Here is a 450661-nt window from a genome sequence, read left to right on the forward strand (position 1 = left end):
CTTCGACCGGCAGCCGTGGCGGGCCGGGTCGGCCTGGAAGCTCGGCAGGTCGATGATCGTCATGTCCGGGACGTAGGCCGCGATCTCGGCGCGCGGCGGCCGGATCAGCAGGTTGCGGATGAAGAGCGAATGCCAGGCGAATTCCGAGAACACCCGCGCCTTCACCCGGTGCGCCGGGTCGGCGCCGCCGTAGAGGTCCTGCGCGAACAGCTCGCGGCCTTCGGCGTGGGCCTGGAAGTCGGCGAGCAGGGCGCCAAACTGGTCGGGCGTGATCGCGCCGTTGTTCTCCCACCAGATCTCGTTCTCGGTGCTCGCGTCGCGCACCACGAACTTGTCCTTGGGCGAGCGCCCGGTATGGCTGCCGGTGGTGGCCACCAGCGCGCCGCCGCGCGCCAGGCGGCTCTCGCCGCGGGCGAGGGATTCCTCGTAGAGGCGCGGGGCCTCGAGGTTCCAGTGCACGGCCTTCAGGTTGCGCAGGCCGATCGCCTCCGCGCCGTGGGCCGCGTTATGATCGCCGATGTTGCTCAAGGTCTCTCTCCCGGGCCCCTGCTCGCGCCGTGTCGCTGCTCCGGGCGCGCCAGGCGCCGGATCATGGGAGCGTCCGTGCGGTCGTACAGGACCGCCGCACGCAGGTTCGCCGCTCCCGGCTCGTCTTGGATAGGCGGCAAGCTTTCGCCGTCAACTTGGACGAAGGGCGGTGGGGGGACAGACGAGGGCCGCTTGTCAGGGGGCCGGAAACCGTTCACCCGAGCGCATCGCATCGCCGCCGCGTGGGACCCCACGCCGCCTTCATCCCGGCCGCGTTCGGCGGTATCGCATGGGCGCCCCCGCCCCGACCCGGCCCCGCCCAGGAAAACGAACCGTTCATGCCGCAAGCCGTCGCCGGCCCCGAGATCGAGCGCCTGATCCAGCTGCTCGCGCGGATGCCGGGCCTAGGGCCCCGCTCCGCCCGGCGGGCGGCCCTGCAGCTCATCAAGAAGCGGGACACGCTGCTCGCGCCGCTGGCCGACGCCATGCGGGTCGCGGTCGAGCGCATCGTCGTCTGCCGCGAATGCGGAAACGTCGACACCTGCGATCCGTGCACGATCTGCAGCGACCCGTCGCGCGATCCGACGCTGCTGGTCGTGGTCGAGGACGTGTCCGATCTCTGGGCGCTGGAACGCTCGGGCGCGGTGCAGGCGCGCTACCACGTGCTCGGCGGCGTGCTCTCGGCCCTCGACGGGGTCCGGCCCGAGCACCTCAACATCGCCAGCCTCGTGGAGCGGGCGGCCCGGCCGGAGGTGAAGGAGATCATCATCGCGCTGAACGCCACGGTCGACGGGCAGACCACGGCCCACTACGTCACCGACGCGATCAAGGACCTCGGCCTGACGGTGACGCGGCTCGCCCACGGCGTGCCGGTCGGCGGCGAGCTCGACTATCTCGACGAGGGCACGCTGACGGCGGCGATCCGCAGCCGCACGGCGTTCTAGGACCTGCCGCGGCGGCGGCGGCGCGGGCATTTGACCGCCCTCCCCCCGCATCCTATTCCGGCGACACGCCCGCCCCGCCACCTGCCCCGTCACCCGGTCGAGCCATGACGATCCGTCCCCTCGTGATCCTGCCCGATGCGCGCCTGCGCCTGCCGTCGGAGCCGGTCGGCCCCGTGACGAAGGAGATCCGCACCCTCGCCGACGACATGCTCGAGACGATGTACGACGCGCCCGGCGTCGGCCTCGCGGCGATCCAGATCGGCGTGACGAAGCGGATGGTGACCATCGACACCTCCAAGGAGGAGGGCGTGCGCAACCCGCAGATCTTCCTCGATCCCGAGATCGTCTGGGCCTCCGAGGAGACGCGGGTCTACGACGAGGGGTGCCTCTCGATCCCGGAGGTCTACGGCGAGGTCACGCGGCCGGACAAGGTGCGGGTGCGGTTCCGCGACCTCGACGGGGCGGTGCAGGAGATCGAGGCGTCCGGCCTGCTCGCCACCTGCATCCAGCACGAGATCGACCACCTCAACGGCGTGCTGTTCATCGATCACCTGTCGAAGCTCAAGCGCGACCGGATCGTGAAGAAGTTCACCAAGGCGGCCAAGCGCGACGCGGCCTGATCGGACACCGGACATGCGCGTCGTCTTCATGGGCACCCCGGATTTCGCGGTGCCGACGCTCGCGCGTCTTTCCGAGGACGGCCACGCCATCGCGGCGGTCTACACCCGCGCGCCGGCGAAGGCCGGGCGCGGCATGGCGCTGCGCCCCTCCCCCGTCCATGCGCTCGCGGACCGGCTCGGCCTGCCGGTCCTGACCCCGTCGACCCTCAAGGACGCCGAGGCCGCCGAGACCTTCGCGCGCCACCGGGCCGACGTCGCCGTCGTCGTCGCCTACGGCATGCTTCTGCCGCAGGCGATCCTCGACGCGCCGCGCCACGGCTGCCTCAACCTGCACGGCTCGCTGCTGCCGCGCTGGCGCGGGGCGGCGCCGATCCACCGCGCGGTGATGGCGGGCGACGGGATGAGCGGCGTCGGCGTGATGCGGATGGAAGCCGGCCTCGACACCGGGCCGGTGGCGCTGGAAGCCCGCATCCCGATCCGCCCCGGCATGACCACGGGCGACCTGCACGACGCGCTGATGCCGGCGGGCGCCGACCTGATGGCGCAAGCTCTGCAGGAGCTCGACGCCGGCACCCTGACCTTCCGGCCGCAGGACGAGGACGGCGTGCTCTACGCCAGGAAGATCACCAACGACGAGGCGCGGATCGACTGGGCCCGGGATGCCGCCGCGGTCGCGGCGCAGATCAACGGGCTGAGCCCGTTCCCGGGCGCTTACTTCGAGGTGGACCTCGGGAAGGGCGCCGAGCGGGTGAAGGTGCTGCGGGCTCTGCCCGCCACCGGATCGGGCGTCGCCGGAACGCTCCTCGACGCCGACGCCACGGTCGCCTGCGGCTCGGGCGCCGTGCGGATCCTGGAGGTCCGACGCGCCGGAAAGAGCGGCAGCGCCAGCGGCGCGGAGTTCCTGCGCGGGGCGCGGGTGATTGCCGGCGCGCGTTTCGGATGAGGGAAATCGACAACCGCCCGTTCCCTCCCCCTTCTGCGGGGGAAGGTACCCTGCGCCGCAGGGGGGGAGGGAAAGGCGCGTCCTCCGCTCACCCGCAGAGACGACCCTGATGCCGCGCTACAAGCTCGTCATCGAGTACGACGGCGCGCCCTTCCGTGGTTGGCAGCGGCAGGCCGACGCGCCGAGCGTGCAGGGCGCGATCGAGACGGCGGTGACGCGGTTCTCGGGCGAGACGCAGGGGCTGACCTGCGCCGGGCGCACCGATTCCGGCGTGCACGCGACGCATCAGGTCGCCCATCTCGATCTCGCCAAGGCGTGGCGGACGGACGTGGTGCGCGACGCGCTGAACGCGCATCTACGCCGGGTGCCGGTCTCGATCCTCTCGGCGGAGATCGTCCCCCCCGACTTCAACGCGCGGCATTGGGCGATCCGGCGGCACTATCGCTACCGCATCCTCGACCGGCGCAGCCCGCCGACCTTCACCGGCGGCCAGGTCTGGCACGTGCCCTGGGCGCTCGATGCGGCGGCGATGCACGCGGCCGGGCAGAGCCTGCTCGGCCTGCACGACTTCACCGCCTTCCGCGCCGCCGAGTGCCAGGCCAACAGCCCGGTGCGCACCCTCGACCGCCTCGATGTCACCCGCCGTGCGATGGGATCGATGGAGGAGATCGTGGTCGAGACCCACGCCCGCTCCTTCCTGCACCATCAGGTCCGCAGCATGGTCGGCACGCTGATGCTCGCCGGAAGCGGACGCCTCGATGCGGCCGGCGTCGCCGACATCCTGGCCTCGCGCGACCGCAGCCGCTGCGGCCCGATGGCGCCCGCCTGCGGGCTGTGCTTCGTCGGCGTGGATTATCCCGCCGAGGGCCCACCCGTCTGGCCCGACGCCGGGAAGTAGGCGTCGAGCATCCGGCCGTAGATCGCCGTCAGGCGGTCGAGGTCGGCGACCGGCACGCACTCGTCGACCTGATGCATGGTCTCGCCGACGAGGCCGAACTCGATGACCGGGCAGAAATCCTTGATGAAGCGCGCGTCCGAGGTGCCGCCGGTGGTCGAGAGCTTCGGGCGCAGCCCGGTCTCGGCCTCGATCGCGTCGGAGACGAGCGCGACGAAGGCGTCGGGCTGGGTCAGGAAGGCCGGAGAGTTCGAGGGCGCGAGGTCGAGGGCGTAGCGGACCGTGCCGCCGGCGGCCGCGTCGAGGCGGCGGCGGATCTCGGCGGCGAGCGTCTGCGCGTCCCATCCCTCGTTGAAGCGGATGTTGAACACCGCCCGCGCGTCGGCCGGGATGACGTTGGTCGCGGGGTTGCCGACGTCGATCGTCGTGAACTCGAGGTTCGAGGCGTCGAAATGCGCGGTGCCGCCGTCGAGCGGGTCCGCGGCCAGCGCCGAGGCGAGGCGCAGCATGCCCGGGATCGGGTTCTCGGCCCGGTGCGGGTAGGCGACGTGGCCCTGCCGCCCGTGGACGGTGAGCTTGCCGGTGAGCGAGCCGCGCCGCCCGATCTTGATCATCTCGCCCAGGGTGCTCGGGTTCGTCGGCTCGCCGAGCAGGCAATGGTCGAAGCGCTCGCCCCGGGCCTTCGCCCAGTCGAGCAGCTTGACGGTCCCGTTGACCGCCGGTCCCTCCTCGTCGCCGGTGATCAGGAAGGCGATCGAGCCGTGAAGACCCGAGCCGCGCGCCTGCAGGAACCGGAGTGTGGCGGCGAGCATGCAGGCGATGCCGCCCTTCATGTCCACGGCGCCGCGCCCGTAGAGAACGCCGTCGGCGACCGCGCCCGCGAACGGGCCGCTCCGCCACGCGGCGGCGTCTCCCGGCGGCACCACGTCGGTATGGCCGGCAAACAGCAGGCAGGGCGCGCCGGTGCCGATCCGGGCATAGAGGTTCTCGACGTCCGGCGTGCCGGACTCGGAAAAGACCGGGCGCGAGACGGCAAACCCGGCCGCGGTGAGGATCCGGTCGAGCAGCGCGAGCGCCCCGCCCTCCTCCGGGGTCACCGAGGGGCAGCGCAGCAGCGCCTGCGCCAGGTCGAGCGGGCTCGCCTCGGCGCTCACGCCGACACCTCAACGATCACCGAGGCCTCGCCCGTGGAGCTACCGTGACGGTGTGGATCCGTCGGCGCGATGGGGGAGGACGGCGGCTGCATCTTCAACCCTTCTTGAGAAACCGAGCTTACGACAACCCGGAGCAGGAACAGGCACCGCACCGCAAGGGCCGCGGCAGGATAGGAGCATCGCGGCATGGTTGCGAAGGCGTGGTCCGAGCTCGCCGCTTCCCGCAACCATCTCAGTCTGATGGAGCCTCCGCCGGAGAAGCGATCGGGCGGGGGCCGCCACACGGTGATGATCCCGGCGACGATCACCTGTCCCGACGGGACGACCCATGCCTGCGTGATCCGCGACATGTCGGTCGCGGGCGCGAAGCTCGCGATCTCGCGCCGCCATCGCCTGCCGCCGGGCTTCGCCCTCACCGTGCCCGGGTACGACCATGCCTATCCGGTCGCACGCAAGTGGCAGCGCGGAGACTTCGCCGGCGTGGTGCTGACGCTTCCAAAGCCCGACGGCGAGCCGCATCCGGAGTGATGCGCGGCTGCGCGAGGCGACCGCCGCCTCGCGCTCCGAGACCCGCGCGCGGCGGCTACTTCAGCACCGCCACCTGTGCGTCGCCGAGGCGACGCGTGACGCTGACGGTGACGTCGCTGCCGTGGCGTTGGAACCGCAGGTCGACCCGCGAATCGCCCAGGCGCACGTTGTAGAGCGAGACCCCGTCGAGGAACGCCGGCAGGATCGGGTTGCGCAGGCGGACGCGGTTGCGCGCGTGGTCGAGCTCCAGCCCGAGGCAGGCCGAGAGGAAGGCGAACGGCGCCGCCGCGGCCCAGGCCTGCGGGCTGCACGCCACCGGGTAGGAGACCGGCCCGCGCTGGCGCCGGCGCATGAAGCCGCAGAACAGCTCCGGCAACCGCTTCTGGTCCTGGTACAAGGCGGTCTCGAACATGCCCTGGAAGATGCGCGCGGCCTCGTGCTTCAGGTCGTAGCGGGCGAGCCCCATCGCGATGATCGCGTTGTCGTGCGGCCAGATCGAGCCGTTGTGGTACGACATCGGGTTGTAGCGCGCCTCGCCGCGGGCGATCGTGCGCACGCCCCAGCCGTTGAAGCCGTCCTTCGACAGCAGCGTCGCCGCCACCTGCGCCGCCCGCTCGGGCTTGGCGATGCCGGTGAACAGGGCGTGGCCCGCATTGGACGAGCGCACGGCGCATTGGCGCTTCTCGCCGTCGAGCGCCAGCGCGTAGGTGCCGATCTCGGCGTTCCAGAACGCGGCGTCGAACTTTTCGCGCAGGTCGTTCGCCTCGAGCGTCAGGCTCTCGGCCATGGCGTCGTGACCGAGCATCGCAGCGAGCTTGGCCATGCCGTTCTTGGCGGCGTAGACGTAGCCCTGGACCTCGCACAGCGCGATCGGGCCCTTGGCCAGGTGCCCGTCGGTGTGGAAGATCGAATCGTGGCTGTCCTTCCAGCCCTGGTTCTCCAGCCCCTTGTCGGTGTCGCGGGCGTACTCGACGAAGCCGTCGCCGTCGCGGTCGCCGTACTCGTTCATCCAGGCCAGCGCGAGCTCGAGCGCGGGCCAGATCCGGGTGATGGTCTCGCGGTCGCCGGTGACGGCGTAATAGTCCCAGGCCAACATCACGAAGAGCGGCGTGCCGTCGATGGTGCCGTAATAGTGCCGGAACGGCACCTCGCCGAGCATCGCCATCTCGCCGCGGCGGGTCTCGTGCAGCACCTTGCCAGGCTGCGCGTCGGCGGCCGGATCGACGGTCTTGGCCTGCGTCACCGCGAGGTAGCGCAGCACGCCCTTGGCGAACTTCGGATCGATCCACAGCGCCATCATCGCGGTGATGATGCCGTCGCGCCCGAACACCGTGGAGTACCAGGGGATGCCGGCGAACGGGTAGATGCCCTCGGGCGTCCGGCTCGCCAGCATGTAGAGGTCGGCGGTGGCGCGGCAGGCGGCCTCGTTGAATTGGTCGTTCGACGAGATGATCGTGGTGATGCCGGCGGTCAGCTCGCGCAGGTCGCGCCGCGCGTCGCGGTAGGCGCGGGCGAAGACCATGCCTTCGTAGAGGCCCTTCGGCGGCCGCACCGCGGTGCTGCCCGAGGCGAGCGAGAGCGCGGCGGCGGCATCCTCGCCGGTCTTCTCGGCGGACGGCGCGCTGGTGAAGGCGCGATGCGCCTCGCACACCACGCGGACGAACAGCGAGGCGCGGCCCTCGGGCGCCAGCGTCACCTCGAAGACGGCACGGCCGGGCTCGAGCAGCTTCGGCTTGGGCCCGAAATGCAGGGCGGTGGTGCGCACGATCTCGTCGAGGCCGACGTAGCGGAACTGCACCTCCTGGTCGCTCGCGACCTGCACCGCGCGCTTGCCGCGGCTGGTGCGCGCCGTGCCGCGGACCTCGAACAGGTCGCGGTAATCGGCATCGAACGTCACCTCGATGCGCAGGGTGCGCTGGCGGGAATCGTAGGAGCGCAGGCCGATCCGGTCGTAGCAGGCGCCGCGGAACAGAAATTTCGTGCGCTCGATCGCGATGATCTCGCGCGCCAGCGTAATCTCGTCGCCGCCGTCGAGGCGGATGTCGGGGGTCGTCATGTCGACCGAGAGCGCGCCGTTGTCGTCCTGCATCACCGAGGACAGCATCAGCGGGCGCTGGCCCTCGATGGTGAAGTGCAGGCGCGACAGGTAGCGCGTATCCTGAAAGTACAGGCCTTCCGGGCCGGGCTGCACGCCGATGTCGCCGAACGAATCCAGCACGGCGAAGGCCTCGCCGAACTTGAGCGAGCGCAGCGGCCGGTCCACCAGCGAGGTCTGCGCCTCGATGTGGTACTGCGGAAGGAGCTCGTCGGCATCCTGGAAGCCGCGCGGAATCTTCTGCTGCGCCTCGCTGCCGGGCTGTGCCTTTGCCGTCATCGTGTCCGCCATGCGTGACCTGCTCCGCGCATCCTGGAATGCGAATCGAAAGGGCCGCCGGATCGCGCCTTTGCGATGCGGCGGCCCTGGTGACCGTCTGATTGAGCCGTTTGTACGACGGGGCGAGGACGGAGAAAACCCTGCCCGCGCCGCTGACGGCCCTTGGGCGGCCCTTGCAAGCCGAGTGCCGGATGCGGCGGCGGGCGAGGCCCGCCGCGACCGGATCAGGCCGGCATCGCGGCGATCGAGATCGCCGGGCGGGCCGAGCCGTTCATCTCGCCGTAATGCGGGGCGAAGGCGGAGGCGGTCGGCAGGGCGATCACCGAATCGCGGGCGGCGAGCAGTTCCTCGTAGGCCGCGACGTACTTCTTGACCATGCACTCGGCGGTGAACGCGCTCTCGAAGTGGCGGCGGACGCCGGCGCGGCTCATGGTCTTGACCTTGGCCACCGCGGCGACCGCGTCGTCCATCGTCTCGCACAGCACGCCGCTGACGCCGTCGGCGATCACCTCCGGCACGGAGCCGTTGCGGAAGGCGATCACCGGGGTACCGGCCGACATCGCCTCGATCATCACCAGGCCGAAGGGCTCCGGCCAGTCGATCGGGAAGGCGAGCGCCAGGGCGTTGCCGAGGAATTCCTTCTTCTGCTCCTCGTTGATCTCGCCGATATACTCGATCAGCGGGTGGTGGATCATCGGCTCGATGACCTCGTCCCAGTAATCCTGATCGGCCTTGTCGACCTTGGCGGCGATCTTCAGCGGCGTGCCGGAGCGGATCGCCATCTCGATGGCGCGGTCCGGGCGCTTCTCCGGCGAGATGCGGCCGAGGAAGGCGAGGTAGCCGCCCTTGGCCTCGGGGGAATACGGGCAGTTCTGGGCCGGCAGGCCGTGATGGATCGTCGACAGCCAGTTGACGTTCGGCGGCATCGGCTCGCGCTGGTTGTCGGAGATCGACACCAGCGGCATCCCGGTGAAGGTCTTGTAGACGGGCATGAAGTCCGGCACGTCGAGGCGGCCGTGCATCGTGGTGATGCACTTGTGGTTCAGATCCTCGAACATGGGATACTGAAGCAGATCGATGTGAAAATGCAGGATGTCGAACTCGTGCGCCCGACGATGAACCTGGTGCAGCATCGCGAGATGGCTCGCGGTATGATCGCGATAGCCCAGAAGACGCAGACCTTCGGGCGTGCAGGCCGCGAGCTTGGCGGACGTCTCGGAATCGCCGCTCGCGAACAAGGTGACGTCGTGGCCCTGGCGGACCAGTTCTTCGGTGATCCAGCTGACGACGCGCTCTGTGCCGCCGTAGAACTTGGGCGGTACGGCTTCCGAGAGCGGGGCGATCTGGGCAATGCGCACGAAAGGTCTCCTGAGTAGCCTGCGTTTCGGGGATCTAACCCGACCCGGGCTGAGTGGGACATGAACGAAACCCACGGCCAAGGTTATGGTTCCTTGTGCGGTGCAAAGGCAGCGCTTCGTCGTCATCGCCGGGACTTGTCCCCGGTATCCTCGACGACCGGTCGCGCGCCCTCGGCTCGCGAGGATCCGGTACTGAGGTGAGCGTTTCGAGCGCAGGACGAAAGGCCGGCGACACGCGGGCTTCGAACGCGGTCGACGGCCTCCTCCTGCAGCGAAGCCGACGATCGGGCGCCTCTCTCACGCGACCGAGCCGGAGGCGAGCGCAGCGGGCTCCGGGTGCTGCGGGCCGACGGGACGGACCCGTTGGGGCGCCGGGCATTGAAGCGGCGCGCGGTTTCTGCCATAAGCCGCCCCGCGTGGAACCGCCCGGCCGGTTAGGGCTGCCGTGGCGGTTCATGCTGCTCCACCAGAAGCATCCATCGAGCGCACCCCTCCGGCCATCGTCGGACGGCTGGGGTTTCGCGCAGCGGAGAGCCAAATGCCCAAGCTGAAGACCAAATCGGGCGCCAAGAAGCGCTTCAAGATCACCGGGACCGGCAAGGTCATGTACGCCCAGGCCGGCAAGCGCCACGGGATGATCAAGCGGACGACGAAGCAGATCCGCAACCTGCGCGGCACCACCACCCTGTTCGAGGGCGATGCCGCCAACGTGAAGAAGTACTTCCTGCCCAACAGCCGGTAAGCCCTTCACGACCGCCGAGACTGCTTTTTTCGATCCAGGAGATACACCATGGCCCGCGTCAAACGCGGCGTGACCAGTCACGCCAAGCACAAGAAAGTCCTCAAGGCCGCCCGTGGCTATTACGGCCGGCGCAAGAACACGATCCGCATCGCCAAGCAGGCGGTCGAGAAGGGCATGCAGTATGCCTACCGCGACCGCAAGAACAAGAAGCGCACGTTCCGCGCCCTCTGGATCCAGCGCCTGAACGCTGCCGTCCGCGAGCACGGCCTGACCTATTCGCGCTTCATCGACGGCCTGGCGAAGTCCGGCATCGCGGTCGACCGCAAGGCGCTGTCCGACCTCGCGATCCACGAGCCGGCGAGCTTCGCCGTCGTGGTCGAGAAGGCCAAGGCCGCCCTGCCCGCTCAGTCCGCCAAGGCCGCCTGAGCCTCATCCGAGCGACGAACCGGCGAAAGGCGCGGGGCTCCCTCGGGGAGCGCCGCGCCTTCGTCATGTTCGCACACCCTGTGACCACGAGCCTGCGCGCCGACGGCGCCGGGCGGTGAACCGCACGCGATGGGACAGCGATGACCGATCTCGACACCCTCGAACGCGACCTGCTCGCCCAGGTCGCGGCCGCCGCCGACGAGGCGTCGCTCGAGGCCCTGCGCGTCGCGGCGCTCGGCAAGAAGGGCAGCGTCTCCGAGTTGCTGAAGACGCTGGGCGCGATGAGCCCGGAGGAGCGCAAGCAGCGCGGCCCGCTCATCAACGGCCTGCGCGACCGGGTGCAGGGCGCGATCGCCCAGCGCCGCGACGCGCTCGCCGAGGCGGCCCTCGAAGCGCGGCTCGCGGCCGAGCGCATCGACGTGACCCTGCCGCTGCGCGAGGCGCCCGAGTCCCGCGGCCGCATCCACCCGATCAGCCAGGTCATCGACGAGATCACCGCGATCTTCGCCGACATGGGGTTCTCGGTCGCCGAAGGCCCGGACATCGAGACCGACGAGCTGAACTTCACCGCGCTGAACTTCCCGCCCGGGCATCCGGCGCGGGAGATGCACGACACCTTCTTCCTGGCGCCCGACGCCGAGGGCAAGCGCAAGGTGCTGCGCACACACACCTCGCCGGTCCAGATCCGCACCATGCGGTCGCAGACGCCGCCGATCCGGGTGATCATCCCGGGCCGGACCTACCGGCACGATTCCGACCAGACCCACACGCCGATGTTCCATCAGGTCGAGGGGCTGGTGATCGACAAGGCGGCCAATATCGCCAACCTGAAATGGGTGCTCGAGGCGTTCTGCAAGGCGTTCTTCGAGGTCGACGCGGTCAAGATGCGCTTCCGACCCTCGTTCTTCCCCTTCACCGAGCCCTCGGCGGAGGTCGATATCCAGTGCTCGCGCAAGGGCGGCGAGATCCGCTTCGGCGAGGGCACCGACTGGCTCGAGATCCTCGGCTGCGGCATGGTGCACCCGAACGTGCTGCGGAATTGCGGCCTCGACCCGAGCGAGGTCCAGGGCTTCGCCTTCGGCGTCGGCATCGACCGCATCGCGATGCTCAAGTACGGCATGCCGGACCTGCGGCCGTTCTTCGAGGCCGACCTGCGCTGGATCGAGCATTACGGCTTCCGCCCGCTCGACGTGCCGAGCCTGATCGGCGGCCTGACGGGGTGACAACGCACGAGGTCGAAGCGATGACCGAACAGGAATTGACGACGCTCGCCAACGACATCCTTCGCGACGTTCTGGCGCCGCACGGCTTCGAGCACGCGGACATGATCGCCGGGTCCGATCACGACGGAGAACCGTCGCTCGTGGTGATCGCGCATTTCAAGTCGGATGCGGGCGTCACCGACGGTGCCGTATCGACGAAGGCCCTATCGCGGCTCCGGCAGGGATTGCTGGATCGCGGAGAAACCCGTTTTCCCTACATCCGCTACGACTATCCCGGAGACGAAGTCCTCGGCGACGATGTTTCCGACGAGGACCACCACGACGTCGGGATTGCCGGCAAAGGTGCGCCGGACCGACTGCCGGGACACGGCTGATGCCGCGGCTGGGCAACCCGATCGTCTACGATCTGTTGGACGTCGCTTTCGGGCTTGCCGAGACGCGCGGTCGGCCCAACCTGCGCAAGGCTGCGCATCGGCGAGCGGTCAGCAGTGCCTACTACGCCGTGTTCCATGCGTTGTGCTTCGTCTGCGCGAGCGAGCTGCTCGGGTGGACGCAGCCGAACACCTTGGTGGAGCCCGTCTACCGCCTGCTCGACCACGGTGCTGCCAAGCAGCGCCTGAAAGGCCGAGGCGCCTTGGCAATCGGCCCGCAGATCGTCGATATCGGCAACAATTTCATCGACCTACAGGAAGCGCGAAACCTCGCCGATTATAGTCCGCCCGGACTCCTGGTCCGTCACGACGAGACGCTGCGATTGATCGCTCTCGCCGCTCAGACCGTCACGCTCATCGAGCAATTGCCCACATCCGATCGCAAGCAGCTTGCGGTTCTCCTCATCGCGAAGCCCCGCCTGGCTTGAGCGGAAGCATTCAAACATGAAATTTACCCTCTCCTGGCTCAAGGACCACCTCGACACCGAGGCGTCCCTCGACGTGATCGCCGAGACGCTCACCCGCATCGGGCTCGAGGTCGAGGGCATCGAGGACAAGGCGGCGGCGCTGAAGCCCTACGTGGTGGCGAAGATCCTCACCGCCGAGCAGCATCCCAACGCCGACCGGCTCAGGGTCTGCAGCGTCGACGCCGGGGACGGGCAGCCGCTCCAGGTGGTCTGCGGCGCGCCGAACGCGCGCGCCGGCCTGCTCAGCGTGTTCGCGCCGCCGGGCACCTACGTGCCGGGCAAGAACATGACCCTCTCGGTGGGCAACATCCGCGGCGTCGAGAGCCGCGGCATGCTGTGCTCGGGGGCCGAGCTCGGCCTCGGGGACGACCACGACGGCATCCTCGAGCTGCCGGCCGACGCGCCGGTGGGCACGCCCTACGCGCTGTGGGCCGGGCTCGACGATCCGGTGATCGAGATCAACCTGACGCCGAACCGCCCGGATTGCGCCTCGGTCCACGGCATCGCCCGCGACCTCGCCGCCACCGGCATCGGTACCCTGAAGCCCCTGGCCGAGCCGCGGATCCGCGGCGAAGACCCCTGCCCGGTCGCCGTCGCCCTCGACATTCCCGAGGCGGCGCGCGACCTCGCCCCGCACTTCGCCCTCCGCCGCGTGCGCGGCGTGCGCAACGGGTCCTCGCCGGACTGGATGCAGGCGCGGCTGCGTGCGATCGGCCTTCGCCCGATCAACGCGCTGGTCGACATCACCAACTACATGACCTTCGACCAGGGCCGGCCGCTGCACGTGTTCGACGCCGCCAAGGTGGCCGGCGGCCTGACCGTCCGGCTCGCCCGCGAGGGCGAGACCCTGAAGGGCCTCGATGGGCGCGAGCACACGCTCGGCGGCGAGATGGTCGTCATCGCCGACGACAACGGCGTCGAATCCATCGCCGGCATCATCGGCGGGGCGGCCTCGGGCTGCGACGCCTCCACCACCGACGTGCTGATCGAATCGGCGCTGTGGAACCCGGCCAACATCGCGCAGACCGGACGGCGGCTCGGCGTGATCACCGATGCGCGCTACCGCTTCGAGCGCGGCGTCGACCCGGCCTCGACGCTGCCCGGGCTCGACCGCGCGACGCAGCTCGTCCTCGACCTCTGCGGCGGGATCCCGTCCGAGGCGACGATCGCCGGCGCGATGCCCGAGACCGACCGCGTCGTCGACTTCCCCTGGACCGAAGTGCGGCGTCTGGCCGGGATCGAGCTGTCCCGCGCCGAGATGACCGTCACGTTGGAGGCGCTCGGCTTCCAGGTCTCCGGCACCGGCGACCGGGCGAAGGTGCTGCCGCCGTCGTGGCGGCCCGACATCGAGGGCGAGGCCGACCTCGTCGAGGAGATCATCCGCATCGCGGGCCTCGACCGGATCGAGCCGAAGCCGCTGGCGCCGCTGGCCGGCCTCGCGCGCCCGACGCTGACGCTGATCCAGAAGCGCACCCGCCGCGCCAAGCGCGCGCTGGCGAGCCGCGGCCTGATGGAAGCGGTGACGTGGTCGTTCATCCCGCACGACGACGCGGTGCTGTTCGGCGGCGGCGGCACCGACCTGGTGCTGGCCAACCCGATCGCCTCGGAACTCTCCGACATGCGGCCGAGCCTGGTGCCGGGCCTGCTGCGCGCGGCGCAGCGCAACGCCGACCGCGGCTATCCCGATGCCGCCCTGTTCGAGGTCGGGCAGTGCTTCGCCGACGACACGCCGGAGGGACAGACCATCCGCGCCGCGGCCGTGCGCCGGGGAACGGCCAACCTCGCGGGCGGCGGGCGCCACTGGGACGGCACCGCGCCGACCGTGGACGCCTTCCAGGCCAAGGCCGACGCGATGGCGATGCTGGCCGCCCTCGGCGTTCCGACGGGCGGGCTCCAGGTCGTGGCGGGCGGCCCGGACTGGCTGCATCCCGGCCGCTCGGGCACGCTCCAGTTCGGCCCGAAGAACCCGGTCGGCTTCTTCGGCGAGGTGCATCCGCGGGTGATGAAGGCGCTCGATCTCAAGGGCACCCTGGTGGCGTTCGAGATCGTCCTCGACGCGATCCCGGCCCCGAAGCTGAAGCCGACCAAGACCAAGGGCGCGGCGACGCTCTCGGACTTCCAGCCGCTGTCGCGCGACTTCGCCTTCGTCGTCGGCCGCGACGTCGCCGCCGGCGAGATCGTCAAGGCGGCGGCCGGCGCCGAGCGCAAGCTCGTCACCGGCGTCGACGTGTTCGACGTCTACGAGGGCACCGGCATCCCGGACGGCTCGAAATCGGTGGCGATCGCGGTGCGGCTGCAGCCGCTGGAGCGGACGCTGACCGATGCGGAGATCGAGGCGGTGAGCGCCCGGATCGTCGCCGAGGTCGGCCGCAAGACCGGCGCGACGTTGCGCGGCTGAACCCCGCGCCCCGACGACCATACCGGCGCGCGACCTGCACGCGACGCGATCGGCACGCAACGAGGGCGACCCGACCATGACCGACGCCGAAGCGCTCCGCCAGGCACTGTCCCTTGCCGAGACCCTGCCCGAGCCGCTGCTGCGTCGCGCCCTGGCCGAGCCGGATCTCGTCGCGGACGAGACCCTTCGCCTCCTCTCGGTGGCGGCCGAGGGCGCCGAGCTGACGCCGGAGCAGGAGAACCTGCTGTTCTGGGGGCTGCATGTGCTCGCCCATGCCCGCGATCCGCGGCTGCTCGCTCCGCTCCTGCGCTTCCTGCTCCAGGACGAGGAGAGCGTGGACGCGGTGCTCGGCGACGCCGTCACCACGACGCTCGCCCGCATGATCGCGAGCCTGTTCGACGGGCGGACCGACGGGATCTTCGCGCTGATCCTCGACAGCACGGTCGACGATGCGGTGCGCCAGGCGCTGCTGTCCGCCTGCGTCTTCCTGGCGATCGAGGGTCGGATTCCGCGCCAGACCCTGCGCGACCTGCTGGTCCGCTTCGACGACGCGAAGGCCGCCGTCGAGGAGACGGTCGGCTGGATCGCCTGGGAGGAGGCGATCGCCTATCTCGGCCTGCGCGAGCTCGCCCCGCGGGCCGAGGCGGCCCGGCGCGACAAGCGCATCACCGACGAGTTCAGCGATGCCGCGTGGTTCAAGGAGACCCTGCGCGAGGCCGAGCGCAAGCCCAACGACCGGTCGCGCCTCGACGCGTGGAACCACGGCTACCTCGACGACCCGATCGTTCAGCTCGCCTGGACCAAGGCCGGCTACGGCCTGCCGACGGTCAACCCGTTCAAGGACGTCGGCCGCAACGATCCCTGCCCGTGCGGCAGCGGCAAGAAGTTCAAGAAGTGCTGCCTCGGCAAGGTGGATGCCGAAGCGGAATGGACCCCGCCATCAGGCTTGTGACGGCACCGCGCCGCTGAGCGGGTTCGCCTCGTCCCAGGCGTAGCCCAAGGTCTCGAACCGCATCGCGCGGGCATCGACCATCAGCAGCCGCCCGACCAGCGGCTCGCCGAAGCCGGTCACCGCGCGGATCACCTCCATCGCCATCAGCGAGCCCATCACGCCGGCGAGCGCCCCGAGCACGCCGGCTTCCGCGCAGGGCGGCACGGTGCCGGGCGGCGGCGGGTTCGGGAACAGGCAGCGGTAGGTCGGGTTCGGGGCGCCGTCCGGCCCGGTCTCGTGGGCGCGGATCGTCGTCAGCGTGCCGTCGAAACGGCCGAGGGCGGCGGTGACCAAGGGGCGGCGCGCCCGGTAGCAGGCGTCGGACACGGCGTAGCGGGTCGCGAAGTTGTCCGAGCCGTCGGCGACGACGTCGTACGCGGCGGCTAAGGCTTCGGCGGATGCGGCATCGATCCGGATCGGATGGGCGACCACCGTCACGTTCGGGTTGAGGCGGGCGACGGCGTCCGCGGCGCTCTCGACCTTCGGGCGGCCGAGATCTGGTGTGCCGTGGATGATCTGGCGCTGCAGGTTCGAGAGCGAGACCGTGTCGTCGTCGATGATGCCGATCGTGCCGATGCCGGCGGCGGCCAGGTACTGGATCAGCGGGGCGCCGAGCCCGCCGGCACCGATCACGAGCACGCGCGCCGCCTTCAGCCTGCCCTGCCCGGGGCCGCCGATCTCCGGCAGCACGAGGTGGCGGGCGTAGCGTTCGATCTCGTCGGATGTCAGGGCCATGCGCAGCAGATAATCCGCGCGACCGGCCGGTGAAAGCGCGACGGCCCGTGAAAGGCGCATGGTCTGGGAATGGCGACGCGCGACCGCATCATGAAAAACGCCGCCTCGCGGAGCGAGACGGCGTTTTGGAATTCCACGGGCCTCGGCGGAGCGATCAGCGCGGCGCCAGGATCATGATCATCTGGCGGCCTTCGAGCATCGGCTCGCTTTCCACCTTGGCGATCTCGGCGGTCTCGGTCTTCACCCGCTCGAGCAGGCGCAGGCCGATATCCTGGTGCGCCATCTCGCGGCCGCGGAAGCGCAGGGTCACCTTGACCTTGTCGCCCTCCTCGAAGAAGCGCTGCACCGACTTCATCTTGGTGTCGTAGTCGTGCTTGTCGATGCCGGGGCGGAGCTTGATCTCCTTGACCTCGACCGTCTTCTGCCGCTTGCGGGCCTCGTTCTGCTTCTTCTGTTCGTTGAAGCGGAAGCGGCCATAATCGAGCAGCTTGCAGACGGGAGGAACGGAGTTCGGTGCGATCTCGACGAGGTCGAGGCCGGCCTCTTCGGCCAGGGCCAGAGCATCGAAGAAGGCGACGACGCCCCGGTTCTGGCCGGTGTCGTCGATGAGCTGCACTTCGCGCACGCCGCGGATATCCCGGTTGGCGCGAGGCCCGTCCTTCTGCGGGGCCGGCATGGCTCTCATGGGTCTACGAATGGCGGTGTTCTCCTGATGCAACGACGAAACGGCGGCCCCTGGCATCCCGTTCCAGGCTGCCCAGACCACCGATCGCTCCGGCCTATCCCGGACAGCTTACCTTGGCCGAACCGTGCGGCAAGTCAACACATGCCGCCGTTTCAACGCAAAACCATACCGGCTCCCGCGATGCGAAAACCTTTTCCCCGATGTGAAGCCTGCAGGCCAAAAGAACAAGCCCCCATCGCGACGCGGGGTCAGGCGGGCTCCGATCGGCCGAGCAGCTTGGCGTAGATCGCCAGCGTGTCGCCGACCATGCGCTCCAGGGAGAAGTTCGCCTCCACATGGGCGCGCTCGCGGCGGGCCAGCGCGTCGCGCGCGCTGGCGCCGAGCGACAGCGCCTCCGTGAGTGCCGCCGCGAGCGCCGCCGCATCGCCGGCGGGAACGCGCCAGCCGGTGCGCTGGCCGGCCGACACTTCGGGCGGGCTCAAAACGGTTTCGGGGACCGCGCCGAGATCGGACACCACCACCGGCGTGCCGAGCGCCTGGGCCTCGACGGCGGAACGGCCGAACGCCTCCGGCTCGACGGAGGGCACCGCGACGACCGAGGCGGCCCGGAAGGCCGCCGGCATGTCGGTGCAATGCCCGACGCGGCGGACGACGCCCTCGAGCCCGCGCGCCACGACCAGCGCGTCGAGCTCGCGCTCGTAGGCGACCCTGCCCTGGGAGTCGCCCGCGAGCACGATGGCGAAATCGGCGACGCCCTGCGCGCGCATCAGCGCCGCCGCCTCGATCAGGATGCGCTGACCCTTCCACGCGGTGAGGCGGGCCGCCAGTAGGACGACGCGCTCGTGCGGGGCGACGCCCCAAACGCGGCGCAACGCCTCGACCCGCGCGGCGCCGACCGAGACGGGAGTGAAGGCGGAGAGGTCGGTTCCGCGGTGGATCACCTGAACCCGGTCGCCCGCCTGCTCGGCATGCAGGCGACGGATCAGGTCGGCGGTGTAGTGCGAGTTGGCGATCACCACGTCGCCGCGCGCCATCACCGAGTTGTACAGCACCTTCACGCCGGTACGGCCGGAATAGCTGCCGTGATAGGTCGTGACGAAGGGCAGCTTCAGCCGTCGCGCGGCGCCGAGCGCGACCCAGGCCGGGGCGCGGGACCGCGCATGGATGATCTGCACGCCCTCGCGCCGGCACAGGCGCGCCAGGCGGCCGACGTTGAGGGCCATATGAACGGGGTTTTTCGACGCCGCCGGGAACGGCAGGCAGATGCCGCCCTTGGCCTGAAGCTCGCCGACGAGGCGCCCGCCTTCCGTCGCGACCAGCGCACGCGCACCCGCCGCCGCGAGGCCGGCCGCGATGTCGACGGTGGTGCGCTCGGCACCGCCGGCGTCGAGCTCGGGAATGATCTGGAGGACGCAGGCACCGGCCAGCGGCGACGCGTCGCCGGGGAAGCCGACCGACGGACGGGAATCGCCGTTCATCGGCGGCTGCGCGGCGAGAGGGCGTAGGCGGGCCGCGGCCGCAGGGAAGCGTTCATTGTCATAGGATCACGGGTACGCTTTACGGTCTGGTAAACGGCGGCTGAAGACGCGGCGTTCAGGTCGGGAACGCGCGGGCCGGGCGAATCGGGAGAGCGGGATGCGGGACGGGACGACGTTGGAGCACGTCGACGTCGGCGAAGGAGCGGACCGACGCCGGATCGCCGTGCGCGTGCGCGACGGGGCGGGTCCGGCGATCGTCTGGCTCGGAGGCTTCCGCTCGGACATGGGCGCCACCAAGGCGATGGCGGTCGACGCCTGGGCCGCCGCCGAGGGGCGGCGCTTCGTGCGGTTCGATTATTCCGGCCACGGCGAATCCGAGGGCGAGTTCTCGGCCTGCACGATCTCGACCTGGCTCGCCGACGCCGAGGGCGTGCTCGCCGCGCACGCGCCGGAAGCGCCGGTGCTGATCGGATCCTCGATGGGCGGATGGATCGCCTGCCTCGCGGCGCGAAACCTCGCGGCGCGCGGGGCGTCGGCGCCGACCGGCCTCGTGCTGATCGCGCCGGCCCTCGACTTCACCGAGGATCTGATGTGGGATCGGTTCCCGCCGGAGGTGCGCAGCACGCTGGAGCAGGACGGCGTCTGGCTGCGCCAGAGCGCCTACGCGCCCGAGCCCGACGCGATCACCATGGCGCTGATCGAGGATGGCCGGCGCAACCGCCTGCTGACCGGCGCCCTCGACCTGCGCTGCCCGGTCCACATCCTCCAGGGGATGAACGATCCGGACGTGCCGCACGCCCACGCCTTCCGCATCCTGGACCGGCTGCCGGCGGCGGGCACGGTCCTCACGCTGATCGCGGACGGCGACCACCGCCTGTCGCGGCCGCAGGATATCGCGCGGCTGCTCTCGGCGGTGGCGGAGATGGCGAGACCGGCTAGTGCAGGCTGACCGGGAAGAGGTCGTGCTCGGCGGCGTTGGCGAGGATCACCTCGCGCGAGTCCGCGAGCAGTATCGGCGCGCCGCTGGCCGACAGGAGCGCGAACAGGTCGAGGCCGGGCGTCAGCTGCGGCGCCTGCGGGAACAGCCGCATCACCTCGTCGGAGCGGATCGAGCGGACGTAGGCGATGTGCCCTTCGCCCAGGGCCGCGAGGTCGGCAGCGTTGAATTCGGCCGGATCGAGGTCGGCGGCCGTCAGCGGGGAGGTGTTGAGGTCGGTCATGTCGTGCCCTCCTTTCGAGGCAGAGCAATCGGCCCGGAAACGATCCCGTCTTGATCGAACCGATCCGGCGATCGTGGGCCTGATCCTGATGTGGGGTGCTTTTCCCGCGGATCAATCGCGCTCGAGGATGGCGATGCGGCGCACCACCCGCTCGGGCTCGGGCCGCGCCAGATCGATCGAGAGCAGCCCGTTCGACAGGTCGGCGCCGAGCACCTCCATCCCGTCGGCCAGCAGGAACGCACGCTGGAACTGCCGCGCCGCGATGCCGCGGTGGAGGAACAGCCGCTCCTTGTCGTCGACCTGACGGCCGCGGACGATCAGCTGGTTCTCCTCCAGCATCACGTCGAGCTGGTCGCGCGTGAAGCCGGCCACCGCCAGGGTGATCCGCAGGCGGTCCGGCTCCCGATCGGTGCGGGCCAGACGCTCGATGTTGTAGGGCGGGTAGCCGTCGTTGGCGGCCTTGGAGACCCGGTCGAGGGCCTGCTCGATCTCGTCGAACCCGAGCAGGAACGGGTGTCCGAACGGAGATGGACGGGTCATCGGCGGCAACACCCCCTGTGGAGGCCCCGTGCCCGAATGCCGGTGGGCGCCTCGTCGCGGGGCCCGCTGGCGGCAGCGCCCCTTCCGGCCCAGCGGCCCGGCACGCCAAGATATGGACGAGGCGACCCTGCCCATCAAGGGACGCCGCGCCGCGCCGAAGGCGGGACGCACGGGCAGAAGCGGCAACGGACGGCGGGATCTTTCGGCAACAGACGACGGCCGAGAACAGGGATGTATTCGTAACAGTTTGGAACGGCTCTGATTTTCGGCCGTGCCCTTGATCCTTGCCCTCCACCTCGGATACTTCCGCCCCGCAGGCACATTGCGGTCCGTTTCAGCGTGACGAAGCGGTGCGGCAGGCACTTTCCGGAGGCCGAATGTCCGCACCGATCCTGTCGAAGCATGCGCCGATGCCGCGGGTGGCGGAGGTCTGCGGCGACGACGCGGAGGTGCTGGCGCTCTCGGTCGCCCGGTTCGTGGCCGCGGGCTACATGACGCGGGACATCGCGTGCTGGGATGCGGCGTTCGACGGTGCGGAGACGCTCCTCGGCGCCGAGGCCGGCGGCCGCTTCGTCTCCGGGATCGTCGGGGTCGTCCGCGCGCTGCGCGCCGAGCGGGCCGATGACGGGCCGTTCATGCCGGCGACCTGCTGCCGGCTGACCGGGCACGAATGCGCGCTGGTCGGCCTGATCGGGCGCGGCCGGCGCAGGCTCTGGGGCGAGGTCGAGCGCGGCGCGGCCGCGATCACCGGCCGGCCCGAAGCGCCGCGCCTCGTCGCCGCGCTGCGTGCGGCGGTCGGGCCGATCGACGAGGCCGCGGGGCGTCTCGGAGCCTCGAAGCGCCGGCCGGACGGTGCGGCCCTGCACTGACCGGACGGAGCCGGACCCGACCGGATCCTTCCGGGGCGAACGAGATCGATGCGGCGCAGGGCGCCGGGAGACCGCCGCGGGGCGGAGGATGGAAAGCGAGTCGATGGCTGAACAGATGCTCGGGCGAGGCGTCCCGCTCTACCGGCGCCGGATCGGGCGCCTCGCGCTCGACACGGCGGCCAGTGCCGGGCTGTCGCTCGTGCTGGCGGCCTCGCTCGTCGTGTCGGCGACGGCGCAGGACGCCGGATCCGCCGACAAGGCCGCGCCGATCAAGCTCCAGCTCAACCGGCTCGAGCCCGCCGACGATTCGTGCCGCGCTACCATCGTCGTCGACAACAGCCGTGGGACGGCCCTGAAATCCTACAAGCTCGACCTGTTCGCCTTCGACACCGACGGGATCGCGCAGAAGCGGGTCGCCGCCGAGCTCGGCCCGATCCCTGCCCGCAAGACCACCGTCAAGATCTTCAACTTCCCCGGGATCGCGTGCCCGAAGCTGAGCCGCGTGCTGCTCAGCGACGTGCTCGCCTGCGAGGGCGGGGACGCCACCCGCGAATCCTGCCTGGAGCGCACCGAGACCGAGACCAAGGCGAACGTCCCGTTCGATCGCTGAGCCGACCTCGCCGGCGGGCACGCCGGCGAGACCTCGTGAGAACCGACCCGCCCGACGGCCTCGCGCCGCCGGGCGGCCCGCGGCCGTTGCCGCATCCGAATGACACCCGAGGGAACCCGCAATGGATCCGACTTCCGCCCCGATCGACGCCGGTCACGACTTCTCGTTCGTGGGCCTGTTCCTGCAGGCCGACCCGATCGTGAAGGGGGTGATGATCCTGCTGGTGGTCGCCTCCCTCGCCTGCTGGACCGTGGTGTTCGAGAAGATCGTCCGGCTCGCAGCCGCCCGGCGGCAGGCCAAGGCGTTCGATGCGCTGGTGCGCTCGGGCGGCAACCTCGAGACCGGGATGAAGGGCATCGCCGGCCACGTGGTGAAGGCGGCCCTCGACGCCTGGCGCGACCAGGACGCCTCGGAGACCCGCGCCGAGCGGCGCGACCGCATCGAGCGGGCCATGCGCGCCGCGCTGACGCTGGAGGTCAAGCGCCTGCAGAACGGCCTCGCGCTCCTGGCGACCTCCGGCTCGACGGCGCCGTTCGTCGGCCTGTTCGGCACGGTCTGGGGCATCATGAACTCGTTCTCGTCGATCGCCCGCAGCCAGGACACCTCGCTCGCGGTGGTGGCGCCGGGCATCGCCGAGGCGCTGTTCGCCACCGCGATCGGCCTCGTCGTCGCGATCCCGGCGGTGATGGCCTACAACAAGCTCGCCAACGACGTCGGGCGGATCCAGAGCACCTTCGTCTCCGGCATCGGCGTGCTCAGCAACCGTCTCGCCCGCGACCGCGGCGTCCAGCACCGCGCCGCCGCCGAGTAGCGCCCCCCGGCGATCTCACTTTGCGCGAGCCCGGCCCCGCGAAGGGCGGCCGGGCCTTCCATTCCCGCAGCGGCCGCCCTCGAGGGCCGGGCCGCCGATCCCGGAGGACGCCGCATGGCGATGGGTTCGATCCGCGCGAGCGGTTCCGACGATGACGATCTCGACACCGCACCGATGTCGGAGATCAACGTGACGCCGATGGTTGACGTCATGCTGGTGCTGCTGATCATCTTCATGGTCGCGGCGCCGCTGATGACGACGGGCGTGCCGGTGCAGCTGCCGAAGACCTCGGCCGCCAAGGTCGCGCAGTCGCAGAAGCCGGTCGAGGTGACGATCGACAAGGACGGCAAGCCGTCGATCGCCAAGGAGATCTTCACGAACGAGACGCTGATGCCGCGCCTCCGCGCCATGGCGGCCGAGAACAAGGACCAGGTGATGCTGGTCCGCGGCGACAAGGACGTGCCCTACGGCAAGATCATGGAAGTGATGGGCCTCGTCGGGCAGGCGGGCTTCACCAAGGTCTCGCTGATCGCCCAGTCGCCCGGCGGTGCCGCGCCCGGCGCGGCTCCGGCGGCGGCCGCAGGTGGGGCGGCCAACGGGGCGGCTCGGTAAGCCATGTCCGTCATCGCCGACACCGGGGCTCCCGAACCCCGCACGTCCGGGCTCGTGCCCGCCTTCCTCGTCGCGCTCGTGCTGCATCTCGGCGCGCTGGCCGGCCTCGCCCTGTTCAAGCTGACCCCGCCGGCTCCCCCCGGCGAGCAGCAGATCTCGATCGACCTCGCCCCGCTGATGACCGACGCGGACACGCAGGCGCCGAGCGAGACGCAGGCGAGCGAAGCCGCTCCGCCGGAAACCAAGCCGGTCGAGGACCCGGCCGAGGCGGAGCCGACCAAGCCGCCGCCGGAGGTGGCCGAAGCGAAGCCCGACGAGGCCGTGGTCGCGCCGCCGCCGCCCGCGTCCGTCGCGGAGGTCCCGCCCGACGCCGTCGCGGTCGAGCCCGAGAGCCAGATCATCACCTCCCAGGCCGAGCAGGCCGAGCCGCTGGCGCCCCCGCCGCCGGTGGTCGCGCAGGCGCCGGAGCCCGAGAAGCCGGCCGAGCCCCAAAAGCCGAAGGTCGACCTCGCCAAGCTCAAGGCCGAGCGCGAGGCGAAGCTCCGGGCGCAGAAGCGCCGGGAAGAGCTCGAGGAGGCCCGCCGCGAGGCCATCGAGGAGCGCAAGGAGGCGGTCCGCGAGGCGAAGGCCAAGGCCGCTCGCGAGGCCAAGGCGAAGCAGGCCCAGGCCCAGGCCCAGGCCCGCGCGGGCGCGGAGAGCCGGAGTTCCGCATCGTCCTCACGCGAGAACGCGTCGGGCCGGGCCTCGGCCGGGAGCGATCCGAGCGCCATGCGGCAATGGACCGGGGCGATCAGCTCGGCGATCCATGGCCGGATGAACCCGGGTGCCGCGAGCGGCACGGCCGGCGGCACGGCGATGGTGCGCTTCACCGTGCTGCGGTCCGGCCAGGTGACGAGCGCCGGCCTGGCGCGCAGCAGCGGCGTCAGCCAGATCGACAGCGCGGCGCTCGGCGCCGTGCGCGGGAGCCTGCCGGCGGCGCCCGCCGGCGTGACCCAGTCGAGCCTGTCGGTGACGATCCCGCTCAATTATCGCGTGCGCTGAACCGACGTCCGAGCCGCCGGCGGAAGGTGCCGCCGGCGGTCATACGTTCGTTCGTCGAAGGTTAGGCTACGGCTGCACGGGAAAAGTCGCCGTGACTTGCCTTCGACCAGGCCGCGGCATTCGCCATCGGGGCCTCCGGCGTGCTACACAATCACTCGTTCCGCACGCCGCGACGGGTTCGCGGTGGATCGGCGGAGACGATGCGAACCGGCCGCCCACCTGTCCTCGGGTTGCGCCGAGCCTGCCCATCCCGACGCAACGGCGCGCTCCTGCGGAGCGTGGAGCGCCCTTGTCGTGACGGGACCCGGACGGGACGAAAGGAATATGATGAGCGACGAGATCGATACGGGCGCGGACGCCGAGGACGAAGTCCGGACGCCGGAAGAGGAAGCCAAGCACAAGGCCGAGGAGCGGGCCGAGCGCGCGGAACGGGCCGAGCGCATGCAGCGCGAGGGCGCCCAGGCCATGGCGGAGCACATCGCCTCGATCAAGGCCGTCGACGAGCGCACGGTCCGCCTGCGGGCGCTGCGGCTCGCCAAGGAGGCCGCCGACGCGCAGGCCAAGGCCGCCGAGGTGAAGCCGCTGACGAAGGCGGCCGCCGCGAAGGCCAAGGCGGCGGAGAAGGCCGCAGACAAGGCGGCCGACAAGGCCGTCGCCGAGAAGGCGGCCGCGAAGAAGAGTGCGGCCAAAGCCGCCAAGAAGGCCTGAGGCGCGACCATGGCCTTCGACCGCACGCGCCGCATCACCGATCCGCGTCAGGCGGCCGAGGCCGCCTTCAAGGCGGCCACCACCGCCAAGCCCGCCCCGGCGGCCGCACCGCCGGCCCCGCGCCAGCCGCAGGCCGCCCCGGGCGCGCGGGAATCGGTGACGCTCCGCCTCGACAGCGCCGTGCTCGCGCATTTCCAGAAGGACGGCCCGGGCTGGCAGGACCGCCTCAACGACGCGCTCAAGGCGCTCGTCGCCGGCTGACGCGCCACGCCGTCAGGTCGAGCCGCGCCGGATGCGGTTCACCGCACGGTCGAGGGCGCCGAGGAACTCGGACCGGTCGCGCGCCGAGAACGGGCGCGGCCCGCCGGTGATCGCGCCGGCCTCGCGCAGGTCCTGCATCAGGTTGCGCGTCGCCAGCGCCATGCCGATCGACGCGTCCGAGAACGGCTTGCCGTTCGGCCCGATCACCGTCGCGCCCGCCTTCACGCAGCGGCTGGCCAGCGGCACATCGGCCGTGACGACGATGCTGCCCGGCCCGGCACGTTCGGCGATCCAGTCGTCGGCGGCATCCATCGCGTCGCCGACCACCACGCGCTCGATCCAGGGCTCGCGCGGCACGTTCAGGAAGCTGTTGGCGACGACGTAGACGTGCAGCCCGTAGCGGGCGGCGACGCGATAGGTCTCGTCCTTCACCGGGCAGGCGTCGGCGTCGACGTAGATCGCCGTCGAGCCGATCATGACGGCCGCCTCGCGGCGGCGCGCCGCTCCGCCGTCGCTCTCGGCCGACGGGCCTTCGGCACCAGGCGCGCCGAGAATCCCGCGACCATCAGGAGCACGCCAAGGGCGAACTGCGCTTTCGAGATCTCGCCGCCGATCGACAGCACGATCGCCCGGCCGACCACGACGATGCCGGCGAGCGGCAGGCCGTAGCGCAGCAGCATGCGCAGGGCGGTGAGCCAGCGTCCGCTCATCGCGCGACCCGAAGCGCCGGCCGCTCCGCCTGGATCGGCTGGGGCATCTCGGGGGCCGGCCGCTCCAAGGTCGCCACCGAGAGCGGCTGGCCGCGCCCGCGCAGGGCGTGGGCTCCGAGGGACCGCGCCGCGATCCCGGGCGGCAACCCGCCGAGGCGGGTGAGCAGGTCCTGCGAGATGAGGATGTTCACGCCGAGCGGCCGGCACAGCGCCTCGATCCGCGAGGTGACGTTCACCGCGTCTCCAAAATAGGCGATCTTGTGCCGGTCGACGCCGACTTCCGCCGTGACCACCGATCCGCCGTGCAGGGCCGCGCGCAGCCGCGGCACCGTGCCGAAGCGCGCGGTCCACGCCGGCGCATCCGCCTCGATTCGGTCGAGCACGTCGAACACGCAGGCGACGCAGCGCGCATCCTTGAGGCCGCGCGCCATCGGCCAGGTGATCATGGCGAGGTCGCCGATGTAATCGTCGGTGGAGCCGGCGTTGCGCCGCACCGGCTCGGCCAGCGTCGCGAAGATCGCGCCGAGATATTCCTGCGCCCGGAGGTCGCCGTGGGTCTCGGCGAAGGCGGTGGAGCCGACCACGTCGAAGAACAGGAAGATGCGCTCCTCCCGCACCGGCTTGTGGTAGCGCCCGACGAGAAAGTTCACGAACACCTCGCCGCCGATCAGGTCGCGCATCCGCACGACGAAGACTAGCAGCGCCGAGACCGCGAGCGAGTAGGCCAGCACCCGCGGCGTGATCCGGACCGCCGCCGACAGGCTGTCGGCGGTGAGCCCGAGCGACCAGACCACGAGGCCGCCGAGTGCGCAGCCGAGCGCGATCATCAGCACGTAGAGCAGCTCGGCCGAGGGCACGTACAGCATCGCCGGGAGGCGGCGCAGGCGCGTCTGAAGCCCGGAGAGAATTAGCCCGCGATCGAACGACAGCACCGTCACGCCGACGGCGAGACCGTAGATCAGGCCGGCGGCGAGCGAGGTGCCGCCGACGAACAGGAGGTTGTAGAGAAGGCCGGCCCCGCCCGATGCGACGACGATCAGGGCCCAGAACCAGCGATGCTGCGGCAGCATTCAGCGATCCGCCTGGGCGGGGAGCGGGACGGGAGGCGGACAGGCAGCGTGCACGAAACCGATCCTGAAGCGTTCTCGAACCGGAGAAGGACGTAGCCCGCGGGACGGCGCCCCGTTTCGGAAACGGGACATCGTCCAAAGTCTAGGTCCGGACCCCGTGCCGAGCCATTGCTCAACGTCCCATGATGGCGCGATTAAGGCGCGGGCGCCATCCGTTCGCCGATCGGGCGGCCGCGCCGCAGACATCGGACCTTCGGGGCGCGCCGCGCGCCCTAGCGAGACAGGATCCACGCGATGCACGCCAGACCCTTCGGCTCGACCGGCCTCAACGTCCCGGTCATCGGGCAGGGCACGTGGCACATCGATGCCACGGCCCGCGACGGCGCGGTCGCCGCCCTGCGGGCGGGCATCGATGCCGGCATGACCCACATCGACACGGCCGAGATGTACGGCGACGGCGAGGCCATCGTCGGCGAGGCGATCCGCGGCGTGCGCGAAGAGGTCTTCCTCGTCTCCAAGGTGGTTCCGGGCAACGCGACGCGGCGCGGGGTGGCGCGGGCCTGCGAGCAGTCGCTGCGGCGGCTCGGGACAGACCGGCTCGACGCCTACCTGCTGCACTGGCCCGGCAGCCATCCGCTGGAGGAGACCATCGCCGGGTTCGAGGACCTGCGGCAGGCGGGCAAGATCCTGGCCTGGGGCCTGAGCAACTTCGACGTCGACGACCTCGACCGGGCGCTGCGCATCGCCGGCCCCTACCGCATCGCCTGCAACCAAGTGCTGTACCATCTCGGCGAGCGGGCGATCGAGCACGCGGTGCTGCCGTGGTGCGCCGCGAACGGGGTCGCGCTCGTCGGCTACTCGCCCTTCGGCAGCGGCGACTTCCCGAACCCGTCGAGCGCCGGCGGCCGCGTGCTCGCCGGCATCGCCGCGGCGCACGGGACGACGCCCTACGCCGTGGCCTTGGCGTTCCTGACGCGGATCGAGAACACCTTCACCATCCCGAAGACCGGCCGCGCATCGCGGGCGATCGAGAATGCGGGCGCGGCGAAGCTTCATCTCAACGCGGCCGAGATCGCGATGATCGAGGCGCAGTTTCCGCGCGGGCCACGGCCGCGAACCCTGCCGATGCTGTGAATCGCGTGCGGTCGGCGCCGCCCTGTCGCGATACCGTCAGCGATCCCGGGCTATCGGTCGTCCTGGGCACGGGCGGGGAGCTCTCGGAGACGATGATGGCGAAGCGGTCGATCGCGCGTCGATGCCTGGCCGCCATGCTGGCCGGTGGTGCGGCCGTCGCCGCCGGCAGCGTCGCGGCCGCGCCGCTGGCCGGACCCTACGGCGAGACGCTGACGATCGACGACAAGGGCATCACGCTGCGCTTCCCGGACGACGCGGCCCAGCTTCGGATCGGCGGCAAGCTGCAGCTCGATTTCGGGGCGGCCGGCATCCGCCAGCCGGGGTTTGCCGAGCCGTTCTCCGACAACGTCGGCGTCCGGCGCTCGTGGATCGAGAGCTACCTGACGCTCGGCAAATCCATCGAGATCGCGTTCCAGTACGATTTCGCCGACCCGATGCGGCCGATCAACGATGCGGCGATCGCCTGGAAAGGCATCCCGGATATGATCCTCACGGTCGGCAACATGAAGGAGCCGTTCAGCCTCGATCAGCTGATCAGCGACAACAACACCGTCTTCACCGAACGCTCGCTCGCCGACGCGTTCGCGCCGGCCCGCAACTTCGGCTTCGCGATCGGCCGGAGCGGGGCGGACTGGAGCGTCGTCACCAGCGTCTTCGGCGGCAACGCCAACACCGGCATCCGCAGCGAGGGCGTGGCCTCGACCACCCGCGCCACCTTCGCGCCCATCCACACCGACGACGCGGTGCTGCATCTCGGCATCGCCGGGAGCTATCGCAGGCTGCCGCGGGACGAGACGCCGCTCGCCCTGTCGAGCCGCTCCGAAGCCTTCCTGTTCGCCCGCCCGTTCGTGAACACCGGCGACATCCGCGATGCAGCGAGCATCGGCCGGATCGGGCTGGAGGCGGCCTACCGCACCGGACCGCTGCTGATCCAGGCCGAGTACATCCGCACCGAGGTGTCGCGCTTCGACGGGGCGCGATCGGTCGCGTTCCAGGGCGGCTACGTCGAGGCGAGCTACGTGCTCAACGGCGCCGGCCGCGCCTACGCCGTGACGCCGAAATACGGCACGACCTACGCGATCTTCGAGGGCGTCAAGGTCGGCGAGGACGCGCGGGTGAGCCGCGGCGGGATCGGCGTGTTCGAGGTCGCCGCCCGCGTCAGTGCGATCGACCTCGACGACGGCACGGTCCGCGGCGGGATCGAGCGCGACGTCAGCGTCGGGGTGAACTGGTACCCGGACCGCAACGTGCGGATCATGGCCGACTACGTCCGCTCGCGGACCGCGCCGTCGGCGCTCCAGGGCGGCCGCGCCGTCGATGCCGACGTCTTCATCGGGCGGTTCCAGCTGTACTGGTGACGCCGACGCCGCGCGGCCGGTGCACGCGCTCAGCCGGCGAAGAACGCGCCGATGCTGTCGACCATGTAGGCGATCGCGTCCGGCGAGATCCCGGGATAGACGCCGATCCAGAAGGTGTCGTTCATCACCCGATCGCTCGCCGAAAGGTCCCCCACCGTCCTGAAGCGCCGCTCCAGCATGTAGGGCTGGCGGGTGAGGTTGCCGCCGAACAGCAGCCGCGTGCCGATCCGGTGACAGTTGAGGTGCTTCAAGAGGTCGTTGCGCCGGCCGCTCTCGCGCAGCGTCAGGGGGAAGCCGAACCAGGACGGCTCGCTCAGCGGCGTCGCCTCGGGGAGGATCAATCGGTCCTCGAACCGGCGCAGGCCGTCCCTCAGCAGCGCGTAGTTGCGCTTGCGCAGCGCGATGAAGCCGTCGAGCCGGTCGAGCTGGGCGACCCCGACCGCGGCCTGCATGTCGGTGATCTTCAGATTGTAGCCGAGATGCGAGTACGTGTATTTGTGATCGTAGCCGTGCGGCAGGTCGCCGAGCTTCCAGTCGAAGCGCTTCTTGCAGGTGTCGTCCTGGCCCGGCGCGCAGTAGCAATCCCGGCCCCAGTCGCGCAGGGATTCCAGCGCGCGCTTGAGCCGGCTCGACCCGGCGAAGACCGCCCCGCCCTCCCCCATGGTGATGTGGTGGGCCGGATAGAAGCTGAGCGTGCCGACATCGCCGAAGGTGCCGACCATGCGGCCGTCATAGGTGGCCCCGAGCGCGTCGCAGCAATCCTCGACGAGGAACAGGTCGTGCGCCTTGGCGAAGGCCGTGACGGCGCCGAGGTCGAACGGGTTGCCGAGCGTGTGGGCGACGACGATCGCCCGCGTCCGCGGCGAGAGCGCAGCCTCGAGCGCGCGGACATCGAGATTGTAGGTCGGGATCTCGACGTCGAGGAAGACCGGGACGAGGCCGTTCTGCAGGATCGGGTTGACGGTGGTCGGAAAGCCGGTGGCGCAGGTGATCACCTCGTCGCCGGGCACGAGCCGCCGGTCGCCGAGCAGATGCGAGGTCAGCGCGGTCACCGCGAGGAGGTTGGCCGAGGAGCCGGAATTGCAGGTCAGGCAGTAGCGGGCGCCGATGAAGCGCGCGAGGCGCCCCTCGAACGCCGCGTTGAAGCGGCCGGTGGTCAGCCAGAATTCGAGCGCGGAATCGACGAGCAGCCGCATCTCCGGGGCGCCGTAGACGCGGCCCGAGACCGGAACCGGCGATGCGCCGGCCTCGAACGGGCGCGGTGCATGGGCCTTCGACGCGTAGAGATCGACGAGGCGCAGGATCTCGTCGCGGATCCGGTCCGCGCTGGCCGTGGCGTCGAGAGTGGGCGCTTCCGTCCCGTCACCGTCCGCCATGCACCGACATTCCCCATTCCTGTCGCACGGGCGGCTGTTCGAGGCCCCTGCATCGCGCGAGAGCCGCGCGCGAGCTATCGTCCGGTATGGTTAACGGAATGGAAACGCCCTGACACTACGGGGTACCGTCGAACCGGTGCGGGCAGGGTGGGAGCACGGCACTCATGAAGGTCGTCATTTTGGCCGGCGGCCGCGGCACACGGCTCGGCGAGGAGACCATGATCCGGCCCAAGCCAATGGTCGAGCTCGGCAACAAGCCGATCCTTTGGCACATCATGAAGTACTACTCGTCCTTCGGGCTGACGGAATTCGTGATCTGCCTCGGGTATAAGGGGTACATGATCAAGGAGTTCTTCTCGAACTATTTCCTGCACACGTCCGACGTGACGATCAACCTGAAGAACAATTCGACCGTGGTCCACAACAGCGTCGCCGAGCCCTGGCAGATCACGCTGGTCGAGACCGGCGAATCGACGATGACCGGCGGCCGCCTGCGCCGCGTGCGCAACTACGTCGGCGACGAGGACTTCTGCATGACCTACGGCGACGGGCTGTCGGACGTCGATCTCGACGCGCTGCTCGCCTTCCATCGCGCGCACGGGAAGCGCGCGACGGTGACGGCCGTGTCGCCGGCGGCACGCTTCGGGGCCATGGCGCTCGACGGCGAGCGCGTGGCGGTGTTCCAGGAGAAGCCGGCCGAGACGAACGACTTCATCAACGGCGGCTTCTTCGTGCTGTCGCCGCAGGTGCTCGACCTCGTCGAGGGCGACGACGTGATGTGGGAGCAGGAACCGATGGAGGCGCTTGCCGCGCAGGGCGAGCTCGCCGCGTTCCGGCACCACGGCTTCTGGCATCCGATGGACATGCTGCGCGACAAGATCCATCTCGACGGGCTCTGGGCCGACGGCACCGCGCCGTGGAAGCGGTGGTGATCGCCGGCGCCCTGCCGAGCCCCGCCTTCTGGCGCGGGCGCCGCGTGCTGCTGACCGGCCATACCGGCTTCAAGGGCACGTGGCTCGCGCACTGGCTCGGCGCTCTCGGCGCCGTCGTGACGGGCTTCTCGCGCGATCGCCTCGAAGGCCGGAGCCTGTTTCGAGACGCCGGGCTCGGCGACGGCCTCCTCGACCGCAGGGGCGACGTGCGCGACCTCGCGGCGGTCCAGGCCGTGATGGCGGAGGCGGAGCCGGAGATCGTCCTCCATCTCGCCGCGCAATCCCTGGTGCGGCGCTCCTACGCGGATCCGGTCGAGACCTACGCGACCAACGTCATGGGCACGGTGAACGTGCTTGAAGCGGCTCGCCTACTCGGGAACGGCTGCCTCGTCCTCGTGGTCACCAGCGACAAGTGCTACGAGAACCGCGAATGGCCGTGGGGCTACCGGGAGAACGAGGCGCTCGGCGGCCACGATCCCTACAGCGCGAGCAAGGCCTGCGCCGAGCACGTCGCCTCCGCCTACGCCCGGTCGTACGGACCCGGGGCCGGCCTGCGCACCCTGACCGCGCGTGCCGGCAACGTCTTCGGCGGCGGCGACTGGGCGCCGGACCGGTTGATCCCGGATCTGGTGCGGGGCTTCCGCGATGCGCGGTCTGTGGCGATCCGGAACCCGGATGCGGTCCGTCCGTGGCAGCACGTGCTGGAACCGCTCTGCGGCTACCTGGTGCTGTGCGAGCGCGCCCACGACGCGCCGGACCTGCTCGGCCAGGGCTGGAACTTCGGCCCGACGGCGGGAGGCGAGGTGTCGGTCCGCCACGTCGCCGATGCGGTCGCCAGGCTGTGGGCGGCCGACGCGCGCTGGCACGAAGCCGGTGTGCCGGGGCAGCTCCACGAAGCCGGATTGCTGCGCCTGGATTCGACGCGGGCCCATCGCATCCTGGGCTGGCATCCGCGCTGGAGCCTGGAGCAGGGCCTGGCGGCGAGCGTCGCGCTGTATCGCTCGGACCTGACCGGCGCGCCGCTGCGCCGGCTCCTGTCGAGCCAGATCGCGCGCTACACGGGGATGCCGACATGAAGATCGCGAAAAGCTGCGTCTGCTGCGATGGGACGGCGCTGCGCCGCGTCCCGGCGGTGCTGATGCCGTTCCTCGCCCATCGGATCTTCGGCTGGGACAGCGTCGAGATCATGCCGGACTGGGCGATGCGCGACCTGACGCTCGGTCGCGCCTACAGCGTCTGCAACACGCTGGCCTGCGAGGGCTGCGGCCTGCTCTTCCTCGACATGCGCTTCGACGACGCGGAGATGGCCGCGCTCTATGCCGATTATCGCGGCCCCGCCTATCGTGCCCAGCGCGAGCGCTTCGAGCCGGGATACGGCGCCCGCAACGACATCCTGCTGAGCGGCAACGCTTACGGGCCGACGATCGAAGCCTTCCTCGCGCCCTTCGTCGGCGCCTCGCCCCGTGTTCTGGACTGGGGCGGCGATACCGGCGTCAACACGCCTTCCAGAGGCAAGGCCTCGGCCCACCACATCTACGACATCTCGGACAGACCCGTCGTCGCCGGAGCCGAGAGGGTCAGCTCAGATCGCGCACGGAACGGTGAATACGATCTCGTCGTATCGAGTCATGTTCTCGAGCATGTCCCCTTCCCGCTCGATCAGCTGCAACAGATCGTTGACGCCATGACGCCGAAATCGGTTTTCTATCTCGAGATCCCGCACGAGGACATCGTTCGCGACATCGCGGAGCTTCCCCAGCGCGCAGCGGCGAAACGACATTGGCACGAGCACATCAATTTCTTCAGCGTGTCGTCGGTCGAGGCGATGTTCAGGAGGGTCGGCCTGACAGCATTGAAGCAGGAATCCCATCCGCTTCGTGCAGGCGGAAAAGATTTTCACGGGCTTTCGATCGTCGCTCGTTTGACCGCATGACTGCGGTTCTCGACACCCCGCCGATTTTCAGGGCGGACACATCGACCGAGGTCAGGCGTCCGCACGACGATGGCCATCCTAGCCCACTGTCATGCTAGAGCTGCTTCGAGAGGAGCTGTCGCAGGCAGTCGAAGGTCCGACGCGCGCGGCCGAGCGAGACCCAATTCATGTCCCAATCCCAGACGCCGCATGCCGCCTCCCGGATCCCGGAGCGCCTGTTCATCTTCGAGCTGGCCAACAACCACATGGGCGACGTCGAGCATGGGCTCCGCATCATCGATGAATTCGCAGCCCTGGCCCGCGGCTACGATTTCGCCTTCGCGATCAAGCTCCAGTTCCGCGAGCTCGACACCTTCATCCACCCGGATTTTCAGGGCCGGACCGACATCAAGTACATCAAGCGGTTCTCCGAAACCCGCCTGGACCGCGCGCAGACGCGCCGCCTGGTCGCGCGGATCAAGGAGTACGGGCTGATCGCCATGTGCACGCCCTTCGACGAGGCCTCCGTCGATCGCATCGTCGCGGACGGCTTCGACATCCTGAAGATCGCGAGCTGCTCGTTCACCGACTGGCCGCTGATCGAGGCGATCGGGCGGACCGATCTGCCCGTCGTCGGCTCGACCGCCGGGATCGAGCTGCTCGACATCGACAACATCGTGTCCTTCATGCGCCACCGCGAGCGCGATTTCGCGCTGATGACCTGCGTCGCGCAGTATCCGACGCCCGCAAGCGACCTGCAGCTCAACCAGATCGATCTCCTGCGCGCGCGCTATCCCCACCTGCGCATCGGATACTCGACGCACGAGGACCCGAACGAGACGCTGCCCGTCGCGATGGCGATCGCGAAGGGCGCCACGCTGTTCGAGAAGCATGTCGGCGTCCCGACCGAAACCTACGCGCTCAACGCCTACTCCGCATCGCCCGCCCAGGCGCGGGCCTGGCTGGATTCGGCCCGGAAGGCCTATGCCTGCGCCGGGGTGACGGGAGAGCGGGTCGAGCCGTCGCGGGAGGAACGCGACGCCCTGCGCGACCTGCGCCGGGGCGTGTTCGCGAAGCGACCGATCGCCAAGGGACAGCGGCTCAAGGCCGAGGACGTGTTCTTCGCGATCCCCGCGCAGCCGGGCCAGGTCACCGCCAACGACTGGTCGAAGTACACGCACTACACCGCGACCGACGACATCCCCGCCGCGGCCCCGGTCACGTCCGCCGCCACGCGGCGGGAGGAGGTCCGGGCACGGATCCTGTCGATCGTCGAGCGCGTGAAGGCCCTGCTCAGCGAGAGCCGCGGGGTGGTGCCGGGCGAGGCCGAGCTCGAGATCTCGCACCATTACGGTCTCGACCGGTTCGATCGGGTCGGCATCACGATGGTGACCGTGGTCAACCGCGGCTATTGCAAGAAGCTCATCGTCGTCCTGCCGGGGCAGTCGCATCCCGAGCAGTACCACGCGCGCAAGGAGGAGACCTTCCACATGCTGCACGGCGATCTCGTCCTGCGGCTCGACGGCGAGGATCAGGTCTGCCGGCGGGGCTCGGTGGTGACGATCACGCCGGGCACGCGGCACGCCTTCGAGAGCCGGACCGGGGCGGTGTTCGAGGAGATCTCCTCCACCCACGCGATCGACGACTCGTTCTACACCGATCCGGCGATCGGGCAGAACCCGGATCGCAAGACCTTCCTGCGCTACTGGCTCGCCTGACCGACGCCCCCGGCCGATCTCCGAGCCTGCCGCACCACCGAGAGACCCACCCGCGATGACCACCCATCTCCGGCGCCTGGCCGATTACGTCGCGGAGTTCGTGGCCGCCCAAGGGGTCGGCTGCGTCTTCCTCGTGCCCGGCGGCGGCGCGATGTACCTCGTCGATGCCGTCGGCGCCTGCCCCGCCCTGACCTACGTCCCGAACCATCACGAGCAGGCCTCGGCCATCGCGGCCGAAGCCTATGCGCGGGTGAACGGGCGCCTCGGCTGCGCCCTGGTGACGACGGGCCCGGGGTCGACGAACGCCATCACCGGATGCGCCGGCGCCTGGATCGAGTCCGTGCCGCTGCTGATCATCTCGGGCCAGGTGAAGCGCGACGACCTCATCGGCACGAGCGGCGTTCGGCAGATGGGGCCGCAGGAGGTCGACATCGTCTCGATCGTGCGGCCGATCACCAAATACGCCGCGACGGTGATGGAGCCGGCGGCGATCCGCCGGCATCTCGAGGAGGCGGTGCACCGCGCGACGACGGGGCGGCGCGGGCCGGTCTGGCTCGACATTCCGCTGGACGTGCAGAACGCGACGATCGACGTCGCCGCGCTCGCCGGCTTCGCGCCGCCGTCGCCCGACGCGAGCACCGGCCCGACCGAGGCGCAGCTGGATGCCGTAATGGGCATGGTGGCGCGGGCGGAGCGGCCGATCATCCTGGCGGGGCACGGCATCCGCTTGGCGGAGGCGGCGGGCGCGTTCCGCGAGCTCTACGAGACGTTGCAGATCCCGGTGGTGACGACGTGGAACGCCGCCGACCTGATCCCGGCGGCCCATCCCCTGAGCGTCGGCAAGCCCGGCACGGTGGCGCTGCGCGCGCCGAACTTCGCGGTCCAGAACGCCGACCTCGTGATCGCGATCGGCGCGCGCCTCGACAACGTCGTCACCGCGCACAACCCGGCCAAGTTCGGTCGCCACGCGCAGAAGGTCGTCGTCGACGTCGATGCCGCCGAGCTGGCCAAGTTCTCGGAGAATGCCGGCTTCTCCTTGAGGATCGAGGCCGACGCGCGCAACTTCATCGGACGGCTCCTGCCGCGGGCGCGCGAGGCCGCGCCGGTCGACCGGTCCGGCTGGCTCGCGCGCTGCGCCGACTGGAAGCGGCGCTATCCGATCAACGACGGCGCGCCCTTCCCGACAGAAGGGCCGATCGGCCATTTCCACCTGACCCAGATGCTGTCCGAGGAACTGCCGGAGGACGGCCTGATCGTCACCGGAAGCTCCGGCCTGGCGGTCGAGTTCTTCCACACCGGCTTCCAGAACAAGCCGGGCCAGCGGGTGTTCCTGACCTCGGGTCTCGGCGCGATGGGCTACGGCCTGCCGGCGATGATCGGCGCCTACATGGCGTCCGACCGCCGGCCCTTCGTCGGGATCGAGAGCGACGGCTCGCTGATGATGAACGTGCAGGAACTGCAGACGATTGCCAGCCTCGGGATGCCGGTTCGGATGTTCGTGTTCAACAACAACGGCTACGCCTCGATCCGCACGACGCAGCGTACCTACTTCGAGGGCCGCTACGTCGGCAGCGGGCCGCAGGCCAAGCTCGACTTCCCCGATCTCGTCGCGCTGGCCAAGACCTTCGGCTGGGACGCGTTCGCGATCTCGGACGTCGCCGACCTTCGCGACGGCATCCGGCGCGCGCTCGATCACCCGGGGCCGCTCCTCGTCGACGTGCGCGTGATCGAGACCGAGGCGCTGTTCCCGAAATCGGCGGCCCTGCCCCAGGCCGACGGATCGATGCGCTCGATGCCGCTGGAGGACATGTCGCCGCTGCTGCCGCGCGACGAGTTCCGCGCCAACATGATCGTTCCCCTCGATCCGGCCTCGGAGACCGTGCCCGAGTACCTGATCGTCCGGCACCGATCGACAGATCGAACCGACTGACGATTCTCGCCCGCGATAAGGCACTAAGACAATGGGAACGCACACAAAGCCCGTTTTCATCGTGGGCAGCGGCCGGAGCGGCACGCGGACGATGTTTCGGATGCTCACGGGCGCCGAAGGGCTCGAGATCCACCACGAATATCTTTGCAACGCCATCCAGCGGATCGCGGCCCGATACTACATGGGATTGACGTCCGAGGACGAGGCCAAACGACTGATCGCTCCCCTGCACGGCGCGGCGATACACTACGCGTCGGACGCCGTCTGGGCCGATTCATCCAACAAGTTGTCGTGGTTGATACGACCCCTCGGCGAGATGTTCCCGACCGCGAAATTCCTGGCCATCGTCCGCGATGGGCGAAAGGTCACAAGCTCGTTCTACTACAAGCTTCGGGAAGAAATGTACGACGACGATAGCGTCGAGATTCTCAGGACCTGGTTGAGAGACCAAGTGAGCCTTCCGGAACCGCCGCCCGAGAAGCGCTACTGGTGGAATATTCCACGTTCCGATCAGTTTTTAGGAAGCGCTTTTCCGAATTTCGACCGTCTTCGACGCGTTGCTTGGCATTGGGCCGAGAATTGTCGCGAGATCACCGAACGTTTTGCGGAATTGCCGGATGATCGCGTCAAACTCGTTCGACTGGAGGAGCTCACACGTGACGAAGAGCTTCTTAAACGGACGATCGATTTCATCGGCATCGACTACGATCCCGTCTATTACGACTATCTTCAGACTCCGCGAAATGTATTCGTTCCCATCGATTTCCAGCTGACCCGTGATCAGGAGGCCGCCTTTCAAGAGATCGCCGGGCCGATGATGACGCGCATGGGATACGTCGGAGAGAAAGCCTATCATGTCTCCTACTAGTCTCTCCTGCGACGCATGCGCGGCGCCTCTGACATCGGCCCTCTATAGCCCTCTTCATTCACGCCGCGGCGTGGCGGTATTCGTCTGTTCGCAATGCGGCCTCACGCAAAGCGGTTTCCAGCCCTACGCCCGCGACCGCCGCCAGACTTTGAGCGCGGATGCAGATTGGGGCAACGTGCGCCATGGCAAAGGGCTTCGTTTTCAAGCCGTCCGCGGTTTGGTGGAGGGCCTGGACTTGTCTCGAGTCTCCGACATCCTCGATGTCGGATCGAACCGTGGCGATTTCGTCCGTTGGGTTCAGCAACGACATCCACATGCGGCGATCTGGGCGGTCGAGCCCGACGAACGGATTATCGATTATCGGCATTCACCGGGCGTCAATTACCGGAAGGGCAAGCTGGAGGACTCCGACCTCCCGCAAGAAAAATTCGGGTTCGTCTACAATTGCCAAACATTGGAGCATTCGAATTCTGCGGTAGCAATGCTGCAGACGATCTGGCGCGCCATGCGCCCAGGCGCTCTCATGCTGTTGGACGTGCCGAACATCAGTTCGATCGGGCACTCGGATATCGTCGAGGAATTTTTCATCGACAAGCACGTGTTTCATTTCGATCCGTCGAGCCTCCGACGGCTTGTCGAGGCTGCCGGCTTCGAGATCGTGTCTCCGAGGGGTGGCGAAGATCCATTCAACATCACGCTTCTCGCCCGCAAGATCGAGATGATGCCCGAACCCTCCGGCTACGGACAGGGGACACCTCCGCTCGACAATGCGGCGCTGATCCGAGCATACGCGGATACGCTGCACCGGAATCGCGAACGCCTCGCGAGGCTCGTCGAGACGAAGCTGCGCCCCTTGGCGAAACGGCAAAGAGTCGCATACTGGGGTGCAGGTCGGATCTTCGATGCTCTCGTCAAGTATGGTGGCCTCACCTCGTCGGATCTTCATCTTCTGGTCGACAAGTATCTGGCCGGATTGATGCCAGAAACGCATGGGATCCCGATCCAACGACCGGAGACGCTTCGATTGCATGAACCGCAGGTCGTGATCGTGCTGGCGCGTTCAGGGGAGAGCGCCATCGCCTCGCGCGCCTATGCGATGGGCATACGCCACGTGTTGAAGTTCAGTGAGCTTCTGGAGCAAGTGACCGACATCGCGGTCACGCCAGCGGCCATAGATCTCTAATCGGGATGCTCGATCGCATCGGACCCATGCACCACCTGCCCAGAGCGGACATCGACGAAGTCTTGCGGAGGAATTCCGTCGATTGGTCTCGCCTCGTCGATGCGCGCATGTTCATCACCGGGGGGACCGGGTTCTTCGGTCGTTGGCTGATCGCGGTTCTCTCGGCGGCCGATGCCGCCTTCGCGCTGAATTTGAAGATCACCCTTCTCACCCGAAACGTCGCATCGGCGCAGCGCCGTATCCCAGGGCATGAGAAAGTGTCTTGGCTTGAGGGCGATGTACGCAGCTTTCCTCTTCCGCCAGGGCAATTCGACTATCTCATCCACGCGGCGACCGATTCCAGCCAGGCGGGACAACGCGATCCAGACGGCCTGACTGCGCAGGTCGTGAATGGAACGCGGAGGGTGATCGACTTTGCACGGCAGGCCGGCGTTCATCGGTGTCTCTATGTGAGTTCCGGTGCCGTCTACGGTCGTCAGCCTTCGCAGCTCGAAGCGATGGCGGAGACGTGCCCCTGCCGCCCGTCGACCGGCGCCTCCGCAGTCTACGGGCAGGCCAAGCTCGCCGCCGAGGACCTGATGCTGGCGGCCGGGCGGCATCACGATCTCAATGCGGTCGTCGCACGCCCGTTCGCCTGCGTCGGCCCTGGCTTGCCGCTGGACACGCATTTCGCCATCGGCAACTTCATCCGGGACGCCCTGCGCGGCGGCGATGTCGTCGTCGCGAGCGATGGCCGGCCGTTACGATCCTACCTGTATGCGGCAGATCTCGCGGACTGGCTGCTCACCTTGCTGGTGCGTGGCGATGCCGGACAGGTCTACAACGTCGGCTCGGATCGGGCGATCAGTATCGCCGACCTCGCAGGCCTCGTGTCGTCCCTGGTCTCGCCAACGGGCCGGATCGTCATCGAAAGCCCGGTGGTGGGCGGCTCGAGCGCGCATCGGTACATACCGTCGATCGAGAAGGCCCGACTCGGCCTGGGCCTCGATGCCTGGACGTCCCTCGAGAGCGCGATCTGCAAGACCGTCGATGATGCGCGTCTGCGGGGCGCATTCTGAACGCCTCACGCATCGTGGACATCCAGAAGGAACTTTCGGAAGAAGGGTTCTGGCACAAGGCGGTGAGGCGCCGATCGCATGTCGCGTTCGCCGTTTCGATCGCGTGCGGTGGGACCTAGCCCGAGGGACGCTCCTGAGGCGCGGCCCAGCGCCGCCACATCTGGCGGAACGCACCTTCGACATCGGCGGCCAAGGTCGCATGGCTCATGTGCGGACTGCGGGCCAAGCGGCCGCGCAGGTCTCGGCGCACCGCTCGGAGCCGGTCCGGGTCCAGTGCCAGCGTGGCTGCGATGTCGATGTACGCCGCGGTGCTGCGACCTGAGAGTTCCGGCAGGCCGAGGATGGCCAGGGCAGAGCATCCCATCCGGGACACGACGTGCTCGCCTTCGAGGGCGATGAACGGCACGCCCATCCATAGCGCGTCGAAGCTCGTCGTTCCTCCATTGTAGGGAAACGGATCGAGGGCGATGTCGATCCGATTGTAGAGGACGTAGCGATTGCTGGGCGAGCGATGGATCAGGATCACGCGGTCGAGCGGGAGACCGAGGCGCTGCAGCCTCGCCCTCACCTGCGCACCGACATCCGGATCATCGACGTCGGCAATCTCCAGCAGCAGCCTCGATCCCGGAACCCGCAGGAGAATGTCGCGCCAGGCCACGAGCGCCGGGTCGCTCACCTTGGTGTAGCGGTTCACGCATCCGAAGGTGATGTAGCCGGCGTCTTCAGAAGGCGGACGACCTGAAAGCGGCAGGTCGGCCGCGGGAGCCTGATAGCAGGCCACCACGTGAGGCAGGCGCCAGAGCGTCTCGACGCTGACATCATCGCCGGTCCCGTCCGGCTCGATGAAGATATCCGTGAACCGATAATCGATCGCCGCCATGCCGGTCGTTCCGGGATAGCCGATCCAGCCGACCTGGATCGGGGCGGGCTTGCGGGCGAAGACGAGGATGCGGTTCTCGGCCGTGTGGCCGGACAGGTCGACGAGGATGTCGATCGCCTCCGCCTCGATCAGGTCGGCCGCCTCGTCGTCGGTGAGGCCGCACAGGCAGTGCCAGTGGGCGAAGCTCGCCTTGAGGCGCTCCGTCGCCGCATCCTCGTTCACCGTGTTGGAGAAGGCGAAGGTCTCGATCCGCGTCGTATCGAACCGGTGCAGCGCAGGCTCGAAGAAGTAGTTGACCGCGTGCTCGCGGAAATCGCCCGAGACGAAACCGACCCGCAGGCGGCGCTCGGGATCGCGATCGTTCGCGAAGGGGCGGCGGCGCAGCAGCGGATCCGCGAACCGATGGCCGAAGGCCTGGGCGTCGGCGAAGCGTTCCTCGGCGGTATAGTCGGCGGAGTACAGCTTGGTGAACAGGCGGTTGCTGTGGACGAAGGATAGGCTCGGGTCGATCCGCAGCGCCTCGTCGTAGGCGGCGATAGCCTCGTCGAGCAGGCCCATGTCCATCAGGGCGCTTCCGCGGTTGCTGTGGGCTTGCGCGAAGTCGGGGCAAAGCCGAAGCGCCTCGTCGAAGCGGTCGATCGCGTCGCGGAGGCGGCCCTGCTTGCGCAGGGCGACCCCGAAGTTGCTGAAGGTGTTCGGGTTGTTCGGATCGATCTCGATCGATCGGTCGAAGCAGGCATTCGCCTCGCCGTAGCGTCCCTGGCGCGCGAGGATCGTGCCGAGGTTGCCCTTGATCACCGGCGCGTCGTCGTCGAGGGAGACGGCGATCTGCAGGAGGTCAACGGCGAGGGTCAGGCGGTTCGTCTGCGCGGCGATGCTGCCGGCCATGTGGAGCGCTTCGACGTGGCCCTCGTCGAGCATCACGATCATGTCGATCAGCGGCTCGGCGTCCTTGAACAGCCGGTCCTCGTAATGCTGGTGCGCTTCGGTGAACAGGTTGGCGATCAGCGCCGTCAGCGTCGCCTGGGTCTCGGCATCGGCGAAGCGCTTCTCGCGGAAGCGCTCGAGCACGGAGCGGGCGTCGCCGACCCGGCGGGCGCCGAGCAGGGCGGTGGCGAGCGAGAGCCAGTAATGCGGCTGGTCCGGTCCGGCTTTCAGGGCCGCCGCGAAATGCGGCACCGCCAGCGCGACGCGATCGGTCTGGCTCGCGATGATGCCGAGCTTGTAGTTGGCTTCGGCGTTCTGCGGGTCGGCATCCAGCACCCGGCGATACTGCCGCTCGGCCGCCGTGAGCCGTCCGGCGCGCTGCTGGAGCGAGGCATCCTTCAGCAGCCTCGCGGTCGTGGATCGTCGCTGGGACGCGACCGGCAGGTCGCGATGATTCGTGCGTAGGGCCATGATGCCTCCCCCGCGCGACTGTCGCGTTGCGATGGTTAACGAACCGTTCCGGCTTCGCCCCCGATCGCCGCCGGGCCTCATGCATGAAAAAAGGCCGGGGCGATGCCCCGGCCTCGCTCCGAACGCGCGTGGGCGCAGCCTACCGCAGGAGCTGGAGGATGCCCTGCTGCGCTGTGTTGGCCAGCGAGAGGGCCGAGATGCCGAGCGACTGGCGGGTCGACAGGGCCTGGGAGTTCGCGGCCTCCTCGTTGAGGTCGGCATCGGTGAGCTTGGAGGCGCCGGTGTCGAGCACGTTCTGGAGGTTCTTGGTGAAGTCCTGACGGTTCTGCACCACCGACAGGTTCGAGCCGAAGGTCGAGGCCTGCGAGCGCAGGGTCGAGGACGCGTTCGTCAGGCTGGTGAGCGTGGTCTTCACGTCGTCGTCGATCAGGAAGTTGCCCTGACCGTTCGAGGACGCGCCGGAGTTGCCGGTGATCTGCGTCAAGAGCAGGCCGCCCGAGGTGGCGTCGACGCCCTGGACGTCGAGGTTCGAGGTGTCCTTCTCGTTGAAGGCGATGTGCAGCTTGTTCGTGGCCGCGCTGCTCGACAGCAAGTTGGTGCCGTTGAAGCTGGCATCCTTGGCGAGCTGGTCGATCTGCGTCAGCAGGCTGTTGTATTGCTTGGCGAGCGCAGCCCGCTCCTTGACGCCGGTCACCGTGAGATCCGAGCTCTGCCCGACGGTGGAGACGGCGCCGTATTGCGGGCCCGAGTTGGCGACGCCGCTGGTGAAGCCGAGGTTGGTCTGGTCGGCCGCCGCCGAGAACTCGATGTCGGCGCTGCCGCTGAGGACGATCTTCGTGCCAGCGGTATCCTTGCTGAAGGCGTTGCCCGCCCCCTTGGCGCTGACGGCGGCGTTCAGCGCGGTGATCGCCGCATCGATGGTGCCGCTGGCGGGGATCGTCGCGGAGACGGCCGTGCCGTTCACCTCGAGGTTGATCGTCGTGGACGAAGCCGAGACCGAGTAGGGATTCTTGGCCGTTCCGCTGGTGTTGAGCTGCGTGGCGAGCGCCTGGTTGGCGGTCGACTTGGCCGAGTCCACGAGCTTCTGGATCGAGGTCAGGCCCTGGTTGGCCGCCTGGATCGTCTGCACGCCGTTCGAGATGCTGTCGAGCAGGGTGCCGAGGTCCGAGGAGCGGTTCGACAGGCTCTGCGCGGTGAAGAAATTGACCGGATTGTCGAGGGCCGAGGAGACCTTCTTGCCGGTGGAGAGACGGTTCTGCGTCGTCGACGAGAGCGCCGCCGTATCCTGCAGCGAGAGCAGGTTCTGGCGCGTGGCGGCAGAGAGCGTGACTTCCGAGGACATGGGACGATCCGTCTTGCTTAGGCGATGTTAGGGTTAACTAAGCACGCCGTTTCTTGCATTCCGGTTAACGAAATCTGGCATCTGAGCCGGACGCGCGCACGATTAGGAAGGATCGACGATCGAAGACGCATCGCGGACGGAAAATGAAAAGCGGCCGGGGCGATGCCCCGGCCGCTTCGTCGCGTCTTGATGGTGGGCGGTGCTTAGCGGAGGAGCTGAAGCACGCCCTGCTGGGCCTGGTTGGCCAGCGAGAGGGCCGAGATGCCGAGCGACTGGCGGGTCGACAGCGCCTGGGAGTTCGCGGCCTCCTCGTTGAGGTCGGCATCGGTGAGCTTGGAGGCGCCGGTGTCGAGCACGTTCTGGAGGTTCTTGGTGAAGTCCTGGCGGTTCTGCACCACCGACAGGTTCGAGCCGAAGGTCGAGGCCTGCGAGCGCAGGGTCGAGGACGCGCTCGTCAGGCTGCCGAGCGTCGCCGTGACGTCGCTGTCGAGCAGGAAGTTGCCCTGACCGTTCGAGGACGCGCCGGAGTTGCCGGTGATCTGCGTCAAGAGCAGGCCGCCCGAGGTGGCGTCGACGCCCTGGACGTCGAGGTTCGAGGTGTCCTTCTCGTTGAACGAGATGTGCAGCTTGTTCGTGGCCGCGCTGCTCGACAGCAGGTTGGTGCCGTTGAAGCTCGAGTCCTTCGCGAGCTGGTCGATCTGCGTCAGCAGGCTGTTGTACTGTTTGGCCAGAGCGGTCCGCTCCTTGACGCCGGTCACCGTGAGATCCGAGCTCTGCCCGACGGTGGAGACGGCGCCGTATTGCGGGCCCGAGTTGGCGACGCCGCTGGCGAAGCCGAGGTTGGTCTGGTCGGCCGCCGCCGAGAACTCGATGTCGGCGCTGCCGTTGAGGACGATCTTCGTGCCCGTGGAGTCCTTGCTGAAGGCGTTGCCCGCCCCCTTGGTGTTGACGGCGGCGTTCAGCGCGGTGATCGCCGCATCGATGGTGCCGCTGGCGGGGATCGTCGCGGTGGCGGCCGTGCCGTTCACCTCGAGGTTGATCGTCGTGGACGAAGCCGAGACCGAGTACTGGTTCTTCGCCGTTCCGCTGGTGGTGATCTGCGTCGCGAGCGCCTGGTTGGCGGTCGACTTGGCCGAGTCCACGAGCTTCTGGATCGAGGTCAGGCCCTGGTTGGCCGCCTGGATCGTCTGCACACCGTTGGAGATGCTGTCGAGCAGGGTGCCGAGGTCCGAGGAGCGGTTCGACAGGCTCTGCGCGGTGAAGAAGTTGACCGGGTTGTCGAGGGCCGAGGAGACCTTCTTGCCGGTGGAGAGGCGGTTCTGGGTGGTCGAGGACAAGGACGCCGTATCCTGCAGCGAAAGCAGGTTCTGGCGGGTAGCAGCGGTGAGAGAGACGCCGGACATGAGGTGAGATCCATATTTGATCAGAAGACCGGCTTTCTGCCGGCCTCACGAAGAAACATGTCGCCACCTACCGACGCGTTAAATCGACCGGTCGAATCCGGCATATCGCGGGTGTGCAGGGCGTATTGCGCCCGATTACGCGATGAGAGTTCAAACAACATTAACAGATCGTGTCGATGGTCGTGGCGTCTCTAGAATGGAGTTGCCGGCATGGCCCTACGCATCGAGCTGAAGCCCGCGGAGCGACTGATCATCAACGGAGCGCTGATCCGCAACGGCGATCGGCGGTCGGTCTTCCTCGTCGAGACCCAGTGCAAGTTCCTGCGCGAGAGCGAGATCATCCGCGAGGCGGACGCCGACACGCCGTGCAAGAAGCTCTGCGTGACCCTGCAGGTGATCTATCTCGCCGACGATCCGGCGGAGGCGGAGAACCTGTTCGTGATGCAGTCGACCGAGATCCTGAAGACGATCCCGGGCGCGGCCCCGTATCTCGTGGCGATCCACGACGCGGTCGCGGCCAAGCAGTACCACCTGGCGATCAAGACCGGGCGGAAGCTCATCGCCTACGAGGAGGAGCTGGCCGCCTGAGGGCGTCCGCCCGAGCGAGGCGTCGCGCAGCGCGACGCCTCGGGGGCCAGGTCCGCCGCGCGACGCGGGCGCCGGCCGGGCCGTCCGCTCACGTCACTCGCCGATGCCGAACAGCTTCTCGATGAAGTTGCGGTCGTCCGAGTCGCGGGCCGCCGGACGGCGGGCCGCATTCGGGCGGGGCGCCGGCGCCGGGGGCTCGCCGAAGATCTGGCCGAGGATGTTGCCCGGGCTCGGCGCGCTCGCCACCGAGGCAGTCGTTTCGGGCGCCTTGCGCCAGCGGTTGAGGCCGGGCAACGGCACCGGCGTCTGGCCCTTCAGCGCGACGCTCATGTAGGACTTCCAGATCTCGACCGGCAGGTTGCCGCCGGACGCCTTCTTGGTCGGCTCGCCGTCGTCGTTGCCGAGCCAGATCCCGGTGACGAGGCTGCCGGAATAGCCGATGAACCAGGCATCGCGGAAATCCTGGCTGGTGCCGGTCTTGCCGGCGAGGTCCCAGCCCGGGATGTCGCCCTTCTTGGCGGTGCCGATCACGAAGGTCTCGTGCATCATCGCGTTCATCATGCCGACGGCGTTCGGATCGATGACCCGGCCGAGGCCGCCCTCCCCGCGCTTGTACAGCACCTTGCCGTCGGCAGCCTTCACGCCGGCGACGACGTAGGGGATCACGCCGGTGCCGCCGTTGGCGAAGGCGCTGTAGGCGCCGACCATCTCCAGCGGCGTCACCTCGGAGGTGCCGAGCGCGATCGAGCCGTTGGCCTGCAGCGCCGAGGTGATGCCGAGGCGCTGCGCGGTCTGCACCACCGCCTTGGCGCCGACCTCCTGGCCGAGGCGCACCGCGACGGTGTTGAGCGACAGGGCGAGCGCGGTCCGCAGCGTGACCGGGCCCTCGTACTGGTGCGAGTAGTTCTCCGGCTGCCAGTTGCCGATCTTGATCGGCGCGTCCTCCTTCACCGTGTCCGGCGTCGCGCCGCGCTCGACCGCGGCGAGGTAGACGAACGGCTTGAACGAGGAGCCGGGCTGGCGCTTGGCGGTGGTGGCCCGGTTGAACTGGCTCTGCGCGTAGTCGCGCCCGCCGATCAGCGCGCGGATCGCGCCGTCCGGCCGCATCGAGACCAGCGCGCCCTGGCCGACGTTGTAGCGGCCGCCCTTGGCGTTCAGCTCGTCGACGAGCGCCTTCTCGGCGGTCGCCTGAAGGTTGGTGTCGACCGTAGTCTGCACGACGATGTCGCCCTCGATCGTGCCGACGAAGTCGTCGAGCACGTCCATCACGAGGTCGGCGACGTAGTTCGCCGAGCCGCCGCCGCGGGTGCTCGCCGGCCGGGCCGGCTGGGCGAGCGCCACCTTCGCGTCCTGGGCGGTGATGAAGCCGAGCTCCTGCATGGCCGCGACCACCTGGGCGGCGCGCGCCTGGGCCGCCGGCAGGTTGCGGTTCGGCGCCAGCCGCGAGGGCGCCTGGACGAGGCCGCCGAGCATCGCGGCTTCCGCGACGCTGACGGTCTTGGCCGGCTTGCCGAAGTAGCGCTGCGCCGCCGCCTCGACGCCGTAGGCGCCGGCGCCGAAGTAGACCCGGTTCAGGTAGAGCTCGAGCAGCTCGTCCTTGCTGTACTTGTGCTCGAGCCACAGGGCGAGGATCGCCTCCTGGATCTTGCGCGAGGCCGACCGCTCGGGCGTCAGGAACAGGTTCTTGGCGAGCTGCTGCGTCAGGGTCGAGCCGCCCTGGGCGACGCCGCGGCGCGTCAGGTTCTGGCCGATGGCGCGCAGGATGCCGACCGGGTCGACGCCGAAATGGCTGTAAAAGCGCCGGTCCTCGATCGCCACGAAGGCGCGCGGCAGGTAGCTCGGCAGCTCCTTGATGCCGACGACGCGACCGCCGGTCTCGCCGCGGTTGGCGAGCAGCGAGCCGTCGGAAGCGAGAATCGCGATGTTCGGCGGGCGCTTGGGCACCGCGAGCTGGTCGATCGGCGGAAGCTGGGAGGCATGGTAGGCGATCAGGCCGGCGATCCCGACCACCGCCCACAGGCCGAGCACCCAGCCGGCGTAGACCACACGCCCGAGCAGCGAGCGCCGCCGGACCTTCTTCGACGAAGCGCCACGCCGCGCGCCGCCCTTGGCGGCCGGCTTCGCCCGGCGGCTGCCCGCGTCCTCGCTGTCTCGGCTTCTGCTGGCCACGCCGCCTCCCGGGCGATCGGCCCGCGACAGGCGAAGGTCCGCGCCGCCCCGACCCGCGCCGCGCCCCTCGGGCACGTCGAAGTTCGGTTCGCCCCGGCCGTCCCGTCCGCGTCCGTTCGCCATGCGTCCCGTCTGTCCTGAGGCCCGTCCGAGATGCCCTGCGAAGGCGGTGCGGCGGCGATCGTCGGAGGCCCGGTTCCGCACGGTAAATGCGGCGGGTTTAAGGGATGTTAACCGCCGATTTTCAGAACCCGTTGACGATCAGGGACTTGGCGTTCGCGCTCCGCGATGCGGCCCAGCGTCGCCGAGTTCATGGGGTTTTTGGCGCCGGACGCGGCTTTTGCTAAGCGATTGCGCGCAAGATGCGCTCCGCCTTCGACCTTGGGGTGATGCCATGAGCGACAATCGACGCAGCACCCCGCGCAAGGACGCCTTCCAGGTCGCGAGCCTGATCGCGGACGAATGCGGGGAGCCCTGCGAATGCCTGGTCTGGGACGTCTCCGAGACCGGCGCGCAGATCGAGGTCGCGGCCGAGATCGTCGCCCCCGATCGGTTCACGCTGCGGGTGACCGCTTACGAGCCGCCGCGGCGCTGTCGCGTCGTCCGGCGCGAGGGCCGGCGGCTGGGAGTACGGTTCGAAGGCTGAGACGGACCGCGAAACCGGCGCGCGCCGGCTCAGGCCGGCTGCAGCGCCGGAGCGGGGTCCTGCCGGGCCCTCGCGATGCGGAACGCCTTCGGGCGGGCGAACAGGAAGCGGAGGGCGGTGCCGCGCACCGCGCGCTCGAGCGCCAGCGGCACGATCACGGCGACGACCATCACCGTCAGGCTGGCGAGGCCGACATCGTCGATCAGCCCGACCTTGACCAGCAGCGTCCGCGTGACCGCCATCGGCAGGAAGAACGCGAGGTAGATCACGATCGAGCGTTGCCCGCAGGCGCGCAACGCCGCGGTGACCGGCCCCCCGGCCGACGTCAGCAGGGCGGCGCCGGCGACGATGGCGAGCGCGCCGGCGCCGCCGAGGATCAGGCTGACCAGCGGCAGGCTGGCGAGCGTCGGGTACCCCGGCAGCTGCGAGGGCGTGAAGGCGAGCCACGCCTCGATCCCCGCCCAGAGCATCAGCCCGGCACAGGCCGCCCCCGGGTGGCGCGCGACCCGGTCGGCCAAGGCGAAGATGCGCCCGGCGAACAGGTATCCGGCCACGAAGTAGACGTAGCGGGCGCAGAATTCCTCCGCGAGATAGGAAGGGGTCGCGATCGGCACGACCTGCAGCAGGGCGGCGCCGGCCAGGAGCACCGCCGCCGGCACGCGGCGCAGCAGCTTGGTCACCACCGAGAACACCGCGAGCAGGTAGATGAACCACAGCGTCGCGTACGGCTCGATCAGCGTGTGGACGAGATGGGCCGCGAAGGCGCCGGGCCCGGCCTCGCCGACGATCGCCGGATACTTCGCGAGCGACTGGACGACGACCCAGAGGCCGTAGAAGTAGGCGAAGTGGACGACACGCCGGTCGGCGAACAAGCGCCAGTCGCGGTCGATCACCCGGCCGACGAACAGGCCCGACAGCAGGAAGAAGTCCGGGATCCGGAACGGCTTCGCGAAGCTCACCACCGTGTGGAGGAAACCCTCGCCGTCCATCGCCTCGCCGGTGCCGAGGGTGGAATGCATCATCACCACGAGGAGGATGCAGATGCCCTTGGCGACGTCGACCCAGGCGAGACGCATCGCATCCCCCGGCCCCGCCGTGCCCGCCGCCCCCGCCATCACCGCCTCCGCCCGGTCGCCCCGTCGGCGCAACCCTTGGGCGGGATGCGTAAAGGCCGCCTGAGCCCCGCAGCGCCATCGCGCGGCATGGCGAACGCGGGGTGAATCCGCTCCGGGGCCCGGCGTCAGCTCTTGCGCTTGGCCGAGCGACGGTCCCGCGTCATCCGCGTGGCAGCGTGGAAGTCGTCGGGCTTTGTCCGCACCCAGGCGATGAAGCGCGCGATCTCCGGCTCGGCGCGGAGCGCGCTGACGTCGGCGAGGCGCCGGGCGAGCTCGGCTTCGCTGTGCCGGGCATGGATCGCCGAGTGGCAGACCTGGTGCAGCCGCACGGTGGTGCCGTGGGTGCCGCCCTTCAGCTTCGGCACGAGGTGATGCAGGCTCGAGCGGGCGCGGGGCGGGATCGGGCGCTCGCAGAGCGGGCAGATCACCGGCTCGGGGCTGCGCGCCTGCGTCTCGGGATCGTCCTCGCGCCAGCGCCGCTCGCGTCGCCCCACCGCCTCGCCTCCGTTCGCATCGGGTCCGACCGGCGATATGGGATTGCGGGAAAACCGCGGCGCGGCGTCAAGGCGTCGCTGCGGCGAGCGCCGGGCAGCCCGGCCGGACGCGGTCGCCGAACAGGGTTTCGGCCAGGCGATCGCGGGTTCCGAGCACCGAGACGTGGTCGCCGGCGACCGCCTCGAAGCGGGCGCTCGCGCCCGCCGCGATGGCGAGGCGGCGCCCGAGCTTCACCGGCACGACGCCGTCCGCCGTGCCGTGGACGATCAGCACCGGCCCGCCGGCCCGCGCGATGCGCGCATCGGAGCGCCAGGTATCGCGCAGGAGGAATGTCGGCGCGTAGGGGAAGGCGAGGCGCACGATGCCGGGCAGCGAATCGAACGGCGCCTCGAGGTAGAGCCCGAGATGCGGCACCCGCTCCGCCACGGCGACCGCGACCGCGGCGCCGAGGGAATGACCGTGCAGCATGATGGGCGCGCCGGGCGCCCGCCGCGCGGCCTCGGCGACGGCCGCGAGCCCGTCGGCGATCAGCCCCTCCTCCGTCGGCGTGCCGGTCGATCCGGGAAAGCCGCGATAGGCGATCGCCAGCACGCCCCATCCGGCGCCGGACCAGGGCGCGGCGGCGAAGCGCACGGCCGCGGTCTCGGGGCGCGAGCCGTTGCCGTGGAAGCTGACCACGACGCCGCAGCCGGGGCGCGGCGCCCGCCACAGGGCATGCAGGCGCTCGTCGTCGGCGGTGACGAGCGAGATCGCTTCGGTGCCCGGCGGCACCGGCAGGCGTGCGCGCGGGCCGGCGATGAAGGCGCCCGGGTAGATGAGGTTGCGCTGGAAGACGGCCAGCGCGGCGATGGGGCCGCCGAAGACGATGGCGGCCGCCGCCAGGACGAGCAGGATGCGCATGGGTCTCCGCCGGGTCTCGCGGGCGGACCCTAACCGTTCCGCGGCGACGCCGGCAGCCGTCCGTCCCGGCATGGTCTGCCGCACGCATTGACAAAGTCCGGCGGCACGCGGAGATTCGAACCATTCCGAGGGGGGCCCCGCAACCGGGGGCTGAGAGTGGACGCGACGTCCTGACCCTTGAACCTGATCCGGCTCGTACCGGCGGAGGGACGGGAACCTGCGGCGCCGATCCCGGCGTCTGCCGCTTCATCGCATCTCCATCGACGCGTGCCGGGTCGCCCCAAAGCCGGGAGACCCACTCGATGAACGCGCCCGTCCTGTCCAAAGACGTCAAGGGAAGTCCCGAGACCGTGACCACGGGTCCGGTGACCGGCTCGCGCAAGGTCTACGCGAGCGTGGCCGGCCGGGAGGACATCCGGGTGCCGTTCCGCGAGATCGTGCTGACCGACCCGAACGAGCCGGCGGTGCGGGTCTATGACCCGTCCGGCCCCTACACCGAGACCGACGCCCGCATCGACCTCGCCAAGGGCCTGCCGACCCTGCGCGACCCGTGGATCGCCAAGCGCGACTACGCCGCCGTGCAGCCGCGCATCGTGAAGCCCGAGGACAACGGCTTCGTGCCGGCCGACAAGCTGGTGGCCCCCTGCCCCGCCGAGCGGACGATCCGCAAGGCCGGCCCGGGCCAGATGGTGACGCAGTACGAGTTCGCCCGCGCCGGGATCGTCACCGAGGAGATGATCTTCGTCGCCCACCGCGAGAACCTGTGCCGCGAGCAGATGCTCGACCGGGCGCACGCGGCGCTCGCCGATGGCGAGAGCTTCGGCGCCTCGGTGCCGCCGTTCATCACGCCCGAGTTCGTGCGCGACGAGGTCGCCCGCGGCCGGGCGATCATCCCGGCCAACATCAACCACACCGAGCTGGAGCCGATGGCGATCGGCCGGAACTTCCTGGTGAAGATCAACGCCAACATCGGCAACTCGGCCGTCACCTCGTCGGCGGCGGAAGAGGTGGAGAAGCTGGTCTGGTCGATCCGCTGGGGCGCCGACACGGTGATGGACCTGTCGACCGGCCGCAACATCCACAACATCCGCTCGTGGATCATCCGCAACTCGCCGGTTCCGATCGGCACGGTGCCGATCTACCAGGCGCTCGAGAAGGTCGGCGGCGATCCGCTCAAGCTCGACTGGGAGGTGTTCAAGGACACGCTCATCGAGCAGGCCGAGCAGGGCATCGACTACTTCACGATCCATGCCGGCGTCCGCCTCGCCCACGTGCCGCTCACCGCGCGGCGCGTCACCGGCATCGTGTCGCGCGGCGGCTCGATCATGGCGCGCTGGTGCCTGGCCGGGCACCGCGAATCGTTCCTCTACGAGCGCTTCGAGGAGATCTGCGACATCTGCCGCGCCTACGACGTCTCGTTCTCGCTCGGCGACGGCCTCCGCCCCGGCTCGATCGCCGACGCGAACGACGCAGCGCAGTTCGCCGAGCTCGAGACGCTGGGCGAGCTGACCAAGATCGCCTGGAACAAGGGCTGCCAGACGATGATCGAGGGGCCGGGCCACGTGCCGATGCACAAGGTCAAGGTCAACATGGAGAAGCAGCTCGCCGAGTGCGGCGAGGCGCCGTTCTACACTCTCGGCCCGCTGACCACCGACATCGCGCCGGGCTACGACCACATCACCTCCGGCATCGGCGCGGCGATGATCGGCTGGTTCGGCTGCGCGATGCTCTGCTACGTCACGCCCAAGGAGCATCTCGGGCTGCCCAACCGCGACGACGTGAAGACCGGCGTCATCACCTACAAGATCGCCGCCCACGCCGCGGATCTGGCCAAGGGCCACCCGGCGGCGCAGCTGCGCGACGACGCCCTGTCGAAGGCCCGCTTCGACTTCCGGTGGGAGGACCAGTTCAACCTCGGCCTCGACCCGGACACGGCGCGCGCCTACCACGACGAGACCCTGCCCAAGGACGCCCACAAGGTCGCGCATTTCTGCTCGATGTGCGGGCCGAAGTTCTGCTCGATGAAGATCACGCAGGACCTGCGCGCCGAGGTGCTGGCGATGGAGGCCGCCGGCGAGGTGCTCAACACAGCGCCGATCCTCACCAGCGCCGAGCGCGAGGCCGGGATGGCGGAGAAGTCGCGCGAGTTCCTGGCCGAGGGCGGCAAGCTCTACGTCGACGCCGCCGAGTGACGGCGCCACACTGGGACGCATGACCGAGCGCTCCGCCCCCGCCCGCCGACAGGCGCGCGGGGGCGGATCGCTTCCAAGGCCTCGCATCCGCTCGACCGGGCCCCGGGAACGCGGCGCATGCCGGGGCGAACCGTTAAAATTCGATCCGCGTCGTTGCCTGATTCTTCAGGATGATCCCGCTCAGTCGGGTACCGGGGCGAAGTCTTAAGATACGATTCACGCGCCGCACGGCTTCTGGTCTCATGCCGCAACGGGACCCGTAGAGGTGCGCGATGAGTACCTTCGAAGTGACACCCCCGACGCCGACGCGCCTGAGCGCACCGCCCGTCGTCCAGCCTGCCAGACTCATCGAGGCGGCGGCTCCGGTGGCGCTCGATCCGGCCGTTCGCGTCGACATCGGCAGAAGCGATCGCAGCGGCGCTGCGGTCTCCGATGACGGACGGTCGCGCGGCGACGCCGCGTCGGATCGGACCAACGACGAGCGGCGCATCACCATCGACCGGGATACGAAGAGCGTCGTGTATCAGGTGCTCGACCCCGGCACCGGTGCGGTGCTGGTCCAGCTTCCGGACGTGTCGGTGCTGCGGTCGCGCGCCTACGCCGAGGCTCAGGCGGAGCGCAGGACGGCCGATAAGCCCGTCGATCGCGAAGCGTGAGCGGTGCCTCCGCCGGTCGTGACGCCGAGCGGAACGAAAGGGCCGGGGCTGTGCGCCTCGGCCCTTTTTTGCGTTGCTATGCCTTTCGAGACCGGGTCGCCGAAGCCGAGGCGACGGGACGCGCCGCGTCCCGTGCCCGGTCGCGTCCGCCGGTCCGGCGCGGCCTACGAGGAGCGCAGGCCGGCGGCGATCTGCTGGTTGATGTTGATCAGCGCCGAGAGCTTGTCGGCGCCCGGCTCGATCAGCGTGTCGATGATCCGCCGGAACACGAAGACCGAGAGCTGGCCGATGTTGTTCTTGATCGCGATCGGAAGCGGGCTCTCGGGCGCCGTCGCGGCGCCCGCCAGGAGCGTCCAGACCTTCTGATTGAAGTTCAGCGCCTTGTTCAGGTTGGCGGACTGGTTGGTCCAGTCGTCCTTGACCATCTGAAGCTGCTGGGCCGCCTTGATCAGCACGGCGGCTTCCGCCTCGCGCGGGCTGAGGACGCTGTTCGCGGTTCTCGTGTAGGCGTTGGCGGCGAAACTCATCGGTCTGACGCTCCACCCGCAGGCCGGCGGGCACGGGGTGGGGTTATGGCAGCGCGCGCCTTAACATAGGGTAAGCGCCGCGGACGAGAATTGCATCGGCCGCCCGAGCGATTGTTCAAGCACAGCGTCGGCCGGACGGCGCCGCAGCGGAACGATCGACTGTATTCGATCGTCCCTATCATGATCCAGCCTAAGGATCACGCAGCCCGCTTCTTGCCCTTCTTCTCGCGCCCCTGCCCCGGCGCGCTCTTGCCGGCGCGGGAGCGGTCGAGGACGAACTTCGCGTAGTCGTCCATGTCGCCGGGAAACGGCTTCACGGTGTTGTCAGCCGCGAGCCAGAGGCGGTCGGCCACGAGCTCCATCAGCGAGCGGTCGTGGGTGATGAGGATGACGGCGCCCTCGTAGTCGTTCAGCGCGTCGAGCAGCGCCCGGCGACTGTCGATGTCCAAGTGGTTGGTGGGCTCGTCGAGGATCAGCAGGTGGGGCGCCCGCATCGCCACGAGGTTCAGCAGCAGCCGCGCCCGCTCGCCGCCCGACAGCGCATCGACCGTCGTCTCCTGCTTCTCGTAGGCGAGGCCGAAGCTCGCAAGCTTGCCTCGGCGGGCCGACTCGCCGTCCTCGGGCCGCTCGCGGCGGATGATGGCCAGCGGCGTATCCTTCGGGTCCATCGCCTCGATCTGGTGTTGGTGGAACCAGCCGACCTGCACCCGCCCTTCGCGCGTCATCCGCCCCGAGCGGATGTCGAGCGCGCCGGCCGCCATCTTCGCGAAGGTCGACTTGCCGGCGCCGTTGACGCCGAGCAGGCCGATGCGATCGTCGATGTCGAGCGTCAGGTTCAGGCCGCGCAGGATCGCGGGATCGTCGCCGTAGCCGACCTCGACGTCGGTGAGGTGCATCAGCGGCGGCGCCAGCGGGCGCTTCGGCGACGGCAGATGGAACGGCGCGACGTGCTCCTCGATCGTGGTGGCGATCGGCTCGAGCTTGGCCAGGCGCTTGACCCGCGACTGCGCCTGCGCGGCCTTCGAGGCTTTGGCCTTGAAGCGGTCGATGAAGCTCTGCAGGTGGGCGCGCTCGGCGTCCTGCTTGGCCTTGGCTGAGAGCTGGAGCCTCGCCTTCTCGGCGCGGCGCCGCTCGAAGTCGTCGTAGCCGCCGGTGTAGAGCTCGAGCTGCCCGTTGGCGACGTGCAGGATCGCGTCGACGGAGTTGTTCAGCAGCTCGCGGTCGTGGCTGATGATCAGCGCCGAGTGCGGGTAGCGCTTGAGCCGCGCCTCGAGCCAGAGCGCGCCTTCGAGGTCGAGATAGTTCGTCGGCTCGTCGAGCAGCAGCATCTCGGGGGCGGCGAACAGGGCGGCGGCGAGCGCCACCCGCATCCGCCAGCCGCCGGAGAACTCCGACATCGGCCGCTCGAGGTCGGCCACCGAGAAGCCGAGGCCGGCCAGGATCTCGCCGGCGCGGGCGGGCGCCCGGTCGGCGTCGATCTCGATCAGCCGGCCGTAGATCTCGCCCATGCGCTCGGGCTCGGCGGTCTCCAGCTCGGCATAGAGGCCGTCGCGCTCGACGTCGGCCGCGAGGATCGTGTCGATCAGGCTGACCGGCGTCGCCGGGTGCTCCTGGTCGACCGAGCCGATGCGCGCCGTCTTCGGCAGGAACACCGTTCCGGAATCCGGCTGGAACGCACCGAGGATGATCTTGAACAGCGTCGACTTGCCGACGCCGTTGCGGCCGACGATGCCGACCTTGGCCCCCGGCGGGATCGCCACGCTGGCCTTCGTGAAGAAGCGCCGCCCCCACATGTTGAAGGTGAGGTCTTCGATCTGCAGCATGATGGGGGGTCACGGGCCGGGAGCGGGGGCGCTCCCCCACTCCCTACCGCACTGCAGCACGATGTGCGAGCGCGCCGAGGCCTACCGGGTCGCCGCGCTGGCGATCGCCTTGGTCAGCGGCGCGGCCGGCACGGTGCTCTCCCAGAACCGCCCGGTCTTGGCGCGCTCGAAGCCGGCCTCGTAGAGGTTGCGCATGTAGGTGGTGTCGAAGCCGTCCGGCGTCGTCAGCTTGGGGCCGTCCTCGGGAATGTAGGTGAGGTTGAAGCCGACGCCGTTCTCGCGGGCAAAGGCGTAGGTCGCCGCCAGCGTCTGGCGGCTGCGGGCGCGGCTCGCCGTGGTGAACGAGCGCCCGACGATCGCCAGGGTGTTGTTCTGCGCCACGTCGAACTCGGGCTCGAGGCGGCCGTTGATGATCACGTAGATCCGGCCCTTCTGACCAGTCGCGAGGCGCTTGTCGCGCAGCAGCAGTGCCTGCGGCAGGGTGAAGACCGGCGTCACCACCGAGCCGTCGACGTGCAGCTCCTGGAAGGCGCGTCCCTCGGCCTGCACGTCGATGAGCTGGGGCGGGAACACCGCCGGGATGCTGGCCGAGGCGGTGAGAACGTCGCGGAACAGGTCGAGCGCGTTGGGCGCGCCGCTCGCGGCGATGGCGCCCATGTTCCAGATCGTGGCGCGCTGGCTGTCGAGGTTCGTCGTCACCACCAGCAGGCGTCGGCCCTTGGCGTGCTCGGCGGCGATGGCGGCGAGCAGGTCGGTGTTGACGTAGCGCCCGACGAGGTTGCGCAGGCGGCCGTCGCCGAACAGGCCGGAGCCGAACAGCACGTTCACGACGCTCGGGCTCTGCACCAGGGTGCTGGCGATGCCGCTGGTGTAGATGTCGGTGAGGTAGGAATCGTAGGACGAGCCGAGGAAGGCGAACGGCGCGATCAGCGACCCGGTGCTGACGCCGGAGACGAGCGAGAATTCCGGCCGCGTGCCCGAGGCCGACCAGCCGTTCAGCACGCCCGCGCCGTAGGCGCCGTCGCCGCCGCCGCCGGACAGGGCGAGGTAGCTGAAGCCCTGGCGCTTGTTCTGCGGCGTCGACGCCATCTCGGTGAAGGTCTCGACCGAGGCGTCCGAGAACACGCGGGCGCCGGGAATGCCCGGCACGCCCGCGACCGCCGCCTCGGCGGCGGTGTACGGGATCCTCGGCACCGAGGAGCAGGCGGCAAGCTGGGCCGCAACAGCGAGGGCGAGGCACCCGCGCAGCCAACCGTATCGACGCGACATCGTCAAAAAATCCCACGCCCGATCCGGGCCGTCACGGCATGCGAACGAGCTTGACCATACTAGCGTTCCGGCCGGGCGACCGCAACGCGGCCTTGCCGCCGGCGGTGATGCGGCCGGGTCACACCCGGCGCACGGGAACCGCGGTCGTCGCCGCCCGGACAATGGGCGGTGGACAGCCACGGCTCCGCTTCCGCCGGCCTTGCATCGGCGGAGAACGGTCCTGTAGGTTGCCCTCGTCGCCGGATGCCTCAGGGGGGGTATGGCGGCTATGACCAGCGGCGCGCACGACGGGCTTCGGACCGGCCTCGTCCCGACTTTCGGGACCAGCCGGTCAGCGGGGACAGGTCGCGCCCGATCCGCGCCTTGACTGCGGGGGACCGGGGCAGTCCGCGGGTCTAGATCGGGAGGGGCGAGACCATGGACACAATCTTGAGTTGGACGGACGAGCGCGTGACGCTGCTGCGCCAGCTGTGGGAAGACGGCCAGAGCGCGAGCAAGATCGCGGCGCAGCTCGGCGGCGTCACCCGCAACGCGGTGATCGGCAAGGTGCACCGGCTCGGCCTCTCGGGCCGCGTGATCAAGCCGGCCGAGGACGTCGCGGCCGCCCGGCGCAAGCCGGCGCAGGAAGTCGAGATCGAGACGGCGATCGCGGTGGTCGAGGCCGAGGCTCCCGAGCCGGTGGCGATCCTCGCGCACCGGCCCGCGCCGGACTTTCCGGTTCCGGCCGCCGCGCCCGAGCCGGTGGCGCTCGCCGCCTCGCAGCGCGTGACGATCATGGATCTGCGCGAATCGATGTGCCGCTGGCCCATCGGCGACCCGACCACGCCGGAATTCGGGTTCTGCGGCGCCCGCTCGATCACCGGGCTGCCCTATTGCACGCATCACGCCCAGATCGCCTACCAGCCGGCGGCCGAGCGCAAGCGCGACCGCCGCGTGGCCGGCTTCCGCTAAGGCTTTCAAGGGCCGAGCAGGTCGATCAGGTAGGGGATCAGCGGTTCGTCGGCCGGCGGCATCGCGAGCTCGCGCAGGTCGCGCGGGCGCACCCACTTGATCGCCTGGCCCTCGAGCGGGCGCGGCGTGCCGTTCCAGCGCCGGCAGACGTAGAGCGGCATCAGCAGGTGGAAGTCCGGATAGGCGTGGCTCGCGAAGGTGAGCGGCGCCAGGCACGGCTCCTCCACCCGGATGTCGATCTCCTCGGCCAGCTCGCGGATCAGCGTCGCCTCGGGGCGCTCGCCCGCCTCCACCTTGCCGCCGGGAAACTCCCACAGGCCGGCCAGCTGCTTGCCGGGCGGCCGCTCGCTCACCAGCACGCGGCCGTCGTGATCGACCAAGGCCACGGCGACCACGAGCAGCAGGCGCACCGGCGCCGTCATGGCGCCGCTCATCGCTCGATCGCGAAGGTGGCGGTGACCTCGGCCGAGCTGCCGATCGTCCCGGCCTCGATCGGCACCCGCTTAGGTGCCGCGGCGGCGCGGCTCGCCTGCATCGCCATCGGGACGGCGGTGCGGCTCGTGGAGAGCGAGCACAAGCCTCCCAGATGCGCGCCGACGGCTTCGGCGAGGGACGCGGCCTGCGTGCGGGCGTTCCTGGCGGCCTCGACCTGCAGGGCCGCCTCGACCCGGTCGGGATCGGTCAGACCGAAGCCGATGGAGTCGATCCGGTTGGCGCCTGCCTCCAGCGCCCGCCGCAGCAGGTCGCCGAGACGGCCCATGTCGGCGAGGCGCACGGTCACGCGGTTCGACGCCCGGTAGCCGTCGGGCTCGTCCTGACTGGTGCCGTTCGGCCTAGTGACGGTGCGCGTGGCCGGCTCAAGCACCACCGCGGCGGTCCCGACGTCGCCGGCCGGAATGCCGAGATCGCGTCCGAGGGCGACGATGCCCGCGACCCCCTTCGAGGTCACGTCCAGGGCCGCCGCGGCGTTGCCCGCCCGGGCCTCGACGCCGATCGTCACCTCGGCGAAGTCGGGGGCCTGTATCGCGTGCGCCCGCCCGGTCACGCTGATGCCGCGGCGGCAGGCCTCGTCTTCGGCGCGCGCCGGCAACGACGCGACGACGGGCAGGATCACGGCGGCCCAGGCCAGAAGCGCGCGGTCGCGGCCCTTCACGAGCGGTAATCCCCGTTGATCTCGATGTAGCCCTTGGTCAGGTCGCAGGTCCAGACCCGCGCCATGCCCGTTCCGAGCCCGAGATCGACGCGGACGGTGACGTCGGATTCGCGCATCACGGCGCTCGCGGCATCCTCGCTGTAATCCGGGTCGCGGGCGCCGGCCACCGCCACGCGCACGTCGCCGAACCAGATCGCGAGGCGGTCGCGGTCGGCGGGCTCGCCGGCCTTGCCGACGGCCATCACCACGCGGCCCCAATTGGCGTCCTCGCCCGCGACCGCCGTCTTCACCAGCGGCGAGTTGGCGATCGACATCGCGATGCGATGGGCGGAGGCGTCGCTCTCGGCACCGCCGACCTCGACGGTGACGAACTTGCGGGCGCCCTCGCCGTCCTTGGCCACGAGCTGCGCCAGCTCGATCAGGAGGTCGTTTAGCGCCGCGCGGAAGCCCGCGAGCCGCGGGTCGGCGGCGTCCGCGACCGGCGCGGTCGCCGCCTTGCCGGTGGCGAACAGCATCAGCGTGTCGGAGGTCGAGGTGTCGCCGTCGACCGTCACGCAGTTGAAGCTCTTGCCCGTGCCTTCCGCCAGCATCGCCTGCAGCACCGGCTGCGGCAGCGCCGCGTCGGTGAAGACGAAGGCCAGCATCGTCGCCATGTCCGGCGCGATCATCCCGGCGCCCTTGGCGATGCCGTTGATCGTGACCGCGACCCCGTCGATCTCGGCGGTCCGCGTCGCGCATTTCGGGAAGGTGTCGGTGGTCATGATCGCGCGGGCGGCGGCCTCCCAGGCCTCGGCGCCCGGCACCAAGCGCCCGGCGCAATCGGCGAGCACGCCCTCGAACTTGGTGGCGTCCAGCGGCTCGCCGATGACGCCGGTGGAGGCGATGAACACCTCGGTCTCGGCGCAGCCGGCCGCAGCGGCCGCGATCCGTGCCGTGAGCGCGACCGCATCCCGGCCGCGCGATCCCGTGAACGCATTGGCGTTTCCGGAGTTCACGACCAGCACGCGCGCCGCGCCACCGGCGAGCGCCTCGCGGCACCAGTCGACCGGCGCCGACGGGCAGCGCGACCGGGTGAACACGCCGGCGGCGGCGGTGCCGGCGTCGAGGCCGACATAGAGCACGTCGGTGCGGCCGGAATAGCGGATCCCGGCCTGCGCGGTGGCGAGGGCGACGCCGCGGATCGGGGGCAGCGCCGGCGTCGAGGCCGGCGCGAGGGGGGAGACGGGGGGCGATTTTGCGGACGACATCGAAACCATCTCCGTGCGCTCGCGGCGTCGCCCGCGACGCGGCCCTGTTGCCCCGCCAGCCCGGCCTCGGTCAACCGCCTGCCCGATCCCGGCGCATGCCTGCTTCCTGGGCGGGTGCGCTCAGAAATACGGCGCAAACGCGGCGTGGGGCTTGCGCGACCGCTGCTTCCCGGCCTAGCATGCTGCGATGCAACGCGAACGCCGAGTCGAACGCGGAATGCCGCAACCCACCAGCGGAACGACGCTCGTGAGCCCGACCCAGCCCACAGGGGGCTGCTACGGGATCCAGGTTCTCGTCGCCGGCCGGCAGAAGCGCTGGCGTGACGAGGTCTCCAATCAGGTCCGCCGCGCGGGCTTCCAGGCGACGGCCTGCGACAGCGGCGTCGACGCCCTCACCGTCCTCGTCCTCGGCCTTCCGGTCGACGTGCTGGTCGCCGATGTCGGGCTCGAAGGCGCGCTCTGCTGCTCGCGGCTCGCTGTCGAGGCCCGCGCCCTGCGCCCGGGCCTGCGCATCGTCCTGGCCAGCGATCTCTACGAGGAGATGTCGGGCGATGCCTCGCACCTCCTCCCCGACGCTATCCTGATCCCGCGCGACCTGCGCAACGGCTCCGTCGCGAGCACCGTGCGCGAAGCCCTGGCGAACCGGCCCGCCTGACGCGCCGTCACGGCCACAGCACGTAGGCGATCAGCGCGAGGTTGCTCCAGCCGTGGAGCGCGATGCACGGCCAGAGCCGGCCGGTGCGCCAGCGCAGCCAGCCCAGCATCAGCGCCAGCGGCGCCAGCGAGACCGGGCGGGCGAATCCCCAGGCCGAGACGTGCGCCATCGCGAACAGCAAAGCCGTGACGAGGATCGTCGCGGCCGGCGGCAGGAAGCGGCGGGCGGCGGCGAAGCCCTCCCCGCGCATCAGCATCTCCTCGGCGGCGGGCGCCAGCACCACGACGTAGCCGAGCCACGCCGCCACGGCGGCCGGGCTCAGCATCGGCGACAGGCGAACGCCGTTGCCGAAGGCCGCGCCGAACGCCTCCGCGGTGCCGGTGACCCAGGCGATGTGCACGGCCGGCCACAGCAGCAGGATCAGCAGCAGCGTGCGCGGCCGCATCCCGTTCGGCCGCTCGCGATCGAGGGCGAGCCTTCTGCGCCACCCGGTGCCGTCGCGGCGCAGGGCGACCGCGACGACGAGGCCGGCGAGGAAGACCTGCCGCAGCACGTCGACGGCGAGCTCGCGGCGGGCGAGCTCGGTGGCGCCGAGATAGGGCCGCCGCGCCGCGTCGAGGAACGGATCGATCCCGGCGAGCAGGTCGGCGCCGACCCGGACTGCGGCCAGCGCCATCAGGCTCGCCGCCGCGAGGTAGAGCAGGAGCATCCCGGCCAGCACGACCAGGTTCACGCCGAGGCGGCCGGCCGAGACCCATCGGCGGTCCGGTTCGGACGGTGCGGCGGCTTCGATGGGCGGGACACCATGATCGGGCTTCAAAACCGTGGCGATCCCCACTATGTTCTTCTCACCGGTCGAAAGGCCGGAACGGCGACGAACGGTCTTCGCGACGCGCCGGTCACTTCGAACCTATCGGATCCGTTCCGTTCGCCGTAGCCCCCCGCCCTCGGACACGATGGCGCTGCCGGGCGGGACGGCCGGACGGGTCCGCCGGCGCGGTGGTCGGCAGCCTGACGCGGTTCCGCGCGTCGGCCGCTCGATACCCGGCCTCCGGCGACGGAAGCCGCCTTCCTTCCTCATCCGATTTGGTGCGCGTCCCGCGCGACAGGTCGTCGGGCAGACCGCACAGAGCGACCGCAGATGGCAGACGACCTGATCCGCTACGATCTCCTGGTTCAGGACGCCCTCCGCGGCGTCGTGCGCAAGGTGCTCACCGACGCCGCCCGCGAGGGCTTGGCGGGGGAGCACCACTTCTACGTCTCCTTCCGCACCGAAGCCCCGGGCGTGCGGATGTCCCAGGCCCTGCGCGAGAAGTACCCGCAGGACATGACGATCGTCCTGCAGCACCAGTTCTGGGACCTCGGCGTCACCGAGCACAGCTTCGAGGTCGGGCTGTCCTTCTCCGGCGTTCCCGAGCGGCTGCTGGTGCCGTTTGATGCGCTGTCGGGGTTCTTCGATCCGTCCGTGCAGTTCGGCCTGAAGTTCGACCTCAACGAGACGGCGGAGGCCTCCGGCGAGGAGCCCGCGCCGAGCAACGCGAAGGCCGGCCCGCGCGGCGCGGCCTCCGAGCCGACCGAGATGAAGCCCAAATCGGTGACGCCCGGCACCGGCCTGGCGGCGATCGGCAGCACCGCGCCGAAGACCATCCCCGCCCTCCCCGCCGCGCAGAACGGCGGCAAGGCGGACGAGAAGGAGCCGCGCGTCGCGGCCAAGGCGGCGAAGAAGGACGCCGACGGCAACGAGGCCAGCGCCGAGGTCGTCAGCCTCGACGCGTTCCGAAAGAAGAGCTGAGGCTCAACGCTTCGCCAGTCAGCCCTCGTCCCGAGGTCTCCGCGCGATCGGGCGTCGGACGGGGCGTCGGGACGATCGCGCGGCCTCCGGCGGGCGCCTTCGAGGCTTCCGCGTCCCCAAGGCCTCTCGGGATGCGGACCCGAACGGCCGGCCCCACGACCACGAAAAAAGGCCGGGGCCTGCTCGGCCCCGGCCTTTCCTCAGAGCGGCGACATCGATCCTTCGACCGACGTCCCGTTTTGTTGGTCGGAGTAGCAGGACTTGAACCTGCGACCCCCTGTCCCCCAGACAGGTGCGCTACCGGGCTGCGCTATACTCCGTCACGTCCGCTCTCGCGTCGGCATGCCGTTGGGCCGCCGACACCCCGAAGGGTCCGCGGGTCTTAGCTTTCCGCTCCGGGGCACGCAAGCCCCGTTCCGGCGCTTCGCCGAAACAGGGTGGGGTGTCGCACCGATCCCGACGCCCCTTGCGCGAGGCGGGCCGGATCGGACACGAGACCGCGTGCGGTCTGGCGCAGCGAGGCGGGCGGTGGCGGTCTATTTCACGAGCGATACGCATTTCGGCGACCCGCGCATCCTGCGGCTCGACCGCCGGCCGTTTCCCGACCTCGCCGCGCACGATGCCGCGCTGATCGCGACGTGGAATCGCGTCGTCGCGCCCGACGACACCGTCTGGCATCTCGGAGACTTCGCCCTCGGGCCGCCGCGGGAGCGGGTCCACGCGATCCTCGCCGGCCTGAACGGAGAGAAGCACCTGATCGTCGGCAACAACGACGGGCCCGATACGCTCGATGCGCCGGGTTGGACCTCGATCGCGCATTATGCCGAGATCGCGGTGGACGGCCGCGGCCTGGTGCTGTGCCACTACGCCTTCCGCACCTGGAACGGCATCGGCCGCGGCGTTCTCAATCTGCACGGCCATTCGCACGGGCAGCTCCGTACCGCGCCCAAGCAGTACGACGTCGGCGTCGACGCGCAGGGCTTCGCGCCGGTCGACCTCGCCGCGATCCTGGTTTCGCGCCGCGGCCGCAGCGCAGCGAAAGCGGAACCATCGGCCTAGCTCCGCCGTTGAGCGCACGTAACCGGGGGTTGAACGACACCGGTCGAATACTTTGCCTCTTCCAGCGTACCGCTCGCGTGATTGTCTTCACGGTGGCCCATGACCCGAACCAAGACCACGATACTGGCCGCGTTCGGCCTCGTTCTCTGCCTCGGCCCGGCATTCGCCGCGCCCTCCTGCTTCGAAGGCCGCGCCAAGGTCGATGAGGCGTCCGCCCTCCGCTACCAGGCCCGTCAGGAAGCCCGCCTCGGCAACCACGATCGGGTCTGCGACACCCTCGACGAGATTGGGGACCGCTACAACGAGGCCCGCGATGCCTTCGAGGATTGCGGTGCCGGCGTCGTCGCGATCGATCTTCGCACCGAGCTGCGAAACCTTCGCATCGCCAAGCAAGTCAACCGCTGCGACTAACCGGGTGCGCGTTCGCACCGCAAAGCTTCTCCGTTCCGAGCATCGTCCCATCGAACGCGACGCAGCACGTCGCCGACAAGGCCAGCCGTCATGACCACCGAAACCCAGACCTTCACCGCCGCCACCGGCCCGTCCTTCGCCGCCGCCCTGTGCGGCTTCCTCAGCACCACGGCGGCCACGACGATCCTGATGTTCCTGTTGAGCAGCGTCTGAGCCGAGGCTCGCTAGCGAATGCGCACCGTCGGCCATCGCCGTTGGGTCAGGGCGCGACCGACCAGAACCGGCGCTTGTTGAACAGCATGTCCTGCGTTCCGATCGTCGGCCCCACCGCGGGCGGCGGCGGGCAGATCGGCTCCGGCCGCTGAGGGGCCGCCATCAGCGTGATCGGCGCGGCCGGAAACAGGCCGAGCCGCTGCTGGATCTCCGGGTTCCGCGCCGCCGCGATCGCCGCGATGCCGACGATCAGCGCCCCGGCCACGGCTCCCAGAACGAAGTTCATCATCCCATCAGCTTTCAGCGGTCAGGCCGGCCTGCCGCCCACGGCTCGCGTGTGATCGTGCAAGCCGGCGGCATTGCGGCGGACGACCCCAGCCCTCGATAGCGGCGAACGGTTTATGAGCCCCTGGTATCGGGGCGGGATCCCGGCAGCGACCGTCGGGCCTCTTCCGTCCGGCCCTGGGCCGCGCCATATTTGGCACATGGCAATTCCCAAGAAGCCCCGGCACGTCTCAGCGACCGGGAAGGCCGACCGGCCGGACGTGCAGCCGCTCGACCCGTTTCTGGCGCAGCTGCTGAGCCCCGCCCTCGCCCGCACGCCGCAGGTCAAATCCGAGCGGCCGGCCGAGCTGCCGCGGCCGGGCCAGCGCAAGCCGGCGAAGGCCAAGGCGAAACCGACGGCCAAAGGCGCGACGACCGAGCCCGCCGGCTTCGGCGAGGCGCCGCAGCGCGGCTTCACCGTCGCACCGGGCGCCGAGGTCGATCCGGCGCTGGCCCAGGCCCTCGGGATGACCCCACCCGAGGACGGCCCCGCCCCCGAGGGCGAGCCGGACCAGGCCCCGCTCGCCGCCGACGGCGTCTCCGCCACGGTCGACGCCCTGCAACGCCTGCTCGAGGAGGGAAACCCGCTGTTCCGCGACGGGCAGACCTGGGTGCCGCATCGGCCGGACCGCCCGGCGAAGTCCGAGGGCGGCAAGCCGTTCCGCCTCGAATCCGAGTTCACGCCGGCCGGCGACCAGCCCACCGCCATCGCCGAGCTGGTCAAGGGCGTGAATGCGGCCGAGCGCGACCAGGTGCTGCTCGGCGTCACCGGCTCGGGCAAGACCTTCACGATGGCCAAGATCATCGAGGAGACGCAGCGCCCGGCCCTGATCCTGGCGCCGAACAAGACCCTGGCGGCGCAGCTCTACGGCGAGTTCAAGAGCTTCTTTCCCGACAACGCGGTCGAGTATTTCGTCTCGTATTACGACTACTACCAGCCCGAGGCCTACGTGCCGCGCTCGGACACCTTCATCGAGAAGGAATCCTCGATCAACGAGCAGATCGACCGGATGCGGCACTCGGCGACCCGCGCCCTGCTGGAGCGCGACGACGTCATCATCATCGCCTCGGTCTCGTGCATCTACGGCATCGGCTCGGTCGAGACCTACACCGCGATGTCGTTCACGGTGACGCTCGGCGAGAAGATCGAGCAGCGCCAGCTCGTCGCCGACCTGGTGGCGCTGCAGTACAAGCGCATCCAGGCGGACTTCGCCCGCGGCACCTTCCGGGTGCGCGGCGACGTGATCGAGCTGTGGCCGGCCCACTTGGAGGACCGCGGCTGGCGCATCGGCCTGTTCGGCGACGAGATCGAGAGCATCGTCGAGTTCGATCCGCTGACCGGCAAGAAGATCAACGAGCTGAAGTTCGTGAAGGTCTACGCCAACTCGCACTACGTCACGCCGCGGCCGACGCTGCAGCAGGCGATCAAGGGGATCAAGCACGAGCTCAACGGCCGCGTCGAGGAGCTGACCCGGATGGGCCGGCTGATCGAGGCCCAGCGGATCGAGCAGCGCTGCACCTTCGACATCGAGATGATCGAGGCGACGGGCGCCTGCAACGGCATCGAGAACTATTCGCGCTACCTCACCGGCCGCAAGCCGGGCGAGCCGCCGCCGACGCTGTTCGAGTACCTGCCCGACAACGCGCTGGTCTTCACCGACGAGAGCCACGTCACGGTTCCGCAGATCGGCGGCATGTACCGGGGCGACTTCCGGCGGAAGGCGACGCTCGCGGAGTACGGCTTCCGCCTGCCCTCCTGCCTCGACAACCGCCCGCTGCGCTTCGAGGAATGGGACGCGATGCGGCCGCAGACGGTCAACGTCTCGGCCACCCCCGGCAAGTGGGAGATGGAGCAGACCGGCGGCGTCTTCGCCGAGCAGGTGATCCGCCCGACCGGCCTCGTCGACCCGGTGATCGAGATCCGCCCGGCCCGCTCCCAGGTCGACGACCTGCTCGGCGAGGTCCGCGAGGTGGCGCAGGCCGGCTACCGCACCCTGGTCACCACCCTGACCAAGCGCATGGCCGAGGACCTGACCGAGTACCTGCACGAGAACTCGGTGCGCGTGCGCTACATGCACTCCGACATCGACACCTTGGAGCGCATCGAGATCATCCGCGACCTGCGGCTCGGCGCCTTCGACGTGCTGATCGGCATCAACCTGCTGCGCGAGGGCCTCGACATCCCGGAATGCGCGCTGGTCGCGATCCTCGACGCCGACAAGGAGGGCTTCCTGCGCTCCGAGACCTCGCTGGTCCAGACCATCGGCCGCGCCGCCCGCAACGCCGACGCGCGCTGCATCCTCTACGCCGACCAGATCACCGGCTCGATGGAGCGGGCGATGGCGGAGACCGAGCGCCGGCGCCAGAAGCAGCTCGCCTACAATCTCGAGCACGGCATCACCCCGCAGAGCGTCAAGCGCGGGATCAGCGACATCCTCAGTAGCGTGTTCGAGCGCGATCACGTCCAGGTCGATACCGGAATGGCGGAGATCACCGTCGGCCACAACCTCAAGGCGGTGATGTCCGATCTCGAGAAGCGGATGCGCACCGCCGCCGCCGATCTCGACTTCGAGGAAGCCGCGCGCCTGCGCGACGAGCTGAAGCGGCTCCAGGCGACCGAGCTGATGATCTCCGACGACCCGATGGCGCGCCAGGCCGACGTCGAGCGCGATGCCGGCAAGTACGGCCGCAAGGCCCCGCGCGGCTCGGGCACGCGGATCTCGAAGCCGACCCTCGACAACATGGGACCGGGCACCGACCGCGAGTTGCCGGCGAGCGCCGTCGCCTGGGTGGAGCGGCCGAAGCCACGCTCGACGCAAGGGCTCGGCGGCCAGAAGCCGAAATACAAGGGCGGCGGCGGCCGGCGCTGAGATCGGCCTCCTGCGTCGGACGGTTGCCGCGAGCGGGATCACGTCCCGCGCAGGGCGGCAGCGTCTGCTCGGCCGCCGCGGCTCGCTCCCCGTCATCCCATCTCGTCCCGAAACTCCTGCGCGCAAGCGATCGCCGCGCCGAATGCGGACGGTCGGGCGCGCGCTGAGCCCAGGCGAAGAAAAGCAACTCTCGGTTGTAACTTCAAACCCTCGTTAAGCATTCCCGCTCAGATTGCATGAGCCATGCAATGGATCTCGTGCGTTGTGTTCTCGGCACGATGCAGCCTCCCGGCGTGGTTCCCTGTCGGAGTGCCCCCATGTCTCGTCGCCAGAACCGCGCCTCCGCGCGCACGTCCACCCCTGCGCCACGTCGCGAAGCGGCCCGCTCGCGCAGCACGATCGCGATCCCGCTGCTCGGAGGCGTTCTGCTCCTCGGCACTTCGGGCCTGGCCGAGGCCCAGGTCCTGCGCGGGGCGCTCGATACGGTGACCACGGCCGTGAACAGCACCGCCGGAAGCCTGGCGACGGTCGATGCGACCCTCGGCGGCGGCAACCTCGCGACCGTCGGCGCGACGGTCGGCGGCGGATCGGTCGCGAATGTCGGTGCAACCGTCGGTGGCGGATCGGTCGCGGATGTCGGGGCCACCGTCGGCGGCGGCACCGTCGCCAACGTCGGAGCGACGGTCGGCGGCGGATCAGTCGCGACGGTCGGTGCCACGGTCGGCGGCGGCACCGTCGCCAATGTCGGCGCCACGGTCGGCGGCGGCACCGTCGCCAATGTCGGCGCCACGGTCGGCGGCGGCACCGTCGCCAATGTCGGCGCCACGGTCGGCGGCGGCACGATCGCCGGGGTCGGCGCCACGGTCGGCGGCGGCACGATCGCCGGGGTCGGCGCGACCGTCGGCGGCGGCACCGTCGCCAATGTCGGCGCCACGGTCGGCGGCGGCACCGTCGCCAATGTCGGCGCCACGGTCGGCGGCGGCACGATCGCCGGGGTCGGCGCGACCGTCGGCGGTGGCACCGTCGCCAATGTTGGCGCCACGGTCGGCGGCGGCACGATCGGATCCGTCGGCGTGTCGGTCGGCGGCGGAACCGGGACCACCGCCGGCACCGGAACCGGAACCGGCACGACGGGCGGCACCGCCTGCAATCCCTGCACGGGCGGCGGAGCCGGACCCGGCGGCGGCGGCAGCACGGTGTACGATCCGGCCCGCATCGCGGCGATCGAGCTGCGGCTGTCGAACGCCGAGAACCTGCCGATTCGCGGCAACAACGTCAGCCAGTTCCCGCTCCCGGTCGCCGGCGGCGCTGACGCGCTCGCGGCCGGCTACGGCGCCACGGCGGGCGGCGTGAGCGCGACGGCCCTCGGGACCGAGGCGAACGCGGCCGGCGACGGGTCCATCGCGATCGGCCGCAGCGCCTCGGCGACGCAGGCCAACACCATCGCGATCGGTCCCGGCGCGCAGACCACCCGCACGAACCAGGTCGCGATCGGCAACGGCTCGAACACCTATACGCTCGGCGGGATCACGTCGGCGCAGAGCGCCGCGGCCCAGAACGGCGCGACGCAGTTCGTGACCACCGACGCGGCGGGCAACCTCGCGACCTCCGGCTACGGCCCGAGCACCATCGCCGGCCTCGGCTCCCGCCTCGACTCGGCGGAAGGGCGGATCGGCGGCGTCGAGTCCCGTGTCGGCGCGCTGGAATCGCGCACGAACGCCCTGTCGCAATACACCACCGAGACCCGGCGCGAGGCACGCCAGGGCGTCGCCACGGCGCTGGCGATGCCGACCGCGTCGATGCCCTCGGCACCCGGCCGCACCACCTGGGTCCTCAACAGCGCGACCTATCGCGGCGAGTGGGCCGGCGGCGCGGCACTCTCGCACCGCCTGCCGACCGCCGTGCCGCTGGCGATCAACGTCGGCTACGCCTATGGCGGCGACGGCGGCCACGGGGTGCGGGCCGGGCTCGGCGGCGAGTTCTGAGCGCGCCTCCCGCCCGGCTCGGGCCGGGCGGGCTCGGGCCATCGCGTTGGTCCTGAGGCAGCCGACACGGCAGGCCAGGCCTTTGGGTGACGGGCGTGCCCGCCATCCAGGGGTCGTCTTCGTCGGACCCCCATGCGATCGGGCGATGGGGCTCGTCTCCCGCATCGACCTGCGGACGGGTCGAATGTCGCCGAGCGGGGCGGCTCGTTCGCCGAACCCGACCCGTCAGCTCGGCGCGCCAAAGGCGAGCCCGGAATCCCGAACCGCCGAAACGAACCGAAAGGGCGTCGACGGTCGATTCAGACAGCATCGCTGGCGGTTCTGGGTTCCGGGCTCCGCTGCGCGGCCCCGGACTGACGGGTCGGGTTTCAGGACGGTCGCGGTCAGGTCGTCGAACCGTGCTTCGCCGTTCGGGCACGTCGCCCCCCCGCGACGCCCTCACCGCGCCCCGCGATGAAGGTCCCCGTCGATCAGCAGCGCGCTCTTGCCGTCGAGGCGGGTGCGGTAGACCTGCAGATTCTCCATCACCCGCTGGACGTAGTTGCGGGTCTCGGTGAACGGGATGCGCTCGACCCAGTCGATCGCGTCGACCTCGCCCTTGCGCGGATCGCCGTAGGCGTCGATCCACTTCTTCACGTTGCCGCCGCCGGCGTTGTAGGAGGCGAAGGCGAGGATGTAGGAGCCGCGCCAATCCTCCATCAGCTCGCCGAGATGGGCCTGGCCGAGGCGCGCGCTGTAGATCGCGTCGGTGCCGAGCCGGTCCGGGTCGTAGGCGGCCGAGACGCGTCGCGCGGTGCGCTGGGCGGTGGCCGGCATCATCTGCATCAGGCCACGCGCGCCGACGCCGGACTGCGCCCGCGGGTCGAACTGGCTTTCCTGACGCGCGATCGCGAAGACCATCGCCTTCTCGACCAGCGGCACCGAGCCGAACGCCTCGTAGGTCGGGATGCCGATGGTGGGGTAGGCGTGCGCGTCGAGCGGCAGGCCGCGCTGCACCGCGAGCTTGCCGACGGCGACGAGGGCGCGGGCGTCCTTCATCTCGACGGCGAGGTCGCCGAGGGCCTGCACCTCGCGCGCATCGGTGAGGCGCTGCGCGGTGTCGATGTAGAGCGGAAGCGCCAGCTCCTTCAGCGAGGCGGCCCCGAGCAGGCGCAGGGCACGGATGCAGAGGCGGTCGTCGAAGGCGGCGCGCGCCGGGCCGTCGAGGTCGGCGGGCGCGCGCAGCGCGAGGCTGGTCTGGCCGAGCTTGGCCCGGGCGAGCTGCCCGTAATAGGCGATCGGCTGCAGCGCCGCGGTCTCGTAGAACCCCTTAGCCGCATCGGCCTGCCCGAGGGCTTCGGCCGCCCGGCCCTGCCAGTAGGCGGCGCGGGCGATCGAGATCGGCGTCTCGGCGATGCCGGCGGCGAGCGCGAAGTGGCGGGACGCGGCCTCCGGGTCGCTGCCGAAGCGGAGCGCGATCCAGCCGGCGTGGAACTCGGCCTCGATCCGCTTCTCGACCGTGCGGGCCGGGTTGGCGCTCGCCACCGCGTAGGCGGTCCTGGCGTCGCCGAGGTCGATCAGCTTGCGCGCGACGATGCGGCGCTCGACCCACCATTCGTCGCCGTCGACGAGCACGTCCGAGTTGCTCGGCGCGGTCGCCAGCACGGCCGCCGCCTCGGCCGGCTTGTCGGCCCGGCGCAGGAACTGCGCCCGCGACAGGATGTAGGAGCTGTCGCTGCGCAGCGACGGCGGCACCGCCGCAAGCGCGGACGCGGCCCCGGAGCTCTTGTCCTCGACGGCGCGGCGCGCCCGCACCAGGCTGGCATAGGCGCCGCCGGCATAGGTCGCAGCCCGGCCGGCCGCCTCCCAGTCTTCCTTCAGGAGCGCACGCTCCATGCGGTAGCGGTGATCGATCCGGGTGAGCACGCCCGGGAAGGCGTCGGCGACCCTGGCCTCGAGCGAGCGGCCGAAGGTCTCGGAGCGCCACAGGTCGCGGACGAGGTCGGCGGCGTCCGCATCAAGCCCGTCCGCCTTGAACGCCAGCGCCAGGGCGAACTTGCCCGGCGCGCTCGCCGGCCGGGTCGCACCGAAATAGGCGCGCACCGTCGCCGGATTCCTGCGCTCGGTGAGCAACGCCTCCTCGGCGCGGCGGCGGAGCAGCGGCCCCGCCGGCCAGTCCGGGTTGGCGCGGGTGAAGGCGACGGTGCGCTCGAAGCCGATGCCGGCGCCGGCGCGGATCGCGACCCATTCGAGCAGCGCCCGCGCCGCCGGATCGGAGAAGCCGTCGCGCAGGCGGTCGCCGTCGGCGACCTTGCCCTTGCGGTAGAAGTCGATCGCCTGGCGCAGCTGGGCGACGTCGGTGTCGCCGACGCGGGCGATCGGGCCGAGGCCCGGCACCTCCGGCACGGGGGCGGCCGGCGTCACGGCGGCGTCGGGCAGCGGGAAGGCGACGGGCGCGTCCGGGTCGGCCGAGGCGTAGGCGGCGGCGCCCGCCGGGAGCGCCTGCCCGGGCGGAAGCGGCTTGGCGGCCCCGGCATCGCCGGCGGCCTTCGGATCGAGCTTGAGCGCGTCGGCGGCGACCGGATCGATCGCGGTCCTGGCACCCTCGACCTGGCTGGCCGGCGCCGTGGCGTCGCTCGCCGGCGGCGTCGGCTGCGAGGCGGGCGGGGCCTGGACCCGCGGCAGGTCGACCGCCGGCGCGGCCAGCGCCACGCCCGCGGTCAGCGCGAGGCCGAGGGCAACGATCTGCGAGCGTGTGAGGGACGCCATGGATGCGGTCACTCTCTGCGATCCGGTTTCGACGGATGCCGGCAAAGGACAGCCTCGGCGCCGAGCGTTAAGAACGCATTAACCGCGTGCGCGAAGGGTTTGCGCGGGGGTGGCGGAAGCCCTATGTCTGCGCCGCCCGCAGCGCGGCGCCGGACCACCGGCCCAGGCCGGAGCGGGCAACGAGACCGGCTGGGACGCCCGAGATGACCGAGACCACTGCGCGCCGCCTTCGGGGCTCCATGACCGCCCTGGTGACGCCGTTCCGCGACGGCGCCTTCGACGAGGCGGCGTTCCGAAAGTTCGTGGCCTGGCAGATCGAGCAGGGCAGCCACGGCCTGGTGCCGACCGGCACCACCGGCGAGAGCCCGACGCTGACGCACAGCGAGCACGACCGCGTGGTCGAGGCCTGCATCGACGAGGCCGGCGGCCGCGTGCCGGTGATCGCCGGCGCCGGATCGAACTCCACGGCCGAGGCGGTCGAGCGGGCGCAGCACGCCGAGAAGGCGGGCGCCGACGCGGTGCTCGTGGTCACGCCGTACTACAACAAGCCGACGCAGAGCGGGCTCTACGCCCACTTCAAGGCCGTCAACGACGCGGTCGGCATTCCGATCATCATCTACAACATCCCTCCGCGCTCCGTCGTCGACATGAGCGTCGAGACGATGGCGCGCCTGTTCGAGCTCAAGAACATCGCCGGGGTGAAGGACGCGACCGCCAAGATCGATCGCGTCAGCCTCCAGCGGCAGGCCATGGGCGAGGGTTTCATCCAGCTTTCGGGCGAAGATGCGACCGCGCTCGGCTACAACGCCCATGGCGGCCACGGCTGCATCTCGGTGGTGTCGAACGTGGCGCCGCGGCTCTGCGCCGACCTCCAGGAGGCGACGCTGTCGGGCGACTTCGCCAAGGCGCTGCAGCTGCAGGACCGGCTGCTGCCGCTCCAGGTCGGGCTGTTCGCCGAATCCAACCCCTCGCCGGTGAAGTACGCCCTGGAACGCCTCGGCCACATGAGCGCCGACGTGCGCCTGCCGCTCGTGCCGGTCTCGGACGCGACCAAGGCGATCGTCGACGCCGCCCTGCGCCATGCCGGCCTCCTGGCCGGCTGACGCCAGGCACCGAAGAGACCGATGGCTCCCAAACCCGAACCGAACCGCCGCATCGTCGCCGACAACCGCGCCGCGCGCTTCCACTACGCGATCGAGGACACCCTGGAGGCCGGCATCTCGCTGACCGGAACCGAGGTGAAATCGCTGCGCAGCGGGCGCGCGACCATCGGCGAGGCCTATGCCGGCCCGTCGGGCGGCGACCTGATGCTGTTCAACGCCTACATCCCGGAATACGTCCAGGCGAGCCGCTTCAACCACGAGACCAAGCGCCCGCGGCGCCTGCTGATGCACCGCCGCCAGATCGACAAGTGGATCGGCGCGACGCAGCGCCAGGGCTACACGGTGGTGCCGCTGAAGATCTACTTCAACGAGAAGGGCCGCGCGAAGGTCGAGCTCGGCCTCGGCAAGGGCAAGCAGGCCCACGACAAGCGCGAGGCCGCCAAGGAGCGCGACTGGCAGCGCGACCGCGCCCGGATCATGCGCGACCGGGGGTAGTTCCCGGACGGCCGCGCGAGACGGCGCGACGATGCCCGGGCCGGGCTGCGAGAGTCAGAGGGCACGCCTTCCCTCCCCCCTCTGCGGGGGAGGGAAGCGACGCGCGGATGTTCGTTCAAGAAAGCAGATTTCGAGGCTGGAACGAGAGAGGGCGTGCGCGATGCCCCATCTCGTTGAATCGCCTGCTCGAACCGGAGCCGCGCCATGGACCCGAACCTCGCCCTGCCCGCCGACCTTCCCGCCCCGATCGACGACGGTGCGGCGGCGCACCTGACCGGGATGAGGCTGCCGGACGTGTCGCTCGCGGCGACCGACGGCACCCGCGTCTCGCTGGCGAAGCTCGCCGGGCGGACGGTGGTCTTCGCCTATCCGCGCACCGGCGAGCCGGGACAGCCGAACCTGGTGGCGGACTGGGACGCGATTCCCAGTGCACGCGGCTGCACGCCGCAAGCGTGCGGCTTCCGCGATCTCCATGACGACCTGAAGGCCCGCGGCGTCGCGCAGGTGCGCGGGCTCTCGACGCAGACGGGCGCCTACCAGCGCGAGGCGGCGACGCGCCTGCAGCTGCCGTTTACCTTGCTGTCGGACGCCTCGCGCGCCTTCGCGATGGCAGCGCGGCTGCCGACCTTTGAGGCGGCCGGTACCATCCTGCTGTGCAGGCTCAGCCTCGTCGTCGACGACGGCGTCGTGACGAAGGTGTTCTACCCGGTGTTCCCACCCGATCGCAGCGCGGCCGACATCCTGGCCTGGCTCGATGGGGAGGGAACCGCGAAGGCCTAATCCTCGGCGGGGGCGTCCGGCGCTCCGTTCGCGCCCTGACGGATGCCGTAGCGGCTTTCCAGGCCCGGGTTGGCGCGGGCGGGCCGCTCGGCATAGTCGCGCGTCCGGTCGCCGGCCGGGCGAGCCTGCCGCTCGCTGGGGTCTCGCCCGACCTTGCCGATCAGCTGCACGAGGTCGACGAACTCGTCGGCCTGGCGGCGCAGGTCGTCGGAGATCATCGCCGGCTGGGTCTGGATGGTGGAGACCACCGTGACCTTCACGCCGCGGCGCTGCATCGCCTCGACCAGCGAGCGGAAATCGCCATCGCCGGAGAACAGCACCATGTGGTCGATGTACTGGCTCAGCTCGAGCGCATCGATCGCAAGCTCGATGTCCATGTTGCCCTTGACCTTGCGGCGGCCGAGCGAGTCGGTGAACTCCTTGGCGGGCTTGGTGACGACGCGGTAGCCGTTGTAGTCGAGCCAGTCGATCAGCGGACGGATCGAGGAATACTCCTGATCCTCGATCATCGCGGTGTAGTAGAACGCCCGAATCATGTTGTCGCGGGACTGGAATTCTTTCAGAAGCCGCTTGTAGTCGATGTCGAAGCCGAGGGCCTTCGTCGTCGCGTAGAGGTTGGCGCCGTCGATGAACAGGGCGCTGCGCTGTAGTGCACTCATGGCACGATCCATTTCTAAAATATAACCAAAACAATCATGGCACGTACCGCCCGCGGAAAAGCAGGTGGACGACACGCATCAAGGTTACGGGTGCAAAGTCGGCCCAACGGAGGACAGTGGACGCTGCTTGTTCCAAAAATCGCCGGCGACGGTGCGCAATAGTGACCGTACGGCATGTGTGAAGCGCACGATGGAATGTGTCAACCTTCGACGGAAAACGTCCTTTCGACGATCGGTCGACACAACCTCGTCGATCTTTTTCTCATTCGTTCCGCAACAACAGCGAAACATCTGCTGCCGGGACGATCAAACGCGCGTGAGCCCGTCGGCCGGCGCTCAGGCCTTCGGCATGGCGCGGCTGCCCGGCTTCACCGGCGGCAATGCGGCCAGCTCGGGCGGCAGCGCGTCGGGGGGATAGGCCGGGATGTCGAGGGTGACGAGCGAGAGCAAAGGCAGGCCGATCTCACCGCGGCCGCCCGAGCGGTCGATCAGGCAGGCGGCGCCGACGATCTCGCCGGGCTCGCTTTGCAGCGAGGCGAGGCATTCGCGCGCGGACAGCCCGGTCGTGACGATGTCCTCGACGATCACCGCGCGCTGGCCGGCCGGGATGCTGAAGCCGCGCCGGAGGGTGAACGGGCCGCCGGGATCGCGCTCGACGAAGATCGCCCGCGCCCCGAGGTGCCGCGCGGTCTCGTAGCCGGGCACGATGCCGCCGATCGCCGGCGAGACGACGATGTCGATTGGGCCGAAGCGCGCCGTGATCACGGCGGCGAGCGCCCTGCACAGGCGCTCGGTGCGCGGCGGCTCGGAGAAGATCGCCATCTTCTGCAGGAAGACCGCCGAGCGCAGGCCGGAGCTCAGGATGAAGTGGCCTTCGAGCAGCGCGCCCGCATCGCGGAACTCCGCGAGAACCTCATCCGGACTCATGCGCACGGCTCCTCGCGGGGTGATGGCGAACGCTGCGCTTGTGGCAGCGGGAGCAGGTGGAGGCAAGCGGAAGGGGAAGCGTCGCGGCGCGCCGCGTCTCGGCCGCTCGACCCTGGTTTCCGGCTCCGCGCCGTCGTTCCCGAGTGCAGAAGGCGAAGCCGGCATCCGGAGCCGCGGGTGCCGGTCGAGACGGCGGCCATGGGCGGATCCAGCGTCCGGGCTGCGCTGTGCGGCTTCGGGATGAAGGCCGTGCGTCGATTGCGGGCGCGCCTCGTCCGCCGAGGCAGAAGCACGGATCGGAGGATGTTGCGCCGCCTACCCGTTCACCCGGTCGACCCGGCTCACCGTCCGCTTGCCGCGCAGCTCCGCGATGATCGCGTTCAGATGCTGCAGGTCCCAGACCGAGAGGTCGATCACGATGTCGGTGAAGTCCTGGGTGCGGCGCTTCATCGAGAGGTTGTCGATGTTGCCGTCGTGGTCGGCGATCACCTGTGCGATCTGCGCCAGCACGCCGGGCTCATTGATCGATTGCGTGGCGAGCCGCGCGGGGAAGCGCTCGGTGGCGTCCGCCTCGATGTCCCAGCGCACGTCGAGCCAGCGCTCGGGCTCGTTGTCGAACGCGGCCAGGGCCGCCGACTGGATCGGGTAGATCGTCACGCCGACGCCGGGCGTCAGGATGCCGACGATGCGGTCGCCGGGCACCGCGCCGCCGTCCGGGGCGAAGCTCACCGGCAGGTCGCCGGCGAGGCCGCGGATCGGGATCGCGTCGGTTCCGTCCGCCGCGCCGCCGCCCGGGAAGGTCAGGCGCATGGTCTGGTCCTTCGACCGGATCAGGCGGCCGGCGCCGTTGACCACCGGTTGCGGCACCCCGGCCGGGCCCGATTTCCGCTCGTCCTTGTAGTCTGGGTAGACGCCGCGCACGACGTCGCCCGAGAACATCTCGCCGCGCCCCACCGCCGCGAACACGTCCTCGGCCGAGGCGCGGGCGAGGCGCGGGAGCGCGCCGCGCAGCTTGTCGTCGGTGAAGCTCTTGCCCGCGCGCTCGAACGCCCGATCGAGGATCTGGCGCCCGAGGCCGGCATATTGCCGACGCACCGCCGAGCGGGTCGCGCGCCGGATCGCGGCGCGGGCCTTGCCGGTGACGACGAGCGATTCCCAGGCGGCCGGCGGCGCGGCGCCGTCCGAGCGCGAGATCTCGACCTCGTCGCCGTTGGCGAGCTCGTGCAGCAGCGGCGCCATCCGGCCGTTGATCTTGGCGCCGACCGCCGAGTTGCCGACGTCGGTGTGCACCGCGTAGGCGAAGTCAATCGGCGTGGCGCCGCGTGGCAGGGCGATGAGCCGGCCCTTCGGCGTGAAGCAGAACACCTGGTCCTGGAACAGCTCGAGCTTGGTGTGCTCGAGGAACTCCTCGGGGCTGTCGCCCTCGGCCAGCAGCTCGATCGTGCGGCGCAGCCACTGGTAGGCGCCGCTCTCGGCCGCCAGCCGCGGGGCGACGCCGCCCTCCGGCTCACGACCGGCCGGCAGCTTGCCGGCCTCCTTGTAATGCGCGTGCGCGGCGATGCCGTACTCGGCGATGTCGTCCATCGCCCGGGTGCGGATCTGCAGCTCGACGCGCTGGCTCTTCGGGCCGATCACCGTGGTGTGGATCGAGCGGTAGTCGTTCTGCTTCGGCGTCGAGATGTAGTCCTTGTAGCGCCCCGGCACCATCGGCCAGGTGGTGTGGACGACGCCGAGCGCCGCGTAGCAATCGTCCAGCGTCTCGACGACGACGCGGAAGCCGAACACGTCCGAGAGCTGCTCGAAGGCGACGGACTTGCGCTCCATCTTCGACCAGATCGAGAACGGCCGCTTCTGGCGGCCGGTGACGGCGGCCTCGATCCCGCGGGCGGAGAGTTTTGCGGTGAGGTCGCGCTCGATGGTGTCGACCAGGCTCTCGGTCTTCGCGGTGAGGTCGGAGAGCCGCCGCGTGACGGTGGCGTAGATCTCCGGCTTGAGGTTGCGGAAGGACAGGTCCTCCAGCTCCTCGCGCAGCTCCTGCATGCCCATGCGGCCGGCCAGCGGCGCGTAGATGTCCAGCGTCTCCTGGGCGATCCGCTCGCGCTTGTCGGCGCGCATGTGCTGGAGCGTGCGCATGTTGTGCAGGCGGTCGGCGAGCTTGACCAGCAGCACGCGCACGTCCGCCGCCACGGCGAGCAGCAGCTTGCGGAAGTTCTCGCCCTGCGCCGCGCGCTTCGAGACGAGGTCGAGGCGCTTGAGCTTGGTCAGGCCGTCGACCAGCGCGCCGATCTCGGGGCTGAACAGCTCGCGGATCTCGTCGAGCGTCGCCGCCGTATCCTCGACGGTGTCGTGCAGCACCGCCGCGACGATGGTCGCGTCGTCCAGGCGCAAGTCCGTGAGGATCGCGGCGACCTCGAGGGGATGGGCGAAGAACGGGTCGCCGGACGCCCGCTTCTGCGTGCCGTGCGCGCGCATGGCGTAGACGTAGGCACGGTTGAGCAGCGCCTCGTTCGTCGCGGGGTTGTAGCGCTTCACCCGCTCGACGAGTTCGTACTGGCGCATCATCCGCCGGGAGACCCTTTCCGATCGCGAGGAGGCGCAAGTCTCACGCAAGCCGCGGCCGCGCGCCAGCCCCGAATGCGTCGCAGCCCGAGAAAGCCGGGGCGGCGCGCAAGCAAAAGGCCCGGCGTCTCCGCCGGGCCCGTGAAAGTCCGAAGTCCGGCGACGACGCCGAAGGCTACTCGCCCTCGTCGTCGGTCTCGACGGGCGGCGCCAGGTTCTCGAGGCCGCGGAGCAGATCCTCCTCGCTCATGCGGTCGAACTGCGGCGCGGAATCGTCGCTCGCGGCGGTCGGCGAGACGGCGGCGGCGGTGGGCGAGCTCGACAGCAGCGGCACGGCCTCGGCCTCCGGCTCGTCGACCTCGACGTACTTCTGCATCGAGTGGATCAGCTGTTCCTTGAGGTCGTCGGCGGTGATGGTCTCGTCGCCGATCTCGCGGAGCGCCACGACCGGGTTCTTGTCGCGGTCGCGGTCCACGGTGAGCGGCGCGCCGGCGGCGAGGAGACGCGCGCGATGGCTCGCGAGCAGGACCAGCTCGAACCGGTTCTCGACCTTCTCGATGCAATCTTCGACGGTGACGCGAGCCATGCGCGGCGGCTCCTTCCAGCGGATACGGGGATGTCGGGCGGTGCCGGCTCATACACCGGTTGCGGTTTGGCAACAAGCACAGCGGTTTATTGCGTCGTGCATCCCGCGAGACCGTGCCGCCGACGGTGCGAATCGCCGAGCCGCGACGGCCCGGGGCGCAGGCCCCGTTTGTGCGCTGCATTGTTGACACCCGCGGCGGGTGGTGCGACTGCGCCGCCCTTTCCGACAATGGGTTAGGCGACGGAGCGACCGTGCGGGCACTCATCTTTCCGGGCCAGGGCAGCCAGGCCGTCGGCATGGGCAAGGCGCTGGCCGAGGCCTTCCCGCAGGCGCGCGCCGTGTTCGCCGAGGTCGACGACGCTCTGGGCCAGCCGCTCTCCCGCGTGATGTTCGAGGGCCCGCTCGACGCGCTGACGCTGACCGCCAACGCGCAGCCGGCGCTGATGGCCGCGAGCCTCGCGGTGCTGCGGGTGCTGGAGGCCGAGCGCGGGCTCGATCTCGCGCGCGACGTCGCCTTCGTCGCCGGGCATTCGCTCGGGGAATATTCCGCCCTCGCCGCCGCCGGCAGCCTCACGATCGCCGACACCGCGCGGCTGCTGCGCATCCGCGGCGAGGCGATGCAGGCGGCGGTCGCCCCCGGCGACGGCGCCATGGCGGCGCTGATCGGCGCCGAGGTCGAGACCGCCGCGGCGATCGCGGCGGAGGCCGCCGAGGGCGCGGTCTGCGACGTCGCCAACGACAACGGCGCCGGCCAGGTCGTTCTCTCGGGCGACCGGGCCGCGGTCGAGCGCGCCGTGGCGCTCGCGCAGGCGCGCGGGATCAAGCGCGCGGTGATGCTCAACGTCTCGGCGCCGTTCCACTGCCGCCTGATGCAGCCCGCCGCCGAGGCGATGCGGGCGGCGCTCGACGCGGTCACGCTCAACCCGCCGGCCGTGCCGCTCTACGCCAACGTGCTCGCGGCGCCGGTCTCGGATCCGGATGCGATTCGCCGAAACCTCGTGGCGCAGGTGACCGGAACCGTGCGCTGGCGCGAGAGCATCGCGGCCATGGCGGCGGCGGGCGTCGACGCGTTCTCCGAGATCGGCTCCGGCAAGGTTCTGTCGGGCCTCGTCAAGCGCATCGCGGCCGGTGCCGCGGCGGTGCCGGTCGGCACGCCGGACGACGTCGCCGCGTTCTCCGTGGCGTGATCGAGGCCCGCGCGCGCCTTCCTTCTCCCCTCTGCGGGAGAAGGTGGCCCGCGAAGCGGGTCGGATGCGGGGAGCGACGCCTCCGGATACGGCGCTCCCCTCCCCCGCCCCCCGCTGACGCAGGGGCCACCCTCCCCCGCAGAGGGGCGGGAGACGCGCGGAGCCGATACCAAGACTTCGACACCCACAGATGAGGTGATCCCCATGTTCGATCTCACCGGCAAGAAAGCCCTCGTCACCGGCGCCACCGGCGGACTCGGCGGCGCCATCGCGCGGGCGCTGCATGCGCAGGGGGCCGCGGTGGCCCTGTCGGGCACCCGCGCCGAGGCGCTGGAGGCGCTGGCGGGCGAGCTCGGCGCGCGCGCGCACGTGCTGCCGACGAACCTGTCCGACACGGCCGCCGTCGAGGCGCTGGTGCCGGCGGCGGAGGCCGCGCTCGGCGGGCTCGACATCCTGGTCAACAACGCCGGCATCACCCGGGACAACATCTTCGTGCGGATGAAGGACGAGGAGTGGGACCAGGTCATCGCCGTCAACCTCACCGCCGCGTTCCGCCTGTCGCGGGCGGCGGTGCGGGGGATGATGCGGCGGCGGGCCGGGCGCATCGTCAACATCGGCTCGGTGGTCGGCACCACCGGCAACCCCGGCCAGGGCAACTACGCGGCGGCCAAGGCCGGGCTCGTCGGGCTGACCAAGGCGCTGGCGGCGGAGGTCGCCTCGCGCAACGTCACCGTGAACTGCGTCAGCCCCGGCTTCATCGCCTCGCCGATGACCGACGTGCTCAACGAGAAGCAGCGCGAGGGCATCCTCGGCCGGGTGCCGGCCGGGCGCCTCGGCGAGGGTGCGGAGGTGGCCGCCGCCGTGGTCTACCTCGCCTCGGCGGAAGCGGCCTACGTCACCGGCCAGACGCTGCACGTCAACGGCGGCATGGCGATGGTGTGACGCCGGGGCGCGCGGCCCGGCCATCCCGCGGAAAACGCGGCGGAATCGGCGCCCGGAGCACACCGATGAACGGTTCGTGAACCGGGCCTCGCCAGCGCCGAAACCCTGTGTTAACACCCCGGCTGCCGTGCAAGGGGTTGACGGTTCGGCGGGTTCCGAGTCCAAGGCCAACAGGATTTCAGGACCCAGCGCGTTCGGTCACCAGCCGCTCGAAACAGGACCGGCCCGAAGCAAGGGCCACGGCGGCAACGGCGCCATTCCTTTCACCCACGTAACGTGAAGACCGAGGACCAGCAACGATGAGCGATATCGCTGAGCGCGTGAAGAAGATCGTCGTCGAGCACCTGGGCGTCGAGCCCGAGAAGGTGGTCGAGGGCGCCAACTTCATCGACGACCTCGGTGCCGACAGCCTCGACACCGTCGAGCTCGTGATGGCGTTCGAGGAAGAGTTCAACGTCGAGATTCCGGACGACGCCGCCGAGACCATCCAGACGGTCGGCGATGCGGTGAAGTTCCTGGAGAAGAACTCGGCCGCCTGATCGGCCAAAACGTCCTTCGGGTCGACGCGGCGCGGGCGGGGTGGAAACACCCGACGCGCCGCTGTCGTTGTTCAAGCGGAACGGGTTCGGGATAGCGCGATGCGGCGGGTGGTGGTTACGGGTCTGGGGATGGTCACGCCGCTCGGCAGCGGAGTCGAGCACACCTGGAGCCGGCTGATCGCCGGCGACAGCGGCGCGGGGCCGATCACCACCTTCGAGACCTCGGACCTCGCCTGCCGCATCGCCTGCACCGTGCCGCTCGGCGACGGCAGCGACGGCACCTTTGATCCCGACGCGTGGATGGAGCCGAAGGAGCAGCGCAAGGTCGACCCGTTCATCGTCTTCGCGATGGCCGCCGCGGGCCAGGCGCTCGACGATGCCGGCTGGCACCCGACGAGCTACGAGGACCAGTGCGCCACCGGCGTGATGATCGGCTCCGGCATCGGCGGCATCGGCGGCATCTACGACGCCTCGGTGACCCTGAAGGACAAGGGCCCGCGGCGGATCTCGCCGTTCTTCATCCCCGGCCGCATCATCAACATGGCCTCGGGCCAGGTCTCGATCGCGCACGGCCTCAAGGGCCCGAACAGCGCCGTCGTCACCGCCTGCTCCACCGGCACGCACGCGATCGGCGACGCGGCCCGCCTGATCATGCTGGGCGACGCCGACGTGATGGTCGCGGGCGGCGCCGAATCGCCGGTCGACCGGCTGTCGATCGCGGGCTTCGCCGCCTGCCGGGCGCTGTCCACCGGCTTCAACGACACGCCGACCAAGGCCTCGCGCCCCTACGACAAGGCCCGCGACGGCTTCGTGATGGGCGAAGGCGCCGGCGTGGTGGTGCTCGAGGAGTACGAGCACGCCAAGGCCCGCGGCGCCAAGATCTACGCCGAGGTGGTCGGCTACGGCATGTCGGGCGACGCCTACCACATCACCTCTCCCTCGCCGGACGGCGACGGCGCCTTCCGCTGCATGACGGCGGCCGTGAAGCGCGCCGGCATCGACCCGGGCGCGATCGACTACATCAACGCCCACGGCACCTCGACGCCGATGGGCGACGAGCTCGAGCTGCGCGCCGTCGAGCGCCTGCTCGGCGCCTCGGCCCAGGGCGTCGCGATGTCCTCGACCAAATCCGCCGTCGGCCACCTCCTCGGCGCCGCCGGCGCGATCGAGGCGATCTTCTCGATCCTGTCCATCCGCGACGGCGTCATCCCCCCGACCCTCAACCTCGACGACCCGAGCGTCGAGACCGCCCTCGACCTCGTGCCGCACGAGGCCAAGCGCCGGCGGGTCGACATCGCGCTGTCGAACTCGTTCGGGTTTGGCGGGACGAATGCTAGCTTGGTGGTACGGCGCATCGATTAAATCTTCTTTCTTTAGAAAAGACGCATTTATTACTCTCGTGTTCTTGCAATATATCAATCTAGGCATCCGACTTACAACAGAAAGCGGGCTGTCTAGGAAACTGATCGATTACGGCCGTTGGGCAGCGTGCTTGCTCTTAGGTTGCGTCCGTGCATCATAGCGCCTCTTTGTCAGCGGTATGAGTGTTGCGGGGTTCAACGAGTGGCGAAGCGTATCAGTAGAAAACTAGAGCTTTTCACTACGCATGCTCATGGCATGCCGACCCCGGACTATAATACGATTTTTGCTCAGTTCGCTTCGATATCGAGAGATCGTCGTATATCGAACGTGAATGGTATATACATAGGATTTCCGTACGTTGAAAAAATAGAAAATGGCTATTTTATTCAAGCAATGGAGGGCGACCCCGAGGCGCTTCAATTAATATTTGATTTATCGACAGGGGAAGCGAAAGAAAGCAACCTAGGGTCGGAGGAGATATATGGGCAAGCAACACACTTTGTAGTTATGCCAAACTCTCGATCCGCAGCAATAGAATATGTCCGACGGGGTGCAAAAGCATTATTTATTGGCCCGTCGATCGCAGATTCTTCGGAGGAATTTACCAGAATACAAAAGCTTATAAGTGGAATTTTTGCCTAAAATTGAGCGCGAATTTTTAGAAGAAATAAATTCGTTTGAAAGAATAAGGATCGCTAGTATCAGAGTAACAAAACCCAACGCGAGCTGGACGGATCACTACAGCGACTTGTCTGATTTAATGGACGCATCTGATGGCGATAAAGCGTCTCTAGATATAAGAGCAGCTCGAGGCGAGTCGTTACGTAAGAATAACGGAATAGTGAAAGTAATAAAAGATATTGCTGAAGATAGATACCCGTATATCGAAGAAGCAGCAGTCACGGGTACTCGTCAAAATGAAATTGCAGAAACGACTGTGCGATCGAAATCACATGTGGTCCACTCTCGCGTTATAGTCGAGGCCGATAACACCGGCGCCGCCTATGACACGAGCATAAGAAAGAAGTTGCTTGAATTTCTGCTATCTTGGACTTCAGTATGATCGAGACAGTATGGGGGTTTCTGAAGCGCGGCGTCCGACCAAATTTACGCCGGATCGTAGCTACAACACACCCGTACCTCAGCGGTATCTTGGCATTGGCGATTTGCAAAAATTGGGTTGGAACTGATAGACCAATCAAAATTTCAGATCTATCTTCAGTATTTGTTACCTATGATACAGTAGTTTTTGGATTTACAGCTACCGCAATAGCTCTTGCTATAGCAATACCAAGCACCAAATTTATCGAATTCCTCAGCAGTACAAAAGACGGGAGGACACCATTTCGAGATTTTTTGTTCATTTTAGCGTGGAACGGATTTATTCGTATCTGGGCATTCTTCCTTTTGATACCACCTATAACACTTGGGAATGATTGGATAATTAGTTCCACACAAGATCCAGTTAGGCAGATATACATATTTTGCATGATTTGGATTCAAATATACGCTTGTTTTCAATTCCTCGTCACAACTATTGGTGCTTTCGAACTTGGTGACCTTTACGCAAATTATGTTTCGAAAAACCGAACCTAAGCATAAAGTCACTATGCTGTACATTTAATGCGTTAAAATGTTTTTATCACGTCTTACCACCCCCGCCGCTCCCCCGCATCCGGCACCCGCCCCTGCGGCGTGAGCCCGTGCACCACCTCCGGCAGCACTTGAGACAGCTGCGACAGCAGCGAGTCCCGGTCCATCCCGGTCTGGCTCTGGAGCGCGCCGAGGGTGTCGGGGCCGAGCGCGCGGGCGAGGTCGTGAGGCTCAATGCTGCGGTTGCTGCCGTGGCCGATCCACGAGTCGATCACGTCGCCGAGGCCGCCCTGGCGGAAGCGGTCGACGAGACCGTCGAGCCCGCCGGTCTCGCCCGATGTTTCATGTGAAACATTTCCTGATTGAGGAACGTTGGCTCGGTCGCCGGGACCGTCGAGCATGCCGGAGAGATCGCTGAAATCGCCGGGCGGCAGCGGGGCGTCGCGGCGGCCACCGTCCTGGTCGAAGCCGCCGATGTCGCCGGGATCCTGGGCGGCATCGTCGGCGGAGTGGCCCGGATCGCGGCCGTAGGGACCGGCGCCGCCGGAGCGTTCGGTGTCCGGGCCGGGCTCCGGCCGGCGCTGGCCGCCGCCGAACACGTCGCCGAGGGCGCCGCCCAACCCGCCGCTCGCGCCCTTGGCGAGCAGCAGCATCAGCAGCGCCTTCACGATCGGCGACATCGCGCCGCCGGCCGCGCCGCCTGGGTTGCCGCCGCGTCCGCCGCCGAGCACCTGCCCGAGCACGCCGCCGATCACCGAATCGAGCAGACCCATGGTGGTTTCCTTCAATCAGGGTGGACGGAGCGCACGAAAAAGCCCCCGCCGATCAACGGCGAGGGCCGGGCCGAGGTTGCGTCGCGCCTAGCGGGCGGAGCGCGTCGCGTCGGGCAGGTGCTCTTTCGGGTTCACCCGCGCGGCGCCGACGGTGCCCGTGTCCATCACGTCGGTGCCGGGCGCGAGGGCGCGGGCCGAGGGGACGGTCCCGTTCGGCCGCCCTTCGGCGTCCGGCAGGGTCGCGGCGGTGGGCTGGTCGATGCGGCTGGCCGCCGACTGCGCGCGCGCCGGCTCGACGAAGTCGCCGAGCATTGCGAGCGCGCCGGAGCCGGCGAGGCCGGCGGCGAGGAGCGCGGTGGCGGCGAGGCCGGCGCGCGGGCGCAAGGTGAGGCGACGGCGGGCGGAGCGATCGAGTCTCATGGTTTGGGGTCCGTTGCGTGTCTCCGGTGAGCCCGAAGGCTCTTTCTGGAGGGGCAACGCCGGACCGGGGCGCCTCGGTTCCGCGCCGGCTTCAGGTTGTGGGGGGCTCGCTCGGTCGCACCCCCGCGAGGCGCCGGGCGAGCCCGCCGAGCGCGCAGCCGGCGAGGTAGGGCGCCAGCATCGCGACCGCGCTCTCGAGCCAGAACCCGGCGACGCCGGGCACGATCCCCGCGAGGGCGATGCCGGCCAGCACCAGGGTCGCGATCCCGAGCGCGGCGGGAATCGCAGGGCCGGAAGGCAACCCGGCGAGCCGGCCGACGCCGAGCCCGAGCATCAGGGCGGCGAGCGATCCCGGCCACAGGCCGGCGAGGAGAAGCATCACGGGCGAACGGCCTCTTGACGGTCAGGGCAGCACGGCGAAGGCGATGCCCGGCCGGTCCGAGGGTTTGTCCGCGATGCTGAGCTGCTCGACGCCGGCGCCGGCCTGGAGCAGGTACTCGACGACCACCCCGGCGCGCAGCCGCGCCAGGTCGGGCTCGGGCGCTTCGGTCGCCTCCCTGGGCTTCGCGTCCTTCGGCTTGGCATCCCTCGGCTTGGCATCCTTGGCAGGCTTGGCATCCTTGGACGCCGGCGCGGCCTTCTTGTCCGATGCCTTGGCGTCGGGCTTCGTGGCATCGACCTTGGCCGGATCGGGCTTGGCCCCTGCCTGCGCCCCGGACGCGTCGGCGACCTTCGCCTCGGGCGGAGCGGGCGCGGGCTTGGCCGGATCGCCGTGGCCGGCGACCGCGATGCGCAGCGCGGGGCAGGTTTTGGCGAGGTCGGCGAGACGATCGAGCACCGGATAGAAGATCGGCGCGAGCGCGCCCGAGCCGGGCGGGAAGCGCAGGCTGGTTCCGCCGACGAGCGCCGTCGCCTCGGCGCGACAGGCCTCGGGATCGCGCGTCGGCACGGGGGTCTTCGGCACCACCGCGACGGTGGCGCTCCAGCCCGGCGGCATCGCGGCCGGCAGGGTCCGGGCGACCCGTCCCGCGGCCTCGCGATACAGGCTCTCGCCCGACAGCATCAGGGTGCGGTCGGCGACCGCGACCTCGCCGCTCGACAGGCTCGCCAGCACCGGCACCGCGGCGGACAGGGCGGCGGCGAGGTCCGGCGGCGCACCGTCGGCGATGCGGGTGCGGTCGAGGATGCGCTCGCGGAAGAAGCGCGGCTTCACCACCGCGAGCAGCCGGTCGCGCGCTTCCGTATCGGGGAGGTGGCCGGACAGGCTGACGCTGTCGGCCTCGCGCCGGATCGCGACGCGGTAGGGCGAGAGCGGCTTCACCGTGAGCGCCACCGCGCCGGCTCCGACCCCGGGAGGCCTGGCGTCGCGCATCACCGTCTCGATCTCCCCGACGGCCTGGCTGTCGACGGCGTCGCCCGCGACCGACACCCGGGCGCCGTCGAAGCGGGCGCCGCCGCTCTGCATCAGCCCGACGAGGCGGACCAGGAACCTGGCGAGCGCGTCCGGCTCGATGTCCTTGGCGAGGCCGCGGGCGGTGCGCATCCGGTCCTCGACCGCGACGCCGTCGGCGATCTCCGCGGCCAGCCGCCCGATCTCGGCCCGCGCCGCCTCCGAGACCACCGAGCCGGTGAGCACCACCCCGCCGCCGGGGTTTCGCGACACGGCCATGGTGAAGTCGTCGATCCGCGCCGGCAGGACGTCGACCCGGCCGAGCGTGTAGCCCGGCGGCGGCTCGGCGAGCGCGGCGCGCAGCGCGTCGTAGGCGGCGACGTCCACCGCCTCGCCCGAAACGGCGATCGCCATGTCCGTCACCGTGGCGATGGCGCCCGGCGCGAGGTTGCGCAGGCGCGCGACCGCGTAGGCCGCCGCCGCGGGGAAGTCGGGCGGCGCGCCGCGGGCGGCATGGGCCGCGTCGTCGATCGCCGTCTCGTCGGGGATCTCGGCGGCCAGGCGCGTCCGCAGGGCGGCGCGGCCGATCTCCGCCGGGCGGCTGCCGGAGAACGCGATGCGGTCGGGGGCGGTCCGGGTGGCGCTCCAGGCGAAGGGCGCGGCGGTCTCGATCAGCCCGATCTCGGGCACGATCCGGCGCGGCTCGGCCAGCGCCTCCAGCCGGGCGAGCGCCGCCGCGCGCGCGGCCGGCCCCGGCGCCTCGCCCTCGGCGACGATGTCGCGCCCGCGGACCGTGACGCGGAGCCAGGGCTCGGGCGATCCGGCCTCGGTAGCCTGCGCCACCGCCTCGCCGGCCTCGGCGATCCGCGCGCCGATCCCGGGCCCGGCGTACAGCGTGGTGCCGACCCAGATCAGCCCGACCACGGGCAAGCCGAGCAGCCAGCCCTTGGATCGCAGGCCGTCAAGCGATGCGGGCGGATGGCGAGACGGCACGGGCTACGATCCGATGATGGCGGGCGATCCTCGTCTCACAGAGCGCATGATCGGGCACGGGTCCCCTCCCCCGCGCGGGAGAGAGTGCTGCGCCGTGCTTCGAACACGCCGTCCGGTGCCGCCACCCGGAGATGTGTGAGTCCTGGAACTTCTGCACCGGAAACCTGAACCGCCATCGCGGCATCATGAAGGCCGGCGGACGCTCACCCTTCGCGCAGCATCTCCAGCTCGAGCCAGCGCTCCTCGGCGCCGGACAGCTCGACCTCGGCCTGGGCGAGCATCGCCGACGCCTTGTCGAAGCGGGCTGCGTCGCGGGCGTACAGGCCGGGATCGGCCAGCACCGTGCGCAGCTGCGCGATCGCGCCCTGCAGCTTCTCCATCCGCGCGGGCAGCGTCTTCAGCTCGTGCTGGTCCTTGAAGTTCAGCTTCGCCTTCGACGCGGGCGCCGCCTCGGCCCTTTCGCGAAGGTCCGCCTTTGCGCCGCTCTTGGCTTCGGCTTTTCCCTCTGCTTTTCCCTTGGCGCCGGCGCGCGCCTGCACGCCGATCCCGCGCTGGTTGACCATGTCGGAGTAGCCGCCGGCATACTCGACCCAGCGCCCCTCCCCTTCCGAGACCAGCACGCTGCCGACGACGCGGTCGAGGAAGTCGCGGTCGTGGCTCACCAGGATCAGGGTGCCGGAATAGTCGCCGAGCATCTCCTGCAGCAGGTCGAGGGTCTCCAGATCGAGGTCGTTGGTCGGCTCGTCGAGGACCAGAAGGTTGGCCGGCTGCGCCAGCGCGCGGGCGATCAGCAGCCGGTTGCGCTCGCCGCCGGAGAGCACCGACACCGGCGTGCGCGCCTGCTCGGGGGTGAACAGGAAGTCCTTCAGGTAGCCGACCACGTGGCGGCTGACGCCGTTGACGACGACGGAATCGCCGCTGCCGCCGGTCAGCACCTCGGTCACGGTCATGCTCGGCTCGAGCACCGCGCGGGCCTGGTCGAGCAGCATCATCTTCAGGTTGGTGCCCTGGCGGACGCTGCCGTCGTCGGGCTGCAGCTTGCCGGTGAGCAGGTTGATCAGCGTGGTCTTGCCGGCGCCGTTGGCGCCGACGATGCCGAGGCGGTCGCCGCGCATCACCCGCAGGGACAGGTCGGCGACGATCCGGCGCTCGCCGAAGCTCTTGCTCGCGTTCTTGGCCTCCATCACCAGCGTGCCCGAGGCCTCGGCCTCGCCGGCCTGCATCGTCACGGTGCCGACCGGGCGGCGGTCGTCGCGGCGCTCCTTGCGCAGCGCGTGCAGGTTGCCGAGGCGGCGCACGTTGCGCTTGCGCCGGGCGGTGACGCCGTAGCGGAGCCAGTGCTCCTCGTCGTTGATCTTACGCTCGAGCTTGTGCCGGTCGCGCTCCTCCTCCTCGAAGAACGCGTCGCGCCAGGCCTCGAAGCCGGAAAACCCCTGCTCGATCCGGCGGGTGACACCACGGTCGAGCCAGATCGTGGCGCGGGACAGGGCGGAGAGGAAGCGCCGGTCGTGGCTGATCAGCACCATCGCGGCGCGGGTGCCCTTCAGCTCGGCCTCGAGCCACTCGATCGCCGGCAGGTCGAGGTGGTTGGTCGGCTCGTCCAGCAGCAGCACGTCGGGCTCGGGCGCCAGCGCCTGGGCGAGCGCGACGCGGCGGCCCTCGCCGCCCGAGAGCCGCGTCGGGTCCTCGCTGCCGTCGAGGCCGAGGCTCTCGAGCAGGTAGCGGGCGCGGTGATGCGCGTCGCCGTCGCCGAGGCCCGCCTCGACGAAGTCGAGGGTGGTGGCGAAGCCGGAGAAATCCGGCTCCTGGGCGAGGTAGCGGATCGTTGTGCCGGGCTGGACGAAGCGGACGCCGCGATCCGGCTCGACGTGCCCGGCGGCGATCTTCATCAGCGTCGACTTGCCCGAGCCGTTGCGCCCGACGAGGCAGGTGCGCTCGCCGGGCGAGACGGAGAACCCCGCCCCCTCGATCAGCGGCGTGCCGCCGAAGGTGAGCGCGATGTCTTGAAGGGTCAGGAGCGGTGGGGCGGCCATGGCCGGGCTTATGGCAGCGCGGCCGCCTCACCACAAATGCCGATGCGCTCAGGCGACCGGGTCGGCGGGGCCGGTCGGCGTCGGCATGCCGGGCGTGGTCACGGGGACCTCGGCCGGGGTGATGCCGGGCGCCTCGCTCGGGGTTTCGCCGGGGATCTCCGGGCCGGGCGCAGGGCTCGGCACGGTCGGCGGGTCGTAGGGCGTGTCGGGGGCCGGCGTTGGGTTCGTCGGCACCTCGGGGATCGCGCCGGGATCGGCCATGGGAAACGCTCCTCGCTGGGGTCGCGGCGCGTCTTGGCGCGCGCCGCGTGACGAGCGTGAACGGCGCGGTCGCGCCGGGTGTTCCGGCGCTACTTCTTGGTCAGCAGCAGGTTGCCTTCCTTGCCGACCATCTTCTTCACCTTGTCGGCGAACAGCGCGAGCAGCAGCGGCAGGTGGCACTCGACGCGCACGCTCTCCTGGCCGACGTCGATCTGGCCGTTCATGTTTTGCTTCATCGCCGAAATCGCGAAGTCGAGCCGGTCGCCGGTCCAGGCGAGGTTCTCGATGGTGACGCCGCTCTTGGCGAGCAAGGCGCGCCCCTGCTCGACGCCGGTCTCGATGCGGCGGCGCGCCTCGTCGCGGCCGAGGTCGTGCGGGATGTCGACGATGAGGGGTTTTGCCATGGCTTTTCGCGCTGCGTCTCCGGTTCAAGCCCGGAGATGGGGCCGGCCGGGGTGCAGGGCAACGCCGGCCGGACTGCCCATCAGTTCACGACGTGCAGCGAGACGTAGGTGGTGCCGCCCATGCCGAGCGCCCGGGCCGAGCCGCGGGACAGATCGATGATGCGGCCATGGACGAACGGGCCGCGATCGTTGATCCGCACCACGACCGACCGGCCGGTGCGCCGGTTCTCGACGCGGACGCGGGTGCCGAAGGGCAGGCTGCGGTGGGCGGCGGTCATCCCGTTCGGGTTGAAGCGCTCGCCGCTCGCGGTGCGATGGCCGCTGCCGTACCAGGATGCGCCGCCGCTCTGGGCGGCGGCCGGCAAGGAGGCGGCGACGAGCGACAGGGCGGTTCCGAGGGTGACGGCGGCGTTTCTGGCGACGGGTCGGAAATGCATGCTTCGGTCCTTGACTGTTGACGAGGGCGGCGCCAATCGAGACCGAACGGGGCTGAAATGAGACCCCCACATTTTGGGCAGCCGGATCACATTCCGGCCGAATTTCGAAGTTGTCGTCCGCATTTGCTGCTACAAGCAACGCGCAAGCATTGAAGACTTGTCTTTTTCTCGGCGCGAATGCCCGATTACGGTGCGGTATAGTCTTCATGCCCCCGCACAGGGACGCAGGAAGAACCGCCGTCGAGGTCCGAGACGTGCGCTCAGCGAAACCCTGCTGCCCACCCTGCGACTGAGCTTGGCCGTAGCGTGGGGCCGAGCCGGGCTCGTGGGTGCGGCGCCGCGGGCGCCTGCCTGCACCGCCGGGTCGTTCCGGGTCCACGACCGTGTCGGCGCACGACCTGGTCGCCGCGAGGCGCTTGGAGCGATCCATCCGGACATGCGAGCGCGGAACGCGACAATCGCCGCATCGGGTGCGGTCGATGCGGTCCCGGCAAGGCAAATCGCCGTGATGGGAATGGTTAAGGCGACGTGAACGCGACAGGCCGCGACGATCCAGAAAGAGATCGAAAGCAACGCCAGCCCCAAACCGGGACATGAAGTTCCGCAAATCGGAAACGCGACCTTTACCTTAACGGGGCCATGGTCTGCCGGTCAGTCGCGTAACCGGTGTTTGCCATGGCTTCCCCGCGTACCGTGGTTGCCGACGCCGCCGCCCGGAAACATGTCTCGCGTACCGGGCGCGCTTCGTCGGCACCACGGATGGGTCTCGTACCCGCCGTCCAGCGCCTTCCCCTCGACGAGATCCTCGTCGGCGACTGCATCGCGGCGATGAACCGCCTGCCGGCGTCGTCGGTCGACTGCATCTTCGCCGACCCGCCCTACAACCTCCAGCTCGGCGACGCCTCGCTGATGCGGCCGGACCAGAGCCGGGTCGACGCCGTCGACGACGACTGGGACAAGTTCGCGAGCTTCGCCAGCTACGACAGCTTCACCCGCGACTGGCTCACCGCCTGCCGCCGGGTGATGAAGCCGAACGCCACGCTGTGGGTGATCGGGTCGTACCACAACATCTTCCGCGTCGGCAGCGTGCTGCAGGATCTTGGTTTCTGGATCCTCAACGACATCGTCTGGCGCAAGGCCAACCCGATGCCGAACTTCCGCGGCAAGCGCTTCACCAACGCGCACGAGACCCTGATCTGGGCCTCCCGCTCGGCCGAATCGAAGGGATACACCTTCCATTACGACGCGCTGAAGGGCGGCAACGAAGACCTTCAGATGCGCTCGGACTGGTTCATCCCGCTCTGCACCGGCGACGAGCGCCTGAAGGGCGCCGACGGCAGCAAGGTCCACCCGACCCAGAAGCCAGAGGCGCTGCTCGCCCGCACGCTGCTCTCGGCGACCAATCCCGGCGACGTGGTGCTCGACCCGTTCTTCGGCACCGGCACCACCGGCGCGGTGGCCAAGCTGCTCGGGCGTCGCTTCATCGGCTGCGAGCGCGAGGCGGTCTACGCCGACGCCGCGCGCCGGCGCATCGACGCGGTGGTGCCGCTGTCGCGGGCCGCGCTCCTCGTCGCGCCGACCAAGCGCGCCGAGCCGCGGGTGCCGTTCCTCGGCGTGGTCGAGGCCGGCCATCTTAAGGCCGGCGACGTGCTCACCGACGAGCGCCGCCGCTTCAAGGCGACGGTGCGGCCGGACGGCCAGCTCGACGTCGGCGTCGCCATCGGCTCGATCCACAAGGTCGGCGCCCTGGTCCAGGGGCTGCCCGCCTGCAACGGCTGGACGTTCTGGCACGCCGAGCGCGCCGGCAAGCTGGTGGTGATCGACACCTATCGCGCGAAGCTCCGCGCGGTGATGGGGGCGGCGGGCTAGAACCGCGCCCCCTCCCCCCCGACGGATCGCGGGCTTGCCCGAGATCCGCACCTCGTGTGCCCAAGTCGGGCAGGCCCGACTTAAGTGCGGCGGAGGGAATGCGTGCGCGCCGTCAGCGTTTCCGCGTCGCCTTCCGCGCCGGCTTGCGGGGGGGCGGCACCACCTCCGGCTCCCCTTCGAACATCTCATCCGTCGGCGCCAGCGGCTCGACGATGCGCGGCGTCGGCTTCGGCACCGGGCGGAAGCGCGGCGGGTCCGCGACCGTCTCGGGCGCTTCCCAGACCGCCAGCATCGGCATCGGCGGCGGATCGCGCTTCGGCCGGCCGCGGGGCTTCGCCTCGGATTCCGGCTTTGGATCGAAGGCGTGGGCCAGCACCTTCCTCATCACGCCGGGCAGCGGCTCCGCGTCGAGGTCGCGCCGCGGCGTGAAGCGCATCCCGGCCGGCGCCTGCGTCGACAGCGCGACGCGGGCGAGGAACACGGTCAGCTCCAGCGGGAAATGCGTGAAGCCGTGCCGCACAAGGCCCGGCAGCCGTTTCCAGCGCGCGTCGAGGGGCGCGTCGAGGAGCGCGCCTGCGGGGTCGTAGTCCGGTGCCCATGCGCTCATCGGCGGCTCGGCCATGCTGCCGAGCAGGCCTTCCGGCGGCCGGGTGCGCAGCAGGACGGCCTCGTCGCCGGAGCGGACGACGACGAAGGCCGCGCCGCGCCGCAGGGAGCCCTTCACGGCCTTGAGCTTGCGCGGGTAAGTCTCAGGGTTGCCTGCAGCGCGGGCGCGGCAGGGCGCCATCCACGGGCAGAGCGCGCAGGCCGGGCGCTTCGGCGTGCAGATGGTGGCGCCAAGATCCATCACGGCCTGCGCGAAATCGCCGGGCCGGTCGAGCGGCACCAGCCCTTGCGTCACGCGCCGGATCTCGGGCCGGGCGCCGGGCAGCGGCGCCTCGATCGCGTAGAGCCGCGTCATCACCCGCTCGACGTTGCCGTCGACCGCCGCTTCCGGGCGGTCGAAGGCGATCGCCGCGACCGCGCCGGCCGTGTAGGCGCCGATGCCGGGGAGCTTGCGCAGCCCGTCGAGGGTGTCGGGGAAGCGCCCGGCCGCGGCCACCGCCCTGGCGCAGGCGTGGAGGTTGCGCGCCCGGGAATAGTAGCCGAGCCCGGCCCAGGCCGACATCACCGCCTCCTCCGGCGCCGCGGCCAGGGCGTCGACGTCGGGGAAGCGGGCGAGGAAGGTCGCGAAGTAGGGCTTCACCGCCGCGATCGTGGTCTGCTGCAGCATCACCTCGGAGAGCCAGACCCGGTAGGGATCGGGCCGCTCGCCGGGCAGCGCCCGCCACGGCAGCACGCGGCGGTGCCGGTCGTACCAGACCAGCAGGTCGGCGGCCTTCGGAAAGGGTTCGGACGCGGGCATCGCCGGCAGGCATAGCGGCCCGGGCTCTCCGCCGAAAGCGCTCCCTTTGCCGCCGGCCTTGCGCTATCCTCGCGTCCGCAACCGGCGGGATGTCCCAAGAACATGGCGCGCGTCAAACCGCTGGCGGAACTGATCGAGGGCTGCATCGGCCCGGCCTTCGCGGCGCAGGGCTTCGCCTCGACCGACATCCTCGCCGCCTGGCCCGACATCGTCGGGGAGCGGCTGGCACGATTCTGCCGGCCCTCGAAGCTCGAATGGCCCAAGCGCAAGCGCCGGACGGACGACGCGCCCGATTCGGGGACGCTGGTGGTGCGGGTCGAGGGCGTGTTCGCGATCGAGCTGCAGCACCTCGCGCCGGTGGTGATCCAGCGCATCAACGCCCATTACGGCTGGGCCTGCGTCGGCCGGATCGTGCTGCAGCAGGACCGGGTCGGCCGCAGCGCCCGGCGCCCGCCGGAGGCGACCGTCGACCCGGCGCGGCGCGGCGAGATCGCGCAGGCGGTCTCGACGATCGAGCACGACGGCCTGCGCGACGCCCTCGACCGGCTCGGGCTCGCCGTCGTCGCGACGTCGGCGAAGCGCTAGGCGCCTTGCCACGATGCGCCCGCGCCGTTACCGCACTCTCAACAAGACGACAGGACGGAACGCGGAGGCAGCCACGGCCATGATCACCCGGCGCGACGCTTTGAAAGCCACGGGCCTCGCCATCGGCGCCGCCCTCATCCTCCCCAAGCTGTCGATGGCGGCGCTCGCCGAGAGCGTGCCGGTCGACGGCCTGATGCAGCCGGGCCCGCTCGGCGACGTCTGGCTCGGGCCGAAGGACGCGAAGGTGACGATCATCGAGTACGCCTCGATGACCTGCTCGCACTGCGCCGCCTTCCACAAGATGACCTATCCGACGCTCAAGGAGCGCTACATCGACACCGGCAAGGTCCGGTTCACGCTGCGCGAGTTTCCGCTCGATCCGCTCGCCACCGCCGCCTTCATGCTGGCGCGCTGCGACGGCGAGGCGAAGTACTACCCGATCACCGACCTGCTGTTCGACCAGCAGCCGGCCTGGGCCTTCACCCCGAAGCCGGTCGACGCCCTGGAGCAGATGCTCAAGCAGGCCGGGTTCTCGAAGGAGAAGTTCGAGGCCTGCCTCAAGGACCAGAAGCTCTACGCGGCGGTCAACGGCGTGAAGCAGCGCGGCCTCGAGACGTTCAAGGTCGATTCGACGCCGACCTTCTTCATCAACGGCGAGCGCTACACCGGCGAGATGACGGTCGACGGAATCGAGAAGATCATCAAGCCGATCCTCGGTGCGTGAGGGTTCCGGGCGGGTCTCGCGCGACGCTGCGCACGCGCACGGCCCCGAGCGTAATTTTCTCAACGCCTGGAATGCCTTAAGCTCGACCTTTCGAGCCTTGACACCCCGGGGCGCCGAAACTAAGGTGCGCCGCGCTCGAAGGAGGCAATCCGCCCGGTTCCGTTCCTCTCGCCGATGTGAGTTCTCGCTTTGAGCGGCAACGACGCAAGGGACGAGGGAGAGACCGGACGGCCCACGCCGCCCGACAGTGAACTCTCAGCGAGGCTCCGACGCCTCGAGACGCAGATCGAACGGAAGCGGCCCCCGGCCCCTCCCGCTCATTCGTCGCGTTCGGGTTCGTCCGGAAGTCCGTCCTCCCTCGGGCAGGCCATGACGCTCTCCACGGAGTTCGTCGCCGGCGTGATCGCGGGAGGGGTGCTCGGCTGGATCTTCGATCGGATGCTCGGGACGAAACCCTGGGGTCTGATCGTACTTCTGATGCTGGGCTTCGTCGCTGGCGTCTTCAACGTGATGCGGGCATCCGGCTTCGCCGGCGCCCGTTCCGGACGGGACACCCCGCGGGATCCGTGAGGGCGACCGGTGTTTTGTGACCATCGATCCGGTTCGGCCATGCGGGCCGCCGGCAACGAGACGTGAGGGCGGAAGACGGCATGGCGGCCAGCATCGACCCGGGGCACTCCGTCGCCTTGCGACCGGATCCGATCCATCAGTTCGAGCTCAAGTCGATCCTGCCCTTCGGGCATCTCGGCCATCAGGAACTCGCGTTCACCCAGTCGGCGCTCTACATGTTCGCCGCCGTCGGCGTCATCGCGCTCCTGACGATCGTCGCCACCTCCAGCCGCTCGGTCGTGCCGGGCCGGATGCAGTCGCTGGCCGAGATCTTCTACGAGTTCATCGCCGACACCCTGCACCAGGCCACCGGCGACGGCGGCAAGCGCTTCATGCCGCTGGTGTTCTCGCTGTTCATGTTCGTGCTGATCCTCAACCTGTTCGGCATGATCCCCTACGCCTTCGCGGTGACCAGCCACCTCGTCATCACCTTCGGCCTCGCCGCCCTGGTGATCTCGGTCGTGGTGATCTACGGCGTGATGAAGCACGGCGCGCACTTCTTCGGCCTGTTCGTGCCGCAGGGCGTGCCCAAGCCGCTGCTGGCCCTCCTCGTGCCGATCGAGGTGATCTCGTTCATCTCGCGGCCGATCAGCCTGTCGGTGCGTCTGTTCGCGAACGTGCTCGCCGGTCACATCGCGATGAAGATCTTCGCGTTCTTCGTCGTCGGGCTGCTTTCCGCAGGCGCATGGAGCGTGCTATCGCCCCTCCCGCTGTTCCTGACGATCGCGCTGACGGCTCTCGAATTCCTCGTTGCGGCGCTTCAGGCCTACGTCTTCGCGACGCTGACGGCGATCTACCTCAACGACGCGCTTCACCCCGGCCACTGAACAGGCCGGCTCCACCCGCGGCAAACGACGCACTCTCAAGACACTTCAGGAGTTTTTTATGGATCCCGTCGCTGCGAAGTACATCGGCGCCGGCCTCGCCTGCCTCGGCATGGCCGGCGCGGGCATCGGCCTCGGCAACCTGTTCGGCCAGTTCCTGGCAGGCGCCCTTCGCAACCCCTCGGCCGCCGACGGCCAGCGCGCCACGCTGCTCCTCGGCTTCGCGCTGACGGAAGCGCTCGGCATCTTCTCGCTGCTGATCGCCCTGCTCCTGCTGTTCGCCGTCTGATCGACGCCGACACCGCCGCCGCGCCGTTCGAGGTCGCGGCGGCCGATCACCAGTGAGCGCTCCGCCCCTCGCGCGAGCGCTCCATCGTCTTTCAAGGTCATACGGACGGGGCCATGGCGCAGCCGAATTCCCTCACCACACCGCCCGCCGGTTCCGACGTCCACATGGTCCCGGCCGGTGCCGCGGAGCCGGCGCACGCCGCCGCGTTCCCGCCCTTCGAGACCCACACCTTCCTGGCGCAGCTGATCTGGCTCGCCCTCGCCTTCGGCCTGCTCTACTGGCTGATGGCCAACATCGCGCTCCCGCGCATCCAGGGCATTCTCCACGACCGCTCCGCGCGCCTCGCCGCCGACCTCGACCAGGCGCAGGCGATGAAGACGGAAGCCGACGCCGCCGGCGAGGCCTACGCCAAATCGCTGCGCGACGCGCAGGGCAAGGCCCGCGAGATCGCGCAGGGCACCCGCACCGAGCTCGCCGCCGCCGCCGAGACCAAGCGCAAGGCGCTCGAGGCCGAGCTCAATCAGAAGATCGCAGCCTCCGAGGCGACGATCCAGAGCCGGACGCAGGAAGCCATGGGCAACGTCCGCGCCATCGCCAGCGAGACCGCCTCCGCGATCGTCGAGCGGCTGACGGGCCAGGCGCCGGACCAGGCCAGCCTCGACCGCGCCCTCGATTCCACCGCGACCGCGCACTGAGACGGAAGAACCGACCATGTTGATGACAGCGGAATTCTGGGTCGCGGTCGCCTTCCTCGTCTTCATGGCGATCGTCTGGAAGGTCGGCGGCTTCGGGATCGTGACCAAGGGCCTCGACGGCCGCGCCGTCCGCGTGCGCCACGAGCTCGACGAGGCCAAGCGCCTGCGCGAGGAGGCGGCCGCCGTGCTGGCCGACTACAAGCGCCGCCGCGCGGAAGCGGAGCGCGAAGCCGAGACCATCATCGCGAGCGCCCGCGACGAGGCCGAGCGTGCCGCCGCCGAGGGCCGCCAGCGCCTCGACGACTTCATCGCCCGCCGCACCAAGTCGGCCGAGACCAAGATCGCCCAGGCCGAGGCCAAGGCCCAGGCCGAGGTCCGTGCCGCAGCGGCCGACGCCGCGGTGAAGGTCTCCGAGACGATCCTGCGCGAGCGCATGCAGGGCGAGGCCGCCCAGGCGCTGGTGCGTTCGAGCCTCGGCGAGATCCGCACCCGCATGCGAGCCTGACCCTTCCGGGCAGGACCGACCGATCAAGCCGCCTCCGGGCGGCTTTTTCGTGCGCGTGCCTTCGCTCGCCTCGCTCACGTGCCGGAGACCGAAGCGGTCCATCGCCGATGATGGCGCTGGTGCCCTCTTCCACCCGGCGACTGCGTCGATCTATTTCGCAAGAATGTCGGGGAAGGCGTGCGCCTCCTCTCCTCCGCTTCAGGGGGGAAGGAGGGCACGGTGGGCGACGCTGCCCGAAAGATGGATCCGGTCCACGAAACGGGAGTGACGCGGATCGCCGCTCGCTCGATGTCGTCGCCTCGAGAATCGGAGCTGCAGGAGGTGCCATTCGACACCGCCCGCGTCGGCCACGCGGTGGTCGGCCTGCTGCTCAACCGACAGATGCTATAGGGCACACCGTCCTCGCCGTGCAGGGCGGGCCATCCTCCACGGACTGCGATGTCGCCGATCATCTCCATCGACAATCTGTCAAAGACCTACGCCTCGGGCCTGTCGGCGCTGAAGACCGTGAACCTCGCGATCGCGCGCGGCGAGATCTTCGCTCTGCTCGGGCCGAACGGCGCCGGCAAGTCGACCCTGATCAACATCGTCTGCGGCATCGTCACGCCGAGCACCGGCACCGTGACGGTCGACGGGCACGACATCGCCTCGGGCTATCGCGGCGCGCGCAAGGCGATCGGGCTTGTGCCGCAGGAACTCACCACCGACGCGTTCGAGAGCGTGTGGAACACGGTGAGCTTCACCCGCGGCCTGTTCGGCCTGAAGAAGGATCCCGGCCATATCGAGCGGGTGCTGCGCGACCTCTCCCTGTGGGAGAAGCGCGATTCACGGCTGATGACCCTGTCGGGCGGCATGAAGCGCCGGGTGCTCATCGCCAAGGCGCTGTCGCACGAGCCCAAGGTCCTGTTCCTCGACGAGCCCTCGGCGGGCGTCGACGTGGAGCTGCGCCAGGACATGTGGCGCATGGTGCGGCGCCTGCGCGAGCAGGGCGTCACCGTGATCCTGACCACGCACTACATCGAGGAGGCCGAGGAGATGGCCGACCGGATCGGCGTGATCCGCAAGGGCGAGATCATCCTCGTGGAGGAGAAGGCCGAGCTGATGCGCAAGCTCGGGCGCAAGCAGCTCACCCTCCAGTTGCTGGCCCCCCTCGCCGCGCTGCCGGCGGATCTCGCCGACCGCGGCCTAGAGCTCGGCCCGGGCGGGCAGGAGCTGGTCTACACCTACGATGCCAAGGGCGAGCGCACCGGCATCACCGGCCTGCTCACCGATCTCGGCGCGGCCGGCATCCGGTTCAGCGACCTGCGCACCAGCCAGTCGTCGCTCGAGGACATCTTCGTCGATCTCGTCAGGGAACGCGCATGACCGCGGCCGCGGCGAGGTCCGAACCATCCATCCCCCGGCTGCCGGCAGGCGCGAACGCGCGTCGCCGCCCGGGGCGTCGGCATCGAGAGGCAAACCGATGAACTGGCCGGCCATCCGCGCGATCTACCGGTTCGAGATGAGCCGCTTCTGGCGCACGGCGATGCAGAGTATCCTGGCGCCGGTGATCTCCACCTCGCTCTACTTCGTGGTGTTCGGCGCGGCGATCGGCTCGCGGATGAGCACCGTGGACGGCGTGCCCTACGGCCTGTTCATCGTGCCGGGACTTGTGATGCTCGCGCTGCTGACCCAGAGCATCGCCAACGCCTCGTTCGGCATCTACTTCCCGCGCTTCGCCGGCACGATCTACGAGATCCTCTCGGCGCCGATCTCGCCGGTCGAGGTGGTGCTCGGCTATGTCGGGGCGGCGGCCTCGAAGTCGATCCTGATCGGGCTGATCATCCTCGCGACCGCCGCGCTGTTCGTGCCGCTGCACATCGAGCACCCGGTATGGATGATGGCCTTCCTGGTGCTGACGGCGGTGACGTTCAGCCTGTTCGGCTTCGTCATCGGCCTGTGGGCCGACGGCTTCGAGAAGCTGCAGCTGGTGCCGCTCCTCGTCGTGACGCCGCTGACCTTCCTCGGCGGCAGCTTCTACGCGATCGAGATGCTGCCGCCGTTCTGGCGCACCGTCAGCCTGGCGAACCCGGTGGTCTACCTGATCAGCGGGTTTCGCTGGGCCTTCTTCGGCACGGCCGACGTCGCCATCGGCATCAGCCTGGCGATGACCGGCCTGTTCCTGGCGGTCTGCCTCGGACTCGTCGCCTGGATCTTCCGCACCGGCTACCGCCTCAAGAGCTGAGCCGCCGGCCCGGCTGCCTGGAGCCGTTCGAAAACGCATAAAGACATCTTTATGTCTTGATTGCTTCGTATCCGGCGCTCTGCTAGATGCCTCGGCGAGAGGCAACCCGCGACACGGAGCGAAGCGAAATGGCCCAGGATTACATCGTCAAGGACATCGGCCTGGCCGAGTACGGCCGCAAGGAGATCTCGATCGCCGAGACCGAGATGCCGGGCCTGATGGCCACCCGCGAGGAATACGGCCCGTCGCAGCCGCTCAAGGGCGCCAAGATCGCCGGCTCACTGCACATGACGATCCAGACCGCGGTGCTGATCGAGACGCTCAAGGCTCTCGGCGCCGACATCCGCTGGGTCTCGTGCAACATCTACTCGACCCAGGACCACGCCGCCGCGGCGATCGCCGCCGCCGGCATCCCGGTCTTCGCCATCAAGGGCGAGACCCTCGAGGAGTACTGGGACTACACCTCGAAGCTGTTCGACTGGCATGGCGGCGGAACGCCGAACATGATCCTCGACGACGGCGGCGACGCCACCATGTTCGTCCACCTGGGCCTGCGCGCCGAGAACGGCGACACCGCCTTCCTCGACAAGCCCGAGTCGGAGGAGGAGGAGATCTTCTTCGCGCTCCTGAAGAAGAAGCTCGCCGAGAGGCCGAAGGGCTGGTTCGCCGGTCTCGCCGACGCGATCAAGGGCGTCTCGGAGGAGACCACCACCGGCGTCCACCGCCTCTATAACCTCGCCAAGGAGGGCAAGCTGCTCTTCCCGGCGATCAACGTGAATGACGCGGTCACCAAGTCGAAGTTCGACAACCTCTACGGTTGCCGCGAGTCGCTGGTGGACGGCATCCGCCGCGGCACCGACGTGATGATGGCCGGCAAGGTCGCGATGGTCGCCGGCTTCGGCGACGTCGGCAAGGGTTCGGCCTCGTCGCTGCGCCATGCCGGCTGCCGCGTGCTGGTCTCGGAAGTCGATCCGATCTGCGCGCTCCAGGCTGCGATGGAAGGCTACGAGGTCGTGACGATGGAAGACGCGGCGCCCCGCGCCGACATCTTCGTCACCGCCACCGGCAACAAGGACATCATCACCCTCGACCACATGCGGGCGATGAAGGACCGGGCGATCGTCTGCAACATTGGCCACTTCGACAACGAGATCCAGGTCGCCGGCCTGAAGAACCTCAAGTGGTCGAACATCAAGCCGCAGGTCGACGAGATCACCTTCGCCGACGGCCACCGCATCATCCTGCTGTCGGAAGGCCGCCTGGTGAACCTCGGCAACGCCACCGGCCACCCGTCCTTCGTGATGTCGGCCTCGTTCACCAACCAGACGCTGGCCCAGATCGAGCTCTGGACCAACCCGGGCAAGTACGAGAAGCAGGTCTACACCCTGCCGAAGGCGCTCGACGAGAAGGTCGCGCTGCTCCACCTCGAGAAGATCGGCGTGAAGCTCTCGAAGCTCCGCCCCGACCAGGCCGCCTATATCGGCGTTTCCGAGAACGGCCCGTTCAAGCCCGACCACTACCGCTACTGAGACCCTCGGCGCGGAGACGCGCCGGGCAGGACCGATGCGAGACAGGAGGGCCCGGCGGTTGCGCCGGGCCCTCTTCGTTTGTCAAGGCACCACCGCCCGGCCGGACTGTGTCTTCTGTGTGTCGTTCGCACGCGACCTGCCGACCCACGGTTACGGCCAAGCTAATTCCGCTTCCGGCGCAAATCCCCGACGCGTTAGACTGCCCCCGGTTCGGCAGGTCGTCAGGTCGTCGCGTCTCCCCTCCCCCCGAAACGGGGCGCGGGGAACCGGCGCCGCATGCGCCACGCATTCGTTCGCGTCGGTCCGACCGGCGGTTTTGGGAGACGGGACGGATCATGGAGGTCGATCGGGCGGCACGGCGCATCGCCGGGGCCGGCGCTCTCTTCGCCACCGCGACCGGCCTCCCGGCTCCGTCCCTCGCGGCGGGCGCCGATTTTCCGGCCTGGGGATTCGGCTCGCACATGCACAACGTCGCGGCCGCCGCGATCTTCGGCGGCCTCGTCGCCTTCGCCACCATCGTCGCCCTGCTCTACCTGAGCGAGCGCTCGCGCTGGACCCGGCGGGAGCGCGAGCAGGCCGCGGCCCTCGACGCGCTCAGCGGCGCCCACGACCGCGCCGAGATGCTGCTCGCCGCCGAGCGCCAGATCATCGTGACCTGGGACGGGCGCAGCGAGCCGGTGGTCGAGGGCGACGTCGGGCTGGCCTTCGACGGCACGCGCCCCGCGATCGGCTCCGCCCGCCGCATCCTCGCCTTCGGCACGTGGCTGGTGCCGACCGACGCCGAGGCGATCGAGACCGCGGTCGAGGCCCTGCGCATCCGGGGCACGAGCTTCCGCACCACCCTGCGCAGCCAGTCAGGCCGCAGCATCGAGGCGCAGGGCCAAGCGGTGGCCGGGCGCGTCCTGCTGCGCCTGCGCGAGACCACCGAGGATCGCCGCCAGATCTCGGAGCTGCGCGAGACCCTCGAGGATGCCCGCCGCGGCCTGTCGGCGCTGGCCGGCCTGCTCGACGCGATCCCGCAGCCGGTCTGGCGGCGCAACCGCGAGGGCGGCCTCGCCTGGGTCAACACCGCCTACGTCGCCGCGGTCGAGGCGGCGAACCGCGAATCCGCGATCCAGGCCGGGATCGAGCTGCTCGACCGCCCGGCCCGCGAGATGATCGCCCGCGAGGACGGCCAGCGCCGCCCCGCCGGCCAGCGCGCCGCGTTGCGCCTGTCGGCGGTGGTGGCCGGCGGCCGCCGCATCCTCGACGTCACCGAGACCGCCCTGGAGGGCGGGCGGGTCGGGATCGCGGTCGACGTCTCCGAGCTCGAGAGCGTCCGCGCCGACCTGCAGCGCCAGATGGATGCGAACGTGCGCACCCTCGACCAGCTGCCGACCGCGGTGGCGATGTTCGATGCCGGGCAGCGCCTGATCTTCCACAACGCCGCCTACCGCCAGCTCTGGGAGCTCGACCAGGGCTTCCTCGACGGGCGCCCGCTCGACGGCGAGATCCTCGACCATCTCCGCGCCCAGCGGAAGCTGGAGGAGCATGCCGACTTCCGCAGCTGGAAGCAGGGCGTGCTCGCGGCCTACCGCTCGGCCGAGGCGAACCCCGCCTGGTGGTACCTGCCCGACGGCCGCACGCTGCGCGTGCTGGCCGAGCCGAACCCGCAGGGCGGCCTCACCTACCTGTTCGACGACGTCTCGGACCGGATGAAGCTCGAATCCCGCTACAACGCGCTGATGCGGGTGCAGGCCGAGACGCTGGACACCCTCAAGGAGCCCGTGGCGGTCTTCGGCGCCGACGGCCGCCTCACCTTCGCCAACCGCGCCTTCGCCACCGCTTGGCGCCTCGACCCCGAGACGCTGGAGGCGCGTCCGCACGTCGAGGCGGTGATCGAGGCGTGCCGCGTGCTGGCGCCGGCCGACGAGCCCTGGCTCGACATCCGCGACGCGGTGGTCGGGCTCGAGTCCCGCACCGGCCTCGCCTGCAAGCTCGAGATGGTCGACGGCACCGTGCTCGACTGCGCCGCCCAGCCCCTGCCCGAGGGCGCGACGCTGATCACCCTGATCGACGTGACCGCGAGCGTGAACGTCGAGCGGGCGCTGACCGAGAAGAACGACGCGCTGGAGAAGGCGGCGCAGCTGCGCGACACCTTCGTCCACCACGTCTCCTACGAGCTGCGCTCGCCGCTGACCAACATCATCGGCTTCACCCAGCTGCTCGGCGACGAGACGGTCGGCGCCCTCAACGCGCGCCAGCGCGAGTATTCCGAACACATCATGCGCTCGTCGGGGGCGCTGCTGGTGATCATCAACGACATCCTCGACCTCGCCTCGATCGATGCCGGCTCGCTCGAGCTCCAGCGCGAGACCGTCGACGTCCAGGCGACCGTCGAGGCGGCCCTACTCGGCATCGAGGACCGCCTCGCGGAATCCGACCTGAACCTCGTCCTCGACGTGCCCGACGACATCGGCAGCGTGTTCGTCGACGGCAAGCGCGTGCGCCAGATCCTGTTCAACCTGATGTCGAACGCGGTCGGCTTCTCCAGCGCGGGCCAGAGCATCACCGTTCGGGCGCGGCGGAATGCGGGCGACCTCGTGCTCAGCGTGCGCGACCAGGGCCGCGGCATGCCGCCGGAGATCGCCGCCCACGTGTTCGACCGCTTCGAGAGCCACACGCTGGGCACCCGCCACCGCGGCGTCGGCCTCGGCCTGTCGATCGTGCGCTCCTTCGTCGAGCTGCACGGCGGCCGGGTGTCGCTCGATTCGCGGCCCGGGGCCGGCACCTACGTCAGCTGCAGCTTCCCGATCGTCGCGCCGACGATGCCGTCGGCGCGCGACTCCGAGGCGGCCGAGTAGGCCGCTTTCCGTCAGCCGAGGGCCCGCGCCGCCTCGGCCACCGCCTGGACGCGGCCGTCCACCGTCCGCGAGGCTTCCGCGATCCCGTCCATGTTCAGCCGTACGCGCTGGACGCTCTCGGCCGCGTTCTGCATGTTGACCGACATGTCGCGCGTCACCGCCGCCTGCTGCGTCACCGCGGAGGAGACGCTGAGCGAGATGTGGCTGACCTGCCCGATCGTCTGCCCGACCAGCTCGATCGCCCGCACCGCCTCCGCGGTCGCCTCCTGGACCGCCGTGACCTGCTTGCCGATCTCCTCGGTCGCGCGCGAGGATTGCGTCGCCAGCGCCTTGACCTCGGCGGCGACGACGGCGAACCCGCGGCCGGCCTGCCCGGCGCGCGCGGCCTCGATCGTCGCGTTGAGCGCCAGCAGGTTGGTCTGGTCGGCGATAGTGCGGATCGTGGTGATCACGCTGCCGATCCGCTCGGCCGAGGCGGTGAGCCCGGAGATGATGGTGCGCGCCTCGTCGGAGCGGCCGACCGCCTCGTCGGAGGCCGTCTTGGCGTCGATCGCGTGCCGCGTCAGCTCCTCGATCGAGGTCGAGAACTCCTCGGCGCCGGCGGCGACCGCCTGGACGTTGCCGGAGGTCTCGGCGGCCGCGCGCGCGGTCTCCGTCGACTGCCGGCTCACCCCCGACATCTCCTGCATGATGTGGCCGAGGTCGACCTCGATCAGGCGCTGGCCTTCGGCGCGGCGGCGGCGCTCGTGCACCTGGGCGGTCACGTCGGTGGCGAACTTCACGACCGCGAAGGGGCGGCCGTCGCGATCGAGGATCGGGTTGTAGGCGCCGTGGATCCAGACCTCGTTGCCGCCCTTGCCCATCCGGCGGAACTCGCCCGCCTGGAAGGTGCCTCCGGCCAGCGCCTTCCAGAACGCGGCGTAGGCCGGGGAATCGGCCTCGGCCGCGTCGACGAAGATCCGATGGTTGCGGCCTTTGATCTCGTCGAGCCGGTAGCCCATCGTCGTGAGGAAGTTCGCGTTCGCGTCGGTGACGGTCCCGTCGAGGGTGAAGTGGATCACGGCCTGGGAGCGGTTGATCGCGTCGATCTGGCCCTGGCTGGTCGCGGCGGCCATGGTCTCGGCGGTGATGTCGGTGGCGAGCTTCACGATCTGCACCGGCTGGCCCCGCCGATCGAGCACGGGATTGTAGGATGCCTGCAGCCAGATCTCGCGACCGTCCTTCGCCACGCGCTTGAACGAGCGGGCCTGGGTCTCGCCGCGGGCCAGGGCTTCCCAGAAGGCGCGGTAGGCCGCGCTCTCGCGCTCGCTGCGCTCCATCAAGATCCCGTGATGCGCGCCTCGGATCTCGGAAAGCGTATACCCGAACAGGGTCAGGAAGTTCGCGTTCGCATCGATGATCCGCCCGTCGAGGCCGAAAACGATCCGCGCCTGAGACCGATCGATCGCATCGATCAGGGCGCTCATCTTCTGGTTGAACATCGTCATCGTCAGTACCCCGCGGCGCGCGACATGACTTTTAGCTTGGCAGGCGAGGCTTAAAATTTGATCCACCGCGACTTTTAGCAGGACACGACTTCGCGCTCGCGGCGCCCAATGACGAACTTCGGGACGCATCGAGGTCGTCGAGCACGCTGCGGTCTTTCTTGTCGGCAACACCTTCCGGTTGTTTCAGGCTGCAAGCTCAGCCGGAATATCGGAATCGGGTGTTCCGAACGCATCCGACCGATCGCGCGGCGCCGGCGAACGCCCTGCGCTCGGTCCGGCCGCAGCTTGACCGGGCCTCGTTCGGCCGCCACGACGCTGGCGATGCCCGAGCACGCGCAATCCGGCTGGACCGTCTTCCGCAACGGCGATTTCCGCCTGTTCGGGATCTCCCGTTTCCTGACCGGTCTCGCCTACCAGATGCAGGCCGTGGCCGTCGGCTGGTTCGTCTACGACCTGACCCGCTCGGCCTGGGCGCTCGGGCTCGTCGGCCTGGCGGGCTTCCTGCCGGCGATGCTCGCCGCGCTGATCACCGGGCACGTCGCCGACACCTACGACCGCCGCCTCGTGGCGGCGGCGGCCTTCGCGGTGCAGGCGGCGACGAGCGCGGCGCTTCTCGCCTATGCTTGGAGCGGCGCGAGCGCGGTGTGGCCGGTCTACGGGCTCGTCGTGCTGATCGGGACGGCCCGCGCCTTCGCCAACCCCGCCCTGCAGGCGCTGCTGCCGACGCTGGTGCCGCGCGACCTCTTCGGCGCCGCGATCGCCTGGAACGCCTCGCTCTGGCAGAGCGCGTCGGTGCTCGGGCCGGCTTTCGGGGGCTTCCTCTACGCGCTCGGGCCGATGGTCGTGTTCGGATCGGCGTCGGCCAGCTTCGCGCTGGCGGCGCTCGCGACCACGGCGATCCGCTATCGGCCGGCGGCGGTCACGGAGCGGCCGCCGGTGACCTGGGCGACGCTGTCGGCCGGGATCGGCTACATCCGCGCGCACCCGGTGGTGCTCGGCGCGATCAGCCTCGACCTGTTCGCGGTGCTGCTCGGGGGCGCCACCGCCCTGCTGCCGATCTTCGCCGCCGAAGTGCTGCATGTCGGCCCGCTCGGCCTCGGCGCGCTGCGCAGCATGCCGGCCGCCGGCGCCGTGCTGACAGCGATCGTGCTCGCCTACCGGCCGCTGCGGCGCCATGCGGGCGTGCGGATGCTGCGCGCCGTGGCGGTGTTCGGCCTCGCCATCATCGTGTTCGGGCTCTCGACCTCGCTGCCGCTGTCGATGGCCTGCCTGTTCATCACGGGCGCGGCCGACATGATCAGCGTCTACGTCCGCCAGACCTTCGTGCAGGGCGAGACGCCGGACGCGATGCGCGGCCGGGTCTCGGCCGTGAACACCGTCTTCATCGGCGCCTCGAACGAGCTCGGCGAGTTCGAGTCCGGCTCGGTCGCGGCACTCATCGGCGCGGTGCCGGCGGTGGTCGTCGGCGGCGCGGCGACGGTGCTCGTCGCGGTGCTGTGGGGCCGGATCTTCCCGGCCCTGCGGGCCCGCGACCGCCTGCTGCGCGAGGGGTGAGGCCGGCGACCGACGGCAAACGGCCAAGCTAACCCATTCCGGCCAGGATGCGCTGCTCTACGGACGGCCGCCCGGCTGGTCCGGGTTCGTGGAGGAAGAAGATTTTGCTCGTCCGTACCGTCGTTGCGTTCGCCCTCACCACCACCGCCGCGCTCGCCGCGCCGAACGCGTCGGCCGTGCCCGACCGCGCCGCGCTGAAGCAGAACTGCACCGGCGACTACCTCGCCCTGTGCAGCGAGTTCGCCCCGGACAGCCCCGAGGTGCATGCCTGCTTCAAGCAGAACCGCGCCAGCCTGTCGCCGAACTGCCAGGCCGCGATCGGCAGCTACACGAAAGCGCAGAAGCGGGGCTGAGGCGGACCCGTCGTGCGACCGTCGACGGATCGGGGTCCTGGAACGGACGACGCCCGTCACGTCGCGTCCTCGACGCTGCCGCGCGACCGATTATCCCTTCTGCATGCGTTCAGGCGCCGCGAAGGGATGATGGCAGGTTGATCAGGCATTCGGCCGTCGATCGAGCCCGTCGGACGGTGATCTGCGAACCGGTCGACCTCGCCTAGCGAGCGCCGCCGCTGACTTCCGATCCGGTCCCGTCGCGGCGGGATGCCGGCCAGGCCGAACGCGCCGCGCTGCGCGATCGCGCAGGGGCGCTTGCCCGGGACGCCCTCGCGACGGAGGGTCGGGGCGATGCGGTCGAGCCCGCCCGGTAGGTGGCCCCGGGGCCGAGGCCTACTTCCCCGAGAGCAGCGGCGACCAGGTCGGGTCCGAGGCGTAGGACGGCGTCGGGACCGGCGCCTCCACCTTGCCGGTGATGTCGACCATGTAGAGCTTGCCGCCGCCCTGGCCGCCGGGGTCGCGGAAGAACAGCACGTACTGCCCGTTCGGCGCGAAGGTCGGGCCCTCGTTGTGAAAGCCCTCGGTGAGCACGCGCTCGCCCGAGCCGTCGGGCTTCATCACGCAGATCGCGAAGCCGCCCTTGCGCTGGCGGGTGAAGGCGATCAGGTCCCCGCGCGGCGACCAAGCCGGCTGCGAGGCCGAGCCTTCGCCGAACGAGATCCGGTGCGGGTTCGAGCCGTCGGCGCCCATCACGTAGACCTGCTGCGAGCCGCCGCGGTCGGATTCGAACACGATCTGGCCGCCGTCCGGCGAGTAGGTCGGCGAGGTGTCGATGGCGTTGCCGTTGGTGATCGAATGCTGCGCCTTCGAGGCGATGTCTATGGTGACGATGTCGGCGTTGCCGCCCTGCTGCACGCTCATCACGAGGCGGCGGCCGTCGGGCGAGAAGCGCGGGCTCGCGCTCATCGAGTCGAAGTTGCCCATCGCCGTCCGGCTGCCGGTCTCGAGGTTGATCACCTGCACCCGCGGCTGGTGGCCGGTGGCCTGGGCCATGAAGGCGATGTCCTGCGTCGCGGGCGAGTAGCGCGGCGCGACGATGGCGTTCTCGCCGGTGGTGAGCGCGCGGACGTTGGCGCCGTCCTGGTCCATCACCATCAGGCGCTTGCGGCGGTTCTCCTTCGGGCCGGACTCGTCGACGAAGGCGATGCGGCTGTCGAACCACGGACCGAGGCCGGTGATCTTGGTGTAGACGCTGTCCGAGATCAGGTGGCCGGCGCGGCGCGCGTTGGCGGCGTCGGTGCCGTATTGCTGGCCGGTGATCTGCTGGCCGGAGGTGACGTCCCACAGGCGGAACTCGACCTTCAGCCGGCCGGAGCCGTCGCGCGAGACGCGGCCGGTGACGAGGCCCTGCACGCCCGCGGCGCGCCACTTCTCGAAGCCGGGGGCGGCATCGAAGTTCGGCGATTCCGGGAAGCGGCCCTTCTCCAGGGGCAGGAAGTAGCCCGAGCGGCGCAGATCGTTCGTTACCACGCTCGAGACGAGGCCGCCGAGGTTCGGGTCGCCCGAGAAGTCGGTCACCGCGATCGGCATCGGCTGGAACGCGCCGCCGCCGATGCGGAGCTGAAGCTGGGCCTGCGCCGGCGCGGCGAGGCCGAGCGTCGCCAGCAGCAGCAGCGCGAGGCCATAGAGGGCGGCGGGCACGTGCCGGGCCCGGGTGAGCGATCGATGCAGCATGGGTCTGGTCCGGGAGCGTTGGAACGGGTGCCGGCGAGGTCCTGGCGTCAGGTCGTCAAGGCGGCGTCGGCGGTCAGGTCGCGGTGAACTCGAACTCCGCGTTGATCGCCTTCCAGTCGTTGTAATAGGGCTGGTACTGCGCCGGGATCTTGTAGGGCGCGCAGCGGCGCACCGCACGCAACGCCGCCTGCGCGATCGACTGGTCGACCGAGCTCGATCCGCCGCGCATGATCCGCGGCTCGGTCGAGAGCGAGCCGTCGGCGTTCAGGCGGATGTCGAGCACCGGCAGCACCACCCCCTGGGCGGCGCCCGGAGGCGCCGAGTAGCAGCGCTCGATCTGCTGCTGCAGCATGCCGACGAGCGCGTCGCGCAGCGACGGCGACAGGCGCTGGGCGGTGCCGGTGGCGGCGCCGAGCGAGGCCGTGCGCTGGACCTCGTGGCCGGTGGCGCCGGTCGATTGCGACGGCGCCTTCGAGGCCAGGATCGACTTGATGTCGCCGGCATTGAACTTGGCGGCCAGCTCGGCCTGCTTGCGCGCCTTCGCCTCGGCGTCGGCCTTGGCCTTCGCGTCGGCGACCGCCTTCGCTTTCGCCTTGGCGGCGGCCTCGGCCTTCGCCGCGGCGGCGGCCTCCGCCTTCTCCTTGGCCTCCTCGGCCTTGGCCTCGGCGATCTCCTTCTGGCGCTCGGCCTCGGCTTCCGCCTTCGCCTTGGCTTCGGCCTTGGCGGCCGCCGCCTTCTCGGCGGCCTTCGCGGCTTCCTTGGCCGCGTCCGCCTTGGCCTTCGCTTCGGCCTTCGCCTTGGCTTCCGCGGCCGCCGCCTCGGCCTCCTCGCGCTCGACCAGCTTGGCGAGCTGCTCGCGCTTCACGGCTTCGGCCTTGGCGGCCTCGGCAGCGGCCTTCGCTTCGGCCTTCGCGGCGGCGGCCTTCTCCGCGGCCGCGGCCTTGGCCGCTTCCGCCTTGGCCTCGGCCTTGGCGGCTTCGGCCTTCTCGGCGTCTGCCTTCTCCTTGGCCATCTTGGCGGCCTTCGCCGTCTCGGCGGCGGGATCGGGCTCGTTGACGCGCAGCGGCATCTCGTCGGCGTTGGCGAGCTTCATGTCGCTGGTGCGCGTCGGCGCGGTCGGAGAATCCACCTTGGCGTTCTCCGGCTCCTTCTCCTCGAACTTCTCGGCCTTCTTGTCGGCCCGCGGCTTGGCGTCCGACAGCGGCTTCTCGGCGTTGCGCTCGCCCTTGGTCAGCTCCGAGAACTGGTTCTCGGTGATCACCTCGACGGGCACGCCCTCCTGCGCCTCGGGAAGCGCGGGCGCGGCGACGCTGAACAGGGCGAAGACCAGCAGCCCGACATGGGTGCCGGCCGAGACCCAGAAGCCCGGTTCGCTGCGGAAGGAGGGAAGCCTCACAGGTCTGCTACCGCTGCTCGGGCTCGGTGACGAGCGCCACCTTCTTGAAGCCGCCGCCGGTGACGATCGCCATCACCTGGGCGACGCGGCCGTAATCGACCCGCTTGTCGCCGCGCACGAAGACGCGCTCCTCGAAGCCGGACTTGGCCTCCTGGGTCAGCTTCGGGATGATGGTGTCGTCGGTCAGCTCGTCCTCGCCGAGGAAGACCTGTCCCGACTGGCGGATCGACAGCGTCACCGGCTTGGTGTCCGAGTTCAGCGGCGAGGCCTTGGATTGCGGCAGGTCGAGGGGCACGCCCACCGTCATCATGGGGGCCGCCACCATGAAGATGATCAGCAGCACCAGCACGACGTCAATGAACGGCGTCATGTTGATCTCGTTGATCGGGCCGCCGCCGCGGCGTCCCCGCCGCCGCCGCTTGCCGCCGCCCTGCGCGCCCGCCGCCATGCTCATGTGTCGATCCCTTCGCGGATTTCGGTCAGGCGGCGAGCGACAGGCGCTCGTCGATCTGGCGCGACAGGATGGCGGAGAACTCGTCGGCGAAGCCTTCCAGGCGCGACTGCTGCTTGGCGACCGTGGCCTGGAGCTTGTTGTAGGCGAGCACGGCGGGGATCGCCGCGAACAGGCCGATGGCGGTGGCGAACAGCGCCTCGGCGATGCCCGGCGCCACGACGGCGAGCGAGGTGTTCTTCGAGGCCGCGATCGAGGTGAAGGCGGTCATGATGCCCCAGACCGTGCCGAACAGGCCGATATAGGGGCCGGCCGAGCCGATCGAGGCGAGGAACAGCAACCGGCCCTCGAGGCGCTCGACCTCGCGCTGGATGGTCACGTCCAGCACCTTGTCGATGCGCTGCGACAGCGACTGGATCTGCCGGCCGGTGCCCTCGAACGAGCGCTTCCACTCGCGCATGGCGGCGACGAACAGCGCGGCGAGGCCGGTGGCCGGGCGGTCGTTGAACGACCGATACAGCTCCTCGAGGGACCGGCCGGACCAGAACGCGTCCTCGAACGCATCCATCTCGTCCTTGGTGCGCCGGAACAGCAGCGTCTTGTCGACGATGATCGCCCAGCACCAGATCGAGGAGCCGAGCAGCCCGATCATCACGAACTTGACGACGATGTGGGCCTGGAGGAACAGCCCGAGCAGCGTCATGTCGGCGACGGGCGCGGCCTGCATCGCATCTGCGGGGTTCATGGGCTTTGGTCCTCGGACGTCTCGACGGCGGCGGCGCGACGACCCGGCGGGCCAGCGCGCTCCATCCGAAATCATCGAGCGAATTCAAAGGGAATCGCGTTCGAATCTGTCGAAAGTAAGGGCCGGGTGCGGTGCACGCGGGGCGTCGCTTTCCCACCGCATAAGCGGGCGGGTTGGTTAAGGAAGGGTTGCCGGGGCCAGAGCGCGGCGCAGGGCGTCGGGCAGCCGGATCGCTCGGCCCGCGCGGACGCAGGCGACCACCACCTCGGCACGGACGAGGACCACGCCGTCCCGGCAGACCTCCTGGTGCAGGTGCATCGAGGCGCCGCGCAATTCGCGCGTGCTGGTGACGATGGAGAGCACGTCGTCCATCCGCGCCGGCTTCAGGTAGTCGATCTCCATGCGGCGCACGACGAAGACGAGGCCGTCCGCCTCCCGGTGCAGATCGGACTGGTCGCCCGCGAGCCCGCGCAGCAGCTCGGTGCGCCCGCGCTCCATGAAGCGCAGGTAGCTCGCGTGGTAGACGAAGCCCGAGAAGTCGGTGTCCTCGTAGTAGACGCGCACCGGCAGCGCGTGGGCATCGATCGATGACGTCACGGGTTCGATGTCCTTCTGCTGCCGCAGGGCGGTGCGGGACGGTGGCAAGGGCCGACGTCCCGTCGGGCACGGATCGGACGAGGGTCCGTCCCCACCCTCCCGTCATCGCGGGGCCGCGCGGCTCCGGGATGACGGGCAGACATGGCGACGGCATGGCGGGCGGAGGGAGAGGACGAGGCCCTCGCGAACGCGAAAGGGCCGCCCCTCCCAGGGCGGCCCTTCCGTCAGTGAATCCGTTTCGACGATGCCGAAGCGGGATCAGCCGCCGATGCGGTTGGCGAGCGAGGCCGAGTGGCCATGCTCGTTGGCGATGTAGGGCAGCGCCTCGTTTGCGAACTGGCGGCCGGCGGCGTTGTCGCCGTTGCGCGAGTAGGTCTCGTACAGCTCGAGGGTGCGGGCGTCCGAGCGGGCCTGCTGATCGATATAGGTGCGGTCGAAGTCACGGCCGTTGCGGGCCGACTTCAGGCGCTCGATCCGGTTCTGGCCGTTCGGGCCGATCGCGACGCGGCGGCCGGGCTCGGTCGGGCTGTTGTCGATGATGCCGACGCCGCCGAGGACGCCGCCGACGATGCTGGTGCCGAGGTTGGCGGCGATGGTCACCGGGGCGAGCACGAGGCCCACCGGGTTGTCGATGCGGGTGTCGAAGCCCTGGCGATCCGAGACGACGGTGCCGCCGGAGGACAGCGACGTGCCCTCGGGCAGAAGCGCCTTGGTAGTGGCCTCACGCTCGGTGATCACGCGGTTGGCGTAGTTCCGGACCTGCGGGTTGCGCGAACGCTCCAGGGCGATGCGGCTCGACTCGATGCTCACGGCATCCGAGCGAAGGGCCTCGGCGCGGAACTCGGGAGTGTCGGTGCCGGCGGCGCCGACGCCGCGCTCGAACGGCGAGACGCGGATGGGAAGGGCGTCCTGGGCGAAGGCGGGGGCGGTCAGCGCGGCGAGCGAGAGACCGAGAACGGCGAGGGTGGCGGTACGCTTCATAGGAGAACGATCCTTTGTGGTTCGCCGGTGCGTCGAGGCCCCGGTCGATTGCGGGCACAACGGGTCGGATCGCCGCTCGTTCCGCACGTGTGAACTACGTAGCCACGCTTCCGGCACATGCTGAGCCGACGAACCGAGACATCGCGGCGTTGTGAAGCGGTACGCGGAACATCGATTTTCTGATTATTCGCAAAGCATTGCTTGGTTTATGGCGGTGGCATGTGACAAGTTTCCGAACCGCGTCCTATGCCGACACGGCATAGCTGAACCGGTGGAACGGCATGCGTCGACGGCGCTGCGCCGCGGCGGAACTCGATGAAACGCGACTTCGTGTCCCGTCCTCGGACGGTCGCTTCGGCAATGCGACGGCACAGACTAGGTCTCGGGCTCGTCCTCGACGAAGAGGCCGATCTGCGTGATCGGATCGCGCTTGGGCATCGCGAAACCCATGTGCTTGAAGGCGTGCTGCGTCAGCACCCGCCCGCGCGGCGTACGCATCACGAAACCCTGCTGGATCAGGTAGGGCTCGATGATGTCCTCGATCGCGTCGCGGGGCTCCGACAGCGCGGCCGCGATCGTCTCGATCCCGACGGGGCCGCCGCCGAAGGATTTCGCGATCATCGTGAGGTACTTTCGGTCCATCACGTCGAGGCCGACGGGATCGACGTCGAGCAGCTTCAGCGCCCGGTCGGCGATCGCCCGCGTCACGGTCGGCGCCTCGGCGACGACGGCGAAGTCGCGCACCCGCCGCAGCAGGCGGCCGGCGATGCGCGGGGTCCCGCGGGCCCGCCGGGCGATCTCGTTCGCGCCGTCGTCGGACATGCCGAGCCCGAGCACCCGCGCGCCGCGGCTGACGATGAGCTGCAGCTCGTCGATGTCGTAGAATTCGAGCCGGATCGGGATGCCGAAGCGATCGCGCAGCGGCGTCGTCAGCAGGCCCGCGCGGGTGGTGGCGCCGACGAGCGTGAACTTCGGCAGCTCGATCTTGACCGAGCGCGCCGCCGGCCCCTCGCCGATGATCAGGTCGAGCTGATAATCCTCCATCGCCGGATAGAGGATCTCCTCCACCGCCGGGTTGAGGCGGTGGATCTCGTCGATGAAGAGCACGTCGCGCTCTTCGAGGTTGGTGAGCTGGGCCGCCAGATCCCCGGCCTTGGCGATCACCGGCCCGGAGGTCGAGCGGAAGTTCACGCCGAGCTCGCGCGCCACGATCTGCGCCAGGGTGGTCTTGCCGAGGCCCGGCGGCCCGACGAACAGGACGTGGTCGAGCGCCTGGCCGGTCATCTTCGCCGCCTGGATGAAGATCTCCATGTTGGCGCGCGCCGCCCGCTGCCCGATGAACTCGGACAGGCTCAGCGGACGGATGGTCTGATCGACGTCGTCGGCCCGCTTCTCCGGGTCGAGGATCGCGCTGGTCAGGGGTTTCGGCTTGCTCATGGAGCCTCGGCTGGGGATGCGATCCTCCTAACCCGCGCCCGCGGCGATGTCTAAGCGCGCCTCGCCGCCGTCGGATCGTCCGGCCGAGCCCGAAAAACAACCCTCGATTGTTTTTTCTTCGGCATGGTTGAGGTTGCGTTAATCGTTTCCCGGCCTCCTGGCCCCTGTCTTCACCGCCGCCCCGTGCCGTCGTTCCCGGCACCGGACCGACGACCGCGCCGTCGCGCGATCGCCGGATCGTCTCTTCGCGCCTTCGGATGGGCCGCATGCCGCACCTCGTATCCTGCCCGCCGCGCCGTCGCCTCCTCGCCACGACGGCGGTGCTGCCGCTGATCCTTGGGGCAGCGTCGATGGCGGCGCCCGATCCGGCCCGTGCGGCCTGCGTGGCGACCGCGACGGGCCTCGCCTGCGACGGGCCGGACGACGCGACGCTGGCGAGCCCGGTCGTCGGTCCCGGCGGCCTGTCGAAGGCCGGCACCGGCCGCGTCCTGCTCTCGGCCGCCAACACCTATGCCGGCGGCACCAGCCTCTCGGCCGGCACGCTCGCGACTTCCGCGCCCGGAACGCTCGGCGCGACCGACAGCGCCTTGCTGGTCTCGGGCGGGCGGCTCGACCTCGGCGGCACGACCCAGGCCGTCGGGCTGGTGCGGCTCACCGGCGGCACCATCGCCGACGGGACGCTGCGCGGCTCGGTCTACGACGTGCAGTCCGGCGGCATCGAGGCCGCGCTGACCGGCCCCGGGCCGCTGGTGAAGACCGGCGCCGGCACCGTGACGCTGTCCGGCGCCAACGACTTCTCCGGCGGCACCCGCGTCGATGGCGGCACGCTGCAGCTGACCGGGAGCGGTCGTCTCGGCGCGGCGGACGCGGCCCTCGTGGTCGGGGGCGGAACGCTCGATCTCGGCGGCACCGCCTCCAGCGCCGGCCCGGTGGTGCTCACCGCCGGCACGATCCGCAACGGCACGCTGCGCGGCGCGATCTACGGCCTGCAGAGCGGCACCGTGGACGCGGTGCTGTCGGGCCCCGGGACGCTCGCCAAGAGCGGCGACGGCACCGTCCTGCTGACCCAGGCCAACAGCTACGCCGGAACCACCTCGGTCACCAACGGGACCCTGCGCGCCGGCATCGCGGGCGCCCTCCCCGCGGGCAGCGCGCTCCTCGTCGCCGGTGCCGGGACCTTCGACCTCGCCGGCTACGACCAGAGCGTCGCCGCGCTGAACGGCGACGGTCGGGTCTCGCTGGGCGGAGCCACCCTCACCGCCGGCTCGAACGGCACCGACGCGCTGTTTTCCGGCACGATCGACGGCACCGGCACCATCGTGAAGACCGGCGCCGGCCGCCTCGACCTCACCGGCGACAGCCCGTTCGCCGGCGGCGTGACGGTGGCGGAAGGCCGCCTGCGGGTCGGCGGCGACCTCGGCGCGGCCGATGTCGGCGTCGCCTCCGGCGCGACGATCGAGGGCATCGGCACGCTCGGCGGCCTCAGCGTCCGCAGCGGCGGCCGTGCGGCGCCGGGCTACGACGGGATCGGCACGCTGTCGGCCAACGGCAACGTGCTGTTCGAGGCAGGCTCGATCTTCCAGGTGAAGGCGGATGCGGCCGGCAACAGCGACCGGATCGCGGCGGGCGGCGTCGCGACCCTGCGCGGCGGCCTCGTCGACGTGCAGGCGCAGTCAGGCGCCTACAGCGCCAACACCACCTACACGATCCTCACGGCAGCGGGCGGCGTGCAGGGGCAGTTCGCCGCCGTCACCTCCAACTTCGCCTTCCTGACGCCGTCGCTGACCTACGCGGACGACGCGGTGCAGCTGCACCTGACCCGCAACGACCTCGGCTTCGACACCGCCGGCGCGACGGTGAACGGCGTCGCCGCCGGCCGGCGCGCGCAGTCGCTCGGTGCCGGCCGGGCGGTCTACGACGCGGTCGGCCCGCTTTCCGCCGCGCAGGCCCGGCAGGCCTTCGACGCGCTCTCGGGCGAGGTCCACGCGAGCGCGGTCACCGCGCTCGTCGAGTCCGGCGGGCTGGTGCGCGAGGCGATCCTCGATCGGATGCGCTGGTCGGACGGCGCCGGCCTCACCTGCACGCCGGCCGCGCCCGGCCTGCCGGCAGAGCGCGCACCGATCGCCCGGGTGCCGCTGAACTCCGTGCCCGAATGCGGCACGGGCCTCGGCCCCGGCGGCCTCGACCAGCGGATCGTCGGCTTGTGGGGCCAGGGCTTCGGCAGCTTCGGGCGCACCGGCTCGGACGGCAACGCCGCCGCCCTCCAGCGCAACACCGGCGGCCTCGTGATCGGCGGCGACGTCGCCGCGAGCGACCTGATCCGCGTCGGCGCCGCCGCCGGCTACACCGACACCGCCCTCGACATCCCGCTGCGCATGTCGAGCGGCAACGTCCAGACCGGGTTCGGGTCGGTCTATGCCGGCATCGGCCTCGGCGCGCTCGACCTGCGGATCGGCGGCCTCTACGGCGTCAGCGACACCGAGACCCGGCGCGACATCGCGTTCGCCGGCTTTCGCGACAGCGCCCGCGCCGCCTACGGCGGCAGCGTCGCGCAGGGCTTCGGCGAGGTCGGCTACCGCATGGACCTCGCCGGCCTGACGCTGGAGCCCTTCGCCGGCGGTGCGGTGATCCGCGTCGGGCAGGACGCCTTTTCCGAGACCGGCGGCGCAGCGGCGCTCACCGGCGCGGCGCGCGACGCCACCGTGTCCACCGCGACCGCGGGCGTGCGGGCCGAGGCGCGGATCGATGGCTTCGTCGGCGGCCTGCCGATGCTGCTGCGCGGCCTCGTCGGGTATCGCGGCGCCTTCGGCGACGTCACCCCGAACGCGCTGCTTGCCTTCAATGCCGGTGGCGTCTCGGCGCTGACCCGCGGCGCGCCGGTCGACCGCAGCGCCGTGCTGCTCGAGACCGGGTTGAGCTGGATCGTCCTACCCTCGACCACCGTCGGCCTGTCCTATGCCGGGCAGATCGGCGCCCGCGCCCAGGACCACGGCGCCAAGGGCAACCTGACCTACCGCTTCTGACGCCGCCACCACGCGACGAGGGCGGCCCAGGTCCTCTCGATCCAGCGGGCGGCCTTCTCCAGCGGCACCTTCAGCCAGGGCACGTCCTGCGCCAGAAGCGCGAGGCCGAGCGGCAGCATCCACAGGCCGAGCACCGGCAGGATCGAGAAGATCCCGCCGAGGATGAGCAGCAGCGCGGCCCCCACCCGCAGCCACAGGCGCGACGGCTCGCGCAGCCAGTCGACGGCGCGCTGCAGCGGCGCGGGCAGCTTTTGGGAAAGGTGCGCGACGCGCTGGTCCCAATCGTCGGGTGTCGGGTTCATCCTCCAGGAACGCACCAGCGACGAAAACGTCGCCGGATTTTCTCGGTCCCGGTGTGCGGACGGGGCAGCGTCGGGCGCCGCTCAGTAGCCCAGCGCCAAGCCGGTGTTCCGGCGCGGGTCGTTCGCCCCGTAGAACCGGTTCGCCCCGACCGCCTTGCCGCCGAGCACCGGCGCGCCGATCAGGATCGCGGCGAGGTGGTTGGCCGGCTGCGGCCCGGCGAAATGGTGGCCCATGCCCTCGAGGATCCTGCGGGTGTCGGGCGAGAGCGCGAACCGCTCGACGTTGGTGACGTCGGGCAGCCACTGGTTGTGGATGCGGGGCGCGTCGGCCGCCTCCTGCACGTTCATGCCGTAATCGACGACGTTCAGGATGCTGTGCAGCACCACGGTGAGGATGCGGCTGCCGCCCGGCGTGCCGGTGACGAGGACGGGCTTGCCGTCCTTGGTCACGATAGTCGGGCTCATCGAGCTCAGCGGCGTCTTGCCCGGCGCGATGGCGTTGGCCTCGCCCTGCACCAACCCGTAGATGTTCGGGACCCCGACCTTGGCGGTGAAGTCGTCCATCTCGTCGTTGAGCAGCACGCCGGTGCCGGGCACGGTGATGCGCGCGCCGAACCAGTCGTTCAGGGTGTAGGTCACCGAGACCGCGTTGCCGGCGCCGTCGACGATGGAATAATGCGTCGTGTTGCTGCCCTCGTGCGGCGGCACCCCCGGCTTGAGCCGGCTCGACACGCCGGCCTTGCCCGGATCGATCGCGCCCCGGATGGTCGCCGCGTAGGCCTTGTCGGTCAGGCGCGCGGTCGGGTTGTCGACGAAGTCGGGATCGCCCAGGTAGCTGTTGCGGTCGACGTAGGCGTGCCGCATCGCCTCGATCTCGTAGTGGATCGCCTGCGCCGAACCCCAGCCGAGATCGCCGAGGGGGTAGCCTTCGAGGATGTTCAGCATCTCGCAGATGACGACGCCGCCGGAGCTCGGCGGCGGGGCCGAGATCACGCGGTAGCCGCGATAGTCGCACTCAACCGGCTTCAGCTGGCGGGTGCGGTAGCGGTCGAGGTCGGCCTGGACGATCAGGCCCTTGCCGGCCTGGCTGGACGCGACGATCGCGCTGCCGACCGGGCCGCCGTAGAAGCCGGCCGCGCCGTGCTCGGCGATCGTCCGGAGCGTTCCCGCAAGATCCTTCTGCACGAGCGTCCGGCCGGCCCGGAACGGCGCATCGCCGTCGACGAAGATCGCGGCGGAGGCCGGATCCCTGCGCAGGTCCGGGGTGGCGATGGCGAACATGTCGGCATCGCCCTGCTCGAGGACGAAACCGCCCTCGGCGTAGGCGATGGCCGGGGCGATCAGCTCGGCGCGGGCCATCGTCCCGTAGGTCTCGCGCGCCGTCTCCAGGCCGGAGACGGTGCCTGGCACCGCCACGGCGAGGGGGCCGCTGACGCTCAGGCCCTTGATGACGTTCCCGTCCCTGTCGAGGTACATGTCGCGGGTCGCGGCCAAGGGCGCCTTCTCGCGAAAATCGAGGAAGGTCCGGCGCCCGTCGGCGAGCTGGACGGTCATGAAGCCGCCGCCGCCGAGGTTGCCCGCGGCCGGGTAGACCACCGCCAGCGCGTAGCCGACGGCCACCGCCGCATCGACGGCATTGCCGCCGCGCTTCAGCACGTCGACGCCGACCTGGGTCGCGAGGTGCTGCGCGGTCACGACCATGCCGTGCTCGGCCACCGCGGGCGCGATCGAGGCCGCTCGGGCCGGCATCGCGAGGGCGAGGATCGCGAGCATCGCCGCGACGGCCCGGGCCGGCCTGCGGTGCGACCCAGCCGTCCGCGTCGGGCCAGGGCTGCCGTCCGTTCGATCCAGGCGCATCGTCGCTCCGAGGAAAGTTGGTGAGGCCGCGCTCGCGGCCCGGGCGGTGGAATGGGCCGCCAAGGTCGGCGCCGCGTCAACCGGCGCCGGGCGAAAATCGCGAAGGGCCGCCTCCCGCCCCGCAAGCCGCGTTCCGTGCCCGATCGCGGCGTGCGCCGACGGCGAAAAGCCCCGCCGGCTGGCCTCGGCCCCGGCCCTGCTGTTAAGAGGCCCCTCGACGGGCGGCCCGAAAGAGGCTCGGCCCGACGGAGGAACGATGCCTCGCTTTATTCTCCCCATCGCCGGAGCCGTGCTGATCGCCATGACCGCTGCCGCCAACGCCGACTACACCACCCTGCCCTCCGGCCTGAAGTATCAGGACGAAGTCGTCGGCACCGGGCCCGAGCCGAAGGCCGGCCAGAAGGTGACCGTGCAGTACACCGGCTGGCTCGACGACGCCGGCAAGAAGGGCAAGAAGTTCGATTCCTCGCGGGATCGCAACCAGCCCTTCACCTTCACCCTCGGCGCCGGCCAGGTCATCCAGGGCTGGGACCTCGGCGTCGCCACGATGAAGCAGGGCGGCAAGCGCACCCTGGTGATCCCGGCCGAGCTCGGCTACGGCGCCCGCGGCGCCGGCGGCATCATCCCGCCCGGCGCGACGCTGATCTTCGACGTCGAGCTTCTCGGCGCGAAGTAACGCGGACGGCTGCGCGAGCGGGAGTTCGAGACGATGCTGTTCGCGCAGCTTCCCGACGACCTGTTCCGGCCGCTGGCCTCGCCGAGCCGGGCCTTCAACGCCGCGCTGCTGCTGCACCTGCACCGCAAGGTGATGGGCACCAGCCCCGACCCGGTGCGCAAGGCGGAGCTGCTCGCCGCCATCGGCGACTTCTCCGCCGACTGGGCGCTCGACCAGCAATCCGACGACGAGCCGGTGCCGGTCGATCCGATCGAGCGGCGCTCGGCGCTGTTCCGGCGCTTCCTCGAGACCGGCTGGCTGATCGAGCGGCGCGAGCGATACGTGCCGGTGGTCGATTTCGACCCCGAGGCGCGGCTGCTGCTCGAGGAGCTGTCGCGGATGGAGCGCGGCGAGACCCGCTCCTACGGTGCCGCGATCCTCGACGTGCTCGGAAGCCTGGAGAGCGCGATCGCCAACCCGGCCGACCGCTCCGAGGCGCTCGGCAATGCGGCCCGCGCGGCGCAGGCCTTCCTCGGGCACGTCCGCGGGCTGGCCGGCGCGATGCGCAAGATCGAGGAGCGCATTCTCCACGAGGAGGATATGCGCGCCGCCTTCCGCCTCTACTTCGAGGACTTCGTTGAGCGCCACCTGATCAGCGACTACCGGACGCTGCACACGCGCTACAACCCGTTCCGCTTCCGCTCGGCGATCGTGCGCGAGGCGGGCCGCGCGCTGCGCGATCCGCTGCTGATCCGCGCGCTCGCCGAGGCGATCCTGCGCGAGGGAAGGGCGGCGGAACTTCGCGTCGCCGAGCGCGGCGTGCGCGCCGACCTCACCCAGATCCTGTCGATCTTCGAAGGGCTCGACCGGCACCTCGACGCCGTCGACGACGTGGTCGCGCGGATGGAGCGCCGGATCGCGGCCGCCGTCCGCTACATGGACCGGCCGGATTCGGCCGGGATCGAGCGCACGGCGGCGGCCCTGCGCGCGGTCGGCGCCGCGGCGGTCGCACCGGACGTGGCACCGGCGATCTCGCTGCTGCGCCCGCCGATCGGGACGCCGCACCTCGCGATCCCGCGCGGGCGAAAAGTCCCGATCGAGACCGAGGCGCTGCCGGATTTCGAGATCGATCCCGCGATCGAGGCCTTCGTCGAGGCGAAGGCGGCCTATCGCCGCCGCACCACCGTAACGGCGGAGACGATGACCGCCTTCCTCGACCGCCACCTCGGGCCCGACGGCACCCTGCGGGGCTCGGCGATCGCGGTCGCCGACGTCGACGCCTTCGTCGTGTTCCAGCGCCTGCGCGAGATCGACGTGCTGTTCGAGGGCGCGCTCGGCACGCGCTACACGATCGCCCGCGTGGAGGGCCGGCTCGCGAACGGCTGGCTCGACTGCCCGGACTTCGTCATCCGCCGCATCTCGGGCGACCGGCATGCTTGAGCCGTTCCGCGCCATCGTCGACGGCGAGGAGCCGCCCCCACCCGGCGCCCGCGCGCCCGACGTGGAGGAGCTGACCCGCGCGCTCGCGGTGCTGCTGAAGGGCCAGGTGATCTACGCGAACACCCCCGGCATCGGCCGCAGCTACGAGCTCGCGCGCCACTACGCCCCGTTCTTAACCGACTACTTCGCCTGCCTCGGCTACGCGCTGACCGTGTCGCACCGCGACCAGATGGTCTCGCTCACGCTGGCCCAGGACGGCCCGCGTCACGACATCGTCGCCGAGCGCCTGCGCAAGGACGAGACCCTGGTGCTGCTGGCGCTCCGCCTGATCTACGAGGAAGGCTTGCGCGATCACCGCGTCTCCACCGACGGGCTCGTCGAGTGCACCACCGACGACGTCACCGAGCGCATCCGCACCGCCGCCCGCAGCGATCCGCCCGAGGAGACGCGGCTGATCGAGATCCTGCGCCTGATCGCCCGCCGCGGCGGGCTGCGGCTCGGCGAGCGCGACAGGGCTGAGCGCGTCACCCCGGTGAGCGTGCTGCCCGGCATCCTGGTGCTCGCCTCGGACGCGTGGCTCGACCGCCTGCGGGCGTGGTCCGAGGCGGCCGAGGGCTGAGTCAGGGCTTCGCCGCCCGTGGCGCGGGCAGCAGCGTGCGCAAAGCCTCGAAGTAGCGCCGACCGAGGATGCGCTGCGAGGCCGCGTCGAAATGGATCTTGTCGCCGGGGTTTCCGGTCAGCCCGTCGGCCGAGACGTCGACCGTCCGCGGCACCGTGTCGGCGAGGTGCGCGAGCGCGTCGAGGATCGCGGTCTGCGCGGGCGTCGGCTTCACCCATTCCGGCTCGAAGCGCCCCGTCACGAACGGCGCGTTCCGCGCGCCGCCGATGCGGGCGCGGAACGCGGCGACGGTGCGCGTGAGCCGCGCGGCGTAGTCCGAGCCGGACAGCGCGCCGACGTCGGCCTCGCCCTGGTGCCAGAGGATCGCGGCGAGGCAGGCGTTCGGCGCGGCGGCGAGCGCCGCGTTGGTGCGCATCACCGCAGCCTCGAACAGGTCGTCGCCGGGGTTCCAGCGGCCGTTGGCGAAGCCGGTGCCGCCGACGGCCGCGGGCACGAGCAGGATCCGGCGGCCCGGCGGCCGCGCGGCGATGTAGGCGCGGGCGAAGCTCAAGCCGAGGCCGACCCGCCCCGCGGCGGCCCCCGGATGCAGGAGCGGATCGATCGCGGCCACGATCCGGCCACGGCCGCCGGCCTGGCTCCACTGCCCGATGCGCGGATCGGGCGTCCCGTCGAGCGCGGCGTCGAAGCCCAGGCCGAACCCGACCATGTTCGACTGCCCGGCGAGCAGCACCACGTCGGTGCCCCGCCCCCGATCGGTCGGCCTGCAGACCCACGCCGTCGCGGGCGACGCCAGCGCGAGGCCGACGAGGGCCGAAACGCCGAGCCTCGTGGCCCGGCGAGGACCCGTGCGCTGCGTTCTCAAAATCATGGCTGCCGTGCCCGCGCCCCCGGGATCGCGGGGCTTCCGGCCCCCCTCTACACCGAAAACCCGCGGCGCCCCCGCCGTCCGTGCTCTGCGCGCCCTTGCGTCTGCCCGCGCGGTTGGCCAACTGGGCGCCCCCGCCTCACCCGGATCGGACCCGCCCCCGGTGTACCGCCTCACCGACATCGCCCTTTCGAACTGGTACCTCATCCGGCGCGAGCAGATCCGGATCCGGGGCGCGGCGGCGCTCGTCGGGCCGACGGGGGCCGGCAAGTCGACGATCTTCGATGCGGTCGGCACCGTGCTGGCCGGCAACAATGCCAGCCGGCTGGCGCTGAACGCCTCGGCCTCGGGCCGCAGCGCACGCACCGTGCGCGACTACTGCCTCGGCTGGATCAGCGACCCAGCCGAGGGCGGGCGCCCGACGCGCGAGGCCTGCGAGACCGTCATCGCCCTGGTGTTCGAGAACGCCGAGAGCGGGCGCACGGTCTCCTTCGGGCTGGCGCTCGCCGCGCGGGCGACCGACCAGAAGGAGGAGGTGCTCTCCCGCTTCATCGCCACCGGGCACCGCTTCGAGATCGGCGACTACCTGCGCACCAATGCCGAGGGCAGCTTCACCGCGCCGTGGACCGAGATCGCCAAGGACCTGCGGCTGCGGGCCGAGCGCTTCGAGGAGTTCCGCTCCTCCGGCGAGCGCTTCACGGCGGAAGTGCTGGCGACCCTGCGCGAGGGTGCGCCGGCGCCGGACCCGCGCCACTTCCTGCGCACCTTCTCGAACGCGGTTGCGTTCAAGCCGATCTTCGATTCGAGCGCCTTCGTGCGCAGCTTCGTCCTCGACCCCGAGCCGCTCGACGTCGCGCGCGTCCGGCAATCGGTCGAGAATTGGCGCCGGCTGCTGGAGACGATCGAGGAGCTGGAGGTCAAGCTCGCGCGGCTGAAGCGTCTCGCCGGGCGCTACGAATCCTGGGCCGATGCGGTGCTCGCCTCCGGCATCCACGAGGCCCGGGCGGCCAGCGCCGAGCTGCGCCGCCGCTGCCACGATCTCGTGGCGGTGCGGGCCAAGCTCCGCGCCGGCGCCGAGCCGCTGCGGATCGCCCGCGAGAGCGTCGCCACGAGCCGCGGCTTCGTGCGCGACATCGACGGGGAGATCGCCGAGAAGAAGGCCCTCGTCGTCGGCGGCGCCACGGACGGGCGCCTGGCCGCCTCGACCATCGGCCTGTCGATGCTGGAGCGCGACCGGCGGGACCTGGCGGCCCGGGTCGCCGACCTCGTCGGCCTCGTCGGGCAGATGGGCAAGCTCCAGGCGGTCGCGCCGGTGCTGCGCCAGGTGGCGCCGCAGGCCGCGCGGCTCGCCGAGGCCTGCGCCCGCTCGGGGCTGCGCCGCGAGGCCCCGCCGGAGGAGACCCTGCGCCACGACGGGCCCCTCCCCGACCTGATCGAGGGCCTGCTGCGGCTGCCCGAGTTCGACGAGGCCCTGGACCGGGCCGCCGAGGACACGGCGCTGAAGGCCCGCGCGCAGGAGAGCGAGGCCGAGCGCTCGGCCCCCGCCCCGGCCGCAGGGCACGGCGCGCGGCTCTCCTCCGACACGGTCGCCTTCCGCGCCGAGCTGGCCCGGCGCAACATCGATGCCGTGCCGGTCTGCGAGCTCGCGGAGATCGTCGATCCGCATTGGGGGCCGGCGCTCGAGGGCCTGCTCGGCCGGGCGCGCGAAGCCCTCGTGGTCGCGCCCGACCGGCTCGAGGAGGCGCTCGGCGTGCTCCAGGGCAACCGCGACCGCTTCAGCCGCTGCATCCTGGTGAAGACGACCGACACCGCCGGCCAGCGGGCGCGCCGCTTCGACGACGGCCCGCTCTCGGTGATCGAGACCGACGACCCGCACGCCGCCGCCTTCCTCGGCGTGCGGCTCGGCGGCTACGATCTCGCCCGCGACGACGCCGAGCTGCGCCGGATGAGCCGCGCCGTGGCGCCGAGCGGGCGCACCACCGCCGGCATGGCCTACTCGGTGACCCGCTCGGTCGACCTGCTGATGACGCGCGGCCAGCGCGGCCCCACCGCCGAAGGCCGGCACAACCACGAGGTCGCGGTGGCGGAGGCCAAGCGCCTGCGCGGCGAGGCCGTGGTCCTGCGCGAGGCCGCGCGGACGGCGGCGGCGATCCGCGCGCGCATCGCCCGCGGCGTCGAGGATTGCGACGCCCTGCGCGAGGAGATCGACGGGATCGAGGGCCGCAAGCGCACGCTCGCCACCGAGCGCGAGGCGATCGAGAAGCGCGACACCGCCGGCCTCGCCGAGGAGATCAAGGCGCTCACCGCCGAGCGCATCGCCTACCTGCGCGAGCTCTCCGAGGTGCTGGAGCCGAAGCTCGACGGCCTGCTCGCTGAGGAGGCCGGGCTCAAGGCGCGGCTCGGGGCCGGGCGCGAGGCGGCGCGTGCCGCCTTCGCCGCCCGCCGCAGCGCCCTGCATAGGCTCGCCAGCGGGGATTGCCTGCGCATCCGCATGGTGCGCGGGCAGGTGTTCTCGGCCGCCCCCGTCCACGCGATCCGCGCGGAATTGGCCGGGCTGGAGGCGAAGGCGATCTCGGCTGCGGCGTCGGCCGAGCGCAGCCTCGCGCAGGAGGCGGCCGAGAGCGCGCGCTCGCACGGCCGCGCGGCCGAGCGCGACCTCGCCGAGTATTGCGCCCAGTGGCGGATCGACAACCCGCTCGGCCGCGGCGACGGCAACCGCGGCGACCAGCCGGCGACCTTGGGCTATGCCTGGGTCCGGCGCGAGCACGACGAGGTCGAGGGGCACGAGCTGCGCCGCTACCGCGCCCAGGCCGAGCGGGCGACGGACGAGATGCGCCGCCTGATGACGGAGGACCTGCTGACGCGGCTCGCCGACAAGTTCGAGCGGGTGCGCGCGCGGCTCGACGCGCTCAACGAGCGGCTCTCGACCCAGCGCTTCACCGGCCAGACCTACGCCTTCGAGGCCGTGGTCGACCGCCGCTACGCCGCCGTCCACGCGCTGGCGACCGAGGTGGCGCGCTCGCCCGACGCGGCCCAGGCGCTGCTGCCGGACGACGGCGAGGGCCCGATGGCCGCTGCGCTTGCCGAGGTCACCGCCCTGATCTCCGGTGCCGAGGACGCGGCACGCCTGGCCGACTACCGCAACTACTTCGTCTACGAGATCGGGATGCGGGACGGGGCGGGAAACCGCACCACGATGTCGAGCCGGGCGCTGCGCGGATCGGGCGGCGAGGCGCAGGCGCCGTTCTACGTGGCGATCGCGGCCTCGCTCGCCAGCGCCTACTATCCGGGCGACCGGCCAGGCGACGAGAATCCGGGCTTCGGCCTGTGCCTGCTCGACGAGGCGTTCTCGAAGCTCGACGTGCGCAACAGCCAGGCGCTGGTCGATCTCTACGCGGCGTGGGGGCTGCAGCTGCTCATCGCCGCCCCGGAGGACAAGCGCACCACGCTGACCGAGGTGATGGACACCATCGTCACCGTCTACAAGAGCCCGGATCTCGCCTCGGTGCGGATTGAGTCCGAGCACCCGCTGGAGGCGGCCAAGCGTGCGCTGCACGCGATCAATCCGGAGCGGTACGACGACGATCGCGATGCGGCCGAGTAGGCTGCGCGATCGCAATTAGGCACCGCCGGCGCGAGAACGATCGGGAGAACGTCCGGCCAGCGGTGCCAGCCAGACGAGAGGGGGGAACTCATCGAGCCGATTACATCCTAGGGTTTGCTCGGCCGATCGCCATTCACATTTGTGAAAGTGCCGACGACAAAACTCCGGCGCGTTGGACTTATGCACCGTCGCGCACCGTGGGCGGTCGGCAGCGCGACCGCGCCGCCGCATCGGGCCGGGCGCGGTCGCGTCGCGGAAGCGCCGCCCGTTCGGGGGGCCGGCGCGACGTCTCAGTTCAGGTAGGTGCGGATCCAGTTCGGGGACAGGATCTCGCCCTCGTCCGTGATGATCCAGGGCTGCTTGGCCGGGTCGGTCAGCGCGCCGGCGGCGGCGGCGATCGCCTCGCGCAGGGTGCCGTAGCGCTTGGGCTGCGCCAGCGGCGAGCTTGCCGGCAGGGTGCGCCAGATCGTCAGATCGGCGGGTCGTTCGAGGGCCTCGGTTTCCATCTCACTCTTTTCCTTCCGAAACGGTATCGTCCGTTCAGGCGTCCACGGCCGGCACCAGGGCTGGCCGATCAGGAACGCAGCGTATTTGCCCAGACATCGAAGCATCTCTAAGGCAGCTTCACGATCATTGCGGCACCCTCGTCAGGAACCGGTCATGATTGCGTCGCAAATCTCCCGCGCCGGATTGCCGACCACCGGTGGCAGATCGGGCGCGAACACCTCAGGACTTCGTTTCGTCTTGTCGAAATTGTGGTCTTGAGGAATGACCATTCCGTTAGCGTCTCCGCCGCAGCGCGACGGTGCGGCGCCGCACCTTGACCATTCCCGTGCGAGAACGTTGAAGCGGGCAGGCTGAATGCCACGTTAAGGGTCGACGGATCGCGGGTCGACCGCGTCGTCGTGCCCGTCGGTCGGAGATCGCGTCATCGTGCCGGATCGTTTCGCGCGCCTCGTGCTGGCCGCCATCCTGGTGCTGCTGGCGCTGTTCGTCGCACAGCCCTACGTCACCGCGTTCCTGTTCTCGCGGGAGGTCCCGCGCGCGGTGACCGCCCGCGGCGACCTCGCACCGGCGGAGGCGACCACCGTCGCGCTGTTCGAGCGGGCGAGCCCTTCGGTGGTGCACGTCTTCGCGCAAGGGGCGGTGCGTGGCGCCGACCTGATGAGCCTCGACGACGAATCCGAGCAGGGCCAGGAGGGCGGCCGGTCGGGCAACACCCAGACCGGGACCGGCTTCGTCTGGGATGCCGGCGGCCACGTCGTCACCAACAACCACGTCGTCCAGGCGGCGATCCAGTCGGGCGGGTCGATCTCGGTGCGCCTGTCCTCGGGCGAGGTGGTCGCGGCGACCTTGGTCGGCGCCGCGCCGGCCTACGACCTCGCGGTGCTGCGGCTCGGCCGGGTGGCGAAGGCGCCGCCGCCGCTCGCCATCGGCACCTCGGCTGACCTGAAGGTCGGGCAGTCCACCTTCGCCATCGGCAACCCGTTCGGGCTCGACCACACCCTCACCACCGGCGTGATCAGCGCGCTCCAGCGGCGCCTGCCGACGAGCGAGGGCCGCGAATTGTCCGGCGTGATCCAGACCGATGCGGCGATCAACCCCGGCAATTCCGGCGGGCCGCTGCTCGATTCCGCCGGCCAGCTGATCGGCGTCAACACCGCGATCTTCTCGCCGTCCGGGGCGAGCGCCGGCATCGGCTTCGCGGTGCCGGTGGACGTGGTCAACCGCGTGGTGCCCGATCTCATCCGCAACGGGCGCGTGCGCAACCCCGGCATCGGCATCATCGCCGGCCAGGAGGCGACCGCCGCCCGGCTCGGCATCGACGGCGTCGTGGTGCTCCGCGTCCTGCGCGGATCGCCGGCCGCCGGCGCGGGCCTGCGCGGGGTCGACGCGCAGACGGGGGCGATCGGCGACGTCGTCGTCGGCGTCGGCGACCGCCCGGTCCACCGCTTGGCCGACCTCACCGCGGCGCTCGAGGCGGCGGGTCTCGGCCAGCCGATCGACCTCGCGGTCGAGCGGGACGGGCGCACCCGCCGCGTGCGCATCACGACGGCGGACGTCGCGGAGAACCGGCCATGATCCCCACCCTCGCCGTGCTGATCGGCCTCGCCGCCGGTCTCTCGATCGTCGCTCCCCTCCCCGCGCGAGCCGCCGAGAAGCCGGCGCGCCCGCGGCTCTGTCCCGAGGACGCGCCGGAGGGCGTGCGCCTGCCGCCGCAGCCGGGCTGCGGATCGCGCGAGATCCCGGCGCCGCGGCGCGACTCCGGGTTCCACGAGATCCTTCCGGGCACGGGCATCCGCATCGGCGGGCGCGCGAGTTCCAGCTTCGACATGCGGCGCTAGGCCGATGCTGCTCGTCCTCGGCTTCGCGGCGTGTGTCGGCCTGTGGTGGCTCGGCCGGAACGGCGGCCGGCTCGGGCCCAGGCTCACCCCGCGGTCGATCCGGCGTGCCGGCGCCTGGATCGCGATCGGGCTCGCCGCCATCCTGCTGCTGCGCGGCCAGCTCGGCCCGGCCCTGGTCGTCGGGCTCGGCGGCGTCTGGCTGCTCGACGGGCCGGAGACGCTGGGTTCCCGGCTCAAGCGGCTGCTGGCGTCGATGAAGCCGTCGTCGAAACGGCACCGGACGGCGCGGGTGGATTTCGTCCTGCGCGACGACGGCAGCGTCGGCGACGGCATCCTGCGCGGCGGCCCGCTCGGCGGCCGGCGTCTCGAGAGCCTCGGGCTCGCCGACCTCCGCGCGGTGCTGGCGGTCTGCCGGGCGCAGGATCCCGCAGCGGTGGTGCCGCTAGAGACGTATCTCGACCGCCGGCACGCCGGCTGGCGTGTAGACGCTGAGCGCGATCGCGACGCGGGGCCGCGCCGTCCGGCGCAGCCAGGGACGATGACGCAGGACGAGGCCTATCAGATCCTGGGGCTTGAGCGCGGGGCGACCCCAGAGGCCGTCCGCACGGCTCACCGGACCTTGATGAAGCGCGCCCACCCCGACCAGGGGGGAAGCGCCGAAGGGGCGGCCCGCGTCAACGCGGCCCGCGACAGGCTGACGAACCGACATCGCTGAGACTCCACGCGCGTTGCCAGGGGTGCAGGACGACGTTCGCCGAGGGCGGCGTCCGCCGTCGGCGTCGATGGCGACCGGGGCGGCGAAGGCCGCCGGTCGCTGAATGCCACGGTCGAACTGACCGCGGCGCGACGTGAGGGGGATCAGCTGCGGGTGGCGAAGCAGCTGAAGCCGCTGCGCTTCAGGGCGGAGCAGGCATCCTGCGCCGCGTCCTGCTCCTGGAAGCCGGAGAAGCGTGCGCGGTAGAGGGTGGCGCCGCTGTGCTCGACCTTCACCGTGTAGGGCGCGGCCTTCGAGAGGCTGCCGCCGCCCTTCGCCTTGGCGTCGGCCAGCATCGCCTTGGCCTTGCCCTCGTCGTCCATGGCGCCGAGCTGGATCACCCAGGCCGTCGGCACGATCTTCGGGCCGGCGATGGGCTTCGGCGCCTCGGCGCGGGCGATCGGGCCGTCGGCCGACGCGATGCGCTGATCGGATTTGCGTGCGCCGCCCGGGAACGCGGCCTGTCCCGTCGCGGGTGCGGCGTAGGCCTGCGCCGCCTTCGGCAGGGGCTGCGCGCCGGCCTTGAAGGCGCCGGCGCTGCCGGGGGTCGCGGTCGAGCGCCGCGGCGCGATGTCGAGGGGCTGGCCGGCATCGGTCGAGTTCGTGGTCTCGACCTCGTCGTCCTCGGCCGAAGCCAGCTGCGTCCGGGTCCGCGAGACCGCGTCGGCGACGACCGCCGGCCGGGCGCGCTCGGCGACCTCGACGGTCGGCGGCGCCTGGCGGGCGCCGGCATAGGCACGCGGCAGGCTGGCGCGGACGAGGTCGGCCATGATCCGGTCGCGGCTGGCGCCCGACTTGCCGCCGAGCACGATCGCGACGATCTGGCGGTCGTCGGACTTGGCCGCCGTCATCAGGTTGAAGCCGGAATCGCGGGTGTAGCCGGTCTTGATGCCGTCGACGCCCTCGACGTTGCCGAGCAGGTGGTTGTGGTTGCCGATCGTCCGGCCGCGGAAGGCGAAGGACCGGGTCTGGAAGTAGCGGTAGTAGCGCGGGAAGCGGTCCTGGATCGCGCGGGCCAGCACGGTGAGGTCGCGGGCCGTCGTCACCTGCTCGGAATCGGGAAGGCCCGAGGCGTTGGCGTAGTGCGTGCGGCTCATGCCGAGCGCGTGCGCCTTGGCAGTCATCAGCTCGGCGAACCGCTCCTCGGAGCCGGCGATGTTCTCGCCGATGGCGCAGGCCACGTCGTTGGCCGACTTGGTGACGATCGCCTTGATCGCGTCCTCGACGGCGATGGTCTGCCCGGGCCGCAGGCCGAGCTTCGACGGCGCCTGGGCTGCGGCATGGGCCGAGATCGTCAGCTCGGAATCGAGGGCGAAGCGCCCCTTCTCCATCTGCTCGAACAGCATGTAGAGGGTCATCACCTTGGTGATCGAGGCCGGGTGCCGGATCGCGTCCTCGTTCACCGCGTGCAGCGTGCGGCCGGACTTCACGTCGACCACCATCGCGGCGTAGGGCGGATTGTAGCCGCCGCCGGGGCGGACGTGGCGCCCGTGGCGGCGCGCCTCGGCGGGAGACGCCAGCGCGGTCAGGACCGCGGCGGCGGCGAGCGCGGCCGAGATCGTGGGCACGGTCCGGGAGCGACGGGAAACGCTACGCATCACGACTCATTGCCCTCGACAGACCGGCCACGGCCAGTTTGCATCGCACCATTCAGCTCGGACATGCCCTGCGGCGTGGCCCGATCACGTCTGTCAAACACGCTACGGCGATGCAGTTACGGCGCGGTTAATGGAGCCGACGACATTCGACGCATCACTTTTGCATCGCAACACGGATTGACGGAGGATGCTGCAGTGCACAAATGTGACGGGCTGTAGTCGTTCGGGCCGGACGACGGCGGTACCCCGATTATTCGCGGGCGCGCGGTCGAGGCCGTGGCGCCGCAGGAGATCCTTCATGACCCCATCCTACGCCCCGGCCGCCGACGCGGTCCGCACCGGCCTCGACGGCGCGAAAGCCGGCGCCGCGGCGCTGAGCCAGAGCGTCGGCGCCGGCGCCCGCACCAGCCAGACCATCGGCATCGAGTGGATGGACTTCCTCAAGCAGGTCAGCGCCGAGGTCGCCGCGACCACGGAAAAGGTCGTGAAGGCCGGCAGCCCGGCCAAGGCGATCGAGATCCAGAGCGCGTTCGTGAAGACCTCCAGCGAGCTCTGGATGGCGCGCGCGGCGACCTTCCGCGACCTCTACGCCACGCTGGCCCAGGACATGACGAAGCCGTTCACGACGCTGGCCGGCCGGTCCGCCACGGCGGCGGCGGCGCGGACCGCCGCCTGATCCGTTTGCGGGTGCGGCGGCCCGCTCCCGGACAGTTGCGCGCAGACGACTGGCGAAACCGAATCCCGCCGCCTAGATTGGCTCAGACGCGGCCGGGCCCGTCGCAGCGACGCGACAAGCCCCGGCCGGCACGAAGGAGCCGGTTCCATCACGATGACAGACGTCCCGATGCGGGGCACCGCTCATCCCCACGACTCGACAGGCCGGCCTTCGCTCGAGGCGGTGCGATTTACGACGACCGCCTCGGACCCCGGGGACCCGGGCGGCGACGATCGCTCGAATACGGCGATCATCACCCGTACCAAGCCGAAGACCAAGCGGCCGAGCCTGTATCGGGTGCTTTTGCTCAACGACGACTACACGCCGCAGGATTTCGTCGTGCTGGTGGTCGAGCGTTTCTTCAACAAGACCCACGAAGACGCCTACCAGATCATGATGCACGTGCATCATAACGGCGTCGGAGAATGCGGGGTGTTCACCTACGAGGTCGCGGAGACCAAGGTGACGCAGGTCATGGACTTTGCGCGCAAACACCAACATCCTCTGCAGTGCGTTATGGAAAAAAAGTAGGCTCACGCAGCACAAAGGCTCGAGCATTGCCCAGCTTCTCACGCAGCCTTGAACAAGCTCTTCACCGCGCCCTGGCGCTGGCCGGCGAGCGCCGGCACGAATACGCCACGCTGGAGCATCTGCTCCTGGCGTTGGTCGACGATCAGGACGCCGCCGCCGTCATGCGGGCCTGCAACGTCGAGATCGACACGCTGAAGCGCAGCCTCGTCGAGTACGTCGACACCGAGCTTTCCAACCTCACCGGCGACGGACGCCAGGACGCCAAGCCCACGGCCGGCTTCCAGCGCGTGATCCAGCGCGCGGTGATCCACGTGCAGTCCTCGGGCCGCGAGGAGGTCACCGGCGCCAACGTGCTGGTGGCGATCTTCGCCGAGCGCGAGAGCCACGCCGCCTACTTCCTGCAGGAGCAGGACATGACCCGTTACGACGCGGTCAACTACATCAGCCACGGCATCGCCAAGCGCCCCGGCGCCTCCGAGGCGAAGCCGGTGCGCGGGGCCGACGACGAGGGCTCGAACGAGCGCCCGAGCGACGACGGCGAGAACCGTACGAAGAAGAAGGGCGACGCCCTCGACGCCTACTGCGTCAACCTCAACAAGAAGGCCCGCGACGGCAAGGTCGACCCGCTGATCGGCCGCGAGAGCGAGGTCCAGCGCACGATCCAGGTGCTGTGCCGCCGGCAGAAGAACAACCCGCTGCTGGTCGGCGATCCCGGCGTCGGCAAGACCGCGATCGCGGAAGGGCTCGCCCGCAAGATCGTGCAGAAGGAGGTGCCGGAGGTCCTGGCCGACGCCACCGTGTTCTCGCTCGACATGGGCACGCTGCTCGCCGGCACGCGCTACCGCGGCGACTTTGAGGAGCGCCTGAAGCAGGTGATGAAGGAGATCGAGGCGCACCCGAACGCGGTACTCTTCATCGACGAGATCCACACCGTGATCGGCGCCGGCGCCACCTCCGGCGGCGCGATGGACGCCTCGAACCTGCTCAAGCCCGCGCTCGCCGCCGGGACCCTGCGCTGCATCGGCTCGACCACCTACAAGGAGTACCGCCAATACTTCGAGAAGGATCGCGCCCTGGTGCGTCGATTCCAGAAGATCGACGTCGCCGAGCCGTCGATCCCGGACGCGATCGAGATCGTAAAGGGCCTGCGGCCCTATTACGAGGAGTTCCACAAGCTCAAGTTCACCACCGAGGCCGTGAAGGCCGCGGTCGAGCTGTCGGCACGCTACATCAACGACCGCAAGCTGCCCGACAAGGCGATCGACGTGATCGACGAGACCGGCGCGTCGCAGATGCTGGTGCCGGAGGCGCGCCGCAAGCGCGTGATCGGCATCAAGGAGATCGAGGCGACGATCGCCACGATGGCGCGCATCCCCCCGAAGACCGTGTCGAAGGACGACGCGGTGGTGCTCCAGCATCTCACCGAGAACCTGAAGCGCGTCGTCTACGGCCAGCCCAACGCCATCGATGCGTTGACCTCGGCGATCAAGCTGGCGCGCGCCGGCCTGCGCGACCCGGACAAGCCGATCGGCTCCTACCTGTTCGCGGGACCGACCGGCGTCGGCAAGACCGAGGCCGCCAAGCAGCTGGCGTCGTCGCTCGGCGTCGAGATGCTGCGGTTCGACATGTCGGAATACATGGAGCGCCACACGGTCTCGCGCCTGATCGGCGCACCGCCCGGCTATGTCGGCTTCGACCAGGGCGGCCTGCTCACCGACGGGATCGACCAGCACCCGCACTGCGTGCTGCTGCTCGACGAGATCGAGAAGGCGCATCCGGACCTGTTCAACATCCTGTTGCAGGTGATGGACCACGGCAAGCTCACCGACCACAACGGCAAGCAGGTCGATTTCCGCAACGTGATCATCATCATGACCACGAACGCGGGCGCGTCCGACCTCGCGAAGTCGGCCTACGGCTTCACCCAGGCCAAGCGCACGGGCGACGACGTGGAGGCGATCAACAAGCTGTTCGCGCCGGAATTCCGCAACCGGCTCGATGCCATCATCTCGTTCGGCCACCTGCCGAAGGAGGTCGTGGCCAAGGTCGTCGACAAGTTCGTGCTCCAGCTCGAGGCGCAGCTCGCCGATCGCAACGTCACGATCGAGCTGTCGGACGAGGCGCGCGCGTGGCTGGTCGAGCACGGCTACGACGATGCGATGGGCGCCCGCCCGATGGCGCGGCTGATCCAGTCGAGCATCAAGACGCAGCTCGCCGACGAGGTGCTGTTCGGTAAGCTGAAGAACGGCGGCGCGGTCCGCGTCATCGTGCGCAAGCCCGAGGATGCGGAGGCGAAGGCCGGCGGCAAGGAGACGCTGGGCTTCGAGTTCCCGGCCGGCCCCGTGGTGCCGAAGCCCGAGGCGGACGTGACCAACGTGGTCAAGAAGCACAAGCGCCCCAAGCCCCGGGCCGCGGCCCGCAAGAAGACGCCCAAGGACGACAAGGGCGGCAATTCGGGTGGCGGCGGCGTCCGCACGGTGCCGAAAGTCCCCCTCGTCCGGGCTTGACGCCGGAGCGACGTGAGCCCGATCGACCTGGCCCCGGAGCGCGCCTCGCGCTCCGGGGCCTTGCGCATGACGGCGAATACGGCTTTCAGGTTCGCGGACGATTGCACCATGGACGCGGCGGCCGACCGTCGCCGCGAAGGATCGAGCGGGCGTGACGATGAGCGAACTGCATGAGGGCCCCCTCCTGCCCGTCGATCAGCCCACTGCGGCGCCCGCCCGACCGAAGCCCGTCACCCGACGCGAGGAGCGCCGCCGCCGCCGGACCCGCCGCCGCCGCGGCGAGGAGATCCTGGCCTGGGTGCTGGTGCCGCTGATCTGCCTCGGGATCTACTGGGGCATCAATGCCGGCTTCGAGTTCATGGGAACCTCGCCGGGCCAGGTCTGGGACCAGCTGATGCAGGTCAAGGCGATGATGGAGAAGCGCGCCTGATCGCGTCGCTCCGGTCGCCGCACGCACTCGCGCGAACGGAGCCGTCATGTCCCTCACCCGTCGCGCCGCACTGATCGGCGCCCTCCTCGCGGCTCCGGTCGTGAGGGCGGCCGGTCGCGACGGTCCGGTGATCGTCGTCGGCGCCGGCGCGGCCGGGCTCGCGGCCGCCGACATCCTGCGGCAGGCCGGGCGTCCCTTCACCGTGATCGAGGCGCGCGACCGCATCGGCGGTCGCGCCCATACCGAGCTCGGGCTCGGGCCGGACTGTCCCTTCGATGCCGGTGCCGAGTACGTTCACTGGGCCGAGCGCAATCCCTGGCGCGCCGTCGCCGAACGCGAGAACGTGCGGATCGCCGGGCAGGAAGGCTGGGCGCGGATCCTGTTCGTCGACGGGCGCCCGGCGACCGTGACCGAGCGCAACCGACGCCGCGCCGCCTTCTCCGGCCTCGACGCCGCCCTGAAGCCGGTGGACGGCCCCGACCGGTCGCTCGCCGAAGCCGCCGCCGCGGCCGGGCCGGACATGGCGCAGGCGGCGGCGGGCCTTGCCCGGCTGTCGCTCGGCGAGGAGCCCGAGCGCGTCTCGGTGCTCGACTACGACCGGCTGTGGTCCGGCACCGATCTGTGGCTCGACGGCTACGGCAGCCTGGTCCGCCGCCGCTTCGCGACGATGCCGGTCTCCCTCGGCACGGCCGCGACCGCCATCGATTGGACCGGCGAGGGCGTGCGGGTGACGACGCCCGGCGGCACGCTCGACGCCGCGGCGGTGATCCTCACCGTTCCGGTCGGCGTGCTGGCCGCGGGCACGATCCGCTTCACGCCGGACCTGCCGGCCCCGACGCGGGATGCGCTCGGCGGCCTCGGCATGGGCGCCTACAGCAAGGTCGGCCTCCGGCTCGATCCCGCCCGGATCGACCTGAAGGCGGTGGGGGACGCAGTGTCCGTGGCGCACCGCGGCGACCAGGACCGGACGATCTACTTCGAGGTCTCGCCGTTCGACCGACCGCTCGCGGTGGCCAACATCGGCGGCGACGGATCCCGTGCCCTGTGCGAGCTCGGCGAAGCGGCGGCCGTCGCCGAGGTCACGGACCGGCTGGTGGCGATCCTCGGCACGCAGGCGCGCGGCGCCGTGACGGCAGGCAAGCTTGCCGGCTGGTGGACCGATCCGCATGCGCGCGGCAGCTACGCGATCGCCCATCCCGGCCATGCCGACGCCCGGACCGCCCTGCAGGCGGCGATCGGCGACCGCATCTTCCTCGCCGGCGAAGCCTATGCGGGCGGCGGCGCCATGACGGTCGGCGGCGCGACCCTCGACGGCGAACGCGCCGCGCGGGCCGTCCTGCGGATGCTGGGCTGAGGGGGATCGGACGCGGATCTTGCGTGCGGATCGGGGTGCAGGCCCTCTCCCCTGCGGGAGAGGGGGTCGTGACGTGCGACGCTCTCGCAAGAACCGTCGAGCCGCCCCCTATCCCAAGCGCAGGGCATGCACCGAGAACAACCTCTCGGGGTCGGTCCACACCGTGACCGGCGACCACCCGGCCTCCGCCGCCAAGGCGCGAAAACTGTCGAGCGTGTACTTGTAGCTGTTCTCGGTGTGGATCGTCTCGCCCTCGGCGAAGGCGAAGGCGTGTCCGGCCACCGTCACCGTCTGGTCGGCGCGGCTCACGAGATGCATCTCGATCCGCGAGGCCGCGCGGTTGAACACCGCCCGGTGCGCGAACGCGGCGGCGGCGAAGGTGCCGGACAGGTCGCGATCGATCCGGGTCAGCAGATTGAGGTTGAACGCAGCGGTCACGCCGGCCGCGTCATCGTAGGCCGCCTCGAGCACCGCGGCGTCCTTGACGAGGTCGACGCCGACGACGAGCGTCGCGCCCTCCCCCAGCACGTCGCCGAACTGGCGCAGCAGGCGGGCGGCCTCCGCGGGCTCGAAGTTGCCGATGGTCGAGCCCGGGAAGAACCCGGCGCGCGGGGCGTCGCCGAGGTCGTGCGGAAGGGCGAAGGGCTGGGTGAAGTCGGCGGCGATCGGCGCGATGCGCAGGGCGGGATGATCACCCTGGAGCGCGGCCGCCTCGCTGCGCAGGAACGTCTCCGACACGTCGACCGGGACGTAGGCCGCGAGGTCCGGCATGTGCCGGAGCAGGCGACGGACCTTCACGGTCGAGCCGCTGCCGAACTCCACCAGCGCGGCGCCGCGCGGCAGGGCGGCGGCGATCTCGGCGCCTCGCATGTCGAGGATGCCGAGCTCGGTCCGGGTCGGGTAGTATTCCGGCAGCCGCGTGATCTGCTCGAACAGGTCGGACCCGACGGCGTCGTAGAAGTACTTCGCCGGCAGGGTCTTCTGCGGCTTCGCGAACCCGGCCAGCACGTCTTCGAGGAACGCCCGGTCGTCGGGCAAGTGGGCGAGCGGCGTCGCGTCTGCGAAGACGGGCTTGATGGTCACGCGCGGTACTCCGGGATGCGACGTCAGGCGCGGGACTGCGCGAGGCGCAGGCCCGTGAATTGCCAGCGCTGATGCGGATAGAAGAAGTTGCGGTAGGGCAGCCGCGCATGACCCTCCGGCGTCGCCACCGACGAGCCGCGCAGCACGAACTGGTTCGACATGAACTTGCCGTTGTACTCGCCGAGTGCGCCCGGCAGCGGGCGATATCCCGGGTAGGCGGTGTAGGCGCTGCGGGTCCATTGCCAGACGAGGCCGAACGCGTCGTCGAGTCTGCCGTCGCGGGCGGCGACCTCCCATTCGAACTCGGTCGGCAGGTCGCGCCCGGCCCAGCGGGCGTAGGCATCCGCCTCGTAGTAGCTGACGTGGGTGACGGGCTGCGCCGGATCGATCGGGCGCCGGCCGCCGAGCGTCATGCAGGTCCAGCCCGGCTCGCCCGGCTGCCAGTAGCCCGGCGCCTCCCAGCCCTCGGCCTGCGCCGCGAGCCAGCCGTCGGACAACCACAGGTCGGGGCGGGAATAGCCGCCATCTTCCATGAAGCGCAGCCAGTCGCCGGTCGTGACGAGCGCCCGGTCGATCGACACGGGCAGGACCAGGCTGTCGTGCCGGGGATGCTCGTTGTCGAACGAGAACCCGTCGCCGGCATGGCCGACCTGATGGATGCCGTGGGCCAGGTCGATCGTGCCGGAACGATTGGCCGCCTTCGGAAAACGCCATTCGGCGTCGTAGACCGGATGCAGCGGGTTCTGCGCGAAGGCGTGCAGGATGTCGGTGATCAGCAGCTCCTGGTGCTGCTGCTCGTGAAACAGCCCGATCTCGAGGATCGGCAGGATCGCCTCGAGCGCGCCCGGCGCGGCCTGCGCCAGCAACGTCTCGACCGCGCGGTCGATGTGGGCGCGGTAGCCGGCGATCTCCTCGGTAGTCGGCCGGGTGATCAGCCCACGCATCACCCGCGGCTGACGTGGGCCGGCGGCGACGTAGTACGAGTTGAACAGGTAGTGCAGGCGCTCGTCGTGGATGCGGTAGCCCGGCAGGTGCTCGCGCAGCAGGAACTGCTCGAAGAACCATGTCGTGTGCGCGCGATGCCACTTGGTCGGGCTGGCATCGGCCATCGACTGGACCTGCTGATCCTCCGGCGACAGCGGCGTGGCACGGCGCTCGGTCTCGGCACGGACGAAGCGGAAAGCGGCGATCCAGGCGTCCCGGTCCACCGGCCGGGCGGAGACGGGCGGCGGCGGGAAGGCCTGAGCGGGCGCGTCCGTCTCGCGAAGTGTCGCCGTCGCAGCCATGCTGGTCCTCCCGTCGTCCGTTGATCCGCCGGTCGCGGTTGATGGAGATATGGCCGAAGGCGCAGCCGACAACGGCAGCGCGACGATTCAGTTCGCAATAGGCTCACCGATGCCGGCCGACGCGCCGCAAGTCTGTGTAGAGCAGGGCCGCTCGACGCGGTTGATCGATCCCCGAGCCTTTTTGCAGCCGCAGTGAGATGGCCTTAACCCTCTCGTCCAAGACTGCGGGGCTCTGATGCTGGGGTACGCGTTCTGATGCGGATCGATCTGATGGCCGGAGCGAGCCTGTCGGCGGCGGCTTTGCGCGCGGCGCCCGAGCCCACCATCCTGGTGTTCGACTCGGGCCTCGGCGGCCTGACGGTGCTGGAGCAGGTGCGCCGGGCCCGGCCCGACGCGCGCTACGTCTACGCCGCGGACGACGCGGCCTTCCCCTACGGCCGGCTCTCGGAATCGGTCCTGGTCCAGCGCGTGCTCGACGTGATGGCGCGCCTGATCGCGACGCACCGGCCCGACCTCGTCGTCATCGCCTGCAACACCGCCTCGACGCTGGTGCTGCCGGCCCTGCGCCAGCGCTTCCCGACGCCGTTCGTCGGCGTGGTGCCGCCGATCAAGCCGGCGGCCGAGACCAGCCGCTCACGCCTCGTCACGCTGCTGGCGACCCCCGGCACCGTCGCGCGCTCCTACACGCGCGACCTGATCATGACCTATGCCGAGGCCTGCTCGGTGACCTCGGTCGGCTCGGCGAACCTCGCCAACTACGCCGAGGCGGAACTCGCCGGCACGCCGGTGGACGACGCGGCGATCGCCGCCGAGATCGCACCGTGCTTCGTCACGGCCGAGGACGGCCGGCGCACCGACGTCGTCTGCCTCGCCTGCACCCATTACCCGCTGCTGCGCGCCCGCTTCGAGCGGCTCGCGCCTTGGCCCGTCACCTGGATCGATCCGGCGCCCGCCATCGCGCGCCGGGTGACGCAGCTTCTCGGCAGCACCCCGCGCGATGCGCGCTCGGACGAGGGCCCGGTGCTCGGCGCCTTCACCGGCGGCGCGACGCTCACGGATGCGCTGCGCGCCTCGCTCGACCGGCGCGGCATCCCGTCGATCGGCGTCGACCCAATACCGCTGACGCTGCAGTAGCGCCGCGCCGCCGCCTGGCCGGCGAGGCCGGCGGGGCGCGCAACCGCAAGTAATCCGTCGATCAGTGCTGCGCCGCCACGGCGCCGGGCCGCGGTCGCTCGGCGAGCGGTCGCCGGCGCAGCCCCGCCGCCTTGCAGGCCGCGAAGGCGAAGGCGGCGCCGAGCCCGAGCAGCGCGAGATCGAACCCGTAGAACGCCGCGTCGCCGGCCCGCAGGCTCGCGAGCAGGTGGCGCCCGGTGGCGAGCCCGCCGACGACCGGCACGGCGGCGAGCAGCGCGGCGGCGGTCGCGAGCATCGCGGTCCATCCGGTTCGCGGCGGCAGTGCCAGTGGCACCAGCGTGGCCAGGATCCAGGCGCCGAAGAAGACCGTCACCTCGGCCTCCTTGCGCTCCGCCATCCCGAGCGGGAGCAGGCGGTTGGCCAGGAAGTAGCCGGCGATGGCGATCGGCAGCCCGGCGATGGCGCCGACGTTGAGCGCCTGCACCAGCCGCATCCCGAGATGCGCCCGCGTCGCGGTGCCGGGCTTGGGCACCCGCGCCACCGTCCAGAGGATCAACCCGGTCGCCACCATGGCCGCGCCCATCACGCCGCTGAGGAAGAACAGCACGCGCAGGGCCGGCCCGGCGAAATGCGCCTCGTGCAGGCCGACCATCGCGGTGAAGGTGTTGGCGGCGGGCTTCATCGCGCCCAAGGTCTCGATCACCGCGCCGCTGGTGCCGTCGAACGCCACCTGCGGATGGCGGTGCCTCAGGCCATGCGGCTCCTCGAACACCGCCACGACCGTCGCGTTGGCGTCGCCCGGGTTCTGCACGGTGATCCGCTCCAGCGGCTCGGCGTTCATCGCGAGCGCGCGCTCGACCATCGGGCCGAACGGGGCGAGCGGCGCGGGGCGTCCGGCGGGCGGGCGGGCGGCGGTGATCTGGCCGGATTCGGCGAAGAAGGCCTGCGCGTCGCCGCGATAGGCGGTGGTGACGCCCCAGGGCATGTACATCAGCGCCAGCGTCACGATCCCCGTATAGGTGATCATCAGGTGGAACGGCAGCGCCAGCACCCCGGTCACGTTGTGCGCGTCGAGCCAGCCGCGCTGCGCCGACTTGGCGTGACGGCGGAAGGTGAACAGGTCGACGAAGATCCGCCGGTGGGTGACGATTCCGGAGACCAGCGCGACGAGCATGATCATCGCGCAGATTCCGACGATCCAGCGGCCCCAGAGCGGCGCCATGCTGAGCTCGAAGTGGAAGCGGTAGAGGAAGTCGCCGCCGCGGGTGTCGCGGACGGCGACCGCGGCGCCGGTCGCGGGATCGAGCATCGCCTGGCCCGGCGGGGTGCCGGGCTTGCGGCGCCAGAACAGGTCGAGGGTCGGCCGGTCCGGGCTCGGCAGGGTGATGAACCAGCTGCGCGCGCCCTTCGCCTGCGCCTCGAGATGGGCGCGGGCGAGGTCGGCGGCGTGCCCGAGGGCGGCCGGGCTCAGCGGAGCCCCGGCCCTCAGTTCCGGCCGCATCCATTGCGAGATCTCCGAGCGGTAGTAGCTCGCCGTGCCGGTGACGAAGACGGAGAACAGCACCCAGCCGACGACGAGGCCGGACCAGGCGTGCAGCCACGCCATCGATTGCCGGAAGCCGTTGCGCATGGTTTCGCGTCCTACCAGCGGTAGCGGAGCGTGGCGTAGACCGTGCGCGGCAGCCCGTAATAGCAGCTGGTGTAGCCGTTGCAGCCGCTGACGTAGGTGTCGTCGAGCAGGTTGTTGGCGTTCAGCTGCATCGAGAAGCCGGCCAATGTCGGGTCGAAGTTCTTCAAGTCGTAGGAGACCACGGCGTCGACCAGCACGCTTTCCGGCACCTTGAAGGTGTTGGCCGCGTCGCCCCAGGACGGGCCGAGATAGCGGACGCCGCCGCCGACCTCGAGGCCGAGCATCGGCCCGTCGAGGAAGCGGTAGGTCGCCAGAAGCGAGGCGGTCGAATCCGGCACCAGCACCGGGCGGCGCCCCTGCAGCGGCACCGTCTGGCCGGGCGCGAGGTCGTTGGCGGTCCGGCCGTCGTCGCGGACGTTGCGGATGTCGAGGAGCGAGAAGCCGCCGATCAGGGTCACGCCTTCGGTGAGGTTCGCCCGCGCCTCGAACTCGACGCCCTGCACGCCGACCTCGCCGGTCTGCAGCACGAAGCCGGTGGGGCGGCCGAGCGTGGTGTCGGCCGTCGTCCGGTTCGACTGGCGGATGTCGAAGAATGCGGCGGTGAGGAGGATGTCGGTGCCCGGCGGCTGGTACTTGATGCCGGCCTCGTACTGGTCGCTGAGTTGCGGGTCGGGCACGCGCCCGACGGTGCCGAAGGCGGTGTCGAACACCCGGCCGGCGACGATCGGCTCGAAGGCCTGGCTGTAGGACACGTACGGCGCGACGCCGGACTGGAACAGGTAGAGCAGGCTCGCCCGGCCCGTGAAGGCGTCGGAGGCCGCGTCCTGCAGCGTCAGCGTGCTTCCCGTCGCGGTGAACGACCGGGTCGGGCCGGTCTGGCGGGCGACGTCGTAGCGGCCGCCCAAGGTCAGGATCAGGCCGTCGACCTTCATCTGATCCTGGAAGTAGACGCCGGTCTGCTGCGCGTCGACGCGCGAGGTCGTGTTGATGGCCGGGAACGGGATGTTCATTTCGTAGTTCGGCGCGAGCGCGTTCAGGTCCGGCGCGTTCGGGAACGGCGTCCCGCTGGCGCGCGTGCTGAAGGTGCGGTGGTCGACGCCGAGGAGCGCCGTGTGGGCGATGGGGCCGGTGTCGAAGTTGGCCACGACGTTCGAATCCATCGTGTAGGCTTCGGCCGCGACGATGTTGCCGATGACGGCGCGCGGCAGCAGCGGGCCGGTGGCGAACGGGCCGTTGCGGGGGCTGAACGCGCTGTAGACGCTGCGGTAATCGCCCTGCGTCCGCAGGTAGCGCCCGGCCGAGTGGAAGCGCAGGTTCTCGTTGAAGCGGTGGTCGAAGAGGTACTCGATCGACGCTTGGGTCCGGTCCGAGCGCTCGATGTTGCGGTCGCCGTCGTAGAAGTTCACCGGCAGTCGCCCGATCACGCCGCTGCCGAAGTTGCGCGGAAACACGGTGCCCACCGCCGGGAAGCCGCCGTAGAAGCCGGAGAACGGATCGCGCTGGTAGTTGCCGATGATCGTCAGCTGGGTGTCGGTGGAGGGCCGCCAGGTGACGCTCGGGTTGATCAGGGCGCGCTCGACCCGCGTCGTGTCCACCGGGCCGTCCCCGTTCCAGCCCGCGCCGACGAGGCGGTAGGCGAACTGGTCGGCGAGCCAGGGCACCTCGGACTGGATCGGGCCGCCGACGTCGATGCCGCCGCGCACCTCGTTGAAGCCGCCGCCCTGGACGAAGACCTCGCCGTGGCGGACGAATTGCGGGACCTTCGAGACGAGGTTGACGATGCCGCCCGGCCCCGACTGCCCGTAGAGCACCGAGGCGGGCCCCTTGATCACGTCGACCCGCTCGAGACGGTAAGGATCGATCGTCGCGTTGGCGTCGCGGCTGGCGATCAGCGCCATGCCGTCGAGAAAGACCGGCGCGTTGAAGCCGCGGATCAGGAACTGCTCGAGCCGGGTCGAGCCGGCGCCGCCGCGCTGCTCGGTCGTGACGCCGGGCGTGTAGCGCAGGGCCTGGTTGATGGTGAGCGCGTTCTGATCCTCGATCTGCTTGCGCCCGATCACCGAGATCGACTGCGCCGTCTCCACGATCGGCGTGTCGGTCTTCGTGGCGACGGTGCTGCGGCTGGCGACGTAGCCGGGCACGGCACCGGACGCGCCGCCGGGACCGTAGAGCGATCCGCCGAGGCTGCGGCCGGCGCCCTCGCCGGTGACGCTCAGCTCGCCGAGCTCGATGTCGGTCGTCTGCGCGGGCTGGGCCGAGGCGGAGGACGCGACCGAAATCGCGCATGTCGTCGACAGAAGAGCGACGATCAGAGCGCTGCGGCACCGACGTGCGGACGCGGACCGCAGGACGGACGGACAGTAATTAATCATCTTGCCGACCCTAGACGCGACACGAAACAGCAGAGACCCGCCGCGTGGACTTGCGCATCACGGCGGCGTGATCGGGTTATCGGTAAGTTCGCGCGGCAACACAATTTCTATCTTATGGAAACATTCCAGGGTAACTTCGAAACGTTCCAGGCTAAAACGGGGTATCGGCCGGCGGACAGCCTGGCGCCCCCTAGGGGAACAGCCCGTTTCGGCACCGTTTCCATGGAAGAGACCAGCGGCACCGCACCACAACTCAGCGATGAAAACCGAGCGGCCGTTGTGACCGATCGGTAACACCCCACGTTTGCGACGCCGCGAAGGATCGTGTCAGGCCGGGACCGTCATCCGGCTCGGATCGACCCAGGCGCCGAGCGTCTCGGTCCGGTCCTGTGACAGGATCTCGGGGGGCACGTCGGAGACCGGCACCGCTTCGGGGCGTTCGGCGCCGAAGGCCGCGAGCGCCGCGCGGGTCTCCGGATCGTGGCAGGCGCGGTCGAACGCGGCGCGGTCGAGGCAGGCGAGGCGCCCCGCCTCGAAACGGGCATAGACCCGGCCCGAGCCGGCCTCGGCGAAGCGGACCGAGCGCAGCCGCCGGGCGCATTGGCGCAGGAAGCCGGTGTTCCGTTCCGGCGCCAGGGCTGCGGCGTCGGGATAGACCTCCGCCGGCGAGAGCGCGTCGATGTTGATCTTGGTGTAGCGCGCGATGTCGATGAGGCAGCCGGCATCGAGCACGGTGAGGTCGCCGTTCTCGCCGAAGGCGACCGTGCGCGGGCGCTCGCCCTGCGGCACGCTGTTGTCGAGGAACTCGTAATGCACCTGCTTGCCGGCCTTGGCCGCCCAGGTGAAGAACAGCTCCGGCATCCCGGTGAACGCCTCGACGTTGTGGGCGAGAAGATCGTCCACCGCCTTGTAGCGGCCGAAGATCCGCCCGCGGATCCAGGCGCGCTCGACGGTGGCGTCGGGCGGCGTGATCATGAACAGCATGAAGACGCGGTGGCCGAAGCGGGTCAGCAACTGGCTGCCGTCCTGCGTGCGCGAATCCGCGTTGAAACTGTCGAACCGGAACCGGTCGATCAGCAGATGCGACATCCGCCCCTCGCGGGCCTTGCGCGCCATGTAGCGATCGAGCTTGCGGTCGACGATCTCGACCTCGTGGCCCGTGAGCGTGCCGGCATAGCCGATCGCATCGCCGATCGAATCGTAGTCGAGCAGGAACTTGCGCCAGATGTCGGGGGTGATCACCGCGAAATCCGACCAGGATTCGCCGAGCCGCCGGGCCAGCGCCCGCTGGAGCGGACGCATCGTGCTCTTGCCCGAGGCGGAGGCGCCCTTGACGTTCATCACGATCGGCGCGGCCTGCGCACGGACCGGAACGTAGCCCTCCCGCGCCACGGCCTCGGCGAACCACGGCTCGATCAGGCAGCCGATCCGGCGGCTGCCCTCGTCGTTGGCGACGAGCGTCGTCGCGAGGTTCGCAAGCAGGGCGCGGTCGCCGACGAGCTTGCCGCGATGCCGGACGATCCCCGACGCGACCTTGTGCAGGGCGGCGCTCGCCGCAAGCTCGAGCGCGTTTTCGCTGGCCGCGGCGCGGACGCACCATGCGGCGCAATGGGCGAGCGCGCGCTCCTCCGGGGATCGCGCGTCGTCGGCGACGGGGGCCGGCGGCGCCGCGAGGCCGAGCACGTGCCGCCAGGTTCTCGGCGGAGGGGGCGGCGGCGCGGGCGGCGCGAAAGCCGCGTCGAGTTCCACGGCGATCCGGGCGCGCGCCTCGTCCGCCACGGCGCGAAGGGTCTCGGCGATCCGGTCCGCATGCGGCGCGATCGCGGTCGCGAGGATGTGGGCGACGATCGCGCGGAAGTTGACGCCGAGATCGCCGTAGGTCTCGCCGACGGGGACCGAGAGGTCGGCCATCACCCGGATCAGCAGCTCGTGCACGACGAGGCGATCCGGCCGGAAGGCGACGATCTCCGGCATCGGCAGGCCCGAGAAGGCGGAAAGCTCCATCGCCTCGGCGAGGGGCGTCGCGACGTTCTCGGGGCGGTACAGGGTCGTCAGCGGCAGGAAACGCCGCGGCAGCGTCGATTCGATGCCGGGATTCCACGGCCCGCGCCCGACGAGGCCGTCGTCCGGCAGGGCGTAGCCGGCCGGTGCCGCCGAAGCGCTCATCGCATCACGACGCGGGTCCGGCTCAGGCCGCCTCGGCCGGGGCCCGGAACAGGCTGGCGCAGCCGGAGCCGCGATGCATGCTCAGGATCGAGGCCCGGTCGATCTCGGGATGCGCCGCGAGCACGTGCCGGACGCAGTCCACGACCTTCTCGTACTGGGCCGCCTCGTAGTTCCGCTCGAGCGGACTGACGGCGATGTAGGTCTCGACCACCAGCACGCGCTCGGCGCGCTCCTGCGTGACCTCGACGGCGATCCAGGACGACTTGATGAGGCGGGAACTCGAAAGCATGGGCGTACCTCCGTTGGTCTTCGCTCGTTGATCGAGCGTCGTTTGACCGGGAGGATGAACCCGTATCCTGCCCGTGCCAAGTGCCTTGCTGGAAAGACAGGTGGGCGGCCGCGAACGTCGTCGGCCCGCGCGATGAATGCTGCAACGAGGGCCGCCAGATCAATCGAGCTCGCCGGCGGCCGAGATCGCCTGATCGAAGGCCGCCTGGTCGCCCAGCCATACGATCATCGACAACACGAGGCCGAGGCCGACGAGGTAGAGGATCGCGAACGCATCCCCGTTGCCCCGGCGCTTCGACAGCGCCAGCCAAGCGAACGGGAGCGATTGGATCGCCAAGGCGGCGGGAACATTCATCGTGTCGATCCGTCGAACGACGCAAGATGCCCTGCGCCGCCTGCGCCGACAACAACAATCGGCCCGCGCGAACGCGGAATTCGATCGGTTTCAGGATCGACATCTCGCAGTTGCACAAGTCGAGGCGGATCGTAAATTTGGTCGGCTCGCCCGATCGGTGGGCCCAGCATAGCGGAAATCGGGGCAACCGACGCCTTCGTTTGGCATATTGCATGCCATTCCATCTTCGGTCATCTTGCCGGCAACGGTCGACAAGGCCGACGTCGAGCAAGGCAACAGGGATGGAGCGTCGCAATGCCCCTCGGGCGTGATGAGGGCCTTCGGGCAGCCGCGGCCGGACCTGCGCGCTCGGACGCCCCGCACCGGGTCGGCGCATGCGTGACCCTGCGGCAAGCCGGGCTTGGCCGGCACCGGACTTTTATTGACTTGACGATGCGCGAGCGCACCCGCCAGGCATGAGGCCTGACGGGATCGCGGCGCGACACCTTCGAAGCCGGGCGGCATCGCCGGCATCCCGATCCACCGGACTCGAGAAGATCAGAGACAGACCATGAGCAAGGCCCTGGAAGGCGTCAAAATCCTGGACTTCACCCACGTCCAGTCCGGCCCGACCTGCACGCAGCTGCTCGCGTGGTTTGGCGCCGACGTGATCAAGGTCGAGCGTCCCGGCGCCGGCGACGCGACCCGCGCCCAGCTCCAGGACCTGCCCGACGTGGACAGCCTGTATTTCACCATGCTGAACCACAACAAGCGCTCGATCACGCTCGATTCGAAGACGCCGAAGGGCAAGGAGGTGCTCTGGCGCCTGGTGAAGGAGTGCGACGTGCTCGTCGAGAACTTCGCCCCCGGCGCGCTCGCCCGCATGGGCCTGACCTGGGAGAAGATCCACGAGGCCAACCCGCGCATGATCCTCGCCTCGGTCAAGGGCTTCGGGCCGGGCCGCTACGAGGAATGCAAGGTCTACGAGAACGTCGCGCAATGCGCCGGCGGCTCGGCCTCCACCACCGGCTTCCGCGACGGCATCCCGATGGTGACCGGCGCCCAGATCGGCGATTCCGGCACCGGCCTGCATCTCGCGCTGGGCATCGTCACCGCCCTGTTCCACCGCACCGTCACCGGGCTCGGGCAGAAGGTCGACTGCGCGATGCAGGACAGCGTGCTCAACCTGTGCCGGGTCAAGCTGCGCGACCAGCAGCGCCTCGATCACGGCCCGCTCACCGAGTACAGCCAGTTCGGCGAGGGCATCCCGTTCGGCGACTCGACCCCGCGCGCCGGCAACGATTCCGGCGGCGGCCAGCCCGGCCGCATCCTCAAGTGCAAGGGCTGGGAGCACGATCCCAACGCGTACCTGTACTTCATCACCCAGGCCGCGGTCTGGGCGCCGATCTGCGACATCATCGGAGAGCCGGGCTGGAAGACCGATCCGGACTACGCCACGCCCAAGGCGCGGCTGCCCCACCTGAACGAGATCTTCACGCGCATCGAAGCCTGGACGATGAAGCACGACAAGTTCGAGGCGATGGACATCCTCAACGAGTACGACATCCCCTGCGGCCCGATCCTGTCGATGAAGGAGATCGCCGCCGACGAGTCGCTGCGCAAGACCGGCACGATCGTCGAGGTCGAGCACCCGACGCGCGGCACCTACCTGACCGTCGGAAACCCGATCAAGCTGTCGGCGAGCCCGAGCGAGGTGACGCGCTCGCCGCTGCTGGGCGAGCACACCGACGAGATTCTGCGCAGCGTCCTCAAGTACACCGATGCCGAGGTCGATGAGATCGCCCATTCGGGCGCCGTCGGCCGGATCGAGAAGATCGCGGCGGAGTAGGCCCGCGGATCGCATCCGACCATCGCGGCGGAAGCGGGCCAACCCGCCTCCGCCCGTCATCCCCGGGGCTGCGTCGCAGAGCCCGGGATGACGGCGAGCATCCCGGGGCGGCCGAGGTCGCCCGTGCATCCGGCATCCTCCTGGACGAACGGGTCGAGGCGGACCATCCCACCGAAACGACGAGGATCCCATGCGCATCGCCTTCATCGGTCAGCAGGATTTCGGCAAGGCGGTGCTGGAGGCCTTCCTGAAGCGCGGCGACACGGTGGCCGGCGTGTTCTGCGCGCCCGAGAAGGAGGGCGCTAAGCCCGACGTGCTCAAGACCGCGGCGCTCGAGCAGGGGCTGCAGGTGTTCCAGTTCCCGAGCCTGAAGAGCGCCGAGGCGGAGGCCGCGATGCGCGGGCTCGACGCGGAGATTGGCGTCATGGCCTACGTGCTGCAGTTCGCGCCGCAGGACTTCGTCACCATCCCGAAGCACGGCACGATCCAGTACCATCCCTCGCTGCTGCCGCGGTATCGCGGGCCGTCCTCGATCAACTGGCCGATCGCGAAGGGCGACACGAAGACCGGGCTGACGATCTTCCGCCCGACCGACGGCCTCGACGAGGGCCCGATCCTCCTGCAGAAGACCTGCGACATCGGCGCCGACGACACCCTCGGCGACGTCTACTTCAACAGCCTTTTCCCGATGGGCGTCGCGGCGATGCTGGAGGCGGCCGACCTCGTCGTCGCCGGACGGCACATCGAGATCGACCAGGACGAGGATGCCGCGAGCTACGAGGGCTGGTTCCGCGCCCGCGAGGCGGCGATCAACTGGGGCGCCCACGCCAACCAGATCTACGACCTGATCCGCGCCGCCAACCCCGCGCCCGGCGCCTGGACCACGGTGAACGGCGCCAAGCTGCAGATCTTCGATGCCCGCCTGCACCCGGTGCGGACGCTCGGCGGCGTGAAGGGCAAGGTCGGCGAGGTGATCGCGATCGGCGACGACTCGATCCGCGTCACCGCGCAGGGCGGCCAGATCGAGATCTTCAAGGTGAAGCCCGAGGGCGGCAAAAAGGTCTCGGCGGTGGAGTTCGCGCAAGGCGGCGGCGTGAGCGTCGGCACGATCCTGGGCGGCTGAGCCTCGGAACGAGGACCCGAGCGCGCTGGCGATCGGCCGACGCGTCGATCGCGTCAGGCCGTCGGCCGAGGCCCGTAGCTCCTGAACTTCTCGATGTTGCGCGCGATCTCGTCGTCGGGCAGCACCACCGGCGTGCCGACCTGCAGCGCGATCGCGTATTGCCGACAAAGGGTCTCGATCTCGACCGCGAGCCACAACGCCTTGGCGAGGTCGGGGCCGGTGGCGATCATGCCGTGGTTGGCGAGCAGGCAGCCGTTGCGGTCCTCCAGCGCTTCGAGCGCTAGGCGTGAGAGCTCCTCGGTGCCGAAGGTGGCGTAGCCCGAGCAGCGGATCGTCGGACCGCCCACGGCAGCGATCATGTAATGCACCGCCGGGATCGTCTGGCGGCACATGGCGAAGGCGGTGCCGTGGTCGGGATGCGCGTGCACCACCGCGTTCACCGCCGGCTTGTACTGCAGGATGTCGCGATGGAAGCGCCATTCCGAGGACGGGCTCAGGGGATGGTCGAAGCTGCCGTCCATGCGGAGGAAGACCACGTCCTCCGGGGCCATCCGCCCGCTCGGGATGCCCGACGGCGTGATCAGCAGGCCGTTGCGCCAGCGCAGCGAGACGTTGCCCGAGGTTCCGCGGTTGAGGCCCTGCGCATCGAGGCCGCGCGCGGCCTCCACCACCGACGCCCGCGCCCTGGTCTCGTCGGCGTCCATCCGCAATCCTCCGGTTCCCCTCCCCCCGATATGCGCGAAGGCCCGGCACCGTAAAGACGGTGCCGGGCCTCGTCGCGTTCGGACCTGTCGGTGGGGTGGCGCCCTCAGGCGGCCACGACCCCGCGGGTGGTGGTGGTCTCGGGCGCGGCTAGCATCGCGTTGGCGACCACGCGCTTGCGCCAGGGCTTCAGCACCGCGATCGCGAGGATCGAGGCCAGGATGTTGGCGCCGGCGGCCATCAGGAACACGCCGTCCCAGCTGCCGGAGCTCTGCTGCAGGTAGTTCGCCGCCGGCACCAGCAGGGCCGCCGTGCCCTTGGCGGTATAGAGCAGGCCGGCATTGGTCGCCGCGAACTTCGAGCCGAAGGTGTCGGTGCAGGTCGAGGGGAAGAGCGAGTAGATCTCGCCCCAGGCGAAGAACACGAAGCCCGAGAGCAGCACGAACCACAGCGGATCGTGGCCCCAGAGGTAGAGCATGTAGATGCCGAACCCTTCCATTGCGAAGGCGATGAACATCGTGTTCTCGCGGCCGATCTTGTCCGAGACCCAGCCGAAGAACGGCCGCGTCAGCCCGTTGAGCACCCGGTCGATGGTCGCGGCGAAGGTGATCGCCACCATGGTCACGCCGAGGATCGTCACCGGGATCTTGTCGACGCCGATGTCGGCGGCGATCGGCTTCAGGTTGGCGGTGATCATCAGGCCGCCGGCGCCGACGATGACGAACATGAAGTACATCAGCCAGAAGATCGGTTGCCTCGCGACTTCGCCGGGCGCGTAGTTGCGCCGGGTCTGGATCACGTTGGCGTTCACGGCGGCCTCCGGCACCTGACCCTTCTTCGGCGAGACCAGGAAGAACGCCAGCAGGCAGACGACGAGGCCCTGGCCGAGACCGAACCACAGGAAGGCGGCCTGGAAACCGTTCTCGGCGATCATCCACTGGATCGGCGCCACGGTGAAGGCCGAGCCGGCGCCGAAGCCCGCGGCGGTGATGCCCGCGGCCAGGCCCCGCTTGTCTGGGAACCACTTGAGCGCGCTGCCGACGCAGGTGCCGTAGACCGCGCCCGCGCCGATGCCGGCGATGACCTGGCCGAGATAGAACATGTTGAGCGAGGTGGCGTAGGAGTTGATCACCCAGCCGATCCCGCAGAGCAGGCCGCCGAACAGCACGACCACGCGCGGGCCGTACTTGTCGACGAACCAGCCCTCGACCGGCACCAGCCAGGTCTCGAACAGCACGAACAGCGTGAACGCCCACTGGATGGCGGCGCGGTCGAAGCCGAACTTCTTCTGGATGTCGGGCACGAAGAACGTCCAGCCGTACTGGAGGTTCGCGATCATCACCATGCAGATCACGCCCAGCGCGAGCTGCATCCATCGATATCCGTCGGACACCCGTCCGATCGCCGGCCGTTCTTCGTGCATCATGTCATCCTCCCAGAGGTCTCGCGTAAGGCCGGTTGTCCGGCACGTGGCGTGTCGTCTGCGTTGACCGCAGCGTCGTCGTGTGGCGGCCGGCGTCCGAGCCGGCCGTCAGACGGCGCGCCATGGAACGCCGACGCCCTTCAATCCTCGATGTCGTCGCGCGAACACCGTCGTTCACGCGCGAACCGCAATGTCGGCATGATCCTGATGCCGCGTTCCGGCCTCCGATGCAGCTTCAATTGCACGGCTCATCTCGGAAAAACTTTTGGCACCGCAACAAGAAAAAGTCAGCGCCTCAGCCGGCCAATCTCTGGTCTACGGTATGCCAGAAATATCGTGCGTCATCCGCGCGGAACCTGTCAACGAGAGTGGAATAAAAATACATAAATTTCGCCGGGATTACCGAGAAGGATCGGACGTGCACGCGGTCGGGCGGTGCTTTGACGATCCTGACGCCGAGCCGCCTTGGTCCCGCCCACGACGCGCCGAGCGGTGCCTGTGTGGAGCGCACGGGTGCCATCTAGGCTGGCGCCGAGGTTTGGGTTACTTCGGCGGTCGGTCGCGCGTCGAACACAAACCGAAGAACGCGGACCGACGGGTACGGCATGTCGAACTCCGAGTCGCTCAGCATCAAGCCGATCGTGGTCAGTTCGAGCCTGCGGACCTTGGCCTACGAGGCGTTGAAGACGTTCATCACCAACATGGACATCTACGGGCGCCCGGACGAGGTCCGTCTCGACGAGCGCAAGCTGTCGCAGGATCTGGGCGTCAGCCGGACGCCGGTGCGCGAGGCGCTGACGGTGCTGGAGCAGGAGGGCTTCGTCCGCTCCGAGGCCCGGCGCGGCGTGTTCGTGATCAAGAAGACCAAGAAAGAGATCGTCGGGATGATCCATGCCTGGGCGGCGCTCGAGAGCATGGCCGCCCGGCTCGCCTGCACCCGCGCCTCGGACGCCGAGCTGCGCTCGCTGCGCGAGGCCTTCCCCGAATTCTACGACGGCCGCCCGGCCGAGCACATCGACGAGTACTCCGACGCCAACATCCGCTTCCATCAGAAGATCATCTCGCTCGGGCAATGCGCGATGATCTCGGAGCTGTCGAGCAACCTGCTGATGCACGTGCGCGGCATCCGCAACACCGCCCTGCGCCAGGGCGACCGGGCGGAGAAGTCGATTCGCGAGCACGTCGCGATCATCGACGCGCTGGAAGCGCGCGACGTCGAGCTCGCCGAGCGGCTGGTTCGCGACCACGGCATCGGCCTCGCCGACCACGTCGACGCCTACGGCGCCTATCTCGACTGACCTCAGGGATCGTTCGGAGGCTCCGAGCCGGATCGGCGGAACATATCGGCCGAGCCCGAGCGCATGCGTGATTCGCATATTTGGCATGTGGCGTTTGGTATACCAGAATGCAGCGCAGCATGAGATCTATTGCGTCGCAACACGCAACCGGATCCCGCCATGCTGACCTCGTTCCTCGCCGTCTTCGCCGCCCTCGCCAGCGTGCAGGTGCTGCTCGTCGTGAAGCTCGCCGATTTCCTCACCGACGGCGCCGAGGCGCGCGGCGCCCGCGCGATCGACGCCGACGTCCACGGCGCGACGGTCGCCTGAATCGACGACGGGCGCATCCCGTGCGCCGGCGACCTGCGCACTCTGCCCGCTCACGGACGAGGTGAACGCCGACGCCGAATCGGGCATTAGCGTGGCGTCGCCGAAATATCCGGAAACGGTTCACTCACGAAGTTCGGTTTATCGTCAACGAAGCGTTGACGACGACAACCGAGGATTTCCGGCATTGGCTCAGGGCGCCCAGTTCCCGGCCGCGGAGGACGCCTTCGTCCTCCTGATCACCGATCATGCCGACCTGCGGCGTCCGCTGGCGCGCGGGATCGATCTGGTGATGCCGTGCCGCACGGCGGCCGCCTGGCCGCTCGCCGGCGGACGCCCCGCCCTGGTGGTGCTCGATCTCGCACCGCCGATCGCCGACGCCATCCTCGCCGAGACTCCTTGGATCCCGACGCTGGTGCTGCGCCGCGGCGGCCCGCAGCGTCCCTCTTCCTCGCCGATCGTGAGAAGCCTGCCCGCGACGGCCGCGCGCGAGACGATCCTCGCCGGCGTCTTCGCGATGATCGAGGTCGGGGCGAACCGGACGCGGCGTCTCGAGGCGCGCAGCGCGACCGCCACCGGGATCGTCACGGAGATCTTCGATTCGGCGGCGCTCGGAGCCGGGTTCCAGCAGGCCGAGATCGACCGCGGCACAGACCTCGTCCTCGCGGCGGTGTCCGAGGCCGGGATCGGCGACTGGCTCGCCACCGTCTGGCGGCACGATGCCGGCGTCTACCAGCATACGCTCGGCGTGGCCGGCTACGCCGCGGCGTTCGGCGCGCTGGTCGGCCTGTCGCGTGCCGACCAGCATCGCCTCACCAAGGCCGCGCTGCTGCACGACATCGGCAAGGCGCGCATCCCGGTCGAGATCCTGAACAAGCCCGGCCGCCTGACGCCGGAGGAGATGCGCCTGATGCGGCGGCACCCGGAGATCGGCGCCGGGCTGCTGGTCGCGCAGGGTGGTTTCGAGCCGGAGATCGTCGAGGTGGTGCGCCACCATCACGAGAAGATGGACGGCACCGGTTATCCGGCCGGCCTGCAGGACAGCGCGATCACCGATCTCGTGCGCATCGTCGCGATCTGCGACGTGTTCTCGGCCCTGACCGAGCGCAGGACCTACCGCGATCCGATCGCGGCGCCCGAGGCGCTGGCGACGATGGACAGGATGAAGGGCCATCTCGACGGCGCGCTGATGCGGGCCTTCGCGCCCGTGGCGCTCGGCCGGGCGATGGCCGCCGCCTGATCAGGCCCGCCGGCGCCGCCGGCCGGAATCCCGCCGCGCCGCCATCAGGGCGAAGACGACGCCGAGGCCTCCGACCACCGCGTACAGCGCGACGAACGCCCGCCCGATCCCGTCGGTGCCGAACACCCGGTCGTTCAGGAGGCCGAGCAGCGCCGGCCCTGCGCCCAGAGCCACGAGGGTCACGAAGGCGATGAACACGCCGCTGACCCGGCCCCGCAACGCGACCGGCGTCAGGAACTGGATGCCGGCCAACCCCGGGGGGCTGCAGAAGCCGAGGGCGACGACGAGGGCGGCGAACCCCGCCAGGGACGGCCCGAGGCCCGGCGCCAGAGCCATCGTCGCGGTGGCGGGGAGCGCGAAGAGGAGGCCGAGGCCCAGCATCAGCGGCGCGGCCCGCGGATTGGTGCGCCGGACCCGGTCGAGCACGATCCCGCCGACGACGTGCCCGATCGGTGCGGTGACCAGAACCACGAGACCGAGGACCAGGCCGCTCTCGGCCGGCGTGACGCCGTGGGTGCGCACGTAGAAGGTCGGCGCCCAAGCCGTCAGCGTCTGGCCCATCAGGATCGCGGCGGTCGCCGCCGCGGCATGCGGCAGGTAGGCGCCGCGACGGCGGATCATCCATCCGACGACGCGCGACCATTTCGGGCGGGCGACCGGCACGGCCGGCTGCGAAGGTTCGGCGATGCGCCAGATGAGGGCCAACAGCACGAGGTTCGGCAGGGCCGCCAGCACGAACAGGGCCTGCCAGGGTGCCAGCGTGCCGAACCCGGGGATCGCGATCCCGGCGCGTCCCGAGAGCCAGCCGAGGGTCGCGCCGCCGACGAGGAAGGCGAGACTTCGCCCGAGCGTCCCGCCGGCGGTCAGGAGCGAGATGCCGCGCCCGAGCTGCGCGCGCTCGATCCTGACCGCCAGGAGGGACAGGGCCGCCGGGGTGATCCCCGACTGCCCGAGCCCGAGGAGCACGCGGCTCGCGAACAGCGCGGCGAAGGAACCGGACAGCCCGCAGGCGATCGTCGCGATCGTCCAGGTGAGGAGGGATGCCAGCAGCACCATCCGCCGGTGCCCGCGATCGGCGATCGCGCCGAACCCCGGCAGCGCCCCTGCGTAGAGCAGCGCGAAGGCAGAGCCCTGGAGCAGTCCGATCTCGGCGTCGCTCAGCATCAGGTCGTGCTTGAGCGGCGTGGCGATGACCGTGATCAGGAAGCGGTCGCTGAAGGCGAAGAGCTGCGTCGAGGCCAGGAGCAGCATCAGCGGCCGGCCCGAACGTCCTGCGCTGCGATCCGCGGTCGGCAAGGGGGCGGGCGAACGGACGGATCTGTGCGGGACGCCCGGATCAGTAGAGTTCACAAAGCCACGCGGCGAGCTGCGACCGGTCTTCGGCGATCCTCGCCCGGGAGGCGCGCGCCCGCTGCAGGTCGGCACGGAACTGGCCCGGCGGTTGCCCGAATGCCGCGTGAAACGCGCGGTTGCAATGACTTTCGCTGCCGAAGCCGCAGGCGAAGGCCAGGGCCGCGATCGAGCGGGTCTCGGTCGGCCGCCTCAGGCAGGCGCGCAGGCTCTCGAGCCGCCGAAGCCGCAGGACGTTCGCGACGCCGCCTTCGCCCGAGAACGAGCGATACAGGATGCTGCGGGAGACGCCGATCCCGCGCGCGATCGTCTCGGCGTCGAGGGCCGGGTCCGACAGGCGCGCGGCGATGAAGGCCTCGGCGCGCTCGCGCCTGAGACGCATCGACTGCTCGTCCATGTCCGCGTCGAGGCCGGCGACCGACCGGTCGCCCAGCGCCCCCGCCAGCAGCATCGCGAGCGCACGCCCCGCCCCGGCCGCGGCCTGCGGGTCGACCGCGGCACCCCTGCGCGCGAGCGAGACCATCAGGTCCGCGAGCAATCCGGCGGATGCTTCCGGAAGCACCGCGCCATGGAAGGCACGGAACGCGCGCAGCGGACCCTCGACCTGATCGCGCGCGAGCGCGATGGTGACGACGTGCGCGTGCTCGGCCCGGCTCGATTGCGGTCGCGTCGTATCGAACAGCAGGATCTCGCCCGGCGCGACCCGCCCCTCGTCGCCGGGCACACCGCCCCACAGCGTGCCGGCGAGCAGGAGATGGAGGTTGACGTGATCGAAGCCGTCGCGGCGCACCCGCGTCGCGTCGCGGCTGTGCACCAAGCCGTGCAGGAACCGATCGAACACCACCATGCGCGGGAAGCGATGGGCCTGGAAGCGGGCGTAGAACCGCTCGCCCGCCAAGGCCACGTTGGAGCCGTGGGCATAGAGATCGTGATAGGCGCCGAACCCGTCGGGGGCGTCAGGCTCCTGCGCAGCGAAGGTGAAGGATTGCAGCGTCACGGTTCGGCCGGCGATGACGTTCGACGCGCGGGCCGACTCCCTGTTCATTATTCATCGTGCGAAGGCGCATGCAAGCTGCGGCCGAGCCGCGGCCATGCGGGAACGAGGATCGATCGTCCCCGATCGACAGCGCCGAATACCGGGTGATCGCGTCCGTCACGGGCCGGCAAGGTGCCGAGCCGCCCGCGTCGCGCCGGCGCCGGCCTGCGGGACTCCACGCCGGCTGAGCCCCGGGGTGCGTTGGATCGGCGCATCGACGGCCACCGCCACGGTGCTAGCGTCGTCGCCGCGCGCCGTAGGGCAGCGGCTCTCGGAGGATCGCGATGACCGGCGTGTTCTTTCTGTACTTCACCGCGTGCATGGCGAGCGCTCCCGAGACCTGCGAGGCGCGCCGCATGCCGCTCGACGTCGCCACGCCGCGCGCCTGCCAGCACGTCGCGCAACCGCAGCTCGCCCGCTGGGTCGGCGAGCACCCGGAATACCGGATCACCGGCTGGCGCTGCGGGGCGCCGCTGCGCGATCCCGGCACACGGATCTGAGGCTGGGCGTGGCGTCGCGGGCACAGGCGTCCGCCCTTGCGTCGTGCGGGCGTCCGCGCGCCCCGGTTTCGCCGCATCGGCCGGGCCAAGGCGACGGCCCGTCCCGCCAGCGAACCCTTTTCCGATGACCCACCGCGCCAGCCGCCACCGCAACGCCTTCGCCGGCCTGGGCCTCCTCGCCCTCGCGCTCTCCGCCTGCGGGACGCCGACGATCCTCGAGAGTCCCGGCCCGGTGAGCCCCGTGATCCTCGATGAGACCGCTGCCGCCGCCGCGATCTCGCGCTACCGGGCGCAGCACGGGCTCGGACCGGTGACGGTCGACGCGGGGCTGGTCACGGCGGCGGCGTTCCAGGCCGGCAACAACGCCCGCACCGGCCAGCTCAGCCACGAGGCCGGCGGCAGCTTCACGTCGCGGATGGCGTCGGCCGGGCTCGGCCGCACCTGGTCGGCCGAGAACCTCAGTGCCGGCTCCGAGACCTTCGATCAGGTGCTGGCCCGCTGGAAGGCCTCGCCCGAGCACAACAAGAACATGCTGATCCCGCAGATCCGCCGGATCGGCATCGCCCGCGTCGACGCGCCCGGCACCCGCTATAAGCGCTTCTGGGCGCTCGTGATGGCCGGCGGCTGAGGCCGGATCACTCGCTCGTGTTCGGCTCGACGACGTTGCCGGTGCCGCCGTCGGCATCGTCGCGGCTGCTGCCGAACGGGTAGCCGGCATCCTGGCCGCAATAGAGCCGCCATCCGCCGCGGGAATTGACGACGATCGCCGTCGACCCGAACAGGCCGCCGCCGCCGGTGAAGACGTTGCCGGTGATCACGTTGTCCGACGGGCTCTGGTGGCGGACCGTGCCGCCCTCCCCGCAATTGCGGTAGAGCCGCACGCCGCCCTGCCCGTGCTGGGCGATGCGGTTTCCGGTGATGCGGTTGCGCGCCGAGCCGTCGACGGCGATGGCCTCGCGCCCGATCGCGACGTCGATGGTGTTGTCGGCGATCACGTTGTCTGCGCTCTCGGCGTCGAGGTAGATCGCGTCCGCGCCCGAGTTCCCGTTCAGGGTCGATCCCTGGAGGGTGAAACGGGTGACCCCGGGGGCGAGGTAGATCGGGATGTGCCCGAGCGCGGTGATCGTCGAATCGCGGATCGCGACCTCTGTCGGCGCGGCGGCCTGTGCCCGCTCGGTATGGCCGAGGCTGTGCGAGGACGCCTTCACCGCGAGCCCCTGGCCGTTGAGGCCCATGCCCCAGACGCGAATGTGGCCGAGGATGCGGCAGTTGCGCAGGGTCACGCCGCTCGGCCGCGACCAGATCCCCCCCGCTCCGGTCGGCGCGCGCGAGCGGATCTCGACCGCGAGCTCCGCGAGCGTCGGCGCCGGCTCGGCCCGGCCGATCGTCGCGCCGCCGCAGTCGATCTCGGTGCCCGAGGCCTCCGCCCCCTCGATCACGACCCGACGCAGGACGTGGTCGCCGGGGCTCAAGCCGATCGAGCACGCGAGGCTGACGGTCTCGTCGCCGGGGCTCGGAGGCGACAGCAGGCGGGCGCGCGTCGCGGCATCGCAGGGCCGGGCGGATGCAGGTTCGACGAGGGTGGGCGGGGCCGGCGGCAGGCTGACGATCATCGCCGGAAGATGACGGGCGACGACGGCATTTTCGGGATGAGGCCGCGCAGGTCCGAGATGCCGCCCCGGCGGTTCCGCTCGCGGGCGAAGGGTTCTAGACCTCCGGTGCGCCGAGGTCCGATCCGGCGCTGGAGCCGAAGGTTGGCAGACCCTGTCCCGAGCATGCCGAAGCAGACCGCGAAGCGGACGGTCGTGCGGCTGCGCCGCCGCAGGGTCGCGGGCGGGCGCGGGAGCCTCGGCCGGCCCGGCTCCGACCTGACGCGGCTGCCGGTGGCCCTCGACCCGCGGGGCCTGAGCCTCGTCGAGGGCGTGCGCGCGGCCTTCGCCTTCGCGATCGTGCTGCTGGCCAACGAATGGATTCAGTGGCCGCCGCTCCTGACGATGGCGCTCGCGGCCAACCTCACCTGCTTCTGCGACACCGGCGGCCCGATCCGCATCCGCCTGCGCGTGCTCACCGCCTTCTCGGTGCTCGGCGCCCTGATCTGGGGCGTGTTCGGGCTGATCCAGCCCTACGGCCCGCTCGTGGTCGTGCCGGCCGCCTGCGCGGTGATCTTCGCCTGCGCCTACGCCCGCGTCTGGAGCGTGCAGGCCCAGGCCGCGGGCAACGTGCTCGTGGTGGTGCTCTGCATCGCCATGGACCGGCCCTTGAGCCCGCAGGAAGCCGCGATCATCGCCGCGATGTTCCTCGCGGGCGGGCTGTGGGCGACCGTGCTGGCGCTGGTGCTGTGGCGGCTGCACCCCTACCGCGCGGCCCATCGCGCCATCGCCGAGGTCTGGCACGCGCTCGCGCGGCTGACCGGCGATCTCGAGAAGCTCGCGGCCGCGCCCGAGACGGTGGCCGCCGCCTTCGACGGCCATGCCCGCGCCCACCGCCGCGGCGTCCGCGCCGGCATCGAATCCGCACGTGCGCTCCTCCTCGACCTCGCGCGCTCCCGCGAGCGCGTCTCCGAGCGCACGGCGCAGGCGTTGCTGCGCCTGGAGACGGCCGAGCAGCTGTTCTCCGGCCTGATCGGCATCGCCGAGCTGATCGAGAGCGCGCCCGAGCCGCACCGGCGCGCCGCCGCCAAGCTGTTCCTGCGACGCCTGCGCCCGCTGCTGATCGCCATCGCCCGGGCGATCCGCGACGACGTCGACCTCGACCTGCCGCGCCTGGAGCCGGCGATCGCCCGCGCCACGGAAGGGCTGGAGGCGACGCCGATCCTCGCGCGCCTGGCCGAGCGCATCATCGAGCGCGTCCGGATCGGGGCCAAGCTCTCGACGCCGGAGGGCTACCGCCCCGGCGGGGCGCTCTCCGACGGCGGCAGCCTCGACTGGCGTGCGCGGTTCTTCGGGCCGCTGCGCACCAACTTCACCCTCGCCTCGGCCAACCTCCGCCACGCGGTGCGCGCCAGCGCGGTCTGCGCCCCGGCGCTCGCGGCGACGCTGATCTGGGCCGGCCCGTTCTCGCATTGGCTGGTGATGACCGTGGTCCTCACCATGCAGCCGTTCTACTCGGCGACGTGGCAGCGGGCGCTGGAGCGGATCGGCGGCACCGTGCTCGGCGGCCTCGTCGGCGCGCTGCTGGCGCAGATGGCGACGACGCCGCTGATGCAGATCGCGTTGATCCTGCCGTTGAGCATCGTCGGCTTCGCCGCGCGGCAGGTCAGCTACGGCGTCTTCGTCGCCTGCCTGACCCCGCTGATCGTGCTGCTGATCGAGGTGATCACGCCCGGCCATTCCTCCTGGGAGGTGGTCGGCATGCGTGCGCTGTTCACCATCCTCGGCGGGCTGATCGCCGTGGTCAGCTGCCTGCTGCTGTGGCCGATCTGGGAGCCGGACCAAGTCCGCAAGGAACTGCGCCGCGCGCTCGCGAGCCATGCCGCCTTCGCGGAAGCCGCCTTCGCGGAGACGCCGCTTTCGGAGCGCGAGGCGAAGCTCTCGACCTGTGCCCGGAGCGCCGGCCTCGCGCTCAACGACCTCGAAGCCGCCCTGTCGCGCGCCCTGCAGCAGCCGCGCGCCGGTCACCACCCGGAGGTCGAGGCGGCGATGGTCGCCGACGCCACGCTCCGGCGGATCAGCGCCCGTCTCACCGTGCTCCGCCATGCCGGCGCGCCGGCGGGCGCGGAGGACGGCCCGTGGAAGGCCTGGATCGCGGCGACGCTCGCGGCGCTGGCCGAGCACCGCTATCCGTTGCCGGACCGCCCCGATGAGGCGCGCAGCCCGCAGCTTCAGCGCCTCGTCGCCCAGGTCGACCTGCTCACCGGCACCCTGCGGCCGGGGCAGGTGCGGGAGACGCCGGTGGGCGCGGCCGCGTGACCCGCGCCCGACCGGCTCAGTTCAGCGCCTGCGGCTCGGCCTCCTGAAGGAAGGCTGCGACCTCGCGGAAGAACTGCATGCGGTTCTTCTCCATCATCACCGTATGCGTGCCCTCGCCGAGCTCGACGAAGCGCTTGTAGGGGGCGTTCGTCAGCTGGGTGAAGTATTCCTGCGCCTGGTAGCTCGGCAGGTCGGCGTCCCATTCCGCGTGGATGATCAGGGTCGGGACGCGGATTTCGCCCGGGTCGTAGAGCGGCTTTCCCGCCTGCCAGTAGGTCTGCGAGTCGGCGACGACGCCGTTCGGCGCGCGCAGCACCGGCGGCGACGAGGCCGCGCCGGCCGCGTCGGTGGCCCAGGTCGCATCCGCCCATTGCTCGAACCAGCCCGCCGGGATCAGGTCGGCGCGCTTGTCCCCGGCGACGCCCTTTAGCCAGCGGTCCCGGGCGCTGTCGCGGGTGACGGTGCGGTAGGCGCCGAGCGGCCCGGAGGTGCCGAGGTTCGGCGGCGCCTTGGCGATCCATTGCGGCGCGTAGAGCACGAGGCGGTTGACCCGGTCGTTGTGGGTCGTGGTGTAGAGCCCCATCGTCGAGGTGCCCCAGGACCATCCCATCAGGTCGAGTTTTTCGACGCCGCGCCGCTTCAGGATGAAGTCGACGGCGACGCCCACGGCCTTCGCCGCGTCGGCGGTGCGCATGAAGGGCGGGTTGTCCGCGGCCGGCCGGTCCATCTGCTTCGGGCGGCTCGAGAACCCGTAGCCGGGCAGGTCCACGAGGTAGACGTCGAAGCCGAGCCCGGCCAGGTAGTCCATCATCGACAGGCCGGCGAGCGGCAGGTCGAACGCCGTCGAGGCCGGGTAGGTCGCCCCATGGACGTAGAGCAGGATCCGGTCGGCGGCGAAGCGCGCCTGCCCCGCCGGGTGCTTGTTGCGGACGTAGAGCTCGATCCCGTCCTCGCCCGTCGGCACGCGGAACTCCTCGCGCGCGATGGCGGGTGCCGCCGGCTCGCGCGCCAAGGCCGGCGTCGCCGCCAGACCGAGGCCGAGGGCGGCGAGGCCGCGGAAGACGTCCCGGCGCGGCACGGCGCCGAGGTCCAGGTCCGCCGCGTTTCGGCCTTCGGCCGGCGGTTTCGGCTTCGATGGTGCGGGCATCGTTCTCTCCCATGCGGATCTGGCGTCCGATGCAGGAGATGAATCATTCCCGCGGCGCCCAGGCAACGGAGATCGCAGCGCAGCGCGGACGATCATCGGCGATCGTCGCCCGACGATCGGCCATCCCTATCGCGCTCACGGAAAAAACACGCTGCCGCGTCCGCGCGCATCGCGCCGTTTCCCGTATATCGGCGCGGGACATCGAGAGCGGACACGACCTTTGGAAGACGCGTTGATCCGGTGGCTGCAGTCCACCGCACATCTGAGGGCCGACGTCGCGGCCGTGATCGGCACCGTGCTGGCGCTCGGCGTCACCCTGCACGCGCTGCTGCGCAAGCGCCGGGTCAGCGTCGCGGTCGGCTGGATCGGGCTCGCCTGGCTGTCGCCGGTGTTCGGGACGTCCCTGTACCTGCTGTTCGGGATCAACCGGGTCGAGCGCCGCGCGCGCAAGTTCCAGTCGAAGCCCTCCGCGGCGCCCGGCGCGCCGAGCACCGAGGACGCCATCGTCCCCGAGGTGATGTGGCCGCTGGACAGGGCGGTGCGCCGCATCTCCGGCCTGCCGGCGCTGGCCGGCAACACGATCCGCCTGTTCCGCAACGGCGACGCGGCCTATCCGGCGATGCTGGCGGCGATCGGCGCGGCGCGAACCAGCATCGCCCTGTCCAGCTACATCTTCCGCGACGATCCCACCGGACGGACCTTCTGCGCGGCGTTGAAGGAAGCGCAGGACCGCGGCGTCGCGGTGCGGGTGATCATCGACGGCATCGGCGGCGGCTACTTCCGCGCCGCGGCCTTCCGGCGCCTGCGGGCCGCGGGCGTGCCGGCCGCCCTGTTCATGCATTCGGGCCTGCCCTGGCGCATGCCGTTCCTGAACCTGCGCACCCACAAGAAGCTGCTGATCCTCGACGGGCGCGAGGCCTTCACCGGCGGCCTCAACATCTCGCAGCCGAACCGCCTGCGGACGCGCCCGGACCACCCGATCCGCGACACCCATTTCCACGTCGCCGGCCCGGTGGTCGAGCAGCTGATGCTGGCCTTCTCGGCCGATTGGGCCTTCGCCGACGGCGGTGCGCTCGAAGGGCCGGACTGGTTCCCCGACCTCCAACCGGTCGGGGAATCGATCGCGCGGGTCGTCGTCTCCGGGCCCGACGCGGACGTGGAGAAGATCGAGTTCGTGATCCTGCAGGCCCTGGCCTGCGCGCGCAGCTCGGTCCGCGTCGTCACCCCCTACTTCCTGCCGGACGAGGTGGTGATGAACGCCCTCATCCTCGCCAGCCAGCGCGGGATCACGGTGGACATCGTCATCCCGCGGATCAGCGACCATCACTTCATCGATTGGGCGACGCGGGCGCACATCGCGCCGCTGCTGCGCAACGGCGTGCGGATCTGGCTCGACGAGCCGCCCTTCGACCATTCCAAGGCGACGGTGGTGGACGGGGCCTGGTGCTTCGTCGGCAGCGCGAACTGGGACATGCGCAGCTTCCGGCTGAACTTCGAGCTCAACGTCGAGATCCACGACGCGGATCTCGCCGCGCAGCTCGAGAGCTTCATCCGCGCCAAGATGGAGACGCCGCTGACCCTGGACGCGATCAACGCACGGGTCTTGCCCGTCCGTTTGCGCGACGCAGGCGTGCGACTGCTGCTGCCATACCTCTGAAGCGCAGGCGCGGCGCCTCGCCGGGCGGGGCCGGGCTGAGATGGACGACGATCGGGCGGTGGTCTGAGGGTCCGCGCGGCAGCACCGCGTGCTCGCGGCAGACGAGGCCGCGCACCAGGCAGCGGTCGAGGCGCAGCGGCACCATCTCGACCATCGCGTGCGTCGGCCGGCGCGGGCCGACGTCGCGGAATCCCGGCACCAGCGCCGGCCCGACGATGTTGTAGTCGCCGAGGATCGCCGAGCGCTCCGGCAGCATCCCGACGATCCGGCGCAGCTGGCGCCGGTTCAGCATCTGGCCGTGCGACAGGTGCACGTTGGCCACGCCGAAATCGCCGAAATCGAGCACCTGGCAGACCCGGTGCACGACCGCGCCGGACGGCAGCTTGACGACGGTCGGCGTCTTCGCCCACGGGGTCGGGCACCACATCGCCAGGCCGTGGATGCGCCCCGGCAGCGGCACCCAGGCATAGGATCCGCCGACGCGGTCGGTGATCCCGGCGATCTCGCGGGTCGCCTCCTGCATCAGCAGCAGGTCCGGCCGTTCCTGCTCGATCAGGGCGACGACGTCCTCGACCGCCGCGCCCGTGCGCCGCAGCAGGTTCCAGCTGACGACCTTGCGCGACACCGCCGCGGCATCCGCCTGGCGGATCGGCGCCGGCGCGACCGAGTCGAGGCCGAGGGACGCCGGGGAAACCTGGATCGTTGCCATGCGGGCCGTTCGTGCTCCTGACGGCGCTCGCCTGACAGCCCCGGGCAGGCGCGAGACCGGGACGGGGTGCGGGGGTATCACGCCCGCGTCCCAACGCGCGACCGATGATCCCGTTGCCCTGTTGACGCAACCACCCTCGACCCTTGAGCCTCGCGGCGCGAGCGCCCAGAACCCATCTCGATCCGTTCGGACCTGCCGCGGGGCAGCGCTCCGGATCCCGAGGACCCAGATCACGGGGACCATGACGCGTTTCACGTTCATCCACGCCGCCGACCTGCATCTCGGCAGCCCGCTCGCCGGGCTCTCGGCGCGGAACGCCGAGATCGCCCAGCGCTTCGCCTCCGCCGGCAGGCGCGCGTTCGAGGACCTGGTCGGCCATGCGATCGAGGCGCGCGTCGCGTTCCTGATCGTCGCCGGCGACGTCTACGACGGCGACTGGGCCGACCACTCGATCGGCCTGTTCTTCGCCCGCCAGGTCGCGCGGCTCGACCGGGCCGGCATCCCGGTGGTGCTGGTGCGCGGCAACCACGACGCCGAGAGCGTGATCACCAAGGCGATCACCCTGCCGGACGCGGTGCGCACCTTCTCGACAAAGAAGCCCGAGACCCTTCGCCTCGACCACCTGAAGGTCGCGCTTCACGGGCAGAGCTTTCCCAACCGGGCGGTCGACGAGAACCTGTCGCTGGCCTATCCGGCAGCCGTGCCGGGCTGGTTCAACGTCGGCGTGCTGCACACCTCCTGCACCGGGCACGCCCAGCACGCGACCTACGCGCCCTGCTCCGTCGCCGACCTGCGCGCGCGCGGATACGACTACTGGGCGCTCGGCCACATCCACGAATATGCCGAGCTGTCGCAGGATCCCTGGATCCTGTTCCCGGGCAACCTCCAGGGTCGCAGCATCCGTGAATGCGGCCCCAAGGGCGCCGTTGTGGTGGAGGTCGGCGACGGGCAGGTCACGGCGGTGCGCCGCCTGATCGTCGATCATGCGCGCTTCCACAGCCTCACGGTGGCGGTCGACGCGGCCGAGAGCGAGAGCGAGGCGGTGGCCCTGGTCGAGGCGGCTCTGCGCCCGCTGGCGGCCTTGGCCGAGGGCCGCCTGCTCGCAGTCCGCGTGCACCTCACCGGCGTCACCGCCGCCCACGACCGGCTCGCCGCCGACCGCGAGAACCTCACCGCCGAGATCCAGGCCGCCGCCGACCGCGTCCACGAGGACATCTGGCTGGAGAAGCTGAGGATCGACACCGCCCGCCCGAGCAGCGGCCCGCGGGAGAACGTCGTCGACGCCATCGACCCGGCGACGCTCCTCGCCAAGATCGACCACGACCCGGAGTTTCGCGCGCGCGCGACCGCCGCGCTCGCCGAGATCGCCGCCAAGATGCCGGCGACCGAGGACGGCGACCTCGCCGCCGACCTCGACACCCTTTGTGCCGAGGCCGAGGCGATGATCCTCGGCCGCCTGACCAAGCGCGCATGCTGAGCCGCGCGACTTCACCGGACGCTCGCCGAAGCCCGGCGGAGCGGAGACACCCATGCGCCTGCTGAGCCTCGACCTCGAACGCTACGGCCCCTTCACCGGCCGCCGGGTCGACTTCCGCGCCGATGCGCGCCTGCACGTCGTGCTCGGCGCCAACGAGGCCGGAAAATCCTCGGCGCTCGCCGCGGTGACCGACCTGCTCTTCGGCATCGGGACACGGACCGCCTACGCCTTCCTTCATGAGATGCCGCAGCTGCGGATCGGCGCCGAGATCTGCAGCGCCGACGGGCGGACGCTCTGCTTCCGCCGCCGCAAGGGCAACCGCAACACCCTGGTCGACGCCGACGACGCGCCCCTGCCGGAGACCGTGCTCGCGCCCTTCCTCGGCGGCTTGACCCGCGAGGTGTTCTGCCGCGCCTTCGGCCTCGACGCGAACAGCCTGCGCGAGGGTGCCAGGGAGATGCTGCTCGCCGAGGGCGAGCTCGGCGCCAGCCTGTTCGCGGCGGCCTCAGGCCTGCGCGGCTACAGCGACCTTCAGAAGAGCCTCGAGGCCGAGTCCGACCGGATCTACGGGCCGCGCAAGCGCCAGGACCGCAGCTTCTACCAGGCGTTCGACCGCTACGAGGACGCCCGGAAGGCGATCCGCGACACCGGCCTGCGCGCCGGAGACTGGCGCGACCTCAACGACAGCATCGCCACGGCCGGGAACGCGCTCGACGCGATCAAGGCCGAGCGGATGCGGATCGCGGCCGAGCAGGCGCGCCTCACCCGCCTCCGGCGCGTCGGCCCGCTGCTCGCCGAGATCGACGGGCTCGCAGCGCGGGACGACGCCGAACCGGGGCTGGTCGAGGTTCCCGACGCCTGGGTCGACCGCCTCGGAGAGGCCTGCGCCGCGTTGCGCGCCCGGCAGGCGGACGCCGTGCGCATCGATGCGGCGGCGGACGCGGCCCGGGCGGCCTTCGCCGCCGTCGCCGTCGATGCCGGGCTCGTCGGGCGTGCCGAGGAGATCCTGGAAGGTTTTCGCGGGATCGACCGCTTCGACAAGAACGGGGTCGACCTGCCCCGCATCCAGGGCGAGGCGGACCAATTCGACGCCGAGCTCGCCCGGCTCGCCGTGCGGGTCGGCCTCCCCGACGTGGAGGCGCTGACGCGGCGCCAGCCCTCGGACGCCGTCCGCGCCCGGGTCGAAACCCTGATCCGCGACGGCCAGGAGGACACCGCAGCGATCGCCCGGCTGGAGCGCGACCTCGCCGCGGCGCGTATTGAGCACGAGGGCCTGCTGCGCGACGTGGCCGAAGGCGGCACGCCGGTCGATCCGGCACCCTTCCGCGAGACGTTACGCCCGCTGGCGGCGATCCGCGGCGTGATCGCTGAGCGCGACGCCCTCGATGCCACGGTGCGGCGGGCCGAGCAGGTGCTGCGCGGGCAGGCGGCCCGTCTGTCGCCACCGGTGGCCGACGTCGCGGCCCTCGCCGCCGCGCCGCTGCCGACGGTCGAGACGGTGGCGCGCTTCCGGGCCTTGCTAGACGGCAAGGAGCGCGAGCGCGTGCTGGCGGTCGAGCGCCGCGACGCCGCCCGGCGCCAGGTCGCGACGCGGCGGGGGCGCCTGCGCGAGCGCGAGGCCGGCCGGCCGATCGCGACGCTCTCCGACCTGTCTGCGCTTCGGGCCGAGCGCGACGCCGCCTTCGCGCCGCTCCGCGAAGCCTTGAGCGAGGGGGTCCGGCGAGCGCCGGGGGATATCGCCGCCTACGAGCGCCTGGCGCAGGCCGCAGACCGGCTCGCCGACGATCTCGCCGCCGACGCCGCCCGCGTCGCGGAGCACGCCGCCGACCGGCTGCGCCTCGACGCCGAGCTCGCCGAGGCCGAGGCCGCCGACGAGATCCTGAGGGAGATCGAAGCCGAGGTCGCGGAAGGCCATGCCGCCTGGGTCGACCTGTGGCGCCCTGCCGGCATCGCGCCCTCGACCCCGGCGGAGATGACGGCGTGGCTCGGTGAGGCCGAGACCCTGATCGAGGGCAAGGGCGATCTCGACGAGCGGCACATCGATCGCGCGCTCCGCACCGAGCGGATCGAGGCGGCACGGGCGCCGTTGCTGGATCTTGCCGAAAGGATGGGACTGACCGACCTCGCCGGCCTCGACGTCGGCCTGATCCTCGGCCGCCTGGAAGAGCGCGTTGCGGCGATCGCGTCGCGATGGGAGGCGACCCGCGAGGCGAACGCGCGGATCGGCGCCGCCGCGATCGGCATCGCGCGGTCCACGACGGCGCTCGCCGACGCGAAGGCGAAGCAGGCGGCCTGGCGCAATGCCTGGGACGACGCGGTGCGGGCGATCGGGCTCGACGGCGCGGCCGGGACCGAGATGGCGACGAGCGCCCTCGCCGCCTGGCAGGCGGTGCCGAACGCGCTCGCCGAGCGCGAGAACCGCCGCGCGCGCGTCGCCGGCATCCGCCGTGACATGGAGGCCTACCACGCCGCCGTCACGCCGCTGATCGCGGCGCTCGCCCCCGACCTCGCCTACATCCAGCCGAGCGCCGCGATCCGCAGCCTGCAGACGCGGCTGCAGGAGGCGCAGGCGAGCGAGACCCGCCGGCGCGAGCTCGCGAAGCGGCGCGACGAGGCGGAGCGGGAGGCCGGAGCGGCGATGCGCGCGCGCGACGACGCGCTCGGCCATCTCGCGGGTCTTCTGGCCGACACGGTGCCGGACCTCGGCGCCGACGCGCAGGACGCGGTCGAGGCGCTGCACGGCCGCCTCGTCGCCCGGCGCGCGTTGCGGGCGGAAGCGCTCGCGCGGCGCGTCGAGCTGGCACGCGCCGCAGACGGCGTTTCCGAAGACGCGCTGCGTGCCGACCTCGCCGCCATCGACGCCGATGCGATCGAGGCGCGGCTGCGCAGCCTGGCGATGGAGGACGAGGACCTCGACCAGCGCGGCAAGACGGCCTTCGCCGAGCGCGATCGCAGCGAGCGACGGCGCGAGGCGCTGGAGGGCGGGACCGGGGCCGAGCTGGCATTGGCGCAGAAAAAGGCGGCCGAGGCCGAGCTTCACGCGAGCGCCCGGCAATGGGCCGTGCTCAAGCTCGCGAGCCTGATGCTCGGCACCGCCATCGCCCGCCAGCGGACGGGGCAGCAGGACCCGTTGCTGACCCGGGCCGGCGCGATCATGGCGGCCCTGACGGGGGGCGGGTTCTCCGGCCTCGCGCAGGATTACGACGAGGCCGACAAGGCGCTGATCGTCGCCCGCCGCGCCGGTGGCGAGACCGTCCACGTCCAGGGCCTCAGCGAGGGCACCCGCGACCAGCTCTACCTCGCGCTGCGGCTGGCCTACCTGGAGGACTACGCCGGCAAGTCCGAGCCGGCGCCCTTCATCGGCGACGACCTGTTCTCGACCTTCGACGACGCGCGGACCGGCCACGGCCTCGAAGCGCTCGCTGCGATCGGCGGCACCGTGCAGCCGATCCTGTTCACCCACCACCGCCACGTCGCCGACCTCGCGCAGGCGCGTCTCGGCTCGGCGGTGGACATCATCCCGCTCTAGAGCATCTTCCGTGATCCCTGGATCAGGGAAGATGCTCCATCTTATTGTGAGATCGCGTTTCCTTCACGCGAGCCGGGATCCACTTCGCATGAAAATGCTCTAGCCGGTCCGTAGCGCGTTTCGAGGTGGGCGAGGTAGGCCTCGGTTCCGAGCGGGCGGCCGGTCGCCTGCTCGAGCAGCGCATCGGTGGGCAGGCGGCTGCCTTGCTCGTGGACGTGGCGGCGCAGCCAGCCGCGCAGCGGCGCGAAATCGCCCGCGGCGAGGCCCGGCAGGATCCCCGGCTCGTCGCGCTTGGCCGCGGTGAAGAGCTGGGCGGCGGCCATCGCGCCGAGCGTGTAGGTCGGGAAGTAGCCCCAGGCGCCGCTCGGCCAGTGGATGTCCTGCAGACAGCCGAGGCGGTCGTTCGGAACTTCGAGCCCGAGCAGGCTGCGCATGCCGTCGTTGAACGCGCCCGGCAGGTCGGCCACTGCGAGGTCGCCGGCGATGAGGGCCGATTCGAGGTCGTAGCGGAGCAGGACGTGCGCCGGGTAGGTCGCCTCGTCGGCGTCGACCCGGATGAAGCCGGGCTCGACCCGGGTGTGCAGGCGGTGAAGGTTCTCGGGCGTGAAGGCGGCTCCGTCGCGCCCGAATTCCGTACGGACCAGGGGCGCCAGGAACGCGAAGAATTCTCGGCTGCGGCAGGCCTGCATCTCGACGATGAGCGATTGGCTCTCGTGCAGGCTCATGCCGCGGGCCTTGCCGACCGGCTGGTTGCGCCACGCGGCCGGACGGCCCTGCTCATAGAGCGCGTGGCCGGTCTCGTGCAGCACCCCCATCAGCGCACGCCCGAAATCGGCGGCGTCGTAGCGCGTGGTGATCCGCACGTCGTCGGTGGCGCCCCCGCAGAACGGGTGCAGACTGATGTCGAGGCGCCCGCGCGCGAAGTCGAAGCCGAGCGCACGCATCAAGGCCAGCCCGATCCGCCGCTGCGCCTCAACCGGGAACGGGCCGTCGAGCGGCAGCGGCGTGGGCTCGCGCGCCTGCCGCTCGCGTGCCTCGGCCACCAGCCCGGGAAGCCGGGTGCGCAGATCGGCGAAGAGCGGATCGATGGTCGCGCGCCGCATGCCCGGATCGTACTCGTCGAGCAGCGCGTCGTAGGTGCCGAGCCCGAGGGCCGCCCCCTTGATCGCCCCGATCTCGCGCTGGAGTCGCAGCACCTCGGCCAAGTGCGGCAGCAGCATCCTGAAATCCGACTGCGCGCGGGCCTCGCGCCAGACCATCTCCGCCTTCGAGATCGCCCGCGAGCTCGCCTCGACGAGGTCGCCCGGCACCGCCGCGGCATGGGCGTGGAGGCGGCGCATCTCGGCGAGATTCGCAGCCCGCCACGGGTCGAGGGCGGTCTCGTCGGCAGCCGACAGCGCGTCGGCGGTCTCGGGCGCCGTCAGGATCTCGTGGGCGATGCCGCGCAGGACCGCGAGCTGGTCGGCGCGGCCGTCGGCGGCACCGTCCGGCATCAGGGTCTGCGAGTCCCAGCCGAGGATGCCGGCGGCGGCGCCGATCGCGTCGAGGCGGGCGAAGCGGCGTTCGAGGCTGGAATAGACGTTCACGATGCGAAGGCCCCGCGGTGACGATCCGGCCGCGAACGGCCGGGATGGGTGCTCTCGTCATAGGCGGCCGTCGGCGCTGCGAACACCCCGACCGGGGCCGAAGACGCTCGTGAGCGCATATCGGCGAGCCCGGCCGCGCCTTCCGAGCCGAAAACCCCATATGGTCGCGATGCGCCGCAGGCGTCGCCGACACCGGAGCCGTTTCGTGGATCGCCGCGCCTTCGTCGCCGCAGCCCTGGCCTGCACCGGCCTCGTCGGAGGATCGGCGGCAAGCACCGCACCCGAACCTGCGGCGATCCCGGACGGTCGCCCGGTGCGGATCGCCATGCTGCTGTTTCCGGGCATGACGGCGCTCGATGTCGTCGGGCCGCAGGAGATCCTCGCGGGCCTCGCGCCGGGAAACCTGCATCTCGTGGCGCGGGCGGCAGGTCCCGTGGCGAGCGACACCGGGCTCGCCCTCCTCGCCACCGCCGACTTCGAGACCTGCCCGCGCGACCTCGACGTGCTGTTCGTTCCCGGCGGGGACGGCACGCCCGACCAGATGCGCGACGCTGCGACCCTCGCCTTCCTGCGCGATCGCGCCGACCGGGCCGCCTGGGTCGCCAGCGTCTGCACCGGGTCGCTGATCCTTGGAGCAGCGGGATTGCTCTCGGGGTACCGCGCGACCTCGCACTGGTGCGTGCGCGACACCGTGCTGCCGCTGCTCGGCGCGGTGCCGGTCGACGAACGCGTGGTGTTCGATCGCAACCGCGCCACCGCGGCCGGCATCTCGGCCGGGCTCGATTTCGCCCTGGCGCTCGCGGCCAAGCTCCGCGGCGAGGCCTATGCCCGCACCAGCCAGCTCGTGGCGGAATACGCGCCGCGCCCGCCCTTCGATGCCGGAAGCCCGTCCGCGGCCGGCCCCGCGATCACCCGCGCGGCGGACGCGATCCTCGCGCCGCTCGTTGCGGGCGCACTGGCTGCGAGCCGCAACCGGTGAACCGCCCCGCAGCGCACGCCTCCGTGAACGGGCGCGCCGGAACGGCAACCACGGGTAAGCATTCTGGCAGGTGAAGCCGTCGCGAGGCGACGGCCGCCATCCTGGACCACTACGCCGGACCTGCCATGATCCTCGGAATGCTCGTCTCGGCCGTCATCGCGGCGCTCGGCCTGCTCGTGGCGCTCGGCCGGATCGGCCATCCGATCGACGGGCAGGTGCTCACCAATTTCGGCTGGAGCGGCGTGATCATCGGCGTCGCGCTGTTCGGCTTCTTCGCCTACCTGATGCGCGGGCGCCGACGCCCGGTGGCGTGAGCCGTGACGGTGTCAGGCGATGCGGATCAGCGGCTCGCGACGCAGCGCCGGCGTCGCGCCGACCTCGACGCGCTGGCGCTCGCGGGCGATGTAGGCCGTCGGCATGATCGCCTGCATGTCCGCCTCGACCGCGCGCAGGGTCGCGTCGGAGTGGCATGGATGCAGGTGGATGATCGCCAGCGCCTTCACGCCGGCGGCCTGCGCCAGCTCGACGCCCTTCTGCCAGGTCGAGTGGCCCCAGCCGCGGCAGGTCGGGTATTCGCAGTCGGTGAACATGCCGTCGTAGACGATCAGGTCGGCATCCTCGACGAAGCGCATCAGGGCTGCGTCCGGCCAGGGATCGGTGTGCTCGATGTCGCTGATGATGCAGAGCCGTTTCCCGTCATGCTCGAACCGATAGCCGACAGAGCCCTGGGGATGGTTGAGCAGGATCGTGTCGACGGTCGCGCCGTCGGAGAAGGTCAGGGTCTCGCCGGCGCGGAAGCCGTGATGCTTGAGCGTGCAGGGCAGGACGTCGAGTGTAACCGGGAAGAGCGGCGGCGCGTATAACCGACCGAGCGTGTCCTCGGCCGACTGCCCGCCGAGGTTCCCGCACCAGGTGTGGACGGTCCGCTCGGGATCGAACACCGCCGGCTTGAAGAACGGCAGTCCGCCGGTGTGGTCGAGATGGAGATGGCTGAAGAGAAGATCGACGTCCTTCGGCAGGTCCTGCCGGTTGTGCTGGCCGCACGCGTAGAGGCCGGAGCCGGCATCGACGACGAACAGGCGCTCGCCGCAGCGCACCTCCATGCACGGGGTGTTGCCGCCGAACTCGGCGTATTCCGGGCCGCTCACCGGCGTCGAACCACGCACGCCCCAGAAGCGCAGCGTGAGACCGCCGTCCGATACTGGACTTCTCGACATCGTCATCACGGGTCGTTTTCGTTCGGATGGTCCGATCGCCTTCGATCTGGAACCGTTCTCCGCTTCGCCGTCAATGCGACCGAGGCGGTGGGCGGACGGTGGTTTTCTCATCGCCGCTCTCTGACAGAGGTTGAGATGGGTGGCCGTCGCACGCTGCGATGTGCGAGCCCGCACATGGGATAAGTCCCATCCACGCCTCGCGTTTCGGAGATCACGGGCGTTCGGCGAGGGCGAGCGGACCGGTCGGAGCCCGAACGGGCACCGTCGGATCGCCGGCGCCGGCCGCCCGGACGAGCCGCGGAAGCCGGTCCCGGTAGCGGGACTCGAGGCCGTCGAAGCGATCGGCCTCGCGCTCGTAGGACGGTACGAAGCCGGCCATATGGGTCGGGGACAGGGGCGAGCCCGGCGCCGCCCAGGCGGCCCAGGTCGCCTCGGGCACCGGTGGCGCGCGCCGACGGGCGGGGATGACGATCGTCTCCAACCCGGCATAGGCCAGCGCCTCGGGGCGGCTGACCTCGCCGAGCGACGTGCCCTTGGCGGCGAGTGCCGCCCAGAAAGCGTGTTGGCCGCCGTCGGAATAGCTGGTGCGGATCGCGGCCGCCCCATCGTCGACGAAGGCGGCGATGCGGGCCTCCTCCGCCGCCCGGCGGGTGACGACGGCGGCTTCCTTGGCCGGGTCCTTCGACGGCGCGAAGACGTAGCGGCCGCCCTCGACGCCGACCTGCAGCTCGTCGCCGGTCGCCTCGAACCGGTCCGCGCCCGCCTTGAGCTCGCGCCAGAACCCGATGTTCGGATCGGTGCGATAGCGCGCCATGTTCTCCGCGGTCATCCGGAACGGATAGGCCTGGAACTGGAACGCCACCTGGCCGCCCTTCAGCGCGTCGCGGGCGATCGCATAGATCTCGCCGACGGTGTGGTCCATCATCGCGAAGCAGCCCATCGACGAGCACACGCCGTGCACCATCACCGCCGAGCCGGTTCCGCCATGCGCCCGGTCGTAGGCGTTTGGGTAGCCGACGTCGAAGGACAGGTAGTAGTGCGAGTTCGGGTTCATCTGGCGCTGCGGCACCATGTAGAAGCCCTCCGGCGTCTGCCGGTCGCCGTTCTTGCGCTTGGGACCGAGCTGGCCGGACCACCGGCAGATCGGGAAGGTCTTGAGATAAACGAAGCGGCCGCCGGCGGCCTTCTTCCACACCTCGATCTCGGAATCCTTCTTATAGGCCCGGAACAGCACCGGCGCCTGCGGGCTCGTGCCCTTGGCCGCCATCAGCGCGAGGGTGGCGGCGGGGATCGGCGCCTCGGCCTTGGCGTTCTGCGCCGACGCGTCGCCCGCGAACAGCAGGGCGAGCACGACGGCGAAGCCGGTCGGGACCAGACCTTTCAGACGGTGGGCGGGAGGCATCGCGGGGCCGGGGCGGGAGGGTCGCGCGACGCCGCGGCCGACGCGGCCGCGCACGGGACGGGCACGCGGCCCGAACCTGTGCGGCCAATACGGCGTCCGTATGGCTTCATGCCGGCTCGAGCGCGCGGGCGGGCTTCGTCGGCACCGGAACCACGGTGCTGTTCTCCACGGCGATCACCGCATCGAACGGGTCGAGGACGTCGAGGTCGGCGGCGTCGGGGACGCAGACGATGAGGCCGCGGCCGGCCCGGGCCGCGCGCAGGCGGGTGATCCGCGCCGCGATCTCGGCGGGCTTGCGCTCGTCGAGCAGGATCGCGACGACCACGATGTCGGGCTGGCGGATCAGGCAGCGGGCGAGGTCGATCGCGATCCGGGTCTCGACCGGGATCGCGCCCTCGCCGAGCACCGAGCCGGTGCCCGCGCTTCCGGGCTCGACCCGGCTGTCGAGGCCGAGCCGATAGACCGAGGCTTCCAGGCCCTCCTCGGTCAGCACACGCCGGACGATCGCCCGCACCCGCGGCTCCGCCCCGGCCTCTCCGAGGCTGACGCGGCCGAACAGCAGGTTCTCCTCGACGCTGGCCGCCGGATTGATCCGCGTGGGATCGTGGAACTCGACCGCGGCGGCGAGGTGAGCCGGCAGCATCCGCGCGAAGGAGTGGCGGGCGGCGACGAGCCGCTCCTCGAACGCGGCGTCGATCAGCCCGAAGCGGTGGCGGGTTTCGCTGTAGCGCAGCGCCAACCCGATGAGCCGCTCGCGGTCGCGCTGGCCCGCCGGGCCGCGACGCAGCGCGACCGCATTCGGCTGGCGCACCACCAGATCCTCGAAGTAGCCGCGCTCGTCGGCCGGAAAGAGGGAGAACGCGTCGAACAGCGGATGGTCGTTGGGCAGATCGGCGAAGATCTCGACGGTGCTGCGCGCGACCGCGAGGCCGATCTCGGTGAGCGGGCGGACGAGGTCTTCCGCCTCCAGCACGGCGCGCATGTAGGGATGGCGAGCGAGGCGCTTGGGCGCGAAGGTCTGGCCCACGGGCTCGCCGAACAGGATGTTCTCGCCGACCGTGGCCTGATGGTTGTAGCGGGCGGGATCGAACGGCTCGACCAGGCGCTCCGCCCCTTCCGCCATCAGCATCGTCCGCATCGTGGCGCGGGCGGCCACCAGGGCGCGGGCGAAGTCGGGGGCGGCGACCGGATCGACCTGGGCGAGGAGGCCGCGGGAATAGGCGAAGGCATCGAGCCCGGTGATCCGCAGGATCTCGACGAAGGCGGGCTGATCGGGCGCGGCCGCGGGATCGGCGCCGTAGAGGATGTTGGCGCGGAGCGTCCCCTCGACCAGGATCGCCTCGCCGGCGGCGAACGCGATCCGGCGGGCGCGATCCGCGGCGTCGAACGCGCCGAGATCGTGCCCGGCATAGGTGACGTTGCCCGCCGTCGGCGCGACCTGGCCCGCGAGGATCGCCGCGAGCACCCGGGCGCCGCTGCCGCGGATGCCTGTGATCGCGACGTGCGAGGGCATCGCCAGCGTGAGGTCGACGCCCGAGAGCCGTTCGCCGGTCGCCGCGTCGTAGGCGCCGACGCCCCGCGCCGCGAGATCGCCGGCGCGGGGGACGGCGAGCCCGCCCTTGCGCCCGCGTCGCCCCTCCAGGGCCGCGATCGTGCGGGCGGTCTCGCGGAAAAGCGGCTTCAACCCCTCGCGCAGACGCCAGAGGTTGAGCGTCAGGGCGATCAGGATCGCCGCGATCGCGAAGGCGCCGGCCGCCGCGACCAGGGCGGCGGGGTCGACGTCGCGGGCGGGCGGCGCACCGTTGCCGCCGCCGCGCCATAGGGCGGCACCGGCGGCCATCGCCGGCAGGATGATGGCCAGCGCCAGCGAGGGCGCACGGGCATAGGCGAGCTTCGCCTCGGCGCGCGCCAGCGCCGCGCGGGTCGCCGCGGCCTTCTCGGCGATGCGCGCGCGCTCCAGGGTCGCCGAGCCGTGGATCCGCACCGCCGGCATGCGTCGGACCAGATCCCCGAGCGTCCGCTCCGCGAGTGCGCTCGAGCGCAGGCGCAGAGCGCTCCGCGACGCCGAGCGGCGAAGGATCAGCTCGCGCGCCATCGCGGCCGCGAACAGGCCGACCGCCGCGGCGGGCACCAGCCGCGGGGCGGCCAGGGCGGCGAAGCCCAGGGCGACGAGGATCGCGCCGAGCGCCATCGCCGGCACGAGGATGCCGATGGCGAGCAGGCCGTCGACCCGGCCGAGCGCCTGCCCGAGGAGGCCGGCGAGGCCGCGCGCCTCCTCGCGGGCACCCGGCGGCGCATCGAGGATCGCCGCGGTCGCGGCCTCGCGCATGCGCAGGACCGCACGGCTCTGGGCCGAGAAGCTCAGGGCGGCGACGAACCAGCCGAGGCCGGCGAGCGCCAATGCGCAGGCGGAGAGACCGAAGAAGGCCGCGCGTTCGAGGTCGAGCGGCGCCAGGCTCCAGCCCGGTACCAGGACGAAATCGTCGGCCGTGCGGGCGATGGCGACGCGCAGGAAGACCAGTGCCGTCGCCTCGTCGTGGCCCAGGGTGTGGACGAGGTCGCGCAGGCAGAGCAGGGCGAGGATGCAGAGCGGGCCGCCGAGGCCGAGCGCCAGCGCGACCGCGGCGAGGTGGCGCCCGCGCGCCGCGCGCCAGGCGAGAACGATCGGATCAGGCTCCATGGCCGCTCACGTGATCGAAGGCTTTCGCATCGGCCGGTCCCGGGCGGCCGCCGGATCGCACGCCGCCTCCCAGCGCATAGGCGCTCTTCGGTCCCGCGAAAAGCGCGCCACCACACGCCGCGCTCGCCGGCGGAAAACGCGGCCAATCGCCCCTGTCGCTCAGCTTGGAATTCTTCCATAGCGCGTGGCATCGGCCGGGCAAGAGCGAACCTCCGTCGCATTGCTTTGACGGTGCAGACCGGGTCAACCTTGCGGGACCGGGCTGCGGGCATGGCGAGGCAGGGTCGAACATCTTGGTGACGCTCTCCACCGACGACATGCGGCGGTCTCGGCGCCCGCGGGCCATCGCCTGATGGCGCAGCTGTTCTCGCCGGGCGCCGACGCGATCTACCGGCTCGCCCTGCTCACCGGCGTGGCGTGCCTTGCCGGCATTCCGATCGTCGCGGCGGGGATCGTGCGCTCGGATTACGTCACCGGCGTCGGGGTCGCCCCGGCCCAGCCGGTGCCGTTCAGCCACAAGCATCATTCCGGCGAGCTCGGGGTCGACTGCCGCTACTGCCACACGACGGTGGAGACCCAGGCGACCGCCGGCATTCCGCCGACCCACACCTGCATGACCTGCCATTCGCAGATCTGGACCGGGTCCGACATGCTGAAGCCGGTGCGCGACAGCTTTGCGCGCGACGAGCCGCTTCAATGGGTGCGCCTGAACAAGCTGCCGAGCTACGTCTACTACAACCACTCGGTCCATGTGACGAAGGGGATCGGCTGCTCGACCTGCCACGGCGACGTGACCAGCATGCAGATGACCTACCGCGCCAACGCCTTCGAGATGCAGTTCTGCCTCGACTGCCACCGCGATCCGGCGAAGTACGTCCGCCCGCAGGAGCAGGTCTGGAACATGACGTGGAAGCCGCCTGAGAACCAGGCGACCCTGGGGCCCGAGCTCGTCGCCAAGAACCACATCCGGGGGGGCGAGCGCCTCACCGAATGCGCGATCTGTCATCGCTGATGGGGACGGACCGCACATGACCGGGCATCACGACATCGGCGCGATCCGCGCGCGCCTGGCGTCCGGCGACGGGCCGGCCTTTTGGCGCAGCCTCGACGCGGTCGCCGACACGCCCGAGTTCCGAAGCTACCTGGAGGCCGAGTTTCCCGCCGCGGCGCGGCTCGCGGCCTCGCCGGAGCGGCGCGGCTTCCTGAAACTGATGGCCGCCTCGTTCGCGCTTGCCGGATTGTCCGCCTGCGACTCGAGCGACGGGCGGCACTACGAGCTGCCCTACGTCAACGCGCCCGAACGGGTCCTGCCCGGCGCGCCGCTCAGCTACGCCTCGTCGGCGCTGCTCGACGGGTTCGCCAACGGCATCCTGGTCACCACCCGGAACGGCCGCCCGCTGAAGATCGAGGGCAACCCCGACCATCCCTGGAGCCTGGGCGGCACCGACGTGCTGGCGCAGGCCTCGGTGCTCGGCCTCTACGATCCGTTCCGCTCGCAGGCGGTGCAGCATATCGGGCGGCCGAGTTCGTGGGCCGCCTTCCAGGGCGCGATGCTGGCGCAGATGCCGGCCTGGCAGGCGAAGGGCGGCGAAGGCCTCGCCCTGCTCACCGGACCGGTGACCTCGCCGTCGCTCGAGGCCGAGATCGCGCGGATGCGGAAGACCTATCCGGCGATGCGCTGGTACGTCAGCGCAGGCGTCGCGCGCGACGGCCTCTACGAAGGAGCCCGGCGCGCCTTCGGCCGGCCGGTCGAGACGCTTCCCGAGTTCGCCAAGGCGCGAACCATCGTGTCCCTCGACGGGGACATGCTCGACCTCGGCCCCGGGCAGGTCGGGCTGGCGCGGCGCTGGAGCGACGCGCGAAAGGCATCCTACGCGGCCGGCAACCTCCTCACCCTCCACGCCGCCGCGGCGACGCCGACGCTGACCAGCGCCAAGGCGGACTACGGGATCGCGGTCGCCGCCACGCGGATGGAAGCCCTGGCGCGGGACCTGCTGAGCCTCGCCGAGGGCGGAACGGCATCCTCCGCCGACGACGCGTCGGCGGCTTGGCTCGAGCGTGCGTCCGCTGCGCTGAACGCGGCCCGCGGCGCCGGCCTCGTCACCACCGGGCTCAGCGGCTCGCCGGCGTTGCATGCGCTCGTCCACCGGCTCAACGGCGCCTTGGGTAACGCCGGCACGACGGTGCGGCATACCGCACCGGCCCAGGCGATCGGCGCCGGGACGCTCCACGACCTCAGCACCGCCATGGTGGAGGGCTCGGTCGAGACCTTGATCGTGCTCGGCGTGAACCCGGTCTACGAGGCGCCGGGCGCCCTCGACTTCGCGCAGGCCATGGAGCGCGTGCCGCTGAAGATCCATGCCGGCCTCTACTACGACGAGACCGCGGCCCATTCCGATTGGCACCTGCCGCTGGCGCATCCGCTCGAATCCTGGGGCGATGCCCGCTCCCTCGACGGCACCGTCGGCCTGATCCAGCCGACCGTCGCGCCGCTCTACAACGGCCGCGCCGCCAACGAGCTGTTGGGATTCCTCGACCGGGGCACGATCGGCAACGGCCTCGATCTGCTGAAGCAGCGGATGCGCGGCGAATCCGAGACCGACGCCACGTTCCAGGCTCGCTTCGAGGAGGCCCTGCGCAGCGGCTTCCTGCCCGACAGCGCGGCCAAGCCCGAGACGGCGGTGCTGACTGAGGCCGCCTCGGCGCTGGCAAAGCCTCCGGAAGCGCCGCAGGAGACCATCGAGGTGGTGTTCCGCCCCGACCCCACCATCTGGGACGGGACGCTGGCCGATCTCGGCTGGCTGCAGGAACTGCCCAAGCCCCTGACGAAGATCGTTTGGGAAAACGTCGTCGGTGTCAGCCCGAAGCTCGCCGAGCGACGTGGGCTCGCCAACGGCGACATCGTGCGCATCGCCGCGGACGGGCGCGCGATCGAAGGTCCGGTCTGGATTACGCCCGGGCAGGCCGAGAACACGGTCAGCCTCGGGCTCGGCTACGGGCGCAACGTGCCCGACCACCTCGCGAAGGGCCTGGGATACGCCGCCAACGTGCTGCGGCCGGCGATGGACCCATGGCTGCTGAAGGGCGCGACGCTCGCCGCGACCGGCCAGCGCCGGATGCCCGCGACCACCCAGGATCTCGGCACGATGGAGGGGATGGATCTCGTCCGCGTCCAGCACCAGGGCGCGAAGCCGGTCGGCGATGCCAAGGCCTACGAGCTGGCCTCGTTCTACCCGAAGCCCGCAGCCGCAGAACGCGGCGCGGAGGCCGCCTGGGCCATGGCGATCGACCTCGATTCCTGCATCGGCTGCAACGCCTGCATCACCGCCTGCCAATCCGAGAACAACATCCCGGTCGTCGGGCGCGAGGAGGTCGAGCGCGGCCGATGGATGGGCTGGCTGCGGGTGGACCGCTACTTCTCCGGCACGCTCGATGCGCCCGAGACGCATTTCCAGCCCGTGCCGTGCATGCATTGCGAGAACGCACCCTGCGAGGTCGGCTGCCCGGTGGAGGCGACGCTGCACGACAGCGAGGGCCTGAACCTGCAGGTCTACAATCGCTGCGTCGGCACGCGGACGTGCCAGAGCTATTGCCCGTACAAGGTCCGGCGCTTCAACTATCTCGATTATACCGGCGACATGCCGGTGGTGGCGCAGCAGCAGCGCAATCCCGACGTGACGGTGCGCGCCCGCGGCGTGATGGAGAAGTGCACCTACTGCGTCCAGCGCATCGCCGCGGCCCGCATCGACTCGGCCAAGGACGCGCACGCGCCGATCCCGGACGGTGCCGTCGAGACCGCCTGCCAGGGCGCCTGCCCCACCCGCGCCATCACCTTCGGAAACCTCTCGGACCCCGGCAGCCGGATCGCCGCGGCGCGGGCGGACGGCCGCAACTACGCCCTGCTCGGCGAGCTGAACACGCGCCCGCGGACGACCTACCTCGCGAGCCTCGCGCCGCCGGCGAAGGAGGGCTGACGCCATGTCGGGAGCCACGCTCCAGCCACCATCCGGCACCGGCCTGATCGGCCCCGACGCGACGCTGCACGGCATCGGTCGCGCCGTCGCTTCGGTCCCGCTGACGCATCCGTTGAACCGCCGCTGGTGGATCGCCTTCGCCGGCGCGCTCGCCCTGCTCGGCCTGTTCGGCGGGGTGCTGTGCTACCTGCTCCTGACGGGCGTCGGCATCTGGGGCAACAACAACGCAGTCGTGTGGGCGCTCGACATCGCGAGCTACGATTGGTGGATCGGTGTCGCCAGCGGCAGCCTGCTCGTCTCCGCGGTGCTGCTCCTGCTCGGGGCGGAATGGCGCGGCGCCGTCAACCGGGTCGCCGAGACGGTCGCCCTGCTCTGCACCTGCGCCGCCGGCCTCTACCCGATCATCCATCTCGGCCGGCCGTGGTTCTTCTTCTGGAACCTGCCCTATCCGAACACCTACGACCTGTGGCCGCAGTTCCGATCGCCGCTCCTGTGGGACGCGATCGACATCGTGTCCTACCTCGTGGTCTGCGTCAGCCTCTGGTACATCGGGTTGCTGCCGGACCTCGCGTCGTTGCGCGACCGCGCCGTCGAGGATGCGCTGGCGCAGGAGAAGGCCCACGGCCGCCCCCGGAAGCGGTCGCTCCTGAAGGCGCAGGCCTACGGGATCGTCGCGTCGGGCTGGCGCGGATCGGCGGCGCATTGGCAGCTCTGGTCGCAGGCCTACCGCACCATCGCGCTGCTCGGCGTGCTGCTGGTGGTCTCGCTCCAGACCGGCGCCTCGGTGATGCTCGCGGGCTCGGTGATGCCGGGCTGGCACGACACGATCCTGCCGGTGACCTTCCTCGTCAACGCCGTGTTCTCGGGCGTCGGCGTCACCGCCGCGATCGTGGTGCTGATCCGCTCGGTCTACCGACTCGACGGGCTGATCTCGGCACGGCACCTCGAGATCCTCGCCCGGCTGATGCTCTGCCTCGGATGCGCCAGCCTGTACTGCTACGCCACCGAGTTCTTTTCGACGTTCCTGCACGGCGACCAGCAGGAACGCGACGTGCTGATCCGGCGGATGACGGGCGCCCATGCCTGGGCCTTCTGGACCGTCGTCGCGTGCCTGCTGATTCCGGCACAGGCGTTCTGGTCGGCCCGCCTGCGCCGGTCGCCGCTCGCGGTCGCGCTGATCGGCGTCCTGATCGCGATCGGCGCCTACGCCGACCACGTCATGGTCCTCGTGGTGACGCTGGCCCAGGATTTCCTGCCCTCCTCGCGGCTGGCCTACAGCGAGACGATCTGGGGCGTCGCCACCTTCGCCGGTTCCGTCGGCCTGTTCCTGACGCTGCTGCTGCTGTTCCTGCGCTATCTGCCGGCGGTCTCGATCACCGAGAGCCGTCGCCTGGCGCTCGCCGTCGTGCCGGCCGCGACCGCGGCCGAGCGGAGGGCGGTGAAGGAGGCCGAGGCGCGGCCGCTTGCCAGCGAGCGGGACGGGACGGAGGACGCGCCGCTCTGGGGCGTCAGCGCCGCCTTCGCCTCGGAAGCGGACCTCGCGGCCGCCGCCACCGCCCTGTCCGGCCGCAACGACGCCCACGTCCACCTGGACGCGCACGGCCCCGTGCCGATGCCGCGCGTGCTCCGCACCCTCGGGATCGCCGGGCGCTCGATCCGCGCCTACGCGATCCTCGGCGCGCTCGCGGGCGGCGCCGCCTTCTTCGGGATGTGCGTCTACGCGACGGCCTACGACTACGTGTTCCTGATCGGCGGGCGTCCGCGCTTCTCGTGGCCGTCCTTCGTGGTGCCGAGCCTGTCCTTCGCGATGATGAGCGGCACGATCGCGGTCCACCTTGCCTTGCTGATCCTGAACCGGTTGCCGCGCTTGAACCACCCGGCGTTCAACATCCCGGGGTTCCTGCGCGCGACGGACGACCGCTACTTCCTCTCGGCCGAAGCCCAGGGCGAGCGCTTCGACGCCGACCGCGTCGTGCGCAAGCTGGCGTCCCTGCCCGCGGAAGCCGGCCGCCCGCTCGACATCCGCCGGGTGCCGCGATGAGGCGTCTCCTGGCCCTGCTCGCCGTCCTGCCGCTCGCGGCCTGCGGCGAAGCCGACATGAGCGATCAGCCGCGTGCCAAGACCTGGGACAGGAACGGCTTCTTCCCGCAGGCGATGACGATGCGCCTTCCAATCGCCGGCACCGTGCCGCGGAACGATCCGGCCAGGCCGGCGGCGCAGCCGGCGAGCATCACCGAGACCCTGCTGGCGCGCGGGCGGGAGCGGTACGGCATCTACTGCGCCCCGTGCCACGGCGCCTCGGGCGACGGCCGCGGGATCATCGTCGCGCGCGGCTTTCCCTCGGCCGGTCAGCTCACCACCGAACGCCAGCGCACGGCGTCGGCCGACGACCTGTATCGTGCGATCTCGGAGGGGCACCGGGCGATGTACGGGATGGGCCAGATGATCCCCTCCGCGGATCGCTGGGCGATCATCGCCTATGTCCGCGCCCTGCAACGGAGCCAGGATACCGAGGTCGCGGGCCTGCCGCCCGAGGATCGGGCCAAGCTGGAGGCGTCGCGATGATGGCCGCTTACGCCTCTGCCGCACGGCGCCGTCCCGTCGCGGCGCTGCTCCTCGGCGCCGGAGCATCGATCCTCGCCGTGCTGGCGGGTGGCTGGCGCGGGGCGGCCACGTCCTATCTGGCGGCTTGGCTCGCACTGCTCGCCCTGCCGGTCGGCGCGCTTCCGATCGCCATCGCGCTCGAGCGGTTCGGCCTGCGCGAGCACGACCGCGGCGAGGGCGAGCTTTCCAAGTCCTTGCGTCGCCTCGTCGGGCTGATGCCGGTGGCAGCGATCCTGGGCGTGCCCGTCCTGTTCGGCATCGGGCAGATCTATCGATGGACCGACGCGCCGCCCGCGACGCCGCTGGCCGCTTTGTGGTTCACGGTGCCGCTCTTCGCCCTGCGGGTGATCGCGTACCTCGCCGCCTGGGTCTGGCTCGCCGCGCGGTTCGTGGTCCCGGGCGAAACCCGCGACGGACGCACGATCTCCGGGGTCGCGCTGCATGCCGTCGTCGGAACCCTGGCCGTCACCGACCTCGTGGGATCCCTGGACCATCGGCTCGGCTCCAGCCTCGAAGGTGTGCTCGTGCTGACGGCCTGGAGCAGCTTGGCCCTGGCCGCGGCGATCCTCCTGGCACCGGAGGAGCCGACGCCGATCGGGCGCGGGCGCGCGGTCCCCGGGCAGGACCGGCTTGTGCCGCTGGTGGTCCTGCTGAGCCTCTGGGCCTTCCTGCACTTCGTGCAGTTCCTGATCGTCTGGTCGGCGAACCTTCCTCAGGAAGTCTTGTGGTACTTCGCCCGCGGCGGCTGGCTCGGCCGTGCGTTCGCGAGCCTCGGCGGGGCCGTCGTCCTGCTCGGCGCGCTGGCGACGCTTCGGCCGGGGCGCCCGACGACGCGGGTCTTGGCGGTGCTAGTGCTCGCGCTCCACGCGGTCGAGATGTTCTGGTTCGTGACGCCCGCTCTGCGCGACCGCTTCGTGATCGGCTGGAGCGACGCCTTCGCCGCGATCGCCGTCTGCTGCCTGGCCGTGGCCCTGCTGCCGGTGGCGCAACGCCTGATGCCCGTTCTCTCGCCCCGGCGCCGGCGGAGCGCGGTCGCATGAGCACCGAGCGCACGCAGCACCGGTTCGGCTTCGTCTCGTCGATCATCTCCGGCTTGGCAATCTTGCGCCGCCGTCCTTCCTCGCCCGGGACGGCGAAGGCATCCGGCGAGGCCGGATCCTCGGACGGGCCGGGCTACGAAACCTCTGACGTCCATGTCGGCAACACGGCCCGCGTGATGGCCGGGCTGATGGTGACAGCGCTCGCCGTGATCGGAGCGATGATCTGGCTGAAGACGATGGTCTCGACCGATCAGCGCCAGGCCCTGCCGAGCCTGACCGCGCAGCAGACCGCGCGGCTCGTTCCCCCGCCACCGAACCTTCAGGCCGACCCCTACGCCGACCTCGCTGCCGAGCGTGCGGCCGAAGGCCGGCGGCTCGACGGCTACGCCTTCCTCGACGCCTCGCGGCAGCGCGCGCGCATCCCGATCGACCGTGCCATGGCGCTGACGGTCGGCCGAACGCTGGACCCGTGAGCCGATGACGCCGAAGCACGCAGCCCTCGAGCTCTGGCCGGCGGCGGCCTCCGCCGTCGCGGTCGAGACCGACTACCTGATCCTCGCCTTCACGGTGCTCACGCTGGTGCTCACCGTGCCGGTGTTCCTGGCGATCACCTGGTTCGCGATCCGGTACCGCGACGGCCAGGAGGCGAACCGCGACACCAGCGGCATCCGCTCGAACCTGATCGAGATCAGCTGGATGCTGATCCCGTTCCTGCTGACGCTGATCTTCTTCGTCTGGGGCGCGCGGCTCTTCGTGATCTCGAAGAACCCGCCGCCCGACGCGATGGTGATCGAGGCGATCGGTCGGCAATGGATGTGGAAGTTCCAGCACCCGACCGGCCAATCCGAGATCAACGACCTGCATGTGCCGATGGGCCAGCCGATCAAGCTGCGGATCATCAGCCAGGACGTGATCCATGCGCTCTACCTGCCGGCGCTCCGGGTGCAGATGGCGGCCTTGCCCGACCGCTACACCGAGCTGTGGTTCAAGGCCGACAAGCCCGGCACCTTCCACCTGTACTGCTCGGAATATTGCGGCACCGACCACTCGGCGATGGAGGGCAGCCTGACGATCCTCAGCCAGGGGGACTACCAGGACTGGCTCACCCATTCCGGGGCGCAGCAATCGAAGGTCGCGGCCGGCAAGGCGATCTACAATGCCTACGGCTGCGGAACCTGCCACGACGACGGTTCGACCGTGCAGGCGCCGAAGCTCGCCGGCCTCTACGGACGGGCGGTGCGACTGGCGGACGGGCGCACGATCACGGCCGACGAGGACTACCTTCGCGACAAGATCCGCAACCCCAACGGCAACCGGCTCGCCGAGGGCTACAAGCAGATCATGCCGAGCTTCGCCGGCGTGATCCCGGAGGACGACCTCGGCCGCCTGATCGACTTCCTGAAATCGAACACCCGCACCGTGGGCGACGCAGCGTCCGGAGAGGCCACGCGATGAGCGCATCGGGCACGATCGACAGCGGGATCGCGAACCGCGAGCCGCACGCGCCGGAGGCGACGCTCGATCGTCCGGCCGACTATCTCCACGCCCAATCGACCCTGCGCTCGTGGTTCCTCACCACCGACCACAAGCGCATCGCGATCCTCTACCTCGCCTCGATCACCGCGTTCTTCATCATCGGCGCCGTCGCCGCGGGCGTGGTGCGGCTGGCCCTCGTCGTGCCGAACGGCGCGGTGATGGCCAACGACACCTACAACAAGGCCTTCACCATCCACGGCGTGGTGATGGTGTGGTTCTTCCTGATCCCGTCGATCCCGGCGACCTTCGGCAACTTCCTGATCCCGCTGATGATCGGGGCGAAGGACCTCGCCTTCCCCAAGCTGAACCTCACGAGCTGGTACGTCTTCATGACGGGCGCGCTCTTCACGATGGTGTCGGTGGTGCTCGGCGGCATCGACACGGGCTGGACCTTCTACGCGCCGCTCTCCACCGCGTTCTCGAACGGCTGGGTCCTGCCGGCGCTGATCGGCGTGACGATCGTCGGGTTCTCGTCGATCCTGACGGGCCTGAACTTCGTCGTCACGATCCACACCATGCGCGCGCCCGGCATGACGTGGTTCAAGCTGCCGATCTTCGTCTGGACGCACTACGCCACCAGCCTGATCTTCCTGCTGGCGACGCCCGTGATCACCACGGCGCTGATCCTGCTGATCATGGAGCGCGCCTTCCACATCGGCGTGTTCGATCCGGCCTATGGCGGCGACCCGGTGCTGTTCCAGCACCTGTTCTGGTTCTACTCGCACCCAGCGGTGTACATCATGGTCCTGCCGGGGATGGGGGTGATCTCCGAGATCATCCCGGCCTTCGCCCAGAAGAAGCTCTTCGGCTACCGCTTCGTCGCCTACGCCGCGATCGGGCTCGCCTCGGTGACGTTCTTCGTCTGGGGCCACCATATGTTCATCAACGGGCAGAGCGATCTCGCCTCGCTCGCCTTCTCGGCGCTCTCCTTCGCGGTCGCCGTGCCCTCGGCGGTGAAGGTCTACAACTGGACCGCGACGATCCATAAGGGGAAGCTCCGCCTCGACACGCCGATGCTCTACGCGATGGGCTACATCGGCCTGTTCGTGCTCGGCGGCCTCACCGGCCTGTACCTGGCGACGCTGGCGATCAACCAGCACATCCACGCGACCTACTTCGTAGTCGCGCACTTCCACTACATCATGGTCGGCGGCACGGTGCTGGCCTTCCTCGGCGGGCTGCACTTCTGGTGGCCGAAGTTCACTGGCCGGATGTACAACGAGGCCTGGGGGCGAATCTCGGCGCTGCTGATCTTCCTCGGCTTCAACGTGACGTTCTTTCCGCAGTTCATCCTCGGCTACCTCGGCATGCCGCGACGCTACGCGACCTACCCGCCGGAATTCCAGCTTCTGAACGTCCTTTCCTCGGCCGGCGCGACGATCCTGGCGGCGGGCTACATCTTCCCGATGCTCTACCTCGTCTATTCCCTGTGGTTCGGCAGGAAGGCGCCCGCGAATCCCTGGGACGCCAAGGGGCTCGAGTGGGAGACGACCTCGCCGCCGCCGACGCTCAACTTCGCGTCGCCGCCCGAGGTGCCGCGGGTGCCGTACGACTACCCGATCCAGGAGCAGGAAACCAAGGCGCAGCATCGATGAGCCAAGAGCGATGAGCACGGGTCTCGCCGACGGCGTCGGCATCAAGCGCGCCCACCATTTCGAGACCGTGGCGCAGCAGCGCTATGCCGCCACGCTCGGGATCTGGGCGTGGCTGATCACCGAGCTCCTGCTCTTCGCGGCTCTGTTCCTGGTGGCGCTGATCGTGCGGATCCAGCACCCGGAGGCGACGCAGGAGGCGGCGCGCCACCTGAAGTTCTGGATCGGCGCCGTCAACACGGTGGTGCTGATCGTCTCCAGCCTCACCATGTCGATGGCGATCGAGTTCTCGCGCATCGGCTGGCAGCGGGCGATGGTGCGGGCGATGCTGGCGACCGCCGCTCTCGGCAGCCTGTTCCTCGTGCTGAAGGGCTACGAGTACTACGCCGACTACGAGGAGCACATGATGCCGTTCCTCGGCTCGCGCCCCTACGAGCTGTCGGCGAGCCCGGCCTCGCGCCTGTTCGTGAACCTCTACTACGTCGCGACGCTGTTGCACGGGCTGCACCTGCTGACCGGCATCTCGCTGCTGCTCGGCATGACCTGGATCGCGTCCAAGGCGGGGTTCCTGTCGCGGCACCAGAACTGGATCGAGATCTACGGCCTGTACTGGCACTTCATCGACTTGATCTGGATCATGGCCTTCCCGATCCTCTACGTCGTCAACCGGTAGCCCGATGCGCAGCCCGCTCGCGACCCTCTCCGACGCCGACCGCGCGCTCCTGAAGGATCGGCTGCGCAAGCCGGTTCTGACCTTCCTGGCGCTGATGGGCCTGCTCGCGGTCAACGTCACCCTCGGCGCGACGCTGCCGTTCGAGCAGGTCTGGGCGCTCGAGCTCGTCGTCGTCGCGGCGATGGCGCTCGTCGTCCTCCTCGTGTCGATGGAGGTGCTCCACGAGCCGCCGCTGGTGAAGCTGTTCTCGGGCCTCGGCTTCTTCTGGGTCGCGATCATGGTCGGCATGACGCTGACGGATTACCTCGGCCGCTGACGCGCGGTGCGGTTCACGGTTGTTCGCCGTCCGAAACGCACCTAAACCGAAGTGGACATCCGGGCGGCGGACGATCCGCGCCGAGGCCCCGCCCGATCAGGTAAGTTTCCGAGACGATGTGCGAACTGCTCGGCATGAGCGCGAACGTGCCCACCGATATCCGCTTCTCGTTCGCGGCGTTGGCGCGGCGCGGCGGCGAGACCGGTCCGCACGCGGACGGATGGGGCATCAGCTTCTACGAGGGCCGCGGCTGCCGCAGCTTCCACGAGCCCGAGCCGAGCGCGAAGTCGGAACTCGCCCGCCTGCTGCGCGACTACAAGATCAAGAGCCGCATCGTCATCGGGCACGTGCGCAAGGCCAATCGCGGCCGCGTCAGCCTCGAGAACACCCATCCGTTCTCGCGCGAGCTCTGGGGCCGGCGCTGGACCTTCGCGCATAACGGCCAGCTCAAGGGGGTGAAGAAGCTTCCGCTCGGCAGGTTCATGCCGATCGGGTCGACGGACAGCGAGTACGCCTTCTGCTGGATGCTCGGCCGCCTGCAGGGGCGCTTCTCGGCCCTGCCCAAGCCCGCGCTGCTCGACCGCGCGGTGGCCGACCTCTGCGCCGAGCTGCACGCGCTCGGCGTGTTCAACATGCTGCTCTCCGACAGCCGAACCCTCTACGCCCATTGCGGCAAGCGCCTGTGCTACCTCACCCGCCGGGCGCCCTTCGGCACGGCGACGCTGATCGACGAGGATTGGCGGGTGGACTTCGCCCAGGAGACCACCGAGCGCGACGTCGTGTCGGTGGTGGCGACGCAGGCGTTGACCCGCGACGAATGCTGGACCGACCTCGCGCGCGGTGACGTCATCACCCTGCGCGACGGCGCGATCCGCCTGCTGAAACCCGGCGCGCCGGCGGCGGCCCCCGTCGTCGTCGCGCCGAAGCCCTGTTGAGGCGAGGCGCGACGCACTTGGATGTGACGGTCGCGAAGGTGCAAGCGCGGCCGCGATAGGCTAAAGACACGGAACAACTCGAACGGCTCAGGCGCGAGCCGCACACGTTCCGCCTCGCGGCTTCGGACCACCCGCGAGCCCGCAGAAGACCGTAGATTGCGACGCATCATGACCCGCGACGAGACCGACACCCTTCCGAGCCAGTCTGGAAACGGCGACAAGGATGCGCGGCCGAACCTGTCGCACACCATCCGCTCCCATCTCGGCGACCATCTGCGCAGCGCCTACGACACGTTGGGCCAGACCGAGCTGCCGAGCCGTTTCGCCGAGCTGATCGCGAAGCTCGAGGCGGCGCTCAAGGCCCGCGGCGAGGCGATCGAGCCGGAGTTCCGCAACGGCCTGCTCGCGGCCGTGCCGAGCCTGCGCGCCTTCGCCCTGTCGCTGACCTCGAACCCGGCCCGCTCCGACGACCTCGTGCAGGATACGCTGATGAAGGGCTGGCAGCATCGCGCCCGCTTCCAGCCCGGCACCAACCTGAACGCGTGGCTGTTCACGATCCTGCGCAACATCTTCTACTCGGACCACCGCAAGCGGGTCCGCGAGGTCGAGGACCAGGACGGCTCCTACGCCGCGCGTCTGGCTACCGCCCCGCACCAGGGCGACCGTCTCGACGTCGAGGACCTGCAGACGGCGCTCGCCAAGCTCCCGCCCGACCAGCGCGAGGCGCTGGTGCTCGTCGGCGCCGAGGGCGTCTCCTACGAGGAGGCGGCGACCATCATGGGCTGCAAGGTCGGCACCGTGAAGAGCCGCGTCAGCCGGGCCCGGGGGCGGCTCGCCGAGCTGCTGGGCTACGACGAGGAAGACCTCGGCTCCGACCGGTTCATCCAGTCGGCGATGCCCAAGGACGCCTGAGAGAACGCCCGACGATCGGTCTTTTTTGACGCATCCGTTTCCGGGGGTCGTGCGTTACCGGCCCGACACTCGCACGGCGCCGGTTGGCGCGGCGAGCATCGGAAGACGGAGCTTTGCCATGCAGTTCAAGACCCTTCTGGCCGCCTCGGCCCTCGTTCTCGCCCTGCCGCTCGCCGCACAGGCGCAGGGCACCATCCGCGGTGCCGAGCGCGGCGCCGAGACCGGCTCCGACATCGGCGGCCCGATCGGCGGGATCGTCGGCGGCGCGGTGGGCGCGGCGACCGGCACCGTCGGCGGCATCCTCGGCGTCGACATGCAGCCGCGCTTCCGCAGCTACGTCCGCGAGCGCAACGTGCGCTCCTACGATTACGACGGCCGCGTCGCCGTCGGCACCACCCTGCCGGGCGACGGCGTGACCTACTACGACGTGCCCGACGAGTACCGCGTCCAGCCGGGCACCCGCTACACCGTGATCAACAACCGCCCGGTCCTCGTCGATCGCGGCCACCGCATCGTCGAAGTGATCGACTAGGCGTTTCATCGCCGCGCGACGTGCGAGGGCTCCGGGGCGACAGGCTCCGGGGCCCTTTTCCTTGGCACCACCGCACGCTCGGCCGCCCATGCAACGCTTCGCCGCATCGCCCGTTATGGCTCTGACGGCGAACGGGAATTCCCACCATGAACGACGACGCCATCGATCCGAAGGCCGGGCTTCCGGAGCCGGTCCGCGACCATCTCGGCCAGCAGCTGCGCTCGATGCTGTCGGTGGGCCAGGAGAAGCCGCGCTTCCTCGGCGACGATCCCGCGCCCGACGCCACCTTCGCGCCGCAGCTTCAGCGCCTGGAGACCCGGCTCAAGACCCACGAGGAGGGCACGGGCGCCGTCGAGCACGCCCTCGACCGCATCCTTGATGCCTTCGGCGTCACCCCCGACGACGGCAAGCCCGCCGGCACCAAGCCGACGGCCTGAGGGTCAGACCTTCGGGCGCGTCGCGAGCAGGTCGCGGATCTCGCCGAGGATCTTCACGTCGGCCGGCACCTCGGCGACGGCCTCGGGCTTGGCCTCCTCCTTGGTCACGAGCTTGTTCATCGCGCGGATGACCAGGAACAGCACGAAGGCGACGATCATGAAGTTGATCGCCACGGTGATGAACTGGCCGTAGCCGATCACCGCGCCCTGCTTCTTCGCCTCGGCATAGGCCGCGCCGGCCTGCACCTTCGACGACAGCGGCAGGTAGTAGTTCGAGAAGTCGAGCCCGCCGGTGATCGCGCCGATCATCGGCATGAACACGTCCTGCACCGCCGAGGTGACGATCGCCCCGAAGGCGGCGCCGATAATCACGCCGACGGCGAGATCGACCACGTTGCCGCGCAGCGCGAACTTCTTGAACTCTTCGAGCATGGCGGGTCCCCAGCCTTCAGGTGCCTCACGCTACGCGTGGCGGCGGGGGCCGCCAAGCGCACGCGGGCCGGCATCCACCGTCAGATCGCCGAGGCCGGGTCCTCGCCGGACTCGATGCGGGCCGCCGGCTCGAGCCGGGCGCGGCGGCGGTACTGCGCGGCGCCGATCGGCAGGCCGACGATGTAGGCGGCGCTGATCGCCACCAGCGATTCGAACGGGAACGAGATCAGCAGGCCGAAGGCGGCGACGCCCGCCAGGAAGATCGGCAGCACCCACCCGCGCGGCACGCGCTTGCCCATGGTCTTGCCCGAGAAGGTCGGCACGGTGGAGACCACCAGCAGGGCGATGCCGAGCACGTAGACCAGGATCGCCGGCGCCGCCCAGGCCTCGAAGCCGAAGCCGAGGAAGTGCAGGTAGAGCGGCAGCATCGCCGTCATCGCGCCGGCCGGGGCCGGCATGCCGACGAAGTAGTCCTTCTTCCATTCCGGGCGGTTCGGGTCGTCGAGCATCGCGTTGAAGCGGGCGAGGCGGAGCGCCATCGCGATGGCGAAGATCAAGGCCACGATCCAGCCGAGCGATTTCAGGTTGTGGAGCGCGAAGCCGTAGAGGATCAGCGCCGGCGCGCAGCCGAAGTTGACGAAGTCGGCCAGCGAATCGAGCTCGGCCCCGAAGCGCGAGGTGCCCTTCAGGAGCCGCGCCACGCGCCCGTCGATGCCGTCGAGCACGGCGGCCGCGATGATCGCGATCACCGCCGGCTCGAACTTGCCCTCGAAGGCCAGGCGGATCGCGGTCAGCCCGAGGCAGAGCGCCATCAGGGTGATCATGTTGGGCGCGATCATCCGGAACGGCACCGGCTTGAACCGGCGCGGCCGCGGCTCGTTCGCGTCCGGCTCGAAGGGCGGGAAGAGATCGTCCATCGCCCCCTCCCCTCAGATCCGGCGGAACGAACGCTCGGGCCCGCCGCCGAGGTCGGCGAGCACGGTCTCGCCGGCCACCGCCTTCTGGCCGAGGCCGACCAGCACGCGGGTGCCGACGGGCAGGTACACGTCGACCCGCGAGCCGAAGCGGATCAGCCCGAAGCGCTCGCCGACCGAGAGCTGGTCGCCGGCCGAGACGAAGCCGACGATGCGGCGCGCCACGAGGCCCGCGATCTGCACCACGCCGACCCGCACGGGCTGGCCGCCGTGCACGGTCTCCATCACCATCCCGTTGCGCTCGTTGTCCTCGCTCGCCTTGTCGAGCTCGGCGTTGAGGAACAGCCCCGGCGTGTAGTGAATCTGCCCGATCTTGCCCGTCACCGGCACGCGGTTCACGTGGCAGTCGAACACGTTCATGAACACCGAGACCCGGGTCATCGGCACCTGGGGCAGGTCGAGCTCGGGCGGCGGCAGCACGGTGGAGATCAAGTTCACCCGCCCGTCCGCCGGCGAGACCACGAGGCCCTCGGCCACCGGCGTCACCCGCTCCGGGTCGCGGAAGAAGTAGCAGACCCACAGGGTCAGGATCAGGAACACCCAGCCGAAGAACTGCGAGAAGGTGCCGGCCAGCACGGTGAGCACGATCCCGATCACGATGAAGGGGTAGCCCTCCTTGTGGATCGGGACGAGCGTCCGGCGGATCGTCAGGAGAAGGTCGTTCATGCGGTCTTTCGGAAGGGGCGCGCGAAGGGCGCGGGGCCAACGGGATTTTGACCCGCGCGATGGCAGCCCAGGGCGCGAAGGTCAACCGCCGGCGCCGTCGCGCGGGGGTCTGGCCGCCCCATCGGACCGACACCCGCCCCGTCATTCCGGGGCGCCGAAGGCGAGCCCGGAACCCAGAGCCGCCGACGCGAGCAAGGTCCGGCACCCTCGGCGCGTCTGGATTCTGGGCTCCGCTGCGCGGCCCCGGAATGACGGTCGTTGGCATCCGATCGTCCAGGCACGCCAAGACCACCCCGCGCGGAAAGCCTCCGCCGGCGGCATGGCCCCGACATCACGGACAGGAGACGCGGGACGCCGCGGAACCCTGGGATGATGCGCAATGAGCCGGTTCCCCGGCGCCCCGCGGTGCCGGGCCCCGAGAACGCGGGCACCCGGCGCCGATTTGTCGTCGCGGCTTTACGTACCGCACGGCCCCGCCGCCGCGGCCCGCGCGACGCGGGCCCCGGTCACGTATCCGGCCACGTAGGGCCGGGTCGCCCCGGCGACAGCCGGAACGGGCGATCCCCGCACCCTCCCTAACGTCGGGATGGGCTCAGGTCTCTTCTGAGAGCGCTCCGCTTGCGGGCGACAGCCTGCCGCTCGGAGCGCCCCGCGCCGCGCATTATGGACGCCGTATCGCGGCGGGTTGATCGACCCACTGCGCAGGACCGCCACGCTGCCGACCGCCCCGTCGATCACCGGGCCGGCTCCTGGGGCGGCCCCGGGACGAAACACAGCCCCGGCGCCGTGCAGCGCGTGATGGGGTTATAGGCATGGTTTAGGATTTTTGTCAAGCCAAAAGGTAATTCTGTCCGTGATAGGCTTGATTTGACTCAATGGGGGAACAGGCTATTTGAGCTACTTCAGCGATAATTAAGCACTCTTCAGGCACAAAAATAAGAGAATATTAAGCGTCTTTATAAATGGCTTCTCGAAGAGAAATTGGATCATTGTTAATTGGAGAGACGCGATGCGTGATCGCGATGTAAGGAAAGCTGCCTTACTCTGGCTCGAGCAAGCTCATGTGCACGAGATTGATACTCTCATAGTTCAAGAAATGGGCGTATGGTCCGGCTCAGTGAGGATCGACATTGCAGTAATAAATGGAGAACTTCAAGGCTTTGAACTCAAGAGCGCGCGAGATAATTTAGATCGACTACCGACGCAAGTCGAGATATACAGCCAAGTCTTTGATCGTATTACGCTTGTGGTGGCGGAATGTCACTTACAAAAAGCAAAGTCACTTTTACCAGCATGGTGGGGCATTTCAGTTGCGTACGAGAAAACAGGTGGTGATCTACGACTGAAGACAAAAAGAATAGCTCAAATAAATCCAGGAATTGCCCCCATTCAACTCGCACGCCTCCTTTGGAAGGACGAGATGATAAGCATCCTAGATAAGCACGGATTTGCGAGAGGCTATCGCTCGAAATCTTCAGAGCTACTAGCTGAGAGGCTTATATCCAATTTAAAGTTAGATTCGCTTCGCAATGAGGTTCGCGAAGCGCTTAAACGCAGACAGGGGTGGCTAAGGAATAACTTGTCGCGTCAAAACAACATGCCGATTGACGCCGATTTTGACCCAATGCGCTAATGTCTGTGGACTTTTCCCAGCACCAATCTGATCTATTTCATCATCCGCCCAACATCCAGAAATAAGGCCTCTATTTGCGTAATTTATAATGCTGTTGGCATGCCCCGTAAGCTGAACATCTTGCATCACGCTGTTGATACCTCGGGTCCTAACTCCCTTGCATATTAGAAATTCGCTTGCTAAATTATATCGAACATTAATTGGAAACCCGTAAGTCATTCCAGACGGTGGCTCGACGATTGGAGGAGTTGTATAATCACCAAAGTCTAATCTATAGGGAACGACAGCCTGTAAATTAAACCATAGTGAGTACTCGCTCCGAGTGATTAGATGCGGCCCTTGATTTATGGCAGCAAAATTAGGGGGCATGGAAGTTCCCGCGATAGTAACCGACCTCCAAGTCGCGCCTTGGTGCAGATTTGAAAAAGTATGCTGCACAGTAGACCCTAAACTCGCAACCGTACCGACGCTGTCCTGCAGATCTACAATAAGATCCGTTTCGGAGAGGGGATAATTCCAGCCGCCGACCCAAGAAGCTGCGCTGGAAAATTCATTCAAATCAATCCGTAGCGCAATACCCCTCCCTTGCGTCTGAACAATAGTGTGGACCGCTTGAGAATACCCTGCAGGAGAAGCAAGCGATATTGCCGGAATCAAATCCAACCCTTTCGCACTTGCATTAGCAGCAATCGCCAAAATCGGATGGTTTCCATTTATTGGGCTCGGAATGTTACTTGCATCGAGATATAAAGAACCGGTTCCCCATAAGCAATGATCCGATCAGTGAAATAATCCGCAGCCGGAACTGCTAAGTTATTTTTTGTTGCTTTTTTCTCCTTAAATTGCTCGCTCATCAAAATAATGAACGGAACGACACCGGCTTTCTGCGCCGGACTCAAAAAGGAAAGCCCCCCCTCTTCTCCTGTCTTCCATTTGAGTATCGGAATATAACGGAAAGTAGACATTTTCTGAGCCCGCCGATTCGTCCCCGCGATCGGGCAACTTAGAGTTATTTTTGCAAGCTTGTCCATAGACGCGTTAGCCATGAGCCCCTGCAGAGCCTAGCAGGTCTAAACCGAAAAACTGCTACTATTTGATTGTAATTACTGCCGATTTAAAGTATTATTCTATCTATGCCAGCAAAAGTACGCTTTTGAATCAGAATTAAAAATAATTGCTAGGCTGTAAGTTGATATAAATCTTGAGTTAATCGGCTCGTCCTTCATCAGGTCTGACTGCGGCCCAACTGGTACCCGCTCCGCCTCCTCCTCCGCTCGCCGATACGACGCCCAAGCTGTTTCTGCTACGCGCCAGCAATTCCGAAGAACGGCGTAGACCATATTCCGGTCAAGCAGCTTGGACTGTATGATAGATTCCGCCGACTCGATGCCTGGAGCCCGCACGAATGCGCATGCATCCCCTCGGCTTGCTGTGCCTCGCCGTCGTCGCTCTGTCCGCCGGGCCGGCCCACGCGAAGCGGTTGAGGCCCCGCGACCTGCTGGATCACGGCCAAGGCTGCTGGACGCGGGCATTCGCGCCGAACGCGTCCTTGGAATGGTGCTTCCGGCAGGGCGGCATCGTGGACGGCGGCGCCACCAAGGATGGCGAGGGATTCGAGGAGAAGGGGGTGTACCGGAGCTTTTCCGAGCATGTCGTCATCCTCGGCTTTCCGGGCAACGGATGGCCCGCCGAGAACTACGTCGAGGATTGCCGCTACCGCTTCGAGGACGATTTCCAAATTCTGGTGCTCGACGGCTGCAGCAGCGCCGGGCGGTGGCGCCGGCCCGCCTGGCAGCCCCTCACGCCTTGAGACGTCGGGGCGCGGCGGTCGCGGCCGGCTCCGCCCGCCGTGGTCTCACTCGACCAGCTGAGGCGCCCCGCGCGGAGCAACCCGCACCCGCTCCGCCTCCTCCTCCGCCCGGCGCAGGGCCGCCCGCGCGGCATCCGCCTCGCGCTGGCGGTTCCACAGGGCGGCGTAGACTCCGTCCTGGTCGAGCAGCGCGCCGTGGGTGCCGCGCTCGACGATGACGCCCTTGTCGAGCACCAGGATCTCGTCGGCGTTCACCACCGTCGAGAGGCGGTGGGCGATGACCAGGGTGGTGCGGCCCTTCGCGATGCGGTCGAGCGCGTCCTGGATCTGCGATTCGGTGAAGCTGTCCAGCGCCGAGGTCGCCTCGTCGAGGACGAGGATCGGCGGGCTCTTCAGGATGGTGCGGGCGATGGCGACGCGCTGCTTCTCGCCGCCCGAGAGCTTCAGGCCGCGCTCGCCCACCGGCGTGTCGTAGCCCTCCGGCAGGCCCTCGATGAAGCGGTCGATCTGGGCGAGGCGGGCGGCCTCGCGCATCTCGGCCTCGCTCGCCTCCCAGCGGCCGTAGCGGATGTTGTAGCCGATCGTGTCGTTGAACAGCACCGTGTCCTGCGGCACCATGCCGATGACGGCGCGCAGCGAATCCTGGCGCACCGCGGCGATGTCCTGCCCGTCGATGGCGATGCGGCCGCTCTGCGGCTCGTAGAACCGGAACAGCAGGCGCGAGAGCGTCGACTTGCCGGCGCCCGAGGGGCCGACGATCGCCACGGTCTTGCCCGAGGGCACCGTGAACGAGACGCCGCGCAGGATCGGCCGGTCCGGGTTGTAGGCGAAGTGCACGTTCTCGAAGCGCACCTCGGCCGGGCCGGCGACCAGCGCCGGGGCGTTCGGCCGGTCCGCGATCTCCGGGTTGCGGTGGAGGATGCGGAACATGTCGTCGATGTCGATCAGCGCCTGTTTGATCTCGCGGTAGATCATGCCCATGAAGTTCAGCGGCATCGAGAGCTGCACCAGCATGGTGTTGGCGAGCACGAAGCCGCCGATGGTGGTGCGCCCCGCGAGGATGTCGCGGGCGGCGAGCCACATCACCGCGGTCATGCCCAGCGTGAAGATCAGCGCCTGGCCGGCGTTGAGGACGGCCAGCGACACGTAGGTCTGCGTCGAGGCCTTCTCGTACCGCGCCATCGCGCCGTCGAAGCGCTGGGTCTCGCGGGCCTCGGCGCCGAAATACTTCACCGTCTCGTAGTTCAGCAGCGAATCGACCGACTTGGTGTTGGCGTCGGTGTCGGACTCGTTCATGCGGCGGCGGATCGCGATCCGCCACTCGGTCGCCTTGTAGGTGAAGCCGAGATAGGCCGCGACCATCACGAAGACGACCAGGGAGTAGGTCCAGTCGAACTCCCAAGCCAGCACGCCGAGCACCAGCACGAACTCGACGATGGTCGGCACCAGCGTCAGCACCATCAGGCGCGACAGCTCCTCGATGCCGGATCGCCCGCGCTCCAGCACCCGCGTCAGCCCGCCGGTCTTGCGCTCGAGGTGGAAGCGCAGGGAGAGCTGGTGCATGTGCTGGAAGGTCTTCAGCGCCAGGCGGCGCACCGCGTGCATCGCCACCTTGGCGAACAGCCCGTCGCGCGCCTGCGTCAGCCCGGCCATCAGGATGCGCGAGGCGCCGTAGATCGCGATCAAGAGCATCGGCGCGGCGAAGATCCCGGTCGGCACCTGCTCCTTGCCGTGCTCCTGGCCGCCGACCGCCGCGACCAGCGCGTCGGTGATCCACTTGAAGGTGAACGGCGTCACCATCGTCACCAGCTTGGCCACCAGCAGCAGCCCGAACGCCAGGAAGACCCGCCGCTGCAGGTCCGGCCGGCCGTAGGGCCAGAGATACGGCCACAGCCGGCGATAGGTGGCGACGAGGCCCGGGCGCGCGTCGGGCGCCGGCGGGGGAGTGGAGGTCATACGCGATTGTCCGGAAGAGGAGGCTCGCCCCGGCATATAAGCCGGCGCCGCCCGCGGCACACCCGCAGCCGCCGCGGGGCGGGGCGGCGTGGGGGAATCCTCAGCCGTTCCTGCCCGCCTTCGCGTCCTTGCCGTCGCCCGGCAGCACGAAGATCTGGCCGGGATAGATCAGGTCCGGGTTGCGGATCTGCTCCTGGTTGGCATCGTAGATCACGGTGTAGCGGTCGCCCGCGCCGTAGGTGCGCCGGCTGATCTGCCACAGGCTGTCGCCGCGGATGATCTTGGCCGTGCTCACCGCGGGGACGAACACCCCCGCCCGCGGCGGCTCGATCGCGGCCGGGGTGGGCGAGACGGCCCCGGTCCGCGCCGCCGGGGCGGCGGGCCGCTCGGCCGGCTTGTCCGCCGCCGCGCCGGGCCTGGGGGGCGCGAGGTTCGTCGCGACGCGGGCGGGTTCCGGCACCGAGAACGGCACCTCGGCCCGGCTGCGCACCTTGCCCGAGACCGAATCGACCTGGTCGACCCGCACCGTGTAGGCGCCCGGCTTCACCCCGCGGCCGATGGTGAAGGTGACCTTGCCGTCGGCGCCGACGCTCGCCGGGGCGATCAGCGTGTCGTTGAGGTAGAGCCGCACCGTCGCACCCGGCGCGGCCTGGCTGGTGACGAACAGCCGGCCGCCCTCCTGCGCGTCCACGCTGACGATCTTGACGGGCGCGGGAGCGTCCTTGGCGGCCTTCCCGGAAGACGGCTTGGCCGCCGCGTCCTTCGCCGCAGGGCCCTTCGCCGCGCCCTTGACGGGGGTATCCCTGCCGGCGACCGCCTGGCCCGGCGCCGGGTCCGGCGCCCGCTGCGCCGTCCGGACCTCCGGCTGCGACAGCACCACCGTGGGTTTGTCGGGCGCGGTCAGCGCCACCAGCGGCTTCTCGGTGCGCGAGGGCGAGACCGCCACCGCGACGCTCTCCGTCGAGCGGGTCTCGCGGCCCTCGGCATTGGTGGAGCGCAGCACGATCTCGCTGTTGCCCGCGGGCAGCGCCGGCGGCACGATCGCGAACTGCCCGTTCGGGTCGGCGAGCGCCTTGGCCACCGCCTTGCCGTCGACCAGGAGCTCGACGACGGTGTTCGGCGCCCCGCGGCCGGCCACCACCGACTCGCCGTTCGGCTCGACGCGGACGATATCGAACTTGAGCGCGTCCGGCGCCGCCGGCGCCGCGGCGCGCGCCGCCGGCTGAGGCGCCGCGTCCGGCACGGGCGCCGGGCCCGGCGTCAGGGCGCCGACCGCGCCGGGCGCGGGCTCGGGCGCCGGAGCATGCGCGTGCCGCCACCGGTCGAGCCCGCCGAACACGGCCGCCACCAGGCCGAGCCCGATCAGCAGGCCCAGGACCGCGAGAAACACGCCGCGCCGCAACTCCGCCGTCATGGCGATCCATCCCCCGTCGACACCACGCCCGCCCGGCCGCGACCCCCATCCCCGGCGGTGGAGACTTTCGAAAACGCCCGCGCGAAAAACCGTCGACTGTTCCGCCCATATTACCGTACATGTCCGGGAGACCAAGCCGCAACGCGCGCGCAGCGAACGAATTCCCCGCGCGATCAGCCGTTTGGCACCGATTTCGCCCCTGTTTACGACCTGTCCGCGGCCCGAACGGGACGCACGATACGACGAGCATCGATGAAGGAGGCCGGATGGCGCCGGTGAAGACGGTCTGTGTCTATTGCGGCTCCGGCTTCGGCGGGGACCCGGCGTTCCGCCAGGCGGCCGAGGCGCTCGGCGCCGCGCTCGCCGCGGCCGGGCTCGACCTCGTCTACGGCGGCGGCGACGTCGGCCTGATGGGCACCGTCGCCCGCGCGGTGCTGGCCGGCGGCGGCCACGTCACCGGCATCATCCCGGACTTCCTGAAGTCGCGCGAGCACATGCTCGATGCGATCCAGGAAACGGTCGTGGTCGGCGACATGCACACCCGCAAGCGCATGATGTTCGAGCGCTCCGACGCCTTCGTCGCCCTGCCCGGCGGCATCGGCACCCTGGAGGAGCTGGTCGAGCAGCTGACCTGGGCCCAGCTCGGCCGGCACCGCAAGCCGATCCTCCTGGTCGAGGTGGCCGGCTTCTGGAAGCCGCTGCTGACCCTGTTCGACCACATGCGCGCCCACGGCTTCATCCGCGACGGGCTCGACCTGAACTACGTCGTCGCCGAGGGCGCCGACGCCGTGGTGCCGATGCTGCAGGCCGAGAACCGCCGCCTGGGCGAGGACCCGGCCGCCGAGCGCTTCGTCACCGAGCGGCTCTGAGCGGCGGGGTCCGGCGCGTTCGCCCTCGGATCCTCGCGGCGCCGGGCCGCCGCTCGCGACGGTGAGGGGCGGCCCATGCGAAACGGTTTCGCCCCCGCCTCCCCTTGCACGGGCGAGAGACCGCGACGCGTGTCCGACGATCCGCTCGTGGCCATTCAGTAAATTCTGCCGTAAATTTTAAATACAGAATAGCATCGCGCGCGGCCGGCGCCGCTCGTTGAACCTATTCGACGCCGTGCTAGACTGCCGGGCGAGTCGATCGGGCACGAACCGCAGCGCGAACGGCCGCGAACCGATCAAAAGTCTGTGTTCGCGCCGTTCGGCGGCGCCTCCGACAACAATCGGAAACGTGTTCGTCCCATCACGGCCCAGTTTTTGCAGACCTTAGGGTCGGCATCGACGCGGAGCGCGCCATGGATATCCAGGAGATCGATCGGCACCGACGCCGATGCATGGACGACGGGACGGCGGCTCGTCTTCGCGGCGGGGCGATCGTCGCTTCGGCCGCGTGCGCCCGCCGCGGAGATGCGCGATGACCGCCGCCGGACAGCCCGCCCTCCTCGCCCCGCCGGCCGACGCGTCCGCGCGGCGCCCGGCTTCGGAGCGGTTCGGCCTCGCCTACCGGATCGGCCTGCCGATCGCGCTGTGGGTGCTGTTCGCCAACGGCGCCACCCATTACCGCGACCGCCACATCGTGCCGGCGGCGGGCCTGCGCGAGGCGGTCGAGGCCGAGGTCGCGAGCCGGCTGTGCCCGGGGCTGCGCCTCGACGAGGCGAGCTTCCGGATCCACGCGCAGGCGCACGGGATCAACCTTTCCGACCTCTACCAGAAGCGCTCCGCCTGGCTGCGCAAGGACGCCGACGCCTTGGAACACGAGCTGCGCGCCGACCCGGACACCGGCTGCCGGCACATGCTCGACCTCTACGGCGGCGACGGCACCGCGCCGCACCTGCTGACGCACGGCTGACCCGGCGTCGCGCGCGGCGACGGGATCGCGCGCCGGCCAGCGCCCCGACGAGCCCAGCCCGACCGTGCCGCCGGCGCGCGCCGACCGCCGCGCAGCGCACCCCCGTGCTCGACGAACCCGCCGGGTTCAGGCCGCTTGGACCTGCGGCGCGTCCTCGGCACCGTGCAGGATGCAGCGTCCCTTGCCCGCGGTCTTGGCGGCGTAGAGGGTCTGGTCGGCGCGCCGCATCAGATCGGCGAGACCGAGCGGGGGTCCCGACGCGGCGGGCCGCTGCCGGGCGACGCCGACGCTGACGCCGATTCCCGCGAACGCGCCGCCGCCGACCTGATAGGGCGCGGTGATCGCCGTGATGATCCGGCCGCCGAGCCGGCGCGCCGCCGCGTCGTCGAGCCCGTCGGCGAGCACGAGGAACTCGTCGCCGCCGAGGCGGCAGGCGGTCGCGTCCGGCCCGATCGCCAGCGCGAGGCGCCGTCCGACCTCGCGCAGCACCGCGTCGCCGGCCGCGTGCCCGAGGCGGTCGTTGACCTGCTTGAACCCGTCGAGGTCGAGGTAGAGCAGCGTCCGGTCCCCGGCCCCGGCCGGCGGGCGCGCGTCGAACGCCTCCTCCAGGCCGCGGCGGTTGAGCAGCTCGGTCAGCGGATCGGTGATCGACCGGCGGTGGCTTTCGCGTTCGCCGAGGATCGCCTGGACGGCCGCCGCCCGGTGATGGCGCAGGATGCTGCGGTTCATCAGGACGAAGGCGACCGTCTGGATCGCGATCAGCGGCAGGAATTGCGGATGCGTCGTCGCGAAGGTGGTCTTGTAGCTGAGGTCGATGAACAGCACCTGCGCCATCGCGTAGCGCGGGGCCGCGAAGTTCCGGCCGACGATCCCGCCGATCGCCGCGAGCCCGGAGGCGAGCACGACCATCGACATCGCCATGTCGCCCGAGGGGACGACGCAGGCGATGGTCGCGCACTGCAGGCCGGCCCAGAGCAGGCCCGTCGCGAAGACCGGGCCGGACGGCGCGTGCACCCGCCGCAACAGCACGAGGCGCAGCATCAGCAGGAGCAGGTCGAGGAACGCGATGGCGGCGAAGAGCCACCGGTCCAACCACAGGTAGGCGACCCCCGCCACGGCGATGGAGTTGACGGCGCCGACCACGAGGGGCGTCGTCGAGGTGAAGAAGCCGGCGCGCATGCGCGCCTGCACCGCCTCCGGCAGGTCGGGCCCGATCTCGGCGAGCCACCGCAGGACGCGGCCGTGAGGCGCAGGGTACATCGTCAAGGTCGGTCCCGGGTGCCGCGAAGATCGGGCACTGCAACCGTAAGACGTTCCGATGAAGACTCCGTCTTGCAAGTGGGTCGCTTTTGTATCGATCCTGCCATCCCGTAAGATCAGGCGCTCGGCGATAGGCTCGCAACCTTCGATACGACCGAACAACTGGTGATTTCGGGCGCGGTCGGGTGCCACACGCGCTGGGTGTGGCGCCCGGGAAGCGACGGGCGTCCGGGCGTCGGTCGCCGCGGTTTCGGGTCGCCCTTCCGCCGCGTGCGCCGTGCGATCTCCCCGATCGAGCGCCGGCGCGGAGGGCGCGTCGTGGTTCAGAAGCGGTACCGCAGCCCGACGCTGCCGGTGTAATCGTCGCCGCCCGCGCGGGCGACGCTGGTCGAGCCGGTGACCACCCCGCTGAGCCCGTTGCCGAAATCGAGGTCGAGGCCGCCGGCGATCCGTCCGTAGACGTCGTCGCCGCGACGCCCGGTCTCGGTGCGGATCAGCAGGCTCGGCGCATAGGTCTGGAACGAGGTCACCGTGCGCACGCCGTCGAGGACATCGTGCTGGGCGGTGAGGTTGAGGAAGGGCGAGACGATGCCGCCGAGGAGCGGCGCCACGGTGCGGATCTGGAGGCCGCCGCCGACGGTCAACCCGTCGAGATCCTGGCGCCGGACGCCGATCGTGAGCAGCGGGTCGCCGGTCTCGCGATAGGCGCTCACGCCGGCCCGCGCATAGGTGACCTCGCCGATGGGGCCGGCCCTGAAGGTCTCTAAATCGAACAGGTAGCCGGTGCGCGCGGCGACCGTCACCGTGTCGCCGCCCGGCGCGGCCGCGAGCCGGTCGTTGAGCACGCCCGGCCGGTCGAGGGCGAAGCCGTTGCCGCCGTACGTCACGGCCACGTCCGCGAACACCTCCGGGGTGGCGTACGTGGCGAAGACGGCGCCCTGGACGCTGTCGAGGTCGATCCGGCCGTTGCTCGCGCCGCGGAGGTCGACCCGGGCGTTGAGGTAGTTGAACGCCGCGCCGAGAACGAGGTTGGGCGTCGCCTGATACAGCAGCCCCGCGGTGACGCCGCCGAAATCGGCATCGTAGGTGTTGCCCAGGCTGCCCGCACCGGCCCGGTTCTGCGCCGTGCGGTCGAGCCCGGCATAGGTGCCGAGCGCGAACACGGAGACCGGGCTGCCGGGCTGGACCGGGATCAGGCCGGGGGCCGGGCGCCGGCCCGGCAGGTCGGCGGCGAAGGCGGCGGGCACCGACAGGGCCATGTTCCGGCGGCGCTCGGCCCCGAGGAAGTCGATCAGCGTCGACGAGAAGGCGAGGCCGGCGGCCTGCCCGAGCTCGCCCTGCGGCCCGATCGTCAGCGGCGCGCTGAGCTGGTTCGCCACGAACGCGGCGAGGTAGCCGTTGGCGCGCGCGGTGAGATGGATGCCGTCGACCGAGATGTACTGGTTCTCGACGGCTGGGTTGGTGTACCCGATCACGGCGCAGGCCGGGTTGAATGCGCAACTGCCGGTCGCCGCCTGCGGGATGAATCCGTAAGCCGTCGGGTCCGCGCGCAGCCGGTTCAGGAGCCCGTCCGCATCGAAGTAGTGCACGTTGATGCCGCGATCGGAATACGCCTGGAGGTATCTGGGGAGCTGCGCGTTGAAGGAACGCGCCAGGTCGGCGTTGGCGGCGCAAAAGGTCTGCTGGCTGAAGACCAGCAGCTCGCGCGCCCCGAGGCCGACGAGGCGGTCCAGGTTCGCGACGTTGTTGTTCAGGACCGTCGTCACGCCGGCGGCGCGGGCCGCGGCGGTGACGGCCGGGATGGCGGTGATGTCGTTGTAGCCGATCCAGAGCGTGACGAGGTCACGCGATCCGAACCGGCCGGTGCGGGCGGCGAACTGGTCGATCTGGTCCGGGACGCCCCAGGGAAAGAGGGGCGAGAACTGGGCGTTCGGCTCGAGGTGGACGGCCTGCGACCCGCCGATCGCGTAGTCGTTGCCGGGCACGTAGGGCGCGCCAATGCGGGCCGGGATCTGCTCGAAGTAACCGGGCGCGTTCGATAAGCGCCCGCCCTCGTAGAGCTTCGTGCCGAACCGCGCGTCGAACGTTCCAGAGGGGCTGTAGCCGGTCTCCCGCGGGATGCGGCCGTTGTCGGTCAAGCTGTCGCCGAAGGCGTAGGCGCCGGAGTAATACCCGGACTGCGCGTGGCCCAGGCCGGGCGACGACAGCACCATTCCCGACGCGAGCAGCGCCGTCCGCAGGACGCGAGTCATTTCATTCCCCCCATTCGGATGACGGCACGGATTTCTTGCGAACCGCATCCGGAGAAAGAATGTCACGCCCATTTCCCGGTCAAAACCCCTTCCCGGGCATCGAACGGACAGCACATCAACAGTGTTGCGTCAAAACAACAAATACAACGCGGATTTTCTACTTCTGATGATCATATAGCAACCTTCGATCACTATACCGCGCGGTATTCCGGGATCGATCGACGGAACGCCGGTCGCGCGAAGGCTCGCGGATGCGCGCAGGACGAACCGCGCGACATCGGGGGGCACGGGATCGGCGATGCGCGTCGCCCGGAACCGGCCCTGCGACCCATCCAGGCGCACCAGCGCCTAGATCACGCTCCAGGTGGTGCCGTCCTTGCCGTCCTTGACCGCCACGCCCATCGCGGCGAGGGCGTCGCGGGCGCGGTCCGAGGCGGCCCAGTCCTTGGCGGCGCGGGCGGCGGCGCGATCGGCGATCAGCGCCTCGATCGCCGTCACGTCGAGGCCCGCGGCCGCGACCGTGGCCGCGTCCCGCTCGGAGCGGGTCTGCCCGAGGAACCCGAGCAGGTTCGCCCCGGCGCGGAGGCGCGCCGGATCGTCGAGGCGGTGGATCTCGGCGAGCGCCGCGGCGGTGTTGAGGTCGTCGAGCAGCGGCTCCAGCACCGCCTCCGGCGCCTCGGCGGCGGGCCTTGCGTCGCCGACGGCGCCGTACCAGCGGTCGAGCATCCGCCGCGCCTCCTCGAGGCCGCGCAGGGTCCAGTCGATCGGCTGGCGGTAGTGCGACTTGAGCATGGCGAGTCGCACCACCTCGCCCGGCCAGTCGTTCAGCACCGCGCGCAAGGTGACGAAGTTGCCGGCCGACTTCGACATCTTCTCCCCCTCCACCTGGAGGAAGCCGTTGTGCAGCCAGGTGTTGGCCATCACCGGCGTGCCGAAGCAGCAGCGCGACTGCGCCACCTCGTTCTCGTGGTGGGGGAAGATCAGGTCGATGCCGCCGGCATGGATGTCGAAGGTCTGCCCGAGATGGCGCGCCGACATCGCCGAGCACTCGATGTGCCAGCCCGGGCGCCCAGGCGCGGCGATGCCCGACGGCGACGGCCAGGACGGCTCGCCGGGCTTCGAGGGCTTCCACAGCACGAAATCGAGGGGCGAGCGCTTGTAGGGCGCGACCTCGACCCGCGCCCCGGCCTCCATCTCGTCGAGCGGGCGCTTCGAGAGCGCGCCGTAATCGGGCATCGCGGGCACGTCGAACAGCACGTGGCCGGCGGCGACGTAGGCGTGGCCGGACGCGACCAGCGCCTCGATCATCGCGACCATCTCGGCGATGTGGTCGGTGGCGCGCGGCTCGATCATCCGCGGGCGCTCGCCGGGCACGTTCACGTCCTCCGGCATCAGCACGCCGAGGTCGCGCAGGTCCGCGTGGAAGGCGGCGAGCGTCCCGTCGGTGAGCGCGCGGATGGTGATGCCGCGCTCGGCGGCGCGGGCGTTGATCTTGTCGTCCACGTCGGTGACGTTGCGGGCGTAGGTGACGTGGGCCGCGCCGTAGACCCGGCGCAGCAGCCGGAACAGCAGGTCGAAGACGATGATCGGGCGCGCGTTGCCGATATGGGCCGCGTCGTAGACCGTCGGGCCGCAGGCATACATCCGGACATGGCTCGGATCGATCGGCGCGAAGGCCTCTTTGGCTCCGGTCAGCGTGTTGTAGAGCCGCAACATCGGCGCCATGAAACGTCCCTCGTCCTTCGCGGCCGCGATCCCGGCGGCGCTGCCCTCGCCAGGCGCCGGACCCGCGAAAACTCTCGTTTGGCGTCAGTGCCCTGGGCGCCGCGCGCCGCCCCCGCGGACGGGGCTCCGCGCGACCCGGCCCGCCGCAATGCCGCCGGCTTCGCGCCGAGCCGTGTTGCGGATCGGCGACGGTCCGGAGGCCCGGATCGGGCTACCCGAAATCCGTCAAGAATTCGAGACCGGCGCGGCGGCGCGCCGGCTCGGGCGGCGCGATCGGGTCCGGGCACGGAAATCCGATCGGCGCCGGAAAGCCTTTGTTTACCCCGCCGTCGGATTTTGACCGTCGAATTCCCGCCCGCGACTTCAACCCGCACGCCAGACCCTGAACCGGGGCATCCCCTGAACAAGGACGTATCCATGCGACGCTCGGCTGCCGGATTCGGTGCACTCGCTGCCGCTGCCCTCCTCGTCACGATCGCCCACGGCGCGATGGCCGCCGGCGACGGCGAGACCCCGGCCGGCAAGGGCGCGCCCCATGTCGAGAAGACCTTCCTGATCCCGTCGAGCGACGGCTACGGCGTCGGCGAGTGCCTGACCAGCCCCGGCAGCGAGTGCGGCCAGGTCGTCGCCAACGCCTGGTGCGAGGCGCAGGGCTACGCCACCGCCAACGCCTACGGGATCGCGGCCGCCGAGGAATACACCGGCGCCGTCGACCTCCCCGTTACCAAGCCGGCCGACCGCCCGATCCGCATCACCTGCCAGGATTGAGGGGGTCCCCGAAGCGTGCCCCCTCCCCCGCAGAGGGGGGAGGGACGCGTCCGCGTCACCCCTTCAGGAACGCGCCGCATTTCGGCGGCGGCTCGGTGCCCCAGGGCATCAGCGGCACGCTCGAGGTCGAGTTCTTGGGCGAACCCTGGATCACCTTGTCGGAATAGACCATGTAGATCAGCGTGTTGCGCTTGGCGTCGCAGCCGCGCACGATCTGCATCGACTTGAAGATCAGCGAGCGGCGCTCGCTGAAAACCACCTCGCCTTGGCCGAACTTGCCGGTGAACTGCACCGGCCCGACCTGGCGGCAGGCGAGCGAGATGTCGGAGACGTCCTCGGCCAGCCCGAGCGTGCCCTTGATGCCGCCCTTCTCCGGCTGGGTGTACCAGCACGCGACGCCGCTCACGAGCGGGTCGTCGACGCCGTAGACCACGAGCTTGTCGTTGGGCGTGAGCGGGCGCCAGACCGTCGACTTGTCGAAGATCCGGTCGGGTTCCTGCGCCGCGGCGGCGCCGGTGAGGCCCGCCAGCGCGGACAGGAACAGCGCGGCTCGCGCGCCGCGTGTGAGACCCCGAAGCAACATCGTCCGCCATTCCCCCGCTTGTGTCACCGCGGGCATGTAGGAGGGGTGTCGCCGATGCGCGAGGGCGTTTAAAAAAGTTAAGCCCGCCGGTGCTTCGCTCGCCGGCGCCACTCTCCACGACGCGGCGGACCGCACAGCTCCCCTTCCGCCCTGCGCCGAACCCCCGATCGTTCGCCATGCCGTCGATGCGCCACACCTTTCGCCCGCTCCGCCGCCCGCTCGCGATCCTCGCGCTGTGGCTCGGCGCGGTCGCGGCCGGGCAGGCCCAGGCGCCGTCCCCCGAGCCGAGCCAGTCCCCGCTTCCGAACCAGGCAAGCGTTCCGAGCCAGAGCCACCTGCCGAGCGCGGCCTGCCTGCGCTACCGGTCCGAGCTGGCGAGCCTCGGCAACGGCGCCAGCATGGTGCGCGCGCTCCAGAGCGAGATCGGCCGGCTCGAGGCCTATCACCGCTCCCTGAGCTGCGAGGGCGGCACCTTCCTGTTCTTCGACACGCGGCCCCCGCAATGCGGCGCGGTCGAGCAGCGCATCCGCGCGCTCAACGCCACCTACGGCGGTGCGGCGATCGACGACAGCGGCGCCCGCCGCCGCCAGCTGCAGGGCCTGATCGCCGCCTCCTGCGCCGATACGGCGCGCGTCGACCCCGCCACCGGCGAAGCCTATGCCCGCGGCGGCGCGCAGGTGATCTGCGTGCGCACCTGCGACGGCGCCTACTTCCCGATGCGCAACCTGCCCGAGGGCCGCAACGGCGCCGACGAGATGTGCCAGGCGCTCTGCCCCGGCACCGAGGCGGTGGCCTACTCGATGCCCTACGGCGACGAGGCGCTGAAGTCGGCCGCGACGGTGAAGGGCGGCAAGGCCTACGTCTCGCTCGCCAACGCGTTCAAGTTCCGCAAGACCTTCGTGCCGAACTGCTCGTGCAAGCCCGCCGACAGGACCTGGGCGCAGTCGCTGGTGAAGGCCGAGAGCATGCTGGTGCGGCACAAGGGCGACATCTTCGTCACGCCGATGCAGGCGGAGGCGCTGTCGCGCCCGGCCCCGAAGGTCCGCCTCACCCTGGTCGGCCGCGCCGACAAGACCGCCGCGGTGCTGGCAGCCGACGCCGCCGAGCGCTCGGGCCTGCCCGTCGAGATGGCGCCGAAGCCCGCGCCGGACCTCTCGACCGAGCCGTCGACGACCGGCACCGCCGAGCGCACGGTGCGCATCATCGCCCTCGATCGGCTCGTGCCGGCGAAGGCGCCCGCCCCCTGAGCGGCGGCGCCCGGACGCGGGAAACCGGAACCGGAATTTCGGAACCATCCGGCGCCTGAGGGGTTCGGTTCGGCCTTTTACACGATCCCCGAGGCCGACCGAATGCGGACACTCCGCCTGCTCCTCCTGACCGGCACGATGCTGCCCGGGCTCGTCCTCGCCGCACCGGCCTTCGCCCGGCAGGACGGCGCCTCCGGCACGATCCTCCTGGCGCAGGGCGGCCCCGACGAGCGCGGGCCGCGCGGCGGCGAAGGTCCCGGCGGGCGGGGTGGCGAGGGACCCGGCGGGCGCGGCGGAGAAGGCCGCGGCGGCGGGCGCGAAGGCCCGGCCGGCGGTCCGCCCGGCGGACGCGAGCGGCCGGAGCCGCGCCCCGAGCGGGCGCCGCCGCAGGAGCGTCCGCAGCCGCGTCCCGAGCGCGCGCCGCCGGCCGAGCGTCCGGCCCCGCAGGAGCGCGCCGCCCCGCCGGCGGCCCGCGAGCGCCCGGAGCCGCGCGAGGACCGTGCGCCGGCGCCCCGTCCCCAGGAACGGCCGCAGCCGGCCGAGCGCCCGGCGCCGCCCGCCGCCCGCGAGCGGCCCGAGCCGCGCGAGGATCGTGCGCCCGCCGCCCGTCCGCAGGAACGCCCGCAGCCGGCCGAGCGCCCTGCGCCGCCCCCAGCTCCCCCGGCCGCCCGCGAGCGCGACCCCGAGCGCGCCGCCCCGCCCGGGCGCCGCGACGCGCCGGACGCGGTCACCCGGCCGCCGGCCGCCGAGGCCCCGCCTGCGCGGACGCCGCCGCAGGCGCCCCCGCCCGCGCGGCCCGGTGCCGAGCCTAACCAGCCCGCGACGCCGCCGCTCGGCGCGCCGACGCCGCCGAATGCCGGCGAGCGCCCCGCGCCGAACGCGGCGCCCGGCGTTCCCGGCCGGCCGGTGCAGCCGCCCGGCGCACGCCCGGGCGAAGGCGGCCCGCAGGATCGCGCCACCCCGCCCGGCACGGCGCCCGCGACGGTGCCGGGCGCGCCGCCGGCGCAGCCCGGGGCGGTGGCGCCGAACGCGCGCCCCGGCGTTCCGGGCCGTCCGGTCCAGCGTCCCGATGCCGTCGAGCCCCCCGGCGCCGCCGGCGGGCCGGGCCGCCCCGGCGGCCCGAATGGCAATCCCAATGCCACCCCACCCAATGCCGCCCCGCCCAATGCCGCCCCGAACGCCGGCCCCGGCGTGCCCGGACGGCCGGTCCCGCCGCAGGGCGCCGGCCCGTTCGGCCCGGGCCGGGGCAATCCCGGCCAGCCGGGACTGCGCGGCTCCGACACGCAGCCGGGCGCCCAGCCCGGGCAGCCGGGCTACGATCCGCGCGGCGTGCCGACGGGCCGCGTCGGTGACCGCGACCGCGACGGCTTCAACCGTCCCGGCCGTCCCGGCTACATCCCCGGCGGCTTCAGCACCGACGACGAGGACGTGCGCGACTACGACCGCGTGCGTCGCGACCGCCGCGAGTTCAACGAGGACGGGCGGACCTACATCCGCGAGCCCGGCCGGATCATCGTGCGCGATCAGAACAACTACTTCATCCGCCACGACGAGAACGAGCGCTTCCGCGATATCGGCGGCGGCGGCTACCGCAGCGAGCGGCGCGGGCCGGACACCTACACCTATCTCGACCGTCCCGGCGGCGAGCAGATCGTGACGGTGGTGGACGACGGCGGCCGGATGCTGCGCCGCTACCGCCGCTTCCGCGACGGCCGCGAGGTCGTGCTGATCGACAACAGCTACGGCGGCGCCCCGCGCCCGATCTACGAGGACGTGGTCGACCTGCCGCCGCCCGACATCCGCATCCCGCGCGAGCGCTACGTGGTGGATTACGGCGCGGCCGACGAGCGCGCGGTCTACGAGGCCCTGTCGGCCCCGCCGGTGGTGGCGGTCGACCGGCGCTACACGCTGGACCAGGTCCGCTACAGCCCGCAGCTGCGTGCCCGGATGCGCAGCGTCGACATCGACACGATCACCTTCGACACCGCCTCGTTCACGGTCACGCCCGACCAGGCCGCCCGGCTCTCGACGATCGCGGCGGCGATCAACCAGGCGATCCGCGCCAACCCGCAGGAGGTGTTCTTGATCGAGGGCTACACCGACGCGGTCGGCGCCGACGTCGACAACCTGTCGCTGTCGGATCGGCGGGCGCAGTCGGTCGCAACGGTGCTGACCCAGAACTTCCAGGTGCCGCCCGAGAACCTGACCACGCAGGGCTACGGCGAGCAGTACCTGAAGGTGAACACGCAGAACGCCTCGCGCGAGAACCGCCGGGTCACGGTCCGCCGCATCACCCCGCTGCTGCAGCAGAGCGGGGCGCCCCCGGCGGCTCCCCCGCCGCGATAGGATGGGTGTGATGCCGGCCCGCCCCGGGCCGGCATCCGTCGACAGGCCGAATCAGAACCGGCAGGTGAGGTTGCCCTTCACCGCGTGGTCCTGCGCCCGCGCGCCGGTCTGGCCGGCATAGGCCGCGCCGAAGGTCACGCCGGAAGCCAGGCGCAGGTCGAGGCCGACCTCCGCCACCACCGCGTCCCGATCGATCGGGACGCCCGCCGCCAGGAAGCTCGGGCCCGCACCGAAGGACAGCAGCGCCTTCGGCACCACGTCGCCGTACGCCCGGCGGTAGCCGAGGAGCGCGTGCGCCGAGAGCGGCAGGCCGAGGCCGAGGTCGAAGGCCGCCTGCCCGCGCAGGCCCGCCGTCAGGGCACCGAGGTCGTAGTCGCGGGCGGACCCGGTCAGGGCGGCGACGCCGCCGGTCTCCGCGAAGCGGTCGCGGTGGATGCCGACATAGGCGCCACCGACGAAGGGCTCGACGTAGGTCGGGGCCGATCGCACCGGCACGCCCAGTTCCGCGTCCACCGGCACGGCCGGCGCGGGCGCTCCGACGAGGAACCGGTAGCCGATCTCGCCGAAGCCCTGCACCGTGGCGCCGCCGTAGCGGCCGGACGGCGTGTCGGACACGCCCGGAACGACGACAGTGCGGCGGGTGCGCAGGGATTCGTCGGCGTAGACCGAGCCGAGCCGCACCGAGACCGGGCCGAGCTCGTAGCCGCCGTAGACGCCGCCGAACCCGCCGGTGACGCCGGCCGATTCGCGGCGACCGGCGGTGTCGAGGGCGCTCTCGGCGTAGCCGCCGACGAGCCCGAGCCTGAACCCGCTCGGCAGGCGCACGTCGAGGCCGGCGGCGAAGCCCGCCAGCGTCCGGTCGAGGCCGAAGGCGTTGCCGCCGCCGGCGCCGCCGAAGGCGCCGAAGCCCTGGCCCCAGACGCCGACCACGGTCGGGTCGAGGATCCGCATCGGCACGGAGGCGATCATCGGCCGGCTTTCCGGCAGGTCGGCGGAATAGCGCGCCGGCAGGTCGCCGAAGCTCGGCCTGTCCGCCGAACCGGGGGTGACGCCCCAGCGCAGCCGGTCGAGGATCGCCTCGCGGACGAAGAACGTGGTTTGGTAGGACCCGGACACCGCCGAGGCGTGGACGTCGCCGGCAAGCGCCGGGAACGCGCCCTGCGCCTCCGGCGTGGTCAGCCCGACGGTCGCGGCGTAGGCGCCGGCGCCCGGGCCGCCCGCCTGGATCGCGTCGGCGACCGCCGCCGCGTTGCGGGTCGTGGCGATGGCGGAGAACGCCACGTCGTTGCGGGTCAGGGTCAGATCGACCGCGGTCGGCTCGTAGCGGAGCGTCGGCGTCAGGAAGGCGAAGTTCGATGTCGCGCCGGAAAACCGCCCCGACACGCCCCGGGCCGCACCGAGGATCGCGTAGCGGGTGCGCGGGCCGTAGCTGCCGGCTTGGGCCAGCACCTGCACCGTTCCGCCCGCGAGCGTGGCGGTGCCGGCCACCGCGAGGCGGTCGGACCGGCCGGCGGCGTCGGCCTCGACCTGATAGGCCGAGCCCGCCGCGAAGGCGGCGCTGCCCGCGACCGTCAGGGTGCCGATCGAATGGCCCGGCGCCACCGTGCCGCCCGGCAGGACGGCGAGCCCCCCCACCGTGCCCGAGCCGCCGAGCCGGCCGCCCGCGACGGTGACCGTCGAGACGAGCGAGCCGTCCACGGTCAGGGTTCCGCCGTTGACGAGGGTCGGGCCGGCATAGGTATCGGTGCCGCCCAGCCGCAGGGCGCCGCTGCCGTTCTTGATCAGGCCGCCGGGGCCGGAGATGTCGTTGTTCCAGCTGTCGCTCGCGCCGTAGCCGCCCTGCGACGCATCCATGGTCACGGAGACGGTGCTGGCGAAGGTCCCGTAGCCGTCGTTGGCGGCGTAGAGGTTGATCCGTCCCCAGCCGCCGTAGGTGTTCCCGTCGAGAAGCGGATACCCCGAGGGCAGGCCGGTGCTCGCCAGCACGTCCGTCCGCTGGGCGTCGGTCAGGTAGGGGAAGCGGGTGAGGAGCAGGACCTGCGCCTGGACCGGGACCTCCGCGGCGGTCATCGCGGCCTGCGGGCCCGTCGGCTGGAAGCCGTAGGTCATCCGCGCGCGGTAGTTCGCCCTGTTCTGCGCGGCGTCGCCGAAGGGGTCGGCGGCGCTCGACGCAGCCGCCACGCAGGCGCCCACGCTCGCGGCCCCGCAGGAGGCCGCGAGGTAGGACTGGGTCTGCCGGTAGGCTTCGTAGACCGCGTAGGCCGCGGCGTTGGCGGGGTTGGTCCAATCGAGCCGGTTGCCGCTCGCGTCGTAGAGCGCGGCGTAGATGTTCGTGGCGGCGATCGCGGTGGCCTCCATGCGGCCGCCCATCACGTCGAGGGGCGAGTGCATGCCGGCGAGGATGCGGTCGTTGCCGAGGTCGGCGGCGCGGGCGAGCAGTTCCTGGAACTGCTGCGGCACCAGGAAGCCGACGCCGAGCGCCTGGAGCGTGCCGGAATTGGTATGGCCGCTCGGAAAGGCGCCGTCCGCGTAGGGGTTGGTGCCGTTGATGACCGGCTGGAGCAGGGTGGGCACGCTGACGGAGGTCGAGACGCGGTAGGGCCGCGGCGCGGTGCCGACGCCCGGCAGGTAGTCGCCGACGCCGAAGGTGGCCGCGGTGAAGGTGCCCGCCGCATCGAAGCTGCCGACGTTCGGCGCGGTGAGCGGCCTTCCGCCGTTGGCATCGATCATCGCCCGGGTCACGGTGAAGCCGCGGACCCAGGCCGCCGTGGTGCCGTAGACGGCGGGGACGGGGAAGCTCGACAGGTAGGCCGGGACGACGAGGCTCGCGGTGTCGGACGCCCTCAGCGCGGTCCGGTTCGTGATCGCGTTGTAGTTGCCGTAGCGGGGGTCCAGCGGGTCGACGGCCGGCGTCGCGCCCTGGTAGCGCTCGAAGATCCGCTTGGCCGGCTCGGTCGAGCCGTTCGCCCGGACCACGTTGTTGATGAAGCTCACCGCCGCGGCGAGCGGCGTCGCGGTTCCGTTGCCGAAGGTGGTCGTCCCGGCGCTGGCACCGGTGCCCAGGCCGATGTCGGCCGCGTATTCGGACAGCGTCGGCGCGGCGTAGGTGGTGGGCGTCAGACGCGCGGGCGTCGTCCCGCCGAACGAGGCGCCGGCGCCCGTGAGATACAGGCCGGTCAGCGGCCCGAGGCCGTTGAGCACGCTGTAGGGCTGCGCGGTCCGGTCGTCGCGCACCGCCGCAAGCGTCTGGTCGGCGGTGCGCGCCTGCGTCATCGATACGACGGTCTGGTAGTTCTGCGTCAGCACCGCGGGGTCGCCCGTTAGGAGCCGCCCGTAGCTGTCGAACAGGCGGTCGAGGACGGTACCCGGACTCACGGACGTGCTGTTGGGAAAGCCCGGCGCCGGCCCTGCCGGAAGCGCCTGCGCGTCCGCACGGGCCGGCAGGAGGACGGTCGCGCCGAGGAGGGCGGCCTTGAGCGGAACGCGCATGGAGGGTCCATTCAAGCGGCGGGGGTCGAAACGGATGACCGGGCGATCGCGCGCCCTGGGCCGCCGGCCCAGTAGAACGCGCGCTCCAGTTGTATCGATGACGTATTCTGCACCCGAGCCGTCAGGTTTCGCCGGGTGATGCCAATGCGGGCGCTGGTGCGACGCCCGTTTCGTCGCTCTGTGCTTGCGGTAACGCTTATCCAGCGGCCGTGTAAGTCTTGTGACGGCCCTTCCGTCCGGCCGCGAGTACCCGGCCTCCGGGTTCGCCGCGGGCGATCGTCTTGGCCGATACGCTGGTCGCGCGGCCGGTGCCGGTGCCGCCGCGGCGGGCTCAGGGATCCGTGCGTCGGCCGGGCGGCCGTGGAAAGCGTCGGAATCGAACCGCTCTGCGCCTTCGGCTGTTGACGCCGGCCCGGGACGCGGCCCAACACCGACGCCGCCACCGGACGGAGCCGGAACCAGGAACGCATGAGCGACGGCGTCGAGCTGATCCGATCGGGCACGCCGGTCTTCCGCCGCACGGCGCTGGCGCTGGCGGCGGCCGGATTCTCCACCTTCGCGGTGCTCTACGGCGTGCAGCCGCTGCTGCCGGTCTATGCCGACGATTTCGGCGTGTCGCCGGCCGAGAGCAGCCTCGCCCTGTCGCTGCCCTGCGGGGTGCTGGCGGTGGCGCTGCTCTTCGTCAGCCCGATTTCCGAGGTGCTCGGCCGCAAGCCGGTGATGCTGGCCTCGCTCTTCGCCTCCGCCCTCCTCACGATCGTCGCCGCGCTGGTGCCGAGCTGGCACGGGTTCCTGGTGCTGCGCGCGCTCACCGGCCTCGCCGCGAGCGGTCTGCCGGCGGTGGCGATGGCCTATCTCGGTGAGGAGATGGACGGGCGCTCGATTGGCCTGTCGATGGGCCTGCTCGTCGGCGGCAACGCGGTCGGCGGGATGTGTGGGCGGCTGATCGCCGGCATCATCGCCGACCACGCCTCGTGGCGGCTCGGGATCGGCACCATCGGCGTGCTGGCGCTGGTCGCGGCCTTCGCGTTCTGGTGGGCGCTGCCGCCCTCGCGCAGCTTCGTCGCCCACCCGATGCGCTGGCGCGAGGTGCCCGGCACCTTCGGCCAGCACTTCCGCGATCCCGGCCTGCCGTGGCTGTTCGCGGAAGCCTTCCTGCTGATGGGCGGCTTCGTATGCGTCTACAACTACATCGGCTTCCGCCTGCTCGACCCGCCGTTCTCGCTGAGCCAGACCGCGATCGGCGCGATCTTCGTCGTCTACCTGTTCGGCACGATGAGCTCGACGCTCACCGGCGAGGTCGCGAGCCGGCTCGGGCGGCGCAAGGTGCTGTGGCTGGCGATCACCGTGGCGATCGCCGGCATCCTAATGACCCTGTCGCAGAGCCTGTGGCTTGTCGTGCTCGGCATCGTCGTCGTCACCATCGGCTTCTTCGGCGCCCATTCGGTGGCGAGCAGCTGGATCGGCCGCCGCGCCCTGCGCGATCGCGCCCAGGCCTCGGCGGTGTACCTGTCGCTGTACTACCTCGGCTCGTCGGTGCTCGGCACGATGGGTGGCTGGTTCTTCGCCCATTCCGGCTGGACCGGCGTGGTGGCGTTCGTCGGCCTGCTCTACGGGCTGGCGCTCGCCGTCGCGCTCCGGCTCTCGCGCCTCGCGCCGCTGGTGCCGGCGCCCTGAGGGAGGATCCCATGAGCGCCCCCACGCGCCGCCACGAGACCCACGTCGCCGACCGGTTCGGCGCGCAGGCCGCGTCCTACGTCGCGAGCGCGGTCCACGCCGCCGGCGCCGACCTCGACCGCATCGCCGAGCGCATGCGAACGGTGCGCCCGGCCCGCGCCCTCGATCTCGGCTGCGGCGGCGGCCACGTCGCCTTCGCGATGGCGCCGCATGCCGGCACGGTCACCGCGCTCGACCTCTCGCCCGACATGCTCGCCGCGGTGGCGGCGGAAGCGGGCCGGCGCGGCTTGCCCAACATCGCGACCGAGGCCGGCTCGGCCGCGGCGCTGCCGTTTCCCGACGCGGCCTTCGACGCGGTCGCGACCCGCTTCAGCGCGCATCACTGGCGCGATGTGCGGGCCGGCCTCGCCGAAGCGCGGCGCGTGGCCAAGCCCGGCGCGCCGGCGCTCGTCGCCGACATCGTCGCCCCGGACGACGCCCTCCTCGACACCCATCTCCAGGCGGTCGAGCTGCTGCGCGATCCCTCGCACGTGCGCGACTATTCCGTGCCCGAGTGGCTGGCGATGCTCGCCGAGGCGGGATTCACCGTCGACAGGATCACCCACGGCCGCCTGCGCATGGACTTTGCCACCTGGATCGCCCGGATGCGCACGCCCGAGCCGCTGGTCACCGCGATCCGCGCCCTCCAGGCCACCGCCCCCGACGAGGTCGCCCACCATTTCGGCCTCGCGCCGGACGGGAGCTTCTGGCTCGACACGGTGCTGATCGAGGCGGTGGCGGCTTAGGGGCGTCGCAGGCGCCGGGATGGGCCAACCCGTCATTCCGGGGCGCCGCGGGCGAGCCCGGAATCCAGAACCGCCGCGCGCGCGAACCGAGGCACCACCTGCGGCTCTGGTTTCCGGGCTCCGCTTCGCAGCCCCGGAATGAGCGCGCCCGATGTCATGACCATCGCGGTGCCCGACCAGCGCGCCCCTCCCTCCCCCTCTTTTGCGGGGAAGGGAAAAGCGGCCGCGCCTCACCCCCAAAGGTCTCGCTCCGGCGGATGGATCGTGCTGCCCTCGAACAGCAGGCCCGGCGTGCGGTCGCGGGCGAGGAGCAGCGGGCCGTCGAGGTCGATCGTGTCGGCGTGGTGGGCGAGCAGCATCGCCGGGGCCATGGCGAGCGAGGTGCCGACCATGCAGCCGATCATCAGCGAGAGGCCGCGGGCGCGGGCCTCGTGGGCGAGCATGATCGCCTCGGTGAGGCCGCCGGTCTTGTCGAGCTTGATGTTGATCGCGTCGTAGCGGCCGGCCAGATGATCGAGCCCGGCGCGGTCGTGCAGGCTCTCGTCGGCGCAGATCGGGATCGGGCGCTCGATCCGGCTCAGAAGCCCGTCGTCGTCGGCCGGCAGCGGCTGCTCGATCAGCGTCACGCCGGCGGCGAGGCAGGCCGCGAGGTTGGCCTCGAGCGTCTCCGGCCCCCACGCCTCGTTGGCGTCGACGATGAGCCGGCTGTCGGGCGCGCCGCGGCGCACCGCGGCGATGCGCGCGGGGTCGCCCGCGCCGCCGAGCTTCACCTTGAGCAGCGGGCGGGCCGACGCGTCGCGCGCGGCCGCCTCCATGCTCTCGGGTGTGCCGAGGCTCAGGGTGTAGGCGGTGGTGGCCGGCGACGGCGCCGCGAGCCCGGCGATCTCCCAGGCCGGGCGGCCGGACGCCTTGGCCTCGAAATCGAACAGCGCGCAGTCGAGCGCGTTGCGCGCCGCACCGGGCTTCATCCGCTCCAGCAGCTCGGCGCGGCCGAGGCCGGCGGCGATCGCGTCGCCTTGCGCCTCGATCGCCGCGGCCACGCTCTCGACGCTCTCGCCGTAGCGCGGATAGGGCACGCACTCGCCCCAGCCGGCGACCGCCCGCTCGGCGTCGGCGATCCGCGCGGTGACGACCACGGCTTCCGTGCGGCTGCCGCGGCTGATCGTGAAGGCGCCGGCGATCGGGAAGCGCTCGACGGCGACCGCGAGCCGCCTCACGGCGCGGTCTCCGGGAACTCGGCGATCAGCCGGTCGACGAGGCCCTCGACGCCGAAGCGCACCGGGTCGGTGGCGGGCAGGCCGTACTCGGCGCCGAGCTTCTCGAGCAGCGCGCGGGCGGGATCCTCCTCGAGGGCCTGGGTGTTCACGGCGATGCCGGTGGGCCTGATGCCAGGGTTGGTCAGGCTGCCGAGCTGGATCGTCAGGTCGATCACCTGGCGGATCGAGGGCAGCGGGTGCTGGACGCCGCGCATCGTCGTGCGGCTCGGCTCGTGGCAGACCACGAAGGCGTCCGCCTGCGCCCCGTGCAGCAGCCCGAGGCTGACGCCGGCAAACGACGGGTGGTAGAGCGAGCCCTGGCCCTCGATCAGGTCCCAGTGCTTCGGGTCGGCCGCGGGCGCGATCCACTCCACCGCGCCGGAGATGAAGTCGGCCACCACCGCGTCGATCGCGACGCCGCGGCCGGAGATGAACACCCCGGTCTGGCCGGTGGCGCGGAAATCCGCGTCCATGCCGCGCGCGCGCATCCCCTTCTCCAGCGCCAGCACCGTGTACTTCTTGCCGACCGAGCAATCGGTCCCGACCGCGAGCAGGCGGCGGCCCGGGCGCTTGGTGCCCTTGCCGGTGGCGAAGGTCTCGTCGGTGTGGCGCACGTCGTGCAGCGCCCGGCCGCGGCGCGCGGCCGCCTCGGCGATGGCCGGCACCGCGCCGAGGCGCGCGTGCAGGCCGCTCGCGATGTCGAACCCGGCCTCCAGCGCGGCGACGATCTCGGCGACCCAGTGCTCCGGCAGCACGCCGCCGGCATTGGCGACGCCGATCACCATCGTGCGGCAGCCCTTGGCCAGCGCCTCGTCGAGGGTCAGGTCGGGGATGCCGAGGTCGGCCGCGCAGCCCGGCAGGCGGATCTGGCCGATGCACCAGTCCGGGCGCCAGTCGACGATGCCGTAGGCGGTCTTGGCGGCGAGCCGGTCCGGCACGTCGCCGAGGAACATCAGATAGGGCGTCTCGATCTGCATCGGCCGTCATCCCTTGTCGCGCGCCGTGTCGCGCGCGTCGTCGCGGTCTCGTCCCTATCGCGGGATCGCGTCCGCGGGGCAATGCACGATCACGGCCAGACCGCGCTTCGCCGACGCTTCGCCCTTGCGGCCCGCCCGGTTGTGCGGTGTGGTCCCCGCCGAAACCGATGAAGGGCCATGTGGCATGATCAGGATGTACGGCAACTGGCGCTCGGCCGCCGCCTTCCGGGTGCGGATCGCGCTGAAGCTGAAGGGGATCGCCTACGAGGAGACCTTCATCGACCTCGATGCCGGCGACCAGCACGCGCCGGAATTCCGCGCGATCAACCCGCAGGGCGCGGTGCCCGCCCTGTTCGACGGCGACGGGCCGCCGCTGACCCAGTCGCTCGCGATCCTCGACTACCTGGAGGAGACCAAGGGCGGCGTGAAGCTGCTGCCGGCCGATCCGCGGGAGCGGGCGCGCGCCCGCTCGCTGGCGCAGCTCGTGGCCTGCGACACCCACCCGCTCTACGTGCCGCGGGTGCGCACCTACCTGATGGAGGCCTACGATCTCCCCAGGGAGCGCATGATGGGCTTCGTCCGCCACGCCTTCGAGAGCGGCCTGAAGACGCTGGAGACCCGGCTCTCCACGGAGCCCGGCACCGGCCGGTTCAGCCAGGGCGACGCGGTGAGCCACGCCGACCTCTGCCTCGTCAGCCTGTGGGTCGGCACGGGCATCTTCGGGGTGGAGACCGCGCCCTACCCCACCGTGGCGCGCATCGCCGAGGCGTGCCTGGCGCTGCCGGCCTTCGCCGAGGCCCATCCCAAGCGCCAGCCCGGCGCGCCGGCCGCGTGAGGCCGCCGCTCGCGGCCGATGCTTGAGCGATAGGCTTGAGGCATGGCCAAAAAATTTTGACGGCGCCCGCCGGATTACGGCCATCCCGGTATGGTCTAGAACCGTTCCGAGATGGCCCCGCCCGGAACGGCGGCACGGGTGGTGCCTGTGCACGGGGGCACCACCGGCGATGAGGCGGCGACGGCCGCACCGAGGAGCAACGAGACAGGCATGGTACCGGGCGAGAACGAACAGGGCCTGCACCGCATCGTCGTGGTCGGCGGCGGCGCGGCGGGCCTTCAGCTGGCGACCAAGCTCGGGGACAAGCTCGGGCGCGGCAAGGACGTCCACGTCACCCTGGTCGACCGGGCGCGCACCCACATCTGGAAGCCGCTGCTGCACGAGGTCGCCGCCGGCAGCCTCGACGTCGGCCACCACGCGGTCGACTACCTACACCACGCCCACCAGCACCATTTCCGCTACCGCATCGGCGAGATGACCGGGCTCGACCGGACGGCGCGCACGATCCAGCTCGCCGCCAGCCACGATGCGGAAGGCCGCGAGATCACGCCGGTGCGCTCGGTCGGTTACGACACCCTGGTGATGGCGGTGGGCTCCACCACCAACGATTTCGGCACGCCCGGGGTGAAGGAGCACGCCATCGCGCTCGACACCCAGGACCAGGCGGTGCGCTTCCACCAGCGGCTGGTGAACGCGATGCTGCGCGCCCACACCCAGGTCGGCCCGGTGCGGCCGGGGCAGCTCCACGTCACGGTGATCGGCGCCGGCGCGACCGGCACCGAGCTTGCGGCCGAGCTGCACCGGACCGTCCGCGACGTGGTCTCCACCGGCATGGACCGGATCGATCCGGCCAAGGACCTCAAGATCACCCTGGTCGAGGCGGCCGACCGCATCCTGCCGGCGGTGCCGCCGCGGCTCTCGTCCGAGGTGATGGCGCTGCTCGCCAAGATCGGCGTCGAGGTCCGCGTCCAGGCGCGGGTCACGGAGGTGCGCGCCGACGGCGTGGCGCTGGCCGACGGCGCGTTCATCCCGTCCGAGCTCGTGGTCTGGGCGGCCGGCGTGAAGGCGCCGCCGTTCCTGCAGGGCCTCGGCGGCCTGGAGACCACCCGCACCAACCAGCTCGTGGTGACGCCGACGCTGCAGACCACCCACGATCCCGACATCTTCGCGGTGGGCGACTGCGCCTACCTCGTCGAGGCCGGCTCCGACCGGCCGGTGCCGCCCCGCGCCCAGGCGGCGCACCAGCAGGCGACCTACCTGATCAAGCAGATCCCCGCCCGCATCGCCGGGCGGCCGCTGAAGCCGTTCAAGTACCGCGACTTCGGCTCGCTCGTCTCGCTCGGCGAATACTCGACGGTCGGCAGCCTGATGGGGTTCATCCGCGGCAAGAACATGTTCATCGCCGGGCTGTTCGCGCGGATGATGTACCGCTCGCTGTACAAGATGCACGAGCAGGCCCTGCACGGCACGGTGAAGACCGCCCTCGACGCTGCCGCCCGCGCGCTCACCCGCCGCACCGAGGCGCGGGTGAAGCTGCACTGAAGCGGTTCGGGGCGTGACGCGTCGTCGCTTCCGAGCGAGTCGGCCGCGTCTCGCCCTGCACCTCGGATGGAAGGCGACGATCGACGGACCCGAGGCGGTGATGCGGAGAACGCCTTGGCCAAGCCGGATCAAGCCATGAGGACGACCAAGCCGGATGCATGGTCGCCGACCTCCATCGCCGTCTTGGCAATGGGCGGGGTCCTCTTCGTGCTTGCCATCCATGCAGGCGGCCCGTTCTTGCTGTTCCTGCCGGCATTCGTGATCTCGGTCATGGCGATCGCGGTCACATGGGTCGCCTGCGATTTCCGGCGACGGCGCATACGCCGTGCGTTTTCGATCGCCGCCGGCATCGGCGTGGCGGTCGGCATCACGTATCACGCGCCTCTCTTCGTGCAGTGGAAGGATAGGAACGCGTTCCAAGCGCGCCAAGCAGAGTTCGTGCGGCAGGTCGAGGATGTACGGGCAAAGCAGACGGCGACGGACCCATTGCAGATCGTCGTGGATTACGACGACGAGTCAGAGTTCGCGACAACGAACGCGTTTCACTACATCATCTATGACGAAACGGACGGAGCAGGACCGTATCGGCGGCTTTACTGGCCGTACGCGAAATCGTCCACTGGCGTCATATCGGTCAATATACCGAGCACCATGCAACATATGACCGGCCATTTCTACAGTTTCCGCGCATCGAACTGACCGGGGCGATCGAAGGCTCGCGAGTCGAAGCACGGCAGTCGTCGGCGGACGGACGCCGTTGCGTCGGGCATCATTCGGTGGTTCCGTGCCGGCGGCGCGCGGCAGACGCGCCGCTAGGGAGTGTTCGATAGCCATGATCCTCGTCAGCGTGATGTATCCGGCCGGTCCCCGGTTCGACATGGACTACTATCTCGGCCACCACATGCCGCTGGTGCGCGAGCGCTGGTCGCCCCTGGGCCTGCACGAGGCCAAGATCGTGCGCGGCGTCGGCACGCCGGACGGCAAGCCGGCCCCGTTCCAGGTGATGGCGCTGCTGACCTTCGAATCGGCCGACGCCTTCACGAAGGCCGCGGCCGAGCACGGCCCCGAGATCTTCGGCGACATCCCCAAGTTCACCGACGCCCAGGCCGCGGTGCAGATCAACGAATTGCCCGAGGCGACCGCGTGATCGACATCGTCCAGGCGGTCCAGGCCGCCGACCCCGGCCTCGGCACCCGCGTGATCGTGCTGCGCCCGGATTCGCGGGCGCTCGCCACCGCCGAGGCGCTGGTGCCCGAGGCCGAGGCCTGGATCGCCGAGAACGCGCCCGGCGCCCGCCTCGTGCGCAAGACCATCCTGCTCGCCCCCTATCCCGGCGCCATGCCGGCCGAGCGCGAGGTCACCGTGATGGCGTTCGCGGAGGCGCAGCACCTTGCCGCCTTCGCCACCGCCTGGACGGCCGACCCGGAGCCCGAGGACGACGCGACCGCGCCGGAGGCGTAGGGGCCCGTCCCCGGTCCCTCCCCCACCTGTGAGGGGGAGGGAAACGGGCGTCAGGCCGCCTTGAGCTTGTGGATCGTGCCCAGCACCTCGGCCCGCTGGATCTCGAGCCGGTGGATGAGCGGGCGCAGGTCGCCGTCGCCGTGGGCGGCGGCCTCGATCTCGCGGCACAGGCGCGACAGCCGGGTGAAGCCCAGCATGCCGGCGGCCGAGACCAGCGCGTGCGCGTCGTGAGCGACCTGGACCCGGTCGTCCTCGTCGGTGCGGAAGCGGTCGCGCAGCTCGCTGCCCATCAGGTCGAGCAGCGTCGCCACGCGCTCCGGCCCGAAGCCGTCCTTGAGGGCGTCGAACACCGCCGGGTCGAGCACCGCGTTCGCGCCGTCCGGCGCCGGGATCGGGGCGGCCGGGCGGGCCTCGCGCTGCGGCCCGGTCCAGCGCGCGATGGTGGCGTAGAGGTCGGCGCGCCGGAACGGCTTGCCGACATGGTCGTCCATCCCGGCCGCGCGCAGGTCCTCGATCTGCTTCGGCAGCACGTTGGCGGTCATCGCCACGATCGGGATCTCGCGGGCCGGCGACGCCAGCGCGCGGATGTGGCGCGTCGCGGTCAGGCCGTCCATCACCGGCATCTGCACGTCCATCAGCACGAGGTCGTAGCCCCTGCCCTGCTTCAGCGCCGCCTCGACCGCGACGATCGCCTCGGCGCCGTCCTCGACCACGTCCACCACGTAGCCCTGCGCCTCGAGCACCGCGCAGGCGAGCTCCTGGTTGAGCGGCACGTCCTCGGCGAGAAGCAGCCGGACGGCGCGTCCGGCGGGGTCCGTGGCCGGAGCCGCGGACGTTGCCGCCGCGACCCCGGTCTCCTCGCCCGGCGGCAGCGTGAGGGTGAACCAGAAGGTCGAGCCGACGCCCTCGCGGCTGCTGACGCCGATCTCGCCGCCCATCAACGAGAGCAGGTGGCGGCAGATCACCAGGCCGAGGCCGGTGCCGCCGAAGCGCCGGCTGATCGAGCCGTCGACCTGGCTGAAGCGCTTGAACAGCCGGTCCTGCTGCGCCGAATTGATCCCGATGCCGGTGTCGGTGACCTCGAAGCGCAGGTCGTGGCCGCGCGCCCCCGAGCGCTCGCGCCGGACCACGAGGGTCACCGAGCCGACGGGGGTGAACTTCACCGCGTTGTTCAGCAGGTTCAGCAGCACCTGGCGCAGCCGGCTCGCGTCGCCGAGGACGAAGGCGGGCAGATCCGGGTCGATCCGGGTCTCGATCCGCAGGTTGCTCTTCAGCGCGCCGCCGCGGACGATCGAGACGGTGTTGTCGATCACCGAGACCAGCGGGAACGAGACCGGGTCGAGGGTCAGCTGCCCGGCCTCGATCTTCGAGAAGTCGAGGATGTCGTTGACGACGGTGAGCAGCGCGGCGCCCGAGCCCTGGATCAGCTCGAGCCGGTGACGGTCCTCCGCCCGCAGGTGGGTCTCGTCGAGCAGCATGTCGGCGTAGCCGAGGATGCCGTTCAGGGGCGTGCGGATCTCGTGGCTCATCGCCGCGAGGAAGTCGCTCTTGGCCTCGCTCGCGCGCTCGGCCTCGGCACGCGCGGCCTGGGCCTCGGCGGTGATCGAGCGCAAGGCCACCTCCGCCGACTTGCGCTCGGTGATGTCGATGTGGAGGCCGACCATCCGGTACGGGCGGTCGTCGGCCCCGAACAGCGGCCGGCCGCGGGCGTAGACCCAGCGCTCGCCGACCCGGAACTCGGCGGCGTAGGTGGTGCGGGTGTCGATCGCGTGCCGGATCGCGTCCCAGACCTCGCCGACCTGCTCGGGATCGACCAGGGCCGTCCACGCGGCGGTGGTGATGCCGCGCGGCTCGCCGTCCTCGGGCAGCCCGTAGATGCGCAGGCTCTCGGGCGAGAGCAGGCTCACCCCGGTCTGCATGTCCCAATCCCAGGTCCCGGCCTCGGCCGCCTCCAGGGCGATCCGCAGCAGGCCGCGGGCGTCGTGCTCCGCCATCCGGGCGGTGACGATCTCGTCGATGTCGAGCGCCGTTCCGAGCCACTCGATGACGGTGCCGTCGGCCATCAGGTGGACCGGCGTCATCGTCAGCTTGTGCCAGCGATAGGTGCCGTCGGCGCGGCGCAGGCGCCATTCCCCGGAATAGGCGGTCTCGCCGGCCTGCGCCGCCCGCCACGCCGTCGCCATGGCGGGCGCGTCGTCGGGATGGTTGCAGGCGACCCGCGCGGCGCGGCCGGTGCCGATCGGCCCGTAATACGCGTGGAACTGGGGGTTCGCGTAGGTGATCTCGCCGTCGCCCGGCCGCATCGCCCAGACCAGCAGCGGCAGGGTGTCGGCCAGCCCGCGATAGCGGCTCTCGCTGCGGTGGACGTCGGCCTCGGCCCGCCGGCGCGCGGTGATGTCGATCATCACGCCGAACAGGCCGGTGACCGCGCCCGCGGCGTCGGTCTCGCAGGTGCCGCGCACCACCACGTCGCGCTCGGTGCCGTCCGGCCGCAGGATGCGGGCGTCGAAGGCGAAGTTCTCGGCCCGCGCGATCGCGTCGCCGACGACGGCGATCAGCCGCTCCCGGTCGTCGGCGTGATAGATCTCGGCGAAGGTCGAGAGGTGCGGCGGCGCGGTGGCGGGGTCGAGCCCGGCGATCTCGTAGAGCCCCAACGACCAGATCGGCTGACCCGCCGGCAGCGGGACGCGCCAGTTGCCGATGCTGGCGAGCTGCTCGGCCATGGTCAGCAGGTGGTTGGCGCTGGCCTGCGCCGCGGAGCGCTCGGCGATCTCGGCCGCCTGGCACTCCAGCTGCGCCTCGTGCGCGCTGCGCAGGGCCATCTCGCGCCCGAGCGCCGCGTTCGATTCCGAGAGGCGCAGATGCGCGACGACGATCTCGGCGAGGTCCTGCAGCGCGACGCCGTCCTCGGCCGAGAAGTCGCGCAGCCGCGAGTCGACGAGGCAGAGGGTGCCGACGCGGATCCCGGGGGCGAGGCTCAGGGGCGTGCCGGCATAGAACCGGGTTGCCCCCGCCGTGCCGTCGACGAGCGGGCTGCCGGAGAAGCGCGGGTCGAGCCGCGCGTCCGGGACGACGTGCACCGCGTCCGTCTGGATCGTGTAGGTGCAGAAGCTCTCCTGCCGCGGCAGCTCGCCCGGCACCAGCGCGCACGGCGTCTTCAGCCATTGCCGGTCGGCGTCGATGAACCCGACGAAGGCGGTCTCGACGCCGAACAGGCGGCAGGCCGTGCGGCACACCGCCTCGAAATGATCCTCCGGCGGCGTATCCAGGATCCCGAGCGCCAGCAGCGCCGCGACGCGCTTCGCCTCGCGCGCCGCCTCGTCCGCCGTCGTTTCGTCGTCCCTGGCCTGAAGCGCCTCTGTGCTGCTCACGTTCGCGCGTCCCCCGCCGGCATCTCCCCGAAGCGCCGGCCCATCGCATCATCCCGATTCCGGACCCGACCGGGCCGATCGCCCTCGCGCGGCGCCGAGGCGAGCGCGCGGTGCCCGTCCCGCGCGGCCCAGCGCCGACGCGCCGCCTCCAGCGCCCATACCATGCCGAGCATCATGTAGACGTGGCGCCACTTCTCGATATCGATCTGCAGCGCCTGAAGGAAGAACATCAGCAGCGCCGGCCAGACGATCTGCGCGTGCGCGCGGAACGGCGAGGGCCGGGCGAGCAGGCGGAAGCCGACGAACCCCGTCGCCGCGACGAGGGCGAGGAAGACCGCGCCGCCGAGCCAGCCGCCGTTGGCGAAGCTGCCGATGTAGGAATTGTGCGGCTCCAGCCCGAAGGTCAGGCGCCAGTGCATCGGCCCGAGGCCGAGCGGGCGCTCGAGCAGCATCTCCATGCCGCGGAGCTGGTTGCCAAACCGGCCGGTCTCGCCCTCGTCGTAGTCCTGGCTCACCGCGGCGCGGGTGGCGAACATCTTCTGGACGCTGTCGACCGAGAGCAGGGCCGCCATCGCGACGGCGCCGAGCGCCAGGGTCGCCAGGCTGAGGAGCACGATGCGCCGCCGCAGCCGCGCCGACCCGCAGGAGGCGTAGACCGAGCCGACCATCAGCAGCGTGGCGACGACGGTGCCGCCCCACGAGCCGCGCGAGAACGACAGGAAGATCCCGACCAGGATGATCAGCAGGCCCGCGAGCGCGAGCACCGGACGCCGGGCGGTCGCCGTGATCAGGCCGTGCATCAGGTAGAGCGCGCCGAGCGTCAGGAACGAGCCGAACACGTTCGGATCCTGGAAGGTGCCCGAGGCGCGGTCGTACTTGTAGAACAGGTCCTCGATCCCGAGCCATTGCAGGTAGCCGACGATGCCGAGCGTGGCCGAGAACACGCAACTCGCCGTGTAGGCCTTGAGCGCCAGTTCCATGCGGGCCTGGGTGTCGTCGGAGAAGAACATCACGAAGAAGACGCCCGTCACCGAGAGGTAGATCAGCTGGATCGTCCAGGTGACCGGGAAGTCCTCGTCGAGAAACGGGATCAGGCCGACGACGATCGCACTGAGATAGAGCAGCAGCAGCACCACCAGCGGCACCGCCCCACGGTGCAGCCGGATGCCGAGGCAGGCCCAGAGCAGGATCGTCGGGATCGCGATCACGTCGTAGGGCGAGGTCTCGGAGAAGGCGAAGCAGGCGAAGAACACGAACGCCGCGAGGAGCGCGCCGGCGAAGCCGTGGACGACCCGGATCAGCGGGACCCGGCCGACCTGCGGCAGGACGAAGCCCGGAACGGCGGTGCTGGCCATGGCTCACGCGGGCTCCGCGAGCCTGGAACGCGGGCCCGCACGACGACGGGTCCTTCATGGGACGGAAAGGTTGATATTCGGCTGACGGGCGCCTGCGGCGCGCTCGACCGGTCGGGAGCGAACGCCTATCGTGCCTCGATCATCGCGACGTCGAGGACCAAGCCCGATGGCCGACACCGCAACACCGCTTCCCCCGGATCTGGAAGAACTGATCGGCCGTATCCGTCGGCAACGCGAGGAAAGCGAGAAGTTCGTGGCCGAGCAGAAGAAGCTCATGGCCGAATCGATGAAGCTCGAGCTCGAAGCGAAGAAGTTCGAGCACGAAGCCAGGAAGCTCGAGCACGAGGCGCAGAAACTCGAGCGCGACAGGATGCTCGAACCCTGGCAGATCGCGCTCTCCGGCATGGCGGCCGGCGCGGCCTTCTTCGGCGCCGGTGCCGCCTTCGTCAAGCTGATCGGATCATGACGCCCGCGTCGACCATGATCCGCTTCGCATAAGCCTCAGGCCGCGCAGTCCAGGAACCCGCCCTTGATCGCCTCGGCGTCGAGCTTGCGGCCGATGAACACGACGCGCGACGAGCGGTCCTCGCCGGCCCTCCATTCGGCCTGCAGGTCGCCGTCGAGGATCATGTGCACGCCCTGGAAGACGAAGCGGCGCGGCTCGTCGGGGAACGCGACGATGCCCTTGCAGCGCAGGATGTCCGGGCCCTGGATCGTGGTGAGGTTCGAGATCCACGGCATGAACTTCTCCGGGTCGACCGGGCCGTCGATGCGGGCCGAGAACGACTGCATGTCGCCGTCGTGGTGATGGTGGTGCCCCTCCTCGAGGAAGTCGGGCTCGAGATCGAGGATGCGGCCGAGGTCGAAGGCGTTGCGGCCGAGCACCGCGTCGATCGGCACGTCGCAGTTCGTGGTGCGGTGGAGCTTGGCGTAGGGGTTGATCGCGCGGATCTCGCCCTCGACGCGGGCGAGGTCGGCCTCCGAGACCAGGTCGGCCTTGTTGAGCAGGATCACGTCGGCGAAGGCGACCTGGTTGCGGGCCTCGGGCGCGTCCTTCAGGCGCTCGGACAGCCACTTGGCATCGGCGACCGTCACCACGGCGTCGAGGCGGGCGGCGTCGCCGACGTCCTGGTCGACGAAGAAGGTCTGGGCGACGGGGGCCGGGTCGGCGAGCCCGGTGGTCTCGACGATGATCGCGTCGAACTTGCCCCGGCGCTTCACCAGCCCGTCCATGATGCGGATCAGGTCGCCGCGCACGGTGCAGCAGACGCAGCCGTTGTTCATCTCGAACACCTCCTCGTCGGCGCCGACGACGAGGTCGTTGTCGATGCCGATCTCGCCGAACTCGTTGACGATCACGGCGTAGCGCTTGCCGTGGTTCTCGGTGAGGATGCGGTTGAGCAGCGTGGTCTTGCCGGCGCCGAGGTAGCCGGTCAGCACGGTGACCGGGATCTTCTCGGAGGTGACCGACTCGGCGTTGGCGGGGCTCTGCGATCCGGACATGGGCGACTCTTCCGACGGGTGATGCGGTGGGCGCCCGCGCTCGCGCCGGGCCGCCGATGACATGTCATATCGTATCATCGGACCGCGGATGGAAGCACCCGAGCGGACGCCGCCCCGCCTCCCGCGGCCGGCATGCGGCTCCGTCGCGAGACCGTCGTGAAGACCTGCCACGACCCATGGCCATGACCAAGCGGTGCCGTTTCCGGTCGCGGCCTCGCCGCGAACCGCGCGGGCGACCGCACGCACGAGCCCGATGTCCCGCGAGCCCGATATCCCGAACGTGATCGCCTCGACCCGCCTCGATCGCCTCCCGGCCGCGCTTCCGCACCGCCGGGCCATTGTGCCGCCCGGATGCGCGGGATATCGGCGCCTCGGGGAGCCGCCCGTCCCGGGCCTGCCTTAGAAAAGCACCATCGATCGGTTCGATGCATCGGGACGGGTTCCCGCGTTCGACCGCTCCGCACCGGCCCACAGCCATCAAGCACCTCCCTCGACCCGAAGACGACAGCGCGATGGACGCCCGCACGCCACTCGATCCCGACACCGACGCGCCGGCGGCCCGGGCGCACGGCCCGCGCCGCCAGGGGCTGCTGCCGATCGCGGTCGTGCTGTCGCTGGTGGTCGCCGCCGTCGCCGTGGTCGCGGTGTTCCCGCAGCCGGTGCGCGGGTTCCTCGAGACGGTGACGACCTACGCGCGCGGGATGCTCGGCGGCACGAAGGGCGAGGACACCGGCGAGGCCGACGCCCCGCCCTCCTCGGCCGAGCGAATCTTCCGGCCGACGCCGGAGCAGCGCACCACCTTCGAGATCCATCCGGTGGCGACGATGACCTTCCGCCCGGAAGGCTCGGCCGAAGGGCGCATCGCGCTGAACGACGACGACAACGTGCCGGTGGCCTCGCCCTATTCCGGCCGCGTCACGAAGGTGCTCAAGCGCGCGGGCGACGACGTGAAGGCCGGCGACGTGCTCCTCGTCATCGAGGCCACGGACATGGTCCAGGCCCAGAACGACTACCAGAGCGCGCTCAACACCATCCAGAAGCAGCAGGCGCTGCTCAAGCTCGACCAGACCATCGCCGCCCGCCAGCAGGAGCTGTTCGCGGCCAAGGCGGTGGCGCTCAAGGACTACCAGTCGGCCCAGAACGACGTGATCGCCGCCCAGAGCGACCTGAAGACCGCGCAGGCCTCCCTCGACGCGGTGCGCAACCGCCTCAAGCTCCTCGGCAAGACCGACGCGGAGATCGCCGCCTACGAGAAGAACGGCACGATGAGCGCCGAGACGCAGATCCAGGCGCCGATCGCCGGCACCATCGTGCAGCGCAAGGTCGGCATCGGCCAGTACCTCACCACCTCGAGCGACCCGGCCTTCGTGATCGGCGACCTGTCCACGGTGTGGCTGATCGCCAACGTGCGCGAGAGCGAGATCCCGAAGATCCGCATCGGGCAGGAGGTCGAGGCGCGGGTCGCGGGCTTCGGCACGCGGGTGTTCAAGGCGCGGGTGAACTACATGTCGTCGAGCCTCGATCCGGCGACGCGACGCCTCGCCGTGCGCAGCGAGGTCGACAACCCGGACCGGTCGCTGCGCCCGGAGATGTTCGCCACCTTCACCATCATCACGGGCAAGCCCCAGCCCTCGCCGGCCGTGCCGCTCGCCGCGGTCGTCTACGAGGGCGCGAGCGCCCACGTCTGGGTCGCCCGGCCCGACGGCGCGATCGCGGCGCGCGGCGTCAGCCTCGGCCTGGTCAACGGCGACAACGTCCAGGTCGTCGAGGGGCTCGCCGCCGGCGAGGAGGTCGTCACCCGCGGCGCGCTGTTCATCGACCGCGCCGCATCGGGCGACAAGGCGTCCTGACCGGACCGGAACCGCCGGAAGGGCACCCGACGCGATGAACAGCCTGATCGTCTTCTCGCTGCGCCAGCGCGTGCTGGTCTGCCTCGGCTTCCTGGTGATGCTGGCGCTCGGCTACGCCAGCTACACCCAGCTCAACATCGAGGCCTATCCCGATCCGGTCCCGCCGCTCGTCGACGTGATCACCCAGAATCCCGGCCAGTCGGCCGATGAGATCGAGCGCTACATCACCATTCCGCTGGAGGTGGCGCTCGCCGGCATCCCCAACGCGCAGGTGGTGCGCACGATCTCGCTGTTCGGCCTGTCCGACGTGAAGGTGCAGTTCAACTACGAGTTCACCTACGAGGAGGCGCTGCAGCGGGTGCTCAACCGCCTGTCACAGGCCCCGCCCCTGCCGAACGGCGCCACGCCGCAGATCTCGCCGACGAGCCCGGTGGGCGAGATCATGCGGTACAAGCTCGTCGGGCCGAAGGGCTTCTCCTCCGCGGAGATGAAGACCCTGCAGGACTGGGTGCTGCAGCGCCGCTTCAAGGCGATCCCCGGCGTCGTCGACGTGACCGCCTTCGGCGGCAAGGCCAAGGAGTACGAGATCGCGGTCGACCTCAACCGCCTCCAGGCCCAGGGCATGACCCTGGTGCAGCTCGTCTCGGCCCTGAACAACTCCTCGATCAACGTCGGCGGCCAGACGCTGAACGTCGGCGAGCAGTCGGCCGTGGTCCGCGGCGTCGGCCTGATCCGCGACATGGACGACATCCGCGACACCATGCTGACCCAGGTCAACGGCACGCCCGTGCTGGTGCGGGACGTCGCCGACGTGCGCGTCTCCAACGCGCCGCGGCTCGGCATCGTCGGGCACGACGGCTCGAGCGACATCGTCGAGGGCATCGTCCTGATGAGCCGCGGCGGCCAGAGCCTGCCGACGCTCCGGCGGGTCGAGGCCGAGATCGAGAAGATCAACGCCTCGACGATCCTGCCGCCGGACGTGAAGATCGAGCGGATCTACGACCGCTCCGGGTTGATCCACACCACCACGCACACGGTGATGCACAACCTCGTCTTCGGCGTGGTGCTGGTCTTCGTGGTGCAGTGGCTCTTCCTCGGGTCGCTGCGCAGCGCGATCATCGTGGCGGCGACGATCCCCTTCGCGCTCGGCTTCGCAATCCTGATCCTCGTGGTGCGCGGCGATTCGGCGAACCTCCTCTCGCTCGGCGCGATCGATTTCGGGCTGATCGTCGACGCCACCGTGATCATGGTCGAGAACGTGTTCCGGCACCTGGCCGAGCCGCACCACACGGAAGGGCAGCCCGCACCGGGGGGCCTCACCGGGCGGCTCGGCACCATCGCCATCGCCGGCTCGGAGGTGAACCGGGCGATCTTCTTCTCGGCGACGATCATCATCGTCGGCTTCCTGCCGCTGTTCACGATGTCGGGCGTCGAGGGCCACATCTTCGGGCCGATGGCCAAGACCTACGCCTACGCGCTGGTCGGCGGCCTGCTCGCGACCTTCACGGTCTCGCCCGCGCTCTCGGCCGTCATCCTGCCGAGGCACGTGGAGGAGCGCGACACCCTGATCGTGAAGGTGCTGCGCTTCGGCCACGAGATCATCCTCGGCTTCGGCCTGCGCAACCGCATCCTGTCGATCGCCGTGACGGTGGCGATCCTGCTGGTCTCGGGGCTGGCCGCGCGGAACCTCGGCCTCGAGTTCCTGCCCAAGCTCGAGGAGGGCAACCTCTACGTGCGCGGCACGATGCCGGCCTCGATCTCGCTGGAGGCCGGCAACGCCTACGTCGAGCGGCTGCGCAAGATCTTCACCGAGGTGCCGGAGGTCGTCACCGTGATCTCGCACCAGGGACGGCCGAGCGACGGCACCGACGCCACCGGCTTCTTCAACGTCGAGATCCTGGCCCCGCTCAAGCCCATCGACGAATGGCGCAAGGGGCTCGACAAGGAGCAGCTCATCGCCGGCCTGTCGAAGCGCCTCGACGCCGAGTTCCCCGGCATCGAGTTCAACTTCTCCCAGTACATCGAGGACAACGTCCAGGAGGCGGCCTCGGGCGTGAAGGGCGAGAACTCGGTCAAGGTCTACGGCACCGACCTCGCCGCGATCACCAAGGCGGCCAACGACGTGAAGGCGGTGCTCGCCACCGTTCCCGGCGTCACCGACCTCTCCGTCTTCGCCTCGCTCGGCCAGCCGACGGTGCGCATCGACGTCGACCGCCACAAGGCCGCCCGCTACGGCCTCTCGATCGGCGACGTGAACACCACGATCGCCGCCGCGATCGGCGGCCAGACCGCGGGCGACCTCTACGAGTACGGCTCCGACCGGCATTTTCCGATGCGGGTGCGGCTCGCCCGCGAGTACCGCTCCTCGCTGGCCACCATCCGCAACATCACCATCGGCGCCGCCAACCCAAACGGCGGCGTGGTGCAGGTGCCGCTCTCCGAGATCGCCGACGTCGACCTCGTCTCGGGCGCCTCGTTCATCTACCGCGAGGACCAGGAGCGCTACATCCCGGTCAAGTTCTCGGTGCGCGGGCGCGACCTCGGCGGCACCGTGCTGGAGGCGCAGCGGCGCGTCGCCGACGAGGTGACGCTGCCGGCCGGCTACCACCTCGAATGGGTCGGCCAGTTCACCAACCTGCAGGACGCCGTCACCCGCCTCAGCCTCGTGGTGCCAATCACCCTGGTGCTGATCGCGCTGCTGCTGTTCATCAACTTCAACTCGGTCGCCGACATGCTGCTCGGCCTGTCGGTGATCCCGATGGCGATGATCGGCGGCATCTTCGCGCTGGCGCTCACCGGCACCCCGTTCTCGATCTCGGCGGCGATCGGCTTCATCGCCCTGTTCGGCATCTCGACGATGGAGGGCGTGATCCTGCTCGCCTACTACAACCAGCTGATGGAGGAGGGCTGGCCGCGCAAGGAGGCCGTCTGGCACGCCTCGATCGTGCGGATGCGGCCGGTGATGATGACCTGCGTCGCCGCCTGCGTCGGCCTGCTGCCCGCGGCGGTCTCCACCGGCATCGGCTCGCAGGTGCAGAAGCCCCTGGCGCTCGTCGTCGTCGGCGGCATCCTGCTCGCGCCGAATCTGATCCTGGTGGTGGTGCCGGTGCTGATCTCGCTGTTCTCGCGCCGCCGGCCGAACCCGCTCGCGACGCCCGCTCTCCATCGGGCGGCGGCGTGATGGTTTTGATCAGGACGTTGCCGCGCCCCTTCCCTCCCCCCTCTGCGGGGGCGGGTGGGCCTCGCGTCAGCGAGGGTCGGGAGAGGAGAGCGCCATGTCCGGAGAGGTCGCTCCCCTCTCCCGACCCGCTTCGCGGGCCACCCTCCCCCGCAGAGGGGGGAGGGAAAAGCGCGCTCGTCCTCGCAGCCGTGGCGCCGGCACCACAACGCTCGGCCTCCCCGCCGGCGACGCCGCCCGCCGCATTGACTTGCGCCGTCCCCGCGGCGCTCTACCGGGCGGAGGATGGCGCCGTCGCGCGCGCGTCCCGCGTCGGAAGCGTCATGATTGAGACGGCCCTCAACCGCCGGTCCGCACGGGCCGTGGCCCTCGCCGCGAGCCTGGCCCTGTCGGGCTGCGCGGTCGGCCCGAACTACGTCGCGCCCGAGGACCCGCCGGTCGCGCGCTACACCCGCGAGCCGCTGGCGAACCCGAGCGCGGCCGACAAGGTCGCCACCCGGCAGGGCGGCTCGGCCGACCAGAGCTTCGTCTCGGGCGCCGACATCCCCGGCCAGTGGTGGACGCTGTTCCGCTCGAAGGCGCTGAACCGCCTCGTCGAGGAGGCGCTGGCCAACAACCCGAACCTGGAGGCGGCGCAGGCCTCCCTGCGCATCGCGCAGCAGAACGTGCTGGCCCAGAAGGGCACGCTCTACCCGTCCCTCTCGGCCAACCCGCAGGCGCTCGGCGCCAAGGCGCCGGGGCTCGACCTGCAATCGCCGCTGCAGAACCAGAACAACTACCTCTACAGCCTCTACACCCCGCAGGTGACGGTGGCCTTCAATCCCGACGTGTTCGGGCTCAACCGCCGCACCATCGAGGGCCTGGAAGCCACCGCCGAGAACCAGCGCTTCCAGCTCGAGGCGGCCTATCTCAGCCTCACCGCCAACGTCGTCGCCGCCGCGATCCAGGAAGCGGCACTGCGGGCCCAGATCGACGCGACCAAGCGCGTGATCCAGGCGCAGACCGAGGTGCTGACCCTCTACAACAAGCAGCTCTCGCTGGGGCAGATCGCCGGCGCCGACGTGATCCAGCAGCAGGCGGCCCTGTCGCTGTCGCAGCAGCTGCTGCCGCCGCTGGAGAAGCAGCTGGCGCAGCAGCGCAACCTCCTGACCGCCCTCGCCGGCCGGCTCCCGAGCGAGGAGGTGGCCGAGACCTTCACCCTCGCGGCCCTGCGCCTGCCGACGAAGGTGCCCGTCAGCCTGCCCTCGCGCCTGGTGCAGCAGCGGCCGGACGTGAAGGCCGCCGAGGCCCTGGTGCAGCAGGCCAGCGCCGGCATCGGCGTCGCGGTGGCGAACCGCCTGCCGCAATTCGCGATCACCGGCGCCGGCGGCTCGAGCGCGGTGCGGCTCGCGCAGATCGCCAACCCGGGCGCCGGGTTCTTCACCATCCTCGGCCAAGCCACCGCGCCGATCTTCGACGCCGGCACGCTCTACCGCCGCCAGCGCGCCTCCGAGGAGACGCTCACCCAGGCCCAGGCCCAGTACCGCGCGGTGGTGATCGCCGCGTTCCAGAACGTGGCCGACGCGCTGCGCGCGCTGCAGGCGGACGCCGGCGCGGTCGCCGCCGCCTCGGCCGCCGAGAAGGCCACCGGCCAGAGCCTCGAGCTGATCCGCAAGCAGTTCTCGGCCGGCGCCGTGAACTCGACCCAGGTGCTGATCGCCCAGCAGGGCTACCTCTCGGCGCTCGTCACCTCGGCCGGCGCGCGCGCGACGCAGTACGCCGACACCGCGGCCCTGTTCCAGGCGCTCGGCGGCGGCTGGTGGAACCGCGCCGACGTCGCCCCGCCCCCGCCCGAGACCGACCCGCTGAAGTTTCTCTAGGCGGCCTCGGCGCAGCCGCCGATCCGGAGCTTGGCGGACGCGCGAGGTGGCAGGGGCGATATCGGCATGGTGCCGTCATCGCCGGAGCCGCCTGCGATCGACATCACACCCACGCCGTCATTCCGGGACTGCGAAGCAGAGCCCGGAATGACGGAGCGGGCACGGTCATCCCCCGCACGAACAGACGGACGCGCGCGGCGATCCGCCCTCAAGCCCCCGCCACCGCCAGGACGATCTCCCGGCGGTGCGGCCGGTCGCGGTGCTCGATCAGGTACACGCCCTGCCAGGTGCCGAGGGCGAGGCGGCCGTCCAGAACGGGAATCGTCAGCGCGGAATCGGTGACCATCGTGCGGATGTGGGCGGGCATGTCGTCCGGCCCTTCCGCGCCGTGGACGTAGGCGACGTGGCGCGGGGCGAGACCGTCCAGCGCCGTCATCAGGTCGGCCTGCACGTCGGGATCGGCGTTCTCCTGGATGGTCAGCGAAGCCGAGGTGTGCCGGCAGAACACCGTGGCGACGCCGTCGCGGACGCCGCTGCCGCGCACGAAGGCGGCGACCGCGTCCGTGAACTCGGTGAAGCCCGGACCCGGCGTCGCGATCGTCAGCCGCGCGCCGGCCTGCCGCCGGATCTCGCCCGAAAACAGGGTCTCGACGGGTCCCACCGTGCCGCGCTTCATTCCGTCGTCTCCAGGGTCGTGCCCGGCATCGTCTCGCGCTCGCCCCGCGCCAGGATGCGTTCCAGAAGGTCGATCCGGTCGGCCTCGGCCGCCGGCTTGTCCCAGCGGATGCGGCTGACGCGGGGGAATCGCATCGCGACGCCCGACTTGTGCCGGGTCGAGCGTTGCACGCCCTCGAAGGCGATCTCCAGCACCAATCCGCCCTCCATCCCGTAGCCGACCTCGCGCACCGGGCCGAAGCGCTTGACCGTGTGGTTGCGGACGTAGCGGTCGAGCTTGGCCAGCTCGGCGTCGGTGAAGCCGTGATAGGCCTTGCCCACCGGCACCAGCTCGGGGCCGCCCGCGCCGTCCCGCCACACCCCGAACGTGTAGTCGGAGTAGAACGACGAGCGCTTCCCGTGCCCGCGCTGGGCGTACATCATCACCGCGTCGACCAGATGCGGCTCGCGCTTCCACTTCCACCACGGGCCCTTGGGGCGGCCGGGCAGGTACGGGCTGTCGCGGCGCTTGAGCATCACGCCCTCGATCGCGTCGGCGTCGTCGCCCGCCCCGACCGCGGCCGGGTCGGCCCGCGCCGCCGCGAGATCGTCCCAGGTCGCGAACGGCACCAGCGGCGACACGTCGATCCGGGCGTGGTCGAGCGTCGCCACGAACGCCTCCAGCCGGGTGCGCCGCTCCAGGAAGCCGAGGGCCCGCAGGTCCTCTCCGTCGGCGGTCAGCAGGTCGTAGGCGCGCACATGGGCCGGGAACTCCTCCGTCAGCTTGCCCGTCACCGCCTTGCGGTTGAGGCGCTGCTGCAGGACGTTGAAGCTCTGCACGCGGCCCTCGCGCAGGATCAGCAGCTCGCCGTCCAGCGTGCCGGTGAAGGTGACGGCCTCGGCGAGGTCGGGAAAGGCGCCGGAGATGTCCTCGCCGGTGCGCGAGTAGATCCGCGCCACCTGCCCGCCCGCCGCGTCGCGCCCGCCGACGAGCTGAACGCGGATGCCGTCCCACTTCCACTCGCCGGAGAAGTCGGCCGGGGCGAGCTTGTCGAAGTCGGTCTCCTCCTCGATCGGGTGCGACAGCATCGGTGGCCGGAACGGGGCCGGGTTCAGGGTCTCGGGCCGCGGGCCGCGCCCCTCCGCCCAGGCGAACAGGGTCTCGAACGGCGCCCTGAGCCCGTGCCAGACCTCCTCGACCGCGTCCGCCTCGTGGCCGCCGAGCGCGCCGACCGCGGTCTTGGCGAGCCGGGCCGAGACGCCGACGCGCAGGTTGCCGGTCACGAGCTTCAGGAGCGCCCAGCGCCCGGTCTCGTCCAGCGCGTCGAGCCAGGTCGCCAGGTGGCCGGGCAGGTCGGCCTTGCGGATGGTGGACAGGGTCTCGACCACCTCGGCGAGCGTCGGCACGTGCGGGGGCGGGTTGTTGTGGCCGGGGCCGGGCGCGCCGACCGGCCCCCCCTCCCGCTCGGGAGAGGGGGCCGGCGCTGCGTCCGCGACGGGTCCCGGCCAGATCAGCGCGGTCGTCTCGGCGAGGTCGCCGACGTAGTTGTGCGAGAGCCGGAACAGCACCGGGTCGATCCGGGCCTCGACGAGGCCGCGGATCAGCGCGGGCTTGGCCTCGCGAAAGCTCAGGGTGCCGGTCATCGCCGCGAGCGCGTAGCCGCGCTCCGGGTCGGGCGTGCGGGCGAAGTAATCCTGCAGCAGCCGCAGCTTTGCGTTGCGGCGCGGCTCGTAGGCCAGGCGGTCGAGGAGCTCGGCGAACTCGTTCACGCGGCGGCCTCTTCGGCTGCGTCCCCGGCAGCCGGCTCGGCCTCGCCGTCGTCGCCGTAGCCCAGCATGTGCAGCGGCTTGGCCTTGATCCCTTGGCTTCCGCACCAGTGCACCAGCGCGTCCTCCTGCCCGTGCGTCACCCAGACCTCGCCGGCCCCCGTCTCGCGGATGGTGCGGCAGAGATCCGGCCAGTCGGCGTGGTCGGAGATCACCAACGGCAGCTCGACGCCCTTCTGGCGGGCGCGGGCCCGCACCCGCATCCAGCCCGAGGCGAAGCTCGTGACGGGATCGGGGAATTTTCGCGACCACACGTCCTGGATCGACGAGGGCGGGCACAGCACGATGGCCCCCTTCAGGCTCGCCCGGTCGGCCGCCGCCACCTTGGGGGTCTCGCCGAGCGCGAAGCCCTCGCGCTTGTACAGCTCGGTCAGCTTCTCCATCGCCCCGTGCAGGTGGATCGGCCGGTCGTAGCCGGCCTCGCGCAGCAGCATCATCACCCGCTGCGCCTTGCCGAGCGCGTAGGCGCCGACGATGTGGGCGCGCTCCGGGAACAGCGCCATGGAATCGAGGAGCTTACGCACCTCCGCCGCGGTGTCGGGCATGCGGAACACCGGCAGGCCGAAGGTCGCCTCGGTGATGAACACGTCGCACGGCACCACCTCGAACGGCAGGCAGGTCGGGTCGCGCGCGCGCTTGTAGTCGCCCGACACCACGACGCGCACGCCCCCGGCCTCGATCGCGATCTGCGCCGAGCCGAGCACGTGGCCGGCGGGGGCGAACCGCACCGTCACGTCGCCGATGCGGATCGGCGCGCCGAGCGCCGCCCCCTGACGCGCACGGCAGAAGTCCTCGCCGTAGCGCACCGCCATGATGCGCAGGGTCTCGCCGGTGGCCAGCACGCTGCCGTGGCCAGCCCGGGCATGGTCGGCATGGCCGTGGCTGATCAGCGCCCGCTCGACCGGCCAGGTCGGGTCGACGTGGAAGCGCCCGAGCGGGCAGTACAGCCCCTCGCGGGTGAGGGTGAGAAGGTCGCCGGCGCGAAGCGTCATCGGTCCCGTGGTGACGGTGGATGGGATCGGGGGTGATATAGGGCGTCGTCCCGACGAGACCCGGATCGATCCCCACCATGTCCCAGACCGGCTCCGGCGACCTGCTGGCCGACCGCCGCTTCGCCTATGCCGAGGCGTGCCTGGCCGAGGGCGATTGCGTCGGCGCCGCCGAGATGGCGGAGCAGGCGCTCGAGCGCGCCCCGCGCTTCGCCGCCGCCTGGGTCCTGCTCGGGCGGGCGCGCGAGGCGCGCTACGCCGCCGGGGCCGCGGCCGGCACCGCCGAGCCGGGCCTGTTCCAGGCGGCGTTGCGCGCCTACGAGACCGCTCGCGACCTCGACCCCGAGGACACGCTCGGCATGCTCGTCCACCTCGCGCGCCTCGGTGGCGACGCGGCGCTGCCGGTCCTGTCGCCGGCCTATCTGCGCGCGCTGTTCGACGGCTATGCCGGACGCTTCGAGCGCCACCTCGTGGAGGGCCTGGGCTATTGCGGCCCGGCACTGCTCTGCGCGGCACTCGATGCGGACGGCCCCCGGCGATACCGCGACGCGATCGATCTCGGCTGCGGCACCGGCCTGATGGGCGCCGCGCTCGGCCCCCGCGTCGAACGGCTCACCGGCGTCGACCTCGCGCCGGCGATGCTGGCGCTCGCCCGGCGGAAGGGCATCTATGCCCGTCTCGTCGAGGCGGGGATCGACGGGTTCCTGTCCGAGGCGCCGGCGGCCTCCGCCGACCTCTGCGTCGCGGCAGACGTCTTCATCTACGTCGGCGCGCTCGAGGGCGTTCTCGCCGGGATCGCGCGGGTGCTGCGGCCGGGCGGGCGCGTCGCCTTCACGGTGCAGTCGCACGACGGCGCCGGCGTCGTGCTCGGGCCGGACGGGCGCTACGCCCACGCCGACGCCTGCATCGCGAAGGCCGCGGCCCAGGCCGGCCTCGCCGACCTCGCGCTCCGCCCGGCGGCGGTCCGGCGCGAGCGCGGCCACGACGTTCCCGGCCGAACGGTGATCGCAGTCAAACCCGAGACGTGACGCAGTTTAATCCCTGCGCCGCACAGCAACGTGAGGAAAAACACGCCGCCGTGATGAGCAGGTTGAACCTTGGCCGTGCTCGACCCTTTATAGCCGGCGATTCCGCCAAGACCCGTTCAACGATCTGCGCCTTCCTGCGGGGGCGCGGGCGCGACCCACGACGCTTGCGAGGTATTCCATGGTGAACGAGAAGACCGCTCCCGGCGATCCGCCGGACAAGGCCTTCCCGGCGAGCGCGGCGACCCGCATCCCGCTCGCGATCGTGCTCGCGTTCCTGGCCGGCGCGACGGACTCGATCGGCTTCCTCGAGTTCTCGCAGCTGTTCATGTCGTTCATGTCCGGCAACACCACCCGCTTCGGCGTCGCCGTCGCCAACGCCGACTGGGAGAACACCGCCCGCGTCGTCACGGTGATCCTGGTGTTCTGCTTCGGCGCCTTCCTCGGCACGCTGATCGCCGCCTGGGTCGGCCGCTGGCGGCTCTCGGTGCTGCTGACGATCGAGGCCGCGCTGCTGGCGCTCGGCCTGCTGATGCCCTGGGGCACCTTCGCCTTCCCGCTGCACGCCTACCCGATCGTGCTGGCGCTCGGCCTGCAGAACGCGATCCTTCAGGACGAGGGCGGCCGCAGCATCGCGCTCACCTACGTCACAGGCGCGGTGGTCCGCTTCGGCACCGGCATGGCCAACCTGATCCTCGGGACGGTCGCGTCCTCGTTCTGGATCCAGGCGCCGCTCTGGGCCGGGCTCTCCTCCGGCGCGGTCGTCGGCGGCCTGCTGCAGATCCGCTACGGCGAGACCGCCTTCCTGTTCCCGGCAGCGCTCGCCGCCCTGCTCGCCGTGGTCGCGGTGATCCTGACGATCGCCAAGCCCGGCAGCACGCTGGTCGCCGGCTCCTCGCCGGCCCCCGACGCCAGCCCCGACGCGAAGGCGATCGACGCGATCCACTGATCGCCCACTCTTCCCCTCCCCCTCTGCGGGGGGGAGGAAAGAAACGCTCAATCCACCGGCGCCCCGCGCAGGCGCTTGGTCGCGCCGCGCTGGGTCTTGGCCTCGAGCCGGCGCTTCTTCGAGGCGAGGGTCGGGCGCGTGGCCCGGCGCGGCACCGGGGGCACTGCGGCTTCGGCGACGAGCTTGGCCAGCCGCTCGCGGGCATCGGCGCGGTTGCGCTCCTGCGTGCGGAACTGCTGGGCGCTGATCACCAGGACGCCGTCGGCGGTGAGCCGGCGCCCGGCGAGCCGCATCAGCCGCACCGCGACCGCGTCCGGGAGCGCAGCGGAGCGGCGCACGTCGAAGCGCAGCTGCACCGCGGTCGAGAGCTTGTTGACGTTCTGGCCGCCGGGACCCGACGCCCGCACGAAGGTCTCGTGCAGCTCCGCCTCGTCGATGGCGATCTGGGGCGTGCAGACCAGGGCCACGGCCCCCTCCCCTCCGGCTCAGCCGGCTTCCGCCGGGGTGCGCGCCTTCACGGCCAGCGCATGGAGGCCGCGCGCGAACGCTTCGGCCATCAGCGCGTTGACGACGCGGTGACGGTCGACGCGGCTCTTCCCCTCGAAGGCGGCCGAGACCACATCGATGCGAAAGTGCGTCTCGCCCCCCGGCCGCGCGCCGGAATGGCCGGCATGCAGGTGGGATTCGTCCACCACCGAGAGGCGCGCGGGCGCGAGTTCCGCCGCCAGCTTACCCTCGATCCAGTCCCGCAGCGTCGCTGTCTCGGTCATCCGCCCGTCCCTCGTCTCACCCGAACAGCCGCGTCACCAAGCGGCCGGGCCGTCAAGCCCGTTCGCCCGCATGCGTCATCAGGCCCGGCGCCCTTGTGTCTCGGGTCCGCCCCCTCATAATCGCCCCGTCATGGATCTCAACTCGCCCCTGTTCGACAGCATCCGCATCCGGCGCACCTGCGACGAGCCGAAGACCGCGGCCGGCAAGACCGCCGGCGGGAAGACCGCGAGCGGCAAGCCCGCCGGCACCTGCGAGGCGGAGGGCTGCACCCATGCGGGCCTGTTCCGTGCGCCCAAGGGCCGCCGCGCCGAAGGGCAGTACTGGAACTTCTGCATCGACCACGTGAAGGCCTACAACGCCACGTACAACTACTTCGACGGCATGAACGACGACGCCGTCCAGGCCTTCCAGAAGGACGCGATCATCGGCCACCGCCCGACCTGGGCGATGGGCGTCAACCGCCCGGCGAGCGCCAAGGCGGCCGACGCGCCGCCGCGCGACTGGGCCTATGTCGACCCGCTCGGCGTGCTGCGCGCCGAGGGCGTCGGCGGCGCCCGCGGGCGGCAGGCCCCGGCCGAGCCCGCGCGCCCGAAGCTCTCGGCGACCGTGCGCCGGGCGCTCGACGTGCTCGGCCTCGAGGAAGGCGCCGACACCGCCGCGATCAAGGCGCAGTACAAGTCCCTGGTGAAGCGCTTCCACCCCGACGCCAACGGCGGCGACCGCTCGTTCGAGGAGCGCCTGCGCGACATCATCCGGGCGCACGACGTGCTGCGCGCGGCCGGGCTCTGCTGAGGCGGTTCGGCACGATCGATGCAAAGTCGACCGTCGCGCCGTCGTCGGCGGCTTTCGCGCGCGGACGACCGGCAATTTTCGATTGCAGGCCTATATGGGGGTCTTGCACCCGATCCGGCCCGTCTGTGGCGCCCCGGCGCGACGACGTTTAAGGAAGGGCCTGCATCCCGGCAGCGACTGGCCGGCGAGGCGAGGCCCGAGACAAGTTCCGCGCGGCTTTCGATCCGATGCCCTTCGGAAGACCGCCCCTACGAGGTTCCGTATGCTCTCTGACGACAAGCCCGCCATGCTCCCCGACCGCACCGTCTCCGTCCGCGCCACCTTCGGCATCGACATCGACCTCGAGGTTCCCGCGTTCGCCGAGACCAGCGAGCACGTGCCGGATCTCGATGCGGACTACATCTTCGACCGCGAGACGACGCTGGCGATCCTGGCGGGCTTCGCGCGCAACCGCCGCGTCATGGTCACCGGCTATCACGGCACCGGCAAGTCGACCCATATCGAGCAGGTCGCCGCCCGGCTGAACTGGCCCTGCGTGCGGATCAACCTCGACAGCCACGTCTCGCGCATCGACCTCGTCGGCAAGGACGCGATCGTGCTGCAGGACGGCAAGCAGATCACCGCCTTCCAGGACGGGATCCTGCCCTGGGCGCTGCAGAACAACGTCGCGCTGGTCTTCGACGAGTACGATGCCGGACGGCCCGACGTGATGTTCGTGATCCAGCGCGTGCTGGAGCTCTCCGGCCGCCTGACGCTGCTCGACCAGAAGCGGGTCATCCGCCCGCACCCGGCCTTCCGGCTGTTCGCCACCGCCAACACGGTGGGCCTCGGCGACACCTCGGGCCTCTATCACGGCACCCAGCAGATCAACCAGGGCCAGATGGACCGCTGGTCGATCGTCACCACCCTGAACTACCTGCCGCACGACCGCGAGGTCGACATCGTGCTGTCGAAGGCGCTGCACTACAAGGGCGACCCCGGCCGCGACATCGTCAGCCGCATGGTCCGCGTCGCCGACCTGACCCGCAACGCCTTCATGAACGGCGACCTCTCGACGGTGATGAGCCCGCGCACGGTGATCACCTGGGCCGAAAACGCCGACATCTTCCGCGACATCGGCTTCGCCTTCCGGGTCACCTTCCTCAACAAGTGCGACGAGCTGGAGCGGACGCTGGTGGCCGAGTTCTACCAGCGCGCCTTCGGCAAGGAGCTGCCCGAGAGCGCGATGAACGTCGCGCTGAGCTGATCGACGATGGAGGAGTCCATGGCGCAGGCTGCCTCGACGGCGGACGCGGCCTATGCCGCCATGCAGGGGGATGGTGGATGGTCGTCGTCCCATCCCTTCCCTCATCCTGAGGCGCCGCAGCGAAGCGGAGGCCTCGAAGGAGCCCTCCAGCGATCGCGGCGGGTCCTGGAGGGCTCCTTCGAGGCGGCTGACGCCGCACCTCAGGATGAGGTCGTGGGTGGGATCGAACCATCCGCGATTACGCCGGCCGCAGCGAGCGGCCGAACGCGCTACGAGGACGATCGTTACACGTGGGTCGGTGAGCAGATCGCCCTCCTGCGAGCCGGCAAGGTGGCAGACCTCGATCTCGACAACATCGCCGAGGAACTCGAAGACGTCGCAATGCGGTTGGACGATCAGCTGGTCGCGTGCCTGCGGGTCCTCCTGATGCAGATGCTGATCTGGGACCAGCGTTCGGAGCGCCGTAACCTGAACCACGTGAACACGATCGTCCAGCAGCGACTGCGGATGGAATATCTATTCCGCGACAGTCCGAGATTGCGATCACGGTTGGTGGAAGCTTCAACCGAGGCCTACCGCGATGCTGCGATGTGGGGTGCCGACGAAGCACACATGCCGGAAAGCGATCTTACCGACACGCAGCCCTACAGCGCGGACGACATCCTGAACCGCCCCTTCGAACTCGACGCCGACCGGTAGCACCCATGTCCATCTCCAACCGCAAGCCGGGCGAGCGCCGCGAGCCGGTCGCCGAGCCCCTGAAGCGCTCGGTCGCCGGGTGCCTGCGCGCCATCGCCAAGCGCTCCGAGGTCGAGGTCACCTACGCCACCGACCGGCCGGCGCTGACCGGCGACAAGGCGCGCCTGCCCGAGCCGCCGCGCAAGCTCACGGTCGGGGACGTCGCGGTGCTCCGCGGCAACGCCGACGCCATGGCCCTGCGCCTGGGCTGCCACGACATCGCCGTCCACCGCCGGCTCGCGCCCGAGAATTCCGCGGCGCGCGCGGTGTTCGACGCGGTCGAGCAGGCCCGCGTCGAGGCGATCGGCTCGCGGCGGATGTCGGGCGTCGCCACCAACATCTCCGCGATGCTGGAGGACCGCTACCACCGCGGCGGCAAGTACGAGACCATCACCGACCGCGCCGACGCGCCGATGGAGGATGCCGTCGCGCTGATGGTGCGCGAGCGCCTGACCGGCCAGAAGCCGCCGGAGGCCGCCAAGCGCATCGTCGAGCTGTGGCGCGCGCACATCGAGGACAAGGCCGGCCCGAACCTCGACGGGCTGATCGGCTCGATCGAGGACCAGCGCGGGTTCGGCCGCTCGGTGCGCGAGCTGCTCTCCTCCCTCGACATGGCCGACGAGACCCCGTTCGACCCCGAGGACGACGAGAACGACGACGAGAACGAGGCCCAGGACGACGAGCAGACCCCGAGCGAGGGCGATGCCGAGGAGCAGAGCCAGGGCGACCGCGCCGAGGTCGAGACCTCGGAGGAGGCCTCCGACGACATTGAGGAAGGCGCGCAGGAGGCGGCCGACGCGCCGTCCGGCGAGCTTCCCGAGGAATCCGAGGACGCGGAATCGGAGGAGGCCTCCGAATCCTGGCGCCCGCCGTCGAAGGTCGCCAACGAGCTGCGCGGGCCGGACTACCGGGTGTTCAATCCGAGGTTCGACGAGGTGATCCACGCCGAGGACCTGTGCGACGCCGAGGAGCTGGCGCGGCTGCGCAGCTACCTCGACAAGCAGCTGTCGCATCTCCAGGGCGTGGTCGGGCGGCTGGCCAACCGCCTCCAGCGCCGGCTGCTGGCGCAGCAGAACCGCGCCTGGGACTTCGACCTCGAGGAGGGCCAGATCGACCCGGCGCGCCTGGTGCGCGTGGTCATCGACCCGTTCCAGCCGCTGTCCTTCAAGCAGGAGAAGGACACGAACTTCCGCGACACCGTGGTGACGCTGCTGCTCGACAATTCCGGCTCGATGCGGGGGCGCCCGATCACCGTCGCGGCGACCTGCGCCGACATCCTGGCCCGCACCCTCGAGCGCTGCGGCGTGAAGGTCGAGATCCTGGGCTTCACCACCCGCGCCTGGAAGGGCGGCCAGTCGCGCGAGGCGTGGCTCGCCGCCGGCAAGCCGAACGCGCCGGGCCGCCTCAACGACCTGCGCCACATCGTCTACAAGAGCGCCGACGCGCCCTGGCGCCGGGCGCGCAAGAATCTCGGGCTGATGATGCGTGAGGGCCTGCTCAAGGAGAACATCGACGGCGAGGCGCTGGACTGGGCGCACAAGCGCATCCTGGCCCGGCCCGAGCAGCGCAAGATCATGATGGTGATCTCGGACGGCGCGCCGGTCGACGACTCGACGCTGTCGGTCAACGCCGGCAACTATCTCGAGCGCCACCTGCGCTGGATGATCGAGGAGATCGAGCAGCGCTCGCCGGTGGAGCTGCTGGCCATCGGCATCGGCCACGACGTGACCCGCTACTACCGTCGCGCGGTCACGATCATCGACGCCGAGGAGCTCGGCGGCGCGATGACGGAAAAGCTCGCCGAGCTGTTCGAGGAGGATGCCGGCGGCCGCGCCCCGATGCGCGCCGCCGGCGGACGCCGGCGCTGATGCCTCAGGCCAGCGCCCGCAGGGCGATCAGCACGGCGAGGTGCCCCGGGTAGAACGCCTGCAGCGCGTAGGGCGGCAGGAAGCGCGGTCGGCCGCGCAGCCGGAGGGCGGCGAGCAGGATCAGGGGGACGCCGATCCCGATCGTCGCGGCGTCGGCGAGCGCCGAGAGGGACGCGGCCTCGCCCCGCGGGTGCCAGCCGTGCCAGTTCAGCCCGACGATCGCGGCGACGAGCCAGACGCCGTAGGCGCGCGGTTCGCGCAGCGCGAGAAGGATCGCCGCCGGCAGTAGGATGCCGGCCAAGCCGAAATCCACCGCCGTCTTGGCGAGCGCGGGGGCGAGGAACACCACGGCGAGGCCGAGCGCCAGGGCCGCGTGGCGTAGCGGAGGGCGTCCCCTCTCGAGCGCGGTCGCGAACGCGATGCCCGCCGCCAGGGTGAACAGGATCGACCCCTCGGTCGTGCCGAAGGGGAAGGCGGCGGCGTAGATCGCCGGCGTCGGCACCGCGAGGGCGAGCAGCGCCAGCCCGTAGCGGCCGGAATCGGCGCCGCGCAGGATGTGCAGCACGGACACCACGCAGAACAGCGGGAAGGCGATCCGCCCGAGCCGCCACAGGGCGACGGCGTGGCCGTCGAGCAGGATGGTGTCGACGTGGTCGCCGACCATCAGCACGGCGGCGGCCCCCTTGATCGCATCGAGGGGCGCGCCGGCGAACGACGCGGCGGGCACGAAAAAACCGCCGGCATGGGGGTCCATGCGGCGGTTCATGATCTCACATCGCCCGGAGGCGACCGCTTCAGGCGGCGACGGCGTCCGGAGCCGCGGTCTCGCCGAGCTTCTTGTGGATCTCGCGCTTGAGGAGCTTGGCCGTCTGCGACAGCTCGACCTCGTGCGCCTTCACGAGGAAGGCGTCGAGGCCGCCGCGGTGCTCGACCGAGCGGAGCGCGTGCGCGGTGACGCGCAGGCGCACGCGGCGGTTCAGCGCGTCCGAGGTCAGCGTGACGTTGCAGAGGTTCGGCAGGAACCGGCACTTCGTCTTACGGTTCGAATGGCTCACGAGGTGACCGACCTGAACGGCCTTGCCGGTGAGTTCGCAGCGGCGTGCCATGATAACGCTATCCTGTCTCGTTCCTGGGCGATGCGGACCCGCCCTCCCGGGCCGGATGCGCCGCCTGCGCGGCCCCACCCGAACGTCGTTCCAGGTCTCGCGCAGTCGTGTCTGAGTGGCGGCCTATAGGCGAGACGGCCCGGGACCGTCAAGGCAAAACCCGACCGGGCGCCCGGATTGGGGGCGCCTGCGGACGCGCACGACGCCGCCGGCGTCGCGGCGCGTGCCGTCGCACGATCGATATGAGCACGGAACGGCCGAGGGTCCAAGCGCGGAGGCGGGAAGGCTTGCGCGGGCGACGCCGCCTCGGCCCTGCGGCGACCCGCCGGCCCGGCAGCCAGGAGCCCTGGGCGCGCGCGGAACGGCCTGTTAACCATGCGGCTCGGATAACCGTCGCCTGGGCAGCCCCGGGGCTCCGCGTCGTCGGGGCCGGTGCCCGGACGACCTCGTGAGGATGCGATTCGGACCATGAGCGCCCGCCCCCACCGCAGCGCCTTCCCACTGATGCGCCTCGTTCTCGCCGCCGCCCTCGGCGCCGGCGCCCTCTTGCCGGCCGAGGCGCGGGAGCGCAAGGCCGCGCCCGCCAGCATCGCCGTCGATTACGGCATCGCGCTCGCCGGCCTGTCGATCGGCACCGCGCGGCTCGCCGGCACCTTCGAGAACGCGAAGTACCGCGTCGACGTCTCGGCGACGCTGACCGGTCTCGTCGGCGCGATCACCGGCGGCCAAGGCTCGGCCCGCTCCGCCGGGATCATTGCCGCCGCGCCGCAGCCCAACACCTTCTCGATCGCGACGCGGACCGCCAATTCGGGGATCGCCGTGCGCATGGCGCTCGCCCACGGCAACGTCACCCAGTCCGAGGTCACGCCGCCGCTGGTCGACATGGACGACCGCGTGCCGGTGACGCCCGCCAACAAGCGCGGGATCATGGACCCCGCCAGCGCCCTGCTGATGCCGGCCCAGGCCTCCGGCGACCTGACCAACCCGGACAATTGCAACCGCACGCTGCCGGTCTTCGACGGCGCGACCCGCTTCAACGTGGTCCTGAGCTACGGCGAGACGCGGGCGGTGGAGAAGCCGGGCTATTCCGGCCCGGTGCTGGTCTGCAACGCCCGCTACCAGGCGGTCGCCGGCCACCGGCCGGACCGGCCCGGGGTGCGCTTCATGGAGGAGAACCGCGACATGTCGGTCTGGCTCGCGCCGGTCGAGGGCACGCGGATGCTGGTGCCGATGCGCATCTCGGTGCGCACCCTGGTGGGCACCAACATCATCGAGGCGACCCGCTGGGTGCGCGGCGCGGCCACCGCCGAGGCGCCGGCCACCACCGGCAGCCTCGCGAGCCGCTGAGGATGCGCGGCGCCGCGCTCGCGACGATCCTGGCGGCCTTCGCGCTCCTCGCATCCGGCCCGCGCCGGGCCGCGGCCGCGCCGCTGGAGGCCGGTGCCAGCCCCTGCGGCGGAAACGCCTACTCCTCGGCCGAGGTGACGGAGGGTCGCGGACGGCGGCGCGGGCCGCTCACCGCCGTGCCGGACACGCTCTGCGCCGACATCGAGACCGGGCAGCCGCCGACGCGGATCGAGCTCTACGGCATCCCGGATCGCGACGGATCGGCTTACGGCCTTGGCGGAGCGCCCGGAAGCGCCCCATATGAGCGCTCGTTCCGGCGCCGGCCGTCGGCCGACTGACGATCTCGCCCTTCCGGGGCGGGGCCCGTCGCCACCCGGCGTCCCGCGCCGTGCGGCTCCCAGCGCCGAAGGGATTGCTCCGATCCTCCAGCACCGCCGCTCCCTTCCGCCCTCGGCCCGCGCGCGCGGGGTCACGGCGGTGCTGGGGCCGACCAACACCGGCAAGACGCACCTGGCGATCGAGCGCATGCTGGCCCATCCCACCGGGATGATCGGCCTGCCGCTGCGGCTGCTCGCCCGCGAGGTCTACCTGCGGGTCGTGGCCCGCGTCGGCGTCGACAAGGTCGCGCTGGTCACCGGCGAGGAGAAGATCAAGCCGGACCGGCCGCGCTACTGGATCTCCACCATCGAGGCGATGCCGCGCGACCTCGACGTCGCCTTCGTGGCGATCGACGAGATCCAGCTCTCCGCCGACATGGACCGCGGCCACGTCTTCACCGACCGCCTGCTGAACCAGCGCGGCCGCGAGGAGACCCTGCTGATCGGCTCCTCGACGATCCTGCCTCTGGTGCAGGCGCTGATCCCCAACGTCCACACCACCACGCGCCCGCGCCTGTCGACGCTGACCTATGCCGGCGAGAAGAAGCTCGGGCGGATGCCGCGGCGCACCGCGATCGTCGCGTTCTCGGCCGAGGAGGTCTACGCCATCGCCGAGCTGATCCGGCGCCAGCGCGGCGGCGCCGCCGTGGTGCTCGGCGCGCTCTCGCCGCGCACCCGCAACGCGCAGGTCGAGCTCTACCAGTCCGGCGACGTCGACTATCTCGTCGCCACCGACGCCGTCGGGATGGGCCTCAACCTCGACGTCGACCACGTCGCCTTCGCCGCCACCTGGAAGTACGACGGGACCCGCTTCCGCAAGCTGACGCCCGCCGAGCTCGGGCAGATCGCGGGCCGCGCCGGGCGCCACCTCTCGGACGGCACCTTCGGCTCGACCGGGCGCTGCCGCCCGTTCGAGCCCGAGATGATCGAGCGGCTGGAGAACCACGATTTCGACCCCTTGCGCATCCTGCAATGGCGCAACCCGGACCTCGACTACGGCTCCCTCGAGGCGCTGCAGGCGAGCCTCGACGTGCATCCGAGCGAGCAGGGCCTGACGCGGGCGCCGATGGGCGAGGACCAGCAGGCCCTCGAGATCCTGATGAAGGAGGACGACATCCGCGACCTGTCGCGGAGCCAGTCCGCGGTGCGCCGCCTGTGGGACGTCTGCGGCGTGCCGGACTACCGCAAGGTCCACCCGCAGGTGCATGCCGACCTCGTGGCCGAGCTCTACCGCTTCCTGATGAAGGGCATGGCCGGTCGTATCCCCGACACCTGGTTCGCCGAGCAGGTGGCGATGATCGACCGCACCGACGGCGACATCGAGACCCTGTCGCGCCGGATCGCCCACGGGCGCACCTGGACCTTCGTCGCCAACCGCCCCGATTGGCTTCGCGATCCGGAACATTGGCAGGGCGAGACGCGTCGGGTAGAGGACAGGCTGTCCGACGCCCTGCACGAACGCCTCGCGAGCCGCTTCGTCGATCGGCGCACCAGCGTCCTGATGCGGCGCCTGAGAGAGAACACGATGCTCGAAGCCCAGATTACCCCCGACGGTGACGTGACCGTCGAGGGTCAACATGTCGGCCACCTCCACGGCTTCCTGTTCGTGCCCGATGCCAGCGCCGAGGGCCACGAGGCCAAGACGCTCCGCAGCGCCGCCGAGAAGGGCCTCGCCGGCGAGATCGAGGCCCGCGCCGAGCGCTTCGCCGCAGCCGCCGACGCCTCGCTGGTGCTGAGCCACGACGGCGTGATCCGCTGGACCGGCGCGCCGGTGGCCAAGCTCGCCCCCGGCGACAAGATCTTCGCGCCCCAGATCCGCCTGCTTGCCGACGAGGCGCTCGCCGGCCCCGCCCGCGAGAAGGTGGTGGCGCGCCTCGACGCCTGGCTGAAGGCGCACGTGACGCGCCTGCTCGGCCCGCTGATCGAGATCGAGACCGCCGCCGACCTCACGGGCCTCGCCAAGGGCATCGGCTTCCAGGTCGTCGAGGCGCTCGGCGTGCTGGAGCGCGCCCGCGTGGCGCAGGAGATGCGCACGCTCGACCAGGACGGCCGCGGCGCGCTGCGCCGGCACGGCGTCCGCTTCGGCGCCTACCACCTGTTCCTGCCGGCCCTGCTCAAGCCGGCGCCGCGGACGCTGGCCGCCCAGCTCTGGGCCCTGCAGAACGGCGGCCTCGAGCAGCGCGGCCTCGACGAGATCGGGCATCTCGCCGGCTCCGGCCGCACCTCGATCAAGGTCGATCCCGAGATCGCCAAGGGGCTCTATCGCGCCGCCGGCTTCCGCGTCTGCGGCGGGCGCGCCGTCCGCGTGGACATCCTCGAGCGGCTCGCCGACCTGATCCGCCCCGCGGTCGCCTATCGCCCCGGCACCACGCCCGGCGCGCCGCCCCCCGGCACCGCGGATAAGGACGGGTTCGTCGCCACCGTCGGCATGACCTCGCTGGTCGGCTGCTCGGGCGAGGACTTCGCCTCGATCCTCACCTCGCTGGGCTACGCCGCCGAGACCCGGCCCGGCCCGGCGATCACGGTGCCGCTGCTCCCCGCCGCGTCGACGACGCCGGTCCAGCCCGCCGCCCCCGCCGCGGAAGCCACGCCCGAGGCGGCCTCCGAGACCGAGGTCGCCGAGGCCGCGCCCGCCGACGCGGCGACCTCGGAGGCCGTCTCGGACCCGGCGGAGCCGAACGCGCCGGATGCGGAGGCCGTCCACGGCGACGCGCCCGAGGCAACGCACGAGCCCGAGGCAACGCACGAGCCCGAGGCGGCGCCTGCCGCCGAGGAGCCGGTCGCGGAAGCAGCGCCCGCCGAGGAGGCCGTCGCCGAACCGGCGACGGACAGGGCAGGCGTCGAGGCGACGGCGGCCGAGCCCGCCGAGGCGCCGGCGACCGAGGCGGCTACGGCCGAGGCCCCGACGGTCGGCGAGGGTGCCGTCGCGCCGGCGGCCGACGCGATTCCCGCCGAGGCCGCGTCCGAGCTTCTCGCCGACACCGTCGCCGAGGAGCCGGCGACCATCGAGGTGTGGACGCTGCAGCGTCACCAGCGCCAGGCCAACCCGCGCCCGAACCGCCCGCGCGGTGCCGGCCGCGGCCGCGACGGCGCCCCGGGCGCGCCCCAGGGCGAGCGCCGCGAGGGCGAGCCGCGCCGGGACGGCGGTCGCGACCGGCCGCGCCCCCATGCGGCCGAGGGCCGCGACCGGCCGCCGCGGCCGGACGGACCCCGGCCCGAGGGCGGCCGCCCGGAGGGTCCGCGCCGCCACGACGGCCCGCGCCGCGAGCGCTTCGAGCCCGGCGCCCGGCCCGACCGGCGCGACGAGCCGCGCCATGCCGGCCCCCGGCCGGATGCGCGCCCCCCGCGCCGCGAGCGGGCGCCCGATCCTGATTCGCCCTTCGCCAAGCTCGCCGCCCTGAAGGCGCAGCTCGAATCCGGCGAAGGCGGCAAGCGCTGAGGCATCACCGGTCCGCATGAAGGAAGGGCGGCAGCGGCTGGACAAGTGGCTGTGGTTCGCGCGGGTGGCGAAGTCCCGCTCGCTCGCCGCCCGCCTCGTCGAGGACGGCCACGTCCGCCTCAACGGAACCCGGACCACGCTGCCGGCGAAGGGCCTGGCCGTCGGCGACGTGCTGACGGTGGCCGCCGCCCACGCCACGATCATCGTGCGCGTCGTCGATCTCGGGACTCGACGCGGCTCGGCCGAGGTCGCCCGGCGATTGTATGCGGACCTGTCGGCCGGCGACGAAGCGGCGCAGGCCCGATCGGTTTCCGAGCCCGAGCCGCCCCTGGAATCAGTGTAGACAAGCCACACTCCGGCACCGCGGGCCGGTTGCGGCATGGGTGCGCTTGTCAGCCCCCTTGGCAGGGGCTAGAGCCCTTGCCATCCAAGGGCCGACCCAAGGCCCGTCGACACGCAAGCCGAACGCGTCCTCGCCCGCCCGCGAGACCGTTCGAGCCCCCGGCGACCGCGGATGCGGCCAGCGCGGATCGAGGACGAAAATCGCACCATGACCTACGTCGTCACCGACAATTGCATCAAGTGCAAGTACATGGACTGCGTGGAAGTCTGCCCGGTGGACTGCTTCTACGAAGGCGAGAACATGCTCGTCATCCATCCCGACGAGTGCATCGATTGCGGCGTCTGCGAGCCGGAATGTCCGGCCGAGGCGATCAAGCCGGACACCGAGCCGAACCTCGAGACCTGGCTGAAGGTCAACGCCGACTACGCCAAGGACTGGCCGAACATCACCCAGAAGAAGGACGCTCCCGGCGACGCCAAAGAGTGGGACGGCGTGGCCGGCAAGTTCGAGGCGCACTTCTCCGCCGCCCCCGGCACCGGCGACTGATCACCCCAGCATCGGCCCGCGGCCTCGATGCCGCGGTTGCCTTGCCGGCTCGGTCCCGGCCTCAGCCAAACCGTGCATAACGTGCTTCGGACGGTGTCGAACCGTCGGGAGCGCGTCGCGCTGCTTTGATTCGACGGTTGATTTGTGATACACAATCCGCCTGCCGTCGCTCGCGCCTGACGTGCTGCCTGTCGCGTCCAAAAACGCGAATTCCGGATCGTCCAGGATAACAGGTGGCACGCGCTCGACTGCTGGAGGCTTCGCCTTCGGCGGCCGTTCTATCATGGGCTGCGCACGGCTGCGCCTGGGAGCTTTCGCCTTCCCGACCGATCCGGTCGGCGGCGTCGGTCGGGCGGTTGAAGCCGGGTGTCCCACCCCGGAAAGACATGGTCACGCGGGTGCTTGCAACCCCCCGCGCTTTGTTCTGGAGGCCCTTCTCGCATGACAACAGCCAAGAAGCCGACGACGGGCCGCCAGGGATTCAAGACCGGCGAGGCGGTGGTCTATCCCGCCCACGGCGTCGGCCGCATCACCGCGATCGAGGAGCAGGAGATCGCCGGCTACAAGCTCGAGCTGTTCGTCGTCTCCTTCGAGAAGGACAAGATGGTCCTGCGCGTGCCGACCGCGAAGGCCAACAGCGTCGGCATGCGCAAGCTTGCCGAGCCGGAACTGGTGAAGAAGGCCCTGGACGTGCTGACCGGCCGTGCCCGCGTCAAGCGGACGATGTGGTCGCGCCGCGCCCAGGAATACGAGGCCAAGATCAATTCCGGCGACCTGCTCTCGGTCACCGAGGTGGTGCGCGACCTGTACCGCTCGGAGGCCCAGCCCGAGCAGTCCTACAGCGAGCGCCAGCTCTACGAGGCCGCCCTCGACCGGATCGTGCGCGAGATCTCGACCGTCAACCGGATCACCGAGACCGAGGCGCTCAAGCTGATCGACCAGAGCCTGCAGAAGTCGCCCCGTCGCGGCAAGGCCGAAGCGGAGGCGGAAGCCGAGGCCGACGGCGACGAGGCCATCCAGGAAGAGGCCGCCTGAGGGCGCGCCGACCGGCCGGGATCGTTCCGGCCCCGTCCCATCCCGATCAGGCCCGGCGCGCGAGCGCCGGGCTTTTTCGTCCGTACCGTCGCCCGCTCGATGGAGCGGTGGTCGGGTAACCTTCGATCGCGCAATCGTGCGTCCGACGGAACCGGACATCCTCGGCCCTGTTGGATCGCCGGCGGAACCTTCGCCTTCGCCCTCCCGTTGTTCGGTGCCTTGCGTGGACGCCCGGTCGGACCGGTGCCTCCGCAGGACGCGGCCGAGGCCGCAGCAGCGCTCGGAAGGAAGAGGCAGGCGGCATGGCGGAAATCGCGGGAATTCGTCGGCAGTTCATTCGCACCGCGATGGAAGCGCCGTTCCTCCAGCGGGACGAGGAACGCGGGCTGGCGGTGAGCTGGAAGGACGAGCGCGACGAGCGCGCCCTCCACAAGCTGATCTCGGCGCACATGCGCCTCGTGATCGCGCTGGCCGGTCGCTTCCGGCATTACGGCCTGCCGATGGCCGACCTCGTCCAGGAAGGCCATGTCGGCCTGATGGAGGCCGCCGCCCGGTTCGAGCCGGAGCGCGAGGTGCGGTTCTCGACCTACGCGACATGGTGGATCAGGGCCTCGATCCAGGACTACATCCTGCGCAACTGGTCGATCGTACGCGGCGGCACCAGCTCGGCGCAGAAGGCGCTGTTCTTCAACCTGCGGCGGCTGCGCGCACGCCTGATGCAATCGACCGAGGAGCGCGTCGGCGACGAGATCCACCGCCGCATCGCCACCGCCATCGGCGTCTCCCGCGAGGACGTGGCGTTAATGGACGCCCGCCTGTCCGGCCCCGACATGTCGCTCAACGCCTCGGTCGGCGAGGAGAGCGAGGCCTCGTCCGAGCGCATGGACTTCCTCGTCGACGGCGCGGCGCTGCCCGACGAGACCGTGACCGCCACGGTCGACGGCGAGCGCCGCCATCTCTGGCTGCAGCAGGCGCTGACCGTCCTGTCCGAGCGCGAGTTGCGCATCCTGCGCGAGCGCCGCCTCGCCGAGGATCAGGCCACGCTGGAAGCCCTCGGGCATCGCCTCGGCATCTCCAAGGAGCGCGTCCGCCAGATCGAGAACCGCGCCCTGGAGAAGCTCCGCCGGGCCCTGGCCGACCGCTTCCCGCAGACGACCGGCGCCGCCTACGCCGGGTAGGACGCCTCTCCGCATCGGTGACGACAAAGGCCCGACCGGATGGGCGGGCCTTTGTCGTTTTCACGACGTCCCGTCTTCCCTCCCCCTCTGCGGGGGGAGGGAGAGCGTCGCCCCCTACTTCGTTGACGTGCCCGTCGAGCCGGTGGCGTCCACCGGGCCCGGCTTGATGCTCCACAGCTCGGTCGGCAGGGCCGCCGGGGCGTCGGGCTTGTAGAAGGCCGAGTCCTGAATGTGCGAGGTCGTGAACAGGATGGTGCCGTCCGGCGCCTCGGAGAAGGTGTCGGGCCAGCGCAGGCGCGGATCCTGGATCAGCACCGTCGGCTTCCCGCCCTTGGCGGACAGGTCGCGGACCTTCACTGCGTTCTCCTCCGGCGCGCTGACGTACATCCGGCCGTCGTGCCGGCTGATGATCAGGCCGTCGGCGGGGCCGTTCTCGCCCACCGTCTCGACCTTGCCCGACAGGCTCTTGTCGGTGAGCGCGCTCGGCACCACCGAAGACGTCAACCACCCGGTCAGCGCGTCGGTCGGGAGGCTGTAGAGCGTCTTGCCCTTGATCGCCTGCCAGTAGAGCGTCTTGCCGTCGGGCGAGAGCGCGATGCCGTCGGCCGCGAACTCGACGCCGCGCCCGTCGGGCCGGCGCAGGGGCTTGCCGTCGTAGGTCACGGTCACGCTCTTGTCGGGCATGGTGGTCGGGTCGCCGTCGAGCAGGCGACGGGCCTTGCCGCTGTCGAGGTCGACCACGACCAGGGCGCCGCTCGCGCCGGAATCGGTGAGGTAGGCGGTCTTGCCGTCGGGCGAGAAGCGCACGTCGTTCAGGTACGAGCCCTGGGGCGCCACCGTCTCGTCGAAGGCGATGGTGCGGGCGGGCTTGTTGGTGCTCAGGTCGATCTCGACGAGCTTCGGCCCGTCCTTGACCACCGCCGCCATCGCGGGGGCGGCCGGATCGAGCACCCAGACGTTGCCCTTCGGGTCGGCGACCACGCTCTGCACGCAGATCCAGTGGTTGCGCGCGTCGACCTCGTCCTTCTTCGCGTTGCGCCACGCATTCCACTCGGCATCGGGGAACGGCGTCAGCTTGCCGTCCTTCAGCTCGGCGACCGAGATCGCGGTATCCTCGGTCCAGCGCGGGAAGTTGACGAAGATGCGCCCGTCCTTTCCGACGGTGACGCCGGTGACCTGATGCTCGAAGCTCGCCACCTTGGTCAGCGCCGGCGCGGTGCCGGGCTGGGACGCGACCGTTTCCTGCGCCACGGCGGCGCCGGAGAGCGCGGTTCCGGCAAGGAGGGCGCTGCCGAGCACGAGGCGCGCGCGGATGCCGGTGATCGTCATGGTCATGGAGAGCCTTTTTTCGGGGCGACGGACGCGCCGCATCAGCCCGGTCAACGCAGCCGGAGCCCGCCAAGCTTCATCGGACCGGCATCGTTCCGGGACGATCAGCGATGGTCGGCGCCCGCCGGCCCGGCGGTGGCGGCGAGGGTGCGGGCCATCCGCTCGATCCGCTCGGCGGCCCGCGACACGCCGTCGGAGACGCGGGCCGACCGATCCGCCTCGACCGCCTGTGACGCGGCCGCCTCGGCGCGCAGCCGCTCGGCCTCGGCCTCCGCCACCGCGAGCCGGTGCTTCAGCTCCGACACCTCGTCGGAGATGGTCAGCGCCGCCATCACCTGCAGGCGCATGTCGCCGATCTCGCCGAAGGCCTTGCGCATGTCGGCGACCCGCGCGCCGAGGTCGGCGGCGAGCGCCGCCAGATGCGCCTCCTCGCCCTCGCCGCAGGCCATGCGGTAGCTCTTGCCGTCGATGGTGACGCTGATCTGGGGCATGCGTGCTGCAGGTCGGCCGAGGACGAGGAAATCGGGACGTCGGCGGATTGGGCGCGTGCGCGCCGCCCGGTCAAGGGTCCGGGCGGGCGAGCACGGTCTCGACGGTGCCGATCGCCCGATCCAGCCGGCGGCCGACCGTGTCGGCGGCGGCCTCGACCTCGGCGAGGCGCGCGCTCGCGGCGTCGAGCGCCGCGGCGAGGCGGGCCCGGTCCTCGGCCATGATCGCGCGCTCCGCCGCGACGTCGTCGGGGTTGGCCTCGGCCTCGAGCCGGCGGGCGACCGCAGCCTCGAGTTGCAGCAGCGCCGCGTCGAGCCTGCGCAGGGCGTCGCCGGTCGGATCGCCGGTCGGGTCGGTCGGGGGGCTTGCGGCATCGCTCATGTCTGCCGGCAGGTTTCCCCCATGCCGCGATGGATTTCCAGCCGAATCCGCCGCCGACGCCCAGCCAAATCCAGTGCGGTCAGGCCGCCCGGATTGTCAGGACTTCGCACAGGCGGTCCCCGTCCTTCGCTTTGACAGCCCGGGGCACCATGTTAGAGACCCGCCGCACGCGCCTGGCCGGTTCTCGCGCGCGCTTTGTCCGGATACCCGACCCGTGCCAGTCAAGAGGCCCTCGCCCGCATCGTCCGTCTCACGGATGGTCCCCGGCGACCTGTGCCCGGGCCTCGCGTCGGTTCATCCCTGGTTCAATTCGGCGGTTCATAGAGCCGGCCGCAGCACCGGACGGCCGACGCGCCGTTCCGGTACCATCGAACGGCGCCCGCAGGTCGGCGCCTCATCTCGCGAAGGAGTCACGCCGTGACGGTGAAGGTTGCCATCAACGGGTTCGGGCGCATCGGCCGCAACGTTCTGCGCGCGATCCACGAGGCCGGCCGCAAGGACATCGAGGTCGTGGCGATCAACGACCTCGGGCCGGTCGAGACCAACGCGCACCTGCTGCGCTTCGACTCGATCCACGGCCGGTTCAACGCCAAGGTGGTGGTCGACGGCGAGTCCATCATCGTCGACGGCAACCGCATCCGCGTCACCGCCGTGCGCAACCCGGCCGAGCTGCCGCACCGCGAGCTCGGCGTCGACATCGCGCTCGAGTGCACCGGCATCTTCACCTCGAAGGACAAGGCCAAGGCCCACCTGGATGCCGGCGCCAAGCGCGTCATCGTCTCGGCGCCCGCCGACGGCGCCGACCTGACGGTGGTCTACGGCGTCAACCACGACAAGCTGACGGCCGATCACCACGTGATCTCGAACGCCTCGTGCACCACCAACTGCCTCGTGCCGGTGGCGAAGGTCCTCAACGACCTCGTCGGGATCGAGCGCGGCTTCATGACCACGATCCACTCCTACACCAACGACCAGCCCTCGCTCGACCAGATGCACAAGGATCTGTACCGGGCCCGCGCCGCCGCGCTCTCGATGATCCCGACCTCGACCGGCGCCGCCAAGGCCGTCGGCCTCGTGCTGCCGGAGCTGAAGGGCAAGCTCGACGGCACCTCGATCCGCGTGCCGACCCCGAACGTCTCGGCGGTCGACCTCGTGTTCACCGCCAAGCGCGCCACCTCCGTCGAGGAGATCAACGCGGCGATCGTGGCGGCGGCCGACGGCCCGCTCAAGGGCGTGCTGGCCTACACCGACCAGCCCAACGTCTCGATCGACTTCAACCACGACCCGCACTCGTCGACCTTCCACCTCGACCAGACCAAGGTCATGGACGGCACCTTCGTGCGCATCCTCGCCTGGTACGACAACGAGTGGGGCTTCTCGAACCGCATGGCCGACACGGCCGTGGCGATGGCCAAGCTGATCTGACGAGCCGATCTGATCCGTCTCCCCCGGCCGGCTCGCGGACACCCCGCGGGCCGGCGGTTTCGCGACCCGGCCCGACCATCCGCGAAAAGCCGCGCCCCGCCGGGCCGCCCTCCGAACCGCAGACGAGAAAGGGTCCGTGACGAATGACCGACGCCCCCAAGACCGCGACCGGGCAGGACTTCATCCCGACGACGACTTCGCCCGTCGACACCCGGCCCGTCGACACCCGGCCTGTCGAGGCCAAGCCCGTCGAGGCCAAGCCCGCGGCCGCCGGTCCGGCGGGCGCGACGCCGATCGCCGCCAACCAGCTGTTCGACCAGCTCGCGCGGATCGAGGACAAGACCTCACGGATCGAGGACAAGTACGCCCGCTCGGAGTCGCTGCTGACCCGGGTCGAGGACAAGGTCGAGGGCGCCTCGAACCGCATGAACGAGGCGGCCCGCCAGTCCGACCTCGCGGCGCTCCGCTCGGAGATGCGCGGCCTGACCGAGCGCCTGCGGCGCCTGCCCGGCACCGGCGCCCTCGTGCTCACCGCGATCATCACCGCCGTGCTGACCGTCGTGCTGATGATCGCCGTGCAGCGGCTCAACCTCGACAGCCTGCTGCCGCCGCGCGCGAACGCAACCGCCGCGGCGCCGGCCCCCGCCCCCGCCCCTTCGCCCGCGCGCTGACCGAAAGCCGACCGGAGCCCGACCGCATGACCGCCTTCCGCACCCTCGACGATGCCGGCCCGCTCGCCGGCAAGCGCGTCCTGCTCCGCGTCGACCTCAACGTCCCGATGGAGGCCGGCCGCGTCACCGACGCGACCCGGATCGAGCGCGTGGTGCCGACGATCCGCGAGATCGCGGGCCAGGGCGGCAAGGTCGTGCTGTTCGCCCATTTCGGCCGGCCGAAGGGCAAGCGCGAGGCCAAGGACTCGCTCCGGCCCGTCGTCGCCACCCTGTCGGACAAGCTCGGAAGCCCGGTGGCCTTCGCCGAGGATTGCGTCGGCGAGGCCGCCGCGACCGCCGTCGCCGCGATGCGGGACGGCGACGTGCTGCTGCTGGAGAACACCCGCTACCACGCCGGCGAGGAGAAGAACGACGCGGCCTTCGCCGACGCGCTCGCGGCGAACGGCGACGTCTACGTCAACGAGGCGTTCTCGGCCGCCCACCGGGCGCACGCCTCGACGGAAGGCCTCGCCCACCGCCTGCCGGCCTATGCCGGACGCCTGATGCAGGCCGAGCTCGATGCCCTGACCAAGGGGCTCGAGGCGCCCAAGCGCCCGGTGATCGCGCTCGTCGGGGGCGCCAAGGTCTCGTCGAAGATCGACCTGCTGGAGAACCTCGTCACCAAGGTCGACATGCTGGTGATCGGCGGCGGCATGGCCAACACCTTCCTGCACGCGCAGGGCAAGGCGGTCGGCAAGTCGCTGTGCGAGAAGGACCTCGCCGAGACCGCCCTGCGCATCCTGGCCGCGGCCGAGTCCGCGAAATGCCGGATCATCCTGCCGGTCGACGCGGTCGTCGCCTCCGAGTTCAAGGCGAATGCCGCCAACGAGACGGTGCCCGTCGACGCGGTGCCCGAGGGCGGCATGATCCTCGACGCCGGCCCGAGATCGGTCGCCGAGATCGACGCGGCGATCGACGAAGCCGCGACCCTGGTCTGGAACGGCCCTCTCGGTGCCTTCGAGATGACGCCGTTCGATGCCGCCACGGTCGCCGCGGCGCGGCACGCGGCCGAGCGCACCACGGCCGGCAAGCTGGTCTCGGTCGCCGGCGGCGGCGATACCGTGGCCGCCCTGAACCATGCCGGCGTGTCGGAGCGGTTCTCCTACATCTCGACCGCCGGCGGCGCCTTCCTCGAATGGCTGGAGGGCAAGACCCTGCCCGGCGTCGAGGCGCTGCGCGCCAAGGACTGAGCCGCGAAACGATTTCGCGCCGCCCCACGCGATCCAGGCGTGCCGTGGCGGCGTTCTTCCCCCACAGACCCGAACAGAGCTTAGACGGAGCACGGACGATGGCGCGGATCACGTTGAGGCAGCTTCTCGATCACGCCGCCGAGTACGGCTACGGCGTGCCGGCCTTCAACATGAACAATATGGAGCAGGGGCTCGCCATCATGGCGGCCGCCGACGCCACCGATTCCCCGGTGATCCTGCAGGCGAGCAAGGGCGCCCGCGCCTACGCCAACGACATCGTCCTGGCCAAGCTCATCGACGGGCTCGTCGAGATCTACCCGCACATCCCCGTCTGCATGCATCTCGACCACGGCAGCGACGAGGCCACCTGCGCCACCGCGATCCAGTACGGCTTCACCTCGGTGATGATGGACGGGTCGCTCAAGGCCGACGGCAAGACCCCGGCCGACTACGCCTACAACGTCGGCATCACCCACAAGGTGTCGGAGATGGCGCACTGGGCCGGCGTCTCGGTGGAGGGCGAGCTCGGCGTGCTCGGCTCCCTCGAGAGTGGCGAGGGCGAGGCCGAGGACGGCCACGGCGCGGAAGGGGTGCTCAGCCACGACCAGCTCCTCACCGACCCGGACGAGGCGGTGAAGTTCGTCGCCGCCACGAAGGTCGACGCGCTCGCGGTCGCGATGGGCACCAGCCACGGCGCCTACAAGTTCACCCGCCAGCCCGACGGCGACGTGCTCGCGATGAACGTCATCGAGGAGATCCATCGGCGCCTGCCGACGACCCACCTCGTGATGCACGGCTCGTCCTCGGTGCCGCAGGAGCTGCAGGACATCATCAACCGATACGGCGGCCAGATGAAGCCGACCTGGGGCGTGCCGGTCGCCGAGATCCAGCGCGGGATCAAGCACGGCGTGCGCAAGATCAACATCGACACCGACAACCGCATGGCGCTGACCGGCCAGATCCGGAAGGTGCTGGCCGAGAATCCGTCCGAGTTCGATCCGCGCAAGTACCTCAAGCCCGCCATGGAGGCGATGACCAAGCTGTGCAAGCAGCGCTTCGAGGAGTTCGGCACCGCCGGCCAGGGCTCGAAGATCCGCCCGATCTCGGTCTCGGCCATGGCCAAGCGCTACGCCAACGGCTCGCTCGACCCGAAGATCACCGCGAACTGAGGCGACCCGTCTTCGTTCCAGGCGATCGGAGGGTTCACCTCCACCCGATTGCCCCATACCCGTCATTCCGGGGCGCCGAAGGGCGAACCCGGAATCCGGATCCGCCGACGGAGCCGAACCGATCGCGCCCTGTGGTTCCGGATTCCAAGCTCTTTCGCGCAGCCCCGGAATGACGAGCGGGCCTGCCAAGGTCTGCGCAGGACGTCGGGATCGATCGCCTTCGCAGCCCCTGAAACGTCCCTCTCCGCTTCCCCGACGCGCTGCGCGGCGGTATCAGGGCGCATGACCGACGCACCCCGCCTCACCCTGCTGACGCCGCATCGCGTCGGGCCCGAGCATGTCGACGCGCTGCTGCCCGCGCTCGAGCGCGCCTGCGGCGCCGGCGACGTGGCCGCGGTGATCCTGCGGCTGGCGCCGTCCGACGAGCGCAGCCTGATCGCCCTGGTCAAGCGCGTCGCCCCCGCCGTGCAGGCGGCTGGGGCGGCCCTGGTCGTCGCCGCGGCGGGCTTCCCGGGCGACCTCGTCAGCGTCTCGGCCCGCGGCGGCGCCGACGGCATCCACGTCGACAAGCCCGAGGACGGCACGCTGCAGGAGCTGCGCGGGCGCCTGCGCGACGGCCGGATCCTCGGCGTCGGCGGGATCGAGACCCGGCACGCGGCGATGGATGCGGGCGAGGCGGGCATCGACTACTTGATGTTCGGCGGCCTCTACCCGGACGGCGTCGCCGCCGAACCCGAGGCGGTGCGTGAGCGCACCGCGTGGTGGGCCGAGATCTTCGAGACCCCCTGCATCGGCGTCGCCTGCGCCGAGACCGAGATCGCCGGGCTCGCGGCCACCGGCGCCGAGTTCGTCGGGCTGGAGAGCGGCCTGTGGATGGACGATCCCGCACGCATCGCGACGCTGCAGACGTCGCTGTCGGAGGTCGCGTCGTGAGGCGATTCCGCGCCCTCGGATTCGCACTGCTCATGGCCGGGGGGGCCGTCTCCGCCGGCGGCCCCGCCGTCGCGTCCCCCGGCACGGTCGAGCCGGCCAAGACGCCGGGCACCGATCCGGTGAAGCCGCCGATGCGCGAGCTGCCGACCCCCTACACCATCGGCTATTCCGGCGGCGCCCGCCCGCCGCCGACCGACCGCACGCCGGACTTCGCCTACGGCGCCTATCAGCGCGGGCAGTACGTGACCGCGTTCCGGGAGGCGACGAAGCGGATCGAGGCCGACCGCAAGGACGCGGCGGCGATGACGCTGCTCGGCGAGTTGTACAACCAGGGCCTCGGCATCAAGCCGGATCCGGTGAAGGCCGCCGACTGGTACCGCCTCGCCGCGGCGCAGGGCGAGCCCGGGGCGATGTCCTCGCTCGGGCTGATGTCCCTCGACGGGCGCGGCGTGCCCAAGGACCCGAAGGCCGGCCGGCGCTGGCTGGAGCAGGCGGCCGAGCACGGCTCGCCGACCGCGGCCTACAACTTCGCGCTGCTGCTGCTCGGCAGCGGCAGCGAGGCCGACCTGGCGCGGGCGGCGACGATGTTCCGCAAGGCCGCCGACGGCGAGATCGGCCCGGCCCAGCACGATCTCGGGGTGCTCTACCTGCAGGGCCGCGGCGTGCCGCAGGACGCGACCAAGGCGGCCGAGCTGTTCCGGCGGGCGGCCGACAACGGCGACCTCGCCGGGGAGGTCGAGTTCGCGATCCTGCTGTTCAACGGCAAGGGCCTTCCAAAGGACGAGGGACGCGCCGCCCGCTACTTCCTGCACGCGGCCGCCCGCGGCAACGCCATCGCCCAGAACCGCGTCGCACGGCTTTACGCCACCGGGCGCGGCGTGCCGAAGAACCCGGTCGAGGCCGCGGCCTGGAACCTCACGGCGGCCGGCCAGGGGCTGTCGGATGTCTGGCTCGACCAGGCGCTCGCCGGGCTCACCGCCGACGAGCGCACCCGCGCCGAAAGGCTGGCCGGCGACCGGTCCGAGGCGCGCTGAGCCCGCGCGGACCGGCGGCGGCGCTCAGAGCTTGCAGGCGCCGTCGAGGGCCGCGTTCTCGGCTGCGGTGAACAGGCGCGAGCGGATGTGGAAGCGCTTCTCGCGGCCGTTCTCGAGGGAGAACATGCCGCCGCGCCCGGGCACCACGTCGAGCATGATGTGGGTGTGCTTCCAGACCGCGAATTGCGGGCGGCTGATGTAGAAGTCCGCGCCGCCGACCTGGCCGAGATGGACGTCGCCGTCGCCGGTGATGAAGTCGCCGACGCCGTAGCACATCGGCGAGGAGCCGTCGCAGCATCCGCCCGACTGGTGGAACATCACTGGGCCGTGCTCGGCCCGCAGCTCCGCGATCAGCTCGAGGGCGGCGGGCGTCGCGGTGACCCGCAACGGGGTGCCGTCGACGCCGGCCTGCTCGGCGGTGGTCTCGGTCGTCGCGGTCTCCGTCATGCGTCGCTCCCGTTCGCCGTGATCGCCCGGCTCGATCCTATGTGGATCGCGCCGCGCCGAAATGCAGGGGGCCCGCGCCGGGCGGCGATCGGCACCGGCAAAAAGCCCCGGCCGTTGCGGGCCGGGGCAAGGTCGTCTCGGGCGACGTCGTCTTGCGGTCGAGACCGAAGCCCCGGCCTTGGCGGCCGGGGCGGTTTCTCGCAGGCCTAGAAGAAGCCGAGCTTCTTGGCCGAGTAGCTCACCAGCATGTTCTTGGTCTGCTGGTAGTGATCGAGCATCATGCGATGGTTCTCGCGGCCGATGCCGGACTGCTTGTAGCCGCCGAAGGCCGCGTGGGCCGGGTAGGCGTGGTAGCAGTTGGTCCAGACGCGGCCGGCCTGGATCGAGCGGCCGAAGCGGTAGGCGCGGGTGCCGTCGCGGGTCCACACGCCGGCGCCGAGGCCGTAGAGCGTGTCGTTGGCGATGGCGAGCGCGTCGGCGTCGTCCTTGAAGGTCGTCACCGAGAGCACCGGCCCGAAGATCTCCTCCTGGAAGATCCGCATCTTGTTGTGGCCCTGGAGCACCGTCGGCTGCACGTAGAAGCCGTCGGCCAGGTCGCCGTCCTTCACGTTGCGCGCGCCGCCGGTGAGCACCTGCGCGCCCTCCTGCCGGCCGATGTCGATGTAGGAGAGGATCTTCTCCATCTGCTCGGACGAGGCCTGCGCGCCGATCATCGTCGTGGGATCGAGGGGCGAGCCCTGGGTGATCGCCTCGACGCGCTTGACCGCGCGCTCCATGAACCGGTCGTAGATCGACTCGTGCACGAGCGCGCGGCTCGGGCAGGTGCAGACCTCGCCCTGGTTGAGGGCGAACATGGTGAAGCCTTCGAGCGCCTTGTCGAAGAAATCGTCGTCCTCGTTGGCCACGTCCGCGAAGAAGATGTTCGGCGACTTGCCGCCGAGCTCCAGCGTCACCGGGATCAGGTTCTGCGAGGCGTACTGCATGATCAGCCGGCCCGTCGTCGTCTCGCCGGTGAAGGCGATCTTGGCGATGCGGGGCGAGGAGGCGAGCGGCTTGCCGCATTCCAGGCCGAAGCCGTTGATGACGTTGAGCGTGCCCGGCGGCAGCAGGTCGGCGATCAGCTCCAGCACCACGAGGATCGAGGCCGGGGTCTGCTCGGCCGGCTTCAGCACGATGCAGTTGCCGGCGGCGAGCGCCGGGGCGACCTTCCACACCGCCATCAGGATCGGGAAGTTCCACGGGATGATCTGGCCGACGACGCCCAGCGGCTCGTGGAAGTGGTAGGCGACCGTGTCGTGGTCGATCTCGGAGATGCCGCCTTCCTGGGCGCGGATGCAGCCGGCGAAGTAGCGGAAGTGGTCGATGGCGAGCGGGATGTCGGCGTTCACCGTCTCGCGGATCGGCTTGCCGTTGTCCCAGGTCTCGGCCAGCGCGATCAGGTCGAGGTTCTCCTCCATCCGGTCGGCGATCTTGTTGAGGATGCGGGCGCGCTCGCCGGCCGAGGTGCGGCCCCAGGCCTCCTTGGCGGCGTGGGCGGCGTCGAGCGCCTTCTCCACGTCCTGCGCGTCCGAGCGGGCGACCTCGCAGATGACCCGGCCGGTGATCGGCGAGGTGTTCTCGAAGTAGCGGCCGTTCGCCGGCGCGACCCACTGCCCGCCGATGAAGTTGTCGTAGCGGGCCGAGAACGGCGACTTGGTCTTGGCGTCGGCCAAGAATTCCGGCTTGTTCATGGTGCTGTTCCTCCGTGCGGTTCCGGCATGGCGTGCCGGCCTTTTTCGGCTTCTCGCTGGCCGATCGCAGCCAAAGCCAGATGGGAGGCCTTGGCAAGTTGGACTTTTGGCCAACCAGGTCCGCGAGCGCTCGGCGGAGGGTAGCCGGATCGCCGCCGTTTGGCGACCGCCGCCGGCAGCAGGGGTCAGCCGCCGCGATTCGCCTTGCGGGTGGCGGCCGCCTTCCTGGCGGAGGCGGAGCGCTCTTCCGGCGTGCGCGCGGCCGAGGCCTTGCCGCCCGCCTTGCCGCCCTTCTCCCCGCCCGCATGCGCCGCCGGGTGGCCGGTGGCCTTGCCCCGGCCGGAGCCGCCGGGCTTCTTGCCGCCGCCGTCGTCCTTGTTGACCGTCGCCCAGGCGCGGGCCTCGGCCTCCTCCTCGGGCACGCCGCGCTTCTCGTACGAGTCGGCGATGTGCTCGGCCTTCCGCACCTGCTTGTCGGTGTACTTGCCCTTGTCGCCCTGCGGCATGATCGACCTCGCGTCTCCGCCCGATTCACCCGTCCGCCGGCGCAGCGTCCTCAGCCGGTCCCGGTCGGCCCGTCTAGGACGGCGCGCACGCGACGGATCAGGTCCGTGCGGCGGTAGGGCTTGTTCAACACGTCGAACTCGGATCCCCCCGCGTCGGTTCGCTCCAGGCTCGCCTCGGCGTAGCCGGTGGTGAGCAGCACCTTGAGCCGCGGCTGCCGGCGCCGCGCCTCGCGGGCGAGCATCACCCCGTTCATGCCGCCGGGCATGATCAGGTCGGTGAAGATCATGTCGATGCGGTCGTTGCCGTCGAGGATCTCCAGGGCTTCGCGCCCGTTCCCGGCCATCAGCGTGACGTAGCCGAAGTCGCGCAGGATCGTCCGGGCGAGCTCGGCCACGTCCTCGCGGTCGTCGACGATCAGGATGGTCTCGGTGCCCTGGCGCTCGATGGCGCGGGCCGCCGGCTTCGGCGCCTCCTTCACCCCGGTCTCGGTCACCGGGAACGACAGGCGCACGGTGGTGCCCTCCCCCTGGACCGATTCGATCTGGGCCGCGCCGCCCGACTGCTTGGCGAAGCCGTAGACCATCGAGAGGCCGAGCCCGGTACCCTTGCCCTCCTCCTTGGTGGTGAAGAACGGGTCCATCACCCGCGCCAGCACCGAGGGCGGCATGCCGGTGCCGGTGTCGGTGATCGAGACCCGGACGTAGCGGCCGGCGCGCAAGGGGCCGGTCCCGGTGATGTCGCGCTCGGACACGTCGAGGTTCTCGGTGACGATGCGGATGCGGCCGCCCTCCGGCATCGCGTCGCGGGCGTTGATCATCACGTTGAGCAGCGCGACCTCGGCCTGGGTCGGGTCGACCCGGCAGTTCCACAGGTCCGGCGCCGGGTCGTAGTCGACGGTGATCGCTTCGCCGACGGAGCGGGCGACCATGTCGCGCATGCCCTCGATCAGGGCGTTGAGGTTGACCGCGCGGCCTTCCAGCCGCTGCTTGCGCGAGAAGGCGAGGAGCTGCTGCGTCAGCGTCGTGGCGCGCTGCGCGGCCTGGCGGATGTTGTCGGCGGCACGCCCGAGGCGACCCTTGTCGGCATCCGGCTTCTCGAGCCCGGCGCTGAGGATGTCGACGTAGCCGACGATGACCTGGAGCAAGTTGTTGAAATCGTGCGCGATGCCGCCGGTGAGCTGGCCGAGCGCCTCCATCTTCTGGGCCTGGCCCAGGGCCTCCTCGGCGTCGCGGCGGCGCGACACGTCGAGCTGCGAGGCGAAGAAGTACAGCAGCTCCCCCGCGGTGTCGTAGAGCGGCGAGACGAACAGCGCGTTCCAGAAAGTCGAGCCGTCCTTGCGGTAGTTCAGGATCTCGGTGCTGTATTCGCGCCGCTCGTCGATCGCCGCGCGCACCTGCGCGACCGCCTCGCGGTCGGTCTCCGGTCCCTGCAGGAAGCGGCAGTTGCGGCCGACGATCTCCTCGCGGCTGTAGCCGGACATCGCGATGAAGGCGTTGTTGGCGAAGATGATCGGGTTGTCAGACTGGCGCGGGTCCGTCACCGTCATCGGCATGCGGGTCGTCTCGACGGCCGCGAAGAAGATCTCGTTGCGCGGGTCCGACATGGCGGAGACGGACCCGGTGCCGACACGGGTGGTGCGGCCGGTCGGCGGTGTCTCGGGCGTCTGGGTCATGTCGACGGGGTCTCATCCTTCGGCATCGGTCGGCCGCTCCATCGCTTCGTTCGACGCCGGCGAGCCGCTGCCCCTGCGCAAACGCGTTCTGGCGCACGATCCGGATCGACGCCACCGCGATAACGCCAGGGGGCACCCGGGCGATCCCGGCATTCTGGCGAAGGTCAGGCCCGCGCCGAAGCCGAAAGCGCGGATGCCGCCCGTCGAGCCGGTCTCGCGCATCGGCGAAGGCGTGATCCGCGGTCCTCGCGGGCGAGCCGTCGCGCCGGCCGGTGCACGACGTCGCCCACATCGTCGACCGCCGCCGCTACTCGGCGGCCTGCGGCAAGCGGGGCTCGGATCGCGCGGCCGGATGCGCCGGCGCCGCCGCCGGCATGCGCGAGACCGCGATGGCGTTCTCGATCGCGTCGTTGAGCGTCGTGACCAGGAAGTCGGCCGAGGTCGCCCGGCGCAGGCGATCGAGGGTGGCGGGATCGCGCTCGCCCCAGAACCCGACGAGGACGCTGACGCCCGGCACCGCGGCGCGCGCCTGCCGCACGGTGAAGCGGATCTGCGACAGGCTCACCGGCTCGAGATAGGAGAAGCAGATCATCGCCAGACTGCCGACATCCTTCGGCCGCGCGCCGGCGCGGATCGCGGACATCGCGATCACCTCGGAGCGCAGGCCGTGGCGGTCGAGGGTCTGGCTCAGCATCAGCGTCGCCGCCTCGTCGAACGGGCCGCGGCTCGAGACGCAGAGCACCGGCACCGCGCCGCGCCAGGCCGGCGCAAGGTCCGACGGCTTGAGCACGACGGCGGCGACCTTGCGGTCCGGCCCTGCCGCGGCGACGGCGGCGGCGGCCTCGGAGCTCCCGGTGCGGGCCTTGACCCTGCCGGGGCGCCGGGCCACCGGCGTGGTGCCGAGCCGCGCGACCACGGTGCGGATCGCGGCGCCGACCTCGCCCTGGCGCTCCCGGTCGAGCGTCCCGCGCGACAGGTCCTCCTGCGCCAGCCTGAGGCCGGCGAGCACGACCTCGTCATAGTAGGTGACGAGCGCCCGCTCCTTGAGGAACTGCCGGCCCTGGTCGATCGCCTCGGCCGGATCGTTGGCGAGCATGCGCTGGTAGAAGATCTCCGGCGGATCGAGCGCCGGCTGGTCGCCGAGCAGCACGTCCAGATACCAGAGCCGGTCGACGTGGCGGCCGAGCACGACGAGGCAGACGGTGAGCGGGGTGGCGAGCACGAGGCCGATCGGCCCCCACAGGAAGGTCCAGATGGTCGCCGAGAGGATGACCGCGATCGGCGAGAGCCCGGTGGAGTGCCCGTAGAGCAGCGGCTCGATCACGTGGCCGGCGATCGGCTCAACCACCAGGAACAGGGCCGCGGTGGCGATCACCATGGTCCAGCCCGGATCGACCGAGGCCGCCAGCACCAGCGGCAGCAGGGCGCTGATCGCGGCGCCGATATAGGGCACGAAGCGCAGGATCGCCGCGAGCACCCCGAACAAGGTCGGGCTCGGCACGCCGATCAGCCACAGCCCGACGCCGATCACCACGCCGAAGGCGACGTTGAGGGCGAGCTGCGCCAGGAAGAACCGGCTGAGGCGGCGCGCCGCGTCGTCGATCGCCGCGGTGGTGCGGCGCAGGTCGCCCGAGCCGCCGGCCAGCCGGATCATCCGGTTCCGCAGATCCTCGCGCTGGAGCAGGATGAAGATCGTGAAGATCAGGATCAGGCCGGTGGTGGCCAGCGGGTGCAGGATCGGCCCGGCGAAGGTCTGGAGGTTCTCGACGAAGCCGGCCCGCGCCGCGCGGATCTCGACGGTGAGCGGATGCCCGGCGGTGCCCGGATCGCCCTTCAGCTCGGGCGGCGGCGGCGGCGACAGGGTCGCGCTCAGGTCTTGGAACACGTCGACGATTCGCGACAGCGTGCCGGTGTCGGCGGTCGCCCCGCGCAGAGACTTGATCTTGTCCTGCATCACCAGGGAATAGCGCGGCAGGTCGGACACGAGCTGGCCGCCCTCGCGCGCGATCAGGGTTCCGATCCCGAACAGCGCGCCGAACACCACCACGACGACGAGCAGCACCGCCGGCACCCGCGGCACGCGGATATGCCCGAGCAGGCGCACCGCCGGCACCAGGACGAAGCTCAGCAGGATCGCGAGCGTCACCGGCACGAGGATGTCGCGCCCGAAATACAGCGCCGCCATCACCGCGACGACGAGGAGGAACGAGGCCAGCGCGACGAAGACCGGCAGGCCGTTCTTGAGGCGCTGCGCGGTGACGGGATCGTCGCTCATGGGATTACGCTCCGGTTACGCTGAAGTCCGCCGCCGCCTCTTCCCTCCCCCCTGCGGGAGAGGGTGGCCCGCGAAGCGGGTCGGGAGAAGGGAGCGCGTTGTCCGGAGAGGTCGCTCCCCTCTCCCGACCCTCGCCGACGCGAGGCCCACCCTCCCCCGCTCCAGGGGGAGGGAAGAATGGCCCGCCTCAGGCCGACGCCGTCTCGCCCAAAGCCGCGCTGATCTGGCTGAGCAGCTTCGAGAAATCGACGGGCTTCGGGTGGTAGTCGTCGCAGCCGGCCTGGATCGCCTTGTCGCGGTCGCCCGACATGGCGTGGGCGGTGAGCGCGATGATCGGGATGCCGCGGGTGTCGCTGCCGGACTTCAGCGCGCGCGCCGCCGACCAGCCGTCGAGGATCGGCAGGTTCATGTCGAGCAGGATCACGTCGGGGCGCCCCGAGCGCGCCTGCTGCACCCCGGCCTCGCCGTCATGGGCCAGGATCACCTCGTACCCGCGACGCTTGAGCCGGCGGGACAGGAAATCCCAGATCTCCTCGTGATCTTCGACCAGCAGTATCTTGGGCATGGATGATGGATCCCTCGACGCATGACCGTCAGACGCGTCACCGCCGCGCGTCGATACCCAACGCACGGCGGCCCGCGATCGTCCGATTTTTGTATTCAGCCCCTCGTGGCAGATCGTCAGCCCGAGGGGAAGACGCCGAAATCAGCGATCGGATTCGTCGAGGTGAAAGTGGACCTCGTGGATGTTGGCCCGCTCGAAGGCCTGCATCACGTGCTGGTAGGACCGCTCCATCTCCGTCACCGCGTCGCCGGGCGTGTCGTCCGGCTTCAGCACGAACATCAGCATCGAGCGGCCGGTGACGTCGTAGCGCTCGCCCGAGGCGAAGCTCGCGATCTCCTGGCTGTCGGGCAGGTTGGTGTCGAGCAGGCGCGTCCAGGCCGATCCGCCAACCGACTCCGGCAGGGTGAACTGCACGAGGTCGTGGTAGGCGTTGTACATGATGAGCAGGGTGGCATCGCCGCCGCGGCGGTGAACGCCGGTCGCCTGGGCCCGCCCGTCGAGCAGCACCGCGAGCGAACGCGCGCCACCGTCGGTCCAGTTCTCGGACCCCATCTCGGCCCCGTCCGGGCGCAGCCAGGTCACGTCCTTGACGCCGAACTCCTCGTCGTACCGGCCCGTGAGGAAGCGGCCGCGGCTCAGGATCGGCAGCGCGTTGCGGAGCAGGATCAGGCGTTGGGTGAACTCGGCGAGATCGCGCTCCTCGGCGCCGATCGCCCCCCAGTCGATCCACGACACCTCGTTGTCCTGGCAGTAGGCGTTGTTGTTGCCCTTCTGCGTTCGCGCGAACTCGTCGCCGGCCAGCAGCATCGGCGTGCCGTGCGACAGGAACAGGGTCGCCAGCATGTTGCGCATCTGGCGCAGGCGCACGGCGCGGATCGCTGGGTCGTCGGTCGGTCCCTCGACGCCGTAATTGTACGAGAGGTTGTGAGAATGGCCGTCGCGGTTGTTCTCGCCGTTGGCCTCGTTGTGCTTGTCGTTGTAGGCGACCGTGTCGTGCAGGGTGAAGCCGTCATGCGCGGTGAGGAAGTTCACCGAGGCCCAGGGCTTGCGCCCGCGCTTGTTGAACTTGTCGGCCGAGCCGGTGATGCGGTTGGCGAGATCGGGCAGCAGACCCTCGTCGCCCTTCCAGTAGCCGCGGACGTCGTCGCGGAAGCGGTCGTTCCACTCGGCCCAGCCCGGCGGGAAGCCGCCGACCTGGTAGCCGCCCGGGCCGCAATCCCACGGCTCGGCGATGAGCTTCACGTCGTTCAGCACCGGGTCCTGGCGGCAGGCGTCGAGGAAGCCGCCGCCCTCGTCGAAGCCGTGCGGCTCGCGGCCCAGGATGGTGGCGAGGTCGAAGCGGAAGCCGTCGACGCGCATCTCGGTCGCCCAGTAGCGCAGGCTGTCCATGACGAGCTGCAGCACGCGCGGATGCGAGAGGTTGAAGGTGTTCCCGGTGCCGGTGTCGTTGATGTAGTAGCGCTCCTGCCCCGGCAGCAGCCGGTAGTAGGAGGCGTTGTCGATCCCCTTGAACGACAGGGTCGGGCCCTTCTCGTTGCCCTCAGCGGTGTGGTTGTAGACTACGTCGAGGATCACCTCGAGGCCGGCGCCGTGCAGGCGCGCGACCATCTCCTTGAACTCGGAGAAGGCGAAGTCCGGCACCGCCGCGTAGCGCCGCGCGGGGGTGAAGAACGAGATCGTGTTGTAGCCCCAGTAATTGACCAGGTTCTTTTCCTGCAGGTAGTCGTCCTGCACGAAGGCGTGGACCGGCAGCAGCTCCACCGCGGTGACGCCGAGGCTCTTGATGTAGTCGAGCACGTCGGGGTTGCCGAGGCCCGCATAGGTGCCGCGCAGGCGCTCGGACACCCGCGGATGGTTCTTGGTCAGGCCCTTCACGTGGGCCTCGTAGATGATGGTCTTCTCCCAGGGGATGTTCGGCTTGCGGTAGGCGCCCCAGGTGAAGGCCGGGTCGATGACCTGGCTGCGACGGGTGAACGGCGCGCTGTCGCGCTCGTCGAAGGTCAGGTCGTCGCCGGTCTCCATCTGGTAGCCGAACAGGGCCGGGTTCCAGGTGATCGAGCCGACGAGCCCCTTGGCGTAGGGGTCGATCAGCAGCTTGTTGTGGTTGAAGCGGTGCCCGGCTTTGGGCTCGTAGGGGCCGTGGACGCGGTAGCCGTAGATCGTGCCGGGGCGCGCGTCGGGCAGGTACCCGTGCCAGACCTCGTCGGTGTATTCGGGCAGCGCGATCCGCTCGATCTCCTTCTCGCCGGACTCGTCGAACAGGCAGAGCTCGACCTTGGTCGCATGGGCGGAGAAGACGGCGAAGTTCACGCCGAGGCCGTCCCAGGTCGCGCCGCGGGGATAGGGCTTGCCTTCCTGGATGCGCGAACGAACGGGACGGGTCGAGGCTGCGTAGCGGTTATGGTCGGCCATGTTCACTCCGGCGGCCGGGGCCGCATCACGACGACCGCTGCCTGACGCTCGGCAGCGGGGCCCCCGGGCCATTTTGTGAACGTGCGTCCGTGGGCGAAGCTCCGCCGTGCGCGAAATTTTTGCAGCGCAGCGAGGGGTGCCGAAGGTTCGGGCGGAAACCGTTCGCGGGCCTGGCATTTTTGCGCAGCCCGGGTTCTTCCACCGCTCCGCCGACCGCGGCATAGTGCGGGCTCGCCCCGGGCACGAGGCCCGGCACACGCGGCCCCCAGCAGCGCCTCGGCGCATCGCGTCCCCCGGAGCAGCCCGCATGACCCTTGAGGCACACAACGACGAGGGCCCCGACCACGCCTCCGGGCTGCAGATCGTGGCGGATCGCCACGGCGTCAGCCTCGAAGCGGTGCGCCATCTGATGCGGGCGCTGGAGGCCGGCAACGGCACGATGGCGCAGTTCGACCACCCGGAGCTCGGCGGCATGGGCCAGTGGTTCTCCGGCGGCATGGTCATGGTCGGGCGGATGTTCGACGCGGAGCTGAAAGCCCGCGTCGCCGGCCTCTGCGCCGAGCTGGCCGACGCCCTGCCCCCGGGCGGCTGGAGCGGGAGCGGCCGGGCCGCGGGCGGCCGCGGCGGCGGCGAGTGGTGGCCGGCGTGCCTCGGCCGGCCGTCGAGCGCGGGCGCCCAGAACGGCCTGCGCTATGCCTACTTCCCGGAGACGCGGCGCCTGGCGATCGAGTCCGACGCCGGGGTCGCGCTCTACGACACCGGCGAGCACCAGATCTCGGGGGTCTCCCAGTCCGACGGCGCCCTGCGCTTCATCGGGCCGCAGGGCAGCATCGCCCTCGATACGCTGCGCCGCCTCGCGCCGGACGCGCCGACGCCCGCGCGCGACGCTTCTCCCGCTTCGGCCCCCGCCCCCGCTTCCGCTCCTGCTACGGCGCCGGACTCGTCGGGCGACGGGGACGTGTTTACGAAGATTGAGCGGCTCGCCGAGCTTCACGGCCGCGGGGTGCTGACCGAGGCCGAGTTCGCCGAGAAGAAGGCCGACCTGCTCTCGCGGCTCTGAGCCGGCGCCCCATATCGCAGGGGCGGCCGCGTTCCGGGCCGCCGGACCCCGCATGGCCTCGATCGGCGACCTCCTCGACATCTCCACGATCTATCACGAGCCCGCGGTGGAGACGTTTCCGCGCGGGCGCGAGATCCTGGCGCGCTACCCGGACGCGACGCGCATCCCGGTGCCCTCGCACTGGAACATCCCGGCGCTCCACGGTAACGAGGGCTCGGTCGAGGACTGGGTCCGGATCAAGCGCTCGACGCTGGTGCTCGGGGTGAAGAAGGGGCTGACGATGCGGCCCAACGGCCGCAGCGCCCACTTCATCGCGCCCTCGACCTCGAACGGCTGCGCCATGGCCTGCGCCTACTGCTACGTGCCGCGGCGCAAGGGGTTTTCCAACCCGATCTCGCTGTTCGTGAACGTCGAGGCCGCCTGCGCGGCGATCGCGCGGCATGCCCGGAAGCAGGGCGCGCTGCCGGAGCCCGACACCATCGATCCCGCCGCCTGGGTCTACGACATCGGCGAGAACGGCGACCTCTCGGTCGACGCGGCGATCTGCGACAACGTCCGCGACCTCGTCGCGCTGTTCCGCACCCTGCCCAACGCCAAGGGCTCGTTCGCGACCAAGGCGGTGAACCGCGACCTGCTCGCCTACGACCCGCAGGGGCGCACCCGCATCCGATTCTCGCTGATGCCGGCACGGATCGCCAAGGTGGTCGACGTGCGCACGACGCCGATCGCGGAGCGGATCGCGGCGATCGACGACTTCGTGGCCGCGGGCTACGAGGTCCACGTCAACTTCTCGCCGGTCATCCTCTACGAGGGCTGGGAGGCGGATTGGCGGGCCTTGTTCACCGAGATCGACGGCACGCTGTCGGACGCCGCCAAGGCCCAGCTCAAGTGCGAGATCATCCTGCTGACCCACAATGCCGGCCTGCACGCGGTCAATCTCGGCTGGCATCCGCGCGCCGAGGAGCTGCTGTGGCGGCCCGACATCCAGGAGGCCAAGGTCTCCGAAGGCGGCGGCGCCAACGTCCGCTACCGCGCCGGCTGGAAGGGCCGCTGGCTCACGCGCTTCAAGGCGGTGCTCGCGGAGACGATGCCGTACTGCACCGTGCGCTACGCGTTCTGAGCGGCCGGATCGAACCGTTCTCCGCCCCTGGGCGTTCCCGACCGCATCCGGGAGGACCGACCATCATGAGCGATCACGCACGGTACCTGAGCGAGGCGGTGCAGTTGGCCGCCGACAACGTCTGCGACGGCGGCACGCCCTACGGCGCCGTCCTGGTGCGCGGCGACGAGGTCCTGGCCCGGGTCGCCAACAACGTCCACACCACCAACGACCCGACCGGGCATGCCGAGATGGTGGCGCTGCGCGAGGCGAGCCGGCGCCTCAACAGCCGCGACCTGTCCGGCAGCGTGATGTACGCCAGCGGCCAGCCCTGCCCGATGTGCCACGCCGCGATGCGGCTGTCGGGCATCCGCGAGGGCTACTTCGCCAACGCCGCCGCCACGGCCGGCGAGTTCGGGCTGCTCGGCGCCGAGATCTACGCCGAGCTGTGCCGCCCGCTCGACGCGCAGCCGATGCGGCTGAAGCACCTCGACGTGCCGGACGCGACCGCGCCCTACGCGGCCTGGAAGGCGCGCAAGGACGAGGCCTGAGCCGATCGGCTCGGCGCGTCCCGGTCAGTGCGTCCAGGGCGCCGTGCGGTTGAACTTGAAATTGTCGGAGTAGGACAGCCCCTTGCGCGGGGGGGCCGTCTTCGGCTCCTCGACGCGGTAGGCGATGCCGGCCTTCTTGGCGTAGGCGACCGCATCCTCGAGGGACTCGAACTTGAGGTGGACCTGCTGCAGCATGTCGCCCGAGCCGGTCCAGCCCATCAGCGGGTCGGTCTCGCGCGGCGCGGTCTGGTCGAACTCGAGGTGCCAGACCTTGGTCCGGGCCGTCCCCGACTGGGACGCGTCCTTCGACGGCTGGAAGATGCGGGCGCTCGACATGGCCTTCAGACACCGCTCCGGAAATCGATGGTCGGGGCGATAGGATTCGAACCTACGACCCCCTGGTCCCAAACCAGGTGCGCTACCAGACTGCGCTACACCCCGACATGCCATCGGTCTTACGGGGTCGCCGGGGCGCGGGCAAGGTTCGATCGGTGTCGCGGCCCTAGACGCGGATGTCGAGGACCGTCCGCTCCATCGCGTCGGACGCGCGCAGGACCGCCGCGTTGGCCGCGAAGGCGGCCTTGTCCTCGATCAGCTGGACGGCCGTGCTCGACAGGTCGACCTGGGCCGCGCTCGGAAGGCTCGTCCCGATCTCGGCCACGCGCGTGGCGGTCGACTCGAACCTCTGCAACGCGGCAGCAAGGCCGGCACTGCTGATCGACGTCGCGCTGATCATGACCCGCCTCCCCGATGACGCGACTCAAACCATGGCGGGCCTGAAGGAAACGGCCGAGGATTGCCGCGCATTTGATCGATGGCGGCGTGAAGACGAAGATACGATTGCGAAAGGCCGACGGCCAACGTGGTCCCTGCGGTATGACCGATGCGCAGGCGGTCCCAGAGGCGCCCCGTGCCGAACGCCGCTTGATCCGCGGCGCATCCGACCCACCTGCGGCATCGAGGGCGCGACGGTCCACGTCACCTGAGGATGTTTCGATGATCGATCTCTACTACTGGCCAACCCCGAACGGCCACAAGGTGACGATGTTCCTCGAGGAGGTCGGCCTCCCCTACACGATCAAGCCGGTCAACATCGGCAAGGGCGAGCAGTTCGATCCCAGCTTCCTGAAGATCGCGCCGAACAACCGCATGCCGGCGATCGTCGACCACGCGCCGGCCGACGGCGGCGCGCCGATCACGCTGTTCGAGTCGGGCGCGATCCTGCTCTACCTCGCCGAGAAGACCGGACGGTTCCTGGCCACGGACCTCCGCAGCCGGCAGGAGGCGCTGCAATGGCTGTTCTGGCAGATGGGGGGCCTCGGCCCGATGCTCGGCCAGAACCACCACTTCTCGCAATACGCCCCCGAGAAGATCCCCTACGCGATCAACCGCTACGTCAACGAGACCAACCGGCTCTACGGCGTCCTCGACCGACGGCTCGCCGACCGCGACTTCGTCGCCGGCGATTACGGCATCGCCGACATGGCGGCCTATCCCTGGATCGTCCCGTGGGAGAAGCAGGGCCAGACCCTCGACGATCACCCGAACCTGAAGCGCTGGTTCCACGCCATCGCCGAGCGCCCGGCCACCAAGGCCGCCTACGCCCGCGCTCCGGAGGTCAACCCCGACCACGGCAAGACCATGAGCGAGGACGCCAAGAAGGTGATGTTCGGGCAGACGGCGGGGAACACCAAGCGCTGACGCGCACCTCCCTCCCCCCTTTGCGGGGGGAGGGAGGCGGCGTTACCGCCGCAGGCCGTCCAACCGCACCGGCGCCGCGTGCGGCCGCGTCGCCAGCATCTCGTCGATCAGCGCCAGGACCTCTGCACTCCCGCAATTGGCGGCGGGCTCGAACGGGGTCCAGGTCTGGGTGAAGTCGAGGCGGGCGAACACGTCGCGGTAATGCCGAAGCTCGTTCGTCGTCAGCGGCACGCCGCGCACGAAGGCCTTGTGCGCCGAGATCGTCACGGCGCGGCGGAAATCCTCCGGGTCCAGCTCGAACTTCAAAGCGTCGCCGCAGAAGCAGATCTTCCGCCGGCGATCGAACAGCACGGCGTGGCCGTCGAAGTGGCCGGCGGTGCGGTGGAGCTCGAGGCCCGGCAGCGGCTCGAGGAAGTCGTCGTAGGGCCACGAGACCTGCAGCGCGGCGCTCCAGGCGAAGTCGGCGGCGGGCAGGCACAGCTCCGGGTCGAACCGGTCCTGCAGCTGCACCAGCGCCCCGTAGGCGTGCGGGTGCGAGGCCGAGAGCACCTGCATGCCGCCCAAAGCGGCGATGTGATCGAGCGCCGCCTCGCTGAAGACCGGGCAGCCCTCGAAGCCCATGTTGCCGGCCTCCGTGCAGATCAGGTAGCTCGACGGGCCGATGCCCGAGACCGGCTCGTTCCAGAACCGCCAGACGCCCGGCTCAAGCTCCTGCCAATGGCAGGGAAAGCGCGCCTGCGCCTCGCGCTTCGTCCAGAAGCGCCAGCCGTCCTGCGGCACGACGTGGCGGGCGTCGAGGCACATCGGGCAGGCCGGCGGGGTCTCGAAGTGGCGCTGCCAGAAGCCGCAATTGTCGCAAACGTAGGCCGGCAGATCGAGGGCGCCGGCAAAGGGCAGGTATCCGGGCACGCGTCGCCTCGTGGCAGTGGGGATGGTGCGGGGTTCCTATCAGGCGCCCCGCCGGAACGGGAGCCCGTCAGGGCCGCGGCAGCAGCCGCCGCGGGGAACGCGCCACCGCCGCGGCGCTCGCGAGCCCCGCCAGGGCGATTCCGGCCAGGCCCGCCATCAGCAGGTCGCGCTCCCGGCTGGTCCAGAACGCGGAACGGGTGCGCTTGGTCCGGGCGCCGAAGCGCCCGTCGATGCCGACGTCGCCCGGCACCGGGGCGTCGAGGTTGCCGGCCCGGTACGGCAGGTCCTCGTCGGCCATCTGCTTGGGCCACATCTCGGCGGCCTTCCGGTCGGCATAGCCCGGGACCAGGGCCTGGGCCGCCGCCATCATCACCGTGCTGCGGCCGACCCAGACCTCGCGGCGCGGATGCTCGGCGGCGTAGACGATCGCCTCGGCGCAAAGGCGCGAATCGTAGACCGGGTCCGGCGCATTCTGGTCGCGGCCGGTCCGGTTGCGGGTCCAGCGGTACTGCGGGGTGTTCACCGCCGGCAGGTAGATCACGCTGAGCGAGACCGCGGACTTGTCGTGGAGCAGCTCGCAGCGCAGCGAGTCGGTGAAGCCCGAGACGGCGAACTTCGCCGCGCAGTACGGCGCCTGCAGCGCCGCGGCGCGGTAGCCCAGCCCGGACGAGACCTGGATGATCGCCCCGCGGTCGCGCGGCTTCATGAAGCGCAGGGCGGCGAGCGTGCCGTAGACCTGGCTGAGATAGGTCGTCTCGGTGACGCGGCGGTACTCGGCCGGCGTGATCCGGTCGGCCCGGCTCACCACCGTCGACATCGCATTGTTGACCCAGGCGCGGACCGGCCCGAGCTCGGCTTCGATCCGGGCGGCGGCGGCGTCGACCGCCTCGGCATCCGACACGTCGGCCGAGATCGTCAGCACCGGGCGGCCGTAAGCCGCGAGGGCGGCGGCGGTCGCGCGCAGCCGGCCTTCATCGCGGGCGATCACCGCCACCGACCAGCCGCGGGACGCGAACAGGTGGGCAGTGGCCAGGCCGATCCCGGCGGTGCCCCCTGTGACGACTGCAACCCGTGCCATGCGCGACTTCCCCCGACGTACCGCAGCGACAAGCGGTTGCGGCGCAAACGGTTGCGGCCCGCAGGCCGTGCCCAATGGACACGCCCTGCGGGCCGCGAAGGTCGCCGGCGCCGGGCCGGATCAGGAATGCGCGGGCGCCGCGTGCGCCGGGGCGCCGCCGTGGCCGTCGTCGGTGGTCTTGCCGCGCTTCTTGCCCACCCAGATCACGATGTTCCGGATCATCACGTAGAAGACCGGCGTCAGGAACAGGCCGAAGAAGGTCGCGCCGATCATCCCGAAGAACACCGCGGTGCCCAGCGCCTGGCGCATCTCGGCGCCGGGGCCGGTGGCGATCACCAGCGGCAGCACGCCAAGGATGAAGGCGAAGGCGGTCATCAGGATCGGGCGCAGGCGCAGGCGGCAGGCCTGGATCGCGGCGGCGACGGGGCCCTTGTGCTCCGCCTCCTCGATGTCGTGGGCGAACTCGACGATCAGGATGGCGTTCTTCGCCGCGAGACCGATCAGCACGATCAGGCCGATCTGGGTCAGGATGTTGTTGTCCTGCCCGCGCAGCTGCACGCCGAACAAGGCGGCCAGCACCCCGGTCGGCACCACCATCAGGATCGAGATCGGCAGCGCCCAGCTCTCGTACTGCGCGGCGAGCACCAGGAACACCAGCAGGATGCCCAGCGCGAACACGTAGACCGCCGTGTTGCCGGTGGCCTTCTGCTGGTAGGCGATCTCGGTCCAGTCGTAGGCGTAGCCCTCGGGCAGCGCCTTGGCGGCGATCTCCTCCATGGCGGTGAGCGCCTGTCCGGTCGAGACGCCGGGCTTGGCCACGCCCTGCACCGGTACCGAGTAGTACAGGTTGAACCGCTGCACGATCTGCGGGCCGGCGACGGTGCGCAGCGAGGCCAGGGTCCCCAGCGGCACCAGCGCGCCGGTGGAGGAGCGGACCTTGATCTGCGAGATGTCCTGCTGCGAGGTCCGGTAGGCGGCATCGGATTGCAGGCGCACCTGGTAGATGCGGCCGAGCGTGTTGAAGTCGTTGACGTAGGCACCGCCCAGGTCCGCCTGCACCGAGGCGAAGACGTTGGCCAGCGGCACGTTCAGCATCCGCGCGATCGTGCGGTCGATGTCGAGGTAGAGCTGCGGCGTGTCGTTGCCGAAGGTGGTGAACACCCGCTGCACGTCGCTGCTCTGGTTGGCCTGGCCGATCAGCTCGCCGGCGGCGGCCAGCAGCGGCCCGGTCTCCGAGGATTGCCGGCTCTCGACCTGCATCTTGAAGCCGCCGCCGTTGCCGAGGCCGCGCACCGGCGGCGGCGGGATGACGATGACCCGCGCCTCCTGGATGTTGGCGGTGGCCTTCAGCACCTCGCCTGTAATCACCGCCGCGCTGCGCCCGTGGGTGGCGCGCTCCTTGGCGCCGGCCAGCGTGATGAACATCACGCCGGAGTTGGTGGTGTTGGTGAAGGTCGCGCCGTCGAAGCCGGCGATGATGACGGTGTTGGTCACGCCGTCGATCTTGCGCGCTTCCGCCGCCGCCCGGTTCACCGTCTCGGTGGTGCGGTCGAGCGAGGCGCCGGCCGGCAGCTGGACCACGCCGATGAGGTAGCCCTGGTCCTGGTCGGGGATGAAGCCCGTCGGCGTCGTCTGCACGAGGTGGATCGTGCCGAAGATGACGAAGCCGTAGAACACCATCACGGCGACGATGCCGACGCTGTAGCCGGTGAGCAGGCCGACGACCCGGGCGTAGCCGTTCGAGAGCGCCTCGAAGCCGCGGTTGAACAGGTCCGCGAGCCAGGCGATGAACCGCGTCAGGAAGAACTTCGGCTGCTTGCGCGCGTGGTGGGGCACCAGGAGCAGCTTGCAGAGCGCCGGCGACAGGGTCAGCGAGTTGAAGGCGGAGATGATCGTCGAGGCGGCGATCGTCAGCGCGAACTGCTTGTAGAACTGGCCCGAGATGCCGGGGATGAAGGCGGTCGGGATGAACACCGCGGCCAGCACCAGCGCGATGGCGACGACGGCCGAGCCGACCTCGTCCATGGTCTTGTGCGCGGCCTCGCCCGGCGACAGCCCCTCCTCCATGTTGCGCTCGACGTTCTCGACCACGACGATCGCGTCGTCGACGACGATGCCGATGGCGAGCACCAGCCCGAACAGGGTGAGGTTGTTCAGCGAGAACCCGAAGGCCGACATCGCCGCGAAGGTGCCGACGAGCGAGACGGGGATCGCGATCACCGGGATCAGCGCCGTGCGCCAGCTTTGGAGGAAGACCAGGATCACGATCACCACGAGGCCGACGGCCTCGAACAGGGTCTTGTAGACCTCCTGGATCGACTCCTCGATGAACTCGGTCGGGTTGTAGGCGATGCGGTACTCGACGTCGGGCGGGAAGTTCTTCTTCAGGTTCTCCATCACCTTCTTGACGGAGGCCGCGGCGTCGAGCGCGTTGGTGCCCGGGCGCTGGAACGCGCCGATGCCCACCGCCGGCGTCGCGTTCAGGAAGGAGTTAGTGGTGTAGTCCTTCTGGCCCATCTCGGTGCGGGCGACGTCCTTCACCCGCACCAGGCGGCCGTTGGTCGCCTTCACGATGACGTCGGCGAACTCCTCCGGCGTCTGGAATCGTCCCTGCGACTGCACCACGAGCTGGAACGCCTCGCCGGTCTGGGCGGGCGGCGCGTTGAGCGCGCCGGCGGCGACCTGCACGTTCTGCTCCTGCAGCGCCGTGGTCACGTCGGTGGTGGAGAGCCCGTAGGCGGCGAGCTTGTTCGGGTCGAGCCAGATGCGCTCGGCGTACTCGTTGCCGCCGAAGATCGTGATGTCGCCGACGCCGTCCAGGCGCAGCATCTCGTCACGGATGTTCAGGTAGATGTAGTTGGCCAGGTAGTTCTGGTCGTAGGTCTTGTTCGGCGAGAGCAGGTGCACGACCAGCATCAGGTCGGGCGAGGCCTTGCGCACGGTGACGCCGAGGTTCCGCACGTCCGGCGGCAGGCGCGGCTGCGCCACCGAGAGCCGGTTCTGCACCAGCACGTTGGCGATATCGAGGTTGGTGCCGACCTTGAAGGTGACGGTCAGCAGCATGTTGCCGTCGTTGGTCGACAGCGACGTCATGTAGAGCATGTTGTCGACGCCGTTCACCTCCTGCTCGATCGGCGTCGCGATCGTCGCGGCCACCGTCTCGGCGTTGGCGCCGGGGAAGCTCGCGCGCACGGTGACCGTGGGCGGGACGATCTCGGGGTATTGCGAGACCGGCAAGCTCTCGTAGGCGACGAAGCCGAGGAGCAGGAAGATGATCGACGTGACCGACGCGAAGATCGGCCGATCGACGAAGAAGTGGGCAAAACGCATCGGTCAAACCTCTGGGTCGCCGCCCCTCGCGGAGCCGGCGACCGGCGTCGTCGATGGCGCCGCACCGGTCGGGACCGGTGCCGCTCGTACGCTCGAGACCGCGGACGGCCTCAGGTCTTGCTCGGCGGCAGCGTGATCGATTCCGGCGAGACCTTGGCGCCGGGGCGCACGCGGGAGGTGCCGTTGACCACGATGGTCTCGTCGCCCTTCAGGCCGTCGCGGATCACGCGGTAGCCGTCGACCTTGGGGCCGAGCTTCACGTCCTTGGCCGTCACCGTCCCGTCCTCGCCGACGAGGTAGACGATGCGCTTGTCCTGGTTGGCAGCGACCGCCTCGTCCGGAATCATGACGCCCTGGAACGGCTTCGTCGCGGGCATCGAGACGATGCCGAACAGGCCCGGCTTGATGAAGCCGTCGGCGTTCTCGACCGTCGCGCGCAGGAGGATCGTGCCGGTGGAGTTGTCGACGCGGTTGTCGACGAAGTCGAGGGTGCCCTTGCGGGTCGGCTTGGCCTCGCCCGACAGGGCGATCAGGATCGGGACGCCCTTGCCGCGCTGGGTCTGGCCCATGCCGATGCCGAGCGAGCCCTGGTACTTCAGGAACGACTTCTCGTCGACGGTGAAGGAGAAGTAGATCGGATCGAGCGAGACGATGGTGGTCAGCATCGTCTGGTCGGTGATGACGATGTTGCCCTCGGTCACGAGGCGCTGGCTGATCCGCCCGTTGATCGGCGACTTCACTTCCGAGAAGTCGAAGTTCAACTGGGCGTTGCGGAGCGCCGCCTCGGCGCTGTCGACGTCGGCCTGCGCGGTCTGCGAGGCCTGGCGGCGCTGGTCGGTGACCTGCTCGGAGATGTTGCCGCCCTTCGACAGGGTCTGCGCGCGCTCCAGGTCGGTCTGCGAGAACGAGAGGCGGGCCTTGGCCGAGGTCAGCGAGGCCTGCGCCTGCTCCAGGGCCGCCTTGTAGGGCCGCCGGTCGATGACGAAGAGCACGTCACCCTTCTTCACCGTGGCGCCGTCCGTGAAGTTGATCTTCTCGAGGTAGCCGGTCACCCGCGCGCGGACCTCGACGAACTCGATCGGGTCGAAGCGGCCGGTATACTGGTCCTGCTCGATGATCTCGCGGACCACGGGCTTGGCGACCGTCACCTTCGGCGGCGGGCCGCCCGGCGCCTGGGCGCGGGCCTGCGGCGCGGCGAGCGCCGCGGCGATCACGATGAGGCTTGCGAGCCGACGCTTGTACATGAATGGTTCCCCAGCAGCCCGCCACCTATTCCCCACAGCGCGCACAGGTTGTGCGACACCGCACATGGCTTCGCCGCGACCGACCGGGCGACGCGCATGCGGCCGTGCTTCGACGGATCTACTCAATCGCTTCACCGGCCGACGACCAGTCGCGATAGCCGCCCTTGTAGTGTTCCGTGAGGCCGAGCCCGGTCTGCTGCATCGCGTTGAGCGCGTGGACCGAGCGCACGCCGGAGCCGCAGGAGAAGACCGCGCGGCGCCCGTCCGCCTCGATCAGAGCGGCCACCGCCGCCGGATCGAAGCTCGAAAGCGGGTGCATCACCGCTCCGGGGATGTGGCCGTTCTCGTATTCGTGCGGCTCGCGCACGTCGATCACCAGCATCGACCCGTCGGCGAGACCCTGCTTGATCGCATCGCGGTCGAGGTCGACAACACGCATCGAACGATTCCCTGGGAGAGAGGCCGGCCGCGCGGGCTGACGCTTTTCCTTATTCGTCAGCCGTCCGCGGTGCAACACGCCGCCGAAGGCGCGCCGCGGATCAGAGCGCATCGAGCAGCGCGTCTGCCTGCTCGAAATGCGCCGCCCAGGTCGGCGCGGCGTAGCCGTCGAGGCGCTGGGCCAGCGTCTCGCGAAGCCCGGAGCCCGGCCGGCTCAGATCCTCGACCGCCTGCCCCCAGCCGAGGCCGTCGAGGGGGTCGAGGAAGGCGGCGAAGCCCTCGGCGATCTCGCGGTGGACCGGAATTCCGGAGGCGACCACCGGCACGCCGGACGCCGCCGCCTCCACGATCGGGATGCCGTAGCCTTCGGTGAAGGACGGCATCAGCAGCGCCGTGCAGCTCCGCGTGAGCGCGGCGAGGCCGTGGGTCGAGAGCCCGGAGACCTCGACGACGTGCGGGCGGATCGCCTCGCAGCGCTCCAGCAGGTCGACGACGTTCTCGGCCTCCCAGCCGCGGCGCCCGACCAGCACGAGCCGGGGCGTGGCCGGGCCGTGGCGCTCGGCGAGCTCCCGCCAGAGATGGAGCAGCAGCAGATGGTTCTTGCGCGGCTCGATCGTGCCGCAGACGAGGAAGGTCGGCCGGTCGGGCACGAGGCGCGGGCCGTCGCGCCCGAAGGCCGGCTCGACGCCGAGATGCCCGACCGCGAGCGGCGGACGCCCGAACCCGTCGGCGGCGAGGTGCGCCAGCGTCCGCTCGCCGGTATCTGCGGAATTCACGACGATGGCGGCCGCGTGCCGGCCGATGGTCCGCAGGCGCTGGCGGTGGCGCTCGGCCTCGCCGGGCCGGCCGTATTCGGGATGGGTGATCGGGATCAGGTCGTGGACGAAGAACGCCGGCCGCACGTCGGTGCGGGTGTAGAGCCAGTCGAAGCGCTCCGGCTTGTCGAGGCGCAGGTGCGAGGTGTGCAGGTAGAGGCTGGCCTCCGGCAGGGCCGAGATCGGTGCGGCGCGCAGGATCCCGAGCACGGTCTCGGCCTGGATGCGCCGTCGGCGGATCGTGCCGGACCGCTGGTCGCGCCCGGCGACGGCCTCCGCCGGGCGGCCGGTGAGCCGTGCCTCGAGGCGGCGGTAGACCGGATCGGATTCGGCCACCACGTCCTCGGTCCAGCCGTCCGCGACCGCGTCGACGATGCGGGACGCGTGGTCCCGCTCAAGGATGCGCGGCCCGAGGCCGGTCGAGACCAGCCCGAAGCGCGCGCCGGCGCCGTCGAGCACGTGGCGGGCATAGGCGAGGTCGACCCGGTCGATCCCGGACGGGCTCGGATGGCGCAGGCGGGTGACGAGGCGGGTGAGGTCGAAGGCGATCGGCCGTGTCGACATGATGCTCCGGATTGCGGCCCCCATGCGGGCCGGCCGGGTGTTACCGGGCCGAGGCGCGGAGGGCCAGCCGGTGCGATGCCTCCGGTTCGAACCGTTGGCCGATCGGGAACCGGTCGCGGTCGGCATATCGAAAGCCGGACGACGAGGAACGGGAGCCTGCGCCGGGGGCGGCCGCCGCCCGCCGCCGGCGACGGATGAAGGCTCTCGCGGCACGCGACGGCCCGACCGCCGGGTTGCGCGCCCGGCTCCGGGCAGCCGTCAGCCGATCGACGCCTTTCCTCGTGCCGCCCGTCCCGGCAGGAAACGATCCTTCATCTCCAGCACCTTCTGCACCTGGGCCCCGAGCGTCAGAAGCTGCACGAGGCGTTGCGTGTCGAGGCGGCGCACGTCGCCGTACCAGCCGGCGAACAACTCGAAGAGATCGCGCATCTCGGTCAGGCGTTGCTGGGCGTAGCGTTCGTCGTCATCGCTCGCCGCCTCCATCAGCAGCTCGCGCAGCAGCGTCAGCGTCGGGTCGATCTCGCGCTTCTTGCGCTCCTCCACCAGGGTCCGGACGATCTGCCAGATGTCCTCCGGCGTCGAGAAGTAGTCGCGGCGGTCGCCGGGCCTGTGCTGAAGGCGGACGAGGCTCCAGGCCTGGAGCTCCTTGAGCCCCATGCTCACGTTCGAGCGGGACAGGCCGAGCTTGTCCACGATCTCCTCGGCATTGAGCCCCTGCGGCGACACGAACAGCAGCGCGTAGATCTGGCCGACCGTGCGATTGATGCCCCAGCGGGAGCCCATCTCGCCGAAATGCAGCACGAAGGCTTGCACGAGGGGAGGAAGCTGCATCGCCCGCTATGCCTTGAGCCAGAGGCGCAGCACGAAGGCGATCCCGCCGACGACGACGACCCCGCCGATCCAGAGGGCCACGAACCAGCCGAGCCGGCCGGCCCAACGCGGCATCAGCCCGCTCAATGGTAGCCGTCCGCGCCGACCTTGCCCCGGAAGACCCAGTACGCGTAGGCGGTGTAGGCCAGGATGACCGGGATGAGGACGCCCGCGCCGACCAGCATGAAGATCTGCGAGGATCTCGGCGAGGCCGCCTCCCAGATCGTCACCCGGCCGGGGACGATGTCGGGATAGATGCTGATTCCCAGACCGACATACGACAGGCCGAACAGCCCGAGCGCCAGCAGGAACGGCGCCCGCTCGGCCCCGCGCAAGAGCGTCCGGAAGAACAGAACGCTGCCGAGCACGACCAGCAACGGCACCTGAGCCGTCAGCAACACGTTCGGCCAGGCGAACCAGCGGGCGGCGAAGGCGGCGTCGAGCAGCGGGGTCGCCGCGCTCACGGCCGCGATGCAGGCGATGGTGGCGATCCCGAACCGGAACGCCATGCGTCGGCCGAGTTCACGCGTCGTTCCCTCGGTCCGCATCACGAGCCACGTGGCGCCCAAGAGCGCGTAGCCCAGCACGAGGCTGATCCCGGTGAACAGGCTGAACGGCGTCAGCCAGTCCCACCGCCCGCCGCCGTAGCCGCGCCCGGTGACGGCGATGCCCTGGAGGAGAGCGCCCAGGGCGATGCCCTGCGCCAGGGCGGCGACCAGCGAGCCGCCCGCGAAGGCGACGTCCCAGAGGGCGCGATGGCGGGGATCGCGCCAGCGGAATTCGAAGGCCACGCCTCGGAAGACCAGGCCCAGCAGCATGGCGACGATCGGTGCGTAGAGGGCGGGCAGGATGATCGCGTAGGCGAGCGGGAACGCGGCGAAGAGGCCGCCGCCGCCGAGCACCAGCCACGTCTCGTTGCCATCCCAGACGGGCGCGATCGAGTTCATGGCGACGTTGCGTTCCTCCCCGGCCCGGAGGCTGGGAAACAGCAGCCCGACGCCGAGATCGAAGCCGTCCATCACCACGTAGGCGAAGACCGCGAACGCGATCACGAAGGCCCAGACCGTCGAGAGATCGAAGGCGGCGTCCATGGCTCCTACTCCGCCGGCTGCAGATGGCGATCGGGATCGACGGCGGGCGCGGGCGTGAGGCCGGCGGCGCGGATCGGCAGGCCGACCTCGGGGCCTTCCTCGCCGCGATGGGGCGCATGCGCCATCAGCCGCAGGATGTAGAGGATCCCCATGCCGAAGACCGAAAGGTAGATCACGACGAAGGCGAGCAGCGAGCTCGCGACGGCCGGCACCTGCAGCGGAGACGCGGATTGCGCGGTGCGCAGCAGGCCGTAGACCGTGAAGGGCTGGCGGCCCACCTCCGTCGTGATCCAGCCGGCCAGCACCGCCACGAAGCCCGCGGGCCCCATCGTCACCGCGACGCGGTGCAGCCAGGTCGTCTCGTAGAGGCGCCCGCGCCACCGCGCCCACAGGCTCCACAGGCCGACGCCCAGCATCGCGACGCCGAGCCCGACCATGATGCGGAACGACCAGAACACGATCGGCACCGGCGGCCAATTCGCGCGCGGGACGCTGTCGAGCCCATCGAGGGCTGCGTCGAGCGAATGCTTCAGGATCAGCGACGAGAGCTTGGGCACCTCCAGCGCGTAGCGGACGGTCGCCGCGTCCTGGTCCGGCAGGCCGAACAGGATGAGCGGAGCCCCGTCCGGATGACCCCGGAAGTGGCCCTCCATCGCCATGACCTTGGCCGGTTGATGCGCGAGCGTGTTCAGGCCGTGGGCATCGCCCGCGAGGATCTGGAGCGGCGCGACGCAGGCCAGCATCCACATCGCCATGGAGAACATGGTGCGGGCGCCCGCATTGGCGCGGTCCCGCAGCAGGTGCCAGGCACCCACGCCGCCGACCACGAGCGCCGTCGTCAGGTAGGCGGCCAGCACCATGTGCACGAGCCGATACGGGAACGACGGGTTGAAGACGATCGCCCACCAATCGAGGGGCACGAACTGACCTTGCGCATTCGTGCCGTACCCGGCCGGCGTCTGCATCCAGGAATTGACGGATACGATCCAGAACGCCGAGAAGCCGGTGCCGACCGCCACCATCAGGGTCGCCAGCATGTGCAGGCCGCGGCCGACCTTCTTCATGCCGAACAGCATCACGCCGAGAAAGCCGGCCTCCAGGAAGAAGGCCGACATGACCTCGTAGGCCATCAACGGCCCGAGCACCGGGCCGGTCCTGTCGGAATAGACCGACCAGTTGGTGCCGAACTGATAGCTCATCACCAGGCCGGAGACGACGCCCATCGCGAAAGCGATGGCGAAGATCTTGAGCCAGTAGTGGAAGAGATTGATGAACACCTCGCGGCCGGTCGCCAGCCACAGACCTTCGAGCACCGCGAGGTAGCTCGCCAGCCCGATCGAGAAGGCCGGGAAGACGATGTGGAAGGCGACGGTGAACCCGAACTGCGCCCGCGCAAGCGTCAGCGCGTCGATCTCGGATAGGAGAGACATGCCCGCGGCCTCGTCGATCTCGTCATTTCAGAAATTACCGAAATGACGATGAGAATGCAAGCCTAGACGACGCACAAGGATAGGTCGGATGTCGCATCGGCGGATGCCGCCGGGACCACGGGCCTGCGGGCGGTCGCCGAAGGTACGCGCCATCGCCGACCCCGCGATCCGATGACGAAGCCCCGACCCGCCGGCCTCGGCCGATCCGGGCGGCTTCGAGGGTCGCTTCGGAGCCCGTTCGACGACGGGCGCCGCCGAGCCGCGTCGGAAGGGCGGTGGCGGCCAGCGCCTCAGTACGTCCAGCGCTGCGCCTTCGAGACGAGGAAGTCGCGGAACGCCTGGACGCGGGCGACCGTGCGCATCTCTTCGGCGTAGACGAGATAGCTCTCCAGCGTCGGCATCTCGCTGTCGCGCAGCACCTGGACGAGGTGGTCGTCGCCGTCGACCGCGTAGTCCGGCAGGATGCCGATGCCGGCGCCAGTCTCCATCGCCCGCTGCAGCGCGCCGATGTTGTTGACGGTGAAGGCGACCGGGCGGCGCTCGCGGCCCTCACGGCCGACATTGGCGAGCCAGTGCGCCGCCAGCAGGTAGGACGGCTCGTTGCCGCCGAAGGAGACGAGGCGGTGCTCGTCGAGGTCCTCGACGGTCTTGGGCTCGCCGAACCGCTTGACGTAATCTTGGCTGGCGAAGGCGTGGTAGTGCACCGTGAACAGCCGGCGCTGGATCAGGTCGGGCTGGGCCGGCCGGCGCATGCGGATCGCGACGTCGGCCTCGCGCATGGCGAGGTCGAGCTCCTCGTTGGTCAGGATCAGCTCGATCCGCACGTCCGGGTAGAGGTCGAGGAATTCGGCGACGCGCTGGGCGAGCCACGCGGTGCCCAGCCCCACTGTGGTGGTCACCTTGAGGTCGCCCGACGGCCGCTCGCTGGTCTCGACGAGGCGGGCGCGGGTGTTCTCCAGCCGGAGCTTCATGTCGCGCGCGGCGCGGAACAGAAGGTCGCCCTGCTCGGTCAGGATCAGGCCGCGGGCGTGGCGGTGGAACAGGGGCGCCTTCAGCTCGCGCTCCAGGGCGCTGATCTGGCGGCTCACCGCGGATTGGCTCAGGCCGATGTCGTCGCCGGCACGGGTGAAGCTGCCGGCTTCCGCGACGTTGAGGAAGATCCGGATCTTGTCCCAATCCACGGCGAGACTCCCTCACGCACCCAGACGACGCCGAGGCACGCGCGCCCCATTCCGGCCACCCGCGCCGTCGAACGACGCGGGCGTTTCCCGGACCCGCTGCGACGCATCGGATCCGGCTGCGGTCGAACGGGTCCGGCCTCGTCGCGACGCCCGTCACTCATGCGTCCTGAGCATGGTCGCGCGCAAGGCGCCGCAAAAAGAAAATGTTGACAGATCCTCGGCGCGGGGCCGAACCGCGCAGTCCTCACCCGCCCGAACGGGGATTCGGGCCGGTGGACGAGCTCGCGCCTACTCGGCGGCGGCCTGTCGCGGGCTCTCGCCGATGTCGAGGTTGGCGAGGTACTTCTCCGCTTCCAGCGCAGCCATGCAGCCCATGCCGGCCGCGGTGATCGCCTGGCGGTAGACGTCGTCGGTGACGTCGCCGGCCGCGAACACGCCGGGAATCTCGGTCTCGGCGGTGCCGGGGCGGACGCTGAGGTAGCCGCCGTGGCGCATCGCGAGCTGGCCCTCGAACACCTCGGTCGCCGGCTTGTGGCCGATCGCGACGAACACGCCGTCGACCGGCACCGCGCTGGCCTCGCCGGTGCGGGTGTCCTTGAGGCGCAGGTGCGTCACCGACGGCGCGGGCGTGGTGGTGCCGCAGATCTCGTCGATCTCGCGGTTCCACAGCACCTCGACGTTCGGATGCTTGAACAGGCGCTCCTGCAGGATGCGCTCGGCGCGGAAGCTGTCCCGGCGGTGGATCACCGTGACCTTCGAGGCGAGGTTGGCGAGGTACAGGGCCTCCTCGACGGCCGTGTTGCCGCCGCCGACCACCGCCACCGGCTTGCCGCGGAAGAAGAAGCCGTCGCAGGTGGCGCAGGCCGAGACGCCCCCGCCCTGGAACTTGGCCTCCGACGGCAGGCCGAGCCACTTCGCCTGGGCGCCGGTGGCGATGATCAGCGCGTCGCAGGAATAGGTCTCGCCGGAATCGGCCTCGAGCCGGAACGGGCGCACCTTGAGGTCGACCTTGGTGATGTACTCCGACAGGATCGTGGTGCCGACATGCTCGGCCTGGAGCCGCATCTGCTCCATCAGCCACGGCCCCTGGATCGCCTCGGCGAAGCCCGGATAATTCTCGACGTCGGTGGTGATCATCAGCTGGCCGCCGGGCTGGAAGCCCGAGATCAGCAGCGGCTGCACCATGGCACGGGCCGCGTAGATCGCGGCCGTGTAACCGGCCGGCCCCGAACCGACGATGATCAGCCTGGAATGGGTGTGGGCCATGACGTCCTCGAATCCCTCGCTCTAAGCCTCGGCGGCGTGCCGGCCGGCCGGCAGACCGCCCTGTGCCGCCCGGAAGGCGGCGTAGTCGTCGGCGAGCGCCTGAGCGATCACCGGCGTGGCGTTGATCGGCTTGTAGGCCAGCGGCTCCAACCGCCCGGTAAACGGCCGCAAGGCGCCGGCCATCGCCAGCCCCGCGAACATCCGCCGGTGGCGGATATAGGTACGCGGCAGGTCGAACAGCAGCACCGGCGCGCCGGTGGACACCGCCTCGCTGACCATGTTCGCCGAATCGGAGGTGACCACCACCGCGTCGGCCAGCGCCAGCATCGCCACGTAGGGGTTGTCGCCGCCGCCGTCCCAGAGGAAGCCGCCGGTCTCCGAGACGAGGGTGCGGATCGCGTCGCGCAGGGGGTCCGGCGTGCGGCGCGAGACGGTGACCATCAGCCGGCAGCCCGACCCGGCGAGCTTGCGCAGGTCGTCGACCAGGCGCTGCATGTCGAGGGCGCGATAGCTCAGGTGTCGGCTGTCCCCGCCGATCAGCACCGCGACCCGCGGCCCGTCGAGCGCCGTCAGCCGGGGGTCCGGCCGCGCGCGGGCAGCCGCGATCCGCTCGGCGGTGACGAGGTGCGGCGCGGTCAGCGTGGTGAAGACGTTGGGGCCGCGCAGGTCGTCGTAGTCGGGCACCCAGATGAAGTCGGCGCTGTCGTGCCCGGTGCGCGGGTCCTTCAGGAAGGCGGTGAAGGTGCGTCCCGGCGCGGCCCGGCGCATCGCGCGGAGATAAGGCACCGCGCGCCGCCCGGAGGCGATCAGGATGTCGGGATAGGGCCCGGCCAGCGCGCCGCGGCTGCGATACGGGCCCTGGCGCGGGTCGATCGGCCCCCACGGCGCCGTCCAGCCGAACGGGCCGTGCGACGGCACCCGGCGGATCTCGTAGGACAGGCGAAGGGTCTCGGCGATGCCGACGCACTGGTTCTCGTCGCCGGCCTTGCCGTCGGTGACGATCCAGGCGCGGGCGCCGGAAAGCGCCGGGGCGGCGTGCGTCTCGGAGGGGGGGATCACGTCAGTCGACGGGCAGGTTGCGGACGAGCCAGTCGGCGTAGATGTCGGCGATGGCGGTCACGCGGCGGCGCTCGGATTGCGGATCGTACCACGCCCCGCCGAAGCTCGACGGGGTGGCGGTGAGCTGCGGGTGGCGCCCGAGGATCGCGCCGTCGCGGGCGACCAGCAGCGCCTCGCCGTCGAGGTAGTCGTTCTGCGAGCCGCCCCCGAAGCCGGAGCGGCCGCTGTTGTTGCCGCCGGCGTAGGGCCGCAGCGAGAAGCCGCGGACCAGGACCACGAGGCTCGGGCCGCGGCCGCCGAGGCGGGCCGCGAAGCGGCTGCGCAGGGCCGCGGTCAGGTCGGCGCGCAGCGCCTCGGCCTGGGCCCCGGCGCCGAGCGCCACGAGCGGGCGCACGTCGACGCGGACGTCGGAGAAGCGGCCGCCCCGCAGGCTCGGAAAATCGCCGGCCGAGGCCGGGGCGGCGACGGCCGAAGCGGTCACGGCCAGGGCGGTCACGGCCGGTGCGGCCAGAGCCGGGAGGGCCAGCAGCCCGGCGATCCAGCGTCGCGCCATCCGCACCGGTCAGCCCCCGTACCGGATGCCGACGACCTCGTAGGACTTGCCGCCGCCGGGCGTCGTCACCTCGACGGAATCGCCGACGCCCTTGCCGATCAGCGCCCGCGCGATCGGCGAGGTGATCGAGACCCGGCCCGAATGCACGTCGGCCTCGGGCTCGCCGACGATCTGGTAGGTCTTCTCTTCCTCGGTATCGTCGTCGACGAGCTTCACGGTCGCGCCGAACTTGATCTTGTCGCCCGAGAGCTTGGTGACGTCGATGATCTCGGCGCGCGCGATCAGGCTCTCCAGCTCGAGCACGCGGCCCTCGTTGTGGGACTGCGCCTCCTTGGCGGCGTGATACTCGGCGTTCTCGGAAAGGTCGCCGTGCGCGCGCGCCTCGGAGATCGCCGCGACGATGCGCGGGCGCTCCACCTGCTGGCGGCGCTTCAGCTCCTCCCCCATGGCTGCGAAGCCACGCACCGTGATCGGAACCTTGTCTATCGCCATCGTCTCGCGCCACAATGAAGAGGCCCGGCCGGACGCGGGGATGCCGCGCCCTCCGGGCCAGATTCCAAAACCTGTCCGAGCGCAGGGTCCGCGATCGGTCAGAAACGTCGTGTCGCCGCCCGGCTTCAGGCTGCGAAGTATTCCTGCAGGGCGCGGACCCGAAGGTCACCTTCGAGATAGGCCTGAATGCCCTCGGCCGCCGCCATCGCTCCGGCCAGAGTGGTGTAGTACGGCACCTTATGCAAGAGGGCCGCCCGGCGGAGCGAGCGCGAGTCCGACAGCGCGCCGGCCCCCTCGGTGGTGTTCAGGACGAGCTGGATGTCACCGTTCTTGATCGAGTCGACCACGTGCGGCCGGCCTTCGAGCACCTTGTTCACCCGGTCGCAGGCGACGCCGTTCTCGACGAGGTAGCGCTGGGTGCCGCCGGTCGCCACGATCGCGAAGCCGAGCCCGGCCAGCAGCCGGATCGAGGGCAGGATGCGCGCCTTGTCGCCGTCGCGCACCGAGACGAACACCGTCCCCGAGCGCGGCACCTTGGTGCCCGAGCCGAGCTGGCTCTTGGCGAAGGCGACGCCGAAGCCGGCATCGAGCCCGATGACCTCGCCGGTGGAGCGCATCTCAGGCCCGAGCAGCACGTCGACGCCGGGGAAGCGCGCGAACGGGAACACCGCCTCCTTCACCGCGATGTGGTTGAGGACCTTCTTCTTCAGCCCGAACGCGGCCAGGGCCTCGCCAGCCATGACCCGGGCGGCGATCTTGGCGATCGGCTCGCCGATCACCTTGGCGACGAACGGCACCGTGCGGGACGCGCGCGGGTTCACCTCCAGCACGTAGATCGTGCCGTCCTTGATCGCGTACTGCACGTTCATCAGGCCGCCGACCTTCAGCGCCAGCGCCATCGCCTTGGTCTGGCGCTCCAGCTCGGCGATGATCTCGGGCGAGAGCGAGCGCGAGGGCAGCGAGCAGGCCGAGTCGCCGGAATGGATGCCGGCCTCCTCGATGTGCTCCATGATCCCGGCGATGAACACGTCGGTGCCGTCGCAGACCGCGTCGACGTCGATCTCGACCGCATCCGACAGGTAGCGGTCGAACAGCAGCGGGTTCTTGCCGAGCACCGTGTTGATCTGGCCGGTCTTGTCGTTGGGGTAGCGCGACTTGACCTCGGACGGGATCAGGCTCGGCAGGGTGTCGAGCAGGTAGTCGGCGAACTGGGTCTCGTCGCGGATGATCGCCATGGCGCGGCCGCCGAGCACGTAGCTCGGGCGCACCACGAAGGGCAGGCCGAGGTCGGCCGCGACCATCCGGCCCTGCTCGACCGAGTAGGCGATGCCGTTCTTGGGCTGCTTCATCCCGAGCTTGTCGAGGAGCCGCTTGAACTGGTCGCGGTCCTCGGCGAGATCGATCGCGTCCGGCGAGGTGCCGAGGATCGGCACGCCGGCGGCTTCGAGCGCGCGGGCGAGCTTCAGCGGCGTCTGGCCGCCGAACTGGACGATGACCCCGTGCAGGGTACCGTTCTGCCGCTCGGTCTCGATGATCTCGAGCACGTCCTCCTGCGTCAGCGGCTCGAAGTAGAGCCGGTCGGAGGTGTCGTAATCGGTCGAGACCGTCTCCGGGTTGCAGTTGACCATGATGGTCTCGAAGCCCGCCTCCGACAGCGCGTAGCAGGCGTGGCAGCAGCAATAGTCGAACTCGATGCCCTGGCCGATCCGGTTCGGGCCGCCGCCGAGGATGATGACCTTCCTGGCCGCGGTCGGCTGGGCCTCGTCGGCGACCGTGCCGGCGAAGGGGGCGACGTAGGTCGAGTACATGTAGGCGGTCGGCGCCTTGAACTCGGCGGCGCAGGTGTCGATCCGCTTGAACACCGGCCGCACCTTCAGCGCGCGGCGCGCCTCGCGCACCGACGGCTCGTCGGTCCCGGCGAGGACGGCCAGGCGCGCGTCGGAGAAGCCCGCGGCCTTGAGCTGGCGGAACGCGCCCGGCGTCGCCGGCAGGCCGTGCGCCTTGACCCGGTTCTCCAGGTCGATGATGCCCTGCAGCTGCTCCAGGAACCACGGGTCGATCTTGCACGAGGCGTGGACCTCGGCATGGCTCACCCCGAGGCGCAACGCCTGCGCGACGTTGAGCAGCCGGTCCGGCGTCGGCGTGCCGATCGCCGCCTTGATCGCGTTGTGGTCGTCGCCCTTGCCGAGCCCCTCGATCTCGATCTCGTCGAGGCCGGTGAGCCCGGTCTCGAGGGAGCGCAGGGCCTTCTGCAGCGATTCGGCGAAGCACCGGCCGATCGCCATCGCCTCGCCGACCGACTTCATCGCGGTGGTCAGCGTCGGCTCGGCGCCGGGGAACTTCTCGAACGCGAAGCGGGGGATCTTGGTGACGACGTAGTCGATCGTCGGCTCGAACGAGGCCGGGGTCGCGCCGCCGGTGATGTCGTTGGCGATCTCGTCGAGGGTGTAGCCGACGGCCAGCTTGGCCGCGACCTTGGCGATCGGGAAGCCGGTGGCCTTCGACGCCAGCGCCGAGGAGCGCGACACGCGCGGGTTCATCTCGATGACGATCATCCGGCCGGTGGCCGGGTCGATGGCGAACTGCACGTTCGAGCCGCCGGTCTCGACGCCGATCTCGCGCAGCACCGCGAGGGATGCGTCGCGCATCACCTGGTATTCCTTGTCGGTCAGCGTCAGCGCCGGCGCGACGGTGATGGAATCGCCGGTGTGGACGCCCATCGGGTCGATGTTCTCGATCGAGCAGACGATGATGCAGTTGTCCGCCTTGTCGCGGACGACCTCCATCTCGTACTCCTTCCAGCCGAGCACCGATTCCTCGATCAGCACCTCGTTGGTCGGCGACGCGTCGATGCCGCGCTCGACGATGTCGAGGAATTCCTCGCGGTTGTAGGCGATGCCGCCGCCGGTGCCGCCCATGGTGAAGGACGGCCGGATGATCGCCGGCAGGCCGACCTCGGCGAGCGCGATCAGCGCCTGGCCCAGCGCGTGCTCGATGTAGCGCTTGCGCCGGTCGCCCTCGCCCGCATGCCAAGTCTTCTCGAAGGCGGCGACCGCCGCGTCCCGGTCGGCACCCGCAGGCCACTGCGCCTCGATGCGGGCGATCTCGGCGAGGCGCCTGTCGCGGTCGGCCTTCTTCGGCACCGAGGCGTTGGCGAGCTCCGATTTCGGCGTCTCGAGGCCGATCTTGGTCATCGCGTCGCGGAAGAGATGGCGGTCCTCGGCCTTGTCGATGGCCTCGGCCGTCGCGCCGATCATCTGCACGCCGTACTTCTCCAGCACGCCCATGCGCTGGAGCGAGAGCGCGCAGTTCAGCGCGGTCTGGCCGCCCATGGTCGGCAGGATCGCGTCCGGCCGCTCCTTCTCGATGATCTTGGCGACGATCTCCGGGGTGATCGGCTCGACGTAGGTCGCATCCGCCATGTCCGGGTCGGTCATGATGGTGGCCGGGTTCGAGTTGACCAGCACGATCCGGTAGCCCTCCTCGCGGAGCGCCTTGCAGGCCTGGGTGCCGGAATAGTCGAACTCGCAGGCCTGCCCGATGATGATCGGCCCCGCACCGACGATGAGGATCGAGGAGATATCGGTGCGCTTCGGCATCGGACGCCTTGGATGCGCTCACGCGTGCCCGACCGCGCAGCCCGGCTCTCGGGGCGGCGCGGATGGGCGCAGGCGGCGGGATTGTCGTTGAGACCCGCGTCTACACGCAGCCGGAGGCGTTTGAAAGGGCGTGTGCACGCATGGTTGGGCCGCCCCGAAACCGGGGACGCGTTTCCGACCCGGCCGGGATGGGTTCAAGCCCTCTCAACGCTCGACCGGATGATGCGCCCTCCTCCCGCACGCGGGGAAAGGGATCGCTTGGCTGTCGAAGCGGGAGCGGAGAAACCGCCTTGCTCGCGTCAGAGGCCGGCGTAGAGCGCGGCGACGGCGCGGTCGATCGAGAGGTAGAACACGCCGAAGGCGACCAGCGCCGCGACCGCGAACTCCATGGCGACGCTCGGAAGCGTCTGCGAGCGGCGGATCACCTCGCGGCCGAAGACCAGCGAGACCCAGGCCAGCGTCAGCAGCGCCGGCATCACGAACAGGTAGGAGACCGTGCTCTCGATGTGGTCGAGGCCGTTGGCCGGGTCGAGGATCGCGCGGATGTTGCGCACCCACGGCGCGTAGCAGGCGGCGTAGAGCGTGGTCAGCCACGACAGGCCGACGGCGACCCCGAGATGGAAGCTGAAGATGCGGTGCAGACGGGAGAAGTCGTCGCGCGCGTCGTCGAAGGTCATTCGTCAGCCCCGTTCATCGTCGAGATCGGCCCGGCGACGATCGTTGCGGCGTCGTCGTTAACGGGCGGTTGACGACGGGATGGGGGACGATCCTGTGTTTTGTGTGACGCCGGGCCCCAGGCCCGGCGCCCAAATCGTGGCAGTCCCGGTCTAGCCGACGCCCTCGAACAGCGCCGAGGAGATGTAGCGCTCGGCGAACGAGCACGCGACCGTGACGATGCGCTTGCCCTTGAACTCCGGCCGGCTCGCCAGCTCCAGCGCCGCCGCGACGTTGCCGCCGGTGGAGATGCCGCCGGGGATGCCCTCGAGGCGGGCGAGCTCGCGGGCGGTCTCGAACGCCTGCTGGTTCGAGACGGTGATCACGCCGTCGACGATCGCGCGGTCGAGGTTGTCCGGGATGAAGCCGGCGCCGATGCCCTGGATCTTGTGCGGCCCCGGCTGCCCGCCGGAGATGACCGGCGAATCCGTCGGCTCGACCGCGAACACCTTCAGGTTCGGCAGGCGCGGCTTCAGCACCGAGCCGACGCCGGTGATCGTCCCGCCGGTGCCGACGCCGGCCACGAACGCGTCGAGCTGGCCGTCGGTGTCGTTCCAGATCTCTTCCGCCGTCGTCTTGCGGTGGATCTCCGGGTTGGCGGGGTTCGAGAATTGCTGCGGCATCACCGAGCCGGGGATCTCGCCGAGCAGCTCCTCGGCCTTGGCGATGGCGCCCTTCATGCCCTGCGGGCCGGGCGTCAGCGCCAGCTCGGCGCCGAGGAAGGCCAGCATCTTGCGGCGCTCGAGCGACATCGTCTCGGGCATCACCAGGATCAGGCGGTAGCCGCGGGCGGCGGCCACGAAGGCCAGGGCGATGCCGGTGTTGCCCGACGTCGGCTCGACCAGGGTGCCGCCGGGCTTCAGCTTGCCCGAGGCCTCTAGCGCGTCGATCATGTTGACGCCGATGCGGTCCTTCACGCTGGCGATCGGGTTGAAGAACTCGAGCTTCAGCAGGATCTCGGCGTCGATGCCGCGCGCCTGCGGCAGGCGATTCAGGCGGACGAGCGGCGTGTTGCCGATCGTCTCGGTGATCGAGCCGTAGACGCGGCCATGGCCGGGCTTGCGGGCTGGGGTCTCGACAGATGCCATGGTCGCGAATCTCCGAAGGACGCTCAGGTGACGGCGCGCCGGGCCGCCCGCGCGGGGGCGGGACCGGGCGTTTCCGGAGCCGGGATATCGCGTGCGGCGGGCGGGGGCAATCGGGCCAAGTGCCGGATACGGCGATCATTTTCTCCCGCGGCGGCGTGCCTCGCCGAAGCGTGGAAGATCGCTTCTGCGCGGCCGGCGATACGGGGAAGATCGTTCTTCGCCGGCCGGGTCGCGGCGGCTGCGTCAGCGGGCGCCGAGCGCGAGAAGGAGGCCGAGGAGCGGCACGGCGGCTGCGATCCAGGCCGCGCCGGGGTGGAAGCTCGGCGGCGCGACGTAGCGGGAGGCGTCGTGCACGCCCGCGCGGAGGGTCGCTCGCCCGAGACCGATCTTTGCCGCCATGCGCCCCTCCGACCGTGAACCGGATCGAAGAAGGCGCGGGGGCGTCTCAAGGCCTGGTGAATCGGGCCCGGCCGCGTGGAAGCGTGGTCAACGGCGCCTTAAAGCGCGCGGTCGAACTTCAGCTCGCCGTTGGGGCTCTTCAGCACGAGCTGCGAGCCGACCATGTCCCACTGCGCCGCCGTGCGGAGCGCCACGAAGTAAGCCTGCTCGGTCGCCTGGAGGCTCTTGTCGCAGGACTTCTTGGTGAGGGCGAGCGGGCCGACCGCGAGGTGCTGCTCCTTGAGCGGGAAGGCGGTCGCCGCGAAGGTGTTGCAGCCGCCGTAGCCGCGGGCGCGGTACTGCTTGTCGATGATGAAGCTCGGCCGGTCGGTGCCGCCGAACGGCTTGCCGTTGATGCTCACCGCGGTCCAGGTCGAGTCCAGCGGAAACACCTTCTCGGTCTGCTTGGCGCCGGGGATGTACTGCTCTTTCTTGTCCTCGCCGCCGGGCCGGCGGTTGCCCTTGCCGAAGCCGCTGATCGAGTTCTGCGCCCTCGTCTCGGTCGCCGTGGTGAGAACCAGCGCACCGGCGGCGCAGGCCAGAGCGGCGATTAGCATCGGTTTCATGGTACGCCCCTTGTCCCTCGTTTCCGGTGCGCCACCCTCGGGATGCCTTGGAGGCATTCGGGAGCCCGTGCCTGGGCCCGTGGCGGCGCGCGGAAGCGCCAATGCGATAGGATTTCAGCACAATTGTGGTCAAGGCGGCCGCAGGCGGGCTTTTGTCGGCGTCCCGCGCGAAGTTCGCCGGCCCGTCCGCAGGATTCGGGGCCGTTCGCCGGAATTCTGAAACGATCCGCGTTCCGCTCCGTTGTCACGCACCGGATGGCGGTCGGCCAGATCGGCGAATCGAGGAGAGTTCGGCTTGGCGGGATCTGACGAAGGTGGGCAGAGCGGCGCTGCCCCGAGGCCGTTGAGCCCGGTCCAGTCGCGGGCCGCGCGGGGGCTGCTCGGCTGGTCCGAGGCCGACCTGGCCGCCAAGGCCGGGCTCGATGCGGGCTTCGTGCGCGACTTCGAGGCCGGCACCGGCGATCCGCCCTCGGGCCAGGTCGAGGTCCTGCGCAGCGCGCTGATGACGGCCGGCGTCGCCTTCAGCGAGGACGGCAGCTCCGGCGTCCGGCTCACGCAGACCGGCGGCGAGGGCACCCGCCTCGACGCCCTGACCACTGAGAACGACCGCTGACCCGGACGCGGGGGCGCCGTCGGCGCCCGCGCTCCCGTGCCGCCTATGCGGCGACACCGCGTCGGCTCAGGATCGCACGATCCGAGGGCGCGGGGTGCGGGCGATGGCGGACCACAAGGCCGAGCTTCGCGAGACCCTGCGCAAGATGGAGGTCGCGACCGGCGAGGCGGCCGCGGCCTGCCTTCCGCGCCTCGTGGCGCGGCTGCGCCACCACGAGACCCGGCTTCCCGGTCATCCGCTGATCCGCCCGTGGCGACGCTGGCGCATCCGCCGCCTCGCCGATGCCGTCGAGGAGGCGCGCTGGCACGTCGAGCAGGGGCGGCTCGCCCGGATGGGCGGGCTGTCCGGCCGCCGCTAGGCCGATCTTGCGGACAGGGCCGCCGCTCGTGCAAAGGGATGCCATGAGTGCGCCGCACCATCCGGAGACAACGCCCGTGACCGCAGACAACCCGCGCCGGCCCGACCACGCGGTCGATCCGATCTTCGTCGATCGCCGCTCCCCCCGCCTGTTCACCGGCGAGGCGGTACCCGAGGCGGAGCTGATGCGGATGTTCGAGGCGGCGCGCTGGTCGCCCTCCTCCTACAATTCCCAGCCCTGGCGCTTCCTCTACGCTCTGCGCGACGACGCGAACTGGGAGACGTTCTACGGCCTGATCCTGCCGGGCAACCAGAAATGGGCAATTGGCACCGGCGCACTGGTGTTCCTCGTCTCCAGCGAGCGCATGAAGGTCGGCGACGAGCTCAAGCCGGCGGGGAGCCATGCGCTCGATGCCGGCGCCGCCTCGCTCGCCTTCCAGCTCCAGGCCAACCGCCAGGGCTGGCACGTCCACGGCATGGGCGGCTTCGACCGCGCGCGGGCGCCGGGCGTGCTCAACGTGCCGGAGCACCACACCATCCAGGCCGCCTACGGCGTCGGCCGCGCGGTGGCGCCGGAACACCTCGACGACGAGCAGCGTGCCAAGGAGGCCCATAACGGCCGGCGCCCGATCACCGACTTCGTCTTCTCCGGCGGCTTCCCCGCGACCGGCGGCTAGACGCGGGTGGACGCGCCCGAGGCCGGCTTCCGCTGGGACATCCCGGCCCGGTACAACATCGGCGTCGACGTCTGCGACCGCTGGGGCACCGCCGAGCCGGAACGCCCGGCGATCCTGGAGGTCGCCGCCGACGGCACCGTCGCGACCACGACGTTCGGGCGGCTTCGCACGGACTCGGATCGGCTCGCCGGAGCGCTCGCCGGCCGCGGGATCGGCCCGGGCGACCGCGTCGCGGTGCTGCTGCCGCAATCGACCGCCGTGATGGTGGCGCACGCCGCCGCCTACAAGCTCGGCGCCATCGCGCTGCCGCTCGCCGGCCTGTTCGGCCCGGAGGCGCTGGCCTACCGCCTCGCCGACTCCGGCGCGCGCGCCTGCATCACCGACGCGGCCGGGCTGGCCAAGCTCGAGCCGATCCGCGGGCAGCTGCCTGAGCTGTCCCTGCTGGTCTCGGTCGACGGCGCCTCGGGCGACGCGCTCGGCCTCGCCGACCTGCTCGCGGCCGCCGCACCCGACTTCTCGGCCCACGACACCGGCCCCGACGACCCGGCGCTGATGATCTACACCTCCGGCACCACGGGACAGGCGAAGGGCGCCCTGCACGGGCACCGGGTGCTGCTCGGCCACCTGCCCGGCTTCGACCGGATGCATGCCTTTCCGCCGCGCCCCGGCGACCTGATGTGGACGCCCTCGGACTGGGCCTGGGCCGGCGGCCTGCTCAACGTGGTGATGCCGGCGCTGCGCCACGGCGTGCCGGTGGTGGCCCGCGCCGCCCGGTTCGAGGCCGACGCCGCCTTCCGGCTGATCGAGCGCTTACGGATCACCAACGCCTTCCTCGCGCCGACCGCCCTGCGGATGCTGCGCGCGGTCGAGGCGCCGCGTACGCGCTACGACCTCTCGTCGCTGCGCAACGTCGCCTCGGCCGGCGAGGCGCTCGGCGCCGACACCTATCGCTGGGCGGAGGACGCGCTCGGGCTCGCCGTCGGCGAGGCCTACGGGCAGACCGAATGCAACCTCGTGCTCGCGGCCGCGCCGGCGGAAGGGATCGGCCGGGCGGGCTCGGCCGGCAAGCCGGTGCCGGGCCACCGCGTCGCGATCCTGCGGCCCGACGGCAGCGAGGCCGGCACGGACGAGCCGGGCGAGATCGCCGTCGCCCGCCCCGATCCGGTGATGTTCCTGCGCTACTGGAACCAGCCCGAGGCGACCGCGCGGAAGTTTTCCGGCGACTGGATGCTCACCGGCGACCAAGCCCGGCGCGACGCGGACGGCTACGTCCACTTCGTCGGCCGCGACGACGACCTGATCACCTCGGCGGCCTACCGGATCGGCCCCGCCGAGATCGAGGCCTGCCTGTGCGCCCACCCGGCCGTGGCGCTCGCCGCCGCGGTCGGCAAGCCCGATCCGCTGCGCACGGAGATCGTGAAGGCCTTCCTCGTCCTGCGCCCGGGCTACGCCGCCTCTCCGGCGCTCGCCGACGAGATCCAGGCCTTCGTGCGCACGCGGCTCTCGGCCCACGAGTACCCGCGCGAGATCGCCTTTCGCGACGCCCTGCCGATGACCACCACCGGCAAGATCATCCGCCGGGCGCTGCGCGACGCGGAGTGAGGCGGATGGCCTCTCTCCCCCCTCTGCGGGGGAGGGTGGGCCTCGCGTCAGCGAGGGTCGGGAGAGGGGAGCGACCTCTCCGGACAGCGCGCTCCCCTCTCCCGACCCGCTTCGCGGGCCACCCTCCCCCGCAGAGGGGGGAGGGAAGAGCCCTGTCGAGACTTCAGCGGCTTCCCCGGACGGGGTTTCGCCTCACACGAACAGCCGCTCGCCCTGCAGGTCCTTGTACAGCCCCGCCACCTGCTCGCCGTAGCCGTTGTAGATCAGCGTCGGGACGCGGGTGTCGGTGCCGAGCACGCGCTCGCTCGCCTGGCTCCAGCGCGGGTGCGGCACCGCCGGGTTGACGTTGGCCCAGAAGCCGTACTCGGACGGGCCGAGCGCCTCCCAGAAGGTCTTCGGCCGCTCGGCCACGAACGAGACCTTCACGATCGACTTGATCGACTTGAACCCGTACTTCCACGGCAGCGCGAGGCGGATCGGCGCGCCGAACTGGTTCGGCAGCGCCTTGCCGTAGATGCCGGTGGCGACGAAGGCGAGGTCGTTGCCGGCCTCCGCCATCGTCAGCCCCTCGACGTAAGGCCACGGGTAAAAGGTGCGCTGGCCCGGCGCCATCTTGCGGTCGAGGAAGGTCGTCAGCTGGACGTACTTCGCCCCCGAGGCGGGCTTGGCCAGCGCCACGAGCTTGGACAGCGGGAAACCGGTCCACGGCACCGCCATCGACCACGCCTCGACGCAACGGTGGCGGTAGAGCCGCTCCTCCAGCCCGATCTTACGGATCAGGTCCTCGACGCCGAGCTCGAACGGCTTCTCGACGAGGCCGTCGATCTTGATCGTCCACGGGCTGGTCTTGAGCGCGTCGGCGGCCGGCAGCACGGTCTTCGAGGTGCCGAACTCGTAGAAGTTGTTGTAGTCGCCGCTGAAGGCCTCCGGCGTCAGCGGGCGGTCGAGGGCGTAGGCGTCGTTGCGCTTGGCCGGATAGGGCCCCGTGTCGGCGAAGGCCCGCCCGCCCAGCATCGCCGCCGCGGCGAGCCCGGCGGAGCCGCCAAGCAGCGCCCGCCGGTCGAGGAACACGGATTCCGGGGTAACGAGGTGCTCGGGAATCTCCCAGCCGCGCAACCGCTTGATCAGCATCGTCGTCTCCGCACTGTCCTGCCCGCCACGTGTCGCGACCGTCCCCTCGAGGGGCCGGTGGACCGCTGCGCGCGTCTTGTTCGCCGTCTACGGCGGAGGGGTTACCTCCGTTTCGGATCCGGTCGGCGGCGCTTCGTCGCGGAGCATCCGGCGCAGGACCTTGCCGACGTTGGTCTTCGGCAGGCTCTGGTGCAGCACGACCCTGCGCGGCACCTTGTAGCCGGTGAGCTGGGTCCGGGCATGCGCGCGGATCGCCTCGGCGGTGAGCGCGGGGTCGCGCAGGACGACGTGGGCCACCACCATCTCGCCGGTCTCGGCGTGAGGCGCGCCGACCACGGCGCATTCGAGCACGCCGGGATGGGCCGACAGCACGTCCTCGACCTCGTTCGGGTAGACGTTGAAGCCGGAGACGAGGATCATGTCCTTCATCCGGTCGACGATCCGCACCTGCCCGTCCGCCTCCATCACGGCGATGTCGCCCGTGCGGAAGAACCCGTCCGCGGTGGTCGCCGCGGCGGTCTCGTCGGGGCGCTTCCAGTAGCCCTTCATCACCTGCGGCCCGTACACGCAGATCTCGCCGGGGGTGCCGGCGGGCACCGGCATCCCGTCCGAGCCGCGGATCGACACGTCGGTCGAGGGCAGCGGATAGCCGATCGTGCCGGACCACGCCGCGAGGCGATACGGGTTGACGCAGACCACCGGCGAGGTCTCCGACAGGCCGTAGCCCTCGATGATGGTCTTGCCGGTGATCGCCTTCCAGCGCGCGGCGACCGCGCTCTGCACCGCCATGCCGCCGGCCACCACGTAGTCGAGCTGCGAGAAGTCGACCGTGCCGATCTTCGGGTGGTTGTTCAGCAGGTTGAAGAGCGTGTTGACGCCGGAGAAGTGGGTGAACCGGGTCCTCGACAGCGTCCTCACGAAGCCGTCGCCGTCGCGCGGGTTCGGGATCAGGAGGCAGCTCCCGCCGGTGCGCATGAAGAAGAAGAAGCAGCAGGTCAGCGCGAAGATGTGATACAGCGGCAGCGCCGTGACCATCACCCGGCCGGGCTCGTCGAGGCCCTCGAACCAGACCTCGCTCTGGACGACGTTCACCATGATGTTGCGGTGGGTCAGCATCGCCGCCTTGGCGACGCCGGTGGTGCCGCCGGTGTATTGCAGGAAGGCGAGGTCGTCCTGCGTCACGGCGGCCTTCGGCGCCGTCAGCCCCCTGCCCTGGCGCATCACCGCGTCGAGCCGCACCGCCTTGCCCGCCGGCAGGACGAAGGGCGGCACCGCCTTTTTCAGGTGGCGGGAGGCGAGGTCGATCACCCGGCCCTTGAGCCCGAGGCCGTCGCCCGGACCGGCGAGCACCACGCGGTCGAGGTCGATCCCGGGCAGCGCCTCGGCGACGGTGTGGGCGAAGTTCTCGAGCACGAACAGGATGCGGGCGCCGGAATCGTTGAGCTGCGCCGACAGCTCGCGCGGCGTGTAGAGCGGGTTGATGTTCACCACCGTGCCGCCGGCGACCAGCACCCCGAAGATCGCCACCGCGTAGGCCGGCACGTTCGGCATCATGATCGCGACGCGGTCGCCTCTGGCGAGGCCCTGGGCGGCGAGCCACGCGGCGACGGCACGACTGGCGCTCCCGAGCGCGGCATAGGTCATCGAGGAGCCGAAGCACGTCAGCGCCGGCCGGTCGGCGAAGCGCGCCGTGCTGGTCTCGAACAGGTCGACGAGGGTGCCGAGGCTGTCGGCGTCGATCTCCGCCGTCATGCCCGGCGGGTAGGCGGCGAGCCATGGGCGCGGTGCCCGGCTGTCCTGGATCACGGCGTTTCTCCATCGCGCGCGGCATTCGCGGCCACGCTTATCGGCTTTGTGCGTTCGCTCCCCTTGGCCCGGACTGTGGGGGATCGCTCCGCCCGCGGCAAGCAAGCGCCGGCGCCGAGGGTCCGCCGCAGCTGACAGCGCGGCCGTTATGGTGCGGCGATGCGGGTGCGCAGGCGGAAGGCCGAGACGACGGCGTGCGGCAGGGCGGCCGCCAGGACCAGGAGCGCGGCGATGCCGGCCTCCCGCGCGGTGAACGCCCGGTGCGGCCACGGCCCCGCGCCCTCGCTCCTCGCGAGCCCGAGCAGGGCGGCGGCGAACCACAGGGAAAGGACGCTGCAGAAGGCCAGCCCGATGCGGGCGCGCCAGCCGTCGCGCGGGCGGAGGCGCCCGCTGGCGAGCCAGCCGAACAGGCCGAGGATCGCGCCGAAGGCGATCGCCCCGACCGCGGCCCCGAGGGCGTAGGCGAGCCAGAGCGGCTGGCCGGTCAGGAACGCCATGCTGCCGCTGCCGTAGGCGCCGCGCAGGATCACGCCGCCGAAGGTCGGGTACGACCCGGCCGCCAGCAGCGTCGCGATCCCGACGGCGCACCAGGCGACGCGGCGCGGCAACCCGGCCGGCCCCGGCGCCGCGGCCGTCGCGACGAGGCGGGCGACGCCGTAGACCAGGGCGAAGGCGAACAGGGGATAGCTGTCGAGGAAGAACCCGTAGGCGCACGGCGCCAGCCAGTCCGGCAGGTCGGAACGCTGGCTGATCCCGGCCACGGCGACGAGACCGAGGCAGAGCAACGCCGCCGCCACGGGTGCGGCTGCGAGGGTTGTCCTGCGCATCGGGCGCTCCGCCGTGACGCGGCCGGGCCGCTACTTCGCCTCGTAGTGGTCGCGCACCAGCCGGTCCAGCAAGCGCACGCCCCAGCCGGCGCCCCAGCTCTTGTTGATCTCGCTCGCGGTCGAGGACATGCCGACGCCCGCGATGTCGAGATGCGCCCACGGCACGTCGTTGACGTAGCGCTTGATGAAGGCCGCCGCCGTCGCGGCGCCGCCGTGGCGGCCGCCGGTGTTCTTCATGTCGGCGAACTTCGAGTCGATCGCCTTGTCGTAGGCGGGGATGAGCGGCATCCGCCAGACCTTCTCGCCGACCGCCTCGCCGGTGGCGTGGATCTTCGCCGCCAGGTCGTCGTCGTTCGAGAACAGGCCGGCGATGTCCTGGCCCAGCGCCACGATGATCGCGCCGGTGAGCGTGGCGAGGTCGATCATGAACTTCGGCTTGTAGGCGCCCTGCACGTGCCAGATCACGTCGGCGAGGACGAGGCGGCCTTCCGCGTCGGTATTGATCACCTCGATGGTCTGGCCCGACATCGAGGTGACGATGTCGGACGGCCGGTAGGAGGCGCCGTCGGGCATGTTCTCGACGATGCCGATGGCGCCGACCACGTTGACCCGCGCCTTGCGGGCGGCGAGCGCGTGCAGGGTGCCGACGACGGCGGCCGCGCCGCCCATGTCGCCCTTCATGTCCTCCATGCCGCCGGCCGACTTGATCGAGATGCCGCCGGAATCGAACACCACACCCTTGCCGATGAAGGCCACCGGCGCCTCGCCGGCCGGGCCGCCGTTCCAGCGCATCACCACGACCCGCGGCTCGCGCACCGAGCCCTGCGCCACGGCCAGAAGCGCGCCCATGCCGAGCTCGCGCATCCGGGCCGGCTCCAGCACCTCGACCTCGACGCCGAGCCTGGTCAGCTCGGAGGCGCGACGGGCGAACTCTTCCGGCGTCAGGACGTTCGGCGGCTCGTTGATCAGGTCGCGGGCCAGCGTCACGCCCTCGGCGACGGCGGTGCTCGCCTGCGCCACGGCCTCTGCCTCGGCGTGGCCGGCGAGCATCAAGGTCAGCGTGGTCGCGGCCTTGGTGTCCTCGGCGTCGGGCTTCTTCTTGGTCTTGTAGCGGTCGAAGCCGTAGCTGCGCAGGCGCGCGCCGAGGGCGAAGTCGGCGGCGTTCGCCGCCGCGATCGCGGCGTTCGGCCAGTCGAGCACCACGCGGGCCTCGCGGCCCGAGACCTTGCCCGCGGTGAAGCCGCCGAGAACCGGCCAGTCGATCTTGGCGCGGTCCTTGTCGGTGCCGAGGCCGACCACCACCAGCCGATCGGCGTCGACGCCGGCCGGCGCCGGCAGCACCAGCGCGCTCGAGGCCCGCGCCTTGAACTTCTCGCTGCCGGCGGCGCGGGCGATCAGGTCGATGCCGCCCTGGCCGAGCGCATCCCGCGCGCCCGCGCCGAGCACGAGGTCGTCGCCGACGAACACCACGAGGTCCCCGGATCCGCCCCGGCCGAGGGGGGCGAAATGGATGGTGATGCCGTCCGACATGGCGTTGCCTTCTGCCCTGTTCCGCTGTCACGAGCGTGCTCGACAGCCGCACGCCCATCGGTGCCCTGTGTAGCCGGTGAGGCGGAGAACGCAACGCGACCCGGGCGCCCTCGAAAGGCCCCAGTTCACGCGCCATCGGAAAGGACGGCCGGGCGATCCGGCGACGGGGCCCCAGACCGTGCGGGCGGGTGCGGCGACGGGCGGGCATGGCGGAAGTAGGGGTTCGATGACGCAGATCGCGCGCTACATCTTCCGCATCGCGCTCGGGGCCTTCCTCGCCTGCCTCGTCGGCCTCACCGGCACGATCTGGGTGACGCAGGCGCTGCGCGAGCTCGACCTGATCACGGCCAAGGGCCAGACCGTGCTGGTCTTCCTGTTCATCACCGGCCTGTCGCTGCCGACCCTCGTCGTTGTGATCGCGCCGGTGGCCCTGTTCATCGCCGTCGTCTACGCGCTCAACCGCCTCAACGGCGATTCCGAGCTGATCGTGATGTCGGCGGCCGGGATGAAGCCGCGCGCGATCCTGCGGCCGTTCCTCACGCTGGCCTTCGCGGTGAGCGCGCTGGTCGGGTTCGTGACCATCGTGGTGATGCCGGCGAGCTTCCAGGAGCTGCGCGACGTGATCACCCGCGTGCGCGGCGACTTCATCGCCAACGTCGTCAAGGAAGGGCAGTTCACCCAGCTCGACAACGGCATCACCTTCCACTTCCGCGAGCGCGGCCCCGGCGGCGCCCTGCTCGGCCTGTTCATCCAGGACCGGCGCGAAGCCGGCAAGACCAAGGTCTACCTTGCCGAGCGCGGCAACGCGATCGACGTGGACGGCGGCAGCTACCTCGCCCTGCAGAACGGCAGCGTGCACCAGCAGCAGAAGGATTCGCGGGACAGCTCGATCCTGACCTTCGAGCGCTACACGATCGACCTCGCGGCCTTCGCGCCGCCCGACGGCGACACGGTGTACAAGCCGCGCGAGCGCTCGACCGCGCAGCTGCTCTTCCCCGACAAGACCGAGGGCTACTTCCAGCTGCAGAAGGGCCGCTTCCGCGCCGAGCTGCACGACCGGCTCTCGGCCTGGCTCTACCCGCTCGCCCTGGTCTTCATCGCGTTCGCGGCGCTCGGCGACCCGCGCACCACCCGACAGGGCCGGGCCGGCGCGGTCGCGAGCGCGGTCATCGCGGTCATCGCCCTGCGCATCGCCGGCTTCACCGCGACCAGCGCGGCGACCCGCAGCGCCGGGGCGGTGGCGGCGATCTACGCGGTGCCGCTGCTGGCGATCGCGCTGTCGTCGCTGATCATCTTCCAGGGCCCGGCGGTGCGCGCCCTCAACGGCCGCCTCGCGGCCGCCGTGCGGGGGCGGTTCCGCGCGCCCCGCCTCGCCGCCGGCTGAAACCGCATGCTGATCGGGTTCACCCTCGGGCGCTACTTCGCGGCCCGCTTCGCGCGCACCGTGCTCGGCGTGTTCATCACGGTGTTCGCGCTGGTCTACACCCTCGATTTCGTCGAGCTGCTGCGCCGCGCCGGCGACGCGGAGGGCGCGTCCACAGGTTTGATGGCCCAGCTCTCGCTCTACCGCACGCCCGCGGTGGCCGAGGGCGTGCTGCCCTTCGCCGTGCTGTTCGGCTCGATGGCGGCCATGCTCCAGCTCTCGCGCAAGCTCGAGCTGGTGGTGGCGCGCGCCGCCGGGATCTCGGCTTGGCAGTTCCTGCAGCCGGGCTTCTTCGTCGCCCTGGCGCTCGGCGCCATCACGGTCGGGGTCTACAACCCGGTCTCGGCGATGATGAAGCAGCGCTCGACCGAGATCGAGGCGAAGATCTTCGCCAAGTCGACCAAGGCGTCCTCGGGCAAGGACCTGTGGATCCGCCAGAAGAGCCTCGACGGCGGCGCGATCATCCGCGCCGAGACCGCGATCGAGGGCACGACGACGCTGGCCGGCGTGCAGGTCTTCACCTTCGACGATGCCGGCCTGTTCGTCTCGCAGATCGTCGCCGCGCGGGCGAGCCTGCACGACGGCTACTGGGAGCTGACCGACACCCGGGTGCTGACGCCGGGCAGCCCGCCGGAGGCCTTCGGCACCTACCTCATCGCCTCGACCCTCGATCCGAGCCAGGTGCGCCAGCGCTTCACCCCCCCGGAATCCGTGCCTTTCTGGCAACTACCCGACACCATCGCACGCACCGAGCGGGCCGGGTTGGATGCGACCCGCTACCGTCTCCAGTATGATGTGCTGTGGGCCCGGCCGATCCTCTTCCTGGCCATGGTCCTGGTGGCGGCAACCGTTTCCTTACGGTTCTTCCGCTTTGGTGGTGTGCGAAAGCTGGTGCTCGGAGGGGTCGCCGCGGGGTTCGCCCTGTACGTCGCCCGCCAGGTGATGGAAGGCCTCGGAGCCTCCGGGATCGTCGCGGCGCCGGTGGCGGCGTGGTTCCCGGCCGTGGTAGGAAGCCTTCTCGGTACGCTCACGCTTCTGTACCAGGAAGACGGCTGACGCCCGCTCTCCGGAGCGGGCACGGGAGACGGACGTGGACGGAAACGTGGCGGCGGGCGTCAGCGAAGTTGGGACAGGCGTTGCGTAAGGTCGCCGACATCGCGAAGGTCCTCGGGCTGCTGGCGCTGCTCTGCGCCGGCACGTCCGTCGGCGGTGCCGTGCCCGCGGGCGCCCAGGGCCTGCCGGGCGGCAAGCCGGTCGCCGGCAAGCCTGTGGCCGGCAAGGCCGGCGACAAGCTCCTCGTCGAGGCCGACGAGCTAATCTACGACAACGACAAGAACACCGTCACGGCGCGCGGCAACGCCGAGCTGCATTACGGCCCGCGCACGCTACAGGCCGACCGCGTCCGCTACGACCGGGCCTCGAGCCGCGTCTTCGCCGAGGGCAACGTCCGCCTGACCGATCAGGACGGCGCCGTCGTCACCGGCGAGAAGATGGAGCTCACCGACGACTTCAAGAGCGGCTTCATCGACAGCCTGCGCATCCAGCAGACCGTGGAGCGCAAGGGCGAGACCATCCGCACGCGCTTCTCGTCGCCGCGCGGCGAGCGGCTGGAAGGCGAGCAGACCAGCTTCGATTCCGGCACCTACACCGCCTGCGAGCCGTGCCGCGACCACCCGGAGAAGCCGCCGCTGTGGCAGGTGCGGGCCGCCAAGATCATCCACAACAACGAGACCCACACGATCTACTTCGAGGACTCGACCGTCGAGATCGCCGGGATCCCGGTCGCCTACCTGCCGTATTTCGAGTCCGCCGACCCGACGGTGAAGCGCCAGAGCGGCTTCCTGACCCCGCGCTTCATCAACACGACGGCGCTCGGCACCGGCCTGACGGTGCCGTACTTCTTCAACCTCGCGCCGGATTACGACCTGACGCTGTCGCCGTCCTTCCTGAGCCGCCAGGGCGTGCTCGGGCAGGGCGAGTTCCGCCAGCGCCTCGACAACGGCAGCTACAACCTGCGGGTCTCGGGCATCTTCCAGACGACCCCCTCGGCCTTCCTGCCGGGACCGATCGGCGCGGGCGACCGCGACTTCCGCGGCTCGATCGAATCGAAGGGCCGGTTCTACATCAACGACCGCTGGCGCACCGGCTGGGACCTCGTCGGCGTGACCGACAAGTGGTTCCTCGACAACTACCGCATCCGCAACCAGTCGATCACGACGGACTACTTCCGCGAGGCGGTATCGACCGCGTACCTCACCGGCCAAGGCGACCGCTCGTACTTCGAGATGCGCGGCTACTACTTCAAGGGCCTGTCGAGCTTCGATTGGCAGAAGGAGCAGCCGCTGGTCCTGCCGGTGATCGACTACGACAAGCGCATCAACGGCCCGGGCGAGCTCGGCGGCGAGGTCCGCTTCCAGGCCAACATCACCAGCCTGACCCGCGAGGCGACGGACTTCCAGGGCCTGCCGCGCACCGGCACCTACCTGTTCAGCCCGAGCGTCAACGGCATCAGCTACCCGCTCTACGAGACCTGCACGACCTTCAACCGCAACACCTGCCTGGTGCGGGGCCTGGCCGGCACGGACACCCGCGCCTCGGCCCAGCTCTCCTGGCGCCGGACCTTCATCGACGACCTCGGCCAGGCGATCACGCCGTTCGCGTACCTGCGGACCGACGCGTTCTTCGTGAACCCGAGCCTGTCGGGCTACCAGAACGCCCTGGTGCCGCAGATCGCCTCCGTCGACGACGGCTTCTCCGGCCGGGTGATGCCGGCGGTCGGCATCGACTACCGCTATCCGTTCGTCAGCGATTTCGGGCCGCTCGGCGTCCACACCCTGGAGCCGATCGCCCAGGTCATCGCACGCCCCTCCGAGACCCGGATCGGCCACCTGCCGAACGAGGACGCGCAGAGCCTCGTCTTCGACGACACCTCGCTGTTCCAGTGGGACAAGTTCTCCGGCTACGACCGGGTCGAGGGCGGCGTGCGCACCAACCTCGGCGCGCAGTACTCGGTCGTCACCGCCTCGGGCTGGTACGCGAACGCGATGTTCGGCGAGTCGATCCAGCTCGCCGGCGTCAACTCGTTCCGCCGCGGCGACATCGCCAATGTTGGCCTCGATTCCGGCCTGGAGAGTACCGCCTCCGACTTCGTGGGCCGCTTCCAGGTCTCGCCGAACCAGAACATCAGCCTGATCACCCGCGCCCGCTTCGACCACGCGGACTTCAAGGTGAACCGCTTCGAGACCGGCGTCACCGCGCGCTTCGCGCCGTTCCTGCCGCTGTCGCTGTCGGCGTTCTACTCGTACTACGAGGCGCAGCCGCTGCTCGGCTTCAGCCATCGCCGCGAGGGCATCACCGCGACGGCGACCTACAACATCACCCCGAACTGGTTCGTCACCGGCTCGGCGCTCGTCGACCTGACGCACTACCTCGACACGCGGACGCTCTATTCCGAGGCGCTGGCGAGCTACATCGCCAACCCGGTCGGCACCCTGCCGACCTACCAGAACCCGGGCCGGTTCTACCTGTCGGGCATGAGCGTCGGCGCCGGCTACCAGGACGAGTGCACCACGGTGTCGCTGAACTACATCGTCTCGCCGATCGCCACCGTGACCGGCGTTGCCGAGCGCAACCAGACCGTGCTGCTGCGCGTCGAGCTCAAGACCCTCGGCGAGGCCGACCTGCGCCAGAACGTCGGCACCGCCACCACCGCGGACGGCATCGCCTCGGCGCACTGAGCGCGGGAGCGGGTCGCGGCGGCGCGGGCGGCCTGCTAAGGCAGGCCTCCCCGCCGCCTAACCCCGCCGACCCCGATGCTCCCCCTCGCCCTTACGCTCGGAGACCCCGCCGGGATCGGACCGGAACTGGCGCTGGCGGCCTGGCTCGCCAGCACGCCGCGCGATCCACTCCCCGCCTTCTTCCTCGTCGCCGACCCGGCCTTCGTCGAGCGGACCGCCAACCGGCTCGGCCTGCCCGTGCCGGTGGCCGAGATCGACCCCGAGACGGCGGCCGAGGTGTTTCCCCGCGCGCTTCCCGTGGTGGCGCTGCCGAGCGGCAGCGAGACCGAAGCCGAGCCGGGCGTCCCGGATTCGGTCACGGCCGGGGCGACGATCGAGTCGATCACCGCCGCCGTCGGATTCGTCCGCGCGGGCCGGGCCAGCGCGGTGGTGACCAACCCGATCGCCAAGTTCGTGCTGACTCGGGCGGGCTTCGCCCATCCCGGCCACACCGAGTTCCTGGCGGCGCTCGCGGTCGCGCCCGGCCGCACCCCGCCGCGCCCGGTGATGATGATCTGGAGCGAGACGCTGGCGGTCGTGCCGGTGACGATCCACGTGCCGTTGCGCGACGTGCCGGGGCTGCTGACGCAGGATCTCGTGGTCGAGACCGCCCGCATCGTCGCCCGGGATCTCACCGAGCGCTTCGGGCTCGAAGCGCCGCGTCTGGTGCTGGCCGGCCTCAACCCGCATGCGGGCGAATCCGGCACGATCGGCCACGAGGACCGCGACGTGCTGGCACCGGCGGTGGCGCGGTTGCGTGCCGAGGGCATCGACATCCGCGGGCCGCTGCCGGCCGACACCCTGTTCCACGCGCGGGCGCGGCAGACCTACGACGTGGCGCTCTGCCCGACCCACGACCAGGCGCTGATCCCGGTGAAGACCATCGCCTTCGACGACGGCGTCAACGTCACCCTCGGGCTGCCCTTCGTGCGCACCTCGCCGGACCACGGCACCGCCTTCGACATCGCCGGCAAGGGCCTCGCCCGTCCCGACAGCCTGATCGCCGCGATCCGTCTGGCCGACCACCTCGCCCGCACCGCCGCGGCGCGGGCCGGCGGCGCGGGCCGCACCGCCGACGTGATCCCGCTCAACGCCTATGCCGGCCGCCCCCGCTCCGCCCCGGCCGCGCATTTCGATGCGGAGGACGAGCTGTGAGCATCGTTTTTCGAAACGCCGAACGCCCCTTCCCTCCCCCCGCAGAGGGGGGAGGGAGACGCGGGCGCCTGAGCCGTGTCGGCGCGCACCTGGACTCACGCTCCTCATGACCGCCCCCGACGGCCTGCCCCCCTTGCGCGAGGTGGTGGCGCGGCATGGGCTGGAGCCGAAGAAGGCGCTCGGCCAGAACTTCCTGTACGACCTCAACCTTACCGGGCGGATCGCCCGCGCGGCCGGCCCGCTCGCGGGCGTCACCGTGCTGGAGGTCGGGCCGGGGCCCGGCGGGCTGACGCGGGCGCTGCTCGCCGAGGGCGCCGCGCGGGTGATCGCGGTCGAGCGCGATCCCCGCGCCCTGCCGGCCCTGGCCGAGATCGCGGCGCACCATCCCGGGCGGCTGACGGTCGTCGACGCCGACGCCCTGGCCTTCGACCCGCGGCCGCTGATCGGCGACGGGCCGGCGCGGATCGTGGCGAACCTGCCCTACAACGTCGGTACCGCCCTGCTCACCGGCTGGCTCGACGGCGAGGCCTGGCCGCCGTGGTGGGATTCCGCCACGCTGATGTTCCAGCGCGAGGTCGCCGAGCGCATCGTCGCCGACGAGTCGGAGCGGGCCGATTACGGCCGCCTCGGCGTGCTGTGCGGCTGGCGCACGCAGAGCGACATCCTGTTCGACGTGGCGCCCTCCGCCTTCGTGCCGCCGCCGAAGGTGACCTCGAGCGTCGTGCGCATCGTCCCGCGCGCCGCCCCCCTGCCCTGCCGGGCGGGCGCGCTCGAGGCGGTGACGCGCGCCGCCTTCGGGCAGCGCCGCAAGATGCTGCGCCAAAGCCTGAAGGGGCTGACGCCGGAGCCCATCGCCCTGCTCGCGGAGGCCGGCATCGCCGAGACCGCGCGGGCCGAGGAGGTGCCGGTGGCCGGCTTCGTCTGGCTCGCCAACCTCTGGGACGCGCATAGAAAGGCCGGCGCCCCGTGAGGGACGCCGGCCGGTTTCGTCGAAGCGTGGCGTCTCAGCGGGTCTGCTGGATCGCCGAGAGGATCCACGGGCGCCCGGGCGTGCGCACGAAGGTCCAGAACTCGGTCGCCTCGCCCGGCTCGGTGGAGACGACGCGGTTGCTGTTCCGGTCGATCGTCACGTCCTTCAGGGTGTAGCGCATCGCCACCGTGGCGAAGTCCTGCGCGCCCTCGCCCCACGATTCCGACAGGTCGCCCTGCTGCAGCTTCACGTCCGAGATGCGGTTGACGACGCCGCGGGCGGCATTGCCGCGCAGCTCCTCCTCGAAGTAGCCGGCCATCTCCGGCGTCGCGAGGTTGCGCAGGCCGACCATGTCCTCGTGCGAATAGGCATCCTGGACCTCGTTGAGCAGGCGCTCGAACGACTGGAAGTCGTTCGGGCCGATCTGCACCGGGCGCTGCTGCGGCGGACGCTGGGCGCCGCCCATCATGCCGCCGGCGCCGGCCGAACCGCCGAGGCCGGGATTGCCGCCCCCGGCCGCGTTCGGATCCATGCCCGAACGGGCGTAGGGCGCGCCCGCGGCGGCCGGCTCTCCGTTGCGGCGGCGGAACCAGCGCACCGCGAAGGAGACGAGCAGCACCACGAGGCCGACCTGCAGCAGCAGGCCGAGCATGGAGGCGATGCCGCCGAGCCCGCCGAAGAAGCCGCCGCCGAGCAGCGCGCCGAGGAGGCCGGCGCCGAGCAGGCCGGCCATGAAGCCGCCGCCGAAGCGGGGGCGCGCGGCAGGGGCCTGCATGCCGGGGTTGGTCATGCCCGGCGAGGGCTGCGTCTGGGTGCGCTGCATCGGCGCCGCGCTCGGGGCGGTCGTGGTGGCCGACGGCGCGTTGAACGTGCGCGAGCCGCGCGAGCCCATGCTGGCGCCGCCGCCCGGCCGGGCCTCGACGGCGGGCGCCGCGACCGTCAGCGCGGCCGCCAGCGCCAGGATGGTCGCCGCACGCTTGCGGCGCGTGGTGGAGGTGAGCATCGATACGCCTCTAATCATCTCGAAACGTCGTGGACGTCGTCAAACGTCCTGGCGCGAGCGCCGACGATTAAGATGGTGACGCGGGGCGCGGGGTTTTAGTCCGTCGGTCCGCGATGTTTTCCGCAGCATCGCGAACGAATCGTCAGTGCGGGCCGGATGCGGCCCGCTCGGGCGCGGCCGGAAACACCAGCCGCACCTGCGTGCCCTCCCCCGCCCGGCTGTCCAGGGCGATGGTGCCGTTCTGCCGCTTCATCAGCCCGTGGACGATGGCCAGCCCCGCCCCGCGCCCGGCCTCGCGGCTGGTGGCGAAGGGCGCGAGCGCCCGGGCCAGCATCTCCGGCGACATGCCGGCGCCGGTGTCGGCGATGCGGATGCCGACCGCGCCGTCCTGCGGACGCTGGACCGACCGGTCGCCGGGTGCGATGTGGAAGCTCTCGATCCGGATCGTGCCGCCGTCCGGCATCGCCTCGCAGGCGTTGGTGACGACGTGGCCGAGCGCCAGCTCGACCTGGAGCGGGTTGCTGATCGCCCGCGGCAGGCCGGGCGTGCCGGCGACCTCCAGGCGCACGCCGGCGGGCAGGCCGGGGCGCAGGCGCTCCGCGGTCGCGGCGACGAGCGCGTCGAGGTCGATCGGGCGCACGTCGGGGGCGATCTTGCGCGAGTAGGCCAGCAGCTGGCGCGTGAGGATCGCGGCACGCTCGGTGGCATCGGTCGAGCGGCTCATCGCCCGCTGGATGAACGGCTCCTGGCTGTCGCCGAGCCGGCGCTTCAGCCCGTCGATGTAGCCGATCAGGATCTGGAGGAAGTTGTTGAACTCGTGCGCGACGCTGTTGGTGAGCAGCCCCAGCGCCTCGCGCTGTCGCGACAGCACCAGGGCGCTCTCGGCGTCGCGCCGGCGCGTCACGTCGAAGACCTGCCCGAGGCGGTACGGGCTCCCGGCGATGGGACCGAGGGTCAGGCGTGCCCAGAAGGTGGAGCCGTCGCCGCGCGCCGCCAGGAACTCGGCGCCGTCGTCGAGGGTGCGGCGGTCGGCTGCCAGAAGCCGGACGTTCCGCCCGACCAGGGCCGCGGCTTCCAGCCCGGCGAGGTGCAGCAGGGCCGGGTTGGCGTGCACGATCGGCGCGTCGGGCCGGCGCGGGTCGAACAGGAAGGCGGGCGCCGCGGCATCGAGCAGCGCGGTCCAGCCGGCCTCGAGCGCCGGTTCGTCGAAGGCGTCCGCGTCGGGCTCTGCCATGCTCTCGTCCGGCCTCGCGGAGCGACGGCCCCGACGCGCTCAGCGATAGCCGCATCGCGCCGGACGGCCAAGCCTGAAGCGCGGCCGCGGGACGCGGCGGCGGTCGGGCGCCCAACTGCCGAAGCGGGTCCACCGTCTCTCGCAGGCCCCATCCGGGGCTGCGTCGGGCCTCAGGCCCTTCAACACAATCGCGTCATTCCGCGGCGCCGAAGGCGAACGCGGTATCCAGAACCACAGGCCGTGCTCGGGAAAGCGCCGCCGACGGGTCTGGATCCCCGGCTCCGCTGCGCGGCCCCGGGACGACGGAGCGGAGGACCGACCGCCCCCCGACAGCCTCTACTGCCGGATCCACATCACCCGGGCGATCCAGGCGATCTCGCCGACGTTGAGGTTGCGGTCTTCGTGCTCGGGGTTGAGCGAGGCGAGCTCGACCGTGCGCGCGGTGCGCCGGCGGAGTTCCTTGGCCAGCACCTCGCCGGAATGCAGCCGCACCACCACGCGGTCGCCCTTGCGCACGCCCGCCGACGGCGAGACGATCAACACGTCGCCGTCGCGGAACAGCGGCAGCATCGAATCGCCCTGCACCTCCAGGGCGAAGGCGCGCTCCTCGCCGAGATCGGGAAACTCGATCTCCTCCCAGCCGGGGCCGCCGGTCGGCATGCCCTCGTCGGTGAACTGGCGGCCGGCGCCGGCCTGAGTCAGGCCGATCAGCGGAACGGTCGCGCGCGGCGGCCCTTCGCGCGCCTCGATCAGCCGCAGGAAGTCGTCGAGGCTGGCGCCGGTCGCGGCCAGCACCTTCGACACCGACTCGGTGGAGGGCCAGCGCTTGCGGCCGTCGACGCCGACGCGCTTGGATCGGTTGAAACTGGTGGCGTCGAGGCCGGAACGTCGGGCGAGGCCGGATGGCGAAAAGCCGTGGCGCTCGGCCAGACGGTCGATGGCATTCCAAATCTGCTCGTGGGACAGCATGCGTGACCAAGGCGAAAACGACCGCTGAGACGCACGGCCTAGTTGTAGGAAAGTAGAACTACGGATTGAAAAAGGCAATCGGCCGAATGGGTGATCCACGCCGTTCCGCTGGCCCGGTCGCACCCCGAAACGGTTGCCAGGAGGCGGCCCGGCACCCTATCGACGGCGCATCGGAAACCGGGTGCCGCGATGACGCTGATCTACAAGATCTGTCCCGAGACGCTTTGGCGGGACGCGGAGGGCCTCGGCCGGTTCACCGGCGCCGGGATCGACCGGGCCGACGGTTTCATCCACTTTTCCACAGCCGCGCAGCTCGCGGAGACCGCGCGGCGGCACTTTTCCGGACAGAACGACCTCGTGCTCGTCGCCGTCGAGGCGGAGGCGCTCGGCCCCGCGCTGCGGTTCGAGCCCTCCCGCGGTGGCGATCTGTTCCCGCACCTCTACGGCGACCTGCCCCTCGACGCGGTACGCAGCGTGAGCGCGCTGCCGCTCGGCCCCGACGGCGTGCCCGCGCTGCCCGCGGACATGCCGGCATGATCGGCGCCCTGTTCCCGCTGCTTCGCCCGGCCCTCCACGGCCTCGACGCGGAGCACGCACACAACCTCACCGTTCGCGCGCTGACCCTGCTGCCGGCCCGCACGCCGCCGGCCGACGATGCACGGCTCGCGGTCGAGGTGTTCGGCCGAAGGTTTCCGAATCCGGTCGGGCTCGCGGCGGGTTTCGATAAGGGCGCGCAGGCGGCCGACGCCCTGCTCGGCCTGGGTTTCGGCTTCGTCGAGGTCGGCGGCGTGGTGCCGAAGCCCCAGCCCGGCAACCCGCGCCCGCGGGTGTTCCGGCTTCCCGGCGACCGGGCGGTGATCAACCGTTTCGGGCTCAACAGCGCCGGCCTCGACGTCGTCGCCGAGCGCCTGCGGGCGCGGGCCGGGCGGCCGGGGATCGTCGGCGTCAACATCGGCGCCAACAAGGACGCGACCGACCGGCTCGCCGACTACGTCGCCTGCACCGGGCGGCTGGCGCCGCTGGTCGACTTCGTCACCGTCAACGTGTCGTCGCCCAACACCCCGGGCCTGCGCGACCTCCAGGGCGAGGCCTTCCTCGACGACCTGCTCGCCCGCGTGGTCGCGACCCGCGACGCGGCCGCAGCCCGGAACGGCACGAAGGCCGCGATCCTCCTGAAGATCGCCCCCGACATCACGCTGGACGCGCTCGATGCGATCTGCGCGACCGCGATCCGCCGCGGGGTTCAGGCGCTCGTGGTCTCGAACACCACGATCGCGCGGCCGGCCTCGCTCACCGAGACGAAGCTCTCGGGGGAGGCCGGCGGCCTGTCCGGCCGCCCGCTCTTCGCGGCCTCGACGCGGATGCTGGCCGAGACCTACCGGCGCGTCGGCGACAGGCTGCCCCTGGTCGGCGTCGGCGGCATCGACTCGGCCGAGGCCGCCTGGACCAAGATCCGCGCCGGCGCGAGCCTGCTGCAGCTCTACTCGGCGCTGGTCTACGAAGGCCCCGGCCTCGTCTCCACGATCAAGCGCGGCCTGCTTGAGCGGATGCGGGCGGAGGGGCTGGCGAGCCTGGCCGACATCGTCGGGCGCGACGCGACGGCGTTGTCCAAGGCGGCTTAGACCGGCGCCCTTCCCTCCCCCGCAGAGGGGGGAGGGAAGGCGCGGCTTCGTTTGCAGTCACGGGAGCGCTTGCCGCCCGCTCACACACGCCGCCGGGTCCCGACCAGCACCGCGCCGGCGACGACGGCGCCGATCAGACCCCACTTCACCGGCAGCAGCGCGGCCCCCTCGCTCGGGAGCGGCTCCGCGACGAAGCGACCGGGTGCGATCTCCACCCCCGGCTTGCCGTGCGCCCGCGCGTCGGCGATCTGGCTCGCCGTGACGGCCCAGGCGGCATCTCGGGCGCGGTCGTGCGCCATCATCGCGATCGCGACCGCGCAGCCGGCCGCCAGCGCCGCGACGATCCGAACCCGTGCCTGCATCGACCGACCCTTCGCCGTGTCCGGAAACGAGAACCGTTAAAAATGCCCGCGTGCCGGACGCATGAGGGGGGTGCGCCGGGGCACGATTGAGAAGCACCCACGCGGTCTCTTATCTCGCAAGTGCGTGATCGCCACGCGCGAAACCCGATTCAGGCCCCGTCATGACCGACCCCGTCGCCACGCCCAAGCGCTCCTCGGCCGCAGGCGGCTGGGGCGCGCTGAAGAGCTGCGGCAAGCATCTCCTTGGCAGCCGCTCCCCGCTCTCGGGTGCCCGCGCCCTGCTCAAGGCGAACCAGCCCGACGGGTTCGACTGCCCCGGCTGCGCCTGGGGCGACCCGGAGCACGGCTCGTCGTTCGAGTTCTGCGAGAACGGCGTGAAGGCGGTGTCGTGGGAGGCCACCGACAAGCGCACGCCGCCGAAGTTCTTCGCGCGCCACACCGTGACCGAGCTGCGCGGCTGGAGCGACTACGCCCTCGAAGGCGAGGGCCGCCTCACCCATCCGATGCGCTACGATTCCGCGAGCGACCGCTACGTCGCGGTGACGTGGGATGCGGCCTTCGCCGAGATCGGCGCGACGCTGCGCGGCCTCGACCACCCGGACCAGGCCGAGTTCTACACCTCCGGCCGCGCCTCGAACGAGGCCGCCTACCTGTACCAGCTGTTCGCCCGCGCCTACGGCACCAACAACTTCCCCGACTGCTCGAACATGTGCCACGAGGCCAGCGGCATCGGGCTCGGCCAGGCCATCGGCATCGGCAAGGGCACGGTGCTCCTGGAGGATTTCGAGAAGGCCGACGCGATCTTCGTCGTCGGGCAGAACCCCGGCACCAACCACCCGCGCATGCTGGCCGACCTGCGCAAGGCCGCCGAGCGCGGCGCCAAGGTCGTCGTGTTCAACCCCGTGCGCGAGCGCGGCCTGGAGCGCTTTGCCGACCCGCAGAACACCGTCGAGATGCTGCGCGGCGCGAGCCGGCCGATCGCCAGCCACTACCTGCAGCCGCGGCTCGGCGGCGACATGGCCGCCTTCCGCGGCATCGCCAAGGCGGTGTTTTCCGCCGACGACGCGGCGCTCGCCGCCGGCCGCCCCTCGGTGCTCGACCGCGCCTTCCTCAACAGCCACACCGAAGGCCTCGCCGCCTACCGCGCCGCGGTCGACGCGACGACTTGGGATGCGATCGAGGACCAGTCGGGCCTCGCCCGCGCCGTGCTCGAGGAGGTGGCGGCGATCTACGTCGCCTCGTCGAAGTCGATCGCCACCTGGGCGATGGGCGTGACCCAGCATCGCCACTCGGTGGCGACGGTGCGCGAGATCGCCAACCTGATGTTCCTGCGCGGCAACATCGGGCGGCCCGGCGCGGGCCTGTGCCCGGTGCGCGGCCACTCGAACGTGCAGGGCGACCGCACGGTCGGCATCAACGAGAAGCCCCCGGCCGCCCTGCTCGACGCGCTCGAGCGCGAGTTCGGCTTCGCAGCCCCGCGCCGGCACGGCCACAACGTGCTGGCCGCCATCGGCGCGATGCTCGACGGCAGCGCCAAGGCCTTCATCGGCCTCGGCGGCAACTTCGCCCGCGCCACGCCGGACACGGCCCTGGTGGCTAAGGCGCTGGCCTCGTGCGAGCTGACCGTCCACATCGCGACGAAGCTGAACCACTCGCACCTGGTGCCGGGCCGGGTCGCCTACGTGCTGCCCTGCCTCGGGCGCACCGAGATCGACCGGAACGCCGCCGGCAAGACTCAGATCGTGACCGTCGAGGATTCGATGAGCATGGTCCACGGCTCGGGCGGCATCAACAAGCCGGCCTCGAAGGAGCTGCGCTCGGAGATCGCGATCATCGCCGGCATGGCCGCGGCCACCGTCGGCTCGGGCCGGATCGACTGGGCGGAGATGGCCGAGGATTACGACCGCATCCGCGACCGGATCGAGCGCACGATCCCGGGATTTACCGGCTACAATGTCCGGGTGCGGCGCCCGCGCGGCTTCATGCTGCGCAATCTCGCCGCCGAGCGGGTGTTCGAGACCGCCACCGGCCACGCCAACTTCTCCGCCGACGCGCTCCCCGAGGCGACCGAGCACCAGGTGGCCTCGGCAGCCGAGAACACCTTCGTGCTGCAGACCTTCCGCAGCCACGACCAGTACAACACCACGATCTACGGCCTCGACGACCGCTACCGCGGCGTCTACGGCGAGCGCCGGGTGATCTTCTGCCACCCGGACGACCTCGCGACCCTGCGTGAAAGCTTCGGCGAGCGGGTCGACGTGGTCGGACTGCATGCGGACGGCACGTCGCGCATCGCCGAGGATTTCCGGCTGGTGCCGTTCGACATGCCGCGCGGGAGTCTGGCCGGCTACTATCCCGAGCTCAACGTGCTGGTGCCGCTCTCGACCTTCGGCGCCGAGAGCGACACGCCGACCTCGAAGTCGGTGCTGGTCACGGTGCGCGGGCGCGCGGAAGCGGCCGCGGCGGCTTGAGCGAGGCTGACGACGCCGCGTTCCTCGCGCTGGTCGACGCGATCGCCCGCCGGCGGCCGGATCTCGGATCGATCGAGGCCGTGCTGCTGGGGGCGGCACAGGGCGGCCTGGCCGCCGACAGCCGCGGCCTCGCCAAGGCCCTCGACGTCGCCCACGCCCACGCGCTGCGCGCCGTCACCGCCCTGGAGGAAGCCGGGCTCCTCGCGGTGGGCCGGCGCGACGCCCGGTCGGGCCGGGCGCACTACGCGCTGACCGGGGACGGCACGGCCCTGGTCGCCGCCGCGGCGGCCGACCCGGCTTGACGCATGCCTGCGGGGCGGCGAACCCGTGGGGCAGCGTTCGAGGGAAGCGAGGGCTCGGGATGGACACGATCCACCGGTCGGCCGCGGCCGGCTATGCCGCCCAGGCCGACACCTACGTCAGCGGCCGCCCGGACTATCCGCCCGCCCTCGACGGCTGGCTGCGCGACGACCTGCGGCTCGGCCCCGGCCGCACCGTGCTCGACCTCGGCGCGGGCACCGGAAAGTTCACCCCGCGCCTCTCCGCCACCGGGGCGCGCGTCGTCGCCGTCGAGCCGGTGCCGGAAATGCTGGCACGGCTCGCCGCGCGAAATCCCGATGTCGCGGCGCATCCGGGGCATGCGGAGGCCATCCCCCTCGCGGACGGTTCGGTGGACGCGGTCGTCTGCGCGCAGTCCTTCCACTGGTTTTCCACCCCGGCGGCGCTCGCCGAGATCCGCCGCGTGCTCCGCCCCGGCGGCACGCTCGGGCTGGTCTGGAACGTGCGCGACGAATCCGTGCCCTGGGTCGCGGCGCTGACGCGGATCGTCGACGCCTACGAGGACGACACCCCGCGCTACCGCACGCAAAACTGGCGCGCGGTGGTCCCCGGCCCAGGCTTCGGCCCCCTGCACGAGCGGCGCCTGCCGCACCGGCACGTCGGACCGCCGGAGGACGTGATCGTCGGCCGTGCGCTCTCGGTCAGCTTCATCGCCGCCCTGCCCCCGGGCGAGCAGGCGGCCGTCGCCGCCGAGATACGGGGGCTGATCGCCGCCACGCCGGACCTCGCCGGGCACGACAGCGTGGCCTACCCCTACGAGACGGTGGCGTTCCACTGCACGGCATCGGGCTGACCGGTCGCGATTTGATGCCGGAACAGCCCAGGACGTTGTCACGAGCCAGGAAGGGGAGACCTCATCGCGGGAGGAATATCGAACTCCCGAGCGATGTCCGTGATCCCTGGATCACGGGAATGGCTCCATTTGGGCGGTCGCGTTTTCTGCACGCGAACCGGAAGCAACCTCGCCCTGGAATGCTCCAGCTCTTTCCCCGAAGCGAACACGACGATTGCCACGATCGGCGCCGTCATCCTCTCGGATGAGCCGGCAGCGGATCGATCTGCAGAGGCGCGGGGCGAACGAGGCCGCACGCCCGATCGCCGATCGCGAGGGTCTTCATCTGATCGGCCTTGAAGCGTTCGGCGAACGCGTCGGGAATCGCGCACCACGCCCGATGCGTTTCGATCCAGGCGATCGCAATGGCGCCATTCCGCTGCAGATCACCGAACAGTGCGCAGGTCGCCTCAGGCGTCTTCGTGATCGCCGACTTCGAACCGGCATTCACCGCCGCCACGAACGCCCTGCGTTCCTCGAGCATCTCTTGAAGTTTGCCGCACTCGGCTGGCTGCGCGAGCGCTACGGTTCCATGCAGGGCGCTTCCCGCGAGAGCGGCCGCCAGTGGTCGAGAGATCGCGCTCAGCATGAGCTTGACCCTTCGCGTTGCCGCAGCGTCGGAGATGGCTACGGCGTGTGGTGCGCGTTGCGCGTTTCACGCGATCGGCGCTTACCGAAAGCGGCCATTCGTCGGCCGCCCGTCCCCTCACTGCCCCTTGGCCTTGATCGCCTCCGACCACGTCACCGCGCGCTTGGCCATGCCGACGTGCTGGCGCTCGTACATGCGGTTCTCGACCTTGATCGCCGCGCGCTTGGCGTTCTCCGGCCGGTCGAAGGCCTCGAGCACGAGGCGGGCACGGCGGACCTCCTCCTCGGTCGGGGCGAAGGAGGTGTTGGCCGGCTCCAGCTGGTTGGGGTGGATCAGCGTCTTGCCGTCGAAGCCGAGGTCGCGCGCCTGACGGCACTCGGCGCGGCAGCCCTCGACGTCGCCGATGTCGTTCCACACGCCGTCGAGGATCGTCAGACCGGACGCGCGGGCCGCGGCGAGGGTGAACATCATCCACGGCAGCATCGGCACGCGGCCGGGCACGAGCTGAGCCCAGGTGTCCTTGGCCAGGTCGTTGGTGCCGAGCACGAAGCAGGTGAGCCGGGTGCGCCGGTCGCGGCTGGCGCGGGCGATGTCCTGGATGTTCAGGATCGCGGCCGGCGTCTCGATCATCGCCCAGACCGCGATGTCGTCCGGCGCGTCGAGGGCCTCGAGGTGGTCGGCGATGCTCTCGAGCACGGCCGGCGAGGACACCTTCGGCATCAGGATCGCGTCCGGCCGCGCCTCGATCGCCGCGCGCAGGTCCTTCTCGCCCCACGGCGTCTGGGGGGCGTTGACGCGGATGATCAGCTCGCGGTCGCCGTACGCACGGCTCTTGACCGCGGCGCAGACCTGATCGCGGGCGAGATCCTTCTCCTCCATCGAGACCGCGTCCTCGAGGTCGAGGATCAGGCAGTCGGCCGGCAGGGTCTTCGCCTTGTCGAGCGCACGCTGGTTCGAGCCCGGCATGTAGAGGACGCTGCGGCGGAGGCGGAGATCGGACATTCGGCTGGGACCCCGGATAAAATCGCGCGACCCTACCGCAACGCACTCGCCTGACCAGGGGCCACGGCGCCGAAACCCGGAGATTCCGGCGCAATCGAAACCGCCGACGCCGTGTCGTTCGTGCAACGGCCGGGCCCCGCTTTGGTCACGTTCCGCGGCCAAGGGCTGGGGAAACGCCACCGATCGAAGGGCAAGACCATGCTGCGACACGCACTGTTCGGGCTGATGCTGACGGCGGGCCTCGCCCTGCCGGGGCCGGCCTCGGCCGCCAGCAACACGGTGGTCGGCGTCGGTTCCGGCGCGGTCGCCGGCGCGCTCGTCGCCGGCCCGATCGGGGCGGTGGCGGGGGCGGTGATCGGGGGCGTCGTAGGCTCCTCGAGCGAGCGGGCGCGGCGCCCGCGGATGCGGCGCGCCCGCCTCGTCCGGCAGCGGCGCGCGGAGGCGCCGGCCCGGCGCAGCGTGCAGCGCCGGGTCGAGGCGGTGCCGCCGGCCGGGTCCGCGCCGACCACCTGGAAGGACCCGCGCTGAGGCGGGCCGCTCAGGCGCGGCCCGGGAGGAACGTCCGCCGGGCGAGCCCCGGATATGCCAGCGCCTGCCCGATGCCGCGCGCCCCGAGGAAGGCGAGGAAGGCCAGCCACAGGCCGGCATTGCCGAGATTCAGGCCCTGCACGAGCACGAGGGCGGCGCAATAGGCGGCGAGCGCGGCCAGCATCAGGTTGCGCATCGCCCGCGTCCAGGTCGCGCCGATGTAGATGCCGTCGTAGGCGAAGGGCAGCGCCGCGACGAAGGGGGCGGCGGCCAGCGGCAAGTAGCGCCGCGCGACCGCGCGCACCGGCTCGCTCGTGGTGACGAAGTCGATGAAGGCGTGGCCGCCGACGAGCGCCAGCAGGCTGACGCCGAGGCCGAAGCCGAGGCACCAGCCGAGCGACAGCGCCGACGCCTTGCGGAACCCGCCGGCGTCGCGCCCGCCGACCGCCTGCCCGCACAGGGCCTCGGCGGCGGTGGCGAAGCCGTCGAGGAAGAACCCGCCGATCAGAAACAGATTCCACAGCACCGCGTTGGCCGCCAGCACCGCGTCGCCCTGGCGTGCGCCGAGCGAGGAGAACAGGACGATGCCCGACACGAGCGCCAGCGTCCGCACGATCACGTCGCCGTTGACCGCGAGCGTGCGCCGCAGCGCGACGGGATCGCGGACCTCGAACCACGGCACCCGCCAGGGCTTCGAGCCGAGGCGGACCAGGATCGCGAGGCCGAGGGCGAGGCCGGCCGCCTCCGCGATCACGGTGGCGAGGGCGGCGCCGGACAGGCCGAGGTCGAGGCCGAGGACCAGCGCGAGCGTCAGGCCGATGTTCACCAGGTTGATCGCCACCTGCAGCAGCAAGCCGAGATCGGTGCGGCCGCGCCCGAGCACCGAGCCGAGCACGGCGTAGTTCGCCAGCGCGAACGGCGCCGAGAGGATGCGGATGTGGATGTAGGTCGCGAGCCCCGCGATCACCGCGGGGCTCGCGCCGGTGATCCGGAAGGCGGCGGCCGCGATCGGTCCTTGCAGGACGACCAGGGCGAGGCCGGCGACGAGGGCCGCCGCGAGGGCGCGCGCCAAGGTCCGGTCGACCTCGGCGCCGTCTCGGGCGCCGACCGCCTGCGCGGTGAGGCCGGCGGTCGCCATGCGCAGCGCGCCGAACGACCAGAACAGCGCGTCGAAGATCACGGCGCCGAGGGCGATCGCCCCGAGCAGCGCGGCGTCGCCGAGCCGCCCGATCACCGTGGCGCCGACGAAGCCGAGCATCGGCGTGGTGACGTTGGCGATCGTCATCGGCAGGGCGAGCGCGAGCACGCGCCGGCCGGTGATGGGCTCGATTGGGATCACGCGGCCTCCGGGTCGCGGTGGAGACTAGCCTACCGCGAGACCGCGAACAGCCGCGAGATGAGCCACAGCGGCACCACCACCACCGCGCCGGCCAGGATCCAGCCGCCGAAATCGTGGAAGGTGGCGAGGCCGAGATCGATCAGCGCGCGGGCCGCGTCGTAGATCTGCCAGAACAGCCGCGCCGGGGTCAGCCCGAGCATCGCCATGAAGGCGCCGACCAGGACCGAGAGGAACAGCAGCCGCAGGAACACGCCGGCCGGCGAGCCGCCGAGGAAGCGGCGCAGGGCCGAAGCGCGATAGCCCGGCGGCGGTCCCTGGTAGGGGTCTCCCGAATAGTTCTGGCCTGGGCGGCGCGGGTCGTGCTCGACGATCATCGACATTCCTTTGCGGGATGAAGGTCTTCCAACCGTCCGAAGCCGGCGGAACCGTGACGGATGCACCACACCGGGCGCGAAACCGGATCGTGGTTCGGGCGTTAGGCGGTTTCGCCGGCCGAACCGAGATGGCAATGCGGCGCTCGCGCGCCAAGATGGGTTCGGAATTCGCGGATGCCGTGACGCCTCGCCCCGCGCAGCCCCAAGAGACGAGACGAAACGCCCCATGATCGACCACGCCCTGTTCGACCCGGCGACGATCGATCCGGACACCAAGCGCCTCAACGCCGAGATCGTCGCGGCGCACGCGGCGCAGGCCGACCCGTGGTCGCTGCCCATCGCCGAGGTGCGCGCGCGGCGCCGCGCCGGCACGCCCGCCTCGCCCGCGATGCCGCGCAGCGCCCGCGCCGAGACCATGACGATCGACGGCCCCGGCGGCCCGTTGAACCTGCGGGTGATCCGCCCCCGGGCCGGCGTGAAGCTGCGCGGCGCCTACCTGCACATCCACCGCGGCGGCTGGGTCTGGGGCTCGGCCGACGAGCAGGACCCGTGGCTCGAGCGGATCGCCGACACCTGCGGCTTCGTCTGCCTCTCGATCGAGTACCGCCTCGCCCCCGAGCATCCCTACCCAGCGGCGCTCCTCGATTGCGAGGCGGCGGCGCTCTGGCTCGCCGGCCCGGGCAAGGCCGAGTTCGGCATCTCGGCGCTGACCATCGGCGGCGAATCGGTCGGGGCGCACCTCGCGGTGATGGTGCTGCTGCGCCTGCGCGACAAGCACCGGCTTCCGCGCGCCTTCCGCGGCGCGAACCTCAACGCCGGCTTCTTCGACCTCGGGCTGACCCCGTCGGTGCGCAACTGGGGCGACGAGCGCCTCGTGTGCAACACCACCGACCTCACCGCCTTCGCCGACGGCTACGTCCGCAACGGCATCGACCGGCGCCGGCCGGACGTGTCGCCGATCTACGCCGACCTCAAGGGCTTGCCGCCGGCCCTGTTCACCGTCGGGACCTGCGACCCGCTGCTCGACGACACGCTCTACATGTCCGCCCGCTGGGCGGCGGCGGGCAACGGCGGCCACACGGCGGTCTATCCCGGCGGCTGCCACGTCTTCATCCGCTATCCCGGCGCGATGACGGAGCGGGCGCTGGAGCTGATCGACCGCTTCCTGATGGCGCTCGCCTGAGCCGGCGCGCGGCGGCCGACCCGAGCGCCCTGCCGCCGGCCTTCGCCGCCTGGTTCGCCGCGCGCGGCTGGGCCCCGCGGCCGCACCAGCTCGACCTGCTGCGCATCGCGGGCGCCGGCCGCTCGGCGCTGCTCGTCGCCCCGACCGGCGCCGGCAAGACGCTCGCCGGCTTCCTGCCGAGCCTGGTCGCGCTGTCGCAGAGCCGGGCGAAGCCCTCCGGGCGCCGGCTCCACACGCTCTACATCTCGCCGCTGAAGGCGCTCGCCGTCGACATCGCCCGCAACCTCGACGCGCCGGTGGAGGGCATCGGCCTGTCGCTGCGGATCGAGACCCGCACCGGCGATACCCCGTCGCACAAGCGCACCCGCCAGATCGAGCGGCCGCCGGACATCCTGCTGACCACGCCCGAGCAGCTCGCCCTGCTCATCGCCCACCGCGAGGCGACCGAGTTCTTCTCCGGGCTGCGCTGCGTCGTCCTCGACGAGCTCCACGCCCTCGTCACCTCGAAGCGCGGCGACCTGCTGTCCCTGGCGCTCGCCCGCCTGCACCGCCTCAGCCCCGGCCTCACCGCGATCGGGCTGTCGGCGACGGTGCGCGAGCCGGACGAGCTGCGGAAGTACCTCGTGCCGCAGAACGCCGCCTTCCCTCCCCCCCCTGCGGGGGAGGGTGGCCAGGGAAGCGGGTCGGGAGAGGAGAGCGCCGCTTCCGGAAATGTCGCTCCCCTCTCCCGACCCTCGCTCACGCGTGGCCCACCCTCCCCCGCAGGGGGGGGAGGGGAAGGGCCACGCATGGCCGACCTCGTCGTCGTCGCCGGCGGCGCGGCGCCCGACCTGCACCTGCTCGACACCGGCAAGACCCTGCCGCTCGCCGGGCACACCGCGTGGCATTCCATGCCGGCGATCTACGACCTGATCCGGGCGCACCGCACGGTGCTGGTCTTCGTCAACACCCGACTCCAGGCGGAGTACACCTTCCAGGAGCTGTGGCGGCTCAACGACGACGTGCTCCCGATCGCGCTCCATCACGGCTCCCTCGACGCCACCCAGCGCCGCCGGGTCGAGGCGGCGATGGCGGCGGGCTCGCTCCGGGCGATCGTCTGCACCGCGACGCTGGACCTCGGCATCGATTGGGGCGACGTCGACCTCGTGGTCAACGTCGGCGCGCCGAAGGGGGCGAGCCGGATCATGCAGCGGATCGGGCGCGCCAACCACCGCATGGACGAGCCGTCGAAGGCCTACCTCGTCCCCGGCAACCGCTTCGAGATCCTGGAATGCCAAGCGGCGCTCGACGCGGTCGAGGAGGCGGCGCAGGACACGCCCGACGCCCGCCTCGGCGCGCCGGACGTGCTCGCCCAGCACGTGCTCGGCATGGCCTGCGCCGACGCGTTCGACCCGGTGGCGCTCTACGACGAGGTGATCTCGGCCGCCCCCTACGCCACCCTGTCCTGGGAGGATTTCGAGGCGGTCGTCGACTACGTCGCCACCGGCGGCTACGCGCTGCGCGCCTACGAGCGCTTCGCCAAGATCCTGCGCGGGCCGGACGGGCTGTGGCGGGTGCGCGACGCGCGCGTCGCCCAGCAGTATCGGATGAACATCGGCACCATCGTCGAGGCGGCCAAGGTGAAGGTCCGCCTCGCGCGCGCGATGCGGGGCAAGCCCAACACCGTGCTGCCGAAGACCGGCCGGGTGCTCGGCGAGATCGAGGAGGACTTCGCCGACACGCTGACGCCGGGCGACACCTTCCTGTTCGCCGGCGAGGTGCTGCGCTTCGAGGGCCTGGCCGAGGACGAGGCGATGGCCACGCGCGCCGGGCCCGGGACCGACCCGGCGATCCCGTCCTATGCCGGCTCGAAGTTCCCGCTCTCGACCTACCTCGCCGCCCGCGTCCGCGCGATCATCGCCGACCCGTTCGAGTGGGACCGGCTGCCGCGCCAGGTCGCCGACTACCTGCTCCTCCAGCGCAGCCGCTCGCTGCTGCCGGGCGAGCGCGACCTCCTGGTCGAGACCTTCCCGCGGGCCGGGCGCCACTACCTCACGGCGTTCCCGTTCGAGGGCCGGCTCGCGCACCAGACGCTCGGCATGCTGCTGACCCGGCGGCTGGAGCGCGCCGGCCTGCGCCCGCTGGGCTTCGCCGCCAACGATTACGGCATCGCGATCTTCATGACCCGCGACCTGTCCGAGCGGATCGCCCGGGATCCCGCCTTCCTCGAAGACCTGTTCGCCCAGGACATGCTCGGCGACGACCTCGACGCCTGGCTCGACGAATCCTCGATGATGAAGCGCACCTTCCGCCAATGCGCGGTCATCGCCGGGCTGATCGAGCGCCGCCATCCCGGCATGAAGAAGACCGGCCGGCAGGTCACGATCTCCACCGACCTGATCTACGACGTGCTGCGCAAGCACCAGCCCGACCACCTGCTGATGCGCGCCGCGCGCCAGGATGCGGCAACCGGACTCCTCGACGTGAGGCGGCTCGGCATGATGTTGGAGCGCATCCAGGGGCGAATCACCCACAAGGCCCTCGACCGGGTCTCGCCGCTCTCGGTCTCTGTGATGCTGGAGATCGGGCGCGAACGGGTCTACGGCGAGGGCGCCGACGAGATCCTGGCCGAGGCCGAGGCCCAGCTTCTCGAGGAGGCGCTGGGGTGACGCCGCCCTTCCCTACCGACGAGGACACCATCTTGGCGCTCGGCCTGAGACTCGAGAAGAATCAAAAATCCCCCGGCCTGCAGCTGTCCGGCGAGACCCTCACCCTCGACCGGTGCGGCGGCCTGTGGCTGGCCGATCACCGCACGCTGATCGTCTCCGACCTCCACCTCGAGAAGGGCTCGGCCTACGCCGCCCGCACCGGCCAGTTCCTGCCGCCCTACGACACCCGCGAGACGCTGGCCTGCCTGCACGAGGCGGTGGCGCGCTTCGACCCGGCCTGCATCGTGGCGCTCGGCGACAGCTTCCACGATTCCCGCGGCCCCGAGCGGATGGAGCCCGGCGACCGGGCGATGGTCGCCGCCCTGCAGCAGGGCCGCGACTGGGTCTGGATCGCCGGCAACCACGACGCCGCCGTGAGCGAGGGCGTCGGCGGTCGCTACGCCGAGGTGATGACGCTCGGCGGCCTCACCCTCCGCCACGAGCCGACCCCGGGCGCGGCGCCGGGCGAGATCGCCGGCCACCTCCACCCGTGCGGCAAGGTCGCGATGCGCGGACGCGCGGTGCGCCGCCGCTGCTTCGTCACCGACGGCACCCGCCTGGTGATGCCGGCCTTCGGGGCCTATGCCGGCGGCCTCAACGTCCGCGACGCGGCGTTCGAGCCGCTGTTCTCGGCGGGGTTCACGGCGCATCTCCTCGGCGACGGCCGGGTGTTCTCGATCGGGCGGTCGATGCTGGCGAAGGATTGAGGTTTTCGCGATGCTGGATCGGCGATTCGAGGATCGTCAGCCATGTCGCGTGCGGTCTACATGCTCGCCAGCCGTCGCCACGGGACGCTCTATCTCGGCGTCACGAACGATCGCGCGCGGCGCGTCCACGAACACAAAGTGAAACGCAATCGCGGTTTCACAGCGACTTACGCCGTGGATCGCCTCGTCTGGTACGAGTTCTACGATCGGATCGTCGATGCCATCGATCGCGAGAAGGCGCTGAAGAAGTGGCGCCGCGATTGGAAGATCCGGCTGATCGAAGACCTCAATCCCGAATGGTCCGATCTTTACCCAACGCTCGCGGGGAGGACAGGCCTCTGAACATCTCCCCGTCATTCCGGGGCCGCGGAGCGGAGCCCGGAATCTAGATCCGCTATCGGTGAAATCTGGGGAACGACCTGTGATTCTGGATTCCGAGCTCGCCTTCGGCGCCCCGGAATGACGGGGCGGTTTCAGGACGAAGCACATCCGTGTCCCTCCCCCTCGTGCTCCGGCAACGTCAGCCCGAAATGCTGGACGAGGTCGGCGACCTGGGCGGGGCTGAGATGGCGCGGGTTGAGGTTGCGCAGGAGCAGGTAGAGCTTGGCCGTCTCCTCGAGCTCCTCGGTGGCGAAGACTGCGGCCTCCAGGCTCGCGCCGGCGACGACCGGGCCGTGGTTGGCGAGCAGCACCGAACTGTACTTCCCCGCCAGGCCCCGGATCGCGTCGGCGACGCCTGGGTCGCCGGGGCGGTAGTACGGGACCAGCACCGTGCCGCCGGTGCGCATCAGGTAGTACGGCGTCAGCGGCGGCAGCACCGCCTTCGGGTCGATCTCGGGCAGCATCGACACCGCGACCGCGTGCGTCGAGTGCAGGTGGACGATGGCGCGCGCTTCGGCGCGGCTCTCGTAGAGCGCGGTGTGGAGCGGGATCTCCTTCGTCGGCGTGTCGCCGGAGACCACCCGTCCCGTCGCGTCGAGACGCGAGATCCGGGCCGGGTCGAGGAAGCCGAGCGAGGCGTTGGTCGGGGTCACCAGCCAGCCCCCGTCATCGAGCCGAAGGGAGATGTTGCCCGAGGAGCCCGGCGTCAGCCCGCGCTCGAACAGCGAGCGCCCGTAGCGGCAGATGCTTTCGCGCAGGGTGGATTCGCTCATCGGGCCTGACTCATGCGGTCGCGCCTTCCATCAGTTCGAAGCCGAGGTCGATCGTCTCGGCCGGGCCGCCGGCCGCCAGGCGCTCGGCGGCGACAGCGCCGATCCGCAGTCGCGGCGTGCGGATGGTCGAGAGCGGCTGCGGCATCGCCGCGGTGATGTCGAGGCCGTTGTAGCCGAACAGCGCGAGGCGGTGCGGGATCGACCAGCCGCGCGCCAGGCAGCAGAAGTAGCCGCCGAGCGCCATGTCGTCGTTGGAAAAGTAGACGGCGTCGAGGTCCGACGTGCGGTCGAGCAGCCGGTCGAGCGCCGCGCGCCCCGCCGTGGCGGAGGACGGTTCTGCGACCACCTCACGGTCGATCAGCCCGTGCCCCGCGCCTTGCAGGGCCGCCTCGAATCCCGCGAGCCGCTTCCCCGCCCGGAGGTCGCGAAGAATGTCGTGGCCGACATAGCCGATGCGGCGGTAGCCCCGCCCGAGCAGGTGCGCGGCGCTCGCCTCGCCGACCGCCCGGTTGGAGAAGCCGACGACGAGGTCGAGGCCCGGCCCGTCGGTGTCGATCATCTCGACCACGCGGATCCCGGCGGCGCGCAGGAGCGCGACGGTGCCGGGATTGTGCTCCACCCCGGTGACGACGAGACCGGCCGGGCGCCACGACAGCAGCGCGCCGACCAGCGCCTCCTCGCGGTCGGGATCGTAGTCGGAGACGCCGATCACGCTCTGGAAGCCGGTGCGGTCGAGCGCCCCCGTCAGCCCGCGCAGCAGGTCGGGGAAGACGATGTTGGCGAGCGACGGGATCACGATGCCGACGAGCTGCGAGCCGGCCGACGCCGCGTTGCCCGCGAGCGACCCGGCCAGCCGGTTCGGCACGTAGCCGAGCTCGGCCACGACCGCGGCCACCCGGTCTGCGGTGCGCTTCGAGAACGAGCCCTGGTTGCGCAGCACCCGCGAGACCGTGCTCTCGCCGAACCCCGACTCCCGGGCGACGTCCGCCAGCGTCACGAGGCGCCGATGCAGGTTCATGGAGGCCCTTCGCGTGGCGATGCGCTCAGCGACATATCGAGCATCGCTGTCACCCGCAAGCTGATTGGCAGCGCTGCCAAACTGAGATAGGCAGGTTTCAAGCGCCGGGAAACGGTGCGGAACCAAGCAGAACGCCGGCACGCCAAGACGTCGGCGACGGAGGACGCCATGAGTTCACCAGCCGCCGTGCTGCCGGGCAGCGCCGTGCCGTCGAAGGACTTCGTCGAGCAGACCTATACCAAGGTGTTCTGGCGCCTCGTGCCGTTCCTGATGCTCTGCTACGTCGTCGCCTACCTCGACCGGGTCAACGTCGGCTTCGCCAAGCTGCAGATGTCCCAGGACCTCGGCTTCAGCGAGACGGTCTACGGCTTCGGCGCGGGCGTGTTCTTCGTCGGCTACTTCCTGTTCGAGGTGCCCTCGAACGTGATCCTCCACCGGGTCGGCGCGCGGATCTGGATCGCCCGGATCATGGTCACCTGGGGGATCATCTCGGGTGCGTTCCTGTTCGTGAACTCCGCCACGACCTTCTACGTCATGCGCTTCCTGCTCGGGCTGGCCGAGGCGGGCTTCTACCCGGGCGTGATCCTCTACACGACGGCCTGGTTCCCGGCGCATCGCCGGGCCAAGGTCATCGCCGTGTTCATGGCCGCGATCCCCGTCTCGGGCATCTTCGGCAACCCGCTCTCGGGCTGGATCATGGATGCCTTCAACGGCGCCCACGGGCTCGCCGGCTGGCAGTGGATGTTCGTGATCGAGGCGGTGCCGGCGGTGCTGGTCGGCATCGCGGTGTTCTTCTACCTCGACAACCGGGCCTCCGAGGCCAAGTGGCTGACCGACCCCGAGAAGGCGGTGATCGAGCGCGACATCGCGGCCGACAACGTCGGCAAGGAGGCGAGCCCGCACTCGATCGCGACCGTGTTCCGGAACGGCCGCGTCTGGTTCATGAGCTTCATCTACTTCTGCTTCGTCACGGGCCAGTACGGCCTGACCTTCTGGATGCCGACGCTGGTGAAAGCCACCGGCGTGCAGGGCAACCTCAACATCGGCCTGATCAGCGCGATCCCGTTCCTGTTCGCGGTGTTCGTGATGATCCTGCTCGGGCGCAGCGCCGACCGGATGCGCGAGCGCCGCTGGCACCTGATCGTGCCCGCGCTCTGCGGCGCGGTCGGCTTCGTCGTCGCCGCCACCGCCGGCAGCACGGTGATCGCGATCATGGCGCTCTCGATCGCCGCGGGCGGGGTGCTCACCTGCGCGCCGCTGTTCTGGTCGATGCCGACCGCGTTCCTGTCGGGGGCGGGCGCCGCCGCCGGCATCGCGCTGATCAACTCGGTGGGCAACCTCGCGGGCTTCGCCAGCCCCTACGTGATCGGCGCCCTGAAGGACTACAGCGGCAACACCGCCACCGGCATGTACGCGCTCGCCGCCATGCTGGTGCTCGGCTCGGTCGCGACCTTCGTGACGCCCAAGCGCCTCGTGAACCGCTGAAACCGGCGCACCTTCCGCAGACCCCCGACCGGATATCCCCGATGACAGCACCCTCCTCCGCCCGGCACGCCGCGGTGATCGGCCTCGGCTCGATGGGCTTCGGCATGGCGGCCTCGCTGCTGCGGGCCGGCTTCACGGTCGCGGCCTGCGACGTGAACCCCGAGGCGGTCGACCGCTTCTCGGCGGCCGGCGGGCGCGGCACGGCGAGCCCGGCCGAAGCGGCGGAGGGCGCGAGCGTCGTGATCTGCGTCGTCGTCAACGCCGCCCAGACCGAGGCCGTGCTGTTCGGCGAGGCCGGCGCCGCGGCGGCGATGCCGGAGGGCGCGGTGTTCGTCTCCTCGGCGACCATGGACCCGGCCGTCGCCCGGCGGCTGGCGGCGCGGCTCGAGGCCACCGGCCGGCACTACCTCGACGCGCCGATGAGCGGGGGCGCGGCGCGCGCCGCCGACGGGGCTCTGACCTTCCTCGCCTCCGGCTCGGCCGCCGCCTTCGATGCGGCGCGCCCGGCGCTCGATGCGATGGCCGGCACGCTCTACGAGCTCGGCAACGAAGCCGGCCAGGGCGCGGCGTTCAAGATGATCAACCAGCTGCTCGCGGGCGTGCACATCGCCGCCGCGTCGGAAGCCATGAGCTTCGCCGCCAAGCAGGGCCTCGACCTCGCCCGCGTCTACGAGGTGATCACGAAGTCGGCCGGCAATTCCTGGATGTTCGAGAACCGGATGCCGCACGTCCTCGACGGCGATTACAGCCCCAGAAGCGCGGTCGACATCTTCGTCAAGGACCTCGGCATCGTGCAGGACATGGCGCGCGCCGAGAAGTACCCGGTGCCGGTGGCGGCCGCCGCCCTGCAGATGTTCCTGATGGCGTCGGGCTCGGGGATGGGCCGCGACGACGACGCCTCCGTCGCGCGGCTCTACGCCCAGGTCTCGGGCGCGACCCTGCCGGCCGCGAAGCGCTGAGGAGGTCCATCCATGCCGCGCTTTGCCGCCAACCTCACCCTGATGTTCACCGAGCTCCCCTTCCTCGACCGCTTCGCCGCCGCCGCGGACCAGGGCTTCGGCGCCGTCGAGTTCCTGTTCCCCTACGCGCATCCGGCCGACGCCATCGCCGACCGCCTGGCGCGCCACGGCCTGACGCAGGCGCTGTTCAACCTGCCGCCGGGCGACTTCGAGGCCGGCGAGCGCGGGCTCGCGGCCCTGCCCGAGCGCTTCGACGACCTGAAGCAGGGCGTCGCGACCGCTCTGCGCTACGCCGAGGCCACCGGCGTCGGGCGCCTCCACCTGATGGCGGGGCTGGCCGACCCGAACGATCCGGCCGCGCGCGACGCCTACCGCCGCGCCGTCGCCTGGACCGCCGACGCTCTCGGCGCGGCGGGGCTCGACCTCGTGCTGGAGCCGATCAACGGCCGCAACATGCCGGGCTACTTCCTGAACGATTTCGGGGCGGCGGCGGCGCTGATCCGCGACCTCGCGCGGCCGAACCTGAAGCTGCAGTTCGACCTCTACCACTGCCAGATCCTGCACGGCGACGTGACGATGCGGCTGCGCGCGCTGATGCCGATCGTCGGCCACGTGCAGACCGCCTCGGTGCCGGGGCGACACGAGCCCGGCACCGGCGAGATCGACGACGCCTTCCTCTTCGCGGAGCTCGACCGGCTCGGCTACGACGGGTTCGTCGGCTGCGAGTACAACCCGGCCGCCGGCACCGTCGCGGGCCTCGGCTGGTTCGCGCCCTATCGCGAAGGCCGGCGGGGGGATGCGCGATGAGCCTGCCGCTCGCGCTCGGCTGCGTCGCCGACGACTATACCGGCGCCTCGGACCTTGCCAACACCCTGACCAGGGCCGGCCTGCGCACGGTGCAGACGATCGGCGTGCCGGCCGACGACCTCGCCCTGCCGGAAGTCGATGCGGTGGTGGTGGCGCTGAAGAGCCGGTCGATCGACCCGCGCGAGGCGGTGGTGCGCTCCCGCGAGGCCGACGCCTGGCTGCGCCGGCGCGGTGCCGGCCACGTGCTGTTCAAGGTCTGCTCGACCTTCGATTCGACTGAGGCCGGCAACATCGGCCCGGTGCTCGACGCGTTGCGGGCGGATGCGGCCGAGCCGATCGCGCTCGTCACCCCCGCCTTTCCCGAGACCGGGCGCAGCGTCTACCAGGGTCATCTCTTCGTCGGCGCGACGCTGCTCGCCGAGAGCCCGCTGAAGGACCACCCCCTCAACCCGATGCGCGATTCGAGCCTCGTGCGGGTGCTCGCCCGCCAGAGCGCCGGCACGGTCGGGCTGATCGACATCGCCACCGTGACGCGCGGTCCGGACGCGGTCGCCGCGCGCCTCGACGCCCTGGCGAAGGAGGGCCACGGGGCGGCCATCGCCGACGCGATCTTCGATGCCGACCTCGAGATCCTCGGCCGCGCCGCCTTGCGGCACCGCGTCTCCTGCGGCGCCTCGGGCCTCGGCCTCGGGCTCGCCCGCGCGCTGGTCGCGGACGGGCACGGCGCATCCGGCGCCGGTGCGGTGGCGGGCGAAGCGGTCGGCGGCCACGCCGCGTGCCTCGCGGGCAGCTGCTCGCAGGCGACGCTGGCGCAGATCGAGGCCGCGGCCGATCACATGCCGGTGCTGCGCCTCGACACCGAGCGGCTGCTGTCCGGCCCCGGCGAGGTCGAGGCGGCCATCGCCTGGGCCGCCGAGCGCCTTGCCGCCGGCCCGGTCCTCGTCGCCAGCAGCGCCGCGCCCGACGCGGTGCGCACGCTCCAGGCCAGGCACGGCGGCGCCGCGGTCGGCCAGGCGATCGAGGCGGCGCTGGCGCAACTCGCCGCGGACCTCGTCGCCCGCGGCGTCCGCCGGCTCGTGGTCGCCGGCGGCGAGACCTCCGGCGCGGTGGTCGACCATCTCGGGCTGAAGGCCTTCCTGCTCGGCCCCGAGATCGCCGCCGGCGTCCCCGTCCTGCGCACGGCCGGCGGCGATCCGATGCTGCTTGCGCTGAAATCCGGCAACTTCGGCGGCCGCGACTTCTTCCTGCGCGCGCTCGCCCTGATGCGGTGAGCGATACGGGTGCTTCTCGCTTCCCTGACCGCCTTCGAAAGTCTCGTCGCGCCTTCCCTCCCCCGACGGATCTCGGGCTTGCCCGAGATCCGCACCTTGTGTGCCCAAGTCGTGTACCCAAGTCGGGCAGGCCCGACTCGGGTGCGGGGGGGGAGCCGGTAGGGCAACGCAGATCGATCGCGGCCGAACATGCCGACCAAGGAGCTTCCCATGCACGCCCTGATCCTCGGCGCCGCCGGCATGATCGGCCGCCGGCTCACCAAGGCCCTGGTCGCGTCCGGCGCCGTCGGCGGCGCGCCGCTCGACGCGCTGACCCTGATCGACGTGGTCCAGCCCGACGCGCCCGCGGGCTTCGCCGGCAACGTCCGCACCGAGGCCGCCGACCTCACCGCGCCGGACGCGGCCGACGCCGCCATCGCCGGGCGGCCCGGCCTCGTCTTCCACCTCGCAGCCGTCGTCTCGGGCGAGGCGGAGGCGAACCTCGAGCTCGGCTACCGGGTCAACCTCGACGGCACCCGCTTGCTGCTCGACGCGATCCGCCGCGCGCACCTGGCCGACGGCTACCGGCCGAAGGTGGTGTTCACCTCCTCGCTCGCGGTGTTCGGGCCGCCGCTGCCACCGGTGATCGGCGACGACTGGATCGTCACGCCGGCCTCCTCCTACGGCACCCAGAAGGCGATGGGCGAGTTTTTGCTCGCCGACTATTCCCGCCGCGGCTTCCTCGACGGCATCGCCTTGCGCCTGCCGACGATCTGCGTGCGCCCGGGCAAGCCGAACAAGGCGGCGTCGGGGTTCTTCTCCGGCATCATCCGCGAGCCGCTGGCCGGCCAACCGGCGATCCTGCCGGTGCCCGAGACCGTGCGCCACTGGTTCGCGAGCCCCTCGGCCGCGATCGGCTTCCTGCTGCACGCGGCCGGGCTCGACCTCGCCCGCCTCGGGCTGCGGCGTGCGCTGACGCTGCCGGGGGTGTCGGCCACCGTGGCCGAGGAGATCGAGGCCCTGCGCAAGGTCGGTGGCGACAAGGCGGTCGCCCTGATCCGCCGCGAGCCCGATCCGGCCGTCGCCCGCATCATCGAGACCTGGCCCGAGGCCTTCGCCACTGAACGCGCGCTCGACCTCGGCTTCACCGCCGACGCCTCGTTCGACGCGATCGTCGCCGAGCACGTCGCCGAGTTCCACGCCGGGACATAAACCTATGTGACATTTCGTCAGGCACGGTCGAACCGGGGATGCCACGCGTTAGAACGGGTCGAGCCTCCGGGAAACGCATCGCCTTGTACAAGCCCATCGAAGACTACGCCGTCATCGGCGACACCCACTCGACCGCGCTGATCGCCCGCGACGGCTCGGTCGACTGGCTGTGCTGGCCGCGTCACGATTCGCCGGCCCTGTTCCTCGCGCTGCTCGACGACGACAAGGGCGGCTCCTGCCGGATCGCGTTCGAGGGCCTGCGCTCGACCTCGCGGCGCTACGTGCCCGAGACCAACGTGCTGGAGACGACCTTCGTCACCGAGACCGGCAGCGCCCGGCTGGTCGACGTGATGCCGGTCAATCCGCCGACCCCCGAGCCCGAGGAAGGGCCCGACGGCGAGGGCGAGAGCCGCCTGATCCGCCTGCTCACCTGCATCGACGGCCACGTCGCCGGGCGCTTCCTGGTGCACCCGACCTTCGACTACGCCCGCTGCGACGGCATCCCGATCGCCGACGGCGCGACGGTGCTGTTCGAGGCCGGCAAGCAGCGGCTCCGCGTCAACGCCGCGCCCGAGCCGAGGCTCGACGGCGCGGTCGCCGTGAGCCGGTTCGCGATCGCGGCGGGCGAGACCGCCTACCTCGTCCTCACCCACGGCGAGGACGGGGAGCGGGCCGCGATCGACGATTTCGCCGGCGCCGAGCGCCGGGTCGCGGCGACCATCGACTACTGGCGGCGCTGGAGCGAGCGCTGCACTTATCACGGCCCCTATCGCGACGCGGTGCTGCGCTCGGCCCTGTGCTTGAAGCTGCTGACCTACTCGCCGTCGGGCGCCATCGTCGCGGCGGCCACCGCCGGCCTGCCCGAGGCGGTTCCGGGCAACCGCAACTACGATTACCGCTTCACCTGGATGCGGGACGCGACCTTCACCGTCACCGCCTTCGTGATGCTCGGCTACGTCCGCGAGGCCTCGGAGTTCCTGCGCTTCCTGCGCGAAGCGGACGGCAGCTTCGGCCGCGACACCAAGCTGCTCTACGGCATCGCCGAGGCGATGCCGCCGGAGGAGGAGCTCGACCACCTCTCCGGCTGGCGCGACGTCGGGCCGCCGCTGATCGGCAACGCCGCCGAGGGCCAGGACCAGCACGACATCTACGGCGAGCTGGTGCGTGCGCTCTGCGTCTTCCTCGAAGCGGTCGAGTACGACCCGCCGGAGAAGGTCCACGACCGCCTGCCCGAGGTGCTCGACAACCTCACCCGCCGCGCCATCGCCTGCCGCGACGAGGCCGACGACGGCATCTGGGAGCTGCGCACCGGCCCGCGCCACCAGCTCCACACCAAGGCGATGCTCTGGGTGGCGCTGAACGACGCCGCCCGGATCGGCCGCAACATCGCGGGCGTGCCGCCGGAGAAGATCGAGACCTGGGAGCGGATCGCCGCCGAGATCCGCGCCGACTACCTGGAGAAGGCCTGGAACGAGGAGCGGCAGGCCTTCACCGGCGCCTACGGCTCGCACCACCTCGACGCGGCGGTGCTGCGCGTGGCGTTGTTCGGCGCGATCGACCCGAGCGACCCGCGCCTGCGCAAGACGCTGGCCGCGATCGAGGACGAGCTCGGCGTCGGCGACCTGATCTACCGCTACCGCATGGACGACGGTCTCGCGGGCGATGAGGGCACGTTTACCGCCTGCGCCTTCTGGCGCGTCGGCTGCCTGGCGCTCGACGGCCGCACCGGCGAGGCCAAGGCGGCGTTCGAGCGCCTGCTGGCGCGCGGCAACGACGTCGGGCTGTTCGCCGAGATGATCGACCCGGAGTCCGGCGAGCAGCGCGGCAACACCCCGCAGGGCTTCTCGCACATGGCGCTGATCAACGCGGCCCTGCGCCTGCAGGACACGATCGGCCGCTTCGGCCTGCCCGAGGAGGGATGTGTTCCGGCGAAGGCGGCGGCGGAGTAGACGCAGCGTGGGGCTTTCGGCTGACCGCGCTCTCTTCCCTCCCCCCTCTGCGGGGGAGGGAGAAGAGGCGCGATCCTTCGGCCTCGTCACCGGCCGCTCGACCCGAACCCGCCGACGCCCCGCGCCGATGCCGGCTCATCCGCGTCGGTCACGACCAGCCGCGGCCGCGCGACCCGCGTGAACACCAGTTGCGCGATGCGCTCGCCCGGCGCGATCCGGATCGGGTCGCCGGCCGGGTTGCGGTTCCAGGCCGAGATCATCAGCGGGCCCTCGTAGTCGGCATCGATCACCCCGGTGCCGTTGCCGAGCACCAGCCCGGCGCGATGGCCGAGGCCGGACCGGGGGAAGATCAGCCCGCACCAGCCGGCCTCCCGGATCAGCACCGTGAAGCCGGCGGGGATCAGCGCCGGCGGCCCCTGCGGCGCGAGGTCGAGTGCCGCGTCGAGGCAGGCATGGAGGTCGAGGCCGGCGGCCTGGGTCGAGCCCCATCGCGGAAACCCCCACCCCGCCAGCCGCGGATCGAGCCCGCGGATGCCGACCTCGGGCAGCGCGTCGCTCACGGCCGGCGCGCCGCGATGGCGTCGGCCAGGGCGACGATGCGATGGGCCTCATCGGCATGGGATCGGTCGATCGTGCGGCCCCGGAACGCGGCCGTGCCGCGCTCGCGGGCGGCCGGGCCGGCGAAGGCGGCGATCGCCGCACGCGCCTGCGCGACCGCATCCGGGCTCGGGCCGAACACCGCGTTGGCGGCGGCGATCTGCGCGGGATCGATCAGCACCTTGCCGTCGAAGCCGCCGTCGCGGGCCTGCTCGGCCTCGGCGCGGAAGCCGGCCTCGTCGGCGGTCGCCTCGAACACGCCGTCGATGACGTCGATCTCGTAGGCGCGGGCCGCGGCGACGACGCTCATCAGCAGCGGCATCAGCGCCGGGCGGCCGGGGACGCCGCGGCGGATCCGGGTCGCCGCGGCGAGGTCGCCGGTGCCGACCACGAGGCAGGACAGGCGGATGTCGACGTCGCGCGCGGCGCTGGCGATCGCGCCGACCTGCAGCACCGCGAGGGGGCTCTCGATCATCGCCCAGATCCGCAGCGCCGGCGCCGCGCCGAGGCGCCTCAAGCGGGCGCCGACGGCCACCAGGGCGTCGGGGCTGCTCACCTTCGGCACCAGGATCGCGTCGGGGCCGGCCGCGGCGATCGCCGCGAGGTCGGCCTCGCCGTGGGCCGAATCGAGCGCGTTGATGCGGACCACCACCTCGCGATGACCGTAGGCACGGCCCGTCACCGCGGCGGCCACCGTCTTGCGGGCGCCGTCCTTGGCCTCGGGCGGGACGGTCTCCTCCAGATCGAGCAGCACCGCGTCGACCGGCAGGGTGCGAGCCGCTTCCAGGGCCTGCGGGTTCGAGCCCGGCAGGGACAGCACGCTGCGACGCGGACGGATCTCGGTCATGGCGGCATCTTTCCGTCGGCGGGGCGACGTCCGTAAGACAGAAGCGCCGATAGCGTTCTCCGGACGGCGAGACAAGGAGCGGGAATGGCGCGCTGGATCGCGGGACTCGACGGCTGCCGCGGCGCCTGGGCCGGCGTGCTGCTCGACCTCGACGATCCCGGCCGCCACCGCGCGGCCCTGTTTTCCACCGTCGCCGAGTGCCTCGACGGACCGGAAGCGCCGGTCTCGGTCGGCATCGACGTGCCGATCGGACTGCCGGACCGCGCGACGGGCGGAGGCCGGGCGGCCGACCGGGCCGCACGCGCCTATCTCGGCGCCGGCCGGTCGAGCGTGTTCCCGGTGCCGCCGCGCGCGGCGATCTTCGCCGACGACTACGAGACCGCCAAGGCGCTGTCGCGCGCGGGCAGCGCGCCGCCCTTCGCGCCCTCGATCCAGTGCTTCAACATCTTCCGCTACATCCGCGCGGTGGACGCCCTGCTGCGCGAGTGGCCGGCGCTGACGGCGCGCCTGCACGAGGTCCATCCCGAGATCGCCTTCCGCCGCCTCAACGGCGACCGGGCGCTGGCGGCGGGCAAGAAGGGGCCGCAGCGGCAGGCCGGGCTGGACCTGCGCCGGGCGCTCCTCGTCGCCGCCGGGCTGCCGGAGACGCTGGTTCACGGCGCACGGCCGCGCGGCGTCGGTGCCGACGACCACCTCGACGCGATGGCCGGCCTCGTCGTCGCCCGCGACATCCTCCTCGGCCGCGCGAGCCCGCTGCCGGACCTGCCCGAGCGCGACGCCCACGGCCTGCCGGCGGTGATCTGGATGCCGGCGCCGCTTCAGGGGGGCGACCGGGCCGAATCCCGCGAGCCACGCAAAGTCTGCTAACGACCTGGGCCATGAGCGAACAGACCCGAGACCCGAACCCCGCGATCCGCCACGTCGCCCGCGCGCTGGTGTTCGATCCCGCCGACCGACTGCTGCTGATCGAGTACGAATCGGTGCACGCGCATGCGCCGGACGGCACGCCGCTGCGGTTCTGGTTCATGCCGGGCGGCGGGCTGGAGCCCGGCGAGGACCACGTTACGGCCTGCCGCCGGGAATTGTCGGAGGAGATCGGCCGGGCCGACTGCGCGATCAGCCCGCAGGTCGCGGCCTGCGACGGCCCGTTCCACCTGTTCCGGCAGTCGCGCGATGCACGCGAGCGCTATTTCCTGGTGCGTCTGCCCGACGACCGGATCGACACCAGCCGCCTGATGGAGACCGAGGACAACCCGCTGCACGGCACGCGCTGGTGGACGGTGGCCGAGCTGCTCGCCACCGAGGCGCGGATCGAGCCCGCCGGCCTCGGTCAGCTCGCCGAGCGCCTCGTCGCCGGACACGTTCCAGACGCCCCGATCATCCTGACCTGGCAGCAAACTTGAGCGTGGAACAGGGGGCTCAGGCCACTCGTTCCGTGACGGAATTTCTCGATTGTCAGGAGGACCCATGTTTCCGACCGCGCTCACCGACGGCTACCGTTCCTTCCTCTCCGGCCGCTTTCCCACGGAGCGGAAGCGCTTCGCCGAGCTGGCGACCGCCCAAGAGCCCGAGACGCTGGTGATCAGCTGCTGCGACAGCCGGGTCGCGCCGGAAGCGATCTTCGACGTCGGCCCCGGCGAGCTGTTCGTGATCCGCAACGTAGCCGCCATCGTGCCGATCTACGAGACCGGCGGCGACTATCACGGCACCTCGGCGGCGATCGAGTTCGCGGTGCAGGGCCTCGAGGTCAAGAACATCGTCGTGCTCGGCCACGCAAGCTGCGGCGGCATCAAGGCCTACGCCAACAAGGCCAAGCCGCTCTCGAAGGGCAACTTCATCGGCAAGTGGGTCTCCCTCGTCGAGCCCGCCGAGGCGAAGGCCGGCGACTCGAGCGCACCCGAATACCTCACCCGTCTCGAGCACGCGATGGTCAGCCAGAGCCTCGAGAACCTGATGACCTTCCCGTTCATCAAGGAACGGGTCGAGGCCGGCACCCTGAAGCTGCACGGTGCGCATTTCGGCGTGGCCACGGGCGACCTTCTGGTCCGCAATCCCGAGACCGGGGACTTCGCGCAGGCGGTCGATCGAAGCGGCGAGCCGCTGCGCCCCTCCGCAATGATGAGCTGCAGCTGACGCGTCCGGCGAGGCGGGTGCTTTGGTTCGAAAGCACCCGCCTCGCCTTTCAATACGAGATCGATCGGAACGGGAAGGCCAGGGCCGACGAAAGACCGGACCAACGAAAAGGGCGGCAGGCTTGCGCCTGCCGCCCTGTCTCATGAGCCGCGCTCGGCGTCGGCGCCGAGAGGGATCGGACGATTACATCGCGTCGCGGGCGCCCGGCAGGCGCTGGGCCATGCCGTAATGGTGCTGCAGCACCGGCAGGGCCTGCTGCGCGTAGGTGCGAAGCGCCGGGTTCGGGCCGGACGAGGCGTAGGCCTCGGTCATGCCGATCGTCATCCGGTGCGCCTGGACCTGCTGGCTCACGTAGAGGCGGTCGAAGCGCGGGCCCGACGGGGTGGCGGAGAGCTCCGCCAGCATCGCCTGCTGCTCGGGGCTGGGCTGAACCACCGTGGTGCCGGCCGTCTGATCGACGTCGGCATTGCCGAGGCGGCTGCCCGCTGCGGCGCCGCGCTGCGCGCCCGAGCCGAGGCCTTCGAGGCCGCCGACCGGGCCGCCGTTCAGCGTCCCGCCGACCACGCCCGCGGCCGCGCCGGTCGCCGCGCCGACGGCGCCACCGGCCACCGCCAGCGGCGCGCCGATCAAGCCGTCCACCGGACCGCCGACCACGCCGCCCTGCGCGGCGACGTAGTTGCGGTCACCGCCGACGAGGGCGACGTTGGCCGAACGGTGGTCGCGGATCGCTTCCTGGGCGTAGGTCCGGATCTGCGGGTTGCGGGACTTCGACAGCGCGATCTGGCTCGACTGGATCTCGAAGGCGTTCGCCTGCAGCGACTGCAGACGGAAATCGCTCAGGCCCTGGGCCATGGCCGGGGTCGAGACGGCGAAGGCGAGCGCGGACAGGATGGCGTATTTCTTCAGCATTGAAAACCTCGATCGATGAATGGTGAGCGTGCAAGCCGGCGTAGTTGTATCGCCCATACCGGTTTCAACCGAAACGGACGGCGACAGCACTTCATCGAACCAACGATGACGATCGCGCATGGTTCCTCTGGTCTTGCCTGACCTTGCGCCGTCCGCCGCGCGGGCTGCGACGCTTGATCCACCCCGCGGCAGCCGCCATGCCTTTCGCCGTCCTTCCGTCCCGAGGCCCCGCCTTGACGCCCCGCTCCACCCAGATCTTGTCAGTTCAGATCCTGCGCGCGGTCGCGGCGCTGCTCGTCGTGATGCACCATGCGCAGGCCGAGGCGGCCGCGCTGGCGCAGCGGACGGGCGCGGCCTTCGCCCCGAGCGGGCTGCTGCCCTGGGCCGGCGGCGTCGACGTGTTCTTCGTGATCTCGGGCTTCATCATCGTCCACGCCGCGGCGCCGCACGCGGTCGGGCGCCATGCGGCGCAGAGCGGCGGAGGTCGGCGCCGCTTCCTGGCGCATCGGATCGCGCGGGTGGTGCCGCTGTACTGGCTGGTCACCGCGCTCTACCTCGCGGTCGGGCTGGCGGCTCCGTCGGCCCTCAACGGCAGCGGCGGACCGCCGGACGCCGGCCAGGTCGTCGCCTCCTTCCTGTTCTGGCCCGCGGCGCGGCCGGACGGTGCGGTGCTGCCGCTCTACGGCCTCGGCTGGACGCTCAATTGCGAGATGGCGTTCTACGCGCTGTTCGCGCTCGGTCTCGGCTGGGGTCGCCGGGCCGGCGTCGCCTGGCTCGTGGCGGCCCTCGTCGGGATCGTGCTGGCGGGCGCCTGGCTGAAGCCGGGGGCCGTGCCGCTGGCGTTCTGGTCGAACCCGGTGATGCTGGAATTCGGGCTCGGCGCCGTGATCGCGCTCGCACGCGGCGAGGGCGTGCGGCTGGGCGGGCCGGCGCGCGCCGGCCTGGCGCTCGCCGGGTTCGGCCTGCTCTTGCTCGTCGCGCGCACCGGCCCATTCCCGGACGGGTTCCTGCGCCCGCTCGCCCTCGGCATCCCGGCGGCCTTCCTGGTGGCGGCGGCGGCGCTCGGCCGCTCGCGGACGCAGGCGCGACCGCCCTCGCCCGTCGTGTCCGCCCTGGCCGCGCTCGGCGACGCCTCCTACGCGCTCTACCTCGTCCATCCCTTCGTCCTGCGCGGCCTGCGCGAGGCGCTCGCGCGCATCGACCTCGCATTGTGGCTCGGCCCCTGGGTCGCGCTCGGCGTGATGGTGGCCCTGAGCGTCGTGGCGGCCCTGCTCGTCCACCGCCATGTCGAGCGCCCGATGACGCGCCTCGCCCGCGCCCGCCTCGATCCCGATCGCCATTCCCTTCCGAGGCCGAAAACCGTGTGAGCGCCGGGCGGCTGCGAGTTTCCCGCCGCGGCGATCCGCATTAGCGTCGCGACGGTGATGGCGAACCCGAGCGAGGCGACGCGATGAAGACCCTGCTGGTGCCGATCGCGCTCCACGACGCCCTGCCCTCGGTGCTGGAGACGACCCGCCTGGTGGCGCAGCGCTTCGGCAGCCTGATCGAGGGCGTGTCGCTGCGGCCGGCGCTCGCCGAGTACGTGCCCGTCGACATGGTCGGCGGCATGACCTGGCTGCGCGACGAGGAGGCCGACCGGGCCGAGGCCGAGGAGGCGGGCGGGCGCTTCGTCGCCTTCATGGACGGGGCCGGCATCCCGCGCCACGCCCGCGACGGCCTGTGCGTTCCCGAGAACGTCGCCGGCGCCGGCGCGCGCTATCGCTGGCGGCAGGACGTGCCGGCGGGCGACGCCTTCCTCGGGCAGTACGCGCGCCTGTTCTCGGCCACCGTCGTCGGCCGCCCCGGCGCCGCCGACGGTACGCCGCGCATGACCACCCTGGAGACGGCGCTGTTCGAGGGCGGCCGCCCGATCCTGGTGGCGCCGCCGACCCCGCCGACCCGGTTCGGCGACGCGATCCTGGTTGCCTGGAACGGCTCGACCGAGACCGCGCGCGCCGTCGCCTTCGCGATGCCGCTGCTGCGGGCCGCCTCCCGCGTGCTGGTGCTCAGCGTCGAGGGCGGCACGGTGCCGGGCCCGAGCGCCGAGGACCTCGCCCGCTCGCTCGCCTGCGAGGGCGTGGCCGCCGACCACAAGGCGCTTCCCGCCGGGCGCCGGACGCCGGGCGAGACCTTCCTCGCCGAGGCGAAGGAGTTCGGCTCCGACCTGCTGATCAAGGGCGCCTACACCCAGAGCCGGCTGCGGCAGATGATCTTCGGCGGCCCGACGAGCCACCTGCTCGCCCACGCCGACCTGCCGATGCTGATGGCGCACTGACGGCGTGTGCCGCGCGCGAAGCGGGAACCTCGACCGTTCGCCCGACGTTCGCGCCTCGCCGGCCATCCCGGTCGAGTGAGGGGCTGACGACAGTGATCCGAGCTTGTCTGATCGCGCTCGCGATGGGTGCGACCTCCGTGGCGGCGCAGGCCGCGGAATCCTTCGCGCGCTACCAGGGCACCGTCGAGGCCCGCGACGCCGACACGCTGACGATCCGGCGCGCGGCCGGCGGGTCCGTCACCGTCCTGATGAACGTGAAGACGCGCCTGTTCATCGCGACCGCAGGCCGCCTCCGCGACATCAAGCCGGAGAGCTACGTCAGCATCGTCTCGGTGCCTGGCGCCGACGGCAAGCCGAAGCCGATCAAGGTCGCGATCTACTCGCCGTCCGAGCGCGGCTTCGAGGCCGGCACCAAGCCCTGGGACGCGGCCCCCGACGCGCGGCTCACCGCGGGCTGGATCGGCGGCCTGTCGCTCGATCCGCCGCGGCAGGTCGAGCTGGTCTACGACGGCGGCAGCAAGTCCTTCACCATCCCGCCCGGGACGCCGACGGCGCAGATCGCCCCGGGCGAGAGGGCTCTGCTCGTGCCCGGCGCCGACGTCGTGGTGCTCGCGCGCACCGACGCCGACGGTCTCGTCAACGCCGACCTCGTCGCGGTCGGCCGCGCGGGAACCGAGCCGACGCTGTGACATCGCGCACAGCGCGACGCCGCCGGCCGGTTCGGGCCGGCGGCCCGTGAGCGCGGGCATGGCGCCGGGACGCGCGCCCGCGCTACATCGCCCGGCATGACCGATTTCCTTCTCGATTCCCGGCTCGCCGCCGACACCGTGCCGGTCGGCGACCTCGGCCTCTGCTCCGTCCTGCTGATGGACGATTCCCGCTTCCCGTGGCTGATCCTGGTGCCGCGCCGGGCGGCTGTGAGCGAGCTCACCGATCTCGCCGCCGAGGATGCCGCCGCCCTGTGGCGGGAGGTCCACCTCGCCACCGGGGTGATGCTGGCGCTGGCCAAGCCCGACAAGGTCAACGTCGCGACGCTCGGCAACGTGGTGGCGCAGCTCCACGTCCACGTGGTCGGGCGCTTCCTGTCGGATCCGGCCTGGCCCGGCCCGGTCTGGGGCTTCGAGGCGAGAAAGCCGTATCCGCACCATGCCCGCGCGCAGCTCGCCGAGCGGGCCGGCGCCCTGTTCGCAGCAGCCTGAGGTGGCGATGACCGACCCCTTCGCCACCCTGGGCTTCACGCAGAGCCGGCTCGTCCGCCATTCCTCGGAGCAGGCGGAGGACGCGGTGCCGCCCCCCGACGCGCCGGGCACCCGGCTGGTGCTCCTGGCCGGCGACGCGCTCGTGCTTCGGGGCGGGAGCGCGATCCTGGAGGCCGAGGACGGCGTCCGCGCGAACCCCCTGATCACCCAGGAGCGGATCTTCCTCGGGCATCTCGACGGGCGGCCGATCTTCGCGGCGGTGGCGGCGCCGGAGGCGGCCGAGGCCTATGCCGGCGACGGCTTCCGGACGCTCGACCTGCGCACCATCGCCACCGAGGGCGCCGTGCCGCAGGACGAGCTCGGCCTGCTCGCCACCGCGAAGTCGATGCTCGGCTGGCACGCGCGCAACCGGTTCTGCGCCAATTGCGGCACGCAGACCCTAGTCCGCGCCGGCGGCTTCCGGCGGGAATGCCCGACCTGCGCCGCCCATCACTTCCCGCGCACCGACCCGGTGGTGATCATGCTGATCCGCCGCGGCGAACGCTGCCTGCTGGGGCGCGGCCCGCACTTCAAGGAGGGGATGTACTCGTGCCTCGCCGGCTTCCTCGAGCCCGGCGAGACGATCGAGGCCGCGGTCGCACGCGAATCCTACGAGGAGACGCGGGTGAGGGTCGGCGCGGTCGGCTATCACACCTCGCAGCCCTGGCCGTTCCCGTCCTCGCTGATGATCGGCTGCACGGCGGAAGCGCTGGACGAGACCATCGTCACCGACCCGACCGAGCTCGCCGACGCCCGCTGGTTCGACCGCGCCGAGGTGCTGGCAATGCTGGAGCGGCGCCACCCGGACAACCTCTTCGCCCCACCGGCGATGGCGATCGCGCACGTGCTGATGCGCGCCTTCGTCGAGGGGCGGGCCTGAGGGCCGAAACCCGTCGTTTGCCACAGACTGCAGCTGCCCGGAATCGGTCATTCCTGGCCGGGCCGCTTCCGGGCGAACAGTGGAACGGCCCGACATCTCCCCCGTCTCGCCGCGCCGGGCAGACCACCTGACACGCGGATCGGAACGGGCTCCGCGAACGCGCTTGCAGGTTTCCTGCTCGTCGATCAGCTCGCGATCTTCTCAAGGCGCCCGAGACCTTGAAAAAGATCCTCGAACCGGGCCGCCGGCAGCGCCTTGGCGTACAGGAATCCCTGACCCTGCTTGCAGCCCATCTCGAGCAGCCGCGCCTCCTGGTCCGACGTCTCGATTCCTTCTGCGATGATGTCCAATCCGATGTCGTTCCCGATCTGGATGATGGAGCGCACGATCGCCGCATCGTGCTGATCGGTCATCAGGTCCCGGACGAATCCGCGATCGATCTTAAGGCGGGTCAGAGGGAAACGCTTGAGCGAGCTCAAGGAGGCGTAGCCGGTGCCGAAATCGTCGAAGGAAATGCCGACTCCGCGACGATGCAGGTCGCGAAACGGGCGGATGACAGGCTCGTCGACCTTCAGGAAGATCGTTTCCGTGATTTCCAGCTCCAGCATCTCCGGGCTCAGCCGGTGCCGCTGGAGAGCGTCGGCGACATCCGACGTCAGCGTTCCCGACCGGACCTGGGCGGTAAACAGGTTGACGCCCATTTTTCGGATCGGGAGCCCTGCGTCGCGCCAAGCCGCCATCTGCCGGCAGGCTTCGTCGAGGATCCAGCGTCCGACCTCGAGTGCCAGGGGGTGCTCCTCGAGCTGGGACAGGAAGGCGCCCGGAAACAGCAGACCGCGTTCGGGGTGCTGCCATCGCAGGAGGGCCTCCGCACCGTTGATGCGCCTGGTATCCAGAGCCACCTGCGGTTGGTAGTGGAGCACGAACTCACCAGCCGTGACCGCCCGGCGCAACTCCGACTGCAGCGCCAGTCGCGAAAGCAGCGCGCTCCGCATGTCGGGCTGAAACAAGCGGAAGCGACGCTTGCCGTCCTGTTTCGCGCGAAAGAGCGCCAAGTCCGCATTGCCGACGAGCTCGCCTGCCGACAGGCCCTGCGTCGGGCTGATGGCGCCTCCGATGCTGGCGCCCAGGTGGAAGGTATGACCTAAGACGCAGAACGGTGCCGCGAAGGCGTCGAGAAGCGCGGCGGCGTTGGCCGCGACCTGCAGGGGATCGGTGGCGCCCGGCAGCATCACCGCGAACTCATCGCCGCCGAACCTGGCGACGATCGCATCCTGATCGAGCCAGGCCGGCAGACGGATGGCGAGGGTTTGGAGGACGGCATCACCGGTGCCGTGCCCCCAGCTGTCGTTCACCTCCTTGAATCCATCGAGGTCGAGCATGAGGACGCACGTGGCCTGACCGGCGGCGAGCCTCGCGTCGAGCGTCTCTTCGAAGGAAGCGCGGTTGGGCAATCCGGTGAGCGTGTCGTGATGCGCGAGCCTGACCAGATGCTCGTCGCGGGCGCGCCATTCCGAGATGTCGCGCATGATCGCCCCGAAGCCGAGGCCGAAGCGGTCTCTCCAGATCGACAACGTGAATTCGGCCGGAAACTCGCTGCCGTCGCGACGTCTGGCGGTGACCTCGATCGTTCGACCGGCCATCCGGGAGGGCTCGTTGCGGGCGATGCGCGCCAAACCCGCCGCGTGGCTGGCGCGAAACCGTTCGGGAACGACGAGATCGACGTTTTGGCCCAGCATCGCGCCGGGTCCGTATCCGAAGAGCGCCTCGGCCGCCTCGTTCACGAAGGTGATCCGACCGGTGCCGTCGTTGGCGATGAACGCATACGTGGCGGCCCGCGCGAGTCCCACGGCGCCGGCCAACGCGGTCTCCGACGAGACGGGGTCGTGAGAACCGAATGCTTGCTCGGTCGCGTCGATGTCGGTCATCACTTCAGCTCAATGGAATCCACGCATTGCGAAGAAGCAATATGTCACATTAATCGGATCGAATTAACCTTGTGTTACAGTGAATCCAATCGATTAAAAAACTACCGGATGCTGATTTTACTCCTAGAAGAACTGTGGTTTTGGGTGCTCAAACCGCGCCGAACACACTCGGAGCGCACGGCCCATGAACGCCCGTTTCCGAGTGCAGCAATCGGCTGCTGCGGCTGCAGCGGGCCGAGTCAGACCATGCCTCAAATCTCGATCGCCCGGCGCCCGCCCATCCCGGCGGGATCGAGGGCGACGCTCTTGATCACCGCGTGGACGGGGCGGCCGACCGCGAGGTCGAGGTCGCGCACGGCGGCCCCGGTCAGGCGGGCCGCGAGCACCGCCCCGCCGCACGCCACCTCGACCATCACTGCGTTGCCAGCCGGGATCAGCGCCGCGACCCGGCCGGAGAGGATGTTGCGCGCGCTGAGGCCCGACGGCACCGCGGTCGCGATCAGCACGTCGCGGGCCGGCACGCGCACCCGCACGACGCTGCCGATCGCGCGCGGCAGGAGCGGGACGAGCAGCCGCCCGGCCGCACCTTCGAGCCGGGTCAGGCCGGCCGCCGGGTCGTGCCCGGCGACCGTCATGTCGAGCAGCGCGCCGGCCTCGGCCTCGTGGACCGGGACGAGGTCGGCCCGGCGCAGGATCGCCTCCGCCGGGCCCGCGGCGGCGACGCGGCCGGCCTCCAGCACCACCACGGTGTTGGCGAGCCGCGCGACCTCGCCGACCGCGTGGCTGACGTAGACGATCGGGATCCCGGCCTCGTCGCGCAGGCGCTCGATATAGGGAAGGATCTCGCCCTTACGCGCCTCGTCCAGCGCCGCCAGCGGCTCATCCATCAGCAGCAGGCGGGGTCTCGCCAGCAGTGCCCGGCCGATGGCGACGCGCTGGCGCTCGCCGCCGGAGAGACCCGCGGGCTGCCTGCCGAGCAGGTGGCCGATGCCGAGCATGTCGACCACGGCGTCGTGCTCGGCCCGTTCCGCCCGGCGGCCCGCGAAGAAGCGGCCGTAGCCGAGGTTGCTCCGCACGCTGAGGTGGGGAAACAGGCGGGCATCCTGGAACACCAGCCCGATCCGGCGCCGGTGCACCGGCAGGGCGATGCGCCGGTCGGTGTCGACCAGCGTCTCGCCGGCGACGACGATGCGGCCGCGATCGGGCCGGCTCAACCCGGCGATCAGGTCGATCAGCGTGGTCTTGCCCGAGCCCGAGCGCCCGAACAGGGCGGTGAGCCCGGCCCCGGCGGCGAAGGCGGCGTCGAGCGTGAAGGCGCCCCGGCGCAGGGCGACGGCGACGTCGAGCGTCATGCCGGGCGGCTCGATCGGCGCGGACCGGCGTTGTGCAGCGATACCCTCACGGAAGGCCGCGCATGATCACCGTCCACCACCTGGAGAACAGCCGCTCGCAGCGGGTGCTCTGGCTGCTCGAGGAGCTCGGCCTGGACTACACGGTGAAGCGCTACGCCCGGGACCGCGAGACGATGCTGGCGCCGCCGGCGTTGCGGGCGATCCACCCGCTCGGCAAGTCGCCGGTGATCACCGACGGCGACATCGTGGTGGCCGAGTCCGGTGCCATCGTCGAATACCTCACCGCCCGCTGCGGCGGTGCGCTGGTGCCTGCGCCGGGCACGGAAGCGCATCGCCGCTACATCTATTGGCTCCATTACGCCGAAGGCTCGGCGATGCCGCCGCTGCTGCTGAAGCTGGTGTTCTCGCGGCTGGCGCCGGGCAGCCCCGCCCTGGTGCGCCCCCTCGCGAGGGGGATCGCCAAGGCGGTGACGGCCAAGTTCGTCGACCCGGAGCTGCGCCGCCACGCCGCCTATTGGGAGGAGGAGCTGTCCGCCCGGCCGTGGTTCTGCGGCGCGGACTTCACCGCCGCCGACATCCAGATGAGCTTTCCCCTCGAAGCCTTTGCCGCACGCGGCACCGGAGCCGGCGCCGAGCTGACCGGCTGGCTCGCCCGCATCCATGCCCGCCCGGCCTACAAGCGGGCGCTGGAGCGCGGTGGGCCGTACGCCTATGCGTGAGGTGCGGCTGTGGGGCTTTCCCCTCCCCCCTTTGAGGGGGAGGATGCTCCTGGGATGCGGCGGGGATTCCATCATCCCGCCCCCAGCTTCCGGCCGATGCGGCGGGCCAGCACCTCCGAGAGCAGCAGCGCGGTCATCGACAGGGCGACCGAGACCAGCGTCAGGCGCAAGGCGCCGGCCTCGCCGCCCGGCACCTGCGTCAAGGTGTAGATCGCCGAAGGCAGCGTCTGTGTCTCGCCGGGAATGTTCGAGACGAAGGTGATGGTCGCGCCGAACTCGCCCATCGCCTTGGCGAAGGCGAGCACCGCGCCGGCGAGGATGCCGGGCAGGCTCAACGGCAGCGTCACCGTGAGGAACACCGCGATCGGCCGGGCGCCCAGCGTCGCGGCCGCCTGCTCGAGCCGGGCGTCCACCGCCTCGATCGACAGGCGCATCGCCCGCACCATCAGCGGGAAGCCCATCACCGCGCAGGCGAGCGCTGCCCCGGTCCAGCGGAAGGCGAACACGATGCCCGCCTCCGCGAGCCACGCGCCGACGAGGCCGCGTCGCCCGAGGGTCAGGAGCAGCAGGTAGCCGGTCACGACCGGCGGCAGGATCAGCGGCAGGTGCACGAGGCCGTCGAGGACGGCGCGACCCGGAAATGTGCGCTTGGCGAGCAGCCAGGCCACCAGCAGGCCGGGCCCGAGGCTCGCAAGCGTCGCGACGGCGGCCACCTTCAGGCTCAGTGCCACCGCGGTCCACTCGTCGGGCGTCAGGTCGAGCAAGGAAGGCGCGTCCCGTCCGGGCGCCGCGGATCGTCGCGGCCCCTCACGCCGCAGGCTTGGACGCGGACGATGCCGCGCGCAAGCCGCTCAGGCGTCGAACTCGTCTCCGCGGGGCTTCGCGTCCTCGGCGCGGTGCAGCCGGCTCAGCAGCACGAGGAGCTGGCCCGGCAGGGGCGTGTCGAGGGCTTCGGCCCCGAGCAACGTGTCGCGGGCGCGGACCGGTTGGCGACGGCGGCGCGAGACGCCGTTGAGGACGACCGGCCGACGAACGGATGGTCTCGAATTGGTCACGCGGACGCACCCTCGATGGTCGAACGACTCGGACGACGCGGAGAAGTGACCGAAAACGCTGCACGGTAACCCCGGTTCCGGCGGTCCATATGATGAACGGGTAAACAATCTGCCGCATTGCCAGGCGATTTTGCCGCGGTTGCCGACCTTGGCCATCGCGGGACCGGACGGGCCACAACATTTCCGCCGCGGACTGCGCCACACGTCGCGGAACGCGGCCGAGGGTGGTAAGGCCGGCCATGCTCGAAGGCCTGCACCCGAACCGCCCGACCCACGTCCTGCAGCTGATGACCGACGAGCGGTCGGCGCGCACGATGACCGACCTGCTCGGCGAGATGTTCGACCCGACCGAGACGGCGGTCGCCGCCTTCGAGGCGGAGGACGGGGTGACGTGGCGGCTGGAAGCCTACTTCGCCGACGCGCCGGACGAGGATTTCATCCGCGACCTGATCCGCCCCGTGGTCGGCGCGCAGGCGGACGCGGCGGAGTTCCGCACCATCGACCAGAAGGACTGGGTCCGCGCCTCGCTCGAAGGCCTCGTGCCCGTGCGGGCCGGCCGCTTCCGCATCCACGGCTCGCACGACCGCGCCACCGTGCGGCCGAACGAGCTCGCCATTGAGATCGAGGCGGCGCTCGCCTTCGGCACCGGCCATCACGGCACCACGCTCGGCTGCCTCAAGGCGCTGGTCGACGTGCTGAAGCGCGGGCGCCCCGGCCGGGTGCTCGACGTCGGCACCGGCACCGGCATCCTCGCCTTCGCCGCCGCCAAGGCTCTGCGCCGGCCGGTGATCGCCGGCGACCTCGACGGCGAGGCGGTCAGGACCGCCCGCGCCAACGCCCATGCCAACGGCCTCGGGCCGTACCTCAAGCTCTACGAGGCGCCCGGCGTGCGCAACGCCCTGGCCGCGCGGCCGCGCCACTTCGACGTGGTCTTCGCCAACATCCTCGCGCGCCCGCTGCGGCGGCTCGCGCCGACGCTGTCGGCCGTGGTGGCCGAGGGCGGCGTGCTGGTGCTCTCGGGCCTGATCGAGCGCGACGTCGCCGGCGTGCTCTCGGCCTACCGCCACCGCGGCTTCCATCTCGCTTCGAAGGGCACGATCGAGGGCTGGGTCGCCCTGGTGCTCCGCCGCGGCGGGGCGGCGCCGCGGCCGCTCGCCCGTGGCGCGCGCGGCGGTTTTCCGCATCGCTGAACCGAACGCGGGCGCCCGCATTTTCCCGGCATGACCGACACGCCCGCGAAACCGCCCGCCGATCCGATCACCGAAGGCGCCCGCGCCCGCAGCCACGGCCGCCCGAAGGATGCATGCCCCTACCCGGTCGGGTCCGATGCGCGCAGAGCCTGGCTCGAAGGCTACGACGGCACACCCGGCGATCGCGCCCCCGACCCGCCGATGGATGGCGGCTGAGATCGCATCGATACCCGCTGAGGTCGGTTGCCCGCCGACCCGCGCCGGCGATACCCTGGCCGAATGAGCCGCACTCGCTTCCAGACCTTCGACGATTCGAGCCACCGCAAGGCGGCGGAGCGCGTCGCCGCCCTTCGTGCCGCCCTCCGGGAAGCCGGCGTCGACGGCTTCGTCGTGCCGCGGGCCGACGAGCACCAGTCCGAATACGTCCCGGCCAATGCCGAGCGTCTCGCCTGGCTGACCGGGTTCACCGGCTCGGCCGGCACCGCCGTGATCCTGGCGGATGCCGCGGCGCTGTTCGTCGACGGACGCTACACCCTGCAGGCGCCGGAACAGGTCGATCCCGGCGTGGTCGCGATCGTGCCGCTCGCCGAGAGCACCGCCGAGGCCTGGATCGCCCGGACGCTGCGGCGCGGCGCGGTGCTCGGCTACGATCCCTGGCTGCACACGCCCGATGGCGTCGCCCGCCTGGAACGCGCGGCCGCCAAGGCCGGCGCGGAGGTGAAGGCGCTCTCCGAGAACCCGGTGGACGCGGTCTGGGCCGGGCGACCGAAGCCTCCGGCCGGACGCGTCGCCGCCCATCCGCTGGATTTCGCCGGAGAGGCCGCGAGCGAGAAGATCGCGCGCATCCGCGCCGAGCTCGAGACCGGCCAGTGCGATGCGCTGGTGATCTCCGATCCGCACAACCTCGCCTGGGCGTTCAACCTGCGCGGGGCCGACGTCGGCCACACGCCGCTCGCGCTCGGCTACGCCGTCCTGCCGCGCGAGGGCCGGCCGCGGCTCTTCCTCGCCTCCGGCGACGTGACGGCGGAGGCGCGCGACGCGCTCGGACCGATCGCCGACATCGACGGGCGCGACGCGTTCGAGCCGGCGCTCGGCGAGCTCGCGGGCAAGCGCGTGCGCCTCGATGCGGCGACGGGCGCGGTCGCGCTGAAGGAACGCGTCGCGGCGGTGGGCGGCACCGCCGACGTCGGCCCGGACCCGATCACCGCGATGAAGGCGGTGAAGAACCAGGCCGAGATCGCCGGCGCCCGCGCCGCGCACCGGCGCGACGGGGCGAGCGTGGTGCGCTTCCTCGCCTGGCTCGACGGGCAGGACGCGCCGAGCGAGATCGCCGCGGTGGAGGCGCTGGAGGATTTTCGCGCGGCCGGCGGGGATCTGCGCGACGTCTCGTTCCCCACGATCTCCGGCTCCGGGCCGAACGGGGCGATCGTGCATTATCGGGTGACGCGCGCCACGGACCGGAGGGCGGCGCCGGGCGAGCTGTTCCTGATCGATTCCGGCGCGCAATACCCCGACGGCACCACCGACATCACCCGCACGGTGGCGGTGGGCGCGCCGAGCGCGGAGATGCGCGATCGTTACACCCGCGTGCTGCGCGGCCACGTCGCCATCGGCCGCGCAGTCTTCCCCAAGGGCACCACCGGCGCGCAGATCGACACCCTGGCGCGCCTGCCGCTCTGGGAGGCCGGCCTCGACTTCGACCACGGCACCGGCCACGGCGTCGGCGCCTTCCTGTCGGTGCACGAAGGCCCGCAGCGCATCGCCAAGACCGGGACGGTGGCGCTCGAGCCGGGCATGATCCTCTCCAACGAGCCGGGCTATTACCGGGCGGGCGCCTACGGCATCCGCATCGAGAACCTCGTCCTCGTCGAGCCCCGCACGGTGCCCGGCGGCGAGCGCCCGGTGCTCGGCTTCGAGACCCTGACGCTCGTCCCCTACGATCGCCGCCTGATCGTGCCGGAGATGCTGAGCCCGGACGCGCGCGCCTGGGTCGACGCCTACCACGCCCGCGTCCGCGACGTGTTGTCCGCGGACCTCGACCCGGAGACGCGGGCCTGGCTGGAGCGGGCGACGGCGGCGTTGAGCAGCGGGTCCTAAAGAGTTCGAACGATCGAACCGCGCATCCGCGAGAACATCCAGCTTGACGCGGGTCCCCTCTCCCGCGTGGGGGAGCCGCGTCGCGCTTCGAATGCGCGATCCGGCGGCGCCTCCGTTCCAACCTGTCGCACGCCCGCGATTTTACCCTCCGCCGGTTCGGGCCTATGAGGATGGCGGCGTGAAACCGTCGTCGTCGGTCGCGCGATAAGGACCGCATGATCCGCGCAGCCGCCCTCCTCCTGTCCCTGCTCGCGTGGCCGGTTGCGGCCCAGGGCTTCAAGCCGCCGGCCGACCTCGTGCGGGCGAGCCTCGCGGCAGAGCCCGCGGCGGTGGCGGGGGCCACGCCGTTCACCGTCGCCATCCGCATGGCGATGAAGCCGGGCTGGCACGTCTACTGGCGCAATCCCGGCGATTCCGGCCTGCCGCCGGAGGTGACCTGGACCCTGCCGGCGGGCTTCTCGGCCTCGGCGATCCAGTGGCCGGCGCCGCACCGCATCCCGATCGCGACGCTGATGAACTTCGGCTACGAGGGGGGGGCGATCCTGCTCGTGCGGGTCACGCCGCCGCCGAGCCTCGACCCGGCCGCGCCGGTGACGCTGGCGGGCAAGCTCACCTATCTCGTGTGCGAGACGGAGTGCATTCCCGGCTCGGCCGATCTCGCCCTGACGCTGCCGGTCGCGCGCGAGGCCACGGCCGATCCCGGCAACGTCGACCTGTTCGCCCGCGCCCGTGCCGCCCTGCCCAAGCGCGCGCCGTGGCCGGTGCGGCTGTCGAGCCAGGGCGACCGGCTCGCCCTCGACTTCGAGGCTCCGGGCCTCGCCGCGGACACGGTCCGCGCGGTGGCGTTCTTCCCCTATTCCGAGACGGCGATCGACAACGCCGCGCCGCAGCCCTTCACCGTCGACGCTTCGGGCCTCCACCTGACGCTGACCCGCGCGACGCCCGCCGACCCCGCGCCCGAATCGCTGCCCGGCGTGCTGGCGATCGACGAGGACACCGGCGGGGGCCTCGTTCGGGAGGCCTTCGCGCTCGGCGAGGAGGCGCCGCTCGCCGGCGGCGGCGCGATGCCGATCGCGGCGCCGGCGGCGGCGCGCACCGACCCGGCCGAGGCGCTGACCCTGTGGACCGCGGCCGGCCTCGCGCTGCTCGGCGGCCTGATCCTCAACCTGATGCCCTGCGTTTTCCCGGTGCTGTCGATCAAGGTGCTGAGCCTGGTGAGGCATTCCGGCGAGGCGCCGGCGCGGGTCCGGCTGCACGGGCTCGCCTACACCGCGGGGGTGCTGGCGGCCTTCCTGGCGCTGGCCGCGCTGCTGATCGCCCTGAAGGCGGGCGGCGCCGGGATCGGCTGGGGCTTCCAGCTGCAATCGCCGACCGTGGTGGCGGCTTTGGCCTACCTGCTCTTCGCCATGGGCCTGAGCCTGTCGGGCATGCTTCACCTCGGCGGGCGGCTGTCCGGGCTCGGCGACGGGCTGACCCGGCGGGCCGGGCTCCAGGGCTCGTTCTTCACCGGCGTGCTCGCGACGGTCGTGGCGACGCCGTGCACCGCCCCGTTCATGGGCTCGGCCATGGGCTTCGCGCTGACGCAGTCGACCGCTGCCGGCCTCGTCGTGTTCGCGAGCCTCGGCCTTGGCCTCGCCCTGCCCTTCCTGGCGCTAACCCTGTGGCCGCCGGCGCTGCGCGCCCTGCCCCGGCCCGGCGCCTGGATGGACGTGCTGAAGCAGGCCCTCGCCTTCCCGATCTACGCCACGGTCGCCTGGCTGGTCTGGGTGCTGGCGCAGCAGGTCGGGCCGCAGGGCCTGCTCGCGGCGCTGATCGGGCTGGTGCTGATGGGCTTCGCCGCCTGGGCGTGGGAGCTCGGCCGCGACGCGCGGCCGGTCCGGGCGCAGCTCGCCCGCGGCCTCGCGGTGCTCGCCGTCGCCGGCGTGGCGGGGCTCGCCCTCACCCTCGATCACGACCGCGTCGCACCGGGGGCTCAGGCCCGGGCCGAGGGGATCGAGCCGTTCACGCAGGCCCGCCTCGACGCGCTGCTGGCGAGCGGCCGGCCGGTCTTCGTCGACATGACGGCGGCGTGGTGCATCACCTGCCAGGTCAACGAGCGCACCTCGCTCGGGACGGCGGCGGTCGGCGCGGCGATGCGCGCGCGCGACGTCACGTATCTCAAGGGCGACTGGACCAACCAGAACCCGGAGATCACCCGCCTGCTCGAGCGCCACGGCCGGAGCGGCGTGCCGCTCTACCTGCTCTTCGCGGGTGCCGGAGAGCCGATGGTGCTGCCGCAGATCCTCACCGAGGGGACGATGCTGAGCGCGCTGGACGCCGTGAAGGCGACGGGCCGCAGCGCGGGGCTCGACGGCGGGGGGACGAAGGTCCCCTGAAGCTTGGTAAAAATATAATTTTCGTAGGACTGAAATCACTTCAGTGTGCGCGACGGCTTCCTCTCCCATGGGGGAAAGGGTTGGGGTGAGGGTCGTGACCGACCCGGATGACTCACGCCCCTCATCCTGTCCTTCTCCCATGGAAGAAGGGACCCACGGCAGGTCGCGGATCGTTGCGGTCGCTTGAGCCGTCCACCGAAAGCCGAACTCAATCCTCGCCCGAGAACGTCTCGTCGAAGGCGTACCCCGAGCCGCGGACGGTGCGGATCGGGTCGGTCTCGCCGGCGCGGTTCAGGGCCTTGCGCAGGCGGCCGACATGCACGTCGACGGTGCGCTCGTCGATGTAGACGTCGTGGCCCCATACGCCGTCGAGGAGCTGCTCGCGGGAATAGACCCGGCCGGGACTCTGCATCAGGAACTCGAGCAGCTTGAACTCGGTCGGACCGAGGTGGATCTCGCCGCCGGCCCGGCGCAGGCGATGGCTGTCGCGGTCGAGCTCGATGTCGCCGGCTTCCAGCAGGTTCGCGACGTGGCTGGGCTTGGCGCGCCGCAGCAGCGCGCGGACGCGCGCCAGCAGTTCCGGCACGGAGAACGGCTTGACGATGTAGTCGTCGGCCCCCGTCCCGAGGCCGCGGATGCGGTCGTTCTCCTCGCCGCGGGCGGTGAGCATGATGACCGGCAGGGACACCGTCTCGCGCCGCGCCCGCACCCGGCGGCACAGCTCGATTCCCGAGAGCCCCGGCAGCATCCAGTCCAGCAGGATCAGGTCGGGCACCTGCTCCTGCAGGCGCAGCTCGGCCTCGTCGCCGCGGGCGGCGGAATCAACCTCGAAGCCCTCGGCTTCGAGGTTGTAGCGCAGGAGGGTGGTCAGCGCCTCCTCGTCCTCGACGATCAGGATCCGCGTACGCATGCAGGGCACTCCCGGGCGGACCGCCCGACCTTCTCATCCATCGCCACGGACCTCCCGACCCCCGCTCACGCGAGGCCCACCCTCCCCCGCAGGGGAGGAGGGAAGAGACGGCAGCCCTCAGGCGCCCGGTGCCACCGTCGCGTAGTTCGAGGCGTCGTTCTTCGGGCGGTCGCCCGCGAGGTTCTCGCCGGTGGACAGGTAGTGGATCGTCTCGGCGATGTTGGTGGTGTGGTCGCCGATGCGCTCGACGTTCTTGGCGCAGAACAGAAGATGCGTGCAGAACGAGATGTTGCGCGGGTCTTCCATCATGTAGGTCAGCAGTTCGCGGAACAGCGAGTTGTAGAGCGCGTCGATCTCGCCGTCCCGCTCCCACACGTTGTGGGCCGCGTTGACGTCGCGGCTGGCATAGGCGTCGAGCACGTCCTTGAGCTGCTCCTGGACGAGGTCGCTCATGTGCTGCACGCCGAGCACGATCTTCTGGGCCTGGGCCTGGTCGCTGATCGCGACGACGCGCTTGGCGATGTTCTTGGCGAGGTCGCCGATGCGCTCGAGGTCGCCCGAGACGCGGATCGCCGAGATCGTCTCGCGCAGGTCGATCGCCATCGGCTGGCGCCGGGCGATGAGCAGCACCGCGCGCTCCTCGATCTCGCGCTGCAGCGTGTCGAGGCGCTTGTCGGCGACGATCACCGCCTGGGCGAGCTGGGTGTCGCGGCGGACGAGCGCGTCGGTCGCCTCGGTCATCATCTTCTCGGCGACGCCGCCCATCTCGGAGATCGAGCGGCGCAGGTCTTCGAGGTCGGTGTCGTAGGACGTGACGATGTGGCCGGGCATGGGCGTGGGTCCTCGAACGATCCGGGTGCGGCTCAGCCGAAGCGGCCGGTGATGTAGTCCTGGGTCTGGCGCACCGTCGGGTTCATGAAGATGCGGTTGGTCGGGCCGACCTCGATGACCTCGCCGAGATACATGAAGGCGGTGAACTGCGAGATGCGGGCCGCCTGCTGCATGTTGTGCGTCACGATGACGATCGTGAACTCGCTGCGCAGCTGCTCGATCAGCTCCTCGATGCGGCCCGTCGAGATCGGGTCGAGGGCCGAGGTCGGCTCGTCGAACAGGATCACCTCCGGGCTCTGGGCCACCGTGCGGGCGATGCACAGGCGCTGCTGCTGGCCGCCGGAGAGGCCCATGCCGGACTGCTTGAGCTTGTCCTTCACCTCGTCCCACAGCGCGGACTTGCGCAGGGCCGATTCAACGCGGCCGTCGAGCTCGGACTTCGGCAGCTTCTCGTAGAGCCGCAGGCCGAAGGCGACATTGTCGTAGATCGACATCGGGAACGGCGTCGGCTTCTGGAACACCATGCCGATGCGCGAGCGCAGCTCGTTCAGGTCCACGCCGGAATCAAGGATGTTCTGGCCGTCGAGCAGCACCTGCCCCTCGGCGCGCTGCTCCGGGTACAGGCTGTAGATCCGGTTGAAGGTGCGCAGCAGGGTCGACTTCCCGCAGCCCGAGGGGCCGATCAGCGCGGTCACCTGCCGGTCGTGGAAGTCGAGGTTGATGTTCTTCAGGCTGTGGAACTGGCCGTAGTAGAAGTTCAGGGCCTGGGCGCTGATGCGGATCGGCGCGTGCTCGTCGGCCGGGTTGCGGCCGTCGAACCGGGTGGCGTTGATCGCGGGAGCGGCGTTCATCGTCGTGTTCCTCGTGGATGCCGGCGGCGGATCAGCGGGCGCGCTGCGGCTTGATGACGAAGCGGGCGACGACCGAGAGCAGCAGGATCGTCATGGTGATCAGGAGCGCGCCGGCCCAGGCGAGCTGCTGCCAGTTCGGGTAGGGCGAGAGGGCGAACTGGTAGATCATCACCGGCAGGTTCGCGACGCCGCCCATCAGGTCCGGGCTGAACCACGAGTTGTTGTTGAGCGCCGTGAACAGGAGCGGCGCGGTCTCGCCGGCGATGCGGGCCAGCGCGAGGATGATGCCGGTGACGATGCCGGCCGAGGCCGCCCGCCAGGTCACGCTGCGGATCACCGTCGACATCGGGGCGCCGAGCGCCACGCCGGCCTCGCGCAGCGTGCCGGGGACGAGGCGCAGCATGTCCTCGGTGGTGCGCACGATCACAGGGGTCGCGATGATCGCCAGCGCGACGCCGCCGGCCCAGCCGGAATAGGTCCCCATCGGCCGCACCATCAGGGTGTAGACGAACAGGCCGATCAGGATCGAGGGGGCCGAGAGCAGGATGTCGTTGAGGAAGCGGATCACCTCGGCGAGCTTCGAGCCGCGGCCGTACTCGGCGAGGTAGGTGCCGGCCATCAGCCCGATCGGCGTGGCGATGAGGATGCCGATGCCGGTGAGCACGAGGCTGCCGAGGATGGCGTTGGCGATGCCGCCGCCTTCCGAGCCGGGGCCGGGGGTCGGCTGGGTGAACAGCAGCGGCGAGAACCCGCGCGCCCCCTCGACGATGAGCATCAGCAGGATCGAGCCGAGGACGAAGGCGCCGAGCACGGTGGCCGCCAGGCAGGCGATCCGCAGCGTGCGGTCGGCGACCCGGCGGCTGCCGCGGATGCGGGCCGGCTTCAGGGCCGGCGCCGGACGGATCGTGTTGGGAGCGTCCATGGTGGGTCCCTCAGGCGACCTTGACGCGGCGCGTCAGGAAGCGGGCGATGATCAGGACGACGAAGGTGATCGCGAACAGGATGCAGCCGAGCGCCATCAGCGAGTTCAGCTGCAGGCCGTCGGCCTCGTTGAACTCGTTGGCGATGCGCGAGGCGATGGTCGAGCCGGGATCGAACACCGAGGCCGAGAGGCGGTTGGCGTTGCCGACCACGAAGGTCACCGCCATGGTCTCGCCGAGGGCGCGCCCGAGGCCGAGCATGATCGCGCCGATGATCGAGACCGAGGCCTGCGGCAGCAGCACGTGGCGGACCACCTCCCAGGTGGTGCAGCCGATGCCGTAGGCACTCTCGCGCAGGATCGTCGGGATCTGGTCGAGCATGTCGCGGGCGATTGAGGCCACGAACGGCACGATCATGATCGCCAGGATGATGCCGGCGGTGAGCACGCCGACGCCCGAGGGCACGCGGGCGTAGAACAGCGTGCCGACGATCGGCATGCCCTCGACCAGGTTCGACACCGGCATCTGCACGAATCGGGCGAAGAGCGGCGCGAAGATGAACAGGCCCCACATGCCGTAGATGATGCTGGGCACGGCGGCGAGCAGCTCGATCGTCATGCCGACGGGCTTGCGCGCCCAGCCGGGGCAGAGCTGCGTCAGGTAGATCGCGATGCCGAGCGAGATCGGCACGCCGATCACCAGGGCGAGCACCGCGGAGGCGAGCGTTCCGGTGACGGCGACCAGGGCGCCGTACTGCTCGGTGCCGATGTTCCAGGCGCTCGAGGTGAGGAAGCCGAAGCCGAACTCGCGGAAGGCGGGCCAGCCGCCGTAGAGAATCGAGCCGAGGATGCCGGCGAGCACCAGCAGCACCAGCAGGGCCGAACCGTAGGCGGCGGCGCGGAACAGGGCGTCGAGGCCCTTGCTCGGCCCCTTGCGCAGGCGTGCGCCCGAGGCGGCGCGCGTCACGGCGATCTGTTCAGTCAAGGCGGTCATCCGCGGTTCTTTTCACCGGCTGGCGTGGTAGCGCGCCGAACGGCCGGGCGCGAGGGCGGGGCCGGACGCGCGGGCGAGATCCGGCGAGGACGCTGCGCCCGCTCGGGGAACGGGCAGCCCTCGCGCTTCGCGCGGGCCGTCCGCTCGTCGCGATCGGCCGCGGGGCCGCGTGCGGCCCCGCGGGTTCGGCCTCACATGCCCAGGACGGGCTTTCCGTCCTTGCCCTTCACCTGCTTCCACTCCTCGTGGATCAGGCCGACGACGGCGTCCGGCAGCGGCACGTAGTCGAGGTCGGAGGCGAGCTTGTCGCCGTTCTTGTAGGCCCAGTCGAAGAACTTCAGCACGTCGGCGGACTTGGCCGGATCGGCGGCCTCCTTGTGGACGAGGATGAAGGTCGCCGCCGTGATCGGCCAGGCGTCGTCGCCGGCCTGGTCGGTGAGCGTGATGCCGAAGCCGGGCGCGCTCTTCCAGTCGGCGCTGGCGGCGGCCGCCTGGAACGCCTTGTCGTCCGGCTGCGGGAACTTGCCGGCCTTGTTGCGGATCAGCGCGTAGCTGAGCTTGTTCTGCTTGGCGTAGGCCGACTCGACGTAGCCGATGGCGTTCGGGACCTGCTTGACGGTGGCGGTAACGCCCTCGTTGCCCTTTCCGCCCTGGCCGGCGGGCCAGCTCACGGTGGTGGCGGCGCCGAACTCCTTCTTCCAGCCCTCGGAGACCTGGCTGAGATAGGTGGTGAAGATGTTCGTCGTGCCCGAGGCGTCCGAGCGGTAGACCGGGGTAATGTTCGCGTCGGGGAGCTTCAGCCCCTCGTTGAGCGCGGCGATCTTCGGGTCCGACCACTTGGTGATCTTGTTGGCGTAGATGTCGGCGATCACGTCGCCGGTGAGCTTGAGCTTGCCCGGCTCGACGCCGGGGATGTTCACGACGGCGACGACGCCGCCCATCACGGTCGGGAACTGGACGAGGCCGTCCTTCTCCAGGGCGGGGCCCTTCAGCGGCGCGTCGGTGGCGCCGAAATCGACCGTCTTGGCCTGGATCTGCTTGATGCCGCCGCCAGAGCCGATCGACTGGTAGTTCAGGCCGGTGCCGCTGTCCTTGCGGTAGGCTTCCGCCCACTTGGAATAGACCGGGAACGGGAAGGTCGCACCGGCGCCGGTGATGTCGGCGGCGAGCGCCGGAAAGGCGAGCTGCGCCGTCGCGAGGCCGAGGGCGAGCGCGTAGGTGAAGGGTTTCACATCGATCTCCGTCATCCGTCGAGCGTGCCGGGCAGCGCGATCCGCGCGTTCGCATTGGCGCGGGCCACCCGGCGACCCGGCGGCCGCGGCCGCATCGCTCGACACCGCCGCCGTTAGGGCATGCAGATGACAGCCGCATGACACGGCGCAACCAGGGCTTAAGGCGAGCGCGAACGCGGACGGCGAATGCTGTGGCGATGGCACGCTTTACGGTGTTGGCGCGTTCTCATTGCGATCCGGGCCCTGTCGCGAGCATCCCGCCGCGGCTCGCCGGATCGGAAGGTCGATCCCGTGTCCCACGATTCGCCTGCTGCGCCGACGCGTGCGCCGCTCCCCGACGACCACGCCTACCAGGCGCTCCACGCCGAGCGCGAGGCCCTGGAGCGCGACCTGGCGCTGGCGAAGGCACGGCAGAACTTCAGCACGGAGCCGGGCGAGGCCGAGCGGGCCCGCGTTGACGAGGCGTCGATGCTGATGAGCCTCGACCGGGTGCTGACGCGCATCCGCGCGGCCGAATACCAGCGTCGCCCGGGCGCCCGCCGCTGGTAGCCTGACTCGGCTGGGTCCCGCGCTCGCGGCGATCGGGCGAACCTCGCCACTCCGCCCCACGATGGACGGGTCGTCCCCCGCGGCGAGCCGCGTGCGGGCGGCCTCCCAGCCTCAGGCGCTGCGGCGGCGGTCGCGCTCCTTCTGGCGCATGCGCAGCAGGAGGTCGACCTGGGAATCGGGGATCGGCTGCTTGTCGACGCTGCCCTCGTAGACGGTGCGCAGGGTCTGGCCGAGATGATGGGTGTCGACGCTGGCGCCGTTGCGATGCGACGCGAGGACTTCGAACTTGGCTGCAGCCTGATGCATGGTCCCCCCCGGAACATGGAAGCGCCGGCGTCCGCGAATCGGTTTCGCCACCGGATCCCAACAGTGTCGGTCCGGATGGTTAAGGAGGGATTAACCTTAACCGACCGTTCTGCGCGCTCATCGGTATCCGATCCTAGACCGCCGCGCCTTCGAGCAGGCGGGCGGCGGCGGCGCGGGCCTCGTCGGTGACGGTGGCGCCGGCGAGCATGCGGGCGATCTCCTCGCGGCGGGCCGCGACGGGGAGCGAGGCGACGCGGGTGGCGACGCGGCCAGCCCCCTTCACCGCGTCCTTGGCGATCAGGAAATGCGTGCCGGCGCGCGCCGCGACCTGGGGCGCGTGCGTCACCGCCACCACCTGCACGTCCTGCGACAGCCGCGCCAGCCGCGCGCCGATCGCGTCGGCGACCGCGCCGCCCACGCCGGTGTCGATCTCGTCGAAGATCAGCGTCGGCGCCGAGCCCTTGTCGGCGAGCACCACCTTGAGGGCGAGCATGAAGCGGGACAGCTCGCCGCCGGACGCCACCTTCATCATCGGGCCGGCCTTGGTGCCGGGATTGGTCTGCGCCCAGAACGCGACCCGGTCGATGCCGGCGGCGTCGCGCGATTCGGGATCGGTGACGATCTCGGTGATGAACCGGGCGCGCTCGAGCTTCAGCGGGGGCAGCTCGGCCTGCACGGCGGCGTCGAGCGCCTTCGCCGCGCGCCGACGCCCCGCGCTGAGCTTCTCGGAGGCCTTGGCGTAGGCCGATTCGGCCGTTTGCAGCGTCGCCTCCAGGCCGGCGAGCGCCTCCTCGCCGGCATCGATCGCGGCGACGTCCGCCTCGTAGCGCTCGCGCAGGGCGGCGAGGTCGTCGGCGGCGACGTCGTACTTGCGCGAGGCCGCGCGCAGGGCGAACAGCCGCTCCTCGACCCGCTCCAGCTCGCGCGGGTCGAACTCGGCCTCGGCCACCGCCGCGTCGAGGACGGCGCGGGCCTCGTCGAGGGCGACGAGGGCGGCGTCGAGCGCCGCGACGCAGGGCTCGACAAGCGCCGGCAGCTGCGCCGCCCGGCGCTCGAGCTTGCGGATCGCCGAGGAGAGCTGCGGCACGCTCGAATGCGAGCCGCCGACGGCGGCGAGCGCGTCGTTCAGCTCGCGCGCGACCTTCTCGCTCTGCTGCATCACGGTGCGGCGCTCGGCCAGGGTCGCCTCCTCGCCGGGCTTCGGATCGAGGGCTGCCAGCTCCTCGACCGCGTGGCGCAGGAAGTCGGCTTCCCGGCGCGCGGTCTCCACGCGGGTGCGATGCTCGGCCAGCGTCGTGCGGGCGACCCGGACGGTCTTGGCCGCTTTCGCGACCGCGTCGAGCGGGCCGCTCAGGCCGCCGAAGGCGTCGAGGATGGCGCGGTGCGTGGTGACGTCGGCGAGCGCGCGGTCGTCGTGCTGGCCATGGATCTCGACCAGGGCCGCGCCGATCGCGCGCAGAACCTGCACGCCGACGGGCTGGTCGTTGACGAAGGCGCGGGTGCGCCCGTCGGCCATCTGCGTGCGCCGCAGGATCAGGTCGCCCTCGGTGTCGATCTCCGATTCCGCGGCGATCCGCCGGGCGGGATGGTCGAGGCCGACGTCGAACACCGCGGTGATGCCGCCCTGCGCCTCGCCGTGGCGCACGAGGGAGCCGTCGCCGCGCCCGCCCAGCGCCAGGCTGAACGCGTCGAGCAGGATCGACTTGCCCGCGCCGGTCTCGCCGGTGAGCACGCTGAGCCCGCCGGAGAAGTTCAGGTCGAGCCGGTCGATCAGGACGATGTCGCGGATCGCGAGCTGCACCAGCATGCCGCGCCTTCGAGCCTCCGGGGCGCCGGCCGTCGTCCGGCCGGGCAACCCAAACTTAAGGGAAATACGAAGCCGTCATGTAGGCCGATGCCGGGCCGACCGCACCCCCGAAATGCGAAACGGGCGGAGCCGAAGCCCCGCCCGCGAGTCGCGTCCGGTCGTGATGCGCGGGCGGCCTACTGGGCGGCGGCCGTGCGGCCCATCACCGAGGAGTAGATCTTGCTGAGGAACGAGCTCTTCTCCTCGCGCGGCTCGAGGCCGCCGTTCTGCAGGAGGGCGTGCGCGTCCTTGTACCAGGGACTGTCGGGGAAGTTGTGCCCGAGCACGGCGGCCGAGTTCTGCGCCTCGGCGGTGATGCCGAGCGCCATGTAGGCCTCGGTCAGCCGCTCCAGCGCCTCCTCGGCGTGACGCGTCGTCTGATACTTGCTCACCACGTCGCGGAAGCGGTTGATCGCGGCAGGGAAGTTGCGGCGCTCGAGGTAGTAGCGCCCGACCTCCATCTCCTTGCCGGCGAGCTGGTCGCGGGTGATCTGAATCTTGGCCTTGGCGTCGGTCGAGTATTCCGAGGTCGGATACTTCTGGACGAGCTCCTGCAGGGCGACGAGCGCCTTCTCGGACCGGTCCTGGTCGCGGGTGACGTCGGGGATTTGCTTGTACTGCGACATCGCCATCAGGTACTGGGCGTAGGCCGCGTCCTTGCTCGCCGGGTGCCGCTGCAGGTAGCGCTTCGAGGCGGTGATCGCATCGTCGTACTTCTGGCCCTCGTAGTTCGCGTAGGCCGTCATCAGCAGCGCGCGGCGCGACCAGTCGGAATAGGCGTACTGCTTGTCGAGCGAGTCGAACTTCTTGACGGCGCCCTCGTAGTCGCTGTCTTCCATCTTTGCCAAGCCTTCGCTGTAGAGCTTGTCGGCCGGCGTATCCTGCACGACCTCGGGCTTGTACTTGTCGGCGAACAGGTTGGTCGGGTCGAGCGCGTCGCAGCCGCCGAGACCGAGGCCGAAGGCGGTGATGAGCACGGCCGCCGCCGCTCCGCGGGTCCGAAGGGTGACAGGCATTGGCGGTTCTTCCCCCGAACGGGCGCGTCCTGCGTCGCAGCGCGCCGTTGAGCCATCATGACGTCGTGTCGGCGCCGGCACTCTACCGGGTCCGAGGTGCCACCGCATCCCGGACTGCCGCGCTCTTCACGGACGATTCACCGTGGCGCCAGATTCGGGCATGAAAGCGGCGGTTCCACGCCCCCGCAGATCGGCGGGCGGCTGTGTCTTGCAGGCCACATAGCCCGCGGGCGGCAGGCGGTTTGCCGGAGAGATCTCAGAGGTCGCCGGCGAAGGCGGCGATGCCGAGGCCGGCGCCGAACTCGGCGAGCGCGGTCTCGCGGCGGGTGCCCTGGGCCTCGACGATCGCGTAGTTCGCACGGTCGGCGAACAGGGCTTCGAGGATGCCGACGTTCATGCGGTGACCGCCGCAATAGGAGCGGTAGGCGCCCTGGAGCGGCAGCCCGGCGAGCGCGAGGTCGCCGACCGCGTCGAGGAACTTGTGCCGGACGAACTCGTCGGCGAAGCGCAGGCCTTCCGGGTTGACCACGTCGGTCTCGCCGACAGCGACGGTGTTCTCGAGGGAGGCGCCGAGGGCGAAGCCCGCCTTCCAGTAGCGCTCCACGTCCTTCATCATGCCGAAGGTGCGGGCGGGGGCGATCTCGCGGCGGTAGGCGGCGGCGGTGAGGTCCATCGCCTTGCGCGAGCGGCCGATCACCGGGCTTTCGAAATCGATCTCGACGTCGAGGCGGAAGCCCCGGTCGATCGGGCGCAGCTCGGCGAAGGCGGTGCCCGCCTCGATGCGGACGTGGCGCAGCACCTTGATCCAGCGGCGGGCGGTGCCGGTCTGCGCGATGCCGACCGCGTCGATCGCCTTGACGAAGGGGAGCGCGCTTCCGTCGAGGATCGGCATTTCCGGTCCGTCGATCTCGACCAGCGCGTTGTCGACGCCCAGGCCGTAGAAGGCGGACATCAGGTGCTCGATCGTGGCGACCGCACCGGATTCGACGTCGCCGATCACGGTGCAGAGCTCGGTCGCGGAAACGCAGGCGTGGTGGGCCTTGATCAGACGGTCGTTGCCGGAGGCCATTCCGGTGCGGAGGAAAGCGATGCCGTGGTTCGCGGAAGCCGGGCGCAGCGTGATCGCAACCGGGTTTCCGGAATGGACGCCGATGCCGCTCAGCACGGTCGCGCCCTTGAGGGTTGTTTGTTGGTTCGTCCGCATTCCTTAGCCCTCGGCCGCGATCCGGCCACGCCACCCCGCATTTCGCGTGGTGACGACGCCTTCCGATCCGTCCGCTGCTTGAAGCCCCTGCGTGCGGCGTCGGTCCGAAAACCGCGCCGCTATTCGTTGGTCCGAGATTTTTATAGCTGCGGCGCACAGCACGGCCAAATCACGCTTTCTTACGCTGTGTTACAGACACGCTTGCGCCGCGATCTCGGGAATATCGTTCCAGTGCAACATGTTAACGAATGGTTAACAAGCCCTCTACAACCGCGGCGCGCTGTGTCTTCGAGGCACCATGACCGGGTCCGAGGCCGCGCGACGGGACCGGAAACGGCGCCCGGAACGACGAAAGAACCCGCCGGCCCTCGCGGAGCGGCGGATCCATGCTGCGGTGCGACAGGCGCCCGGGCGGCATCCCGGCCGGGCGGCGAATCGCGCGAATAAGTCCCGCGGGCCTTCGCCCGCGGGGTCTCGGTGAGCGTCGGATCAGTTGGCCTGCCGGCGGAGGAAGGCCGGGATCTCGAGCTGGTCGTCGTCCATCATCCGCGGCTGGGGCGCCATGCGGCCCTGCGCGTCGAGGTTGCCCTGCGCCGGGCGGTAGGTCGGGGCGACCGGAGCCTGGACCCGCGGGGCCGGCGGCATCGGGGCCTGGACCTGCGGCTGGGCGCGGGGCGCCGGCGCCGGCTCGGCTTCCTCGCGGCGGCCGCCGAAGCCGACGGTCGCGAGGCGGCGGAGCAGGCTGGTGCGCTTGGTGTCGCCCTGGTTGTCGACCGGCTCGCCGCGGCTGGCGGCGATCTGGGTCTGGGCGATCGGCGGCAGCTCGTGGATCTGCGGCATCCGCGGGGCGCGGGCGAGCGGGGCGGCGACGGGAGCTGCCGGGCGCGGCGGCATGAACGGGCCGGCATGGTGCTGGGCGACCGGCTCGGGGGCCGGCGCCGGGGCCGGCACGAACGGGGCGGCGGCGCGGGGCTGGGACTGGGTCAGCATGATATCGTCGCGCATCACCGGAGCCGCCTCGATGCGGGGCTCGGCGTGCTGCACCGGCTCGGGGGCCGGGCGCGCGGGCTGGACGGGGGCCGGCTGAGCCTGCGTCACGGCCGGCTCGGCCGCGGCGCGAAAGCTCGGGGCGTTCTGGGCGGCGCGCGAGCGGGCCTCGGAGCGCAGGCGCTCGGCGACCTCGGCGATGCGCTGCTCGGTCTCGGCGATCTCCTTGTTGTTCGGCGAGTTGGCCGAGATCAGCGCCGGCTCGATCCCGGTGGCGACGACCGAGACGCGGATGATGCCGTCGAGGCTCTCGTCGAAGGTCGCGCCGAGGATGATGTTGGCTTCCTGGTCGACCTCCTCGCGGATGCGGGTGGCGGCCTCGTCGAGCTCGTACAGGGTCAGGTCGGCGCCGCCGGTGATCGAGATCAGCAGGCCGCGGGCGCCCTTCATCGAGACGTCGTCGAGGAGCGGGTTGGCGATCGCGGCCTCGGCCGCGCGGCTGGCGCGCTTCTCGCCGGACGCCTCGCCGGTGCCCATCATCGCCTTACCCATGCCGCGCATGATCGCGCGCACGTCGGCGAAGTCGAGGTTGATCAGGCCTTCCTTGACCATCAGGTCGGTAATGCAGGCGACGCCCGAGTAGAGCACTTGGTCGGCCATCGCGAAGGCGTCGGCGAAGGTGGTCTTCTCGTTGGCGACCCGGAACAGGTTCTGGTTCGGGATCACGATCAGCGTGTCGACGGCCGCCTGCAGCTCCTGGATGCCGGCTTCCGCCGTGCGCATGCGGCGCAGGCCCTCGAACTGGAACGGCTTCGTCACGACGCCGACGGTGAGGATGCCCATGTCGCGGGCGGCGCGGGCGATGACGGGGGCCGCGCCGGTGCCGGTGCCGCCGCCCATGCCGGCGGTGATGAAGCACATGTGCGCGCCCGAGAGCTGGTCGCGGATCTCGTCGATCACCTCGTCGGCGGCGGCCGAGCCGACCTCGGGGTGGGAGCCGGCGCCGAGGCCCTGCGTCACGCCCAGCCCCATCTGGATCACGCGCTCGGCCTTCGACGAGGTCAGCGCCTGGGCGTCGGTGTTGGCCACGACGAACTCGCAGCCGAGCAGACCCGACTCGATCATGTTGTTGACGGCGTTGCCGCCGGCGCCGCCGACACCGAACACGGTGATGCGGGGCTTGAGTTCGCGGATGTCAGGCGCCTGGAGAGAGATGGCCATGGTGTCGAGCCCTTCGTGACCTTTAACGCGTTGTCCGGAGCGCCTCCGTGGAGGAAGCGCCGATTCGTCGAGGCCGGGCGCGAGAGGGCGCCCGGGAAAACGCCTAGAAACCCTGCTTCAGCCACTCGTAGACGCGGCCGATGTAACCGTCGGTGCCGGTGCCGGCGAAGGCGCGCTGCCCCCGCGGCTCGAAGTGCTCGGCATGCGCCACCTGCGGGTAGACCAGCAGGCCGACCGCGGCCGAGAAGGCCGGACCCTTGGCCGCCTCGGGCAGGCCGCGGATGCCGAGCGGGCGCCCGATCCGGACCTGGCCCTGCATCACCCGGCGGGTGACCTCGGGCAGGCCGACGAGCTGGCTCGCGCCGCCCGTGAGCACGACCCGGCGCCCCGCCTGGGCGGCGAAGCCGGCCGCGCGCAGGCGGTCGCGGACGAGCTCGACCACCTCCTCGACGCGCGGCTTGATGATCCGCACCAGCTGCGAGCGCGGAACGTGGTTCGGGGTCTCGCCCTCGTCCTCGCCGACGCCGTGGACGGCGATCATGTCGCGCTCGTCCGACGGGGTGGCGATGGCCGAGCCGTAGAGCGTCTTCAGCCGCTCGGCCGCCGCGACCCGGGTCGAGAGCCCGCGGGCGATGTCCATGGTGACGTGGTGGCCGCCGACCGCGATCGCGTCGGTGTGGACGAGATGCCCCCCGGAGAACACGCCGAAGCTCGTGGTGCCGCCGCCCATGTCGACGACGCAGACGCCCATCTCGGCCTCGTCGTCGACCAGCGCCGAGAGGCCGGCGGCGTAGGGGGTCGCGATCACCGCCTCGACGCCGAGATGGCAGTGCTCGATCGCGAGCATGACGTTGCGGGCGGCCGCGGCTTCCGCCGTGACGACGTGGAGGTCGACCCCGAGCGCCTCGCCGATCATCCCCGAGGGGTCGATCACCGCGCCCTGGCCGTCGAGGGCGTAGCCGGTCGGCAGCGCGTGCAGCACGGCGCGGCCGGGGCTGACGCCGTGGGCGCTCGCGGTCTCCAGCACGCGCTCCACGTCGGCGCCGGTGACGGTGCCGGTGCGGACGTTGACCCGCGCCTGGAAATGCTGCGAGGCGAGGCGCCCGCCGCTCATGTTGACGATGACCGACTGGACCTCGACCTTGGCCATCCGCTCGGCGGCGTGCACCGCCTGGCGGATCGCGCCCTCGGCGGCCTCGAGGTCGACGATCGCGCCGCCCTTCAGCCCGTGCGAGCGCTGGTGGCCGATGCCGATGATGCGGGCGAGGTGCGTCCGGCCCTTCAGCGTGGTGAGGGCTTCGGCCGGCTGCAGCTCGGCGATGAGGCAGACGACCTTGCTGGTGCCGATGTCGAGCACCGACAGCGTGGTGCTGCGGCGCGCCGAGAGCGGCTTCAGGCGGGGCGTCAGGCCGTGTTGGGAATGCATCAGCGCTTACCGACGAAGGACGGGGAACGGGCGGGGCGGCGGGTGGACCGGACTGCGCTCACGTCGCGGTCCCCTTCTTCGTCTTCTTCTGCGCCTCGGCCCGGGCGGCCGCGGCCTCCTCGGTGAGGCGGACCACGACCCGGTCGGGCATCCGCAGATCGACCGCGATGATGTCCTTCTCCAGCAGGCGGTTGGCGCGCTCGAGCTCGACCAGCCGGGCCAGCGCGGCTCCGGGCTCGATTTCCGGCAGGCGGATGTCGACGCCGTCGAGCTTCAGGGTCCAGCGCCGGCCGGAGACGTAGGTGCCGGCGCGGATGCGGTCGGCGAGCGGGCCGGCCGCGGCGACCAGGGCGAGGTACTCGCCGAGCTTGGTGTTGGCGTCGTCGCCGACGACCAGCGGCAGGCTCGCGTAGCGGTCGTCGCGCATCGTATCGATGATCGTGCCGTCGGCGGCGATGACGCTGATCTCGCCGTTCATCTGCCACAGGGCGGCGGGCTCGCGCTCGACCTGGTTGATGACGATCTCGCGGGGATAGATCTTGCGCACCGAGACGGAGGCGATCAGCGGCACCCGGAGCAGGCGGGCGCGCACCTCGGCGACGTCGAGGAAGGGGACGGACGAGCGCCAGTCGATGCCGGCGGCGGCGAGCACCTCGCGCTCGTACATCCGCGAGATGCCCGAGATGGTGACGCGCTCGACGCCGAAGCCGGCGACGCGGGCGAGGATGTCGAGGGGGCGGCCGTTCTCGATGACGAAGGCGTCGTAGCGGCCGCTGGCGACGAAGCCGGCGAGCGCCAGCGCCCCGAAGGCCGTGCTGAGGCCGAGGGCGCCGATGCCGCGCGGCAGGCGCTCGGCCATCGACGGCCCGGGCCGGCCGCGGCGCATCGAGTCGGACCGGCGCAGGAAGCGCGGAAGCCGGGCGAGGACGCCGCCGACGAGGCGCGCGGCTGGACCGGTCGCGCCGGGAAACCCAGCGGGGCTCAGCGGCCCAGAGACGCGTCCTCCACCATCCATCGCACGAACTCACCGAAACGATACCCAGCATGGGCGGCCATGTCCGGCACAAGGCTGGTCTGGGTCATGCCGGGTTGCGTGTTGACCTCCAGGACGACGAGGGCACCGGTTCCACCCGGTGTGTCGTCGTAGCGAAGGTCGGCACGGCTGACGCCCCGGCAGCCCAGTGCTTGATGCGCCGTTAACGACAACTCTTGGACACGCTGGTAAACATTTGGTTTAAGTTCGGCCGGCAGGACGTGGATCGAGCCTCCCGGCGCGTACTTCGCGTCGTAGTCGTACCACCCCCCCGAGGCGGCCTTGATCTCGATCACGCCGAGGGCCCGGTCGCCCATCACCGCGCAGGTGAGCTCGCGGCCCGCAACGTAAGTCTCCACAAGGACTTCCTCCCCGAACGCCCATTCGTCCGAGGCCAGGATCTGGGGCGGATACGAGCGCCCGTCGCGGACGATGATCACGCCCATCGAGGAACCTTCGGAGACCGGCTTGACGACGTAGGGCGGGGCGATCGGGTGTGACTTCGCGGCATCATGCCGGTTAACGACCAGCCCTTCCGGGACGCTGACGCCGGCCGCCCGCATCACCACCTTGGCCCGCTCCTTGTGCATGGCGAGCGCGGAAGCGAGCACGCCCGAATGCGTGTAGGGAATGCGCAGGATCTCGAGCAGGCCCTGGATCGTGCCGTCCTCGCCCGCCGGCCCGTGCAGCGCGTTGAAGGCCGCATCGGGCCGAAGCTCGGTCAGCACCGATGCGATGTCGGCCCCGACGTCGACGCGGGTGACGCGATAGCCCTCTCCCTCCAGCGCGTCGGCGCAGGCGGTACCCGAATTCAGCGAGACCTCGCGCTCGGAGGAGGTGCCGCCCATCAGGACGGCGACGTGCTTGGACATGGAGGGCTCCGGGGCGCGTGTCGAAGGGGGACGAACGGGCGGCCGGCGCCCGTGTTCAGATAGCCTCTTGCCCAGCCCACGCTGTTTGCGAACGCGGACTAGGGGTCAAAGGTCACGATAGGCCTTCCCGTCTTCGGGACCTGCCCACTCGGAAAAGGTGCCGAACGGATCGCCGGTCAGCGTAGGCGTCGATCTGTCGACGGAGATTCCGATCCGCTTGATCTCCCAGTGCAGTTCGACCCCGCTGGTCTCGCGCACCCGCCGGCGCACCTCCTCGCCCAAGCCCTCGATGTCCGCGGCCGTGGCGCGGTCGCGATTGATCAGGAAGTTGCAGTGCATCTCGGAGACCTGCGCGCCGCCCCGCGTCAGGCCGCGGCAGCCGGCGGCGTCGACGAGCTGCCACGCCTTGCCGCCCGGCGGGTTCTTGAAGGTCGAGCCGCCGGTGCGCTCGCGGATCGGCTGCGCGGCTTCCCGCGCCGCGGTCACCCGCGCCATCTCCGCCTCGATCGCCGCGCGCTCGCCGGGGCGGCCGCGGAACAGGGCGCTCGTGAAGATCACGTCGTCGGGCGCCGCCGCATGGCGGTAGGTGAAGCCCATCTCGGCATGGCCGAAGCGGCGGAGCGCGCCGCGCCGGTCGACCCCGCGCGCCTCGAGGAGCACGTCGGTGGTCTCGCCGCCATGGGCGCCGGCGTTCATGCGCAGGGCGCCGCCGACCGAGCCCGGGATGCCGCGGAAGAAGGCGAGCCCGTCGAGCGACGCTTCGGCCGCCGCCTTCGCCAGGCGCATGTCGGGCACGGCGGTGCCGGCCTGCAGGCGGTCGCCGTCGACCTCCACCGCTCCGAACGCCTTGCCGCCGAGCCGGATCGTCACGCCGGGAATGCCGCCGTCGCGCACGATCAGGTTCGAGCCGAGCCCGATCACCGTCACCGGGATCTCGGGATCGAGACCGGCCAGGAGGTGGGCGAGATCCTCCTCGTCGGCCGGCGTGAACAGCACCTGCGCCGGGCCGCCGACGCGGAACCAGGTCAGGTCGGACAGCGCCGCGTTCACCAGCAGCCGCCCCCGCAGGGCCGGCGCGGCGGCGCGGATCGCCGGCGTGATGTCGGGGAAGGTGGTCATCGGTTCGCTCCCCCTCTCCCCGCACGCGGGGAGAGGGCTTCGTCGACCCCGTCGTCGACGAAGCGAGGCGGCAGCCGAGGGTGAGGGGGCGGGGTCAGGACGGGTGCGTCCGGCGACGTCCCCTCACCATCGCCCTTCGGGCTAGCCACGCCGACGACGAGGTCGTCGCGGCCCTCTCCCCGCGTGCGGGGAGAGGGGGGGAGCGCGCTGAAGATCGTATCGAGAACGACTGACGGGCTGCTCATGATCTCCGCGTTCCAAAACCGCAGGACGCGGTAGCCCAGATCGGCCAGCCATGCATCGCGAGCGCGGTCGTAGGCATTGTCGGCGTGCTGGCTGCCATCGATCTCGATGATCAGCTTCGCCTCACGGCAGCAGAAATCGGCCACGTAGCGGCCGATGCTCTCCTGCCGAACGAACTTGAACCCGGCCAGCCGCCGATCGCGCAAGCGATACCACAGCGCCCGTTCGGCCTCGGTCTGCCGCTGCCGAAGGCGCCGCCGAAATGCCGTGCGCTCGCTGTCGGCCGGGCTCATTCGAGCTCACCCCTTGAACGCCGCCAGCTCCGCCGGCAGCGCGTAGGCCCATTGCGTGATGTTGCCGGCGCCGAGGCAGACGACGTAGTCGCCCTCGGTCGCGTGCGCGGCCACGATCCCGGCGAGGTCTTCCGGGCGCTCGAGCGCCTGCGCGTCGCGGTGACCGCGGGAGCGCAGGCCGGCGACGAGGCCGTCGCGGTCGATGCCCTCGATCGGCGCCTCGCCCGCCGCGTAGACGGGGGCGACGATGACCGTGTCGGCATCGTTGAAGCAGGTGCAGAAATCGTCGAACAGCGAGGCGAGGCGCGAGTAGCGGTGCGGCTGCACGATCGCGATCACCTTCGCGTCGGTGGAGGCGCGGGCGGCCTTGAGCACCGCCTTGATCTCCACCGGATGGTGCCCGTAATCGTCGAAGATCTGGGCGCCGTTCCATTCGCCGGTGCGGGTGAAGCGGCGCTTGACGCCGCCGAACCCGGCCAGCGCCTTGCGGATCGCGTCCGCCGGCACGCCGAGCTCGTGCGCGACGGCCAGCGCCGCGGTGGCATTGAGCGCGTTGTGCTTGCCCGGCATCGGCAGGACGAGGTCCTCCATCTCCATGCGGAAGCCCGGACGCCGGTCGCGGATCATCACGCGGAAGCGGCTCTGACCGCCGCGCAGGTCCACGTCGATGAGGCGCACGTCGGCCTGCGGGTTCTCGCCGTAGGTGATGATGCGGCGGTCCTCGATGTGGCCGACGAGGTCCTGGACGACGGGATGGTCGATGCACATCACCGCGAAGCCGTAGAACGGGATGTTGTCGATGAAGCGCCGGAAGGCGTCCTTGACCGCGTCGAACGAGCCGAAATGGTCGAGATGCTCCGGGTCGATGTTGGTGACGATGGCGACGTCGGCCGGCAGCTTCAGGAAGGTGCCGTCGGATTCGTCGGCCTCCACCACCATCCATTCGCCCTCGCCCATGCGGGCGTTGGTGCCATAGGCGTTGATGATGCCGCCGTTGATCACCGTCGGGTCCATGTTGCCGGCGTCGAGCAGCGTCGCGACGAGGGAGGTCGTCGTGGTCTTGCCGTGGGTGCCGGCGATGGCGACGCAGGACTTGAAGCGCATCAGCTCGGCCAGCATCTCGGCCCGGCGCACCACCGGCAGCCGGGCCTCGCGCGCGGCCATCAACTCGGGGTTGTCGCGCTGGATCGCGGTCGAGACGACCACGAGGCCGGCATTCTCGACGTTGGCGGCGGCATGGCCGACGAAGGTCCTCATGCCCTTGTCGGCCAGCCGCCGCACGTTGGCGTTGTCCGATGCGTCGGAGCCCTGCACCGTGTAGCCGAGGTTGTGCATCACCTCGGCGATGCCGGACATGCCGATGCCGCCGATGCCGATGAAGTGGATGGGACCGAGCTTGTCGGGCAGCTTCATGGGAGGAACCGTTCGATGACGGGACTGCGCGGAGGCATGCGTCCCGGAAGAATCAGGTGCGGGCGGCCGTGTCGACGACCACCGCGGCGAGCCGCTCGGCGGCGTCGTGGATGCCGGCGCTTTTCGCGGCTTGTGCCGCCGCGGTCAATTTCTCGGGATTCGCGAACGCGTCGACCAGCTCCGCGGTGAGCCGGTCCGGCGTGAACGCGGTCTGCGCGACGGCCAGGGCCGCGCCGATCTTGGCCAGCGTCGCGGCGTTGGCGGCCTGGTCCTGGTCGAGCGCCCCGGGCAGCGGCACCAGGATCGACGGCCGGCCGATGGCGGCGAGCTCCGAGACCGTCGAGGCGCCCGAGCGGGCGACCACGAGGTGGCTCGCCGCCATTCGCCCCGGCAGGTCCTTGAAGAACGGCGCCGCCTCAATGCCGGCGAGCCCCATGGCGAGGTAGTCGTTCTGCACCGCCGTCAGGTCCTCGGGGCGGACCTGCTGCACGAGGTGGAGGCGGGCCCGCAGGTCGGCCGGAAGCTGCGCCAGGGCTTTCGGCACGACCTCGCCCATCACCCGCGCGCCCTGGCTTCCGCCGAAGACGAGGAGGTGCAGGGCGTCCGCCGGCCCGAGCGGCGGATAGGCGACCTTCGCGGCCTCGATCACCGCCGGGCGCAACGGGTTGCCGGTGTGGACGCGGGGGGCACGCGCCTTGTCGGGGACGCCGCGGACCTCCTTGAAGCCGGTGGCGATGGTGCGGGCGCCGCGCGCCAGGAAGGCGTTGGCCCGCCCCATCACCGCGTTCTGCTCGTGGATGATCGTCGGCACGCGCAGGATCTGGCCGGCGAGCATCGGCGGCACGGTCGGGTAGCCGCCGAAGCCGACGATCGCCGCCGGGTTGATGCGCTTGACCGCCTTGGCCGCCTCCGCGAAGCCGCGGCCCAGCGTCAGCACCGCGCCGGCCCGGCGCAGCATCGAGCGGCCGGACGGGGTCGCCGAGGTGATGGTGACGATCTCGGAGGCCGGGAAGCCGCCGCTGATCGAGTCGACCCGCGCGTCGGTGGCGAGCACCACGCGGATGCCCCGCGCCCGCAGCGCGTGGGCGAGGCTCTCGGCCGGGAACAGGTGGCCGCCGGTGCCGCCGGCGCAGAGCAGGATGGTCGGCGTGAACACCGTCACCGCATGACTCCGGCGACGGTGGCCGGCGCGGTGCCGGGCGGCTTCTGGCTCAGCATCGTGGTGCGCGGGCGCTTGCGGGTGAGCGCCACGAGGAAGCCCATGCCGAGCGCGAGCGAGATCAGCGACGAGCCGCCGTAGGAGACGAACGGCAGCGTCATGCCCTTGGCCGGCATGAGCTGGGTGTTCACCGCCATGTTGATGCAGGCCTGGAGGCCGAAGAGCGTGATCAGACCGGTGATGGCGAGCCTCGAGAAGGTGTCGTCGGTGCGGCGCGCGAGCTTGAGCCCGCGCAGCACGATGTAGGCGAACAAAGCGACGAGGCAGAGGCAGACCAGCACGCCGAACTCCTCGCCGGTCACCGAGAAGATGAAGTCGGTATGGGCGTCGGGCAGGTGGCGCTTGGCGATCCCCTCCCCCGGGCCGGTGCCGAACCAGCCGCCGGAGCGGAACGATTCCTGCGACCAGAAGGTCTGGAAGCTGTCGCCCGAATCCTTGTCGAGGAAGCGGTTGAAGCGCTCGCGGACGTGGTGGAAGAAGGTGTAGGCGGCGAACACCCCGGTCAGGCCGAGCACGCCGAGCACCGCCACCCAGATCAGGTGCAGGCCGGCGACGAAGAACAGCGCGCACCACACCAGCGTGATCAGCATCGTCTGGCCGAAATCGGGCTGCAGCAGCAGCGGCACGATGGTGATCGGCAGGAGCAGGATCGCGAGGAAGCCGCCCGGCATGTCGCGGCGCTGCGCGCCCTCCGAGAACGCCCAGGCGGCGACCACGACGAAGGCGGGCTTGACGAACTCCGAGGGCTGCAGGCCGAACGAGCCGAACTGGATCCAGCGGTGGGCGCCCTTGATCTCCGGCCCGAACTTGCCGGCGAGGAGGCACAGCGCGACGCCCGCGAGCCAGGTGCCGAGCGCCAGCCGGCGGATGCCGCGCAAGCTCAGGAACGAGACCGCGCAGATCAGCAGGATCGTCGGCGCGAGGTACATCGCCTGGCGGTTGAGAAAGTAGAAGGTCGGCAGGCCGATGCGCTCGGCCACCGGCGGCCCGCCGCCCATCAGGAAGACTAGCCCGGCGACCATCAGGGCGGCGAGCGCCGCGAGCAGGCCGCGGTCGACCGTCCACCACCAGTCGGTCAGGGGCGTGCGTTCCGCGCGGGAGATCATGGGCGTGCGACGGCCTTGCGAGCGGTCGCGCAGGGGCACGCGACGGTCGAGAGCGATCCTGTCCGCGAATGGTAAACGCATCCTTGCGAAACCGCGCCGGAGCCGCCGCCCGTCCCGTCAACCCCCGGCGCCTCCTCGCCGATCGGTCGCGCCACGGTCGACCGAATACGAAATCTTAACAGCAAAAACGCAATCTTGGATTGTGTTCACTTCGGCATCGCATTGCGAAGATGCCGCGCCGGGACGATCCGCCCATGTTCGCTGCACGCAAGACTGTCGAAGCCGCCGCCAAGCTTGCCGCCCTCGACCGCGTGCAGGGGGTGATCGAGTTCGACCTCTCGGGCCGCATCCTCGACGCCAACGCGAATTTTCTCGCAGCTGTGGGCTACAGCCTGCCCGAGCTGGTCGGGCAGCCGCATGCGATGCTGGTCGATCCGCAGTACCGGGACTCGGCGGAGTACAAGGCGTTCTGGGATCGTCTCCGCAGCGGCGCGTTCAGCGCGGGCCAGTTCCGGCGGATGGCGAAGGGCGGCCGCGACATCTGGATCGAGGCCTCCTACAACCCGATGATCGGGCGTGACGGCAAGCCCTACAAGGTGGTGAAGTTCGCCACCGACATCACGCGGCAGAAGGCCGAGGATGCCGACCGGGCCGGCCAGATCGCGGCGATCGACAAGGCGCAAGGGGTGATCGCCTTCGATCTCGACGGCACCATCCTCGAGGCCAACGCGAACTTCCTCGCCGTGGTGGGCTACGACCTCTCCGAGGTCCGCGGCCGCCCGCACAGCATGTTCGTCGAGCCGGCCTACGGGCAGAGCGCGGACTACGCGGCGTTCTGGGCGGCGCTGAAGCGCGGCGAGTACCAGGCGGCGCAGTACAAGCGCATCGCGAAGGGCGGCCGCGAGGTCTGGATCCAGGCGACCTACAACCCGATCTTCGACGCCTCGAACCGCCCCTACAAGGTCGTGAAGCTCGCCACCGACATCACCGATCAGGTCATGCTGCTGGCCAACCTCCGCAGGCTGATCGAGCGCAACTTCTCCGAGATCGACCAGGCGATCACCCGCTCGGCGGACGGGTCGGGCGCGGCATTCGCGGCCGCGGAGACGACGTCGGGCAACGTGGCGACGATGGCGGCGGCGGCGGAGGAACTGGCCGCCTCCGTCGCCGAGATCTCCCAGAGCATGGGATATTCGCGCGGCGCGACCGACGCCGCCTTCGAGCGGGTCCAGGCGGCCGGCGGGTTCACCCAGCGCCTCTCGGAGGCTGCCGGGTCGATGAGCGGCATCGTCGGGCTGATCCAGTCGATCGCCGCGCAGATCAACCTGCTCGCGCTCAACGCCACCATCGAGGCGGCGCGTGCCGGAGAAGCCGGACGCGGCTTCGCGGTCGTCGCGAGCGAGGTCAAGAACCTCGCCAACCAGGCCGCCCGTGCGACGGAGCAGATCGGCGCCGAGATCAACGGCCTGCAGGGCCTGTCGAGCGAGGTGGTCGGCGCCCTCGATTCGATCAGCGGCTCGGTCGACATCATGCGCGAGAACGTCGTCGCGACGGCGAGCGCGGTCGAGGAGCAGAGCATCGTCACGCGCGACCTGTCGCAGAGCATGCAGGCCGCGGCCCAGGCCGTCGCGGCGATCACGGCCAACATCAGCACGATCTCGGGCTCGGTGACGGAGGTCTCCGTCGCGGTGGCGACGACGCGCGAAGCGGCTCGCGTGCTCGCCCGGTAGGGAGACGTCCGGCGCGGGGCTCGCCCGCCGGCGCCGGCGTCCGGCCGTTCAGGGCAGCGCGCGCACCAGCTCGCGAAACACGTCGCCGCGCTGCTCGAAGCTGCGGAACTGGTCGTAGGAGGCGCAGGCCGGCGAGAGCAGCACCACCGGCTCGGGCGCGCCCGAGGCCGCCGCGCCCTCTGCCGCCGCCCGGACGGCGACGTCCAGGGTCTCGCAGCGGGTGTAGGGCACGGCGCCTTCCAGCGTCGCGGCGAAGGCGTCGGAGGCGGCGCCGATCAGGTAGGCGTGCGCGATGCGCTCGAAATACGGGACCAGCGGGAAGATGCCGCCGTCCTTCGCCTTGCCGCCGAGGATCCAGTGGATGTCGCGGAAGGCGGTGAGCGCCTTCTCGGTGGAATCGGCGTTGGTCGCCTTGGAATCGTTGACGAACAGCACGCCGCCGTGGACCCGGACCTCCTCCATCCGGTGCGGCAGGCCGGGAAAGCTCGCGAGCCCGGCCTGGATGTCGTCGGGCGAGAGCTCGAGCGCGCGGGCGACCGCGACCGCCACGGCCGCGTTCTGCCAGTTGTGCGCGCCGCGCAGCGACCGGATCGCGGACACGTCGGCGATCGGCGCACCATCACGGTCCGCGATCACCCCGTCGCGGACGGTGACGGCGTCGGCGGTGAGCGCCGCGTCGCGGGGCACGTGGATGCGGGTGAGCCGGTCGCCGCCCCGTTCCGCGAACCGGTCCGCGATGGCGCGGCTCGGCCCGTCGTCGACGCCGACGACCGCGCGGTCCGAGCCCTGGATCAGCCGCTCCTTGATCGCGGCGTATTGCGCGAAGGTGCCGTGGCGGTCGAGGTGATCGGGGGTGATGTTGAGGAGCACGCCGACGCTCGGATCGAGCGAGGGCGTCAGGTCGATCTGGAACGAGGACAGCTCGACGACGTGGATGCGGTCGGGCGCCGGGGGCGCCAGCGACAGGATCGCGGTGCCGATGTTGCCGCCCATCTGCACGTCGCGCCCGGCCGCGCGCAGGATGTGCGCGATCAGCGCCGTGGTGGTCGACTTGCCGTTGGTGCCGGTGATCGCGACGAACGGCGCGCCCGGCGCGACCGCGCGCCGCTCCCGGCAGAACAGCTCGATGTCGCCGACGATCTCGATGCCGGCCGCCTTGGCGAGCGCGACCGTCCAGTGCGGCACCGGATGGGTCAGCGGCACGCCGGGCGAGAGGATCAGCGCCGCGAAGCCCGACCAGTCGGCCGCGCGCAGGTCCGCGGTCTCGATCCCCTGGGCGGCGGCCCTGGCGACGCCCTCGGCGTTGTCGTCCATGGCGATCACGCGGGCGCCGCCTTCCTTCAGGGCGAGCGCGGTGGCGAGGCCGGAGGCGCCGAGCCCGAACAGAGCGACAGCGCGGCCGGCGTAGGTTGTGGCTGGGGTCATCGGAAACTCGGAACAGGTCGGCAATCGGGGTTGTCCCGCCCCTCCCCCCTCATCCTGGGGTGCCCGCGTCGGCGAGCCTCGAAGGCGACATCCAGAACACATGGCGGTCGCTGGAGGACTCCTTCGAGGCGCCCGCTTCGCGTGCGCATCTCAGGATGAGGGCGGGGGTGGAACAAGCGTCGGTTGCGCAAAGTCTACCACAGCTCACCGCAGCTTGAGCGTCGCTAGGCCGGCGAGCGCCAGGATGACGGCGATGATCCAGAACCGGATCACGACCTGCGGCTCCTTCCAGCCCTTCTGCTCGAAGTGGTGATGGATCGGCGCCATGCGGAAGACGCGCTTGCCCGTGAGCTTGAACGACGCGACCTGGATGATCACCGACATGATCTCAAGGACGAACAGGCCGCCGACGATCGCCAGGACGATCTCGTGCTTGGTGGCCACCGCGACGACGCCGAGGAGGCCGCCCAGAGCGAGCGAGCCGGTGTCGCCCATGAAGATCTGCGCCGGCGGCGCGTTGAACCACAGGAAGCCGAGCCCCGCCCCGATCACCGCGCCGGCCACCACCGCGAGCTCGCCGGTGTCGCGCACGTAGTTCACCTGGAGGTAGCTCGCGGTGAAGGAGTTGCCGACGAGGTAGGCGATGACGCCGAAGGTGCCGCAGGCGATCATCACGGGGACGATGGCGAGCCCGTCGAGGCCGTCGGTCATGTTCACCGCGTTGCCCGCGCCGACGATGACGAAGCCGCCGAACAGCACGTAGAACCAGCCGAGATTCAGCAGCGCGTCCTTGAACACCGGGAAGGCGAGCTGGTTCTGCAGCGTGGACGGCGAGAAGTACGAGATCGCGTAGCAGGCCGTGATCGCGATCAGGGCCTCGAGCCCGAGGCGGAGCTTGCCCGAGAAGCCCTTGTGCGACTGCTTCGTCACCTTGAGGTAGTCGTCGTAGAAGCCGATCGCGCCGAAGCCCAGCGTCACCGTGAGGGTGATCCAGACGTAGTGGTTGCGCGGGTTGGCCCAGAGCAGGATCGCGACGATGGCGCCGGCCAGGATCATCAGGCCGCCCATGGTCGGCGTGCCGCGCTTGGTCAGCAGGTGGGTCTGCGGCCCGTCCTCGCGGATCGGCTGGCCCTTGCCCTGGCGCAGACGCAGCAGCGAGATGATCAGCGGCCCGAACCAGAACACGAACAGGCCCGCCGTGAACAGCGCGCCTCCCGTCCGGAAGGTGATGTAGCGGAAGACGTTGAGGGCCGAGAGCGTGCCGCTCAGGTCCGACAGGAGATACAGCATCCGGGGGCTCGGCGGCTTGGCTCACACGAAGAAAGGGCGCCGGCGGGACGCGAACGGTCCCGGGGCCTCGGCGGACGATCAGGTGCCGGTCACGGCCCGGCGGACAGGGCCGACGCGTCGTGGCGCGCCGGGGGGTTCGCGTAGCGGGCTTTGAGCGCCTCGACAATCCGACCCATGCGAATACTGTTCGAGCCCTTGACCATCACGGCGTCGCCCGGCCGCAGGATCGCGGCCAGCGGCTCGACGAGGTCGGCCGAGGCGGCGGCCGCGATGCCCCGGCGCGCGACCGGCAGCGCCTCGAACAGGTGGCCCATCAGGGCGCCGGCGGTGAAGACGAGGTCGACGCCGTGGTCGGCGACGGCGCCGGCGAGGTCGCGGTGGTGCGCGTCCGCGGCCGCCCCGAGCTCCAGCATGTCGCCGAGCACGGCGATGCGGCGCCCGCGCGGACCGGTCTCGATCGCCGCCAGCGTCGACAGCGCGGCGCGCACGGAGGCCGGGTTGGCGTTGTAGCTCTCGTCGACGAGGAAGGCCTCGCCGTCGCGAAGCTGGAGCGCGGTGCGCTCGCCGCGCCCGACCGGCGGCCGCAGGGCCGCGAGCGACAGGGCGGCGCGCGCGAGGTCGGCGCCGAGGCTGTGGATCACCGCCATCACGCCGAGCGAGTTCATCGCGGTGTGCCGGCCGGGGGTGCCGAGTTGGTAGGTCACCGGCTGGCCCATCACCACGGCGTCGACCACCGAGAGGTCGGGGCGCAGCACGATCCGGCGCGCCCGCACGTCGGCCTCCTCGTGCTCGCCGAAGGTGACGATGCGCCCGGCCGACGAGGCGAGGGCATGGGCGTGGAGGCGGGCGAAGCTCGGGTTGTCGCGGTTGAGCACCGCGACGCCGCCGGGCGCGAGGCCCGAGAAGATCTCGCCCTTGGCGTCGGCGATCGCCGAGAGCGAGGCGAAGTGCTCGATGTGGACCGGCTCGACGGTGGTGACGAGGGCCACCTCCGGGCGGACCTGCGCGACGAGCGGCACGATCTCCCGCGGGTGGTTCATGCCGATCTCGAACACGCCGAAGCGGCTCTCGGCCGGCATCCGCGCCAGCGTCAGCGGCACGCCCCAGTGGTTGTTGTAGGAGGCGACGGAGGCGTGGGTCTCCCCTTGCGCCGACAGCACGTGGCGCAGGGCCTCCTTGGTGCCGGTCTTGCCGACCGAGCCCGTCACGGCCACGACCTGGGCCGCGGTGCGGGCGCGGGCCGCGCGGCCGAGGCGCGTCATCGCGTCGAGGACCGGATCGGGGCCCTCCCCCGGCACGGCCAGGACGGGTCCGTCGAACGACGCGGCGCGGTCGGCGGCGACCACCGCCGTGCCCGCGCCCTTGTCGAGCGCCGCGCGGACGAAGTCGTGCCCGTCGCGAGCCTCGCCCCGGATCGCGAAGAACAGGTCGCCCGGCTGCAGCGTGCGGGTGTCGATCGAAGCGCCGGTGACGGCGCCGCGCTCGCCCTGGAGCGTTCCCCCGGTGGCGGCCGCGAGTTCGGCCGCCGTCCAGAGCGGTTTGGCGTTCGGGCTCATGCGGCCTCCGGTCGAGCGCAACGGTGCAACGCATCTTCCCTCCCCCCTTCGCGGGGGAGGGTGGGCCTCGCGTCAGCGAGGGTCGGGAGAGGGGAGCGCGTTGTCCGGAGATGTCGCTCCCCTCTCCCGACCCGCTTCGCGGGCCACCCTCCCCCGCAGAGGGGGGAGGGAGACGTGCGGCAGTCGTCGTGTTTCACGGGAACGGCGCTCATCGGAGATCCCCATCGATCGCCGCCCGCAGCACTGCGTGGTCCGAGAACGGCAGCACCCGGTCGCCCACGATCTGGCCGGTTTCGTGACCCTTGCCGGCCACCACCAGCACGTCGCCGGGCCCGAGCCCGCGCACGGCCGTGCGGATCGCCTCGGCGCGGTCGCCGATCTCGCCGGCGCCCGGCGCCTCGGCGAGGATGGCGGCGCGGATCGCGGCCGGGTCCTCGGAGCGGGGATTGTCGTCGGTGACGATCACCGTATCGGCCAGCCGCGCGGCGATGGCGCCCATGATCGGGCGCTTGCCGCGGTCGCGGTCGCCGCCGCAGCCGAAGACCACGACCAGGCGCCCGGTGGCGAAGGGGCGCAACGCGACGAGGACGCCCTCCAGGGCTTCCGGCTTGTGGGCGTAGTCGACGAGGCAGAGCGCGCCGTTGACCTCGCCGATGCGCTCCATGCGGCCGGGCACGCCGGTGAGGTGCTCCAGGCTCGCGAACACGCCGTCGGGGTCGGCGGCGCCGGCGGGCGTGGCGAGCGCGAGGCCGGCGGCGACGAGCGCGTTCTCGACCTGGAACCCGCCGACCAGCGGCAGCCGGATCCGGCGTCGGCCGTGGCGGCCGTCGAGGTCGAGCACCTGCGCGAAGCCCTCGGTGCGGGCATCAAGGAGGCGGATGTCAGAGCCGGCGCGGCCGGTGGTGCGGATGGCGTGGCCGGCTTCGGTCGCGGCGGCGATCACCCGGTCCGCATAGGCGCCGTCGGCGTTGACGACGGCGGGCGCGCCCGCCGGCAGCAGGGTCGCGAACAGGCGGAGCTTGGCGGCGAGGTAGTCCTCGACCGTCGCATGGTAGTCGAGGTGGTCGCGCCCGAGATTGGTGAAACCGGCGGCGGCCAGCCGCACGCCGTCGAGGCGGCGCTGCTCGATGCCGTGCGAGGAGGCCTCCATCGCGAGGTCGGTGATGCCGTCGTCGGCGAGCCGCGCCAGGGTCTGGTGCAGGGTCACCGGATCGGGCGTGGTCAGCGAGCCGTAGGCGGCGCCGCGGTTGGTGACGATGCCGACGGTGCCGAGGCTCGCCGATTCCCGCCCGATCCGCGACAGGATCTGGCGGACGAAGTCGGCGACCGAGCTCTTGCCGGCGGTGCCGGTCACCGTGACGATGGTCTCGGGCTGGCGGCCCGACAGGCGCGCGGCGGCGAGCGCGAGCGCCCGGCGGGCATCCGCCACGGCGATCCAGGCGCAATCCCGCGGCAGGTCGGCGGGACGGTCGCCCTCCCCCACCACGGCGACGGCGCCGGCCGCCGCGGCCTTGGCCGCGAACAGCCGCCCGTCGGCCCGGGTCCCCGGCACCGCGACGAAGACGCCGCCCGGCACCACGTTGCGGCTGTCGGCGGTCAGCCCGGCCACCGGGCGGCCGGCTTCGCCCGTTCCCGCATCCGGGAACAGGGTGCCCAGGGTCGGCGCGCTCACGGGCCGCCGACCATGCTGGCGTGGTAGGCGTTGAGCTTGACCATCAGCGGGAAGGGCTTGGCCGGCGACTCGAATTGCGGCGGCAGGCCGAGGATCGGCGCGACGCGCTCGATCACCTTGCCGGTGACGACGCCGGAGTTCCAGGCGGCGGTGGCGTAGCCGCCGCTCTCCGGCAGGCCCTGCGGCTCGTCCATGATGGTCACGAACAGGTATTTCGGCTTGTCCATCGGGGCGGCCGCCATGAAGGTCGTGAACAGGCGGTTCTTGTTGTAGCGCCCGCCGATCACCTTCTCGGCGGTGCCGGTCTTGCCGCCGACGAAGTAGTACGGGATCGCCGCCTTCTTGGCCGAGCCTTCGGTCGCGTTGAGCCGCATGATGAAGCGCATCGCCTCGCTGGTCTGCGGGCTCAGCACCTGCGTCGCCTTCGCCATCGCCTCCTTGACGTCGGTCTTGAGGAAGGTCGGCGTCATCAGGAAGCCGCCGTTGGCGATCGCGGCCACCGCCGCCGTCGCCTGGATCGGCGCCACCGCGAGGCCGTGGCCGAAGGCGATGGTGATGGTGTTGATCTCGGTCCAGCGCGGCGGGATGATCGGCATGGCCGACTCGGGCAGCTCGGTCCGCATCCGGTCGAGCAGGCCCATCTTCTTGAGGAACGCCTTGTGGCCGGGCACGCCGACGCCGAGCGCCATCTTGGCCGAGCCGATGTTGGACGAGTGGGTGAACACCTCCGGCATGGTGATGACGCGGTTGGTGCCGTGATACTCGTGGATCTTCTGGCGGCCCCAGCTCAGCACGCCGCCGCGGGTGTCGAAGGTCGAGTTGACGTTGTACTTGCCCGATTCGAGCGCCATCGCGAGGGTCATCGCCTTGAAGGTCGAGCCCATCTCGTAGACGCCGACGTTCATGCGGTTGATCTTGTCGTCGGACAGGGCGTCGACCGGGTTGTTCGGGTCGAAGTCCGGCATCGAGACCAGCGCGATCACCTCGCCGGTCTGGACGTCGAGGATCATCGAGGCGCCGGCCTTGGCCTTGAAGTGCTCGATGCCCTTGGCCAGCTCGTCGCGCACCGCGAACTGCGCGCGCAGGTCGACCGAGAGCTGGATCGGCTTGAGGTCGGTCTGCTTGGCGACGAAGCCGAACTCGTTCAGGGCCTTGTTGCCCTGGTTGTCGATGTACTTCTCCATCCCGGCGATGCCGATGTTGTCGAGGTTCGTCGCGCCGATGATGTGGGCGGCGGCGACCCCGTTCGGGTAGACGCGCTTGTGGTCGGGCAGGAAGCCGATGCCGGGGATGCCGAGCCGGTGGACCTCGGCCTGCTGCTTCGGCGTCAGCTCGCGCTTCACCCAGACGAAGCCGACGCCCTTCTTGCCCGGCTTCTGGGTGAGCTTGGCGCGCAGCTCCGTGGCGTTCAGCTCGGGCAGGACGGCGGTGAGCAGCTCGACCGCCTCGTCCTTGTCGTAGATGTTGCCGGGCTCGGCGAAGACCGAGACGGTGCGGATGTCGGTGGCGAGGATCTCGCCGTTGCGGTCGATGATGTCGGGCCGGATCGCGGTGGTGGCGGCGGCCGCCACCCGGTGCTCCTGGCTCGGCGGCGCGCCGAAGATCGCGATCGACAGGAGCCGCACGCTGATCGCGCCGAACACCGCCAGGAACGCGAGGCCGACCAGCGCGACGCGGGTGTAGGAGCGCTCGATCGCGAGGCGGAACATCGCCCGGAACAGGCGCATCCCCGGATGGACCCGCGGCTCGGTCTCGAGCACCGGCTCCTCGACGGCGTGGGAACGCGGCGCGGATTCAAGCTCGGGCGCGGCGTGATCGTGCCCGGCCGCGTCGTCGGGCAGCGCGTGCGGGTCGGCGGCCTGCGGATCGCGGGCGGCGTCTTCGGGTGCGGCGTCGTGAGCGTCTTGGGACACGGGGACTACCTCGAGGCCGCGTTCGGCGTGCGGGTCGTGACGACGGTGCGGGTGATCGATCCGGTGGTGCGGGGCTCGGAGGCCGGCCCCTTCTCCTTCGGCGTCGCGGTGGCCGCGAGCAGGCGGCCGATCTCGTCGCCGCGCTCGGGCCGGGCCGGCAGGTCGGCGAGGCGCCCGAGATGGCTGGTGCCGATCGGCTCCAGGGCGAGGTGCTTCTCCACCGCCGCCTGCAGCCGGTCCGGCCGGGTCAGGAGCTGCCACTCGGCGCGCAGCACGGCGATGGCCTGCCGCTCGGCATGCAGGCCGCTCTTCAGCTTCGAGACCTGACCGCCCTGGTAGAGCGTGTCGTACTTGATCGAGTAGGCGTAGATCGCCGAGGCGACGAGGCCGGCGACGGCGAGCAGGTTGAGCAGGCGGATCACCGGCGTGCGCCTCCGCGCGGGGCTTCGGGAAGCGCGGCGAGCGCCTGGATCGCGGCGAGCGGCGCCGGCACGGGTGCATCCGTGCGCTCGGCGGCCCGCAGCTTGGCCGAGCGCGCGCGCGGGTTGCGCGCGGTCTCGGAATCGGAGGGCAGCACCGGTCCCTTGGTCACCGGCTTGAAGCTCTTGGCGGCGGCGGGCTCGCCGCCGGGCAGCGCGCTCGGCATGTGGCGCGAGGCCTGGACCGCGCGGCCGCTGCGGGCGGAGAAGAACTGCTTGACGATGCGGTCCTCGAGCGAGTGGAAGGTCACCACCGCGAGCCGCCCGCCCGGCCCGAGCATCCGCTCGGCCGCGTGCAGCGCCTGGACCAGCTCCCCGAGCTCGTCGTTGACCGCGATGCGCAGGCCCTGGAACGTGCGCGTCGCCGGATGGATGCCGCTGCCGGGCTCGGTGCGGACGACGCCGGCGACGAGGTCGGCGAGCTGCGCCGTGGTCTCGATCCGGCCGCGCCGGCGCGCCTCGATGATGGTGCGGGCCACCGCGCGCGAGCGCCGCTCCTCGCCGTAATGGTAGATGATGTCGGCGAGCTCCGCCTCCTCGGCCTCGTTGACGAGGTCGGCGGCGCTGAGGCCGGTGGCGGCCATCCGCATGTCGAGCGGGCCGTCGTTGCGGAACGAGAAGCCGCGCTCGGGCTGGTCGATCTGCATCGACGACACGCCGATATCGAGCACGATCCGATCGGCCTGCGCCTCGCCGAGCTCAGCGAGGTGGGCGTCGAGGGCGCCGAACCGTCCGGGAACCAGGGTGAGCCGCCCGTTCGCGGCGGCGACGAGGCCGGCGCCGCCGGCGATCGCCGACGGGTCTCGGTCGATGCCGATCACGCGCAGGTCGGGATCGGCCGTAAGCATCGCGCGGGTGTAGCCGCCGGCGCCGAAGGTGCCGTCGACCGCAAGCCCGGCCCCGCACAGGTCGAGGGCGGCCAGCACCTCGTCGAGCAGCACCGGAACGTGCGGTCCGCCGGCCGGCTCCAGGGGCTTGCGCGTCATCGGGGCATCCCGCCTGCGGAGGTTCGCCGGGCCGCGCGCGGCCGAGGCAGCCCGCCGTGGACGGGGGGAACGGTTCGGCTCATGGCTGCCTGCACCCGGCCGCTGCGTCGCGGCGCGGTCGGTTTGGGCGGTCCCGGTGATGCGGCGGCCAAAGGCCCGCACACGGGCGATCCCCGCTTGGGCGCGGGGCGCGTCCGTCGATCCGGAAGTCACCGTTGACGAGATGTTGGCGGGTACCATGGGCCTCTGACGATCGTCAACGCAAGCGAAGACCCGCATCGCGGACGTCCGATCTGACCTCGACAAGGTTAACCGACGGTCAATTTTTCGTCGCGTCGGCCGAGGTTCGGGCTGCGATCAATGACTGTAGTGACGACGTGGAAGCGTCAGCCGGCGAAAGCTTCGCACAGCTTCGCCCAGCGCGGGCATATATTCCCCACGATCCTGCAGCCGCCCGAGGATCGGCACGATCCGTCAACGGCTTTGCCGGGGTTCCCGACGACGCGCCGGGCCGCGAACGAGCGGATCAGCCGGCCTGTAAGCCGGGTTCTGTAGGGCCCGGATGCCGCGAGGCACCCGGACGTGGCGGCCATTCCTCTGGGACGATCGTTGCCGACCGCCTCGAGCAACCAACCCGGGCGACTGGCCTGGAGAGCGGGCCTGCCTCTGCCTCTCGCGAGGCGAGGCGCGCCGCCCCTATTCGGTCTTGCTCCCGGTGGGGTTTGCCGTGCCGTCCGCGTTGCCGCGTCCGCGGTGCGCTCTTACCGCACCCTTTCACCCTGACCCCGCGACCTCGCGGCCCGGGGCGGTCTGCTCTCTGTGGCACTGTCCCTGGGGTCGCCCCCGCCGGACGTTATCCGGCACCGTCTCTCCATGGAGCCCGGACTTTCCTCCCCGGGCTGACGCCCGGAGCGGCCGCCCGGCCGACTGATCCGGCGCGGATGTGGGCCGGATCGGCCGCCCGGGTCAAGCGGGCTACCAGCTGCCGGTGTTCTCCATCGAGGCCCACGGCTCCTGCGGCTCCTTCGCGCCGCCCTTCTGCAGGATCTCGATCGAGATGCCGTCCGGCGACTTCACGAAGGCCATGTGGCCGTCGCGCGGCGGCCGGTTGATGGTGACGCCCTTGTCCTTCAGCCGGGCGCAGAAGGCGTAGATGTCGTCGACCTGATAGGCCAGGTGCCCGAAGTTGCGCCCGCCGGAATAGGTCTCCGGGTCCCAGTTGTAGGTCAGCTCCACCAGGGGCGACTTGGTGGTCTCGGCGCGGGCCGCGTCGCCGGGGGCGGCGAGGAAGACCAGCGTGAAGCGGCCCTTCTCGTTGTCGATACGGCGCACCTCCTGCAATCCGAAGGTGTCGACGTAGAACGCGAGCGCCGTGTCGAGGTCGGCGACGCGCACCATCGTGTGCAGATATTCCATAGGCGGCATCCTGTTGGGCCGGAGCGGCGTCCCGCCTCCCCGGCCGGATCTGCGGGACGCCCGGCGCAGCCGACGAAGGTCGCGGCGCCGGGCTGGTCGCCGCGGTAGCTAGCGCCCGATCGGGCGGCCGGTAGGCCGTACCCGTCGGCGCGGTCGCGAATCGCGGCCTGTGCCTGGATCGCGTCGGCCGACGCGGCGGCGGCATCCCCGTCGGGCCGCAGGGCTTCGAAGGAAGAGCCCCGACGATCTCCGCCCCGTCGGCGACGTTCTTCGTCCTCGGGGCGGCTTCGCACAGGATCCCGTCAGGGCGGCGTCCGGGCTTGGCGGCGCGATCGTCCGGCGGGCGGACCGTGCGCCGGGATCTTATCGCGTCGGCCCCGCGGCGGCTCTCGATCCCGGCGCCGTCGCGAAGCGGTGGGCGGCCATCCCGACCAGCATCGCCGCGACGAAGACGGCGACGGGCAGCCTCCCGGTCGAGAGGGCCGCGACCGCCGGCCCGGGGCAGAAGCCGGAGAGCCCCCAGCCGATCCCGAACACGGCCGACCCGCCGACGAGGGCCGCGTCGATCCGGCGGTTCGTCGGGATCTGGAAGGCGTCGGCGAGGACCGGCCGCGGCAGCCGGCGGGACAGGCGATAGCCGAGCGCCGAGACGGCGACCGCGCCGCCGAGCACGAACATCAGGCTCGGGTCCCAGGCTCCCGTGACGTCGAGGAAGCCGCGGACCCGCACCGGGTCGAGCATGCCGGACACGGACAGGCCGACCCCGAAGATCACGCCCGCCACGAGCCCCGCCAGCAGGCGCCGGAGGCCGATCACCACGCCCCCCCGAAGGCGCGTGCCGCCGCCACCGTCGCCATCCCGGCCGACAGGAAGGTGAGCACCGCCACGAGCGAGCGCGGCGACAGACGGGCGAGGCCGGCGACGCCGTGGCCGCTGGTGCAGCCCGAGCCGAGCCGCGTGCCGAACCCGACGAGCAGGCCCGCGACGACGAGCGCCGGCAGCGAGGCGACGATCCGCGTCTCCGGCCACGCGCCGGAGAGCCAGGCGAAGGCCGGCGGCCCGACCAGCAAGCCGGCGACGAAGGCGGCATCCACCCGCCGGCGCTCGCCCCGGTCGGTGCCGAGGCCGGCGACGAGGCCGCTGATGCCGGCGATGCGGCCGTTCAGCAGCAGCAGCAGCGCCACCGAGAGGCCGATCAGCGCTCCGCCGGCGAGCGCGGACAGATCGATGCTGGTCATGCGGGCGGTCCTCCTTCGCGTGCGGCGGCCGGCGTATCGCGCGGGGTCGCCGGAAACAAGGCTTGCAATCCCCCGCAGGATCACCAATTATTTAATAAAGTCAATAACTTAACGGAAGAATCATGCTGCTGGACAGAGCTTCCGCGACGCAAAGCATCTCCGAATTCGACCCCTGGGAGGACAACGACGTCCTCGCGCCGCCGACCCCGGTTCGTTCGCCGCGGGCGGGGGCGCATCGCACCGGCGCTGCCGCCGCGATCGCCGAGGGCGATCAGGTCGTGTTCGCTCGGCTCGACGTCGCCGAAGCGCTCGGCATCTGGCGCCACGCCCTCGGTCGCGTGGTCGAGACGCACGACGAGGCGCAGGCGGCCCGGGTCACCCTCGACGTCAAGTTCGACGGCCACGAGACCCTGCATCGCTACCTGCCGGATCTCTTCGAGAAGCGGACGGCGTGAGGATGCCGATCCGCTCGCGGGTCGCCGCATGAGCCTCGGAGCCATCCTCGAGGCGCGCTCCTCCCTGCCGCAGGCGCCGCTGCGGACGACGAGCCGCAGCACGAGCGTCGACGCGGTCTGGGCGGAGGTCCGCGCCGAGGCCGAGGCGGCGCTGGTGGAGGAGCCGCTCTATGCCGGCATCATCCAGGCGACCGTCCTCGACCAGCGCAGCATCGCGCAGGCCTTCGCCTACCGGCTCGCGCACCGTCTCGGCGACGGCGACCTGTCGCGGCTGGCGATGCGCGACCTCTGCCTCGCCGCCTTCGAGGCCGACCCGCATGCCGGCGCCCACGCGGTGCGCGACCTCGTCGCCATCCGCGAGCGCGACCCGACCTGCCGGCGCTATCTCGACCCGTTCCTGTTCTACAAGGGCCTGGCGGCGCTGGAGGGCTACCGGGTGGCGCACTGGCTCTGGCACCAGGGCCGGGCGACGCTGGCGCTGCACGTGCAGAGCCGGATCTCGGAAGTGTTCGGCGCCGACATCCACCCGGCGGCGCGCATCGGCTCCGGCGTGTTCATCGATCACGCCACCGGGGTGGTGATCGGCGAGACCACGGTGATCGCCGACGACGTCTCGATCCTGCAATCCGTGACGCTCGGCGGCAACGGCAAGGAGAGTGGCGACCGCCACCCCAAGATCGAGCGCGGGGTGCTGCTCAGCGTCGGCGCCAAGGTGCTCGGCAACATTTGCGTCGGCGAGGGCGCCCGCGTCGCGGCGGCCGCGGTCGTGCTGCACGACGTGCCGGCCCACACCACGGTCGCCGGGGTGCCGGCGCGCGTGGTGTCGAAGCTGCCGCGCAGCGAGGAGCCGGCCCAGAGCATGGACCAGTTCTTCGGGGACGGGATCTGACACGGGCCGATGCGAAGGCGGCCGGCTCGCGGCCACGATCGGAGGCGCCGGCGGCTGCGCCGTCTCGCTCGTCTCGGCGACGGGAACGGTCGCTCGTCCCGCGCGGGCGTCGGAACGGTCGAGCGGACGGTGGGACGAGCTTGCCCTTCATCGCGCCGGACGAGGCTTTTGGAGAAGTACATTCTCCAGAAACATGACTGCACGGCACCGTAATTCATCATACCAGCATTCGATAGCCGGCATTTCTGCAAGACATCGCAACTTGAGAAAATCGTTCTATTGACCGCGCATCGCGGCCGAGGCTAGACCACGAACGTTCCAAGACGCGACGCAGGTCGTCGTGGGTGGACGTCAAGCATTCGATGCTTCATCCGAACGCGCCATCCCTTCATGCGGGATGGCTGCGGCCGATACATCATGCCGGCACAGCAACGTGCCCGGGCTCGAACGACAATCAAGCGGGGACGACGAACGATGAGCGGACAAGGGCAGAGCGTGGGCGCATCGGCAGCACGCAATCTATCGACCGCGACCGTCACGTCGGTCCAGAACCTCGCCAACACCCCGCGCTGGCTCCTGCGGCTGCTGCCCTTCGTCGACGTCGACGGCGGCGTCTACCGCGTGAACCGTCGCGCCGTGGTGCTGGCCAAGCCCGGCCGCATCGACCTCGCCTCGGACGGCAAGGGCCGCGCGATCAGCCCCGCCTCGCTGCGCGCCGTGCCGCCGTTCAGCCGCCTCGGCGATGCCGAGCTGGCCGCGCTGGCGGACCGGTTCACCGAGAGCCGGCACAATGCCGGCGAGACGATCTCGGAGGGCGGCGCGGGCGACCGCAGCCTGACGATCGTCGCCGACGGCACCGTCGAGCTATCGCTGTCGGGCCCCTACAAGAACCGGCTGCGCTCGGGTCTCGCCACCCGCGGCGACTTCTTCGGCGACGAGACCCTGGTCGGCGGCAGCCAGCCCGCGCCCGCCGTCAAGGCGCTCTCGGCGGTGACCCTGCTCACCCTCGACCGCGCGGCCCTCGACGACGACGCGGTCAAGAACCGCATCGCGCAGTACGTCGAGGAGCGCGACCGCCTGAAGGGGCACATCAACAGCCACGGCGAGCAGGGCATCGAGCTGCTGGCCGTCCACACCGGCGCCCCGCGCCTGCCGACGACCTTCGTCGACTACGAGATCGATCCGCGCGAGTATCACCTCTCGACGATCCAGACGATCCTCAACACCCACACCCGCGTCACCGATCTCTACTCGAACGAGATCGATCAGCTCCGCGAGCAGATCCGCCTGACGGTGGATGCCGTGAAGGAGCGCGAGGAGTGGGAGCTGCTCAACAACTCCGAGTTCGGCCTGCTCAACGAGGTCGGCGGCCGCCAGCGCATCCCGACGCGCTCCGGCCCGCCGACGCCCGACGATCTCGACGAGCTTCTGACCCTGGTCTGGAAGAAGCCCGCCTTCTTCGTGGCGCATCCCCGCGCCATCGCCGCCTTCGGCCGCGAGGCCACCCGCCGCGGCGTGCCGCCGGTCGTGGTGCACCTGTTCGGCGCGCCCTTCCTGACCTGGCGCGGCGTGCCGCTGGTGCCGAGCGACAAGCTGCCGATCGACACCGACCCGGCGACCGGCGCCCAGACCACCTCGATCCTGCTCTTGCGCGTCGGCGAGGGCGAGCAGGGCGTCGTCGGCCTGCAGAAGTCGGGCGTCACCGGCGAGATCGAGCCGGGCCTGTCGGTGCGCTACATGGGCACCAACGACCACTCGATCGCCTCGCACCTCGTCACCCGCTACTTCTCGGCCGCGGTGCTGGTCGAGGACGCGATCGCCCGCCTCGATAACGTGCTGCTCGGCAACTACCATGACTACGCCTGAGGCCGCCGTCTTGGGCATCTCCGCCATCGGCATCCCCACGGGCGCGACGGGCGATGCCGCCGGCTCCCTCGCCCATGCCGATCTCGTCGGGCGCCTCGCCCGCGAGATCTACGGTCAGTGCAACGCGACCTCCGCCCCGCTCGCCCCCGCCGTGCCTGCGTCGCCGCAGCGTCCCCAAGGCCTGGAGACCCTTCCCCAGGGCCCCGGGCAGCCGTCGCTCCCGGGTGCCGCGATCGGCACCCCCTCGATGCCGTCGGGCACCTCGTCGGGCGTCCAGCCCGACGCCGCCTTCGGCGCGCGCAACGTCGGCGGCCCGAGCGTCGGGCTTCCCGGCCTGACCGGGCCGTCGGCCGCCAACCCGTTCGGCGGGACGCCCGCGCCGACGAGCGCCGGCCTCCTCGACGTCACGACGATCCCCTCGGTCCACCCACTCGCCGACCCGCGCGCGGCGCAGCGCGGCGTTCCGTCCACGCGGCACGGCCTGCCGGAATTCTTCGTGCCGAGCGTGGCCGACGTCGCCGCCTTCCTCCCCGGCGGCGGCGACCTGCACCGGACCGTCGCGAAGGATCATCCGCGGGCCAACGCCTTCGCCCACGCGATCGCGCCGTCCCTCGTTCCGGCGGACCCGTCGAAGCGCGGGGTCGACGTCGCCCAGGAGAACTTCCGGCGCACCGGCCGGCTCTCGGGCGATCCCGTGCGCACGGTCGAGCCCGGCCCCGACGAGCCGTTCTCGTCGGGCGACTACTACTTCCTGACCGGGGGCTCGCGCGCGTCGAGGCCGCACGCCACGCCCCGCGTCGAGCCCGCGCGCCACGACGGGCCGGCCCCGCGCGCGACCTCGACCCGGTCGAGCCCGGCGGGCGCGCCCTTCGACGTCGAGCACATCCGCAAGGACTTCCCGGCCTTGCACCAGAGCGTGAACGGGCACCCCCTGGTCTGGCTCGACAACGCGGCGACCACGCACAAGCCGCAATCGGTCATCGACGCGACCTCCGAGTTCTACGCCCGCCACAACTCGAACATCCACCGGGCCGCGCACACGCTGGCCGCGCGCTCCACCGACCTGTTCGAGGGCGGCCGCGAGAAGGTGCGCCGCTTCCTCAACGCGCCCTCGAAGGACGACATCGTCTTCCTGCGCGGCACGACGGAGGCGATCAACCTCGTCGCGAACTCGTACGGCCGGGCCAATATCGGCCCGGGCGACGAGATCATCGTCTCGACGATCGAGCACCACGCCAACATCGTGCCCTGGCAGCTGCTCAGCCAGGCCACCGGCGCGACCCTGCGGGTGATCCCGGTCAACGATCGCGGCGAGATCATTTTCGAGCAGTACGCCGCCCTGCTGTCGGGCCGGACCAAGATCGTCTCGGTGACCCATGTCGCCAACGCGCTCGGCACGGTGAACCCGGTCCGCGAGATCATCGCCCTCGCCCACGCCTACGGCGTGCCGGTGCTGGTCGATGCGGCCCAGTCGACCCCGCACATCCCGATCGACGTGCAGTCGCTCGACGCCGACTTCGTGGTGTTCTCGGGCCACAAGGTCTTCGGGCCGACCGGCATCGGCGCGCTCTACGGCAAGACGCACCTCCTCGCGGCGATGCCGCCGTGGCAGGGCGGCGGCCACATGATCGAGGACGTCACCTTCACGAAGACCGTCTTCAAGGGCGCGCCGGAAAAGTTCGAGGCGGGCACGCCGGACATCGCCGGCGCCGTGGGCCTCGGCGCGGCGCTCGACTATCTCGAGAGCGTCGGCCTGCCGGCGATCGCGGCCTACGAGCACGACCTGCTGGACTATGCGCAGGCCGGCCTCGCCGACATCAGGGGCCTGCGCCTGATCGGCACCGCCCGCGAGAAGGCGAGCGTGATGTCCTTCGTGATCGAGGGACAGACGAACGAGGCGGTGGCCCACCACCTCGACCGCCACGGCGTCGCCGTGCGCTCCGGGCACCATTGCGCCCTGCCGGCCCTGCGCCGCTTCGGCGTCGACCAGTCGATCCGCGCCTCGCTCGCCTTCTACAACACCCGTGCGGACGTGGACGTGTTCCTCAAGGCCCTGCACCGCCTGCCGCGGTAGCGGCGTTCGGCAGGATCGCCGGCACGAACGAAGGCCCGATGCCGTCGCCGCGGCATCGGGCCTTCCCGTTTGTCGATCGGCCGGCGGGCATCGCCGTTGCACCGCGGCGGCGGCGGGACCAGAACGGTCCCGACTTCCGGCCAGCCGAGCGAGGCCCCGCATGCGAACCGATACGCCCGTCCAGATCCGGCTTCAGGACTACCGACCGAGCGACTTCCTGATCGACCGCGTCGACCTCGACGTGCGGCTGGCGCCGCACGACACGCGGATCACGGCGAGGCTCGCGCTGCGCCCGAACCCGGCCGGCCGCACCGGCGTCCCCCTGGTGCTCGACGGCGACGACCTCGTCCTGGAGGGGCTGGAGCTGGACGGCGTGCCGCTCGCCGCCGACGCCTACGCGGCGAGTCCGGCCGGGCTGACGCTGCACGCGCCGCCGCAAGGGCCGTTCGAGCTGACGATCGCGACGCGGGTGGACCCGACCGCCAACACCAAGCTGATGGGGCTCTACCGCTCGAACGGCGTCTACTGCACCCAGTGCGAGGCCGACGGCTTCCGCCGGATCACCTACTTCCTCGACCGGCCCGACGTGATGGCGGTCTACACCACCCGGATCGAGGCCGAGCGCGCGGAGGCCCCGGTGCTGCTCGGCAACGGCAACCCGGTGGAGGCCGGCGACGTGCCCGGCACCGGACGGCACTTTTCCGTGTGGCACGACCCGCACCCGAAGCCCGCCTACCTGTTCGCCCTCGTCGGGGGCGCCCTCGACCGGGTCGCGCAGGACTTCACCACGATGGAGGGCCGGGCCGTCGCGGTCGCGGTCTACGTCGAGCCCGGCAAGGCGCCGCGCGCCGCCTACGCCCTCGACGCGGTGATCCGCTCGATGGCCTGGGACGAGGCGACCTTCGGGCGCGCCTACGACCTCGACGTGTTCAACGTCGTCGCCGTGTCGGACTTCAACATGGGCGCGATGGAGAACAAGGGCCTCAACCTGTTCAACGACAAGTACGTCCTGGCCTCGCCCGAGACCGCGACCGACGGCGACTACGCCGCGATCGAGCGCATCATCGCGCACGAGTACTTCCACAACTGGTCGGGCAACCGCGTCACCTGCCGCGATTGGTTCCAGCTCTGCCTGAAGGAGGGCCTGACGGTCTTCCGCGACCAGGAATTCTGCGCGGACATGCGCTCGCGCGCCGTCCACCGCATCGGCGAGGTCCGCAATCTGCGCGCGCGGCAGTTCCCAGAGGATGCCGGCCCGCTCCGGCACCCGGTCCGGCCGGGGGCCTATGCCGAGATCAACAACTTCTACACGGCGACCGTCTACGACAAGGGCGCCGAGATCGTGCGGATGCTGCGCACGCTGATCGGGGCCGACGCCTTCCGGGCCGGCATGGACCGGTACTTCGCCGACAACGACGGCACGGCGGCCACCGTCGAGGACTTCCTGGCGGCCTTCGCCGCGGTGACGGGACGCGACCTCACGGCCTTCGCGCGCTGGTACGAGCGCCCCGGCACGCCGACGCTCGCCGTGACCCGCGCCTACGACGCGGCGTCCCGGCGCTGCACGCTCGGTTTCCGCCAGAGCCTGGAGGCGGCCGGCCCGCCGCTGGTGATTCCGGTGGCGCTCGGCCTCGTCGGCACGGCCGGCCCGCTCGCCGGGACGACGTCGGCCGCGGTCGCCGGCGGCGTCTTCGTCCTCGACGCCGAGACCGCGACGGTGGCGTTCGAGAACGTCGCCGAGCCGCCCGTCCCCTCGCTGCTGCGCGGCTTCTCGGCCCCGGTGCGGCTCGACCTCGACCTGACCGACGCCGAGCGCCTCACCCTGCTCCGCCACGACACCGACCCGTTCAACCGCTGGCAGGCGGCGCAGGGCATCGCGATGCGCCTGATCCTCGGACCGGCGGCGCCGGGGGCGGCCGAGGCCTTCGCCGACGCGCTCGGGGCCTTCCTCGACGGCGAGGCCCTGGCCGACCCGGCCTTCGCCACCCTGGTCCTGGCGCTTCCCGGCGAGGGCGAGGCCGCCAGCGAGATCGCCGCCGACATCGACCCGGATGCGATCCACGCCGCCCGCACCGCCCTTCGGGCGGTCCTCGGAACGCGGCTGCGCCCGCGCCTCGACGGGCTGATGTCGGCGCTGCGGCCGTCGCACGAGACCGCCTACAGCCCGGATGCGGCCTCGGCCGGCCGCCGGTCTCTCGCCAACGCCTGCCTCGACCTGATCGCGGCGGCCGATCCCGCGGCGGGGACCGAGGGCGCCCTCGCCCAGCTGCGCGAGGCCCGCAACATGACCGACCGCCTCGCCGCCCTCGGAGTGATCGCGGCGATCCCGGGGGACGCCCGCGAGGCGGCGCTCGCCGCCTTCGGCAGCACCTATGCCGACGAGCCGCTCGTCCTCGACAAGTGGTTCGCGATCCAGGCGATGATCCCCGAGGACGGCACGCGGGCGCGGATCGCCGGGCTCGCCGAGCACCCGGCCTTCGCCATGACCAACCCGAATCGGGTGCGGGCGCTGATCGCCAGCTTCGCGCTCGGAAACCCGACCCAGTTCGCGCGGGCCGACGGAAGCGGGTTCGCCCTGGTGGCCGAGCGCATCGAAGCGCTCGACCGGATCAATCCGCAGCTCGCCGCGCGCCTCCTTACCGCCTTTTCCCCGTGGCGCCGATGGGAAATTTCGCGGCGGGAAAAGGCCGCCGAAATCCTCAACCGGATCAAGGCGATCCCCGCGCTTTCGCGGGACGTGGCCGACATCGCCGCCCGCACCCTCGAAGCCGGTTAACCATCGCTTAACATTGACGATTCTCCGCCGAATCCGAGTCGCTAGATGCGGCCGGGAGTCAAGCTCGGCTGGAAAAAAGCCGTGGACAAATCACCCGGGAAAGTGATGAACTGAATTCAGATTCGAGGCCGGCGCAGCACGGCCCGGACGCTTTCATGTCACGAGGTCGACCATGCCGGAGGCGGATTCCGCTTCCTTCTCCGCGCGTGCGGATACGATTCTCGGCATCCACTGGCCGACGCGGGCTCCGGCCGCGCGTTTCGTCCAGGCCGAGGCGTGGCTGCGCTACGCGGTGCCGGCCCTGCTGGCGACCTTCCTCGCCTGCCTGGCGGGGCTGACCGCGCTCCACCTCCAGAACCAGCGCGACGAGCTGCTCGCCGCCGCGAGCGCCGACCTCGAGACCTTCACCCGCCTCTCGGCGGGGGCGCTGGCCGGCCGCGTCGGCAGCGACGAGGCGGCCCAGGCGAGCCTCGCCGACCTGTTCCCCGCCGGCGCGCTCCCGGCAGGGCGCCGGGTGCTGATCGTGGCGCGCGGCGAGCGCATCGTCGCGGCCCGCCCGCCGCTGCCCGCGGGCGCCGAGACGCTCCAGACCGTGCTCGGCGAGGCGGAAGCGCTCTCGACGCTGGGCGAGCGCGCCGGCGTGATGCGCCTGGCGCTGGCCGGCGGCGACACGGTGTTCGCGGCGATGCGGCGCCTGCCCGACGGCCAGGACCGGATCGCGGTGATGCAGTCGGTCGAGGCGCTGACCGCGACCTGGACGGGCCGCGCCCGGCACCAGGCCATCCTCGTCGCGGCGGCCGCCCTCGTCATCGTCGGGGTCGGCCTCGCCTACGGGCTCCAGAGCCGCCGGGCGAAGGCGATCGACAAGGTCTGCGAGCAGATCCGCCAGCGCCTCGACACCGCCCTCGGCCGCGGCGCCTGCGGCCTGTGGGACTGGGACATCCCGCGCGGGCAGATCTACTGGTCGGATTCGATGTACGCGCTGCTCGGCTACCGCCGCGAGCGCGAGTTCCTGTCGTTCGGCGACGTCAACGCCCTGGTCCACCCGGACGACGGCGACCTCTACAGCCTCGCCCGCGGGCTCGCCGCGAGCCAGACCGCGGTGGACCACGCGTTCCGCATGCGCGGCGCGAACGGCGCCTACATCTGGCTGCGCACCCGCGCCGAGGTGGTGCCGGACGTGACCGACGGCGGCCGCCACCTCGTCGGCATCGCCGTCGACGTCACCGAGCAGCAGCACCTCGCCGAGGCCAGCGCCACCAACGACATGCGCCTGCGCGACGCCGTCGAGGCGATCTCCGAGGCGTTCGTGATCTGGGACACGAGCAACCGCCTCGTCCTGTGCAATTCGAAGTTCCGCCACCTGCATGCGCTGAGCCCCGAGGACGCGCAGGTCGGCCGCCGCTACGACGAGGTGATGGGCCGCGGCGTGCTTCCGCAGATCCGGCGCGAGATGCCCGAGACCGACACCGCGAGCGCGACCGCCCGCACCTTCGAGGCGGAGCTCACCGACGGCCGCTGGCTGCAGATCAGCGAGCGGCGGACCAAGGACGGCGGCTACGTCTCGGTCGGCACCGACATCACCAACCTGAAGCGGCACCAGGAGCAGCTCGTCGCCTCGGAACGCGAGCTGATCGAGACGGTCAAGGATCTCAAGCGGTCGCGCCGCACGCTGGAGCTGCAGACGCAGCAGCTCGCCGACCTCGCCGAGCGCTACCTCGACCAGAAGGCGGTGGCGGAATTGGCCAACCAGGCGAAATCCGAGTTCCTGGCCAACATGAGCCACGAGCTGCGCACGCCGCTCAACGCGATCATCGGCTTCGCGGAGCTGATGGCGAGCGAGCTCTACGGCCCCCTCGGCTCGGCGCGCTACGGCGAGTATTGCGCCGACATCCGCGCCAGCGGCGACTACCTGCTCTCGATGATCGACGACATCCTCCACATGTCGCGGATCGAGTCGCACCGCGTCCGGCTCGCGCGCCGCGAGATCGCCGTCGCGGCGGCGGTCTCCAACGCGCTCAAGCTCGTGTCCGAGCCGGCCCGGCAGAAGAACTTCCACGTCGCCGTCGACCTGTATCCCGGCCTCGCGCTGCTCGCCGACGAGCGCGCCCTGCAGCAGATCCTGGTCAACCTGCTGCAGAACGCCGTGAAGTTCACGCCCGCCAACGGCCGGATCGCGGTGCGCGCCCGCCCAGCCGGCGACCACGCTCACCTGTTCATCGAGGATACCGGAATCGGCATCCCGAAGGCGGCGCTCGCCAGGCTCGGCGCGCCGTTCTCGCAGGTCGAGACCAACCTCACCCGCAGCCACAAGGGCTCCGGCCTCGGCCTCGCCATCGCCCGCTCCATGGCCGAGCTGCACGGCGGCTCCCTGCGCATCCGCTCGGAGGAGACCGTCGGCACCATCGTCCTGGTGCGCCTGCCCCGCCCGACCAGCGAGCACCTCGCGACGGTGGCCGCGGAGGATGCCGGGCAGCAGACCGTCGCGGCACTCCGCGAGGCGTCCGGGGCGAGCGCGCGGCAGCCGCAGCCGGCCGGCGCCTGACAGGGAGCCGGGGCGAAGCCCGGCCCCGCTCCCGAATCGATGCGACGTCGAGGCTACCCGCCCGAAAGGTCGAAGCGCGCCACGTCGTGCAGGAGCGCCACGAACGCCCGCGCGCCGTGGTCGAGGGCGGCCTCGCCCGCCTCGGCGGTGCCGAGCCGGGCATCGCCGATCGCGCCCGACGGATGGAGGTCGCCGGCCTTCCAGGCGAAGGCGGCGGGACGCCCGGCGCGCAAGTGCGTGAAGGCGCCGGCCATCGCACGGGTGCGCGAGGGAAAGTCGGCGATCGCCTCGCGCCGAACCAGGTCGGGCCGAAGCGCCAGCATCAGCGCCGTCTCGATCCCGCCGGCATGGATGCCGTGGACGATCTCGTCGTCGGGAAAGCATCCCTCCGGATAGCCGAACCGCGCCCAGGCGGTCGTCACCGCGACCATGCCGAAGCGGGCGCGCAGATCGCCGGCCACGAGGTCGATCAGCGCGCTGTTGCCGCCGTGCGAGGTGACGATCACCAGCCGGTTGCAGCCGGCCCGGTGCACGCCCGCGCCGATCTCGGTCCAGGCGGCGAGCGCGGTCGCGGTGGTGAGCGAGAGGGTGCCGGGAAAGGCGTCGTGCTCGTCGGACTTGCCGACCGACTGCACCGGCAGCACCAGCACGTCGAGATCGGCCGGCACCAGGGCGCGGGCGCGCGCGAGGTAGCCCTCCATGATCGCCACGTCGGTGCAGAGCGGCAGGTGCGGGCCGTGCTGCTCGATCGCGGCCACCGGCAGCACCGCGACCGTGCGGCCCATGCCGCGCCCGGAGACCTCGCGCGCGGTCAGGTCGGACCAGAGCCGTGCCGCCATGCTGTCCCCCGATGCCCCGACGTCAGGCGCAACGCTGTAGCGGAGCCGGCCCCTTCCCGTCGAGGTTCAGGCGAACAGGGCGTCGATGTCGTCCTGCGCCGTCGCCGGGCCGTTCGGCTGCGGGCCGTTGAGGAGCAGGCGCTGGGCGCGCTCGTTGCGCTCGGCCTCGGCCGGGTCCTGTCCGGCGGCGTCCCGCGCCCGCACCGCGCTGGCGAAGCGCGCGAGCCGCAGCTCGAACTGCTGCAGGGCGGCGACCACCTTGCCGATGCGCTGGCCGGTGATGTCCTGGAAGGCGCAGGCCTCGAAGATCGTGCCGATGCCGCTCTCGACCGCGGCGCGGTATTCCGGCCCGTCCGGGAGCGCCAGCATCGACTCGGCCGCCTCCATAATGGTGTTGGTGGCGCCGGCGGTCGCGGCGAGGACGTTGCCGAGCTCCTCGTGCGCCATCGGGATGCGGTCGTGCGTCAGCTCGTTGGCGCGCAGGGCCGCGATCTCGTCGCGCACGTGGGCGATGTAGTCCGCGATCTCGATCAACTCGGACACCATGGTCGCCGGGTTGATCGTCGCGCCGAGCGGTCTTTGCAAACCCATCGTCAGCATTCCTCCGCGTGTCGGCCCCGAAAGGTCGGTCAGGCGCCGCAGACCGCCTCGATCTTGCTCTTCAGGGTCGCGGCGTTGAACGGCTTGACGATGTAGTTGTTCACGCCGGCCTTCTTGGCGGCGATGACGTTCTCGGTCTTCGACTCGGCGGTGACCATGATGAACGGCGTGGTGCGCAGGCCCTCGTCGGCGCGGACGTGGCGAAGCAGCTCGTAGCCGGTCATCGGCTCCATGTTCCAGTCGGAGATCACGAGGCCGTACTTGCGGCCCTTGAGGCGCGCCAGCGCGGCCGTGCCGTCGGAGGCGTCGTCGACCTCCTCGAAGCCGAGCTGCTTGAGCAGGTTGCGGATGATGCGAACCATCGTCTGGTAGTCGTCGACGACCAGGATCGGCATGCTGAGATCGAGGGCCATGGTCAAACTGCTCCGGTGTCTCCGAATCGCCGGCTCCGCCGTCGGCGTCGGTCACGCAATGTCGGGAGGCGCTGTCGCTGGTCGCACCTCATGCCCGGGACCTTACGCCGGGCGGCATTGCGAAGCGGTTAATCGCGCTGCGATCGGCGCACCCACTCGGATAGGCGGCGCGGCCGCCTTTACCGACGCGCTCGGCTGCGTGATGACGATGCCCCCAGCCGCGACGTCGCCCGGACGCCGCGGCAGAGCGGGCAGCCCGCCGGCACCGGCCCGGCCGCGGAGAAGGATCGCCGCCCCATGCGCAAGGTCGTCATCAGCGAGTTCATGGACGAGGCCGCGATCGCGGCGGAGCTCGCCGGGTTCGAGACGCTCTACGATCCGACCCTGGTCGACCGGCCGGACGCCCTGCGCGCGGCGCTCGCGGGCGCGTCCGGGCTGATCGTCCGCAACCGCACGCAGGTGCGCGCGGGCCTGCTCGCGGCGGCACCCGACCTCAGGGTGGTGGGCCGCCTCGGCGTCGGGCTCGACAACATCGATCTGGCCGCCTGCGCCGCCCGCGGGATCGCCGTCCATCCCGCGACCGGCGCCAACGACGGCGCGGTGGCCGAGTACGTGATCGGCACCGCGTTGCTGCTGCTGCGCGGCGCCTACGGCGCGAGCGCGCAGGTCGCCGCGGGCGCGTGGCCGCGCAACGCGCTGATGGGACGCGAGATCGCCGGCAAGCGCCTCGGCCTCGTCGGCTTCGGCGCGATCGCCCGCGAGACCGCCCGCCGTGCGGCGGCCCTCGACATGAGCGTCGCCGCCTTCGACCCGCACCTCGCGTCCGACGACGCCGCATGGCGCCCGGCGCACGGCGCGGTGGCGAGCCTGACCCTCGACGCGCTGGTCGCAACGAGCGACGTGCTCTCGCTGCACGTGCCGCTGACCGAGGCGACGCGCGACATGATCGGGCCGGCGGCGATCGCCCGGATGCGGCCGGGCGCGATCCTGATCAACGCCGCCCGCGGGGGCGTCGTGGACGAGGCCGCGGTCGCCGCGGCGCTTCGGTCCGGGCACCTCGGCGGGGCGGCGCTCGACGTGTTCGCCCAGGAGCCCGTGGACGCCGCGGGCGGCGCGGCGCTGATCGACGTGCCGAACCTCATCCTGACCCCGCACATCGCCGGCGTGACGCGGGAATCGAACGTGCGCGTCTCGGCGGTCACCGCCCGCGCCGTGCGCCGCAGCCTCGAGGGCTGAGCCCCGCAGCGCAGCGATCGAAAAGGGGCTCGGCGCGCGACGAAATTCAACGCACCGGTCGGATCGGCCGATGAGAACCCTTGCGGAACACTTGACGAACGTTTAACGTGTTCGTGTTTTGTTTCTGCGGCTCCACCTTCGTGTGGCCGCGCATTCCTGCGAGCCGCGCCGATGCTGACCCGTAAACAGCTGGATCTCCTGCGATTCATCGACGAGCGGATGCGCGAGGACGGTGTTCCGCCGTCGTTCGACGAGATGAAGGACGCCCTCGATCTCAAGTCGAAATCCGGCATCCACCGGCTGATCACCGCCCTGGAGGAGCGCGGCTTCCTGCGCCGGCTTCCGAATCGGGCTCGGGCGATCGAGGTGCTGCGCATGCCCGACGGCGCCGGCCGCTCCAGCGCGCCCGCCCCGGTGCCGGCAGCTCCCGCCGCGCCGCGCCGGTTCACCCCGAGCGTGGTCGAGGGCGGCCGCTCGAAGGCCGTGCCGCCGCGGCCTTCCACGACGCAGATGGTCGACGACAGCGGTCGCGCGGTGTCGATCCCGGTGATGGGCCGGATCGCGGCCGGCACGCCGATCTCGGCGATCCAGAACCAGAGCCACGCGATCACCATGTCGCCGGACTTCCTGGCCGGCGGCGAGCACTACGCCCTGGAGGTCCGCGGCGACTCGATGGTCGAGGCGGGCATCCTCGACGGCGACCTCGTGGTCATCCGCAAGCAGGACACCGCCAACACCGGCGACATCATCGTGGCGCTGATCGACGACGAGGAGGCGACGCTGAAGCGGCTGCGCCGTCGCGGCTCGTCGATCGCGCTCGAAGCGGCGAACCCGGCCTACGAGACCCGCGTGCTCGGGCCGGATCGGGTGCAGATCCAGGGCCGCCTGGTCAGCCTCGTGCGCCGTTACTGAAGGGTATCGCCCGGCATCTCCGGGTTCGGGCCGTCCGCGGTCGGATCGTCGGGTGCCGGGTCGGCCTCCTCCGCCCGGGGGGGCGGGGCGGCCATGCCCTGGAACGGGACGTCCTTCGGCTTGGGCTCGGCCGCGGGCGACGATCCGCCCGCTGCCTCGTCATCCGTTCCCTGGGGCGGGGGACGGACCATCGCGGGGCGCCACGGCAGCGTCCGTCCCGGCTCATGCGTGTCGGCCAGAATGAAGCCATTCGGCTCGACGCGGATCGCCACGGCGCCGTGGCTGGCGAGGTAGGCGCGATCGATGACGAGGGCGGCGGCGCAGCCCGGCGGTGCGGCGAGCGCCGTGATCAGCACCGAGGCCTTGGCGCAATCCTGCGCGAAGCCGCGGCGATCCTTCAGAAGCGCCACCGCGCGCCCGTCGGCCAACCGAAGCGTGCATCCGATCCGATCGCAGGCGGGACCGCCCGTCGCCTGCGCGCCCGGCCTGCCGTCGCCGTCGGCCTTCAGCCACTGCTCCAGCACGAAGTTCGACGGGCGCCCGAGGGCGACGAGGCTGCCGTCGGCGCGGCGCACCGCCGCCCCGCTGCCCTGGCGGTCGACGTAGATGTCGTAGCGGGCCGGCATCGTCGCTAGGCCGAGCCCGAGCAGCGCCGGCGGCAGGGCGAGCCAGCGAAGGCGCGAGACCGGGAGCGTCGCGAGCAGCAGCCCCGCGGCGAGGCACCCGAGCGCGGCGGTGCCGAAGGCCGGGACCACGACGTTGGCGCGCCCGAGCCCCTGGATCCAGCCGGAGATGGTCAGCATGCCGCGCACCGCCAGTCCCATCAGCCACCAGACCGGCTGGTCGAGGGCGAACGGGTAGGCGACGATGCCCAGCACCGCCGCCGGCATCACCGCGAGCGAGACCAGCGGCAGGGTGAGCGCGTTGCCGATCAGCCCGTAGGGTTGGACGGTCTGGAAGTGGTAGGTGGCGAAGGGCGCGGTCGCGACCTGCGCCACGAGCGTCGTGCCGAGTGTGCCGACCACCGTCGTCAGCGACAGCGCGATCAGCCGGCCGATCCGCCCGGCCCCGTCGCGGCGGAACATCCCTCCATCGATCAGGCGGGCGCAGGCGATGAGGCCGGCCACCGCCCCGAACGACATCTGGAAGCTCGGGCCGAGCAAGCCTTCCGGCTCGTGCGAGAGCGCGATGAGCGCGGCGAGAGCGAGGTTGCGCATGCTGAGCGCCGGGCGATCGACCAGGATCGCCCCGAGCATGATCAGGGTCATCACGAGGGAACGCTCGGCCGCGATGTCCCAGCCGGAGAAGACGCAGTAGGCGGTGACCCCGACCATCGCCAGCGCCGCGGCGATCTTCTTGATCGGCCAGGCCAGCGCCAGGAACGGCACCAGGGCGAGGCCGGCACGGACGAGCCAGAACACGACCCCGGCGGCCAGCACCATGTGGAGCCCTGAGATCGAGACCACGTGGTAGATCCCCGCCGCCCGCAGCGTGTCGTTGGTGGCCAGCGCGATCAACCCGCGCTTGCCGGTCACCAGGGCGGCGGCGACGGCGCCCGCCTGACCGCCGTTGGCGTCGGTGATCCTGCGGGTCAGCGCGTTGCGAGCGTCGTCCACGGCGGCCGCGAGCCGGAGCGACCACGGCACCGGCTCGGGCGGCGGCTTCACCGCGATCTTGCCGAGGAGCGAGCCGACCGCGCCGATCCCGCGGAAGTAGGCGTCGCGGGCGAAATCGTAGCCGCCGGGGCGGGCCGCCTCGGGGGGCGGCAGCAGGCGGGCGGTGGCGGCGATGAAGTCGCCCGGCCGCAGGGGCGGCGCCTTCTTGAACGAGACGCGCACCCGGACCGGCCGCTCGGCCGCGGCCATCGTGCCGAGGCTCGCGACCCGCACCACCAGGCGGGCGCCCTCCTCACGCTCCTCCAGCGATTCGATCAGGCCTTCGAGCGGCGCGATGATGGTGCGGGTCAGCACCGGCGCCGCCACCTGCGCGACCCGCAGGGCGCTCGCCGCGAAGCCGAGGAGCGCCGCCATCAGCCCGAGGGCGACGGCCAGCGCCGCGGGCCGGGCACCGAGGAACGGCAGGGTCGCGGCGCAGGCGCCGGCTGCGACGAGGGGCGCCCAGAGCGAGGGCATGCCGTCGGTGGCGGTGAAGAACGCGAGGATGCCGGCGCCGAAGGCGACCGCGAGCCAGGGAAACAGCCGCCGCTGCTCGGCCTCGATCGCGAGCCCGCCGACGACCCAGCCGCGCACGGCCGGCCCGAGCACGGCGGGCGACGGGAAGCGGCCTGATGCCGACGTGGCGACGGCCCGTCCCGTCGATCGTGCGATGTCCCGCGCCATGATCGGCACACCGGTCGGCGCGAAACGGCTGCGCCGACCCGATTCTTAACGCATCCGCGAGGGCGTGCTAGAGCCGTCCGGGCCGGGTCCGGGCGCAGGTCCCCAGCTTCCGTGCGTCGTCGGGGACGACGAACCGCCTTTCCCTCCGTCGCAGAGCGATCTAGACGCGCGCAACCGGATCGGCCGATCCGTGCCGCGGCCGCGTTCAGGGTGCTCCTTCAGCCCCGTCACCAGAAGATCCATCGTCCGATGTCGTCACCCGTCGTCACGCGCTTCGCGCCCTCGCCCACGGGCTACCTCCATATCGGGGGCGCCCGCACGGCGCTGTTCAACTGGCTCTACGCCCGCCGGATGGGCGGCCGGATGCTGCTGCGCATCGAGGACACCGACCGCGAGCGCTCGACGCAAGGGGCGATCGACGCGATCCTCGACGGGATGAGCTGGCTCGGGCTCGATTGGGACGGCGACGTGGTGTTCCAGTACGCCCGCGCCGAGCGCCATCGCGAGGTCGCCGAGAGCCTGCTCGCCTCGGGCAACGCCTATCGCTGCTACGCCACGCCGGAGGAGCTGACGCAGATGCGCGAGCAGGCCCGGGCGGCGGGCAAGCCGCTGCGCTACGACGGGCGCTGGCGCGACCGCGACCCGTCCGAGGCACCGGCCGGGGTAAAGCCGGTGATCCGGCTGCGCGCCCCGAGCGAGGGCGAAACGATCGTCGACGACGCGGTGCAGGGCCGCGTCACCTGGGCCAACCGCGATCTCGACGACCTCGTGCTGCTGCGCTCGGACGGCAACCCGACCTACATGCTCGCCGTCGTCGTCGACGACCACGACATGGGCGTCACCCAGGTGATCCGCGGCGACGACCACCTCACCAACGCCGCGCGCCAGAGCCAGATCTTCTCAGCGCTCGGATGGGAGGTGCCGAGGATGGCGCACATCCCGCTGATCCACGGGGCGGACGGGGCCAAGCTGTCCAAGCGCCACGGCGCGCTCGGCGTCGACGCCTACCGCGACCTCGGCTACCTGCCGGCCGCGCTCCGCAACTACCTCGTCCGCCTCGGCTGGAGCCACGGCGACCAGGAGGTGTTCTCGACCGAGGAGATGGTGGCGGCCTTCGACCTGAAGGCGATCGGCCGCTCGCCGGCGCGGTTCGACTTCGCCAAGCTCGAGAACCTCAACGGCCTCTACATCCGCGGCGCGGCGGACGCCGACCTCGTCGACGCGATCGAGCGCATCCTGCCGAACGTCGGCCCGGAGCGCGGCCTCTCGGCACCGCTCGCGCCGGCCCTTCGCGAAAAGCTCGTCGCGGCGATGCCGGGGCTGAAGGAGCGGGCCAAGACCCTGATCGAGCTGCTCGACAGCGCCTACTATCTCACCGCCGCGCGGCCGCTGGTGCCGGACGAGAAGGCTTCCGCCCTCCTCACCGACGAGGCGCGCGGGCGGCTCGCCGCGATCCTGCCGGCGCTGGAAGCCCTGCCCGACTGGAACGCCGCCGCGACGGAAGCGGCCGTGCGGCACTTCGCGGAGACCGCCGGCCTGAAGCTCGGGCAGGTCGCCCAGCCGCTGCGCGCGGCGCTGACCGGGCGCACGACCTCGCCGCCGCTGTTCGACGTGATGGCGGTGCTGGGACGCGCGGAGAGCCTCGCCCGTCTCGGCGACGGCATCACGAAGGGTTGAGACCGCCGCCGCAGCGCACGCGCGGCCCGGTTTTCGCTTGGCGTCTCGACGTGGTTGTCATCCGCCCCGTTGCTGGCGCTCGGCCGATCCGCTAACCCGATGGGCTTGTGAGCACCTGCAGCAAAATGCCGGTGACTTCGGGTCCCGGGCGGCGCGGAGCGCAGCCTGGGCCGGCTTCGATTCGTTGCCAGGAAAGGGTCCACGTTCCATGAGCGCAGCCAGCACCATCACCGTGGACGGCAAGCAGATCTCTCTGCCCGTCAAGAGCGGCACGATCGGCCCCGACGTCGTCGACATCGGCAAGCTCTACGCCCAGACCGGCGCCTTCACCTTCGATCCGGGCTTCACCTCGACCGCCTCGTGCGAATCGAAGATCACCTACATCGACGGCGACGAGGGCGTTCTGCTCTATCGCGGCTACCCGATCGAGCAGCTCGCCGAGCAGGGCGACTTCCTCGAGACCTGCTACCTGATGCTGTTCGGCGAGCTGCCGACGCCGGGCCAGAAGGCCGACTTCGACTACCGCGTCACGCGCCACACCATGGTGCACGACCAGATGAACCGGTTCTTCACCGGCTTCCGCCGCGACGCCCACCCGATGGCGGTGATGGTGGCCTCCGTCGGCGCACTCTCGGCCTTCTACCACGACTCGACCGACATCACGGACGAGAGCCAGCGCATGATCGCGTCGATGCGCATGATCGCCAAGATGCCGACGCTGGCGGCGATGGCCTACAAGTACTCGATCGGCCAGCCGTTCGTGTACCCGAAGAACGACCTCGACTACACCTCGAACTTTCTGCGGATGTGCTATGCCGTCCCGTGCGAGGAGTACCAGATCAACCCGATCTTCGCCAAAGCGCTGGACAAGATCTTCATCCTGCACGCCGACCACGAGCAGAACGCCTCGACCTCGACGGTGCGGCTCGCCGGCTCCTCCGGCGCGAACCCGTTCGCCTGCATCGCGGCCGGCGTCGCCTGCCTGTGGGGCCCGGCGCATGGCGGCGCCAACGAGGCGGCGCTGAAGATGCTGATGGAGATCGGCACGCCGGACCGCGTCGACCAGTACGTCGCCAAGGCCAAGGACAAGAACGATCCCTTCCGCCTGATGGGCTTCGGCCACCGGGTCTACAAGAACTACGATCCGCGCGCGCGGATCATGCAGAAGACCACCCACGAGGTGCTGAAGGAGCTCGGCAAGCACGACGACCCGCTGCTCGAGGTCGCGATGAAGCTCGAGGAGATCGCGCTCAAGGACGAGTACTTCATCGAGAAGAAGCTCTACCCGAACATCGATTTCTACTCGGGCATCACCCTCAAGGCGATGGGCTTCCCGACCGACATGTTCACGGTGCTGTTCGCGGTGGCACGCACCGTCGGCTGGATCGCGCAGTGGGCCGAGATGATCGAGGACCCCTCGCAGAAGATCGGTCGCCCGCGCCAGCTCTACGTCGGCCCGACCAAGCGCGACTACGTCGGCATCAACGACCGCGGCTGAGGCGCCTTTTGAGCGCCGTCGGCCGATGATGGATCTGCCGGCGGCGCGATGGGCCTCTCGGTCGCCAAAAACCCGCGCCCGTCATTCCGGGGCTGCGAGGCAGAGCCCGGGATCCTGAACCGCAGGCCGCCCTTCGGCAGGCATCGCCGGCGGCTCTGGATTCTGGCCTCGCCTGCGGCGCCCTGGAATGACGGCAGCCCGACGATCCGAAGCCTCAGGTTCTGATCGCAGCCAGCACCACCCGCGCCGCGCTGCGGCTCGGGGCCTCGTCGCCCGGCAGCCGCATCAGGCCGTCGATGCGCTGCAGCGCCGCGAGCTGGCGGTCCCGCGCGGCGCCGCCGGTGACCAGGGGGGCGAGCGCCGTGGCGAGGCGATCCTCGGTGCACTCGGCCTGCACGAATTCCGGCATCGCGTTCTCGCCGAGGATCAGGTTCGGCAGCACGATCGTCGGCACCTGGATCAGGCGCCGGGCCACCGCCTCCTCGACCCGCGAGACCTTGTAGGCCACCACCATCGGCACGCCGGCGAGCGCCAGCTCCAGCGTCACGGTGCCGGAGGCGGCGAGCGCGGCCCGCGCCTGGCGGAAGGCGGCGTACTTCTCGGCCTCGCCCGCGACGATGCGCACGGGGGCGCTCCAGGCCTTGGCCATGCGCTCGATCAAGGCGCGATGACGGGTGACCGCCGGCAGCACCGCCTCGATCGGCCCGACGTCCCGCGCCATGCGCGCCAGGGTGCGGCCGAAGACCGGCATCAGCCGCTCGATCTCGGATCGGCGCGAGCCCGGCAGCACCACCACGCGCCACGGCACGGCCTCCCGCGACGCCGCGTCGGCGGCGTCCGGCCGCAGCTCGGAGAACCGCTCGATCAGCGGATGCCCGACATAGGTGCAGGGCGGCCCGTTGAGCCGCAGGTGCGCCTCCGGCTCGAACGGCAGCAGCGCGAGCACGTGGTCGACGAAGCCCCGCATCGAGGCCGCCCGCCACGGCCGCCACGCCCACACGCTCGGCGAGACGTAGTCGACGATCGGGATCTCGGGCGCACGCTTGCGCACCCGCGAGGCGACCGCGTGGGTGAAGCCGGGGCTGTCGATGATCACGAGCACGTCCGGGCGGTTGGCGACCACGTCGTCCACCGTCTGGCGGATGCGGCGCAGGAGCGTGCGCAGCCGCGCCAGCACCGGCAGGTAGCCCATCACCGCCACGTCATCGAGGGGGAAGAGCGAGGTCAGGCCGCGCGCCGTCATCGCCTCGCCGCCGACGCCGCCGAAGGTCACCGGGCGGCCCGCGGCCTCGCACAGCGACGCCATCAGCTTGGCGCCGAGCTGGTCGCCGGAATCCTCGCCCGCGACGAGCCAGATCTTCATGCGCCGACCCCTATGCCGATCAGGAAGAGGCCGAGCCGGTCGGCCTCGGCGATCGTCTCCGCCCGGTCGATCAGCAGCGTGCGCCCGGCCTCGACCGCGAGCCCGACGCAGCCGGCGGCCGACGCGTTGCGGACCGTCCGCGGGCCGATCGCCGGCAGGTCGATGCGGAGATCCTGATCGTCCTTGGCGCACTTCACCAGCACGGTCGCGGGCAGCGCCCGCTCGCGGCGCCAGAGCCTGAGGTCCCACGGCTTGCGCCCGACGGTGCGGGCGCGGGCGAGCATGCGGTCGGTGCCCTCGGGGCCCTCGACGGCGAGCACGCGGTCGGCTGCGACCACCACCGCCTGGCCGACATCGAAGGCCGAGAGGGCGGCCAGCAGCGCGCGGCCGGTGGCGATCGAGGCCGCGCCGGCCGCGTCCGGCGCGTGGCGGCCGATCGGGCCGGCGGGGCTGAGCAGGTCCGGGGCGACCTCGTGGACGCCGCACACGGTGTGGCCGTTCTCCTCGAGCAGCGCGAGGGCACCGCGGAGCAGCCGGTCGTCGCCGCCATCGGCGAGATTGCGCAGGGCGACCCGGTTGCGGAACGCGGCAGCAGCGTTGAGGATCGCGGCCGGGCTCGGCCGGGCGACGCCGCCGGCCGGCACGATGGTCGCCGGCCCCCAGCCCGCGAGGATGCGCAGGGTCTCGCCGATGTCGAGGAGGTCGACGGTGGCGTCGGCCCGCGCGCGCAAGGGGCGGTCGGTGAACCCGCGCAGCGCCAGCACCTTGAAGGCGCGGCCGGCACGGTCGAGGGAGTGGGCGACCTGCTCGGGCAGGCGCCCGGCGCCCGCGACCAGCACCAGCCTCGCGTCCGGCCGTGCGGGCCGAGGAGCCGACATCGGCGGCCTCAGGCGCCGCCGCCGGAAGCCGCCGTCTCGCGCGGCGTGCAGATCGAGCGCTTGCCGCCGGCGCGGATGAAATCGAGGATCTCGCGCACCGCCGGGTGGCTCTCGAATTCCGAGGCCACGTCCTCGACCCGCTCCATCAGCGTCCCCTCGGGGGCGAAGAGCAGGCGGTAGGCGCGGCGCAGCGCATGGATGTCCTCGCGCGCGAAGCCCCGACGCTGCAGGCCGACGATGTTGAGGCCGGCGAGGTAGGCGCGGTTGCCGAGCACCATGCCGTAGGGGATGCAGTCGTTCTCCAGCCCCGACAGGCCGCCGACGAAGGCGTGCGCGCCGACGCGGGCGAACTGGATCACCGCCGCGCCGCCGCCGAGAATGGCGTAGTCGCCGACGCTGCAATGGCCGGCCAGCATGACGTTGTTGGAGAAGATCACCCCGCTGCCGACGTGGCAATCATGCCCGACATGGGCGTTGGCGAGGAAGGCGCACTTGTCGCCGACCACCGTCTCCAGGCCGCCGCCCGCGGTGCCGGGGTTCATGGTGACGCCCTCGCGGATCAGGCAGTCGGCGCCGATCCGCAGCGTCGAGGGCTCGCCCTTGTATTTCAGGTCCTGCGGCGGGTGGCCGATCGAGGCGAAGGGATAGATCCGGGTGCGGGCGCCGATGCGGGTGTCGCCCGCGACGACCGCGTGGCTGACGAGCTCGCAATCGACGCCGAGCACCACCTGCGGGCCGACATGGCAGAACGGGCCGATGCGGCAGCCGTCGCCGATCTCGGCGCCGTCCTCGACGATCGCGCTCGGATGGATCGCGGGCGCGCTCACGCCGTCACCAGCATGGCCCCGATCTCGGCCTCCGCCACGAGGGCGCCGTCGACGCGCGCCTCTCCGCGGAACCACCACATCGTCTTGCGGTGGTTGGTCTTCGTCATGTGGAAGCGGACCTGGTCGCCCGGCACCACCGGTTTGCGGAACTTGCACTTGTCGATCGTCATGAAGAACACCTGCTTGGTCTGCACGTTGCTCTGCATGATGTGCCGGCAGCAGATCGCGCCCGCCGTCTGGGCCATGCCCTCGATCAGCAGCACGCCGGGAAACACCGGCATGTTCGGGAAATGCCCGGTGAATTGCGGCTCGTTGACGGTGACGTTCTTGATCCCGATGCAGCTCTCGTCGCCGTCGATCTCGATGATCCGGTCGATCATCAGGAACGGGTAGCGGTGCGGCAGCAGCTCCAGCACCTTCTGGATGTCGGCCGAGCCGAGTTCACGCGCCGTCTCACTCATCGATCTCTTCGATCCTCGCCTCGACGCCGCGCATCCGCGCACGCCCGTCGTCACCGATCCCCGTCCTTTCGACCCAAACGGCGCCCCGACGCAAGCGCGGCGGGCGCACGGGCCGGATCGATCGGCCCTTTCGATCAGCCCTTGTCCGCCGGCTCGTCCCGGCCCGAGCGCTCGGCCAGGCGGGCGAGCGTCGTCAGCTCGCGGAACCAGGCGCGGACCGGCTTGGCCGGCGTGCCGCCCCAGCGGCTGCCGGGCGGCACGTCGCGGTTGACGTTGGAGGAGCCGGCGATCTGCGAGCCGCGGCCGATGCGCAGATGGCCGACGACGCCGACCTGCCCGCCGAGCACGACGTAGTCCTCGAGCGTAGTCGAGCCGGAGATGCCGACGCCCGAGACGATCACGCAGTGGCGGCCGATCACCACGTTGTGGGCGATCTGCACGAGGTTGTCGATCTTGGTGCCCTCGCCGATCACCGTGTCGCGCGAGGCGCCGCGGTCCACCGTGGTGTTGGCGCCGATCTCGACGTCGTCCTGCACGATGACGCGGCCGACCTGCGGCACCTTGAGGTGGGTCGCTCCCATGTGGAAGCCGAACCCGTCCTGGCCGATCCGGGCGCCGGGATGGACGATGACGCGGTTGCCGACGAGCGCATGGCTCAAGGTGGCGCCGGCGCCGATCGCGCAGTCCCGCCCGATCCGCACGTTGGGTCCGATGCCGGCGCCGGGGCCGATCACCGTGCCCGCGCCGATCTCGGCGCCGGGGCCGACGACGGCGCCGGGATCGACCGTGACGCCGTCCTCGAGGCGCGCATCGGGGTGGACGTGGGCGCCGGGCGCGATGCCGCGGGCGCCGAACTGCGAGCCCGGGCGAAGCGCATCCGGGTGCAGCCGGCCGAGCAGCACCGCGTAGACGCGGTAGGGATCGCGCAGGACGAGGCTCGCGGTGCCGGCGGGCACGCGCGCGGAAAAGCGCGGGGCGACGAGGCAGATGCCGGCCCGGGTCGCGGCGAGCGCGTCGCCGTAGCGGGCGTTGTCCATGTAGGCGAGGTCGCGCGGCCCCGCGGTCTCGAGCGGCGCGGCGCCGTCGATCCGGTGCGCCGGATCGAAGCCCTCGGGCACGGGCAGGCCGGCCGCCTCGGCGACGAGGCCGAGGGTGAGACCGGGCTGCGGGATGAAGAAGACGGGATCAGGCATGCACGACAACGCGCCGCCCCGGGAAACCCGAGGCGGCGCGCGACCTTTTTTCTCGGATCAGAACCGCGAGCCGCCGGAGAAGCGGAACGCCTGCGTCTGGTCCGCGCCGATGTGGCCGTACTTGCCGAGCGTCGGGACGAACACCTTCAGACCCTCGTCCTTGCTCAGGGCGTAGGCGTAGTCGAAGCGGATCGGGCCGAGCGGCGAGTTCCACAGGATCGAGGCGCCGACCGACGAGCGGATGACGGCCTTGTCGCGGACGTTCACGCATTCCGGCTCGACGCCGATGTTGAAGGCGTTGAAGTTGCACGCGCCGCCGGGCGCGGTGCCGTTGATGAAGTTGTCGCCGTTCACGTCGAACGTGGTGCGGCCGTGATAGCCGAACAGCGTGCCGGCGTCGGCGAAGACCGCGCCCTTCAGGCCGAGATCGCGCGGCACGTAGGGGAGCGGGAACTGAATCTCGAGGGTGCCGCCGACGTAGGTCGAGCCGCCGATGGCGTTGGAGCGGGCGTCGGTGGTGCCGACGTCGCGCGGGCCGATGCCGTTGGGAGCGAAGCCGCGGACCAGCGACGGCCCGAGGAAGAACTGGTCGGTGATGCGCAGCGGGTTGCTGTCCAGCGCCTCGATGTGACCGCCCTGGAGGCGGACGAAGCCGACGACGTCCTCGTAGAGTTCCTTGTAGTACCGGGCGTCGCCGGTGACGCGGAAGAACTTCGAGTCGCCGCCGAGGCCCGCGACGTCGGGCTTCAGCTCGGCGTAGAGGCCGTTGCGGGGCGCGCCGATGACGTCCAGCGTCGAGTAGGCGAGCGTCAGGCCGGCGAGCGAGGTGAGCGTGTTGCCCTGGGAGCCCTTGATCGCGATCGAGGCCTCGCCGTTGTAGGCACAGGCCGGGTACTGGGCCAGCCCGCTGACGTCGCGGCCGTTGAGCTGCGCGCCGTTCGGGTAGACGCTGGTGATGCCCGGGATCGGGTTCGAGCAGTCGTTGTAGGGCTGCTTGATCGAGTTCGGGACCTTCAGCTCGGTGTTGTAGAGCGAGTAGCGCAGGGTCACGCCGAAGGCTTCGGTCACCGGCAGGCCGATACGGAGCTGGCCGCCGTAGACGGTGGTCTCGTAGCGCGAGTACCGGGTCAGGTCGCTGTACTTGTAGAACGCGTCGAAGCCGGCCGCGAGGCGGTAGCCGAGGAAGTACGGCTCGGTGAACGAGAAGTCGACGCCGCGCGAGTACTGGCCGCCGGTCCCGGCGACGCGGACGTACTGGCCGCGACCGAGGAAGTTCGACTCGGAGACCGAGACCTCGCCGATGATGCCGTCCTGGGTGGAGTAGCCGCCCGCCACCGAGAACGAGCCCGTGGGCTGATCCTCGACGTCGATGTTGATCACGACGCGGTCGGGCGAGGAGCCGGGCTCGTTCGAGAAGCGGACCTTCTTGAAGAAGCCGAGGCCGTTCAGGCGGCGCTCGGCGCGGTCGGTCAGCACGCGGTTGTAGGCGTCGCCCTCGGCGATATCGAGCTCGCGGCGGATGACGTAGTCGCGGGTGCGGGTGTTGCCGCGGATGTTGATGCGCTCGACGTAGACGCGCGGGCCGTCCTCGACGACGAAGCCGAGGGAGACCTGATGGGTCGCGCGGTCGCGCTGGCCGGTCGGGCGGACCTGGGCGAAGGGATAGCCGGCCCGGGCGACGTCGTTGGTCAGGCCCGACAGGGTCTTCTCGACGTCCTCGGCGTTGTAGACGTCGCCGACCGTGGTGCGGATCTCGCCGTCGAGGTTCTTCGTGTCGAGGCCCGGCAGGCGGGAATCCACCGCCACGGCGCCGACCGTGTACTGCTCGCCCTCCTCGACCGTGACCGTGATCACCCAGCCGTTGGCGTCCGGGCCCTCGACGTAGCGGGCGTCGGCGTTGACGATGCGGAAGTCGGCGTAGCCCTTGCGCAGGTAGTAGCGGCGGACAAGGTCGAGATCGTTGGCGATGCGATCGGGATCGTAGACGTCGGAGGTCTTGATGAACGACAGGAAATTCATCTCGGACGAGGAGACCAGCCCCTTCAGCGTCCGCTCGCTCACGGCGTTGTTGCCGACGAAGGTGATCGACACGATGCCGGTCTTATCGCCCTCGTCGATCTGGTAGATCACGTCGATCGAGCCGTTGGGCAGGTCGACGGTGCGGTAGGTGACCTTGGCGGTCCCGCGGCCGGCGCGGCGGTAGACTTCCTTGATCCGCGCCATGTCGGACTTGATCACGGCCTCGTTGAAGGCGCCGCGGGCCTTGGCCTCGACCTGCCCTTCGAGCGTGGCCTTCTCGATCTTCTTGTTGCCCTCGAACACGACCCGGTTGATCAGGTTGTTCTCGCGGACCGTCACGACGGTGCGGCCGCCGCTGGCGGCGACCTTCACGTCCGCGAACATGCCGCTGGCGAGCAGGTTGCGGCGGGCTTCCTCGGCGGAGCCCGATGCGGTGCCGGTGACGTAGGAACGGATGGTGTCGGCATCGACGCGGCGGTTGCCCTGAACGACGATCTGCTGGGCCTGCGCGACCCCGGTCAGCGCAATGCCCGCCGCGGCGGCTAGGACGATGGTCCGCTTCACCGACTTGCGCCGGTGCTTCCCCGTCATCGACATCATCTATTCGCCCGTCTGTCTTATCATCGGATCGGGTTCGCACCCGCCACGAGCGACCGTTGACCGGCCGTCCCGTAATACCTGGTCCAAGCGTAGCTCTTAGCGGGATTCCCCTGCCAAGCAAACGGCGCGGGGGGTCCTATGACCGGGATTTTGGGGGCCGTGGCCTTCAGGCCACTTAACGCTCCCGCAAAGTTCCCATCCATTTCGTCGCAGGGTAAACGAACGGTAAATCCCTGCCCCGACACGGAAATCCCGAGCCGTGCCGGATCCGGGAAACGTCCTCGTAACCCTTCCACGGCCTCCCGTCAGGGGACTCGCCGGGGGCCGGTCAGGCGCCGCCGGAGGCCGCCGCGCGCGCAATCGCGGCGGGATTGCGGCGACCGCCTCGTGGGCGGCGCGCGGGGACCGAGCGCGGTGCCGCGCTCAGGTCGCGCGCCAGGAGGCGCCGAGGTTCAGGATGTCGTTCCAGGCCGCGAAGATCATCAGCACCAGCACGAGGGCGAGCCCGACGCGGAAGCCGATCTCCTGGGCGCGCTCGCTCAAGGGGCGGCCGCGCACCACCTCGAAGGCGTAGAACAGCAGGTGGCCGCCATCGAGCAGCGGCACCGGGAACAGGTTGAGCAGACCGATCGAGACCGAGAGCAGCGCGATCAGCCCGATCAGCGCACCGATGCCGCCGACCTTGGCGACCTCGCCGGAGACGCGGGCGATGCCGATCGGCCCGGAGAGCTGGTCGGCGGATTCGCGGCCGGTCACCAGCTTGCCGAGGTAGGAGAAGGTGCGCTCGACCACGAACACCGTCTCGTGCACGCCGAGGCCGAGGGAGGCGACCGGGCCGTAGGTGACCAGCTTCGCCTCGGAGGCGGCCGGCGAGCGGATGCCGAGGCGCCCGATGCGGTGGCGGCCGAACTTGGTGCTCTCCTCGTAAACCGACGGCGTCGCGACGATCGGCACGTCGGCCCCGGCCCGCTCGACGACGAAGTTCAGCGGCGTTCCGGCGCTGCCGGTGACGATGCGGTACATCGTGTTGAAATCGGGGATCGGCTCGCCGTCGATGCTCTTCACGAGGTCGCCGGTCTGGAAGCCGGCCTGCGCCGCCGCGCTGCTGGGATCGATCGCCGAGACCCGGGCCGGCAGCTCGAGACGGCCGCCGAGCCAGATCGCGCCGGCGAACAGCAGGATCGCGAGGATGAAGTTCGCCACCGGGCCGGCGACGACGATCGCCGCGCGCTTGGCCACCGGCTGGGTCGGGAAGCTGATCGCCCGCTCCTGCGGCGTCATCCGCGCGATGGTGTCGGCATCCGGAATGCTGGCGCCGTTGGCGTCGCCGTGGAACTTGACGTACCCGCCGAGCGGGATCGCGCAGAGCTTCCAGCGGGTGCCGTGGCGGTCGTTGAAGCCGACGAGCTCCGGCCCGAAGCCGATCGAGAACGCGTGGACGCCGACGCCGCACCAGCGTCCGACGAGGAAGTGCCCCATCTCGTGGACGAAGACCACGACGGTCAGCACGAACAGGAACGGGATCACCGCACCGAAGAAGCCGGTGGCCGTGCCGCCCATCGCGGTCAGGAAATCCATGCGTCGATCCTCGGGCCGCGATCGGGCCTTGCACTCCGCTCTAGCAGATCGGGGCGGTGGTGATCCAACGCAAACCTGCGCCGACGAAACGCCAGCGTGGCACGAGCGCGCGGCGGCGGCGATGCGGGCGCGGCGCGAACCCGCCTTTTCCCCGCTATCCCCCCGCCCCCCGCCTCGCCTGCCCGTCAGTGCCCGCCTCCCCCGGCCGCCGCCGCCGCGGGCCTGCGGATCAGGGGCGTGGCCAGCGCCATCAGCAGGAACAGGCCGGTGAGAACGAGGAACACGTCCTCGAAGCTCATCACCAGCCCCTGCATCCGCACGGTGTTGGTCATCGCCTTCAGGGCCATCTTCTCGGCGTCGCCGCCGGTCGCCTCGAACTGGCGGCGCATCGCGTCGAGGCGCTCCAGGGCTGCGCCGTTGGCCCAGGTGAAGCGCTCGTGCAGGCGCTCGAGGTGCAGGTCCCAGCGATCGTTGAGCAGGGTGTTGATCAGCGCGAGCCCGACCGCGCCGCCGAGGTTCCGCGTGAGGTTGTAGAGGCCGGACGCGTTCTTGATCCGGGCCGGCGGCAGGGTGCCGAGCGCGATGTTGTTGATCGGGATCATGCACAGCATCAGCGAGCAGCCGCGCAGGACCTGCGGCCACAGCAGCTCCCAGAAGTCCCAATCCTTGGTCAGCCCGGTGACGATCCAGGTCCCGGCGGCGAAGCCCGAGAACCCGATCGCCATCAGGATGCGCGGGTCGACCTTGCCGGAGAACCGCCCGGCGATCGGCGCGGTGGCGAACATGCACAGGCCCGAGACGAACATCGTCTCGCCGATCTGCAGCGCCGAGTAGCCGCGGATCCGCGCGAGGTAGACCGGGTAGAGGTAGGTCAGCCCGTAGAGGCCGATGCCGAGGACGAAGCTCGCCGCGCAGCCCGCGGCGAAGTTGCGGTCGGCGAAGGCGCGCAGGTCCACGATCGGCTGCTTCGCGGTGAAGACCCGCCAGAAGAAGCCGACCGCCGAGACCGTGCCGATGACGCTGCAGATCGCCACCGCGTCGTCCTGCAGCCAATCGTGGTTCGGCCCCTCCTCGAGCACGTATTCGAGGCAGCCGAGGAAGCCCGCCATGCCGGCGAGCCCGTACCAGTCGAAGCTGTTGAACAGGTCGAGGTTCGGCTCGTCGAAGTCGACGAGGAAGAAGGTCGAGACCGTGACGGCGATGCCGGGCACCACGTTGATCAGGAACAGCCAGTGCCAGGAGCCGAGGTCCGTCAGGTAGCCGCCGACCGTCGGGCCGATGGTCGGCGCCAGCGTCGCCACAAGGCCGATCATCGGCGAGACGATCGAGCGCTTGGACGGCGGGAAGATGGTGAAGGCCGAGGCGAACACCGTCGGGATCATGCCGCCGCCGATGAAGCCCTGCAGCGCGCGCCAGACGATCATCTCGTCGATCGAGGAGGCGGTGGCGCACATCACGCTCATCAGCGTGAAGCCGCCGGCCGAGATCACGAACATCCACCGGGTCGAGAGCACCCGCGAGAGGGTGCCCGAGAGCGGGATCGAGATCACCTCGGCGATCAGGTAGCTGGTCTGGACCCAGGGGATCTCGTCGCCCGACGCCGACAGGCCGGCCTGGATCTCGTTGAGCGAGGCCGAGACGATCTGGATGTCCAGGATCGCCATGAACATCCCGAACACCATGCACAGGAACGCCACCATCCGGCGGCGGTCGAGCGGCGGCTCGGCCGTCGCGGAGGGCGGCGCCGCGGAGATCGGAGCTCGGCCGGGGCCGGCGGCGGCGGTCGCGGCCATGGCGGTCAGTCCTGCTTATGCGCGGTCCGCAGGAGCGGCGCGTCGGCGCCGTCGCGGGTGTCGATGCGGACCGTCACCGACAGGCCGGGCCGGAGCAGGCCCTCGGCGGCGACGTCGGCCGGCACCTTCACCCGCACCGGCAGGCGCTGGACGATCTTGGTGAAGTTGCCGGTCGCGTTGTCGGGCGGCAGCAGGCTGAACACCGAGCCCGAGGCGGGCGAGAGCGACTCGACCTCGCCCGCGATCTCGCGGTCGGGATAGGCGTCGACCTCGATGCGCACGTGCTGCCCGGGGCGGACGCGCACGAGCTGGGTCTCCTTGAAGTTCGCATCGATGCGGACGCTCTTGAGCGGCACCAGGGCGGCGACGCGCGAGCCCGGCGCGACGTAGGCGCCGGCCTCCACCGCCTTGTTGCCGACGACCCCGTCGAACGGTGCCCGGATCGTCGAGAAGGCGACGTCGCGCTTGGCGCGGTCGACGGCGGTGCGCAGCTCGGCCGCGAGGCTCTCGGCCTCGCGCTGCTGGGCGTGCAGAACCTCGACGTTGGCCTTGGCCGCGATCAGACCGGCCTCGGCCCCCTTGACCGCGGCATCGGTGCGGTCGCGGTCGGCCTTGGCCTGATCGAGGCGGGATTTCGCGACGTAGTCGGCCTGCATCTGGGTCGCGCGGTTGTAGTCGGCGAGCGCCCGCACCGCGTCGGCCTTGGTCGCGTCGATCTGGGCGGCCATCTGCACGACCTGCGCCTGCGCCGCCTCGGCCTGCCGGCCGATCCGCACGATGGTGCTCTCCTGGGTCGCGAGCTTGTCCTGCGCCGCCTGCTGCGCGAGCCGGTAGTCGCCGTCGTCGAGACGGGCGATCACGTCGCCCTTCTTGACCGACTGCCCGTTCACCACCGGGACGGCTTCGAGGTAGCCGGAGATCTTGGCGGCGAGCACCGAGATGTCCGCCTGCACGTAGGCGTCGTCGGTCGTGACGAAGAACCGCCCGACGGTCCAGTACTGCCAGCCCTGGTAGCCGCCCCCGGCCAACGCCGCGCAGAGCAGGCCGGCCAGGACGAGCGTCTTGCGCGAGCGCTTCCCGACCACCGGGGCCTCGGCGGGAGCCGGGACGTGGGGCGAGGCCGCGGCCGCCTTCGGCGTGGCGCGCGGCGCCTCGGCGCGCTCGTCCCGCACGGCGTCGGCCGCCTCGGCCGCATCGATCCGGTCGCCATCCTCGCGCAACGACATGCCCGAAATCCCAGCTTGAAACTTGCTGACCGAACGGTTCGGTCATCAACGACGACGATTGACGTCCGCCGTTCCGACGCAGTAGATATCATTGACCGAACGGTTCGGTCAATCAGGATCGCCAAGATGCCCGCGACCTCCGCGACGCTGGAACGAGACGCCGTCACGCCCGAGAGCGACAAGCGCCGCCAGATCCTCGACGGCGCGCGCCAGGTCTTCATGGGCGCGGGCTTCGACGGCGCGAGCATGGGCGAGATCGCTCGCACGGCCGGCGTCTCGAAGGGCACGCTCTACGTCTACTTCGACAGCAAGGAGGCGCTGTTCGAGGCGCTGACCCTGGAGGAGAAGCGGGGCTTGGCCGAGGCCCTGTTCCTGCTGGATGCCGACGACCCCGACGTCGCCGCGGTGCTGACGCGGCTCGGCACCACCTACCTCATCGAGATGGTGCGGCCCGAGCACGTGGCGGTGATCCGCATGGTGATCGGCGCCTGCGAGAAGTTCCCGCGCTTCGGGCAGGCCTTCTTCGAGGCCGGCCCGGCGATGGGCGTGACGCGGCTCACCGCCTACCTCGACGCGCAGGTGGCGGCCGGGCGCCTGAACGCGGCGGACACGAACCTCGCCGCCAAGCACTTCCTGCATCTCTGCCAGGCCGGCCTGCTGACGCGCCTGCTGTTCCACGCCGGCGATCCGGTGACGCGGGAGGAGATCGACTATCGCATCCGCGAGGCCGTGCGGGTGTTCTTCGCGGGCTACGGCCCGGGGCGCTGAGGCACGCCCTTCGCTCCCGACGACGTGCGGATGCGGCCAGGCCTCGACTCGGAGCACCCTTCCCTCCCCCGCTCAAAGGGGAAGGGAAGGCGCGGTGCGGATCGGAAATCCGTCGCGCTCAGCCGGCCGCGCGCATCCGCGGCAAAGCGGCCGTGCTCCAGGCCCGCACCTCGGCGTCGATCGCCAGGGCCTCCTCGACGCCGTCGGGGGCGGTGCGGTGGATCCCCGCGAAATGCGCGATCGCGCGCTCGACGAGGTCGGCGATGCCGTAGAACGGGATCGTGCCGGCGATGAAGGCCGCCACCGCGATCTCGTTGGCCGCGTTCATCACCGTCGGCGCCGCGCCGCCCTCGGCGAGCGCCGCGCGGGCGATCCGCAGGCACGGGAAGCGCGCCTCGTCGGCGGCCTCGAAGGTGAGGCTGCCCAAAGCCACGAGGTCGAGGGACCGGCCGCGGGCGATGGTCAGGCGGTCGCCGAGGCCGAGGCAGTGGGAGATCGGCACGCGCATGTCGGGCAGCGCCAGCTCGGCGGTGACGGCGCCGTCGAGCCAGTAGATCATCCCGTGGATCACCGATTGCGGATGCACCACCACGTCGAGGCGGCCCGGCTCGATGCCGAACAGGTGGTGCGCCTCGATCAGCTCCAGCCCCTTGTTCATCAGGGAGGCGGAATCGATGTTGATCTTCATCCCCATCGACCAGGTCGGGTGGGCGGCGGCCTCCGCCGGCGAGGCGGCGGCGATGCGCTCGCGCGTCCAGGTCCGGAACGGGCCGCCGGAGGCGGTGATCATCATGGTGCGCACATCTTCCAGCGGCCGGCCGGCCATCGCCTGGCTGAGCGCGTCGTGCTCGGAATCCATCGGCAGGATCGTCGCGCCGTAGCGCTTGGCGTCGCGCATGAAGGCGTCGCCGGCGCAGACCAGGCTCTCCTTGTTGGCGAGCGCGACCTGCCGCCCGAGGCGGAGCGCCTCGTGGGTCGGCTTCAGGCCGGCGGCCCCGCTGATCGCCGCGACGACGATGTCGGCCTCCTGCGCCACCGCGTCGAGCACCGCCGCCTCGCCCGCCCCGGACGGGATGCCGGAGCCCGACAGCGCCTCGGCGAGCGCCGCGCCGGCGGCCGGATCGGCGAGCGCGGCGAAGCGCGCGCCGGTCTCGCGCGCGACCTTGGCCAGGGCCGCCGCATCGCGGCCGCCGACCACCGCGCCCACCCGGAAGCGATCCGGGTGCTGGGCGAGGAGGTCGGTGGTCGAGCGGCCGATCGAGCCCGTGGCGCCCAGGATGGTGACGGTGTGGGTCACGGCGAAAAACTCCGTCAGGCCGCGAGGCGGCGCAGGATCAGGTACAGGCCGGCGAGCAACGCGACCGCGAAGAACCCGTCGAGCCGGTCCATCACCCCGCCATGGCCGGGAATGGACTTGCCGGAATCCTTGACGCCGTAGCGGCGCTTCAGGGCCGATTCGACGAGGTCGCCCCCCTGGCTCAGGACCGAGGCGACGGCGCTGGCGAGCCCGACCCAGACGAGGCCGGTCTCGGCGAGCGGGCTCCAGCCCTGCGCCCGGGCGAGCGCGACGACCGCGAGACCGGCGGCCACCGCGCCCGCGAGCCCGCCGAGCGCGCCGGACCATGTCTTCTTCGGCGACACCCGCGGCATCAGCTTTGGCCCGCCGAGCGTCCGGCCGGTGAAGTAGGCCACCACGTCGGTCGACCACACCACGGCGAACATCCAGGCCGGCCCGAGGATGCCGATCGCCGGCGCGTCGCGGAGCGCCACCGGCACCAGGGCGACGACCGCGCCGCCGAACAGGGCGCCGAGCGCCCGCAGGCGCCCGGCCGCCCCCTCCGCCACGATCAGGCAGAGCGCAGCGCCGAGCGCCAGGAGCACCGGTACCGCGTAGGTCGGTGCGTCGCCCTCGAAGCATGCCGCCGCCAGGATCAGCGTGCCGGCGACGATGGCCAGCAGCGTGCGCCGCGGCGTCGTCCGGCTCATGCCGATCCATTCGGCGGCTCCGACGATCCCGGCGGCGAGCCAGATCACGGCGAAGGCCCAGCCGCCGAGCACAAGGGCCGCCACGACGATCGCCGCCAGCACGAGCCCGGAGACCACGCGCAGGCCGAACTCGCGGTTCGCGAACGGGTTCTTCCGCGCGCCGACCGCCCTGTCGTCGGCGGCCATCACCGCGCCCTCGAACCGTCGGTCCGCGCGGATGCAAGGCGCGCAGAGTGCTTCCCGTCCACGCGTCCCCTCTCCGTCACGTCGCCAGCCCCGGGGCAGCCGGCCCGGTCTAGCGTTTCCTCACAGGTCGGCGCAGGCACCGTCACGCCCCCTCCCCTCGGGAGCGGGGCCGAGGCCGCCTCACACCTGCATGATTTCCTTTTCCTTGGACGCCAGCACCCCGTCGACCTCGGCGATGTGCTGGTCTGTGACCTTCTGCACTTCCGTGGCCTGGCGCTTCTCGTCGTCCTCGGAGATGGCGCTGTCCTTGAGCAGCTTCTTGAGGTGGTCGAGCCCGTCGCGGCGCACGTGGCGGACCGCGACGCGGGCCTCCTCGGTGTACTTGTGCGCGACCTTGACCATCTCCTTGCGGCGCTGCTCGTTCATCTCGGGGATGCGCAGGCGGATGGTCTGGCCTTCCGTCTGCGGATTGAGCCCGAGATCGGATTCGCGGATCGCCTTCTCGACGGCCGTGACCATGCCGCGGTCCCACACCGAGATCGACAGCAGGCGCGGCTCGGGCACGCTCACGGTGGCGACCTGCGCCATCGGCATCGATGCGCCGTAGGCGTCGACCTGGATCGGGTCGAGGATGCTCGGCGTCGCGCGGCCGGTGCGCAGCGAGCCGAGATCCTTGGAGAGCGCCGTGACCGCGCCCTGCATGCGGCGCTTGATGTCGGCGAGGTCGAAGTCCGGTGTAGCCATTGTCTCAGAGTTCCCGAAACGTCTTCACTGTTCGTCGGTCGAGCCGGCCCGCCGGGCCGGAGCGCGTCGGCGCCTCAATGAACGAAATCCCGTGAGGCCGCAAACCGCAACGCCCCTCGGGGACGCCCGCCGTCCTCAGGGCACGACCAGGGTCGAGGGCGCATGCCCGGTGAGGATCGCAGTGATCGAGGAGGGCGGGTGTACCGAGCCGACCACGATCGACAGCCGGCTCTCGCGGGCGAGCGCGAAGGCGGCGGTGTCCATGATCTTGAGGTCGCGGGCGATCGCCTCGTCGTGGGTGATGCGGTCGTAGCGGGTCGCCTCAGGATGGGTCTTCGGGTCGGCCGAGTAGACGCCGTCGACCTGCGTCGCCTTCAGGACCGCGTCGCAGCGGAGCTCGGCCGCGCGCAGCACGGCGGCGGTGTCGGTGGTGAAGAACGGGTTGCCGGTGCCGCCGGCGAGCACGACCACCTGGCCCTTGTCGAGGTGGTGCAGGGCCGGCTGGCGCGCGTAGGTCTCGCAGATCGTCGGCATCGACACCGCCGACATCGTGCGCGCGGGGACGCCGGCCGCGTTGAGCGCGGTCTCGAGCGCGAGCGAGTTCATCACCGTGGCCATCATGCCGAGCGAGTCGCCGGTGGCCCTGTCGATGAACCCGGCCTGCGAGATCCGCGCGCCGCGGATCATGTTGCCGCCGCCGACCACCAGCGCGACCTCGATCCCGGCCTCAATGGCGCGGGCGATGTCCTCGGCGAGGCCCGCCAGCGTCGGCGGATGGAGCCAGTACCCGTCGGGGGCGGCCAGCGCCTCGCCCGAGAGTTTCACCAGCACCCGGCGAAACGGCGTCGTCTCCGGCATCGTCCACCTCATAGGGTCCGGCGACACGGCCGAACCTGATCCAGAACCGAGGGGCTTCTACGTCAGGCCGCCCGGGACCGTCGAGGCCCCGGAGACCGCTCTCCGCGGACCGTTTCGGAAAAATCGGCTGCCGGCCTCGGATGTCGCCTTGTTGAAGATACGGGATTTCCGTATCATTCGTGGGATGAGCGAGCCGTTCGATCCCGGCAAGGATGCGATCAACCGCGAACGGCACGGCCTGTCGCTCGCGTTCGGCGACAGGATCATGGCGGACGAGGCCCACCCGATCATTCCCTCCGTCCGGCCGCAGGACGGCGAGGAACGTTTCAAGCCCATTGGTCTGGTCGAGGGCAAACTCCACGCGGCCGTGTTCACTTGGCGAAACGGGCGGCCACGGTTCATCTCTGTGAGGCGAAGCAATGCCGGTGAAGGACGAGTCTACGATTCTGGCCTCTGAGACCATCGACCCGGAGGATTTCGATGTCCCCGCGACGGCTTTGGATCGGGCGCAGAAGGCCCGGCTGATCCGGATGGCGCGCACGACGCTGGGCCTTTCGCAAGCCGCGTTCGCCCTCAGGTTCCGTGTCCCGCTCGGAACCCTGCGCGATTGGGAACAGGCTCGGACCACGCCTCCCGATTTTGCGGTCGCCTACGTTCGCGTCATCGCCCGGCATCCGGACATGGTCGCCGCGGCCGTCGCTTGAGCGAGACGCCGGCGGCTTCGTCGGGTGCCGGAACGCGAGGAGCCCCGGCCTTGCGGCCGGAGCTCCTCGGAAGAACCTATCATGTCGCTCAGCGCGACATGACTCAGCGCAACTTGGCTCAGCGCGACATGGCGGCGACTTCGGAGGCGAAGTCGGGGCCCTCTTCCTTCTCGATGCCGTCGCCGAGCGCGTAGCGCACGAAGCCGGTGAGCGCGACCGGGGCGCCGGCCTTGCCGGCGGCCTCCTTGATCACCTGGGTGATCGTCTTCGAGCCGTCGTGCACGAAGGGCTGCTCCAGGAGGGTGACCTCCTTGTAGTAGCTCTTCAGGCCGCTCTCGACGATCTTCGCCATCACGTGGTCGGGCTTGCCGGCGTTCTTCTCGCGCAGGATGTTCGACTCGCGCTCCAACGTGGCGGCGTCGACGCCGGAGGCGTCGAGCGCCACCGGGTTGGTGGCGGCGACGTGCATCGCGATCTGGCGGCCGAGCGTCGACAGGTATTCGACGTCGCCCTCCGACTCGAGCGCGACCAGCACGCCGATCTTGCCGAGGCCCTCGGAGATCTGGCCGTGGACGTAGCTCGCGATCACGCCCTTGGTCACGTCGAGCTTGGCGACGCGGCGCAGGTTCATGTTCTCGCCGATGGTGGCGATGAGGTTCTGCAGCTTCTCCGAGACGGTCTCGCTGCCGCCGGGGAAGTGCGCGGCCTGGAGGCTGTCCAGGGTGCCGTCGGAATCGAGCGCCATCTTGGCGGCTTCGCGGGCGAAGGCCTGGAAGGCGTCGTTGCGGGCGACGAAGTCGGTCTCGGAATTCACCTCGACGATAGCGGCGTGGTGTCCGGAGGACTCCACGGCGACGAGGCCCTCGGCGGCGACGCGGCCGGCCTTCTTGGCGGCCTTGGCGAGGCCCTTGGTGCGGAGCCAGTCGACGGCGGCCTCGAGGTCGCCCTGCGTCTCGTTGAGCGCGCCCTTGCAGTCCATCATGCCCGCGCCGGTCTTCTCGCGGAGTTCCTTCACCATCGCGGCGGTGATGTTGGCCATGGCCGGTCCTTTCGTCATCTCAGATGAGAGGAGCCCGACGTCCAGGGGTGAACGCCGGGCCCGAATGTGGTGGTGCGGATCACGGCGCCCCGGATGGGGCCGCCGCGATCCCGGCGGGCGATCAGGCGGCGGCCTGGGCCTCGACGAAGCCGCGGGCCTGGGCGACCCAGCCGTCGCGGCCGAAGCGGTCGTTGAGCTTCAGGTCGGCGTCGACCTTGGCGACGTCTTCCGGGCTCATCGCGGCGATCTGCCAGTAATGGTAGATGCCGGCGTCGTTGAGCTTCTGCACGATCTGCGGGCCGGCGCCGTGGAGCTTGGACAGGTCGTCCGGCGCGCCGCGGGGGGCGGCGAGCAGCTCGAAATGCTCGGTCGACTCGGCGAGCATCGCGACGTCGGCCGGATCGAGGGCCCCCGACTCCACCGAGACGGCGGCGGCCTCGTCCGACGGAAGCTCCTCGGCCATCGGCTCCTCGGAGGCGCCGAGGTCGACGCCCGACGAGCCCTGGCCGCGCGAGATGCCGTCGATGGCGGCGCGGGCGATCAGGTCGCAGTAGAGCGCGATGGCACGGCCGGCGTCGTCGTTGGCCGGGACGACGTAGGTGATGCCGTCCGGGTTGCAGTTGGTGTCGACGATGGCGGCGACCGGGATCCCGAGGCGCTGGGCCTCCTTGATCGCGAGCTGCTCCTTGTTGGTGTCGATCACGAACAGCAGGTCGGGCACGCCGCCCATGTCCTTGATGCCGCCGAGCGCCTTCTCGAGCTTGTCCTTCTCACGGGACAGCATCAGGCGCTCCTTCTTGGTGAGGCCCGGGCCGCCGGTGTCGAGGGTCTCGTCGACCTTGCGCAGGCGCGAGATCGAGCCGGAGATGGTCTTCCAGTTGGTCAGCATGCCGCCGAGCCAGCGGGAGTTGACGTAGTACTGGGCCGAACGCTTGGCGGCCTCGGCGATCGTGTCGGCCGCCTGGCGCTTGGTGCCGACGAACAGCACGCGGCCGCCCTTGGCGACCGTGTCGCTCACCGCCTGCAGCGCGGTGTGCAGCGCAGGCACCGTCTGGGCGAGGTCGATGATGTGGATGTTGTTGCGGGTGCCGAAGATGTAGGGCTGCATCTTCGGGTTCCAGCGGTGCGACTGGTGCCCGAAATGGGCGCCGGCCTCGAGGAGCTGGCGCATGGTGAAATCGACGGCCATGAGTCTTTCGCTTTCTTTCCGGTTTATGCCGCCGCGGAGGTAGCGACCGGCCGACGGATCGGCCGATCACCGGAAACGCCCCATTCAGGCATGGGGCCGGCTCCGCGTGTGGAATGGGCGGGGCCTTAGCAGAGGTTGGCCGCCAGGGCAACGGTATCGCCGGGGCGCCGGAAACCCCAGGCAGCGGACTCGAGGCCGGGATCAGGCGGCGGAAAAGACGTTCGCCACGTCCGCCGCGTCCATCACCCGATACGCCCCCGCCGGCAGGTCCGCCGGCAGGGCGAGGCCGCCGATCCGGTCGCGATGGAGCGCGGTGACGTGGTTGCCCATCGCCGCGAACATGCGGCGGACCTGATGATAGCGGCCCTCGTGCAGGGTCACGGTGGCATGCGTCGCGTCCTCGGCGGAGAAGCCCACCGGCAGGAGCGGCTTGTCGTCGTCCTCCAGCATCAGGGTCCCGGCGGCGAGGATCGCGCCCTCGTCGCCCTTCAGCGGGCGGTCGAGCGTCACGCGGTAGCGCTTGGCCACGTTGGCCTTGGGCGCGATGATCCGATGCAGCAGCGCACCGTCGTCGGTGAGCAGCAACAGGCCCGAGGTCTCCTTGTCGAGGCGGCCGACGGTGGAGAGCGCCGGGTCGCGGCGGCGCCAGCGCTCGGGCAGGAGCCCGTAGACCAGCGGGCCGGCCTCCTTGTGCGAGCAGGTGACGCCGAGCGGCTTGTGCAGCATCAGCGCGAGGCCGGGGGGCGGGTCGATGCCCGCGCCGTCGACGGCCAGACGCGTGGGCAGGTCCGGCGTCACGGCGATGCGGGCGTCCGCGTCGGCGAGGGCCGCGCCGTCCAGAACGATGCGTCCGGCCCGCGCCAGGGCGGCGATCTCGCGGCGCGAGCCGTAGCCGAGGTTGGCCAGCAGCTTGTCGAGCCGGGCGGTCGGGGCCTTGGCGCTCATTTGCGCGCCTCGAACACCTTGTAGCCGTGGGCGGACGCCTTCACCGTCACGGCCTTGAAGGCCTCGGCGAGCACGCGCTCGTAGGGCAGGTGCGCGTTGGCCGTCAGCCACAGGCTGCCGCCGGGGCGCAAGGCCTCCGCGGCACGGCGGATGAAGACCTGCCCGAGCTTCTGGTCCTCGGCGCCGCCGTCGTGGAACGGCGGGTTGGTCACCACGAAGTCGAGGCGCGTCAGGCCGGGATCCGCCGCGCGGATGTCGGCCCAGCGGATGGTGCTGCGCGGGTCGCCGACGTTGCGGCGCGCCATCTCGACGGCGCGGCGGTCGATGTCGATCAGCGTCAGCGCGGTGACGGCGGGCGAGGCCAGCACCGCGCGCGCCAGGATGCCGAGGCCGCAGCCGAAATCGGCGCCGCCGCCCTTCAGCGCCGGCAGGGTCGCGAGCAGAAGCGCGCTGCCGGGATCGAGCCGGTCCCACGAGAAGATGCCGGGCTGCGTGCACAAGGAAAGGTTGTCGATGTGGCGCGGCGCCCCCTCCTCGAGCGCGGCGGCCAGCGGCAGGTCGCCCTCGGGCCGGACGACGCGGCAGATCCGGTGATGGCGACGGGCCTCCTCGGCGCTGGTGCAGCCGAGATCCGTCAGCTCGCGCGCCAGCCGCGCGCCGCCCCGATCCTTCGGGGCCATCGCCAGGAGCTCGCCGCCGGGCCGCAGCGCCCGCAGCGCCTGCGCCAGCACGAAGCGGCGTTCCACGGTGCCGGGCGGCGCCAGCATCCGAACCTGCGCGAGGCTCGCATCCGCGCAATCCTCCAGCCGGGCGGACCCGGGAACGAGGGGCGAGAGCTGGACGGCATCCGGCGGAACCTCGGCGAGCTCGGCCGGCGGCAGGCCGTAGACGGCGTCGGAGATGGCGGTTTCGGGCATGGGTGACGGGAATTTCGGGACCGGGCCGCCGAAGCGGCCTTGGAGGATGGGGAAACGCCGCGCCTTGGGCGACCCCGCGCGAGCGGTTCGGGGGGCGGCCGGATCGGCACGGGGAGCCCGGCGCATCAACACGCGGTTTCGCGCGATTCGAGAAGCCGGAAACCGAAACGGATCAGCCGCGCGGGAATTCCAGGCCCATCTCGCGGTAGCGGGCCGGGTCGTCGGCCCAGTTCTCGCGCACCTTCACGTGCAGGAACAGGTGGACCGTGGTCTCGGCGACCTCGGCGATCTCGCGGCGGGCCGCCGTGCCGATCGCCTTGATGGTCTGGCCGTCCTTGCCGAGCACGATCGAGCGCTGGCTCTCGCGCTCGACGAAGATGGTCTGCTCGATCCGCACCGAGCCGTCCTTGCGCACCTGCCACTGGTCGGTCTCGACGGTGGAGCGGTAGGGCAGCTCCTCGTGCAGCCGATCGTAGAGCTTTTCGCGCGTGATCTCGGAGGCGAGCATGCGGATGGGGGCGTCCGAGACCTGGTCCTCCGGGTAGAGCCAGGGGCCGGAGGGCATCAGCTTGGCGAGCGCCTGCTTCAGCGTGGCGATGCCGTCGCCGTTCAGCGCCGAGATCATGAAGGTGTCGGCGAACGGGATGCGCTTGTTCAAGTCCTCGGCGAGCGCGAGCAGCTTCTCGCGCAGGATCAGGTCGATCTTGTTGAGGATCAGGATCTTGTGGCGGCGCACGTCCGGCAGGCGCGCCAGGATCGTCTCCAGCTCCTCGTCGATCCCCTTGCGCGCGTCGACCAGCAGGCAGACCGCGTCGGCGTCGGCCGCCCCGCTCCAGGCGGAGTGGACCATCGCCCGGTCGAGCCGGCGCTTGGGCTGGAAGATGCCGGGAGTATCGACCAGCACCACCTGGGCCGAGCCCTCGATCAGGATGCCGCGCACCAGCGCCCGCGTGGTCTGGACCTTGCGCGAGACGATCGAGACCTTGGTGCCGACGAGGCTGTTCAGGAGCGTCGACTTGCCGGCGTTCGGCACGCCGATCAGCGCGACGAAGCCGGCCTTGGCATCGGCCGGGGTGCCCGGCAGCAGGCTCGGGGGGGCGCGCTCCGGCACCGCCTCGAATTCGTCCCGCGGGCCGTCCTCGGGTTCGTCGTGGGGCATCGCGCTCATGTCCGGTCCTCGCTCGGCCGCTCGCCGGCCCCCTGGCCGGCATCCCGCCCTGCCCCGTCTCCGCCCGGGCCGGCGCCGTCGCCGATGCCCTCGCGCGCCAGCACGGTGCGGGCGGCGTCCTGCTCGGCGAGGCGCTTCGACGGCCCCTCGCCGACCCCCGGCTCGAGCCCTTCGACACGGGCGGCGATGCGGAAATGCGGCGCGTGGTCGGGGCCGGAGCGCTCGACGACGTCGTAGGCCGGAATCGCGAGGCCGCGGCCCATCGCCCATTCCTGCAGCGCCGACTTCGCGTCGCGGCCGCGCGGCGCGCCGGTCGGCTCGGCCGGGCGGAAGGCGGATTCGATCAGCGCCCGGGCGGCCTCGTAGCCGGCATCCATGTAGACCGCGCCGAGGATCGCCTCGCAGACGTCGGCCAGGATGGTCTGGTTGCGGCGGCCGCCGCCCAGGACCTCGCCCTGCCCGAGGACGAGGTGCGGGCCGACGTCCCAGGCGGTGGCGACGGCGGCGCAGGTCTCGCGCCGGACCAGCCCCGCCAGCCGGCGCGAGAGGTCGCCCTCGTCGGCCTGCGGAAAGGCGGCGTAGAGCCGGTCGGCGATGGCGAGGCCGAGGACGCGGTCGCCGAGGAATTCGAGGCGCTGATAGCTGCCGGCGCGGCCCGCCGCCTTGCTCACATGCGTCACCGCGCGGGCGAGCAGCGACGGATCGGCGAAGCTGTGGCCGATGCGCGCCTCCAGCACCGACAGGTCGGGCTTCGGGCGGGTGATGCGCCGTGCGCGGGCGGAGGGGCGCGCCTCGTCGGGCAAGGCGGGGGTCAGTGGATCGTCGAGAACAGGCGGCCCCAGCGCACGTGGGCCGGCCAGTTCCAGATCTGCCAGGCGGGCGTGCCCTCGTCGATCGAGAAGAAGATCATCTCGGCGCGGCCGACGAAGTTCTCGAACGGGACGTAGCCGACGTTGGCGAGGTCGCGCGAGTCGGTGGAGTTGTCGCGGTTGTCGCCCATCATGAAGAAGTGCCCCGGCGGCACGGTGTAGAGCTCGGTCTTGTCCCAGAACCCGTTGTCGCCGTCGCGCTCGATCGTGTGGTGCACGACGCCGTTCGGCAGCGTCTCGTTGTACTGCGGCACCTTGGTCGCCTGGCCGTACGGATCGATGGTCTCGTAATCGGCGATGCGCTCGCGCTTGACCGGCTTGCCGTTGATGTTGAGCACGCCGTCGATCATCTGGATCTTGTCGCCGGGCAGGCCGATCACCCGCTTGATGTAGTCGGTAGCGTTGTCCTTGGGCAGCTTGAACACCGCGATGTCGCCGCGCTTCGGCTCGGCGGCCCAGATGCGCCCCTCCGCCTTCGTCGGCAGGTATTCGCTCAAGGGCAGCGAGTACTTCGAGTAGCCGTAGGAATATTTCGACACGAACAGGTAGTCGCCGATCAGCAGCGTCGGGATCAGCGATCCCGAGGGGATGTTGAACGGCTGGAACAGCAGCGTGCGCACGACCAGCGCGATGAGCAGCGCCTGGATCCCGACCTTCAGGGTCTCGCGGATGCTGGCCCAGGTCCCCGGTTGCGCCCGGACCTCGTGTTTGCCGTCCCGATCCAAGCGCGCGCGTTCCATCTGTCGATCCGTCTGGGACGAGGCCGACGGCCCGCGCGGGCGCTGCCCGCGGCGCCCCACCGTGTCCGTTGCGTCGCGGCGGTCTAGACCAAGCCGGGTTCCCCCGCAACGCGGCGGGAGGTGGCGTCAACCCCGCCCGGTGCCCTCCGGCACGGCCTCGATGATCACGAAAGCTTGTGCCATCGGCGGGTCGTCGGTGAGGGTGACGTGCAACCGCGCCGCGTGCCCGGCCGGCAGCATCGCGGCCAGCCGGTCCAGGGCTCCGCCGGTGAGATGCAGCGTCGGCTGCCCGCCGGGCAGGTTCATGACCTCCATGTCGCGCCAGAACACCCCGTGCGCGAGGCCGGTGCCGAGCGCCTTGGCGCAGGCCTCCTTGGCGGCGAAGCGCCTTGCGTAGGACGGCGCGCGGGCCGCCTTGCGGTCGCACCGGGCCCGCTCGCCGTCGGTGAACACCCGGTGCGTGAAGCGCTCG

At 70.9% G+C, this 450661-nt stretch carries 407 protein-coding genes, 2 tRNA genes, 1 other RNA gene and 1 riboswitch (2 of these 411 running past the window's edge); of the genes, 202 read left to right on the plus strand and 208 right to left on the minus strand.

Annotated elements, in window-relative coordinates; all coding sequences use genetic code 11:
- Window positions 1–528: the 5' end (the start) of a phosphoenolpyruvate carboxykinase gene (locus ACFZ8E_RS20365; protein WP_147726920.1), read on the minus strand. Its footprint begins 1092 nt before the window's first position; only the first 528 of its 1620 coding nucleotides appear in the window; the start codon lies at window positions 526–528; the stop codon falls past the left edge of the window.
- 338 nt (window positions 529–866) lie between these two features.
- Here ACFZ8E_RS20365 and recR point away from each other — a divergent pair, with 338 nt between their 5' ends.
- The 4 genes from recR (at window position 867) to truA (ending at window position 3933) form a co-directional block, all read left to right on the plus strand.
- Window positions 867–1472, plus strand: a complete 606-nt coding sequence (recR, locus tag ACFZ8E_RS20370) for a recombination mediator RecR (RefSeq protein WP_147730063.1) — start codon at window positions 867–869, stop codon at window positions 1470–1472.
- A gap of 104 nt (window positions 1473–1576) precedes the next feature.
- Window positions 1577–2092 carry a peptide deformylase gene (locus ACFZ8E_RS20375; RefSeq protein ID WP_147859132.1) on the plus strand — a complete coding sequence of 172 codons (516 nt, stop codon included), beginning with the start codon at window positions 1577–1579 and terminating at the stop codon, window positions 2090–2092.
- A 13-nt stretch (window positions 2093–2105) separates the two neighbouring features.
- The gene (gene fmt, locus ACFZ8E_RS20380; RefSeq protein ID WP_405043657.1) at window positions 2106–3035 is read left to right on the plus strand and encodes a methionyl-tRNA formyltransferase; all 930 of its coding nucleotides are present in this window, start codon (window positions 2106–2108) and stop codon (window positions 3033–3035) included.
- Window positions 3036–3144: 109 nt separating this feature from the next.
- Window positions 3145–3933: a tRNA pseudouridine(38-40) synthase TruA gene (gene truA / locus ACFZ8E_RS20385; protein ID WP_244032957.1), complete on the plus strand. Its 789-nt coding sequence runs from the start codon at window positions 3145–3147 to the stop codon at window positions 3931–3933.
- On the opposite strand, the gene dapE is transcribed toward truA, so the two are convergent.
- Window positions 3888–5084 (minus strand): succinyl-diaminopimelate desuccinylase, encoded by a 1197-nt coding sequence (gene dapE, locus ACFZ8E_RS20390; RefSeq protein ID WP_243949151.1) that lies wholly within the window; start codon window positions 5082–5084, stop codon window positions 3888–3890. The genes truA and dapE overlap by 46 nt on opposite strands.
- Before the next feature lie 186 nt (window positions 5085–5270).
- On the opposite strand from dapE, the gene ACFZ8E_RS20395 reads away from it, so the two are divergent.
- Window positions 5271–5612 carry a PilZ domain-containing protein gene (locus ACFZ8E_RS20395; protein WP_147859128.1) on the plus strand — a complete coding sequence of 114 codons (342 nt, stop codon included), beginning with the start codon at window positions 5271–5273 and terminating at the stop codon, window positions 5610–5612.
- Between the two features lie 55 nt (window positions 5613–5667).
- Here the strand turns inward: ACFZ8E_RS20395 and ACFZ8E_RS20400 are convergent, their stop codons facing one another.
- A complete protein-coding gene (locus ACFZ8E_RS20400; protein ID WP_405044424.1) occupies window positions 5668–7986 on the minus strand; it encodes a glycogen debranching N-terminal domain-containing protein in 2319 nt (772 codons plus the stop codon).
- Window positions 7987–8210: 224 nt separating this feature from the next.
- Entirely contained in the window at window positions 8211–9344 is a 1134-nt protein-coding gene (locus tag ACFZ8E_RS20405) for a glycosyltransferase family 4 protein (RefSeq protein WP_244032955.1), read from the minus strand.
- Window positions 9345–9882: 538 nt separating this feature from the next.
- On the opposite strand from ACFZ8E_RS20405, the gene rpmI reads away from it, so the two are divergent.
- From rpmI to ACFZ8E_RS20440, 7 genes are all read left to right on the plus strand, one after another.
- Complete coding sequence (rpmI, locus tag ACFZ8E_RS20410; protein WP_018044555.1) at window positions 9883–10086, plus strand: 50S ribosomal protein L35; 204 nt, start codon at window positions 9883–9885, stop codon at window positions 10084–10086.
- Between the two features lie 48 nt (window positions 10087–10134).
- Window positions 10135–10512 carry a 50S ribosomal protein L20 gene (rplT, locus tag ACFZ8E_RS20415; protein WP_147725894.1) on the plus strand — a complete coding sequence of 126 codons (378 nt, stop codon included), beginning with the start codon at window positions 10135–10137 and terminating at the stop codon, window positions 10510–10512.
- A gap of 140 nt (window positions 10513–10652) precedes the next feature.
- Window positions 10653–11735, plus strand: a complete 1083-nt coding sequence (gene pheS / locus ACFZ8E_RS20420) for a phenylalanine--tRNA ligase subunit alpha (protein ID WP_147725893.1) — start codon at window positions 10653–10655, stop codon at window positions 11733–11735.
- Between the two features lie 20 nt (window positions 11736–11755).
- Window positions 11756–12109 carry a hypothetical protein gene (locus ACFZ8E_RS20425; RefSeq protein WP_243933787.1) on the plus strand — a complete coding sequence of 118 codons (354 nt, stop codon included), beginning with the start codon at window positions 11756–11758 and terminating at the stop codon, window positions 12107–12109.
- Window positions 12109–12594, plus strand: a complete 486-nt coding sequence (locus ACFZ8E_RS20430) for a hypothetical protein (RefSeq protein WP_243949159.1) — start codon at window positions 12109–12111, stop codon at window positions 12592–12594. Before ACFZ8E_RS20425 ends, ACFZ8E_RS20430 begins: the two co-directional genes overlap by 1 nt.
- A gap of 16 nt (window positions 12595–12610) precedes the next feature.
- Window positions 12611–15031, plus strand: coding sequence for a phenylalanine--tRNA ligase subunit beta (pheT, locus tag ACFZ8E_RS20435; protein WP_405043658.1), 2421 nt, complete (start codon window positions 12611–12613; stop codon window positions 15029–15031).
- A 76-nt stretch (window positions 15032–15107) separates the two neighbouring features.
- Window positions 15108–15983 carry a DUF1186 domain-containing protein gene (locus ACFZ8E_RS20440; protein ID WP_405043659.1) on the plus strand — a complete coding sequence of 292 codons (876 nt, stop codon included), beginning with the start codon at window positions 15108–15110 and terminating at the stop codon, window positions 15981–15983.
- On the opposite strand, the gene ACFZ8E_RS20445 is transcribed toward ACFZ8E_RS20440, so the two are convergent.
- The 3 genes from ACFZ8E_RS20445 to ACFZ8E_RS20455 all read right to left on the minus strand — a co-directional run bounded on the left by ACFZ8E_RS20445 (window position 15972) and on the right by ACFZ8E_RS20455 (window position 18920).
- Complete coding sequence (locus ACFZ8E_RS20445) at window positions 15972–16757, minus strand: molybdopterin-synthase adenylyltransferase MoeB (protein WP_244032952.1); 786 nt, start codon at window positions 16755–16757, stop codon at window positions 15972–15974. The two genes, ACFZ8E_RS20440 and ACFZ8E_RS20445, sit on opposite strands and share 12 nt — an antisense overlap.
- A 154-nt stretch (window positions 16758–16911) precedes the next feature.
- Window positions 16912–17433: a translation initiation factor IF-3 gene (gene infC / locus ACFZ8E_RS20450; RefSeq protein ID WP_243933822.1), complete on the minus strand. Its 522-nt coding sequence runs from the start codon at window positions 17431–17433 to the stop codon at window positions 16912–16914.
- Window positions 17434–17690: 257 nt separating this feature from the next.
- Window positions 17691–18920 carry a glycosyltransferase family 4 protein gene (locus ACFZ8E_RS20455; protein WP_405043660.1) on the minus strand — a complete coding sequence of 410 codons (1230 nt, stop codon included), beginning with the start codon at window positions 18918–18920 and terminating at the stop codon, window positions 17691–17693.
- 157 nt (window positions 18921–19077) lie between these two features.
- Here ACFZ8E_RS20455 and ACFZ8E_RS20460 point away from each other — a divergent pair, with 157 nt between their 5' ends.
- Window positions 19078–19869 (plus strand): carboxylesterase, encoded by a 792-nt coding sequence (locus ACFZ8E_RS20460; RefSeq protein ID WP_244032950.1) that lies wholly within the window; start codon window positions 19078–19080, stop codon window positions 19867–19869.
- Here the strand turns inward: ACFZ8E_RS20460 and ACFZ8E_RS20465 are convergent.
- A complete protein-coding gene (locus ACFZ8E_RS20465) occupies window positions 19856–20140 on the minus strand; it encodes a DUF1150 domain-containing protein (protein WP_147729167.1) in 285 nt (94 codons plus the stop codon). The genes ACFZ8E_RS20460 and ACFZ8E_RS20465 overlap by 14 nt on opposite strands.
- A 111-nt stretch (window positions 20141–20251) precedes the next feature.
- Window positions 20252–20680, minus strand: coding sequence for an Hsp20 family protein (locus ACFZ8E_RS20470; protein ID WP_147729168.1), 429 nt, complete (start codon window positions 20678–20680; stop codon window positions 20252–20254).
- Window positions 20681–21057: 377 nt separating this feature from the next.
- Between ACFZ8E_RS20470 and ACFZ8E_RS20475 the strand changes: the two genes are divergently transcribed.
- The 7 genes from ACFZ8E_RS20475 to ACFZ8E_RS20505 all read left to right on the plus strand — a co-directional run bounded on the left by ACFZ8E_RS20475 (window position 21058) and on the right by ACFZ8E_RS20505 (window position 25592).
- The gene (locus ACFZ8E_RS20475) at window positions 21058–21549 is read left to right on the plus strand and encodes a hypothetical protein (protein ID WP_243949163.1); all 492 of its coding nucleotides are present in this window, start codon (window positions 21058–21060) and stop codon (window positions 21547–21549) included.
- Window positions 21550–21664: 115 nt separating this feature from the next.
- A complete protein-coding gene (locus ACFZ8E_RS20480) occupies window positions 21665–22159 on the plus strand; it encodes a Tat pathway signal protein (protein ID WP_405044425.1) in 495 nt (164 codons plus the stop codon).
- Between the two features lie 121 nt (window positions 22160–22280).
- A complete protein-coding gene (locus ACFZ8E_RS20485; RefSeq protein WP_244032948.1) occupies window positions 22281–22970 on the plus strand; it encodes a MotA/TolQ/ExbB proton channel family protein in 690 nt (229 codons plus the stop codon).
- A gap of 114 nt (window positions 22971–23084) precedes the next feature.
- Window positions 23085–23582: a protein TolR gene (gene tolR / locus ACFZ8E_RS20490; RefSeq protein ID WP_147729000.1), complete on the plus strand. Its 498-nt coding sequence runs from the start codon at window positions 23085–23087 to the stop codon at window positions 23580–23582.
- A 3-nt stretch (window positions 23583–23585) separates the two neighbouring features.
- Window positions 23586–24623, plus strand: coding sequence for a TonB family protein (locus ACFZ8E_RS20495; RefSeq protein ID WP_244032947.1), 1038 nt, complete (start codon window positions 23586–23588; stop codon window positions 24621–24623).
- Between the two features lie 327 nt (window positions 24624–24950).
- Entirely contained in the window at window positions 24951–25331 is a 381-nt protein-coding gene (locus tag ACFZ8E_RS20500; protein ID WP_147842349.1) for a hypothetical protein, read from the plus strand.
- A 9-nt stretch (window positions 25332–25340) separates the two neighbouring features.
- Window positions 25341–25592 (plus strand): BrnA antitoxin family protein, encoded by a 252-nt coding sequence (locus ACFZ8E_RS20505; protein WP_147842350.1) that lies wholly within the window; start codon window positions 25341–25343, stop codon window positions 25590–25592.
- 12 nt (window positions 25593–25604) lie between these two features.
- Here ACFZ8E_RS20505 and ACFZ8E_RS20510 read toward each other — a convergent pair whose 3' ends face one another.
- From ACFZ8E_RS20510 to ACFZ8E_RS20520, 3 genes are read right to left on the minus strand one after another with little or no spacing between them, the layout of a single operon-like run.
- Entirely contained in the window at window positions 25605–26069 is a 465-nt protein-coding gene (locus ACFZ8E_RS20510) for a YaiI/YqxD family protein (protein ID WP_244032946.1), read from the minus strand.
- Complete coding sequence (locus ACFZ8E_RS20515) at window positions 26066–26302, minus strand: hypothetical protein (RefSeq protein ID WP_243933859.1); 237 nt, start codon at window positions 26300–26302, stop codon at window positions 26066–26068. Before ACFZ8E_RS20515 ends, ACFZ8E_RS20510 begins: the two co-directional genes overlap by 4 nt.
- Entirely contained in the window at window positions 26299–27372 is a 1074-nt protein-coding gene (locus ACFZ8E_RS20520; protein ID WP_405043661.1) for an adenylate/guanylate cyclase domain-containing protein, read from the minus strand. Before ACFZ8E_RS20520 ends, ACFZ8E_RS20515 begins: the two co-directional genes overlap by 4 nt.
- Before the next feature lie 294 nt (window positions 27373–27666).
- On the opposite strand from ACFZ8E_RS20520, the gene ACFZ8E_RS20525 reads away from it, so the two are divergent.
- Together ACFZ8E_RS20525 and ACFZ8E_RS20530 are read left to right on the plus strand one after the other, a co-directional pair.
- A complete protein-coding gene (locus ACFZ8E_RS20525; RefSeq protein WP_147729258.1) occupies window positions 27667–28506 on the plus strand; it encodes an aldo/keto reductase in 840 nt (279 codons plus the stop codon).
- A 95-nt stretch (window positions 28507–28601) separates the two neighbouring features.
- Window positions 28602–29864: an OprO/OprP family phosphate-selective porin gene (locus ACFZ8E_RS20530; RefSeq protein ID WP_405043662.1), complete on the plus strand. Its 1263-nt coding sequence runs from the start codon at window positions 28602–28604 to the stop codon at window positions 29862–29864.
- A 29-nt stretch (window positions 29865–29893) separates the two neighbouring features.
- Here ACFZ8E_RS20530 and rfbH read toward each other — a convergent pair whose 3' ends face one another.
- A complete protein-coding gene (gene rfbH, locus ACFZ8E_RS20535; protein WP_405043663.1) occupies window positions 29894–31240 on the minus strand; it encodes a lipopolysaccharide biosynthesis protein RfbH in 1347 nt (448 codons plus the stop codon).
- Window positions 31241–31404: 164 nt separating this feature from the next.
- On the opposite strand from rfbH, the gene rfbF reads away from it, so the two are divergent.
- From rfbF to ACFZ8E_RS20575, 8 genes are all read left to right on the plus strand, one after another.
- On the plus strand, window positions 31405–32172 hold the full coding sequence (rfbF, locus tag ACFZ8E_RS20540) for a glucose-1-phosphate cytidylyltransferase (RefSeq protein ID WP_405043664.1): 768 nt from the start codon (window positions 31405–31407) through the stop codon (window positions 32170–32172).
- Window positions 32169–33248, plus strand: a complete 1080-nt coding sequence (rfbG, locus tag ACFZ8E_RS20545) for a CDP-glucose 4,6-dehydratase (RefSeq protein ID WP_405043665.1) — start codon at window positions 32169–32171, stop codon at window positions 33246–33248. Before rfbF ends, rfbG begins: the two co-directional genes overlap by 4 nt.
- Window positions 33245–34105, plus strand: coding sequence for a class I SAM-dependent methyltransferase (locus tag ACFZ8E_RS20550; RefSeq protein ID WP_405043666.1), 861 nt, complete (start codon window positions 33245–33247; stop codon window positions 34103–34105). Before rfbG ends, ACFZ8E_RS20550 begins: the two co-directional genes overlap by 4 nt.
- A gap of 167 nt (window positions 34106–34272) precedes the next feature.
- Window positions 34273–35802 carry an N-acetylneuraminate synthase family protein gene (locus tag ACFZ8E_RS20555; protein WP_405043667.1) on the plus strand — a complete coding sequence of 510 codons (1530 nt, stop codon included), beginning with the start codon at window positions 34273–34275 and terminating at the stop codon, window positions 35800–35802.
- Between the two features lie 55 nt (window positions 35803–35857).
- Window positions 35858–37732: a thiamine pyrophosphate-binding protein gene (locus tag ACFZ8E_RS20560; RefSeq protein ID WP_244032938.1), complete on the plus strand. Its 1875-nt coding sequence runs from the start codon at window positions 35858–35860 to the stop codon at window positions 37730–37732.
- Between the two features lie 31 nt (window positions 37733–37763).
- A complete protein-coding gene (locus ACFZ8E_RS20565) occupies window positions 37764–38600 on the plus strand; it encodes a sulfotransferase (RefSeq protein ID WP_279605460.1) in 837 nt (278 codons plus the stop codon).
- Between the two features lie 70 nt (window positions 38601–38670).
- Window positions 38671–39783, plus strand: coding sequence for a class I SAM-dependent methyltransferase (locus tag ACFZ8E_RS20570; RefSeq protein ID WP_405043668.1), 1113 nt, complete (start codon window positions 38671–38673; stop codon window positions 39781–39783).
- Between the two features lie 5 nt (window positions 39784–39788).
- Entirely contained in the window at window positions 39789–40841 is a 1053-nt protein-coding gene (locus tag ACFZ8E_RS20575) for an NAD-dependent epimerase/dehydratase family protein (protein WP_405043669.1), read from the plus strand.
- A 115-nt stretch (window positions 40842–40956) separates the two neighbouring features.
- On the opposite strand, the gene ACFZ8E_RS20580 is transcribed toward ACFZ8E_RS20575, so the two are convergent.
- The 3 genes from ACFZ8E_RS20580 to ACFZ8E_RS20590 form a co-directional block, all read right to left on the minus strand.
- Window positions 40957–43119, minus strand: coding sequence for a tetratricopeptide repeat protein (locus ACFZ8E_RS20580; protein ID WP_405043671.1), 2163 nt, complete (start codon window positions 43117–43119; stop codon window positions 40957–40959).
- 139 nt (window positions 43120–43258) lie between these two features.
- On the minus strand, window positions 43259–44461 hold the full coding sequence (locus ACFZ8E_RS20585) for a flagellin (RefSeq protein WP_405043672.1): 1203 nt from the start codon (window positions 44459–44461) through the stop codon (window positions 43259–43261).
- Between the two features lie 203 nt (window positions 44462–44664).
- The gene (locus ACFZ8E_RS20590; protein ID WP_405043673.1) at window positions 44665–45864 is read right to left on the minus strand and encodes a flagellin; all 1200 of its coding nucleotides are present in this window, start codon (window positions 45862–45864) and stop codon (window positions 44665–44667) included.
- Window positions 45865–46074: 210 nt separating this feature from the next.
- Here ACFZ8E_RS20590 and ACFZ8E_RS20595 point away from each other — a divergent pair, with 210 nt between their 5' ends.
- Window positions 46075–46452, plus strand: coding sequence for a flagellar biosynthesis repressor FlbT (locus ACFZ8E_RS20595; RefSeq protein ID WP_147729760.1), 378 nt, complete (start codon window positions 46075–46077; stop codon window positions 46450–46452).
- 93 nt (window positions 46453–46545) lie between these two features.
- On the opposite strand, the gene ACFZ8E_RS20600 is transcribed toward ACFZ8E_RS20595, so the two are convergent.
- Complete coding sequence (locus ACFZ8E_RS20600) at window positions 46546–48744, minus strand: transglycosylase domain-containing protein (protein ID WP_244032932.1); 2199 nt, start codon at window positions 48742–48744, stop codon at window positions 46546–46548.
- A 271-nt stretch (window positions 48745–49015) separates the two neighbouring features.
- Here ACFZ8E_RS20600 and ACFZ8E_RS20605 point away from each other — a divergent pair, with 271 nt between their 5' ends.
- A complete protein-coding gene (locus tag ACFZ8E_RS20605; protein ID WP_147729070.1) occupies window positions 49016–49267 on the plus strand; it encodes a PilZ domain-containing protein in 252 nt (83 codons plus the stop codon).
- 29 nt (window positions 49268–49296) lie between these two features.
- Here ACFZ8E_RS20605 and ACFZ8E_RS20610 read toward each other — a convergent pair whose 3' ends face one another.
- From ACFZ8E_RS20610 to ACFZ8E_RS20620, 3 genes are all read right to left on the minus strand, one after another.
- Window positions 49297–50382 (minus strand): acyltransferase family protein, encoded by a 1086-nt coding sequence (locus tag ACFZ8E_RS20610; RefSeq protein ID WP_244032930.1) that lies wholly within the window; start codon window positions 50380–50382, stop codon window positions 49297–49299.
- Window positions 50383–50507: 125 nt separating this feature from the next.
- Window positions 50508–50876, minus strand: coding sequence for an HNH endonuclease (locus tag ACFZ8E_RS20615; RefSeq protein WP_244032929.1), 369 nt, complete (start codon window positions 50874–50876; stop codon window positions 50508–50510).
- Window positions 50877–50943: 67 nt separating this feature from the next.
- Window positions 50944–51777 (minus strand): alpha/beta hydrolase, encoded by an 834-nt coding sequence (locus tag ACFZ8E_RS20620; protein WP_244032928.1) that lies wholly within the window; start codon window positions 51775–51777, stop codon window positions 50944–50946.
- A gap of 118 nt (window positions 51778–51895) precedes the next feature.
- A riboswitch (TPP riboswitch) is annotated at window positions 51896–52004 on the plus strand.
- A gap of 75 nt (window positions 52005–52079) precedes the next feature.
- Here ACFZ8E_RS20620 and thiC point away from each other — a divergent pair.
- Complete coding sequence (gene thiC, locus ACFZ8E_RS20625; RefSeq protein WP_405043674.1) at window positions 52080–53969, plus strand: phosphomethylpyrimidine synthase ThiC; 1890 nt, start codon at window positions 52080–52082, stop codon at window positions 53967–53969.
- Between the two features lie 365 nt (window positions 53970–54334).
- Complete coding sequence (locus ACFZ8E_RS20630) at window positions 54335–54625, plus strand: hypothetical protein (RefSeq protein ID WP_147727250.1); 291 nt, start codon at window positions 54335–54337, stop codon at window positions 54623–54625.
- Between the two features lie 164 nt (window positions 54626–54789).
- Here the strand turns inward: ACFZ8E_RS20630 and flaF are convergent, their stop codons facing one another.
- From flaF to ACFZ8E_RS20645, 3 genes are all read right to left on the minus strand, one after another.
- A complete protein-coding gene (gene flaF, locus ACFZ8E_RS20635; protein WP_147727251.1) occupies window positions 54790–55152 on the minus strand; it encodes a flagellar biosynthesis regulator FlaF in 363 nt (120 codons plus the stop codon).
- Between the two features lie 197 nt (window positions 55153–55349).
- Window positions 55350–56975 (minus strand): ABC-F family ATP-binding cassette domain-containing protein, encoded by a 1626-nt coding sequence (locus ACFZ8E_RS20640; RefSeq protein WP_147859688.1) that lies wholly within the window; start codon window positions 56973–56975, stop codon window positions 55350–55352.
- A gap of 81 nt (window positions 56976–57056) precedes the next feature.
- Complete coding sequence (locus ACFZ8E_RS20645) at window positions 57057–58244, minus strand: patatin-like phospholipase family protein (protein WP_244027510.1); 1188 nt, start codon at window positions 58242–58244, stop codon at window positions 57057–57059.
- Window positions 58245–58661: 417 nt separating this feature from the next.
- Here ACFZ8E_RS20645 and ACFZ8E_RS20650 point away from each other — a divergent pair, with 417 nt between their 5' ends.
- Window positions 58662–59195, plus strand: a complete 534-nt coding sequence (locus tag ACFZ8E_RS20650; protein ID WP_147842297.1) for a GcrA family cell cycle regulator — start codon at window positions 58662–58664, stop codon at window positions 59193–59195.
- A 5-nt stretch (window positions 59196–59200) separates the two neighbouring features.
- On the opposite strand, the gene ACFZ8E_RS20655 is transcribed toward ACFZ8E_RS20650, so the two are convergent.
- The 3 genes from ACFZ8E_RS20655 to argJ are packed head-to-tail and all read right to left on the minus strand — an operon-like array spanning window position 59201 to window position 61595.
- Window positions 59201–59617 carry a (deoxy)nucleoside triphosphate pyrophosphohydrolase gene (locus ACFZ8E_RS20655; protein ID WP_147727255.1) on the minus strand — a complete coding sequence of 139 codons (417 nt, stop codon included), beginning with the start codon at window positions 59615–59617 and terminating at the stop codon, window positions 59201–59203.
- 8 nt (window positions 59618–59625) lie between these two features.
- Window positions 59626–60348 carry an SIMPL domain-containing protein gene (locus ACFZ8E_RS20660; protein WP_405043675.1) on the minus strand — a complete coding sequence of 241 codons (723 nt, stop codon included), beginning with the start codon at window positions 60346–60348 and terminating at the stop codon, window positions 59626–59628.
- Window positions 60345–61595 carry a bifunctional glutamate N-acetyltransferase/amino-acid acetyltransferase ArgJ gene (gene argJ, locus ACFZ8E_RS20665; protein ID WP_405043676.1) on the minus strand — a complete coding sequence of 417 codons (1251 nt, stop codon included), beginning with the start codon at window positions 61593–61595 and terminating at the stop codon, window positions 60345–60347. Before argJ ends, ACFZ8E_RS20660 begins: the two co-directional genes overlap by 4 nt.
- Window positions 61596–61812: 217 nt before the next feature.
- Between argJ and ACFZ8E_RS20670 the strand changes: the two genes are divergently transcribed.
- Window positions 61813–62250 (plus strand): histidine kinase, encoded by a 438-nt coding sequence (locus ACFZ8E_RS20670; RefSeq protein WP_244027515.1) that lies wholly within the window; start codon window positions 61813–61815, stop codon window positions 62248–62250.
- Between the two features lie 7 nt (window positions 62251–62257).
- Here the strand turns inward: ACFZ8E_RS20670 and ACFZ8E_RS20675 are convergent, their stop codons facing one another.
- A complete protein-coding gene (locus ACFZ8E_RS20675) occupies window positions 62258–63070 on the minus strand; it encodes a CPBP family intramembrane metalloprotease (protein ID WP_279605143.1) in 813 nt (270 codons plus the stop codon).
- Between the two features lie 321 nt (window positions 63071–63391).
- Here ACFZ8E_RS20675 and ACFZ8E_RS20680 point away from each other — a divergent pair, with 321 nt between their 5' ends.
- Complete coding sequence (locus tag ACFZ8E_RS20680; protein ID WP_147729109.1) at window positions 63392–64042, plus strand: SspB family protein; 651 nt, start codon at window positions 63392–63394, stop codon at window positions 64040–64042.
- A 243-nt stretch (window positions 64043–64285) separates the two neighbouring features.
- On the opposite strand, the gene ACFZ8E_RS20685 is transcribed toward ACFZ8E_RS20680, so the two are convergent.
- A tRNA-Pro gene (locus ACFZ8E_RS20685) sits at window positions 64286–64362 on the minus strand.
- 208 nt (window positions 64363–64570) lie between these two features.
- Between ACFZ8E_RS20685 and ACFZ8E_RS20690 the strand changes: the two genes are divergently transcribed.
- The 3 genes from ACFZ8E_RS20690 (at window position 64571) to ACFZ8E_RS20700 (ending at window position 65725) form a co-directional block, all read left to right on the plus strand.
- Entirely contained in the window at window positions 64571–65101 is a 531-nt protein-coding gene (locus tag ACFZ8E_RS20690) for a metallophosphoesterase (RefSeq protein WP_147729110.1), read from the plus strand.
- A 99-nt stretch (window positions 65102–65200) separates the two neighbouring features.
- Entirely contained in the window at window positions 65201–65512 is a 312-nt protein-coding gene (locus ACFZ8E_RS20695) for a hypothetical protein (RefSeq protein WP_147842294.1), read from the plus strand.
- Between the two features lie 90 nt (window positions 65513–65602).
- A complete protein-coding gene (locus ACFZ8E_RS20700) occupies window positions 65603–65725 on the plus strand; it encodes a hypothetical protein (protein WP_279596406.1) in 123 nt (40 codons plus the stop codon).
- A gap of 46 nt (window positions 65726–65771) precedes the next feature.
- Here the strand turns inward: ACFZ8E_RS20700 and ACFZ8E_RS20705 are convergent, their stop codons facing one another.
- Complete coding sequence (locus ACFZ8E_RS20705) at window positions 65772–66011, minus strand: hypothetical protein (protein WP_313898900.1); 240 nt, start codon at window positions 66009–66011, stop codon at window positions 65772–65774.
- Window positions 66012–66210: 199 nt separating this feature from the next.
- On the opposite strand from ACFZ8E_RS20705, the gene uvrB reads away from it, so the two are divergent.
- Window positions 66211–68919: an excinuclease ABC subunit UvrB gene (gene uvrB / locus ACFZ8E_RS20710; RefSeq protein ID WP_244027520.1), complete on the plus strand. Its 2709-nt coding sequence runs from the start codon at window positions 66211–66213 to the stop codon at window positions 68917–68919.
- A gap of 317 nt (window positions 68920–69236) precedes the next feature.
- Window positions 69237–70904: a hypothetical protein gene (locus ACFZ8E_RS20715; RefSeq protein ID WP_405043677.1), complete on the plus strand. Its 1668-nt coding sequence runs from the start codon at window positions 69237–69239 to the stop codon at window positions 70902–70904.
- A 438-nt stretch (window positions 70905–71342) separates the two neighbouring features.
- Here the strand turns inward: ACFZ8E_RS20715 and ACFZ8E_RS20720 are convergent, their stop codons facing one another.
- Window positions 71343–73652 (minus strand): transglycosylase SLT domain-containing protein, encoded by a 2310-nt coding sequence (locus tag ACFZ8E_RS20720; protein ID WP_244027523.1) that lies wholly within the window; start codon window positions 73650–73652, stop codon window positions 71343–71345.
- A gap of 203 nt (window positions 73653–73855) precedes the next feature.
- Here ACFZ8E_RS20720 and dapA point away from each other — a divergent pair, with 203 nt between their 5' ends.
- From dapA to ACFZ8E_RS20735, 3 genes are all read left to right on the plus strand, one after another.
- A complete protein-coding gene (gene dapA / locus ACFZ8E_RS20725; protein WP_147843636.1) occupies window positions 73856–74755 on the plus strand; it encodes a 4-hydroxy-tetrahydrodipicolinate synthase in 900 nt (299 codons plus the stop codon).
- Window positions 74756–74776: 21 nt separating this feature from the next.
- Complete coding sequence (smpB, locus tag ACFZ8E_RS20730) at window positions 74777–75250, plus strand: SsrA-binding protein SmpB (RefSeq protein ID WP_147727737.1); 474 nt, start codon at window positions 74777–74779, stop codon at window positions 75248–75250.
- Between the two features lie 204 nt (window positions 75251–75454).
- Window positions 75455–76030: a peroxiredoxin gene (locus ACFZ8E_RS20735; protein ID WP_405043678.1), complete on the plus strand. Its 576-nt coding sequence runs from the start codon at window positions 75455–75457 to the stop codon at window positions 76028–76030.
- Here ACFZ8E_RS20735 and ACFZ8E_RS20740 read toward each other — a convergent pair.
- The 4 genes from ACFZ8E_RS20740 to rpoZ all read right to left on the minus strand — a co-directional run bounded on the left by ACFZ8E_RS20740 (window position 76027) and on the right by rpoZ (window position 80761).
- Window positions 76027–76689 (minus strand): NYN domain-containing protein, encoded by a 663-nt coding sequence (locus ACFZ8E_RS20740; protein WP_243933947.1) that lies wholly within the window; start codon window positions 76687–76689, stop codon window positions 76027–76029. The two genes, ACFZ8E_RS20735 and ACFZ8E_RS20740, sit on opposite strands and share 4 nt — an antisense overlap.
- A gap of 336 nt (window positions 76690–77025) precedes the next feature.
- Window positions 77026–77616, minus strand: coding sequence for an orotate phosphoribosyltransferase (gene pyrE / locus ACFZ8E_RS20745; RefSeq protein WP_244027527.1), 591 nt, complete (start codon window positions 77614–77616; stop codon window positions 77026–77028).
- A 315-nt stretch (window positions 77617–77931) separates the two neighbouring features.
- Complete coding sequence (locus tag ACFZ8E_RS20750) at window positions 77932–80178, minus strand: bifunctional (p)ppGpp synthetase/guanosine-3',5'-bis(diphosphate) 3'-pyrophosphohydrolase (RefSeq protein WP_147727741.1); 2247 nt, start codon at window positions 80176–80178, stop codon at window positions 77932–77934.
- A gap of 172 nt (window positions 80179–80350) precedes the next feature.
- Window positions 80351–80761 carry a DNA-directed RNA polymerase subunit omega gene (gene rpoZ / locus ACFZ8E_RS20755; RefSeq protein ID WP_147727742.1) on the minus strand — a complete coding sequence of 137 codons (411 nt, stop codon included), beginning with the start codon at window positions 80759–80761 and terminating at the stop codon, window positions 80351–80353.
- 251 nt (window positions 80762–81012) lie between these two features.
- Between rpoZ and fabD the strand changes: the two genes are divergently transcribed.
- The 6 genes from fabD (at window position 81013) to ACFZ8E_RS20785 (ending at window position 85854) form a co-directional block, all read left to right on the plus strand.
- Window positions 81013–81948 carry an ACP S-malonyltransferase gene (gene fabD / locus ACFZ8E_RS20760; protein WP_313898950.1) on the plus strand — a complete coding sequence of 312 codons (936 nt, stop codon included), beginning with the start codon at window positions 81013–81015 and terminating at the stop codon, window positions 81946–81948.
- 204 nt (window positions 81949–82152) lie between these two features.
- On the plus strand, window positions 82153–82890 hold the full coding sequence (gene fabG, locus ACFZ8E_RS20765) for a 3-oxoacyl-[acyl-carrier-protein] reductase (RefSeq protein WP_243933013.1): 738 nt from the start codon (window positions 82153–82155) through the stop codon (window positions 82888–82890).
- A gap of 299 nt (window positions 82891–83189) precedes the next feature.
- On the plus strand, window positions 83190–83429 hold the full coding sequence (locus ACFZ8E_RS20770) for an acyl carrier protein (RefSeq protein WP_066926221.1): 240 nt from the start codon (window positions 83190–83192) through the stop codon (window positions 83427–83429).
- Window positions 83430–83528: 99 nt separating this feature from the next.
- On the plus strand, window positions 83529–84791 hold the full coding sequence (gene fabF / locus ACFZ8E_RS20775; protein WP_405043679.1) for a beta-ketoacyl-ACP synthase II: 1263 nt from the start codon (window positions 83529–83531) through the stop codon (window positions 84789–84791).
- A 201-nt stretch (window positions 84792–84992) separates the two neighbouring features.
- Window positions 84993–85433 carry a hypothetical protein gene (locus ACFZ8E_RS20780; RefSeq protein ID WP_405043680.1) on the plus strand — a complete coding sequence of 147 codons (441 nt, stop codon included), beginning with the start codon at window positions 84993–84995 and terminating at the stop codon, window positions 85431–85433.
- On the plus strand, window positions 85417–85854 hold the full coding sequence (locus tag ACFZ8E_RS20785; RefSeq protein ID WP_405043681.1) for a hypothetical protein: 438 nt from the start codon (window positions 85417–85419) through the stop codon (window positions 85852–85854). Before ACFZ8E_RS20780 ends, ACFZ8E_RS20785 begins: the two co-directional genes overlap by 17 nt.
- 586 nt (window positions 85855–86440) lie before the next feature.
- On the opposite strand, the gene ACFZ8E_RS20790 is transcribed toward ACFZ8E_RS20785, so the two are convergent.
- From ACFZ8E_RS20790 to ACFZ8E_RS20825, 8 genes are all read right to left on the minus strand, one after another.
- Window positions 86441–87157: a YidB family protein gene (locus ACFZ8E_RS20790; RefSeq protein WP_405043682.1), complete on the minus strand. Its 717-nt coding sequence runs from the start codon at window positions 87155–87157 to the stop codon at window positions 86441–86443.
- Between the two features lie 87 nt (window positions 87158–87244).
- The gene (locus tag ACFZ8E_RS20795; protein ID WP_405043683.1) at window positions 87245–87577 is read right to left on the minus strand and encodes a hypothetical protein; all 333 of its coding nucleotides are present in this window, start codon (window positions 87575–87577) and stop codon (window positions 87245–87247) included.
- Window positions 87578–87668: 91 nt separating this feature from the next.
- Window positions 87669–87956 carry a hypothetical protein gene (locus tag ACFZ8E_RS20800; RefSeq protein WP_279605144.1) on the minus strand — a complete coding sequence of 96 codons (288 nt, stop codon included), beginning with the start codon at window positions 87954–87956 and terminating at the stop codon, window positions 87669–87671.
- A gap of 24 nt (window positions 87957–87980) precedes the next feature.
- The gene (locus ACFZ8E_RS20805; RefSeq protein ID WP_244027550.1) at window positions 87981–89960 is read right to left on the minus strand and encodes a BON domain-containing protein; all 1980 of its coding nucleotides are present in this window, start codon (window positions 89958–89960) and stop codon (window positions 87981–87983) included.
- 203 nt (window positions 89961–90163) lie between these two features.
- Window positions 90164–91993, minus strand: coding sequence for an ATP-binding cassette domain-containing protein (locus ACFZ8E_RS20810; protein WP_405043685.1), 1830 nt, complete (start codon window positions 91991–91993; stop codon window positions 90164–90166).
- A gap of 48 nt (window positions 91994–92041) precedes the next feature.
- On the minus strand, window positions 92042–92254 hold the full coding sequence (locus ACFZ8E_RS20815; RefSeq protein WP_147729106.1) for a hypothetical protein: 213 nt from the start codon (window positions 92252–92254) through the stop codon (window positions 92042–92044).
- Window positions 92255–92343: 89 nt separating this feature from the next.
- Complete coding sequence (locus ACFZ8E_RS20820; protein ID WP_147729107.1) at window positions 92344–92658, minus strand: polyhydroxyalkanoic acid system family protein; 315 nt, start codon at window positions 92656–92658, stop codon at window positions 92344–92346.
- An 80-nt stretch (window positions 92659–92738) separates the two neighbouring features.
- Complete coding sequence (locus ACFZ8E_RS20825) at window positions 92739–93095, minus strand: septal ring lytic transglycosylase RlpA family protein (protein ID WP_243933022.1); 357 nt, start codon at window positions 93093–93095, stop codon at window positions 92739–92741.
- A 675-nt stretch (window positions 93096–93770) separates the two neighbouring features.
- Between ACFZ8E_RS20825 and ACFZ8E_RS20830 the strand changes: the two genes are divergently transcribed.
- The gene (locus tag ACFZ8E_RS20830) at window positions 93771–94964 is read left to right on the plus strand and encodes a site-specific DNA-methyltransferase (RefSeq protein ID WP_405043686.1); all 1194 of its coding nucleotides are present in this window, start codon (window positions 93771–93773) and stop codon (window positions 94962–94964) included.
- A gap of 112 nt (window positions 94965–95076) precedes the next feature.
- Here ACFZ8E_RS20830 and mutY read toward each other — a convergent pair whose 3' ends face one another.
- On the minus strand, window positions 95077–96369 hold the full coding sequence (gene mutY, locus ACFZ8E_RS20835; RefSeq protein WP_405043687.1) for an A/G-specific adenine glycosylase: 1293 nt from the start codon (window positions 96367–96369) through the stop codon (window positions 95077–95079).
- A gap of 102 nt (window positions 96370–96471) precedes the next feature.
- Between mutY and ACFZ8E_RS20840 the strand changes: the two genes are divergently transcribed.
- From ACFZ8E_RS20840 to ACFZ8E_RS20895, 12 genes are all read left to right on the plus strand, one after another.
- Window positions 96472–96954: a DUF721 domain-containing protein gene (locus tag ACFZ8E_RS20840; RefSeq protein WP_147727167.1), complete on the plus strand. Its 483-nt coding sequence runs from the start codon at window positions 96472–96474 to the stop codon at window positions 96952–96954.
- Between the two features lie 79 nt (window positions 96955–97033).
- Complete coding sequence (locus tag ACFZ8E_RS20845; RefSeq protein WP_147727168.1) at window positions 97034–97678, plus strand: DsbA family protein; 645 nt, start codon at window positions 97034–97036, stop codon at window positions 97676–97678.
- A gap of 189 nt (window positions 97679–97867) precedes the next feature.
- Window positions 97868–98248 carry an AtpZ/AtpI family protein gene (locus ACFZ8E_RS20850; protein WP_147727169.1) on the plus strand — a complete coding sequence of 127 codons (381 nt, stop codon included), beginning with the start codon at window positions 97868–97870 and terminating at the stop codon, window positions 98246–98248.
- 80 nt (window positions 98249–98328) lie between these two features.
- Window positions 98329–99114 carry a F0F1 ATP synthase subunit A gene (locus ACFZ8E_RS20855; protein ID WP_147727170.1) on the plus strand — a complete coding sequence of 262 codons (786 nt, stop codon included), beginning with the start codon at window positions 98329–98331 and terminating at the stop codon, window positions 99112–99114.
- A 58-nt stretch (window positions 99115–99172) separates the two neighbouring features.
- Window positions 99173–99400 carry a F0F1 ATP synthase subunit C gene (locus ACFZ8E_RS20860; protein ID WP_007566773.1) on the plus strand — a complete coding sequence of 76 codons (228 nt, stop codon included), beginning with the start codon at window positions 99173–99175 and terminating at the stop codon, window positions 99398–99400.
- A gap of 113 nt (window positions 99401–99513) precedes the next feature.
- On the plus strand, window positions 99514–100095 hold the full coding sequence (locus ACFZ8E_RS20865) for a F0F1 ATP synthase subunit B' (protein WP_147727171.1): 582 nt from the start codon (window positions 99514–99516) through the stop codon (window positions 100093–100095).
- Window positions 100096–100114: 19 nt separating this feature from the next.
- Window positions 100115–100600, plus strand: a complete 486-nt coding sequence (locus tag ACFZ8E_RS20870; protein WP_405044426.1) for an ATP F0F1 synthase subunit B — start codon at window positions 100115–100117, stop codon at window positions 100598–100600.
- 219 nt (window positions 100601–100819) lie between these two features.
- Window positions 100820–100990 carry a hypothetical protein gene (locus tag ACFZ8E_RS20875; protein ID WP_244029919.1) on the plus strand — a complete coding sequence of 57 codons (171 nt, stop codon included), beginning with the start codon at window positions 100820–100822 and terminating at the stop codon, window positions 100988–100990.
- Window positions 100991–101038: 48 nt separating this feature from the next.
- Window positions 101039–101965 carry an ABC transporter ATP-binding protein gene (locus tag ACFZ8E_RS20880; RefSeq protein WP_147727173.1) on the plus strand — a complete coding sequence of 309 codons (927 nt, stop codon included), beginning with the start codon at window positions 101039–101041 and terminating at the stop codon, window positions 101963–101965.
- A 97-nt stretch (window positions 101966–102062) separates the two neighbouring features.
- Window positions 102063–102824 (plus strand): ABC transporter permease, encoded by a 762-nt coding sequence (locus ACFZ8E_RS20885; protein ID WP_147727174.1) that lies wholly within the window; start codon window positions 102063–102065, stop codon window positions 102822–102824.
- Between the two features lie 128 nt (window positions 102825–102952).
- Window positions 102953–104353, plus strand: coding sequence for an adenosylhomocysteinase (gene ahcY, locus ACFZ8E_RS20890; RefSeq protein WP_405043689.1), 1401 nt, complete (start codon window positions 102953–102955; stop codon window positions 104351–104353).
- 335 nt (window positions 104354–104688) lie between these two features.
- Complete coding sequence (locus tag ACFZ8E_RS20895; protein WP_405043690.1) at window positions 104689–107196, plus strand: ATP-binding protein; 2508 nt, start codon at window positions 104689–104691, stop codon at window positions 107194–107196.
- A gap of 11 nt (window positions 107197–107207) precedes the next feature.
- On the opposite strand, the gene ACFZ8E_RS20900 is transcribed toward ACFZ8E_RS20895, so the two are convergent.
- Window positions 107208–108683 carry a PAS domain S-box protein gene (locus ACFZ8E_RS20900; protein ID WP_405043691.1) on the minus strand — a complete coding sequence of 492 codons (1476 nt, stop codon included), beginning with the start codon at window positions 108681–108683 and terminating at the stop codon, window positions 107208–107210.
- Between the two features lie 321 nt (window positions 108684–109004).
- On the opposite strand from ACFZ8E_RS20900, the gene ACFZ8E_RS20905 reads away from it, so the two are divergent.
- Window positions 109005–110237 carry an MFS transporter gene (locus tag ACFZ8E_RS20905; protein ID WP_405043692.1) on the plus strand — a complete coding sequence of 411 codons (1233 nt, stop codon included), beginning with the start codon at window positions 109005–109007 and terminating at the stop codon, window positions 110235–110237.
- Between the two features lie 104 nt (window positions 110238–110341).
- Window positions 110342–110590 carry a hypothetical protein gene (locus ACFZ8E_RS20910; RefSeq protein WP_147726879.1) on the plus strand — a complete coding sequence of 83 codons (249 nt, stop codon included), beginning with the start codon at window positions 110342–110344 and terminating at the stop codon, window positions 110588–110590.
- Window positions 110591–110965: 375 nt separating this feature from the next.
- Here the strand turns inward: ACFZ8E_RS20910 and tolB are convergent, their stop codons facing one another.
- The 7 genes from tolB to ruvB all read right to left on the minus strand — a co-directional run bounded on the left by tolB (window position 110966) and on the right by ruvB (window position 117913).
- Window positions 110966–112306: a Tol-Pal system beta propeller repeat protein TolB gene (gene tolB, locus ACFZ8E_RS20915; RefSeq protein ID WP_405043693.1), complete on the minus strand. Its 1341-nt coding sequence runs from the start codon at window positions 112304–112306 to the stop codon at window positions 110966–110968.
- Window positions 112307–112379: 73 nt separating this feature from the next.
- Complete coding sequence (tolA, locus tag ACFZ8E_RS20920; protein WP_147726883.1) at window positions 112380–113702, minus strand: cell envelope integrity protein TolA; 1323 nt, start codon at window positions 113700–113702, stop codon at window positions 112380–112382.
- Between the two features lie 7 nt (window positions 113703–113709).
- Window positions 113710–114156, minus strand: coding sequence for a biopolymer transporter ExbD (locus ACFZ8E_RS20925; protein ID WP_187274707.1), 447 nt, complete (start codon window positions 114154–114156; stop codon window positions 113710–113712).
- Between the two features lie 25 nt (window positions 114157–114181).
- The gene (tolQ, locus tag ACFZ8E_RS20930) at window positions 114182–114898 is read right to left on the minus strand and encodes a protein TolQ (RefSeq protein WP_147726885.1); all 717 of its coding nucleotides are present in this window, start codon (window positions 114896–114898) and stop codon (window positions 114182–114184) included.
- A gap of 177 nt (window positions 114899–115075) precedes the next feature.
- Window positions 115076–115495, minus strand: coding sequence for a tol-pal system-associated acyl-CoA thioesterase (gene ybgC, locus ACFZ8E_RS20935; protein WP_405043694.1), 420 nt, complete (start codon window positions 115493–115495; stop codon window positions 115076–115078).
- A 258-nt stretch (window positions 115496–115753) separates the two neighbouring features.
- The gene (locus tag ACFZ8E_RS20940) at window positions 115754–116476 is read right to left on the minus strand and encodes a DUF4142 domain-containing protein (protein WP_147843183.1); all 723 of its coding nucleotides are present in this window, start codon (window positions 116474–116476) and stop codon (window positions 115754–115756) included.
- 375 nt (window positions 116477–116851) lie between these two features.
- On the minus strand, window positions 116852–117913 hold the full coding sequence (gene ruvB / locus ACFZ8E_RS20945; RefSeq protein ID WP_147843182.1) for a Holliday junction branch migration DNA helicase RuvB: 1062 nt from the start codon (window positions 117911–117913) through the stop codon (window positions 116852–116854).
- 266 nt (window positions 117914–118179) lie between these two features.
- On the opposite strand from ruvB, the gene ACFZ8E_RS20950 reads away from it, so the two are divergent.
- Entirely contained in the window at window positions 118180–120936 is a 2757-nt protein-coding gene (locus ACFZ8E_RS20950) for an autotransporter domain-containing protein (RefSeq protein WP_405043695.1), read from the plus strand.
- Here ACFZ8E_RS20950 and ACFZ8E_RS20955 read toward each other — a convergent pair.
- Window positions 120924–121238: a hypothetical protein gene (locus tag ACFZ8E_RS20955; RefSeq protein WP_243946416.1), complete on the minus strand. Its 315-nt coding sequence runs from the start codon at window positions 121236–121238 to the stop codon at window positions 120924–120926. The genes ACFZ8E_RS20950 and ACFZ8E_RS20955 overlap by 13 nt on opposite strands.
- Window positions 121239–121319: 81 nt before the next feature.
- The gene (gene ggt, locus ACFZ8E_RS20960) at window positions 121320–123011 is read right to left on the minus strand and encodes a gamma-glutamyltransferase (protein WP_405044427.1); all 1692 of its coding nucleotides are present in this window, start codon (window positions 123009–123011) and stop codon (window positions 121320–121322) included.
- A gap of 340 nt (window positions 123012–123351) precedes the next feature.
- Between ggt and ACFZ8E_RS20965 the strand changes: the two genes are divergently transcribed.
- From ACFZ8E_RS20965 to ACFZ8E_RS20975, 3 genes are read left to right on the plus strand one after another with little or no spacing between them, the layout of a single operon-like run.
- Window positions 123352–123771: an FKBP-type peptidyl-prolyl cis-trans isomerase gene (locus ACFZ8E_RS20965; protein WP_147728502.1), complete on the plus strand. Its 420-nt coding sequence runs from the start codon at window positions 123352–123354 to the stop codon at window positions 123769–123771.
- 33 nt (window positions 123772–123804) lie between these two features.
- The gene (locus ACFZ8E_RS20970; protein WP_405043696.1) at window positions 123805–125190 is read left to right on the plus strand and encodes a Wadjet anti-phage system protein JetA family protein; all 1386 of its coding nucleotides are present in this window, start codon (window positions 123805–123807) and stop codon (window positions 125188–125190) included.
- Window positions 125183–125809: a DUF4194 domain-containing protein gene (locus ACFZ8E_RS20975; protein ID WP_244029901.1), complete on the plus strand. Its 627-nt coding sequence runs from the start codon at window positions 125183–125185 to the stop codon at window positions 125807–125809. Before ACFZ8E_RS20970 ends, ACFZ8E_RS20975 begins: the two co-directional genes overlap by 8 nt.
- Window position 125810: 1 nt before the next feature.
- On the opposite strand, the gene ACFZ8E_RS20980 is transcribed toward ACFZ8E_RS20975, so the two are convergent.
- Window positions 125811–126677, minus strand: a complete 867-nt coding sequence (locus ACFZ8E_RS20980; RefSeq protein ID WP_405043697.1) for a sialate O-acetylesterase — start codon at window positions 126675–126677, stop codon at window positions 125811–125813.
- 160 nt (window positions 126678–126837) lie between these two features.
- Here ACFZ8E_RS20980 and ACFZ8E_RS20985 point away from each other — a divergent pair, with 160 nt between their 5' ends.
- Window positions 126838–130278, plus strand: a complete 3441-nt coding sequence (locus tag ACFZ8E_RS20985) for an SbcC/MukB-like Walker B domain-containing protein (RefSeq protein WP_244029898.1) — start codon at window positions 126838–126840, stop codon at window positions 130276–130278.
- 290 nt (window positions 130279–130568) lie between these two features.
- Here the strand turns inward: ACFZ8E_RS20985 and ACFZ8E_RS20990 are convergent, their stop codons facing one another.
- Both ACFZ8E_RS20990 and ACFZ8E_RS20995 read right to left on the minus strand, forming a co-directional pair.
- The gene (locus tag ACFZ8E_RS20990; protein ID WP_147729791.1) at window positions 130569–130784 is read right to left on the minus strand and encodes a hypothetical protein; all 216 of its coding nucleotides are present in this window, start codon (window positions 130782–130784) and stop codon (window positions 130569–130571) included.
- A 141-nt stretch (window positions 130785–130925) separates the two neighbouring features.
- On the minus strand, window positions 130926–131054 hold the full coding sequence (locus tag ACFZ8E_RS20995; RefSeq protein WP_279605269.1) for a hypothetical protein: 129 nt from the start codon (window positions 131052–131054) through the stop codon (window positions 130926–130928).
- 157 nt (window positions 131055–131211) lie between these two features.
- On the opposite strand from ACFZ8E_RS20995, the gene ACFZ8E_RS21000 reads away from it, so the two are divergent.
- The 3 genes from ACFZ8E_RS21000 to ACFZ8E_RS21010 are packed head-to-tail and all read left to right on the plus strand — an operon-like array spanning window position 131212 to window position 133338.
- The gene (locus ACFZ8E_RS21000) at window positions 131212–132360 is read left to right on the plus strand and encodes a S1C family serine protease (protein ID WP_244029896.1); all 1149 of its coding nucleotides are present in this window, start codon (window positions 131212–131214) and stop codon (window positions 132358–132360) included.
- Window positions 132357–132623 (plus strand): hypothetical protein, encoded by a 267-nt coding sequence (locus ACFZ8E_RS21005; RefSeq protein WP_405043699.1) that lies wholly within the window; start codon window positions 132357–132359, stop codon window positions 132621–132623. The genes ACFZ8E_RS21000 and ACFZ8E_RS21005 overlap by 4 nt, the downstream gene beginning before the upstream one ends.
- Before the next feature lie 4 nt (window positions 132624–132627).
- Window positions 132628–133338, plus strand: coding sequence for a DnaJ domain-containing protein (locus tag ACFZ8E_RS21010; RefSeq protein WP_244029892.1), 711 nt, complete (start codon window positions 132628–132630; stop codon window positions 133336–133338).
- A 143-nt stretch (window positions 133339–133481) separates the two neighbouring features.
- Here the strand turns inward: ACFZ8E_RS21010 and ACFZ8E_RS21015 are convergent, their stop codons facing one another.
- Window positions 133482–134975 carry an SPOR domain-containing protein gene (locus ACFZ8E_RS21015; RefSeq protein ID WP_147858611.1) on the minus strand — a complete coding sequence of 498 codons (1494 nt, stop codon included), beginning with the start codon at window positions 134973–134975 and terminating at the stop codon, window positions 133482–133484.
- Window positions 134976–135273: 298 nt separating this feature from the next.
- On the opposite strand from ACFZ8E_RS21015, the gene ACFZ8E_RS21020 reads away from it, so the two are divergent.
- From ACFZ8E_RS21020 to ACFZ8E_RS21040, 5 genes are all read left to right on the plus strand, one after another.
- The gene (locus ACFZ8E_RS21020) at window positions 135274–135651 is read left to right on the plus strand and encodes a phasin family protein (protein ID WP_244029890.1); all 378 of its coding nucleotides are present in this window, start codon (window positions 135274–135276) and stop codon (window positions 135649–135651) included.
- Between the two features lie 153 nt (window positions 135652–135804).
- The gene (clpS, locus tag ACFZ8E_RS21025; RefSeq protein ID WP_243933045.1) at window positions 135805–136221 is read left to right on the plus strand and encodes an ATP-dependent Clp protease adapter ClpS; all 417 of its coding nucleotides are present in this window, start codon (window positions 135805–135807) and stop codon (window positions 136219–136221) included.
- 26 nt (window positions 136222–136247) lie between these two features.
- Window positions 136248–138728: an ATP-dependent Clp protease ATP-binding subunit ClpA gene (gene clpA / locus ACFZ8E_RS21030; protein WP_405043701.1), complete on the plus strand. Its 2481-nt coding sequence runs from the start codon at window positions 136248–136250 to the stop codon at window positions 138726–138728.
- Window positions 138729–138885: 157 nt separating this feature from the next.
- Window positions 138886–139158, plus strand: a complete 273-nt coding sequence (locus ACFZ8E_RS21035; protein ID WP_147727263.1) for a hypothetical protein — start codon at window positions 138886–138888, stop codon at window positions 139156–139158.
- A gap of 46 nt (window positions 139159–139204) precedes the next feature.
- Entirely contained in the window at window positions 139205–140512 is a 1308-nt protein-coding gene (locus ACFZ8E_RS21040) for an NAD(P)/FAD-dependent oxidoreductase (RefSeq protein WP_147842773.1), read from the plus strand.
- 108 nt (window positions 140513–140620) lie between these two features.
- Here ACFZ8E_RS21040 and egtD read toward each other — a convergent pair whose 3' ends face one another.
- The gene (gene egtD / locus ACFZ8E_RS21045) at window positions 140621–141595 is read right to left on the minus strand and encodes an L-histidine N(alpha)-methyltransferase (RefSeq protein WP_405043703.1); all 975 of its coding nucleotides are present in this window, start codon (window positions 141593–141595) and stop codon (window positions 140621–140623) included.
- Window positions 141596–141618: 23 nt separating this feature from the next.
- Entirely contained in the window at window positions 141619–142881 is a 1263-nt protein-coding gene (egtB, locus tag ACFZ8E_RS21050) for an ergothioneine biosynthesis protein EgtB (RefSeq protein ID WP_244029885.1), read from the minus strand.
- Between egtB and ACFZ8E_RS21055 the strand changes: the two genes are divergently transcribed.
- Window positions 142880–143077, plus strand: a complete 198-nt coding sequence (locus tag ACFZ8E_RS21055) for a hypothetical protein (RefSeq protein ID WP_244029883.1) — start codon at window positions 142880–142882, stop codon at window positions 143075–143077. The two genes, egtB and ACFZ8E_RS21055, sit on opposite strands and share 2 nt — an antisense overlap.
- 59 nt (window positions 143078–143136) lie before the next feature.
- A complete protein-coding gene (murI, locus tag ACFZ8E_RS21060) occupies window positions 143137–144015 on the plus strand; it encodes a glutamate racemase (protein ID WP_244029881.1) in 879 nt (292 codons plus the stop codon).
- 61 nt (window positions 144016–144076) lie between these two features.
- On the opposite strand, the gene ACFZ8E_RS21065 is transcribed toward murI, so the two are convergent.
- From ACFZ8E_RS21065 to ACFZ8E_RS21085, 5 genes are all read right to left on the minus strand, one after another.
- Window positions 144077–145645 carry a PepSY-associated TM helix domain-containing protein gene (locus ACFZ8E_RS21065; protein WP_405043704.1) on the minus strand — a complete coding sequence of 523 codons (1569 nt, stop codon included), beginning with the start codon at window positions 145643–145645 and terminating at the stop codon, window positions 144077–144079.
- Window positions 145646–145656: 11 nt separating this feature from the next.
- On the minus strand, window positions 145657–148017 hold the full coding sequence (locus ACFZ8E_RS21070; RefSeq protein WP_244029877.1) for a TonB-dependent siderophore receptor: 2361 nt from the start codon (window positions 148015–148017) through the stop codon (window positions 145657–145659).
- Window positions 148018–148344: 327 nt separating this feature from the next.
- Entirely contained in the window at window positions 148345–150183 is a 1839-nt protein-coding gene (locus ACFZ8E_RS21075; protein WP_405043705.1) for a hypothetical protein, read from the minus strand.
- Between the two features lie 22 nt (window positions 150184–150205).
- Entirely contained in the window at window positions 150206–150472 is a 267-nt protein-coding gene (locus tag ACFZ8E_RS21080) for a hypothetical protein (RefSeq protein ID WP_147726388.1), read from the minus strand.
- A gap of 159 nt (window positions 150473–150631) precedes the next feature.
- Complete coding sequence (locus ACFZ8E_RS21085) at window positions 150632–150826, minus strand: hypothetical protein (protein ID WP_405043706.1); 195 nt, start codon at window positions 150824–150826, stop codon at window positions 150632–150634.
- Between the two features lie 550 nt (window positions 150827–151376).
- On the opposite strand from ACFZ8E_RS21085, the gene frc reads away from it, so the two are divergent.
- Window positions 151377–152654 (plus strand): formyl-CoA transferase, encoded by a 1278-nt coding sequence (frc, locus tag ACFZ8E_RS21090; RefSeq protein WP_405043707.1) that lies wholly within the window; start codon window positions 151377–151379, stop codon window positions 152652–152654.
- 190 nt (window positions 152655–152844) lie between these two features.
- Window positions 152845–153777 carry a methionyl-tRNA formyltransferase gene (locus tag ACFZ8E_RS21095; RefSeq protein WP_147726391.1) on the plus strand — a complete coding sequence of 311 codons (933 nt, stop codon included), beginning with the start codon at window positions 152845–152847 and terminating at the stop codon, window positions 153775–153777.
- 53 nt (window positions 153778–153830) lie between these two features.
- Here ACFZ8E_RS21095 and ACFZ8E_RS21100 read toward each other — a convergent pair whose 3' ends face one another.
- Window positions 153831–154481, minus strand: a complete 651-nt coding sequence (locus ACFZ8E_RS21100) for a class II aldolase/adducin family protein (protein WP_405043708.1) — start codon at window positions 154479–154481, stop codon at window positions 153831–153833.
- A 104-nt stretch (window positions 154482–154585) separates the two neighbouring features.
- The gene (gene oxlT, locus ACFZ8E_RS21105) at window positions 154586–155851 is read right to left on the minus strand and encodes an oxalate/formate MFS antiporter (protein WP_246689643.1); all 1266 of its coding nucleotides are present in this window, start codon (window positions 155849–155851) and stop codon (window positions 154586–154588) included.
- 656 nt (window positions 155852–156507) lie between these two features.
- Here oxlT and ACFZ8E_RS21110 point away from each other — a divergent pair.
- The 3 genes from ACFZ8E_RS21110 to ACFZ8E_RS21120 all read left to right on the plus strand — a co-directional run bounded on the left by ACFZ8E_RS21110 (window position 156508) and on the right by ACFZ8E_RS21120 (window position 158746).
- Window positions 156508–157200, plus strand: a complete 693-nt coding sequence (locus ACFZ8E_RS21110; protein ID WP_147726394.1) for a GntR family transcriptional regulator — start codon at window positions 156508–156510, stop codon at window positions 157198–157200.
- A gap of 159 nt (window positions 157201–157359) precedes the next feature.
- Complete coding sequence (locus tag ACFZ8E_RS21115) at window positions 157360–157509, plus strand: hypothetical protein (protein ID WP_187274712.1); 150 nt, start codon at window positions 157360–157362, stop codon at window positions 157507–157509.
- A 184-nt stretch (window positions 157510–157693) separates the two neighbouring features.
- Entirely contained in the window at window positions 157694–158746 is a 1053-nt protein-coding gene (locus ACFZ8E_RS21120) for an HD-GYP domain-containing protein (RefSeq protein WP_405043709.1), read from the plus strand.
- Here the strand turns inward: ACFZ8E_RS21120 and ACFZ8E_RS21125 are convergent, their stop codons facing one another.
- Window positions 158747–159997: an MFS transporter gene (locus tag ACFZ8E_RS21125; protein WP_405043710.1), complete on the minus strand. Its 1251-nt coding sequence runs from the start codon at window positions 159995–159997 to the stop codon at window positions 158747–158749.
- A gap of 85 nt (window positions 159998–160082) precedes the next feature.
- Entirely contained in the window at window positions 160083–161141 is a 1059-nt protein-coding gene (locus tag ACFZ8E_RS21130) for a helix-turn-helix domain-containing protein (RefSeq protein ID WP_405043711.1), read from the minus strand.
- 275 nt (window positions 161142–161416) lie between these two features.
- Here ACFZ8E_RS21130 and ACFZ8E_RS21135 point away from each other — a divergent pair, with 275 nt between their 5' ends.
- Window positions 161417–161632, plus strand: coding sequence for a hypothetical protein (locus ACFZ8E_RS21135; protein WP_147726397.1), 216 nt, complete (start codon window positions 161417–161419; stop codon window positions 161630–161632).
- A 124-nt stretch (window positions 161633–161756) separates the two neighbouring features.
- Window positions 161757–162260 carry a CAP domain-containing protein gene (locus tag ACFZ8E_RS21140; RefSeq protein ID WP_147726398.1) on the plus strand — a complete coding sequence of 168 codons (504 nt, stop codon included), beginning with the start codon at window positions 161757–161759 and terminating at the stop codon, window positions 162258–162260.
- Window positions 162261–162267: 7 nt separating this feature from the next.
- Here the strand turns inward: ACFZ8E_RS21140 and ACFZ8E_RS21145 are convergent, their stop codons facing one another.
- A complete protein-coding gene (locus tag ACFZ8E_RS21145) occupies window positions 162268–163245 on the minus strand; it encodes a right-handed parallel beta-helix repeat-containing protein (RefSeq protein ID WP_405043712.1) in 978 nt (325 codons plus the stop codon).
- Window positions 163246–163407: 162 nt separating this feature from the next.
- Here ACFZ8E_RS21145 and ACFZ8E_RS21150 point away from each other — a divergent pair, with 162 nt between their 5' ends.
- Window positions 163408–165540 (plus strand): FUSC family protein, encoded by a 2133-nt coding sequence (locus ACFZ8E_RS21150; protein ID WP_405043713.1) that lies wholly within the window; start codon window positions 163408–163410, stop codon window positions 165538–165540.
- A gap of 16 nt (window positions 165541–165556) precedes the next feature.
- Here ACFZ8E_RS21150 and ACFZ8E_RS21155 read toward each other — a convergent pair whose 3' ends face one another.
- Complete coding sequence (locus ACFZ8E_RS21155) at window positions 165557–166687, minus strand: alpha/beta hydrolase (RefSeq protein WP_243933072.1); 1131 nt, start codon at window positions 166685–166687, stop codon at window positions 165557–165559.
- A 220-nt stretch (window positions 166688–166907) separates the two neighbouring features.
- On the opposite strand from ACFZ8E_RS21155, the gene ACFZ8E_RS21160 reads away from it, so the two are divergent.
- Window positions 166908–168344: a phospholipase D-like domain-containing protein gene (locus tag ACFZ8E_RS21160; protein WP_243933074.1), complete on the plus strand. Its 1437-nt coding sequence runs from the start codon at window positions 166908–166910 to the stop codon at window positions 168342–168344.
- On the opposite strand, the gene ACFZ8E_RS21165 is transcribed toward ACFZ8E_RS21160, so the two are convergent.
- On the minus strand, window positions 168277–169053 hold the full coding sequence (locus tag ACFZ8E_RS21165) for an endonuclease/exonuclease/phosphatase family protein (RefSeq protein WP_147842414.1): 777 nt from the start codon (window positions 169051–169053) through the stop codon (window positions 168277–168279). The two genes, ACFZ8E_RS21160 and ACFZ8E_RS21165, sit on opposite strands and share 68 nt — an antisense overlap.
- A 241-nt stretch (window positions 169054–169294) precedes the next feature.
- Between ACFZ8E_RS21165 and ACFZ8E_RS21170 the strand changes: the two genes are divergently transcribed.
- Together ACFZ8E_RS21170 and ACFZ8E_RS21175 are read left to right on the plus strand one after the other, a co-directional pair.
- A complete protein-coding gene (locus ACFZ8E_RS21170; RefSeq protein ID WP_405043714.1) occupies window positions 169295–170530 on the plus strand; it encodes an exonuclease SbcCD subunit D in 1236 nt (411 codons plus the stop codon).
- A gap of 52 nt (window positions 170531–170582) precedes the next feature.
- A complete protein-coding gene (locus tag ACFZ8E_RS21175) occupies window positions 170583–174059 on the plus strand; it encodes an AAA family ATPase (RefSeq protein WP_405043715.1) in 3477 nt (1158 codons plus the stop codon).
- Between the two features lie 41 nt (window positions 174060–174100).
- Here ACFZ8E_RS21175 and ACFZ8E_RS21180 read toward each other — a convergent pair whose 3' ends face one another.
- A complete protein-coding gene (locus ACFZ8E_RS21180; RefSeq protein WP_243946466.1) occupies window positions 174101–175645 on the minus strand; it encodes a carboxypeptidase M32 in 1545 nt (514 codons plus the stop codon).
- A 325-nt stretch (window positions 175646–175970) separates the two neighbouring features.
- Between ACFZ8E_RS21180 and ACFZ8E_RS21185 the strand changes: the two genes are divergently transcribed.
- Window positions 175971–176624 (plus strand): DJ-1/PfpI family protein, encoded by a 654-nt coding sequence (locus tag ACFZ8E_RS21185; protein ID WP_243933109.1) that lies wholly within the window; start codon window positions 175971–175973, stop codon window positions 176622–176624.
- A 125-nt stretch (window positions 176625–176749) separates the two neighbouring features.
- Window positions 176750–176938, plus strand: coding sequence for a hypothetical protein (locus tag ACFZ8E_RS21190; RefSeq protein ID WP_147728892.1), 189 nt, complete (start codon window positions 176750–176752; stop codon window positions 176936–176938).
- A gap of 12 nt (window positions 176939–176950) precedes the next feature.
- Here ACFZ8E_RS21190 and ACFZ8E_RS21195 read toward each other — a convergent pair whose 3' ends face one another.
- From ACFZ8E_RS21195 to ACFZ8E_RS21205, 3 genes are all read right to left on the minus strand, one after another.
- Complete coding sequence (locus ACFZ8E_RS21195; protein WP_243946468.1) at window positions 176951–177847, minus strand: MBL fold metallo-hydrolase; 897 nt, start codon at window positions 177845–177847, stop codon at window positions 176951–176953.
- Between the two features lie 205 nt (window positions 177848–178052).
- Complete coding sequence (locus ACFZ8E_RS21200) at window positions 178053–179243, minus strand: murein L,D-transpeptidase family protein (protein WP_243946469.1); 1191 nt, start codon at window positions 179241–179243, stop codon at window positions 178053–178055.
- Window positions 179244–179349: 106 nt separating this feature from the next.
- Window positions 179350–181923 carry an ABC transporter ATP-binding protein gene (locus ACFZ8E_RS21205; RefSeq protein ID WP_405043716.1) on the minus strand — a complete coding sequence of 858 codons (2574 nt, stop codon included), beginning with the start codon at window positions 181921–181923 and terminating at the stop codon, window positions 179350–179352.
- Window positions 181924–182275: 352 nt separating this feature from the next.
- On the opposite strand from ACFZ8E_RS21205, the gene ACFZ8E_RS21210 reads away from it, so the two are divergent.
- From ACFZ8E_RS21210 to ACFZ8E_RS21275, 14 genes are all read left to right on the plus strand, one after another.
- The gene (locus tag ACFZ8E_RS21210; protein WP_243933085.1) at window positions 182276–182935 is read left to right on the plus strand and encodes a cytochrome c3 family protein; all 660 of its coding nucleotides are present in this window, start codon (window positions 182276–182278) and stop codon (window positions 182933–182935) included.
- A gap of 16 nt (window positions 182936–182951) precedes the next feature.
- The gene (locus ACFZ8E_RS21215) at window positions 182952–185897 is read left to right on the plus strand and encodes a TAT-variant-translocated molybdopterin oxidoreductase (protein ID WP_405043717.1); all 2946 of its coding nucleotides are present in this window, start codon (window positions 182952–182954) and stop codon (window positions 185895–185897) included.
- A gap of 4 nt (window positions 185898–185901) precedes the next feature.
- Complete coding sequence (locus ACFZ8E_RS21220; RefSeq protein WP_405043718.1) at window positions 185902–187938, plus strand: quinol:electron acceptor oxidoreductase subunit ActD; 2037 nt, start codon at window positions 185902–185904, stop codon at window positions 187936–187938.
- Window positions 187935–188462, plus strand: a complete 528-nt coding sequence (locus ACFZ8E_RS21225; protein WP_405043719.1) for a c-type cytochrome — start codon at window positions 187935–187937, stop codon at window positions 188460–188462. The genes ACFZ8E_RS21220 and ACFZ8E_RS21225 overlap by 4 nt, the downstream gene beginning before the upstream one ends.
- The gene (locus tag ACFZ8E_RS21230) at window positions 188459–189541 is read left to right on the plus strand and encodes a hypothetical protein (protein ID WP_405043720.1); all 1083 of its coding nucleotides are present in this window, start codon (window positions 188459–188461) and stop codon (window positions 189539–189541) included. Before ACFZ8E_RS21225 ends, ACFZ8E_RS21230 begins: the two co-directional genes overlap by 4 nt.
- A complete protein-coding gene (locus ACFZ8E_RS21235; protein WP_147842547.1) occupies window positions 189538–190014 on the plus strand; it encodes a hypothetical protein in 477 nt (158 codons plus the stop codon). Before ACFZ8E_RS21230 ends, ACFZ8E_RS21235 begins: the two co-directional genes overlap by 4 nt.
- Before the next feature lie 4 nt (window positions 190015–190018).
- Window positions 190019–190996 carry a cytochrome c oxidase subunit II gene (gene coxB / locus ACFZ8E_RS21240; protein ID WP_243934130.1) on the plus strand — a complete coding sequence of 326 codons (978 nt, stop codon included), beginning with the start codon at window positions 190019–190021 and terminating at the stop codon, window positions 190994–190996.
- Window positions 190993–192672: a cbb3-type cytochrome c oxidase subunit I gene (locus tag ACFZ8E_RS21245; RefSeq protein ID WP_147842549.1), complete on the plus strand. Its 1680-nt coding sequence runs from the start codon at window positions 190993–190995 to the stop codon at window positions 192670–192672. The genes coxB and ACFZ8E_RS21245 overlap by 4 nt, the downstream gene beginning before the upstream one ends.
- A gap of 10 nt (window positions 192673–192682) precedes the next feature.
- Window positions 192683–193342, plus strand: a complete 660-nt coding sequence (locus ACFZ8E_RS21250) for a cytochrome c oxidase subunit 3 (protein WP_147842550.1) — start codon at window positions 192683–192685, stop codon at window positions 193340–193342.
- Between the two features lie 4 nt (window positions 193343–193346).
- Window positions 193347–193658, plus strand: coding sequence for an oxidase (locus tag ACFZ8E_RS21255; RefSeq protein ID WP_147842551.1), 312 nt, complete (start codon window positions 193347–193349; stop codon window positions 193656–193658).
- A gap of 116 nt (window positions 193659–193774) precedes the next feature.
- Entirely contained in the window at window positions 193775–194593 is an 819-nt protein-coding gene (locus tag ACFZ8E_RS21260; RefSeq protein ID WP_243946482.1) for a class II glutamine amidotransferase, read from the plus strand.
- 168 nt (window positions 194594–194761) lie between these two features.
- Window positions 194762–195505 (plus strand): NepR family anti-sigma factor, encoded by a 744-nt coding sequence (locus ACFZ8E_RS21265; protein ID WP_147726015.1) that lies wholly within the window; start codon window positions 194762–194764, stop codon window positions 195503–195505.
- 118 nt (window positions 195506–195623) lie between these two features.
- Window positions 195624–196037: a DUF1236 domain-containing protein gene (locus ACFZ8E_RS21270; protein ID WP_147726014.1), complete on the plus strand. Its 414-nt coding sequence runs from the start codon at window positions 195624–195626 to the stop codon at window positions 196035–196037.
- A 146-nt stretch (window positions 196038–196183) separates the two neighbouring features.
- On the plus strand, window positions 196184–196474 hold the full coding sequence (locus ACFZ8E_RS21275; RefSeq protein WP_147726013.1) for a hypothetical protein: 291 nt from the start codon (window positions 196184–196186) through the stop codon (window positions 196472–196474).
- Between the two features lie 3 nt (window positions 196475–196477).
- On the opposite strand, the gene mscL is transcribed toward ACFZ8E_RS21275, so the two are convergent.
- The 3 genes from mscL to ACFZ8E_RS21290 all read right to left on the minus strand — a co-directional run bounded on the left by mscL (window position 196478) and on the right by ACFZ8E_RS21290 (window position 198546).
- Window positions 196478–196906, minus strand: coding sequence for a large conductance mechanosensitive channel protein MscL (mscL, locus tag ACFZ8E_RS21280; RefSeq protein WP_147726012.1), 429 nt, complete (start codon window positions 196904–196906; stop codon window positions 196478–196480).
- Between the two features lie 80 nt (window positions 196907–196986).
- Window positions 196987–197823, minus strand: coding sequence for a CDP-diacylglycerol--serine O-phosphatidyltransferase (gene pssA / locus ACFZ8E_RS21285; protein WP_147726011.1), 837 nt, complete (start codon window positions 197821–197823; stop codon window positions 196987–196989).
- Window positions 197824–197835: 12 nt separating this feature from the next.
- Window positions 197836–198546, minus strand: coding sequence for a phosphatidylserine decarboxylase (locus ACFZ8E_RS21290; protein ID WP_243933100.1), 711 nt, complete (start codon window positions 198544–198546; stop codon window positions 197836–197838).
- 1009 nt (window positions 198547–199555) lie between these two features.
- Here ACFZ8E_RS21290 and ACFZ8E_RS21295 point away from each other — a divergent pair.
- Entirely contained in the window at window positions 199556–200179 is a 624-nt protein-coding gene (locus ACFZ8E_RS21295; protein WP_405043721.1) for a sce7726 family protein, read from the plus strand.
- Here the strand turns inward: ACFZ8E_RS21295 and ACFZ8E_RS21300 are convergent.
- Together ACFZ8E_RS21300 and ACFZ8E_RS21305 are read right to left on the minus strand one after the other, a co-directional pair.
- The gene (locus ACFZ8E_RS21300) at window positions 200114–200875 is read right to left on the minus strand and encodes a beta family protein (protein WP_405043722.1); all 762 of its coding nucleotides are present in this window, start codon (window positions 200873–200875) and stop codon (window positions 200114–200116) included. The genes ACFZ8E_RS21295 and ACFZ8E_RS21300 overlap by 66 nt on opposite strands.
- 17 nt (window positions 200876–200892) lie before the next feature.
- Window positions 200893–201210 (minus strand): beta family protein, encoded by a 318-nt coding sequence (locus tag ACFZ8E_RS21305; protein ID WP_405043723.1) that lies wholly within the window; start codon window positions 201208–201210, stop codon window positions 200893–200895.
- Window positions 201211–201584: 374 nt separating this feature from the next.
- Between ACFZ8E_RS21305 and ACFZ8E_RS21310 the strand changes: the two genes are divergently transcribed.
- Entirely contained in the window at window positions 201585–201989 is a 405-nt protein-coding gene (locus ACFZ8E_RS21310) for a hypothetical protein (protein WP_405043724.1), read from the plus strand.
- Between the two features lie 45 nt (window positions 201990–202034).
- Here the strand turns inward: ACFZ8E_RS21310 and ACFZ8E_RS21315 are convergent, their stop codons facing one another.
- Complete coding sequence (locus tag ACFZ8E_RS21315) at window positions 202035–203945, minus strand: ABCB family ABC transporter ATP-binding protein/permease (RefSeq protein ID WP_405043725.1); 1911 nt, start codon at window positions 203943–203945, stop codon at window positions 202035–202037.
- A gap of 100 nt (window positions 203946–204045) precedes the next feature.
- On the minus strand, window positions 204046–205359 hold the full coding sequence (locus tag ACFZ8E_RS21320) for a LysM peptidoglycan-binding domain-containing protein (RefSeq protein WP_405043727.1): 1314 nt from the start codon (window positions 205357–205359) through the stop codon (window positions 204046–204048).
- A 266-nt stretch (window positions 205360–205625) separates the two neighbouring features.
- On the opposite strand from ACFZ8E_RS21320, the gene ACFZ8E_RS21325 reads away from it, so the two are divergent.
- Both ACFZ8E_RS21325 and ACFZ8E_RS21330 read left to right on the plus strand, forming a co-directional pair.
- On the plus strand, window positions 205626–206228 hold the full coding sequence (locus ACFZ8E_RS21325) for a TIGR00730 family Rossman fold protein (RefSeq protein ID WP_147844644.1): 603 nt from the start codon (window positions 205626–205628) through the stop codon (window positions 206226–206228).
- Between the two features lie 532 nt (window positions 206229–206760).
- Window positions 206761–207195, plus strand: a complete 435-nt coding sequence (locus ACFZ8E_RS21330) for a hypothetical protein (protein ID WP_405043728.1) — start codon at window positions 206761–206763, stop codon at window positions 207193–207195.
- Between the two features lie 126 nt (window positions 207196–207321).
- Here ACFZ8E_RS21330 and ACFZ8E_RS21335 read toward each other — a convergent pair whose 3' ends face one another.
- From ACFZ8E_RS21335 to cysS, 3 genes are all read right to left on the minus strand, one after another.
- Window positions 207322–208455 (minus strand): diguanylate cyclase domain-containing protein, encoded by a 1134-nt coding sequence (locus ACFZ8E_RS21335; RefSeq protein ID WP_405043729.1) that lies wholly within the window; start codon window positions 208453–208455, stop codon window positions 207322–207324.
- 323 nt (window positions 208456–208778) lie between these two features.
- Window positions 208779–210707 (minus strand): autotransporter domain-containing protein, encoded by a 1929-nt coding sequence (locus ACFZ8E_RS21340; RefSeq protein WP_405043730.1) that lies wholly within the window; start codon window positions 210705–210707, stop codon window positions 208779–208781.
- A gap of 348 nt (window positions 210708–211055) precedes the next feature.
- Window positions 211056–212432 carry a cysteine--tRNA ligase gene (cysS, locus tag ACFZ8E_RS21345; protein WP_405043731.1) on the minus strand — a complete coding sequence of 459 codons (1377 nt, stop codon included), beginning with the start codon at window positions 212430–212432 and terminating at the stop codon, window positions 211056–211058.
- A gap of 417 nt (window positions 212433–212849) precedes the next feature.
- Between cysS and ACFZ8E_RS21350 the strand changes: the two genes are divergently transcribed.
- On the plus strand, window positions 212850–213200 hold the full coding sequence (locus tag ACFZ8E_RS21350; protein WP_147729418.1) for a hypothetical protein: 351 nt from the start codon (window positions 212850–212852) through the stop codon (window positions 213198–213200).
- A gap of 55 nt (window positions 213201–213255) precedes the next feature.
- Here the strand turns inward: ACFZ8E_RS21350 and ACFZ8E_RS21355 are convergent, their stop codons facing one another.
- Window positions 213256–213783 (minus strand): CreA family protein, encoded by a 528-nt coding sequence (locus tag ACFZ8E_RS21355; RefSeq protein ID WP_147729417.1) that lies wholly within the window; start codon window positions 213781–213783, stop codon window positions 213256–213258.
- A 185-nt stretch (window positions 213784–213968) separates the two neighbouring features.
- Here ACFZ8E_RS21355 and ACFZ8E_RS21360 point away from each other — a divergent pair, with 185 nt between their 5' ends.
- Window positions 213969–215030 carry a DUF2865 domain-containing protein gene (locus ACFZ8E_RS21360; protein WP_405044428.1) on the plus strand — a complete coding sequence of 354 codons (1062 nt, stop codon included), beginning with the start codon at window positions 213969–213971 and terminating at the stop codon, window positions 215028–215030.
- Between the two features lie 102 nt (window positions 215031–215132).
- Window positions 215133–217376, plus strand: coding sequence for an OmpA family protein (locus ACFZ8E_RS21365; protein WP_405043732.1), 2244 nt, complete (start codon window positions 215133–215135; stop codon window positions 217374–217376).
- Window positions 217377–217427: 51 nt separating this feature from the next.
- On the opposite strand, the gene ACFZ8E_RS21370 is transcribed toward ACFZ8E_RS21365, so the two are convergent.
- Window positions 217428–220865, minus strand: a complete 3438-nt coding sequence (locus ACFZ8E_RS21370) for an autotransporter domain-containing protein (RefSeq protein ID WP_405043733.1) — start codon at window positions 220863–220865, stop codon at window positions 217428–217430.
- A gap of 468 nt (window positions 220866–221333) precedes the next feature.
- On the opposite strand from ACFZ8E_RS21370, the gene ACFZ8E_RS21375 reads away from it, so the two are divergent.
- Both ACFZ8E_RS21375 and ACFZ8E_RS21380 read left to right on the plus strand, forming a co-directional pair.
- Window positions 221334–222542 (plus strand): MFS transporter, encoded by a 1209-nt coding sequence (locus tag ACFZ8E_RS21375; protein WP_147728774.1) that lies wholly within the window; start codon window positions 221334–221336, stop codon window positions 222540–222542.
- Window positions 222543–222553: 11 nt separating this feature from the next.
- Window positions 222554–223327, plus strand: coding sequence for a class I SAM-dependent methyltransferase (locus ACFZ8E_RS21380; protein WP_405043734.1), 774 nt, complete (start codon window positions 222554–222556; stop codon window positions 223325–223327).
- 230 nt (window positions 223328–223557) lie between these two features.
- Here ACFZ8E_RS21380 and dgcA read toward each other — a convergent pair whose 3' ends face one another.
- Window positions 223558–224544: an N-acetyl-D-Glu racemase DgcA gene (gene dgcA, locus ACFZ8E_RS21385; protein WP_243932735.1), complete on the minus strand. Its 987-nt coding sequence runs from the start codon at window positions 224542–224544 to the stop codon at window positions 223558–223560.
- Window positions 224541–225560 carry an N-acetyltransferase DgcN gene (gene dgcN / locus ACFZ8E_RS21390; protein ID WP_147727657.1) on the minus strand — a complete coding sequence of 340 codons (1020 nt, stop codon included), beginning with the start codon at window positions 225558–225560 and terminating at the stop codon, window positions 224541–224543. The genes dgcA and dgcN overlap by 4 nt, the downstream gene beginning before the upstream one ends.
- 187 nt (window positions 225561–225747) lie before the next feature.
- On the opposite strand from dgcN, the gene maiA reads away from it, so the two are divergent.
- From maiA to ACFZ8E_RS21415, 5 genes are all read left to right on the plus strand, one after another.
- Window positions 225748–226395: a maleylacetoacetate isomerase gene (gene maiA / locus ACFZ8E_RS21395; RefSeq protein ID WP_147727662.1), complete on the plus strand. Its 648-nt coding sequence runs from the start codon at window positions 225748–225750 to the stop codon at window positions 226393–226395.
- A 210-nt stretch (window positions 226396–226605) separates the two neighbouring features.
- The gene (locus tag ACFZ8E_RS21400; protein ID WP_147727658.1) at window positions 226606–227937 is read left to right on the plus strand and encodes an NAD(P)/FAD-dependent oxidoreductase; all 1332 of its coding nucleotides are present in this window, start codon (window positions 226606–226608) and stop codon (window positions 227935–227937) included.
- A 135-nt stretch (window positions 227938–228072) separates the two neighbouring features.
- Complete coding sequence (locus tag ACFZ8E_RS21405; protein WP_405043735.1) at window positions 228073–228636, plus strand: hypothetical protein; 564 nt, start codon at window positions 228073–228075, stop codon at window positions 228634–228636.
- Window positions 228637–228769: 133 nt separating this feature from the next.
- On the plus strand, window positions 228770–229084 hold the full coding sequence (locus tag ACFZ8E_RS21410; protein WP_147727659.1) for an EthD family reductase: 315 nt from the start codon (window positions 228770–228772) through the stop codon (window positions 229082–229084).
- Complete coding sequence (locus ACFZ8E_RS21415; RefSeq protein ID WP_243932731.1) at window positions 229081–229398, plus strand: hypothetical protein; 318 nt, start codon at window positions 229081–229083, stop codon at window positions 229396–229398. Before ACFZ8E_RS21410 ends, ACFZ8E_RS21415 begins: the two co-directional genes overlap by 4 nt.
- A gap of 50 nt (window positions 229399–229448) precedes the next feature.
- Here the strand turns inward: ACFZ8E_RS21415 and ACFZ8E_RS21420 are convergent, their stop codons facing one another.
- Both ACFZ8E_RS21420 and ACFZ8E_RS21425 read right to left on the minus strand, forming a co-directional pair.
- A complete protein-coding gene (locus ACFZ8E_RS21420) occupies window positions 229449–232769 on the minus strand; it encodes a PAS domain-containing protein (RefSeq protein WP_405043736.1) in 3321 nt (1106 codons plus the stop codon).
- Complete coding sequence (locus ACFZ8E_RS21425) at window positions 232766–234124, minus strand: O-antigen ligase family protein (protein WP_405043737.1); 1359 nt, start codon at window positions 234122–234124, stop codon at window positions 232766–232768. Before ACFZ8E_RS21425 ends, ACFZ8E_RS21420 begins: the two co-directional genes overlap by 4 nt.
- Window positions 234125–234290: 166 nt before the next feature.
- Between ACFZ8E_RS21425 and ACFZ8E_RS21430 the strand changes: the two genes are divergently transcribed.
- Window positions 234291–234590: a hypothetical protein gene (locus ACFZ8E_RS21430; RefSeq protein ID WP_405043738.1), complete on the plus strand. Its 300-nt coding sequence runs from the start codon at window positions 234291–234293 to the stop codon at window positions 234588–234590.
- Window positions 234591–234625: 35 nt separating this feature from the next.
- On the opposite strand, the gene ACFZ8E_RS21435 is transcribed toward ACFZ8E_RS21430, so the two are convergent.
- Window positions 234626–235627, minus strand: a complete 1002-nt coding sequence (locus ACFZ8E_RS21435) for a CobW family GTP-binding protein (protein ID WP_405043739.1) — start codon at window positions 235625–235627, stop codon at window positions 234626–234628.
- A gap of 512 nt (window positions 235628–236139) precedes the next feature.
- On the opposite strand from ACFZ8E_RS21435, the gene ACFZ8E_RS21440 reads away from it, so the two are divergent.
- The 3 genes from ACFZ8E_RS21440 to ACFZ8E_RS21450 all read left to right on the plus strand — a co-directional run bounded on the left by ACFZ8E_RS21440 (window position 236140) and on the right by ACFZ8E_RS21450 (window position 242514).
- Window positions 236140–237477, plus strand: coding sequence for an efflux RND transporter periplasmic adaptor subunit (locus ACFZ8E_RS21440; RefSeq protein WP_405043740.1), 1338 nt, complete (start codon window positions 236140–236142; stop codon window positions 237475–237477).
- A gap of 34 nt (window positions 237478–237511) precedes the next feature.
- A complete protein-coding gene (locus ACFZ8E_RS21445) occupies window positions 237512–240658 on the plus strand; it encodes an efflux RND transporter permease subunit (protein WP_405043741.1) in 3147 nt (1048 codons plus the stop codon).
- Between the two features lie 320 nt (window positions 240659–240978).
- Window positions 240979–242514 (plus strand): efflux transporter outer membrane subunit, encoded by a 1536-nt coding sequence (locus ACFZ8E_RS21450; protein ID WP_147726416.1) that lies wholly within the window; start codon window positions 240979–240981, stop codon window positions 242512–242514.
- A 208-nt stretch (window positions 242515–242722) separates the two neighbouring features.
- Here ACFZ8E_RS21450 and ACFZ8E_RS21455 read toward each other — a convergent pair whose 3' ends face one another.
- From ACFZ8E_RS21455 to ACFZ8E_RS21465, 3 genes are read right to left on the minus strand one after another with little or no spacing between them, the layout of a single operon-like run.
- The gene (locus tag ACFZ8E_RS21455; RefSeq protein ID WP_147726417.1) at window positions 242723–243190 is read right to left on the minus strand and encodes a secondary thiamine-phosphate synthase enzyme YjbQ; all 468 of its coding nucleotides are present in this window, start codon (window positions 243188–243190) and stop codon (window positions 242723–242725) included.
- Window positions 243187–244938, minus strand: coding sequence for a cisplatin damage response ATP-dependent DNA ligase (locus ACFZ8E_RS21460; RefSeq protein WP_243951485.1), 1752 nt, complete (start codon window positions 244936–244938; stop codon window positions 243187–243189). Before ACFZ8E_RS21460 ends, ACFZ8E_RS21455 begins: the two co-directional genes overlap by 4 nt.
- Window positions 244935–245987 carry a ligase-associated DNA damage response exonuclease gene (locus ACFZ8E_RS21465; RefSeq protein WP_405043742.1) on the minus strand — a complete coding sequence of 351 codons (1053 nt, stop codon included), beginning with the start codon at window positions 245985–245987 and terminating at the stop codon, window positions 244935–244937. Before ACFZ8E_RS21465 ends, ACFZ8E_RS21460 begins: the two co-directional genes overlap by 4 nt.
- 77 nt (window positions 245988–246064) lie before the next feature.
- On the opposite strand from ACFZ8E_RS21465, the gene ACFZ8E_RS21470 reads away from it, so the two are divergent.
- Window positions 246065–247012: a class I SAM-dependent methyltransferase gene (locus ACFZ8E_RS21470; RefSeq protein WP_147859999.1), complete on the plus strand. Its 948-nt coding sequence runs from the start codon at window positions 246065–246067 to the stop codon at window positions 247010–247012.
- A gap of 178 nt (window positions 247013–247190) precedes the next feature.
- Window positions 247191–247958 (plus strand): YoaK family protein, encoded by a 768-nt coding sequence (locus ACFZ8E_RS21475; protein ID WP_147729555.1) that lies wholly within the window; start codon window positions 247191–247193, stop codon window positions 247956–247958.
- Window positions 247959–248005: 47 nt separating this feature from the next.
- Here ACFZ8E_RS21475 and arfB read toward each other — a convergent pair whose 3' ends face one another.
- Together arfB and ACFZ8E_RS21485 are read right to left on the minus strand one after the other, a co-directional pair.
- Window positions 248006–248425: an alternative ribosome rescue aminoacyl-tRNA hydrolase ArfB gene (arfB, locus tag ACFZ8E_RS21480; RefSeq protein WP_147729556.1), complete on the minus strand. Its 420-nt coding sequence runs from the start codon at window positions 248423–248425 to the stop codon at window positions 248006–248008.
- Between the two features lie 18 nt (window positions 248426–248443).
- Window positions 248444–248728 carry a BolA family transcriptional regulator gene (locus ACFZ8E_RS21485; protein WP_147729557.1) on the minus strand — a complete coding sequence of 95 codons (285 nt, stop codon included), beginning with the start codon at window positions 248726–248728 and terminating at the stop codon, window positions 248444–248446.
- A gap of 130 nt (window positions 248729–248858) precedes the next feature.
- On the opposite strand from ACFZ8E_RS21485, the gene ACFZ8E_RS21490 reads away from it, so the two are divergent.
- From ACFZ8E_RS21490 to cobT, 4 genes are all read left to right on the plus strand, one after another.
- Entirely contained in the window at window positions 248859–249521 is a 663-nt protein-coding gene (locus ACFZ8E_RS21490; protein ID WP_147860001.1) for a J domain-containing protein, read from the plus strand.
- 262 nt (window positions 249522–249783) lie between these two features.
- A complete protein-coding gene (gene cobS / locus ACFZ8E_RS21495; RefSeq protein ID WP_147728552.1) occupies window positions 249784–250767 on the plus strand; it encodes a cobaltochelatase subunit CobS in 984 nt (327 codons plus the stop codon).
- Window positions 250768–250785: 18 nt separating this feature from the next.
- Window positions 250786–251466, plus strand: coding sequence for a DUF29 domain-containing protein (locus tag ACFZ8E_RS21500; protein WP_405043743.1), 681 nt, complete (start codon window positions 250786–250788; stop codon window positions 251464–251466).
- Window positions 251467–251471: 5 nt separating this feature from the next.
- Window positions 251472–253373: a cobaltochelatase subunit CobT gene (cobT, locus tag ACFZ8E_RS21505; RefSeq protein WP_147844010.1), complete on the plus strand. Its 1902-nt coding sequence runs from the start codon at window positions 251472–251474 to the stop codon at window positions 253371–253373.
- Between the two features lie 4 nt (window positions 253374–253377).
- Here cobT and ACFZ8E_RS21510 read toward each other — a convergent pair whose 3' ends face one another.
- Window positions 253378–254139, minus strand: a complete 762-nt coding sequence (locus tag ACFZ8E_RS21510) for a TraX family protein (protein ID WP_405043744.1) — start codon at window positions 254137–254139, stop codon at window positions 253378–253380.
- 28 nt (window positions 254140–254167) lie between these two features.
- Window positions 254168–254479, minus strand: coding sequence for a 50S ribosomal protein L28 (rpmB, locus tag ACFZ8E_RS21515; RefSeq protein WP_147728548.1), 312 nt, complete (start codon window positions 254477–254479; stop codon window positions 254168–254170).
- A gap of 468 nt (window positions 254480–254947) precedes the next feature.
- On the opposite strand from rpmB, the gene ACFZ8E_RS21520 reads away from it, so the two are divergent.
- The 7 genes from ACFZ8E_RS21520 (at window position 254948) to ACFZ8E_RS21550 (ending at window position 262744) form a co-directional block, all read left to right on the plus strand.
- Window positions 254948–255826 (plus strand): DUF3108 domain-containing protein, encoded by an 879-nt coding sequence (locus ACFZ8E_RS21520; RefSeq protein ID WP_405043745.1) that lies wholly within the window; start codon window positions 254948–254950, stop codon window positions 255824–255826.
- A gap of 2 nt (window positions 255827–255828) precedes the next feature.
- Window positions 255829–256164 carry a hypothetical protein gene (locus tag ACFZ8E_RS21525; protein ID WP_243951475.1) on the plus strand — a complete coding sequence of 112 codons (336 nt, stop codon included), beginning with the start codon at window positions 255829–255831 and terminating at the stop codon, window positions 256162–256164.
- Between the two features lie 139 nt (window positions 256165–256303).
- Window positions 256304–259642 carry a helicase-related protein gene (locus tag ACFZ8E_RS21530; RefSeq protein WP_405043746.1) on the plus strand — a complete coding sequence of 1113 codons (3339 nt, stop codon included), beginning with the start codon at window positions 256304–256306 and terminating at the stop codon, window positions 259640–259642.
- A gap of 16 nt (window positions 259643–259658) precedes the next feature.
- Window positions 259659–259985, plus strand: a complete 327-nt coding sequence (locus ACFZ8E_RS21535; RefSeq protein ID WP_405043747.1) for an RNA-binding S4 domain-containing protein — start codon at window positions 259659–259661, stop codon at window positions 259983–259985.
- Between the two features lie 207 nt (window positions 259986–260192).
- Window positions 260193–260531, plus strand: coding sequence for a ferredoxin FdxA (fdxA, locus tag ACFZ8E_RS21540; RefSeq protein WP_147728546.1), 339 nt, complete (start codon window positions 260193–260195; stop codon window positions 260529–260531).
- Between the two features lie 441 nt (window positions 260532–260972).
- Complete coding sequence (locus tag ACFZ8E_RS21545; RefSeq protein WP_147728545.1) at window positions 260973–261566, plus strand: CarD family transcriptional regulator; 594 nt, start codon at window positions 260973–260975, stop codon at window positions 261564–261566.
- A gap of 302 nt (window positions 261567–261868) precedes the next feature.
- Window positions 261869–262744 carry an RNA polymerase factor sigma-32 gene (locus tag ACFZ8E_RS21550; RefSeq protein WP_147728544.1) on the plus strand — a complete coding sequence of 292 codons (876 nt, stop codon included), beginning with the start codon at window positions 261869–261871 and terminating at the stop codon, window positions 262742–262744.
- A 114-nt stretch (window positions 262745–262858) separates the two neighbouring features.
- On the opposite strand, the gene ACFZ8E_RS21555 is transcribed toward ACFZ8E_RS21550, so the two are convergent.
- From ACFZ8E_RS21555 to ACFZ8E_RS21565, 3 genes are all read right to left on the minus strand, one after another.
- On the minus strand, window positions 262859–264079 hold the full coding sequence (locus tag ACFZ8E_RS21555) for an SMP-30/gluconolactonase/LRE family protein (protein ID WP_405043748.1): 1221 nt from the start codon (window positions 264077–264079) through the stop codon (window positions 262859–262861).
- A 98-nt stretch (window positions 264080–264177) separates the two neighbouring features.
- Window positions 264178–264564 (minus strand): cell division protein ZapA, encoded by a 387-nt coding sequence (locus ACFZ8E_RS21560; RefSeq protein ID WP_405043749.1) that lies wholly within the window; start codon window positions 264562–264564, stop codon window positions 264178–264180.
- A gap of 70 nt (window positions 264565–264634) precedes the next feature.
- Window positions 264635–264943 (minus strand): DUF4164 family protein, encoded by a 309-nt coding sequence (locus tag ACFZ8E_RS21565; protein WP_147860338.1) that lies wholly within the window; start codon window positions 264941–264943, stop codon window positions 264635–264637.
- Between the two features lie 417 nt (window positions 264944–265360).
- Here ACFZ8E_RS21565 and gap point away from each other — a divergent pair, with 417 nt between their 5' ends.
- The 6 genes from gap to ACFZ8E_RS21595 all read left to right on the plus strand — a co-directional run bounded on the left by gap (window position 265361) and on the right by ACFZ8E_RS21595 (window position 271404).
- A complete protein-coding gene (gap, locus tag ACFZ8E_RS21570; protein WP_147729605.1) occupies window positions 265361–266368 on the plus strand; it encodes a type I glyceraldehyde-3-phosphate dehydrogenase in 1008 nt (335 codons plus the stop codon).
- 143 nt (window positions 266369–266511) lie between these two features.
- On the plus strand, window positions 266512–267039 hold the full coding sequence (locus ACFZ8E_RS21575) for a hypothetical protein (RefSeq protein ID WP_243951470.1): 528 nt from the start codon (window positions 266512–266514) through the stop codon (window positions 267037–267039).
- Between the two features lie 26 nt (window positions 267040–267065).
- Window positions 267066–268268 carry a phosphoglycerate kinase gene (locus tag ACFZ8E_RS21580; RefSeq protein ID WP_405043750.1) on the plus strand — a complete coding sequence of 401 codons (1203 nt, stop codon included), beginning with the start codon at window positions 267066–267068 and terminating at the stop codon, window positions 268266–268268.
- 98 nt (window positions 268269–268366) lie between these two features.
- The gene (fba, locus tag ACFZ8E_RS21585; RefSeq protein ID WP_147860113.1) at window positions 268367–269437 is read left to right on the plus strand and encodes a class II fructose-bisphosphate aldolase; all 1071 of its coding nucleotides are present in this window, start codon (window positions 268367–268369) and stop codon (window positions 269435–269437) included.
- A 282-nt stretch (window positions 269438–269719) separates the two neighbouring features.
- Window positions 269720–270370 (plus strand): thiamine phosphate synthase, encoded by a 651-nt coding sequence (locus ACFZ8E_RS21590; protein ID WP_147728079.1) that lies wholly within the window; start codon window positions 269720–269722, stop codon window positions 270368–270370.
- A 32-nt stretch (window positions 270371–270402) separates the two neighbouring features.
- Window positions 270403–271404 carry an SEL1-like repeat protein gene (locus ACFZ8E_RS21595; protein WP_405043751.1) on the plus strand — a complete coding sequence of 334 codons (1002 nt, stop codon included), beginning with the start codon at window positions 270403–270405 and terminating at the stop codon, window positions 271402–271404.
- A gap of 24 nt (window positions 271405–271428) precedes the next feature.
- On the opposite strand, the gene ACFZ8E_RS21600 is transcribed toward ACFZ8E_RS21595, so the two are convergent.
- The 7 genes from ACFZ8E_RS21600 to glgX all read right to left on the minus strand — a co-directional run bounded on the left by ACFZ8E_RS21600 (window position 271429) and on the right by glgX (window position 281012).
- Window positions 271429–271851 (minus strand): DUF779 domain-containing protein, encoded by a 423-nt coding sequence (locus ACFZ8E_RS21600; protein WP_243933366.1) that lies wholly within the window; start codon window positions 271849–271851, stop codon window positions 271429–271431.
- 206 nt (window positions 271852–272057) lie between these two features.
- Window positions 272058–273581 (minus strand): aldehyde dehydrogenase, encoded by a 1524-nt coding sequence (gene adh, locus ACFZ8E_RS21605; RefSeq protein ID WP_243951464.1) that lies wholly within the window; start codon window positions 273579–273581, stop codon window positions 272058–272060.
- A 185-nt stretch (window positions 273582–273766) separates the two neighbouring features.
- Window positions 273767–274087 (minus strand): plasmid stabilization protein, encoded by a 321-nt coding sequence (locus ACFZ8E_RS21610; protein ID WP_243933891.1) that lies wholly within the window; start codon window positions 274085–274087, stop codon window positions 273767–273769.
- Between the two features lie 50 nt (window positions 274088–274137).
- Window positions 274138–275760: a hybrid sensor histidine kinase/response regulator gene (locus ACFZ8E_RS21615; RefSeq protein WP_147729412.1), complete on the minus strand. Its 1623-nt coding sequence runs from the start codon at window positions 275758–275760 to the stop codon at window positions 274138–274140.
- Between the two features lie 307 nt (window positions 275761–276067).
- Window positions 276068–278035, minus strand: coding sequence for an AI-2E family transporter (locus ACFZ8E_RS21620; RefSeq protein WP_405043752.1), 1968 nt, complete (start codon window positions 278033–278035; stop codon window positions 276068–276070).
- Window positions 278036–278222: 187 nt separating this feature from the next.
- Window positions 278223–278600 (minus strand): response regulator, encoded by a 378-nt coding sequence (locus ACFZ8E_RS21625; RefSeq protein WP_147728597.1) that lies wholly within the window; start codon window positions 278598–278600, stop codon window positions 278223–278225.
- A gap of 141 nt (window positions 278601–278741) precedes the next feature.
- Entirely contained in the window at window positions 278742–281012 is a 2271-nt protein-coding gene (gene glgX / locus ACFZ8E_RS21630) for a glycogen debranching protein GlgX (protein WP_147844239.1), read from the minus strand.
- Window positions 281013–281319: 307 nt separating this feature from the next.
- Here glgX and ACFZ8E_RS21635 point away from each other — a divergent pair, with 307 nt between their 5' ends.
- The 3 genes from ACFZ8E_RS21635 (at window position 281320) to ACFZ8E_RS21645 (ending at window position 283722) form a co-directional block, all read left to right on the plus strand.
- On the plus strand, window positions 281320–282072 hold the full coding sequence (locus tag ACFZ8E_RS21635) for an SHOCT domain-containing protein (RefSeq protein WP_405043753.1): 753 nt from the start codon (window positions 281320–281322) through the stop codon (window positions 282070–282072).
- Window positions 282073–282124: 52 nt separating this feature from the next.
- A complete protein-coding gene (locus ACFZ8E_RS21640; RefSeq protein ID WP_243951460.1) occupies window positions 282125–283192 on the plus strand; it encodes a spore photoproduct lyase family protein in 1068 nt (355 codons plus the stop codon).
- Between the two features lie 65 nt (window positions 283193–283257).
- The gene (locus ACFZ8E_RS21645; protein ID WP_147726082.1) at window positions 283258–283722 is read left to right on the plus strand and encodes a nucleoside deaminase; all 465 of its coding nucleotides are present in this window, start codon (window positions 283258–283260) and stop codon (window positions 283720–283722) included.
- Between the two features lie 24 nt (window positions 283723–283746).
- Here ACFZ8E_RS21645 and ACFZ8E_RS21650 read toward each other — a convergent pair whose 3' ends face one another.
- From ACFZ8E_RS21650 to ACFZ8E_RS21660, 3 genes are all read right to left on the minus strand, one after another.
- Window positions 283747–284058 carry an ETC complex I subunit gene (locus ACFZ8E_RS21650; protein WP_147841429.1) on the minus strand — a complete coding sequence of 104 codons (312 nt, stop codon included), beginning with the start codon at window positions 284056–284058 and terminating at the stop codon, window positions 283747–283749.
- Between the two features lie 28 nt (window positions 284059–284086).
- A tRNA-Pro gene (locus tag ACFZ8E_RS21655) sits at window positions 284087–284163 on the minus strand.
- A 61-nt stretch (window positions 284164–284224) separates the two neighbouring features.
- Entirely contained in the window at window positions 284225–284458 is a 234-nt protein-coding gene (locus ACFZ8E_RS21660; protein WP_243951458.1) for a hypothetical protein, read from the minus strand.
- A gap of 260 nt (window positions 284459–284718) precedes the next feature.
- Between ACFZ8E_RS21660 and ACFZ8E_RS21665 the strand changes: the two genes are divergently transcribed.
- The gene (locus tag ACFZ8E_RS21665) at window positions 284719–285423 is read left to right on the plus strand and encodes a glutathione S-transferase N-terminal domain-containing protein (RefSeq protein WP_243951456.1); all 705 of its coding nucleotides are present in this window, start codon (window positions 284719–284721) and stop codon (window positions 285421–285423) included.
- Window positions 285424–285465: 42 nt separating this feature from the next.
- Here ACFZ8E_RS21665 and ACFZ8E_RS21670 read toward each other — a convergent pair whose 3' ends face one another.
- From ACFZ8E_RS21670 to ACFZ8E_RS21765, 20 genes are all read right to left on the minus strand, one after another.
- Complete coding sequence (locus tag ACFZ8E_RS21670) at window positions 285466–286332, minus strand: MBL fold metallo-hydrolase (RefSeq protein ID WP_405043754.1); 867 nt, start codon at window positions 286330–286332, stop codon at window positions 285466–285468.
- Between the two features lie 67 nt (window positions 286333–286399).
- Window positions 286400–287410, minus strand: a complete 1011-nt coding sequence (locus tag ACFZ8E_RS21675; RefSeq protein WP_243951452.1) for an SDR family oxidoreductase — start codon at window positions 287408–287410, stop codon at window positions 286400–286402.
- A 120-nt stretch (window positions 287411–287530) separates the two neighbouring features.
- Window positions 287531–290740, minus strand: coding sequence for an efflux RND transporter permease subunit (locus ACFZ8E_RS21680; protein ID WP_243951450.1), 3210 nt, complete (start codon window positions 290738–290740; stop codon window positions 287531–287533).
- Window positions 290741–290850: 110 nt separating this feature from the next.
- On the minus strand, window positions 290851–291984 hold the full coding sequence (locus ACFZ8E_RS21685; protein WP_147728428.1) for an efflux RND transporter periplasmic adaptor subunit: 1134 nt from the start codon (window positions 291982–291984) through the stop codon (window positions 290851–290853).
- 118 nt (window positions 291985–292102) lie between these two features.
- On the minus strand, window positions 292103–292423 hold the full coding sequence (locus tag ACFZ8E_RS21690; RefSeq protein WP_147841424.1) for a rhodanese-like domain-containing protein: 321 nt from the start codon (window positions 292421–292423) through the stop codon (window positions 292103–292105).
- A gap of 100 nt (window positions 292424–292523) precedes the next feature.
- Window positions 292524–293801 (minus strand): glycosyltransferase family 1 protein, encoded by a 1278-nt coding sequence (locus ACFZ8E_RS21695; protein WP_243951448.1) that lies wholly within the window; start codon window positions 293799–293801, stop codon window positions 292524–292526.
- A 258-nt stretch (window positions 293802–294059) separates the two neighbouring features.
- Window positions 294060–294632, minus strand: a complete 573-nt coding sequence (locus ACFZ8E_RS21700; protein ID WP_243951446.1) for a GbsR/MarR family transcriptional regulator — start codon at window positions 294630–294632, stop codon at window positions 294060–294062.
- Window positions 294633–294638: 6 nt separating this feature from the next.
- Complete coding sequence (locus tag ACFZ8E_RS21705; protein ID WP_147727815.1) at window positions 294639–294746, minus strand: DUF2474 domain-containing protein; 108 nt, start codon at window positions 294744–294746, stop codon at window positions 294639–294641.
- An 8-nt stretch (window positions 294747–294754) separates the two neighbouring features.
- A complete protein-coding gene (gene cydB / locus ACFZ8E_RS21710) occupies window positions 294755–295762 on the minus strand; it encodes a cytochrome d ubiquinol oxidase subunit II (RefSeq protein ID WP_405043755.1) in 1008 nt (335 codons plus the stop codon).
- Between the two features lie 5 nt (window positions 295763–295767).
- Window positions 295768–297192: a cytochrome ubiquinol oxidase subunit I gene (locus ACFZ8E_RS21715; protein WP_243951441.1), complete on the minus strand. Its 1425-nt coding sequence runs from the start codon at window positions 297190–297192 to the stop codon at window positions 295768–295770.
- A 290-nt stretch (window positions 297193–297482) separates the two neighbouring features.
- The gene (locus ACFZ8E_RS21720) at window positions 297483–298373 is read right to left on the minus strand and encodes a LysR family transcriptional regulator (RefSeq protein ID WP_147727817.1); all 891 of its coding nucleotides are present in this window, start codon (window positions 298371–298373) and stop codon (window positions 297483–297485) included.
- Window positions 298374–298661: 288 nt separating this feature from the next.
- On the minus strand, window positions 298662–299639 hold the full coding sequence (trxB, locus tag ACFZ8E_RS21725; RefSeq protein ID WP_147727818.1) for a thioredoxin-disulfide reductase: 978 nt from the start codon (window positions 299637–299639) through the stop codon (window positions 298662–298664).
- A gap of 21 nt (window positions 299640–299660) precedes the next feature.
- Window positions 299661–300698 (minus strand): mitochondrial fission ELM1 family protein, encoded by a 1038-nt coding sequence (locus tag ACFZ8E_RS21730; RefSeq protein ID WP_243951440.1) that lies wholly within the window; start codon window positions 300696–300698, stop codon window positions 299661–299663.
- A gap of 1 nt (window position 300699) precedes the next feature.
- Entirely contained in the window at window positions 300700–301251 is a 552-nt protein-coding gene (locus ACFZ8E_RS21735; RefSeq protein WP_405043757.1) for a hypothetical protein, read from the minus strand.
- A 9-nt stretch (window positions 301252–301260) separates the two neighbouring features.
- Window positions 301261–301737, minus strand: a complete 477-nt coding sequence (gene greA, locus ACFZ8E_RS21740; protein ID WP_405044429.1) for a transcription elongation factor GreA — start codon at window positions 301735–301737, stop codon at window positions 301261–301263.
- Between the two features lie 131 nt (window positions 301738–301868).
- Window positions 301869–305342, minus strand: coding sequence for a carbamoyl-phosphate synthase large subunit (gene carB, locus ACFZ8E_RS21745; RefSeq protein ID WP_405043758.1), 3474 nt, complete (start codon window positions 305340–305342; stop codon window positions 301869–301871).
- 299 nt (window positions 305343–305641) lie between these two features.
- Entirely contained in the window at window positions 305642–306019 is a 378-nt protein-coding gene (locus ACFZ8E_RS21750) for a hypothetical protein (RefSeq protein ID WP_147727012.1), read from the minus strand.
- A gap of 150 nt (window positions 306020–306169) precedes the next feature.
- Complete coding sequence (gene cysK, locus ACFZ8E_RS21755) at window positions 306170–307144, minus strand: cysteine synthase A (RefSeq protein WP_147841635.1); 975 nt, start codon at window positions 307142–307144, stop codon at window positions 306170–306172.
- A 243-nt stretch (window positions 307145–307387) separates the two neighbouring features.
- Complete coding sequence (locus ACFZ8E_RS21760; RefSeq protein ID WP_187276110.1) at window positions 307388–307543, minus strand: hypothetical protein; 156 nt, start codon at window positions 307541–307543, stop codon at window positions 307388–307390.
- 98 nt (window positions 307544–307641) lie between these two features.
- Entirely contained in the window at window positions 307642–308148 is a 507-nt protein-coding gene (locus ACFZ8E_RS21765) for an META domain-containing protein (protein WP_147727014.1), read from the minus strand.
- 343 nt (window positions 308149–308491) lie between these two features.
- Between ACFZ8E_RS21765 and ACFZ8E_RS21770 the strand changes: the two genes are divergently transcribed.
- The 4 genes from ACFZ8E_RS21770 to ACFZ8E_RS21785 all read left to right on the plus strand — a co-directional run bounded on the left by ACFZ8E_RS21770 (window position 308492) and on the right by ACFZ8E_RS21785 (window position 311397).
- Window positions 308492–308761 carry an XRE family transcriptional regulator gene (locus ACFZ8E_RS21770; protein WP_147841634.1) on the plus strand — a complete coding sequence of 90 codons (270 nt, stop codon included), beginning with the start codon at window positions 308492–308494 and terminating at the stop codon, window positions 308759–308761.
- A gap of 103 nt (window positions 308762–308864) precedes the next feature.
- A complete protein-coding gene (locus ACFZ8E_RS21775) occupies window positions 308865–309119 on the plus strand; it encodes a hypothetical protein (protein WP_147729894.1) in 255 nt (84 codons plus the stop codon).
- Window positions 309120–309195: 76 nt separating this feature from the next.
- A complete protein-coding gene (locus ACFZ8E_RS21780; RefSeq protein WP_243933311.1) occupies window positions 309196–309795 on the plus strand; it encodes a nitroreductase family protein in 600 nt (199 codons plus the stop codon).
- 6 nt (window positions 309796–309801) lie between these two features.
- Window positions 309802–311397 carry an AMP-binding protein gene (locus tag ACFZ8E_RS21785; protein ID WP_405043759.1) on the plus strand — a complete coding sequence of 532 codons (1596 nt, stop codon included), beginning with the start codon at window positions 309802–309804 and terminating at the stop codon, window positions 311395–311397.
- Between the two features lie 192 nt (window positions 311398–311589).
- On the opposite strand, the gene msrP is transcribed toward ACFZ8E_RS21785, so the two are convergent.
- The 4 genes from msrP to ACFZ8E_RS21805 form a co-directional block, all read right to left on the minus strand.
- On the minus strand, window positions 311590–312528 hold the full coding sequence (msrP, locus tag ACFZ8E_RS21790) for a protein-methionine-sulfoxide reductase catalytic subunit MsrP (RefSeq protein WP_243933921.1): 939 nt from the start codon (window positions 312526–312528) through the stop codon (window positions 311590–311592).
- 87 nt (window positions 312529–312615) lie between these two features.
- Window positions 312616–314334: an AMP-binding protein gene (locus tag ACFZ8E_RS21795; protein ID WP_405043760.1), complete on the minus strand. Its 1719-nt coding sequence runs from the start codon at window positions 314332–314334 to the stop codon at window positions 312616–312618.
- A gap of 146 nt (window positions 314335–314480) precedes the next feature.
- A complete protein-coding gene (locus ACFZ8E_RS21800) occupies window positions 314481–315161 on the minus strand; it encodes a hypothetical protein (RefSeq protein WP_405043761.1) in 681 nt (226 codons plus the stop codon).
- A gap of 30 nt (window positions 315162–315191) precedes the next feature.
- Window positions 315192–316691: a leucyl aminopeptidase gene (locus tag ACFZ8E_RS21805; RefSeq protein WP_405043762.1), complete on the minus strand. Its 1500-nt coding sequence runs from the start codon at window positions 316689–316691 to the stop codon at window positions 315192–315194.
- Between the two features lie 226 nt (window positions 316692–316917).
- Between ACFZ8E_RS21805 and lptF the strand changes: the two genes are divergently transcribed.
- The 5 genes from lptF to rsmA all read left to right on the plus strand — a co-directional run bounded on the left by lptF (window position 316918) and on the right by rsmA (window position 324015).
- Window positions 316918–318075, plus strand: a complete 1158-nt coding sequence (lptF, locus tag ACFZ8E_RS21810; protein ID WP_147841627.1) for an LPS export ABC transporter permease LptF — start codon at window positions 316918–316920, stop codon at window positions 318073–318075.
- A 6-nt stretch (window positions 318076–318081) separates the two neighbouring features.
- Window positions 318082–319170: an LPS export ABC transporter permease LptG gene (lptG, locus tag ACFZ8E_RS21815; protein WP_405043763.1), complete on the plus strand. Its 1089-nt coding sequence runs from the start codon at window positions 318082–318084 to the stop codon at window positions 319168–319170.
- Window positions 319171–319250: 80 nt separating this feature from the next.
- Entirely contained in the window at window positions 319251–321851 is a 2601-nt protein-coding gene (locus ACFZ8E_RS21820) for an LPS-assembly protein LptD (protein ID WP_405043764.1), read from the plus strand.
- Window positions 321852–321926: 75 nt separating this feature from the next.
- Window positions 321927–323045: a 4-hydroxythreonine-4-phosphate dehydrogenase PdxA gene (gene pdxA, locus ACFZ8E_RS21825; RefSeq protein ID WP_405043765.1), complete on the plus strand. Its 1119-nt coding sequence runs from the start codon at window positions 321927–321929 to the stop codon at window positions 323043–323045.
- 106 nt (window positions 323046–323151) lie between these two features.
- Window positions 323152–324015: a 16S rRNA (adenine(1518)-N(6)/adenine(1519)-N(6))-dimethyltransferase RsmA gene (gene rsmA, locus ACFZ8E_RS21830; RefSeq protein WP_405043766.1), complete on the plus strand. Its 864-nt coding sequence runs from the start codon at window positions 323152–323154 to the stop codon at window positions 324013–324015.
- A 34-nt stretch (window positions 324016–324049) separates the two neighbouring features.
- Here rsmA and ACFZ8E_RS21835 read toward each other — a convergent pair whose 3' ends face one another.
- The 3 genes from ACFZ8E_RS21835 to ACFZ8E_RS21845 form a co-directional block, all read right to left on the minus strand.
- Window positions 324050–325018, minus strand: coding sequence for a TIM44-like domain-containing protein (locus ACFZ8E_RS21835; RefSeq protein ID WP_147860223.1), 969 nt, complete (start codon window positions 325016–325018; stop codon window positions 324050–324052).
- A gap of 142 nt (window positions 325019–325160) precedes the next feature.
- Complete coding sequence (locus ACFZ8E_RS21840) at window positions 325161–326252, minus strand: ATP-binding protein (RefSeq protein ID WP_405043767.1); 1092 nt, start codon at window positions 326250–326252, stop codon at window positions 325161–325163.
- A gap of 336 nt (window positions 326253–326588) precedes the next feature.
- A complete protein-coding gene (locus ACFZ8E_RS21845; protein WP_147727904.1) occupies window positions 326589–327221 on the minus strand; it encodes a helix-turn-helix transcriptional regulator in 633 nt (210 codons plus the stop codon).
- Between the two features lie 189 nt (window positions 327222–327410).
- Here ACFZ8E_RS21845 and ACFZ8E_RS21850 point away from each other — a divergent pair, with 189 nt between their 5' ends.
- Window positions 327411–327758 (plus strand): DUF952 domain-containing protein, encoded by a 348-nt coding sequence (locus ACFZ8E_RS21850; protein ID WP_405043768.1) that lies wholly within the window; start codon window positions 327411–327413, stop codon window positions 327756–327758.
- Window positions 327755–328843, plus strand: coding sequence for a quinone-dependent dihydroorotate dehydrogenase (locus tag ACFZ8E_RS21855; protein WP_405043769.1), 1089 nt, complete (start codon window positions 327755–327757; stop codon window positions 328841–328843). The genes ACFZ8E_RS21850 and ACFZ8E_RS21855 overlap by 4 nt, the downstream gene beginning before the upstream one ends.
- Window positions 328844–328923: 80 nt before the next feature.
- On the opposite strand, the gene ACFZ8E_RS21860 is transcribed toward ACFZ8E_RS21855, so the two are convergent.
- Window positions 328924–329205 carry a hypothetical protein gene (locus ACFZ8E_RS21860; protein WP_405043770.1) on the minus strand — a complete coding sequence of 94 codons (282 nt, stop codon included), beginning with the start codon at window positions 329203–329205 and terminating at the stop codon, window positions 328924–328926.
- A 161-nt stretch (window positions 329206–329366) separates the two neighbouring features.
- Here ACFZ8E_RS21860 and ACFZ8E_RS21865 point away from each other — a divergent pair, with 161 nt between their 5' ends.
- The 3 genes from ACFZ8E_RS21865 to ACFZ8E_RS21875 are packed head-to-tail and all read left to right on the plus strand — an operon-like array spanning window position 329367 to window position 332808.
- Window positions 329367–331676: an FdhF/YdeP family oxidoreductase gene (locus ACFZ8E_RS21865; RefSeq protein ID WP_147727908.1), complete on the plus strand. Its 2310-nt coding sequence runs from the start codon at window positions 329367–329369 to the stop codon at window positions 331674–331676.
- The gene (locus ACFZ8E_RS21870) at window positions 331673–331978 is read left to right on the plus strand and encodes a hypothetical protein (protein WP_244033325.1); all 306 of its coding nucleotides are present in this window, start codon (window positions 331673–331675) and stop codon (window positions 331976–331978) included. The genes ACFZ8E_RS21865 and ACFZ8E_RS21870 overlap by 4 nt, the downstream gene beginning before the upstream one ends.
- Before the next feature lie 59 nt (window positions 331979–332037).
- Window positions 332038–332808, plus strand: coding sequence for a class I SAM-dependent methyltransferase (locus ACFZ8E_RS21875; RefSeq protein WP_244033324.1), 771 nt, complete (start codon window positions 332038–332040; stop codon window positions 332806–332808).
- A 232-nt stretch (window positions 332809–333040) separates the two neighbouring features.
- Here ACFZ8E_RS21875 and ACFZ8E_RS21880 read toward each other — a convergent pair whose 3' ends face one another.
- Window positions 333041–333436: a hypothetical protein gene (locus tag ACFZ8E_RS21880; protein ID WP_243951411.1), complete on the minus strand. Its 396-nt coding sequence runs from the start codon at window positions 333434–333436 to the stop codon at window positions 333041–333043.
- Window positions 333437–333553: 117 nt separating this feature from the next.
- Window positions 333554–334438, minus strand: a complete 885-nt coding sequence (locus tag ACFZ8E_RS21885; protein ID WP_147729473.1) for a CoA ester lyase — start codon at window positions 334436–334438, stop codon at window positions 333554–333556.
- 198 nt (window positions 334439–334636) lie between these two features.
- On the opposite strand from ACFZ8E_RS21885, the gene ACFZ8E_RS21890 reads away from it, so the two are divergent.
- Window positions 334637–334966, plus strand: coding sequence for a hypothetical protein (locus ACFZ8E_RS21890; RefSeq protein ID WP_243933247.1), 330 nt, complete (start codon window positions 334637–334639; stop codon window positions 334964–334966).
- Between the two features lie 10 nt (window positions 334967–334976).
- Here ACFZ8E_RS21890 and ACFZ8E_RS21895 read toward each other — a convergent pair whose 3' ends face one another.
- Together ACFZ8E_RS21895 and ACFZ8E_RS21900 are read right to left on the minus strand one after the other, a co-directional pair.
- Window positions 334977–336251 (minus strand): MATE family efflux transporter, encoded by a 1275-nt coding sequence (locus ACFZ8E_RS21895; protein WP_405044430.1) that lies wholly within the window; start codon window positions 336249–336251, stop codon window positions 334977–334979.
- An 83-nt stretch (window positions 336252–336334) separates the two neighbouring features.
- Complete coding sequence (locus ACFZ8E_RS21900) at window positions 336335–336679, minus strand: DUF6460 domain-containing protein (protein WP_147844799.1); 345 nt, start codon at window positions 336677–336679, stop codon at window positions 336335–336337.
- A 226-nt stretch (window positions 336680–336905) separates the two neighbouring features.
- On the opposite strand from ACFZ8E_RS21900, the gene ACFZ8E_RS21905 reads away from it, so the two are divergent.
- From ACFZ8E_RS21905 to ACFZ8E_RS21920, 4 genes are read left to right on the plus strand one after another with little or no spacing between them, the layout of a single operon-like run.
- A complete protein-coding gene (locus ACFZ8E_RS21905) occupies window positions 336906–337862 on the plus strand; it encodes an alpha/beta hydrolase (protein ID WP_405043771.1) in 957 nt (318 codons plus the stop codon).
- Window positions 337859–340510, plus strand: coding sequence for a ligase-associated DNA damage response DEXH box helicase (locus ACFZ8E_RS21910; protein ID WP_405044431.1), 2652 nt, complete (start codon window positions 337859–337861; stop codon window positions 340508–340510). The genes ACFZ8E_RS21905 and ACFZ8E_RS21910 overlap by 4 nt, the downstream gene beginning before the upstream one ends.
- Before the next feature lie 32 nt (window positions 340511–340542).
- Window positions 340543–341256, plus strand: a complete 714-nt coding sequence (gene pdeM, locus ACFZ8E_RS21915) for a ligase-associated DNA damage response endonuclease PdeM (RefSeq protein ID WP_405044432.1) — start codon at window positions 340543–340545, stop codon at window positions 341254–341256.
- 42 nt (window positions 341257–341298) lie between these two features.
- Window positions 341299–341598 (plus strand): GIY-YIG nuclease family protein, encoded by a 300-nt coding sequence (locus ACFZ8E_RS21920; protein ID WP_243933241.1) that lies wholly within the window; start codon window positions 341299–341301, stop codon window positions 341596–341598.
- A gap of 131 nt (window positions 341599–341729) precedes the next feature.
- On the opposite strand, the gene ACFZ8E_RS21925 is transcribed toward ACFZ8E_RS21920, so the two are convergent.
- Window positions 341730–342410: an aldolase gene (locus ACFZ8E_RS21925; RefSeq protein ID WP_405043772.1), complete on the minus strand. Its 681-nt coding sequence runs from the start codon at window positions 342408–342410 to the stop codon at window positions 341730–341732.
- Window positions 342411–342420: 10 nt separating this feature from the next.
- Window positions 342421–343428, minus strand: a complete 1008-nt coding sequence (locus tag ACFZ8E_RS21930; RefSeq protein ID WP_405043773.1) for a LacI family DNA-binding transcriptional regulator — start codon at window positions 343426–343428, stop codon at window positions 342421–342423.
- Between the two features lie 168 nt (window positions 343429–343596).
- On the opposite strand from ACFZ8E_RS21930, the gene ACFZ8E_RS21935 reads away from it, so the two are divergent.
- The 6 genes from ACFZ8E_RS21935 to ACFZ8E_RS21960 all read left to right on the plus strand — a co-directional run bounded on the left by ACFZ8E_RS21935 (window position 343597) and on the right by ACFZ8E_RS21960 (window position 351090).
- Complete coding sequence (locus ACFZ8E_RS21935; RefSeq protein WP_405043774.1) at window positions 343597–344913, plus strand: MFS transporter; 1317 nt, start codon at window positions 343597–343599, stop codon at window positions 344911–344913.
- A gap of 41 nt (window positions 344914–344954) precedes the next feature.
- Window positions 344955–345872, plus strand: coding sequence for an L-threonate dehydrogenase (gene ltnD / locus ACFZ8E_RS21940; protein ID WP_405043775.1), 918 nt, complete (start codon window positions 344955–344957; stop codon window positions 345870–345872).
- Between the two features lie 12 nt (window positions 345873–345884).
- Complete coding sequence (gene otnI / locus ACFZ8E_RS21945; protein ID WP_405043776.1) at window positions 345885–346679, plus strand: 2-oxo-tetronate isomerase; 795 nt, start codon at window positions 345885–345887, stop codon at window positions 346677–346679.
- Between the two features lie 2 nt (window positions 346680–346681).
- Window positions 346682–347950, plus strand: coding sequence for a 3-oxo-tetronate kinase (otnK, locus tag ACFZ8E_RS21950; RefSeq protein WP_405044433.1), 1269 nt, complete (start codon window positions 346682–346684; stop codon window positions 347948–347950).
- A 210-nt stretch (window positions 347951–348160) separates the two neighbouring features.
- Window positions 348161–349141, plus strand: a complete 981-nt coding sequence (gene denD, locus ACFZ8E_RS21955; protein WP_405043777.1) for a D-erythronate dehydrogenase — start codon at window positions 348161–348163, stop codon at window positions 349139–349141.
- Window positions 349142–349224: 83 nt separating this feature from the next.
- Complete coding sequence (locus ACFZ8E_RS21960; protein WP_405043778.1) at window positions 349225–351090, plus strand: glycoside hydrolase family 15 protein; 1866 nt, start codon at window positions 349225–349227, stop codon at window positions 351088–351090.
- An 86-nt stretch (window positions 351091–351176) separates the two neighbouring features.
- On the opposite strand, the gene dut is transcribed toward ACFZ8E_RS21960, so the two are convergent.
- Together dut and ACFZ8E_RS21970 are read right to left on the minus strand one after the other, a co-directional pair.
- Entirely contained in the window at window positions 351177–351650 is a 474-nt protein-coding gene (gene dut, locus ACFZ8E_RS21965; protein WP_243951397.1) for a dUTP diphosphatase, read from the minus strand.
- Entirely contained in the window at window positions 351647–352534 is an 888-nt protein-coding gene (locus ACFZ8E_RS21970; RefSeq protein ID WP_405043779.1) for an HpcH/HpaI aldolase/citrate lyase family protein, read from the minus strand. The genes dut and ACFZ8E_RS21970 overlap by 4 nt, the downstream gene beginning before the upstream one ends.
- Before the next feature lie 84 nt (window positions 352535–352618).
- On the opposite strand from ACFZ8E_RS21970, the gene ACFZ8E_RS21975 reads away from it, so the two are divergent.
- The 3 genes from ACFZ8E_RS21975 to ACFZ8E_RS21985 all read left to right on the plus strand — a co-directional run bounded on the left by ACFZ8E_RS21975 (window position 352619) and on the right by ACFZ8E_RS21985 (window position 354667).
- On the plus strand, window positions 352619–353401 hold the full coding sequence (locus tag ACFZ8E_RS21975) for a DUF429 domain-containing protein (RefSeq protein ID WP_243951393.1): 783 nt from the start codon (window positions 352619–352621) through the stop codon (window positions 353399–353401).
- Between the two features lie 11 nt (window positions 353402–353412).
- A complete protein-coding gene (locus tag ACFZ8E_RS21980; protein WP_405043780.1) occupies window positions 353413–353937 on the plus strand; it encodes an NUDIX hydrolase in 525 nt (174 codons plus the stop codon).
- A gap of 64 nt (window positions 353938–354001) precedes the next feature.
- Complete coding sequence (locus ACFZ8E_RS21985) at window positions 354002–354667, plus strand: carbonic anhydrase (RefSeq protein ID WP_147843815.1); 666 nt, start codon at window positions 354002–354004, stop codon at window positions 354665–354667.
- A gap of 183 nt (window positions 354668–354850) precedes the next feature.
- Here ACFZ8E_RS21985 and ACFZ8E_RS21990 read toward each other — a convergent pair whose 3' ends face one another.
- A complete protein-coding gene (locus ACFZ8E_RS21990; protein WP_405043781.1) occupies window positions 354851–355576 on the minus strand; it encodes a DUF4142 domain-containing protein in 726 nt (241 codons plus the stop codon).
- A gap of 233 nt (window positions 355577–355809) precedes the next feature.
- Here ACFZ8E_RS21990 and ACFZ8E_RS21995 point away from each other — a divergent pair, with 233 nt between their 5' ends.
- The 5 genes from ACFZ8E_RS21995 to nudC all read left to right on the plus strand — a co-directional run bounded on the left by ACFZ8E_RS21995 (window position 355810) and on the right by nudC (window position 360008).
- Window positions 355810–356943 carry an acyltransferase family protein gene (locus ACFZ8E_RS21995; protein WP_405043782.1) on the plus strand — a complete coding sequence of 378 codons (1134 nt, stop codon included), beginning with the start codon at window positions 355810–355812 and terminating at the stop codon, window positions 356941–356943.
- A gap of 83 nt (window positions 356944–357026) precedes the next feature.
- The gene (locus ACFZ8E_RS22000) at window positions 357027–357890 is read left to right on the plus strand and encodes a universal stress protein (RefSeq protein WP_147728435.1); all 864 of its coding nucleotides are present in this window, start codon (window positions 357027–357029) and stop codon (window positions 357888–357890) included.
- A 122-nt stretch (window positions 357891–358012) separates the two neighbouring features.
- A complete protein-coding gene (locus ACFZ8E_RS22005) occupies window positions 358013–358579 on the plus strand; it encodes a hypothetical protein (RefSeq protein WP_147844110.1) in 567 nt (188 codons plus the stop codon).
- A gap of 96 nt (window positions 358580–358675) precedes the next feature.
- The gene (locus ACFZ8E_RS22010) at window positions 358676–359089 is read left to right on the plus strand and encodes an HIT domain-containing protein (protein WP_147844109.1); all 414 of its coding nucleotides are present in this window, start codon (window positions 358676–358678) and stop codon (window positions 359087–359089) included.
- Between the two features lie 7 nt (window positions 359090–359096).
- Window positions 359097–360008, plus strand: coding sequence for an NAD(+) diphosphatase (gene nudC / locus ACFZ8E_RS22015; RefSeq protein WP_147728438.1), 912 nt, complete (start codon window positions 359097–359099; stop codon window positions 360006–360008).
- A 185-nt stretch (window positions 360009–360193) separates the two neighbouring features.
- Here the strand turns inward: nudC and ACFZ8E_RS22020 are convergent, their stop codons facing one another.
- Together ACFZ8E_RS22020 and modC are read right to left on the minus strand one after the other, a co-directional pair.
- Entirely contained in the window at window positions 360194–361936 is a 1743-nt protein-coding gene (locus tag ACFZ8E_RS22020) for a putative bifunctional diguanylate cyclase/phosphodiesterase (RefSeq protein WP_405043783.1), read from the minus strand.
- A 251-nt stretch (window positions 361937–362187) separates the two neighbouring features.
- A complete protein-coding gene (modC, locus tag ACFZ8E_RS22025; protein WP_405043784.1) occupies window positions 362188–363288 on the minus strand; it encodes a molybdenum ABC transporter ATP-binding protein in 1101 nt (366 codons plus the stop codon).
- A 62-nt stretch (window positions 363289–363350) separates the two neighbouring features.
- Between modC and ACFZ8E_RS22030 the strand changes: the two genes are divergently transcribed.
- On the plus strand, window positions 363351–364007 hold the full coding sequence (locus tag ACFZ8E_RS22030) for a glutathione S-transferase (protein WP_243987612.1): 657 nt from the start codon (window positions 363351–363353) through the stop codon (window positions 364005–364007).
- A gap of 71 nt (window positions 364008–364078) precedes the next feature.
- Here ACFZ8E_RS22030 and modB read toward each other — a convergent pair whose 3' ends face one another.
- Both modB and ACFZ8E_RS22040 read right to left on the minus strand, forming a co-directional pair.
- Entirely contained in the window at window positions 364079–364771 is a 693-nt protein-coding gene (modB, locus tag ACFZ8E_RS22035) for a molybdate ABC transporter permease subunit (protein WP_405043785.1), read from the minus strand.
- A gap of 87 nt (window positions 364772–364858) precedes the next feature.
- Window positions 364859–365062 carry a hypothetical protein gene (locus ACFZ8E_RS22040; RefSeq protein ID WP_147729157.1) on the minus strand — a complete coding sequence of 68 codons (204 nt, stop codon included), beginning with the start codon at window positions 365060–365062 and terminating at the stop codon, window positions 364859–364861.
- 239 nt (window positions 365063–365301) lie between these two features.
- Here ACFZ8E_RS22040 and ACFZ8E_RS22045 point away from each other — a divergent pair, with 239 nt between their 5' ends.
- The 4 genes from ACFZ8E_RS22045 to ACFZ8E_RS22060 all read left to right on the plus strand — a co-directional run bounded on the left by ACFZ8E_RS22045 (window position 365302) and on the right by ACFZ8E_RS22060 (window position 370724).
- Complete coding sequence (locus ACFZ8E_RS22045) at window positions 365302–366252, plus strand: 50S ribosomal protein L11 methyltransferase (RefSeq protein WP_243933187.1); 951 nt, start codon at window positions 365302–365304, stop codon at window positions 366250–366252.
- 30 nt (window positions 366253–366282) lie between these two features.
- Window positions 366283–366468: an Rmf/CrpP family protein gene (locus ACFZ8E_RS22050; protein ID WP_147729957.1), complete on the plus strand. Its 186-nt coding sequence runs from the start codon at window positions 366283–366285 to the stop codon at window positions 366466–366468.
- Between the two features lie 63 nt (window positions 366469–366531).
- Complete coding sequence (locus ACFZ8E_RS22055; protein WP_405043786.1) at window positions 366532–368349, plus strand: aminopeptidase P family protein; 1818 nt, start codon at window positions 366532–366534, stop codon at window positions 368347–368349.
- A 215-nt stretch (window positions 368350–368564) separates the two neighbouring features.
- Window positions 368565–370724 (plus strand): protein-disulfide reductase DsbD family protein, encoded by a 2160-nt coding sequence (locus ACFZ8E_RS22060; protein WP_405043787.1) that lies wholly within the window; start codon window positions 368565–368567, stop codon window positions 370722–370724.
- A gap of 208 nt (window positions 370725–370932) precedes the next feature.
- On the opposite strand, the gene phoB is transcribed toward ACFZ8E_RS22060, so the two are convergent.
- The 6 genes from phoB to pstS all read right to left on the minus strand — a co-directional run bounded on the left by phoB (window position 370933) and on the right by pstS (window position 376461).
- On the minus strand, window positions 370933–371634 hold the full coding sequence (gene phoB / locus ACFZ8E_RS22065) for a phosphate regulon transcriptional regulator PhoB (RefSeq protein WP_405043788.1): 702 nt from the start codon (window positions 371632–371634) through the stop codon (window positions 370933–370935).
- A gap of 117 nt (window positions 371635–371751) precedes the next feature.
- The gene (gene phoU / locus ACFZ8E_RS22070; RefSeq protein WP_147728561.1) at window positions 371752–372465 is read right to left on the minus strand and encodes a phosphate signaling complex protein PhoU; all 714 of its coding nucleotides are present in this window, start codon (window positions 372463–372465) and stop codon (window positions 371752–371754) included.
- Between the two features lie 32 nt (window positions 372466–372497).
- A complete protein-coding gene (gene pstB / locus ACFZ8E_RS22075; protein WP_147728562.1) occupies window positions 372498–373316 on the minus strand; it encodes a phosphate ABC transporter ATP-binding protein PstB in 819 nt (272 codons plus the stop codon).
- 31 nt (window positions 373317–373347) lie between these two features.
- Window positions 373348–374238, minus strand: coding sequence for a phosphate ABC transporter permease PstA (gene pstA / locus ACFZ8E_RS22080; protein ID WP_147843377.1), 891 nt, complete (start codon window positions 374236–374238; stop codon window positions 373348–373350).
- Between the two features lie 10 nt (window positions 374239–374248).
- Entirely contained in the window at window positions 374249–375229 is a 981-nt protein-coding gene (gene pstC / locus ACFZ8E_RS22085; RefSeq protein ID WP_147728564.1) for a phosphate ABC transporter permease subunit PstC, read from the minus strand.
- Between the two features lie 191 nt (window positions 375230–375420).
- Window positions 375421–376461 (minus strand): phosphate ABC transporter substrate-binding protein PstS, encoded by a 1041-nt coding sequence (gene pstS, locus ACFZ8E_RS22090; protein WP_147728115.1) that lies wholly within the window; start codon window positions 376459–376461, stop codon window positions 375421–375423.
- A 291-nt stretch (window positions 376462–376752) separates the two neighbouring features.
- Between pstS and ACFZ8E_RS22095 the strand changes: the two genes are divergently transcribed.
- Window positions 376753–377010, plus strand: coding sequence for a hypothetical protein (locus ACFZ8E_RS22095; protein WP_405043789.1), 258 nt, complete (start codon window positions 376753–376755; stop codon window positions 377008–377010).
- 111 nt (window positions 377011–377121) lie between these two features.
- Here the strand turns inward: ACFZ8E_RS22095 and ACFZ8E_RS22100 are convergent, their stop codons facing one another.
- The 13 genes from ACFZ8E_RS22100 to ACFZ8E_RS22160 form a co-directional block, all read right to left on the minus strand.
- Window positions 377122–377316 carry a hypothetical protein gene (locus ACFZ8E_RS22100; protein WP_147728113.1) on the minus strand — a complete coding sequence of 65 codons (195 nt, stop codon included), beginning with the start codon at window positions 377314–377316 and terminating at the stop codon, window positions 377122–377124.
- 133 nt (window positions 377317–377449) lie between these two features.
- Window positions 377450–379123: a DNA repair protein RecN gene (recN, locus tag ACFZ8E_RS22105; protein WP_405043790.1), complete on the minus strand. Its 1674-nt coding sequence runs from the start codon at window positions 379121–379123 to the stop codon at window positions 377450–377452.
- A gap of 176 nt (window positions 379124–379299) precedes the next feature.
- Complete coding sequence (locus tag ACFZ8E_RS22110) at window positions 379300–380178, minus strand: outer membrane protein assembly factor BamD (protein WP_147728111.1); 879 nt, start codon at window positions 380176–380178, stop codon at window positions 379300–379302.
- A 256-nt stretch (window positions 380179–380434) separates the two neighbouring features.
- On the minus strand, window positions 380435–381382 hold the full coding sequence (lpxC, locus tag ACFZ8E_RS22115; RefSeq protein WP_147728110.1) for a UDP-3-O-acyl-N-acetylglucosamine deacetylase: 948 nt from the start codon (window positions 381380–381382) through the stop codon (window positions 380435–380437).
- Window positions 381383–381871: 489 nt separating this feature from the next.
- A complete protein-coding gene (ftsZ, locus tag ACFZ8E_RS22120) occupies window positions 381872–383590 on the minus strand; it encodes a cell division protein FtsZ (RefSeq protein ID WP_243933164.1) in 1719 nt (572 codons plus the stop codon).
- 103 nt (window positions 383591–383693) lie between these two features.
- Window positions 383694–385016: a cell division protein FtsA gene (ftsA, locus tag ACFZ8E_RS22125; protein WP_147729212.1), complete on the minus strand. Its 1323-nt coding sequence runs from the start codon at window positions 385014–385016 to the stop codon at window positions 383694–383696.
- Between the two features lie 58 nt (window positions 385017–385074).
- The gene (locus tag ACFZ8E_RS22130) at window positions 385075–386031 is read right to left on the minus strand and encodes a cell division protein FtsQ/DivIB (RefSeq protein WP_147858990.1); all 957 of its coding nucleotides are present in this window, start codon (window positions 386029–386031) and stop codon (window positions 385075–385077) included.
- Window positions 385998–386921: a D-alanine--D-alanine ligase gene (locus ACFZ8E_RS22135; protein WP_405043791.1), complete on the minus strand. Its 924-nt coding sequence runs from the start codon at window positions 386919–386921 to the stop codon at window positions 385998–386000. The genes ACFZ8E_RS22130 and ACFZ8E_RS22135 overlap by 34 nt, the downstream gene beginning before the upstream one ends.
- A 105-nt stretch (window positions 386922–387026) precedes the next feature.
- On the minus strand, window positions 387027–388040 hold the full coding sequence (murB, locus tag ACFZ8E_RS22140; RefSeq protein ID WP_405043792.1) for a UDP-N-acetylmuramate dehydrogenase: 1014 nt from the start codon (window positions 388038–388040) through the stop codon (window positions 387027–387029).
- Entirely contained in the window at window positions 388037–388576 is a 540-nt protein-coding gene (locus ACFZ8E_RS22145; RefSeq protein WP_405043793.1) for an endonuclease domain-containing protein, read from the minus strand. The genes murB and ACFZ8E_RS22145 overlap by 4 nt, the downstream gene beginning before the upstream one ends.
- A gap of 6 nt (window positions 388577–388582) precedes the next feature.
- Complete coding sequence (murC, locus tag ACFZ8E_RS22150; protein ID WP_147727666.1) at window positions 388583–389989, minus strand: UDP-N-acetylmuramate--L-alanine ligase; 1407 nt, start codon at window positions 389987–389989, stop codon at window positions 388583–388585.
- A gap of 52 nt (window positions 389990–390041) precedes the next feature.
- The gene (murG, locus tag ACFZ8E_RS22155; protein WP_405043794.1) at window positions 390042–391151 is read right to left on the minus strand and encodes an undecaprenyldiphospho-muramoylpentapeptide beta-N-acetylglucosaminyltransferase; all 1110 of its coding nucleotides are present in this window, start codon (window positions 391149–391151) and stop codon (window positions 390042–390044) included.
- The gene (locus tag ACFZ8E_RS22160; protein ID WP_147727664.1) at window positions 391148–392314 is read right to left on the minus strand and encodes an FtsW/RodA/SpoVE family cell cycle protein; all 1167 of its coding nucleotides are present in this window, start codon (window positions 392312–392314) and stop codon (window positions 391148–391150) included. Before ACFZ8E_RS22160 ends, murG begins: the two co-directional genes overlap by 4 nt.
- Window positions 392315–392568: 254 nt before the next feature.
- Between ACFZ8E_RS22160 and ACFZ8E_RS22165 the strand changes: the two genes are divergently transcribed.
- Complete coding sequence (locus ACFZ8E_RS22165; protein ID WP_243988601.1) at window positions 392569–394044, plus strand: PAS domain-containing methyl-accepting chemotaxis protein; 1476 nt, start codon at window positions 392569–392571, stop codon at window positions 394042–394044.
- A gap of 48 nt (window positions 394045–394092) precedes the next feature.
- On the opposite strand, the gene murD is transcribed toward ACFZ8E_RS22165, so the two are convergent.
- The 11 genes from murD to ACFZ8E_RS22220 all read right to left on the minus strand — a co-directional run bounded on the left by murD (window position 394093) and on the right by ACFZ8E_RS22220 (window position 406019).
- Entirely contained in the window at window positions 394093–395469 is a 1377-nt protein-coding gene (murD, locus tag ACFZ8E_RS22170) for a UDP-N-acetylmuramoyl-L-alanine--D-glutamate ligase (protein WP_147844244.1), read from the minus strand.
- Between the two features lie 204 nt (window positions 395470–395673).
- Window positions 395674–396759 carry a phospho-N-acetylmuramoyl-pentapeptide-transferase gene (gene mraY / locus ACFZ8E_RS22175; protein ID WP_147729392.1) on the minus strand — a complete coding sequence of 362 codons (1086 nt, stop codon included), beginning with the start codon at window positions 396757–396759 and terminating at the stop codon, window positions 395674–395676.
- 89 nt (window positions 396760–396848) lie between these two features.
- On the minus strand, window positions 396849–398315 hold the full coding sequence (locus ACFZ8E_RS22180; protein WP_405043795.1) for a UDP-N-acetylmuramoylalanyl-D-glutamyl-2,6-diaminopimelate--D-alanyl-D-alanine ligase: 1467 nt from the start codon (window positions 398313–398315) through the stop codon (window positions 396849–396851).
- 208 nt (window positions 398316–398523) lie between these two features.
- Window positions 398524–399987 (minus strand): UDP-N-acetylmuramoyl-L-alanyl-D-glutamate--2,6-diaminopimelate ligase, encoded by a 1464-nt coding sequence (locus ACFZ8E_RS22185; protein WP_405043796.1) that lies wholly within the window; start codon window positions 399985–399987, stop codon window positions 398524–398526.
- On the minus strand, window positions 399984–401900 hold the full coding sequence (locus tag ACFZ8E_RS22190; protein ID WP_405043797.1) for a peptidoglycan D,D-transpeptidase FtsI family protein: 1917 nt from the start codon (window positions 401898–401900) through the stop codon (window positions 399984–399986). Before ACFZ8E_RS22190 ends, ACFZ8E_RS22185 begins: the two co-directional genes overlap by 4 nt.
- 5 nt (window positions 401901–401905) lie before the next feature.
- Entirely contained in the window at window positions 401906–402322 is a 417-nt protein-coding gene (locus tag ACFZ8E_RS22195) for a hypothetical protein (protein ID WP_147727345.1), read from the minus strand.
- Entirely contained in the window at window positions 402319–403365 is a 1047-nt protein-coding gene (rsmH, locus tag ACFZ8E_RS22200; protein WP_405043798.1) for a 16S rRNA (cytosine(1402)-N(4))-methyltransferase RsmH, read from the minus strand. Before rsmH ends, ACFZ8E_RS22195 begins: the two co-directional genes overlap by 4 nt.
- Window positions 403366–403887: 522 nt before the next feature.
- An RNA gene (gene rnpB / locus ACFZ8E_RS22205) (RNase P RNA component class A) lies at window positions 403888–404296 on the minus strand.
- A gap of 44 nt (window positions 404297–404340) precedes the next feature.
- Complete coding sequence (locus ACFZ8E_RS22210; RefSeq protein WP_147727343.1) at window positions 404341–404781, minus strand: VOC family protein; 441 nt, start codon at window positions 404779–404781, stop codon at window positions 404341–404343.
- A 363-nt stretch (window positions 404782–405144) separates the two neighbouring features.
- Entirely contained in the window at window positions 405145–405597 is a 453-nt protein-coding gene (locus tag ACFZ8E_RS22215) for a DUF6691 family protein (protein WP_405043799.1), read from the minus strand.
- Window positions 405594–406019: a YeeE/YedE family protein gene (locus ACFZ8E_RS22220; protein ID WP_405043800.1), complete on the minus strand. Its 426-nt coding sequence runs from the start codon at window positions 406017–406019 to the stop codon at window positions 405594–405596. Before ACFZ8E_RS22220 ends, ACFZ8E_RS22215 begins: the two co-directional genes overlap by 4 nt.
- A gap of 257 nt (window positions 406020–406276) precedes the next feature.
- Here ACFZ8E_RS22220 and ACFZ8E_RS22225 point away from each other — a divergent pair, with 257 nt between their 5' ends.
- From ACFZ8E_RS22225 to ACFZ8E_RS22250, 6 genes are all read left to right on the plus strand, one after another.
- Window positions 406277–406474 carry a hypothetical protein gene (locus ACFZ8E_RS22225; RefSeq protein ID WP_147727347.1) on the plus strand — a complete coding sequence of 66 codons (198 nt, stop codon included), beginning with the start codon at window positions 406277–406279 and terminating at the stop codon, window positions 406472–406474.
- A gap of 28 nt (window positions 406475–406502) precedes the next feature.
- The gene (gene cysE / locus ACFZ8E_RS22230; RefSeq protein ID WP_405043801.1) at window positions 406503–407363 is read left to right on the plus strand and encodes a serine O-acetyltransferase; all 861 of its coding nucleotides are present in this window, start codon (window positions 406503–406505) and stop codon (window positions 407361–407363) included.
- Window positions 407364–407837: 474 nt separating this feature from the next.
- Complete coding sequence (locus tag ACFZ8E_RS22235) at window positions 407838–409229, plus strand: family 2B encapsulin nanocompartment shell protein (protein ID WP_405043802.1); 1392 nt, start codon at window positions 407838–407840, stop codon at window positions 409227–409229.
- Window positions 409216–411303: a family 2A encapsulin nanocompartment cargo protein cysteine desulfurase gene (locus ACFZ8E_RS22240; RefSeq protein ID WP_405043803.1), complete on the plus strand. Its 2088-nt coding sequence runs from the start codon at window positions 409216–409218 to the stop codon at window positions 411301–411303. The genes ACFZ8E_RS22235 and ACFZ8E_RS22240 overlap by 14 nt, the downstream gene beginning before the upstream one ends.
- Before the next feature lie 160 nt (window positions 411304–411463).
- Entirely contained in the window at window positions 411464–414079 is a 2616-nt protein-coding gene (gene pepN / locus ACFZ8E_RS22245) for an aminopeptidase N (RefSeq protein WP_405043804.1), read from the plus strand.
- A gap of 172 nt (window positions 414080–414251) precedes the next feature.
- Entirely contained in the window at window positions 414252–416624 is a 2373-nt protein-coding gene (locus ACFZ8E_RS22250) for a PAS domain-containing sensor histidine kinase (RefSeq protein WP_405043805.1), read from the plus strand.
- Window positions 416625–416677: 53 nt separating this feature from the next.
- Here ACFZ8E_RS22250 and ACFZ8E_RS22255 read toward each other — a convergent pair whose 3' ends face one another.
- From ACFZ8E_RS22255 to ACFZ8E_RS22265, 3 genes are all read right to left on the minus strand, one after another.
- The gene (locus tag ACFZ8E_RS22255) at window positions 416678–417463 is read right to left on the minus strand and encodes a creatininase family protein (protein ID WP_405043806.1); all 786 of its coding nucleotides are present in this window, start codon (window positions 417461–417463) and stop codon (window positions 416678–416680) included.
- Window positions 417464–417529: 66 nt separating this feature from the next.
- On the minus strand, window positions 417530–418054 hold the full coding sequence (locus tag ACFZ8E_RS22260) for a protein phosphatase CheZ (RefSeq protein ID WP_243933132.1): 525 nt from the start codon (window positions 418052–418054) through the stop codon (window positions 417530–417532).
- 38 nt (window positions 418055–418092) lie between these two features.
- Entirely contained in the window at window positions 418093–418476 is a 384-nt protein-coding gene (locus ACFZ8E_RS22265; protein WP_147729619.1) for a response regulator, read from the minus strand.
- A gap of 297 nt (window positions 418477–418773) precedes the next feature.
- On the opposite strand from ACFZ8E_RS22265, the gene ACFZ8E_RS22270 reads away from it, so the two are divergent.
- Both ACFZ8E_RS22270 and lexA read left to right on the plus strand, forming a co-directional pair.
- The gene (locus tag ACFZ8E_RS22270; protein ID WP_405043807.1) at window positions 418774–419712 is read left to right on the plus strand and encodes an NAD(P)-dependent oxidoreductase; all 939 of its coding nucleotides are present in this window, start codon (window positions 418774–418776) and stop codon (window positions 419710–419712) included.
- Between the two features lie 171 nt (window positions 419713–419883).
- Window positions 419884–420624 carry a transcriptional repressor LexA gene (lexA, locus tag ACFZ8E_RS22275; RefSeq protein WP_243933128.1) on the plus strand — a complete coding sequence of 247 codons (741 nt, stop codon included), beginning with the start codon at window positions 419884–419886 and terminating at the stop codon, window positions 420622–420624.
- Here the strand turns inward: lexA and ACFZ8E_RS22280 are convergent.
- Entirely contained in the window at window positions 420618–422963 is a 2346-nt protein-coding gene (locus tag ACFZ8E_RS22280) for a ComEC/Rec2 family competence protein (protein ID WP_405043808.1), read from the minus strand. The two genes, lexA and ACFZ8E_RS22280, sit on opposite strands and share 7 nt — an antisense overlap.
- A gap of 249 nt (window positions 422964–423212) precedes the next feature.
- Between ACFZ8E_RS22280 and gltX the strand changes: the two genes are divergently transcribed.
- The gene (gene gltX / locus ACFZ8E_RS22285) at window positions 423213–424640 is read left to right on the plus strand and encodes a glutamate--tRNA ligase (RefSeq protein ID WP_243933120.1); all 1428 of its coding nucleotides are present in this window, start codon (window positions 423213–423215) and stop codon (window positions 424638–424640) included.
- 208 nt (window positions 424641–424848) lie between these two features.
- Complete coding sequence (gene gltA / locus ACFZ8E_RS22290) at window positions 424849–426138, plus strand: citrate synthase (protein WP_147844312.1); 1290 nt, start codon at window positions 424849–424851, stop codon at window positions 426136–426138.
- 214 nt (window positions 426139–426352) lie between these two features.
- Here the strand turns inward: gltA and lpxB are convergent, their stop codons facing one another.
- The 9 genes from lpxB to ACFZ8E_RS22335 form a co-directional block, all read right to left on the minus strand.
- Complete coding sequence (gene lpxB, locus ACFZ8E_RS22295) at window positions 426353–427501, minus strand: lipid-A-disaccharide synthase (protein ID WP_405043809.1); 1149 nt, start codon at window positions 427499–427501, stop codon at window positions 426353–426355.
- Window positions 427498–428379, minus strand: coding sequence for an LpxI family protein (locus ACFZ8E_RS22300; protein ID WP_243935772.1), 882 nt, complete (start codon window positions 428377–428379; stop codon window positions 427498–427500). The genes lpxB and ACFZ8E_RS22300 overlap by 4 nt, the downstream gene beginning before the upstream one ends.
- Window positions 428380–428387: 8 nt before the next feature.
- Window positions 428388–429206, minus strand: coding sequence for an acyl-ACP--UDP-N-acetylglucosamine O-acyltransferase (gene lpxA / locus ACFZ8E_RS22305; protein ID WP_147728018.1), 819 nt, complete (start codon window positions 429204–429206; stop codon window positions 428388–428390).
- Window positions 429203–429667, minus strand: coding sequence for a 3-hydroxyacyl-ACP dehydratase FabZ (gene fabZ, locus ACFZ8E_RS22310; RefSeq protein ID WP_147728017.1), 465 nt, complete (start codon window positions 429665–429667; stop codon window positions 429203–429205). The genes lpxA and fabZ overlap by 4 nt, the downstream gene beginning before the upstream one ends.
- A gap of 134 nt (window positions 429668–429801) precedes the next feature.
- On the minus strand, window positions 429802–430860 hold the full coding sequence (gene lpxD, locus ACFZ8E_RS22315) for a UDP-3-O-(3-hydroxymyristoyl)glucosamine N-acyltransferase (RefSeq protein WP_147728016.1): 1059 nt from the start codon (window positions 430858–430860) through the stop codon (window positions 429802–429804).
- 57 nt (window positions 430861–430917) lie between these two features.
- Entirely contained in the window at window positions 430918–433479 is a 2562-nt protein-coding gene (gene bamA / locus ACFZ8E_RS22320) for an outer membrane protein assembly factor BamA (RefSeq protein WP_147728015.1), read from the minus strand.
- 423 nt (window positions 433480–433902) lie between these two features.
- Complete coding sequence (locus ACFZ8E_RS22325; protein ID WP_147728014.1) at window positions 433903–435057, minus strand: RIP metalloprotease; 1155 nt, start codon at window positions 435055–435057, stop codon at window positions 433903–433905.
- A gap of 185 nt (window positions 435058–435242) precedes the next feature.
- Window positions 435243–436850 (minus strand): DHA2 family efflux MFS transporter permease subunit, encoded by a 1608-nt coding sequence (locus ACFZ8E_RS22330; protein WP_405043811.1) that lies wholly within the window; start codon window positions 436848–436850, stop codon window positions 435243–435245.
- Between the two features lie 5 nt (window positions 436851–436855).
- Window positions 436856–438076: an HlyD family secretion protein gene (locus ACFZ8E_RS22335; RefSeq protein WP_405043812.1), complete on the minus strand. Its 1221-nt coding sequence runs from the start codon at window positions 438074–438076 to the stop codon at window positions 436856–436858.
- A 126-nt stretch (window positions 438077–438202) separates the two neighbouring features.
- Here ACFZ8E_RS22335 and ACFZ8E_RS22340 point away from each other — a divergent pair, with 126 nt between their 5' ends.
- Window positions 438203–438844, plus strand: a complete 642-nt coding sequence (locus tag ACFZ8E_RS22340; RefSeq protein WP_243932315.1) for a TetR/AcrR family transcriptional regulator — start codon at window positions 438203–438205, stop codon at window positions 438842–438844.
- 118 nt (window positions 438845–438962) lie between these two features.
- Here ACFZ8E_RS22340 and dxr read toward each other — a convergent pair whose 3' ends face one another.
- The 4 genes from dxr to pyrH form a co-directional block, all read right to left on the minus strand.
- The gene (gene dxr / locus ACFZ8E_RS22345; RefSeq protein WP_243947562.1) at window positions 438963–440141 is read right to left on the minus strand and encodes a 1-deoxy-D-xylulose-5-phosphate reductoisomerase; all 1179 of its coding nucleotides are present in this window, start codon (window positions 440139–440141) and stop codon (window positions 438963–438965) included.
- 14 nt (window positions 440142–440155) lie between these two features.
- A complete protein-coding gene (locus ACFZ8E_RS22350; RefSeq protein ID WP_405043813.1) occupies window positions 440156–441016 on the minus strand; it encodes a phosphatidate cytidylyltransferase in 861 nt (286 codons plus the stop codon).
- Window positions 441017–441196: 180 nt separating this feature from the next.
- Complete coding sequence (gene frr / locus ACFZ8E_RS22355) at window positions 441197–441760, minus strand: ribosome recycling factor (protein WP_147727743.1); 564 nt, start codon at window positions 441758–441760, stop codon at window positions 441197–441199.
- A 135-nt stretch (window positions 441761–441895) separates the two neighbouring features.
- On the minus strand, window positions 441896–442618 hold the full coding sequence (gene pyrH / locus ACFZ8E_RS22360; RefSeq protein ID WP_147841986.1) for a UMP kinase: 723 nt from the start codon (window positions 442616–442618) through the stop codon (window positions 441896–441898).
- Between the two features lie 184 nt (window positions 442619–442802).
- Between pyrH and ACFZ8E_RS22365 the strand changes: the two genes are divergently transcribed.
- Both ACFZ8E_RS22365 and ACFZ8E_RS22370 read left to right on the plus strand, forming a co-directional pair.
- Window positions 442803–443075 (plus strand): BrnT family toxin, encoded by a 273-nt coding sequence (locus ACFZ8E_RS22365; RefSeq protein WP_405043814.1) that lies wholly within the window; start codon window positions 442803–442805, stop codon window positions 443073–443075.
- Window positions 443038–443322, plus strand: a complete 285-nt coding sequence (locus tag ACFZ8E_RS22370) for a helix-turn-helix domain-containing protein (RefSeq protein ID WP_405043815.1) — start codon at window positions 443038–443040, stop codon at window positions 443320–443322. The genes ACFZ8E_RS22365 and ACFZ8E_RS22370 overlap by 38 nt, the downstream gene beginning before the upstream one ends.
- A gap of 118 nt (window positions 443323–443440) precedes the next feature.
- On the opposite strand, the gene tsf is transcribed toward ACFZ8E_RS22370, so the two are convergent.
- The 8 genes from tsf to acpS form a co-directional block, all read right to left on the minus strand.
- Entirely contained in the window at window positions 443441–444361 is a 921-nt protein-coding gene (gene tsf / locus ACFZ8E_RS22375; RefSeq protein ID WP_147727745.1) for a translation elongation factor Ts, read from the minus strand.
- A gap of 121 nt (window positions 444362–444482) precedes the next feature.
- The gene (locus tag ACFZ8E_RS22380) at window positions 444483–445550 is read right to left on the minus strand and encodes a 30S ribosomal protein S2 (protein ID WP_147727746.1); all 1068 of its coding nucleotides are present in this window, start codon (window positions 445548–445550) and stop codon (window positions 444483–444485) included.
- 201 nt (window positions 445551–445751) lie between these two features.
- Window positions 445752–446495 (minus strand): pseudouridine synthase, encoded by a 744-nt coding sequence (locus tag ACFZ8E_RS22385; RefSeq protein WP_243932311.1) that lies wholly within the window; start codon window positions 446493–446495, stop codon window positions 445752–445754.
- Window positions 446492–447412 (minus strand): class I SAM-dependent methyltransferase, encoded by a 921-nt coding sequence (locus ACFZ8E_RS22390; protein ID WP_147727748.1) that lies wholly within the window; start codon window positions 447410–447412, stop codon window positions 446492–446494. The genes ACFZ8E_RS22385 and ACFZ8E_RS22390 overlap by 4 nt, the downstream gene beginning before the upstream one ends.
- Window positions 447413–447584: 172 nt before the next feature.
- A complete protein-coding gene (era, locus tag ACFZ8E_RS22395; RefSeq protein ID WP_147841983.1) occupies window positions 447585–448580 on the minus strand; it encodes a GTPase Era in 996 nt (331 codons plus the stop codon).
- Window positions 448577–449383 carry a ribonuclease III gene (rnc, locus tag ACFZ8E_RS22400; RefSeq protein WP_147841982.1) on the minus strand — a complete coding sequence of 269 codons (807 nt, stop codon included), beginning with the start codon at window positions 449381–449383 and terminating at the stop codon, window positions 448577–448579. The genes era and rnc overlap by 4 nt, the downstream gene beginning before the upstream one ends.
- Window positions 449384–449391: 8 nt before the next feature.
- Window positions 449392–450189 carry a signal peptidase I gene (lepB, locus tag ACFZ8E_RS22405; RefSeq protein ID WP_243932310.1) on the minus strand — a complete coding sequence of 266 codons (798 nt, stop codon included), beginning with the start codon at window positions 450187–450189 and terminating at the stop codon, window positions 449392–449394.
- Window positions 450190–450315: 126 nt separating this feature from the next.
- On the minus strand, window positions 450316–450661 hold the 3' portion of the coding sequence (gene acpS, locus ACFZ8E_RS22410; protein ID WP_405043816.1) for a holo-ACP synthase. It continues 68 nt past the right edge of the window; the window shows 346 of its 414 coding nt (coding positions 69–414); its start codon lies beyond the right edge, outside the window; its stop codon occupies window positions 450316–450318.

Origin of the sequence: Methylobacterium sp. HMF5984 (genome assembly GCF_045033435.1) — a bacterium.
GTDB lineage: Bacteria > Pseudomonadota > Alphaproteobacteria > Rhizobiales > Beijerinckiaceae > Methylobacterium.

What these genes read in the sequence shown, in the direction of transcription:
- recR (WP_147730063.1), top strand. Translation starts at nt 867, where the DNA reads ATGCCGCAAGCCGTCGCCGGCCCCGAGATCGAGCGCCTGATCCAGCTG.
- ACFZ8E_RS20375 (WP_147859132.1), top strand. Translation starts at nt 1,577, where the DNA reads ATGACGATCCGTCCCCTCGTGATCCTGCCCGATGCGCGCCTGCGCCTG.
- fmt (WP_405043657.1), top strand. Translation starts at nt 2,106, where the DNA reads ATGCGCGTCGTCTTCATGGGCACCCCGGATTTCGCGGTGCCGACGCTC.
- truA (WP_244032957.1), top strand. Translation starts at nt 3,145, where the DNA reads ATGCCGCGCTACAAGCTCGTCATCGAGTACGACGGCGCGCCCTTCCGT.
- ACFZ8E_RS20395 (WP_147859128.1), top strand. Translation starts at nt 5,271, where the DNA reads ATGGTTGCGAAGGCGTGGTCCGAGCTCGCCGCTTCCCGCAACCATCTC.
- ACFZ8E_RS20400 (WP_405044424.1), bottom strand. Translation starts at nt 7,986, where the DNA reads ATGACGGCAAAGGCACAGCCCGGCAGCGAGGCGCAGCAGAAGATTCCG.
- rpmI (WP_018044555.1), top strand. Translation starts at nt 9,883, where the DNA reads ATGCCCAAGCTGAAGACCAAATCGGGCGCCAAGAAGCGCTTCAAGATC.
- rplT (WP_147725894.1), top strand. Translation starts at nt 10,135, where the DNA reads ATGGCCCGCGTCAAACGCGGCGTGACCAGTCACGCCAAGCACAAGAAA.
- pheS (WP_147725893.1), top strand. Translation starts at nt 10,653, where the DNA reads ATGACCGATCTCGACACCCTCGAACGCGACCTGCTCGCCCAGGTCGCG.
- ACFZ8E_RS20425 (WP_243933787.1), top strand. Translation starts at nt 11,756, where the DNA reads ATGACCGAACAGGAATTGACGACGCTCGCCAACGACATCCTTCGCGAC.
- ACFZ8E_RS20430 (WP_243949159.1), top strand. Translation starts at nt 12,109, where the DNA reads ATGCCGCGGCTGGGCAACCCGATCGTCTACGATCTGTTGGACGTCGCT.
- pheT (WP_405043658.1), top strand. Translation starts at nt 12,611, where the DNA reads ATGAAATTTACCCTCTCCTGGCTCAAGGACCACCTCGACACCGAGGCG.
- ACFZ8E_RS20440 (WP_405043659.1), top strand. Translation starts at nt 15,108, where the DNA reads ATGACCGACGCCGAAGCGCTCCGCCAGGCACTGTCCCTTGCCGAGACC.
- ACFZ8E_RS20445 (WP_244032952.1), bottom strand. Translation starts at nt 16,757, where the DNA reads ATGGCCCTGACATCCGACGAGATCGAACGCTACGCCCGCCACCTCGTG.
- infC (WP_243933822.1), bottom strand. Translation starts at nt 17,433, where the DNA reads ATGCCGGCCCCGCAGAAGGACGGGCCTCGCGCCAACCGGGATATCCGC.
- ACFZ8E_RS20455 (WP_405043660.1), bottom strand. Translation starts at nt 18,920, where the DNA reads ATGAACGGCGATTCCCGTCCGTCGGTCGGCTTCCCCGGCGACGCGTCG.
- ACFZ8E_RS20460 (WP_244032950.1), top strand. Translation starts at nt 19,078, where the DNA reads ATGCGGGACGGGACGACGTTGGAGCACGTCGACGTCGGCGAAGGAGCG.
- ACFZ8E_RS20465 (WP_147729167.1), bottom strand. Translation starts at nt 20,140, where the DNA reads ATGACCGACCTCAACACCTCCCCGCTGACGGCCGCCGACCTCGATCCG.
- ACFZ8E_RS20470 (WP_147729168.1), bottom strand. Translation starts at nt 20,680, where the DNA reads ATGACCCGTCCATCTCCGTTCGGACACCCGTTCCTGCTCGGGTTCGAC.
- ACFZ8E_RS20475 (WP_243949163.1), top strand. Translation starts at nt 21,058, where the DNA reads ATGTCCGCACCGATCCTGTCGAAGCATGCGCCGATGCCGCGGGTGGCG.
- ACFZ8E_RS20480 (WP_405044425.1), top strand. Translation starts at nt 21,665, where the DNA reads ATGCTCGGGCGAGGCGTCCCGCTCTACCGGCGCCGGATCGGGCGCCTC.
- ACFZ8E_RS20485 (WP_244032948.1), top strand. Translation starts at nt 22,281, where the DNA reads ATGGATCCGACTTCCGCCCCGATCGACGCCGGTCACGACTTCTCGTTC.
- tolR (WP_147729000.1), top strand. Translation starts at nt 23,085, where the DNA reads ATGGCGATGGGTTCGATCCGCGCGAGCGGTTCCGACGATGACGATCTC.
- ACFZ8E_RS20495 (WP_244032947.1), top strand. Translation starts at nt 23,586, where the DNA reads ATGTCCGTCATCGCCGACACCGGGGCTCCCGAACCCCGCACGTCCGGG.
- ACFZ8E_RS20500 (WP_147842349.1), top strand. Translation starts at nt 24,951, where the DNA reads ATGAGCGACGAGATCGATACGGGCGCGGACGCCGAGGACGAAGTCCGG.
- ACFZ8E_RS20505 (WP_147842350.1), top strand. Translation starts at nt 25,341, where the DNA reads ATGGCCTTCGACCGCACGCGCCGCATCACCGATCCGCGTCAGGCGGCC.
- ACFZ8E_RS20510 (WP_244032946.1), bottom strand. Translation starts at nt 26,069, where the DNA reads ATGATCGGCTCGACGGCGATCTACGTCGACGCCGACGCCTGCCCGGTG.
- ACFZ8E_RS20515 (WP_243933859.1), bottom strand. Translation starts at nt 26,302, where the DNA reads ATGAGCGGACGCTGGCTCACCGCCCTGCGCATGCTGCTGCGCTACGGC.
- ACFZ8E_RS20520 (WP_405043661.1), bottom strand. Translation starts at nt 27,372, where the DNA reads ATGCTGCCGCAGCATCGCTGGTTCTGGGCCCTGATCGTCGTCGCATCG.
- ACFZ8E_RS20525 (WP_147729258.1), top strand. Translation starts at nt 27,667, where the DNA reads ATGCACGCCAGACCCTTCGGCTCGACCGGCCTCAACGTCCCGGTCATC.
- ACFZ8E_RS20530 (WP_405043662.1), top strand. Translation starts at nt 28,602, where the DNA reads ATGGCGAAGCGGTCGATCGCGCGTCGATGCCTGGCCGCCATGCTGGCC.
- rfbH (WP_405043663.1), bottom strand. Translation starts at nt 31,240, where the DNA reads ATGGCGGACGGTGACGGGACGGAAGCGCCCACTCTCGACGCCACGGCC.
- rfbF (WP_405043664.1), top strand. Translation starts at nt 31,405, where the DNA reads ATGAAGGTCGTCATTTTGGCCGGCGGCCGCGGCACACGGCTCGGCGAG.
- ACFZ8E_RS20550 (WP_405043666.1), top strand. Translation starts at nt 33,245, where the DNA reads ATGAAGATCGCGAAAAGCTGCGTCTGCTGCGATGGGACGGCGCTGCGC.
- ACFZ8E_RS20555 (WP_405043667.1), top strand. Translation starts at nt 34,273, where the DNA reads ATGTCCCAATCCCAGACGCCGCATGCCGCCTCCCGGATCCCGGAGCGC.
- ACFZ8E_RS20560 (WP_244032938.1), top strand. Translation starts at nt 35,858, where the DNA reads ATGACCACCCATCTCCGGCGCCTGGCCGATTACGTCGCGGAGTTCGTG.
- ACFZ8E_RS20565 (WP_279605460.1), top strand. Translation starts at nt 37,764, where the DNA reads ATGGGAACGCACACAAAGCCCGTTTTCATCGTGGGCAGCGGCCGGAGC.
- ACFZ8E_RS20575 (WP_405043669.1), top strand. Translation starts at nt 39,789, where the DNA reads ATGCTCGATCGCATCGGACCCATGCACCACCTGCCCAGAGCGGACATC.
- ACFZ8E_RS20580 (WP_405043671.1), bottom strand. Translation starts at nt 43,119, where the DNA reads ATGGCCCTACGCACGAATCATCGCGACCTGCCGGTCGCGTCCCAGCGA.
- ACFZ8E_RS20585 (WP_405043672.1), bottom strand. Translation starts at nt 44,461, where the DNA reads ATGTCCTCGGAAGTCACGCTCTCTGCCGCCACGCGCCAGAACCTGCTC.
- ACFZ8E_RS20590 (WP_405043673.1), bottom strand. Translation starts at nt 45,864, where the DNA reads ATGTCCGGCGTCTCTCTCACCGCTGCTACCCGCCAGAACCTGCTTTCG.
- ACFZ8E_RS20595 (WP_147729760.1), top strand. Translation starts at nt 46,075, where the DNA reads ATGGCCCTACGCATCGAGCTGAAGCCCGCGGAGCGACTGATCATCAAC.
- ACFZ8E_RS20600 (WP_244032932.1), bottom strand. Translation starts at nt 48,744, where the DNA reads ATGGCGAACGGACGCGGACGGGACGGCCGGGGCGAACCGAACTTCGAC.
- ACFZ8E_RS20605 (WP_147729070.1), top strand. Translation starts at nt 49,016, where the DNA reads ATGAGCGACAATCGACGCAGCACCCCGCGCAAGGACGCCTTCCAGGTC.
- ACFZ8E_RS20610 (WP_244032930.1), bottom strand. Translation starts at nt 50,382, where the DNA reads ATGGCGGGGGCGGCGGGCACGGCGGGGCCGGGGGATGCGATGCGTCTC.
- ACFZ8E_RS20620 (WP_244032928.1), bottom strand. Translation starts at nt 51,777, where the DNA reads ATGCGCATCCTGCTCGTCCTGGCGGCGGCCGCCATCGTCTTCGGCGGC.
- thiC (WP_405043674.1), top strand. Translation starts at nt 52,080, where the DNA reads ATGAACGCGCCCGTCCTGTCCAAAGACGTCAAGGGAAGTCCCGAGACC.
- flaF (WP_147727251.1), bottom strand. Translation starts at nt 55,152, where the DNA reads ATGAGTTTCGCCGCCAACGCCTACACGAGAACCGCGAACAGCGTCCTC.
- ACFZ8E_RS20640 (WP_147859688.1), bottom strand. Translation starts at nt 56,975, where the DNA reads ATGCTGCAGATCGAAGACCTCACCTTCAACATGTGGGGGCGGCGCTTC.
- ACFZ8E_RS20645 (WP_244027510.1), bottom strand. Translation starts at nt 58,244, where the DNA reads ATGTCGCGTCGATACGGTTGGCTGCGCGGGTGCCTCGCCCTCGCTGTT.
- ACFZ8E_RS20650 (WP_147842297.1), top strand. Translation starts at nt 58,662, where the DNA reads ATGGACACAATCTTGAGTTGGACGGACGAGCGCGTGACGCTGCTGCGC.
- ACFZ8E_RS20655 (WP_147727255.1), bottom strand. Translation starts at nt 59,617, where the DNA reads ATGACGGCGCCGGTGCGCCTGCTGCTCGTGGTCGCCGTGGCCTTGGTC.
- argJ (WP_405043676.1), bottom strand. Translation starts at nt 61,595, where the DNA reads ATGTCGTCCGCAAAATCGCCCCCCGTCTCCCCCCTCGCGCCGGCCTCG.
- ACFZ8E_RS20670 (WP_244027515.1), top strand. Translation starts at nt 61,813, where the DNA reads ATGCCGCAACCCACCAGCGGAACGACGCTCGTGAGCCCGACCCAGCCC.
- ACFZ8E_RS20680 (WP_147729109.1), top strand. Translation starts at nt 63,392, where the DNA reads ATGGCAGACGACCTGATCCGCTACGATCTCCTGGTTCAGGACGCCCTC.
- ACFZ8E_RS20695 (WP_147842294.1), top strand. Translation starts at nt 65,201, where the DNA reads ATGACCCGAACCAAGACCACGATACTGGCCGCGTTCGGCCTCGTTCTC.
- ACFZ8E_RS20700 (WP_279596406.1), top strand. Translation starts at nt 65,603, where the DNA reads ATGACCACCGAAACCCAGACCTTCACCGCCGCCACCGGCCCGTCCTTC.
- ACFZ8E_RS20705 (WP_313898900.1), bottom strand. Translation starts at nt 66,011, where the DNA reads ATGAACTTCGTTCTGGGAGCCGTGGCCGGGGCGCTGATCGTCGGCATC.
- uvrB (WP_244027520.1), top strand. Translation starts at nt 66,211, where the DNA reads ATGGCAATTCCCAAGAAGCCCCGGCACGTCTCAGCGACCGGGAAGGCC.
- ACFZ8E_RS20715 (WP_405043677.1), top strand. Translation starts at nt 69,237, where the DNA reads ATGTCTCGTCGCCAGAACCGCGCCTCCGCGCGCACGTCCACCCCTGCG.
- ACFZ8E_RS20720 (WP_244027523.1), bottom strand. Translation starts at nt 73,652, where the DNA reads ATGGCGTCCCTCACACGCTCGCAGATCGTTGCCCTCGGCCTCGCGCTG.
- dapA (WP_147843636.1), top strand. Translation starts at nt 73,856, where the DNA reads ATGACCGAGACCACTGCGCGCCGCCTTCGGGGCTCCATGACCGCCCTG.
- smpB (WP_147727737.1), top strand. Translation starts at nt 74,777, where the DNA reads ATGGCTCCCAAACCCGAACCGAACCGCCGCATCGTCGCCGACAACCGC.
- ACFZ8E_RS20735 (WP_405043678.1), top strand. Translation starts at nt 75,455, where the DNA reads ATGGACCCGAACCTCGCCCTGCCCGCCGACCTTCCCGCCCCGATCGAC.
- ACFZ8E_RS20740 (WP_243933947.1), bottom strand. Translation starts at nt 76,689, where the DNA reads ATGAGTGCACTACAGCGCAGCGCCCTGTTCATCGACGGCGCCAACCTC.
- pyrE (WP_244027527.1), bottom strand. Translation starts at nt 77,616, where the DNA reads ATGAGTCCGGATGAGGTTCTCGCGGAGTTCCGCGATGCGGGCGCGCTG.
- ACFZ8E_RS20750 (WP_147727741.1), bottom strand. Translation starts at nt 80,178, where the DNA reads ATGATGCGCCAGTACGAACTCGTCGAGCGGGTGAAGCGCTACAACCCC.
- rpoZ (WP_147727742.1), bottom strand. Translation starts at nt 80,761, where the DNA reads ATGGCTCGCGTCACCGTCGAAGATTGCATCGAGAAGGTCGAGAACCGG.
- fabG (WP_243933013.1), top strand. Translation starts at nt 82,153, where the DNA reads ATGTTCGATCTCACCGGCAAGAAAGCCCTCGTCACCGGCGCCACCGGC.
- ACFZ8E_RS20770 (WP_066926221.1), top strand. Translation starts at nt 83,190, where the DNA reads ATGAGCGATATCGCTGAGCGCGTGAAGAAGATCGTCGTCGAGCACCTG.
- fabF (WP_405043679.1), top strand. Translation starts at nt 83,529, where the DNA reads ATGCGGCGGGTGGTGGTTACGGGTCTGGGGATGGTCACGCCGCTCGGC.
- ACFZ8E_RS20790 (WP_405043682.1), bottom strand. Translation starts at nt 87,157, where the DNA reads ATGGGTCTGCTCGATTCGGTGATCGGCGGCGTGCTCGGGCAGGTGCTC.
- ACFZ8E_RS20795 (WP_405043683.1), bottom strand. Translation starts at nt 87,577, where the DNA reads ATGAGACTCGATCGCTCCGCCCGCCGTCGCCTCACCTTGCGCCCGCGC.
- ACFZ8E_RS20800 (WP_279605144.1), bottom strand. Translation starts at nt 87,956, where the DNA reads ATGCTTCTCCTCGCCGGCCTGTGGCCGGGATCGCTCGCCGCCCTGATG.
- ACFZ8E_RS20810 (WP_405043685.1), bottom strand. Translation starts at nt 91,993, where the DNA reads ATGGCCGCCCCACCGCTCCTGACCCTTCAAGACATCGCGCTCACCTTC.
- ACFZ8E_RS20815 (WP_147729106.1), bottom strand. Translation starts at nt 92,254, where the DNA reads ATGGCCGATCCCGGCGCGATCCCCGAGGTGCCGACGAACCCAACGCCG.
- ACFZ8E_RS20820 (WP_147729107.1), bottom strand. Translation starts at nt 92,658, where the DNA reads ATGGCAAAACCCCTCATCGTCGACATCCCGCACGACCTCGGCCGCGAC.
- ACFZ8E_RS20825 (WP_243933022.1), bottom strand. Translation starts at nt 93,095, where the DNA reads ATGCATTTCCGACCCGTCGCCAGAAACGCCGCCGTCACCCTCGGAACC.
- ACFZ8E_RS20830 (WP_405043686.1), top strand. Translation starts at nt 93,771, where the DNA reads ATGGCTTCCCCGCGTACCGTGGTTGCCGACGCCGCCGCCCGGAAACAT.
- mutY (WP_405043687.1), bottom strand. Translation starts at nt 96,369, where the DNA reads ATGCCCGCGTCCGAACCCTTTCCGAAGGCCGCCGACCTGCTGGTCTGG.
- ACFZ8E_RS20840 (WP_147727167.1), top strand. Translation starts at nt 96,472, where the DNA reads ATGGCGCGCGTCAAACCGCTGGCGGAACTGATCGAGGGCTGCATCGGC.
- ACFZ8E_RS20845 (WP_147727168.1), top strand. Translation starts at nt 97,034, where the DNA reads ATGATCACCCGGCGCGACGCTTTGAAAGCCACGGGCCTCGCCATCGGC.
- ACFZ8E_RS20855 (WP_147727170.1), top strand. Translation starts at nt 98,329, where the DNA reads ATGGCGGCCAGCATCGACCCGGGGCACTCCGTCGCCTTGCGACCGGAT.
- ACFZ8E_RS20860 (WP_007566773.1), top strand. Translation starts at nt 99,173, where the DNA reads ATGGATCCCGTCGCTGCGAAGTACATCGGCGCCGGCCTCGCCTGCCTC.
- ACFZ8E_RS20865 (WP_147727171.1), top strand. Translation starts at nt 99,514, where the DNA reads ATGGCGCAGCCGAATTCCCTCACCACACCGCCCGCCGGTTCCGACGTC.
- ACFZ8E_RS20880 (WP_147727173.1), top strand. Translation starts at nt 101,039, where the DNA reads ATGTCGCCGATCATCTCCATCGACAATCTGTCAAAGACCTACGCCTCG.
- ACFZ8E_RS20885 (WP_147727174.1), top strand. Translation starts at nt 102,063, where the DNA reads ATGAACTGGCCGGCCATCCGCGCGATCTACCGGTTCGAGATGAGCCGC.
- ahcY (WP_405043689.1), top strand. Translation starts at nt 102,953, where the DNA reads ATGGCCCAGGATTACATCGTCAAGGACATCGGCCTGGCCGAGTACGGC.
- ACFZ8E_RS20895 (WP_405043690.1), top strand. Translation starts at nt 104,689, where the DNA reads ATGGAGGTCGATCGGGCGGCACGGCGCATCGCCGGGGCCGGCGCTCTC.
- ACFZ8E_RS20900 (WP_405043691.1), bottom strand. Translation starts at nt 108,683, where the DNA reads ATGACGATGTTCAACCAGAAGATGAGCGCCCTGATCGATGCGATCGAT.
- ACFZ8E_RS20905 (WP_405043692.1), top strand. Translation starts at nt 109,005, where the DNA reads ATGCCCGAGCACGCGCAATCCGGCTGGACCGTCTTCCGCAACGGCGAT.
- tolB (WP_405043693.1), bottom strand. Translation starts at nt 112,306, where the DNA reads ATGCTGCATCGATCGCTCACCCGGGCCCGGCACGTGCCCGCCGCCCTC.
- ACFZ8E_RS20925 (WP_187274707.1), bottom strand. Translation starts at nt 114,156, where the DNA reads ATGAGCATGGCGGCGGGCGCGCAGGGCGGCGGCAAGCGGCGGCGGCGG.
- tolQ (WP_147726885.1), bottom strand. Translation starts at nt 114,898, where the DNA reads ATGAACCCCGCAGATGCGATGCAGGCCGCGCCCGTCGCCGACATGACG.
- ACFZ8E_RS20940 (WP_147843183.1), bottom strand. Translation starts at nt 116,476, where the DNA reads ATGAAGCGTACCGCCACCCTCGCCGTTCTCGGTCTCTCGCTCGCCGCG.
- ruvB (WP_147843182.1), bottom strand. Translation starts at nt 117,913, where the DNA reads ATGAGCAAGCCGAAACCCCTGACCAGCGCGATCCTCGACCCGGAGAAG.
- ACFZ8E_RS20950 (WP_405043695.1), top strand. Translation starts at nt 118,180, where the DNA reads ATGCCGCACCTCGTATCCTGCCCGCCGCGCCGTCGCCTCCTCGCCACG.
- ACFZ8E_RS20955 (WP_243946416.1), bottom strand. Translation starts at nt 121,238, where the DNA reads ATGAACCCGACACCCGACGATTGGGACCAGCGCGTCGCGCACCTTTCC.
- ggt (WP_405044427.1), bottom strand. Translation starts at nt 123,011, where the DNA reads ATGCTCGCGATCCTCGCCCTCGCGATGCCGGCCCGAGCGGCCTCGATC.
- ACFZ8E_RS20965 (WP_147728502.1), top strand. Translation starts at nt 123,352, where the DNA reads ATGCCTCGCTTTATTCTCCCCATCGCCGGAGCCGTGCTGATCGCCATG.
- ACFZ8E_RS20970 (WP_405043696.1), top strand. Translation starts at nt 123,805, where the DNA reads ATGCTGTTCGCGCAGCTTCCCGACGACCTGTTCCGGCCGCTGGCCTCG.
- ACFZ8E_RS20975 (WP_244029901.1), top strand. Translation starts at nt 125,183, where the DNA reads ATGCTTGAGCCGTTCCGCGCCATCGTCGACGGCGAGGAGCCGCCCCCA.
- ACFZ8E_RS20980 (WP_405043697.1), bottom strand. Translation starts at nt 126,677, where the DNA reads ATGATTTTGAGAACGCAGCGCACGGGTCCTCGCCGGGCCACGAGGCTC.
- ACFZ8E_RS20990 (WP_147729791.1), bottom strand. Translation starts at nt 130,784, where the DNA reads ATGGAAACCGAGGCCCTCGAACGACCCGCCGATCTGACGATCTGGCGC.
- ACFZ8E_RS20995 (WP_279605269.1), bottom strand. Translation starts at nt 131,054, where the DNA reads ATGGTCATTCCTCAAGACCACAATTTCGACAAGACGAAACGAAGTCCT.
- ACFZ8E_RS21005 (WP_405043699.1), top strand. Translation starts at nt 132,357, where the DNA reads ATGATCCCCACCCTCGCCGTGCTGATCGGCCTCGCCGCCGGTCTCTCG.
- ACFZ8E_RS21010 (WP_244029892.1), top strand. Translation starts at nt 132,628, where the DNA reads ATGCTGCTCGTCCTCGGCTTCGCGGCGTGTGTCGGCCTGTGGTGGCTC.
- ACFZ8E_RS21015 (WP_147858611.1), bottom strand. Translation starts at nt 134,975, where the DNA reads ATGCGTAGCGTTTCCCGTCGCTCCCGGACCGTGCCCACGATCTCGGCC.
- ACFZ8E_RS21020 (WP_244029890.1), top strand. Translation starts at nt 135,274, where the DNA reads ATGACCCCATCCTACGCCCCGGCCGCCGACGCGGTCCGCACCGGCCTC.
- clpS (WP_243933045.1), top strand. Translation starts at nt 135,805, where the DNA reads ATGACAGACGTCCCGATGCGGGGCACCGCTCATCCCCACGACTCGACA.
- ACFZ8E_RS21035 (WP_147727263.1), top strand. Translation starts at nt 138,886, where the DNA reads ATGAGCGAACTGCATGAGGGCCCCCTCCTGCCCGTCGATCAGCCCACT.
- ACFZ8E_RS21040 (WP_147842773.1), top strand. Translation starts at nt 139,205, where the DNA reads ATGTCCCTCACCCGTCGCGCCGCACTGATCGGCGCCCTCCTCGCGGCT.
- ACFZ8E_RS21055 (WP_244029883.1), top strand. Translation starts at nt 142,880, where the DNA reads ATGCTGGTCCTCCCGTCGTCCGTTGATCCGCCGGTCGCGGTTGATGGA.
- egtB (WP_244029885.1), bottom strand. Translation starts at nt 142,881, where the DNA reads ATGGCTGCGACGGCGACACTTCGCGAGACGGACGCGCCCGCTCAGGCC.
- murI (WP_244029881.1), top strand. Translation starts at nt 143,137, where the DNA reads ATGCGGATCGATCTGATGGCCGGAGCGAGCCTGTCGGCGGCGGCTTTG.
- ACFZ8E_RS21065 (WP_405043704.1), bottom strand. Translation starts at nt 145,645, where the DNA reads ATGCGCAACGGCTTCCGGCAATCGATGGCGTGGCTGCACGCCTGGTCC.
- ACFZ8E_RS21070 (WP_244029877.1), bottom strand. Translation starts at nt 148,017, where the DNA reads ATGATTAATTACTGTCCGTCCGTCCTGCGGTCCGCGTCCGCACGTCGG.
- ACFZ8E_RS21075 (WP_405043705.1), bottom strand. Translation starts at nt 150,183, where the DNA reads ATGAGCGCTTCGGCGGCACCGGCCGGCTACGCCCTGCCGGACGACGGC.
- ACFZ8E_RS21080 (WP_147726388.1), bottom strand. Translation starts at nt 150,472, where the DNA reads ATGCTTTCGAGTTCCCGCCTCATCAAGTCGTCCTGGATCGCCGTCGAG.
- ACFZ8E_RS21085 (WP_405043706.1), bottom strand. Translation starts at nt 150,826, where the DNA reads ATGAATGTTCCCGCCGCCTTGGCGATCCAATCGCTCCCGTTCGCTTGG.
- frc (WP_405043707.1), top strand. Translation starts at nt 151,377, where the DNA reads ATGAGCAAGGCCCTGGAAGGCGTCAAAATCCTGGACTTCACCCACGTC.
- ACFZ8E_RS21095 (WP_147726391.1), top strand. Translation starts at nt 152,845, where the DNA reads ATGCGCATCGCCTTCATCGGTCAGCAGGATTTCGGCAAGGCGGTGCTG.
- ACFZ8E_RS21100 (WP_405043708.1), bottom strand. Translation starts at nt 154,481, where the DNA reads ATGGACGCCGACGAGACCAGGGCGCGGGCGTCGGTGGTGGAGGCCGCG.
- oxlT (WP_246689643.1), bottom strand. Translation starts at nt 155,851, where the DNA reads ATGCAGCTCGCGCTGGGCGTGATCTGCATGGTGATGATCGCGAACCTC.
- ACFZ8E_RS21110 (WP_147726394.1), top strand. Translation starts at nt 156,508, where the DNA reads ATGTCGAACTCCGAGTCGCTCAGCATCAAGCCGATCGTGGTCAGTTCG.
- ACFZ8E_RS21115 (WP_187274712.1), top strand. Translation starts at nt 157,360, where the DNA reads ATGCTGACCTCGTTCCTCGCCGTCTTCGCCGCCCTCGCCAGCGTGCAG.
- ACFZ8E_RS21125 (WP_405043710.1), bottom strand. Translation starts at nt 159,997, where the DNA reads ATGCTGCTCCTGGCCTCGACGCAGCTCTTCGCCTTCAGCGACCGCTTC.
- ACFZ8E_RS21130 (WP_405043711.1), bottom strand. Translation starts at nt 161,141, where the DNA reads ATGAACAGGGAGTCGGCCCGCGCGTCGAACGTCATCGCCGGCCGAACC.
- ACFZ8E_RS21135 (WP_147726397.1), top strand. Translation starts at nt 161,417, where the DNA reads ATGACCGGCGTGTTCTTTCTGTACTTCACCGCGTGCATGGCGAGCGCT.
- ACFZ8E_RS21140 (WP_147726398.1), top strand. Translation starts at nt 161,757, where the DNA reads ATGACCCACCGCGCCAGCCGCCACCGCAACGCCTTCGCCGGCCTGGGC.
- ACFZ8E_RS21145 (WP_405043712.1), bottom strand. Translation starts at nt 163,245, where the DNA reads ATGATCGTCAGCCTGCCGCCGGCCCCGCCCACCCTCGTCGAACCTGCA.
- ACFZ8E_RS21150 (WP_405043713.1), top strand. Translation starts at nt 163,408, where the DNA reads ATGCCGAAGCAGACCGCGAAGCGGACGGTCGTGCGGCTGCGCCGCCGC.
- ACFZ8E_RS21155 (WP_243933072.1), bottom strand. Translation starts at nt 166,687, where the DNA reads ATGCCCGCACCATCGAAGCCGAAACCGCCGGCCGAAGGCCGAAACGCG.
- ACFZ8E_RS21165 (WP_147842414.1), bottom strand. Translation starts at nt 169,053, where the DNA reads ATGGCAACGATCCAGGTTTCCCCGGCGTCCCTCGGCCTCGACTCGGTC.
- ACFZ8E_RS21170 (WP_405043714.1), top strand. Translation starts at nt 169,295, where the DNA reads ATGACGCGTTTCACGTTCATCCACGCCGCCGACCTGCATCTCGGCAGC.
- ACFZ8E_RS21175 (WP_405043715.1), top strand. Translation starts at nt 170,583, where the DNA reads ATGCGCCTGCTGAGCCTCGACCTCGAACGCTACGGCCCCTTCACCGGC.
- ACFZ8E_RS21185 (WP_243933109.1), top strand. Translation starts at nt 175,971, where the DNA reads ATGCTGCTGTTTCCGGGCATGACGGCGCTCGATGTCGTCGGGCCGCAG.
- ACFZ8E_RS21190 (WP_147728892.1), top strand. Translation starts at nt 176,750, where the DNA reads ATGATCCTCGGAATGCTCGTCTCGGCCGTCATCGCGGCGCTCGGCCTG.
- ACFZ8E_RS21195 (WP_243946468.1), bottom strand. Translation starts at nt 177,847, where the DNA reads ATGACGATGTCGAGAAGTCCAGTATCGGACGGCGGTCTCACGCTGCGC.
- ACFZ8E_RS21200 (WP_243946469.1), bottom strand. Translation starts at nt 179,243, where the DNA reads ATGCCTCCCGCCCACCGTCTGAAAGGTCTGGTCCCGACCGGCTTCGCC.
- ACFZ8E_RS21205 (WP_405043716.1), bottom strand. Translation starts at nt 181,923, where the DNA reads ATGGAGCCTGATCCGATCGTTCTCGCCTGGCGCGCGGCGCGCGGGCGC.
- ACFZ8E_RS21210 (WP_243933085.1), top strand. Translation starts at nt 182,276, where the DNA reads ATGGCGCAGCTGTTCTCGCCGGGCGCCGACGCGATCTACCGGCTCGCC.
- ACFZ8E_RS21215 (WP_405043717.1), top strand. Translation starts at nt 182,952, where the DNA reads ATGACCGGGCATCACGACATCGGCGCGATCCGCGCGCGCCTGGCGTCC.
- ACFZ8E_RS21220 (WP_405043718.1), top strand. Translation starts at nt 185,902, where the DNA reads ATGTCGGGAGCCACGCTCCAGCCACCATCCGGCACCGGCCTGATCGGC.
- ACFZ8E_RS21225 (WP_405043719.1), top strand. Translation starts at nt 187,935, where the DNA reads ATGAGGCGTCTCCTGGCCCTGCTCGCCGTCCTGCCGCTCGCGGCCTGC.
- ACFZ8E_RS21230 (WP_405043720.1), top strand. Translation starts at nt 188,459, where the DNA reads ATGATGGCCGCTTACGCCTCTGCCGCACGGCGCCGTCCCGTCGCGGCG.
- ACFZ8E_RS21235 (WP_147842547.1), top strand. Translation starts at nt 189,538, where the DNA reads ATGAGCACCGAGCGCACGCAGCACCGGTTCGGCTTCGTCTCGTCGATC.
- coxB (WP_243934130.1), top strand. Translation starts at nt 190,019, where the DNA reads ATGACGCCGAAGCACGCAGCCCTCGAGCTCTGGCCGGCGGCGGCCTCC.
- ACFZ8E_RS21245 (WP_147842549.1), top strand. Translation starts at nt 190,993, where the DNA reads ATGAGCGCATCGGGCACGATCGACAGCGGGATCGCGAACCGCGAGCCG.
- ACFZ8E_RS21250 (WP_147842550.1), top strand. Translation starts at nt 192,683, where the DNA reads ATGAGCACGGGTCTCGCCGACGGCGTCGGCATCAAGCGCGCCCACCAT.
- ACFZ8E_RS21255 (WP_147842551.1), top strand. Translation starts at nt 193,347, where the DNA reads ATGCGCAGCCCGCTCGCGACCCTCTCCGACGCCGACCGCGCGCTCCTG.
- ACFZ8E_RS21260 (WP_243946482.1), top strand. Translation starts at nt 193,775, where the DNA reads ATGTGCGAACTGCTCGGCATGAGCGCGAACGTGCCCACCGATATCCGC.
- ACFZ8E_RS21265 (WP_147726015.1), top strand. Translation starts at nt 194,762, where the DNA reads ATGACCCGCGACGAGACCGACACCCTTCCGAGCCAGTCTGGAAACGGC.
- ACFZ8E_RS21270 (WP_147726014.1), top strand. Translation starts at nt 195,624, where the DNA reads ATGCAGTTCAAGACCCTTCTGGCCGCCTCGGCCCTCGTTCTCGCCCTG.
- ACFZ8E_RS21275 (WP_147726013.1), top strand. Translation starts at nt 196,184, where the DNA reads ATGAACGACGACGCCATCGATCCGAAGGCCGGGCTTCCGGAGCCGGTC.
- mscL (WP_147726012.1), bottom strand. Translation starts at nt 196,906, where the DNA reads ATGCTCGAAGAGTTCAAGAAGTTCGCGCTGCGCGGCAACGTGGTCGAT.
- pssA (WP_147726011.1), bottom strand. Translation starts at nt 197,823, where the DNA reads ATGGACGATCTCTTCCCGCCCTTCGAGCCGGACGCGAACGAGCCGCGG.
- ACFZ8E_RS21290 (WP_243933100.1), bottom strand. Translation starts at nt 198,546, where the DNA reads ATGAACGACCTTCTCCTGACGATCCGCCGGACGCTCGTCCCGATCCAC.
- ACFZ8E_RS21295 (WP_405043721.1), top strand. Translation starts at nt 199,556, where the DNA reads ATGCGTGATCGCGATGTAAGGAAAGCTGCCTTACTCTGGCTCGAGCAA.
- ACFZ8E_RS21305 (WP_405043723.1), bottom strand. Translation starts at nt 201,210, where the DNA reads ATGGACAAGCTTGCAAAAATAACTCTAAGTTGCCCGATCGCGGGGACG.
- ACFZ8E_RS21310 (WP_405043724.1), top strand. Translation starts at nt 201,585, where the DNA reads ATGCGCATGCATCCCCTCGGCTTGCTGTGCCTCGCCGTCGTCGCTCTG.
- ACFZ8E_RS21315 (WP_405043725.1), bottom strand. Translation starts at nt 203,945, where the DNA reads ATGACCTCCACTCCCCCGCCGGCGCCCGACGCGCGCCCGGGCCTCGTC.
- ACFZ8E_RS21320 (WP_405043727.1), bottom strand. Translation starts at nt 205,359, where the DNA reads ATGACGGCGGAGTTGCGGCGCGGCGTGTTTCTCGCGGTCCTGGGCCTG.
- ACFZ8E_RS21325 (WP_147844644.1), top strand. Translation starts at nt 205,626, where the DNA reads ATGGCGCCGGTGAAGACGGTCTGTGTCTATTGCGGCTCCGGCTTCGGC.
- ACFZ8E_RS21330 (WP_405043728.1), top strand. Translation starts at nt 206,761, where the DNA reads ATGACCGCCGCCGGACAGCCCGCCCTCCTCGCCCCGCCGGCCGACGCG.
- ACFZ8E_RS21335 (WP_405043729.1), bottom strand. Translation starts at nt 208,455, where the DNA reads ATGTACCCTGCGCCTCACGGCCGCGTCCTGCGGTGGCTCGCCGAGATC.
- ACFZ8E_RS21340 (WP_405043730.1), bottom strand. Translation starts at nt 210,707, where the DNA reads ATGACTCGCGTCCTGCGGACGGCGCTGCTCGCGTCGGGAATGGTGCTG.
- cysS (WP_405043731.1), bottom strand. Translation starts at nt 212,432, where the DNA reads ATGGCGCCGATGTTGCGGCTCTACAACACGCTGACCGGAGCCAAAGAG.
- ACFZ8E_RS21350 (WP_147729418.1), top strand. Translation starts at nt 212,850, where the DNA reads ATGCGACGCTCGGCTGCCGGATTCGGTGCACTCGCTGCCGCTGCCCTC.
- ACFZ8E_RS21355 (WP_147729417.1), bottom strand. Translation starts at nt 213,783, where the DNA reads ATGTTGCTTCGGGGTCTCACACGCGGCGCGCGAGCCGCGCTGTTCCTG.
- ACFZ8E_RS21360 (WP_405044428.1), top strand. Translation starts at nt 213,969, where the DNA reads ATGCGCCACACCTTTCGCCCGCTCCGCCGCCCGCTCGCGATCCTCGCG.
- ACFZ8E_RS21365 (WP_405043732.1), top strand. Translation starts at nt 215,133, where the DNA reads ATGCGGACACTCCGCCTGCTCCTCCTGACCGGCACGATGCTGCCCGGG.
- ACFZ8E_RS21370 (WP_405043733.1), bottom strand. Translation starts at nt 220,865, where the DNA reads ATGCGCGTTCCGCTCAAGGCCGCCCTCCTCGGCGCGACCGTCCTCCTG.
- ACFZ8E_RS21375 (WP_147728774.1), top strand. Translation starts at nt 221,334, where the DNA reads ATGAGCGACGGCGTCGAGCTGATCCGATCGGGCACGCCGGTCTTCCGC.
- ACFZ8E_RS21380 (WP_405043734.1), top strand. Translation starts at nt 222,554, where the DNA reads ATGAGCGCCCCCACGCGCCGCCACGAGACCCACGTCGCCGACCGGTTC.
- dgcN (WP_147727657.1), bottom strand. Translation starts at nt 225,560, where the DNA reads ATGCAGATCGAGACGCCCTATCTGATGTTCCTCGGCGACGTGCCGGAC.
- ACFZ8E_RS21400 (WP_147727658.1), top strand. Translation starts at nt 226,606, where the DNA reads ATGGTACCGGGCGAGAACGAACAGGGCCTGCACCGCATCGTCGTGGTC.
- ACFZ8E_RS21405 (WP_405043735.1), top strand. Translation starts at nt 228,073, where the DNA reads ATGAGGACGACCAAGCCGGATGCATGGTCGCCGACCTCCATCGCCGTC.
- ACFZ8E_RS21410 (WP_147727659.1), top strand. Translation starts at nt 228,770, where the DNA reads ATGATCCTCGTCAGCGTGATGTATCCGGCCGGTCCCCGGTTCGACATG.
- ACFZ8E_RS21425 (WP_405043737.1), bottom strand. Translation starts at nt 234,124, where the DNA reads ATGGCCAGCACCGCCGTTCCGGGCTTCGTCCTGCCGCAGGTCGGCCGG.
- ACFZ8E_RS21430 (WP_405043738.1), top strand. Translation starts at nt 234,291, where the DNA reads ATGGCCGACACCGCAACACCGCTTCCCCCGGATCTGGAAGAACTGATC.
- ACFZ8E_RS21435 (WP_405043739.1), bottom strand. Translation starts at nt 235,627, where the DNA reads ATGTCCGGATCGCAGAGCCCCGCCAACGCCGAGTCGGTCACCTCCGAG.
- ACFZ8E_RS21440 (WP_405043740.1), top strand. Translation starts at nt 236,140, where the DNA reads ATGGACGCCCGCACGCCACTCGATCCCGACACCGACGCGCCGGCGGCC.
- ACFZ8E_RS21445 (WP_405043741.1), top strand. Translation starts at nt 237,512, where the DNA reads ATGAACAGCCTGATCGTCTTCTCGCTGCGCCAGCGCGTGCTGGTCTGC.
- ACFZ8E_RS21450 (WP_147726416.1), top strand. Translation starts at nt 240,979, where the DNA reads ATGATTGAGACGGCCCTCAACCGCCGGTCCGCACGGGCCGTGGCCCTC.
- ACFZ8E_RS21455 (WP_147726417.1), bottom strand. Translation starts at nt 243,190, where the DNA reads ATGAAGCGCGGCACGGTGGGACCCGTCGAGACCCTGTTTTCGGGCGAG.
- ACFZ8E_RS21465 (WP_405043742.1), bottom strand. Translation starts at nt 245,987, where the DNA reads ATGACGCTTCGCGCCGGCGACCTTCTCACCCTCACCCGCGAGGGGCTG.
- ACFZ8E_RS21470 (WP_147859999.1), top strand. Translation starts at nt 246,065, where the DNA reads ATGTCCCAGACCGGCTCCGGCGACCTGCTGGCCGACCGCCGCTTCGCC.
- ACFZ8E_RS21475 (WP_147729555.1), top strand. Translation starts at nt 247,191, where the DNA reads ATGGTGAACGAGAAGACCGCTCCCGGCGATCCGCCGGACAAGGCCTTC.
- ACFZ8E_RS21485 (WP_147729557.1), bottom strand. Translation starts at nt 248,728, where the DNA reads ATGACCGAGACAGCGACGCTGCGGGACTGGATCGAGGGTAAGCTGGCG.
- ACFZ8E_RS21490 (WP_147860001.1), top strand. Translation starts at nt 248,859, where the DNA reads ATGGATCTCAACTCGCCCCTGTTCGACAGCATCCGCATCCGGCGCACC.
- cobS (WP_147728552.1), top strand. Translation starts at nt 249,784, where the DNA reads ATGCTCTCTGACGACAAGCCCGCCATGCTCCCCGACCGCACCGTCTCC.
- ACFZ8E_RS21500 (WP_405043743.1), top strand. Translation starts at nt 250,786, where the DNA reads ATGGCGCAGGCTGCCTCGACGGCGGACGCGGCCTATGCCGCCATGCAG.
- cobT (WP_147844010.1), top strand. Translation starts at nt 251,472, where the DNA reads ATGTCCATCTCCAACCGCAAGCCGGGCGAGCGCCGCGAGCCGGTCGCC.
- ACFZ8E_RS21510 (WP_405043744.1), bottom strand. Translation starts at nt 254,139, where the DNA reads ATGAACCGCCGCATGGACCCCCATGCCGGCGGTTTTTTCGTGCCCGCC.
- rpmB (WP_147728548.1), bottom strand. Translation starts at nt 254,479, where the DNA reads ATGGCACGCCGCTGCGAACTCACCGGCAAGGCCGTTCAGGTCGGTCAC.
- ACFZ8E_RS21520 (WP_405043745.1), top strand. Translation starts at nt 254,948, where the DNA reads ATGAGCGCCCGCCCCCACCGCAGCGCCTTCCCACTGATGCGCCTCGTT.
- ACFZ8E_RS21525 (WP_243951475.1), top strand. Translation starts at nt 255,829, where the DNA reads ATGCGCGGCGCCGCGCTCGCGACGATCCTGGCGGCCTTCGCGCTCCTC.
- ACFZ8E_RS21535 (WP_405043747.1), top strand. Translation starts at nt 259,659, where the DNA reads ATGAAGGAAGGGCGGCAGCGGCTGGACAAGTGGCTGTGGTTCGCGCGG.
- fdxA (WP_147728546.1), top strand. Translation starts at nt 260,193, where the DNA reads ATGACCTACGTCGTCACCGACAATTGCATCAAGTGCAAGTACATGGAC.
- ACFZ8E_RS21545 (WP_147728545.1), top strand. Translation starts at nt 260,973, where the DNA reads ATGACAACAGCCAAGAAGCCGACGACGGGCCGCCAGGGATTCAAGACC.
- ACFZ8E_RS21550 (WP_147728544.1), top strand. Translation starts at nt 261,869, where the DNA reads ATGGCGGAAATCGCGGGAATTCGTCGGCAGTTCATTCGCACCGCGATG.
- ACFZ8E_RS21555 (WP_405043748.1), bottom strand. Translation starts at nt 264,079, where the DNA reads ATGACCATGACGATCACCGGCATCCGCGCGCGCCTCGTGCTCGGCAGC.
- ACFZ8E_RS21560 (WP_405043749.1), bottom strand. Translation starts at nt 264,564, where the DNA reads ATGCCCCAGATCAGCGTCACCATCGACGGCAAGAGCTACCGCATGGCC.
- ACFZ8E_RS21565 (WP_147860338.1), bottom strand. Translation starts at nt 264,943, where the DNA reads ATGAGCGATGCCGCAAGCCCCCCGACCGACCCGACCGGCGATCCGACC.
- ACFZ8E_RS21575 (WP_243951470.1), top strand. Translation starts at nt 266,512, where the DNA reads ATGACCGACGCCCCCAAGACCGCGACCGGGCAGGACTTCATCCCGACG.
- ACFZ8E_RS21580 (WP_405043750.1), top strand. Translation starts at nt 267,066, where the DNA reads ATGACCGCCTTCCGCACCCTCGACGATGCCGGCCCGCTCGCCGGCAAG.
- fba (WP_147860113.1), top strand. Translation starts at nt 268,367, where the DNA reads ATGGCGCGGATCACGTTGAGGCAGCTTCTCGATCACGCCGCCGAGTAC.
- ACFZ8E_RS21590 (WP_147728079.1), top strand. Translation starts at nt 269,720, where the DNA reads ATGACCGACGCACCCCGCCTCACCCTGCTGACGCCGCATCGCGTCGGG.
- ACFZ8E_RS21595 (WP_405043751.1), top strand. Translation starts at nt 270,403, where the DNA reads ATGGCCGGGGGGGCCGTCTCCGCCGGCGGCCCCGCCGTCGCGTCCCCC.
- ACFZ8E_RS21600 (WP_243933366.1), bottom strand. Translation starts at nt 271,851, where the DNA reads ATGACGGAGACCGCGACGACCGAGACCACCGCCGAGCAGGCCGGCGTC.
- adh (WP_243951464.1), bottom strand. Translation starts at nt 273,581, where the DNA reads ATGAACAAGCCGGAATTCTTGGCCGACGCCAAGACCAAGTCGCCGTTC.
- ACFZ8E_RS21610 (WP_243933891.1), bottom strand. Translation starts at nt 274,087, where the DNA reads ATGCCGCAGGGCGACAAGGGCAAGTACACCGACAAGCAGGTGCGGAAG.
- ACFZ8E_RS21615 (WP_147729412.1), bottom strand. Translation starts at nt 275,760, where the DNA reads ATGACCCAGACGCCCGAGACACCGCCGACCGGCCGCACCACCCGTGTC.
- ACFZ8E_RS21620 (WP_405043752.1), bottom strand. Translation starts at nt 278,035, where the DNA reads ATGAGCGACGATCCCGTCACCGCGCAGCGCCTCAAGAACGGCCTGCCG.
- ACFZ8E_RS21625 (WP_147728597.1), bottom strand. Translation starts at nt 278,600, where the DNA reads ATGCCCAAGATACTGCTGGTCGAAGATCACGAGGAGATCTGGGATTTC.
- glgX (WP_147844239.1), bottom strand. Translation starts at nt 281,012, where the DNA reads ATGGCCGACCATAACCGCTACGCAGCCTCGACCCGTCCCGTTCGTTCG.
- ACFZ8E_RS21635 (WP_405043753.1), top strand. Translation starts at nt 281,320, where the DNA reads ATGACCCTTGAGGCACACAACGACGAGGGCCCCGACCACGCCTCCGGG.
- ACFZ8E_RS21640 (WP_243951460.1), top strand. Translation starts at nt 282,125, where the DNA reads ATGGCCTCGATCGGCGACCTCCTCGACATCTCCACGATCTATCACGAG.
- ACFZ8E_RS21645 (WP_147726082.1), top strand. Translation starts at nt 283,258, where the DNA reads ATGAGCGATCACGCACGGTACCTGAGCGAGGCGGTGCAGTTGGCCGCC.
- ACFZ8E_RS21650 (WP_147841429.1), bottom strand. Translation starts at nt 284,058, where the DNA reads ATGTCGAGCGCCCGCATCTTCCAGCCGTCGAAGGACGCGTCCCAGTCG.
- ACFZ8E_RS21660 (WP_243951458.1), bottom strand. Translation starts at nt 284,458, where the DNA reads ATGATCAGCGCGACGTCGATCAGCAGTGCCGGCCTTGCTGCCGCGTTG.
- ACFZ8E_RS21665 (WP_243951456.1), top strand. Translation starts at nt 284,719, where the DNA reads ATGATCGATCTCTACTACTGGCCAACCCCGAACGGCCACAAGGTGACG.
- ACFZ8E_RS21675 (WP_243951452.1), bottom strand. Translation starts at nt 287,410, where the DNA reads ATGGCACGGGTTGCAGTCGTCACAGGGGGCACCGCCGGGATCGGCCTG.
- ACFZ8E_RS21680 (WP_243951450.1), bottom strand. Translation starts at nt 290,740, where the DNA reads ATGCGTTTTGCCCACTTCTTCGTCGATCGGCCGATCTTCGCGTCGGTC.
- ACFZ8E_RS21685 (WP_147728428.1), bottom strand. Translation starts at nt 291,984, where the DNA reads ATGTACAAGCGTCGGCTCGCAAGCCTCATCGTGATCGCCGCGGCGCTC.
- ACFZ8E_RS21690 (WP_147841424.1), bottom strand. Translation starts at nt 292,423, where the DNA reads ATGCGTGTTGTCGACCTCGACCGCGATGCGATCAAGCAGGGTCTCGCC.
- ACFZ8E_RS21695 (WP_243951448.1), bottom strand. Translation starts at nt 293,801, where the DNA reads ATGTCGACACGGCCGATCGCCTTCGACCTCACCCGCCTCGTCACCCGC.
- ACFZ8E_RS21700 (WP_243951446.1), bottom strand. Translation starts at nt 294,632, where the DNA reads ATGCAGCTTCCTCCCCTCGTGCAAGCCTTCGTGCTGCATTTCGGCGAG.
- ACFZ8E_RS21705 (WP_147727815.1), bottom strand. Translation starts at nt 294,746, where the DNA reads ATGCCGCGTTGGGCCGGCCGGCTCGGCTGGTTCGTGGCCCTCTGGATC.
- cydB (WP_405043755.1), bottom strand. Translation starts at nt 295,762, where the DNA reads ATGGACGCCGCCTTCGATCTCTCGACGGTCTGGGCCTTCGTGATCGCG.
- ACFZ8E_RS21715 (WP_243951441.1), bottom strand. Translation starts at nt 297,192, where the DNA reads ATGTCTCTCCTATCCGAGATCGACGCGCTGACGCTTGCGCGGGCGCAG.
- trxB (WP_147727818.1), bottom strand. Translation starts at nt 299,639, where the DNA reads ATGGCCCACACCCATTCCAGGCTGATCATCGTCGGTTCGGGGCCGGCC.
- ACFZ8E_RS21735 (WP_405043757.1), bottom strand. Translation starts at nt 301,251, where the DNA reads ATGGCGCGACGCTGGATCGCCGGGCTGCTGGCCCTCCCGGCTCTGGCC.
- carB (WP_405043758.1), bottom strand. Translation starts at nt 305,342, where the DNA reads ATGCCGAAGCGCACCGATATCTCCTCGATCCTCATCGTCGGTGCGGGG.
- ACFZ8E_RS21750 (WP_147727012.1), bottom strand. Translation starts at nt 306,019, where the DNA reads ATGACCTTCGACGACGCGCGCGACGACTTCTCCCGTCTGCACCGCATC.
- cysK (WP_147841635.1), bottom strand. Translation starts at nt 307,144, where the DNA reads ATGGCATCTGTCGAGACCCCAGCCCGCAAGCCCGGCCATGGCCGCGTC.
- ACFZ8E_RS21760 (WP_187276110.1), bottom strand. Translation starts at nt 307,543, where the DNA reads ATGGCGGCAAAGATCGGTCTCGGGCGAGCGACCCTCCGCGCGGGCGTG.
- ACFZ8E_RS21765 (WP_147727014.1), bottom strand. Translation starts at nt 308,148, where the DNA reads ATGAAACCGATGCTAATCGCCGCTCTGGCCTGCGCCGCCGGTGCGCTG.
- ACFZ8E_RS21775 (WP_147729894.1), top strand. Translation starts at nt 308,865, where the DNA reads ATGGCGGACCACAAGGCCGAGCTTCGCGAGACCCTGCGCAAGATGGAG.
- msrP (WP_243933921.1), bottom strand. Translation starts at nt 312,528, where the DNA reads ATGCTGATCAAGCGGTTGCGCGGCTGGGAGATTCCCGAGCACCTCGTT.
- ACFZ8E_RS21800 (WP_405043761.1), bottom strand. Translation starts at nt 315,161, where the DNA reads ATGCGCAGGACAACCCTCGCAGCCGCACCCGTGGCGGCGGCGTTGCTC.
- ACFZ8E_RS21805 (WP_405043762.1), bottom strand. Translation starts at nt 316,691, where the DNA reads ATGTCGGACGGCATCACCATCCATTTCGCCCCCCTCGGCCGGGGCGGA.
- lptF (WP_147841627.1), top strand. Translation starts at nt 316,918, where the DNA reads ATGACGCAGATCGCGCGCTACATCTTCCGCATCGCGCTCGGGGCCTTC.
- lptG (WP_405043763.1), top strand. Translation starts at nt 318,082, where the DNA reads ATGCTGATCGGGTTCACCCTCGGGCGCTACTTCGCGGCCCGCTTCGCG.
- pdxA (WP_405043765.1), top strand. Translation starts at nt 321,927, where the DNA reads ATGCTCCCCCTCGCCCTTACGCTCGGAGACCCCGCCGGGATCGGACCG.
- rsmA (WP_405043766.1), top strand. Translation starts at nt 323,152, where the DNA reads ATGACCGCCCCCGACGGCCTGCCCCCCTTGCGCGAGGTGGTGGCGCGG.
- ACFZ8E_RS21835 (WP_147860223.1), bottom strand. Translation starts at nt 325,018, where the DNA reads ATGCTCACCTCCACCACGCGCCGCAAGCGTGCGGCGACCATCCTGGCG.
- ACFZ8E_RS21840 (WP_405043767.1), bottom strand. Translation starts at nt 326,252, where the DNA reads ATGGCAGAGCCCGACGCGGACGCCTTCGACGAACCGGCGCTCGAGGCC.
- ACFZ8E_RS21845 (WP_147727904.1), bottom strand. Translation starts at nt 327,221, where the DNA reads ATGCTGTCCCACGAGCAGATTTGGAATGCCATCGACCGTCTGGCCGAG.
- ACFZ8E_RS21850 (WP_405043768.1), top strand. Translation starts at nt 327,411, where the DNA reads ATGACGCTGATCTACAAGATCTGTCCCGAGACGCTTTGGCGGGACGCG.
- ACFZ8E_RS21855 (WP_405043769.1), top strand. Translation starts at nt 327,755, where the DNA reads ATGATCGGCGCCCTGTTCCCGCTGCTTCGCCCGGCCCTCCACGGCCTC.
- ACFZ8E_RS21860 (WP_405043770.1), bottom strand. Translation starts at nt 329,205, where the DNA reads ATGCAGGCACGGGTTCGGATCGTCGCGGCGCTGGCGGCCGGCTGCGCG.
- ACFZ8E_RS21865 (WP_147727908.1), top strand. Translation starts at nt 329,367, where the DNA reads ATGACCGACCCCGTCGCCACGCCCAAGCGCTCCTCGGCCGCAGGCGGC.
- ACFZ8E_RS21875 (WP_244033324.1), top strand. Translation starts at nt 332,038, where the DNA reads ATGGACACGATCCACCGGTCGGCCGCGGCCGGCTATGCCGCCCAGGCC.
- ACFZ8E_RS21880 (WP_243951411.1), bottom strand. Translation starts at nt 333,436, where the DNA reads ATGCTGAGCGCGATCTCTCGACCACTGGCGGCCGCTCTCGCGGGAAGC.
- ACFZ8E_RS21885 (WP_147729473.1), bottom strand. Translation starts at nt 334,438, where the DNA reads ATGTCCGATCTCCGCCTCCGCCGCAGCGTCCTCTACATGCCGGGCTCG.
- ACFZ8E_RS21890 (WP_243933247.1), top strand. Translation starts at nt 334,637, where the DNA reads ATGCTGCGACACGCACTGTTCGGGCTGATGCTGACGGCGGGCCTCGCC.
- ACFZ8E_RS21895 (WP_405044430.1), bottom strand. Translation starts at nt 336,251, where the DNA reads ATGACGATCGCCAACGTCACCACGCCGATGCTCGGCTTCGTCGGCGCC.
- ACFZ8E_RS21900 (WP_147844799.1), bottom strand. Translation starts at nt 336,679, where the DNA reads ATGATCGTCGAGCACGACCCGCGCCGCCCAGGCCAGAACTATTCGGGA.
- ACFZ8E_RS21905 (WP_405043771.1), top strand. Translation starts at nt 336,906, where the DNA reads ATGATCGACCACGCCCTGTTCGACCCGGCGACGATCGATCCGGACACC.
- ACFZ8E_RS21920 (WP_243933241.1), top strand. Translation starts at nt 341,299, where the DNA reads ATGTCGCGTGCGGTCTACATGCTCGCCAGCCGTCGCCACGGGACGCTC.
- ACFZ8E_RS21925 (WP_405043772.1), bottom strand. Translation starts at nt 342,410, where the DNA reads ATGAGCGAATCCACCCTGCGCGAAAGCATCTGCCGCTACGGGCGCTCG.
- ACFZ8E_RS21930 (WP_405043773.1), bottom strand. Translation starts at nt 343,428, where the DNA reads ATGAACCTGCATCGGCGCCTCGTGACGCTGGCGGACGTCGCCCGGGAG.
- ACFZ8E_RS21935 (WP_405043774.1), top strand. Translation starts at nt 343,597, where the DNA reads ATGAGTTCACCAGCCGCCGTGCTGCCGGGCAGCGCCGTGCCGTCGAAG.
- ltnD (WP_405043775.1), top strand. Translation starts at nt 344,955, where the DNA reads ATGACAGCACCCTCCTCCGCCCGGCACGCCGCGGTGATCGGCCTCGGC.
- otnI (WP_405043776.1), top strand. Translation starts at nt 345,885, where the DNA reads ATGCCGCGCTTTGCCGCCAACCTCACCCTGATGTTCACCGAGCTCCCC.
- denD (WP_405043777.1), top strand. Translation starts at nt 348,161, where the DNA reads ATGCACGCCCTGATCCTCGGCGCCGCCGGCATGATCGGCCGCCGGCTC.
- ACFZ8E_RS21970 (WP_405043779.1), bottom strand. Translation starts at nt 352,534, where the DNA reads ATGACCGAGATCCGTCCGCGTCGCAGCGTGCTGTCCCTGCCGGGCTCG.
- ACFZ8E_RS21975 (WP_243951393.1), top strand. Translation starts at nt 352,619, where the DNA reads ATGGCGCGCTGGATCGCGGGACTCGACGGCTGCCGCGGCGCCTGGGCC.
- ACFZ8E_RS21980 (WP_405043780.1), top strand. Translation starts at nt 353,413, where the DNA reads ATGAGCGAACAGACCCGAGACCCGAACCCCGCGATCCGCCACGTCGCC.
- ACFZ8E_RS21985 (WP_147843815.1), top strand. Translation starts at nt 354,002, where the DNA reads ATGTTTCCGACCGCGCTCACCGACGGCTACCGTTCCTTCCTCTCCGGC.
- ACFZ8E_RS21990 (WP_405043781.1), bottom strand. Translation starts at nt 355,576, where the DNA reads ATGCTGAAGAAATACGCCATCCTGTCCGCGCTCGCCTTCGCCGTCTCG.
- ACFZ8E_RS22000 (WP_147728435.1), top strand. Translation starts at nt 357,027, where the DNA reads ATGAAGACCCTGCTGGTGCCGATCGCGCTCCACGACGCCCTGCCCTCG.
- ACFZ8E_RS22005 (WP_147844110.1), top strand. Translation starts at nt 358,013, where the DNA reads ATGGGTGCGACCTCCGTGGCGGCGCAGGCCGCGGAATCCTTCGCGCGC.
- ACFZ8E_RS22010 (WP_147844109.1), top strand. Translation starts at nt 358,676, where the DNA reads ATGACCGATTTCCTTCTCGATTCCCGGCTCGCCGCCGACACCGTGCCG.
- nudC (WP_147728438.1), top strand. Translation starts at nt 359,097, where the DNA reads ATGACCGACCCCTTCGCCACCCTGGGCTTCACGCAGAGCCGGCTCGTC.
- ACFZ8E_RS22020 (WP_405043783.1), bottom strand. Translation starts at nt 361,936, where the DNA reads ATGACCGACATCGACGCGACCGAGCAAGCATTCGGTTCTCACGACCCC.
- modC (WP_405043784.1), bottom strand. Translation starts at nt 363,288, where the DNA reads ATGACGCTCGACGTCGCCGTCGCCCTGCGCCGGGGCGCCTTCACGCTC.
- ACFZ8E_RS22030 (WP_243987612.1), top strand. Translation starts at nt 363,351, where the DNA reads ATGATCACCGTCCACCACCTGGAGAACAGCCGCTCGCAGCGGGTGCTC.
- ACFZ8E_RS22045 (WP_243933187.1), top strand. Translation starts at nt 365,302, where the DNA reads ATGCTCGAAGGCCTGCACCCGAACCGCCCGACCCACGTCCTGCAGCTG.
- ACFZ8E_RS22050 (WP_147729957.1), top strand. Translation starts at nt 366,283, where the DNA reads ATGACCGACACGCCCGCGAAACCGCCCGCCGATCCGATCACCGAAGGC.
- ACFZ8E_RS22055 (WP_405043786.1), top strand. Translation starts at nt 366,532, where the DNA reads ATGAGCCGCACTCGCTTCCAGACCTTCGACGATTCGAGCCACCGCAAG.
- ACFZ8E_RS22060 (WP_405043787.1), top strand. Translation starts at nt 368,565, where the DNA reads ATGATCCGCGCAGCCGCCCTCCTCCTGTCCCTGCTCGCGTGGCCGGTT.
- phoB (WP_405043788.1), bottom strand. Translation starts at nt 371,634, where the DNA reads ATGCGTACGCGGATCCTGATCGTCGAGGACGAGGAGGCGCTGACCACC.
- phoU (WP_147728561.1), bottom strand. Translation starts at nt 372,465, where the DNA reads ATGCCCGGCCACATCGTCACGTCCTACGACACCGACCTCGAAGACCTG.
- pstB (WP_147728562.1), bottom strand. Translation starts at nt 373,316, where the DNA reads ATGAACGCCGCTCCCGCGATCAACGCCACCCGGTTCGACGGCCGCAAC.
- pstA (WP_147843377.1), bottom strand. Translation starts at nt 374,238, where the DNA reads ATGGACGCTCCCAACACGATCCGTCCGGCGCCGGCCCTGAAGCCGGCC.
- pstC (WP_147728564.1), bottom strand. Translation starts at nt 375,229, where the DNA reads ATGACCGCCTTGACTGAACAGATCGCCGTGACGCGCGCCGCCTCGGGC.
- ACFZ8E_RS22100 (WP_147728113.1), bottom strand. Translation starts at nt 377,316, where the DNA reads ATGCATCAGGCTGCAGCCAAGTTCGAAGTCCTCGCGTCGCATCGCAAC.
- recN (WP_405043790.1), bottom strand. Translation starts at nt 379,123, where the DNA reads ATGCTGGTGCAGCTCGCGATCCGCGACATCGTCCTGATCGACCGGCTC.
- ACFZ8E_RS22110 (WP_147728111.1), bottom strand. Translation starts at nt 380,178, where the DNA reads ATGCCTGTCACCCTTCGGACCCGCGGAGCGGCGGCGGCCGTGCTCATC.
- lpxC (WP_147728110.1), bottom strand. Translation starts at nt 381,382, where the DNA reads ATGCGGACGAACCAACAAACAACCCTCAAGGGCGCGACCGTGCTGAGC.
- ftsZ (WP_243933164.1), bottom strand. Translation starts at nt 383,590, where the DNA reads ATGGCCATCTCTCTCCAGGCGCCTGACATCCGCGAACTCAAGCCCCGC.
- ftsA (WP_147729212.1), bottom strand. Translation starts at nt 385,016, where the DNA reads ATGCATTCCCAACACGGCCTGACGCCCCGCCTGAAGCCGCTCTCGGCG.
- ACFZ8E_RS22130 (WP_147858990.1), bottom strand. Translation starts at nt 386,031, where the DNA reads ATGGATGGTGGAGGACGCGTCTCTGGGCCGCTGAGCCCCGCTGGGTTT.
- ACFZ8E_RS22135 (WP_405043791.1), bottom strand. Translation starts at nt 386,921, where the DNA reads ATGTCCAAGCACGTCGCCGTCCTGATGGGCGGCACCTCCTCCGAGCGC.
- murB (WP_405043792.1), bottom strand. Translation starts at nt 388,040, where the DNA reads ATGACCACCTTCCCCGACATCACGCCGGCGATCCGCGCCGCCGCGCCG.
- ACFZ8E_RS22145 (WP_405043793.1), bottom strand. Translation starts at nt 388,576, where the DNA reads ATGAGCCCGGCCGACAGCGAGCGCACGGCATTTCGGCGGCGCCTTCGG.
- murC (WP_147727666.1), bottom strand. Translation starts at nt 389,989, where the DNA reads ATGAAGCTGCCCGACAAGCTCGGTCCCATCCACTTCATCGGCATCGGC.
- ACFZ8E_RS22160 (WP_147727664.1), bottom strand. Translation starts at nt 392,314, where the DNA reads ATGATCTCCCGCGCGGAACGCACGCCCCTGACCGACTGGTGGTGGACG.
- ACFZ8E_RS22165 (WP_243988601.1), top strand. Translation starts at nt 392,569, where the DNA reads ATGTTCGCTGCACGCAAGACTGTCGAAGCCGCCGCCAAGCTTGCCGCC.
- murD (WP_147844244.1), bottom strand. Translation starts at nt 395,469, where the DNA reads ATGACCCCAGCCACAACCTACGCCGGCCGCGCTGTCGCTCTGTTCGGG.
- mraY (WP_147729392.1), bottom strand. Translation starts at nt 396,759, where the DNA reads ATGCTGTATCTCCTGTCGGACCTGAGCGGCACGCTCTCGGCCCTCAAC.
- ACFZ8E_RS22180 (WP_405043795.1), bottom strand. Translation starts at nt 398,315, where the DNA reads ATGAGCCCGAACGCCAAACCGCTCTGGACGGCGGCCGAACTCGCGGCC.
- rsmH (WP_405043798.1), bottom strand. Translation starts at nt 403,365, where the DNA reads ATGACGCGCAAGCCCCTGGAGCCGGCCGGCGGACCGCACGTTCCGGTG.
- ACFZ8E_RS22210 (WP_147727343.1), bottom strand. Translation starts at nt 404,781, where the DNA reads ATGGAATATCTGCACACGATGGTGCGCGTCGCCGACCTCGACACGGCG.
- ACFZ8E_RS22220 (WP_405043800.1), bottom strand. Translation starts at nt 406,019, where the DNA reads ATGACCAGCATCGATCTGTCCGCGCTCGCCGGCGGAGCGCTGATCGGC.
- cysE (WP_405043801.1), top strand. Translation starts at nt 406,503, where the DNA reads ATGAGCCTCGGAGCCATCCTCGAGGCGCGCTCCTCCCTGCCGCAGGCG.
- ACFZ8E_RS22235 (WP_405043802.1), top strand. Translation starts at nt 407,838, where the DNA reads ATGAGCGGACAAGGGCAGAGCGTGGGCGCATCGGCAGCACGCAATCTA.
- ACFZ8E_RS22240 (WP_405043803.1), top strand. Translation starts at nt 409,216, where the DNA reads ATGACTACGCCTGAGGCCGCCGTCTTGGGCATCTCCGCCATCGGCATC.
- pepN (WP_405043804.1), top strand. Translation starts at nt 411,464, where the DNA reads ATGCGAACCGATACGCCCGTCCAGATCCGGCTTCAGGACTACCGACCG.
- ACFZ8E_RS22250 (WP_405043805.1), top strand. Translation starts at nt 414,252, where the DNA reads ATGCCGGAGGCGGATTCCGCTTCCTTCTCCGCGCGTGCGGATACGATT.
- ACFZ8E_RS22255 (WP_405043806.1), bottom strand. Translation starts at nt 417,463, where the DNA reads ATGGCGGCACGGCTCTGGTCCGACCTGACCGCGCGCGAGGTCTCCGGG.
- ACFZ8E_RS22260 (WP_243933132.1), bottom strand. Translation starts at nt 418,054, where the DNA reads ATGGGTTTGCAAAGACCGCTCGGCGCGACGATCAACCCGGCGACCATG.
- ACFZ8E_RS22265 (WP_147729619.1), bottom strand. Translation starts at nt 418,476, where the DNA reads ATGGCCCTCGATCTCAGCATGCCGATCCTGGTCGTCGACGACTACCAG.
- ACFZ8E_RS22270 (WP_405043807.1), top strand. Translation starts at nt 418,774, where the DNA reads ATGCGCAAGGTCGTCATCAGCGAGTTCATGGACGAGGCCGCGATCGCG.
- lexA (WP_243933128.1), top strand. Translation starts at nt 419,884, where the DNA reads ATGCTGACCCGTAAACAGCTGGATCTCCTGCGATTCATCGACGAGCGG.
- ACFZ8E_RS22280 (WP_405043808.1), bottom strand. Translation starts at nt 422,963, where the DNA reads ATGGCGCGGGACATCGCACGATCGACGGGACGGGCCGTCGCCACGTCG.
- gltX (WP_243933120.1), top strand. Translation starts at nt 423,213, where the DNA reads ATGTCGTCACCCGTCGTCACGCGCTTCGCGCCCTCGCCCACGGGCTAC.
- gltA (WP_147844312.1), top strand. Translation starts at nt 424,849, where the DNA reads ATGAGCGCAGCCAGCACCATCACCGTGGACGGCAAGCAGATCTCTCTG.
- lpxB (WP_405043809.1), bottom strand. Translation starts at nt 427,501, where the DNA reads ATGAAGATCTGGCTCGTCGCGGGCGAGGATTCCGGCGACCAGCTCGGC.
- ACFZ8E_RS22300 (WP_243935772.1), bottom strand. Translation starts at nt 428,379, where the DNA reads ATGTCGGCTCCTCGGCCCGCACGGCCGGACGCGAGGCTGGTGCTGGTC.
- fabZ (WP_147728017.1), bottom strand. Translation starts at nt 429,667, where the DNA reads ATGAGTGAGACGGCGCGTGAACTCGGCTCGGCCGACATCCAGAAGGTG.
- lpxD (WP_147728016.1), bottom strand. Translation starts at nt 430,860, where the DNA reads ATGCCTGATCCCGTCTTCTTCATCCCGCAGCCCGGTCTCACCCTCGGC.
- bamA (WP_147728015.1), bottom strand. Translation starts at nt 433,479, where the DNA reads ATGATGTCGATGACGGGGAAGCACCGGCGCAAGTCGGTGAAGCGGACC.
- ACFZ8E_RS22325 (WP_147728014.1), bottom strand. Translation starts at nt 435,057, where the DNA reads ATGGATTTCCTGACCGCGATGGGCGGCACGGCCACCGGCTTCTTCGGT.
- ACFZ8E_RS22330 (WP_405043811.1), bottom strand. Translation starts at nt 436,850, where the DNA reads ATGGCCGCGACCGCCGCCGCCGGCCCCGGCCGAGCTCCGATCTCCGCG.
- ACFZ8E_RS22335 (WP_405043812.1), bottom strand. Translation starts at nt 438,076, where the DNA reads ATGTCGTTGCGCGAGGATGGCGACCGGATCGATGCGGCCGAGGCGGCC.
- ACFZ8E_RS22340 (WP_243932315.1), top strand. Translation starts at nt 438,203, where the DNA reads ATGCCCGCGACCTCCGCGACGCTGGAACGAGACGCCGTCACGCCCGAG.
- ACFZ8E_RS22350 (WP_405043813.1), bottom strand. Translation starts at nt 441,016, where the DNA reads ATGGCCGCCGACGACAGGGCGGTCGGCGCGCGGAAGAACCCGTTCGCG.
- frr (WP_147727743.1), bottom strand. Translation starts at nt 441,760, where the DNA reads ATGGCTACACCGGACTTCGACCTCGCCGACATCAAGCGCCGCATGCAG.
- pyrH (WP_147841986.1), bottom strand. Translation starts at nt 442,618, where the DNA reads ATGCCGGAGACGACGCCGTTTCGCCGGGTGCTGGTGAAACTCTCGGGC.
- ACFZ8E_RS22365 (WP_405043814.1), top strand. Translation starts at nt 442,803, where the DNA reads ATGAGCGAGCCGTTCGATCCCGGCAAGGATGCGATCAACCGCGAACGG.
- ACFZ8E_RS22370 (WP_405043815.1), top strand. Translation starts at nt 443,038, where the DNA reads ATGCCGGTGAAGGACGAGTCTACGATTCTGGCCTCTGAGACCATCGAC.
- tsf (WP_147727745.1), bottom strand. Translation starts at nt 444,361, where the DNA reads ATGGCCAACATCACCGCCGCGATGGTGAAGGAACTCCGCGAGAAGACC.
- ACFZ8E_RS22380 (WP_147727746.1), bottom strand. Translation starts at nt 445,550, where the DNA reads ATGGCCGTCGATTTCACCATGCGCCAGCTCCTCGAGGCCGGCGCCCAT.
- ACFZ8E_RS22385 (WP_243932311.1), bottom strand. Translation starts at nt 446,495, where the DNA reads ATGAGCGCCAAGGCCCCGACCGCCCGGCTCGACAAGCTGCTGGCCAAC.
- ACFZ8E_RS22390 (WP_147727748.1), bottom strand. Translation starts at nt 447,412, where the DNA reads ATGCCCGAAACCGCCATCTCCGACGCCGTCTACGGCCTGCCGCCGGCC.
- era (WP_147841983.1), bottom strand. Translation starts at nt 448,580, where the DNA reads ATGAGCGCGATGCCCCACGACGAACCCGAGGACGGCCCGCGGGACGAA.
- lepB (WP_243932310.1), bottom strand. Translation starts at nt 450,189, where the DNA reads ATGGAACGCGCGCGCTTGGATCGGGACGGCAAACACGAGGTCCGGGCG.